Here is a 461,373-nt window from a genome sequence, read left to right as displayed (position 1 = left end):
GATGGATGGAATACAGGCTTTGAAGAAGATCAAAGAAGGTGATCCTAAGGCGGTAGTTATCATGTGTTCAGCAATGGGTCAGCAGGCCATGGTTGTTGAAGCTATACAGTCAGGCGCTCGTGACTTTATTGTTAAGCCTTTCCAGGCAGACCGCGTTCTCGAGGCTGTCAAGAAGGTTATAGGATAAGTTGGATCTTACAGCATTTGCTCAGTTTTTGACTGTGATATTTCTATTCATAGTTATACTGGTGCTGACATATTTTACCACCAGATTTATTGCTGGATATCAGAAAAATCATTCTGTGAATACCAACATTGAATCTGTTGAAGTTATGCGCCTTAGCCCGAGCCAATATGTACAGATAATACGTATTGGCCAAAAGTATGTGGCAATAGCTGTGAGCAAGGATTCCATAGAAAAACTCTGCGAGCTTTCATCCGAGGACGTGGAAGCGATTTCGCAGGAGGAGACTTCTATGAATTCCTTCAGAGATGTCATGGACAAAATTAAACAGGGTTTGCAGCGATAATATATCGCCGATAATATCGCGATAGCGGGGGAATAAGCGGAATATGAGAAATCCTAAGGGAAAGGACAACATACGCCGGCTTTATTCTACGGCTGTCATCAGCACCGTAGCATTTGCGGGTATGGTGGCCTTTCTTTTCTTTGCTATTCCAATAGTATCTTATGCGACCGAGGCCGGAACGGTTTACGTTGACGACACCACGGATACTGACCCTACAATAGAACCGGATTATCATCTTACAGGTACTGACGATGAACGTACCAATATCACAGAACCCGGCACGGCTCAAACGGCAGAAGATCTATCGGAACTTAATATAGCCAACTATGTCACTGTTACTTATGACAACGGTAACGGCGAAATTAATGGTGCACTGCGCATTTTCATAACACTTACTTTACTTGCGCTGCTGCCTTCTTTTATCATCATGATGACCTCTTTTACGAGGATCATCCTGGTTCTTCACTTTACCCGAACAGCACTTAATACACAGACAGCCCCTCCTAACATGGTAATAATAGGACTGGCTTTGTTTCTGACATTCTTTATCATGCAGCCGACTATACTAAGAGTATATAATGAAGCATACGTCCCCTTTGAAAATGGCGAATTAACACAGCAGGAACTACTAGACAGTGCCATGAAACCCATAAGAGAGTTCATGTATCCTCAGACCCAGCGTAAGGACGTAGTCATGTTCATGGAGATAAGCGGCGATGAATGGGACGGTACCTTAGATGACATACCTACAACAGTTCTGGTTCCATCATTTATGATAAGTGAATTAAGAACAGGATTCATCATAGGCTTTCTTATCTACATTCCATTTATAGTGATAGATATGGTAGTAGCTTCAGTACTCATGTCAATGGGTATGATGATGCTGCCACCAACTACGATCTCAATGCCTTTTAAAATCCTGCTATTCGTCCTAGCCGACGGCTGGAACCTGATAATAGGAAGCCTGGTTAAAACTTTCTATTAGTATGTTTTCTTGAACATAAATTACAGAAACACGCATTTACTGCGTGTTTCGTGATTCAATGAATCGGTTGGTAAATAGGCCCAATGCCGAAGGCATTTTCAATTGGCCTATTTACTGCATTTTTGAATCTTTGATTCAAAAATGTATGTTTTCTTGAACGAAAACGCTTTATTACAGATGCAAATTCACGGAGGCGCCTATGGATGCCGGAGTTGTTAATCAGATCATAAGAGATGCACTATTCTTAGTTATCAAAGTCGGAGGCCCAATGCTCCTGGCTTCCCTTATCATGGGTCTAATAATCTCAATATTCCAGACGGTTACATCGATCCAAGAACAGACGCTGACTTTCGTGCCTAAACTCCTAGTTGCCTTTGGCTGTTTGATTTTCCTAGGAAGTTACATGGGTACTCAAATATCAGACTTTATGACCAAACTCTGGTCTGACTTCTCTCTTTATATTCACTAATTAGCGCGGCCACTCCTTGAATCATTGATTCAAGTACCTTGGCAAGTATGAATCAATCACCTTTAAACTTATAACTCAAAGCCCATGATAGACGTAACCTTTACTTATGGAGATCTTGAATATTTTCTTTTGATCCTCGTGCGCGTATCTGCGTTTGTATTTGTTGCGCCTTTTTTCTCAGCAAGAGGAATCCCTGCAAGATACAAAGTTGCCTTTTCGCTCTTTATCGCCATAGTCCTCTATGACGTAGCCCCAAGAGCAGGCCTTAATTATTCCACAGTATATGGTTATGCCTTCATAGTCATAAAAGAAGTTTTGTCAGGAGCAATACTTGCCTTTGCGGCACTTATCTGTATGCAGATAGGAAGCTTTGCAGGACAGATCATAGACATGATGACAGGTCTTTCCATGGTATCTATCATGGATCCTACCACCAATACCAACGTGACAATAACAGGAGCGATGTACCAGCAGATGCTCATGATAATGCTTATAATAAGCGGTATGTACAGATATCTTATAAAGGCACTTGCAGACTCTTTTACCATAATCCCTGTAAACGGAGCCGACTTCCAGATGCATTTCCTTTTAAGAACTATGCTTGAATTCATGAAAGATTACATGGTCATAGGCTTTAGGATCACACTTCCTGTGTTTATAGTATCTTTTACCATGAATATAGTCCTTGGTATCCTTGCCAAGGTATCACCTCAGCTCAACATGTTCGCTGTAGGTATGCAGCTCAAGATATTAGTGGGACTTGGAATTTTGTTTCTTACAAGCTCTATGTTATCGATTGCATCTGATTTTGTATTCGATCAGATGAAAATACTGATCCAGGAGTTCGCTTATGGACTTACGCCTTAGATATGATCTTCAGTTTTTTGCCAAAGAAGGTCCTGGCGGTGAGAAGACTGAAGAAGCTACCGGTAAACGATTAAATGATGCAAGAAAAAAAGGTCAGGTTGCCAAGAGTCAGGAGATAACCGTCGCAGCGGACCTTTTTGCCTTTTTTATCATACTAAGTATTTATAAAGAATATCTTGGAACTAATTTTGTATTCCTTTTTAATGATATCTATGGCAATATTCCAGACACTATCGTGATGGTGGATGGATATATTCCTAAAGCTACCTTTGATTCCCTTTTTGTTAAGATCATAATAATAGCTCTTATTACGGTGCTTCCGTATCTTATCGCGGGCTTTGTTCTTGCTCTTATCTGCAATATAGTTCAGTTCGGCTTCAAGATAACAACAGAGCCTATGAAACCCAAGTTCAGTAAGCTCAACCCTCTAAACGGTATCAAGCGTATCTTCTCGGTTCAGTCATTGTTTAATCTGGTTAAATCCCTTATGAAGATAGGTCTTATATCTATAGTCGTATATGTGACCTTGACAGGGAGAAATGAGTCACTGTTCCTGCTCTATGATATGCCTCTTCGTCAGGGGATTGCCCTTATGGGAGATATAATCATAGATCTTGGACTTCGCTGCGCTTTTGTATATATCATTATCGCTGCGGCAGATTTTATATACCAAAAGCATAAATTCCGTGAAGACATGAAGATGACCAAGCAGGAAGTTAAGGATGAGTATAAGGATACAGAAGGTGATCCTCAGGTCAAGTCCAAACAGAAGCAGAAGATGAGAGAAGCATCCCAGCGCCGTATGATGAAAGAACTACCCAAAGCGGACGTTGTCATCACTAACCCGACTCATTATGCGGTAGCTCTTGTATATAATCAGGATGAGGACCCTGCTCCCAAAGTCATCGCCAAAGGTGCCGACTATGTAGCTATGAAGATAAAAGAAGCTGCCAAAGAAAACCATATTGAGATAGTAGAAGATAAGCCCCTTGCGAGAATGCTCTATGCCAATGTTGAGATAGGCGAATTCATCCCCCCGGAGCTCTACAAGGCTGTAGCGGAAGTACTGGCATATGTCTACAAGCTTCAGGGCAAAATATAATAGTAAACTCAAACTTTCCAAACATATGTTTGGCTGGCACAAGATGCTCAATCTCAAGAATTATACAAAAAATCGTACATATTTTTATAAAAAGTGATGAAATTACGGAGATTCTTTGATAAAATATCATTAAGGTGTTAGGGTTAGTGCATTTTTCGACCATTCTATGATGGATATCCTTCTTATAGAGTGGTAGGGAAAGGGGGATGCTTATGAATCGTAAGAAGTTCACTGAGCTGGTATTTGACTACGGCGTTGCACTTTACGTAGTATCTGCTCTTATCATGCTCATCATCCCTATACCCGCATGGCTTATGGATCTTCTCCTTGCAGTCGATCTGTCTATAGCATTTGCTATTTTGTTTAATGCCATGTATGTCAAGGAAGCTCTGGATATGAGTTTCTACCCTACGATGCTTCTATGTACCACGGTATTTAGAATAGCTCTTAACGTTTCATCTACAAGACTTATACTTACCACAGGTGATCCCGGCAAAGTTATCGAAGTATTCGGTCAGTTCGTTGGTGCCGGCGATCTTATTATTGGTATTATCGTATATTTTATCCTTATAATCGTTCAGTTCGTAGTTATCAACAAAGGTTCTGAACGTGTATCTGAAGTTACTGCAAGATTTACACTTGATGCTATGCCCGGTAAGCAGATGGCTATCGACGCCGATCTTAATACGGGTGTTATAGATGACAAGGAAGCTAAGAGAAGACGTGATCATATACAGCAGGAAGCTACCTTTTTTGGTAACATGGACGGTGCTTCCAAGTACGTAAAGGGAGATGCTGCTGCAGGCCTTATCATCACAGCTGTCAACATCGTAGGTGGTATCCTTATGGGAGTTCTAAGACAGGGGCTTCCCATGAATGAAGCTGTTGACAAGTACACGATATTAACTATAGGTGATGGTCTTGTATCTTCAATCCCTTCACTTTGTACATCCCTTGCAACAGGTGTTCTTGTAACCAAGGGCGCCGGAGAGTCTGACTTTGGACATACTCTTATCAAACAGGTTTTCGGACTTCCTAAGGTTATGTACCTTGTAGGCGCTGTAGTAGCATTCCTTGGACTTTTTTCACCACTTCCACCTGTTATATATGTGGCTATAGGCGCTGTGTATATATTCGGTGCAAGGATGATGCAGCAAAGGGTTGAGGAGGCATCTACAGAAGAGGCTGCAGCTCAGGAGGAAGAGACGGAGGCAGAAGAGATAAGGCAGCCTGAGAATGTCAATTCGCTCCTTCAGGTAGATCCTATTGAGCTTGAGTTTGGTTATGGTATCATCCCCCTTGCTGATGTCAATCAGGGCGGAGACCTTTTAGACAGAGTTGTTATGATAAGGCGTCAGATAGCTCTTGAACTTGGAACTGTAGTTCCTATCATACGTCTTCGTGATAACATCCAGCTCAATCCTAACCAGTATATTATTAAAATAAAAGGTATACAGATAAGTGAGGGCGAGATTCTGTTCGATCATTATATGGCCATGAATCCGGGACATGTAGAAGAGGAGATCACAGGTATACCCACTTTCGAACCTTCTTTCCATCTGCCTGCTATATGGATCACTGAGAGCCAGAGAGAGAGGGCTGAATCAATGGGCTACACTGTAGTTGATCCGCCGTCTATAATCGCAACACACCTTACTGAAGTAATAAGAGAGCATATAGCAGAACTTCTTACAAGACAGGATGTACAGAATCTTGTCAATAACCTTAAAGAGAACAATTCTGCTCTTGTTGATGAACTTGTACCCAAGCTTATGAGCCTTGGTGAGATAGAGAAGGTACTTCAGAATCTTCTTTCTGAAGGTATATCAATAAGAGATCTTGTAACCATTTTTGAGACACTTGCAGACTATGCACCCAGTACTCATGATACGGACATACTTACTGAATATGTACGTCAGAGCCTCAAGAGAGCTATATCCAATAAGTATTTCATATCAGGTGAGACTACAAGCGTTGTGACTCTTGATCCCAAGGTGGAGCAGGAGATCATGGGATCTGTCAAACAGACAGAGACTGGTGCTTATCTGACTCTTGATCCGGAAAGGACAAGGGCGATACTTAAGAGTGTTGTAACTCAGGCTAAGAAGCTAGAAGACAATGGCAGAAGTCCTATAGTTATGACTTCACCTATCGTAAGGATGTATTTTAAGAAGATGACTGAAGATGCTTACAAAGATCTGATCGTTATATCTTATAACGAGGTAGAGAGTGATGTTGAGCTTCAGTCGGTTGGAATGGTAACGGCATAAGTTTTTTCAACAACAATTAAGAACTTTGGATACAGGGATTATAAATGATTGACATTAGGAAAAGAGGCCTATGATCATCAAGAAGTTTGTTGGTAAAACAGAAGAAGATGCCACGCAGCAGGCAAGAGATGAACTTGGTACAGGGATAGTAGTGATGAATGTCAGACCTGTGCGAAGAGTTGGCTTTTGGTCTTTTCTTCAAAAGCCCAAAACAGAGGTGACGGTTGCTCTTGAAGAAGAACCCGATCTGTCTGATAGGATAGTGCGCCCTAAAAAGAGTCAGATAACGCCTGATAAGGACAAGGATACTGCAGCCGTGGAAGAGCCTGTAGACATTAATAAAAAACTTGTCAAGGCAGCCCAGTCTGGTATACTTCCGCCTCTTAAAGTCGCTGGGGCCGATTCGTTAAAACTTGCTACTTCCAATGCCGTTGCAGCAGAGAATGCCACGGCTTCTTCGGTTGTCCTTGAAAGGGCAGGAGTCACTGTTCCATCTTCCAATTCAGTTATTGAAGAAAAGCTTGACTCTCTTCATTCACTTCTTGAACAGAATATTGTGCGTCCGCAAAAGGATGCCGGGTCTTCTAAAGACGCTTTGGAACATAAAGAAAGCACGAATGCGTCTTCTAACAATAGTACTAATGTAAATTCCAAGGATGATCCTATTCCGGATGAGACTTTGTCTTTTATCAAGCTCTTATATAACACTATGATCGAGAATGAAGTTGACGAGCGCTATGTTAATGAGCTTACTGATGAAGCTCACAGATTTGCAAGGCCGGGTATACCGCTTGAATACTTTCTTAGCAATGTGTATCAGAAGATGATACTTAAGTTTGGTAAGCCTGAAGAGATCACTCCTTCTGAAAATGGCGTCAAGGCTGAAATATTTATAGGACCAACAGGCGTAGGCAAGACTACTACTATTGCCAAGCTTGCATCTAACCTGTCTGTAACAGCTCACAAGAAAGTTGCACTTATAACAGTTGATACATACAGGATTGCTGCTGCAGAGCAGCTTCGAACCTATGCTTCTATTCTGGAGATTCCATTCAGAGTCATCTATAGCGTAGAGGATATAAGGAAGGCTGCTGATGATTTTCAGGATATGGATTATATCATGGTGGATACAGCAGGACATTCTATTCACAATGATGAGCAAAAGAGTGAAGTGGGCAAATTTGTGGATGCACTTAAAGAAAAGATGGATACGGATACCTTCCTTGTTATGAGCGCATCTACCAAGTACCGTGATCTTTTAGAGATCGTGGATGCGTATAAAGAGGATTTTGACTACAAGCTTATTTTTACCAAAATGGATGAAACCGGTGCGGTTGGCAATCTCTACAATATAAGGCTTCATACCGGTGCTCCCATGTCTTATATCACAAATGGTCAGAATGTTCCTGATGATATTGCGGTATTTGACGCGCAGAGGGTTGTTAAGAGCCTTCTGGGAGGCAAAGGCACGCTGTGATCATAAAATGAGGATTTAGGCGGTCAGGTATCTGGGGGATTGTGTATGCAGGATCAGGCTACTCAGCTTAGGAATATTATAAAAAATGCAAATTCGTCAAGATCCAACAGGCCTCTTGCCAGGGTTATAACCGTAACCAGCGGCAAAGGCGGTGTTGGCAAGAGTAACGTTGCTATCAATCTGGCCATTCAGTTTCGAAAGATGGGACAGAGGGTCATAATCCTTGATGCAGATTTCGGGCTTGCCAATATCGAGATCATGTTCGGGACTGTTCCTAAACATAATCTGTGCGATCTTATATATCAGGGCAAAAATATTAAAGAGATCATAACCTGGGGACCTATGGGCGTAGGCTTTATCTCCGGAGGTTCCGGGATATCGGGTATGTATAATCTTTCAAGAGATTATCTTGTTTATATAATAGTTAATCTTGCGGAACTGGATGCAATAGCCGATACAATAATTGTAGATACGGGAGCAGGTATCTCTGATGCTGTTCTGGAATTTCTGGTTGCAAGCGGCGAGATTATACTGGTGACTACTCCGGAACCAACATCCATCACTGATTCCTACTCACTTCTTAAAGCGCTTAATCACCATCCCAGATTTAGTAGGGAAGATACTGTTATCAAAACGGTCTCGAACAGAGTCGGATCCGAGGCAGAGGGCCAGCAGCTCTACCATAAGCTTAGTGCGGTTTCCAACAGGTACTTAAAGCTTCCTTTGACTTATCTTGGCTCTATTCCGCAGGACCAGCAGCTATCTAATGCTGTTATGCAGCAATCGCCTGTGTCGATTGCTTTTCCGAATGCAAAGTCGGTTAGATCATTTGAAAGTATTGCCAGAAATCTGAGCGGGGCTTTGGGCACTGAGCCGGAGGTACAGCCAAGAGGTATGGCAGCTTTCTTTTCACATATCATTAAGAGCAGAAAACTTGAATCTACCACAGCCGAGGCCGTGAGCGGCACGAAAGGATGACATGCTATCTGATTACATCATACCGGGAAACAGAATAGAACTTCAGACATATTCAAGTGGTTATAGTGACAACAGTGGTGATAGAAAATCTTATGCCAGCAAGATATACGATATCATATCCGAAGAGAGGATAGATGTCATGATGCCTATGGAGAAGGGACAGCTTCAGCTTCTTCCTGTAGATGGTATCTATAACATCGTGTTCTACTCAGACAAGGGGCTGTTTCAGTGCACTGGCAGAGTTGAGGACAGATACAGGTCCAACAATATGTATATTCTGACACTGGAACTTACAAGTCCGCTTTCCAAGCTCCAGCGAAGAGAATATTACAGATTCAGTTGTGCTATTAATTTTAAATTCAGGAGCCTTTCGGAAGAAGAGGATGAAGCTATTAAGGACAGTCCTTTTTTCTCAATAGATGGAGACCTTCCTATGGCTAAGGGTATGATCGTTGATATAAGCGGCGGTGGTATCAGATTTATAGCATCTGAAAGGATGGACGAGAATACCAGGCTGTACATATGTTATCAGCTTCCTCAAAAAGGTGTTCTTAAGGATTACAGGATCATAGGACAGATACTTAAGACAAGAGAACTTGAGAACAAGCAGGGGAGTTTTGAACACAGAGTGAAGTATACCAATATAGATGAGGATGATAGAGAAGATATAATTCATTACATCTTCGAAGAAGAACGTAAAATGATGCGTAGAATGTGAATAGAAGTACATCCATGTACTTCTGGACATTCACCAGTTATGTCCTATAACGTGGGAATACATTCCCTTGTTACGGCGGGTAACTATAAACGTAATGATGACAGAAAGTAGGCGAAAATATGAAAAAAATTTTTCTGGTTGATGACTCTGCACTTATGAGAAGCGTACTCAGTGATATCATTAATTCAGATTCGAAGTTTCATGTGGAAGCGACTGCCAGAGACGGTGTCGAGGCACTTGAAATGCTGAAGAAGTCGAATACATATGATGTCATGGTTCTTGATGTTAACATGCCCAAGATGAACGGCATCGAGCTTCTTAAGAAATTGAACGAAGAAAAGATCAGAATTCGCACTATGATGGCCAGCACTGATACTGTAGAAGGCGCCAAGGTCACAATGGATGCGCTGGATCTTGGAGCGATAGACTTCGTTCATAAGCCGGATAGAGCTTCGGCCTGCAAGGGAGAGGATTTCACCAAGGAATTCCTCACAACCCTTTGGAGTGTCAGCGTTTCAAAACTGCCCACAATTGTAAGTGTTAATAAAACTGACAAACCCGCCGATAAAAAGATTGATAAGCAGATAATACAGGCTGTTCAGAAGAACACTTCAAGTATTTCCGGTAATAAGATCGTCGCAATTGCTTCATCTACAGGCGGTCCAAGAGCTCTTCAGGCGGTAATACCTAAGCTTCCAAAAAATCTCAAAGCACCTGTTGTTCTGGTGCAGCATATGCCGGTTGGCTTTACAGCTTCACTTGCCACCCGTCTTGACTCTCTGTCTGAGATCCATGTCAAGGAGGCGGCAGAAGGCGATGAACTGCAAAGAGGAACCGTATATATCGCCAAAGGCGGTATACATATGCATATTGAGAAGAACGCTTCAGGCAAGTTTGTGATCCATTTTAAGGATGGACCTACAAGAGAAGGTGTTAAGCCAAGTGCCAATTTCATGTACGAGTCACTTGCTAATTCTTCCTATGATGAAGTTGTATGCGTAGTCATGACCGGCATGGGAGCTGATGGAACTGAAGGCATTAAAAATCTTAAAGCAAGTAAAAAAGTGCATGTTATCTCTCAGGATGAAGAATCCTGTACAGTTTACGGAATGCCAAGAGCTGTAGCTACTGCCGGACTTTCTAATCAGGTAGTATCGCTGGATAAGATTGCACAGGAAATAGTAATGAATGTTGGTGTGACCTAAGGGCTGTATCTTTGGAACACGCCTTCATTCCATTGATGACTCTTCAAGGAGGGTAATAAAAAATGGATACTTCCCAATATCTAGGCGTGTTTCTTGATGAAGCTAAGGAACATATCCAGACTCTGAATGATGCTATTATGACTCTGGAAGATGATCCTACCAATGAAGACTGTGTCAACGAGATATTCCGTGCGGCACATTCCATGAAGGGTATGGCTGGTACCATGGGCTATAAGCGCATGCAGCAGCTTACTCATGATATGGAAGACGTATTCTCTGATGTGCGTAATGGCACACTCAAAGTTGATACGTATATGACAGATACCTTGTTCAAATGTCTGGATGCTGTTCAGGAATATGTTGATAATATTGAGTCTTCTCAGGATGAAGGTACCGAGGAAAATGCAGACCTTATTAAGGCACTTGCAGATATAAGAGCCGGTAAGTCCGGAGGAGATGCAGCTCCGGCAGCTGCCCCTGCAGCAGCTGCGCCTGCAGAAAGCGCACCTGCCGCTGCCGCACCGGCCGCAGCATCTGCTGCTCCTGCAGTACCTCATGGAGATTGGCATCTTATTCCTCTTGATGATACTGCCAAAGATACTATCAAGAAGGGCATTGCAGACAGCCGCAGAGTATTCGGTCTTACAGTTAAGATCCAGGATACTTGCCTTCTTAAGGCTGCAAGAGCATTCCTTGTAGTTAAAGGTCTTGAAGATATAGGTGAAGTTGTAGCATCTGATCCTAGCAATCAGGATATAGAAGATGAGAAGTTTGAATTTACATTCTCCCTTATTGTTGTAACTGATACAGATGATCCTGAGAAGGTTGCTGAGATAGCTAAGAACGTATCTGAGATCGAGTCTGTTGATATAGGAGAGTTTGATCCTGATGCACCTGCTGCGGCAGCGCCTGCTGCTGAAGCACCTGCAGCAGCTGCGCCTGCAGCAGCTCCTGCGCCTGCACCTGCAGCCACAGCTCCTGCTCCAGCGCCTGCAGCTAAGCCGGCAGAAGCCAATAAGAATGCTGAAGCCAAGAAGCCGGCAGGTAAGCCTGTTGTATCAAGAACTATCCGTGTTGATACAGAGAAGCTCGATTCCCTTATGAACCAGGTATCAGAGCTTATCATTGCTAAGAACTCGCTGATATCCGCTACGGAATCGGCCGGAATTCAGAATAGTAATGTTACTGAACAGATAGAATATCTTGAATCAGTAACAACCAACCTTCACGAATCAGTCATGAAAGTACGAATGGTTCCTATTGAATCAGTACTTCAGAAGTTCCCTCGTATGATCAGAGATCTTACCAAGGCTCTTGGTAAGAAGATGGAACTGACAATGACCGGTGAAGAGACAGAAATGGACCGTACCGTTGTTGATGAGATTGGTGATCCTCTTATGCACCTTCTTAGAAACAGTGCGGACCATGGTATCGAAGATGCAGAGACAAGACTTGCCCGTGGTAAGGATGAGACAGGACAGATTTTCCTTCATGCTTATCAGGATGGTAACTCTGTTGTCATCGAAGTTGGTGATGACGGTAATGGTATCGATGCCAATGTTGTCAGAAACAAAGCTGTTGAAAAGGGTATCATGACCCGTGAAGAAGCTGACGTTCTCACAGAACAGCAGGCAATAGAGCTTTTGTTCCACCCGGGATTCTCAACTGCCAAGCAGGTATCTGAGATTTCAGGTAGAGGTGTAGGTCTTGACGTTGTTAAGAGTAAGGTTGAGTCGTTGTCGGGTACAGTTACTGTTAATACCAAGCTCGGAGAAGGATCCACCTGGATCATCAGACTTCCTCTTACACTTGCTATTATCCAGGGTCTTATGGTTGAAGTCGGCGGCGAGAAATATGCTATTCCGCTTGATTCTATTCAGTCCATTGAGAACGTTCCTGTATCGGATATCAAATTTGTATCCAATAAAGAGGTTATCAACCTTAGAGGCAGTGTAACAAGACTCATCAGAATGAATGAAGTTCTTGAGAATCAGTCAACCAACGATCCTAATGAAGATATGATCGTTGTTATCACTAAGCGCGGCGATCAGCAGGTTGGTCTTGTTATCGATAAACTTGAGGGTCAGCTGGAAATCGTTATCAAGCCTCTTGGTAAGTACATGACAAAGTGCAGATTCATCAGTGGTGCTACTATCCTTGGTGATGGTGAGATCGCACTTATTCTTGATACCAATCAGATTGGAGGATAATAATAATGGATGCACTCAGAGATACACAAGATATAGGAGAAATTGTTCAGTATATTATCATCAAGCTTGCTGATGAGCAGTATGGTATCGACATCAAGTATATAGATAATATTGTCAGAATGCAGAATATTACAAGAGTTCCTAAGGTTGATGACTATTTCAAGGGCGTTCTCAATATCAGAGGCGTTATCGTTCCTGTAATGAGTATTCGTATCCTCATGGGAATGGAAGAGGATGTTATCACCAACAAGAGCCGTATCATCATCCTTAAGATTGGAGATGAAGGTGAACTTCTTGGCATCATAGTCGATCAGGTCAACCAGGTTCTTAATATCGGTTCTCGCAACATTGACAAGCTCTCATTTGATGAAAAGACCAAGAAGACCAATGGAAAGTTCATCTCAGGAGTAGGTAAATACGAAGGCGGACTTGTATCAATTCTTGATCTGACCGCACTCGATCCTGAAACTGCAAAAGAAAAGAAAGAATAACGATATAATATTAAAATTAAAATGAAAATGTGATACTATATAAAGAGAGAACGAAAATAACAAATAGTTCTCTCTTTATATAATACATGGAAGTACATCCATTCAATGATTCCTTTCCGGGAAGCTTTTAAAGATCAGGAGGGTACGATTTGGCTGATTTAAGTCTTGATGCTCTTTCCGAGCAATATTACGATGTGCTCAAAGAACTTGGCAATATCGGTGCAGGCAATGCAACAACAGCCCTTGCACAAATGCTGGGTGCCAAGGTTGATATGTCAGTTCCCAGTGTAAAACTTCTTGAATTCAAAGATGTAGGCGACTGTATGGGCGGTGCGGACCAGATCATGGCCGGCATTTATCTGCGCATGGAAGGTGATGTAGATGGCTCTATCATGTTCCTTACCGGACAGAAGGAAGCCAGATATCTTGCCAACAAACTTATCATGCAGGACAAGCCTGAAGATGAACCATTTGACGAAATGGAACTTTCTGCTCTTAAGGAAATCGGTAATATCATTACCGGTTCATATCTAAATTCCCTTGCTACAATGACAAATTTGAAGATGATTCCATCGGTTCCTTATGTTGCCGTTGATATGGCAGGTGCCATCCTGTCAGTTCCGGCTATCGAATTCGGACTCATGGGAGATAAACTTCTTCTTATAGAAAACCGTTTTTCAGATGATGTTCAGATAAGCGGTTACTTTATTTTACTACCGGATATTGATGGTTATAAGAAGATCCTTGGGTCCCTTGGAATTGATGTTTCCATGTTTGATTGAGGATATAAACAGTATTTTATGAGGATTATGCATGTCTGAAATAATAAAAGTAGGGATGGCTGATCTGAATACTTGTAAAGCCCCGGATGGTATTACGACCCTTGGTCTTGGCTCTTGCTGCGGTATAGCGATACGAGATCCTGTTACCAAAATCGGAGGCCTTGCGCATATAATGCTTCCGGATTCGACGGAGATCAGGAACAATAATAATGTTCCGAAGTTCGCTGATACAGGTATCAGAGAACTCGTAAAGCGCATGGAAGCTCTTGGTGCGTCTAAAAGTAGGATGGTTGCCAAAGTTGCCGGCGGAGCTACAATGTTTGCATTTCAATCTGCAAGTGCCAGTATGCATGTGGGTGATCGCAATGTTGCAGCTTCTTTAAAGACGCTCAAAGAACTTGGTATCAGAGTATTATCGCAGGATACAGGTCTTAACTTTGGTAGAACGGTTATTTTCTATCCTGAAACGGGTGACTATGTCATCAGAGCTGTCGGTAAACCGGAGAAGATCATATGAGTGATGAAGATATCGATGTTCAAGGCGAAGAGACAATGGACGAAGGCCCTGATGAAGAAGAGATAGTAGATGATCATCCTGAGATGTGGAAAGATCCCAGGGTTGAGAATATCATAAGAGTCATTCGTAAAAATGAAAAAGCCAAGAACAAAAACGAGATCATCAAGGTCAATTATAAAGTTTTGATAGATCCTAAAACAAAGCTGATAGCTCCTTTTGTTACTTTGTTTGGGTCTGCGGTTATTGCTATTTTTACATTCTTTGATAATATGCCCACTGCCAGATGGTACATCGTAGTATTTGCTACCATGGTTCTTTTTCTTTTTTTTGGAGCAGTACTCCAGAATATGGTGGAAAAATATGAAGAAGAGGCAGTAAAGAGCTGGATCGACAGAAGACTGGAACAGGAACGCCTGAAAGATGAGGAAAGAGCAAGGAAAGAGGCAGAAGATTTGATTGCTCAGGCGAAGGCAGCGGCAAAAGAAGAAGAGGATCTTTTTTCTAGTATATTTTTTTCATTTAATTCATTCTATAGATATAAGATTATGCTCATAAATACTAGAACATGGGGGTAAGCGCTACATGGATGAAGCAGCAAGAATCAAGTTATGGAAAGAATATGAAAATTCAAAACTTCCCGAAATAAGAGAAAAGCTGATACTTGAATATGCTCCGCTTGTAAAACTGGTTGCGGGCAGACTTTCTATGTATCTTGGGTTTAATGTCGAGTATGATGACCTTGTAGGCTATGGCATATTCGGCCTTATCGATGCTATTGACAAGTTTGATACTTTGAAGGATGTCAAGTTCGAGACATATGCATCTCTTCGTATCCGCGGAGCTATCCTCGATCAGATCAGGAAGATGGACTGGATTCCTCGTACTATAAGGGATCGTCAGAAAAAGATAGATATAGCCATCAAAGAGGTTGAGGCAGAGAGCGGACATGTTGCGACTGATGCCGAGATAGCCAAGAAGATGAATATCTCTGAAGAGGAATATCTTAATTGGCAGAGCCAGATGAAGGTTACAGGTGTCATATCCCTTAATGAGTTTATGGAACAGGGATCCGATGTACCTGAGGATCGTAATCATGGTGCCAGATTTGATAAGCCCGAGGAAGTTATTGAGAAGGCAGAACTCAAGAAAATGCTGGGAGAAGCCTTGGAATTGCTCACAGAAAAAGAACGAAAAGTTATCCTTTTGTATTATTATGAAGAGCTTACTTTGAAAGAAATCAGCAACATTTTAGAGGTTTCGGAATCAAGAGTATCTCAGCTTCATACTCGTGCTCTTCAGAAGATGCGAGGCAAGATGGGTAAGTACATGGGTATTCTGACAGATAGAGCGTGATAACGAGATCCACAGACGATAGTATTGACATATGCCTTTTTGAGGCGGTTTTATATACTGGAATTTCAGGAGAATATATTGATCTTATGAACGGATATTTTCAGCTTGTTATAGGCAAATCCGGTACAGGTGTCAGGGTTTTTGATGCAACAGACGGCTGTGCGGAGGTTACTACAGGTGAGATAACTGAATATCTGGATAGAAACAGGATCGGCTATGATATTCTGGCTGTTAATGAAGCTGTCAAAAAAAAGGGTGCTGAGCCTGTTTATTTTACTCAGAATAAGGTGAATCCTGTTAGAGAACAGTATGTTATGACTATAGCGCAAGATCAGATGTCTGTGTCAGTTCGTTTTTATCCGCCTTCTGAAAATGTTAGCGGCGGGGAGCCTGGTCAGCTTACTGATTCAAAAGAAGTCATAGGCGATCTGGTGCTTAAAAAGATCAGGTTTGGCGTCGACAAGGACGCTATTGATAATTTTTTTCTAATAGAGAATATTGTAAGGACATCGTCATCGCAAGGGGTAAGCTCCCAAGAGATGGCAGCGATGCTGTTATAGAATATAAATTCGGAACCAGTAAAAAGCCTCGTCCATCGCTCAATGAGGATGGATCGGTTGACTATCATAATCTTAATATCATAAATCACTGCAAAGAGGGTGATCTTCTTGCTGTCCTGACTCCTGCGGATATGGGGGACTATGGGACAAGTGTTTATGGCAATCAGGTTAAGCCCAGGAGTGTTAAGGTTAAGAGCCTTCATTTTGGACAGAATGTTAAGCTTTCGGAAGATAAGCTTACAATTACTGCTGAAAAGTCCGGGCATGTGTCACTTCAGGATGGTAAGGTTGTTGTGTCCAATGTCCTTAACCTTAAGAATGTGGATGTTGCTACAGGCAATATTGATTATGACGGAAGCGTGGCTGTTGCCGGTAATATTGCGTCAGGATTCAGTGTTAAGGCTGGTGGCAATATTGAGGTCAAGGGCACTATCGAAGGTGCTGTACTGGAAGCCGGAGCTGATATAATCCTAGAAAGGGGTGTCAATGGAGCCGGAGGCGGTCTCATAAAGGCCGGAGGCAATATTGTCACCAAGTTCATAGAAAATGCAAAGGTTGTTGCAGGCGGAAGCGTTAACGCAGAATCCATCCTTCATTCTGATGTGCAGGCAGGGACTGAGGTTAATGTAACCGGCAATAAGGGATTTATAGTAGGTGGCCATGTGATAGCCGGAGAGAGAATAAACGTCATAACTATAGGCGGTGAGATGGGAACCACCACAAGGATTGACGTTGGAGTTGATCCTTCGCTCAAGGTAAGGATCCGCGATCTTATGAAAGAGATAGGTGAAGAGAACAAGAACCTGCAGCAGATCAGACCTACTATAGATGGAATTGTAAAAAAACTTCAGGCAGGAACGGTTCTTGCTCCTGATCAGGCAGCTTATGCCAAAAAGCTTATGGCTATGAAGGCTCAGCTTGAAAGTGATATTAATGAAAAATCAGAGAATCTGATGGAGCTTCAGGATACGCTATCACAGACTCATAATGCATATGTAACAGTTAATGGAATATGCAACGCAGGAACAGTCATAACAATCGGGGAATTGTCCATGACTGTAGATAAAGCCGTTAAGTACAGCAAGTTTGTTGAAAAGGAAGGAGACGTAAGGGTAGCGCCTCTTGACTGAATATTTAGTAATATTTTTTATGACTTGGGTTATGCCTTTGTTTTTCCATAAACAAAGGTAAGGAGGACTTGATGGGAATTGGTGTTATCATTTTACTTGTAGGCGGAGTGGCTGCTATAGTTCTTGGTTTTATCCTTCCTATAGGCAAGGAGCTTGAGAAGGATGATCAAAAATCTATGGAGTCTGCCGTTGCGCAGGCTGTTCATAAGACGATCGAAAAATCCCACGATAAAATTCAACAGCAGATAGATGATACGATTGAGGAATCTCTTATTAAGACAGAGAGAGGACTAGATCGTATTACCAATGAGAAGATGAGTGCTATCAGTGAGTATGCTGATACTGTCATGAATGATATCCATAAGAATCATGATGAAGTTATGTTCATGTATGATATGTTGAATGACAAGCAGAAAAATCTCACTTCTACAGTAGATGAGGCAGCCAAGGCTCAGGAGAAGGTCAACCAGACGGTCCTTGATGCAGAGATAACGGCCAGGCAGGCAAGAGAAGCGGCCACTAAAGTCAGCATGATGGCTCATGGCATAAATCCCGGATCAGCCAATATAGCGCCGCCTGATTCTAATTCTGCAGCAGGATTTTATGATGCGGCAACACCTCCTGTTTCTTTTCACAATGCTGCAGCTTCCAATTTTTTTGAAAATCTTGGAATTGACGGCTATGAACTTGATGGAACTGTAAGCGGTATACAACAGGCCAGAGCTGCTACTGATAGAAATAATAAAAAGGCAGGAAGCTCCGTATTTGGCGATGTAAGAGCCGGTAAATCATCTCCCGGAGCAGATCAGAACATATTCGACGGAATAGATGCCAAGAGTTCCGGGTTTGCACCTCTTGGAGCTACGCAGCATCTGTCCAGTGAGGATCTTGATCAGCAGTTTGCAAGAGTATTTGGAAGTACTGATAATAACGAAGAAGACTATAGCGCGCTCACAGATGAGATGGAAGCAGTTAGGGCTATAGCTGCAGCTACAACAGATCCTGTATCTGACAAGGTGATCCCGATAACAGATGCTCAGCGCTCTGTAAGAGAAGATGATGATGCCGGTGAGCAGGCTCGTCAGAACAATAAGATCATGGAGATGCATGAAGCCGGAAAATCCAACATTGCGATCGCAAGAGAGCTTGGACTTGGAGTTGGCGAAGTAGGTCTTGTAATAGAACTTGCTCAGAAGAATAAGAGAAAAAGACAGATTTAGCATTGGTAAACTCGTCCGTTTTTGAACAGCTTGCGGCACATAGCCTCTTAGCTTGAAAGGAGGAGCATGAAACTAAAATTATATTTGCGAGGTCTTGGGATAGGTCTTTTGATAGGTGCTTTGGCACTTTTGATATTCGGCGGTGTTGATATAGGAAAAGGGTCTGAATCTGATTCAGACAATGCTACAGTACTTGTGACACCGGTGGAGGAAACTGATGAAAGCAAAGAAAGCGAAGGGACACTTTACGCTACTGCGTATCCTTTGGATGCTTCTTCCACTTCGCAAGCGGGCAATGAAGTATCTGAAGAAGGAAAAGAAGTATCTAAAACGATCGACGATGAACTCACTTCGACAAGTGACTCTATTTCGAAAGAAGATAGCGAAGCTGAAGAAGCAATATCACAGGCACTATCAAAATCAAGCGATGCCAAAACTAATGAACAGGCCGGAGAGTCTAAATCAAGCGATACTTCAAAAAATACTGAACAGGAGATTGAAACCGAGGACGGCGAAGCCTATGCTGTAACGGACGATAGTAAGAAGAATAGTGATACAGCTACCGGCAATGGTCAAGCTGATACTTCTAAGAAAGATGATACAAAAACAGATACTACAAAAACAGATACTACAAAAACAGATACTACAAAAACAGATACTTCGAAAGCAGGTAATACAGATTCAGATGTAGCGGGCACAGATACAGCCGGTTTGAGCGAAGGTCAGACAAGTACGGGAGATTCTGATACAACAGAATCAGGAACAAACAGTACTGATACTACAGCTTCAAGTCAGAATACTTCAGGAAGTGATCAGGCAGGTCAGTCTGTGGTAGTCCAGATCCCTGGAGGAAGCGACTCGGCATCTGTTTGCAGAGTGCTTCAAAATGCAGGCGCTATAGATGATGCGGCGGCTTTTGATGCATATCTTGTATCGAGAGGTATAGACAGATATATAAGATCCGGAACCTACTATATTACTGCAGGTTCCTCATATGAAGAGATAGCAAAGCTCATCACCGGGAGGTGATGGGCTTTTTTGTTGCACAAGACCGGCAAGCGAATGGATGCTTGCATACAAATTCATTTGCCGGTCGTAAGAACATGGAGCACTAAGTGCGGAATGTTCGTGTGCGAAATCGAGTAGGAGTCAGCCTACTCGATGATCTTGTTTTAACATATGTTTTTTGCTTATTTTACTCCTAAATATGCAAAAAAGCCTTGCATAAGCTCTTTGGTTGTGTTAATGTAATAGAGCTGTGGAGATTTCATGGGATATTTATGTCCTCATGGATTTCTACTATAACAAATCAATCACGTATGTCTGTTATGCTTTCGGGTGCTGCATTGCAGTTGGAAGCTGATCTCTCCGGGGCACGACGCCGCCACGGAACTTAGAGTAAAGATGTACGGAAGAATAACCAAATGGAGGTAATATCATGAGCGTTGTTACAATGAAACAGTTACTTGAAGCAGGTGTACACTTCGGACACCAGACAAGAAGATGGAACCCTAAGATGGCTCCTTACATCTTCACAGAGAGAAACAATATTCACATTATCGATCTTCAGAAGTCAGTAGGCAAGGTTGACGAAGCTTACAAGGCAATCTTCGAGATCGCTGAGCAGGGCGGTACAGTTCTTTTCGTAGGTACTAAGAAGCAGGCTCAGGATGCTGTTAAGGAAGAAGCTCTTCGTTGCGGTATGTACTATGTTAACGAGAGATGGCTCGGCGGTATGCTTACAAACTTCTCTACAATACAGTCAAGAATTCAGCGCATGAAAGACATCGAGAGAATGCAGGCTGATGGAACATTCGAAGTTCTTCCTAAGAAGGAAGTTGCTGGTCTTAAGAAGGAGCTTGATAAGCTTCAGAGAAACATCGGCGGTATCCGTGATATGAAGAGAATCCCTGATGCAATCTTCGTAGTAGACCCTAAGAAGGAACACATCTGCATCCAGGAAGCTCACGCACTTGGAATCACACTTGTTGGTATCTGTGATACAAACTGCGATCCTGAAGAGCTTGATTACATCATCCCTGGTAACGATGATGCTATCCGTGCAGTTAAGCTTCTTGTTGGTAAGATGGCTGATGCTGTTATCGAAGCTAAGCAGGGTGCTGAGAATGAAGTACCTGCAACTGAGGAAGTTGAAGCTCAGGACGCTGAATAATATTTCATTATCGAAGAGAAGGAGAATAAAACAATGGCAGCTATTACAGCAGCAATGGTAAAAGAATTACGTGAATCAACAGGCGCAGGAATGATGGAGTGCAAAAAGGCTCTTTCTGCTTCTGATGGAGATATGGATGCAGCAGTTGAGTTCCTCAGAAAGAACGGTCAGGCTAAGGCTGAGAAGAAGGCTAGCCGTATCGCTGCTGAGGGTCTTACAGCAGTAGCTGTTAAGGATGAGAAGACTGCAGCAGTTGTTGAAGTTAACTCTGAGACAGACTTCGTTGCTAAGAATGAGAAGTTCCAGGCATTCGTTAATGCAGTAGCTACACAGGCAGTTAATTCTGATTCTGCAGACCTTGATTCTTTCATGAACGAGGCATGGAATGAGGATTCCAGCAAGACTGTTAAGGAAGCTCTCGTAGAGATCACAGCAGTTATCTCTGAGAAGATTGATATCCGTCGTTTCCAGAAGCTCACAGCTTCTGAAGGTATCGTTGTACCTTATGTACACGGTGGCGGACGTATCTCTGTTCTTGTAGAAGCTAAGACAGACGTTGTTAACGATGCTATCAAGGAAGCTCTTCACAACGTTGCTATGCAGGTTGCAGCTCTTGCTCCTAAGTATGTAGATATGAACGATGTTCCTGAAGAATACAAAGAGCACGAGAAGGAGATCCTTCTTGCTCAGGCTACAAAGGAAAATGAGGAACTTCCTGAAGAGAAGAGAAAGCCTCAGCAGATCCTTGAGAAGATGCTTATTGGTCGTCTTAACAAAGAGCTTAAAGAAATCTGCCTTAACGAGCAGGTTTATGTAAAGGCTGAAGATGGCAAGCAGACAGTAGCTCAGTATATCGCACAGGTTGCTAAGGCAAACAGCGCTGATCTTACTATCAAGAGCTTCGTTCGTTTTGAGACAGGCGAAGGCATTGAGAAGAAGCAGGATAACTTTGCAGAAGAAGTTATGGCTCAGGCTGGACTTAAATAATCAAAACTTTGTTTATCAGGGCTCCGGTTACAACCGGAGCCTTTTTATTTCAAGAGATATTTGATGGCTCATAGGCCTGTATTTATAGTATTGTGACGGTTTTGGGACTTATTGGGTATTAATGTATCTCGAATTTACTGAACTTTAGCTATAATTATTATTATAAAGTCAATATATATCGGATTCTCGATTGCCTGAATTTGATTAATGAGTTAAAATATTAAGTGCATCAGTGGTTTTTATATACTGACAGCATGGTATTGAAATGAGGTTTTAGAAATGGCACAGCCAGTTTCTATTAAGGGGACAAAATCAGGTATCATTCTGGTACTTGATGAAACAATTCCTTTTATTCAGCTTAAAGAATTAATTGAACAAAAGTTTATAGAGGCTTCGTCCTTCTTGGGTCATTCCAGTATGGGACTTATAGTACGAGGGAGAAGACTATCAGATGCAGAAGAGGCTGAGGTCCTTGATATAATTTCAAGAACTACTCAGCTTAACATTGTCTGCATACTTGATGAGGATCATCCGCTTGATGCAGCTTTTACTAAGATGATATCGGGCGCTGTATCTTCGGAGAATTCTTATAAAGAGCAGGTTCAACCACAGGCTATAAGACCTGAGCTGTCAGGAGAAGAAAGACAGCAGCTGATGGACCAGGCTTATAATGAAGCTTATCAGGCAGCATTTGAGCAGATCGGTGATGCTAATGCCAGAATTCATGTTGGTAATATTCGTTCAGGACAGGAGATCATATCTCAGCATTCTATAATCGTCTTTGGCGATGTTAATCCTGGTGGAAGCATTGTATCTGCAGGATGCATATTTGTATTCGGGGCTTTAAAAGGCAATGCATTTGCCGGAGCAACAGGCGATCAGAACGCATTTGTAGTTGCTACTGATTTTAAGCCTCTTCAGGTTAGGATTGCTGATGCTATAGCTGTATCTGAAGATGAGACGGTTTCTAAATCCAAAAGGCTTCTTAGAAGGAAAACCGGCAAGAATACAGTATCAGGTCCTGAGGTTGCATACACTTATCAGGGAGCTATTGCAAGATCAGAATTTAATAGCAAATATCTTAGAAGCAATCAGTTCTTTAAGTGATATTTTATGCAATCGATGTTTTAGAATTATGGATTTTGCAAGTATCAAGGATACATTTGCTGATCTATAACATGTTTTAGGTTGTTTTACTTGATTTGGTCCTTTATGGATCAGATCAATAGATTTTAATAAAATTTATTCTTTGGAGGAAGGCTACAATGGGAGAAGTTATAGTTGTTACATCTGGTAAGGGAGGCGTAGGTAAGACCACAACTACTGCCAATCTTGGAACCGGTCTTTCACTACTTAACAAGAAGGTAGTTCTGGTAGATACAGATATAGGTCTTCGTAACCTTGATGTTGTACTTGGACTTGAGAACCGTATTGTTTACAATCTTGTTGATGTTGTTGAAGGCAATTGCAAACTTGCACAGGCTCTTATTAAAAATAAGGATAATTCAAATCTGTATCTTATTGCAGCTGCACAGCAGAGAGATAAAAATGCAGTTAATGAAGAACAGATGAAAAAGCTTACAGCAGAGCTTAAAGAGCAGTTTGATTATGTTATCATTGACTGTCCTGCAGGTATAGAACAGGGATTCAAGAATGCCATTGCAGGTGCTGACAAGGCAGTTGTTGTTACAACTCCTGAGGTATCAGCTGTACGTGATGCAGACAGAATCATAGGTCTTTTAGAGGCCAATGAGATGAAAGATTCTCAGCTTATCGTTAACAGACTCAGACCTGATATGGTAAAGCGTGGCGATATGATGAGTGCTGACGACGTCGTAGAAGTTCTTGCAGTTAATCTTCTCGGAATCGTTCCTGATGACGAAGACGTAGTAGTTGCTACTAACAGAGGTATTCCTCTTGCAGGTAATGGTAAATCACTTGCAGGTCAGGCATATATGAATATCTGCAGACGCCTTAATGGAGAGCAGGTTCCTTTCCTGGATCTTGAGTCTAAAAAAGGATTTTTCAGCAGATTATTCAGCAAATAATAAACTACCAGGTGGAAGGGGAGACGTACAATGAAACTGTCAGATTTGTTCAAAAGAAAAAGTTCAGGTGACGTAGCAAAAGACAGGCTTAAAATGGTTCTTGTCTCTGATCGTGCTAATTGCTCACCTGAAATAATGGAGCGTATTAAAAGCGATATCCTTGAAGTACTTTCCAAATATGCTGAGGTAGATAAAGATCAGCTGGATATTCATATTACTCAGATGGAGACGGATGAAACCGGAGCTAACAGTGTACCGGCATTATATGCTAATATTCCGATCCGAAATATTCATCATACGGCAAAGTAAGGAGTTTACTTGCCTGAAAGGCTATTTATGACAGGACTTACTGCGCAACAGGCGCAGGACAGATATATTCGAGGCTATGGCAATACACAGATAGATAATGCTCAGAAGTCTACGAAGGATATCTTAAGAGAAAATATATTTACATACTTTAACTTGATCTTTACGGTGCTGGCGGTTTTACTTATAATCGCCGGCTCGTATAGGTCTTTGACTTTTTTGCCGGTTGTTATTGCCAATACTCTGATCGGTATTTTTCAGGAGCTTAAAGCTAAAAAGGTTCTCGATAACCTTTCTGTCTTGAATGCTCCCACATGCCAGGTTATAAGAGATGGTGAAGAGATCACAGTTCCGATACAGAATCTTGTAATAGATGATGTTATCGTACTAAGAAGTGGGAATCAGATTCCTGCTGATGCGGTTGTTATATCCGGAGAAGTCAATGTTAATGAGGCGCTGCTTACCGGTGAAGCTGATGAGATCAACAAAAAAGTTGACAGTGAGCTGATGAGTGGTAGCTTTGTTGTGAACGGACTTTGCTATGCCCGCCTTATCAGAGTGGGTGAGAAGTCCTATATCTCACAGCTGACCTTGAAAGCCAAGAAGATGGAAGGCGGCGAGCAGTCTGAGATGATCAAATCCATTAACAGGATAGTCATCTTTTCTGGTATTGCCATTATTCCTGTTGGTATCACACTTGTGTGGCAGAGCCTTTCGCTAGGCAATGATTTTAGCGAAAGTATAGTTTCCATGGTGGCTGCTGTTATTGGAATGATCCCTGAGGGTATGTACCTTCTTGTGAGTCTGGCTCTTGCCATGAGTGCAGTAAGACTTGGTATGAATCAGGTTATGCTTCATGATATGAAGAGTACAGAGACACTTGCCAGAGTAGATATTCTCTGTGTTGATAAAACCGGTACTATTACAGATAACTCGATGCTTGTCTGTGACATTATACCTGCAGAGGGCAGAAGTGAACAGGAACAGACCGGTGATCGTATTCGTATGTCTGAGTACATAGAGGCGCTTCCTGATGATAATATGACCATGAAGGCGCTGGCAGACTATTTTCCGTCTATGGGCTCAGGAGATTGTGTATCTAATCTGCCTTTTTCATCTGTAAGGAAGTATTCAGGTGTACAGTTCAATGATAAGACATATGTTCTTGGTGCTCCTGACATTATCCTTCAAAAAGATTATGACAAATACAAAGGTCTTGTAAATGAATATGCCTGCAAGGGACTTCGCGTAATTGTTTTTGCTGAGTATTGTGAAAATGAAAGCAGTGTCCCTGTTCCTGAAAATGGTACAGCCGGCGGCAAGGTAACTCCTGTGATGTTTGTCCTACTGCAGAATCCCCTTCGTGAGAATGCTGCAGAAACTTTTGCTTATTTTAAGAAGCAAAGCGTAGAAGTAAAAGTTATATCTGGTGATAATCCTGTGACAGTCTCGGAAGTTGCAAGACAGGCCGGGATACAGGGCGCCGAGAAATATGTAGATGTTCGACCTCTTGACGATGAGAAGCTTAGTGAAGCGGCTGTAAAGTACACTGTATTTGGTCGTGTACAGCCAGAACAGAAGCAGAAACTTGTAAAGGCACTTCAAAAGGCCGGACACAAGGTGGCAATGACAGGTGACGGTGTTAATGATATTCTAGCCATGAAAGATGCAGACTGCTCTATAGCTATGGCGGCAGGTTCCGAAGCAGCTATGCAGGCAGCTCAGGTAGTCCTTCTGGACTCTGACTTCTCTCATATGAAGCAGATTGTATCTGAAGGCAGAAGAGATATCAATAATATTACAAGATCCGCTACATTGTTCCTTGTTAAGAATATCTTTTCGTTATTATTATCGATATTTGCTATTGTGAGCCTGATGACTTATCCGCTTCAGGCATCTCAGGTTACATTTATTAGCATGTTTAACATAGGAATACCTGCCTTCTTCTTTGCGTTGGAAGATAATACAAAGAAAAGCTCCGGATCTTTTATGGTACATGTCCTTATGAAGGCACTTCCTGCTGCGATTACAGATTTTCTGGCAATAGCAGCTCTAGTCTTATTCGGTGAGACTTTTGGTGTATCAACAGAGGATATTTCGGTAGCTGCTACATTCGTTATGACGATTGTCGGTTTTATGATACTTATTAATATCAGTTCACCTATGAATAAATTCCGCACAAGAGTCATATTAGGGTGTATTATAGGTATGATATTTGCAGCGGTTGTATTTAGTGACCTGTTCGCAATTACGTATGTTTCTAAAGAGTGCATAATGCTCTTTGTACTCTTTGTAATTGCTACAGAGCCGTGTATGCGTTACCTTACAATGCTGTGTGAATGGATAGAAAACAAACTCAAAAATAGAAAAAGGAAGTCAAAATAATGTCTGAAGAAAAAAAATATGAAGCATTAAAACTTGAAAACCAGTTATGTTTTCCACTTTATGCTTGCTCAAAGGAAATAGTAAGGTCTTATAAACCTTTCTTGGACAAGATTGATCTGACTTATACTCAATACATTACAATGATGGTTCTGTGGGAAAAGAAGAAAGTTAATGTTAAAACTCTCGGAAAATGTCTTTTCCTGGATTCCGGTACACTTACTCCTGTACTGAAAAAACTTGAATCAAAAGGTTTTATTAACAGGGAGCGAAATGCTGCTGATGAGAGAAATCTTGAAGTGACTATAACACCTGCAGGTGAGAAACTTAGAGATGAGGCTCTTTTTATTCCTGAGAATATAGGCTCATGTGTTAGACTTACATCCGATGAAGCTAAGGAGCTTTACAGACTTTTATATAAGGTTATTGGTAATATTCGAGAAGATTGAAACTTTTTTGATAATATATACAGCTATAATATGTGGTTTGATAGGATATGTATTTAGCTTATAAAGTAATACTTTCAAGTAACTTTATAGAAGATTAATACTTCTTTGTTCAAATAAGATGTGTGTTATGATATACTGTTTAAAAGTTTTTGATTTATATTAGCATTATAAGTTAGATTATTGAAAGGTTATAGGCCGCAGGGGACGGCAGGTATTTTATGAAGTTTAATCGCGTTGATGATACACGTGTTGAGTGCATAATATCCGAGGAGGATCTTGAAGAATATGGTATTGGCCTGCAAGATCTTCTTACTAAGAAAAAAGAGGCTATGGACTTTCTTCGTGAGATTATAGAGAAAGCTGAAGAAGAGGTTGACTTTAAACCTATTGATGGTGCAATGATGCCTATGCAGGTGACAGTAACTCCTGATAAGCGTATATCCATCACTCTTAGCGAGGATCCGGATGGTACGATTCAGGATCTTCTTGAAAAGCTTACTAAAGATGCAGGAATCAGATTCCCTAAGAACTTCCTTGAAGAGCTGGGAGATGCTCCTGAGCCTGAGAGAATCGAGCGTATCAATGAATATCTTCAGCACCTTCACGAAGTAAATGATGAGAAGAATGATATTATAAATAATACATATTCTAAAAAAGGATCTGATATCAAGAATGCCGGTGGAAGATTATCACAGATTCGTGAAGGCAAAAGAAAACGTAATTCTTTTGCTCTTGGAAGGCTTGAATCAACCGGTTTTGTCTTTTCTTTTAAGAATATGGCAGATGTAATAAGGTTTTCACACCTTATTAAAGGCAGGATCAGAATGCAGACCAGTCTTTACAAGAATCTTAAGGACGATCTGTATTATATGCATTTTGAAAAGGGTACAGATAGTGTTGTTCACTTTGCTTCTGTATTTACTATGGCTTATGAGTTCGGAACATATATTACAAGCAGTCCGATCTATATTGCTAATGTTGAAGAGAGTTATGAGGTTATCATTAAGACCAAGGCGGTTGATACACTCAGAAACTTTACAGTTTAATATTCAGTTTGAATCTCATGTATATTTTTTGAATCTGTTAGATTCAAACTGAAAATAGTTTTGAATGGAGATTTATATGAGTCACAAGGACGAGAGCGAACAGGTAAGGCTTAACAAATATATTGCACAGTGCGGAATTTGCTCTCGCAGAGATGCAGATAAGATCATTGAAGAGGGACGAGTATCTGTTAATGGTCAGCCTGCTCTGGCAGGTACCAAGGTTAATCCCGGAGATGTAGTAAAAATTGATGGCAAGAGAATAAAGCTAGTTACAGATACCAAGGTATATGCATATTATAAGCCTGAAGGAGTTGTATGTACTCAGCGTGATGCTCATGCGCAGCGTACAGTTGCTACAGAGATCAAAACTCCTGTTAAGGTCAACTACGCAGGACGATTGGATGCTAATTCAAGCGGACTGCTTATTTTATCCAATGATGGAGAACTCATCAATAGAATGATGAAGTCATCCAACAATCATGAGAAAGAATATGTTGTAAGGGTTGATAAGGAAGTTAATGGCGCTTTTCTGCGTCAGATGGCCGGTGGAGTATACATTGAAGATCTTGATGTTACTACAAAAAGATGCAAGGTCGTTAAGACCGGAAGAAATTCATTCAGGATCATCCTTACTCAGGGTCTTAACAGACAGATCAGACGTATGTGTAAGGCTCTTGGCTATAATGTAAGAGAACTTATGCGTATCAGAGTATTAAATATTGAGCTTGGCAGCATGAAGCCTGGAGAACTTAGGGAAGTTACAGGAAGAGAGCTTACAACGCTTTATTCAAAGTGCGGACTTAGGAAAGATACTGCATCTAATTAACCTGTGTTAGATGCAGTACAAAATTATAGATAAAAGATATATTTATTGAATGTTGGTCAGGGATATGGGCCTTTATTTCATTGGATATAGATAAGAGAGGACTAACCGTTGGGAGAGACTAATTTAATACAAGAATACAATAAACTGTGTGAGACTATTAAGTATCACATGGATCGTTACTATAATCAGGATGCTCCGGAAATAAGCGATTATGAATATGATCAGCTTATGCTTCAGCTTAAAGCTGTTGAAAAAGAGCATCCTGAGCTTATATCTAAGGATTCACCTACAAGGATCATAGGCGGTTCTGTCAAGAGAACTGCAGGTGTTACAGTTGAGCATGATGTTCCTATGCTCTCTATTCAGGATGTCTTCTCCAAAGAAGAAGTACTTGAATGGGTTCACGACGTAAGAGCTATGCACCCTGATGTGCGTTTTTGCGTAGAGCACAAGATAGACGGACTTTCTATGAGTATCCGTTATGAAAATGGTAAGCTTACACTTGCAGAAACCAGAGGAGATGGCCTTATTGGTGAAGATGTTACTTCCAATGCACTTGTTATACCGGATGTTGTAAGAAGTATATCCTCTGAGTTTAATTCGCTTGAAGTGCGCGGCGAAGTATATATGAGTCATGAGGATTTCGACAAGACCAACAGAATTCAGGAAGCTCATGGCAAGAAGACTTTTGCTAATCCCAGAAACTGTGCTGCGGGTACTCTGAGACAGCTTGATAGCGGAATGGTAAGAGAACGTGGCCTTTCTATGTTTATTTTTAATATACAAAGATCTGATCCGCAGATAGCTTCTCATTCTGAAGGCCTTGAGAAGATGAAGGCTCTTAAGATGGCGGTTGTCCCATCTGCAGTCTGCGTAACAGATGATGAGATCCTTGCACAGATTGATGCTATAGGAGAGTCAAGAGGATCTCTCCCGTATGATATAGACGGCGCTGTAATTAAAATCGATCAGATAGCCTATAGAGACGATTTTCCGGCAGGCTCCAAGTATTCAAGTGGTCATATTGCATATAAGTATCCTCCGGAAGAGAAGGAAGCTGTTATCAAAGATATAGAGCTGTCAGTTGGTATGACAGGAAGAGTTAATCCTACAGCGGTATTTTCTGAAGTCAGACTTTGTGGTACTACAGTTTCAAGAGCTACTCTTCACAACCAGGACTTTATCGACAATCTAGGTATTGGTATCGGAAGAACAGTTCTTGTATATAAGTCAGGCGAGATCATTCCTAAGATAAGAAGCGTGGTAGCTTCCAAAAATCCTGCTGATTCTGTGACATTCAAGATTCCTGATGTCTGCCCTGTATGCGGCGGCAAGGTTGTAAGAGAGCCTGATACAGCGGATATGATCTGCACTAATGATGACTGTCCTGCCAAGCTTGAAAGACGTATCATCAACTTTGTAGGTCGTGACGCCATGGATATAAAAGGTTTTGGTGAAGAGTATATCAGAACCCTTATAGAGAACGGCTACCTTCATGATATAGCTGATATATATCTACTCAAGGACTATAGGCAGGAACTTATTGAAAAAGGTCTTATAGGCAAAGAAAAGGGCACTGATAACGTTCTTAATGCGATAGAAGCTTCTAAGTCCAATGAACCTTTCAGACTGCTTACAGGACTTTCTATACCAAATGTAGGAAAAACATCGTCTAAGACAATAATGAAAGCTTTTAACAGTATAGACGACCTTATGCATGCAAGAGTTGATCAGCTTGTTGAAGTTCAGGATGTGGGAGAGACTACAGCACTTTGCATCCATGACTTTTTCCATAAAGATTCTAATATAAGACTTCTTGAAAGACTTAAAGATTATGGTCTTACTTTTGATATGGAAGTTGTAGAATCCTCAAGTGAACTTGCAGGTCAGACATATGTTATAACCGGAAGTCTTGAAAAGTTTGCCAACAGAGATGCTATGGTAGCATTTATCGAAAGCCATGGTGGAAGCGTATCTGGAAGCGTATCCAAGAAAACTTTCGCACTTATCAATAATGATATTGCTTCTAATTCAGGCAAGAACAAGAAGGCCAAAGAGCTTGGAATTCCGATCATAACTGAAGAAGAGTTTTTATCAAAAGTTCAGAGTTAATGAAGGTATAGCAAAAAAATATATGCAGTATTAAATACTTTAATATATAATTGCTGTAATACTATTACTAAAGTGCCTTAAGACAGCAGTACTTTAGGAAGATAGCGCTTTTTAAAGAAGTACTTTTTAAAACAGTACTTTTTAAAGCAGCACTTTTTTAAAGGAGTAATTTAAAAGGTACAGGATCTGTCATAAGCATTTTAAAATAAAAAGTAATATCAGAATGGAGATATAAGGTTATGCCTATTAAGATTCAGAACGATCTTCCTGCCAGAGAGCAGCTTGAGAAAGAGAATATATTCGTAGTAGATGAGAACAGGGCCATGCATCAGGATATCAGACCCCTGTCCATATGTATTCTTAATCTTATGCCGCTTAAGGAAGATACTGAGCTTCAGCTTCTTAGGGCTCTTTCTAATACTCCTCTTCAGATAGATGTTACATTTATGAGAGTAAGTACACACGAAGCCGGACACACCTCTACAACACATCTAAACAGCTTTTATAATACCTTTGATGAATTAAAGGACAACCATTATGACGGAATGATCATAACAGGTGCACCTGTTGAGAAGATGGAGTTTGAAGAGGTTGATTACTGGGATGAGCTGTGTCAGATTTTTGAATGGACCAAGAAACATGTGACATCAACTTTTCATATCTGCTGGGGTGCGCAGGCTGCCTGCTATTATCACTTTGGTCTTAAGAAGATACAACTTCCTCAAAAGCTATTTGGAATCTATGCTCACAAAGTGCTCAACAGGAAGGTTCCGCTTATTAGAGGATTTGATGACGTATTCTACATTCCTCATAGCAGATATACCTCAGTACCGATCGATGATATTCACAAGTGCAATAAGCTTGTAGTACTGGCAGAGTCTTATGAAGCAGGAGCAATGCTCTGCATGACCAAGGATGGAAGACAGATCTTCAGCTTCGGACATGCAGAATACGACCGCTTCACACTTGATAGTGAGTATAAGCGTGATGCCAAGAAGGGGCTTGGAACTCCGCTTCCAAGAAACTATTATCCGGATGATAATCCGAATAATAAACCAAGGCTTACTTGGAGAGCGCATTGCAACCTCTTGTATTCTAACTGGCTTAACTATTACGTATATCAGGCAACTCCATATAAGTGGGGACAGATACTCGATGCTGATAACATTGTCAAGGCATCAAAGGCACTGACAGAAAAAACTGATAATGGTAAATAAGAATAGATATATAGTTGTTATGAGAAAGACTGTCTTTGCAGGCAGTCTTTTTTAAATGGGTTATCGAAATACCGTAAAAATATATTTGAAAAACGCCTATGAAAGTTTTAAAATATATATATGGTGTTTGTACTTTTTGATACTCAGTAAATAATATTTCATAGCCCGCAAACTGGCCCTGAAAGGAGATTATATTATGGCTCTCAATCTTGAGGAGGAACAGGTAGAAAAGAAGGAAGTTAAAGCAAGAAAGAAAACCAAAAAGACAAGGGAGCTCTTAGAAGAGGCTGATCGCCAGATGAAAGAGCTTCACAGACGGCGCGATGAATATGTAGAAGTTCTTGATTCTCTTAACAAACAGTCAGAAGAACTTGGTGAGATGAGCGCCAAGGGCTTAAAAGTCGAGCATGAAAAGTTTGGAGAAGGAAAAATTTCTTCTCAGGACGGAAAATATATCGAAGTCAAATTCGGTAAAGTGGTCAAGAAGTTTGTACTTCCTGGTGCAATTGCAGAAAAACACCTTAAAGTCAGTGATGAAAAGATCTTGGAATTCTACAATAAGTGTGATGATATACATAAACAGATACTGAAGGTTCAGATGCAGCTTCGTTCTACAGATTTTGCAATTGAGCGTCAGGCTGATAATATTGAAAAACTTAACCAGAAAGCTTGATCAAAAAGGTCAGATAGTGCTAATGGCTGAGCAGCTAATATAGCGGATTTTAATTAGCTGACATATGGTTACAATAACAAAGGTTCTACCGCTTACTTATTATATGCGGCAGAACCTTTTTATATTGATGTTATGTGTGACCGGATCAGTTTAATGATCAGATCGCGACTTTCTCATCATGTTCAGTATTGTTTTCCTTAGTCTTCTTGTCAGCAAGCTTCCTGTTAGCAGTAGAGAGCATGAGCTTGATCCTGTTGAGCTGATTGACTTCAGAAGCACCCGGATCATAATCGATTGCAACTATATTAGATCCCGGATAATGTCTTCTAAGCTCTTTAATAACGCCCTTACCTACAACGTGGTTTGGTAGACATCCAAATGGCTGTGTGCAGACGATATTGCCAACGCCTTCTGTGATAAGCTCGATCATCTCACCTGTAAGGAACCATCCCTCACCTGTCTGATTACCGATATCTACGATAGGCTTAGCATATTCTACAAGCTTGTAGATACTTGTTGGAGCCTCAAAATGTTTGGAAGCTTTAAGTGCTTTTGTTGCTCCGCCTCGAAGCTTTTCAAGAGCCCAGATGGCTACTTTCATTGCCTTAGCAGTCTTTTTACTGGTTCCAAGATATTCAGCCTTGTATATCTGGTTGTAGAAACAGTAGAGCATGAAGTCCAGAAGATCCGGAACTACAGCTTCTGCGCCTTCTGCTTCGAGAAGATCTACAAGATGATTGTTAGCAGCAGGAGCGAACTTGACAAGGATCTCACCTACGATACCAACCCTTGGCTTAACTTCATCTGTGATCTCGATGTTATCAAAATCTTCAACCATCAGACGACACATCTTCTGGAATTTAACCATATCAGTTGTAACATTTATATTCTTTTTAGATACAAATTCTCTGCATCTTGTAAGCCACTTTTGATGAACTTTTTCAACAGAACCCTTGACCTTCTCATAAGGACGCATTCTGTAGATACATCTCATCATGATATCTCCGAATACAGCACCGTATGCAGCACGCTTGAGCATCTCAAAGTCTATCTTGAATCCCGGATTGGATTCGAGCTTGGATAGGTTGAAGGATATAACAGGAATCTGTTCCATTCCGGCTTTTTTCAGAGCTCTTCTGATGAATCCCACATAGTTGGTTGCACGGCATCCGCCGCCTGTCTGAGACATTACAACTGCTGTCTTGTTAAGATCATATTTGCCGGAATGAAGTTCATCCATGATCTGACCTACAACCCAAAGAGAAGGGTAGCATGCATCATTATTAACATACTTAAGACCCATATCTATGGCATGCATATTGTCATTTTGCATGACAATAAGGTTATAACCACAGGCACGAAGAGCGCTCTCTAATATATCGAAGTGTATAGGTGACATCTGAGGACACAGGAGAGTATATCCTTCATCCTTCATCTCTTTGGTGAAGAGAACTCTGTGGTTAGCACAGTCACGAACTGTAGCATGCTTGCCTTCTTCTTCACGTACACGGATAGCAGCAAGAAGTGATCTTACACGGATCCTTGCAGCACCGAGGTTGTTAACTTCATCAATCTTAAGACATGTATAGATCTTGTCAGATCCGTTCAGGATATCTGCAACCTGATCTGTGGTAACAGCATCAAGACCGCATCCAAATGAGTTGAGCTGGATAAGGTCGAGATCATCACGTGTACGTACGTAAGCTGCTGCTGCATAAAGTCTTGAGTGATACATCCACTGGTCTGATACGATAAGAGGCCTTTCAGGAGCTCCAAGATGTGAGATAGAATCTTCTGTAAGTACGGCTACTCCGTAAGAACAGATCATATCAGGTATACCATGGTTGATCTCAGGATCTATATGATATGGACGACCGGCAAGGACTATACCATGGCGATGATTTTCTTCCATCCATTTAAGGGTTTCTTCACCTTTTTTCTTAACATCTTCACGGCACTTTGAAAGCTCATCCCATGCAAGCTTTGCTGCTTCAGCAAGCTCTTTTTTAGGAATCTCTGTGAATTCCTTATAAAGAGAATGAAGTATAGTATCAAGAGAGGTAAAGGCCATGAAAGGATTGCGAAGGCGCGCTTTACCTGATGTGATAGCTTCAACGTTATTTTTAATATTCTCAGAATATGATGTAACAATAGGGCAGTTGTAGTGGTTGGTAGCCCCCTTAACTTCTTCTCGCTCATAGAAAATTCCCGGATAGAAGATGAAGTCAACTCCCTTGTGTATCAGCCATTCTACATGACCATGGCTGATCTTGGCAGGATAACACTCGGATTCTGAAGGTATAGATTCTATACCCATCTCATAGATCTGATGTGATGATCTTGGAGACAATACTACCTTGTAGCCAAGTTTAGTAAAGAAGGTATGCCAGAAAGGATAGTTCTCATACATGTTAAGAACTCTCGGGATTCCTACAGTACCTCTTGTTACTTCGCTATCAGGAAGTGGCTTGTAGCCGAATACTCTCTTATATTTCCAATCAAAAAGGTTAGGAACTCCATCAGCGTTCTTGACCTTGCCAAGACCTCTCTCACAGCGGTTGCCTGAGATGTGCTGCCTTCCTCCTGTGAACTTGTTGACTGTAAGGCGGCAGTGATTGGTACATCCCTGGCAGGTAGCCATAGATGTAGAGTACTCAAGGCTGTTAATCTGATCTATTGTGAGCATTGATGTCTCGTAAGAAGGATTCTGCATGAATCTGTTTCTTGCGATAAGAGCAGCACCAAAAGCGCCCATGATACCTGCGATATCAGGACGGATAACCTCTGCTCCGGCTATCTTTTCGAATGCACGAAGAACCGCATCGTTGTAGAAGGTTCCACCCTGAACTACGATGTTACTTCCAAGTTCCTTGGCATCAGACACCTTGATAACCTTGAAAAGAGCATTCTTGATTACAGAATATGCAAGACCTGCAGAGATGTCATCTACACCGGCACCCTCCTTCTGGGCTTGCTTAACTTTAGAGTTCATAAATACAGTACAGCGGGTACCAAGATCGATAGGATGCTTAGCAAAAAGAGCTTCCTTGGCAAAATCCTGAACACTGTAATTAAGAGACTTGGCAAAAGTCTCGATAAATGAACCGCAGCCTGAAGAACAAGCTTCGTTGAGCTGAACTGAATCAACAGCCTTGTTCTTGATACGGATGCATTTCATATCCTGACCGCCGATATCAAGGATACAATCGACTTTGGGATCGAAGAATGCAGCTGCATTATAATGAGCGATAGTCTCAACTTCACCATCATCAAGCTGGAATGCTGACTTCATGAGAGACTCGCCGTAACCTGTAGAACAGGAGCGGGCTATACGTACGCCTTCCGGCATCAGCTTATATATCTCCTGCAAAGAGTTAATGGCAGTCTGCAAAGGAGAACCGTTATTGCTTGAATAGAATGAATACAGAAGATCACCGTTTTCTGATACAAGAGCACACTTGGTAGTTGTAGATCCTGCATCTATTCCAAGGAATGCATTGCCCCTATAATTGTCAAGAAGTGAAGTCTTGACCTTGTACTGATCCTGACGCTTCTTGAATGCATCATAATCTTCCTGAGTAGGGAAAAGAGGCTCCATTCTGGCAACTTCAAACTCCATATGGATCTTTTTGGAAAGTCTGGAAACCATCTCATTCATATCATAAGAAATAGCTTCCTCGGCATTCATAGCACTACCCATAGCAGCAAAAAGGTGAGAATTGTCTACATCTATAGTATGCTCATCATCAAGCTTTAAAGTCCTGATAAAAGCATTTTTTAGTTCTGACTGGAAGTGAAGAGGACCACCAAGGAATGCAACATGACCTCTTATAGGCTTACCGCAGGCAAGACCTGAGATAGTCTGATTGACAACTGCCTGGTATATGGATGCAGCAAGGTCTTCCTTGGTAGCACCGTCATTGATAAGAGGCTGGATATCAGTTTTTGCAAATACACCACATCTTGCAGCGATGGTATACAGAGAATTGTAATTTTTGGCATACTCATTAAGACCGGCCGCATCAGTCTGAAGAAGAGATGCCATCTGGTCTATAAATGAACCTGTACCGCCTGCGCAGATACCGTTCATACGCTGTTCAACATTGCCGTCTTCAAAATATATGATCTTGGCATCTTCACCGCCAAGTTCTATAGCAACATCAGTTTTAGGAGCAATTTCTTTAAGTGCTGTAGATACAGCAACAACTTCCTGGACAAATGGAACTTCAAGATGCTTGGCCAGATTAAGACCGCCTGAACCTGTTATCACAGGATGGATCGTAACGTTGCCAACTTTGGCCTGAGCCTCTTTGACGAGCTCGGCAAGAGTCTCACGTATATTGGCGTAATGTCTCTTATAATCAGCAAAAATCAGTTCATGTTCCGGATCAAGAAGTGCAACCTTTACAGTTGTAGATCCAACGTCAATGCCAAGTGTGTAGTCTTTTGAAATCATCTAAACCTCCGAATGAAATTACCAAAAAGCCGAAGATAACTGTAATATTACACATCGTCTCTTAACAAAAAACGGCGGCAGCGTCCCTAGTCAGTACACTAGCGTTAATCTTGATGCTGCCACATAATTGTAATTTCATATTCAACTATAATTTCTTATTAAAAGGAAATCCCTAAAAACATTCTTAGTGATTATAAAACATGACCGGTATTTTTTCAATGTGCTACTTTACTATAGTTAAAAAATCCAAGTTAAAAAACTATAAAGTGTTTGAGAAATATTTGCGCTATTCATTTACAGAAAATACAATAAATGCTAAAATCAAGGATGAAGAAGCGCAGTGGGATGTAAGTACTTACCGACTGCGCTTAATATTGCCACATTAAGTTTTATTATCGCGCATATGTAAATATGAGCACTTGTTTTTAGTTTGTATTTTCTATGGATTTTTGGCGATAAATACATGAATATTTAAGAGGTCATTATGTTCAATAAACTTGAAAGAAAATTTGGCAGATATGCCATCAGAGATCTTACGATCAAACTTATGATCGTTTATGCCATAGGATATATGGTATGTCTTATGGGAAGCCAGGCAGATCCGTTATTTGTTGATAATTATATCAGCTTCAATCCATACATGATCCTTCATGGACAGATCTGGAGACTTGTAACATGGATCCTTATACCACTTCAGGATAATTTTCTTTTGTATGCGATCTCTATCTTGCTTTTCTATATGCCAATCGGCAGAACCATGGAAAGCGCCTGGGGAGATTTTAAATACAATCTGTACCTGTTCCTTGGATTTATTATCACTATCATTGCAGGTTTTGTCCTCTATGGAGCATATGCTTTATATGGACTTTCATTAGGTGCAGAAAGTGAGACATTTTCTCAGATTCTGCAGCTTATAGGCACAGCTGTCGGAAGCTGCACAATTCCTTATTATATTACGATGTCTATCTTTTTTGCATATGCTGCAACATTCCCGGATGCGACTGTACTTCTTATGTTCATCATCCCAATCCAGATGAAGTGGCTTGGAATTGCATATGCAGCTCTTTATGGATATAAATTTGTAATGTCTATTGTAACTTTGATAAGAGCTTTTGCGCAGTATGGATTTATGACAGGATGGATAGGCGGATGCGGTATCATAGCAGGTATCATAGTGCTTATAGCTTCACTCATTCCGTTTGTTATTTTCTTTTTTGGAGACCGTTCCAGCAGACTTAGGAGAAAGGCCGGAAGATACAGACCTTCAGAAGTAAGAAGAAGAACAGAATTCAGACATAATGTTGAAAATGCTAAAAAGGCTCAGCGCATGACAGCTCCAGGATCTGCACATCATAAGTGCGCCGTATGCGGACGTACAGAGATTGATGATCCAAACCTTGAGTTCAGATACTGCTCCAAGTGTAAAGGAGCCTATGAGTATTGTCAGGATCACCTCTTTACTCATGTTCATGTTGAGAAATGATCACATTTGCACGATTTACTGATATATTTCGTTTTGAGCTGATAACGAAGACTTTTTACCAAATATATTGCATGCTCAAATATAAAGTTTGAGTTAGAAAATTAATTATACACAGAATAGGAAATATTGATATATGGATAAAGAAAAAGAATTTGCCGCATTACTTGCTGATGTTACTAATCTTGGAAGACAGCAGAAAGGTATTGTTTCTAAGGAGCAGGTAAAAGAAGCTTTTGATAAGCTTTCACTATCTGATGATCAGCTTGCGCTTGTATATGATTATCTTAAGAAACATGGAATTGGTATAGGAACACCGGCTGACCCTGAAGAATTCCTTACAGAAGAAGAACACAACTATCTTAAAGATTATATCGAATCCTTATCAGAACTTCCGGAAGTAACGGATAGTGAGAAGATTGGTATTACAATATCTGCAATGTCAGGAGATAAATCAGCACAAAACAGGCTTATAGAGATCTATCTTCCTACAGTTCCCGATGTTGCCAAGATGTATGCCGAACAGGGCGTATATATCGAAGATCTTATAGGTGAGGGCAATCTGGTACTTACATCCGGTGTCACAATGCTTGATGCCATAGAGAAACCTGAAGAAGCTGAAAGCTTCCTTACCAAGATGATGATGGATGCGATGGAAGAGCTTATATCTGATAATCTTGATGAAGATGCCAGAGGCCAAAAGGCTGTCAAACACGTTCAGAAGGTTGCTGACAAAGCAGCAGAACTTGCCAAAGAGCTTAGAAGAAGCGTAACAGTAGAAGAACTTGCTGCAGAAACTGACCTTACAGAAGATGATATCATCGAAGCTATCCGCATGACAGGCAATAACATAGAAGATATAGATTTTAACGAAGAATGAATCTGATCTGATAATGATTCAGTAGTCAAATAGGGCCATTGAAAAAATTCACAATTAAGCTTCGGGGGCATTATGAAACAGTTTTTGTATGAAATCGTGAGTAATAGCAAAAAGGACAACTCTTTTGACGAAGCAAGAAGATATGCAAAGGAACATGAGGATTTTCAGGTTCTTGCTCATATTTATTTTGGATATGCTCAGCTTGATAAGACAATGGAGATGGTATCATATTTGAAATCTCTTTTCCCGGGAATCAAAATTGCCGGTTCCAGTTCTTGTGGAGAGATCAAGGATGGGCATCTTACAGATCGTTCTATTCAGATATCCATATCTTTTTTTGAAAAGACTAAGATTAAAACAATTATATATGATTGCAGGGATAGGAGCGAGTTTGATAACGGCATTCTCATGCAAGAAATGGTTGACAGCGATCCTTATGCAAAAGCTGTAGAAGTAATTGTTGCAACTCATTCAGGACTCCATGCTCAGAAATTTTTTGATGCTCTCGAAAAGTGTAATGAATCTGTGGCTGTATTCGGCGCAGCTGCTGCCAAGTATGATGATACAAGTGATACCTTTGTATTTAATGAAGATGGAATATCCCTATTTGGTATAGTATGCGTATTGTATTCAGGTGAGGACTTTCATATCAGTACAGCTTATGCACTTGGCTGGAAGGAACTGGGTCATTCGATGACAGTCACTAAGGCCGAGTCTGAGAAGCTATATGAACTAGACGGCGAGCCTGCTTTTAATGTATACAAAAAGTATTTGAAAATTCAAAATGACAGTTCTTTTTCCAGAAATGCACTGGAATTCCCGCTTATGTATAGTGAATATGGTGTTGACGTTGCCAGGATCTCTTTAAAATGTGCCAGTGACGGAACTCTCTACCTTGGCGGAGAACTAAGAAACGGTGATATAGTAAGACTTGGCTATGGTGATCCTGTAGCCATCCTGGACAGTGTATACGAAGCTCAGGACAAGATCAGATTATTCCAGCCTCAGGCGATATGGATCTATTCCTGCATGACGAGGATGAGTTTCTGGGGAGATGATATTGACTGCGAAATATCACCCTTTGATAAGATCGCTCGCACGTCCGGATTCTATACATTTGGTGAATACATAAGGATTGGCAAAAAAATCTATATCCATAATGCAACTCTTATTTCAATTGGTATGAGAGAGAACGCTCCTGCAGGAATCCCTGTAATGGCTCTTCCAAGGCTCACCCAGAAGAAAATGAGTGGTGAAATATCCATGGTTGAGCGCCTTGTAAGCTTTATTCAGGCGACAACAGGAGAACTCGAAAGACTTAACAAAAATCTTGCTCAAAAGGCACTAACTGACGATCTGACCCGAATATATAACAGGCGCAGGATAGAAGAAATAATGGAGAGCTTTATTGAAGAAGGTCGTCAAAGCCGCGATCAGATTTTCTTCCTGCTTATGGATATAGATTATTTTAAGCAAGTCAATGATACTTATGGACATGACACCGGAGATATTGTTCTTAGAAAGGTTGCAGGCATTCTTAAGAATTACATGAATGATGATTGTGTTCCCGGAAGATGGGGCGGTGAAGAGTTCATGATCGTAGCTCGTAATATCACCAAGACCATGGCTCTTGACCTTGCTGAGAGTATCAGAAGAGATATCTGTGATGAAGATTATGATCCGGTTCCGGAACTAACTGTATCTATAGGTATAGCCGGTATGTCTCCAAACGATAATATTCTGGAATTATATAAAAGGGTGGATAAGGCTTTGTACCATGCCAAAAAAACCGGAAGAAATTGTGTGTTTTTCAGCACTGACTGATATCTTTGGACAGATGGAAGGATTAATAGTTTTTGACATCTATCTTGTTATTTGCTGCTAAACTTATTCAATAGTTAAGACGAATTAACCCTTTGTTAGTGCTACAATATAAGGCTTTGTACATTCTGACCTGGGAAACTAAAGAAAACCGGTGGTCATTTTTTGTAAATATTACACAATAAAAAAATGCGGGATTTTCGCGTTTTTTGAAAAAAGGTGTTGATTTATTTAAAAAAATCTGTTATATTTTACTACGTTGAATCCACGAGATAATCTTTAGCAAAATAAGCGAAAGCTTATGACGCAAAGCTATAGGGCCTGTAAAATGGCAGCCAGTTGCACTGTACTTTAAATTCTTGCCGTCTGCTTTATGCAGACGGTTTTTTACTTGTTATTGTTAAAAAATAATCTTTTTTCACTCTTTCTCCGATATATTTATATGACGTAGGCGGTAAAAGGATTTTTATCGTTCTTAATATGATCATAATATTTTTATGAAACTCCCAGAACTAAGGATTGGCTTAGTTAGCACAGTATGAGAGTAAATAATAGTCTTAGGTCTAAGATCTTAAAGTCTATGCTTTGTCTTATAACAGTTATTATCATGACTGTTTCTTTTGCATTGCCGCAAACTATAAGATATTCCAAAGCTGCGCCTCCGGAAGCTGAAAAGCTTGATGATGAACCGGTAGAGGCGAATTTCTATGGAGATATAGCGCCATCTTCTGATATAGCTAATTACAAAAACGGAAAAATAGGGACAAGGACAGTTAAAGTTGGATATTTTATGATAGACGGCTTTCAGATGTATGATGAGAATTATGGATATTCCGGTTATTGCTATGATTATCTTCAAAAGATCCGAACCTATACCGGGTGGGATTATGAATATATAGGAGATGATGAAGATATAGCATTCTCTGATCTGTACAGGATGACTGTTGAGGGCGAGATCGACCTTATAGGCGGTATAACCTGGACACAGGAAAGGGCTGATAAGCTCATCTTTTGCAATGTGCCAATTGCTATGGAGTATACGACCATATTTGTAAAAAATGGCGATACAACTTTTCTTGCCGGCGATTATTCCAAATGGAGAGGCATAAGGCTTGGAATTGTCAGAGGGACTACATATGTTGACAAAGTCAGGGATTTTGCAGAATCGAATTATTTTACCTACAAGGGATATTATTATGACAGTGATGCAGATCTAATTGCTGCTCTTGAAAACGGCGATATTGATGCCTTTGTTTCCGGAAGTTCCCATAACTTTCCCGGAGTTTCAATTTTGGCACAGTTTGATCCAAGCTATTTGTTTTTTGCCACAGGACTTGATAATAGTGACCTCATGGACAGTCTTAATCATGCTCTTTCTCAGATAGAGACTGTTGATGCAGGCTTTAAAGAGTCACTTATGTCCAAGTATTATCAGGGCAACGGCACTAGTAATATTACATTCACATCCACAGAGAAACTCTATCTTGATTCTCTTATAACTAATAACAGAACCTTTACTCTTTTGGTCAATCCCGATAACTGTCCATTATCTTATCTCGATGAAAACGGTAAACCATCAGGTATCCTTGTAGATATGACAACTTCTATACTTGACAGTATAGGCCTTTCATATGAATTTTATGAAGTATCTGACAGATTTGAATATATAAATGCTTATAATGAGCAAAGAGCAGATATAGTGATCGACTTTATATCGGATTTTGGCCGGTCCGAAATGGGAGGATATTACGAGTGTGATTCCTATTTTGATACCTCTCTTGCCAGTGTCCATAATGATAAAGAATATTCTTATGATACGATCGTAAAAAGACATGGAGACGGAATCTTTAATGATAGTATACTTCAAAGCCTAAGCGATACTGATAATGTTGTATTCCTTGATTCTTTAGAAGCTACAAGGCGTTATCTTGTAGCTCATCCCAAAGCCTGTACAATGCTGCCCTTGGAAAGCGCAGTAGTGCTTGTCGGACAAGAAGAGACCAATGCACTTGTTGCTGAAGATATATCTTATAGAAATCTGCGCTTTTGCATGGCTGTTAACAGTAGCTGTGGCAATTTCCTTATAGGAATCTTTAATAAAGCATGTAACTCTTTTCCTCAGCAAAAAAGAGCTGAGATCATCAGCAGATATGATATTGACAATTACACACCGAAGACCTTTAGAGCCTTCATATATGATAACCCTATGTACGGCTTTGTAGTTATTGTTTCAGGTCTTGTCATCTTCTTTTTGGTGATCATAAATCATATTGGCAAAAGAAACAGACGTAAGGTTGAAGATCTTAACCAGAAGCTGTCTACAGCGCTTGATGGAGAAAAGAAAGCGTCTGAAGCCAAGAAGAGATTTTTCAGTAATATGAGCCATGATATGAGGACGCCTCTTAACGGGATACTGGGGCTTACCAGAAGCGTTATTCGAAATGGTATAAATTCGGTAAACAATCTGGATTATCTGTACAAGATAGAAGACAGTGCCAATTATTTGGAGCTGCTTATCAACGATTCACTTGCAATGAGTAATCTGGGAAGAGTCGAGATAGAACTAAATCCTCAGATGTGTGATCCCGGACAGGTCTTTGACAGCCTTAAAAATGTTGCACTTACCTTTGCAAAAGAAAGAGATATACGAATTATATTAAGAAGAAAAGAAATAGTAAACCTTCCGACAATGATCGATTATAGCAGACTTGAACAGGCGATACTAAATGTTATCTCCAATGCTGTTAAGTTCTCACGTAAAAGCGGTACTATCGAGATCGATCTGACCAGCAGCATGATAGACGATGGCAAGGTCGAATATACCTTAAGCGTTCAGGATCACGGAATCGGAATGAGCAGCGATTTTCAAAAGACGATGTTTGATGCTTACACGCAGGAAGACAGAGGTGAGATGACAGATCATGCAGGGACAGGAATAGGGCTTTCTGTTGTCAAATCTATCGTCGAGAAGATGAATGGCAGAATTGATATTAAGAGTAAAGAAAATATAGGAACGATAGTGACTCTTGTCTTTGTATTTGATGTCTGCGCAGGAGCCATGCTCGATGATCTGCAAGAAGATTATGAGCAAAAAAGCCTTGAAGGTAAGACTGTTCTGTACTGCGAAGACAATGAGCTTAATATGGATATAGTATGTGCTATCCTTGAAAGCGAGAATGTCAAAGTGGAAAAAGCCTGGAACGGCAAAGAAGGTCTTGATACATATACAAACCTTCCGGAGGGAACACTTGCAGCAATACTTATGGATATCAGAATGCCTGTAATGGATGGCCTTACTGCTGCCAGAGCCATAAGAAATTCAGGCAGAGAGGATTCAAAGACCATACCTATTATAGCTGTATCTGCCAATGCCTTTGAGGATGACAAAAAAGCTTCGAAAGATGCAGGGATGAATTCGCATCTGTCGAAGCCTGTTGATCCAAAGCTTCTGATAAGTGAGATTAAGAAATATGTATGCATATAGTTTGTATGATCGAACCTATCTGCTAATAAAATTACTCCGCCTTGTGGTAACTATGCTACAAGGCGGAGTATATTTATCTATAGAATAATCTATTTCTTGCGTATTCTGCGCTTTTTGAGCCATCTTATGATCATGAACCTAAGGATCAGGAAACCTGCAGAAGTTGAAGCTATGGCAAATCCTATGAATCCAAGAAATGGAATTCCAAATACCTGTGGCTTCATGTCGGTAGTGCAGATTATGGCAGAGCCGATAAGAAGACCTGTCAGACACATTCCAATAACAAGATTTCGTACAGACGTATAGACAAGCTCTGCAAAGGGACCTGAAATCTGAAGCCTTAGATTGGTTCTGGATTCTCCCTTTAGGTATTCTTTTAACGCATCTGTTGCAAGACCCGGAAGTTCTATTCCCTTACTTGCAGATCTGTAGAGTCTTTTAAGATTGGACTTAAGCTCAGTTTTTATATCCACGTCTTCAAGATATGTCTCACCAACTCTTGATGCAGCTATGTCGAACATATTGATATCAGGTGCGATAACTACAAGATCACCCTCTATATGTGCAAGGCCTCTTGCCAACATAGTAACGCCGTGTGGCAGTGCCAGAGAGTTACTCTTCATGATATCCATAAGATCCTGCATGGATTCCGGGATATTGATAGAACCCATGGAAAGAGACCCGTATTTATTTAGAAAGTCCCTAAGATTCTCATACAGTAAAGCTCTGTCTACAGGCCCGAACTCATCGCACAGGTCCATGACAGCGCTTTCCAGCATAGATACATCTCTAAGAGCGATACTTTCAACGCCTCTCATCATGATGCGGCGCTGCTGCTCGGTAAGTCTTCCCATCATCCCCATATCAAGCCATATGATCTTGCCATCCCGTACACACAGATTGCCGGGATGAGGATCTGCATGGAAGAAGCCATCATCCATTACCTGCTTGATGAAGTTATTGACAAGCTTCTGACCGATCTCATGGCAGTCATAGCCCATTTCTTCAAGCTTATTTATATCTGTTATAGATATACCATCTATATATTCCATAACAAGAACGCGGTCTGTAGTATATTCTTTGTATAGCTGCGGAACACCTATATAGGCCACGTCTTTGTTATTATGTGCAAATTCGGTTATATTGGCAGCTTCCTTTAAAAAGTCCATCTCCTGCTGGGCGACAGTCCACATCTCATCAAGGACCATGTCAAGATCCACCATGTTCCTAAGATCGCCAATCTTGGGCATAAGCGATACCAGGCGGTGTAGAAGACCTATATCGCGGGCCATGATATCGTAGATGCCTTTTCTTTGAACTTTGATCACAACTTCTTCGCCGTTTAATAAGACAGCTTTATGAACCTGTGCTATAGAAGCTGAGCCAAGGGGCTTTTCTTCGATAGAAGATAGGATATCTTTTATATCGCACATCCATGACTTTTCAAGGACCTCTTTGACCTCTTCAAAAGGCATGGGAGTTACATCTGTTGTAAGCTCCATAAGAGCATCACAATAACGCTTGGGCAGGATGTCCGAATGAAGGGACATTATCTGCCCAAGCTTAACATAAGTGGGCCCTAATTCTTCGAGAATCGTCCGAAGCTTTTCGGGAGATATGCCGCGGGTTATGTGATTGCGCATAAGGACCTCGCGGATTTCTTTAAATCTGGAGCTGTTGTCTTTGGTGTTTTTGGTAGTGGTTTCTGTCATATTCCTCATAGCCTCGGGCATAACTTTTTTGGTTATCTTTTTGTATTGTCCATGTACATTCAGTTAGATACTGATCCATGAATATACACGGTGATAATACATGATGAAAAAACATGGACTTTATTTGTCTTTTAAAGCTTCCTTTAAATTCTTGAGCTCTTCTTCAGAAAGAGATCCTACAAAATCCTCCATGTTTTTGGGAGCGGAAGAGCCTTCTTTATGTTCTTTATAAGTGCGCTTTAACTCTTTGTTGAGCTCTTTGCCCTGTTCTACAGTAAGTTCGCCCTTTTCAACAAGGGTTCCTACCAGCTCGTCAGCCTTCTCTGCTGTAAGAGCAACAGCGCCGACACTTGCCAGAAGAAGCTTCTTAAGACCGTCAGTAATAGGGTTTTTGTTGTCTGCCATGATGAAATCCTCCTTATATACATGTGTTTTTGTAACTTGGAATCAGAAATACGGATCATAAGTGTATTTCGAATTCAGTTTATTTATCAAAACATCTTTTTAAGATGATCTGATTAGTGTGCTAAAAACATATCAAATGAATATATCAAATATAAAATGGTATAGTTTTGGAAAAAATATAATGCCGCCAATAACAGCTGCCAGTATAGCAGCTACTAAAACGGCACCTGCTGCAGCATCTTTTGCTTTCTTGGCAAGAGGGTTATAATCCTTGCTTGCAAGATCGACAACAGCTTCAATCGCCGTATTTACAAGCTCAAGAGGAATGATTATTGCAAAAAGCAAGATGCATACAAACCATTCGCTAAGACTTATCTTAAGAATAAAGCCGAATATAATGACCAGAGTAGTAACTACCAGATGGATCTTGATGTTACGCTCATCTTTGATAGTATTAAAGATTCCTTCAAATGCATATCCAAAGCTCTTGTAAAGTGGACTTCTTTTCTGATTGTTATCCATCGGCACTTTCCACCTTTGTTTATGACTTTTGAACTGAAAAGATATTAGAACTATATTATTTATTTTACTATAAATAGACTATTTAATCCACATCTGACTTCGCTTTTACGCATTTTAAGCCGCTCATCCTGAAAATTGTGCAATTCGTCGGATTTTGAAGAGAAATAAGGTGCAAGGTAGTACAATGCTGTTTAAGCGGTATATCGCAGAAGTTTTTAAATTTAGGTGAAATGAAGAAGGATAATAATCAGATGTATGAGAATAATATAGTAATGAACCAAAATACCAGAAATAATAAGACTAAGGAGAATCCTATAAATGTATCTTATTGTTGTTTGACATGCATGATAGGGATGGTTCTTGGGGGATTCTTAATATTTATTGGAATTTACATGATAACTAATGATCTATTTAACATGGATGATGTAGTAATGCTTATAGCATTTATTACCATGGGGATATGTATGATAATTGGGGACTTTTTGATCATGGTAAACAGAAAACTAATAATAGTTGAAGACAGGCTAATATATACATCAATGTTTAAGTATCACCATTCTCTTAGCCTTAATGATATCAAGGAAGTAAAGATAAAGAGAACCAGGGATATACAGAATCGTAAGATTGTTATCACACTATATGATCATGTTTTTTGGATAAATGTTTATAAAGACTGTCCGGGATACGATGAGGTAAAAAGGTATTTTTGCAATAAAGGAATGCTAACTATAGATGGCATGAAAATTAGCCCTTATGATGAATAAGAGATTGGACTTCAGAATATAAGGTTGAGATTATAATAGATAATTATTCTTGGTGGTTAAAAGTTTATAAGGACTGTCCGGGTTATGAAGAGTTAAAAAAATATTTTTACAATAAAGGAATGTTATCTGTAGCCGGACTTAAAATACGGCCTTACGATGATGAAAATGAGATATATAGTGATGATGAAAACTGATAATAAACAGTTATATCTATAAAAAAGACCTGACCAAATAATAAATATAAGCAGGAAATGGAAAGAAGGAGCTATTTATGAAAAAAGTTACATTACTTAAAAAATACTGCCTAGTAGGACTGGCAGGTATTATTGCTGCATCGGCTATAGGATGCACTAGCGAAGATATCAATCTTGATAAAGATGAAGTTGCAGAAGATGTATCTTCGGAAGAATCATCACATGATGAAGAAAATGAAAAGGTAGAAGATAATAACACAGGTTCTACAGACAATTCTTCAGATAGTGAAGATGGCAAGGATGAGTCAGATGCTAATACTGAAAGTACCGAAGATGCTGATGTTAGCGAGGATGATACAGATATTGGTGCTAATAGCAGAACCGCATATAAAGAATTCGAAGATGGCACAGCGAAAGTTAAGTATGTGATATCAGATGGCGACTTATTCTTCAATGCTGAGTATAATGATCCGGTTTTTGAAGAAGACGAGTTCTATTCTATGGATGAAATCATTGAAGCTTGTAAGGAACTTGGTTGGTACAATGCAGATGGAAATCCTACGATTACTTATACGGAAATAGACTGCGGAGATGATTGTATTCCGGAATTACTTGTTGATGTTCAATTTAGTGCTATGGATTCACTTGCCATGATAATAAAAGAAATAGATGGAGAACTTGTTCTTTGCTATGATGAAGGATATGGCTATAGATATATACTTGAAATTGGCTTTGATGGAACTATTGAAGGATCAGGAAGCAGTGCAGCAAATATTCATTATACAGAGAATGCTTTCATAAATGGAGACGGCGAATATGTTTTTTATTATGGATGTAGAGTATCACTTGGTTTAGCGGATAACTTCAATTTGTATACATCAGGAATTAATGAAGCAGACGTTTGTACTGACGGACTTGATGTCGATCACATCGGCGTAGAACAATACTATTTTGATGCAGATTATAAGACATGCGATAAATATTATCATTACTACATATTCGATGACAACTTTGAAGATATTTCAACAGATGCCGACTATGAAGACTCCAGTGAGATCAAACAGGCATTCAGCGATGCAGGCGTCTTAACTTATACACAGGATGAGATAGACGAAATGCTTGCTGAAAGGGCAGAAGAGATCGGATATACTGGAAAATAAATTGAAAAATTGGTATTTATAAATGCATAAAACCCGTTTACTATAAAATGGTAAACGGTTTTTGCTATAAATAAATATATATGCAGATGTCAGTGTTTTTAAAGAATTTTAATGTTATTTATTTCTGCCAATTTCATCATCCCATAACTTTCTCATATCCCAAAAGCTCAAACCGTCTGCAGTAAGCTCATAGAACATTTTTTCATTAGCAGCGCGGTCAAAGATATCAAAGAACATCTCATCAAGGTCTTCAAATTTGGGATCAAGCTGATATTCGCTAATATCCTTGAAACCAAGCTTTCTGAGTGAATCATAGGCGAGATCTCTTTTTTCAGGATTCTTTGAGGTGTGCATATCGGTACAGCCGTCAATATAGGATATAAGTAAGGTTCTAGGCTCTTTCGTATCTTTGGCTACAGCGGCTATAAGAGCCTTATTATAAAGATAGCCTTCTATGTCAATCCAGTTCTGGCTCTCTTTTACCACCTTATTATCGGAGCTGTCTAAGGAATAGCCGGATGACACGGGGGCAAAAGTCTCATTTTTAAGCATCCTGCCAAGATCTTTGCTCCTATATTCAGGACTCAGCATGGGAACACATATCAAATTGAATAAAATATACTCACTACTCAGTTTTACAAATAAAAGGCCGAGTAATAAAAGTATAATGGCCTCTATTATTGTGCCGGATATATCTCCATCCCTGACGTCTAAGACGATCATAAATACACTAAATCCCACCCAAAGAAGTGATCCGAGAAGGGCGAAGAATTTACGCAAGAATGCAACTTTCATTTCGTTTTTTATGATTGTTTTCAACATTTACCTCCTGTGGTTATATGAAATACTTTTATAATAATAATTGTATTATAATTGCCGGATTGTTGCATGCATGTTTTAGACTCCTGACTTATCCTGCCTTATCGTTATAGGATATATGATTGTATTTGATCTATATATGTGATATCATGCAGTTGAATAAAAGAAAGGGCGATTTTGTCGCAAGGGTGAACGAATGATTATTAGATAATTTGATTTAGGTGAACATATTGATAGGACTGCTGCTTATGGCGGCGGTATTATGTGTACGCTTAAATTGGATTATCATGCATTCGAAGCCTTTATTTATATATAGGTCTTTTTGTGTGAGTCTATTTTGCGTACGCAGGATAGGCTTATTTTTTAGCTGAAAAGGGAGACTTATATGGCGAGACATTTATTGATAAAAGCAGAGAATATAGTCCATTCCTATGGAGAACAGACCGTACTGGATTTCGACAGGTTCTATCTGTATGAGGGCGAGAAAGTTGGACTTGTTGGGATGAATGGCGCAGGCAAGAGCACGCTTCTCAAAATTTTGGCAGGGGAGCTGGAACCAACCAAAGGAACAGTTTCGAGCAATTGTATTCCGTTTTTTTTCGAACAGTTTGGCTCAAACAGTGAATACTTTGAAACTGACTATGCAGAAGCCGGCAAGATGGGAGTTGCAGACCACATCTGGCAGGAAAATGTTAGCGGCGGAGAAGATACCAGGATAAGACTTGCACAGCTCTTTTCAAGTCCACATGCAGTGGCATTTCTCGACGAACCCACATCAAATCTGGATTATAACGGTGTGGAAATGCTCAAAAAAAGACTGAATGAAATAGAAACACTGGTCGTGATCAGCCATGACAGGTCCGTTCTTAATGAAATATGTGACAGGATTGTAGAGATTTCTTTTGGCAAACTTCAGAACTATAGCGGAAATTATGATGAATATGTTGTTCAAAAAGAAGAACAGCGAAAGACTCAGCAGGCCGAATATGAGAACTATCAGGCTGAAAAAAAGAGGCTTCAAAGCGTTTACGTTGAGAAAAAAGCTAAGGCCAAAACTGTAGATAAAAAGCCAAAGAACATGTCAGCAAGTGAAGCAAAGGTTAGAGCGTTCATTGGAAATAGAAAACCTGAGGACAAAGCCCGTGGAATAGAAAGAAGTGCCACAAATGTCCTAAAACGCCTTGAACATATGGAGATTAAAGAAAAGCCCAAAGAAGAACTTACAGTAAGACCTGATTTCAGACTGACCAATCCGCCAAGAAATCCCATAGTGATCCGTGGAGAACATATTTCTTTTGCCTATGATGACCACGTTATATTCGACGATGCAGATTTTATGATCAAGAATGGAAGTAAGGTTGCGCTACTGGGCGGTAACGGAGCCGGCAAGACTACTTTACTGGAACTAATAAATAATAGAGAAAAAGTATACGTAGTCCCAGGAGCCAAAATAGGATATGCCAAGCAGAACATGTCCCAGATCGACCTTGATCGAACCGTTCTTGAAAATGTGCGCAGAGTCAGTATCCAGAGCGAGAGTCTTTCAAGGATTGTACTGGCACGTCTTTTGCTATCAGAAAGAGATATGAACAAAAAGGCATCAGAGCTTTCGGGTGGTGAGCGGATGAAGCTGTCTTTTGCCATGCTCTTTGTATCGAATGTGAATTTGCTGATACTGGATGAGCCGACGAATTATCTGGATATACCATCTGTAGAGGCTTTGGAGAAAATGCTGATCGAATATGAGGGGACACTTGTATTTACTTCGCATGATAAGGTGTTTGTGGACAGGATTGCTACAGAGCGGATGTATATTGGGGACGGGAAGATTAGACAGGAATAAAAAGTGGCGTCACTTAACGTGGCGCCATTACTCTTTCTATATATATTATACCATAGATAAATACAGCATTTAAAGCCTTGTTTTTTACAATTTTGAATGGTAGATTTAGAGTCTGACCGCAGTAGTAAAGGGGGATTCGGGACTTATGAAAAGCTATTTTAAAATTGTAAAAATGATGTTTGCATCAAATAAGCGATTACTATTTGGTGCCTTTGTAGTAATGATGGCATTGATCGCAGTTGAGATGGCAATACCGCTTGGTATAAATGCCATGATCGATATGCTGGAAACGGATAAAGCGGTGTATACCTTTGTGATAGCTGTGCTGCTGTTCATTATCGGCTATTTTCTTTTATCTCTTTTATCAGGGTTAAATACCAGGCTGTATATCCGTATAGGCAATGATCTTTTATGGAACATGAGACGTAAGATATACAAAGTACTTTGGGGAAGCGAGTACATGGAGCATGTCCAGAAGTCCAAGGACAAATTTAAATATGTCCTGTCAGGACAGACATATACTGCGTTTGCGATTGCAGTGATATATTCTGTCGGGGGCTTTGTTAATACGCTTACGGTTATAGCTTTTTTGATAATTGCCTTTTGGTATAGCATTCCTGCAGGCATAACGTTAGTCTTAGGGATTGCATTTACACTCGGAACATCATTTATAACAGGCCGTGGCATATTAGGTAATTATGAGCTTTGTGACAAAGCGCATGAACAAGATACTGCGCAGGTATACGAGACGGTGGATATGGTTGAAGCTACTCGTACAAACGGTTTAGAAGATTATTATCTGACTAAGAATAAAAAAATACATGATAGTTTTATGAAACTCTCTGAGAAAGCCGAAGGAAAATCTGCGTTCTTTGAGACAATAGAAAAAAGCTTTACTGACCTTATATACATTATAGTTGCCGGTATGCTGCTTTTGACATCGAATGTAAGCGGAGGAAAGCTTGTAACAGTCCTTTTTATAACAAATACTATTCTTGCTGTCAGCGGGCGAGTTCAGCGCCAGATCCAGGTGATCATCAAGAATATTCCTGCCTTTGACAATGTTGTAAAGCTTATGGATATTCCCATTATTTCCGGAAAAGAGATAAGTGATATCGAGAATATCAGATTTGAAAACGTAACGCTCGAAATCGATGACAGGAAGATCATGAACAATATTTCTTTTGATATAAATAAGGGCGATAATGTCCTGATCCGTGGTGAAAATGGAAGCGGCAAAAGTTCAATACTTAAGATGATCCTAGGCTTATATAAGCCGTCAAACGGGCAGGTATCCATCAATGATACACCAGTTTCTGAGTATGATTCATGCTCTTTTTATAAAGAAATATGCTACGTTTCGCAGGATGAACTTATACTTAATGAATGCGTCGAAGATTATCTTAGATATGTAACTCATTCAGATTGCAGTGAAGATGAAATAGAGGCAATGCGTAAGAAGCTGAATCTGAATCCTGAGATTGATGTTATAGAAGAAAACGGAGCAACCCTTTCCGGAGGTGAAAAGAAGAAACTCTTTATGATGAAGTGCATGATGGAATCCGATGTATCGCTGGTTATTCTGGATGAGATCGATGCCGGGCTGGACGTTGAAACCAAGGTACTGCTTAAGGATTTGGAAAAAGAGCTGTTGAGTGATCCTGATAAAATAGTCATTAAGATATCACATATTGATAGTGATGATACAGGATTTGATCAGATTATAGAATTATAACGCAGTAAAACTGATTTATGAAATGTCTATATATTATTTATGTAAAATAATTGCATGAAAAATATGATAATGTTATAATCATAGTGAACAATAGTAAAAATCCTTAACGGAGGAACGGCTATGATTATAGAGATTAGGGCAAAAAACTGCTTCGCATTTGATGAACAGATTGCTTTCTCAATGAAAGCTGATATGCGTAATAAAAAATTTGCCTCAAATGTACATAAAGAAAATAACTTTAATGTCCTTAAGACAGCTGGAATCTATGGCCCTAATAATGCAGGAAAAACCTGCCTTATAAGGTGTATTAAAGCTATAAAAAGCGTTTTACTGAATAAGAAAAATGGCCTGATGTCAAATATTTTTACAGACAACGATATCTGTGAGCTTGGGGTCACTTTTTTATCAGGTGGAAGAAAGTTCTCGTATGATTTCAAGTACGATGTCAAGAAAGAGGCTTACGTCTTTGAATCATTTATAGAGGTGTTGAAAGATCAGTATAATAACGAAAAAGAAGTGTGCTGGCTAAAACGCGATACTCTCAATGAAGAATATGAGTGCATAGATACAGAGCTTTTGACAATGATGCCTGTTGTTGCAAAGAATAATGTTATTTTTCACCTTATTGATTCTACTAAATTTAAGGCACTCAATGAGATGAAGGAAGTTCTGGTTGGTTTTGCTGAAAAGATAGATGTTATCAATATGAATAACATCCCTATGGAGCATACCATTGACCTTATGAAAAACAAGAATCAGCTACAGCAGAAAGTTGTTGATTTTATTAAAAATGCAGATCTTTACATGGACAATTTTGAATATGTGGAAATGGGAAATGTAAAGCTTTCGTCTGGTGGCGCTGATGAAAAGCCTGAAGAAAAAGTACTTGATGTTCCTGATAGTGTAATGGATCAGATCAGGCTGGTTTCTACATATAAGGGCGTTCAGGTTCCAAGTATGCTATTTGATTCTACAGGAACTAAAAAGATAGCGGCTATGGCAAGTTATGTTATTGAAGCGCTTGAACAGGGTCGAATCTTGGTAGTAGATGAGCTTGATAGCAGTATTCATTTTAAACTTACCAGAGCCACAGTTGCTATGTTCAATAATGAGCTCAATACTGATGCACAGATGATCTTCACAGTACACGATATTAACCTTATGGATTGCAAACGCCTTTTCAGAAAGGAACAGATCTGGTTTGTAGATAAGGATGAAAAGGGCGTTTACGTTTATTCACTGTCTGACTTTACCGCAGAAAATGGTGTGAGAGATACATCTGACATAATAGAAAAGTATCGAAAAGGAGCTTTTGCGGCGCTGCCTGATCCTGAGCTGATAAATTCCCTGTTAAGTATAAAGGGAATTGTGAAGGGAGCAGTTGCAGATGGCGAATAGACTTCCTGATATATCGGACAAGCATAAAATCTGCATTATCTGTGAAGGTAATGAGGAATATAAGTATCTGGAACATTTGAACAATTTACAGGTATGGAATGATGTTTATGAAATAGCCCTTGTTAATGCGGCGGGAAATGGTAATATTCCTGCTCGGTATCAGGATAGGTACCAAAATGGAGCTTATGAAATTGTTCTTATATTCTGTGATACAGAAAAGAAACCATATGAACAATATGAAGATATTAAGCGAAAGATAAATGATTTCCATGGTGTCGATAACGCTGCTGAAGAAGTGATCATATTTGGTAATCCATGCACTATGCAGATTATATCTAAACACTGGACTGATGAGTTTATCAAAAGACCTGCGAAGGCTGTCAATGCACCGCTTATAGAGAAATATACAGGTGTTAAAGGTTACAAAGGTAGGGCTGATCAGATTGATCAGGTAATGAAGAGCATTGATAGTGATAATTATACTTATATGAAAGAAAGAATCGGCAAGTTGCCTACAGACGATCATGTTGACGGCTCAAGCAATTTCAGCAAACTTGTACAGTGCTTGGAATCAGATGATGTTAAGTGGATAGATAGAATTAATGATTCTATAGAAGCGTAAAGGATAATATTATGCTTATTCATGAAGTAGATTTAAACGAGGAAGTTCTGGCTAAGCTGATCCGTTTCTCAGAGGACTGGGCAGCAGAGAACAGTTGCTACGGATATCTCCAAAATGACAGATCAGATATTGAAGGCAATAGAATATTTTTTGCAGAGGACAATGGCGATATAGTTGGGTATCTTTTTGGTAAAGTTTGTGGATCTAAGCAGATGAAATCCATTATGCCGGAGGGTACACCATTCTTCGAAGTAGAAGAACTGTATGTAATTCCCGAGAAGCGTTCCCAAGGAGTTGGAGAGAAGCTTTTTAGATTTGCTGAGAACGCTGTCAAAACAGAGGCAGAATATATGGTTCTGAGCACTGCTACGAAAAACTGGAAGGCTATATTTCATTTTTATATTGATGAACTCAATATGAATTTCTGGAGCGCAAGGCTTTTTAAGAAGATAGAGAGATGAAGGTAAGAGAAGTGGAGCATTTAGTAACAGTAACATCGGAAATTGAAAAATATGTAGCATTTGCACGTCAAATAAACGCTGACAAAGATTATTCACAGCCTCTCTTGGATTCTGATTTGATAGAGGAGAAGCTTGAAAGGGCTGTTCATAATACGGATGATCGTGTACTTGCAGTTTTTGATAAAGAGAAAATAATCGGATTATTCGTTCTTCTTGTTATAGATGATGAAAAGTATGTAGAAGTAACTATGGGACTCTCCGGGGCACAAGGTGCCTATATTGAGCTGTTTGCCTATTTGTCACAGTACTTTAACGGTTACCAGATTGATTTTTCCTTTAATCCATGTAATGAAATTCTCAGGAATATTTTAAATACAAAGAAGGCGCTTTTCCGCGAAGAACAGCAAAAAATGGTTTTGAAGCAAATTTCAGAAATTGATGATATATCTGGAATCGAATTGATAGATGATAAATATATCAGAGGTTATCTTGCAATCCATGATACATCGAATTACTGGACCGGGGAAAGAGTACTGGAAGAACCGGACAGATTCTATGTTTTGGTAGCTACTGAAGAAAATAACGTCGTTGGCTATTTGGATCTCACAAAGAATTATGAAGAAAATGAGCCCTATGATGTGTTTGTAAAAGATGAATACCGCAGAAAAGGATATGGCAAAAAACTTCTGGCAAAAGCCATAGAACTGAACAATCCTAAGGGCATGTCTTTGATGGTAGATGTTGATAATGTTCAGGCAATTCGTTTGTATACATCAATGGGGTTTGATAAAGTTGAAGGACAGAACTGTGTATATGCGACTTGGAATGTGTAAAGCTGCATATTAAAAGGGTCTTAAGTATTTATAACAGACAAAAAATCTACTATCTGTTGGATGAAGTTGCTATGCAGTTGATTCATTTGAAACTGCCAAGAGACTTATACTGATAGAAACAAATAAATCAGCATAAGTATAGCTGGAAAGGACGTAAAGATGGACTTTGGGACCAATTTAAAGCAGCTTCGAAAAGAGAAAAACCTAACACAGGAAGAACTTGCAGAGTGCCTGACAGTATCACCTCAAACAGTAAGTAAGTGGGAAAACAATATTTCCATGCCGGATATCTCAATGCTACCCGTTCTTGCAGACTACTTCGGAATCACCGTAGACGCACTCCTTCGCCATGATACTAATCAGGAGAAGTTAGAAATTAAGGAACTTGCAGGATCAGTCCATGCCCTGGCAGATCAAGGACAGCTGGAAGATGCCTACAAAACATTATTAGATTCAAAGGGAAAATGGGCATTGTCTGCATCAATGAACCATCTGATGAGCTTTACTTCTTATCAGCTTTCTCAGGAAAAAGAATCAAATAGACAGCAGGAACTGTTGGAAGAAGCGATCATGTATGCTGACCGCACGATCAGACTTGATAGCGGCGAGACATCCCGCACAGCTCAGGCTAAAATGACTAAATGTTACTGTCTATATGACCTGGGAAGAAAGAATGAAGCTATAAAGATCGCAAACACATTGCCATCTATGTATTCATCAAGGGAAAGAGTACTTGCGAAGGTTGCTGAGGGCACTGAAAGAAGTGATAATATCCAAAATGCTTTGCAGTTTCTGAAAGAATTGCAAGATGAGATTGAAGGGATGCGTAGATAAACGAAAGTTTTAATTATATTAGAAAGACAGTAGAATAGCCATTTTTACTGTGTTATTATAAGGCATATGCTTGCAAAATCGTGAGTATATGCCTTTATATTATTAGTATAGATTATAATTGTTCGTTAATTAATCCGTAGATAGATAACAAGATAAAAGGTTGATTATGTTTGCGACTTGCGGATACTGAACGAATTGTAGCCTAAACGGGAGATTTTAATATGGATACATTAACAGCAAGACTTGAAATAGCAAAATGGCTGGCGCACCCGGCAGAACTTGGAAAAGCGCCGAAAAAGATAGAATTTGTAAAAGAATTTGATGATCCTGAAGGTATACATTGCGGTATATTCAGATTCAAGGCCGGTTTATTATCACCGTGGCGTCTGATCATCTATAGTGATTCAGGCATATTTAGTGAACAGGAAAAATATGATCCTGATCACGATATTGAACAGGCACAAAAACTCATTGATTATTTAAAACAGTACTGGAAGAATACAGCACAGAATATCGAAGAGCGCAAAGAGCGTCAGACAGAAGCAAAACCATTTTGTGCTTTTGTATTAAAGTCTGAGTTGCGCTTTGAACCTGATCTTTTCGAAAAGAATTATCAGAATTTGTGGGGCGAAAATCTTAATAGAGATACATCAGATGAAGAACTGAATGAAGATAAAGCATTTTATTCAGATGGACAAGGCAATAGTATAATACTTGCATATATGCCCTCTAAAGTCCCAAATAACGAGGCAGAGACCAATGCTACATATAATTACTATTGGAAAGAAGCTGTAGCAGTTACTTCATCTCACAAGGCACATCTTATTGTGACAGTAATGGGTAATACAACTGTAAAGAGAAGGGCAATGCTTTATTCTAAAGTTTTATTGGCGCTATGTCAGATAGATGGCAATATAGGTGTATATACCAATGGTGTCGTTTATGAACCTAAAATGGTACTGGGAATGAAAAATGCAGTAAACAAAGATGATCTTCCACTTCCTCTTTTGGTTTGGTCTGGAATTGGAAAGGCACCGAACGGATTTGACGGATGGACAAACGGAATGAAGCAATTCGGCCTTAGTGAAATGGAACTGTTTGATCAACCATATGATTTTCAAGAGATACAGTCATACCTGATTCTTCTCATTGATTACTGCATTAATAATGATATAACATTCCATGACGGCGAGACAGTAGGACTTGCTCCTGGTTTAACCTTAAAAGTAGAGAAGTCAAAAGGTAAGAATGTTGATACTGATGGAGAGACTCTGAAATTAGTGAAGGTGGAAATGTAATAATAGGTTATTTATATTGGAGGCCTGAAGGGTAATGACGGATTATAGCTCTTTTACCATAGAAACTAAGAATTTGATGTTAAAAAAGGCTACGGAGTCAGATTTAGATGACATATATAACAACTTATGGCGACATGAGGAAAGTACAAGATATATGCTCTGGACTGTTACTGATAGTATAGAAAAAGCAAAAGAAAGACTCAGAAAGTCTGTGAAGTTCCAACAGGTCGAAAAGTATGCTTTTTTCGTATATGAAAAGAGATCCGGTAAAGCTATTGGTTTTGCAGGTATGGAAGAGATTAAGCCGGGAGTATATGAGGATACCGGAATTGCTGTAGGCCCTGAATTTGTAGGGAAGGGATATGGTACGGAAATACTGACGGCTTTCATGGATGAGGCTAGAAAATGCGGTGCACATAAGTTTGTCGCATCATGCAGGAAGAAAAATGTTGCATCTCATAAACTTATGATGAAATGCGGCCTTTCTTTTTCTCATGATGAGGATAGAACAGATCCGAGGGATGGTAGTCCGTATGTACTTGAGTTTAATGAGATTGCTTTTGATGAGGAAATGTTATGTTGGAATATCATGTGACTACTGACGTAGAAAAGAGCATAATATCTGACTGGAAATATGCTGGAGATTATTCAATCTATAATAGTATTCCCTATGAAGAGCAACTATCGAACCATTCTGGATTTGGAAATCCATGTAATAACTACTACTCGTTTTATGATGGAACATCTTTGGTAGGATACATAAATCTGAAAGAGAAAGAATCTGATGTAGTACTTGGAGTTGGTGTTCATCCGGATATGTGTGGTAAAGGATATGGGCAGACTATAGTAAAATTGGCCATTGAATTATCAAAAGTTGTTTTTGGAGAAAAACCGATTTATATGGAAGTTAGATCATGGAATACTCGAGCAGTGAAATGCTATGAAAAAGCGGGGTTTCATATAATAGGTGAACCACATAAAAAGACAACGCCTATAGGGGAAGGTTTGTTCTATAGGATGCAGATTTAGAGGAACTGTGTGATGGATATTAAACTTGTTTCTGAAAATGAAATTGACAATGCATTGGACCTTATCCTACGTGTCTTTATGGAGTTTGAAGCTCCTGATTACTCTGGAGAAGGCGTTGACTCTTTTGTAAATGACATAATTAAAAATGATGATTTTAGAAGAGGCTGTCTAACTGGGCGGTTCAAAATGTATGGAGCTTTTGATGGTAAGAAAATTGTTGCAGTAATGACCATGCGAAAGACTTCACATATTATGCTTGCTTTTGTCGATAGGGATTACCAAAGGCAAGGTATTGGAAAGAGGCTGTTTGAGTATATATGCAATGATATAAGGTCAAACAATGACGATATTTATGAAATCACCGTTAACTCGTCTCCTTATGGTGAAAAATTTTATACAAGCCTCAGATTCATAAGAATATCTGAGGAACAAGAAAAGCATGGGATTAAGTATATTCCTATGGTATATAAGTTGAAAGCATTTAATAGGTGAAAAGATTACAGGAACAACATTACTATTTTTAGAAGAAATAAAGAATAAGTTTAATTTGGAATCTATCGGTGCATTTACTTATTCTGATAACCTGGCATCTATTAAAGTGTTGGAAAAATCTGGATTTGATTTGGTAGAGTCTTTTGAGGAAGATGGCAGAGAATCCAAATATTTTCAAAAGTGTCTCTAATATAGACAGTTTTGGAAAAGAAAAAATAATTCAAGTATAACTGGTACAGAGTAATCGGGAGAAAAAAATAATGGGAAAAATAGACCTTATTCCGGTAAAAGAGAATGAACTAGAACTACTACACAAAATGCAGGTAGAAAGCTTCATGCCACTATATGAGAAGTACCATGATGAGTGTAGTCCTGCAATAGAAACTCTTGAAAGAATTAAGAAAAGAGCAGCCATACCTAACAGGCAGTATTATTTCATAATGAAGGACGGCAATAAAGTCGGAGCAATCAACCTTGGTCACAATGATCCTGAAGAAAAACATATTTCTTTTATCAGCCCCATATTCATATTGCCGCAGTACCAGGACCAGGGGATTGGTTACAAAGCCATTCAGGCTGCATTTAAGCTGTACCCGGAAGTTAAGGAATGGATACTTGAAACAATACTTCAGGAGCCGAGAAACTGCCACTTATACGAAAAATGCGGATTCGTAAGATTCGGCCGCGAAGAGGTTGTGAATGATAAAATGACACTGATAACATACAGGCTTGAAAGAAACGCCCCTAGTAAAGAAGGATAAAAACTATGAAAAAAGTATATCTAAAAGAAGCAAACATGGAAGATGTGCAAAAGGAGTACGAGTTTATTACTCAGCTTCCAGAGGACGAAAATGGCTTCACCAATAAGGATTATGGTTGCTCATACGAAGAGTTTGAAAAGAAGATCCTCCCGGGATATATAGATAAATCCAATGGAATAAACCTTTCTCCCGGACATGTTCCCGGAACAGAATACTTCCTGTGGGATGGCGATACGATCGTAGGACTTTTCAGGATCAGGCATCACCTGTGCGAAGCGCTTGCCAATGGCGCCGGCCACATAGGATATGGAATCAGAAAAGAATACCGCGGCAGAGGCTATGCTAACGAAGGCCTGCGCCTGACTATAGAAAAGGCATGGGAGATCATTCCGGAAGACGAGATCTATATGTCGGTTCATAAGGATAATCCTGCCTCTTTGAAAACGCAGCTTAAGAACGGCGCATATATCCATCATGAAGATGACGAGGATTTTTTTACCAGAGTAAAAAGACCTGAGGCAGACCTTAAATTAGTAGAAGCTGAGGACAAATATGCCGATGAGATTAGCGCATACAGACAGGAATTTCTGGACTGCGAAGACCACATGGATGGTTGCGGGTCTCTTAGAAAATATGAGAATCCGCTTGAGTACATTGAGAATTGCAGACAGAGGTCAGCAGCTGATGCTTCATCCAAGATTGGAGGGCAAGCCGTGCAGTTTTTGTGCGTAAGGAAGTCTGATGATCACCTTATCGGAATGATACAGTACAGATACGAAGCTGATCCGAAGTTCCGGATAGGTTATTCGGTTAGGCCTTGCGATAGAGGGCACGGCTATGCCAAGTGGATGCTCAGGCACCTTTTGGCATGGCTTAAACAGCAAGGGATGTCAGAAGTTACTATAGCTTGTGAACCTTCTAACACTGCCAGTGAGCATGTAATTCTTAATTGTGGTGGCAAGCTTGTCGAAAGCTGCACTTATAAAGGAATTGAGCTACTTGTATATTCTTTGGAGATATGATGATGGAATTAGTATTAATCAGGCATGGTGAAAGCTTGGGCAATGCTTTGAAAGGTGAGTCTGCTGTTTATACGGGAAGATGGGACTGCAATTTGACTGAGCGGGGGTATCAGCAAGCGAAATCTCTCATTGGGAACCCGATTCTTGAAAACATAGATGCCTGGTATTCTTCGAATTTGATACGAACAATCGAAACCGCGAAGACTATAACTGACAGAGATATAATTGTAGATCAGCGGCTGCAGGAAAGATCTTTAGGCGAATTTGAAGGTTTGACCATAGAGAGTGTGAAAAAAGATCCTCGTTATATAAAGTATTTTACAGATCCGGAGTTTATGCAGTTTAGAAATAGCTTTACAGTTAAGGCTCCTGGCGGCGAAAACTATGGAGATGTTTGCGAAAGAGTTAGAGACTTTTTACAGGAATTAGCGAGTAAGGACTATAAGAAAGTTGCTATTGTTACTCATCATTGTGTGATTAGATGTATTGTGAAAATTCTCAATAATCTTTCGGAAGAAGAAACATTAAGTTTTAAGGTCAATAACTGCGAGCCTATTAGCGTTCAGCTTAGAGATGATGCATTACATTGATATGCGAAGAAAAAATCAATAATTAGACTACCAAGGAGAAGACAAAACATGAAGAAAAGTATTTACGGAGTTTACAAAGGATCGTTCCTGGTTTCGAAGGCTGAAATCTATATTGGCGAAAAGGAAAATGGCGAAGAGTTTGTTCAGTTTTCACTTCTGGATATTGGACAGATACATGGCGACTTTGATGAGATCAAGAACATCACTGATCAAGAAGCTAATGTAGTCCTGATCAATAGTGGCACTCCATATGACGTGGCAATGGTGCTTAATGGTGATAAGCTTAATATTCATATGGAGCTTAGCGAAGAACTAAAATTTGATTTTGAACTTGATAAAATTTCTGATGAAGCGGATTTTTGCGAATCATATAGCATAATTCCCGAAGAAAATGTTGATTTTCTTAAGGCAAACAATGAATATTCAAGTGATGAGAAGCTTATAGATTATAAATATGAGTTCAATAATCCTGAAGTACTTGCTGAACTTGATAAAAGAGGTTTTGAGAGAGTTAAGGATTCATCTTTTTCGTCTATTTGGAAGCTGTTTACTAAGATGTGCGAACTATTTACACAGAATGGAATGAGCGTATTGAACCCAAAGAAAAGAGGAACAATTGCCAAAATGTTAGAAGCAGACGAGTTTGGCTCATGCACCAACTGTCGCGGCATGTCGATAATTTTTGCAGGGGTACTTAGAGCTAATGGAATCAAGGCATTTTATGAGGGCTTATTTAGCGCGGATTCAGATGATAGAGAATGCCATATAGTTAATGAGGTCTATGTGGAAGAATTTGGAAAATATATCTTGTTTGATGCGTCTTTGTGCTCTGTATATAAGCTTGATGGCAAGTATCTGAACTCAGTTGAATTGAAAGACGCAATCATAAATGGCAGAGCAAATGATGTTGTAGTTGAGCGCTGCAATGATAAGAAAAAACAATCAAATGTTGAAATCCTGTCATATTACAGCAAGAACCTTGTTCACTTTATGCGTTGCATTAACAGCAGTGAATCCACTGATACAACAGAGGATAATACTGTTGTTTTGTCTCCGGTATCAGCAATAGAGGAGTATGGGGATAAAGGAATAATTACTACTGATATTGATAATTATTTTGTGGCATGATTCATGTGAATATTTATTAAGGTTAGGATTGGAATTGACACCTGACACGTTACAAGGTACAATTATATTATGATAAAATCATTTACACATAAAGGACTAAAAGAGTTCTTTGAAACTGGATCAAAAAAAGGAATACAGCCTGATCATGCACCTAAATTAGCCAGAATGCTTGATAGATTGGATGCTAGTACTAGTCCACAAGATATGAATTTGCCTGGATATCGGCTACATCCTCTAAAAGGTGATATGAAAGAAATGTGGTCAGTTACAGTAAATGGAAACTGGCGAATGACATTTTACTTTGAAGGGCAGGATGCCTATCTTGTAGATTATATGGATTATCATTAAGAAAGGAGCATCAAGATGACACGTAAACCAACACACCCAGGATCGGTGTTTTTAGAAGATGTAATGAAACCCTTGAATTTATCAGTAACAGACGCGGCCAAAATGTTAGGTGTTAGCAGAAAAGCACTTTCTGAATTTATAAATGAAAAGACTTCGCTAAGTCCGGAGATGGCACTGCGTATTAGTAAAGCTACAAATACTTCTGCAGAGAGTTGGCTTAACATGCAACTTAAATTGACATTATGGAAGGCAAGCCAACATGAACCAACAAATGTTATTCCATTCCCATTACCTGATGTTATGGAGGAATGAGATTTTATTTGAATTTGCGCGCCAGTCATTATTACAACATTGTAAGATGGCTGGCGCTATTTTTTATTGACCGCTCGCCAATCCCAGTGCTACAATCATTCAGGAAACGAAAACATTGATTTGCTCACGTATGAGCAGAAAGGAGGACAATTATGACATCAAACATGAATACTAATTACGCAACTATATATACAAGAGGCATGGTTGTCCTTAGTCTCATAGGCTGATATTTCTACCAGCTTTTTTCCCACGTATAGACAAGACAGGACGAATATATGACCTCTAACGCTAATCAGAGGTGTTTTTGGAATGCCCAAAACGCCCACGGAGGTTTTATTTTGATACAAATAAACGGAAAATACGCAAACGCCAGGATCATGTGCATAGGAGCCACACCTGGCGAAAATATTGAACAGTACGCCCTCGCGCAGATCCAGAAGATCATCGATAATGAAGTCGCAAAAGGCAGCACCATCTGCGTTATGCCCGACGTACACCCCGGCAAAGTAGGCCCCATAGGACTTACAATGACAATAACAGATGCCGTGAACCCATCCCTCGTCGGTATAGATATCGGCTGCGGAATGACCATGATAAGGCTCGGCAGGATCAAGAAAGAGTACCAGAAACTCGACACCGTCATCAAAGGCAAAATCCCCGCAGGCTTCAAGATAAGGGTCGCCGCCCATAATATGGCCACCCAGTTTGATTTTGAAAGCCTCATCTGCTATAAGCATGTGAGAAAAGAAAAAACGCTCCTTAGCCTTGGAACGCTTGGCGGAGGCAATCACTTCATCGAAATTGACGAAGATGAAAACGGCGACAGCTACCTCATAGTCCACTCCGGTAGCAGACACCTGGGCAAAGAAGTAGCCGAACACTATTCAAAGATCGCCCATCAGCATCTAAAAGATATCGGCAAAGAAGTACCCATAGAACTTGCCTACCTTACAGGCGATAGCCTTAAAGCATACCTTCACGACGTGCAGATCGCCCAGGAATACGCAGATTTAAATCGCCGGATCATGATAAAAGAGATATGCAAAGCCATGAAATGGAAGCCGATTGAGGAAAAGAGCTGCATCCATAACTATATTGATCTGAGGACTGGCACAGCGATCCTTCGAAAAGGCGCTATCTCAGCCAAAGAAAACGAAGACGTCATCATCCCCATCAACATGAAAGATGGCGTAATCCTTGGCAAGGGCAAAGGCAATAAAGAATGGAACTACTCAGCCCCTCACGGAGCGGGAAGAATTTCATCAAGGAAAGAAGTTCTTGATTCTCACACAGTTTCAGAGTTTAAAGCTACTATGAAAGGCATATACTCAACCTGCATCAGTAAAGAAACTCTTGACGAAGCCCCTTTTGCCTACAGAAATATTGACTATATCAAAGAAGCAGTGAAAGACTCTGTGGATATCACGAATATCCTGACTCCTGTCTATAACTACAAGGGAGGTGAAGAGCGATGATAATGCAGATAAGCTCAGGTATGGGACCTATTGAATGCAGAGCCGCCGTAGGTGGCATATTCAGAGCCCTTCAAAAAGAATATCCTGATATCCAGCAGATCACATGTAATAAAGGCGAAGCTGAAGGAATTTACTCTTCAATTATTTTTTCTTCAGATCAGGACCTATCTCATTTGGAGGGAACAATGGAGTGGATCTGTAAGAGTAAATACAGACCTGGTCATAAAAGGAAAAATTGGTTCGTAGATGTAAGCATCATCCCCGAAACAGACGAAGTCTGTGAGAAGATTAGCCCTGATGATGTCACTATCGAAAGCTATAGAAGCGGCGGCCCCGGCGGTCAGCATGTAAACAAGACTGAATCCGGAGTCAGAATAACACACCTGCCAACCGGCATAACCGTAACATCCACTAAAGAACGAAGCCAGTACATGAACAAGCAGGATGCACTTAGAAAGCTCTCTGCAATCCTTAAGAATGCAAATATTGCAAGTAGAGATAGTCAGAAGGCTGTGGCTTGGGCCAAGCACGCACAGATACAGAGAGGGAATCCGGTGAGGATTTATGAAGGAGAGAGGTTTGTGCGCAGGTGAAATCAGACAACAGATGGCAATGGTTTATATACTGCCATCCCCGTAAGCGCGAAGCCTAAATTAATAACAAAAGCGACGATCTAGAATCGTCGCTTTTGTTATAATACTTAATTCTCTGAAACGGGGATCATATTTTCTTGGTCTTCAGCATTCGATCGAACAGTCACACTGCTTCCTCTTTACGTCCGAACCGATTCCCTGTCCAAGTGAAGCATAAGCCACTCTTTCATGAATCAAAAATACGATCTGACACTTTTATTGCTCGTCCAAGTGAAGCGTAAGCCACTCTTTCTTCGCTTATGTCGTACCCGTTTGTATTAAGTAACTTTAATATAACAGATACACGTATTATTGTCAATCAACTTTCGCAAAAAAGATAAATTGTCTGTAAAAACAGTTTTAATAATACAATATACTGCAAATTAAAAGAATTTAATAAAAAATTCTAACACATTGTGTTGATCAAATATTCAAAACACAATATATTGTAGTTGTAATTGTCTGACAATTCACTTTTGTACCAAAAAACGATCATAGAAATATCATATTATATGCATCATAGAACTTTAGTGGTATTTCACCATATGAGCATCCCGCTGATGTTTCATTTTCGGATTATATATGCTAAAATTTATTGGGTTTATCAAACCGACAGGAGGAGACATTTATGGTTTTTTCATCCATGACATTTTTATGGATTTTTTTGCCCATAGTATTTGTGCTAAGTCTGATCGTTCGCAATATTAAAGCTATTAATATAATATTGCTGGTATTTAGTCTTTTGTTCTATGCTTGGGGCGAACCCGCATATTTACTTATATTACTTGCTTCAGTTTTCATGAACTGGGGACTGGGACTTATGATGGAGCGTTATGAAGAGCACAAGAAAGAAGTCCTTGTATTATCACTTATTGGAAACATTGGGATCATAGGATACTTTAAATACTGTAATTTCCTTCTTGGAACCATCGACAGTATTCTTCCTATAACACTTCCTAGATATGATATTTCGCTACCGATCGGAATATCTTTTTTTACGTTTCAGGCTATGAGCTACATAATCGATCTTTACAGGGGAGAGTACAAGGCGCAGAAGAGCCTTATAAACCTAGCTCTGTATATATCTTTTTTCCCTCAGCTTATTGCAGGACCTATTGTTAAGTACAAGGATATAGAAGAGCAGATCCTTGACAGGAATGTATGCCTTGAAAAAAGAGCTACAGGCTTTAGACGCTTTATCTATGGTCTTGGCAAGAAAGTCATAATCTCTAATGTACTGGCTCAGGTTGTTGATACAATCTACGCTATGGATCTTGCGCAGATAAGCGGCGCAATGGCATGGCTTGCTGCAATATGTTATATGCTTGAGATCTATTATGATTTCTCAGGATATTCTGACATGGCTATAGGACTTGGCAGGATGTTTGGCTTTGAATTTCTTGAGAACTTCAATTATCCATATATATCTGCATCAATCAAGGAATTCTGGCGCAGGTGGCATATATCACTTTCATCATGGTTCAGAGATTATCTGTATATTCCTCTTGGAGGTAACAGGAAAGGTATACACAGAACCTATCTTAATCTGATCATCGTGTTTGCTGTCACAGGATTATGGCACGGCGCAAGTTGGACCTTTGTTATATGGGGACTTTATCATGGGTTCTTTTTGATTATCGAAAGGATGGGATTTGGTAAGATATTGTCAAGGTCCAGGATAATTGGAACCATCTATAGCCTTATTGTAGTAGTTATAGGCTGGGTGTTCTTTAGAGCAGATTCTATTCACTTTGCACTTGCCTTTATAAAAAGGATGGTCCTTTTCTTTAACTACGGAGCATCAGGAGCTATCCTTGGTACGATCCTTTCTGCTAAAACTGTGATTATTCTGGTAATAGGCATCATAGCTGCAGGACCATTTCAGAAGCTATTTGAGATCAAGGGCCTTAAGACTATTTCTGCCAAGTGGAAGAATAGCAGTATAGAAGCCATATATTTATTTATAATACTTCTGTATTGTATACTGCTTCTTGCTAACGATACCTACAATCCATTTATTTATTTTAGATTCTAATAAATATACAGAGGTCACTTGATATATGAAAACTATAACTCAGAGAATATATATGGTCATATTGACCATCCTTATACTGATTCCTGTCGTATTATATGCTGTGATCGGTAAATATCTCGATAGCAGTACTGCAGATAAGGAAAATCGTGTCATGACAGAGATGCCGACTCTTGCAAACACACAGATTTCAGAGTTTCCAACACTTTTTGATGCTTATATGAATGATAATCTGCCTTACAAGAATTATCTTGTAACTATTAATAGTATGGCCGATTATTATCTATTCAATACATCTTCATCCGATGATGTAATAGTTGGAGACAAGGGCTGGCTTTTCTATGTAGGACATGAGAACAATGATGAAGATCCACTTGCAGACTATGAAGGAACCAATCTTTACAGCATAGATGAACTTGAGATCATTGCTGAGAATATGACAAATGCAAGAGATTTCCTTGCTTCTCAGGGCAAAGAGTTTGTTGTTACAATTATCCCTAATAAGTCCAGAGTATACAGTGAGTATATGCCTGATATGTGCGGCGATGTAAGTCAGGAATGCAGGCTCAATCAGGTATATCAGTATCTTTCAGAGAACACAGATCTTACGATCGTATCACCTTATAATGATATAGTTTCTTACAAAGAGGCGCATCCTGAAACCCAGTTATATTTTAAATATGATACCCACTGGAATAACTTTGGAGCTTATGTTGCGGCTCAGTCCATATCAAGAGTATGGGGCTTTGAAATGCCGGATCTTGATACTGTAGAGCAGGTCTATGTTGATTCGGATACTTATGATCTTGCAAGAATGATCAACCTTGGAGACTATCTCAAGGAAGATGCTCCTATAGCAACAGCTTACAGCGGACATATGGCCAGAGTTGAGATTCAGTCTGATGGTATGAGCTTTACAGGAACTGTTGATCAGGGAACTGCAGATGCCAGAAAACTCTACATTATAGGAGATTCTTTCTCAGCACTTCTTTTCCCTTATCTTGCATGTCATTTTAACAGTTCTAAATCCGATATGTATTATAACTACAATTATTCTTCATTAGAAAGCTATGACCCTGATGTAGTTGTATTTGAATGTGTTGAGAGATATCTTAACAACATGCTGCATTTTTCCATAGAGAATGGAGTTGTATATTGAGCAGAAATAGCATGGATGCTTTGTTTGGGATGATGAGTCAGGCACTCCTTGACAAAGAACAGGAAGAAAATAAGAAAGTACTCGATGCTCTTGACCATATCGATCTTTATGGGCAATTAGCACAGGCAAGGTCATTAAGATCCAGAACACATACAGATTTTGGAGTTGAGTATGATATCCCTTTTAACTGGACCAGACTCCATGATAAAGAGCCTGACAGTGTAATGTATTATGCCAAGGGAAGTGACGCAAGGCATAGTTTCATGCCGGCTGCAATACGGATCACAAGGAGAAGAGGCGATTACAGGGGGTATGAGAACCTTGACAGGCTGGAAAGACTTGCCACTTATGCAGCTAAGACTTCGGGAGTATATGATTTCAAATATTTAGAAGATGTGACAGTTGGCGGAAGAAAAGGAGTTAAGGCTGTTTGCGAAGATAATAGCTCACCCGGTGAATCTTACGATACCGACATATATTTTTTCTATAAGAGCAAAACAGAAGTTATGGTTTTCTTCTGCATTACTGCAAGGCGGTCAAGACCATATTACAGAAGAGTTTTCAATAAAATTTTATCAAGTATAAGATATATTAGATAATTGCCGATATATTTAGATGACGACGAGTATTAATTTATAAATAATAAACAGAGTTAAATAAAATATGGCTTTTAATAAGGCACAGTATAATTGATAATATGCCTATTCCTTTGTGAAAAATGACGGTTACATTATCACACAATATTTGGTAGGCAGAAAATTCGTTTTAAAAGTTAACCAAATATAAAAGCTTAAATCTTTGTAAAACCTGAATATAGGAAAAAATCTGAAACCCTCTTACAATAATGAATCAAGGGTTTTATAATAAACGGAGTTTGTTGATGCTATCTTTTTATTTGTGTCGTGGAGACGAAACAGTTGCCAGCATGCTGGAACGTATCAATAATGAGGATACTGACGGTATCACTTATGTATGTGATGAAGTCAGTGATCACTGTTTTATCAATGATGATAAATTCGTACATGCGGATAAGATCATCAATTATCACAATGAATACTGGGCTGTACATGCAGTCGGTAAAGATCAGAAGTAATTATCAGTTTTTATAATTAAATTACCCAATATACCAATTGTATTATGATAGGTCATATGTTGTAATACAAATCATTAAATTGGTTAAATACACGGAGGCAGATATGACAGAAACACAAGCAGCAAAAAGCTCCGGAATCGGTGCGATCATCAGAGGGCTTATTGAAGAGCTCATTGGTGAAGATAAGACCGTTATAGAGGTTCCCTTTGGTAACGGATTCTTTAATATCAGTAGCAGTACTGTTACCATGTGGATCATAATGGCAGTTCTAATACTTATATGCATCATTCTGAGTGCCAATCTCAAAGTTTATAACATTTCAAAAAGACAGGCCATTACAGAAAGTATTGTTGTAGGACTTAGAAATCTTGTTGGAGGATTCCTTGGACATACAGCAATTGAATATACTGATTTTCTTGTGGTGACACTTGTTCTTATAGGAGCAAGTAACCTGTCCGGCGTATTTGGGGCAACGCCTCCTACAATGGATCTTAACGTTACCATTGCACTGGCGCTTGTAAGTATAACTATGGTTGAATATGCCGGCATCAAGAAAAGGAAATTTGGAGGCTGGCTCAAATCATTTGCTCAGCCGGTTGCCATCATTACCCCGATGAACATTCTCGAAGTCGGAATCAGACCATTATCACTTTGCATGCGTCTATTTGGTAATGTACTTGGTGCGACCATCATCATGGAGCTTTTAAAGAAAGTCGTTCCTGTTATCGCACCTGCAGTTTTATCAGTTTATTTTGACTTCTTTGACGGACTCCTACAGGCGTATGTATTTATCTTCCTGACAAGTCTTTATATCAAAGAGGCTACAGAATAAAAGAGTCAGTATCTGATATAGTCAGAAAACTACTCGGCAGGCTTTATAGCCTGGCCCGAATTATAAAGGGCAATGCCCCCAAAAGTGGGGTTCACTATAGTCGTAACATATAAGCGGCTTATGACGAAAGGAGAAATTAGTATGGATTTAACAGCACTTGGAGCAGCAATCGCAGCATTCACAGGAATAGGAGCAGGTATTGGTATCGGTATAGCAACAGCAAAAGCAGTTGATGCAGTAGCTCGTCAGCCAGAGGCAAGCAGTAAGATCATGACACTTCTTATCCTGGGTGGCGCTCTTGCTGAGGCAACAGCTATCTACGGTATGATCGTAGCTCTTTTGATCATTTTTGCTTAATAAGGGGACGGGAAAGGAAACGCGAAAATGGAACTATTAAACATTAACGCGAATGTAATCTATAACATAATTAATCTGCTTATACTGGTTGTTGCCTTCCGTATACTTCTTTTCAACAAAGTTGATAAGATCTTTGAGGCGAGAAAAAAAGATGTAGACAATCAGATCAAGGATGCTTCCGATGATAGGATCAAAGCAGCTGATCTTAAGAGAGAATATGAAGATAAGCTTGCTAAGCAGGAAGCAGAGAAAGACAAGGTTATGAGTGAAGCTCGTGAGAAGGGCTACGCTCAGTACAATGAGATCATAACCAATGCTCAGAAAGAGGCAGATACAATTGTCGAGGAAGCCAGAATACATGCCAAAGCTGACGCTGAACGTGAGCGTGCTAAGTATTTGGCTGAGCTTAGTGACGTCGTAATCGATGCCGCTGCTAAAATTGCTGCTAATTCTCATACAGCAGAGAGCGACAGCAGTCTTTACGATGCATTTATTGATAATGCATTTGATAAAGGCAATGACAAGTAATACGACCCAAAGAGCTTTGAGAATTATACCATCATGGAAGATGATGTATTTTCTTAGTCCTGTAAAGTGGACCTTAAGGAGACTAAATGAGTAATTTAAGTGGATTTGGCGGATCCGGCTCACAGTACAAAACTGCAGTCGTAAGATATGCCGGAACACCACCAACACAAGAACAAGTTGAAAATATTAAAAGAATACTTTCTAAGAAGATTGGTATTGATGATATATCAATTACTACTCAGCTCGATCCTTCCATAGGCGGCGGATTTATCATTCGCTGCGGCAACTATGAATATGACTGGAGTGATAAGGGTAGAGCAGAGCAGCTTCGTAATAAGCTTAAGAAGATCAAACACAACGATACCAATCCTTCAAGCAGTGTTGTTTCTATGCTTAGAGGCAATATCGATCTCTTTGATCTGTCTATTGAGAGCAGAGAAGTCGGTAAAGTTTCATGGGTAGGCGATGGTATTGCCCAGGTAGTTGGCATTGACAGAGCTTTCTACGGTGAAATTGTACAGTTTGAAGACGGAACGAAAGGAATGGTACAGGATATAAGACGTGATCACGTTGGTTGTATCCTGTTTGGATCTGACGAAAATATAACCCAGTCAAGTCAGGTTATTCGTACATACAAGGAAGCCGGAATTCCTGTAGGTGATGAACTTATAGGAAGAGTTGTTAATGCTCTTGGCGAACCGCTTGATGGTAAGCCGCCTATCTCTACTAATGAGTATTATCCGGTAGAGCGTCCGGCTCCCGGAATCATAGACAGACAGTCTGTTAATGAGCCTATGGAGACAGGTATCCTTTCTATAGATACTATGTTCCCGATAGGTAGAGGTCAGCGTGAGCTTATCATCGGTGACAGACAGACCGGTAAGACTTCTATTGCAACAGATACTATCATGAACCAGAAGGGCAAAAATGTAATCTGTATCTATGTAGCTATAGGTCAGAAGGCATCTACTGTTGCCCACATAATAAATACACTTACTCAGGCGGGAGCTATGGAGTATACAGTAGTAGTATCATCTACAGCTGCTGACACATCACCTCTTCAGTACATTGCGCCTTATGCAGGTACTGCTATCGGTGAATACTTCATGCAGTCCGGAAGAGATGTTCTTATTGTGTATGATGATCTGTCCAAGCATGCTGTTGCTTACAGAGCACTGTCACTTCTTCTTGAAAGATCCCCCGGACGTGAGGCTTATCCAGGAGATGTATTCTATCTTCATTCAAGACTTCTGGAAAGATCCAGTAAGCTCTCACCTGAAAACGGCGGCGGTTCTATGACAGCGCTTCCTATCATTGAAACTCAGGCAGGTGACGTTTCTGCTTATATCCCGACCAATGTTATCTCTATCACTGATGGTCAGATATTCCTTGAAAGCGACCTGTTCTTCGAAGGCCAGAGACCCGCTGTTAACGTAGGTCTTTCTGTATCACGTGTAGGTTCTGCAGCCCAGACCAAAGCTATGAAGAAGGCAGCCGGATCTATCCGTATCGACCTTGCTCAGTACAGAGAGATGGCCGTATTCACACAGTTCTCATCGGATCTTGATGAGACTACCAAGAAACAGCTTAATCACGGTAAAGTGCTTATGGAGCTTTTGAAACAGCCCCTTGGTCACCCACTTGCTATGTACGAACAGGTTATCACACTTGTTGCAGCTAACAGTGGCAAGTTCGACCGCGTTGAGCCTTGTGATGTCAAGATGGTTCAGGGCAAGCTCCTTGAGTGGTTTGAGCAGAATGAAACTGATGTTATTTCAGAGCTTTCCAACGGCAAAGAGCTTCCTGATGAGCTCCGCAAAGAAATAGAAAAAGCTGTTGATAAGTTCTTTGAAAATAACAAAAAGTATTTAGCACAGTAATTTTTTTCACATTAAAGAGGCAATGATTTGGCTGATATAAAAGAAATACAGGACAGAATCAAAAGTGTCAATGACACCATGAAAATAACGAACGCAATGTATATGATTGCGTCCAATAAGCTCCGTAAAGCCAGAAAAATGCTTGAAGAGACAGAGCCTTACTTTTATGCTGCAAGAGGAATGCTGGACAGAGTTATGCGACATCTTCCGGTTGATTCCAAAGATCCTTTCCTCAATCAGCATGAAGATAAGGATCCTAAAGATGTGATCAGAGGCTATATCGTTATCACTGACGATAAAGGTCTTGCGGGTGCTTATAACCATAACGTCCTAAAACTTGCTGAAGAGCATATTAGACAAGACGGAGATAACTGGAAACTGTACGTGATAGGAGAGATCGGAAGGCAGTATTTTCTTAGAAAAAATATTCCTGTCGATGAAGAGTTTCATTATACAGCTCAGAATCCTACATTATCACGTGCAAGATGGATATCTTCAATGGTGCTTGAGCCTTATCTTGCAGGAGAGCTTGATGAAGTCAATATCATATATACTGCTATGAAGAACAGCCTTGTGTGTGAGACTCACTTTGAAAAGCTTCTTCCCCTTGAAAGACCCAAGAACAACGATGAAATGCTGAAGATGGCCGGTATCACAACTACTTTGGAAGAGTTTTTGATGCTGCCAAGTCCTGAAGCCGTTCTTGATAACATAGTTCCTTCACTGGTAACAGGTTATATATATGGAGCTATGGTTGAGGCGTTCTGTTCAGTACAGAACAGCCGTATGATGGCCATGGATACAGCAAATGACAATGCTAAGCAGATGATACATGAACTATCGATCCAGTATAACAGGCAGAGGCAGGCAAGGATCACTCAGGAGATAACTGAGATCGCAGCCGGTGCCAGAGCCTTAAAGAGAGCTCATGAGCTTCAGGCAAAAATGCGTGAAGCCAATTTACAAGCATTGAAACAACAACAATAGTAGTAGTAAAAGAGGTGCAAAGTGAAAGATGGCAGAATAGTACAGGTCATGGGTCCTGTTGTCGATGTAGAGTTTCAGGATTCTGATCTGCCGCATATCGACGATGCTCTTGAAGTTATTAACAACAATAAAAAATGCGTAATGGAAGTTGCCCAGCACATTGGTGATAATACAGTAAGATGTATTATGCTCGCTGCATCTGAGGGACTTTCCAAGGATATGGTAGTTCATCCTACAGGGGCTCCTATTCAGGTACCTGTTGGTGATGATACTCTTGGAAGACTCTTTAATGTTACAGGCGATACCATTGATAACGGCCCTTCTCTTGAGCATGGAGAGCACTGGTCTATACACAGAGAAGCTCCTCCACTTTCAGAGCAAAGTCCTGTAGTAGAAATCCTTGAGACAGGTATCAAGGTTATCGACCTTCTGGCTCCATATTCAAAAGGTGGTAAAGTCGGACTCTTCGGAGGTGCCGGTGTTGGTAAGACTGTCCTTATTCAGGAACTTATCCAGAACGTTGCATCAGAGCACGGCGGATATTCTATCTTTACAGGTGTAGGAGAACGTAGCCGTGAAGGTAACGACCTCTGGTCTGAAATGAAGGAATCAGGGGTTCTCTCAAAGACAGCCCTGGTATTCGGGCAGATGAATGAGCCACCGGGAGCACGTATGCGTGTTGCTGAGACTGGACTTACAATGGCAGAGTATTTCCGTGATGTTAAGAATCAGGATGTGCTTTTGTTTATAGATAATATCTTCAGATTCATACAGGCAGGTTCTGAGGTTTCGTCACTCCTTGGTCGTATGCCTTCAGCCGTAGGTTATCAGCCGACACTGGCTACAGACCTTGGTTCACTTCAGGAGAGAATCGCATCTACCAAGAACGGTTCTGTTACATCCGTTCAGGCTGTATACGTTCCTGCAGATGACCTTACAGACCCGGCTCCTGCAACAACCTTCGCTCACCTTGATGCGCAGACGGTTCTGTCTCGTAAGATTGTAGAGCAGGGTATCTATCCGGCTGTTGATCCTCTTGAATCATCAAGCCGTATCCTTGAAGCTGATATAGTTGGAGAAAGACACTATAACATAGCACGTAAAGTAACTGAGATGCTTCAGAAGTATAAAGAGCTTCAGGACATCATCGCGATCCTTGGTATGGAAGAACTTGGCGAAGATGATAAGCAGACAGTTTATAGAGCACGTAAGATTCAGAGATTCTTATCTCAGCCTTTCCACGTAGCAGAGCAGTTCACAGGCGTTCAGGGCAAGTATGTAACACTTGACGAGACCATCAAGGGATTCGAAGCTATAGTAGGCGGAGAGATGGACAATTATCCGGAAGCAGCATTCTTCAATGTTGGTAAGATTGATGATGTTGTAGAAAAGGCTAAGTCACTTAGCTGATGTGATTGTTTCTTATCATAGTTTTAGTATATAAACTATAAGAGACAGTATATATGCATTATCCGGTGGTAACAGGAGTTAGATATGGCAGATGTACATACATTTGGCCTGCAGGTCATGTCAATAAACGGCATATTCTTTGACGGAAGAGCTTGTAGTATCACGCTTCCTTGTGTAGATGGTGAGATGGGTATCCAGCCATATCATGAGGAGATGTGGATCGCTATATATACCGGAGAGATCAGGATCACCAAACCTAACGGTGAAGTGGTCGTGGGTGTATGCGGTAACGGCTCTGTTCAGTTTGCTAATAACAGATGCCTCGTACTTGCAGATACCATAGAAAGACCGGAAGACATCGACGTCAACAGAGCCAAAGAAGCACTGGAGATTGCCAAAGAGCGCATGCGCCAGAGGAATTCCATTGCAGAATACAAGATGTCTCAGGCTGCAATGGCCAGAGCACTTTCAAGACTTAAAGCTTCCAAAAAGAAGATCGGTGGCCTTGACTAAAGCGATACTTATAACATAAATGTAAACTGCAAGAATAGTCTTCTGTTCTTGCAGTTTTTTATTGTGGTGAAGTAGCTGTGCTACCACTTGGTCGGTGCAGTAATCTTAAAGCTTTTGGCAGGGCTATGTGACTCCGAGCGGGTAGAATATAAATCAGTGCCACGCTGTTAATTGTTTTATAATTCAGGGACATAGAAATACATCCATGTATTTCTATACATGTCTAGTTACATCCTGTAACAGAGCATGATAGCTGTCGCTTTTCATTCTGGGGGCCAAACTCGCTTCGCTCAAACAGGTGGCCCCCTTGCAGAATGAAAAACTCCATCTATCACGCTCATGAATTTTATAAAACAATTAAAAACGTGGCACTGATTTATATTCTACCCGCTCGGAGCCCCATAACCCTGCCAAAAGCTTTGAGATTACTGCACCGACCAAGTGGAAAGTTTCAGAGATTGTCACAGACAATAATCGAAATATAAAATTATTCTGCAGTTTCTTCCTCGATAGGATCGATCTGACCGGCTTCCTGAGTCGTAACTGTAACGCCGTCACCTTCCGGAATTTCTCCATGAAGTATGGTCACTATGTACTGGATTCTTACAAAAGCCCTCTCGTAGTACTGACTTGCAGTCGATTCTGCATCGGCATTAAACTCCCCATCGTAGGCTTCGTGATAGGATAGTGCTGCCTTGGTCATATTGTCAGCAGCTTCATCTGCAAGCGCCTCTGCTGCCTTGAATTCTTTTGGTACATCATATGATGCCATAAGACTGAAATCTTCATTGAGCTTGTCTATATAAGTTAGAAGCTGAGAAGGTGCATCATCCGCATTAGGATCGATACTGTTCATAGCATCATTGCAACTTGAAACTTCTGTAAAAAAAGACTCCATATTAGTCTTATATACAGCAAGCTCATCATTTTTGCTGCAAGCACAAATATTAACACTAACAATAGATAATACTAAAAACATTAAAACTTTATTTCTGATATTCTTCAATTCTAATTCCTCTCGGTTTCTAAACTCAGATTAGTGACATAGTATTATATGACCCGCAAAACATGAGCAAAGTAGCACGTAGTGCGGATTTGCGAATGTTTTAGGATTGTGAGAGTTTCGAAGAAACGGAACAATCCGTTAGTCATAAGGTGTCAAAAGGATCTTTTGACACCTACCTCATTATATAAGTTTACGCCATATATAATTAGACATACGTAATAAGTATACGAACTGAGTTTGTTAATTAGTAAATAAACCACAGAACTAATTCTAATACGTAAGCTCTGAAAGAGCAATGAAAAAAGCCCTATTATGCATATGTCCTATATAAAACGAAAACATCTTGTATATACTCCCATTGGAGAGTATATACAAGTTATCTTACTATATAAGATTTCTGGTAATAAATATAATATATACTAAAAGAATATATTTTATAGCGTTAAGCTTTATTCAGAACAGTTTTTAATTGTACATAGTACATGAGTCTTCCTCAGAATTGCGGATTTTAAAATATAATCATAAGCCGATTTTGAAAAATATCCTGATTATTCTTAGGGACTTAGGAGCTGCAGTATAGCATGTCCACGGAAGCGGATAAGTCCCTTAGAATAATCAGGATATTTTTCACATGAGGCTTATGATTATATTTTAAAATCCGCAATTCGTCGCATGAACCTCTGTCGTAACAAACTTTGCAGTTGTAGTTTATAAGCGCTTGTGATAGGATAATACCAATATCGTAAATTAACGCAGTAAAGCGTTTTGGATAGGAGGCATTTTTGACTAGGCAAGAGTTTTTAGATTTATTTAAAGATAATCATCCTGTTTTTCTTGACGGTGCAACAGGCACCAATCTCATGAAAGCCGGCATGCCCGCAGGTGTATGTCCTGAGGACTGGATTCTTAAGCACCGCGATGTCATGATAGATCTTCAGAGAAGATATGCTCTTTCAGGAAGTGATATAGTCTATGCTCCCACATTCACAGCATCAAGGATCAAATTAAAAGAATATGGACTTGAAGATAAGCTTGTAGAGATGAATACTGCGCTCGTACAGCTGTCCAAAGAAGCAGTAGAAGGTAAAGCTCTTGTAGCAGGCAATATCACAATGACAGGCCGCCAGCTTCAGCCTGTAGGCGATCTGTCTTTTGAGGAACTGATAGATGTATATAAAGAACAGATCAAAGTATTAGATGAAGCAGGAGTGGATCTTCTGGTTGTAGAGACTATGATGAGCCTTCAGGAGTGCAGGGCAGCAATGATCGCTGCCAAGGAAGTGTCTGATCTTCCTGTTATGGTCACTCTTACATTTGAAGGCGATGGCAAGACTCTTTATGGTACAACACCGGAATGCGCTGCAGTGGTGCTGGAGTCCCTTGGAGCAGTCGCTGTTGGTGCTAACTGTTCTACCGGTCCTGACAAGATGGCTGCTGTTATTAAGAAGATGGCAGAAGTTACAACTATACCTATTATAGCTAAGCCCAATGCCGGCATGCCATCTGTTGTAGACGGACAGACCATATATGATATGAAGCCTTCTGAATTTGCCACAGATATGGAACTTCTTTTAAATAGCGGAGCCAGTATTATAGGCGGATGCTGCGGATCAAGTCCTGATTTTATCAAAGCGCTAAAAGATAAGTTTGCTGACTTTGATCTTAGTAGTGCAAGGGACTTAGAAGGCAATCTTTTAAAGAGAGGCGATAAGAATATAAGGCGTCTTACTTCCGAAAGAGAGCTTCTTTCTTTTTCCTTAAATGATCCCTTTATGATAGTAGGTGAGAGAATCAATCCTACCGGTAAGAAGAAGCTTCAGGCCCAGCTTCGTGAAGGCTCACTTGATATGGTCTGCGACTTTACAGCTCAGCAGGAAGAGGACGGCGCTGCTATCCTGGATGTTAATGTAGGTATGAGCGGAATCGATGAGCATGAGATGATGATGAAGGTACTTTCGGAAGTAACTCAGCTTACATCTCTTCCTATATGCATCGATTCAAGTAATGTAGATGTTATGGAAGAAGCTCTTAGATGGTATCCCGGAAGAGCACTCATTAATTCTATATCTCTAGAAGAGGGCAAGGCCGAAAGATGTCTTCCTCTTGCCAAGAAATACGGAGCGATGTTCATACTCCTTCCTGTTGGCAGAGACGGAATTCCTACAACTATTGAAGAGAAGATAGCTAACATCAAAGAACTCACAGATATGGCATTGTCATACGGGCTTACCAAATCAGATATAGTTGTTGACGGTCTTGTAGCTACTGTTGGTGCAGATCCCGAAGCTGCTATTAAGACGCTTGAAACTATACAGTGGTGCTATGAGAACGGCTATGCAACCATTTGCGGACTTTCCAATATATCATTTGGACTTCCTCAGAGGAGTTTTATAAATACAGCATTTCTGACTATGGCAATTGACAGAGGCCTTACAATGGCGATCTCTAATCCGTCTCAGGAACTTCTTGTCAATGCAGCATTTGCATCAGACCTTCTTAAGCATAAAGAAGAATCTGACCTTAGATATATAAATAGAATGCAGCGATATGACGGCGATGCCGGTAAATTATCATCAAGCATATCTACAGGAGCAGGTAAGCAATCTCAGGATGCTCTCGGCTCAACTGAAGCCCAGAGCGATGATCCTGTTAAGCGTAGTATGGACATACTTTATAAAGATGTCTTGTCTGGCAATAAAAGGAAGATTGAAAAAAATACCCAGTCAGCGATTGAAGCAGGATGCGATCCGTCCAAGATTCTAAATGATGTACTTATGCCGGCTATCAATGATGTTGGCGCTAAGTTTGACAAGGGTACTTATTTCCTCCCGCAGCTTATAGCAAGTGCTGAAGCTATGAAGATGTCTATAGCAGTACTGGAACCTCTTCTTAAACAAAGTGGAGCAGGGCAGGAACCCAAAGGCACGATTATAATAGCAACCGTGCATGGCGATGTTCATGATATAGGCAAGAACCTTGTATCTCTTATGCTTGGTAACTGCGGATATAGGGTCATAGACCTGGGCAAAGATGTTGAGTCAGAGCTCATCATAGATACTGCCATTAAAGAAAATGCCGGAGTGATAGCTCTTAGTGCACTTATGACGACTACTATGGTCGAGATGAAGACTGTCATAGAACTTGCCAAAGAAAAAGGATGTAAAGCCAAGATCATAATAGGAGGCGCCTGCGTTACAGAAGATTATGCCAAAGAGATTGGGGCTGACGGATATTCGCCTGATGCTGCAGACTGTGTGAGAGTTGTAAATGAACTTATTGGACAATCCTGAATTTTTTTGAATGACGTTTAATATAGACTAAAATTTGACGATAAATAGTTTTAACTAGATAAATATAATCAATTGTTTTGATATATAATTGGTACATAGAAATACATCCATGTATTTCTGAGAATGTACTAGATACATCCTGTATCCGTACATAGAAATACATCCATGTATTTCTGAGAATGTACTAGATACATCCTGTATCCGTACATAGAAATACATCCCTGTATTTCTATACATGTACTAGATACATCCTTGTATCCGTACATGGAAATACACCCCTCATCAAACAATAAGGAGGCTACTACATGATAGGTGCAGATGCAATAGTTGAATGTTTGAAAAAAGAAAATGTTGAGATTTTGTTCGGCTATCCGGGAGTTGCTATAGCTCCGTTTTTTAACAGTCTGGCAAGTTCAGATATAAAATCCGTTCTGATACGTACTGAGCAAAACGCTGCTCACTGTGCAAGTGGCTATGCTCGTATCAGCGGTAAGCCGGGAGTCTGTGTTGTTACATCAGGCCCAGGTGCTACCAATCTTATAACAGGTATAGCTACGGCTTTTGCTGACAGCATACCGCTTATAGCGATAACCGGCCAGGTCAATAGTTCCATGATAGGCTCTGATGTATTTCAGGAAGCTGATATAACAGGCGCTGTAGAGTCTTTTGTCAAATACAGTTATCTTGTAAGGAATGTTAATGACATCCCCAAGATATTCAAAGAAGCTTTTTATATAGCCAATTCCGGACGAAAGGGTCCTGTTCTTATTGATATTCCTATTGATATACAACAGGCTCAGATCAGTAAATTCGCTTATCCTGATACTGTTAATATGAGAACTTACAAGCCAACAGTTGATGGCAATATGGCTCAGATCAAGAAGCTAGTCAAGGAAGTCGAAAAGTCCAAAAAGCCTGTAATGTGCGTAGGAGGCGGAGTTCATCTTTCTGATGCGGCAAAGCAGATACGCGAATTTGCAGACAAGTGCCAGATTCCTGTTGTATCTACCATGATGGGCCTTGGAACGATTACCAATGACAGTCCTTTATATTTTGGTATGGTTGGCAATAACGGAAGAGCTTATGCCAACAAGGCACTTAAGGATTCTGATCTTGTCCTTATGGTAGGAGCCCGTGTTGCAGACAGAGCAGTTAACAGACCTGAACTTATCACTGACAATACTGTTCTTATACATATAGATGTTGATCCTGCTGAGATAGGTAAGAATGTCGGTCCTACCATTCCTCTTGTTGGTGATCTTAAGCATATTTTTACAAAGCTCAATACAATTGATATAAATGCAGGAGACCACAAGGAATGGATTGAATTCCTGACCCAGTACAAAGAAGAGCATCCTGACCACAGACCTGAAATAGCCAAAGAGTTCGTAGATCCTAGAGAATTTCTTGGAAAACTGGCAAAAGCCATGGAAGACGATGGAGTATTTGTGGCAGATGTAGGTCAGAACCAGATCTGGGCTACAGCTTTCTTCAGGATCAAAGAACATCAGAGATTTATGACAAGCGGCGGTATGGGAACTATGGGATATGCTATTCCTGCAGCTCTTGGAGCAAAACTTGCAGATAGTAAGCGTCAAGTAGTAGCTTCCTGCGGAGACGGAGGATTCCAGATGTCCATGATGGAGCTTGCTACAATGGCTCAGCAGGATGTTCCTCTCAAGATCATAGTATTTAGGAACAATTACCTTGGAATGGTACGTGAATACCAGCATTATTCATACAAAGACAGATATGCCATGGTTGATATTGCAGGCAAGCCTGATCTTGATATGATCGCCAAGGCTTATGGTATGGACTATCAGGTAATTGACGGAAGCAGTGATATAGATAAAGAGATAGGACTATTTTTAAAGAATAAACACGCAGTGCTTCTGGAGGTTCTGACAGATCCTATGGATCTTGCCAAGGGCTGATCCTATGTACTGGTGCTGATTTGTGAATGTGATTTTAAGGATCATAGATCATCAGGAAGGATAATGCATATGAAGAAGATATATTCAGTTCTTGTTGAAAACAGGACAGGAGTACTATCCAAAGTAGCGGGTCTTTTTTCAAGAAGATCTTTTAACATTGATTCACTTACTGTTGGCGAAACCGAAGATCCGACTGTTTCAAGGATGACCATTGTATCAAGTGGTGACAAGGCAATCCTGGAGCAGGTTGAGAAGCAGCTCAATAAAAAGCTCGACATAATCAAGGTCAAAACTTTCGATGAACCATCGTCCATCAGTAGAGAGCTTATGCTCATAAAGGTTAAGTACAATAAATCAAATAGACGTGATATAATAGAAAACTGTGAAATTATGAAGGCGCAGATCGTGGATATGTCCAGGTCTTATATGATGATCCAGATCTGTGATGTTCCGGAGCGTTCACAGCTTCTATTGTCCATGCTTAGAGGTATTTCTATCGTGGAAGTAGCACGTACCGGAACTCTTGCCTTGACAAAATGCATTGAAAATGAGAATGGAGGGAAGTAACAACAATGTTTTGTCCAAATTGTGGTAAAGAACTTCCGGATGGAAGCAAGTTCTGCGGCTTTTGCGGAGCAGATATTGCCAAAGAACTTAAAGGGGGATCTTCTGTAGTAGGGGAGAATGTTGAAGCGGGCGCTAGTAACGCATCTTCCGGCAACGAAGCCGGTAATGGCACAGCTTTTTATGCGGGGAATACTGATAATCAGAGTTTTGGCGGATATGATCCTCTTGGTAAAGGTCAGGGGACGAATCAGACAGCTGGAAATCAGTATGGCGGTCAAAATGGAACCGGCCAGTATAACGGTGCTCAGATGGGAAACAGCCAGTATAGCGGCGGTCAGTTTGATAATAACCAGTTTTATAATCCTAATCAGCAGTATACGACCAATCAGCAGTATGGAGGCTATGCTAATGTCAATATGAAGCAGGGCGCTCAGCCTCCCAAGAAGAGCAAAAAGGGCATTATAGCAGCTATAGTATCTGTTGTATTAGTCCTTGTGATTGGCGCATCAGCAGTAGCTTATCATTATTTCACAACCAATAAATCCGATGATAAAGACGATGATGACAAGAAAGACAATGAAGTAGCTGCATCTACATCAACAGAAGATGATGATGTTGCTACAGCTTCTACAACAGCTGCCAGTGATGATGAAGAAGAGATCACCGGAGAAAATGCTTTAGAGCTCGCCTGTGAGAATCTGTCCAAGGCCAAGGATTATAATAGCTATTTCACTTATGAGCTTATCTGTAATGTAGAAGCTCCTGATGAAGGTATATCCGGAACCATTACAGAAAATGGTGAATTTGATATCATTACAGACTTTGACGTAGATTCAAAAGACCCCGATGCAAATATTTTAGAAATGTCAGTCGGTACTGTAACAAGAGATATTTTTGGAGATGAATCCTCAGAAACTATTTATGTAAACAGGGGCGATTTCTCCGGAGAGTTTATTACAAGTATTGAATATGAGTCCGGAGACAAGTTTCAGGCTACTGAAAGTGATACGGTTGATACTGTTTTAGGATTTACAGATTATGATCTGTATAAGGCTAAGCTTCAGGATGAGACCAAGGACATCGGTGGCACAGAGTGCTATGTATATGTAAGCGAAGATACATACGATCAAGGCGGAATAAGTGGTGTATTTACACCTGTTACAGGAATATACAATGGTGAATCTGATCTATGTACAGTAACTATCTATGTATCAACTAAAGATGCGCAGATAGTACAGGTAGATACTGAATTTACAGATTCAGATGGAACATCCCTGGCACAGTCTCTTAATAACTATACCGGAGCTGAAGATTTTGAATTTGAAATTGATACTCTCACCTATAGTCTTGAATTTACAAGTTTTGATACCGGAGCAACACCTGATCCTGACTTCGAAGATCTTGCAGACAAATCTGAGAATGAAAATTTCAGCATCACAATGTATGCAAACGCTATGTTAGAAGAAGGCAATTTTGGAGATTCAGGTTCTGACGATGACTTTACTGATACAGATGATGATGTTACCAAAAATGATGATACAAAATATGTAGAGGATAGTTTTGGTGCACTTACTTACGAAGTCCCTGAAGATTGGGAAGGAACTGAGATGGATTTTGGCGGTTATTCAGGCTATGTCTATGTTCCGGATGCTAATGAGACGACAGTTCTTCTTGTCATGTATCAGGATATAGATATGTCAAGTTTGTCAGACTCTCAGAAGAAGGCTGCTATACATGAATCTGTGCTTACACTTTGCGATTCATATGATCTTTCATCAGATGATATCAAAAAAGGAACTGTAAACGGAGGATATGCCGAGAATGTAAGAGGTACTATAACAGAAAGCGGTACATCTCTTGATATGGATGTTATGGTATTTGAGACCGGTGGTTCAGGACTTGGAGTAGTAATATATGCATCAGAAGATATTGAAAACTCTCAATATCTTGCACAGTATTACCATCTTCTTGAATCGCTGGAATTCTAAGATTTTATAATGTAAGAACCAAGGGATGAGGATCGTATAAGTGTTCAAAGATACTTTAGCCTCATATAACCTTGCATAATGTTAATAATAAAAAGCGCTTTTGTCATTTAAAATGTGGCAAGAGCGTTTTTTATATCAGCATATTCGAAATATCTGTTAATGCAAGGGTATATGCAAATTCTGACTTTAACTATTGGTATTATAAAATGGAAAAAGATCCGGCCTGCAGCATAAGAAATTATGCAAGATCGTAGTATAACACTGTTGACTTTTGTGGTTTAAAGTGATAATGTAATGCAAGACAATAAGTTGGCCGGTGAATGTTGAAAATATAACGGTAATACGTTAACATTAATTTTGTAATGCAAAATTCATTAAATTCTTCATGTTGACGCGTTAAAATTGCACGGATATAATTGACCTAAATTGATGTTTGGGGATTCAAAATTTTCCGGATTTGAACTAAAAATTTTACACTTTAAAGAGGTAAAGAGACATGGCAGATACTGAAGTTAAGACATATAAAAAGGTGTTCCAACTTCTTGTTGATAACACATCAGGAACCCTTAGCAGGATATCCGGTCTCTTCTCAAGAAGAGGATATAACATTGAGAGTATCACAGCCGGTACTACAGCAGATCCTCGTTTTACAAGGATTACAATCGTAGCATCAGGTGATGACGATATTCTGGAGCAGATTGAGAAGCAGGTAGCTAAGCTGGTAGATGTAAGAGATATACATGAACTTAAACCGGGAGACTCTGTATACAGAGAACTTGCTCTTGTCAAAGTTAAGGCTGACGCTCTTCAAAGACAGCAGATCATTACGATGGCCAATGTATTTCGTGGCAATATAGTAGATGTATCCAATGACAGCCTTATCATCGAGATAACAGGTGGCCAGGACAAGATCGAAGCATTCTTGAGACTTCTGGACGGATATACGATCCTTGAGCTTGCACGTACCGGTATAGCAGGTCTTGGTAGAGGCATCGATAGCGTTGTATATCTGGACGAGTGATCTTTATGTTCTATAAATAAGCAAATCATTGATAAGGGTATTTCGTATTGATGGAATAATCCTAAGTTCAGTTAGTATCAAAAGTTTTCAGATACATATATGAAGATATTAAAGTCAAATGATCAGCATTTGAAGCGGATTATCTGATTTAAAATATAACAATGAAATTGTTAACTATATCGATTGTTTAAAAATGATCGATTTAATAAAAAAGATGGAGGATTTAATTATGTCAGAAGCAAGAATTTTTTATCAGGAAGATTGTAACCTTTCTTTACTTGAGGGTAAGAAGATTGCTGTTATCGGTTATGGTTCACAGGGTCATGCTCATGCACTTAACCTTAAGGAATCAGGATGCGATGTAAGAATCGGTCTCTACGAAGGTTCTAAGTCCAAGGCTAAGGCTGAGTCCCAGGGTCTTACAGTTATGAATACAGCTGATGCTGCAAAGTGGGCTGATATAATCATGATCCTCATCAATGATGAGAAGCAGGCTGATATGTACAAGAAGGATATCGAGCCAAACCTTGAAGCAGGCAACATGCTCATGTTCGCACACGGTTTCAACATCAACTACAAGCTCATCCAGCCACCAAAGGATGTAGACGTTACAATGATCGCTCCTAAGGCTCCAGGACATACAGTTCGTTCTGAGTATCAGGCAGGCAAGGGAACACCTTGTCTTGTAGCTGTAGAGCAGGATGCTACAGGTAAGGCTCTTGATCTTGCACTTGCATATGGCGCTGGTATCGGCGGAGCAAGAGCTGGTATCCTTGAGACAACATTCAAGACAGAGACAGAGACTGACCTCTTTGGTGAGCAGGCTGTTCTGTGCGGCGGTGTATGCGCACTTATGCAGACAGGTTTTGAGACACTTGTAGAGGCTGGATATGATCCAAGAAATGCATACTTTGAGTGTATCCATGAGATGAAGCTCATCGTAGATCTTATCTATCAGTCAGGTTTTGCAGGAATGAGATATTCTATCTCTAATACAGCTGAGTACGGTGATTATGTAACAGGTCCTAAGATCATCACACCTGAGACCAAGAAAGCTATGAAGAAGGTTCTTTCTGATATTCAGGATGGAACATTTGCTTCAGAGTTCATTCAGGATATGAAGAATGGACAGATCCACTTCCAGGCTATGAAGAAGAAAGCTGCAGCTCATCCTTCAGAAGTTGTTGGAGCAGAGATCAGAAAGCTTTACAGCTGGAACAACGAAAGCGACAAGCTTGTTAACAACTAATAAAAGGCTTACATTGTAAAAGTCTAAGGATTACGATAAACTAAAGAGGTGGCACCTTGATGGTGACACCTCTTTAATAAAAAGCAGAGATATATACTTTTTGTATGAAATAGCTTTTTGAATATCTGATATGTAATCTAAGGGGAGACTGAATACAATTGGACAAGCAGGATATTATTTCCAAAAATAATAATGTTGTAAGAAACGAAGTAGAAGACAACAAAGTAGAAGTAAAAGCGCATAGTAAGGAATTTGGCAAAGTGAAGATGTGGTTTTGCATGTTTTTCCTTGGCGTTTTCATGTATGTGCTTGCTGCATTATATGTCATTATTAAACATAATGGACTCTTTTTCTATTACGGCGATTATAATGTTCAACAGGTGCCTTTCTATATTCTGGCTCACAGAGCTATAAGGAATGGACAGCTGTTCTGGAACTGGAATCTGGATCTTGGTGGAGATCTTACTGCGGATCTTGCTTTCTATCTTATGGGGAGTCCATTCTTCTGGATCACAATTCCTTTTCCTGAAAGTTTTCTTCCATACATGATGCCTTATCTTATGGCGCTTAAGTATGGCGTAGCATCCGCCAATGCATTCCTTTATATGAGAAGATATACAAGGACCAATCGCGCAGCACAGATTGGAGCGTTACTTTTTGCTTTTTGCGGTTTCAATGCTACTAACATAGTATTCAACCACTTTACAGATGCTGTAGCTTTTTTCCCACTTTTAATGATTGCCTTTGAGAACTTATGTGCATTTGATAACGGACAAAAAGGCTTTAAGATCAGCAGGTCCAGATGGATATTCTTTGCTGTGATGACCTGTGTCTGCAGCGTTGTTAATTATTACTTCTTCTTTGGTCAGGTTATCTTTTTGGGACTTTATTTTATCTTAAGATATGTTCCCGGAAGGAAGATGTCAGATACCGGCAAGAATCTTATAAGACTTATAACTGCAGGTATCACCGGTATTATGGTAGCAGGACTGTTTTTGGTACTTGCTTTTAACGGAGTTGCCGGAAACAGCAGACTTGATAATATACTCCTTGGATACGACATTGTAGTGTATCCAAGCGGATATATGTACTGGGATATCATTAAGAGTATGATAATGCTTCCTGATATCATCGGAAGAGGTACACTGTTTTTTACAACTACTGTCAAGAATGCTTCTCTTGCTGTGTACCTTCCTATGTTTGGACTTGCAGGAGTTATCGCTTACTTTAGAGCTTTTAAGGGGCAGGCTTCCTGGAAGAAGAGGATGCTTATAGCATCTTTGATCATAGCTTTTATACCTGTTTTCAATTCGGCCTTTTCACTTTTTAACTCACAGTATTATGCAAGATGGTTCTATATGCCCATACTTATCATGAGTCTTGTGACCTGTGAGATGGTAGAAAGGGATAGAGGTGAGAATCTTCGAACTGGAACTCTTGCTACGATCATCATGTTCCTTCTGCTTATAATTATTGCTATACTTCCTTCAAGAGATGATGATGGCAATATTGTCTATATGCAGATGGTCTCAAACAGTGATATCTTCTGGAGAGACGTTCTTGGAACAGCTGTTTTTTGCTCGATACTTATACTGATTGTATTCTTATCAAGGAAAATAAAAACCAGAGTGAACTTATCCTTTGCAGGAACTGTATTTGCAGGTTGTATCGGTACTATGATCATACTTATCAATGGAAGCTCACTTATAAGTGATTTTGGTATGGAGCAGTGGAAGCTTCAGATGATCGATACAAGGCCTACTATAGACGAAAGCTCTTTTTCCAGAATAGAGACAGATTCCACATCTACCAATTATGAGATGAGATGGGGGATACCGACTATACACTGCTTTTTGTCTACAGTTCCGTCACAGATATTTGATTTCTATGAAGGCGCAGCAGGTATAACAAGGTCTGTAGAATCTGACTCGCCGCTGACAAGAGCAGGACTCAGAGCACTTTTGTCAGCAAGATATTATGTTGAGAATTCAAGGATCAATGACGATGATGAGTTCTTGAACAATGAAGGTACCCTTGACTATGAGCAGGTTAGCTCATTAGAAGAGATGAACGGATTTACCTTATTTGAAAATACCAATTATATTCCGATGGGATTTACCTTTGACTACTATACATCAGAATCGGACTGGACCGCGGCAGATGCCTCAGATCATGACCTATCTCTTGTCAAAGTTCTGATTCTTCCTGATGAGATAGCCAATACCTATCATGGCAACATGATAAGACTTAGTGCATCAGACATTGCCAATGATGAGATTGATATATATCAGTTCAGATCTTTGTGCAATCAAAGAAGAGCATCTGCATGTACTGCTTTTACTACAACCAAAAATGGATTTGAAGCAGTCACCAAGAATTTTAAAGAGTACGAGCTTGTCTTTTTCTCAGTCCCTAATGTTGAGGGAATGACTGCTACTGTCGATGGCAAGAAAGTTGATATCATAACAGCAGATTACGGGCTTATGGCTATACCGGTGAGCAAGGGAAGTCATACTATAACTGTAAAATATCTGCCAAAAGGTATATACCTTGGTCTTGGCATATCAGTGATCGGAATATTAATACTTATTTCATACATTAGCTTTAGTTATCTTAATAAGAATCAGGAGATTACACAATGAGTGGAATGACTATGAGCCAGAAGATCCTGGCAAAACATGCAGGACTTGACCATGTTGTAGCTGGTCAGCTTATTGAAGCAGATCTGGATCTTGTTCTTGGCAACGATATTACAAGCCCTGTTGCTATAGGCGAGATGAAGAAGTTTAATACAGATGGAGTTTTTGATAAGGACAAGATAGCGCTTGTTCCGGATCATTTCGTCCCTAACAAGGACATTAAGTCAGCTGAAAACTGTAAATGTGTTCGTGAATTTGCAAAAAAGAACAAGATCACTAATTATTTTGAAGTTGGCAAAATGGGTATCGAGCATGCCCTTCTTCCTGAAAGCGGACTGACTGTTCCGGGTGATCTGATAATCGGTGCAGATTCTCATACTTGTACTTATGGAGCACTGGGAGCATTTTCAACTGGCGTGGGTTCTACTGATATGGCTGCCGGTATGGCTACCGGTAAGGCCTGGTTTAAAGTTCCTTCAGCGATAAAATTTGAACTCAAAGGATCTTTTTCCAAATATGTATCAGGTAAGGATCTCATACTTCACATAATCGGAATGATCGGGGTAGACGGAGCACTCTATCAGTCCATGGAATTCACAGGAGAGGGTGTTAAGAGCCTTTCTATGGATGACAGATTCACTATCGCCAACATGGCTATTGAAGCAGGCGGCAAGAACGGAATCTTCCCTGTTGATGAAAAAACTATCGAATACTTAAAAGAGCATGCACCTGGCAAGGAATATGAAGTCTTTGAAGCTGATCCTGATGCAGAGTATGTAAAGACTATAGAGATCGACCTTTCTAAACTTACACCTACAGTTTCATTCCCTCATCTTCCGGAAAATGCCAAGACTTTTGACCAGATAGGTGATATAGAGATAGATCAGGTTGTTATCGGTTCATGTACCAACGGACGTATATCTGACCTTCGCATGGCTGCAGCTATTCTCAAAGACAGACATGTTGCAGATAATGTCAGATGCATAGTCATTCCTGCTACACAGAAGATATATATGCAGGCTCTTAAAGAGGGACTTCTTGAGATATTCATAAATGCAGGTGCCGTAATATCTACACCAACCTGTGGTCCTTGTCTTGGAGGCTATATGGGCGTTTTGGCAAGCAAGGAAAGATGCGTATCTACAACTAATCGTAACTTTGTCGGACGTATGGGAGCTATTGATTCAGAGATATATCTTGCGTCACCTGAAGTTGCAGCGGCAAGTGCTGTAACAGGCAAGATCTCACAGCCATCTGAACTTTGAATATCTCAATACCAGCGATATAAAAAATATCGCTTTGATATCAAAAATATCGCTTTGATATCAAAAAAATAGCTTTGATATAGCCTTTTTGGAGGATAGTTAAAATGGAAAATGCAAACGGTAGAGTTTTTAAATACGGAGATAACGTAGATACTGACGTTATCATACCTGCAAGATATCTTAACAATACAGATCCAAAGGACCTTGCAGCTCACTGCATGGAAGATATCGACAAGGATTTTGTCAGCAAGGTAAATGAAGGGGATATTATTGTTGCCAATAAGAATTTTGGCTGCGGATCATCTCGTGAACACGCACCTATAGCTATTAAGGCTGCAGGCGTATCCTGTGTTATAGCAGAAACCTTCGCCAGGATATTCTACAGGAATGCTATCAATATAGGACTTCCTATAATTGAATGCCCTGAAGCAGCCAGAGAAATTAATTCCGGCGATGTAGTGAATATTGACTTTGATAGTGGTATCATAACTGATGAGACCACCGGCAAGAAATATCAGGGACAGGCATTCCCTGAATTCATGCAGAAGATAATAGACCTCGGAGGCCTCGTAAATTATATTAATACAAAATAATTTTGGAGGTTTGCATGGCAGACGAAGAATTAAGAAAAAAATTTGCGGCTAAAAAGCCTGTGAATTTTAAAGTGGATCCGGCTGAAGGAACACATGTTAAGAAAGTTATAGGCGTAGTATCAGGTAAAGGCGGTGTTGGTAAAAGCTTTGTAACAGCTATGTCAGCATGTGCTATGAACCGTGAAGGTTTTAAGACAGCTATCATGGATGCTGATATTACAGGACCTTCTATACCTAAGATGTTCGGAGTATCAAGCGTCAAGCAGGTCAATGAGAAGGGACTTATAATCCCTGCTTCTTCATCTAAGGGAATAGATATCATGTCTATAAATCTTCTGATGCAGAATGAGACAGACCCTGTTATCTGGAGAGGTCCGGTTATTGCAGGCGTTGTTAAGCAGTTCTGGTCAGAGGTTTGCTGGGGTGATGTAGACTACATGTTTGTAGATATGCCTCCGGGAACAGGCGACGTTCCGCTTACAGTGTTCCAGTCACTTCCTGTTGACGGTATCATTGTAGTAGCTACTCCTCAGGATCTGGTTGCTATGATCGTAGAAAAGGCAGTTAACATGGCAAAGATGATGAACATACCTGTCATCGGACTTGTTGAGAATATGAGTTATATGAAGTGTCCTCATTGCGGCGAGATGATATCTATCTTTGGCGAAAGCAGTCTAGATTCATATGCAGCTTCCAAGGGAATTGATATACTCGGTCGCCTTCCACTTGATTCTTCATTTGCAGGACTTTGCGATAAGGGACAGGTTGAGGATATAGTGTCAGAAGATCTTGATCAGCTCGTATACAGACTTAAGGCTCTCTCAGAATAAGATATGGGGGGATACTGATTTGAAATTCAGACCTAATAAGGACCAGATCACATGGAGTATCACCGGTATAATCACTGCACTTGTTGTAATGCTGCTTTATTACGTTATATTCAAGGGCGGGCATATTATATCCGGAATTCATTCTGTAGTTAATGGTATGGAAGGAATTGTTACTGGCCTTGTACTAGGATATATCCTTTCACCTATCCTTAATTTTATAGAGCAGAAGATCTTAGAGAAAATATGGGAGAAAGCCGGAGCAAAGCGTGATGAGAATGGTGAGTTTCGTCAGAAACAGCTTATAAGAAATATCGCCATTATCATAACCATGACTCTGGTAGTCTTTGTAGTTTGGGCTTTTCTATACTATATCATCCCTCAGATCTATCAGAGTATAAGGGATATTATTCGTAATATCCCTATGTACTATAGAAATATCGACCGTTCGATCAACAGATTTATGGAATCATCTGATCCTGCAACTATAAGTACGGTTAATACAGTAGCAGATCAGATATATATCAGAGTTAACAATTTTATACAAGAGAAAGTCCTTCCCAATATATCAGAGATCATCTCTACGGTATCTGTTCAGGCACTTAATGTTATAAATGTTTTCTTCAACCTGATAGTTGGATTTATTGTAGCTATATATGTGCTTAATGCAAAGGAAGGCTTTTGTGGTAAAGGCAAGAAGATGGCATATGCCTTTTTTAGAGAGGATATTGCCAATGAGGTTATCTCGTCTTCAAGACTTGTTCATACGACTTTTACTGGATTTATTACTGGCAAGATAGTGGATTCTACAATCGTTGGAATACTGTGTTATATTGGCTGTATGGTACTTGACATCCCATATCCTTTGCTTATAGCAGTGATTGTCGGAGTTACTAATATAATTCCTTTCTTTGGACCATATATAGGCGGTTTTCTGGGAGGACTTATACTTATACTCATAAATCCGTTGTCAGCACTTGAATTTATTATATTTGTCATAATACTTCAGCAGATAGACGGCAATATAATAGGACCTAAGATACTTGGAAACTCTACAGGTCTTTCAAGCTTCTGGGTTATTTTTGCTATCATGCTGTTTGGAAGCGTATGGGGATTTGCAGGATGGATACTGGGTGTTCCGATATTTGCCGTTATCTATGCGCTTATTTCAAGGCTTACAGATTATTATCTTGGCAGGAACAATCTTCCTACAGATGAGGATACTTATATAGATACCGCCTATATAGAGGATGGTAAGTTTCATTATCTGGGAGACCCCAACAGCACCAAATACAGAGCCCAGAGAACAGGCTCTTCCTGGAGCAGGATCTTTAGATCCAAACATAAGGATGAACATAAACGCTCTCACAAGGATAGTAACGTAACAGGTACCAAGTTACCTATTGAACATAGTCATGTTACGGAAGATAAGGCTTTGTCTAAAGACAAAACTGAGAATAAAAATGCTGAGGGTGCAGATGTTAAAAAAGATCAAGAATAATTTTGCCAAAAGAGCAAAAGATTGTATTCTTGACAGCTTCTGATTTGGACTTATAATAAATTTAATCAATTTAACATGTTAAAATTGTACAGGTCAAAAGCTTTTATAAATGCTTTTAGGCATGCAATTATGACCTTGTGTCATAATGCGGGAGGCAAATAATAAGAAAAGAGGATTAGGAAATGGCTAAGAAAGAACTTGACTGGAGCAACATCGGCTTTAGTTACATAACTACTGATTACAGATATGTATCTAATTTTAAAGATGGAAAATGGGATGATGGTGAGATAACAACAGATTCTAAGGTTGTATTAAGCGAGGACTCAGGTGTTCTTCACTATGCTCAGGAATGTTTTGAAGGACTTAAAGCATATGAGACAAAGGATGGCAAAATAGTCACTTTCCGTCCTGATCTTAACGCTTCTCGTATGAAGGATTCTGCTGCAAGACTTGAGATGCCTCAGTTCCCTGAAGAGAGATTTTTAAAGGCTGTAGAGGAAGTTGTAGCTGCCAATAAGGACTGGGTTCCACCTTACGGAAGCGGTGCTACACTTTATATCCGTCCTGTTATGTTTGCTACAGGCAATGTAATCGGTGTTAAACCTGCTGATGAATATCAGTTCAGAATCTTCTGTACACCTGTTGGCCCTTACTTCAAGGGTGGTGCTAAGCCGATCGTAGTTAAGATCTCTGACTTCGACAGAGCAGCACCACACGGAACAGGTAATATCAAGGCAGGACTTAACTATGCAATGAGTCTTCATGCTATCGTAACAGCTCATGAAGAAGGCTTTGCTGAGAATGTATATCTTGATGCTGAGTCCAGAACTTACATTGAGGAGACTGGCGGAGCTAATATCATCTTCGTTACTAAGGATGGTGGACTTGTGGTTCCTAAGTCACATACAGATTCTATCCTTCCTTCTATCACAAGAAGATCTATTGTAACTGTAGCAAGAGATATCCTTGGTCTTAACGTAGAAGAAAGACCTGTTAAGCTTTCAGAAGTAGAGAACTTCACTGAGATGGGTCTGTGCGGAACAGCTGCTGTTATAAGCCCTGTTGGCAAGATCAACGATCATGGCAAGGAGATCTGCTTTGCTTCCGGTATGGATGAAATGGGACCTGTTATCAAGAAGCTCTATGATACACTTACCGGTATCCAGATGGGTAGCGTAGAAGCTCCCGAAGGCTGGATTCACGAGATTCCAGTAGAGTAAGAAGGGGAACTTTCCACTTTCGTAGTGGGAGATCCACCCCTTGTAGATATGCAATCATGGATGGTTTAAAAAGTCTTTTCATATCTTGAAGTTGTTATAATTCAAGGCATGATAGATGAACTTTTATATTCTAGGGTCTGAAACTCGCTTTGCTCAGACAGTCAGACCCTAAGAAGAATATAAAACTTCATCTATCAAGCTCTTGAATTTTATAACACCTTCAAAAGACATGAAAATCCTTTTTAAACCATCCATGATCGCATATCTACAAGGGGTGGATCTTTTTACGTAATTGGAAAGTTTGAAAATGCTCTCGTAGGCAGATTTGGCCTAGGAGAGCATTTTATTTAGAGCGCAATGTGCAGCGCATGTTTAAGTTTTTTCTTAGCTTTAATACTGTATCAGTAGATATTATGAATATCTGTTTTAATGATCCTTGTTAGAAGCAACAATAGAAGAGTTCTGGTTTGCGTTGGTGGTTCTCATGAGCTTTATGGCTTCTACTGCGGTTTCGTATATCAGGTACATTTCGTTGCCTTCAGAGGTGCTTCTGTCGCAGCGCTTTAAATTAGCTTCAAAGAACTCACTGGCTTTCTCGACTATGCTTGGGCTTATGATATGGCCGTTGCAGTAAAATGTTCCTGTTCCTTTATCATATCTGTTAGTTCCTTCATAAGTTGTAGCTGCAAATGTTCCTGCTCCCATGGCTGCAGCCAGACCGTTAATAAGGTCACGTCTGTTTGATGTCATGATGTTCCTCTTTCATAATCATAAATAATCACTTCATTGCATTTCGAACCGAAGATTATGATAATCTATCAAGAAACGAAAATCAATCAACAGTTTTCCACAAAAAAATCATTCAAAATTTTTTAAAAATACATCAACTTGTCCAATACATCATTAAGTGCAAAACAGCACGCAATAACGTATCCGTCAGCCTTGAGGAACAGAATTCATCCATTGGAGCTGCACTGGCTGGGGGGAGTTTGAAAAGTATTTTCGCGTTCTTTTGAAGAGGTTATTAAATTCAAGAGCGTGTTATCCGGATATTTATATTCTTCTTAGGGTCTGCATGTCTGAGCGAAGCGAGTTTCAGACCCTAGAATATAAATATCCGGATAACATGCCTTGAATTCTATAACCCCTTCAAGAACGCGAAAATACTTTTCAAACTCCCCCCAGCCAGCGCAGCTCCAATGGATGAATTCTGTTCCCCTAACGGGATACATGCCCCCCTAATACCATTTGTATAGTTTATAAATATAAGATGCAGGCTTGTTATAAGGAAGCCTTGTTTTATGCGGTTTTTAGGGCCGACTATAGCAGGCTATAAAGAGCGCATATTAGACGGCTTGTTTGTATGACACATATAATAACCGACAACAAAGGCATATATACTGACATGTTCTGGTAAAGGCAGTATGAACATATCAGTACGCCCAAACTGAAATATTTTAAAAGGAGATCATAAAATGCAGCCTATAGAAAGACCAAGATATTCGTGCATGCTTGGAGGTGCACTGGCTACTATAAGTTCGCTTCCCGGCGTTGTTCCAATCATACATGGAGCACAGGGATGCGGCGGAGGACTGTCCAATGCTTACTATCTGGGAGGACATCTGGGATCAGGATACTGCGGCGGTGTCAGCATCCCAAGTTCCAACATAGGAGAGAAGGAAGTCATATTCGGAGCAGCCAAGCGCCTAGAAACACAGATTAATTCAACACTTGAAGTGATGAAAGGAGACCTGTTTCTGGTTTTGTCAGCATGTATGACGGACATAATTGGTGAAGATATTGAAAGTGTTATCAGAAATATCAAGAATCCTGATAATGTCCCTGTCAGATATATAGATACAGGAGGTTTTCAGGGCAAGGCTTATGACGGATATGATGAAGTATTTTCATCGCTTTTTGAAGATTATATCCCTAAGGCTAAAAAAGATGAAAAGCTTGTGAATATCCTTGGACAGGTTCCCGGGTACGATCCCTACTTTAGAGGGAATCTTGAAGAGATTGCAAGGCTTCTTAGAGAACTTGGACTTAAGGTTAATACTTTCCTTACCCCCGATCAAAGCCATGAGAACATCTTAAGCGCAGGAGGTGCAGTTCTTAACATAGTCGTAAGTCCATTGTACGGAATAAAAGCAGCAAGGACAGCCAAGAGAGTACATGACATAGATTATCTTGTAACAGATCTCCCTATAGGCGCGGAAGCAACCAAAGAGTTTCTATATAGCATAGGATCTGCTCTTTCTCTTTCTATAGGGGATATAAAAAAGCTTGTGGATAAAGAGAAGAAAAGCTATTACGGCTACCTTGACCGCATAGCAGATTATGTTGCAGATACTGATACACAGAGCTATGCAATAGTTATCGCCAACAGTACAGATGCATTTGCATATGCCAATTATCTTGAAAATGAGATCGGTTATATTCCAAGGTATATTTTTATCACTGATCATCTAACTCAGGAAAAAGAAGAGCTCTTGACATCAAAGCTTGACGAATACGATTTTGGTCAAAAGCCTGAACTTATCTTCGAACAGGATACAACAGCAATCAGAAGATTTATAGAACAGCGTCACCCATACGAGGAATCAGAGGATTATGTAGACCGTCTTTCACCGCTTCTGGTTCTTGGAAGTTCCATAGATTATAAGCTTGCTCAGGAATATAACGGAGTTCTTCTTCCTGTAAGCTATCCCGTTTTTAACATCATATTAAATAAAGGATTTGCAGGCTTTAAAGGCGCAGGAGCGCTGTTTGAGAGCATCCTTAATACACAGCTAACAAGGGAGGTCAAGAAAGTTGTCTGATACAAAAACAAATATAATCCATGTAAATAAATTCCTGCATGATTTCGATAACAGAGAGCCCAAAAGCAGAGAATATACAAGAAATACAACAAATGCCTATGGCGGCAATCTTGATGATATGCTATCAGGAGCCTGCAGCGGGTGCCTTAAGAAATGCAACAGAGATTTTACACAGGCTATCTATTGCCAGAACACAGTATCAACGCTTCTGTCTATGTCCATCAAGGGCTCAGTTATCATTATGCATGGACCTATAGGGTGCGGATCTCAAAATCACAGTCAGGAGAGTAAGCTTAAGCTTGCACTTAAGCAAAGAGGCCTTGATCCTGAGGAAGCTATCTGGCTTAGTAGTAACATGTCTGAGGATGATGTAGTACTTGGCGGCGAGAAACCTCTTAAGGCAGCAATCAAAAAGGCTGACACTCTTTACAATCCCACCTGTATATTCATTCTGAATTCATGTGCTCCCGGAGTAATAGGCGATGACATAGAAGGAATCATAGATTCTGTCAGAGATGAGACCAAGGCTATTCTCGTTCCTCTCCATTGCCCCGGATTCATGGCCAAGGTATTCACTTCAGCATATGACGTGGTATATCACGGAGTCCTTAGGAATTTCAAGTTCACTCATGACGATGGCGAGTTTGGACTTGATCATAACAGCCCTGATTACCTTGCTCAGAAAAAAGAACTTGAAGAGCGCAAGAAAAAGACTGTAAACATCTACGTTGCATCCTCAATTTCAGCATTTGATGAAAAAGAGATGATACGTCTTTTGAATAAGCTAGGGCTCTATGTGAGGACTGTTATCGAATATAACTCTCCGGAAGAACTTAAAGATGTAACGAATGCAGCCCTTAACGTGTGCCTGTGCCATGTGCATGATATATATTTCGTGGAATTCCTTAAGGAAAAATACGGTATGCCCTACGTAACACCTTCTATACCCATCGGCATAAGTTCAACCAATAGCTTTATAAGAGATATAGCTGCATTTTTCGGCCTTGAAAAAGAGGCAGAAGAATTAATTGAAGAAGAAAGCAGGAAGGTATTAAAGGCAGTAGAGCCAATAAAGAATAGACTTCAAGGTAAAACAGCCGTTGTAAGCGGAGGATACTTAAGGATAGGTTCAACAGCCCTTCTTCTAAATGATATAGGAATTCAGGTTCTTGGCTTCAGGCATTTTAACTATGACGAATTCGGGAATGAGCTTTTCAAGGAAGTAAGAGAACGTATAGGCAATGTTACTAACAGCGTATCAACACAGGCATCAGAGCTTGTGAACCTTCTTAAAAGGTTAAAACCAGATCTGTGTATAACCCATACAGGAGCCGGCGTCTGGGTAGAAAAAAGCGGAATACCAACCTTGACTTTATTTTCTGAAAACTTTTCATACTTTGGGTATAACGGCGTATTTGAAGTTGCAAGAAGAGTTGAAAGAACCCTTGCAAACGGCAAGTTCTCAAGAAATCTCAAAGATAATGTAGAACTTCCCTTTAGAAAGGAATGGTATCTCAAGGATCCTTATCACTATATAACGGACTTCAAGCAGAATAATACAGGTAAGTCATATTCGGAAGTATATGCCAAGGAGGAGAATCCTGCTTAAGGGTCTTATAAAGGTCTGGTAAAAGAAATAATAAAAAACAGTCAAAAGAGGAGATATTATGAAAAAGGTTTTAGATATTTAAAAAGTATACTTGTTACCATACTTGCAGCATCGCTTCTTCTAAGTGGATGCGGAAAAGGAGGTGAAGAAAAAGCCTCAGCTGAAGGCGAAGTTTTAAACGTAGCTTATTTTCCCACATCATTTAAGAGTAGCCTAAGCACGATAGCATATGTTAAGGGATTCTTTGAAGAGGAAGGAGTCAATGTCAACCTTGTGAATCTTCAAAGCTCGGCAGATTCACTTGTAGCCCTTCAGGAAGGCAAGATCGATGTTAATCCCCTTGGCATCACCAACACGATTCAGGCCATAGAAGACGGTGAAGGAGGAGTTGTGATCATAGGAGGATCTGCTCAGGCCGGAGGTATCATAATCACTACGCCTGAAAATGCAGACAAATTCAAGGATCTAAATAACTGGAAAGGAGCAACCTGGGCAACCGGAAGAAGCTATACAGGTGACTTCGTTGTAAGGCACTATCTGTCAGAGATTGGAATAGATTCCAATGTGGATGTATCATCTGTTGATCTTGGAGATAACCTCTCTATCATACAGTCTGTATCCAAGGGTGAAGCTGATGTTGGATATATAACTGCAGACGGAGCCAGAACAGCTCTTGACTATGGCCTTGAACTCATAACAGACGTTGATGATATAGAGCATGCATACCCGTGCTGCCGCATAAGTTCAACACAAAATGCCGTAGATACCAAAGGCGACCAGCTTGTAGCATATCTTAGAGCTGTTATAAGAGCATATGATTTCATACTGGCCAATCCTGACGAAACAATAAAAATCTTCACAGACCTTACATCACAGGACGAGGATTATGTTAGAGACGTCCTGTACGGCGACTTTGCATCAGCATATGTTCCTGATCCCGCAAGACAGAAAGTTCTTAACTTTTCGCAGTATCTACTGGAAGCTCAGGCTCTTTCAAGCACAGACGGAATCGAAGAAGCTATCAATGTTGACCTTTACAAGAAGGCTCTTGATCAGATACTGACCAAGTACCCTGACAATGAGAACTACAAGACTCTTCTTGAGATCTATAATGAGTTCGATTCCTGAGAAAAAAGATTATATAAAAGGAAATATCATATAAAAGAAAGGAGACTGCACTATGGGTAAGATAAGATTTCAGAATGTATCTCTTAATTACAGTAATGGAAATACTGTCAAAAACGTACTTGAAAATATAGACCTTGAGATTAATAAAGGGGAATTCGTCTGCGTCATAGGCCCTTCCGGATGTGGCAAAAGTACTCTTTTGTCACTTCTATCAGGGCTTAACAAACCCACAAATGGGACCGTGACTATAGACGGGCAGAAGATCAAAGGCCCCGGGACAGACAGAGGAGTTGTGTTCCAGCATTATTCTCTTTTCCCATGGCTTACTGCCAGAAAAAATATAATCTTTGGCATAAAACAAGCCGGTAAGGAAAAAAATAAGGCAAGGATTCTCAAAAGAGCACAGTACTTCCTTGACAGAGTAGAGCTTTCTGATAGCGGTGACAAGTATCCTTTTGAATTATCAGGCGGTATGCAGCAAAGGGTAGCTCTTGCAAGGACTCTTGCAATGGATACGGATATCCTTCTTATGGATGAGCCTTTTGGAGCTATTGACCCTAAGGTTAGATATGAGCTTCAGGATCTTACGCTTGAGCTTTGCAAGGATGGAGATGCCAAAAAGACTGCTGTGTTCGTAACTCACGATATAGACGAAGCAATCTTCCTTGCAGACAGGATCATATTCATGAGCCCCGGCGGTGCATACAAGGATATCAAAATCCCTGCTTCTATAAGGAATTTGAGAGACAGATCTTTATTATTTGTAAATAAAGACTACAAAAAGTTACATGATGAGCTTGTAGGTCTTTTCTACAACGATGCAGATGAAGGCAAGGGTCGTTCTAAAGCCTCTTACATAGAAGAACATGAAATAGAGGTGGCTGTGTGAATAGAATTGTGAAAATATTATTATCTGTACCGACAGTACTTTTTCTGGCCAACTTACTTATCACGATTCTGGTGGAAGGCAAAAGAGAGGTGGAATCCAATACCGTATATATCGCGGTACTGGTAGGAATCTGGCTTTTATATATTGTTAGGAATATATATACCAAAAATATAGTCAAAAAAGCTTTAATGACATAATCACAGTTATCTACATTGTATTTCTTGCTATCGAGCTTAGTACCAGAGTCTTTGACAGTCTCAACAAGACCCTTTTCCCGGCAATGGAGGATGTTGCCTTTATATTTGCAAAAGACTATCAGATGATGCTTCTGAATATATTAAGCTCACTTGAAATTCTTGTGATTGGCTATGGGATCGCACTTGTTCTGGGCAATTTCCTAGGGCTTATAATCGGCTATAATGACAGGCTGCGGGAGCTATTTTTCCCAATAGCCAAGGTGGTGAGTCCTATACCGCCTATGGTGTACACGCCGTATCTTATTGCGATCCTTCCCAATTTCAACATGGCGTCTATCTCGGTTATTGCCTTTGGACTATTCTGGCCTATATTTATGAATATGATAATACGTATAGAGGGTATGGAAAAAAGGATTCTGGATTCTGCCAGGACTCTCAACGTAGACACGCCTACAATGCTGTTTAAGATAATCCTGCCGTATTCACTTCCGGGGATTATCAAGAGTATCAGGGTTCAGTTCTCGGTTACTTTCATGATCCTGGTGATGGCTGAGATGATAGGAGCTAAGTCAGGTCTTGGGTTCTATGTTAAGAAGTTCTCCGATTATATCGACTTTACAAGGGTGTTTGCAGGTATCATCCTTATAGGCTTTGTGATCGCGGTAGCGAATTCTTTCCTTCAAAAACTTGAAAACAGACTCATTAAGTGGAAGCCCGTGTAATGGAACGTGATCCTCCGCCAGATTGGCATGCGCCAATCTGGCTTTTTTAATTGATGAAAGTACGGCTTGATAATATAATGATGTAAGCATAAAAAACATTTAGGAGGGATTGGTTTGAGACTGATTTTTATAAGGCATGCACAGCCTGATTATTCTATAGATGGGCTTACTGAAAAGGGTAAAGTGGAAGCGCAGCTTCTTGCAAAAAGGACAGCGAACTGGGATGTAGACAGGTTCTTTTGTTCACCTCTGGGTAGAGCGAAAGATACGGCGGAACCTACGCTTAAAGCTCTTAACAGGGAGGCTACGATCTGTGACTGGCTTCAGGAGTTTCATTATAGGGTAGAAGATCCCTATACCAAGGATTTGAGAGTTCCGTGGGATTATTTCCCGGAGTTTTTCACAACTCAGCCTTTAATGCTGGATCCTGATACGTGGTATGACTGTGATCTGTACAAGACCAATCCGGAGATTAAGTCTAAGTGGTTTGAAGTTTGTAACGGGCTTGATGATATCCTTAAGTCATACGGATATACCAGAAACGGCAAGTACTATGATTATAAGAATCCTGATGGACCGGATCTTCCTGCAGAGATAGGTGATATTCAGACAAGGGGCATCATGGAGTATCAGGTAAGGGATGAAGATGACAATAAGACTATAGTTTTCTTCTGTCATCTTGGAGTTGAATGTGTGATGCTTGCCCATCTTCTGTCTATATCACCTGTAACTTTGTGGCATGGGACTTTTGAAGCGCCTTCATCAGTTACAATTGTTAATGCAGAGAAGAGATATCACAATCAGGCCTTTTTCAGAATTCAGGCACTTGGTGACACATCTCACCTTTATGCAGCAGGAGAGTCTGTTTCCGGTTTTGGCGCTTTTTCTACTGTGTTTAGTAAATGATGTTGGCTTTTTGATTTGGCAAAAGATGTTACAGAGTAGGAGATTAGAGTTTTAGCCAAGTGACAATATAAACCTTACAATATTCGATGAATCGTTATGTTATAAAACTGAAATTATGTATTTCGAGATTGTGATGTGAGCCGATTTTCTTGAGTGAATTGCCAGGCGAATCTAAAGACTACCTGCGTCAGGAAATGAAGAATATTCAGCAGTATGAAAAATCTAAAACAATTCTAGCAACTAACAGATAATTAATGATAAATCTATTCCTTCTTAGATGTGTACAAGTCGGGATTTCTATTAAAGATTTCGATCATCTTACTATTTGAACAGTAAATGATATGTATGTTGAAGGCATCAATGACACCAATAATAACTCTGCATTGGCTACACAGGAGGATTTTGATTAGTTCTGACACAAATGATATATCGTGATATAATGAACATATATATGATAATGCAGGAGGGATATATGAGCATTAATGCTAGTAAATTATGTTGTCCATCTTGTGGAGCGGGAATTGATATGGATATTAATGGCAAAAAAAATATCTTTTGCCCATATTGTGGTACGCAGTTTGAAGTTGAAAGTAATGAGATAACAATAAATAGTAATATTAATAAAAATATATATATTCATAAACGCTATACCGATGACGCTGCGATTGAAAAAGAAAGAAGGAAAGAAAAAGAAAGAGCAGATGCTTTTGCTACAACGATAGAAATTCAGAAATTGGAATACAAAAAAGAAAAAAGAACAATGATTATATGCATAGGAATGATGCTTTTGGGCTTCTTGATGATTGCTCTAGTTGGAATCTGGGAAGAGTCTGAGGAAAAATCCAAACTTGCAGATGGTTATATTAAGATTGGCCAATCTTCTAAGGATATGGAAGGAAAAAACTATAAAGTTGTTTCTGAACAGTTGAGAAGCGCCGGCTTTAAGAATATTGTTACTATTGATCTAGAAGATGAAACGTGGTTTTTGCAGAATAACGATGACGTTGAAAGTGTTTCAATCGGAGGTGTTACATCATTCGAAACTGGAGATTTTTTTAATCCTGATGATAAAATCATAATTTCATATCATTAATCGAAGATTAAAAAGCTATCGAAGTAGTAAAGATTAAAGGGGACGCATTTATCGATAAATGCTCCTTGTTTTTTAGCGGCGCACCTTCTGGTTTGAGAAGAGTTCAAAGTGAATTAAACATAATATGTAAATAAAATCATGAACCTTGGTGATGGCGCCAAGGTTCTTTTTTGAATACCAGCCTTGCATTCATACTAATATAAAATATAATATTAGCATGAAAGTTAGTGACGCATATGAATAATATAGAGAACATAGTAGATAATTCTGGAACACTTCTAACAATTGATAATTCCTATGGTCATAAGATCCCTATATATAATCTTGAACGAACTATCTACGATCTTGTAAGATCCAGAAGTTGGTTTGAAATACAGGATTATAAGACGGTGTTAAAGTCATACATTGCTCGAAAGGATAAGGAGCTTAATAAACTTATGGAATATGCAAAATCTTTTCGTATTGATAAAAAAATCAGAGAGTATATGGAGGTAATGCTTTAATGGTTGGTGTTTCTATGCGTTCAACTATGGACAGGTATATTATATCTCCGATGGAAGGATTTAAAACAGGATATTCGTGAGCAAAAACAGGATATTGAAGATGTAAAACAGGACATTCAAGAAACAAAACAGGACATTGAAATACAAGATGGGCTTAATTCAAAGACATAACAGCATATTCGAGACCTGTTTTTGGAATTCGGATACGATAGATTTTTTGGAAAATCGTATGTGCAAAATATTCTTGGAACAACAGCGTCTCCGGCATCTGCTTTAATAAAAAGAATGTTGGAACTGGAGCTGATTTATCCAATGAAAGGTAAGGGGAAAGGAAAGTACATTTTTAAAAATGGATCATAGAATGAAACAAAATGATAGAATTTACACGTTTACCCATACACTGATGCTTCTTGTCGCATCATTTTTCTGGGGGACGACCTTTGTAGCGCAAAGTCTTGGAGCAGAATACGTGGGTGCCGGGACATATCTTGCGCTTAGAACTTATATCGGTATCGCATTCCTCCTACCCTTTGTGATATACAGAGATAGGGAGGAGTATAAGGTCTATAAGAAGGGTTCTTTGAGGAGGGATAATTCAATAGAATCCGCAGATGGTGATATAAAAGCATCGTTTATAGATGGAGCCTCATCTTTATTTAAAGATAAGAGAAAAAAGGAAATAGAAGCCTTTATTAAGGGTGGCCTTCTTGCAGGACTTTTCATATTCCTTGCAAGCTTTGCTCAGCAATACGGCATTGCTTATACATCTGTTGCTAAGGCAGGATTTCTTACAGCTCTATATGTAGTATTTGTGCCTATTATCTCAGTTTTCTTTGGCCGAAAGTTTAATAACAATCTATGGATCTGCATTTCGCTTTCTGTTGTAGGTCTATATCTTCTATGTATGAAGGGGAGCTTCTATCTGGAGATGGGAGATGCCTTGATGGTACTGTCTGCGCTTGGATTTTCAGTTCAGATCCTGGCAGTTTCAAGGTATTCTAAGAGAATTGATCCTGTTAAGCTTACATTATCCCAGTTTATTGTAGAAGCAGCCTTATCAACAGTAGTGATGCTGGTTTTGGAACGTCCTGAACTTAGCTCTATCATAAGCGCGCTTCCCGCGATCCTCTATGCAGGAATCTTTAGTAGCGGCATAGCATATACACTTCAATCACTTGGTCAAAAGAACCTTAATCCTGCAATTGCTTCAATTGCAATGTGTCTTGAGAGCGTATTTGGAACACTGTCCGGCTGGATAGTGCTAGGCCAGAGCTTGTCATTTCGCGAAGCAGCAGGCTGTGTTTTGATGTTTGGAGCAATCGTTCTTTCACAGTTTCTTGGAAGCAGTGATTCTAAAGAGACCTCTAAAAAAAAAAGTGTAATTTCTGATTAAAATATCTTTTGATCCTATACAGGTGGCAAGGAAAATAATATATGGGAAAAGACAAAAAGAAAACTAAAGCGGAATTGATACTTGTTACTGGACTTGTTATAGTAGCTGGATGTATCTACCTGTATTTGCATTTTGTTGGAGCAGTTAAAGGCGCTAAAGTGCAGATTCTGGTAGATGGTGTAGTTACTCAGGAATATGACCTGTATAGTAACCAGACAGTTGCCATCGAGACTGAGAACGGCGGACAGAATATACTGGTTATTGATAATGGTGAGTGTTATCTTGATGATGCCAACTGCCCAGATAAGCTGTGCGTGTCGCAGGGCATCATATCGAAGTCCGGTCAGAGTATCATATGCCTTCCTCACAAAGTGGTTATCACCATAGAAGGCGCTGATGAAGCAGAAGTAGATACTATAGCAAAATAATTGTCATGGAGGAATAAAATGGATTCAATTTTAATTAAAGACACAACAAGAGAGCAAAGAGAACAGATAGTAGCTGAGTCGATCGGCAATATAAACGGATCATGTGATGGCTGCATGTCCGGCCTTGTTGAGATGTATCAGGATTATATTGATGGCAAAAAAGAAATCCGCGATATCAACATGGAGTTCAGGGCTCATTATGAGTCAGGCGTAGAAGGACCTGAAAAAGCAGATTGTGGCTATAAGTATTAAGATAAGTCAAACTTCCCACTTGGATGGACCAACATCTTCATGTAATGCTTTGGGGACTCTGACCCATCCAAGTGGGAAGCTAAGATAATAATATTGAGAGGTGCACAATGCGTACTAGAGCAGCTAATCTTGGATTACTTCTCGGCGTAGCTCTGATTTTATCATACGTCGAATCTCTGATTCCTTTTGCCTTCGGGATTCCGGGGATGAAGCTTGGACTTCCTAATGCAGCAATACTTATTGTATTATATTTATACGGATGGCAACAGGCGCTAATTATAAACGTGCTTAGAATTGTTGTTTCCGGTTTTTTGTTTGGCAGTATGTTCGGCATTTTATTTAGCCTTGCCGGAGCGATCATCAGTTTTGCTGCCATGTGCATCTTTAAAAAGGCAGATTTTTTTTCTATAAAGGGAGTATCAATATGCGGGGGCGTAAGCCACAATATAGGGCAGATGCTTGTGGCGGTATATGTTGTTAAGACAAGTGGCATCCTGTATTATCTTCCGGTTTTGATGATTGGCGGCCTTATAACAGGTATACTTATTGGAATCATAAGTGAGAATATCATTCCCAGAATCAGGAGGGAGGTAATCCTCAGATGAGCTAGTCATGGAGGAATAATATGCTTTTATATCACTACTTTGACAAGAAAACAGGGCCATTTCGAAATCTGTCGGATTTAAGCGAGGAAGAAGCTAGAAAGGTACTTCTGACCATAAAAACTGAAAAACCTGAAACAATGTGTGCCAAAAGGCAGGACAATTATATTGCTGACAGAAGGCGGTTCGAAGAAATACTAAGAAATGAGTTCCTGAAAAAGGGCGGGATCATTGAACGAAAAGCCCCTCATTATCTTGTGGTTGGTGAATGCCCATGGCTACAGAGCTGGTTCGAAGACTGTGATCATATAGTCATAGATACGGATGACTTGGATCTTCGCACAGTTTCTTTTACCTATGGAGATTCTCATCCAACATTCAGCGGCAGAGTCAATGATGGCAAAGAGTACAGAAAGAAAATCTACACATATGATGAGATAATCGGTGTGATAGGAAGGTATGGCCTTCCGCAGGACTGGAATCCTGATGGGAAATATGGTCCTGAACGGTACGTCGAAGCTCATGTGTGGAGTGACAGAGGAATATTTAGTAGCGGCTGTACTGGTTAATAAATATAGGATGATAGACAAGCTTTATAGAATTTGTCGAGGCAAGAGGATATTAACTATGAAAAAGCGAGTGGAAAATGTATTATGTGTACTCCTTTCATGCATTGCAATTACGGTGGCAATAATCGGATTGTTTTACTTAGATGGAGGAGAATCCATTCTTGTAAATAATATTTACGGACAACAGGTCGAATTGTATGGAAAAGGTATCTATGCCTATAATTCTTTGATAACGGTATCAGGCAGATTGGGGGCTGATTGGATTGGAATCCTTTGCGGAATTTTTATGATTTCTTTATGTATATTTTGGAAAAAGCAAATGTGGGCTAATCTTATAAAAACAGCCCAGAGTATGATGTTTGTTTATTATTTTGCCTGCCTTGTATTTAGTATATCTATGAATAGATTGTATTTGTTATATGTGCTTGGATTTGGATTAAGTATTATTTTATCTATTATATTAGTGGAAAATAATTTTAAGCAGATAGTAGTAAAAAAATCATCAAAGGAATGCAAAAATCCGGGAATTAGTTTATGCCTTGGAATATCAGGTCTAGTTACTATTGGGATTTGGATGTCAATGATAGTCCCATGCATAATAGCTGATAATTATGGGGAGTTATTAGGTGTCCTTACAACAGAATCAACATATGCGATAGACTTGGGAATATTGTGCCCTGCCATGATTATATGTGCGATACTTGTTCAAAAGAAAATAGACTTTGGATATAAAATGTCTCCAATATTGTTATATATACTGTTTTGTGTAGGACCAATGGTAATACTTCAGAATATATATTGCTATTTTTTAGGCATATCTGTTTCGATTCCTGCATTTATAGGGACAGTATTATCATTTGTAGTTATGTGTATTTTTGCATTGCTCTTTTTAGTTAAGTCACTACGATTATTGGAAATGGCTAATAGTATTTCATAAATGAATAGCCAAATTCTTTAGGTTAAATCGCAATAAGATCAAACGAAAGGGCAGTTATTGTTATAATTCAAGCTGCTTTTTCGTTTGACCTTACAGCGATTCTAACCTATATTGATCAAAGGTGAACAAAAGACAATTATATAAGAGGATTTAAAGATAGGGTATACAATTAGAATAGCAATTCCAGAAGATGAACAGAGAATTGACAGATAGAATGATAGTATGTGTAAGCGAACAAAATATAATGGATGCTGCTAGTATTCATTCTATATCGTGGAAAGAATCACATAGAGATTTTTGCACTCAGGAGTTTATAGAACTACATTCACCTGAAAGGCAGCAGAAGTACATACACGATAAGATTAACAAAGGAACCAAGTTCTTCATGCTTGTAGATGAAGAGCCTGTGGGTGTCGTTTCTGTAACAGACAGCTTGATTGAGGATCTTTATGTTCTCCCGGAAAAGCAAAAAATGGGATATGGAACGAAATTACTGCAGTTTGCAGTTGATCAATGTTCAGATCCCCCTTCATTATGGATTCTTGAGAACAATGTTAATGCAGAAAGACTTTATTATCGTATGGGCTTTACGAGAACTGGGAGAACCAACACAATTACAGATAAAATTGCTGAAATTGAGTTGTCATTGAAATAAGCTTACACTTTGATCGAGATGGAGGCAAAATGTTTTCAGAAGGATTTCCTATTGAACTTCATGAGGAATATTTAAAAGTGCTTTCTGTAATCAGTAAAAAGACTGTTAATAATGTTTCTTGTGGAATATTAGATGGATATAACTCTGACAAAGAAATCTATTATTTGTCAGATGGAAGTGAAGTGCGATTTCCCTACAGGATGTATTTTGAAGATGATGAGTATGCTTACAGTAGTTTAAACAATATTGAAAAGGCGATATATGACTGTATCTATACAAGACACTGTGATGGCCATATAAGAGAAATGCACCTTAAAAGATTATTAGCTACTGGAATGCAAGAATGGTTCATGCCATACCTATTAAGATTATCATCTGAATACGTAGTTGAGATCGTAGAGCTTTTATATGAAACAATAAAGGATAGGGACAATCAGGCAATACAGGATTTCTGTCATAATAATCCTTTACTTCTAAAATGTGCTTATATAAGAATGACAAGTTATTGGGAATACTATTATAAAGAGCGGTATCCGAAGTTTAAACCGTATGTTGGACGAAAACTATTTAAAGAATGTTTTTCGCCACATACAAATTTTGAAAAATTATAGAAGATTACGAGGATGAAAATGTGATTCGTGAGGCAACAATTGATGATGCTGCCAGAATTGCTGAGATAGATGTAACTCTTCTGCAAATAAACAAATTTGGGGTTGAAAGTGCAAAATATAAATAAATTTGAGATTATAAAGAAATATATCGATGAATACGATTATTGGGAGCTGCTTGCCTGTCATGCACCAAATGACGAATTTGATAGTTACTCGAAACAACTGTCTGAAATGATTACAGAGAAGGATTCGGTTGAAGATATTGCCAAAATGATAGCAACTATCATGGACAAATCGTTTGGAGAAGAAATAAACCCAAAGAAGTTTATTACTACTGCGGGTAAAATAAAAAAAGCATTATATGCGCAGGAGTAAAAACGTTTTAATTCCGGTTTGTTTAAAAAATCAGGTTTTGGAACAGGCGAAAATATGAGTTTTAAATCTATACTAAAAGAATTATTTAAGAGTGACTACAAAATAACTAGCGTAAAAAGATACGATTCCGGCTTGATCAAGGCTCAGACATCTTCTTTAAGATGGGGAGACGATTTTTCTTTGTTATGCATAAAAGAAGAGCAGATCCCTTACGCTAAGAAGTGCCTGGCTTTTTTAGATGCCATTATGGGTATTATGATCCGGATGCAGATCCCAGCATGAATTATGCAGATAAAGAATAGATATATCAATAGGAAGGATACTATGTGAAAAGTAATATTGCTTTGTGGAAAAATATGCAGTGGTAAGAGCTATTATTCAAGAAAATTAAGAGATGAATTAAATGCTGTAATTATATCTCCTGATGAAGCAACCTATGATTTGCTAAATAATGAGCAAGGGGAATTCTATGATATTTTTTCAAAAAGGTTAATTAAGTATTTAACTAAAAAGTTGGAGAAATTGCACAAGCAGGAGCTAACGTAGTTTTTGAAAGAGGCTTATGGTCAAAAACAGAAAGACAAGAAGTCAGAGATTATTATAAAAAATTAGGGATTGATTGTGAGATTCATTATGTATGTGTTGATGATGCAACCTGGAAGCTAAATATTTCTGAAAGAAATAAAAGAGTTCAAGAAGGAAATGGAGGATCGGATTTTTACTTAGATGAAGGTCTTATGGGAAAGCTAGAATCTCTTTGGGAAGAACCAGGTGAAGAAGAATATGATACCTTATATAAGGTAGATAGAAACTAAACGTTAAGATAAATCGATATTTGTAGGGCTCTTCTATAAGCGAAAAGCTTGATAACTTCAAATTGCCAGAGGACATGATGAGAAAGAAATTATTATTATTTATTATTTATGGTTTTATATTTATATCTTTGTTTTATGGATTTAATCTTCAGAAACCTTCACTTTCGGTAGATTTTGGTGATGGTACTATGTACGCAGTATGTTATACAGAAGCGGGAAGGTTAATAAATAATATAGTTAGCGCTATTTTTGAAATCATAATGATTATTCCGTTGATTATAGATTTATTGAATAAAAAAAAAATTAACGTATAAGATATGGCCTATATTGGTTAGTTATACCATTGCCTTGGGTATATGTTTTATTATGATTTTCCATTATAATCCTATAGCAGATTTATCACACAAGGCATTTATATTTTTAATGAAAATGTCGTAAAGATGCAATATTTGGAAATCCTTTGAAACTATGCTTCTTGAATGGTGCAAAAATAGTACCAACAAATTGGAAGGACTGAAGTTTGAAAATGTTCCATTTTCAAACCCAAATTGATGACGCGAGCTCCATCAATTTGAACCATTAGTCACTCGCTTTGCTCGCGACATGAGGTTAAAAAATGGAGAATAAAAAAACGGGATTAAATTCTAATCAGATTAAGCTTATCGCTATTATCGCAATGACAATCGATCATTTGGTATGGACGATATTTCCAGGAACACAGCATATCTGGTATGTATATGCTCTTCATATCATTGGCAGGCTTACTGCTCCGATTATGTGGTTTTTTATTGCAGAGGGGTGTTATTACACGCATAACAGGAAGAAATATATTACGAGATTGTTTATACTCGCGGTTATATCGCATTTTGCATATGATTTTGCATTTGGGATACCGTTTGTTCCACTGTCAACAGGGATATTTAACCAGACAGGTGTAATATGGTCGCTTGCTTGGGCCGTTGTCATTGTTGCGATTCATGACAGTGGGAAGGTCTCAACGCCAGTGGAAATAATTCTTACTGTTATTATAAGTTTAATCGCTTTTCCATCAGATTGGTCAAGCATAGCTGCGATGTGTCCTTTTTATCTGTATCTTCATAGAGGAAACTTTAAGGCACAGGCACGAGATATTGTGTTATGGTCAGCAATCTATGCCTCGGTATATTTTCTGTTTTTGGATAAGCCTTATGGAATACTTCAGATGTTTACTTTCCTCACGATTCCGATTTTGGCAAAATATAACGGAAAGCGTGGTGAGTGGAAGGGCATGAAGTGGCTGTTTTATTTCTACTATCCGGTACACTTGTTTGTTATAGGAATTGTCCGGATTTTGTTGCATGGCAACATATCAACAATCTTTTAAATGCATTATCAACTTCCAGTTTGCAGAGATGCCGTTGGTAAGAGAGGTATGCCATGATACTTGAAACGAAAAGATTGATCCTCCGACCGTGGGAAGAAAGCGATGCGGAGAATTTATTTAAATATGCAAGTCATCCTGATGTGGGACCAATCGCAGGATGGGCGGTTCATACAAGTGTAGAGAATAGCCGTGAAATAATCCGGAGAGTTCTTTCAGCGCCGGAGACCTATGCTGTAGTATTAAAAGAATCAGGCCAGCCTGTTGGCAGCATTGGACTTATGTTTGGGAAAGCCAGCAATATTGGCCTTCCTGATTCAGAAGGTGAAATCGGCTACTGGATCGGAGTTCCGTATTGGGGACGAGGACTGATACCGGAAGCAGTCAGGGAATTGATGCGCTACGGTTTTGAAAACCTGAAACTTAATAAAATATGGTGTGGTTACTTTGATGGGAATGAAAAGTCAAAGCGTGTTCAGGAGAAGTGCGGTTTTCATTATCATCATACGGCCTATAATGTGCCCTGTGCCATAGAGGGTGTTCTCCGAACGGAACACATAACATGCCTTTCCAAAGAGGAATGGCAGTCTGTCAGATAACTTCAAATTGAACAAAATCACTGCACACAGCCTAGGCAGGCCATCGCGCAGCGATTTTGTTCAATCGTGGCTTTTCGAACTGTTACTATAGCTGACAAAACTACGCAAAGTAGGAAATGTAACATTTTTTCATCCCATCTATAATTGCATCACAGGAGAGGAAAAGTATGGAGTGGATATCGTCTTTGCAAAAAGCAATTACCTATATGGAAGAGCATCTTCTTGAGGAAATCAATTATGAGGATGTTGCAAAGCATGTGCACATTTCAAGCTACGAGTTTCATAGAGCTTTCAGCTTCCTAACAGGAATCACAGCGAATGCTTATATCCGAAATCGAAGATTATCTCTGGCCGGAAGTGAACTAGTAGATACTGATATCAGAATCACCGATATTGCACTGAAGTATGGGTACGATACTCCGGAAAGTTTTACAAAAGCTTTCACCCGTTTACATGGCATATCACCTAGCACTGCCAGAGAAGGTAATGCCAAATTAGTACTTTTCAATCCTCTTGTAATAAAAATTACAGTAGATGGAGGAAAAACAATGGAATACATAATCGTACAGGCAGAAGCGAAGAAATTTATAGCATTGGTAAGGAGCTTTAAAACAGAAATCATAAATGATGAGGCCAATCATGATGTGGCGGATTTCTGGACAGAGTGCAATGCCAAGCAGATGCTTTCTCCTATATGGATGCTTAGGGAGGATGGAAAGCGTGACCTATACGGGCTATGCTCACCAACTACTGAAGACTCTGATACTTTTGATTATGGGATTGGAATCATCGTTGATGAGGATACTGCCGATTACAATCCGGAAGAAATCAAAAAAGCAGGCTTTAAAATCTGGGATGTCAATCCTGGTACATATGTAGTTTTTGATTGTAAGGGTGAAAATGGAGACTGCATAGCTAAAACTTGGTCTCAGTTTTATAAAGAGTTCCTTCCACAATCCGGCTACGAAGCATCTGAAGAGACTGATTACGAGCTGTACTTTGATAGTGAGCATGAGTACCTCTTCTGTGAACTTTGGATTCCTGTAAGAAAGAGGTAATAGATGGATAGACCAATCACAACATTGTTCATGCTTATGTCTGTTGATGGGAAAATAAGTACCGGAGCATCAGGAAATACAAGGAAGTTTTTTGAGTTGGTAGCAAGCTTATGACTATAGGTGCCTATAGCATAGATTTATGTCAGTATAGATAAAAAACCAAGCATTGTGGAAGCTTTAGTGGAAAAGAAGAGGTATTATCACATGGAATTATATACAGGAAGACCTGCAGATGAAAAAGGGCGACTTGAAAGGGAGCTACGAGTTTATAACTATCTTGACAAGCTCGGAATAGAATATAAACGTGTAGACCATGAGAGCGCCACAACTATGGAGGCTTGCCTTGAAGTTGACAAGGCACTTGGGACATTGATGTGCAAGAATCTGTTTCTTTGTAACAGACAAAAGACAAGGTTTTATCTGCTCCTTATGCCAGGGGACAAGAAGTTTAAGACCAAAGAGCTTTCAAGCCAGATAGGCTCTGCCAGATTATCTTTTGCTGATGCGGATGATATGCTTAAGTATCTTGATATAGAGCCTGGCGCAGTCAGTGTTATGGGACTTATGAATGATAAGGATAAAGCGGTCACGCTTCTAATAGATGAGGATGTTATTACTGGCGAGTATATCGGGTGTCACCCTTGCGTATGCACTTCCAGTATGAAGATCAAGACTTCTGATATCATGGATAAGTTCCTACCTGCAACTGGGCATGATAAGAAGATTGTACATCTTGTAGGAGAGGACTGAAGCTGAAAAATACCTTTTATCTGGTGGCTAGTGACAAGGCGTAAGGATATGAGAGAAAGGCCGGTGGATCAATTCTTCCAAGTTGGTGCATCCATGCATCGGCCAATATCTGTTCGGGATTATTCTCAGCATTTATGTTATAATTATATCGGTCTGCTATGCAGGCCGTTTTTTTGAATAAAAACTCAAATAGGGAGATCTTATGATAGCATATGTTCAGGGGATTCTTGAAAATCTCGAAATAGATAAAGCGGTAATAGACGTAGGCGGCATCGGATATGAAGTTAATATATCTGCATCAACCTGCGACAGGATGCCGGGGATTGGAGACAATGTTAAGCTCTACACATATATGAACGTGAAGGAAGATGAGATGAGCCTTTTTGGCTTCCTTACAAGAGATGAGATCCGCATGTTCAGGATGCTCATCACTGTAAGTGGTATAGGCCCTAAGGGTGCACTTTCAATTCTTTCTGTATTTGATACAGATGATCTTAGATTTGCAATCCTTGCAGGAGATGTCAAGACAATATCCAAAGCCCCCGGCATTGGCAAAAAGACTGCAGAACGCCTTGTACTTGAACTTCGTGACAAGATATCCAATACAGATATCACAGGCACAGAAGGTATAGGACAGGCAGCAGGCAGTGCATCTACCGGCAAATCTTCAGGCGAAGATGCATCTTCAAGAGATGAAGCCGTTGAAGCTCTCGCTGCCCTTGGCTATAACGCTACAGACGCCATGAAAGCTGTTAGAAAAGTTCTTTCGGCTTCGGATGAAAAACTTGATACCGAGGCTATATTAAAGCTTGCACTTAAAGAACTCTTTTAAAAATGTAATGCTTTATATTAAGACTTAAGAATGCAGTATAAACAGCTGATGCAGATTTATATACTGTCTACCCCCTGTAAAGATTTTTGGGATGCTGGTTCGTCCAAATGGGGAGCTTTAGTAAAATTAGAATAAATCAATATAAACACGAGGATAGATATGGCCAAAAGAACCATTCAAACAGAAAAAAACTCTAAAAATATGATGGATGCCGGCTTTACCGGAGAAGATGCAGGCGTTGAAAGCTCTCTTCGTCCCAAGAGCCTTGATAAATACATAGGTCAGGAGAAGATCAAAAAGAGCCTTAAGATCTACATAGAAGCTGCCAAGGAGCGTGGAGACAGCCTTGATCACATCCTTTTTTACGGACCTCCCGGACTTGGTAAGACAACTCTTGCACAGATCATGGCTCATGAGATGGGAGTAAATATCAAGATCACATCAGGCCCTGCAATAGAAAAGCCGGGAGAGATGGCAGCAATCCTTAACAGCCTTCAGGAAGGTGATATTCTATTCGTTGATGAGATCCACAGAATATCCCGCCAGGTAGAAGAAGTGCTGTATCCAGCTATGGAAGACTTTGCAATAGACATCATGATCGGCAAAGGCCCTACAGCAAGATCTATCCGTCTTGATCTTCCAAGGTTTACTCTTGTTGGAGCTACAACAAGAGCGGGTATGCTGTCTGCGCCTCTTAGAGACAGATTCGGCATGATCCACAGGATGGAATTCTATAATGAAAAAGAGTTATCGCAGATCATAATCCAGTCTGCAAAAGTTCTTGGAATCGAAGTTGGCGAAGAAAGCGCCATAGAGATGGCAAGAAGAAGCCGTGGAACACCCAGACTTGCAAACCGCACACTTAAACGTGTACGAGACTATGCTCAGGTTAGGAATAATGGTATTGTTTCAATTGATATAGTAAGAGAAGCTCTGAATCTACTGGAAGTAGATGATATGGGACTTGACCACACAGACCACGAGATCTTAAAGACTATGATAGAGAAGTTCGGCGGAGGCCCTGTTGGTCTTGACACTCTGGCAGCTGCTATAGGTGAAGATGCCGGAACTATAGAAGATGTATATGAGCCCTATCTTATCAAATGCGGATTCATCAATAGAACTCCCAGAGGCCGCGTGGTAACACAACCGGGGTACGAGCAGATGGGACTAAAGATGCCGGAAGACTCTGATAATAAATGATATAAAAGTCCTGGTTGGGGCGTGTAGTATCCTCAATAAATAGAACTAAAAAAGATATGAAATAAAAAAATAGGATATATCAATAATATGGATTGCATAAAGATAATATATGGCATTCGGACTGATAGTGAAGGGCGGTGCATTCATTATCACAGTCATAAAGATGTGATAGCCAATAAATGCAATAAATGCGGTAAATTTTATGCCTGCTATAAATGCCACGATGAACTTGAAGACCATAAATTTGAGCCTGTAGATCCTGACGAGAAGGATACAGTTATGTGCGGCGCTTGTGGAAGGCTTTATAGCTATAATGAGTATTCATGTATTGAAAGGTGTCTTGACTGCGGTCATGAATATAACCCGGGATGTTCTTTGCATAAATCTATATATGCTGCAAGGTAAAATGGATTTTAATATCAAAATTTTTGGGTACACTAATTATATATGATTTGGAGTTTGATATGCAAAATAAAAATAAATACAATAAGACACTACTTGCCTGTTATCTTGGTTTTGTAGTTCAGGCTATCTGTGCCAATTTTGTTCCGCTGCTTTATATTGTATTTCACGATAATTACAATATTTCATTTGGGCAGCTGGCGCTTATTTCAACGACATTCTTTTTTACCCAGCTTATAGTTGATTATATATGCGGAAGAGTTGTAGACAAGATAGGATATAGACCTAGTATTGTTGCTTCGGAGATAACCTGCTGCGCGGGATTATCACTACTTGCAGTACTGCCGGATATAATGCCGTCGCCTTTTATAGGTATACTTATCTGTGTCACGATATATGCTATAGGTAGTGGTCTTATAGAAGTTCTGGTGAGTCCTATAATCGAAGCCTGTCCTTTTGATAATAAAGACGTTATGATGAGTCTTCTTCACTCGTTTTATTGTTGGGGAACTGTAGGCGTAATCCTTATTTCTACAATATTTTTTAAATTCTTTGGAATAGGTAACTGGAAGTTATTGGCTATTCTTTGGGCTATTGTCCCATTTTATAACATCTTTAATTTTGCAACCTGCCCTATAGAAAAGCTCGTGGATGATGGTCAGAGTATGACTATGGGAGAGCTGCTTAGATCAAAGACATTCTGGCTTTTTATATTGCTGATGGTCTGCGCAGGATCTTCTGAGATATCTATGTCTCAGTGGGCATCTGCTTTTGTGGAGTCGGCACTTCATATGTCCAAGGCAGTTGGAGATCTTGCAGGCCCTTGCGGATTTGCTGTTCTTATGGGAATAAGTAGAACTTTGTACGGCAAATTTGGCGAGAAGATCGACCTTACAGGTTTTATGATTGCTTCCGGTATTCTTTGTTTGATATGTTATTTACTGGCAGCTTTGTCCAAGGCGCCTGTAATGGGACTTGTTGGCTGCGCTTTATGTGGATTTTCAGTTGGTATCATGTGGCCTGGATCCATTAGCATATCTTCTAAAGTTATCCCAAGGGGAGGTACAGCGATGTTTGCACTTCTTGCTCTTGCAGGAGATTTGGGCGGTGCTTCCGGACCTGCGATCATAGGCTATGTATCCCAGTTTGCAGGCAACAACATACAGGCCGGGATTCTTTCCGGCATCGGTTTTCCGATTGTCTTGGTCATATGTGTACTGGTTATTAAAAGAGTAAAAAACAATGATATTCTATGAACTGATGAATCTATATATTGCCTATCCCAGTAAAACCCTTGGTGATACTGCACCGTCCAAGTGGAAAGTTTGAGTAATTAATCTTAGTTTTTTGGAGTGTTATTTATGAGTTCTGATATAGCAGTAATATTCGATATGGACGGCGTCCTTCTTGATACAGAGATGATATATATGAAAGCCTGGGAAGAGCGTGCGAGGCAGACTTTACTTGATGTGGACTTTGTACGAGATATGGTTCTTGCCTGTACAGGTACTACATCTGCCATGACAAAAGAGATCATGATCCAAAGACTTGGCAGTATAGAGGCTTATGAAGAAGGTGTTACATATACAAGAAACTATTTTCACAAATATATTAATGACAATGGTATACCTGTAAAAAAATACGTTCGAGATATCTTGCAGTATCTAAATAGTAATAATATACCAACAGGCCTTGCATCATCCACGAAAGAAGCTATCGTCAGACAGGAGATAAGCGAAGCCGGAATTATCGACTATTTTACAGTGATACTTGGCGGTGACAATGTTGTAAACGGCAAGCCTGCCCCTGACATATTCCTTGACTGCGCGTCAAAACTGAAAGCGGATCCCAAGAACTGCTATGTGATAGAAGATTCTTTTAACGGAATAAGAGCAGCATATGCGGCTGGCATGCATCCTATAATGGTTCCTGATCTAAGGCAGCCGGATGATGAGATCAGATCATACTGCGACGCGGTACTTCCTGATCTTAATGAAGTTATGGCTTTTATAAGAAGTAAGCTTAAGTCTGATCAGTGATGCCAGCTCGTCCAAGTAGGAAGGTTTACTGACGATAAACTAATTCCCCAGATTTATAAGCAGCGTCAGTTCATCATATGGGACTATGATCTGCGGATATCCTTCGGCATAGGGAGAGATTTCGTATGAGGCAAATCTCACGCCCACACCCTCCGGCGTCAGGAACCAGTTAAAGTCATTGTCCGTATAGGAATCGCGTATCTGCTCAATAGTCCCATCATATCCGCTAAAAAGTGATCCCTCATCAAGATCGTACACATGATCACATACAAGCTCTACAAATTCTGACTGTGACTGGCCGATGACATCGCTAAGTGCAAGAATCTTCCCGTCTTGCATGTCAAGAGTATAAGAGTACTGCCAGCCGATACCATGAGCACCTCCCCAGTACTGATAATCACTGGTAGTCAGGCATACATATCTTGAATCATAGTAGCTAAGTCCTGCGTAGCGATATGTATAGTTATATGGATATATATCCATAGGAGAGTATTCATCATAGGCATCCTGACTTAAAGCTATCTCCCCGGCCTCTTTTACAGAAGACTTGGCCATATCTGTAACATCCAGATTGTCAAGTATTGTCTCATTGAAAGATATAAAGTCATCTGATGTTGCCGGAAGCTGTGGTACTACAAGGTCAGAATAGAAAGTCATTACATCATAGTTATCATCTGTGTAGAAATAAGCATTGTGGAGAGTCTTAAAGGTTATGCCATACTGTTCGAGAATACCCACACTTGATTCAAGTCCATAATCAGGAGATGCCAGTACGATTTGGCTGCTCATATTATCATAAGGCATATAGCATAGACTATAACTTGAATCGGCGTAGTTGAGATACATCAAGCCGTCCTTGGTAAAATTTAAAACCTTAAGTCCGAAATCATTGTCCGGATCTTCACCTTCTGTGATATTCACAAAAGGTTCTATGCTACCATCAGACAGGCTTATCTTCAAGATGTCATATACATAATTCGGAACAGGATTCTCTGTAAGAGGGTGTCTTATCATTACAAAAATATTGTTGTCGTCATAATCAATAACACTAAAGTAAGAAGAATGCGCATATCCCATGGATTTAAGTTCTTCTTTGGTAAGAAGATCGTTTCTCTCACCTGAATTTATATCAATTGTATACAGATTATTATCAATAAGATTATTGCTCTGAATCATTACAAGCTTGTCTTTTGTGATTGCAGCTACATCATCTCCGCTTATATCAGCAATCTTTCTGGCATTATTATTGTCTTTTGGAATAAAATACAAGGACGCCTGATTGCCTGCGCTATCTGTAGTATATATGCCTCCATAATAGTCTATAGAAGAAGGCGAGTAGATATAATCGCCATAATCAAGATGTACAGGAACAAGGTTATCACCAAGGCTTAGATCAAGATCCGAGAAGTCGCCGCATTCTTCACCCAAAGAGCCGTCGTCATTTATCTTATAACCTTCGAATAAGATGTTATTGTCAAGGTCAAAACTATAGACATACAAAGCACCATTATGTATATCTATACCACTTGTATATCCGACCTTGGTCTTATAAGAGAGCTTGGAGATGGCTCCGTTTGTGTCTATTCTATATACATATTCGTTGTAATCGGCAAGATCTTCACCGATCAGATATATATTGTCATTGTATATCAGGATATTATCAGGATGGCTTGCCTGTAGATCCAGACTATCATTTGGAAAAAGACATACAGTCTCATCAGGATTTTCTTTAGATGTACGCCATAATTTGGAATTAAAGCAATAGTAATAGTAGCTTTCGTCTTCTTTTATTTTCTCATTAAAATTAAGTTTCCTTGACTGGGAATTAAGATTTATGGTACCATTTGTAGCTTCTGTGGTATCAGGGCCAAAAGATGCGGCCAAATTGCTATTATCAGATGAGTTATCTGTAATGCTGTTAGAAGAGCCTGACTCTTTAGAGCCTATCATAGGAGATGTGCATGAACATAGTGAAAGTGTAAGAGTAAGAGATGTTGTCAAAAATAACCTGGAGAATTTACCATTATTACTCATAAATACCAACCTCATTATGATATGTATTATTAAGGGGAATTACATAAGGATGTACTTCTATTCCCCCGTTTACAGGATGTAAACAGGGAATGTATAGAAATACAAGGATGCACTTCTATTCCCGTTTACAGGATGTAAACAGGGAATGTCCAGAAGTGCATGGATGCACTTCTATTCCCCCGTATAATGTTTGTTATAATATACAATCCTTGGTTGCGTCAAGGCTTCCATGAGTTTATAATCATAATGAGACTTTGAAAGTTCAATATTTCTGGGGAGGAAGATCAATGGCAGCAAAAACCGATGCACAAGTCATCATTGGCGGAAGGGTGCTAACATTAAGCGGTTATGAAAGTGAAGAGTATCTTCAGAAGGTGGCATCATACCTTAATGGCAAGATATCAGACTGCAGCAAGATTGAAGGATTTAACAGACAGCCTGTGGATCTTCAGGCGATCCTCCTTCAGCTCAATATAGCAGACGATTATTTTAAGGCCAAGAAGCAGATATCTCTTCTTGAAGAGCAGGCCACAGAGAAAGAGAAAGAACTCTATGACCTTAAGCATGAGCTTATAGCTTCTCAGATCAAGCTTGAGAACACTGAGAAGAATGTAAAAAATCTTGAAAAGAATCTTGAAGAGGATTCAAGAAAGATAATACAGCTTGAAACAGAGTTAAAAAACAAAGTCACACCTATAGGTTCCGGCAAAAGGCATTAAGCCATAAGGCGCCTGTTTTACTCGCGACATGAGGTTAAGTATGAAAATGTTCCATTTTCATACCCAAATTAGTGTAGCAAGCTCCACTAATTTGAACCATTAGCCGCTCACTTTGTTCGCGACATGAGGTTAAGTATTGTGTGATACGAGGAATTATATGAAAGATTTACAACGCCCGGAGCTCCTTGCTCCGGCCGGTAATTATGAAGCATTTTTAGGTGCGATATCTGCAGGAGCAGATGCCGTATATCTTGGCGGCCAGAAGTTTGGCGCCAGAGCCTATGCTGACAATTTTGACACGCAGCAGGTCATTAGAGCTATAAATTATGCTCATCTATATGGCAGGAAGCTTTATATGACTGTTAATACGCTGGTCAAGGAAGAAGAATTCGATGACCTGTACGATTATCTTGCGCCTTTCGCACAAGCGGGGCTTGATGGAGTGATCGTACAGGATTTTGGTGTTTGGGGATTTGTAAAAGAGCATTTTCCAAACGTTGAGCTTCACGCAAGTACTCAGATGGCTGTAACAGGCGTATATGGAGCCAGGCTTCTTAAAAAGATGGGCGCAGTAAGAGTTGTTCCTGCTAGAGAATTGTCGCTGCAGGAGATGATCGACATCAAAGAAAAGGCCGGGATTGAAGTAGAAGCCTTCATCCACGGAGCTATGTGTTATTGTTATTCCGGCATGTGCCTTTTTTCCTCAATTGTAGGAGGCAGATCCGGCAACAGAGGAAGGTGCGCACAGCCTTGCAGACTGCCATATATTGTTCATGGCGGATTATCACAAAGCGCTAATGACAGGAACTTTTCCCCAAGCGATAACACAAGCGAAGATGATGAGTATTATCCACTGTCCCTTAAGGATATGTGTACTATAGAGATAATCCCAAGTCTTATAGAAGCAGGCATTGACTCTTTCAAGATTGAAGGTCGTATGAAAAAGCCCGAATATGTCGCCGGAGTTGTATCTATATACAGAAAGTATATAGATAAGTATCTTGAAGATCCTAAAGCTCCTTTTAAAGTTGATCCCAAAGATCTTGATGTATTAAGACATTTGTATCTTAGGACTGAGATAAGTCAGGGCTATTATCAAAGACATAATTCCAGAGACATGGTAACATTGTCATCTCCCAGCTACAGCGGTTCTGATGATAGGCTTATTGCAAGTATCAGGGATACATATCTTACCGGCGAGAAGAAGAGAGAGATCGAGGCATACGGATATTTCCATCCCGGATGTGAGTCTATGCTGACTTTGAGCTTGGGCGATGTGTCTGTAACTGTATCCGGACAGGTTGTTCAGGAGGCTTCCAAACGTCCTTTGTCCAAAGAGGATTTTGCGCAGCGTATCATGAAGCTTGGAGATACATTCTTTGAACTAAGAAAAGAGGATCTTACAATCGATATGGATGAAAGTGATCCTGGTATCTTCATGCCGGTTAAAGAGATCAACGAACTTAGGAGAAGTGCCTGCGAGAAGCTTTTGCAGGAATTATCCAGGAAAGCTTAAGTATATCGTAATAAGGATATTCGAGTATCAAAACAAAAAATACTAAAAAAATAAATAATATGAAAAAATTATAAATAAACAACTTCATATTCTGGTCAGCAATATGGAACAGCTCAAAGCGGTTGTTTCTATGAACATAAAGCCTCAGCGCTTATACATTGACTATCATATGCTTTTGGATGAGGTTCCTTCGCTTGCTACACAGGTATCAGATGATATAGATATCTATGTGGCACTTCCATATATGATGAGAAATGAGACAGGCCTTGAAGGAATCAGGGATATACAGCGCATTTGGAAATCCTGCAGTTCTTTTTCCAAGGGATTTCTTGTAAGGAATTTGGAAGAACTTGCATTTCTTTCTTTAAACGAAGACGGAACTTTTGATGGTCGTATAATATGTGACTATGGTATCTATATGTGGAATCACGGCGCAGCTGATCTTGTTTTTGGACAGATGCGTGTTGATGAAGGCTGTATACCGTATGAACTTAACAGACATGAGCTTGGTGAAGTCCTTAAGTCTATTGATGGCAAAGCTGATTATGTCTTTTCTTCCTGTATATACGGATATATACCTATGATGGTATCTGCCGGATGCGTGAAGAAGACTATGAATAATTGCTCCGGACGGTTTGGAACCAACTATACGGCATATGACAGTATTACAGACAGGAAGAATAATTCCATGAAGGTGCTGACAGACTGTCGTCAGTGTCTTAATATTATCTACAATAGTGTTCCACTTTCTCTTCACAAACAGATAGAGAGCCTATCTAAAGAGAATGGTATTACTGCTTTCAGGATTGATCTTTCGACAGAAAGTGGCAGGGATGCTAAGTTGATATTGGATTTCTGGGAGGAGATCCTTGAAGGCGGCCGTGGCGAAGCTCCATATAAGGAATATACTACTGGACATTATAAAAGAGGAACAGAGTAAAATTGGGAGAAGTTTTTGAATGAGGTTATATATTGTTGAGATTTCGAAGTATGTTATCGCCATACTTAGCTGTCTCTTTGCAATGTGCGGTTTTATCGCACTTAAGTTTAAGAGTGAGAAAAAGAGAGCACCGATATACGCACTTCAGATAATCATGCAGGTAATTATACTTGTTCTTAGTTTTATTACCATAGTTTTACGTACAGGTAACTTAAACTATATTTTTTATGGAATCGGTATAGTGCTTGTATTGTCGAGTCTTTTGCTTTTATTCAGCGCATTTTTTCCTGACGGCAATAAACTGATCATTAATAATGCCGCCTTTCTTATGATGACGTCTGTCATCATGCTGATGAGGATAGATTCCGGTAAGGCATTACGGCAGATGATCATTGCAGGTGTATCCATCGTTGCAATGTTTATTGTATGTGAGATTGTATACAAGCTGCCGGTATTAACAAACCTTACGTGGGCTTATGCGATTTTGGGAGCTGTTTTTCTCGGAATCGTACTTCTGTGCGGTTCAATTACCAATGGTTCATATATTTCTTTTACCGCCTTCGGTGTTACATTCCAGCCTTCTGAATTTGTAAAGCTTATCTTTATATTCTTTTTGTCGTGCGTTTTGTGCAGGGCTGCAACTATCAAGGAGGCATTGATCACTTTTGGAGTAGCTATGGTCTATATTCTTATCCTTATGATGAGTAGAGACCTGGGTGCATCTGCGATACTTTTTATCATATATCTTGCAGTTTTATTTGTAGCATCAAGGAATCCTGCCTATCTTCTTGCCGGAGTGGGGATAGGTATGGTCGGAGCTATTGCAGGATTTATGCTTTTCAGACACGTAAGAGTCCGCGTGCAGGCTTGGCTTGATCCATGGTCTACGATTGAATCAACAGGATATCAGCTTACACAGTCACTTTTTGGCATAAGTTCAGGCGGATGGTTTGGACTTGGACTTTTTAAGGGCAATCCTCAGACTATTCCTTACGTAGAAGATGACTTTATCTTTTCTGCTATAGCAGAGGAGTTTGGCATTATTTACAGTATCTCCATGATACTTGTTGTGATATCTATGTTCCTTATGATGCTTTTGGAAGCATCAAGGCTCAGGGATAGATGGTCCAAATATATTGACTGTGGTATTGCAGTATGGCTTATCTTTCAGACTTTCCTTACAGTAGGCGGAGGATCTAAATTCATACCTCTTACGGGTGTCACACTTCCGCTTGTAAGCTATGGCGGAACCTCTCTTATGGTCACAATGTTGTCTATAGGTGTATTTGAAGCAACATGTCTTATAAGAGTTGATGAACATTATGAGGCTCTGGAGAGATACAGACAAGCTCAGGCAATGTCACACGATTATCAGGACTGATGGACATCTTTGGTCTAAGTATATAGCCTATGGAGGCAGACAGATTTGAATAACAATAAAGCAATCACATTTTTAGCTGTATTTTTTACAGGGCTTGTTGCTACAATGCTTGTGTATATAGGCTGGTACAGCTATGCTAACAGAGTTGAATTTGTAATGAATGATTATAACAAGCGTGCATCTCAGCTTCAGGAAGAGAATAGCAGAGGATCCATAATATCTTCTGATGGCAAGGAACTGGCACTTACAGTAACTGACGAAGAGGGCAATGAAGTAAGGTCTTATCCTTATTCCAATCAGTTTGCTCATGTTGTAGGTTATGCAGACATGGGTGGTATGGGGATAGAAAAGTCGATGAAATACTACCTGATCAACTGTAATTCATCGCTTGCAACCAAGGCTTCTTATGATGATAAGGGACTTAAGTTCCCGGGAGATAATGTATATACCACTATTAATGCAAGCCTTCAGGTCCTTGCATATTATTCTCTTGGAGATTACAACGGAGCTGTCATCATCTCGGATCCCAATACCGGAGCTATACTGGCTATGGTTTCAAAGCCTGATTTTAATCCCAATACGATCAAGGCTGACTGGAATACACTATCCAATGATAAGACTACAGCAGCTCTTGTTAATAGAAGTACTCAGGGATTGTATCCGCCGGGATCAACCTTTAAGATTGTTACTTCATTGGAGTTCTTGCGAGAGAATCCTACTACATATGGCGAATATACATTTTCTTGTAAAGGATCTCTTACTGTTAACGGAGCTTCTATCAAGTGTTATCACAATCAGGTTCACGGAGGCCTTGATTTTTTCTCATCATTTGCCAAGTCCTGTAACTCCTCTTACGCCAATATCGGTCTTTCACTTGATCAGACTATGTTTGCGAAGACTTTGGATGAACTTATGTTCAATGAGGAACTGCCGGTTGACTTTCCATATTCAAAAAGTATAGCAACTGCAAGTACCTCTCTTTCAGCCGAAGACAAGATGCAGCTTTCGATAGGCCAGGGCGCTACCAGCGTATCGCCTCTTCATATGAATATGATAACAATGGCAATAGCCAATGGCGGAACACTTATGAAGCCTTATCTGGTATCCGGTGTTAAGTCAGCTGATGGTAAGGCTGTAGAGACTTTTAATCCTCAGGAGTACGGCCAGCTTATGACTTCAGACGAAGCTGCGACTCTTACACAGATGATGGAGCAGGTAGTGCAGTCAGGTACAGCTACAGGTCTTGCAGACTCTCCGTACAATGCAGTAGGCAAGACAGGCTCAGCGGAGTATTCATCATCGTCTTCAGATTCACATGCATGGTTTACCGGATTTGCTCCTAAGGATGATCCGCAGATTTGTGTTACAATAATTATGGAAAAAGCAGGAAGCGGCGGACATATGGCTGTTCCTGTTGCTAAGCGTATATTTGATGAGTATTTTGGAGTTAATTCTTTGAATTAATGGGAGAACTTTTTGAAAAAACATTATTGCGAATTTGATAAAAATTTATATGTCGGACAGTCTCTTAAGAATCTCCCTCTGGTAAAATGGAAAATGCAGCACGGAGCAGGGCAACTGTCTGTATATGCCATATGCAAAGCAGGGAATCCTCATGACCAGCTTGATATCATTCACTGCGGGGTGCTGACTCAGAAGTTCTTTAGGAACAATCCTGTCCATGTGTACGGGCTTGCTGCAGGATATACAGAAGCCCTGGATATGGTGGTGATGATATCCGTACGTGCTTCAGAATGCGGTATGGACGGTGATCTTTTGGGATATCTTGAGACAATGGGAGCACAGGAGGAAGAAGAGTGATACTGGGGACTTTTCTTAGCATTTTAAAAATAATAGGCATCGCTTTGCTGGTGATCCTTTTGGTAATACTTGCCCTCCTTCTTATTATTTTATTTGTTCCTTTGAGGTACAGAGCCAAAGCAGTTATAGGAAGGATCGACATTGATAAGTTATCTGAATTGTCAGATGAAGGCTCCGGCGATGACACTGATCATGGCTTGGAAGAAGCTGCGCCGAATGATCCTAAGAGCTATGTTTTAGACAAGATTGACTGCAAGGCTTCTTTTAGCTGGCTATTACATCTTGTAAGAGGCGGCATCGGATATCCGGAGAATACCAGCTTTTGGCTAAAGGTCCTTTTCTTTAAGATTCTTCCAAAATCTGAAGAAAAGAAGCAAAGGAAAGAGGAAAAGACAAGAAGAAAAGAAGAAAAGAAGAGCCAGGCCAAATTAGAAAAGGCAATGGATAATGCCGGTTCCTATGAAGAAGTTTCTGACCAAAGCTCAAAAGATGCAGGTAATCAGGAATCATTAAATGACCAAAATAAATCAAATAATAAAAAGTCCTCTGAAAATAAGACTTCAGATATTAGTGCTTCAAATATTGAGGCTTCTGATAAAAAGGATGTATCCGGCGATTTAGATACATCTGATGATGGAAATGTTCATAAAGATGATTCTGAAAATGATCATGAAAATGATTATAGAAATGATCATGGAAATGATGCAGCAGAAGATGATAATGATTCGGAAGAATTGGAAGATAAAGAAGACATTGATATTTTTACTTTCTTTGATTTTATAGAAAAGATGGCAGACCTTTTCGAGAAGGCTCTGGACTTTCTTGAAAAGCCCGGAGAGGCTGTAGAAAAAGCTTTCTATACAATATCAAGGGCATATGATAAAATGGATTTGATCAAGGATCTGCTTGATAGTCCTACATTTGAGAGGGCTTTTTTACGTGCAAAAAAGGATCTATATCTTGTACTAAGGCATATTATGCCGGGTAAGATAGATGCCGATATATTACTGGGTATCGGAGATCCTGCGTCCATGGGCAAGCTCCTTGCAGGCGTAAGTGTTGTTAATACCTTTAACGACTATGATATCTGGCTTGAACCTGATTTTGAGAACAAGGTAGTAGAAGCCAGTGTCGATATCAAAGGCAGAATAGCTCTTTGGAGGCTTTTATTATCAGCAGCCAGAGTTTATTTTAATAAAGATATACGAAAAGTTTGGAAAAGATTTGATCGTATAATGAAAAAATAAGAGGACTTAAAAGGGAGGATATATGGAGAATAAACATTTTGACGGAATTGTTGATTCCCTTATGGAAGGCATGCAGCAGATGCTTTCTGCAAAAACTGTAGTAGGTGAGCCTACTAAGATAGGTGATACTATCATCATTCCACTTGTTGATGTATCAATGGGTGTAGGTGCAGGCTCCAAGGACGAAGAGAAGAAAAAGCGCGGAGCAGGTGGATTTGGAGCTAAGATGTCTCCAACAGCTGTTCTTGTTATTAGAAACGGACAGACAAAGCTTGTAAATATCAAGAATCAGGATGCAGTTACAAAGATACTGGATCTTGTTCCTGATGTTATCAATAAATTCCAGGGCGGCTCTAAAAATGACATGCCAAGTGATGAAGATGTGGTAGATGCCGCTTTTGGAGATGATGAGAAGTAATTAGATGTCATCACTTATGAATGGGAGATGGCTGTAGTAGTTTGCAGTTCATATCTGCGAAAGGGAGAAAGCCATGGATCAGAATCGAAGTGACGAGCTTTTTGAAAGAACAGATCAAAGTTCATTAGAAGAACTAAGACGTTTTCTTTTTAAGGAAAGCTGCAGACTCAAGAATCAGGAATCTGCTCTTGACGACCAGTGGCTAAAACTGGAAAAGGAACGTACCCTTCTTAAAGAAGAAATTGATAAAGCCGGTAAGAAGCTTCAGGAACAGAGGGCTGAATTCGAACATGACCGTTCATTTTTTGACCAGAAGATGCAGATCCTCAAAGACGGATATGACAAATTAAGTAACGACCGCAAAGCTCTTGAGATCGAGAAAAAGAAGATAATGCAGGAAAGGATCATGCTCCAGGAGGATCTTGCCAATGCAGAAGTCAAGCTTCAGGAACAGTCTGCAGGTCTTATGAATGTCCTTTTTAAAGGCGCAGATACCCCTTTATCGCTAAAGAAAAGGTATAAAGCCCTGATGAAGATATTTCATCCGGATAATGTAAAGGGAGATGATGAGCTTGTTCAATGGCTCAACATCGAATACTCCAAGCTTAAGCAGGAGATGGAAGATAGTCTTGGAGATCAGGCTTCACAGCAGTGATCATAGACAGAGCATTTCTTTATGGCATTATAGATGATAATTAATGTATACAGACTGTTAATAATTGCTTATATTAAAGCTTCACTGTCAAAAAAATTATAAAATTATCATCAAATGTAAATTTCTTCTTGCAAAAACTCGAATGTTTTGTTATAGTATCAATGTTGCGACTGCATAGGATGATTTTTTGAGTCGTCATTATGCGTACATGGATGTGATTTTTAATTTAAAATTCTCATTAATTAACATAGTTTTACAGGAGGTGTTAAGATGGCAAAGTGTGAAGTATGTGGCAAGGGCGTTCATTTTGGTAACAACGTAAGCCATTCCCATAGAAGATCAAACAGAGCATGGAACGCTAATGTTCAGCGTGTTGCAGTTAAGATCAACGGATCTACTCGCAGAATGAACGTTTGCACCAGCTGCCTCAGATCAAATGCTGTTGAGAGAGCTTAATTATTTCTGAGAAATGACACGGAAGCGCTTCTTTTTTAAGAGGAAGCGCTTTATTTTTTGTAATACCTGTCATATAATTATGCTATCTATGCATACATAGAAATGCCATTTTACGAGGAGGACAACCAATGAAGGCTTCATCATTGAACACACATATGGGCAATATTTCCATAGACAACGAGGTAATAGCTCAGTATGCCGGAACTGTTGCGATGGAATGCTTCGGTATTGTTGGCATGGCTAACGTTAGTATAAGAGACGGACTGGTAAGTTTGCTTCGTTCTGATAACATGACTAAGGGTATCAACGTAGAACTTAACCAGAACAAGAAGCTTGTACTTAATTTTCACGTTATTATTGCTTACGGTGTAAGTATTTCTGCTGTTGCAGATAACCTTATCGACTCAGTTAAGTATAAGGTTGAAGAGTTTACAGGACTAGAAATAGAGAAGATCAATATTTATGTCGAAGGTGTTCGAGTTATCGACTGATCGACTTGTGTAGGAGGAACCTAACTTGAGTACAAGTAGCATTGATTCAAGAATGGTCGCAAGAATGTTTCTTGCGGGCGCAAAGAACCTTGAAGCTAAAAAAGAATGGATCAACCAGTTGAACGTATTCCCTGTACCGGATGGTGATACAGGAACAAATATGACTATGACTATCATGGCTGCAGCCAAGGAAGTTCAGGAATGTGATAAAAACGACATGGCTGCGGTTTGTAAGGCTATCTCATCTGGATCTCTTCGCGGAGCCAGAGGTAATTCAGGCGTTATCCTGTCACAGCTTTTAAGAGGACTTACAAAGGGACTTAAGGAGCATGAGGAGATTGATGTTCAGATACTCGCCGATGCTTTTGATAAGGCTGTAGAGACAGCATACAAGGCTGTAATGAAGCCTAAGGAAGGAACAATCCTTACAGTAGCCAAGGGTGCAGGCGATAAGGCAAGAGAACTTGCCAGTGCCGGCGAAACAGATATCGAGAAGTTTGCTAAGGAAGTTATTGAGTATGCAGACGAAGTTCTCGATAAAACCCCTGATATGCTCCCTGTTCTTAAACAGGCAGGCGTAGTAGATTCAGGCGGAGAAGGCCTTGTACAGGTGCTTAAAGGAGCTCTTAGCGGACTTCTTGGAGAAGAGATCGATCTTACACCTGTAGCAGCTGTAGAAGCTCCTACAGCTCCTAAGAAGATCGTATCCAAGGAAGCTCCTGTAGAGATCAAATATGGTTATTGTACAGAATTCGTTATTCTCTTAAAGAGAGAACTTAATGCCAAGCAGGAATCTGATTTCAGAAAATTCCTCGGAGATATCGGTGATAGTATCGTAATGGTAGCAGATGACGAGATCTGCAAGATCCATGTACATACCAATGATCCGGGACTTGCTATTCAGAAGGCGCTTCTTTTAGGACAGCTTTCTAACATGAAGGTTGATAACATGCGTATGGAGCATCGTGAGAAGCTCTTCCACATGAATGAGAACGGAACAGCTGATGAGATCGATCAGGAGATCTCCGGAATGGCTGAGCGCACAATTCCTCAGGATGCTGAGTATGAATATCCTGAAGGAGAGATCAAGGTATCTGGCAAGCACGTTGATGCAGTACTTAACGATGCTGCAAAATGGGGCGATGATAAGGGCGAAGCTTTCGGTTCTATGGAAGAGAATAAAGCTTCTGAGCCTGCCGAAGAACCTGCTGATTTTGGATTTGTTGCTGTATGTGCCGGTGACGGTCTTACAGAACTTTTCAAGGGACTTGGTGTTGATGAAGTCATCAGCGGTGGCCAGACTATGAACCCTAGTACTGATGATATCCTTACAGCAATCGAGCATGTTAATGCCAAGACTGTATTTGTTCTTCCTAATAACAAGAACATCATCATGGCGGCTAATCAGGCAAGAGATCTGTCAGAGGATAAGGAAGTCATCGTAATCCCTACCAAGACAGTTCCTCAGGGTGTAACTGCAGTTATCAATTTCATACCTGATATGTCTGCTGAAGAGAACAAAGAGACTATGATGGATGTTATCGGCGGAGTACATACAGGTGAAGTTACATATGCAGTACGTGATACAGTTATAGATGACAAACAGATCCATGAAGGTGATTACATGGGTATTGGTGATGAAGGCATCATTTCTGTTGGACAGAAGATGGAAGATGTAACCTTCGAAATGCTCAAAGGTCTTATGTCAGAAGAGCTTGAGCTTATCAGTATCTATTATGGAGCAGATGTAGATGAAGAGACTGCTGAGAGCCTTAGAAAGCGTGTAGCTAACGAATATCCTAATTGCGATATCGAGCTTCAGGCTGGTGGACAGCCTGTTTATTACTACATAGTATCTGCAGAATAAATAAATGTTTTAAAAGGTATACCGGGAAGGTCAGACCTTTCCGGTATTTTTATGTCCGTGATGCATTCTTGTATCTGGCGACATTAGATAACATAATCATAATCAAAGGAGTGCAGTTTGAAAATGCTACATTTTCAAACACAAATTGGTGTCGCGAGCTCCACCAATTTGAACCATTAGTCGCTCATTTCACTCGCGACATGAGGTTAAAAGTGAATTATGGCAGAAATATCTAAGCAGAAGTTTATGAATACCCTTCTTGAAGCAGGTATTCAGGTATCATATGAAATCGGTATGCCGGTTGCTATATGCGAAAGCAAAGATGATATGCCCGGTATGCTTCGCAGAGTCAAGGAACTTGCTAAGAAGATAGACTACAATGAGAGCCTTGGCGTAAAGTGCGTATAAGAATTCTGAAAGAGTTTAGCTATGGCTGAGCTCTTTTTATATAAACAGAATATGATTTTAATAAACTGAAACTTCGCACTTGCCAAACATACGCCACCCTTTGAGGCAGCGCCGATACGGATAGTTTATAATGAATTTTCATATCTTGAAGGTGTTATAATTCAGGGCATGATATCTGGATTTTTATATTCTAGGGTCTGAAACTCGCTTCGCTCAGACATGCAGACCCTAAGAAGAATATAAAAATCCATCTCTCATGCTCCTGAATTTTATAACACCTTCAAAAGATATGAAAATGCATTATAAACTATCCGCATCGACGCTGCCTCAAAGGGTGGCGTATGTTTGGCAAGTGCGAAGTTTGAGTTAATAAAGTATATTATACGTATATATAGAGAATTTTTCTTTGTTATATTGATTGGAACTAGTGAGGTCAATGAGAAATTTGGGTCTGAATTGTTTTATAATTTTGTCAAAAATGCCAACTCCACATCTAAAAAATGCTGTGATAAAATTAGTATCGAAATCAGGAGAGCGTGCGCATTGGCTAATCTGGTCAATGGGTAGTGGTTGCTCTTATAATAATAAACTTAAACTTCCCACTTGGACGGACCAGCTTCCCCTAAGCCTTTACAGAGGTAGGCAGTATATAAATCATTGTCACACTTTTTAATCATTTTATAGAATTCATGAGCGTGATAGATGGAGATTTTTATTCTGCCAGGGGCTGCATGTTTGAGCGAAGCGAGTTTCAGCCCCCAGAATAAAAAGCTTCAGATATCATGCCATGAATTCATAAAATGATTAACAGTGTGGAAATGATTTATATACTGTCTACCTCTGTAAAGGCTTAGGGGAAGCTGGTTCGTCCAAGTGGGAAGTTTGAGCGATAAATTTAAATAATACAGGGGTTGTGAGGAGAAATGCATGAAAAACGTTGAGAAAATCAAGGTTTTAAGAGCAGTTGAGGGTTCAGAGAAGACTATCGATTATTATAATGTTCTTGGCAACATGGGAGATCTCAAATACAATTACTCCGATTATATGATCACTGGTCCGGTTGTGGCAGATGAGGAGCTTAAGCGCCTTCCGCATGCCAATTATGATCTTTGCTGTGCGCTTATGACTATGCTTCTTAGAGAAGATTATTTTGATAATGGTCAGTTCGTAAGGCGTTGCCGTGATGGTCAGGTTAGTCTTGTTATCAAGAAGATGACTGAACTGTTATCTCAGCAGGCTTAATAGGTAAAATAATTACAAGCTGTTTGATTAGTAGATTTGTATTTGATAAGTATATTTCAAACAAAATTCCATTATGCTTACAAGGATCTCTGTACTAGATGGTATGGAGGTCTTTTTTTGCCTATGAGCGGTTATGGACTGATATTTTTAAACTAAAGTATTATCTTTATGATTTACACTGGTATCATATCTTGTGATATTCTATAAAAGGTGGTTTGTATTATCGCTCACATAGTTACTTTTTAAAATTGAATTGATGTTGTGAGCTCTTAAGCTCAAACTATTAGCGGTTCATTTTTCTTACGACATGAGGTTTAGCATGAACGAAGCTTCTTTAAAAGAAACAATAGAATCCCTAAAAGGGATTGGAGATAAAACTGCAAAAGTATTTGAAAAGGCCGGTATAGTACGTATAGAAGATCTTCTTGAGTACTATCCCAGGAACTATGATACATTTGAAGATGTAGTCAAAGTATCTGATCTTAAAAGCGGAAACACAGTAGCTGTCAGGTGTCAGATAATAGGTAATATATATGCCAAGAATATCAGAAATATGTCAATCATTACTTTTGATATAGGTGATATCACAGGCAAAGCCAAGGTTACATATTTTAACCAGCCATATCTTAGAAGTACTTTAAAGCAGGGGCATTACTATATTTTCAGAGGGCTTGTAACAAGAAAAGGGAATACATTTTGCTTTAATCAGCCAAAAATATATCAGCCTGAAGACTATTTTGCACTGCAAGGAACAATGCAGCCGATCTATCCTCTTGTCAAAGGCCTGTCCAACAATATGGTTGTCAAAGCAATGAAACAGGCTATGGAATCAGCTGTTTACATGAAAGATCCACTTCCTTCATATCTCATTGAAGATAACAACCTTATGGAGTACAGGGATGCTATTAAGAGCATACATTTCCCCAAGGATAAACATACTTTTGATATAGCAAGAAGGAGACTATCATACAATGAATTTCTTTTCTTCATCCTAAGACTGCGTATCTTAAAGCTTACAGAAGAAGAGTCTGTAAGTACTGCTGTTATGAAGAAGTCTGAGCTTGTAGACAGATTCCTTGAAAAGCTTCCGTATGACCTTACAGATGCCCAGAAAAGGGTGTATAAAGAAATAGAGGCAGATCTTACAGGCAGTAGAGTCATGAACCGTCTCATTCAAGGAGATGTAGGCTCCGGCAAGACCATCCTTGCCTTTCTTGCACTTCTTATAACAGTCGAGAACGGTTATCAAGGGGCCATGATGGCTCCTACTGAAGTTCTTGCAAGGCAGCATTATGAAGATATCTGCAATATGGCCAAGGAATATGACCTTCCATTTAGGCCTGTTCTTATGATCGGATCTCTAAAGGCTAAGGAAAAGAAAGAAAATAAAAAAGGTATAGAGGATGGCACCTACAATGTCTGTATCGGTACCAATGCTCTTATTCAGGATACTGTGAATTATAAGAATCTTGCTCTTGTTATAACGGATGAGCAGCACAGATTTGGTGTGCGTCAGCGCGAGAAGTTTGCAGGCAAGGGTGAGTGCACACACGTTCTTGCCATGAGTGCAACTCCTATCCCCAGAACACTTGCCATAATCCTATACGGCGATCTTCACGTATCTGTTCTTGATGAAAAGCCTGCATCACGCCTTCCCATCAAGAACTGCGTGGTAGGACCTGATTACAGGCCTACGGCTTATAGATTTATAGAAAAACAAGTGTCTTTAGGGCACCAGGTCTATGTAATCTGCCCTATGATAGAAGAAGGTGAGATGAATGACGTAGAGAATGTCACGGATTATACTGAGAAGCTAAGAAAAGAGCTGTCACCTTCAATACACGTAGATATGCTCAATGGACGCATGAAAGCTTCTGAAAAAGATGAGCTTATGGAGAAGTTTGCAAATAAGGAAATAGACGTTCTGGTATCAACAACTGTTATTGAAGTTGGTATTAATGTCCCTAATGCAACAGTCATGATGATAGAGAATGCCGAGCATTTCGGACTTGCTCAGCTTCATCAGCTTAGAGGGCGCGTAGGAAGAGGCAAAGATCAAAGTTATTGTATATTCATGAATACTTCTGAGTCCAAAGATGCTGCTGCTCGTCTGGATATACTTGGAAAGTCCAATGATGGATTCAAGATAGCCGAAGAAGATCTAAAGCAAAGAGGCCCCGGCGATATGTTCGGAATAAGGCAAAGTGGTGATCTTTTCTTTAAAATTGGTGATATATATGCTGACTCAGATCTTATCAAGAAGGCTTCGATAGATGCTGACCGCATACTTGGTGATGATCCTGACCTTTGTAAAAAAGAAAATGAGGCACTTCATAAGGCTCTTGCCGGCGCTAATGAAACGATTGTTTTATAACGCTATTTCACCACTTTTATATATAATTATGTTTTTTTTGCTAATTAATTGTCCTGCAAACGTCTTATTTGACAGTATTACTGACGCAAGGTAATATAATTAAGGAATTTTATGACATAAATTCAAAGCGAGGTATATTCATGTCTAAAGTAGCGATTATTACAGACTCCAATAGTGGTATTACACAGGCTGAAGGCGAGAAGCTTGGAATTAAAGTAGTTCCAATGCCATTTACTATCGCCGGAACCGATTATTTAGAGGATATAAACCTGACTCAGGAAGAGTTTTATACAAAGCTTAGCAGTGATGAAGAGGTATCTACATCTCAGCCTTCTCCGGGTAATCTTATGGATTTATGGGACGAGGTACTCAAAGAATACGATGAGATCGTTTATATCCCGATGAGTAGCGGTCTTTCTTCATCTTGCGCAAGTGCAACAAGTCTTTCACAGGACGATGACTATGAAGGCAAGGTATTTGTAGTCAACAATCAGAGAATCTCTGTAACTATGAGAAATTCTGTCCTTGATGCCATCAGACTTGCAGATGAAGGCAAGACAGGTGCTCAGATCAAAGAGATACTCGAAGCTGATAAGTTTAATTCAAGTATTTATATCATGCTTGATACTCTTTATTATCTTAAAAAAGGCGGCAGGATAACACCTGCAGCAGCTGCTCTTGGTACGATTCTTCGTATTAAGCCGGTTCTTCAGATTCAGGGTGAGAAGCTTGACTCTTTTGCCAAGGCAAGGACAACTTCCCAGGGACAGAAGATCATGCTTAATGCCATAAAAGATGACGCGGAGAAACGTTTTGGAGGCCTTGACCCTCAGAACGTAAGAATTGATGCGGCATTCACACAAGATATCGAAAAAGCAAACGAGTGGAAGCAGATGATAGAAGAGACTTTCCCCGGATTTGACGTGCATATGGATCCGCTTTCACTTTCTGTTTCATGCCATATAGGACCGGGAGCCCTGGCTGTTACAGTTACCAAGATTTTAAAATAAAACTTAGGGGGATTTTTCTTAATGCCTAAAACAAACGAATACGATGCCGGCAGTATTACTGTCCTGGAGGGCCTGGAAGCGGTCCGTAAGAGACCCGGAATGTACATCGGATCCGTATCTACAAGAGGACTCAATCACCTCGTATATGAAATAGTTGATAATGCAGTAGATGAACACCTGGCCGGTTACTGCTCAAGGATCAATGTGACCCTTGAAGCAGACGGTTCGGCTACTGTAGAAGATAACGGCCGTGGTATTCCTGTAGGAATGCATGCCAAGGGTGTTACCGCAGAACGTGTCGTTCTGACTATGCTTCACGCCGGCGGTAAATTTGATAACGCATCTTATAAGACATCGGGAGGTCTCCACGGTGTTGGTTCATCGGTTGTTAATGCACTTTCCACCTGGATGAAAGTCAGGATCAAAGAGAATGGTGCTATATATGAAGATTCTTATGAAAGAGGCGTTCCTACAACTGATCTTGTAAACGGCCTTCTTCCTGAAGTAGGCAAAACAAGAGAACACGGAACTACGATCTCTTTCCTTCCTGATCCTGAAATCTTTGAAAAGACAAGATTTAAGGAAGAAGATATCAAGAACAGACTCCATGAAACAGCATACCTTAATCCTGATCTTCTGATTGTCTATGAAGATAAAAGGCCCGGAACAGAAGAGCATCTCGAATTCCATGAGCCTGAAGGTATCCGCGGATTTGTTAAAGAGATGAACAGGAATGCTGATACACTTCATGACATAGTCTACTATACAGGGGAGAGCGATAATATCTCTGTAGAAGTTGCCTTCCAGTATGTCAATGATTTTCATGAAGATGTACTTGGTTTTTGTAATAATATCTATAACTCTGAAGGTGGTACTCATATTACTGGTTTTAAGACTGTATTTACTACCATCATCAATAACTATGCAAGAGAACTTGGTAACCTCAAGGACAAGGATCAGAATTTTACAGGTGCCGATGTAAGAAACGGACTTACTGCAGTTATATCCATCAAGCATCCGGATCCAAGATTTGAAGGTCAGACCAAGACCAAGCTTGATAACCAGGATGCCGGTAAAGTTGTATCCAAGATAACAGGTGATGAGCTTACAAGATTTTTTGACAGAAATTTAGAGACACTTAAGGCTGTCATCAGCTGTGCCGAGAAGGCTGCCAAGATACGTAAGACAGAAGAGAAGACCAAGACCAATCTTCTTACTAAGCAAAAATATTCTTTTGATTCAAATGGTAAACTTGCCAATTGTATCAGTAAAGAAGCTGATAAATGCGAGATCTTCATCGTAGAGGGTGATTCCGCAGGTGGCAGTGCCAAGATGGCAAGAGACAGACAGTATCAGGCAATCCTTCCTATCCGTGGTAAGATCCTTAACGTTGAGAAGGCTTCGATTGATAAGGTGCTTGCAAATGCCGAGATCAAGGCTATGATCAATGCCTTTGGATGCGGATTTTCAGAAGGATACGGCAATGATTTTGATATATCCAAGCTTCGTTATAACAAGATAGTCATTATGGCCGATGCCGATGTGGATGGTGCTCATATCGCAACACTTCTTCTGACACTGTTCTACAGATTTATGCCGGAACTTATACAGCAGGGACATGTGTATATAGCTATGCCTCCTCTTTATAAGGTTATCCCGTCCAAAGGCAAGGAAGAGTATCTGTATGATGATAAGGCTCTTGAGAAGTATCGTGCTACCCACAAGGGTAATTTTACACTTCAAAGATATAAGGGTCTTGGTGAGATGGATCCACAGCAGCTCTGGGAGACAACTCTTGATCCCAATAACAGGATGATGCGTGTTGTAGAAATTGATGATGCCAAGACAGCATCTCATATGACTGAGCTTCTCATGGGAACAGATGTTCCGCCAAGACGTGCATTTATTCACGACCATGCAGATGATGCAGAGCTTGATTTTCAGGCTTAAGAGGATAGTGCATGAACTTTATGTCATGCAACTACAAACATATAAATATGCCTTGGGATGATTGACTAGATGTCAATTAAGTTCCAAATACTTTATAAAAAACATTTTGCGAGGAATTTATGGAAGAACAGCGGATTATTCGAAGTGAATATTCTGAAATAATGCAGCAGTCTTATATAGACTACGCAATGAGTGTTATAGTTGCACGTGCTCTGCCGGACATCAGGGATGGACTCAAACCCGTTCAGAGACGTACTCTTTATGATATGTATGAGCTTGGTATCAGATACGATCGCCCGTATAGAAAGAGTGCCCGTATCGTTGGTGATACAATGGGTAAATATCACCCGCACGGTGACAGCTCAATATATGACTGTCTCGTAGTTATGGCTCAGGACTTTAAGAAAGAGCTGCCTTTAGTAGACGGACACGGTAACTTTGGTACTATCGAAGGCGACAGCGCTGCTGCAATGAGATATACAGAAGCAAGACTTGCCCGTATCACACAGGAGACATTTCTTGCTGATCTTGACAAGGACATCGTAGATTTTGTACCTAACTTTGATGCTACAGAGAAGGAACCTTCAGTTCTGCCTGTCAAGATTCCTAACTTTCTGGTCAACGGATCTGAAGGTATAGCTGTTGGTATGGCGACAAGTACTCCTCCTCATAACCTTGCTGAGGTTATAGATGCTGAGATAGCCCTTATGCAGGACGAGACGTTGTCAACAAAACAGCTCATGAAATATATCAAAGGACCTGATTTTCCTACAGGTGGTATAGTTATCAACAAGGACGAACTGGCAGCTATCTATGAAACAGGCGAAGGTAAAATCCGTATCAGAGGTAAGGTTGAGACAGAAAAGGCCAAAAACGGTCACATAAACCTTATCATCAGTGAGATACCATATACCATGATAGGCGCCGGAATCGGTAAGTTCTGTTCAGATGTAGCAGCACTTGCTGAGAAGAAGGTTACAAATGATATCATTGATATCTCCAACCAGTCTTCAAAAGAAGGTATCCGTATCGTAATCGAGCTTAAAAAGGATACAGATGTAGATAACTTCACAAATCTTCTTTACAAGAAGACCAAGCTTGAAGATACTTTTGGCGTTAATATGCTTGCTATCTACAACGGACGTCCTGAGACTATGGGCCTTAAGTCCATACTTCAGGCTTCGATCGATTTTCAGTTTGAGACAGCGCGCCGCAAGTATACAACACTTCTTCAGAAAGAGACTGACAAGAAGGAAGTTCAGGAAGGTCTTATCAAGGCTTGTAATGTTATAGATCTTGTGATTGAGATCTTAAGAGGATCTAAGACACGTGTGCAGGCCAAAGAGTGTCTTGTAAATGGTATAACAGAAGGTATCAACTTCAAGTCACGTGAATCAGCGGTTATGGCTTCTCAGCTTCATTTTACTGAGCGCCAGGCAGATGCTATCCTTGAGATGCGTCTGTACAAACTTATCGGACTTGAGCTTGATGCTCTTATCAAGGAGCATGAAGAGACTGTTGCCAATATTTACAGATATGAGGATATTCTTGAAGACAGAACGTCCATGTCTATGGTCATTCAGGAAGAGCTTAAGAATATACGCAATGAATACAGGCAGAAGAGACGTACAGAAGTCGGTCAGTTTGAAGAGGCTGTATATGAAGAAAAGCCTGAAGAAGAGATCGATGTAGCATTTATCATGGACCGTTTTGGCTATGCCAAGACAATCGATGCTACAACATATGACAAGAACTTTGATACTATCAAGAATGACTTTAAGTACAGCTTTAAGGTGAAAAATACCAGCAGGATTTGCGTATTTACACATCTTGGCAATCTTCACACCATCAAAGTTCAGGATCTTCCTGCAGGTAAGATGCGTGATAAGGGTGTTCCGATAGACAATGTATCCAATTATGATACTACCAAGGAACAGATCATTGCGGTGCTGCCTCAGTCATCACTTAATATTTACCGCTTGCTTTTTGTTACTAAATCAGCCATGATGAAAATAGTAAGCGGCGGCGAGTTTGATGTTACCAGAAAACTTGTAGCAGCAACTAAACTGTCAGAAGGCGATGAGCTTATAAGTGTATCTGTTGTAACAGATGAAGAGAGCTGCGTATTATATACAGAGAATGGGTATGGACTCAGATTCCTTCTTGAAGAGGTTCCTGATCAGAAAAAGACAGCAGTTGGTGTTCATGGCATGAATCTTACCAAGAATGACAGCGTACGTGATGTATGGCTTCTTAAGCCTGAAGAGACCAGAGAAGTAAGTATAGGCGAGAAGTCTTTTGACATAGGAACAGTCAAGATTGCAGGACGTAATACCAAAGGCTCTAAGATCAAGCTCAAATAATGAATCCGGATCATAGATTCAAGAATCAGCGATCTTTGGATCTATGATTTCTATACAATACTATAATAAAGCACATATTAAAGGAGGATAGCGCATGCGAGTAATAGCAGGTGAAGCGCGTAGTATCCCACTTATTACACCAAAAGGCGATGATACACGTCCCACACAGGACAGGATCAAAGAGACTCTTTTTAACATGATCCAGATGGAAGTTCCGGGAGCTGTGTTTATCGATCTTTATGCAGGCAGCGGCGGAATCGGAATAGAAGCTCTTTCAAGAGGCGCCAGACATGCATACTTTATAGACAGAGGCGGCGAGCCTATTAAGTGTATCACAGCCAATGTGCACAAGTGTCACTTCGATGAGAAGTCGACTATCATCAAGAAGGATGCGGCGATGGCTCTTAGATCCATTCATGAAAAAGAGGTAGATATTATATTTATAGATCCTCCGTATGAAGCAGATCTTTATGAGCATACATTAAGGACTCTTGCGTCACTTCCATATGTTTCGGAGTATACGACTATCATATGCGAAGCAAGCCTTGAAGAGGATTTTTCTTTTGCTGAGGGACTTGGCTATGAAATAAAAAGAGAAAAGACATACAAGAATAACAAGCATGTTTTTCTTAAAAAGGTGGCAAACTCATGAAAATAGCAGTATATCCAGGTTCTTTTGATCCGGTTACACTCGGACACCTTGATATCGTAAAAAGAGCATCAATGATGTTCGATAAAGTCATTGTTACTGTTATGCATAACTCGGCTAAGAGTTCGTTGTTTTCGGTAGATGAACGTGTTAAAATGATAAAAGAAGCTGTCAGCGAATTTAAGAACGTAGAAGTGGATTCATATGACGGCCTGTTAATTGATTATTGTAAGGAGCAAAACATACATATAGTTGTGAGAGGTCTTCGTGCTATCACTGATTTCGAGTATGAACTTCAGATCGCACAGACTAACAGGGAATTATCTCATAACAATGTTGACACGGTTTTCCTTACGACCAATCTTCGTTATTCATATCTTAGCAGCTCAACTGTCAAAGAGATTGCCAGCTATGGCGGCGAAGTATCAAGAATGGTTTCTGAGAATGTTTATAAAGCTTTGGAACTTAAATACAACAAACATCTAAACTAAAACGGGGGAACTTTACATGAGCAGTAAAATCGAGCTTTTGATTGATGAAATCGAGGCATATATCAATAGTTGTACCAAGGTGCCTTTTTCTAATACTGATGTAAGGGTCAATAAAGAGGAGATCAACGAACTCATTCATGAGCTCAGATCCAAAACTCCAGATGAGATTAAAAGATATCAGAAGATTGTTTCCAATAAGGAAGCAATTTTAAATGACGCCAGAGCTAAAGCTCAGCAGCTCATAGAGAATGCGCAGGCTCAGACCAATGAGCTTATCAATGAACATGAGATCATGCGTCAGGCTTACGAGCAGGCCAATCAGGTTGTCAGCTCTGCTGCCAAGCAGGCTCAGGAACTTCTTGACAGAGCTACTGTTGAAGCCAACAATATGAAAGCTTCTGCTGTACAGTATACTGACACTCTTTTATCAGAAGTAGAGGCTATACTTCAGGGTTCTATTGATTCTACCAACAGACATTATGAAGGTCTTCTTACAGATCTTACCAATTATGCAGAAATGGTTAAATCCAACAGGGCAGAGCTTGCTCCACCTGTTGCGACACAGCCGGCTCCTTCACAGGAAGTTGCATATGCGAGTCCTGAAGCTTCCGGCGTAGCAGAGGGTGCTAACGCTCCCTTAGAGGATTTTGATGCAGATATGCCGAATATGGACGCACCTGTTGGCGATTCAGGTATTTAAGATTAGACTATTTATAAAAGCGGCTGGTACCATTACCGGTCGCTTTTTTAGAAGATTATCTTTTATAAGTATTATCAATTGTATAAAATGTAATTGGAATTGTATATATGGATTTTGCCCTTTATGATATCGATCTGTATAATCTATAACTGATAAATATGTGGGAGGAATTTTGATGAGTAAAAAGATTAAGTCATTTATTAGTATTTTTGCATTGACAGCTATGGTATTTATTTTGTTATTTACTTCTGAAAATGCCACTTTTACAGTAAATGCAGCCAAGAACAATGTTGTGATCGTGCTGGATCCGGGACACGGTGGTACCGGTGACAGGAATCTTGGTGCCCAGTACAATGGGATCAGTGAAAAAGAGATCACTCTTAAAGTTGCAAATTATGCTAAAGCTTATCTTGAAAGCTTTGACAATGTCACTGTATATATGACTAGAACTACAGATACTGTTGTAAGCCTTGAAGACCGTGTTAAATTTGCCAAGAGTGTAAATGCAGACTTTATGTATTCCATACACTTTAACGCATCTGTAGATCACGATCTGTGCGGATCTGAAGTATGGGTATCTGCATATGACAAGTATTATGAAAACGGATATGAGTTTGCAAGCGCGGAAGTAGCTGAACTGTCCAAGCTTGGCCTGTATATAAGAGGTATCAAGACAAGACTTGGCAATAATGGTGACTACTACGGGATCATAAGACATGCAAGAAATTATGATGTAAATGCTGTTATCATAGAGCACTGCTATATAGATCATCCGGCAGATCTTGCCTGGATCCGTTCTCAGGCAGATCCTTATCAGACACTTGGAATTGCAGATGCTACAGCTATTGCTAAGTATTTCGGTCTTAAGTCATCTAAGCTTTCTATAGATTATTCTAATTACAAGAATGTAGATGTTAAGACTCCTACTCAAGTTATGGCCAATGACCTCACAGCGCCTACTGTATGTACACTTAACTCGGCAGTTATGAATAAATCAACCGGAGATATCACTGCCAGTATTACTGCATCAGATCCTGAAACACCTATTATCTATTATAGATACAGCTTTGACGGTGGTAAGAACTGGTCATACGTAGTAGCATGGGATCATAGTAAGACGACCAATACAGTTGTTATACATGACCCGTCCAAATCAGCTGCAAGTCTGACGATACAGGTATACAATCAGTATGACCTTAAGACTACAAGCAGTACTATATCGATTAGTAAGTAATTATCATTTTAATATAAAAAGTTAGCATGTAACTGTCATTACAGCTAATAGATTTTTTAACAAAGTAGAGGAAAAAGTGCAAAGACTTGATAAATTTCTTTCTGATTTTGGAATAGGAACCAGAAAACAGATCAAAGAACACATAAAAAACGGGGCTGTCACAGTTAACGGACAGCCCGTAAAAAAAGCAGATATGCATATAGATGAAAACGCCGATAAGGTTGTATTTATGGGGCAGGAACTTGTGTATGAGAAGTTCCGTTATTACATGCTCAATAAGCCGGACGGCGTTATTTCTGCGACAAGAGACGGTAGGACTACAACAGTCCTTAATCTTCTTAAAGATGAGAATGTTAAGGATCTATCACCTGTAGGAAGGCTTGACATAGATACTGAAGGCCTGCTACTGATAACCAATGATGGACAGCTCATCCACAGACTTTTATCGCCTAGTCATCATGTTGATAAGGAATACGAAGTTCATCTTAAAAAGGAACTTTCAGATGATGATATCGATAAGCTTACAAAGGGCGTAGATATAGGCGATGTGAGAAAAGACGGGACACCTGACATAACACTTCCTGCTGTTGTAAAACGCGGTGATACAGACAAAGAGGGCCGCCCTGTTGTATTTCTTACAATACATGAAGGAAGATTTCATCAGGTCAAAAGAATGATGGAAGCTGTAGGCAATGAAGTTCTCTATCTTAGAAGGATCAGAATGGGAGCTATAAGTCTTGATGAAAGCCTTGAACTTGGTCAGTACAGAAGACTTACTGATGAAGAGATAAAGATGCTTACTGATAATAACAGCAGTGATCAATAAGTTTTTTACTAAAAGTAAAAAAACCTATGAGTAGCACTTGTTTAAAATATTAATAATTATATATCAAGGATGTTAGATTACATGAAAAGAGTATACAAAGGCGATTTTGGCCATATTTTGTACCAAAGGAAAGTTGCGATCGTAAGATCATTGATCATGGGAGGTATAATATTAGGTCTTTTTCTTATAGGTCTATTAATTACTAAGACCAATAAGAATATATTCTCTATAGTGGCGGCTCTTGGCTGCCTTCCTCTTGGATGGAGCATTATCAATCTTATAATGTATTATAGAGCTATTCCGCTTGCTAGGTCTTCTTATGAGAAGATTGCAGCGCATGCAGGATCACTTAATATTATCTATGATCTAAGCCTTACTTCTGAGAAGAGCACCTACAATGTTGGCGCTATAACAGTTCTTGAGAAGAATATTGCGGGATATACTGAAGATAAGGACATGGATATACAAGACTGTCAGGAGCATATTAAGAACCAGATATCGCTTAGTAAATACCATGACTATACTATTAAAATATTTCGTAATGTTGATGACTATTGCAGACGTCTTGACCAGCTCGAAAAGCTCAGAAAAGATCACAACATAGATCCAAAAGCTATAGAAGATGCCTGGGTTCCCGGAACTATTCAGACAGTATCCGGAATACTGGAATCGATTTCGTTATAAAAAAGTCTCAAACATTGTTATAAAGGTGATCAGATAGTAATCATATGAAAGAATTTATTATTAAAGACAACGAGGCCGGCAAGAGACTTGATAAGTTTCTGGGGCATTACTTGTCCAAAGCATCTACGGGATTTATCTACAAGATGCTTCGTAAAAAGAATATCGTTATTAATGGCAAAAAAGCTACAGGTCAGGAGAAACTTCAAGTCGGAGATATCGTGACCCTGTGGCTTTCTGACGATACATTCCTTAAATTTGCCAATGACAGACTTGCCAGAGCACAAAGAGGCGAAGGTGTATCTGTAACGGAATTCAAGAAGGCATTTAAAAGCCTTAAGGGAATTGAAGTTATCTATGAAAATAAGGATGTTGTATTTGTTAATAAACCTGTAGGGATTCTTACTCAAAAAGCAGAACAAGGTGATGTATCGCTTAATGAGTGGATAGTGGGTTATCTTCTTGATACAACTGCAATTGAACCGGATGACCTGATCACCTTCAGGCCATCTGTATGTAACCGCCTTGATCGTAATACATCAGGAATCGTTATCTGCGCCAAAAGCTTAAAAGGCGCACAGATGATGGCAAAAGGGCTTAAAAACAGGACTTTTAAGAAATATTATAGAACAGTCGTATCAGGGATCATAGATAAGCCGGAAGAGATCAAAGGACTTCTGAAAAAAGATAATAAGACCAACACGGTCACTGTCAGAAACATATCGGATCTTAATGATAAGTCTGATAATTATAAGTCTGATAATGATAATCCGGATAACGATAATCCGAATAATGTTGAATTATATAACAAGTCAAAAAAAGAAACGTCTATTACTAATGACCCGGAGACCGACAAAGTCAACAACTCATCTTATATAGAAACAGCTTATAGCCCTGTATCCGTCAATAAGAAGTGGAATCTGACTTACCTTGAAGTAGAACTTCGTACAGGTAAAACTCATCAGATAAGGGCTCATCTGTCAGGAATAGGTCACCCAATAGTGGGAGACCCCAAATACGGCGATGAGAAGGTCAATGAGAACTTTAAACAGACTTATGGACTTAAGTCCCAGCTTCTTCATTGCTACAGACTAGAGTTCCCTGATGATGAAGCTGCGTTTGGCAATCTTGCGGGAATGGAGATTGTAGCTCCTTTATATTCTAAGTTTAAAAATCTTGTTGAAGATAAGTTTAATAATTAGATACCGCACCGTCCAAGCGGGAAGTTTGAGTTAGATATTTTTACTACTTATGACTGATCGATCATAATCATTGACTGATCGGCTATGTGATGACTAAAAAAGTATTTTTGTATTACAAAATCTACTATATTTTTTTTTGAGGATTTATATGGCGACATGGAATTCCAGAGGTCTTCGAGGCTCTGTTCTCGAAGACATGATCAATCGTACCAATGAAAGATATCTTGCGGAGGGACTGGCGCTTATTCAGAAGATTCCTACCCCTATTACACCTATCAATATAGACAAAGAAACAAGGCATATCACTCTTGCTTATTTTGACCAGAAGAGTACTGTCGACTATATCGGTGCTGTACAGGGGATTCCTGTATGCTTCGATGCTAAGGAGTGTGCGGTGAATACATTTTCTTTACAGAATATTCACCCGCATCAGGTTGCTTTTATGGAGAATTTTGAGAAGCAGGACGGGATAGCCTTTTTTCTTATATATTACACAGGCAGAGATGAGATGTATTATCTGCCCTACAAAGATCTGAAAGTTTTCTGGGACAGAGCGCAGTCAGGAGGGCGTAAGAGCTTTCGTTTTGATGAACTTAATTCTGATTATTTTATAAAACATAAAGCTGATGGATTTGTACCTTATCTTGAAGCTTTACAAAAAGATCTTGAAAACAGAGATTAAAAAATCTTTGACATATGCAGGATTGTCCTGTATACTCTTTCTTAGTAATTGATTAGCGAGGTAGCACGTTACCGCAATAAAGCATCGGAGGAATTTATGAGCAAAGAACTTGTCCATACACCTGAAGGCGTCAGAGACGTTTATGGCAGAGAATCTTATGAACGCAGTACTGTTAAGCATAAGATCAAGGAGATCATGTACCGCTACGGATATGAGAATATCCTAACTCCGACATTTGAATTCTATGATGTTTTTGCCAAGGAGATAAGTCAGGCTAGTGCCAGAGATCTTTATAAGGTGTTCGACAATGAAGGTAATACACTTGTTCTTCGCCCTGATTTTACTCCATCTGTTGCAAGATGCATCGCCAAGTATTTTATGGAAGATAACGATCCTGTAAGGATATGTTACAGCGGCAATATCTTTATCAATACACACAGACTTCAAGGTAAACTCCGTGAGCATACCCAGATGGGTGCCGAGCTTATGTGTGACGGATCAGTCAAGGCTGATGCAGAGATGATCGCTATGATGATCGAATCTATAAGAGCAACAGGCCTTACCGATTTTAAGGTTACTATTGGTGATGTTGACTATTTTAAAGGTATAGTCGAGGAAGCCGGGATAGATGAAGACACTGAGAATCAGATAAGACAGTACCTTGCAGGCCGTAATTATTCTGCTCTTGAAGAATACCTCCATCAGCTGGTCGCAGATGGCAGGATAGATTCCAAGTACGCTGATGTCCTTGTCCATATGCCCGATTTCACAACCGCTGATGAACTTGAGGAAGGCGCTGCTGATATCGTAAGTAGAAGAGCCAGATCTTCTATAGAAAGGCTCAAGAATCTGTATCATCTTTTAGATGTGTATGGAGTGTCTGGCAATGTATACTTCGACCTTGCTATGCTCTCAGAATACAATTACTATACAGGCGTCATGTTCAGAGCTTACACATATGGCGTAGGCGATGCGATAGCCAAGGGCGGCAGATATGATAATCTACTTTCAAAGTTTGGCAAGGATGCCCCGGCGATAGGCTACATGGTCGATCTTGAATATATAATGAGCGCACTGTACAGTCAGAATATCCCGATATCTTATAGCCAGGAACCAGATGTTGTTACATATAGCGACAGCGATTATGAAAGCAAACTTGCCATGGTTCAGAGCAAAAGAGCTCAAGGCTATTATATAGTTCTTAAACATGAATAATTTTTCAAACTATTTGAATGATACTTATAGTGATTACCAAAAAATCGGAGAACTGCCAATGAGATATTTAACATTTGCCCTTGGTAAAGGGCGACTTGTCAAAAGCACTATGGAACTTTTGGAAAAATGCGGTATACAGTGCGAGGAAGTAACTGACAAGGAGACCAGAAAACTTATTTTTACTAATGAAGAGTTAAAACTAAGATTCTTCCTTGCAAAAGGTCCGGATGTTCCGACCTATGTTGAGTATGGCGCTGCAGATATAGGCATAGTCGGCGAGGATACGATCCTTGAAGAAGAGCGAAATGTATATGAAGTTCTGGATCTTGGCTTTGGAAAGTGCAGGATGTGCGTTGCAGGACCACCATCTGCCAAGGAACTTCTGAGCCATCATGAGATGATACGTGTAGCCAGCAAGTATCCCAATATTGCCAAGAACTATTTTTATAATAAGAAAAATCAGACAGTTGATATTATCAAACTAAACGGCTCTGTAGAGCTTGGTCCTATCGTAGGGCTTTCAGATGTTATTGTTGATATAGTTGAGACCGGATCAACACTCAAAGCTAATGGACTTGAAGTTCTTGAAGAGATCTGCCCTTTATCTGCAAGAGTCATAGTGAACCCTGTCAGCATGCAGATGGAGAATGACAGGATCAGAAAACTGATCGCAGATATGAAGGCTGCACTTAAAGAGTGTTAATGTAACAGTTATCTATCATCTTTATATTAGGGAGAACATAATGAAAATAGTTAAGCTTACTGATGAATCAAGATCAGAACTTCTCGACATCCTTAAAAGGAGAAGTCCTGCAAGCTATACTGAATACGAAAACACAGTAAATGATATAATAAGTAATGTAAGAGAAAAAGGCGATAAAGCTCTCTTTGAATACACGCAGAAGTTCGATAAGTGCGTGATCACTAAAGATACGATCAAAGTCACAAGAGACGAGATCGATGCAGCTTACAAAAAGCTCGATCCTGAATTTATCGAAGTTATGAAGAAGTCTGCTGCCAATATCAAAGACTTCCACGAGAAGCAAAAGAGAGAGTCCTGGTTTACAACCAAGGATGACGGCTCAATACTGGGCCAGAGAGTCCTTCCTGTTGAAATATCAGGTGTATATGTTCCGGGAGGCAAGGCGGCGTATCCGAGTTCTGTTTTAATGAACGTGATCCCTGCCAAGGTTGCTGGAGTTGAGCGTATAGTAATGGTTACACCTCCTTCAAAGGACGGATCACTTAATGCAGGAACTCTTGTAGCTGCAGATATTGCAGGCGTTACAGAAGTTTATAAAGTTGGCGGAGCTCAGGCTATAGCAGCTATGGCTTTTGGCACAGAATCTATACCTAAGGTAGACAAGATCACAGGCCCCGGCAATATCTTCGTAGCTCTTGCCAAGAAGGCATGTTTTGGACATGTGTCAATTGATTCTATAGCAGGTCCTTCTGAGATCCTCGTCATCGCTGATGAAACTGCCAATCCAAGATGGGTTGCTGCAGATCTTCTGTCACAGGCCGAACACGACGAGATGGCAAGTGCCATTCTTGTAACAACTTCTCAGGAAGTTGCTGACAAGGTATCAGAAGAGATAGATAAGTTCTTAGAAGTTCTTGAGAGAAAAGAGATAATACAAAAGTCACTTGATAGCTACGGCTATGCTTTTGTTGCAGAAAACATAGATGATGCTATAGAAGCTGCCAATGCAATTGCTTCAGAGCACTGTGAGATTATTACAAAGAATCCATTTGAAGTAATGACTAAGGTCAAGAATGCAGGAGCTCTTTTCCTTGGACACTATTCTTCAGAGCCTTTGGGAGACTATTTTGCAGGACCAAACCACATATTACCTACTAACCAGACAGCAAGATTCTTCTCACCTCTTTCTGTAGATGATTTTGTTAAGAAGACAAGCATCATTGCTTATTCTAAAGAAGGCCTTGAAGCAGTTCACAAGGATATAGAGAGATTTGCCAAGGAAGAGGGACTTACAGCTCACGCTAACAGCATTACGGTTAGATTTGAGTCATGAAGTAATTGAAAGATTTACAATAAGACTGTAAATTTTTCAATTAGTAAAAATGTAACTAAAAAGTCCTCATTATAGAAAGGATGACACATGGCTAGAACAGCTACTATCTCAAGAAAAACCGGAGAAACAGACATCACCGTAACAATCAACCTTGACGGCACAGGTAAAACAAGCATTGATACCGGCATAGGCTTTTTTGACCACATGCTGGATGCATTTGGACGCCACGGCCTGTTCGATCTTGACGTCAAAGTTAAGGGTGATCTGAATGTCGACGGACACCACACCGTAGAAGATACCGGCATTGTTCTTGGCCAGGCCATAGCTAAGGCTGTTGGAGACAAAAAAGGTATAAAGCGCTACGGCTCAATGATCCTTCCTATGGACGAAGCATGTGCCATGTGCGCAGTTGACCTTTGCGGAAGGCCTTACTTTGTGATGGATGCAAGCTTCACTGCGCCTATGGTGGGAGATTTTGATACTCAGCTCGTTAATGAGTTCTTCTACTCAGTATCTTATGGCGCTATGATCAATCTTCACTTAAGACTCTTCTCCGGAGAGAATGATCATCACAAGATAGAGGCTATGTTCAAGGCTTTTGCTAAAGCAATGGATCAGGCAACTATGTTTGATGAGAGAATCACGGACGTACTTAGCACCAAAGGTACTCTTTGATTTATAGAATACCAATACATAGAATAGTTATCTAAAAAGTATTATCTATTATCTTGGTAATATGACCAGATAATAACTTGTATTTAATACATTCATATTGACTTAAAATATATCGAAAGGCCTAAATATATGAAAAAGCAGTTTATTCCATCCATAATCCTGAATGATAAAAAAGCAGTCAAAAGCTTTTTTGACAAGACTGTTATCTCTGAAAATCCTGTAGAGCTCGCTGTAAGCTACAACGACGCTAACTGCGACGCAATCATTGTATTCGACCAGTCTACAGACGATAAGAGCCACGAGGATTCGCTTGATATCCTGAAGGAAATCTGCTCCAAGACAGATGTTCCCGTTATTGGTGCAGGCAATGTAAAAAGGATGGAAGATGTCAAAAAGCTCCTGTATGCAGGATGCAAGATGGCTGCTCTTAACTTCTCCAAAGCTGAAAATGCCGAGATCCTTGAAGAAGTATCCAAGAAGTTCGGCAAGGACAAGATCGTTGTAAGCTATGCCGATACTGCTGAAAGCAGAAAGATAGTTGCTGATAATGCAGCTGCAATAAATGAACTTGCAAGTCTGATGATCTTCATGCCTGAATCTGCGGCTGTAGATGGTCTTGATTCAAATGCAGGCTTTGCTGAAAAACTTGTATCAAACCCTGTTGTTCCTGAAGAAGGCGTTAAGGACATACCTCACATCGTATATCTCGACAATCCGGAATCTGACCTTCCTAACTTGAAAGGCGGCGCGCTGGCAGTTCTTCTATCAGATCAGGTATGTGCTATAACAGGCTCAGCCCTTTCAGCTAACGCTCAGAACATCAATGACCTCAGGAAATTCGCCATAGAAGCAGGAATCGACGTTCAGACCTTCGAGGCAAAATACAAATGGGAAGACTTCAAGCTTGATTCTAACGGTATGGTCCCTGTTGTAGTGCAGGATTACAGAACAGATCAGGTTCTCATGGTTGCTTACATGAACGAGGAAGCTTATAACGCAACCCTCAGAACCGGCAAGATGACCTATTTTAGCAGATCCCGTAATGAACTCTGGGAAAAGGGCGATACCTCAGGCCACTTCCAGTACGTTAAGAGCCTCACAGCAGACTGCGACCTCGACACGATCCTTGCTAAAGTCAAGCAGATCGGCGCTGCCTGCCACACAGGTTCCTATAGCTGCTTCTTCAACGAAATTGCCAAGAAAGACTATACTGAGAAGAACCCCCAGAAGGTTCTCGACAGCGTATATAACGTCATCGCAGACCGCAAGGTCAACCCAAGAGAAGGCTCCTACACCAACTACCTTTTCGATAAAGGACTTGATAAGATCCTCAAAAAGTGCGGCGAGGAAGCAACCGAGATCACAATCGCAGCCAAGAACGCTAACGGCAACGAGATCGTCTATGAAATGGCAGATTACCTCTATCATATGATGGTCCTTATGGTAGAAAAGGGCGTATCATGGGAAGATGTAACCGACGAACTTGCCCGCAGGTAATATACAGGAAATATTTTCAAACATTATTAGTGCCTAATACTTAAAATAATCTAAGAGCTTGCCTATTTCATCAGATAAAGCTTGGGGATTATTTAGGGTATTAGGTATTTTTTGCGTTATAGATGTTATACTGTAACAAGGCATGTTTATATGTCTGGACAGATTCAGAATTAAATGATAAGACGATGATGACTGGATTACATGTCATTTAAAGAATGGACACTTTGAAGGCTTCGGAGGTCCATCAAAACTTGAGGAGATTATTCAAAGATTCAAGGAATGGGCCCAGCAGTGAAATATCTTCAAAAGGCAATACTAAAAGAAAGAGGATTTAAATGAAAGCAATACGTAACTATTTAAAAGAAGAACTTGCCGGATGGAAAGTATTTGATGTGGCGTGGCTTGCGCTTGCCACAGCGGTTATACTTGGATTATCTATTTACTGGAAAGATTCGCTGATCAGTCTTTTTGCAGCTCTTACTGGTGTATGGTGCGTAATACTTACCGGCAAAGGCAAGCGTTCATCATTTATCTTTGGATTTTTTAACACAATTCTATATGCCATAGTTGCTTTCGGAGCAAAATATTATGGCGAAGTAATGTTGAATGTCTTATACTATCTGCCTCTCAATTTCGTAGGATTCATCGCCTGGCGCAAATATATGAATTCTGAAACAGGTGAAGTCATTAAAGAACGTCTCAATCCATCCAAGAGTCTTATACTTTACACTATTACTGCGATTGGAATTGTTGGCTATGGAATAATTCTTAAGATGCTTGGTGGTAATCTGCCATATGTTGACAGTATGAGTACCGTTGTATCGATAGTAGCTCAGATACTTTCAATTAAGCGTCTTACAGAACAGTGGATCCTGTGGATCGTTGTTGATGTCGTCACGGTATTTATGTGGGCTGTTAATTTTATGCAGGGCGGCGAAACAATTGCTACGCTGGCTATGTGGTCGGTGTATCTTGTAAATGCGTTTATCATGTTCTTCCGCTGGTATAAGGAGGCTAAGAAAAATGAGATATAAAGTTGGAATGTATGGCGGATCTTTTAATCCGCTGCACCTGGGCCACGTAGACTGCATAATACAGGCAGCTAACATGTGCGAGGAATTATATATAGTATTAAGCGTTGGCACTAATCGCGACGAGATCGATTACAGAGTTAGATACAGGTGGCTGTATCAGCTTACCAAGCACATCGGGAATGTTAGTATCATAATGCTTGAGGACGATACGGCTTCCAAGGAAGATTACAACGAAAACTGCTGGGATGCAGATGCTAAGAAGGTAAAGGAGAAAATTGGTAAGCCTATAGATATTGTCTTTTGCGGTGATGATTATGATGAAAACAGCTTCTGGAATAAGTGCTATCCGGATAGCGAGCTACATAGATTCCCCAGAAATGAAATCAGCTCTACACAGATTAGAAAGAACCCATATGAGCATTGGGAGTGGCTCCCAAATGTGGTTAAGCCTTTTTATGTAAAAAAAGTTCTTTTGATGGGCGGTGAGAGCACTGGTAAATCCACATTGACAATCAATCTTGCAAATCGTTTTGCAACAAATTATATAGATGAGGCCGGAAGAGATATTTCTGAGAGAAGCGGAACAGACCTGATGATGCTATCTGCGGATTTTACAGAAATACTGTTGCAGCATAAGCTTAATGAGATCAAGGCTATAGAAAACAGTAATAAAGTACTGTTTGTTGATACCGATGCTCTTGTTACGCAGTTTTACATGAACTTCCTCAATGATCCTGAGATTGAGAAAAATAAAGCTTTGTCCGATGCCATAGATGCTATCAATACCTATGATTTGATTCTGTTCCTTGAGCCGGATGTTCCTTTTGTTCAGGACGGAGACAGAAGTGAAGTCATTAGAGATGATAGGCTCAAGTATAGCAACCAGATCAAAGAACTGATACTTTCTCATGGCAAACAAGTCGTATCCATAAAAGGTTCGTATCAGGAACGATACATGGCTGCTGTCAGAGAAGTTGAGAAAATGCTAAATTGAATCTAATAAGTCTGTCAGTCTAGAATTGTGATTTTTTGGAAATCAAAGAGGTAAATAGTAATGTCTGTTGGTCTAGTGAAGGATCTTACATCAGCAATTGAAAAAGCAATAGCATTTAGAACTGGATATAATTCAGAACAAATTGCATCTGATATTGAGACGAATACAGATTGTTGGTGTCGTCTGGAAGATGATAGTAATCTAAAGTGGTATTTAATAAGCCAAAACAATGGAACAACGGTTACTGAATATTATGGATATTTGTCGAGAATGTATCCCATTGCCATAATGATGGAAAATTGTCCGAATGAAATATTAAAGATCCTATTTGATAGTAAAGTGATAGTAGAAAATTATTATGATAAATATAAATGCGACGAAAAAATACTAGGTCAGTTTGTAGATAAACATATTATTGATGATGGTTTTTTATATAATGATAAAATTCCATTTAACGAGGAATTGTTTAATGCAATTGATGAAGGTGTTGAATATATCAACCCATGTGGTTTTAGATTAGAAGAATTGCTGAATTGACGTAAAAATATAATAAATCTTCCTTGTGGTTGGATTGTCAGGATATGTACCTGAGTTTTATTGCAATATGTTGTGGGGAAATATAAATGGATATCATATACCAAAACGAAAGATTAACATATATTTAAGATTTTCATGGTGAGCCTGTGCTATGGATAACCAGTCCAAATCAGATTGGAATGAAGAAAATGCATTTTGTCGGTGGTCATCCTGATGAATACTGTATTTTCCTTTCAAATCTTTCTGTAGATGAAAAAGCGGATATAGAAAAGCAATTAAAGAAAAATCAAGGAAAGAACAGTGAGGCCTTATATTTATGGATAAAGAACTATTAAAAGAGATGAAAAAAGTTATTAAAATAAATGATTTGGAAAAAATTAAAATTATTATAGATGATAATCCAGGGGTTCTTAATGAAGTGACTACTAGCGGGACATTTCTTCATGTCGCAGCAATAAAAGGGCAATATGATGCAGCCAATTATTTGATTAAACGTGGGATAGATGTTAATAAAACAGGCGGAACAGGTGATGTTTATGCTTTGACAGAAGCAGCTTTTGAAGGATATTTAAATATAGTTGAACTATTATATAACAATGGTGCGGTTTTAGATACTAGCACATTTGCAAGGAATCCTCTTTTTGCTGCTATTTATAATCATCATATAGATGTCGCGAAGTATTTGATTGATAAAGGAATTGATCTTTCAGTTACATACCCTATAGGATCTATAGATAATTGCGATGCACGTGAATACGCAAGGCAATATGGATGCACTGAAATAGTGAATTATATTGATGAAAAAGTCAAAAGCGAACAGATTTAGAACAAGTATGGAGATTTAATTTGATTTCTATTGATAAAATTACTGATTCAGAAAAACTAAATTATTTGGATTCAGATTTTTGTTGGAGCAATATAAAATATCTGGATACAATAGATTATCGTATTTTACATGATGAATCTGTTTTTTCTGAAGAAGATATTGTTAACTTATGCTCAACCTTCGAAGATAAAACTCAAAATTCTGAAGTGATGTTTGGTGCAATCCATTTATTAGAATCACTTTCTTCTGAGTCAGCCTACGAAAACACCATAATAGGCGTAGTAAATCTATACACATTCTCTCCAGGATGGGCTAAAATTATTGTTTACAGACTCTTAAATGATGAATTTTCAGTTCAAATGATCAAATGCATATATAATCGAATTGATAAAGATGTATGCGCAAAATTTAAATTGATTTTGGAAACAATAAAACGCGAAGATTCTGAAAAATATGGAAAGAGTATTGCTGTGATATTAGATTCAAATCAAGGATAATGAGAAGAGCAACAAATATGAATGAAGAAAAATACGATTATAAAAACTAATTGAAGAAATTTTTATTCCTAAAGATACTGATAAAATTACTCTGAATAAAGAAATCAAAGAGAGGCTTCTTAAAATAGATTGGCTTAGTAATTGCGGAAAACAGGATGAGCTTGATCTATCATTTGAATATACCTATATAAAAAGAATAAAAGAAATTGAAAAGATGTTAGATGGTGTCAAATGGGGTAACACATGTATGAATGCTTGCAATGATCTTACGGAATTTCTGTCATTGCACCATTCACGTAAATATCATTGTTGGAATCAAATGGTTGATGAAGTTAAAGATGATATTATTTCTGGAATCTCGAACATAATTATAGAGAGCTGTATAAAGCTGGGGATTCCAGAAAAAATGGTTAATTATATTTACTTCGATATCGTAAATATTGCATTAACATATTCCTACAAAGAGTATTATGAATCCGTATTTTATGACGATATGCTAAAGATATACGAATCCGGCCACTTGCCATGCGGATGGCTTGGCAAAAAATATCCCAACGGAAAATTTAAGATTTACTAAAAAGACAGAAAGGCAATCCCTAAATGAGAGACGCAAGATGTGATAAAGAAAGTTTGGTATTAATGATTAAGAAATATCCGGAATTTATTGAGAAGATAGTTAAGAAAATAGACTAAGAATAATTAAACGATATACTTCTTGACACTTTGCTTCAGGCTTATGGAGTCGAAAGATCTTTTCACTCAAATGAATATGCGAAAGAAAATCCATATATTTTTTGGTAGAAATAATAAATGCTGCATATATAAATAAAGATAATGTAAGTGATTTGTTGTATGAATACATAACAAAGAAATGATTAAAAGGACATTCTGATTTTGGATTTGTTAAGTATGTTAAAGAGCCTGACTTTGTAGGCTTATGGTCTTACGAGGCAGCAGCCGTAGCCAAGCTGTTTGGAATAGATGACAGCAATCTAAAAAATGTAGACTTCTATCCCTATGACCTCGCTCACTATAACCCCCCAACAATAAAACCTACAGAAAGAATAGCCATACCAGAAGGAATTTTCTTACGATTCAGAAGAAGATCTGATCATCGATGCCAAAGATATCATTCTCCCATATATGTATAAACGCGTGAACGATTTTGTGAAAGATTATAAAAATCTTACTAATGAAGACTTTTGCAAAAAGTACGAGTTTGATCAGGTGTGATTTGATGTTGACGAATATATCCAGTATAAAAACAGCAAAGAAATATTAGGAATGCTACTGGTTTTCTATCTTACAGCGGAAGGTTATATTTTACAGTTTGACTGGAAAGAGGATTTCGAAGACTTCAGAGAACACATGAAGAACTATTGGAGCAAAGAAGGTGCTACCAAAATCATAACCTTCGAACTTGATAACGACCAAATGTACTTTGCAACAATTCCTGCTGGAAACACCGTTCATGATCTGTTCGAAGTCCCTGTAAAAGAGTATCAATAGCAATAAATACAATATAGAAATCTCCTAGTCATAGCATGCTTAACGTATATATGGTATGATATGTGAAGATAAGAAAACTACGTCCCTCATTACCACTCGGGCGATAACTTAGAATCAGGACTCTGACAAATATTATCATTAGCCGATTTGAAAATTTTTTTGATTTTTCTTAGGGCCTTCGAAGCGAAAGTACAGCGTGCCCACGCCAGCGTAGAAGGCCCTTAGAAAACTCAAAAAATTTTCAGTAAGGCTAATGATAATATTTGTCAGAGTCCTGAGACAAAACCTCGCCCCCGCGACAATGAAGCACGTACATCAGTACTTTTCAAGCAATATGGAGATTTTATGAACGAAAAACTGGCACTTAGCGATGATATTCTGCTTTCCTGCGAAAAGCCGGAGAGATATATAGGTAACGAGGTTAATAGCGTTACCAAGGATTTGAAGGATGTAAAGATTCGCTTTGCATTCTGCTTTCCCGATGTATACGAGATTGGAATGTCCCACCTGGGCATTCAGATTCTCTACGGCATGTTCAATTCTTACGACGACGTATGGTGCGAACGTGTCTATTCACCGTGGACTGACATGGACAAGGTGATGAGAGATAACAAGATTCCTCTTTTTGCGCTGGAATCACAAGATCCTGTCAAGGAGTTTGATTTCCTTGGCTTTACTCTTCAGTATGAGCTTTGCTATACCAATATTCTGCAGGTCCTGGACCTTTCAGGAATCCCATTTACAAGTGCAGAGCGTACAGACTGGACTTATCCTATCGTTATAGGCGGCGGTCCTTGTACTTACAACGCTGAGCCTATCGCAGACTTTTTTGACATATTCTATATTGGTGAGGGTGAGAATCACTACAGAGCCCTTTTTGATCTGTATGAGAAGTGCAGGGCTGATGGAACATCCCGTCAGGACTTCCTTATAAAGGCAGCGTCTATCCCTGGAATGTACATCCCATCTTTATATGAAGTCAAATATAAGGAAGATGGCACCATAGAATCCATGCTTCCTACAGTAGAAGGCATTCCATCACATATCACTAAAGATATCGTAACTGATCTTGACCACGCTTTTTATCCCAGTAAGCCTGTAGTTCCTTTTATCAAGGCTACTCAGGATCGTATAGTTCTTGAAGTTATGCGCGGCTGCATAAGAGGATGCCGCTTCTGTCAGGCAGGCCAGCTTTATAGGCCCAAGAGAGAGAAGAGCCACGAAGTCCTTGAAAAGCAGGCTGTAGAACTTCTAAAGAACACAGGATATGAAGAGATATCCCTAAGCTCACTGTCAACTTCAGACTACGAGCAGCTTCCACAGCTTCTTGACTTTTTGTTAAAAGAATGCGGAAGTAAGCATGTTAATATCTCACTTCCTTCACTTAGAATAGATAACTTCTCACTTGATGTCATGAGCAAAGTCCAGGATATCAAGAAGAGCTCACTTACATTTGCTGCTGAGGCAGGTTCCCAGCGTCTTCGTGACGTTATAAATAAGGGCGTCACAGAAGAAGATATTATAAGAGGCTCTCATGAAGCCTTTCTTGGAGGCTGGAACAAGGTTAAGTTCTACTTCATGCTGGGTCACCCGTGGGAGACTGATGAAGATATAGCAGGCATCGGCGAGATTTGTAACAGAGTTGCAGCCGAGTATTTTGATACAGTACCTAAGGAAAAGAGAAACGGCCAGTCTGTTGAGATAACAGCCAGCACGAGTTTCTTTGTTCCAAAGCCCTTTACTCCATTCCAGTGGGCACCTATGTGCAGACCCGAAGAGTTCCTTGAAAAGGCAGCTAAAACTAAAGCAGGTATCAGATCTCAGGTCAACCAGAAGAGGATTAAGTATAACTGGCACGAAGCTAATGCTAGTATGCTTGAAGGCGTATTCGCAAGAGGCGACAGAAAGCTTTGCAAGGCAATCCTCAGAGCTTATGAGAAAGGCTGTATCTACGATGCCTGGGGCGAATACTTCAAGTATGATGTATGGATGGAAACTTTTGAAGAACTCGGAATCGATCCTTGGTTTTATGTAAGCCGTACAAGATCAGATGATGAGATATTCCCATGGGATATCCTCGACTGCGGCGTTACAAAGTCATTCCTTCTTCGTGAGTGGCATACATCACAACAAGCTAAGATATCCAAGAACTGCGCAAATCAGTGCATGGGCTGCGGCGCAAGACAGTACGGCGTTGGAGTCTGCATGGAACCCAAGACAGACAAAGACGTAGGCTATGCAGTGTGAAGGAGATTAATGATCATCACGGATGATCAGTAACTCCTGAAATAAAATCATGAATGATTTTATTTCGTGAATAGAAATGTTCGGAAGGGAGATTAAAGATCATCCTTGGATGATCTTTGACTCCGTTTATTACAAGTAAAAAGGTATTTATTCATGACAAAAATCAGATTAAAGTTTAGCAAAAGAGGTCCGGTGCGTTTTATAGGGCACCTTGACCTTATGAGATATTTTCAGAAAGTTAACAGACGTGCTGATATTGACGTTAAGTATTCGGAAGGTTTCAGCCCTCATCAAGTCCTGTCATTTGCAGAGCCTTTGAGCGTTGGTGCAACATCTGATGGAGAGTATCTTGATATTCAGATGAATTCTGAGCCTGATATAAAGACTCTTATCGATCAGCTCAATAGTGTTATGAACGAAGGCATAGAAATTCTTGATGCATGTATACTTGACGAGAAGTCTGAGAAGGCAATGACTCTTGTAGATGCAGCAGAGTGGATTCTGACTTTCCGTGAAGGGAAAGAGCCTGCCGATGGCTGGGAAGACGAACTTAAAGAGTATATGGCCAAGGATGAACTTCCTGCCATCAAGAAGACCAAAAGGGGCGAAACACAGATCAACATGAAGCCTCTTATCTTCAAGGCAGAAGTTGTAGCCAAGAAGGACCTTAGAGGATACTCTGATCCGGAATATAGATATATTGATAACAATCTTGATGATAATATCTCATGTATTCACCTCTTTGTAAGTTCCGGAAGTGCTGATCACTTAAAGCCCGGCATGGTGATCGAGAACTTCATGAGAGAGTCAGGTCAGCAGATGCAGCCCAATGCTATAAGGCTTCACAGAGTTGATACATTCTTAAAAGGCGAAGATGAGAAGGGAACCTATGAAGTTCCTATGACAGATACCGAAGGTAAATATAAAATATATCTTTAATATAGCGCATAAGAAAATACTTCCTTTTTTAGAATTCAAAGTGGCATAAGGAGATTCTTCTTTTTTAGAATTATTTCCTTATGCTTAAATTTACTATTAGAAAAAACATAATAGTCAAAGTAAACTTTTGGCAACTACTGGAAACATAGAACAATTTATCAAAAATCACAAAACAATCTATAAAGAATTATGAAAATACTGATCACCAGAGAAACAGATAATAATTATAAAAAAGATGCCCCTGCTTTAAATGAACATGTTCACAAAAAGATAAGGGTAAGCCTATATGATGATAATAAATTAGAGCTTTCATATACTACAAGTGGAAGCTCTGATTATGTTGGGAATATCTATGTCGGCCACGTTGAGAATATTGTTGGGAATATTAATGCAGCGTTTGTGCGCTTTAAGTCAGACAGCCCCAATGTTAAGGACAATATCGGATATCTTGATCTTAAAGATATAGTTCCGGAATGTATACTTTCAAGAAAGTCAGAAGATGAACCCAAACTTAGAAACGGCGATATAGTTCTTGTTCAGGTTAAAAAGCCTGCTGTCAAGACTAAACAGGTAGTTCTTACAACCAAGCTTTCCATAAGCGGACGATATGCCGCCATTACCCTTGGTCAGAAGGGAACAGGATGTTCCAAGAAACTATCTGAAGAGAAGAGAAAAGATATAATTGCTATACTAAAGCACGACTTCTCTATAAGAGAAAGAATATCTGATACTTACGGCCTTATAGCAAGAACCGAATGTGAAGATCTTCTTGATAAAAAAATCGAGAATGAAACTTGCAAGCCTGATCATGACAAAGGAGTACTAAACTCTAATCCTTTTGATGTTGTAAGAAAAGAAGTTGACCTTCTATGTGACAAGATAGATGAAATGCTAAGAATCGGCGCTACAAGATCGGTTGCAACCTGCCTTTATGAGACTGCAAGCGACCGCGATTTTTCTGATAAGCTTCATAGATGCCTTGAATACTATAATCTGAAGCAAAAAAGCCTGAAAAACCATGAGACAAAATGCTCAAATAAAAGCACTCAAATTAAAGATGATCTGACAAAGTCCATTGATCTGGAGACTGTTACTGACGATACAGAGCTTTTTTCTATGTATAATGCAAGCTCTTTTCATGCTGATCATCCGGAAGTAACAGGAAGACTATTGTCGCCCAAAGACGGATCTATAAATATACTTTACGGCCTTCAAACACTTCTTGAAAAAGCATCACTAAAGAAAGTATGGCTTTCAAGCGGAGCATACCTTGTTATCGAATCAACTGAGGCTATGCATGTTATTGATGTTAATACCGGCAAAGCTGTCGATAAAAAAGGAAATCTGTTCCTTGATATCAATATTGAAGCTGCCATAGAATCCGCCCGCCAGATAAGACTTCGTAATTTTTCAGGAATGATACTTATAGATTTTATCAATATGAATGATAAAAAAGACTACAAACTCCTTGAAAATACTCTTAACACCGAACTTTCCATGGATCCTGTAAGCAGCAAATTTATAGACTTTACAAAACTTGGAATAGCAGAGATCACCAGAATAAAAATAGATTAGTATTATTACTAAAACTTCCCACTTGGACGGACCGGCATCCTCAAAGCCTTTACAGGGGCAAGCAGTATATAAATCATTTCCACGCTTTTTAATTGTTTTATAGAATTCATGAGCGTGATAGCTGTGGTTTTTTATTCTGCCAAGGGTCCACCTGTTTGAGCGAAGCGAGTTTGGACCCTAGAATAAAAAGCTACAGATATCATGCCATGAATTCATAAAACAATTAACAGCGTGGAAATGATTTATATACTGCTTGCCCCTGTAAAGGCTTTGAGGATGCCGGTCCGTCCAAGTGGGAAGCTTTATACTTACTGAGCTTTTGCTTGTTTCTTTTTGTTTTCTTTGATCTTTCTATAAGCTTCTGCAATGATATCAGAGAACTTGCTTGCATGGAAGGTACTGTTGATAACATACGCATAGCTTATTTCTATAGAGTCTTTGCCGGGCTGCATATTGTATTCATATACACGCTTATCAAGTTTCTGGAAGAACTCTTTCATCTTAAGATCATCACAGTTTTCAACAATAAGAAGGAATTCGTTACCACCATTTCTTCCGGCAAAACCGTAGTCATCACTGATATCTTCAAGCATCCAGGAGAAATCTACAAGGGCCTGGTTGCCGGCGATTCGGCCTTTTTCTCTGTTGATATCGATAAGGTTATTGATGATGATGACAGCACAGGCGACATTACTTAATTTTCTGTCTTCGCCGTACATCTCAAATACCAGATCACAGCTAAATCTGTTAGGAATACCTGTAAGAGCATCCAGATATGATTTATTTTTCTGTTCTTCGTATTCAGTCAGTACAGGCACATATTTGGACAGATCGAAGATAGTTACCAGTATGCCGATTAATATCAATACGAATAGTGAGATATTTGTTACTTTTAATAGATTAGAATGTTCCACATAATTGCGCATATCAGGAACAGACATAAAGAGAACGATGTAGACTATGATAACGAGTATCATCAGTATGAGCTGAATGATCTTAAGTGCTTTAAATGAGTCAGCATATTTTTGTTTTTGAATTTCTTTAATCGGATTCATAATTACCTTAACCCCCTCGGCAAGTTGTTATATATAGTAAATGACTAAAAATGCACTTTGAAAGTGACCAAATGACCTATATGCCGGCACTTTAATAACTTACATAAGGCATCTTCTAAAGCCTTTTACTATTGTATCTTTGAAACAGATTTGAAATAAAAAAACAGAGCATAACACGTTTTGTGCTCTTGTGAATAATTTATAAATAGATTTTAACACATTTTCTTACATTATTGTAAATTTAATAAAGAAAACACCTGTCATAAGATGCTTTTTGTGCCGATATAATAATGTAACGCTATACAATCTGGCCATTTGCTGATCAATATAGTGAATTATTTGGTCATATTGTAATCAAAAGGCTCCTTTTTTACAGCGATAACCATGCATTAAGAAGGGGGATAATATGGCAGAAGAAACCTTAACTTCTTATAATGATCTGATAAGTGTTGTTATTCCGGTTTATAATGACAAGAAATTCCTCCCGGAATGTTTGCAGTCACTTCATAATCAGACTCACGAAAATCTCCAGATCATACTGGTTGATGATGGATCCACAGATAAGACCTATTCTATATGCGATAACTGGGCCAAAAACGACAAGAGGATCCATGTCATCCATCAGGCAAGAGGGGGAGTTGCAGCAGCACGAAATGCGGGGCTGTATTCTGCTAAAGGTGAGTATATATCATTCATTGATTCTGATGACTATCTTGACAGTCATTTTTATGAAAAAATGCTAAAAGCTGCTAAAGACAATAATGCTGATGTTGTGACCTGTTTTGAAAGAATCATAGACAGAAAAGGTAATACCAGGATCAGTATATGGCATGAGATGAACAGAGTTGGTGATAATATATCTTTTCTCAAAGAGTTCCTTGCACAGGGCAATCCGGCCGCAGCAGTCGTTTGGAATAAACTTTACAAAAAGAGTTTCATAGAAGGGATTTCTTTTACAAGAGGTAATTTTCTTGAAAGCATGCTTTTTAATGTAGAAGCCGGATGCCAAAAAGGTACTTTTGTCTGGATCAAGGACAGGTTGTATTATCACAGGGTTGATGAAAACAGTGAACTCAATCCCATGGGTAGGCAGCGTATTGTATCAACAGTCAGGACTATGGCTAAATCTGTTGATATTATAGAAAGTCATAAACCACCATACGATCTTTTGTGTCAGATCAAAACCAAGGCGCTATGGAAGCTGGAACACAGCTATTCCTACTGTCTGTCTAATGACTGGATAGAAGAAGGCAGGAAAGTTAAAGAAATTTATATGCGAAATTACGATAAGTGGAAATCAAATATCGTAGGTACGGCCAATCGAATGAAACTCTGGTTTGTACGCCTTCTTCCTACAATATTCTTTTTGAAGAAAAAACAAAATATCGATTGACAAATAAGATAATAGAGGGTATGATATCAGAGTATGCCGCTTAACGAGGTACAAGCATGTCTGAAAGATTCATTTTGAATATGACAGCATCACCATAGTTAGCGAGTTTTTTGAAGAAGGAGGTGCCTTATGTACGCAATTATTGTTACAGGTGGTAAGCAGTACAAGGTTTCCGAAGGTGATGTAATCAACGTTGAGAAGCTGGATGCTGCAGCTGACGAGAAGGTTACATTCGATCAGGTTATTGCTGTTAACGATGACAAGGAGCTTAAGGTTGCTGGCGACGTTGCATCAGCTAAGGTTGAAGCTACAGTTGTAAAGCAGGATCGTGCTCGTAAGGTTGTTGTTTACAAGTACAAACCAAAGTCTGGATATCATAAGAAGAATGGTCACAGACAGGCTTTCACACAGGTTAAGATCAACAAGATCTCTCTGTAATGTAAAGCAGAAGTAGTAATTAATACGCATACTGAAAGACATATACTATGACAGACATTACAATTCAGAAGAACTCCAGAGGCTGGTACAAGGGATTTAAGTGTGACGGACATGCAGGTTTTGCCGAATATGGTCAGGACATTGTATGTGCAGCGCTCTCGGTGCTGACCATCAACACTATAAATTCAATCGAAGCTTTTGCAGGCGATCTGATTGATGTATCGTCCGATGAAGATAAAGGTATTATCACTTGTTCATTCAGGAACAGGACCGGTAATATTTCTGATGAAGCAACGCTTTTGATGAAATCATACGAACTCGGCGTTAATGGTATCTATGAACAGTATGGGAAAGAATTTTTGAACATTAAATTCGAGGAGGTATAGGCCATGTTAAACATGAACCTTCAATTTTTTGCTCATAAGAAAGGTGTAGGATCAACCAAGAACGGTCGTGATTCTGAGTCAAAGCGCCTTGGAGCAAAAAGAGCTGATGGTCAGTTCGTAAAGGCTGGAAACATTCTTTACAGACAGCGTGGAACACATATTCATCCTGGTGTTAATGTAGGCATCGGTTCTGATGATACATTATTTGCTCTTGTTGATGGCGTTCTTAGATTTGAGCGTAAAGGCAGAAGCAAGACTCAGGCAAGTGTTCATCCTGTAGAAAAGGCTGAGTAATTTATTATTTAGCGCATGTTTTGAGCAATTAATGGGGACTCCGGACGCATAAGTTCGGAGCCCCTTTTTTAGAAAAAAGATTCGACTGATGGAATGGAAAAGGCATATTTGTTAGACTGTTGGAATTAAATGATTCTAGAAGTTATATGCATTTTCTGTGATGACGGTCAGAAACGGAGTATATAATGCCTCAGTTTGTAGATCAGGCAAGGATTTATGTAAGAAGCGGTAAAGGCGGCGACGGCCACGTTTCTTTTCGCAGAGAAAAATTCGTCGCATCAGGTGGCCCTAACGGCGGAGATGGCGGTAAGGGCGGCGATGTTATCTTTCAGGTAGATAACGGTCTTAATACACTGTCAGATTATCACTATGGTGGTAAATACAAGGCAGAAGACGGCGCTGAAGGCGGACAGAACAGATGTACCGGCAAATCCGGTAAGGACATCGTGTTAAGAGTCCCTGAAGGCACTGTTATCAGAGAAGCCTCAAGCGGCAAAGTCATTGCCGATATGTCAGGCGACAATCACAGAGTAATTTTATTAAAAGGCGGAAGAGGTGGCAATGGTAATATGCATTATGCCACATCTACAATGCAGGCGCCCAAATATGCACAACCCGGACAACCGGCCAAGGAACTTGAACTTATATTAGAGCTTAAAGTTATTGCAGACGTAGGTCTTGCAGGCTTTCCTAATGTAGGTAAATCAACTTTCCTTTCCAAGGTATCCAATGCAAAGCCCAAGGTAGCGAACTATCACTTCACTACACTTACACCTATGCTTGGTGTTGTTGATCTTCATGATGCAAAGGGATTTGTAGTTGCAGATATACCCGGCCTTATAGAAGGTGCATCAGAAGGTGCAGGTCTTGGACATGAGTTCCTCCGCCATATAGACAGAACCAGAATGATAATTCACGTGGTCGATGCAGCCTCGACAGAAGGCCGTGACCCGATCGAAGATATATATGCTATCAACAAGGAACTTGCCAATTACAATTCTGATCTTGGCAGCAAGAAGCAGATAATCGCAGCTAATAAGCTAGATATGCTTACAGAAGAAGAGGCCAAGGAAGTTGTTGATAAGATCAAGGCTGAGTTTGAGCCTAAGGGTGTAAAAGTATTCCCTCTTTCCACTCTTACAGGAATGGGTCTTAAAGAGCTTTTGTATTATGTAAGCACCAATCTTGAAGAACTTGGCGAAAAGCCTGTTGTATATGATCAGGAATATGATCCTGAAGTTGAGCTTAAGACTGTCAATGAAGCATTCACAGTAGAATATGATTCCAAGGAACATGAGTATGTTGTAGAAGGCCCTAAGATTGAGAAGATGCTTGGTTATACCAACCTTGATTCTGAAAAAGGTTTTGCCTTCTTCCAGAACTTCCTTGCAGAAAACGGAATCCTTGACAGACTTGAAGAGCTTAACATTCAGGAAGGAGATACTGTACGTATGTATGGTCTTGCATTTGATTATTACAGGAATGCAGACACCAAGTCTCCTGATGATACTTCAGATGAGTTCGACCCTGCAGATTTTGATATGGATGACATTGATATGGATGATTTTGACAATGAATAAGTCTTATTGCCTGGTATTAGAAAACTTCTAAGTCTTTTGACATACTGTCATGACTATACCAATTTCATATCATCGTTTGAGTTTTATTGATTATGTAGAAGGCTGCTACAGCCTGGAAAGTGTGAATATAATATGCAGTTTACAAGTAAACAGAGAGCTTATTTAAGAAGCCTTGCCCAGACAGTTGATCCTATCTTTCAGGTAGGCAAAAGTGCTGTTTCTCCTGAAGTAATAACAGCTGTATCAGAGGCATTTAATACAAGAGAACTTATTAAGATAACAATCTTAAAAAACTGTCCTGAAGATGTTAAGACAGCAGGAATCATGCTTGCTGAGCGTACAAGATCAGACCTTGTTGAAGTGATCGGACGTAAGGTTGTTCTTTACAAGAGATTTCAGGAAAATCCTGAGATCATCCTTCCAAGAAAATAAAAATATCCTTTTGTTTTTGCATATCTCTATTCTTGGAAAATTAATCTGATCTTAATAAATCAAGCACTTACATTGTGCTACAATAAACATAAGTAGGCACGGGTCCTTTACTTGAAAAATAATATAATGCATTCCTGAGTTTTATATACTGTGATACGTATTTATAAATCAGTGATTCAGGAATGTATTAGTATAAAAAAGGATGGCTAGTTATGGAAAAAAGACGTATTGGAATAATAGGCGGAACATTTAATCCTATTCATAATGCTCATTTATTTATTGCAGAATGTGCAAGAGAGCAGTTTAAACTCGATAGGGTTATCTTCATTCCAAGTGGAGAATCGTATTTTAAGAAAGGCCAGGATATACCAAGCGGCGAGATCAGATATCAGCTTGTAAAAAAAGCTACTGAAGATAATCCATTCTTCAAGGTATCAAGAATCGAGATCGACAGACCAGGTGATACATATACAATTGAGACTCTCGAACAGCTCTCAGATATGTATCCGGGAGATGAACTCTACTTCATTGTTGGCGCAGATACTCTCAATATGATCGATAAGTGGGTTCGTTTTGAAGATGTATTAAGAGCTTGTACTATACTTGCTGCAGTACGTGATGATACTGATGAAGAGAACCTGCAGACAAGGATCAAAGAACTTCAGACTATGGTTCCTGAAGCAAGGATTGAATCTATACATATGGAAAGACTTGGAATCTCATCAACCATGATAAGAGACAGGGTAAGAGCAGATAAGTCGATCAAGTACCTGCTGCCTGATGCTTGTATAGAGTATATAGCATTAAAGGGGCTTTATTCAGAAAATGGTGCATGCGAAGATGACATCATGGAAGCTCCAGACAAAATAGCGCCATAAGAAAGGATCTTGTTTCATCAATGAAAATTATAGAAGCATCTCAGAAATATCGTATTGAGATGGAAAAGGTCCTTAAAAAGGACAGATTTGATCATACTCTTGGAGTTGCATATACAGCAGCTAATATGGCATTTGTGTTCGATGAAGATATAGAGAAAGCTGTTATAGCCGGAATGCTTCATGACTGTGCCAAGTGCATACCTCACAGTGAGCAGATAAAGATATGTAAAAAGTATGGTGTTGAGCTAACTGATATCGAGATGAGGAACCAGAAGCTCATACATGCCAAAGCAGGAATGTGTCTTGCAAGACATAAATATGACATAGATGATCCATATATTCTTGATGCGATAAGATATCATACAACAGGACGTCCTGATATGACAAAGCTCGATAAGATCATCTTCACAGCTGATTTTATAGAGCCTAACAGAAAGATGCTTAAAGACATGGACGTCATTAGAAAAGAAGCTCTTTCTGATCTTGACAGGGCAGTATACCATATCTTAAAGAACTCACTTGATTATCTGGGAGGCCAAGACGATGAAATGGATCCTATGACAATCAAGACATATGAGTATTATGCAAAAATTGTAAATGCTGATAATTAACAGGTTTTAGGATAATCCTAAATAAACTCATATATTTTATTTTAGAAAGGCGAACTAATTTGAGTAATATAACAGAAAAGTCAAAAGAAATGGCAAGACTTGCCATCAAAGCACTTGATGACACAAAAGCTGAAGACGTAAGAGTACTTGATATAAGTGAAGTATCAGTTATGGCTGATCTTTTTATTATCGCAAGCGGCTCCAGTACTAAGCAGGTTAAGGCTCTTGGAGATCATGTAGATGAAGCTCTTGGAAGAGCAGGCTATGAAGCTAAGGATATTGAAGGCTACGAAGGCGCTAAGTGGATCCTTATGGACTACGGCGACATCATAGTTCACATCTTCGACGATGAGAACAGAAAGTTCTACGACCTTGAAAGAATCTGGAGAGACGGCCAGCAGATCGAGGCATCTGATTTATAATGGGATATAGAAATACATCCCTGTATTTCTGTTTACATCCTGTAAATGGGATATAGAAATACATCCACCCCCAAGAGATTGAGTTTTCTTGGGGGTTTTTAGTTGATTACTAAAACTGATCAATACTCAGAATCCACGTCGTTTTCGCCGCGTAGGTGCACCATTTTGGCTGCAAGACGCCTGTTGGCATCGCTCTGAGCAGCATAATGCTTACGTGTTGTATTGACATCCTTATGACCCAGAACATCAGCTACCAGATATATATCACCCGTTTCATTATAAAGATTTGTACCAAAAGTACTACGAAGCTTGTGAGGCGTTATCTTTTTTAGAGTAGTTACGTTCGATGCATATTTTTTGACAAGATTTTCAACAGCTCTGACTGTGATCCTTCGATTCTGTAATGATAGGAATAGAGCTTCTTCATGACCTGAACTTGCTACTATCAGATTTCGCTGGGATAGATAAGCTTTAAGCGCTTCTTCAACTTCCTGACCGAAATATACGATTGATTCGTTTCCACCTTTTCTGTGAACCCTGATACCATTAGTATTAAAATCTATATCATCAATATCAAGACCTACACATTCTGATACACGTATACCCGTTCCAAGAAGTAAAGTTACAAGAGCTGTATCACGGACTTTGGTCTTATCATGGAATCTTTTCTGAGTCTTTGTAAGCTCTTTGCCGTCTTCTACGACATCCAACATCTTCTGAACTTCGTTTGGCTCAAGTCTGATGATCGCTTTTTCGTGCAGCTTTGGTGTGTTGATCTTGGATGGAGCATTAGTCTGTATCTTATCCATCTTGAAAAAATAATTGTACATAGATCTAAGAGCTGCAATTTTTCTTTTTTTACCGTTCTCGGAATTGGTGAATTCCTTGCCATCTTTGTCATATAATGTTATGTATTCAAGGTATTCCTCGATATCATCTCTTGTGATCATATCAAGAATCTCAACTTTGAAATCTTTGATATCCATTTTGGCCAAAGATGAGTTGGTCTCATGCAAGAATTCGAAGAAGATCCTAAGATCGTATGCATAGCCAAGTCTTGTTCTTACAGCGGTATTTTCAGCTATTGATCTAAAATACGCCCTGCAGAATTCTGGCAGAGTGTTTAGAACTTCCCTGAATTTTTGTATATTCTCTTTATCCATTTCCTGGTAATATTTTTGAGTATCTGATTCGATATTTTTCTGCATGATATTCCCCCTGCATAGAACTATAGAATACATATATTTTACCATATTGAAAGAATAGACGGAATAGACGCATCCGAAAGCGATAGTATATTTAAAACCAGACGATATTACGATATACTTAAATATGACATAGTTAATTTCAAACAATAGGAGAAAAAATAAGTGGATCCTAAACTGGCTGATCTTGAAAAAGAAAATCAAAGACTTAAGAAAGAACTTGATAAGGAAGTAGCTTATAGCCGTGACCAAAGACAGTTCATCCATCGAATGTCACATGATATTCGCACGCCATTAAATGCTATTATGGGCTATGCAAAGCTTATCAAAGAGATTCCCTCAGATACCTCTAAAGTTAAGGACTATGCAGATAATATCCTTAAATCCGGAAGCTATATGCTTGATATAATAGGTGAGATCCTTGATATGAGCAGGATAGAATCCGGCTTTGCTGGTTGCAAAAAAGCAGAATTCAATTTAGAAGACTGCCTTGATGATATAAGAACCATCATAGATCCGCTTATTAATGAAAAAGATCAGATTTTTACAATTAGTATAGATAATATTGATCATAGAAACGTCATCTGTGATGAAAAATATTTAAAGCAAATACTTATAAATCTTTTATCCAACGCATGTAAATATACAGATAAAGGCGGATTGATCGAACTTTCTGTAAAAGGTAGTGATAATAAGATAATCTTTGTTGTCAAAGATAACGGACGCGGTATGTCCGAGGAATTCCAAGAGCGTATCTTTACACCTTTTGAAAGAGAGCACCAAGACAATGCGTCAGATCCCGGCGGTACCGGACTTGGCCTTGTTCTTATAAAGAATCTGGTAACTATAATGGGCGGAAGCTTATCTTTTGAAAGTAAGCTGGGCCGGGGAAGCGTGTTTACCGTAATTATACCTGCGGAGCAGGAAATTTCAGATACTCATGATAATAGTATAGTATCCTCCTCAAAAAAGATCACGGAAAGACCAGATGGTATAAATTGCACGGATAGCAAAGATAGCTCAAAAAGTTTTGATAGTCAGCCTTATCGCGGCATTCTTAAAGGCCTTAATATCCTTGTGGCAGAAGATAATGAGCTAAATGCAGGGATTTTATCAGAGATTCTTTCGCGTCAGGGAGCAGTCATACATATAGACTCCAATGGGAGAAAACTTATTGATACTTATCTAAACAGTCCCGCTTACAATTATGATCTTATTCTTATGGATGTTCAGATGCCGGAACTTGACGGTTATGAGGCGACCAGGCTTATAAGACAAAGTTCTCACGAGGATGCTATCAAAATCCCCATTATAGCAATGACAGCCAATGCCTTTGACAAAGACATACAAAAAGCGCTTGATGCAGGGATGAACGCCCATGTCACCAAGCCAATAGATATAAATGATATTGAAAAAGCGTTTTATAAATTGCACTCTACAAGATAGAACAATTAGTTAATGGCTCAAACCTTGCACGCTCTATTTTCTATGCCTTATAGATTTTATATTCTGGAGTTTATTGTCAGCATCTTTGATAAGGGCAAATACATCTTCCTGGCTATTAATACGACCTGATGCCACGCCGTAGCTGACTTTAATAGGATCATCCACGCCCTCGATCCTGACTTCCGAAAGCTTATTTTCCCAGGTTGCAAGTCTGTCTCTAAAAACGTCTTCTGTATGAATTGTAGTCATAACAAGGAATTCATCTCCGCCATAGCGGTAGCTGTCCTTTTTTCTGAATACATCAAGAAGAGAGGAGGCAGTAGCCTTTAATACTTCATCACCTATTCGGTGTCCATATTTGTCATTGAACTTTTTAAAATGATCTATGTCAGCCATAGCAATCTGGCAGATAGCTCCCTTTTCGATGTTTGGAATAGCATCGAGAGCGTATCTGTTAAGAAGGCCTGTGAGCTGATCCTGATACGATCTTAGCAGTATATCCTGTGCCATGGTCTGGGCTTTATATGTTGATGTAATGAACTCTTTTTCACGATAATAGCTTATGATACTGGCCGAAAGCAGTATAAGCAGATATATAACTCCATTGACTGCTATGACGCCTTTAGCACCATTATAGTTATATAACAGCATATAGAAGATAAGATGCTCTGTCAGAAGGAATAATATCTGGAACAAAGGAGCTATATGGAAAAAAGATACAAAGCAAATATTAACTCCGTAGAAGATGATGACCTGTCTGTTATCGATAAAATTCATGTATGACACATACATGGCAAAGATTGCCATTACGATTATACTTACACCGGATATCAAAACAGCTGTATAATGACCGTGAATTTTTTTCTTGACAAAAAGGTCTGCAAAAAATGCTGTCAGAAGGCATCCGAATACTACAGATGTCATGACTATAGTTGTCTGATCATAATGTATATTTTCGATATGGATGATAAATGTTATAATTAAAGAAACCCCTTCGATTATGGCAGTGATTATTCCCATAGTTTTAAGAGCAGACATGTTGCTCATATCAAAGAGTTCATGGATTTTTTCATCAGTTTCGGGAATGAGCACATTTTTAATCCTTTTTAGAAGGCTCATGGGATTTTTTCCTTTCTTGAAACTCCTGTGCTACACATCTGTATTTCGGTCATTTGTAATATTTATTTAGCTATACATTCATATATGAACCAACTGCTTATTACATTCTTAAGATTAGTTCTCTATTTTTTTTGCTTTATTATACCGATATGAATATATAATATGATTTTTTTAGTCACATTATTCATATACACCGCTTCAAAAATATATTTTTTGCATAATGCATCTCATAAGGAGGAATACTATGCTGAATATCAACACAACTAACGATGGTGGAAAAATGAATGTAGAGCTTGATGGAAGACTTGATACTACTACAGCTCCTATGCTCGAGTCAGAGCTTAAGGAAAAGCTCGGAAACTCCTCAGAACTTGTTTTTGATCTTCAAAATCTTGAATACATCTCATCTGCAGGTCTGCGAGTTCTTCTTGCAGCACAAAAAATAATGAATAAACAAGGATCTATGTGCATCAAAAATGTAAGCGCTGCCGTTAAGGATATTTTTGAAGTAACAGGTTTTTCAGATATCCTTACGATCATTTGATCTGATGCCATATTTTTGAAAATGTTCTCATTTTCAAAGGAGTTGATTATGAAGGAATTGACTACCAAGGCCAATGTCGAATGTCTTGATACTGTCACTTCGTTTATAGATGAGGAATTGGAGGCTCTTGGCTGTCCTCCTAAGACACAGATTCAGATTGACGTTGCAATAGATGAGATCTTTTCTAATATAGCCTATTACGCCTATGAGGATGGTAATGGGCTTGTTACTGTGCAGATTGAAAAAGGTGAGGATTCTCCCGGTGTTAATATTACTTTTATAGATAGTGGGACTCCTTATGATCCGCTTAAAAGAGAGGATCCGGATACAACCTTAAGCGCGTCAGATCGTCAAATTGGTGGCCTTGGCATCTTTATAGTAAAAAAGACCATGGATAGTGTCATATATGAGTACAAGGACGGTCACAATATTCTCAGGATCTTTAAATTATTCTAATGCCTGTTTATAGGACTGTTATTGCATATCTTTGATAACAAATAATTGAGACGGGAGTAGTAGATGAGTGATAGTGTTTTCAGACCCAAAAGTGTCGAGAAGATTGGTTCCCCCGAAAAATTAAATGATTATATACGTATTTCCTCTCCTGGCATATGGATCATTTTGCTTGGTGCATGCCTTATTCTTATAGGCATGCTTGTATGGGGGATATTCGGAAGAGTTGAAGAAACTATGGACGATGGGTCAAGTAGGTACGTAGCGCCTATAACGTTTATTACAAACTAATGACAATACATTCTTGAATATGAAATTCAAGAAAGAAAACATAATATGAAAAAAATCAATAAGCCTTCTGTGCATAAAGTTGCCAAAGTCCCTATGACTATTCAGATGGAAGCAACAGAATGCGGCGCAGCTTCTTTGTGCATGGTACTTGCGTACTATGATAAATGGATCCCGCTAGATCAGATGCGTCTTATGTGCGGCGTATCCAGAAATGGATCCAATGCCAAAAATATACTAATAGCTGCAAGAAAACTTGGACTTGTGGCACAAGGATACCGTTTTGAACCTGAAGAACTTAAGCAAAACGGTCATTTTCCATGCATAGTTTTCTGGGAATTCAATCATTTTATAGTAGTAAATGGTTTTAAGAACGGCAAAGTCTATGTCAACGATCCTGCAAGGGGCCGTATTACAATGTCCATGGACAGATTTGATGAAGGCTTCACAGGCGTTGTTCTTATGTTCGAGCCTTCTGAAGATTTTGAACCTTCCGGTTCTCCTTTCAAAATATCTTCTTTTATCAAAGAAAGGTTAGAAGGTACAGGACAGGCGATCGCATTTTCTGTGATCACATCTGTGATTATAGCCATATCGGGAATCATACTGTCAGGATACTCAAGAATCTTTTTGGACAAGATCTTAACGGGCAATAATCCGCGATGGTTCATTCCCTTTATTGCTTCTTTATCTGTTATATCAATTGTTTTAATCGTAGTAAGCTTCATATCTGCTATCAACAGCCTAAGGATCGAAGGTAAGTTTTCATCTATAGGTGCCACGACATACATGTGGAAGGTTCTGCATCTTCCTATGGAGTTCTTCGCCCAGAGGATGGCAGGTGATATACAGCAGCGCAAAAACACCAATGAGGGTATAGCTTCCAGACTCATTAATGTCATATCACCGCTTGCCCTTCAATGCGGCATGATGATCTTTTACCTTATTGTAATGATCAGATACAGCTATATATTATCGGCTATAGGCATAGTCACAGTTATCATTAATCTTACAGTATCAAGGATCATAACTCATAAAAGAGTAGATCTTGCCAAAGTTCTTGCTATGGACAATGCAAGATTATATCAAAGTACAGTCTCAGGGATCAGCATGATAGAGACTATAAAAGGAAGCGGAGCCGAGAACAGTTTCTTTGAAAGGTGGTCAGGGATACAGGCTGCTGCCAATAAGCAGAACGTAAACTATATAGAGCTTGAGCATGTGATGGGGACTATTCCGGCTATTATCAGTGCGATCAATAATTCTGTCATCATGGTTCTTGGTATATGGCTTACTATCAATGGCCTTTTTACAGAAGGTATGCTGGTTGCATTTCAAGGCTTCGTTTCATCTTTTATGACTCCCGCAAGAACCTTGATATCTGCAGGGCAGACTTTTCAGGAGATGGAGACAGATATAAATCTTATGAATGATGTACTTCTATATCCTGATGACCCTGTGAGTTATAGTTTAAATGAAGACGCCGGACACAGTTATGATAAGTTATCCGGCGATATTATCATAAAGGATCTGACCTTCGGATATTCAAGGCTAGATGAACCTTTGATCAAAAACTTAAATCTTACTATTGATAAAGGCTCAAGTGTAGCAATAGTCGGAGCCTCCGGATGCGGCAAATCAACTTTGTCTAAACTGCTATCAGGTCTGTATCTTCCCTGGAGCGGGCAGATACTATTTGATGGCCAAAATATACAAGAGATAGATAGAAGTGTTTTCACAGGGTCTCTTGCAGTTGTAGATCAAAATATTGTTCTTTTTGAAGATACGATAGCTTCTAATATCAAGATGTGGGACAGCTCTATTGAGGATTTTGAAATGATCCTTGCTGCAAGAGATGCTCAGATACACGACGATATAATGAAACGTCTCGGAGGATATAAATACAGGATCTGCGAAGGTGGCAAAGATCTCTCAGGCGGTGAAAAGCAAAGAATTGAAATAGCCAGAGTACTTGCTCAGGATCCAACAATAATAATCATGGATGAGGCAACCAGTGCTCTTGATGCCAAGACTGAAAAAGAAGTTGTAAAAGCAATAAAAAACAGAGGTATAACCTGTATAGTGATAGCTCACAGATTATCTACTGTACGTGATTGTGACAAGATAGTAGTCCTTGATAATGGACGCATTATAGAACAGGGGACCCACGATCAGCTCTATGCTATGAAGGGTAAATATGCGGAGTTTTGTGGGGGGACATAGAAGTACCTCCACAAGAAAAAAACGAATCCGGAGAATCACATGGGATGGTTTGATGAACAGATAAAAGAAAGGAATAGGGCCGATCAGAAAGCTTTTGACGAAGCTTTTCTTAGGATTGCAAGTGCAGTCACCGGTAAGCGCTTGTCAGAAATCCTTGGCGACGATTCGCTTGCCACAAGGGAAGCTTTGCATGAGATCATGTATTTCTATCATATCGTTCCTTCGGAAGTTCCAAACAATATAGATAAGCCCGAAGACGAGATGGAATACCTCCTTCGTCCTCATGGCATCATGCACAGGGAAGTTGAGCTGACAGGAGAGTGGTTTGATGATGCTACAGGTGCCATGCTGGCTGTAAGATCAGATGATGGATCCGTTATTGCTCTTATTCCAGGGCATCTTGGAGGATATACTTTTTATGACAATAAGCTAGGCAGAAGGGTCAAAGTTACAACACTTAATGAACATCTTATTGAAAAAAAGGCTATCGCTTTCTATAAGCCTCTTCCAATGCGCAAGATCGGTATGCATGATCTTATGATCTATGCAGCTGAGAACATTTATAAATCAGACGTGGTTATATATGTTACCATGCTTGTGTTAACCACGATAACCGGTATGATCATAACTTCACTTACAAAGAGAATATTTGGTGAAGTGATCGATTATGGACAGATCATACCACTACTTGCGATAGGTGTATTTCTTACTCTTGTACAGATCAGTATGATATTGTTCGAGCTTGTCGAAGAGATAGTTCTTGTAAGAGTATCCACAAGGCTTGATATCAATCTTCAGGCTGCGACCATGATGCGTATATTATCACTTCCTTCAGACTTTTTCAGAAAGTTCAGTGCTGGTGAATTGGCAGGAAGAAGTGAATATATCGCCATGATCATCAACAGTATATTTAATTCGGGTTTGTCAGCGATATTTACAGCAGTCATATCATTGACCTACCTGATACAGATTAGTTTTTATGCATCGTTTTTAGTTATTCCTGCACTTATAATAACGCTCATCAAATCAGGGATAACTCTTCTGGCAGTATACATGCAGATTCCTATAACCAAAGAGCACATGGAGACCTCCGCCAAGGAACAGGGACTTTCTTATGCCATGATAAGCGGCATACATAAGATCAAGTTATCCGGCGCAGAGAAAAGAGCTTTTGCCAAATGGGGAGAAATATATGCAAGGATGCTGCGTCATGCTTATAATCCGCCAACATTTCTAAAGATATACCCGGTTCTTAATACAGCTGTGTCAACTATAGGAACCATAGTATTATACGTAATCTCTTATAAAAACGGAATCAGTGCCGCAGACTATATTGCTTTTACTACCGGATTTGCCTTTGTATCAGGAGCACTTAGCTCGTTGACAACTGCAGTTGCCACTATAGCCAAGCTTAGTCCTGTAATAGATATGGCAAAGCCTATTTTTGAAACTGAACCTGAGATCAGTCAGGACAAGCAGGTTATTCAAAGTCTGTCCGGGTCTATTGAACTTAATAATGTTACATTTAGATATTCCAGCGAGATGCCTCCTGTCATAGACAATCTATCTCTAAAGATTAAGCCCGGAGAGTATGTGGCTATAGTTGGCAAAACAGGATGCGGCAAATCTACACTTCTTAGACTTTTGCTGGGATTTGAAGAACCTGAAAAAGGCGGAATCTTCTATGATGGCAAGGATTTATCCTCTATAGATCTAAAATCCTTAAGACAGAAGATAGGAACTGTAATGCAGAATGGTTCTCTTTTTACAGGAGATATATATTCCAATATTGCTGTTGCAGCTCCGGGATTATCAATTGATGATGCCTGGGAAGCAGCCAGGAAAGCAGGTCTTGCTGATGATATAAGAAAGATGCCTATGGGTATGGCTACGCTTGTTGCAGAAGACGGAAGCAATATGTCTGGAGGACAGAAGCAGCGCATCCTTATTGCAAGAGCGATAGCAGGTAATCCCAGGATACTTATGTTTGATGAAGCAACCAGCTCTCTTGATAATACAACTCAAAAGCATGTATGCGATGCGCTTGATAAACTAAAGTGTACCAGGATCATCATAGCACACAGGCTTTCAACTATAAGACAATGCTCCAGGATAATACTTCTTGAAAATGGTAATATAAAAGAAGAAGGCACCTATGACGAGCTTATGGCTCTTGGCGGCGCTTTCTATGAACTTTTAAAGGATCAGACTGTAGTTCCAACCATCGAATGAGGTTATGTATGAATAAGATAAGAGCATACCTTTTTGCCGGATCTACGCTAACGATAATACTGGTTGCAGTTTTCCTCTGGGTGCTGAATGTTGGTAAGCCTTCAGAGTATACTACTGAGCCTTTCAATATTTTGATCATACTTACTATTATAGCTATTATTTGTCTTGCAGCTTTTTTTGCCAGAGGTCCTGTGTTCAATATTTATGGAAAGCTGGAAACGGTTAATATCAATGCTATTTTGATCACAGTACTTGTTATAATCCAGATGGCTTTTTTCTTTGAGATCATATCCGTGCATAACCAGATCCTTAATTATCAGGTTTATGACAAGATCAGATATGCTACTACAGTTGCAGAAAGATCAACTGATGAGGACTTGGATCGTGATCTTACGCACCTTCTAAGTTTCTCTATAACCGATATCATGGTTTTAGATGAAGATGGTAATGTCATTCATTCTTCTGATCAAAATCTTATTGGTACGTTGTCCGTAGAGGATAATTATACTTTTCCTTTTGGAGACGGTAGGCGTATCAAATTCATAATAGACAGAACCTACAATCACGATGAATTAAGAAATGAAATCCTTGACTTATTGACAGTACTTGTAACCTCGATATTTTTTTCAGTTGAGATTGTTATTATGATGCTTAGGATCATCCAAAGGAAGATAGAAGCATCTATTACGGATAATTCACTTGGCACGGCTGCTGTTGAAGATGATCAAAGTAAGATGATCAGTGCTTTATATTATATAAGGCAGATTTCATTTGTGTTTTACTTTGCATCAAGACTGTCTTCAGCTTTCATACCTACTATGGCCAAAGAGCTTATAAATCCGCTTTCTTTTATATCTGACAACACGGCAGCAGGTCTTCCGCAATCTGCTGAGACGCTTCTTACATGCTCAGCCATTTTTATTACTACTATTATTCTCGAACGAAAGGGCTGGAAACTGCCTTTTATGTCAGGCCTTATACTTGTTGCCCTAGGAACCTTTATATCTGCAGTATCACCAAATCTGCCAGTATTCATATTATCAAGAGCAGTGGTGGGTCTTGGCTATGGCCTGTGTTGGATGACTCTTAGGAATCTGTCACTTTTTGGCAAAGATGAAAAGGAAAAGCTCCTTGGCTTTGCACTTCTAAACGCAGGTATATATGCCGGTATGAACTGTGGATCTGCTCTGGGTGCCATTCTTGCAGATATATTTGGATATAGGACAGTATTTGTCATATCAGCAGTTCTTACGATCATGACTTCACTTTTTATAATAAAGCTTGAGAATTCCATCCTTCCTCGTAAAAATACGAATAATGCTAAGAAAGGCGTTGACTCTTCACATACAGATACTAAAGAAGGCAAAGTTTTATCAAGTGATACTATTCCTTTTGCTCAGAAAATCCAGGCAATAATATTTGTAATACTTATGATAGCTCCCGCAAGCATCGCCGCATCTTATCTAACATATTATCTGCCCTTGTATTTCCAGAATATGGGAGCATCTACAACAGATGTAGGACGTGCACAGCTGATATATGGAATCATTATTGTATATGCGGGACCTATGCTATCTATGTTCCTTATAACAGCTGCAGACAAGTCTTTAAAGACTATGAATATAGTATATATTCTTATGATAGCTGTAAGTCTTTTGGTACCGGGATTTGGATCAGGCATATTGCTTCCTTTCCTTGGTGCAGGATTACTGGGGCTTGCTGACAGTTTTGGATTTGGCGTTCAGAACAATTATTATCTAAGTCTTCCGGCTATAGAGCATTTGGGCGCTTCCAGATCGCTGTCGGTCCTGTCTTTTACCAAGAAGATGTTAGAGATGATAGGTCCCTTTGTATTTGCTGCAGCTATCATGATAGGATACCAGACCGGTATAAGGCTTCTGGCGGTTATATTCGGCTTGATGGCTATTTTATTCATAATACTTGGGAAAAAGAAAAACGAACTGCATCATAATAGGAGACCATAGCTTATGAATATCAGTATTGTTTATGGTGGAACTTCTGAAGAAAGATGTGCTTCTTCACAAAATGCTCATGATATAGCCGATGCCCTGAATTCAAAAGGCTACAAGACAAAACTTATAGAATTTGGCATGGATATTATGGCTACGATCAAGGCAGCAGGTACGGATGTTGTCTTTGTCTGTACTCAGGGCAAGGGGTACGGAGACGGTACTCTTCAAGGTATGCTGGAGCATGAGAAGATTCCTTATACAGGAAGCGGAATGAGGGCTGCAAGCCTTATAAATGACAAGATATTGTGCAAATCTCTTTTTGACAAATATAATATCAGAACTCCAAAGTGGGAGATTCTGTATAAGTCAAGATTCATGCAGGGCGATTTTGATTTTGATGCCTTAGGATATCCTTTTGTAGCCAAGGCGCCGACTCAGGGCGGAAGTTATGGGATAACCTTGATCCAAGGACCTGACGATCTTCCAAAGATTGAAGACATCTTTAAATATGACGATCCGATCCTTTTGGAACGATATATTAATGGGAAATTCTATACAGCAGGTATATATGAAAGAAAAGGAGATATAGTGTCTCTTCCTGTTGTAGAGGGAAGAGATCTTGATCTTTTTTCTTCAAACAGGCCTGATGACCCACAGCTTATCGTATTTACAGGTAACTATGACATAGCAAAAAGCTCATTGGAAAAAGAGCTTGAAGATGAAATATTAAAAACAGCAAGGAAAGTCTGGAATATCACTTATGCAAGAGGCCTTGCCAGAGTTGATTTTATGGTTTCGGATACAGGTAATGAGGCATATGTACTTGAGATCAACGCCGTTCCGGGGCTGAAAAGGAATTCTCTAATGCCCAGGGAAGCGCAGCTTATGGGTATAGCATATGAAGATTTTATAGAAGATATTCTTTTGACTGCGCTTAATCAATATACAATTTAACCGTAGGCTTAATTTTGAGATTGTTCCATTTTCAAAAACAGATTGATGCCGCGAGCTCCATCAATTTGAACCCTATAAGCCACTTATTTTGCTCGCGACATGAGGTTAAATATGTTTAGAAATATGAAAATCAGTATTAAGATCCTTCTTGTTATCATGATAATGTCCCTTGGCTCACTTCTTATCATCTTCGGGGCGTCTTATTATTTTATGAACTCTATGGTGGAGGAATTCGAGCACACCAATATCACACTTGGGCTTAACTCCTCGACAATAGCCAAAGACTCGCTCCTTGATCAGGCCGAAGATTATCTTGTCAAAATCGTTGATAAGCAGGCTCAGGCAGCCAATGAGAAGTTCTATTCTGTAAATAGGATAGTAACGCAGTCTTCGATGTATATACACAGTCTGTATAAAGATAGTGACAATTTTAAGGGCAAGGCAATCCCTGCACCTGATGAGACCGTTATGGGAGTTGCTTCTTCCAAGTATTTCCTTGTAAAAGGAGTTGATAATACGCAGAAGATTCAAGATGAAGTCAGCATTTTATCCAATTCCGAATACATGTTTGCTCCATATCTTGAATGCAACAGTATGCTCAACAATATATACATAGGAACAGAAAGTGGGATATCTTACAGATACTCCAGATCCAACCAGTTCAATCCTGACTATGATCCCAGAGTACGCGACTGGTATATAGAAGCAGTTTCTAATGATGGAAAACTGGTATGGCTTCCGACTTATCTTGATTCTTATGGTAATACCTGCATCACTGCGGCTATTGATTATAAAGACGCAGACGGCAATATCAAAGGCGTAGTAGCTTCTGATGTAGCTCTTCAGGATCTTATAGATGATGTTATGTCTATGAAGATCGGAGATACAGGTACTTGTTTTATCTTAGATGCAGATTATAACTTCATAGCTCATTATGATATGGATAGCGATTCCTTCTATTCAGATATCTATGCCCATTTTGACAATGATGATTTTATAAATATGCTGTCTACTTCTAATAAAGGAATAATAGAAACAGTATATGAAGGAATCAACAGTTATATAGCCTTTTCAAAGCTTGAAGAAACTGGCTGGATCTTTTGCGCCAGCATCAATACATCCGAAGTTACAAGTCCTGCTGACAATGCCAAAGCGCAAAGCGACTTAATGACGCAGCAGTCTCAGGAACTTATGCAGACCAGGATTTTTAATATCAATAAGCTTTTTGTTATATATTTTGCAGTTGTAGGTATTATCCTCATCCTTGTATCCTTTGCAGTATCCGGTACCATAACACGTCCGATGCAGGTCCTTGCCAAGAATGTACAAGGAATCGGCAAAGGTAACTTCGACCATAAGATACCTGTAGAAAGCGGTGATGAAGTCGGAAGTCTGGCTCAAAGATTTAATGAGATGCAGGATGATCTTAAGACCTATATGGAAGATGTAAAGACTGCAACAGCAGAAAAAGAGAGAATCAGTACCGAGCTAAGTGTGGCAACTCAGATCCAGTCAAGCATGCTTCCGTCTATATTTCCAAAATATTCTGAGAAAAAAGAGTATAAGATCTATGCTACAATGGCTCCTGCCAAGGAAGTTGGCGGCGACTTCTATGACTTTTTCTATGTAGATGAGAATCATCTTGCTATGGTAGTTGCTGACGTATCCGGCAAGGGCGTACCGGCAGCTCTGTTCATGGTTATAGGAAAGACCCTTATCAAAGATCACACACAGCCAGGTATAGAACCCGGCACCATATTTGAAGAAGTCAACAATATTCTGTGCGAATCCAATGAGGGTGGTCTTTTCATCACAGCATATGAAGCTGTTGTAGATCTTCGAAATGGTGAAGTAAGATATGTGAATGCCGGCCATGAGCATCCATTCCTTATGCACAAGACTGAAGATGGAACATACAAGTATGAAGAAATGAAGATAAAGGCAGGTATAGTACTTGCCGGCATGGAAGATATGGTTTATAAGACCGGTACTTTTACCATAGAACCCGGGGATTGTTTTTATCAATATACTGACGGCGTTACAGAAGCAACTGATAAGGACAATAAGCTTTATGGCATGGATAGACTGACCGGATTTCTTAACAGTCATATGGATCTTGATCCTGAAAAACTCCTTCCTGCAATCAGGAAAGATATCGATGCTTTTGTTAAGGAAGCGCCGCAGTTTGATGATATCACTATGCTAAGCTTTAAATTCATGAAATATAAAGATTAAATTGTGTGAATTTTGCATAATGAATCTGTGACATTTGCATGGTATTGGCCTAGATACATAGGTGAATGTAATATATCGTATGTGCACAATGCTGGATGTGGTGCGGCTTTTGGAACTTTAGTTGTGCTCAATTACCCATTTCTCCATATTTCCCAATGGAAAACATGTCAAAATGTAGTATAATAGACGAAAAAGCAGAAGGGAAAATATGGGGGATGGAAGATTATATCTACTGGCATTTGCCGGGCTTTAGTGTTTTTCGAGACCTGAATAGCACTCTTATTGATGTTATGCAGGAATATCCAAATTGTTTTTATGACAATTACCGGGTCGGAAGCGTTTATGGAACGTTCCCGGGAGCCATTTGGAATGGGGGTAGAACAGTCCTTGGCTTTTGTTCTAAAAACGAGATCGAACGAACTATTCAGCTTTATAATTCCAAAAATGTACCAATGCGCTTCACATGGACCAATCCTTTAATAGAGGAAAGGCACCTTAATGACACTTTTTGCAATCTAATAATGCAAATGGCCGATAATGGCAAAAATCAGGTATTAGTCAACACAGATATCCTGGAGAAGTACCTTAGAAAAAATTATCCAAATTTCAAATTTATCTCATCAACAACCAAAAGAATAACAGATCCCGATAAGCTTCATGATGAGCTGAAAAAGGATTACTTCATGGTAGTACTGGACTATGACATGAATCATAACGAAGAAGTTTTAAAAGGACTTGAACCTATGGCAGACAGAGTCGAGATACTTGTAGATGAAATCTGTTTTCCTAATTGTCCTAATCGCCTTAAGCATTATCGTGATGAAGCCATGAAACAACTTCAATACGAAGTCGCCAAGCCTTTCCCTTGTCCTAACAGACAGGAAAAGAAAACCTTCGCAGACTGTATGAATAAACCTGCATTTATATCAAGAAATCAGATGCATGACTATATAAACAGAGGCTTTAGGAATTTCAAACTTGTTGGAAGAGGACTTCCGCAGTCGGTTGTGGTTGATTCTTATATGTATTTTCTTGTCAAAGAAGACAGTCAGGTATTTGTAAAAGGCGAGCTTGGAAAAAGGCTTCTTGATAAAGCCAAGAAAAGAGAAGAGCTTAGGAAAAGCGTTAGAAGATAAGTCTGTAATCTAAAGATCAAAGCGGATAAATAGCTATATTCTAGTTATCCGCTTTTTTATATTTGAAATAAATGTAGCAGATCAAGTATTATTATGCTTTATTGACTTTATCTTATATAGTTCGTTATCAGCTTTTTCAATAAGTTCCATTAGATCTTCCTTAGTATTGATAACGCCTGAAGCAACGCCATAGCTAACATTTATTGGAGTATCTATTCCTTCAACCTTGGTACCATAGACTCTTTTGGCCCAGGTTGATAACCTGCTTTTAAAAGTATCTTCAGAAAGCTTTGTAGTCATGATAAGGAATTCATCGCCGCCATATCGGAAGCAGTCTTTGCGCCTGAATACTATGAAGAGATTAGATGCTGCCATTTTGATAACTTCATCACCTTTTAAATGCCCGAAAGTATCATTGAACGTTTTAAAAAGGTCTATATCTGTCATAGCAACATGCGTAGTTACGCCTTTTTTGATCTTGATAGATTCCAGAGCATATCTGTTCATAAGCCCTGTTAGCTGGTCTATAGAAGACTTTATATAAAAATCCTCAGCAAGCTGTCTGGCTTCATAGGTCGCGATGATTGAATCGATCATTCGATGATAACTGATGATACATACTATAACAATTACAACCAGATATAGAAGAGCATTGATAAATACTATATCCTTGGCTCCATCATAGCAATATAAAAGAGCGTAGAAGAACAGATTCTCAACAATCAGTAATAATACATGGTATAAAGGTGTGATAAGGATAAAAGATATTATACTTATATTAGCTATAAATAAGACCAGGATCTGCCTGTCAAGCTTGTAATTAGTATATGAAGTATATAAGCAGAACGCAGATATTACTATAATACATAGATATACAATACATACAGACACATTATGTCCATGGATCTTGCCTTTTAGAAATAGTTCTGAGAGCCCGGCTATGATAAGACTTAGCAATATGACAGCTATAGTAGCGATTGTTGTTATATTAACGTATAGATTATTGTAATAAAGTATAAAATATCTGAGCATGGAAAGAACTCCGACAATAGCTGTAATTATGCATATCGTCTTAACAGATGACATATTGCTCAGATCGATTATGTCGTTGATTTCATCCTTGTTCTTTGGAAGTAGCAATTGCTTTATTTTATTGAATATATCCACCATAATATACCTGTTTAATTAAGGATCGATGTATGCGTTAGTAAATGGATATTAGATATCGATTAAAAAATATAGTGCTTTCTATATATCGGAAGAATAATCAGAAATAATTATCTGAAAGTGATTATGATGTTAGAAGCAAGGACGATGGGGCCAAAACATGGAAATAACGGTAAAGAAGGGAAAATTGCGGCAGGTTGCGTTTTTAGGTGCATCTCTTCGTAAAACTCGCGTTTTGCGAAGAGATAAAAATCGCGCTCTACTCCCGGCTACCTCCGGCTAAAACTTTATTTTATGTGTTTAATTATACCGATGATCCATATATAGTACTCTCATTTTCAGTGCTATGCCTGGCAAAACTGATCAATTGATAGGAGCTCTTTTTAGTACCATAAAAGTGTAGTTGCTAGAGAGTAATTAACTCTGACATCTGCACTTATTTTTTTATAATAAGGGGAGTAATTGGTCTGACGTGGCTCTTTTTGGATCAGCGCATCCGTCACATAAACCGTTAGCCAACCCCTTATTATAAGCATTCGCTTAAGCAGGTAGGGAGAAACACCCGCGTAACCAACTAAACTGAATGGTAATAAGTGTGGCTGGAGCAATTACTATTTATAGTTGGAGGAGGATCAGAATGATTAGTGTTGGAATTGATGTATCAAAAGGAAAAAGCACTGTCTGCATACTTAAGCCGTATGGAGAAATAGTGTGCAGTCCTTTTGAAATGCAACATGTTGAGAAGGGGCTAGACGGACTCGATAGTATTCTCCAGAAGTTAGATGGTGAAATACGTATAGTCATGGAAGCAACGGGCATCTATCACTTACCAGTATTGACTTATCTTACAGAGAAAGGCTATTTCGTATCTGTAGTAAATCCTTTTGTGATGAGGTCATTCGCAAAGGATAACAACTTTAGGGGTGCAAAAACTGACAAACTTGATTCGGTCATGATTGCTAATTATGGAATTGAAAAGTGGTTTAAACTCCAAAAGTATGAAGGTGCCGAAGAGGTATATGCTGAGCTGAAGCTGCTAGGGCGCAGATATAGGTACTATATGGAACTCCATGTTAAGGCTTTACAAGAATTAACTCATATCCTCGATTATGTCATGCCTGGAATCAAGAAAAAGTTTAATAGCTGGAACGAATCAAGCAACAAGGACAAGTTAAGCGATTTTGTGGAAAAGTTCTGGCATTATGATGTAATTACTTCCATGGGTCTTGAAAAGTTCAAAGATGAGTACCTTCTCTGGGCAAAAGAAAAGAAATATCACCGGAGCATATCCAAAGCTGAAGAAGTCTATGAATTAGCATCCGGTGGTATTCCTACACTATCTTCCAGTACCCCATCGACCAAAATGTTAGTACAGGAAGCAGTATCAGTATTAAGGGCTATAGATAGCTCCTTGGCTACTATATTAGCACGAATGCAGGTTCTTGCTAAGTCCTTACCAGAATACTCTACAGTTAGAGAAATGGGTGGTGTTGGAGATGTGCTAGCGCCAAAACTAATTGCAGAAATAGGAGATGTAAGAAAACTTCATAGTGCAAAAGCTCTCATTGCTTGTGCCGGTATAGATCCACCGCCTTACGAGTCAGGACAATTTGTGGGCACAAATCGAAGGATGACAAAGAGAGGATCATCAACTTTACGAAAAGTAGGATATGAAGTAATGAGGGTACTTAAGAGTCATCCGGCGCCCAAAGATGCTGCTGTATATAATTATATAATCAAGAAAGAAAATGAGGGAAAGTGCAAAAACACGCTAAAATAGCGGGATTAAATAAATTTCTACGTATATATTATGCAAGAGTAACCGCAGTCTACAAATAAGTAGCAACAGCTATAAAAAGGCTGGAATTATTCATCCAGCCTTTTTGTGATACTTAAAAATGGTGAAATTGAAAACACTTAAAAATAAGCCGTTTCGCTATTGACATTTGTTAGCAGGTTTATTCTGCAATTTCTAACAATTTTGTGAAAACTAAATCAAATTATTGAATTAATCAGCTCTACACGCTATAATGTGAAAGTATGTTTTGTTCTAAAGAACTTACAGAGCCGTACCATATACGGTTTCAATATAATTGCTAGATGTTAGGGGAGGACATATGGGACTTTTCGGGGGACCAAAGAAAAATAAAGAATTAGAAAGCTATCTGGCTTCCTGTGAAATGTATATGGATAACAATTATAAAGATGCCGCTCAGGAAGAATTCCAGAAGTTCAAGAAACGTTTCAAAGAACTTGAAGAATACGAATACCTTTCAGAAAAACAGCTTGAATACTATGATGATGTATACAGCATGATGTCTGAGAAAATGAAGGGCTACGGTCATGTTCAGATCCGTAGAGATAAAAATGCAATAAAGAATAAATCAAGAAGGTAAGAACCTAATACAAAACATAAGATTATAATTTAGAGGCGATATTCGCCTCTTTTTTGATGCAAAAAAAATCTTTATATATTTATAGTAAATGCACTTAATAAAAAAACAGGACCACAACTGCAGTCCTGTTTAGAAATATTATTGAATCTTTGATTCAAAAATGTATTACTTTTTGATAGATTTCATATAAGCAAGATATGTTAAGAAACCAAATACAATAACGTATATGAGAGATCCCATGCTAAAATAAGAATATTCACCTACAAGAGCCTGAATCTCATCAATCAGGAAGTAAACTGCTCTTAAACCAAGTGCTATAGCAATCATTAAATAGTTCTCTGTTCCAAGAAGCATAAAGAAGAAAAGATAGAAAGCTACTTTTACTAAAGTATAAAACCAGCCCAAACTAAAACCCGGAATGATCAGCTGTAATACCATAAGAGCACCACATGCTAAAGTGACAGGAAGTGCGTACATCTGCAAAGGTGCAAGTATTTTGTTGTTGCTGAAGTAATTTTTTAGTGACTTACATACATTTTCGAAACCCATTATTAGTTCCTCCCATAAACTATATTTTGTGTGTAGCTTTTAAAGTATATCCTAATATAATAATGTATACAAGTATCAGATATTGCTATTACATGACGTAAGGGTCAAAAGTTATTTCGATTCGAGCTTGCTCATTAAATAGTATCAATCACTTTACCTTGCGCTCTCCTGCCAGAACCAGTCTGTAATCTTCCAGATTCTTTTTAAGAAGCACAGGAATATTAAGTTCATATGGACATTTGGGAAGACATGCGCCGCAGTTAACACATGTATCAATCTTGGCCATCTCGCTCTGCCAGTAATCAGAAAGCCATGAATCGCTGGGGGCTCGTCTTAGCATCAGTGACATTCTGTTACACTGATTGATCTGAATTCCCATAGTACAAGGCATACAGTATCCGCAGCCTCTGCAGAAATCACCCATGAGCTCTACTCTCTCACTTTCAATGAAAGCCTTGATCTCATCGTCCATAGAAGGTGTTTCATCCATATATGAAAGCCATTCATCAAGCTCGTTGTCCCTCTGGATGCCCCAGATAGGTACAGCGCCTTCAAACTGTGATATAAAGGCCATGGCAGCTTTAGAATTAGTAATAAGTCCTCCTGCAAGACCCTTCATACCGATAAAACCTACATTATGCTCATTGCACATATGTATGAGCTCTATCTCCTTATCAGATGCCAGATAGCTCATAGGATACTGAACTGTCTCGTACAGGTCAGATTCTATCAGTTCTTTGGCCACTCCAAGTTTATGAGCGGTACCGCCTATATGTTTGATAAGTCCTTTTGCCTTGGCTTCAAGCATGCACTCATACATGCCAGTACCATCACCTGGCTTATAACACTGTCCCATTAGATGAAATTGGTATACATCGATATAATCTGTTTTTAACATCTTAAGAGATGTCTCAAGATCCTTCCAGAAATCTTCCGGCGTCTTGGCAGCTGTCTTTGTAGTGATTATGATCTCATCTCTTTTGACCTTGCCATCGCCAAAAGCTTCTCCGAGCTTTTCCTCACTATCACTATAAGCTCTTGCAGTATCAAAAAATCTCATGCCGCCATCATAAGCTTTTCTTAGAAGTCTTGCAGCTTCCTGGATAGAAACTCTCTGTACAGGAAGTGCACCAAAACCATTTTGCGGAACGCATATGCCTGTGCGTCCTAAAGTAACATTTTTCATAGTCATAATCTCCGTTATTGATAATACATTTAGAAAAAATATTTACATCAATATAATAACTTAAAAAAATAAAATATAAATCTTTTATCAGACTTTTGATACCTTCCTCTTTATATCTTGACGATAGCACAACCTTCGCTTCTATTTAGCATAGATTTTTGATATGTGTTAAGATATAGGATGGAAAAAATAAAAAAGAGGTAAAAAATATGAAGAAAACACGCATTTTCAGGATGATAAGTACGATCCTGATGATCGTTATGTGCACATGTCTTTGTGCCTGCGGTAGTTCTCAGCGTTTCATGTTCGGAACCGGCGGAACTGCAGGAACATATTATGCATATGGCGGAGTTCTCGCACAGTATATGAAACAGTATGCAGGTGTTCGTGTTACTGCCGTATCAACCGGCGGTTCTAAAGCTAATATTCAAAGTATTCAGGATGGCGATTTCCAGCTGGGATTCACTCAGTCAGACGTAATGTCTTATGCATGGTCAGGAACCAGAGCATTTGAAGCAGACGGCGCAACCCACGATTTCAGAGTACTTGGATGTCTTTATGCAGAAACAGTCCAGCTTATCACAATGGATCCTGATATCAAATCCGTTTCAGATCTTAAAGGTAAGAGTATCTCTATAGGAGAAGCCGGATCCGGCGTATATTTTAATGCACTGGATGTCCTTGAAGGAGCCGGTATCACTCTTGATGATATAAAGCCTCAGTATCAATCTTTTGAAGATTCCAAAGAGTCCTTAAAAGATGGCAAAATAGATGCAGCATTTATCGTAGCAGGAGCTCCTACTACTGCTATAACTGAGCTTGCTACGACCAATGGAGTCAGACTCCTTGGAATTGACGGCGGTCTTCGAGACAGCATCATTGCAAAATGTCCTTATTACTCTGCTTATACCATTCCTGCCGGCACATATCCCGGTCAGGACGATGATATAGAGACTATCACGGTCAAGGCGACTGTTATCGTCTCCGCTTCTCTTGATGATGATACTGTTTATGATCTGACAGCAGCTATCTTCGATCACATTGACGATATCACTTTAGAGAATGCAAAAGGAAGCGAGCTTAATATAGAAAGTGCTACAAGCGTAACTGATGTTCCTTATCACGAAGGCGCAGCCAGATATTATGCTGAGCACGGTATCACAGTAAGAACGGAGGAGACAGATTGAGCAGCAATAATACTAAAGATATAGATAAAAATATAAATAATACAAGCGCCTCCGGTTTAAATGATAATAGTTCATCCAAAGCCTCTTCAAGCGCAGAGATCGACTCTGTTATGAGAAAATACGACAGAGAGTCAAATACCAGAGTATGGACAGGTGTTCCTAAGATCGTAGTTACAGTTGTTCTGGCTCTTTTTTCACTCTGGTGTATCTATGTAACTCTGTTTGCAACATTTCTTGAAGAGATAAGGCTTACATCCTTCATGGCACTTATCGTCCTTATGGGATTCCTTATCTATCCTCATAAAAAGGGACTTACAAGACCCAATTATATTCCAATAGGTGATATCATATTCATGATCCTTGGAACAGCTTCATACCTTTACTTTACATTTAATGCAAATGATATTATCAATCAGGGTACAAGATTTGAATGGTATCAGATCATAATCGGTATAGTAGGTATTGCGGCTCTTATCGAAGTTACCAGAAGATGTGTAGGTATGCCTATTCTCATAGTAGCAGCATTATTTGTAATATATGCTCTTACACTGGGACTTACTAATCCCAGCTTTGCAGGCAGGATCAAATATCTTGTACGAAACCTCTTTTATACCAAAGGAGGAATCCTGTCAACACCGGTTAACGTATGTTCTAAATATATAGTAGTATTTATCATATTTGGCGCATTCCTTGAAAGAACCGGAATCTCAAGTTTTTTTATTCAGCTTGCAAACAGTATAGCAGGCCGCTTTGCAGGTGGACCTGCCAAGGTTGCAGTTATCTCTTCTGCTCTTTGCGGTATGGTATCAGGATCATCTGTAGGTAATACTGTTACAACAGGTTCTGTAACAATTCCTATGATGAAAAAAACAGGCTATCGCAATGAATTTGCTGCAGCTGTAGAAGCTGCCTCATCAACAGGTGGACAGATAATGCCTCCTATCATGGGCGCTGCAGCATTTCTTATGGCTGATTTTATAGGAGTTCCGTATTCAGATGTAATCGGTAAGGCAGTGCTTCCTGCTATCCTTTACTTCTTTGGAATATTTATTACGGTTCATCTTGAAGCTAAAAGGCTCAGACTCACCGGAATCCCCAAGGATCAGCTTCCAAGCTTTTTTAAACTCATTAAGAAGATATATCTTCTCATCCCCATCATAATGCTTATCGTATGGGTATCCGGCAATTATATGACTATGCAGAAAGCTGCTTCACTTGCGATCATCCTTTCTATCATAGTTGGTTTTATCAATAAAGACGCCAAGCTCACTCCAGGTAAGATTCTCGATGCTCTATCATCAGGCGGTAAGAGTGCTATCACAGTAGGCGCAGCCTGCGGCGTTGCAGGTATCATCTCCGGTGCTATTACTATGACAGGTCTTGCCAACGAGCTTATTAATGCAATCGTAAGCGTTGCAGGGGACAAACTCATCATAGCGCTTGTACTTACTATGCTGTGCTGTATCGTACTTGGAATGGGTGTTCCTACTACAGCCAATTATTGCATCATGGCTGCAACAACGGCTCCTATCCTCATCAGAATGGGCGTTCCGATTGCAGCAGCGCATTTCTTTGTATTTTACTTTGGTATAGTGGCAGATATCACTCCTCCTGTTGCCCTTGCAGCATATGCAGGTTCTGCTATCGCCAAGAGTAATCCTATGAAGACAGCATTTACAGCTTCAAGACTTGCTATAGCAGCTTTCATAGTTCCATATATGTTCTGTTTAAGCCCGGCTCTTTTAATGATAGATACTACCGCAGTAGAAGTCGCTCTAATAAGCATTACTGCTATCATCGGTATATTCGCCCTAGCATCAGGACTTGAAGGCTATTGTTTCACAGATATGAACAAGATCATCAGAATCCTTGTTGTTATAGGTGGTCTTCTTCTTATATATCCAGGTATAGTAACTGATGGAATCGGATTTGTACTTGTAATAGGATCTCTTGCTTTCCAGTATCTGTCATCAAGAACCAGGAAGGCATAAGTTTGAAAGTGTTCCACTTACAAAACCAAAGACAAAAACTATATAAATGCGCGGAGGCATTATTAAAATGGCGGAAAATTTAAAATTCCCGGTAATTACAATTGGTAGAGAATACTGTGCATATGGACGTACTATAGCACGTATCCTTTCGGAGAGACTTGATATTCCTTATTTTGACAAGGATTTCGTTAAAAAGACCGTTATAGAAAGCGGCTTTTCAGAAGATGAAGTCAACTCGGAAGGAGAATCAATTTCTACTTTATCTCTTTTTTTAGAGAACTTCTTAAACGGAACTGCAGCTTACAACTCCTATGATGACATTTTTGAAGCTCAAAAGCATGTCATCGTAGACCTTGCCAAAGAGCCTTGCATCATTGTTGGTCGCTGTGCTGACTTTGTGCTTAAAGAGGCAGGTATACCGTCTCTTGACGTATTCCTTTATGCTGAGACAGACTTTAAATTAAAGCGCGCAGCAGAGCTTCATCCAGGCAATGACACAGCTCATCTTAAGAAGATAATGAAAAAACAGGATGAACTTCGCAGAATCTATTATAAGCACTATACAGGTCATGACAGCTACGATTTCTCTAATTATGATCTGTGCCTTAATACAGGAATCATCGGTGTAGAAAAATGTGCTGACATAATCGAAGACATCGTAAGAGGTACCAGATAAGCTTCTGCATCATTAGATAAGATTCAGATCAATATCTACCACGATCAAGTAAACCACAATTAACGTTCTATCATCTGGGCGCTAATTGTGGTTTTTGTAATAGACCGAACCTCCTACTTGGACGGACCTGCATTCTCAAAGCCGATACATTGACAGTGGTATATAAATTCTTGTAAAAATGACGAAAATCAATCTAAGCGTTTGTCAAAATAGCACAAAAATTATAATTATTAAACATTTTTTGTACTTTCGATGTACATGAAAGTATGGCATAATAATAAAACGTTAATATGTGATCGCTATACAGAGTTTACTGTTTCGTAAACCATTCTTTTCTAGATCAAGTTATCACAGAATTTGAGCCAATGATCAGAGGTTTTATTTATGATATCTAATGTATTAAATATCCGTTACCTTTTAGAACTTTGCAAGAAATTGAAAAATCTTGGCACAGATCAAAAGAAGATTTTATTAGATATAATGTCAGATATTATCAGTTTTTTATGACTATAGCACTTAGCGGTGGATGTCTTGCAGCTATTATGTGCCTATATTCTGACTATATGCTTAATGGGACTATTATGCCAACACTAATTCCAAGGCTGTCTTTAATTATCCCACTTGGGCTTTTCTTATTTTTTAATAACAAGATAAGTAATTATAAGCTAAACATAGCGCTCAATCATACTATGTGTCATTTTGTGCTGCTCTCTACCATCTGGGCTGTGTATCATCTTCAGGACAAGACTTATTTTGCTGCAGGAGCGGTGACTATCCATATTATAATGTGGACGCTGGGATTTTCTTCTAGAATCAGAGACACGATCCTATCCTATGGTATTTATTTTGCAGAAATATTTATATCAAACACCTTCAATCACTATGACAATATGGATATTATTCTGGCCCTCAACATTCCGTGCGCTTTTGCTGTTATGTTTGCACAGATAATACTGACACTTATCACCTTCGATCACTATCTTGCAATTAAGCAGATGGAGAAAGAGAACGTAACAGACGAACTTACTCAGGTAGGCAACAGGGCTTTGCTTGAAGAAATCGTTGATAATAGCAGTGTTAAGATACAATCTCCTGCGGCCCTCATAATGCTTGATATTGACCATTTTAAGAACGTCAATGACACAAACGGCCATATAGTAGGTGATAATGTTCTTAAATATCTTGCGGACTATGTCACGAAATCTGTCAGAAAAGATGATTACGTTATCAGATACGGCGGAGAAGAATTTCTTGTTATTCTTAATAACTGCACAATTAATGAAGGAACTAAAACCATCAACAAGATCAGAAAAGGAATCAGCAAGGACCCTAAAAGTCCTGTTCCTATCACCATCTCAGCCGGCATTGCAGAATATACAGGCGATTACAACAAGGCTTTAAAACTGGCGGATGAGGCATTATATGAAGCTAAGAACAGCGGACGCAATAAAGTAGTGGTTCATGCATAAAAAGGGGTAGAGGCTGTATTTCTATGTACGCGGATACAGGATGTATCTAGTACATGCCCAGAAATACATGGATGTATTTCTATGTACGTTTTTCCTTGCGGCATATGCTTTAATGCTTTAAAATGCTATATAAAAGTTTTAAAAATATGTTGGAGAATTAATCATGGAAAAGAAAAGAAGTCATTTTTCAGGAAAAATAGGATTTGTCCTTGCGGCAGCAGGTGCCAGCGTAGGACTTGGTAATATATGGAGATTCCCATACCTTGCCGCTAAGTATGGTGGTGGAGCTTTCCTTCTTGTATACATCATACTTGCATTTGTATTTGGATACACAATGATCGTATCCGAAACTGTTATTGGACGTATTTCTAAAAGAAGTCCAATTGGCGCATTTCAGGCTTTTTCAGACAAGAAGATCTATCACTTCGGAGGCTGGATCAATGCCATAATACCGATGCTTATAGTACCTTACTACTCTACTATAGGCGGCTGGGTTCTTAATTATCTGTTTCAGTATATAACTGGCAATACAGAAGGCGTTGCCCAGGATTCATACTTTGGTTCTTTTATCTCAGATGGATTTCAGACTGAGCTTTGGTTTATCGTCTTTTCTTTTTGTGCACTTTTAGTAGTATTCCTTGGAGTGCGTAATGGAATCGAACGAGTGTCCAAATTTATGATGCCTATTCTTGTAGTATTATCTCTCATAATCGCAATATACTCTATGACAAGACCTGGCGCTATAGAAGGTATCAAGTACTTCCTTATACCAAACTTCTCAAACTTCTCATGGATGACAGTTGTAGCTGCTATGGGCCAGATGTTCTACTCTCTTTCTATCGCCATGGGTATCCTTATTACCTTCGGTTCATATATGAAAGATGATGTACATATAGAAGAAGCTACAGTCAATGTAGAGATATTCGATACAGGCATTGCTATAATGGCCGGTCTTATGATCATCCCTGCAGTATTTGCATTCTCAGGCGGAGATGCTACTTCGCTCGGAGCAGGACCTAGTCTTATGTTCATAACACTTCCCAAAGTATTTGCCGGAATGGGTATGACAAGACTTATGGGTATCATCTTCTTTGTACTTGTATTCTTTGCAGCTCTAACAAGTGCTATAGCTCTTTCAGAAAGTGCTATTTCTACATTCGAAGATGAGCTTAACTGGAGCCGTCATGGTGCTACAATCTTTATGGCACTTATCATGATAGTATTCGGATCACTTTCTTCACTTGGTTATGGACCTCTTTCAGGTGTAACTATACTTGGAATGCAGTTCCTTGACTTTTTTGATTTCCTTACAAACTCAGTCATGATGCCGATTGCAGCAATTTTCATATGTCTGTATATAATCAGGGTTATCGGCTTCCATGCTGTCGAGCATGAAATGACTAAAGAAGGTGGTACATTTAAACGTAAGGCTGTGTATAAATTCATGATCAAGTACCTTTGCATAGCATTTCTTTTGATCATTCTTATCAGCTCAATACTTCAGGTATTTGGAATCATAAAGATCTGAACATAGTATAAACGCTTAGTTCTTTTTATCATTGTCATAGGTAAAAAGAACTAAGCGTTTTTTATATCTGCAAAACACATTATGAAAAAGCAGGCTACGACAGGAAGCTTTAATTACAGCTTTTTGCTCTTTCCTCTTATTTCAAGATCTCGCCTTGCATATACCCGCTCATCATACAGCCTCCTGCTGCGCCGCAGCTTATGATCTCAGGCATCTTAGAAGGTGTTATCCCGCCAATTGCATATACTGGTATATGAACATGTTCACATAAATTCTTGAGAAAATCAGTCCCCCGCCCCGGAATACCTTTTTTGCAATCAGTATCGTATATGTGTCCTGCTATAATATAGGTGCAGCCAAGTCGTATGGCTTTAGCTGCATCTTCCGTGCTATGACAGGAAGCTCCGAGGATCTTTATCTTTTGTCTGTCAGCTCCAGAGACCTTTTCAAGAGCGCTTAAAGGCATATGAAGACCTTTGTTATTGGCTATGGCAAGCTCAGGATGATTGTGATAGATAAGCGGAACTCCATACATATTGCAGATAGGTTCTACCATGATAGCAAGCTTTTCATATTCAGATTCACTTAGATCTTTTTCCCTAAGTATTATGGCCTTTGGCTTTGACCTTGCTACATTCTCTATCCTGTTAAGAAAAGGTTCCTGGCAGAGCTTTCTGTTTGTTATGCATATCAAAGGCTGCGTCAATTGTTCGTTTTTCATGTGAGTTTTCATACATACAGATAGTCATTTAATACAGGCTGCAATCCTTCGTCTGAGATATCCGTATACATATGATCAAGGCTTCTTGAGTCATTTATCTCGAACTGCTCATCTCCCTTGGCATCTCCAGATTCTTTTCCCGTATACTTACTTTCGTGATCGCCAATTCCTGTAGATACGCCTGCAGACACCTTGGTTGCAGCGATCTTGACTATACCATTTCTAAAGGTACTGCTCTCTCTTGATGAAACTGTGATACCTACATAAGGAAGGAATATCCTGTATGCACAGATTATCTGGCATAGCTGCTTTTCATGAACGTCCATGGGATTTATCTTATCATTATTGATGATGGGACGAAGTCTTGGACATGACAGAGACATCTCTGCATATGGATACTTTCGCTGTAGGTAGTACAGATGCAGCGCAGTTGCAAGAGCATCCTTACGAAAGTCAGAAAGCCCCAGTAGTGCTGAGAAGGCAACACCTCTCATGCCGCCTCTTAAAGCTCTCTCCTGAGCATTGAATCTATAAGGCCAGACTCTCTTATGTCCCATGAGATGAAGCGATTCATATACATCTGTATCGTAAGTCTCCTGGAATACCGTCACATAGTCAGCTCCGCACTCATGCAGATATTTGTACTCATCTGTATTTAATGGATATACTTCAAGCCCTACATTCTTAAAATACTTTCTGGCAAGCTTGCAGGCTTCTCCAATATAGTGAACATCGCTGACACTGCGGCTTTCGCCGGTAAGGAGCAGGATTTCTTCCATGCCGCTTTGTGCTATAACCTTCATCTCATGCTCGATCTGCTCAGTGTTAAGGCACATTCTGTGTATATGGTTGTAACAGTTGAAGCCGCAATATACACAGTAGTTCTCGCAATAATTGGCGATATATAATGGCGTGAAAATATATACAGTATTGCCAAAATGTTTGCCTGTTTCATTCCTTGCCTTTATAGCCATCTCTTCAAGGAATGGCTCTGCAGCAGGTGACAATAGCGCTTTGAAATCTTCAATAGTGCAGGTATCATGGTCAAGAGCATTTCTTACATCCCTTGCAGTATACTTGTTATAGTCATAAGAATTAAAGGCCTTTAGTACTAAGTCTTGTATATCAGAAGTAATTTTCTCCATACCATCCATATACTCCATATGGTTAGTACGCACAGAGGGATCTGTTTCAAGCCTGTGTTTTTTCTCAAGAGCCTCTTTACTAAGAGTTTTGTTGTCTATAAAGAAGTTGTTCATCATGCGCCTCTTTCTTCCTGGTTAAGGAAACCTGTCAGAGGATCAGAAGCACTGGCGCCTCTTTCAAGTACTCTTCCAAGGCCTGCAAGATATGCCATACGACCGGCTTCTATACCCAGTTTGAAAGCACTTGCCATTCTTGGAAGGTCTCTTGAAGTAGCAAGCGCTGTATTGGCCATAACTGCAGCGCAGCCAAGTTCCATAGCTTCACAGGCCTGGGACGGCGCACCTATTCCGGCATCAACGATTATAGGAAGATCTATCTCATCTACAAGGATCTTGATGAACTCTTTGGTCACAAGTCCCTTATTAGAGCCAATCGGAGCGGCAAGAGGCATAACAGCAGCTGCTCCGGCGCTTACCAGATCTCTTGCAACGTTTAGATCCGGATACATGTAAGGCAGAACTACAAAGCCCTCTTTAGCAAGTGTCTCAGTAGCCTTGATTGTTTCATAATTGTCCGGAAGCAGATATTTTGTATCCTTCATGATCTCTATTTTGACGAAATTGCCGCATCCAAGCTCTCTGGCTATTCTTGCTATGCGAATAGCTTCATCTGCATTCCTTGCTCCGCTTGTATTTGGAAGCAGTGTTACATTCTCAGGGATATAGTCAAGGATATTCTCATGTTCTTTGGTGTTGGCTCTCCTTACCGCAAGTGTTACGATCTGGGCGCCTGCATCCCTTACAGCTGCCTGGATCAGCTTCATGGAATACTTGCCGGAACCTAGTATGAATCGTGAATTAAATGTTACTCCGCCAAGGACAAAAGGGTCATTATTATTTATAGCATTATTAGTATTCATAGCCTTCTCCTGTTTTTGTCAGTTTTTTATATAGATTTGTGCATTAGTTATTGGCAGCAGCTTTTTTATGTATCAGAAGTTGTATTATCTTGTGAGCCTGATGAGCTGCGCAGACCATAACTCTTGATGGAAGAAGCGAGTCGGCTTCACCTACATCTGTATGGAAATCTCCACACAGATAGAAGTGCTCTGATATCTGTCTTGTTATGATATCATTGGCATCTCCTGTACCTGCCATGCCTGATGCAGCCACAAGATCAGTATCAGGGAACACTTCCAGAACTGTACCTACAAGCATGGCTTTCTGCTCAGCATTATCAAAGGCTTCACATATCACGTCAGCGTCAGTAAGCAGATCTTTGATCCTGTCCGGACTTATCTTCTCATCATGAAGTTCAACTCTTGTAAGAGGAGCTATCTCAGCAAGATTATCAGAAAGCGCCCATGCCTTCTTCATGTCAAGCTGACTTGTCTTATAGAACTGTCTGTGAAGATTTGTAATATTAACTGTATCAAAATCTGTTAGTATAAGCCTTCCAACACCTGCTCTTGACAGCATCATCGCTATGTTAGAGCCGAGTCCTCCGAGGCCGCATATAGCAACTGTAGACCCTGCAAGCGCATCAACAACTTCTTTACTCTCTTTTTCTTCCTGAGCTTTTCTTAGCTCATAACCAAATGCTATTTGTGATTCATTATTAACGATCATATTAACCTCATTCCATGTAAAAACTACGACTCAGCCACCACCAACAAAGCTGACAACTTCTACAACATCACCACTTTTTAAAATTGTCTTTTCATAAGCGGCCTTAGGGACTATCTGCCCATTTAACTCAGTAACTACTCGTGTAAGTGCATAACCTTTTTGACTTAACATAGTTAGTACATCAAGGCCGTCCAGCTGGCAGTTTTCACCATTTACAGTAACCATAATCTCTCCTCCTGTTTTTGTATAAAAGTGATTGGGAATAGTGCAACGATCTTTGCTCAAAAAGACTTAGACATATGGATGATCATCGTTAATTGATCCGATTTAATGGAAAAATAAAAGCTACCGAAATCAATCGGTAGCTTTTATGGTCTATTTATCGAGTAATCATAAGCAATACTAATTATAATAAATTGCTCTCCCATAGTTATAAGCCATAATACATGACTAAATGGGCATCCCTACGTTGGCATTATCCAAATCAGGTTCTCGGTCGAAGGTCTTACCTTCCTCTCAGCCTTTTACAAAAGCTCCCGTCTGTTCAATTGTCAGAATAACTATACTACTAGAATATAAATAATACAAGTAAAAATGTAAAAATAATGTGGATAAGCTATAGTAATATGAGCAGGCATTATATAGCAACATACTTAAGGATATCATCAAATATCGAGTCAACATATTGATCTATCTGCTTCTCTTCGCTGCTAACAACGATATCGTCTATGATAGTACCTGTTTCTGCATCGCTTAGTACATACAGAACTTCATTGGCTCTGCAATATGCTTTATAGATCTTTGCAATCTGATCCTCAACAACGGCTCTTTCTTCTTCACGAAGCTCACAGGCTGACTCCCAGTCTTTTAACTTGATCCTGTGTTCATTGCCATCAAAAGCATAAGAACAAGGATAGAGTCCTGTAAGTATCACAGCCTTGAACTCAAGACCGGCGATTGCATCTATAGGTGCTACTACAACGCCCTTATTATTACTGATTGTAACGCCCATACCATCTTCTTTTTCCTGTGTGATGGCATATGGGATATTATTTTCATCAAGCATCATTTTGACCCAGTGCTGGATGTAATATCTAAGACCTTTATTATCTTTATTGGGATATAGGATTGCTATGTCTGAATAATCCAGTTTGTAAGTTGCAGCAATCTCTTTTACAGCTTTTACAGTTTCTTTCACGATATTGTTTCTTTTTATACCGGTTACAACATTAAGTGCTACATCATCGTTTACTGCTTCTTTGAAAAGTTCTATATAATCTTCTTTATTAAACTCAAGTGGCCATATTTTTACTGACATGATTATCCCCCTTGTAATTGCGAATTTATTTTGATCATCTGTTTATATTTTTCCAGGAAAAAGAACTAATACCTATCAGCTCTATAGGATCATGAAGGGCACTTGATCGTCATATTTACATGACTTTTGCCCTGTCACTTACAAAGTATATACGTAAAGCACCTATTGTAAACCGATTTTGGACAGAACGTCATTTTGGCCCGACGAAAAGCATTTTTGTTATGTAGTCAAACTTCTCACTTGGCCGGTGCCATGTCCGAAAAATTCCTCCAAGGCAGGCGAAAAATTTGAGTTATAAATATAAAGAAGCGGCTTACGGATTATGTCGAAAGCCACTTCTTCATAGATTTAATAATTTTTAGTTTTATATCTGAGCTTAAGTCTTATTGCAGTGCATACAGCGTATTTTCCTCAAAATTAAGGAACACTTCGTCTCCGACATTGTATATCTTCTTGTTGCGAGGGTTGTACTCCTGAATCTTGATAAGAGATCCGCCTATCTCAACATGATAATCCTGATAAGCTCCCATGAAGCAGGAATACCTGACAATACCTTTGATAACGCCATTATCTCCAAGTACTGCGCCTTCAGGTCTTAGAACGACATCGCAGTTTGAGCCGGGCGCTATATCAGATGTAGCACATGCAACTTCTGCCCCGTCTATAACTACCACGTCCTTACTTTTTACAGTGCCATTCAGGAAATTGGCTTCACCAATAAAGTCAGCAACAAATCTGCTGTTTGGATAATAATATGCCTCCTTTGGCGTTGATACCTGCTCTACGATTCCGCTATTCATGATGATGACCTTATCTGAGATGGCCATGGCTTCTGACTGGTCATGTGTTACATATATGGCTGTGATCCCGGATTTTTGCTGTATCCTTCTGATCTCTGTTCTCATGGATACTCTGAGCTTGGCATCAAGATTTGATAAGGGCTCATCGAATAGCAATACTCCAGGTTCTATTACAAGAGCTCTTGCAAGAGCGACTCTTTGCTGCTGACCTCCGGATAGCTGGTTGGTCATCCTGTTCTCCATACCTTCAAGACCTACAAGTTTTAGAATATCAGTTACTTTCTCTTTGATTACAGCTTTATCGAGTTTGCGAAGCTTAAGTCCATAAGCTACATTATCAAAGATATTGTAGTGAGGAAGAAGCGCATAGCTTTGGAATACCATCGCAGTATCTCTCTTATTGGGAGTAAGTGCATTGATAGGCTCATCTCCAAGATATATCTCACCCTCATCAGGACTTTCAAAACCTGCGATCATACGAAGAGTCGTAGTCTTACCACATCCGGATGGACCAAGGAGTGTTACGAAGCTTCCGGGCTCGATCGTAAGATCCGCATCTTTGACAGCATAGAAGTTCTTACCGGTCTTTGGATCTTTGTATATTTTTGATATATGTTCTAAACGAACACCTTTCTTTTCTTTTGCCATGTTATTTCCCCCTTGAGTCGTTGATTTTCCAGTTAAGTGAATTAGTGATCCCTTGTCTCCGTTCCCAGGAATCATTCTTGCAAAATTTTGGTCCCTTGTTTACGTCCCGAGGGACTATTTTGGAGTTATTCAAGGTTTACATTTCTGCTGGTACCGAATCGCTTAATCACAAGGTTCATGATAAGAACAGAACTGTATGTGATGAATATCAGGATTGAAGCAAATGCACAGGCGATTCCATAGGAACCCTTTTCTGCGAATTCATTGATCTGAACTGTGATAAGCAGATACGAAGGCGTAACCAGAAGGATGATCGCACTAATTGCTGTTATACTCCTTACAAAAGATGTAACGAATCCGCTCAGGAAGCTGTCCTTAATAAGAGGAAGTGTCACAGTCATAAAAACTTTGAAGCTGTCTGCACCCATATCATAAGCAGACTCTTCTATACTTTTGTCTATCTGGCGAAGGGCTGATATTCCGCTTCTGGTGCCTGTCGGAAGGCTTCGAACTATAAAAACGATCACAAGTATAGCGCCTGTCCCATACAGTCCCTGCAGTATACCACTTCCGAAAAGTCCTCCTGAAAAGCCTCTTATGTAACCTATACCAAGAACAGTGCCGGGTACTGCCATAGCAAGCATGGATACAGCTTCTATAAAGCCCTTGGCTATAAATTTCCTCTTAACAACAAGATAAGATATTATCATGGACAAAAGAGCTGTGATCGGCGCCGATATAAGAGATAAGATGAAGCTGTCCTTAAAAGCTTTAAAGCCTTTATACTTACTAAATACCTGTCCAAACCACTTAAAAGTCAGATGAAAATCATATCCCCAAGTACGGAACATAGCCCCAAAAGGAACACATATATACATAAGGATTACAAAAATAGCAAGAGCGCTGCACAAGATAGAAAGCGGCACAGTCACGCTCCTTTCTGTTATGAGCATCCTCTGCCTTGATGCCTTACCAGAAAGCGTAGCTGTGCTCTTAGCTTCAAGATAATATTTCTGAACCACAAACATGAGAAGCGTTATAGTAAGTAGTACTACCGCCATAGCTGCGGCGCCCTCTTTGTCATAAGCCCCGGTTATCTGCAGATAGATAGTTGTTGCAAGAGTATCATAAGAGCCTCCGATGATCATAGGATTTGCAAAGTCAGCTATAGACTCTATGAAAGTAACAAGAAAGGCATTTCCAAGCCCCGGAAGTACCAGAGGCAGTGTTACAGTCATGAATACCTTAAATCTTGAAGCGCCCATATCTCTTGCAGCTTCTTCAAGAGACGGATCTATATTTTTCAAAAGACCCTTGAGCATCATATAACACACCGGGAAAAAAGTCAGAGTCTGAACTATAACAATCCCCCAGAAGCCATAGACGCTGTTGTCATATATTTTCAAAAGAAATCTTGTGATAATACCCGCTTTGCCAAAGAGCATGATCATAGAAAGTGATAAGACAAAAGGCGGTGATACTACTGGAAGAAGCGATACAAGCCTGAACAAAACTTCCATGAATCTTGTACGAAGTTTGACATATACTTCGACATAGGCAAACAAAAGTCCGATAAGAGCTGATGCTATTCCAACCAGAAATCCCACCTTTAATGTATTGGTTATAGCTCTTCTGAAATTCGCAAGAGCCATTATTCTTTTAAATATCTCAAGGGTAAATCCTTCTTCAGAGATAAAGCTGTCAACCAGAAGGATTGCAAGCGGATATAGAATGAACACAGTAAGAAATACTATAAGTAGAATAATGGTCATAACCATTATAGGATCGCCCAACAGCTTTTTTCTATCAAGGCTGGCACTTTGACTTTTTGCCATCTCAAGTCCTCCTTGCCCCATTAGCAAATGAATGATAGGTCTATTGTGTTAAAAACAGCAATTCAAGCATGGCACTTTGCATAATGTCATTATTTAAAAAGGCGGATGCTGTTATGAAACATCCGCCATATACTTTTACAATACTAAAAATAGATTTGGTTAGATATAAAAAGATTCTTTTATCAATTGCATTTACATATCTATCATTCCGTCTGGAAACGATCATCTGCTGCGCTGCCTAGAGCTGCCATAACTTCTTCTACATAAGTTGTAGTATTCTCTTTGGCATCTGCAAAGTCATAATCCATGACATTCTCAGGATCAAGACCGAACTCTGCAGCAACTGCAGGCTGGTCAACATTATCAAGTACCAGGAACTGATAAGAACCGTTCTGAGCTGCAAGTTCTACGCATTCAGGGCTAAGAGCATATTCGATCCACAGCTTGGCTGCATTTGGATGAGCGCATCCCTTGAAAATAGCTGTAGCACCAACTTCAAATGATGTGCCGGATGAAGGGATAACAAGTCCGATATTGCCATAGCCGTTATCAACGATCTGAGTGATACCATCATGTAAGAATCCAATACCTATAACGCATTCACCTGTACCAACATTCTTGGATGGTCCGGAACCTGATTTGGTATAAACTTCGATATTCTTATCAAGATCAACAAGATACTGAATACCTTCGTCATGACCGTATTTCTGGATCATTGTGTTAACTACAAGCTTGGCTGTACCGGCAGTATTATAGTTAGAAAGCCAGATAAGACCCTGATATTTCTCATCAAGAAGATCCTGCCAGTCAGTAGGAGCATCAAGGCCCATACGTTCCAGCTCATCATTATTGACCATAAATCCAAGGATTCCTTTGTAGATGCCATACCAGTATCCGTCTGCATCGCGGTAGGTATCGCTTATAAGATGGCTTGCATTTGTAGCTTCATAAGCTTCTAGAAGGCCTTCTCCTGCAGCAACGTTATAAGGATCTGTAGTGCCGCCAAACCATACATCACCTGATGGATTGCCGTTTTCTTCTTCAATCTTACTCTGAACTTCGCCTGTAGACAGACGCTGATAAGAAACAGTTATTCCGTAAAGTTCCTGGAAGTGTTCGCAGGCTGCAGCCAGATATTCTTCTTCGCAGGAACCATAGACGATAAGCTCGCCTTCAGCCTTTGCAGCTTCAATAAGAGCATCAAGGCCGGAAGTATCTTCTACATCATCTCCGTCCAGTTCCATGGTAGCTTCCTGCGAAGGAGTATTCCCGGTCTGGGTATCATCAGAGGGTGTATCTGTTCCGGAATCTGTTGATCCCCCACAGCCGATAAGACTACATGTCAGAAGTCCCGCAAGTACTAATGCCAGTTTCTTTTTCATATTCCTTCTCCTTTCAAAATGAATGTATAACTCAGCTTTCCCGGTCGAACCTTGGGAAAGGAATTATCTTGTGAAGCAAAACAAAAAAGACAATGAATATAATACGGTATTGTGATATGTATTGTGCGGTACTACATTCATGATATCACAATTTAGGCATTAATACTAATATATCGGATATTTATATAAATAATATGAAGCAGGTGTCAAAAGTTCCTTTTGATACCATATGACTACAGGATTGTTCCGTTTCTTCAAAACTCTCACAATCATGGACCGGCATCACTAAATGGGAAATTTTAGTTAATTAGAGTTCATATTTTTGCTTTTTGGCTCTGCCTGTATTCCTGCGGCGTCATGTTTACTTTTTCTTTGAAAAGTTTGGTAAAATATGACGCATAAGAAAGACCAATCTTCTGCGCAATTGTAGTGACAGGGAGATTAGTTTTTGCAAGAAGCTGCTTGGCTATTGTAATGCGCTTTTGGATAATATAATCAGAAAGAGACATACCGGTCTCTTTTTTGAATATTCTGCTAAGATAACCAGGACTTATGTGAACCATATTGGCAAGCTCTTCTCTTTGCAGATTGCCGACTGATATATTTTCTGCAATAAGCTTTTTGACCTGATCGACAACTTCTATCTGTGATTCATCAGTAAGATCCTCAACGATATCCTTAAGATCTACCGACTTCTCTCTTTCGTAGATCTTCTTCTCCATTTCAAAAAGAATATTTTCCAAAGTGTCATATTCTACAGGTTTAAGAAGATAATCTGTAACTCCAAGACGAAGTGCCTCGTGAACGAACTCGAACTCAGCATGACCTGTATAGAAAACTGATTCTACATAGTTTTTGTTCTCATGAACCCATCTGATCAGTTCTATACCGCTTCCTCCCGGCATTTCTATATCAGTTACCACCATATCTATAGAATAAGTCTTGAGCATTCTAATGGCAGTATCCTTGCTATGACACTTATATATTTTTGATATACCGACCTTCTTCCAATCTACGCCTTTTTCAAGACCTTCAAGAGCCGGCTCTTCATCATCAACTAGAAGTACACTAAATTCTCTCATATAACACCTTCGTGATAATCCACAACTTCCCGGAAATTTTTGGGCCTGTGGTTATAATTATCAGATATAATCATGACTCCCTAGATCAATATACGGAATCGTAATGATCGTAAGAGCGCCATTGTCGTTACATAGCCTAAGATCAGCTTTGTCATCATATATGATCTGCAATCTTCTATAGACATTAACAAGTCCGACATGACCCTCTATATGCATATTCTTATAACTATTATCAAGTAAACTTTCGGGATACCCCTCTCCATTATCATGAATAGTCAGGATCATGCTTTCCTTATCATCGCTTAGTTTAACTTTTACCTTTATAAGACAACTCTTCTTTGTGCTAAATGCATATTTAACACTATTTTCCACAAATGTCTGAATGATAAAAGGCGGAATCAGAGATTCTATAAGTTCATCAGGTATATCTTTTTCAAGTTTTATCTGCTTCTTGTATCTTATCTCCTGAATGTCCATATAACTGTCAAGAAATTCCAGCTCTCTTCTCAGTTCTACCATATCGGTAGCATCAGTGAACATGTACCTTGAATAATTGACTATAGCTCTTGATACGTGCTGTATCATCTCAAAGTTCCCTGCCTGAGCCAGTGAATATATGATATTCATCATATTGGCATAAAAATGCGGCTTGATCTGAAGCTGCAGATACTGCATAGTAGCTTTCTGGCCGTCAAGCTCTGATTCATACTTCTCGATCTTCAATGCTTTGATCTTGTCGATCATATGATTGAATGAATCTGCAAGGATCCTGAAATCCGTAATCGGAGTTTTAACATTTATAGATGATTCAAAATCTCCCTGCTCAATCTCATGCATGGTTCTAATGCCGCCTGTTATGGGATCTTCCACGAATCTTTTTACAAAAAGACGTGATGTAAAAAGTAGTATCGTAGTGATGACAAGTATCACCATAAACAGAATCCTTGTTCCAAGAAGCTCACCTTCTATGGCGCTTCGCGAAGTAAGTATACCAAAATAATACCCTGTGCTTTCGGACTGATATCCAACCTGCAGATAGGAACTGTCCCCAATTGACACATACTCCCCATCGTTTTCAGGTTTTATAAGCGCATCGGATATCTTGGATGATGCAAATATAAGATCACCATTTTCATCTGATGCAAAGCATATATCATTCTGGTTATATCTTGCATTGGCCAGGATATCAAGTATAGACTTTTGTGAAAGACCTATTATGCAGTAGCATCTGTCAAATTTCATAACTCTTAGAAGATATTTGGAATCACCACTTTCATATACCATATATCTTCCAAGGCTTGAATCACTAAGATATACAGAATCTGTTGATAATTCTTGTTTTAAAGCTTCACGAACAGTAAAGCTTTCATTATCTCCGGCTTCCAGCCATGTACCATTGTCCTCTGATGTTATATAGAGCATGTCAAAAGATACATTATCAGTCCACGACTGTACTCCCTGCACTATATGACTTAGTGCCTGCAAAGCGGCATGTCTGTCAACATAATCTTCATCATTAAGATAGGTATTACATAACTGGAAGATGGAGCCCGGAGTTCTAATATAATAACTCTGATACAGATACATATCTATCATTTCAAGAGAGTTCTCTATGGCCTTTTCACTGGCTGATACGCTTAGCTTAATATTTTTTTCTATATTATTGGTATACTGTCTTGTGATGACTATCTGTGTAAAAACATAGATCAGAACAGTCACAAGATATACGATCAGCCAGAAACTGCTGACCATCTTCTTAAATGAAAAAGTCCTACCCTCTTTGAACATATAAACCCCTAAAATACCATTAGGTGTCAAAAACTTATTTGACACCTAAATCTATATTTTCCTTATAAGCCGGCAATTACCCCTTAACAGCTCCTACTGTGAGACCTTTCATATAATACTTCTGGAAGAAAGGATACAGAGCGATCATAGGAAGCATTCCAACAACCGCTACTGCCATTCTAAGTGTAAGCGATGGTACGTTGGCCGAGTCGGTGGCAACCATAGAAGCATCCATCGACTGAGCCAGATACTGAGCATTAGTGAGCATATTATTAAGAAGAGCCTGAATACTTACAAGATTTTTGTCTGTAATATAGTATAAACTATTCGTCCAGTCGTTCCAATACATCAGAGCACGCATGAATCCGATAGTAGCGATTATTGGTGTACTAAGAGGCAGAACTATCTTAAAGAAAATACCGAATTCTGTCATGCCGTCAATTCTGGCACTTTCAAGAATCTCTCCCGGAATATTATTCTGGAAATAAGACCTTGTGATCATGATATGGAAAGCACTGCATAGAAGCGAAGGAAAAATAAGCGCTCCATATGTGTTCTTGATATGGAAAATATTACTCCACATCATATAGCTTGGAACAAGTCCTCCGGAAAACAGCATTGTGAAAAGCACATAGAAGCTGATTATTTTCTTGCCTGGAAGCCCCGGAACTGTAAGAGTATATGCTATCATAGTGGTCATGATAACGCTTAATACAGTACCGATCACTGTAACAGATACAGTTATAAAATATGAGTGGAATATACTGCCCTCACCGAATATATATTTATATGCTGTAAAGTCAAACTGCCTTGGCAATAGTGAATATCCGTATTTGATGACATCACTTTCTGCTAACATCGAAGACATGATAAGAAGTCCTATAGGGAACAATACCAGTAAACACATTATTATCATGATGATATTGTCAATTACCTGAAAAGATGTATCTTTTTTGACCATTAATATAACCTCCCCTTGATGATTCCTAGAACATCGCATTCTCTTTGCTGATCTTACGAACAAGCGTATTGGTAAGCATTACAAGACAAAATCCAACTACAGACTGGTAGAAACATGCTGCTGCGCTCATACCCATATTAGCGGTATTCATAAGACCTCTGTACACGTAGGTATCAATGGTCTGAGTTACATTAATTATAGCTCCGCTGTTCATCGGCACCTGATAGAAAAGGCCGAAATCTGAATTGAAGATCTTGCCTACAGCAAGGATTGTAAGCGTGATGATGGTAGGGATAAGGCACGGAACTGTTATCTTTATAAAGCACTGGAACCTGCCGGCGCCGTCAAGACTTGCTGCCTCATATAAACCGGGATCTATTGCAGACATATTAGCAAGATATAAGATACAGTTGGTTCCTATCATCTGCCACATATGAACGAATATCAATATGAAAGGCCACCATTTCTGCTCGCTGTAAAAAGATATGCTCTCAAAGCCCAGTGGCATAAGAATATGAGTATTGATAAATCCGGAGTCACCAGCCAGAAGTGAATTTGCAAGATATGATACGATGATGATGGACAGAAGGCTTGGGAACAGGATAACTGTCTGATATATTTTTCTGGAGACACTATTCTTGAGTTCATGCAAAAGGTATGCAACCAGAATTGACAGACATGTTCCAAGGATAATAAAACTTAGATTGTACAGGATGGTATTTCTTGTCATTATAAAAGCGTCAGAGCTTTGAAACAGGAACTTGAAGTTGGAAAGTCCTACCTTAGGGCTTCCAAAGATTCCGCCCTTAACTGTATAGTGTTCAAATGCAAGTATAAGACCACCCATCGGTATGTAATTGTTTATAAAAAAATATATCATAGCAGGAAGTGCCATTATATAAAACGGAATGAATCGCCTTAATTTAAGTACTTTTTTCTTGTTCATGTTATCTCCATTTTCGGATGATTATTGTGACAATTGCCACTTTTTAAATTGAGCGCACATCTTATGGATGCGCGCTCATATAAGCAAATTATCAATTAGCTAAAAACTCATCAAGCTGGCGCTGTTTCTCAGCGATAACTGTGTCAAGGCCTGCATCCTTAAGCTCTTTGTTGAACTCTTCAAGTGCAGTAGCCGGATCTAATGCTCCGCATTCAAGACCAATCTGATATTTGCTGCATACATTATCAAGCTGAGTGATCTCGTTTTCTACAGATGATGTGTCAAAAGCAAAACCAAGCGCTGAAGACTTCAAAGCAGAGTTATTGCTATCAATAAGGAGCTGAGCATAATCTGGATTTTCTGTATTCCAGCGGATCCTGTTAGTATTGGAGATACCACTTCCAAGGTGATATGTACATGTAGAGGAATCCTGTCCGTCTATATAATCACCCATTCCGTTTTCATCAAGTTTATAATGTGTTCCCTCGATGCCATATGCAATAAGTGTTCCAATCTCTTCATTTGAGAACCAGAAGTTAAGGAACTTCATGCAAGCTTCTGCATGTTCTGAATTGGACATTACAGTATATGTTACATTGTTATAAGTTCTGGCAGCGGGTGTTCCAAGCATTACGATATCGATAGGCTTACCGCATGTAGTAGACTGATAGAAACTTGTATTAAAATCTGTCTGACCCAGAGTTGAAAATGCTGCATCGTTCCTTGTAAGGGTAGGGAATCCATCTGTCTGTGTCTGGATATCCTTACTTGTGTAGCCCTTGTTGTACCAATCATGCATGATTGTGCAAAGCTGTGCGTATTCATCTGTTTCGAACAGGTTAGTTACTTCAGATCCTTCACCGCCGTTCATGAGTACGCCGTAGTTATTGCCAAGATCATCCCAAGTACCATACTGGAAGTTAGGAGCTGAATTACCATTGTTGGTTACAAAAGGAGTCATCTCAGGCTTTTTCTCTTTGACAACTTCCAAAACCTCTCCCCAGTCTTCGAGAGACTTCACATTGGCAACCATGTCCTGAAGTCCAAGCTCTTCTACAACATCGCTTCTATAGAGGATACCCATGGTCCATGCATATGAAGCATAGATAGGAATCGCATACTGTACACCATTTACTTCACCACTCTTTAAGAAGTCACCTTCCATAGCGATGATATCCTGACCATACTGCTGAACCAGATCTGTCAGATCATATGCAGCCCCCTGTGATACTGCATTTAGATATCCGCCGTAGTTAGCAAGTATATCAACATCTTCAGTCCCACTTAGGAAAAGAGAATACTGCTGGAACCACTGACCGAATTCATAGACATGAAATTCAACTTCTACACCAATCTCCTGCCTTGTGATCTCATTGACAGCTGCTGTTACATTTTCAAGATCATCAGATTTGCCGGAAGTTGGAAGATATATCTTGATCCTCTCGACTTCGCCTGACTGTGAATCTTCTGTTTCAGACTGCGTCTTGTCATTTGCGTTTGTGCCGGTCGTGTCAGATGAACCGCATCCTGCCAGGATCCCCATTGTCATGGCAGCAGACAAAAAAACACTTACTAATTTTTTCTTCATATATTTACCCTCCAAAGTTAATTGTAACTTCTCTCGATAAATAAAGGATATAGTAAGTGTTCTTATAAAAATATTCATTTGGAAACATTAATTTATACTTTTGTGACATATTTATATAATGATGTAGGTGTCAAAAGTCCCTTTTGACCCTTACGTCATATAATATATGGTTCATGAAGGCAATACTTCGTTCATCACCTTTGCAAATTCTGTCTGAAATGCCGTTTCTTCCTTTTTGACTACATCTCTGTATCTTTCAACTAATGCCGCATCTATGATCTCAGATGACAAGAACTTAAGAGCGGTAGCTCCTTTTTCTGTTTTGATGGTCACCTGAGTATAAACCGGGCCTATAGATAGCAGCTTAAGCGCAGCATCAGAATCTACATATCCGCTGGTTGTGATGCCGAACATATCATATATAGTATCTATAGCAATAGGACCTTGTATAACATCATATTCGGAATATATATCAGCTTTATGATTTCTATTAGCATTGATATACTCATACCACTTGCTGTCACGATCAAGCTTTAAGACATTAAGATCTGTCGTATCAAGCTCATATGTATTGATATAAGTATTCCTATCATTACGTATCCTTGACCAGCGGCGTGTAAAATCAAGGTCAGGACTCAAGTAAAAACCTTGGCCAAAATCAGCATTTTTTCTTCCAATATGTATATCAGGATTTTGAATCTCACTAAAACCGGTATGATATAGAAGCATACAAACTCCTTTGGTGGTCAACTCGCAATAACATTTACGTCAAGAAGTACATCCATTCGCTATAACTTAGAAAACTCCTCTGATTTACAAACAATCTAAAGGCGACATCGTCGATGCCGCCCACTAGATTTATATTACTTTTTGAATAGTCCCCCTGCAAGGTCTTTAAGATCGCCAAGATCAAGCTTTCCATCTGCTACAGCAGCCTGAACTTTCTTGATATCTTCTTCTGCAACATCGATATTTGCCTTTTTAAGAAGATCCTTGGCCTGCTTAGCATCAGCTTTTGCTATCTGAGCCATAAGCTCCTTGTTCTCACTAACCTTTTTGATGATTGCTGCAATGTCTGCCATTTCCCATGTCCTCCTTAGTATTTATGACTTAAGTTTAAGTAAAGCCTTACAGAACAAAAATACGAGACTGCGTAACAAGTCCTACATTTACAGTATAATATCGTTATTTGCTTTTATCTTTTGCCATAGCATCCCTTATAGCCTTGGCCAAAACTTCTTCCGAAGCATTTTCAAGAGCCTTAGCTTTTGGGCTCTTTTTTACTTTTAAATCTTGCAATCCCTGATCCTTCGAAGAAGTGGTTTTCTTATCCATAGTAGATGCCTCTTTCTAAAAAATGCATCAAGTTCTAAAACTTCACACTTGGATGTTGTAGTATCATTAAGGAATATACTGTTCGTCTCAGTAAAATGATACCGCAACATCCAAGTAGCGCTTAGAGTAGCTATAAAGTCTTACTTCCTGGGATCCATCCTTACAAATGGCTTGAGATCCTTCACAGCATCAGCGCGGCTTATCTCTACATCACCGTTATCGATATCGATCAGCTTGTACCTGTCATTGCCCATGCCAAGTTCTTTCATGTAAGATAGCTGTCTGTGACCATGTCTTGTCTCGATTCTCTCGATCATGTCCCTGTGCTCATCTTCTGTCATGGCATAAATGAGATCTACGCAGGCCTGATCTACAGCCAAGATATCTGTTGATGCCAGAATACCAACGTCAGGAGTAACTACAGGCATAGCCTCGACACCTTCACAGTCGCAGGATACGCTCATATTCCTCATGACATTGACATAGGTAATATGCTTGCCAAAATAGTCTATCGTAGCCTTTGTAGACTCTGTTATCTTCTCCATGAGTTCTTCTGTATTAACACCCCAGTCATTACCATCCTTGGCATGTATCCACATCTTGCCCACACGACCGTCTGCGCAGCCAATGCCGATATTCTTATTACTTCCGCCAAAACCGCCCATTGTATGGCCTTTGAAGTGAGTCAGGACGAACATAGAGTCATAATCTGTCATATGAGAACCGTGGCTCATCTCTTTGAACCACTTACCACCCTTAACAGGAAGTGTGATAGTGCCATCTTCATCCATAATATCAACAGTTGTGAAGTCCCATCCGTTAACAGACAGAGTCTTTCTATGATCTTCTGTTGTATATCTGTCACCCTTATAGAAAGTGTTGGTCTCTACAATTGTTGCATTCTTAAGACTTTCCTCGGTTTCAAGCACTTCTTTGACCCAGGAAGAAGGTATGATATTGGGTCCTTTAGGCTCTCCTGTATGAAGCTTTATAGCTATCTTACCTGTAATATTCTGATTGACCCTTTCATAAGCCTTCTTGATACCTTCAGCTGATAAATCTCTGGTAAAATAAACTACAGATTCAGCACCTGTTCTTGATTCATAGGGAATATACTTAGATCCATCCGACATATTGTACCTCCTAAAACTATTCATTTTTGCAACGATGATTTCATGATCATCAATACATTGAAACACTATGACAATAGATAGTAATATGTTTTTGACTGACGAACAACGCAGTAAATGCGTGTTTCTGATATATATTCAAGAAGTCATATAATTATATTCACATTATCTATTTTATCATGCTATATAATGATTTTGGCAATACAAAAGATATTATAAATACAAAAACACTTCTTTATTGGATGCTCTGTCCAAGAAAGAAGTGTTTTTGTAGTTAACTACCTAATACCCGACGTTTTTTAAATCTTACTCATTCTTCCCACTTGAACGGACCGGTATCCCCAAAGGGGGAAGTTTGAGTATCTTATTACTGCCTGTACTTTGTAATAGAATCATCATATGTTCCGCCAGAATCAGATTCCTGCCATGTCTCATCAGAGCCTTCATAAGGAACGAACTTTTGGGTGTTTTCATCAAAAGTTGCATTGTGATATTCTATCGTGCCGCTGCCATCATCATTCTGAGTAGTCTTGGAATAATTAACATTGATGATACCGTTATCTCTCTTATAGATATCACCTATCTCATATCCTTCACTTTTAATCTGTGCTGCAAGATCGAATCCGCAAGCCTTTGCAAGATCCTTTTCTGATATCAAAGTGCCAACATATTCTTTGAAATCTCCTGATTTTTGATCATAGTAGAAGTAATAGTCTTTATAGGTATGACCTGTAAAAACTCCCTCAGATTCATGTCCGGCTTCATAATCATAAAAATAGTCATATACATTATAAATAATACAATATCCGTCAATATCTGTATTCTCATAGAAATAGCCAAGGCCTGATATGCAGGATTCTTTATAAGTACCATCTTCTATATAATAGATCAGGGAGTTAACAGAAGTTGTATAAGACTCCTCCAGACATATAAAAACTCTGTCTTCTACTGTGTATTCTTTAAAAATATCCCGAACATCAGCTCCGCTAAAATAGCCGTTTTTTACAACATCACATTCATCATCATCTACATAATATACTGTGCCATAGCACTCAGAATATTCATCAGCGTCTTCTCCAACGTACACAAAACCTTCTGCAGATCCGTCGCCATCATAATCAGCTATTAGATATGTTATAGAATCATCACCTGAAGCTCCTGCTTCTAAAGCAGCTTTATTCATAAGTCTGTCTTTATCTCTGCTCGAAGCTTCTTTGGCAGCAGCTCTCTTAGTTTCTTTTGCATCATCAGTAGTATTAGAATCTTCTTCAGGCATATCACTTGATGATTCATTTGAAGCTTTATTTGAAGCTTTATTCGATGCTTCAGTCAAGCTTTCATCAGAACTATCATTAGATGCATCTCGATCATCAGACGCAGAATTATCTGATGCAGATAGTTCTTCTGTAGATTTTCCCGAATCTTCTGTAGACTCTTTTGCAGTATCTAAGCTGCTTTCTGTGAATTCACTTGTAGAACTATCGGTCATACTTGGTGAAGAGCAGGCTGATAGTACAATTGTTCCTAATAATATAGATCCAATAATTCTTTTTTTCATGTTTAACCTCATGTTTTTATGGAAACAATGCATTTTTAAGACATAGTCGCTGAGTTTTAGATACATAATCCCAGGTATGGAAAGCTCCACCCATACAGTACTTACGATCTGCGCAGTTTGCACATTTTTCATCCTCTATGCCCTTATCATAGCGGAATGCTTTAAACTCATTTTTCCAGATATCTGAAAATCTTCTCTCGTGGATATTGCCCTGTATGATACCGGGCTGAGATCTATCGATATCAAGGCATCCGTAGACATCACCTGTGGAAGTGATACTGGCCACGGTAACTCCTGCCATGCAGAAAAAGTACCAGTCCCTGACTTCTCTTTCGTATTCAAGGCCAAGATAGTGGCAACAGCCATAACTTACAGGATCGTTATCAGCTCTTTTGCTGCGTATAAAATCCATAATGGTGCGATGATCATCATCTGTAAGAAGAAGCTCTGGATGCTCTAGAGCTCTTCCTATTGGCTCTATGCCCATAACACGCCAGGAGTCGATATCAACGCCGCACATGATCTTATATAGAGATTCTAACTCTCCTATGGTCTCATGATTTACAACAGTTGTAACCATGATATTATCAAAGCAGTGAAGATCTATGAGATTCTGTATGCCCTCCATTGCTCTTTTATAAGCACCTTTAAGGCCTCTGATCCTGTCGTGAGTTTCAGGAAGGCCGTCTATACTTACAGAGATCGTGTTCATGCCACATCTTTTAAGCATCCGGGCAACTTCCGGAGTTATGAGGATAGCATTAGATGTCATGCCCCACTTAAAACCCAAAGAATGAGCATAACTCATAACTTCTTCAAATCCTGAATATAATAAAGGCTCTCCTCCTGTTACATTGATCTGTGGAAGAGCGCCTTCATAATCTTCTTTTAACTGATCCAGTATCTCTTTCCACTGCTGCGGTGGCATCTCATCTGAGTGCACATCACCGCATCTTGATCCGCAGTGCCAGCAGTGCTCGTTGCAATTTAGTGTAAGTTCAAAGAAAAGCTGTCTTAGTATAGGCTTTTCAAAGAACTTAAGTCGCAGATCGTGCTGCAGATCAAGGTGGGATAGTTTCATTTTATTCTTATTCATAAAACAGTTCCTTAAGTTATTGATTCAGTACGCTAGCGGAGGTCCATATACGTCTTCAGGTTCGGGTTCAGGATAATCTTCCTTGGTGTAGTCCAGTGAAGACTCATCATTACCACTATTCTTACTATTTATACTATCTGTATCATCATCGGCAGTGGTCTCGTAAGAACTATCGTCCTCATCCGGTTCATATGTAGCCGGCCCATAACCGCAGGCTGCTGTAAGTACCATGCTTGCTATACCAAGAGTTGTGGCAATAACAACTTTCTTATTCATCTTTTTCATATACGATCTCCCAAGTATCCTGGCCTATAGCCTTATTATATAAAGTCGTAAGGATTTCAAAAAAATGTAAAAACACACGGATGTACTTAAATAATCCATGATATTGTAGCGCTATTACTTATACTAAAGATATCATTTATATTAAAGTTATCACTTATACCATTGCCATCATTATTATACAATAGCAAAATCCCCACGAAACCGCAAAAACATTAATCATCATCTAATTGATAATAGTTATCATTTAGGTGATGATCACTCGTTGCCCCATATTTCTACGAATCTTTCAAATCTTGGCAATCTGATCTTTATATATCCTCTTTCTTCAGCATCAACTATGTGTTTATTTAGAAGTCTGCTACGATACACCGGATAAGTTGATTTGTTTTTCATCAGGTTCTTGATATTCTCAGCTTTACCATCTTTAGATCTGCATATGCACCTGATGACTTCTTTCTCTCCTTTGCTAAGAGACTTCCACACAAGGTCATAGGAATCCCTGAATAGAATCCTCTCATATTCCGGGATAAGATCATCTATTGTTTCTTCTTTTGCTTTAACAAAATATAAAGATCCAAGCACCTGATAGGCATATGCGTATCCATTTGTTTCTTCCTCTAACTTTTTGGCTTCCAGCGCATCTACTTTTAAGAGCTTTTGATACATCGCAGTTATATCGTATTTATTAAGTGCCTTAATCTCAATGGAATCGGCTCTTTTAAAAAATGTCTGATTTTTCTCGGATGAAAATTCTTCGATGTTTTCTGATAGACCTGTCACCAGCAGATAGATCTGCATTCCCTCAAGTATCATAGAACCTATCATCGAAAGTAGTTTTACCATTTCAGGCGTTTTAGAGATATCATCAATAGCAACCAGAACTTTATATTTCTTTTTATTGGCTGCTGCAATCATCTTGGAAAGTGTAGCTTCGTCAGAATAAAGGCTTTTTGCCAATAATCTTAATTATTGCTGCATCATCAGATTCACCATATAGCTCTTTGATATGCTCGAATATCCGCATCCAGGACTCATCTGGTTTTTCCTTATAGGCAGCCGTCACAACATTCCTACCCCATACAGCCTCAGGGCTCATCATGACAGATACAGGCATTCCATATTCTTCTCCGCGCTTATTCTTCCTACGGATAAAATCCGTGATAACAAGATAAGTCTGCATCTGAAGTCCTGTTACGATTCCAGGATAGTTCTTACTTCCTTCCTTGCCAAAACCGCATCTTTTCTTAAGCTCTGTGGAAAGAATCTTTTCGTTACTATAAACAGTATCGCCATTTTCATCCTCATAGACATATACATCCATGATAGACTTCTCCCTGCGATTGGCCATGCCATCTTCCCATCTTGCATCAAAATCATATCCGGACCTTCTATAGTTTACAAAATAAGGGAGCCACTTAAGACTGATGAACCCGGCTTTTTTATCAAAAAACTTGCCATAAGCAATCTTGCCGCGCCTTGCGATTATCTCACGCCACTTCCATGGATCCTTGGCTTCGATATCAGTCCACCAGTACTTAGGATCAGTCCATTCCTCTACAGAGAATCCCGCAACTTCATTACCAAAAAGCGGCAGGAATCCAATCTCCTCTATATAGTTCTCAAGATCGCTCACCGTGTGTATGCAATCAGGATCATTCCATGATACCCCATGCATGATCCACTCACCATTTTCTACTGACATAAAAAGCTCCTACTAACTATACAACTTTAGATAAGTCATTTTCTCATTTTGTCATCTATGACATAAGATGTTTTCTGAGTCGCTATCAATAATTATAGCATTAAAAACGCATCTTTTCGCGTGAACGTTTATCCGCATTGTATATTTATAGTATACCAAGAACCGACTTAGTCAGTTTATATTTAATATAATTTATTTACAATCGCTAATATGTATCTTGTTTTCGAATACGCGTTTTAGTTATAACTTTTCGCGTTATGTCCGATCAAGTCAATATCCATCAACAATTATCTGACTACAGTATCTCGTTTCGCGGCATTGCATTATCGTTATTACCGCTTTATATATTTGCCATTAAGTGCAGCGGCGATTATTTCCAATACTACGATCTACACACCCTCTCATTACTTATTTCTGATATAATCAGCTATTGTCAGATAGCAGTACCCTACTATTAATAAAAAGACTAATAGTAACAGTATCCACCACGCACTTCCCATAAACGGCAGTTCGTCGGTAAATCCAAAAGCTCCGGCATTACTTCCCCAGTTAAGAAAAAAATATGGATAGTTAATGCCGTTTGCAAATTCCCATCCCCTTACGTAACCGACTCCGGCATAGATTGCATATAAAACCGGCGGAATCGTAACATAAAAGACACAGCTTTTCTTAATGTTAAGAACACTACTTGTTACGAAGAAATCGATAACAGCGGCAACAGGCACTACAAGATGAGTCAATGTATTTTGAATATTCCAGGCCTGTGCACCAAGAGTAGGCGCAAGTACAAGCCCAAATACAACTCCTGTAAGAGTGATCGATACTGTTCCAACGAATTTGATAATGTACCAGAGTTTACTGATTCTTTTATTTGTATATAAAAAATATGCTCCTATAACACTGATCAAAGCTATTGCAATATTAGACTGTATAGTAAAATACATAAATACAACGCTTCCGCCCATGAAGGAATCACGGCCTGCATAGTAGCTTAAAAATATTCCTACTAACGCAGATAATATAACGATAATCTTAAAAACAAGGCTTATGCTCTTAGTTATGGGCTTAAGGCTCTTATACTGTTCATCTTTATAATAAGTTGATTTTACTGTTCTTTTCGTACTCATAATTCTATTAATTATTATTACCTTTTTATACTTGTTACCTTTGATAAATCCGGATACAATTGTGGCCAATCAGCACTGTAACTAACTAGTACTGATTGGCCCCCGTTTAATTCAGATCATAGAAGTGACTTGATGCAAGCTTAAGCATCTGCTGCATCAGCTGTTGGTGTGAATCTTGCAATCACATTACCAGTTCTGTACTTCGTCAGCATTGTGTACAAGCTTAGCTTCTACAGATGATGCACCCTTAACATATTCAGAGAGCTTCTCTGCAGTCTTACCGATACCGCTTCCACCTGATGTTGCAAATGCATATACTTTCTTACCTTCCCAGTTATAGTCCTTGCAGAAAGTGTAAACTACTCTTGGAGCAGCTGCGTACCATATCGGGAATCCGACATAAACTGTATCATACTTATCAAAATCTGCAACCTTCCCTGCAACAGGAACATCCTTACTTCCAATCTGTTCCTTGTTACATCTTGAAAGTGGATTAAGATAATTGATATCAGCCTTGGAATAAGGCTCTACAGGTGCTATCTCAAATACATCCGCCCCTATGCTCTTGGCAAAGTCCTTGGCGACCTGACCAGTTCTTCCCCCTACGCTAAAAAATGTAACCAATGTACTCATAAATATGTCCTCCTTCTTTATATCGAATTATTCTGATATTAGTACAATATCTAATAAAAAATCTCTTGAAAAATCAGATATATTTTGCACAATACAATAGTATCATAGCATATTCTGATTTCAAGAGATTTTATATACATTTAATATTTTGGGCTTATTAAAAAGGACTTTTTAAGCAGATAAATTCATATTCGATTTCGAGCAAGCTCGAATCGAAATGAATTTTGGTCCATACGTCATATCATATTATTAACTATAAGAGCAATGCCGGAAATAATGAGAAGTACTATCACGCACTTTTTTACAATCCTATCATTTAGTATCTGAGCACTCTTCATACCCAAAAACAGCCCCAACAAGACGACAGGCATCAGCACTGCTGCACTTATTAGTGTCTCCCGGGTTATAACGCCCAGAAGGCTGTACAGGATCACTCTGAAGGTGTTATCTACTATAAATACAGCGCTTATATTAGCCTTAAATTCATCTGACGATTCTGTAACTCTTCCTACATAGGCTGCCAGTAACGCACCTATTCCAAAGAGGCCGCACAGCATACCTGATAAAAGACCTATTATAGTCAATACAATTTTAGACTCGCGTACTTTAGAAGTTCTAAATTCTCTATAGAACATCTCTGCTCCGATAAGTACAATGACAAATCCGCATATTATCTTAAGATATCTAACATCTATACTTTTTAAAAGCAGTGCTCCCGGAATACTACCTACAATCACAAGTAGCGCAAGAGGCGCAAAAACTGATATTTTAAACTTCTTCCTGTTTTTAAAAGTAAGGATGATATTGGCAGGATATCCAAGAAGTAGTTCTACAGGCGATATACTGACATTCGCAGCTCCAAATCCCATTATTGATGTAAATATAAGCGTATTAGCAAATCCGCACAGCCCCTTTATAAAAAAAGCTGTAAACGTAGCAACGATCCAAAGAACCAAAATATATCTCCCTTCGACTTGATTATTCCAGATGCCCTTTTACCCAGGTAGATGGCCTTACAGAAATGCTTGCACCTATGCTTCATAGCGATATGGCAGGTGCATAAAAATTAGTAGATAATAGTAAAAGCCCTGCAGCTTTAAATCGCAGGGCTTTTATTATTATGTAATCTTCAAGACTATCAATATGCTTCTTTTCTTTTGTGAAATACACTTTGAAGTATGAGCCCTGTTCCCAAAACAACAGGTACAAGTACCAGCAGAATATCTGTAAGCGACACATATGCAAAGTATAGTTCAGTGCCCATGATAAGTGATATCACAAGAAGTGCAAGCGAAAAGATAAAGCATCCAACTGTAAACTTATTCTTATTAACTACCACTGCAATTGCAGATAGCAAAAGAAGAACCAGAACAATAGCTGAAGTACTCATCCTTCCAAATCTATAGAATCCAAAGGATGATACCCTTACCATTTTAAATAACATAAATAAGCCGATAATAACAAGAGCCCATCCAAGTGTTTTTTTTGACATATAATTCTCCTCCAAAACAAATCTTCTGACTAATAAGTATACGACAACTGACGCCTTATAGCAAAGCCCTTTAGTACAAAACATAAATTCTCTAAAACCAGATACTCTATTGTTAGATCATATGGACCACTACAACCAGGATCAAACTCCACTTTCAAAGCTCATGTAGCACGTTGTCTCCTTGATGCGTAAGCACGCTTTATTCTTCGTATTCCAAAATATATAACTGCTCCTATCGCAGCCCCCGTTGTATTAAGGATAAGATCATCAACATCGCTGCATCTGTCAAAAAATGGAAGCTGGCTAAGCTCTATCAGAAGCGTAAAGCCAAAACCTGCAAGAACGGTCTTTTTTATGTTATCAAGTTCTTTAAAGCATATCGGCCAGACAATTCCCACCGGAACGAACATGAGTATATTGCCTATGATATTGATCTGCCATCCCGGATATACATCTGTCAGAAAATTAAAAGGAATCAGATTGATTCTAGGAGGAAACATCAGGTTCTTTACAAATACAAGTGGAGCAATCCCATATATATCATGCTCCAAGGGAAAGTATACAAATCTGCATATAAATATAATACAGATATATACAGCCAGTAGCTGGATTTCTCTTTTTATACTTACTTTTTGGTTCTTTATTCCTATAATAAATCTGAATAAAATCCATGCGATGGTTACCAATAGCATCATCACATGGAATCTGATCACTATATACATTTAATATCCTCTTACGCTGACATACTTATCTATATTGATATGTGTCTTGTCCTCATCATTATCTCTATAATGAGTTACATTGCCTGGTGGTGTAAAACTTGACCAGTCCTTATTTGGAACACCGCTATCAGGGGCTATATTGCCAAGTATAAATGTCTCTTCATTAAGCCCCTTGATTCTTGTTAGAAGTTCGTCTGCGATACGCAAGTGTACCATCCAAGATGCCATATGGTTCCTCCCTTAATTACAATCCTTTAAAGTATAATATGTCTAGTTGCTATTTGTATAGATTTTGCATGATAAGTTCATGCTTTTTTAATATAAAGGATGCCCTAAGGGCAAGGTCAATATATAATTATCGATAATATGTTTGGTAAGTGCTTAAATTCTTATCTTGAAGTAGATATTGATATCAAAAGTTTAAACTATCAAAATCCCGTAGCTAATACCAGAAAAGCTACGGGATTTTTTACGGGATATTTTTATCAAAAATTATACGTGGTAATGTCTTGTTAAGTGTCTGTTATTGACGCAAAAAAATATTTATTGTTTTTTACAAAATAGCTATATCACTTCTTAACGTTGAACGCCTTCATTCCTGGATATCTTGCTGCATCACCAAGTTCCTCTTCTATTCTAAGAAGCTGATTGTACTTGGCAACACGCTCAGAACGTGAAGGAGCGCCTGTCTTGATCTGTCTAGTGTTAAGTGCTACTGCAAGGTCTGCGATAGTTGTGTCTGCTGTCTCACCTGATCTGTGAGAAGAAATTGCAGTGTAGCCGTTCTTGTTTGCAAGCTTGATAGCTTCAAGCGTCTCAGATACAGATCCGATCTGGTTGAGCTTGATAAGGATTGAGTTAGCAGCGCCGTTTTCAATACCCTTAGCAAGACGCTCAGTGTTAGTAACAAAGAGGTCATCACCTACGAGCTGAACCTTGTGACCGATCTTCTCAGTCATTCTCTTCCAGCCTTCCCAGTCTTCTTCATCAAGACCATCTTCAATTGAGATGATAGGATACTTGTCTACAAGTGACTCCCAGTGTGCGATAAGCTCATCTGAAGTAAACTCTTTACCGGACTTAGGCTGCTTGTAGAATCCTTTACCTTTCTCACTCTTCCACTCAGAAGAAGCAGCATCCATAGCGATCATGAAGTCCTTACCAGGCTCATATCCTGCATCCTTAACAGCTTCAAGGATAGTCTCGATTGTCTCTTCATCACTTGTAAGGTTAGGAGCAAATCCGCCCTCATCACCTACAGATGTAGCAAGGCCTCTAGACTTAAGGATCTTAGCAAGTGCATGGAATACTTCTGCACACCATCTGAGAGCTTCCTTAAATGAAGGAGCACCTACAGGCATGATCATGAATTCCTGTGTGTCTACTGTATTGGTTGCATGTGCGCCGCCGTTTAAGATATTCATCATAGGAACAGGAAGGTCTGTAGCCTGAATTCCGCCAAGGAATCTGTAAAGAGGAATATCAAGAGATACAGATGCTGCTCTTGCAGCTGCGATAGATACAGCAAGGATAGCGTTAGCACCAAGCTTTGACTTATCCTTAGTTCCATCAGCAGCAATCATTGCTGCGTCAATTGCATATATATCAGATGCATCCATTCCAACGATCGCATCTGCGATAGGTCCATTAATATTAGCTACAGCCTTGGATACACCCTTACCAAGATATCTGGACTTGTCTCCATCTCTAAGCTCAAGAGCTTCAAACTCACCTGTTGATGCGCCTGAAGGTGCTGTTCCCCTTGCTACAGTTCCGTCTACAAGAGTAATCTCTGCTTCAACTGTAGGATTTCCACGAGAATCAAGGATCTCTCTTCCAATGACTTTTTCGATTTCAAGATAATTCATACTTCCACCTTTCTGAATGCCGGTATATACCGGACTATACTGAGTAATTTGTCCTTAACGCTTCTTTGGCGTAAGTGTTTATGAATTGTTTAGAGTTAGCTTCTGCTAACCATATAACATTAGCATTAGCTAACAATTATTTCAATATATTATTTAAATTTCTTTAGGATATTTTTAGTTCCGTATTATATCGTATCCTCGTAATATTTGATCACACAAGAAAGGAAATACAATGTCAGCCCTAAATATTCAAGGCACAAGCAGCTACCAGATGCAGCTTCAATCATACAGCAGTAAGATAAACGAGTTACGTAAAAAAGATGATAGCTCTTCAATTTCACTGGCATCATCACTGAAACAGCAATATACTTCAGTACAGAGCAATCTTGCGTCAGTAGTCTCTTCAAATAACGCTTATGTAATAAAACGAATCAAAGAAAAAGAAGCACTGGATCGTTATATCTACAACAAGGAAGCGCAAAAAGAACAGATTAACAGTTCATCATTTGAAGCCTCTGTATAAAAAATTAGTGGATAAAAAAGACGTATGAAACAAAAATCCCATACGCCTTAAAGTTTTATGAATAGTAAATAGATTTATTCTTTAAAACATTAATCAAGCAGATCTAGTTCACAGATGCCTCCGCTGTATACATCCAATCCTGCAATAGAAGCACCGGTTCCATGAGGAGCTAAGATATACCATTTTTCATCATATTGGATCGCATCAACAAACATAACATAGTCTTCACCGTCAATCTCAAGTTCAACACCAAGCCATACAATTAACGCTTACCTGATGCAAATTCTCCTGTATTTACATCAATTACTGCTCTTTCAGGTTTCATCATTGCATCCGTATAATAAACCTTCCATTTAACGTCAGGATTTATCTCACCATCAACATTTCCATTAACAGTATCACCCGATTTTATAGGATTTTCATTTTCGAACATATAACAGAGAAGGCTGTAAGCACTTTGAATTGCATTATTCGGATTCATTCCATGGAAATAATATTGAAGATCCGGCATAAAAAATGTACTCATTCCCAATGTATCTACTAAATAATCATCTGAGTCCTGATTCTTAAAATATCTTGCATGTACAGCATAGTATATGAATTTTGTTTCTTTTGGATATGAATTATTAAGAATTTCTTCTCTTGTCATCATCTTCTTGGAATTCTCAAAAAGAACTGCTTTACAAGATGGGAACATTTCAACTAATGCTTCTGCATAATTAACAAGCATATCGGCACGATCTTTATAATACATTCCAACTGCCATCATATCATTAGCAATAACCTGATATTTACATGTGTTTAGAATCTGTTCGGAATCTTCACAATCCCACAACTGACTTCTGGAAACATCATCCAATAAAGGCTTTTCTATCTTCTGACATTCTGTAATCATTAATTGAGGCGGAGCATCCTCAGCATCTTTAAAATGCGTTGTATAATTTAAAGCAAGAAAACCTGTCATATTATTTTCAAATTTATTACACTGCACATCTCCAAGGTGCTTTTCCATGATTTTTACCATAGATTCCTTTTCAGGAATAACACACTTATCTTCCATCAGAAGATGAATTATAAAAACAGGATCCGGCCCAATATATTTCTGCTCAGAATCCTGTTTTTCTTCTTTTTTCTTTTTCTTAAAAAATAACATTTAAACTCTTCTCCCTTTCTTTGTTGTATGAAACTTTTTCATATTCCTCTACTTTATAATATTCAAAGTTCTTATGTCAATGAGATGGGAAGCTTTTCTAATGAACTCACGACTAAAGTCACGAGAATGCGCCGCCGCAATTTTCAAAAAACGGGGGCTGTATAAGCCCCCAAATCTATATACATATCAATATTGTCACTGATGATTTTTGAGATAAAAAATCGCAAGCTGTGTCCTGTCACGCAGTTCCAGCTTTTCAAGTATAGTAGACAGATAGTTCCTGACTGTACCTTCTGACAAAAAGAGCTTTCCGGCAATCTCTTTATTAGAATATCCCTCTGCTACCAGCTGGATAACCTCAAACTCTTTTTCTGTAATATCTTTGGACTCATAATCAAATCCTGATTCTCTGGATTGAGCCTCGTTCATAAGCGCAGGAAGCTTGTCTACAACAGCTCCTCCGAATACGCTCTGGCCATTTAATGCAGCTTTGATCGCAGCCGGAAGTGATTTATAGTCCTGCTTCAGAAGATATCCTCTAACGCCAAGTTTTAGAGCTTTCACAATATATTCATCATCAGAGAATGTTGTCAAAAAAAGTATCACAGCGTCCTTGTGCCTTTTTAATATCTCTTCTGCAGCTTCAAGTCCATTCATATCGGCCATTCTGATATCCATAAGAAGAAGGTCCGGGCTTAGCTTGTCATATAAATCTATACCTTCTCGTCCGCTGCCACCCTTACCGACGACGTTAAAGCCTTCTTCTGCATTTATGATCATCTCAAGTGACATTGTGATAAGTTCATCATCATCTACTAATAGTATCTTTTTATCTTCTGCCGGCATAGTACGTAATCCTTATTTCTATGTTTAATTTTATATCTTTATTTGTATCTCTATGTTCTTGAAAATGGTTCCTTAACTCCATCCCCAGGGGTCATTTTGGTCTCTGGGGATCATTTATGGGGAGGCGCGCAAAGACTGTGAAGCCGTCGTTTGTATAGAAGTAGGCATCGCCGCCAAGACTTCTTGCCCTGTTTCTGATATTCTCAAGTCCTATACCGTCAAGAGTGCCGGATGAGATCTTTTCTTTCTGAGCATCAGACAGATGTCCATTATCAGTGACAGAAAGGCTACAAAAGCTATAGTTCCTCTGAAGTATGATGGAGACAGTGTCTGCACTTGAATGCTTTAATATGTTAGTAACTGCTTCTTTTAGTATACCGATCAGAGACAGCTTTATCTTTGTAGGAACAGACTCGTCAAGATCAAGATCTGCAAGGACTTTATAGTCTTTAAGTTCTCCTATTATATCATCAAAGTTCTTCTTAAGGTCTATAGAATCGTCGTGAAGATCATGAACTGAGGCTCTCATCTTCTCCATAGACTCATCCAGAGTTCCTGCCAGCATCTCAAGCTGCGAACTTATAGAAGCATCCTTGTTGACAGTCTTGATAGCTCCAAGTAGAAGGATTGCTCTTGACAGAAGGTGGCCTACATTGTCATGGATCTCTCTTGCTATCCTGTTGCGCTCAGCAAGTGTAGCAAGGTGTACCTGCTGGTCCTGCTCTGACATAAGGCGTCTATTCTTGTCTTCAAGCATATCTTCCAGTTCCTTGCTGTCATCTCTTGTCCTAAAAAGAAGTGTCTTGTATTTCATCATGATCTCATACAAGATGATAGAGACAACTGTAAAGGCTCCAAGTATCACGATTGCCCATAGCTTTAACGTGTCATAAGGATTTCCCCAAACATACGCACCTGCTATCGCAAAAGGGATCAAGGTAACAAAACTGTAAACTCTTTTATCATTAAAAGAAGACTTACTTCAAGTATCAAAAAAATGCAAACAGACACTACAACCGAAGAGGTTGTAATGCCATTTGCATTTGCTATAGTAATAAGTCCTGCCGCCGCCAGAAGGCGGATAATCACATCATAGAGCATATTGTTCCTTTTTCCTTGTAATGATCATGCCTGCTGCTAAGAAAGTAAGGCCAAAGAGAACTTCTATAAGAAGATATGTTCCAAAACGTCGTCCCATAATGCTGTCAACCGGCGTGTCATTGATAAAATCCAAAGCTCTTGTATACCAGTAAAGAGGCATGAAGTGAGCTGCCTTGACAATACCGTCAGACAGAAGCTCTTTATCAATAAACACTCCGCATAGAAAACTCATGGACAATACCAGCATATTGGATATCATGTTGATAAGATTCTCGCTGGATGATATCGAGCAGATAAAATATGCCATTCCAAGTCCCACCAGCATCAGAGCGTAGGTATCAAGTGCATAGTATAGGAGCTTTTCATTAGCATATTCAAGGCCCATAAGCTGGATGACCAGAATTACAAAAGAAGTGATCGCAAAGCCCACGAAGGTTACGCCTCCGATAGTTGCTGCATTTCTGGTCATAAAGTGCATTCCACTAACTGAGATACGCTTTTTGACATCTTTGTTCTTCATAAAAGTCAGAGTACTTGCACAGCAGATGCACAGGAGCATCATAAGTGTGTATCCGTTAAATGTGAACATGGATGTATAAAAAGAACGATGGTTATCATCAGATGTATCAAGTACAGATGCCTTAGTACCACTAAGCTCTAACATCTGATCATACGTAAGTCTTATAGCCTCATCCTCGCTATAACCACTATTTAAATATATCACAACGTCCTGCAGATAGTCATCAAGCTTTTGGGTTAATAGGAACTGTGATGCGGTGGTACCCGGTGCTATATATGTAAGAGCACCTTCCGTATTACCGGATAAAATATTTTCTTCGAACCCCTCAGGAATTATAAGAGCATATTCATAGATAAGGAATCTTACATTATCATTCATAGTCTGAGGATCATCGGTCTTTGGATCTACAACTTCCTGAGTGCTTTCAAGATAGCTTACAAGAGCTCTGCTTAGTTTAGAGTTATCCTTGTCTGTTACAGCCACTTTGACAGTTACTTCTTCAAAGACATCTTCTTTTGTAGTAACCGTAGCTCTTGCCTGCATATTTCCAAATACTGCAAATATGGAAAAATAGACTATTATGGTCATTATATTGGATTTAAGAGATTTAAGTATCGCATTAAAGACTGACATATTTTCTCCTCCTTAAAAGGAATGCACTGATGATAAGACATCCGGCGATCATACCACTCATAATATAAATATCCTGATAGTATATATCTGTTTTGCCATAAGCAGCTCTTGTATACAGACAGTCTACAAGAAGCGCTGCGGGATTGATCTTATTTAGTATAGGGAAGTTCGCTTCAATAAGCTGCCTTATCTGGTGCCACATAAGGCCGCTGCAAAAAGAGCATGTCATAGTAAAAGCAAGAGGCACTACTACAAGCAGCCTTTCATTTCTGATCAAAGAGCCCATAAGTACACCTGCTGATATTCCAAGTCCGCTTCCAAGAGTAGTCAGGAAGATTATGTTAAGAAGCGGAGCTCCAAGATGTATCTTCAAGATATACTCAACATATACAACAACTATTGCATTAGAGACAGCTTGCAGTGTAAGACCTGCTAAGATTCCTGCCGCAATTGACAAAAGCTTACTTGCCGGTGAACACTCAAAACGCTTGCCTCGCTCAGTCAGATTGGCACACATTCCTTCCAGCATCGCCGTACTTATCCAGGAACTAAAAAGTGAAGCCATCGCTATAAGAGCAAAGAAGTATTGAAGGTACTGGGAAGTATTATTGCCAAATTCGTGTTCTTTAAGGACTTTAAGATCACCGGATATCATCTCCATAGAACTTTCAAGCTTATCAGGATGGTCTTTGGCTATATTTTCTATAAGTGTTACTTTGTTCTCATACTCTCTTACTATCTGATTAAGAGTTGTCGTCTTATATCCGTTAAAAGGAACGATCGTCTCTACATCGCCGTTATCATCAACATATATTCCATACAGACCATCTTCTCCTTTTAGGTCCTTTAGTGCTTCCTCTTTGGATGGATATTCATGTACATTAAGTATCTTCTCATGATCGTCATTTTCTTTAGAAAGCTCATCCAGCATCAAAGTAAAGCTTGTATCAACGTCTCCTGTATTAACATATCCAACATCTATTGCTTTAAATGTATCTGGATCTTCTGCGATCATATTTCCAAATCCCATATAAAAAGCTGTTGCCAGAACGATCGGGAACAAGAAGTTCCATCCAACAAGATATCTGTTTCTTGCAAGCTCTTTTAGTTTGTATATATAAATACGTCCAAACATCAGTCTCTAAGCTCCTTTCCTGTTATCTCAAGGAATACGTCATTAAGTGATGGAAGCTGTGTTGATACATGTCCAAATGGGATATGATTATCAGTAAGATATCCAAGGATGTGTACAAGGTTGTGTTCTCCGCCATCGCACTTGATCACAAGATCATCACCATCCTCTTTGACCTTATATACATGATTTATCTCTTTGATATCACCTATGATCTTGTCTGATCTGTCAGGAAGGCCGACCCTTATCGTCTCACGACTTATAAGAGATGACTTGAGCTCTTGTGAAGTGCCGCTTGCTACGTTTCTGCCATGATCCATGATGACTACTCTGGTACAGAGCTCTTCAACTTCTTCCATATAGTGGGATGTATAGATGATCGTAGCTCCTGCCTTATTCATCTTCCTGATTCCTTCAAGGATCGCATTTCTTGACTGGGGATCAACAGCAACTGTCGGCTCATCGAAGATGATAAGCTTTGGCTTATGAGCGATACCGCAGGCTATGTTAAGTCTTCTGAGAAGTCCTCCTGAGAGCTTTTGAGGCTTGTACTTCTTGTACTCTGTAAGACCTGTAAACTCAAGAGCTTCCTCTACATATTGTTTTCTTAAGGCTTTATTTTTAATATATAATCCGCAGAAAAAGTCTACATTCTCATATACATTCAAGGTATCAACAACTGCTACATTCTGCATTACTACGCCAATCTGTGACTTGATATCGTAAGCCTCAGGCTTCATCTCTTTGTCAAAAATAGTGACTGTCCCCTTATCATATTGAAGTAGTGATAACAGGCAGTTGATCGTTGTGGTCTTGCCTGACCCGTTTGGTCCAAGAAGTCCTAATATCTCTCCTTCCTGTACATTAAGTGAAAAGTGGTCAACTGCAACTTTGTCTCCGTATCTTTTTACCAGATTATCGATTGCTACTACGCTAGTACTCATATTCTTCTCCCTTTATGATTAGTTAGTTATATACCTTTTTATCCATTGTCTCGTGGATGACTTGTTATGAGACTATAATACATATAGCAGTACTTATAAACCAGTGAACATCGTCATCATTTATAATGACAATTGTCATATCTGATTCATAAAAAATTCTGCTTTGCTGGATTCTTGCGTTTTTCCCTTTGGCCACAAGAAATCATGATTTCTTGGTTATGAATGTCTACTGCCAAAAATATTCTTTTCTTGCTATTTAGCAGATTCTGACACAAAGTATTATGCATAACATGATATACACTATATAATATATTGTTATATTCTGTCTCATTTTTTTCTATTTACAGTTGCTTGTTAAAAATATAATTAGCGTACTAAATATACTTTTAACAAAAGGAGCAATTGTAATGAAAACGCAGCAAAAAAAAGAAATACCAACCGAAGCATCATCAGCTTCACGAAAAGAAACAAAACTTTCCTTTCTGGAACAGTTTGGATATTTTAGTGGCGACTTTGGAGGTAGTCTTGTAAACCTCTACATAAGTGCCTTCTATGTTACATTCTGTACATACGTTCTTGGCATCAGTCCTGCATGGATGGCAACACTTATCTTCGTCGCCAAGATATGGGATGCCATCAACGATCCTATGATCGGTTCACTACCTGACAGATTCAAGATTGGCAAGGGCACAGACAAGTTCAAGCCCTGGATCAAATTGTTCATGGTGCCTCTGGCGCTTACAGGCCTTATGTGCTTTACTAATACAACTTCTATGCCTGATATTATCAAGCATGCATGGGTCGCTGTATCCTACATTCTCTATGGAATGGCATATACAGGTGTATCAATGCCTTACGGCGCTATGGCTTCTGTTATCACAGACTCACCTGTAGAAAGGACCAAGCTTTCAAGAGCAAGAGCTTTCGGCGGAATGGGCGTTGGTATCCTTTTCATCCCTCTTGTATCTCTTGCTATCTGGGACGAAGCAGGTAATCCAAATGCAAAGGGATATTTCCTTATGGCGATCGTAGCAGGCGTATTGTCAGTGATCTTCTATCTTATCCTTCTTGGTCTTACCAAGGAAAGAATCCATCAGGAACACAGATTCGCAGGTGCATCTGCCCGCAAGTACAGCCTTACACATGTTGTTAAGGAAGCCTTCACTAACAGAGCCCTTATTGCAGTTATGATCGCGTCTATCGGCAGCATGTTCGCAAGTGCACAGAGCATGAACAACTTCCTTTACAAAGAGTACTATCATATGCCCAAAGCAATGGCAGCATCTTCAATGATCAGCCTTCCTATGATGTTCGTGGCATTCTTTGCAGTACCACGTCTTGCTAAGATCGTAGGTAACAGGAAGCTCATTATCTACTCAGCATTTTACAGTATCATCGCATTCGGTATCTTATTCTTCATAAGGATCCCTAACTGCTATGTATTCATGTTTGTAAATACTGTTGCAAACCTCGGACTTACAACCTTCACAATGCTCGTATGGGCACTTGTAACAGAATCAATCGATTACCAGGAATATAAGACCGGCGAGCGCTCAGATGGAACTATGTATTCTATTTATACATTCTCCAGAAAAATAGGTTCCGCAGCCGCAGCTTCTATCTCAACAGCCCTCATTGGAACAGCCGGATTTGTAGCTGGTGCCAAAGAGCAGATCCCGGAATTTGGCGAGAACATAAGAAAACTTGTAATCCTTATGCCTTTATTGGGCGCAGTCGTGATCCTTGTAAGTATCCTTCTCATCTACCCTCTTACTAAGAATAAGTCCGATGAGATGTATGCAAAACTTCATGAAATGCATGAATCGAAGAACTAAAAATATGAGCTACTAAACATAACTTCAGAAATCCGTAGCTATTGCGGATTTCTGAATGTACAAGCATTAAATCATACATAGCAATATAAGGAGAAACAGCATGAATACTATCATCCGCGATACAGACCTTGGACAGATCAAGGGACTTGAACTTGATGATAATACAGTCCAGTTTAGAGGCATCAGATATGCTACTGCCAGAAGATTTGCTTATCCAGAGCCTGTGACGAGTTTTGATGGCATCTATGATGCTACCAGATTCGGCAATGCCTGCCCACAGTTTAGAACCTACGATCCGGAAGATCAGAAGGATCCTGCTCCTTTCTATTACAAGGAGTTTAGAGAAGGTGCAGAGTTTACTTATGATGAGGATTGTCTTTTTCTTAATATATATGCACCAAAGGATGCCAAGAAAGCCCCTGTTATCATCTACATCCACGGCGGTGCCTTCCTTGGCGGATGCGGCAATGAGAATCATATGGACGGTACAGCCTATGCCCGTAAAGGTATCATATTCGTATCTATAAACTATAGACTTGGCGTACTTGGTTTTCTGTGTGACCGAAAGCTTACCAAGGAATCAGGTCATAGCGGCAACTACGGCTTATATGACCAGCTTGAAGCTATCAAATGGGTTCATGATCATATAGAGAATTTTGGCGGTGATAAGTCCAATATAACACTCTTTGGCCAGTCAGCAGGAGCTATGAGCATACAGCAGCACTGCTTCTCCCCTCTTACTAAGCCTTATATTCAAAAGGTATATATGGCAAGCGGCGCAGGAATCGGCAAAGAATTTGCAGGTGTAAGTCCTGTAGAAGACAGTTATGACTATTTTGAAAGACTTACAAGCCTTCTTGGAGATGAGCCTGAAGACTTTAGACAGGTTCCTGTCAAAGAACTTATAGAAAAGTTCCAGAGCGTGATAGACAGAGATCTTATGTCACATTGCTGCCCGCATATAGACGGACTTATCATACCCAAAGATCCTGCACAGTCATTAGAAGACAAGGACTACGCAGATGTTCCATATCTTCTTAGCACAAACTCAGAAGATATGGCGCCGCAGTTCCTGCATCAGATGAGCAAAGACTTCTGCAATACTGTAAATAGGAACGGAGGCAGAGCCTACTACTTCTACTTCTCAAGAAAACTCCCCGGAGATGACAAGGGAGCTTTCCACTCAGCAGAGCTTTGGTATACGATAGGATCCATACGAAAGTGCTGGCGTCCTATGACACAGGAAGACTTTGATCTATCCGATAAGCTGGTAGATATGATCTGCGAATTTGCAAATACAGGGCTTATATCTTGTAGCTCTTACGATACGCCCCTGGCGTCATTTGAAATTCAGCCTTAAATAGTTTGACAAAATAATTGGCATCAGGAATGCCAACACTGCCGCTGATCTTCTGAATCTCATCGCTTGTAGAGATAAGAAGACCGGCGGCTTTTTTTAGTCTTACTTTTCTAAGATACACAGCCGGAGTAATACCTGTTTCTTCTTTAAACTGTGCGATCATGTAACTTTCTGTGATATTTAGCTCTTTGGCAATATCCTTGATAGTAAGCTCATTCATATAATTTTGATTGATAGAATACATGATACTCTGAGTCATCGCAGAGTATTTCTCGTTCTTAATAGATCTCACCATCTCACAGAACTCTTTTAACATAGTCTCACAGGCATCTATCATCTGCTTCTCACTCTGCGCAGCAGCTATTGCTTTAGATTCCTTGGTTGTGATCTTATGTATGATAGGTGCAGGAACTCCCGCTTCATAAGCTGCTATCCTACTCATAGCTCTGTTAACAGCAAGTCCCAGTCTTTGGTCTTCCATATTGAACTTCTTGGTCCACATTCCGGAAGCATTCTCAGACAAAAGTTTTCTATAATGCAGCACCTCCTGAGTATTGCCGCGTTTGATGGCATCCATATACTGTCTTTCAGTCATATAGTGAGTTTCAAGATTGGCATTACTAAGCTTCACCAGCTCATTGTCATGGATATCTTCGCTGCTGTCATCCTTATATCTGGTATAATGTTCAGTAAGATTCTCAAGATCAAGACTTCTCAGTATTCCGCGGAGTATCTTCTCCATAATACTCTCATGTATCACAGGATATCGGCCATAATAGATAAGGAGGTTCTGAGCATCCATATTCTTTCTGTCTATCTTATTGCAGATCTGGATGCTCCGCCCGATCGTCATCTCTTCTGCAAGATAAGGACCTAGTATTACAGGTTTATCTTCATAGTAAAAAAGGATGATCCTTACATGGAGAATGTCTTCGAAATAGTTAACATTATCATGGTGACTCTTATCAAGTATCAGTTTAAGAGCATCTTCTGTAAGCCATGACTGTGCATCTATTACTCTATTGTTACTGCAGAATCTTTCGATATCTTCATATCTATCAAAAGTCGTATAATCTATATTAAAAATATCATGAATAAGATTCATTGTTACTGTTAACTTGTCAAGTTCCTTTTCCATATAAGTTCCTTCTTAATAAATATTTAGCGGCTCCATAATACAGAATCATTGATTGAATCAGATGTTGCAAAGCTGCAGCGTCCCATGATAGACACAAGCTCAGCTGTCATGGAATTAATCTCCTTGTTATCTTGTTGGAATCGTTGTTACCAGCCATACACACCTCCAATATTAAGTTATAGAACCCCATAACCCGCCTGATTACAGATAGCTTACAGTTTCAGACAGATCTTTTCTCTTACCATGATTCTCAAGTGGACCAGCTCCCTCTGCTGCAAATCCAAGGTCAAGGAGCATTAGGATCTCTTCATTGTCAGGAAGTCCAAGTTCCTTGGCAAGTTCATCAGGATCAAAGAAGTTGATCCAGCAGCTGTCAACACTTTCATCAGCCGCAGCCAGGATCATGTGAGTTGCAACTATAGTTGCATCTTCAACGCCAGAATCTCTCTTTCCACCCGGATAAGTAAATACATTGTTCTTGTCAAAAGCTACAGCTATAACTGTAGGCGCACCGTATCTGCAAGGTGTAGCCTTATCAACCTTGGAAAGTGCATCTTCTGATTCGAGCACATAGATATGCTGCTCCTGAAGATTCTTGGCAGTAGGAGCAAGTCTTCCGGCTTCAAGGATATGCTGAAGGCTAGCCTTGTTGACCTTTCTGTCACTGTACTTTTTGCATGAATAACGATTCTGAATTACATCTTTAAATTCCATCTTCTAGTCCTCCTGTCTCATAGAGATCTTATTATGTTCTTATTTTACGATATGACTCATCATTCTGTACTCCTCATCTCCCAAAGATAATGGCATTCAGAATAATAGCTTATAATATGAGGTAAGTGTAAAAAGTTCCTTTTGACACCTAAAAACCACTTATTATACTATATAATCCAGACAGCTTCTAAGCTTGGTATAAGGCCTCACCTTAGTATCAGCTACAGCCACATGTTCAGGATGAGTCGCATAATTTTTAAGCGCATCTTCGCTTTCAAAAGTTGAATCAAGCATCAGATCAGCATTAGAAGAAGGAAGACCTTCTATATTAACCTTGATCTCCACAATCCCCGGAACTTTACCCTTTAGTCCCTCAAGACCTTCCTTGATATTCTTTTTGATATCAGCCTTCTCAGAATCAGAAAGCTCATCCTTTAATGTCCACAAGATCACATGCTTTACCATAAGTGTTATTTCCTTTCTATTGATAGTTATAATCATTTACATAAATCTCATTATTCTCATGTATCATTATAACTAATGCATTTGGAAAAAAATATATTTTTAATAACTTAATAAATAAAAAAATCCGACATCCACTAAGGAGTCGGATTTTTAAACTTTGCTTACGAAATAAAACCATAGGCCAAAATCACTTTACAGGTCTTGCATTGTATGACGTAAGGGTCAAAAGGAACTTTTGACACCTGCCTCATTATATATTTCTGTTACTCACACTATTTCTTTCCAAAGAAAGACTCTAAACAGCAAAAAGGCAACAACTGTAGTGATTATATCAGCAGTAACCTGCGCTGCAATAACACCGTTAAGTCCTGCAGTCATAGATAGAATTATAAGTGCAGGCCAAAAAGCTATCCCCTGTCTGCAGGATGATAAGATAAACGCACCTGCCGCCTTACCTGTTGCCTGAAATGTACAGATAACAATAAGACATATCCCCATGAGCGGCATACCAAGAAGCTGGAATATAAGCATCCTCGCACCCATATCTATCATATCAGGGTCAGTCAGAAATCTTCCAAGTATGACTTTTGAAAAAAGAGACAGAAGAAAAAGTGCTGCAAGTCCTGTTCCACCTGTAAGAGCCATTCCAAATCCCATGATCTTCTTAAGCCTGTCCTTAAGCTTTGCTCCATAGCAGTATCCGATAAGAGGCTGACCGCCAAAAGCAAGACCCACGATAACAAGTACAGCAATGTTAACGATCTTAAGGACAATACCCATAATGGCGATATTGTCATCGCCGTAAGGTTGCAGGTATCTATTGGTGAGGGTAATACCAACTGTCTGCATCAGATTCGTAATACTTGAAGGAAGTCCTATAGCCAGAACTCCAGAGAATGTCTGCGCGTCAAAGCTAAGGCCTTTCGGATCTATAGAGAGCACATCACTCTTTTGGACAATGATTATGACAAAAAATACTGAGGTGACAACATAACCTATAGCAGTTGCCATAGCCGCACCAGCAGCGCCAAGTCCAAGTCCAAAGATGAAGATAGGATCAAGGATTATATTAACAACAGTTCCAACAACAGATCCTACCATCGATTCCATAGCCTTACCTTCTGCTCTTAAAAGGTTAGAAGGAACCAGTGAAAAGATGACAAAAGTTGAAGCAAGAATAAGCCATGTATAGTACTGCTGCGCATAATCATAAGTATTATCAGTAGCTCCAAGGAGCATAACTACCTGCTTTTTAAATACCAGCATAAGTATAGTAAAAATAATACCTGTGATAATAGAAGTATATATACAAAATGTACTCTTACTCCTTGCTCCATCTCTGTCATGTGATCCAAGAACTCTTGAGATCACAGAGCTTCCGCCAATTCCAAATATATCTCCTATTGCCAGAAGCAGCGTAAATAAAGGTGCGCACAAAGATACTCCTGCAATAAGATCCGTATTACCTGTCAGCGCGATAAAATAAGTATCCACAAGATTATAAATAAGAGTAACTACCATACCCATAACAACAGGCAGCGCCATCTTCATATAAGCCTTGGGAATCGATGTTTTTTCAAATAATTCGTTTTGCATTGTTTTATATCCTTTCCAACATATTATCTTTTTGAGCAAAAAAATAATCCATGACCCGAGATGGATTATGGATTTCCTAACCGTGGCCAGCAATGCCAGCCCTACTACAATATTATTTTCACTTAATCCTAGCACTTTTTAGCTATATGAGTCAATAACCGAAATGTTTTGTTTATCTCTATCAACCTTTTGTTGATGGCTCATAGCACGTGAATAATATAAAATTAATGCATATGATAAAAGTTTAACAAAGGCAAGTTAATCTTTTTCGCCCGGCTTATGAAGCATGCTACATACGCATGTTTCGATATTTTTTTACCATTATATACAAATAATAAACAGGTAGGAGGACAATTTAATGAAGTATCAGGGACTTTTTGAGCCTATCAAGATCGGTAAGCTCGAAATCAAGAACCGCTACGCTATGGCACCCATGGGACCACTTGGTCTTGGCGACTGCGAAGGCGGCTGGAATGACAGAGGTATTGATTACTACACAAGACGTGCCAAGGGCGGTATCGGTCTTATCATCACAGGTGTAACATTCTCAGACACTGAGGTTGAGAAGCCTTCTTTCCCTAATACACCTAACTCAACTTACAATCCGGTTCAGTTCGTAAGAACAAGCCGTGAGATGACAGAGCGTGTACACGCTTACGGTTCTAAGATATTCCTGCAGATGAGCGGTGGATTCGGACGTGTTACTATACCTACAAACCTTGGAGAGTTCCCTCCTGTATCTGCTTCTGCTATCCCACACAGATGGCTTGACAAGACTTGCCGTCCACTTACTGTAGAAGAGATCCACGGAATCGTAGAGAGCTTTGGTAAGGGTGCTTACAATGCTAAGCGTGCAGGTTTCGACGGCGTTGAGATCCACGCTGTACACGAAGGATACCTTATCGACCAGTTTGCTATCTCCTTCTTCAATCACAGAGAAGATGAATACGGCGGATCACTTGAGAACAGACTCAGATTTGCTAAAGAGATCCGTGAAGAGATCGCTAAGACTTGTGGCTGGGACTTCCCTGTTGCAATGAGATTCTCACTTAAGAGCATGGTCAAGGACTTCCGTGAAGGTGCTCTTCCGGGCGAAGAATTCGAAGAAAAAGGCCGTGATATCGAAGAAGGTATCGAGGCAGCAAAGCTTCTTGAGAAGTTCGGCTATGACGCTCTTGACGTAGACGCAGGAACATACGATGCATGGTGGTGGAATCACCCTCCGATGTACATGGAGAAGGCTCCTTACAAGGAATTTGCACGTATCACTAAGGAGAATGTAAACATCCCTGTTATCATGGCAGGTCGTGTAGATAACCCTGATACAGCGATTGACTGTCTTAACAAGAATATCTGCGACATGATCTCCCTTGGTCGTCCTACACTTGCTGATCCTGATATTGTAAACAAGATCCGCAGAGGTAACCTCTCACAGATCCGTCCATGTATCAGCTGTCAGGAAGGATGCATGGGTCGTATCCAGACTTACTCTCTCATCAACTGCGCAGTTAACCCTCAGGCAGGCAAAGAGAGACTTAACAAGTACAACCCTGTTGTTAAGAAGAAAAAAGTCCTCGTAGTAGGCGGCGGTGTTGCAGGTTGTGAAGCTGCACGCGTACTTGCAGAAAGAGGTCATGAGCCTGTCCTTTATGAAGCATCAGACAGACTTGGCGGCAACCTCATCCCTGGCGGTGCTCCAGCATTCAAGGAAGACGATATCGCACTTGCTAAGTGGTACGAAGATGAAATGGTACGCCTTAATGTAGAAGTTCATATGAATACTAAGGCTACTGAGAAGGAGATCCTTGATAGTCAGTATGATGCTGTTATCCTTGCTACAGGTTCTCGTCCTAAGATGTTCTCACTTGGCGATGATGACAAGGTTTACTCTGCAGAGCAGGTACTTCTTGGCAAGAAAGATGCCGGAGACAAGGTAGTTGTAGTCGGCGGCGGTCTTGTAGGATGCGAACTTGCACTTGACCTTGCTCAGAAGGGCAAAAAGGTAACTATCGTAGAAGCTCTTGATAAGCTCATGGCAGTTAACGGACCTCTCTGCTCAGCTAATAAGGAAATGCTTGAAAAACTCATTCCATTCAACGGAATCGACGTTGTTACAGGTGCTAAAGTTACAGAATACAAGGACGGCGTATTAAAGGCATCTGTAGGCGAAGGAACTAAAGAGCTTGAAGCTGACAGCGTAGTACTTTGCGTAGGTTATGCAAGCGAGAATACACTCTACAACCAGTACAAGAATGATGTAGACGAGATCTATCTTCTTGGCGATGCTAAGCAGGTATCCAACATCATGTATGGTATCTGGGATGCATTCGAAGTTGCTAACCACATCTAATCCCCCAAAATAACCACTACTACAGCTTTGTATATAGCTGAAATTTTTTTCATAACCTCCCTTTTTTAATATATATAAGCTCTCATCAGATGTAACTTCTGGTGAGAGCTTTTTGGTTTTATCAAATGTTACAATGTATCTAACTTTTCTTAAACTAAACTCAATAAACCAGCAGTTCGCTAACGCAGGTATCATCGTACTTGGCACCTTTCTCTGCACCTGTGATCGTAACAACTATCGTATCTGTCATAACAGGCTCATCAAGCTCGATCTTGGTCCTGTTACTATCAGCAAGATTATCTGAGCTAAATCCCTCATAGCCATAGCCATCTACGTCACCTTTAACCACGTTTCCACCGCCAAAATCAACGCTTACCTGAGTCAGACGTCCGTTATTATTGTACTGCTCGTAGCTTGCAGTATATCCGTTGCAGATAAGTACGCCGTATACGAGCTGCTCTTTTTCCAAATGGATTGTAATAGTCTCGCCTACGCCTGTACCCTTTGCGCCTTCAGCCCAAATTGTTGTATAGTCGCCGTCGATAAGGTTATCAGCGGAATAATCATTGCCGCCTTGCGAAGAAAGTATCGAAGACGCCTCTACAGAAGAAACATCTATAGTATCTTCGCGATACCATCCAAATACAACCGTCACGCCAAATCTGCTGTCCTTATTCTTGGCAAAAAGAATATCCGCATAGCCTACAAAAGCTTCATCGCCTCCATTACTTTCATAAAATCCGGGGCCTGTGTAAAGGATATAGTCATCATCTTCAAAAAACTGCATATGCTCAACAAGTTCCCAGGCTTCTCCATCAGCATAAAGAGGATAATAATACTCATCGTCTACATCCTCATGTTCGCCTGGAGTAAAGTTATCTTCACCATAGAAATCTTTGAATATATCCAATGCAATATCCAAAGGAATTGCCGTTTTGTCATTAACAGTCTCGCAGACATCTTCATAGATACCCTTCTGATCCCAGGTTACATAATCCACAATGTGGTAGCGAAGAGATACCTTATCACTATTGTCCATATCAGCAAAGGTTATGCCTTCGTAATCAAGAATACAGGAAAACGTAACGCACTCTGCCATTTCCTTAAGAATATCTTCGTTATCAGGAATCACAGGTTCAGAAGATCTAAGCTCATATATCTTCTCTTCATAAGTATGGGCATCACCACTTGATGCAGATTCTGAATCCTTATCATCACTATCAAGAAGCTGCAGATAATAGATACCGCCGTAGTCAGAATCAAACACTCCCGCTTCGCTATCACCCCAGACGTTAACGTACAGTCCTGTATTTAGATCATACGTTGCATTTTTATATTCATAATTTCTTCCTGATCCTTCAGTTTCCATGTGATAATTGATATTGATTATCCCATTATCTCTCTTGATGATCTGGTCAATGGCATATCCTTCTTCCTTGATTTCTATAATAGGGTCATTCTCAATCAGTTTTGAAAGCTCATCTTCACTGATCTCAACCGCTCCGTACTCTTCAAAGTCACCTGTCTCACTACTGTAATAAAAGTAATACGGCTTCCAGGTATGTCCGGTCCATGTACCTTCTTCTGCATCGCCCTCAAAATCGCAGTACATGTCATATGCACTGACCGTTATATTAAGATCACCCTTTTCCTTGCCAACATAAGATGATCCAAGATACGATACTCTTGATTCTATGCACTTCTCACCATCCACATAATAAATATTTGATACATCTGCTGTTGCATACAGATCCCTGAAGACAACGAAATTTCTATCCTCTTCCTGAAGTATGGAAAAAATATTCTCGTTCTCACCAACTAAAAAGCTAAACTCATCATGAATCTTCTCACATCCAGATTCATTAACAAACCACACCGTACCATCACAAGATCCCCAATCAGGATCTGCTTCGCTGCCTACAAACATAAAACCTTCATACGCGCCGTCATCATCAAAATCATCTACAAGATAGTACCTGACTTCCTCCTCATCACTCTCCGCGCTTGAAGCCACTTCTTCTATAAACTTTTCTGTGATCTCTTCTATTGATACTTCATCTTTACTATCTGAATCAGAAGTCTTATTTTTACTATTATTCTTCTGCTGTCCGGCAGCTCCGCTTTTACCATCCTGACTGCTATCCTCACCTTCCGTTCCGGACGATTCCTCGTTAGAAGTCTCGCTTAAACTAAGTGAACTCCCACACGCAACTGCATTAGTCACAAGTGACGTGAAGGAAATTATTGCTACCATTTTCATCAATTCACTTTTTTTCTTCATCTCATTACCCCTTCATTAATCGAGTAGGCTGACTCCTACTCGATTTCGCACACGAACATTCCGCACTTAGTGCTCCATGTTCTTACGACCGGCAAATGAATTTGTATGCAAGCATCCATTCGCTTGCCGGTCTTGTGCAACAAAAACTATTACCTAAATAAACGCTTCAGTGCGAACTGCCACAGCCCCTACGACGAATGGCAAGGTAGCCCGAGGATTATATCAGCGGCATCTTCCGTCCTATCACGACACTTTATGCCAGCTCACTCTACAAACAAGCAGTGCTGATATGTTTCGCCGCTGATCATGGTTACGTCCCACGTTGATACAACTTCTTTGAAATTATCATCATAAGTCGTAACATAAACTGTATAAAGCGGCATTCCTTCAGATACTGTCATAAGATATGCCCTGCCTCTGCCTTTGTCTAAATAGTCATATGCTACGATATCCCCATCAGCATCTTTTATTTCAAAATAAGTATTATCTGACAGAGCAACGATCATCACCTTATTAACAGCACTTTTGTCAAGTGCCCCCATAACATAAAACATATCACCAGTCCAAATCTGCGGATCTGTTAATATAAAGAACTTTGCATCATCAGGAGCATATTCCATAAATCTTCTATAGTCACTTGCCCTTCCTGAATCCATATAATCGCTGTATGCATTCATAGCGCCGTCACGTCTTTCAGGCAGTTCAAAAGTTTCTTCCTTGGTCTCTTCATCTTGTTTTTTATCATCCCATATAACATATGTACACTTTACACTCTTGCCATCATCTGTAAATTCAAGACTTTCGATCTCTTCACAATCGATGTAGTACATAAGATCCCCGCACAGGTCTCTTATTTCATTTCCATCTGAATATATAGCAGTTGTAAAGTCGTCGCCAATCCATATGAGGTTATTTCCATTAAAATATTCCTGACCTATTTCACCCCTGAATTTGTCGAAAACAAGATATGAATTCTCATGATGTGATATATAGCACTCTATTATTATTTTGCCATAAGCGCTGTATAAATTATTGATCTTCATGCCTCCGCCAAGATCTGAGACATCTATATCAATACCATTATAAGTAAATGTCTCTCCTTCAAAAGATACTTCCGGATCAAGATCGCCAAGATCATACATTCCGTAGAAAGCGTCATCAACTTCCTGAATATCCTCGATAACACCATCAGATGAAACCTTAAGAAGGCACATATATCTTGGATTTTCCATATCAAGTCTCCGACCGTTTAAGAGAAGCTTTTTGTCTATATCTTTTGAATACTCATAATAAGCAGATCCCATTTCCTCTGGCATAAATGCAGCCGCTGTATATCGATTACATGTATACTCATTCTCATCATCCCACGTAAGCGGCTTCATCTCCTGAGCCCAAAGTCCCTTATCATCAGCCTTCCATACCCATGCATAGAACTCGCCGTCTTTAATCTCTGCCTCTGTATCCGCATCGCTTTTTCTGTGCATGATATAAGAATTGGCCCCCATATGAAAAGATCCATCTACTGTACCTGGAACCTGGAACAGCACGCTACCCGCAAATGTATCGCCGTTCCCTGTTTCCTCCATATAAATATAGTCTTCGCCATCACAGCTTCCATAATAGATCTTGCCATCAGACGAATCCTCGTCTTCTACCACATAGCCACTATATTCAAATGTCATCCCATCAAGCCCTGATACATTCACCGTAAACGTCAGCGGCACATCCTCTTCTACATATAAATGATTAGCCACAAACTCCCCAGTACAGCTTTCTTTACTCCCCGTATACCCATAGACAAAAGAGCCCTTATCATCAATCTCCATATGAGCATAATCTTCCAACGTAACCGGATTTACAAAATCCCATTCTCCCTCCATGAATGCAAAAAGCTCCTCTTCAGACTCAGGTACCTTTAAGCCTTCAGCGTCAGAGTTGTCATTATCCTTTGAATCATCTTCTTTTTCATCAGAAGCTTTTGATGATGAATCATCAGTTTTACCATCTTTTGCATCCTTATCCGAATCTTTTTTATCTGACTCATCATCTGCATCCTCATCAACATCTTCTTCCTTATCATCCGAAGAAAATGCAGAAGCTATATCACCACATCCTGTAAGAAGCGTAGCTCCTAGTGTACATGTCATAAACAGTGCAACTATTTTTCTTTTCATAATATGCTAAACCTCCTCTTGATAATCCATTTATAAACTGTCAGCCCGCAGGAATCCCCTCGACAACCTCACTCCATATACTTCTTTATCATCAGACTTGCCACCTTTATTATCTGCTTCTTCACTATCTTCGTCACCATCTTCATCTATTTCAGTAAGAGTAAGTTTACCATCTTCAGAAACGCTTAAATAACAAGCGATCGACTCTCCTTCTTCGCCGCCGACTTCTTCTATTACCAAAACTTTATTCATATTTACAGGAAGGAATACCGGTGCAATATCTTCAGAATCTTCTGCATTATCCCATGAATAGGCAAGTCCTGCGTTTATGCCATCACCATCTTTTATCCTTCCATCTTCAAGAATATAACAGCTCATCTCCCCATAACCGAATTCGTCATGGTCTTCGATGATCAGATTTTTATCACCCTTATGATATAGGAAAAAATTGTAATCGCTGGCGCTGCCTTCATATTCAGGGCTATATGACTTGCTGTCTTCTTCGTATGCCAAATGAAATCCTGAAACGTACAAATACTCGTACTCACCGCCGGTGTTAAAACTATATGTAACTGATGCTATTACGCTATTTTCTTCTCCATCGCCATTTGCATCAAAATAGGTCCGATCTCCTGTAGGCATCTGCATGACCCATTCATCAGGTATATCTTTTGAAAACTCTTCGTTAAAAATAGTATTGTCTGCATCTTCACAGAATAAAACTGTAGCGCTGGCGCACATAGGTGAAAATACATTAGAATCAAACCAGAAAGTTACGCCCTGAGGGTCCAGAGTAAAAGAACATTTGCCGTCTTCAAGGCTATCTTTGATCTCTTTTACAAAATCCTCTGCGTCCTTGTTTGAATATTCGCCCATATAAATAAAGAGATCATCATCTACGACGGCTTTGACCTTCTCAGATAGAATGGCATAAAAAGCATCTTCATCTGCCACAATGTCAGAAAGTTCTATCTCCTTACCACTTTCTACGTAGTAAGAATGGGCTATGAATGAATAATAGTCAAAGTCAAATGTACCGAAAGTACAACATTCATTTATAAAACTAAAATATTTGCAATCAGCTCTTCTAAAGAATGTATAGTAATTAGCATCAAATGTATAATCATCGCTTCCTGATAAATCTTCCTTAGCTTGGTCAAAACATTCGCTTTCAAGCGCTAATATCTCTTCATTTGCACTTTTAAGTGCTTTATCAAGAGCTTCATGTCTTTGGGCATATTCTTTGTCCAGAGTCAGATAGTTATAATTAACATGGATCGCCGGATTATTCTTGCTGTTCACAGCGTAGTCGGAATCTGTATGAAGTAAAAGAATCGGGATATTATCAGAAGGATCTGATGTTCCATCAGCTTTTGGAACTTCCTCAGATCCTATAGATTTGTTTTCAGATAGATTAGCTTCAGAATCTTTTGTAGTGGAATCAGATACGCTGGTATCATCAGAATCTGCACCACCGCCTCTTGTTAACAACTTGCCACAGCCTGTAGTAAGAGAACACGCCATGAACATAGACATGGTTATTGACAATAACTTACGCATCCTGTTATTACCCATATAGTTTCCTCACACTTAACTTCGATTTTGAAAAAATGAGAAAAATAGTTCCATTATTTAGTGTAAGTTATTGTCAATTAATAATCAATATTTCGTTTTTATCTTGAAGCTAAACATCAAGCAAAAGCTGATATTCAGAAAGCCTTGGATTCAGATTTATCGGAATCACCATACATTGATGGTTTGCTTGAACACTTCCACTCCATCTTTACCTGAAGTGATAGTAATCTTACTTGGTATTGCGCTATTTCCCTTATACTCAGGTGTACAATCAAATGATCGCGCTTTTCCTTGTTTTACGAGTTCCGCAAGAATATCGTCATAGCCTTCTTTGATTCTGTTAATCCCTATAGGTACATACAGAATATTTGAATCATCATCTGATCCACCAAAGATCGGAGACATGATGTGCATCCTCTCCAGATTGCCTTTTCTGCATTCCTCTTTTGCCTTTTCAATTGAATCTATTTCCGCAAAGCTCACGTTACGTTTCTTTTTAAACAAATCAAATAATCCCATAATCAACTCTCCTTTGGAATACTCTATCTTCTATTATTATCATTAACTTCATATTCAAGTCAATTGAGTTTTTTACCAGAAAATGTTTACGTTTATGATCTCGCTCTCAATCTTCCAAACCTCCTATAAGTTTATCAATTACGAAAGAAAAGATGGTCGGCAGAAGATACCGACCATTCTCTATGTCTACACCGATCACTTTATTGAGTAAGATAGAACCTAGGTTTTACTGATCCATATATCCACTCCGGAAGCATCCGACTTAATCTCATTAACCGGAAGATCAAGATCAACATACATTTCACGCCCTATGGCGCATATATCAGGATTCATTTCTTTGACTACAGCCTCCAGCTCCTCCAGTATTCTTGCGTATTTTTCCTCGCTACATTCATCAGATAGTTTAAACCATCCATCGTAATGATATTTATCTTTCTTTTTCTCAACAGACACACCAACACGGTTCATAAAATAGTCACTACATGTTATGGTAACAATCCTATTTAATGCTATATAGTCATCAACAAGATTAATATCATCGATATCAACCAGATTGCTATAAGTCCAGTCATCCATAGCTTGTATAGAATCAATATAGTATTCCGGATTTATGTATTTAAGTAATGCTTGCAGGATATCATTATGTATCTCTTTGTCCGATACAAGGCAGAGTTCTATATTTTCTTCCATATTGTCATAATCTCCCTTCAGCTTGAAACTACGATTACTGCTATCGCTTCGCTCTTATAGCCGTTCAGATCATCTTCTACAAGTATCGTCCCCTCTTCTTCTATATCTATGATATCTTATTGTTGTGTCCCCATCATTATAACCTATTCCAATGTGAAACTCATATTCAGGAAATTCTCTTTTAAACAGGCAGCTCCACATATCTGCAATATTTTGTCACTTTATATTTATGTATGAGTTTATACTTTAAATTACATACTCAACTTTTAATAAAAATAGAAATACGGAGTTCAAAAATGAACCCTGTATTTCTATTTTTGTACCCATATTTCTATATTCTATTTTTCGCCATATCTCATATAATTAAATACATTTATAGATTCCAGCGGATGCCCTTCGAAGTCAAAGAATGCCTGGTTATCCCATGAACATCCACCATAATAAACACCTGCATCTTCCGGATCATAGTCTGATGCGAAACTACTGGCCCATCCGCTTCCATATTTTTCCCAAATAGATGAGTTATCAGCACTGGCAGGTCCAACAGGTATCCATGCTCCTTCCCAGTAGAAAACTCCTATTCCTCCAACATCACTTACATGCTGGCATATATCATGAATTATAGATGCCTGTCCCTGTGGCGTTGCAGGATATCCATTTACAAGATCACTTTCTGTCAGACTGTTACCTGAACCATCGCTATCTTCTGTTGTATAACAATAGGATGTTTCTGCAAGAAATACCTTTTTTTCATAACGCTCCTGAATAAGTTCAAGAACACGGCTCATATTATCCATTCCTCCATCCCAGAAAGGATAATAGCTCATTCCTATCATATCGAAATCAAGTTGTGCATCAACAAGACTTTCAACAAGATCAAGGACATCACCTTTACTTGTAATTCTTGTATAGTGAACCACTATATCAATATCCCTGCCATACTCTTCAGATACTTCACGGATGGCCTTACTTCCGGATTTTAAGAGCTCTATTACATTATCCTGGTTATATTCTCCAGCCATTCCATAATTGATCTCATTTCCAATCTGTATCATACCTACATCAACTCCCGCATCAAGGAGCTGAGTCAGGCTATCCTTGGTGTAATCATAAAGGGCCGACGCCTTTTCATCTACACTCATTCCTTCCCATGCTTTTGGAGCATGCTGCCTTTTGGGATCAGCCCAAAAATCAGAATAGTGAAAATCGATCATAACTCTCATTCCATATTCAGTGGCTCTTGATCCAAGTTCTATTGCAGTAGGAAGATCATTATTGCCACCTCCGTATCCATTTCCATTCTCATCATAAGGATCATTCCATACACGAAGTCGGATATAGTTTATTCCTGAATCTGCAAAGGTCTTTAGGGGATCCTGCTCATTTCCATTAAAATCGTAATATTTTACACCGCTATTTTCTTCCACCAGAAGTGAAGAAGCGTCCATTCCGAAAATAAAATCATCAGAAAGTCCCTCTATTGCCGCCTTCCATGTTTCATCTTCAGTATCGCTACTTCCCGATACTTCAGTATTTACTTCTGTCACGTCAGTATTTTGGCTTTCTGTCACTTCTGCCTCCTCATTTTTACCTGCAATGTCAGCAACATTATTTCCATTACTATCCTGCGTAGACGCCTGACCTGAATCTGTCTTAGCATCTGCCACAGTACCGCTTTTGCCGCATCCGCTTATAGCGCTTATTCCCAGGATAGCTGCTATAAAAAGTGAACCTACTCTTCTTTTCATGTTTAACCTCCCTTAAACCCAATTAAATTCAGCAAAAACATATGGATTTTGATAAGACCTGAATCTATATGTTTCTTGATCTTTTACGTCATTTTATCAATTGCATCTCACAAAAAACATAAACAAAGATGTATAATATATGCACATTCTTACCGTTCGAGGTATTTAAAATGTATATAAACTATGGAAATTATCAGGAAGATATACAGGAAGGATATATAAACAAAAGCGTTCCGTTGTGGATCAACAGCTGCGGTACATATAAGCTCATTACCAAAAAGGAAATGCCTACATTCAGACCAAAAGGGCGACTTGACTACCAGCTCATATATATCCATTCCGGCTGCGGGCATTTTATTTTCGATGAAAGTTCACCTATTGTCGTGCCTGCAGGTAACATTGTGATATATCGTCCCAATGAAACTCAGAACTACATATATTATGGCGATGATGAGCCGCTTATTTACTGGATTCATTTCTCCGGAGCTGATCTTGAATATCTACTAAAAAAATATGGACTTAATCCTGACGATAGAACTTTATCCGTCGGTGTAAGTAGCGATTATATACGCCTCTTTAACAAGATCATATTGGAACTCCAGCTTAAAAGGCCTCATTATGACACGGATTCAGCACTTCTTTTTATGCAGATCATTATTTTAATGGGAAGAATACATGAAAAAAGGGAACTGAGCATACCTGCTACAGTTCGCCTTGAGATAGAACATGCTATGGATTATTTTCACGAACACTATCATGATCAGATTTGTATAGAACAGTATTTAAAAGACAATAATCTTAGCAAGAATTCTTTCTTCCATAAGTTTAAAGTCTTCACTGGTGTTACACCGCTTCAATATGTTCTTGATATAAGACTTTCTACCGCCAAGAGATTATTAGTAGAAACAGATTACACCATTAACGACATAGCAATGAGCGTTGGCTACGATAACGCCCTATACTTTAGCAGATTATTCCATAAACACATCGGAAAGTCTCCTCGTGAATTTAGAGCTGGCAGATAAAATCTTAGCAATAGCAAATACAGGTATTATGTCAAGAGGTGCCTGTGTTAACAGAACACGGTATTTTAGTGTTAACAAATCATGGTACTTTAGTTAGCACTATTACCAATAAGCAAAACGAACGCCTGTTTTTATGTTACAATAAACCTATGAATACTCGAAATTTAAAATGTTTTCAAACAGTATATGAAGAAAGAAACCTTCAGATAGCAGCAGGTAAGCTCTTCCTGTCTCCTCAGGGACTTAGCAAGATCATAAAGAGCCTTGAAGATGAATGCGGAGCTGCTTTATTTGTGCGCTCTAAAGAAGGCTTTGTGCCTACAGAAAGCGGCAAAGTCTTCTATGAGAAGTCCAAGGTCATAGTTCAAAGTCTTAACGACATGTTCCAGTCCATCGAATCAATAGGTGATAAAGAAAAGAGGTTCAAAGTAGGATTCGCAGCAGGAACTATACGTGCTATTGATATCCCAAAGGTCAAAAGTTTCATGGAAGAAAACCCTGAGATCCTTGGAAGCTGGTCAGAGTATGAAAATGCCAAAGTCATAGACCAGGTACTTAATGATGAGATCAGCTTTGGTTTTGTAGTAGGTAAGCCCGCGCAGAGCAATATCACTGCCACTTTGGTTCAGTCCCTTGATTTAGTAGTATACATCCACAAGATGCATAGATTCTGGGAAAAGAACACACTTGAAATCAAAGAACTTCGTGATGAAAATCTTATTCTAATGAACGAGAAGCATCACTTATACTATGATGTTGTTAATGCCTGCCACATGTGCGATTTCAAGCCGCACATAGCTGCAACCGTTGAAGAAGGTGAAGCCATGTACAAGCTTGTAGAGAACTGCATAGGAATTGGTATATCTCCAAGATTCCTAAAGGACAATGATAATATCCGTGCCGTAAATCTAAAAGATGCCTATACGTGGGACATTTACGGTATATACCGGAAGGATTCTGCAGATAAAGATATTGCAGAACGTTTTCTTACCGCTTTAAAATCCTGATATCAATTCTTGATATAATCAGATTTTTACCAAAGTTATATTCTTTACTTATATTCTTGTTATACCGTCATCTGTATACATATCATAGCTCTTAGCATCTGCCTCGTAACATATATATGTAAGGTTATCTGTAGTAAGAGCTCCTGTCCTGTTTGCAGGCTCTGTGATAGGAAGAACTCGTCCTTTTCTTATAAATACCAGCACTTCTCCAAGATCTGCTCTAAGATAATGATCTCCCTTAGGAAGGACTTCCTCATCATAATCATCATATGCCCTGAAGCGGATCATCTTCATATCTTCCGGAAGGTATACGTATCTGCCTGTAGTATTCTGTTTGTATACAGGAGCTATCATGATACTGTCTCCTACAAGGAGCTGATCTTCTACTTCCCTGCTCCTGTCATCATCATATTCAAAGCACAGAGGCTTAAAGAGCATCTCATAGTTAAGAGCAGCCTTCATGAATTCTGAATACAGATATGGAATAAGAGCATATCGAAGATCTATTAGTTTCTTAAAAGTATCTTTTGATTCAAATCGGTATAGTTCCTGATACCTAGTCCCTGCCGCAGCATGATTCCTGAAAAGAGGTGTGAATATGCCAAAAGATATCCATCTGATAGCAAGATCCTCAGTAGTATCTGCACCAAATCCGCATACATCAGCACCTGAATACAAGAAGCCGCACATAGACAGAGCCGGCATCTGCTGTATATTAAGAAGAAGGTGTGACCACCAGGACTTATTGTCACCACACCAAATACCGCCATATCTGTGCATTCCTATATATGAGGATCTGGAGAACATAAGGATTCTTTTGTCAGGAGATAATCTCTCAAAAGCTTCACCGGCAGCCCTTGTCATGTTATAACCAAAGAGGTTGTGGACTTTGTCATGCCTTATCTTCATGCCTTTGTATTCATGATAGAACCTCTTGTAATCAGCTTCATTATTGTCGATAGATCCCACAAGATCCTTGAAAGCAAAAAATGACTTTATATCAAGATTCTTGCCTTTATAATCCTCTATAGCATCAAATACTTCCTTAAGATGATCCTGCGTATAGAATATGGCAGGCTCGTTCATATCATTCCAGAAGCCGTCAATTCCCTGTTCCAGAAGGACTTTATACTTGTTGCCAAACCACTCTCTTGCCTTATCATTAAGAAAGTCCGGGAAGTGAACCTGTCCAGGCCATACAGCTGCTACCAGATTTTCTCCATTATCTTTTTTGACAAAAAAATCTCCTGCTACGCCTTCTTCGTAGACATCATACCCGTCTTCAATCTTGACGCCCGCATCTATGATAGGGACAAGGTGGATGCCTCTATTCTTCATCTCATTAACAAAATCCGGGAAATTCGGGAAAGCCTTGTCATCTACAGTAAAGTCCTTGTATCTCTCCATATAGTCAATATCAAGGTAGATCATATCAAGAGGAATGCCAAGCTCGTCATACTTATCAGCTACTTCCCTGACTTCATCTTCTGTATAATAGCTCCACCTGCTCTGACCAAAGCCAAATGCCCAGTATGGAGGGATGTAGCTTCTGCCAATGAGGTGCCTGAACTCTTTGACTATATTCTTAAGACTTTCTGATCTGGATAAAGAAGCTTCAGATTCTTCAGCTTCTATCAGATAGATATCTGCATCGAAATCTTCAAAAGATATTACAAGCTGGTCCTGCTGACTATAACCTATATCAAATGTAACTCTTCCGGGTGTATCGACATAGACTCCAAGTGATCTGTCATCAGATGTTATGATCAGGAAGTTCTGTGATGCGTACAAAGACCTCTTGTCCTCTGTATGATTGGGATCGTCTGAATTAAAGCTTGTATAGATCCAGCCCCTTTTGTTGATACCACGGACTGTCTCCCCAAGTCCAAAGACCATATCCTTCTTGGACATAGATATTGAAAGCATCCCCTCTTCATCATCTTTCTTAAAAAATGGAATCTCCCCTTTGGTAACCTCGATATCCTGCACAACAGAGTCTGTCTCAATGGGATTACCAATTCTATACTTTCTAGTCATTTTGCTATACTGCCTCCCTATGTTCTTTTTAGGTTATTATTTAATGTTTTATGTAATTTTTCTATAAGAACTTCTATGTAATGCTTTATGCATTATTGGTATGTATCCTTTTTTGTATTATTTTTTCTATAATCGTTATCAATCGTCTTTATCATCAGATATTTTTCTTCGCCCCAGAATGCCAAATGGCCAGATTTCATTGGTATCTTCTTCAAATACTATAGGCGCATGTCCCAGTGCAGAGAGAAACGCAACCCATTCATCGTACCCTTTCCATCTATGGTCTGGCTGCATAGGCAGAACAACTCTCTTCCCATCTACATATATTCCTAATTGATTGCATATTACACCGTTTCTACCATTAATGGTATTAATGAATACTTCCGTAATACTATCTATAGAAATTGTCTTTTTATAGAAGAAAAGATATCTGATGATAACATGACGTTCTTTAACCGTGATAGTCTCAGTAACTACTGCTAATAACCATAAACAATACAGTGTTGTAAAAACAAATATAAATATCGCTATTTTCAAATCTACGGGATCAACTTCTGACGAATCTTGTATATATGCACACATTATAGTTCCAAATACACCTTCAAAAAAGATTGCACATGCAAGCAGTACACCTCGCATTTTATGATACATTTTCAGGTAAAAATCATTTCTTATCATTTCTTTTCTATTTTTCCTTTATCAAGAATTATTAAAAACAAAGTGCATAATAGCTTTTCTACGCATAAAGAATCCCCAAGAACACATGCGTATACATCCTATCATCAGAACAAACTTACTATGACCAAGGCTAGTGTACTGGCTCATTCATATTTAAACAAATTACTTGTCTATAAATTTATCTACATCGTCATAAAATCTCGCCAATGTAAGACTAATTACTAATAGCCTCAAGCCTCATCATAAACACAGAATACTCATCATTCCAGGTGTCAAGATCCGGAGAATTCTCACCGCCGCCATTAGTGCTTCTTTTAATCTCGGCATAAAACTCTTCTCCTTCATTTATCAGATCCATTACATTAATGAAAATACCATACTCCGCAGCAATAGAACAGAAATCTGATACCGGGTTAGCTGAACTTTTAGTATTAAGAAGCTTATTTCTAAGATCATTATCAGACTTTGCTTGTTCAAACAATTTATCAAGTTTCTCGCTAATAGTCATATAATTCCTCCTTCTTGTATATTATTGGTTGTATAATGCAAAACTTATCATCTAAATATCTGCAAATGAGCAGGCGTCTGGATATTATTCAATAAATATATTATCCAATAGGACGATATACACTTATCCCTGCTCATATCTTAATATAACAGAAAAAGTCCTCTATTACAGCACTTCATGTCAATATTATATTCACAAAAGTTTGAACCATGCTGTAAACCGTATAAAAAAAGCCCAGCAGTATGGCAACCGTAAGATGCCGAGGCTGTGGGCTAAAGCTAAAGGTATTAACGATGACATAGCTGTTAAAACAGCTAACTTTATTCATCCTTTGTATCATTAAAATAGGTTCTCAGAAAATATGCCGGTCCGCAGCTCCATGCATGGCAATAGCTGTTCACAATGGTCCCACCGTAGGGCGACTCGTTGGGATTTTCCGGATTGTACAGTTCCCAGAAGGTATCGGCGGAATTTGCCACCATTCCTCCCCAGTACTTTGACATTTTCCTGTGAGCCACATCTTTTTTTCCAATTTTAATAAGCGCATCTATGTAGTTATGGTACATGTAGGGAGTCACCATGGTCACTGCTTCAGGGCAGGCCTCCATTCTGTCAAAGAGCCGCTCTGCTGCCTTACCCTCCATTGCTCCTCCAAGCACCATCCATATCTGCGAGGCAAAAGAGATCTGGCTTTCCGCTCCGCTTACATAGAGCTTCTTTTCAACATCATAAAGGAATCTGTTGGAAGCTTCCTTGAGTTTGAGATAAAGCTGCGCATATTCCTCCTCCGCAAGAACGTCTCCGACGCACTGGGCAAGCTCGATGGCTGCCTCAAGAGCATACATGAAGATTCCCTGCGCGGAGGCCTGTTTGTTGAGGGCAAGATTCCAGTCCACAAAGCACCAGCCAAGAACATCCGAGTCCCTTACCACATGCCGCTCATCCAGGCATTGCCTTGCCAGCTCAATCTGTCTTTTGCATACATCAAAAAGATCCAGCACAGCTTTTTTATCCCCGGTCTTTTTGTAGTAATCCAGAAGTATCACAATAAAGAACAGGGAATAGTCAAACATGTTCGTGTCATCGACCTCAGGTTTCGGATCAAGGAAGATACATGCTCCCACCCGTCCGTCCTCCTGGGTCAGAGCCCCGAACAGATAAAGATTTGACTTTACCATGTCATTCATATTGTAGGTGACATAGTTCACCAGAGCCTGAATTCGCAGGTCTCCGATCCATAGTCTTCTGTCCCTTTTGGGGCCATCCTCAAAGACTGTCTGCATACAGTCATGGAGTGTTTTTACAGCCACCCTGTCAATCTCCATGTCCAGCTCATCACTGCTGTAGAAGGGCAAAAGAGCTTCATCCGGGGCAGAGGATACTGCTGTGATCGCTGCATCATTTACCTTTAAGGAGAATCTGGAGCTGATATCAACCACCTCTATCCTCACGTATCTGAAGGAGTATCTCCTGTCCAGTTCCACAACAGACGGCACTATGTCCACATGGATAAGCTCCTCCTCAATCCAGGCCGGTGAGACCCAGCCCTTATATTCTGAGGCATCCTCAAAAAGCTCGATCTCTCTTTCCGCAAAACGGATTCTCAGAAGAACCGGTGAATCTGGGTGCGCACCCTCATAGCCAAGGTCCAGGGACAGGTACCCCACATAGTGATCCTCAAAATCCAGGATGATGGAGTCGTCTTTTTTCAGTGCGATAGACTCATATGCCGGACGGGGATCTCTTTTTATGACATCCCCATCCTTCTTTAAGTCGATACACTTACATTCGTTTATCTTATTTTTCTTTATTTCAGGGAAAAGAGCTGTCGCTTCCCGTAATAATTTTTCGTTATACATGTGCAAATATTCTCTTGATCAAATGATTATTGTTTAAATAGATTAAGAAGATCACCAGCAGTACTGCGTTTATGATCGACTGAGTCGTGGCATTTATCTGGTTTGAGAAAACCGCAAAGGTGGAATTCAGAAGGGACATACACAGGGCAGAAAGCAGAAAGCCCACCTTCTCGTTTCCGAACCTTCCGATATAGCCTGCAATGAACATCGGAAGGAAGGCCGTGAACATAATGGCTATACTTCCGAAATTCAGTTGACCTCCGTTTATAGTGGTATTTCTTGCGGCATTCAGCATACCCACAAGTCCCATAAGGCCGCCGCAGATCGTGTAACAGATAAGGGCGTTTTTAACCTCATTGATACCGGTGGCTACTGCTACCTTCTGCCCTGACTTAAGGGCGTTGTAATCATAGCCGAAGGAGGTCCGCTCAAAGACAATGATCATAAAGATAAGAACCGCCGCAATGATAACAGCTGCGTAAAGCCAGGTTCCAACAAAGCCTGACATGGATCTGTTCTGAACCTCACTCATAAGGTATTTGCCGCCTGTTATGGTATACATTATTCCCTCATATACCAGGGTCACACCAAGAGAGACGATAATGGGCGGAAGCCTCAAAGCGCAGTACAAAGCTCCCGATATAAGTCCCAGCAGTGCTCCCGCAAGAACCGTTATTATCAGCATAAGAAGTGCAGAACCAGAGCCCCCTTTGAAAAAAACGTATGTGATCTTCGCACCTATCACAGATGAAAGTCCTGCCATTGCCCCCAGGGAAAAATCAAATCTTCCGCTGTTTAAGTTTATGGAGAGCGCCATGGTGGTGATCATAACGATGGCTGTATACACCACAAAGTTATCAAAGCTCTTTGCTCCCGATATGATGGTCTGCCCGTTTGCAAGGCAGATTCCTTCCAATACCACTGCCACAGCCGCAGGGATTGCCAATGTCTTTAAAATCTTCTTAAGGGTGCTCATGAACTGCCTCCATTCATCACTTACTCTCGATAAGTGCCTTTACATCATCATAGGTAACATCCTGACCGATAATGCCATCAAGACTTGCCTTGTCAAAAATAGGTGTATCACCGTTGTCGTTTACATAGTACTGGTCAAAGGATTCTGCATCTGTTGCCACAAGATAGCCCTGAGTAAAGGAGACCGCATTTCCTTCGGGATCTCTTATAACATTTCCGTTAATCGCATCCATTACCAAAGCGAATACAGGTCCGATGGAAGAAGAGTACTTGCCTGCAAGATACTCAAGAGAGCCGTTCTTCATTGATTCGCTGTTCATGGCTGTAAAAGAGTCGATATCGGAGAAAGGGATGTTCTCCTGGCTAAGTGTCTGAGCAAAGAAAGTTGTTGCCATTCCCACTGAGATAAATGCCTCAGGAGCTTTCTGGATTGCTGCATTGAGCTCATCGGTGGTTGTGTCGCCATATCCCTGGAGGTAAGCTACCACTTCAACATCTCCCGAAACCTTTGTAAGATCAACACCCTGATCCTGGAATATCTGTCCGATCATACCGTTCATATCATCTGTTCCGCCGTAGGTATCACCAAGTCCGGCGATCACACCTGCTGCACGGTATACGTGCATGGGGTTGGGGATAAACGCTCCGTAGATGGCAACGCTCTTTACTCCCTTATCCTTAAAGTACTTTCCCATCTCCTTGCCGGCTTCAAACTCTGTCTCGTTTGAAGGTCCAACCTGGCCGACAAAATGCTCATAAGTCTTGTAGGTCTCATACTGACTCTCATCAAGTACGCCGGATGCAATCGCATAGTAGATGCCATACTCTTCACAGGTCTCGATCTGCTGAGCTCTGTCACTGCTGGAGAGCGAGATAACGGCGTCATATCCCTTTGATGCAAACTTCTCGATGGCTGCCTTCTCATCCTCAGCACTTGCAAGAGCATCTGTATAATCAAAGGTTACATTGTAGTTGTTCTGAATATATTTCTCGTAGTAGTTTCTGAATCCAAGTGCTTCCTCGCCGCTGACGTCTGCAACAAGTACACCGATCTTACGAGTTTCACCCTGATCTGCGGAAGCTTCACTTGCAACCGCATTATCAGCGCTGTTATCTGCCTTGTCTGAAACCGCAGCAGGTGCGCTGCTGCCGCATCCTGTCATTACGGTCATGGCTGCTGCCATGGCAAGTCCGAGTACCTTTGTTACTTTCCTGTTCATATTTTTTCCTCCGTTTTCATAAGTTCTTTATCTTGGCAATAGTGCGGTTTTGTAATTCATTCCTGTGATATAGACCACTATCAGGAAGAAAACTGCGCTGATCACCTGTGTTATTCCGTATGCTGCACTGGAATCAATCACTATCTCCAGAATGTCGTTCAGTAGCATATATGAGAAGCCTCCAACCAGTGCGGCGTATATCCTGGATCTTGCGCCTCCCGATATTGGCATTCCTCCGAATACTATAGCTATAAAGATATTCATTCCTATACTTGAAGCCGTTGTCGTAGTGACCGAAGGGGTATACACAAGAGTAAGGAATGCTCCGAGTCCTATACCGATACCCGCCATAACAAAAGCCAGTATCGTGTACTTGTCGGCTTTGATGCCTGTAAGATAGGCACAGAGGGGATTCCCTCCCACAAACTTCATCCTTCTTCCTGCCTTTGTGAACTCGAATACAAAGACTGAGATTGCAAAGAACAACAAAAGAACCGCTATCTTGAAGGGCATATTGTCAAAGGGCTTTACTACGCTGCTGGGAATGCTTATCCCACCCAGCGCTCCTCCGTTTACCGTAATTATCTGCGCAGATACAGCTGACAGTACGGACATCATCGCGACCGTGGTTACAAAGGCCGGTATGTGGAAGATTGAGGCCAGCACCGAATTGAGCAGCGAGCACACAATTCCCGTAAGTAGTATCACCGCCATCATCAGCGCTATATTCTCTGTTTTGTTGTAGACCATTACTCCGAGAGTTGCCGAAAACAGCGTGGAAGCGCCAAGACTGATATCAAAGGTTCCAAGGGTATAGATGAAGGTTGCTCCCGTCGCTACGATCGCCAGAACCAGCGCCTCATTGAACACGATCTTCAGATACATATCAAGTCTGTAACCCTTTGCATTCACCACGGTGCAGAAGACCAAAAAGAGCACCGCAAGCGCCGCCAGGGGCAAAAGAGCTATGATATTCTGCCTGTTTATGTTTTTCTTTATATTCATTTCTTTTGCCTCCTAGATCATGCATCCTATGATGTCGCTCTCGGACAGATCTTTACTTCGCTTAAATTCTCCTGTTATTTCACCGTTCTTCATAATAAGGACCCTGTCGCTCATCCCAATGAGTTCAGGAAGTTCTTCGCTTATCATGAGAATAGCTTTTCCTTCGCTCTTAAGCTTTGACATAAGCTGATACATTGCCTGTTTGACACCGATGTCCACACCTCTCGTGGGACAATCCAGTATCAGGATCTCACTGCCGCAGCCTATCCATTTTCCAAAGACTACCTTTTGCTTGTTGCCGCCGGAGAGCTGTGCTACTACCTGATCCCTCCCCGAGCATTTGATCCTCAGGGCATCTATCTGCTCGTCTACATATTTCCTTTCCGCGGACCTGGTTATTAGTCCCGCCCCAGATTTGAATATGTTCATTCCCGCAATCGCGATATTGTCCTTGATGCTGGCCTCAAGACAAAGGGATTTTCTGTCTCTGTCTTTGGATACATATCCTATCTTGTCAGTCATTGCGATGTGGGGAGACTTTATATGCCGCCCTTTCGGGGATATGACTGCGCCGCTCTCGGGTTTAAGCGCTCCGAATATAGCCTCTCCAAGCTCATGCATCCCGCAGTCCGCAAGTCCTCCGATTCCCAGGATCTCTCCCCGGTGAAGTGTAAGAGACACATCCTTAAGCTTGTCATTAAAGCACAGATTCTTTACCACAATGGCTTCTTCATCAAGGAAGCTGCAGTTAAAGTCCGGTCTGTAGTAATCGCCCTCTATCTCTCTTCCTATCATGCTGGTCCTTATAAGTTCTTCATCAAATTCCTCTTTAGCGAAGGTCCTGATAAGATTACCGTCTCTAAGGACTGTCAGAGTGTCGCAGACCTCCATTATTTCCTCAAGATCATGGGAGATAAAAAGTACTGAACCGCCCTTTTTTTTCATCTTTTTCATGATGCCGTACATGATCTGTCTTCCGTCATGAGATAGTGCCGTGCTGGTTTCATCTATCACCAGGATCTTCGGCTTTTTAAGTATGACCTTGGCGATTTCCACCAGCTTCCTCTCCTGGAAGGAAAGGCTGTCCATCATATTTCTTCCGGAAATGGAGGTTATTCCTATATTGGAAAGGGCTCTGTCCGCTTCCTCGAAGAGTCTTTTTCTATCCACAAGGAGGCCCTTTTTAAACTTCTTCATCTCTGCCAGAAATATATTTTCCGCAACGGTGATCCCTGTTATTGTTCCACTCTCCTGAACCACCATTCCTATACCTTTATTCAGTGCATCGATCATGCTCTCGGGTTCCCAGGCCTTTCCTTCATACAACATCTGCCCCGAGGTTGCCTTCTGCATTCCCGCCGCGATGGAAGATATGGTGGATTTGCCCGAACCGTTCTCACCTATGAGACCTCTTATCTCTCCAGGGTAAACCTCAAGGTTTACTCCGTTTAGAGCAGTCACACTTCCGAATTTTTTTGTTATGTTTTTCATTTCCAGAATCGGAGTATTCATAACCAATGAATCCTTTCTGTCTGAGACATTGCTTGTTTATGGATTCATTATATTGAGCAAATGGCTTTTACATAATTCATATAATCGCTCAATTTTATTGACTTATTATGATGCAAATCTACTTTTTCGGATACTAATATGATCTTTTTTGACATTCACCTTCATTAGGGGTATTATTTAGCTGTTTTAATCAGACGTTCATTTCAGATATATAAGGGACTTAAGGATATGGATCATACAGCGGTAAAGCAGCACATATACGACATTACTGAAGTTGAGAAATTTTACAGAGACTACTATTATGCCAGGATGGACAAAGACAGCCTGAAGGCTTTTCTTAATGGACTTGATATGAAGTTTGTTCTAGACAGACACCTTCTGATCCTGGAAAAGCCCGAGACAATACCAGAGGTATTCGAAGATTCCTTCTTTTTCGACCTGTCAAATAATGACAGTATAGTGGTACAGAAGCACGAGAGATATTCACCGGCCATCGAGCACAGTCATACCTTTTTTGAGCTGAGCTATGTCTATGACGGCAAGTGCTCCCAGACTATCTCCGGAAGGACCATCGAGATGCGTACGGGAGATTTCTGTGTTATTCCTCCCGGGATCAAACACTCCATCAGCGTGTTTGACGACACCATAGTCATAAACATAATGCTTAGAAGGGATACTTTACATTCCATGTTCTATTCCTTCCTGAACACCCCGAATATACTCAGTTCTTTTTTCCTGAATAATATATATGCCAAGAAAGCCAACGACTACATCATGTTCCACACAGGCTCCGATGAGGACATAGCCACTTCCTTTATCTGGATGCTGACAGAATCCCTCAACAGACAGGAGTACCATTACCAGGCCATTACAAATACCCTGCTTCTTGATTTTTATCTGATAATAAGGAACTACTCGGAATCAGTTCAGATGCCGCTGTTTGACAGCCGCATAGATGTACAGCGATATGCCCTTATCCAGTATATTCAGGAGAATTACAAGGAGGTAACTCTCTCAGACCTTTCCGAGAAATTCCATTATTCCAACGAGTACACTTCAAGGCTGATAAAAGAACTGACGGGCATGACCTACACCGAGATCCTCAGGACCGTGCGAATAGAGCGGAGTCAGGATCTTCTTGCCAACTCTACCATGAGTGTTGCCACCATAGCTGAAGCTGTTGGATATGACACCACGGAGCACTATATCCGCCAGTTTAAAAAGCACACAAAAATGACTCCTTCCGCTTATCGAAAGGAGTCTGCATCCAGCAGGAACAGGTAACATTCCGTGCCAAGCTTACCTATTATTAGAAGTATGTTTGTTGGTATTTCTATTTGTAGGTACATTGGCATTTCTGTTTATAGCCATATTAGTACTTCTATTTGCAGTCATATTAGTATTTCTATTTGCTGACACATTAGTACTCCTGTTTGCTGACACATTAGTTTTTCTATTTATAGCTATATTAGTATTCTTGTTAACATTAGCTTTGTTAGGCATTTTCAAATTTTGAGCTTTATTATATGGAGCTTTTGGATTCTGTCCTCTATTTACAGGCCTGTTATTATATACATCACCATTAGTATATGGATTACCGTTATAATCAGCTTCCTGATATCTCGTATTTTGCTGAACCGGTTTTCTGAACATCTTTAAAATGGTATAGCCGTGATGCAATACAAATACAGCAATAAGCATAAATAGATGCGTGTAGAATATACCAACAATATAATAATTACGCTCCAGCAGATACCCTGCACTAAATCCTATATAACACAGGACTCCTGTAAGTATAAGCCCCATGATAAGAAGATGGAGATTGACAAACATATTCTTAAGTGCAATTACAAAGTCTTTAAATGATGCATCAAAATATACAAATCGTCCGATCATAAGTCCCAGATAATACATCATTACAGGGCTATATTCGCTTTCATCACCTATTATATTAAGGTATACCAAAATGATGATTACATAGAACATACTAAGCATGCGGACTGTAGCTTTTTTGTCTCTGTCAATCACTTTAAGAGGGATGACTATTTTATCAAGAATTGTATTAAGAACGCAGGACAGGCAGATCAGTAGTAGTAATGCAAAGTCCTTGCCATCACTCCATATATTATAAAAAAGCATCCATCCCGCACCTGACTCTCCACTTGTCTGTATCAACGAATAGATATGGTTACATACAACATAAGAAACTGCGAATGACATAACAGAAGTTCCTGAGATTATCATTTCATAAAAGAGTTCTACGTTGCTATCTGCTTTTATAAGAAGCTCATTCTTGTCACTACTTCGTCCGCCGGCAACCAATCTAGTAACAAATCTTGCACCAAATGTGCATAGTAGGATTCCTACAAGCGCTATTATGAAAAAAATAAATTTTTCGCCCAATGTAAAATCCGGATTAATGTAAGCTTTTAATGTCATGATGATGTCCTCTCAGGTTATGTCTGTAAGATTTATTATGATATTGGCAGTTGGTTATAATCTTTATTTCTGCTATTAATCCTTTTTCAGTTCTTATCAGTATCTCTGATACAGCAAACGAAAAAGTATACTCATAATATATATTGATGTTTAATAAGTATATCTCAAATGTACCAAGACTATTATAGACTACAAACAATTATAATCAACTATATCTTTGCTTAATCGTCCTCAAAATATGCTAAATCAACGTGGATCAACTTTTTATCCATAAAAAAAGCTCCTCGATTTTTCTATAGTAATAAGCTATAGAAAAATCAGGAACCATTTTTACTTCGAACTACTCACAGGACGGACCAGCGGGAATTATGAATTATTACTTCAAAATTCCCTATAGCAGTCATCCTTAAGCTCTGAATATACAAGATAACTTTCCTTGCCATAGATAAGTTTTGCAGGGATTCTGAATCTCTCGCCTATATAATATTCATCGGCAACAAGCTTGCCATCAGCATAAATCTGCGCTGCGTCGCCTTCATATCTTATATTTACAAATCCTTCCGGCTTATCAACAGTCAGCTTCCTCCAGAATCTTTTTCTCTCACAGCCCATATTAAGCTCATCCAGGTACGTAGGCGTGAATGGCTCATCTATACCTTCTTGGAACAGGTGAGGCTTTTCAAATTCATTTAAAGCGATCTTGTCTCTATCTTCATCAGAAGAGATCACAAACTTTTCATCATCATTTAATACGCCGACTTCTTCAAAGTCCTCGCCGTTCCATACATAGTACTCAAATGCACCGTCATGAATCTGTCTGATCTTGCCATCTTCCTCGTACAAGTCCACTCCATCGCCGATATATAGCTTGCCACCAAGCTTTCTTGCATATAGTGCCTGCTCAAATGAGATTGTGACAAATTTATATCCGTTTCTCACAAAGCTCTTTTGACTGATAACATCTTCATCATCAAACTTATATTCCGGCGCTATTCCATCGATTTCTACGAAGAAGTAGGTATTATCTGTCTTGCAAAGAGGCTGAGCTGTTGCATATACAAGGTTGCCTGCGTCAGTATCCATATTAAATGGAAGAAAGAAAGCTTTATCGCCAGTAACACTAATACTTGGAAATATAACGCTTCCGGTATCGATTACGACATCTTTAGTATCCTCAAGCTCTGCAAGCCTTTGATGGTGATTGATAAATACAAAGCCGCTTCTACCATCAGTTCTCATGGCATATCGAAGAGAGGTAAGATCATCAGCAGCTACGTCCTTAGTAGAACCTACATTATCCATAGGAGCGAGTATCTGCCCAAAATCATTAACAAAAAGGTGTATCAGATTAAGGAGTCTGTACTGGTCTCTAACTTCACCATAAGAGGTCATGGCAGTATGGAAATCATAATTCAGAATCGGATAATCATTAGGATATCCTGAAGCCTTGGATTCATTAAAAGTGGACAACTTGCCGATCTTGTTAGTTCCGCCGTGGTACATATAATAACCGATGAGATTGTTACCACATCCAAGCTTAACAAGTGAAAGCGCATATGCATCCATTCCGGATACTACTACTCGTCTGTGATGAGTTGAATGAAGACCTGCGCCAAGTTCGCAAGTTGCATATGGATAGTTCTCATATGGAAGCTGCCAGCCACTTTCATTACTGTCTTTGATAAGATCAGCACCTATCGCCGTATCATTCCTTGTAGTATTAAAAACATAATGAGGTGAAAGAGGAAGCTTATCTGTACTATCAGCCCATGGAGCTTCTACATATGCTCCAAAGACAGGAACCACCTCTTCTACAGGGATCTCAGCTCCGTAGATACTGTTCCACCCTGTAACTGTATAGATTGGAGCTTCATAACCAATTTCAAGGGCAAGCTTCTTCAGAGCCAGAAGGTGAGGCGCATTGTCCACAAGTTCGTTTTCAAACTGTATACCAATTATATTGCCACCATCTTTATAGAATAGTCCCTTGACCTGCTCATAAATCTTCTCATACCAGATTCTGGCTTTGGCCATATACTGCTCGTTATTGTCTCTAAGCTTATAGTCCTTTTGAACAAGCCAGTCAGGAAATCCGCCGTTTCTGCATTCGCCGTGTGCCCATGGTCCTATTCTAAGGATCACATATAATCCTGCTCTTCTTGCATCCTCAACAAACTTCCTGATATCAAGATCACCCGAGAAGTCGAACTCTCCCTCAATCTCTTCATGGTAGATCCAGAAAAGATAAGTTGCAACTATAGTGATGCCGCCGGCCTTCATCTTACACAGTTCATCGTACCAGTTATCTCTTGAATCTCTTGAGAAGTGATACTCTCCCATTATTCCGATCCAGGGTTTTCCGCCCTTTTCAAAATACTTATTGGTAACACTTATCACTTCGCCATCAGGATTTGAACCACCCATTTTAAGATGGTCTCTGACTAGTTCTTTACTTTCAGACTGCTTGAATTTATATATCATATTATCCCTCTCATATAGGTAAATTGTCCCATTACAGGATGTAATGTAGACATGTCCAGAAGTACATGGATGTACTTCTATGTCCCTTTACAGGATGTAACGAAGACATGTCCAGAAATACATGGATGTATTTCTATGTCCCTTTACAGGATGTAACGAAGACATGTCCAGAAGTACATGGATGTACTTCTATGTCATTGTACAACATGAATTTGGATAATACGATGTAATTTAGAAAACTGCAACTAGTTGCGCTAATCTTTGTAAAAAATGACAACCGGATACTGCCACTGTCAGATATAGAGTTTTAGCCAATCAGTAAATACTATCACAAAATCTTCTCCATCCCCACTTTATAAGGCACAAGCCCCATCTTCTCATAGAACTTCATTGCACCGGGATTACAGCTCCAGACATTAAGAGTGACATTGTAACAACCATTACTGCGGGCGTACTCTATAATATGCTCATAGATAGCTTCGCCCACATGCATGCCTCTTGCAGACTCATCAACACATATATCATCTATGTATAGTGTCAAAATATCTGTTAAAAGCCTCGTATTCTCAGGTCTTTGCATTACGCAAAAGCCGTGTCCCAAAACTTTACCACCTTCACCCTCGCATACAAATACAGGTGTATCATTATCGGCTATGATCTTACTTAATTCATCCGGTGAATACTTGGTTTCTAATTTAAAAAGATCAGGCCTGCCATCATAATGAACCTTGTTGACCTGCTTTAAAAGTTCCATGAGTGATGGAATATCTTTCTCTATTGCTCTTCGAACTAAATACGACATCTAATGCACCTCCCATTACTGTTTTCTACACATTCTACACTTTATCATTTATTACGTATTAAAAAAAGAGACAATCTGCTTATTTGAAACGATTGTCTCTTTTATGTCTACTTTGCTTCCAGCTTGCCAAATTACCGCAAAATCCACTAATTCTAAAATATTTGAACGTTATAATATCAATAAATTACAATGAAGTGAACTTCTGGGTTGTTTCATTGAGCTGTTCGGTTACTTCGGTGTTTTTGTCGATAGCTTCCGATATCTTCCTTATACCTCCGACGATTTCCTGCGAGCTTGTAGCTGACTGGGATATAGCCTGCGAGCTTTCAAGTACTGAAGTACTTATCATCTGAACAGAGTCAACCATCTCAGTCATTATGCCATTAAGGTTTTCAGCTCTATTATTGAAATTTCCAAGCATCTCTTCCATTATGTCTGCTGTGTGTTCGTATTTCTCTCCGGTAGCTACGAATTCATCGTAATCACTTATAACCTGACCATTGATATAGTCAAGCATTGCCTGAGCATTTTTGGCAAGGTCATTAACAGCATTAGTAACTTCACCACTTATCTCTTGTATGTTTGCAGCTGTATTCCTTGAATTTTCTGCAAGTGAGCTGATCTCTGTAGCTACTACAGCAAAGCCCTTACCTGCTTCGCCTGCTCTTGCAGCCTCAATTGAAGCATTGAGAGCCAGCAGATTGGTCTGTCCTGCTATATCAAGGATGACATTTGTAAGTTCATTGATCTTACCGACCTTTTCAGATTCATGAACAGATTCTCTAAGTGTTTCTGACAATCTTTCAACCTGTTCACTTGCTTCTGATTTTTTCTTAAATACCTGTTCTTTAAGTTCATCTGCCTCCGCTTTTATAGCATTGGCTGTCTTGGTTCCTTCTGTAGCTTCGTCCGCAATCTGCTGTGCAGCTGATTTGACGTCGTCTACACTGTCATTGATACTATTTACATTGCCTGATACCGTCTCCATACTTGCAGACAATTCTTCCAGTGCTGCTGATGTATTGGTTACATTGTCATCTACCATATGAAGTTGGGATGATACTTCTGCCGATGATGATGCAAGTACTACGGATCCATCTTTAACATCTTTCATAATAAGCTGCAATGTCTCTATGAAATTATTTATACCGGAAGTAATATATGATAGCTCTGACTTGGTCTTTGTATTGATTCTGGCTGTCAGATCGCCATTGCCGCTTTCAATTCCATCAATGATGCCATTTACTTCGCTGCGTATACTTCTTATCTTTTTGACAACATTAATATAGCTCAAAAGGAAGCTTACTATTATAACAGCTATTATTACGAATATTCCGATGTATGAGGTCACTTTACCTCTAATCAGAAGTATGTTCATAGCATCTATCGTATTGTTAGAAGAATCACTTATTGCCTGATCAAGTACCTTGGTTGAATGGAATATGGCAACTTTCTGTATTTCAGCCTTATCGAAGAGTATCGTATAAGCAGAAGCCTGATCCCCTGCATCCTTCCTCTCCATGGAAGATTCAACGAACTTAACAAGCCTTCCATACTGAGCTTCTATCTCATCCATCTTGGTAGTTGCACTTTCATTATCAAGTGCTGCGAATTCGCTTCTAAGTGAACTGATATCTTCTGAGATGTCCTTCTTGACTTGTTCTATCTGTGGCAAAAGAGCTGTCTGCGTCTCTACAGCTTCTGCTGCCACATACCCTGTTGCCTGATCAAAAAGTGACATTACATCACTTTTAAGCTTAGCTTCTCCAGTAGTGATATTCATCATCTGTCCGAACATATCAACACTTGTATTAGTTGATGTTGTCATAGATGAGATCACCATACTCATGACAACGATAAAAGCCAGAAGAATTGCTACATTACCGGCAGCAATCAGAAACATGATAGAACTTAGTACATTAACTTTACTTTTTTTATTCATACCTCGTCCTCCTTATAACTTTGCATACCAGTCGCTTGCAATCTTCTTGATTTCTTGTAAGAACCCATCCTCATCCAGCTCTCCTTTGGCAAAATCGCAAAATGCAAAAGCAAAGCCTTTTTGACCAAGTCCCTCAGGCATCTCCATCCAGTGCCAGCTTGATGTCTTACCAGAAGATATATATTCTGAGATCACTGGTGCAAAAGGATCTGAAGCAACATATTTACAATCTTTAAAAGGACTTACAAATCCTGCCTGTTCTACAAATATCTTCTGGGCGCTGTCTTCTGAGCACCACTGAAGGAATGCAAGTGATGCTTCAACTTGCCCCTCCTTGGATACAGCCCACCATGAAGGAGCACTGGTCAAAATTGTATCCATACCTTCCTGATAACAGTACGGTATCATACCTATTTCAAAATTACCTGCTTTAGAATAATAATCAGACAGATCTCCAGTTAGCGATGCTCCTATCCATGAACCTTGTGTTATAAAGGCATACTCTCCGCTTGCAAAACCCGTAACCTGCTCATCATAAGTTCCATCTACCAAAATGTCAGGATCAGAATACTCATTAAAAAGAGCAATCATCCTTGTAAAATCAGAGAATCTATCATCATCAAATTTACCGCCATCATTCAGAATATCCAGATAAGTCGTATCTGTCCTTGAAAGCCCTGAATCCAGGTATGCTCCAAAGATATGGTTTCCGCAAGACCATCCAAGGTTCTCAGGTTCAGTGCAGTAAGCTATAACAGCTTTAAGCCCTAGTTCATTCTTTTTACTATCGATTGTTTCAAAGGCCTGCCTCATGGAGTCAGGTCCCGTTATAGACCCTGGATCAACTCCGGCCTTTGCAAGAATATCTGCATTATAGGCAAGTCCTATAGCCTCCGTAGTATATGGAAATCCGATAGTTCCATATGTTTCATCAATATATGCGGCATCAGTTCTTCCTGCCCAGTCCTGATCGCTCATATCTACCAGAAGTCCTTCCCAGTTTCCAAATCCTGCTGATTCACAAGCGATAATATCCGGCATCTGATCGGACAGATAGTACCCCTTAAGAGTAGCCTGTGCATCAACACCGGCATCAACTCCGAGGACATTAACCGTAATGCCCGTCTGATTTTTGTACTCATCAGCAAGCACTTGCATCTGCGGAGCTACTTCGCCTTTTATGTTTAAGATAGTGATAGACTCTGCAGTGGATGTAGCACCTGTTTCCTGAACATCTTCTGTTTCCTTTGAAGAGCATGAAGTTCCAAAAACAAGCGCCATTGTCAGGACCATAGAACAAACAATTCTTTTCTTCATAGCTTTAAATCCTTTCTGTCTTATATCAGAACAAAAAAGCTTCGCACTAATAATATAAAAGTGGGAAATCATCTATATAGATATCGGAATGAATGTATAAATCATTAATAGATAGATTCCGATCTGCCTTCTTAAAAGTATCTTCAAAGACTTCATTTATGAAACTATTCTGTGCTTTTGGCTTTCCATAAGTCTATATGCCCCAATACAATTACTGATATAAGTGACAGGATAAAAAATGCTGAAAGAGCTATCATAGCTCCTCTAAGTCCCATACTACCTGCAAGAATACCGGTAAGAGCGGTAAATGTAGCACCTCCGATACCTGTAGCTGTCGTTATCATGGCGGTAGCCGTAGCCTTACGATCTCCAGAATACTCCATCAGCGTTGTAAGAACGCTAGGATATATAGCGCCGCAAGCAAATCCCAAAGGTATACAAAGTACCATCACAAGTTCTGCGCTGTTTGCAAAAGCAATAACAACTGTAATAAGCGGAATAGCTATTATCGCAGCTATAAGTATCTTCTTTGAGTATTTTGAAAAAAGACCTACAAGCACTCTTGATGGGATCATAACTACCCAGAACATTGAAAGCGCGAACTTGCCAAGTCCGGAGCTAAATACCTCTTCAAACAAAGTATCAACAAAGAATGCAAAACCATTCTCAAAGCCAACATATATACACATGACAACGCACAATAAAAGCACACCCCAAACAACAAATCCTGTATTGCCAGCATTTATGTTATCTGTTCTAAATGCTGTCTCTGCCTTTTGGTTTTTGCATATGACAACGCCTGCAAAAGCTATCACTGATCCTATAGTCAGTGATACAAAGAGCATCTTCCAGGTAAGTCCGCTATTTATGAAAAAGTCAACGAATAAAGGTGCCAAAAAAGCTCCAAGAGCATACATTGAAGTCATGAAGCCGATCTTCTTTTTGCCGGATGCAGGATAGCTCTCTGCAAGAGCTGCTATGGATATAAACTGAAGAGCACTTGTTGTAAGACCCAGAAAAAAGATACCAACAATAAATACAAGCTGAATATTACTCATGAAAATAGTAATAGAGAAAATGATCTGAATCCCGAGAAGGATCAGTAGACATCTAAGCTTTTTGGTCCTGTCTGCCCAATTCCCCAGTACAAGAGGAGCCAGCATGGTTGCAAAGAGCTCTACGGAGGCAAATAAGCCCTTACTTGTCACTGATAAATCATAAGTCTGTCCTATACTATAGAGACTTGCCTGATAGCCTCCTGCTTCAAAACCATTGATAAAAACAATAAGGAACAGATAAATCCATAGAACCATAGTCTACCTCTTTACTCCTTATCTACATGAATCGAATCAATATGAATCATATATATATGCATTCTTATAGTATATCGTTAGATTTGAATCAGTTCATAATACATAAACTCTATTATTATCTTTTATTTTCGACCAAAAAAGATAATGCATTAATTCTTTTTGGTCGATATACATATACGAAGACTGTTTGTACATTCTTGAAATGTAGTTTAAATAGCTTTCAGAGTGTCCTATATTCTTCCGTAACATAGATTACCTTGTAGCATCACGTATATACCAAAATTATGTGGATGGAGATATGAGCGAAAGCAAGGACGTTAATGCTATTTATGAACATGTAGTCAGCCATATTGATGACGCCATATCAAATGGATGGATCAAGGTCTATTACCAGCCTGTAATAAGAGGACTTACAGGTCAGCTTTGCAGTGCCGAATCCCTTGCCAGATGGATAGATCCGGAATATGGATTGCTGACTCCCGACAAGTTTATAAGTGCATTGGAAGCAAGTAATAATATACATAAGCTCGATTGCTTTTTGGTAGATAAGGTTTGCAGCGATATTCATGAACACATGATAATCGGCAAGCCTACTTTTCCTGTGTCCATAAATTTCTCAAGACTTGACTTTATCATGTGCGATATGCTGGATGTAGTTGAAAGCACGATCTTAAAGTACGACATTCCCAGAGATTATCTTCACTTTGAAATAACTGAAAGCATGATCGCCCAGGACGAAGAGCTGATGAAAAAAGTCATCACAGACTTTAGAAACAGAGGGTATGAAATCTGGATGGACGACTTTGGAAGCGGCTACTCTTCTCTTAATCTTCTTAAAGATTATGATTTTGATCTTGTCAAAATGGACATGAGGTTCCTGTCCGATGTTACCGAAAAGTCCAAGAGTATATTAAGATCGGCTATTAATCTCGCCAAACAAATAGGTATCAAAACTCTGAGCGAAGGTGTTGAGACCAAGGAGCAGATTGACTTCCTCCTGTCTGTTGGCTGCGGCAAATTACAAGGCTATTACTATGGCAAGCCTCAGCCTTATGATGAAATGCTTAAAAGTATTGCAGATAAGCATATCGAGTTCGAGCAAAGACAGTGGCGAAGCTACTATGAAACTGCATGTCTTGCTCTTGTAGGTCTGGACAGGCCCTTGGAGATCATTGAATACGATGGCTATAACTTTAAGACTCTTTTTATGAACGAGGCTTATAAGAAACAGATATCCTTAAATGGATACAACTATGAAGAGATTGACAGAATCATCTACAACTCGGATTCTCCTCTTATGCCCAAATATAGGAAATTCGCTGACAAAACGATAAAGAGTAAAGGGACTGAGACATTTTTTTATACATCTAAAGGTAATTACTACCAGCTAAAGGCAACATATCTTGCGGATAATGCCGGCAAATATCTGTTCAGAGGCAATATCAACAATATCTCCCTCGATCAGAATACGGCAGAAAGAGATCAGCTCAACAACAAGCTCAAAGAGCTCAATCATCTTCATGAAACAGTACTTCTTATCAACAAAAAAGAAAATATAATTTCGCCTCTTCTGGGCGGATACAACTATATAGAGGGGTCTGCTTACTCTTCTGTTCCATTAGACAAATCTCTTAAAAGTTTCAAAGAGAAGTTTGTATACCCTGAAGATAGAGAATTCTTTAAGAAATTTATGAGCTTTATGTATACAGGTAAAAAGGAATTCTCTAAAGAGCATCCTTTTGCTCAAAAGACTATCAGAGTCAAACAGGAAGACGGCTCTTATCTGTGGCGCGATTTTGCAATATTACCACTTACCGGCATCGGAGATTCAGAATATCTGCTGACTATAAGTGCAATTACAGGTGAGATGTCAAGAGCTCTTGATAAGCTGTACTATCCTGATTTTTCTGATGATGAGACGAGTTCACTTAGTAATGATCCAGCTGTTACACTTAGCAGTGTACTTGCTGATTCTAATAATGGCGAACTATACGACGACGATACTACAACGGAATATGCAAGGCTTTGGTATAGCCTTATCAAGAACTCTTCATATAAGCTGTTCTGGAAGGATAAAGATCGCAGATTCAGAGGCGTCAGCAAGTCCTTCCTTGATTTCTATGAGATAAAATCTCTGGACGACATCATCGGCAAAACTGACGAAGAGATGCACTGGCACGTCGATGACGGGCCTTATCAGGGTGATGAACTTGATGTCCTTGGCAAAGGTCTTAGGGTATACAATGCGCCCGGTCAGTGTATCGTAAATGGAGTCGTACACAATATCATCTGTAACAAAGTGCCTATATATAAGGGCGGCAAGATCATAGGTCTTGTAGGAAGTTTTGCAGATGTAGATGAAGAGATATACAGAGTTCAAAAGCTCAAAAATCCTACAAAGCTTGATACTATCACAAGGCTTATGAATATCAAAGCTTTCATCGAGATAATGATGGATTATGCTATCCAGTACAATGATAGCGGCAGAAACTATGCCTATATAATACTTCACAATTCCAACCAGCGCCGTATCGAAGAAAGCTATGGCAAGGAAGTTGCTTCTAGTGTTATAAGGCAGATGGGCGAGAAGATCATCGATGTCATCAAGCAAAGCGGCGCAGCATCAAGGCTTAAAGAATCCTATTTTGCTATCATCATTTACATAGATTCTAAAGAGAAGCTTGATGAGCTTACCAAAAAAGTCAAAGAACACATAGAGTCTATCAACAAGGTTGATGGAAAGAGTGTCACTTTAAGGATAAATACCAACAATCATCTGCGCACAGATCCGGGCCTTACAGATGAAACCATATACCCCATCACCCTAAGAGAACTCGAAGAATCAGAAGGAAAGTCTTAATATTAAACAGAGCATTAAAAAGCAGCGCCTTTTTTAATTATCTGTATCCATTGATTATTTTAATAACTTCAGAAAAATACTTTTCTCTATCATTGTCATCTGAATTGAAGATTTCATGTCTGGAATTTTCATAGGGATGGATTCTTAAAGTATTTACTTTTTGGGCAAAGAGTTCATAGCCGGCGGGATCTATAAGGTGATCCTGTCCTGCGGTAAATAGGTCTATGGGTATACGTATCTTGTCTATATCTTTGAAGATATCTCTGTGCACTTTAATGCTTGCAAGTGCCCAGCCAAAGGTCACTCCAGTTGTCTGATAGTGCTCGTCTTCTCTTCTAAACTTTAGCTGATAGTCAAAACGTGCTCTTGATCTTGCACTGCTTATTTCAAAGACTGGATCGGGATTGAAGCGTTTTTGGTTAAAAGCAAGTTTTTTATTAAGTCCAAATAAAGCAACATATATTCTTAGTATAGTTTCTACAAATCTGTTGATGTTGCCGGCTTTCATCTTGAGCATGGGAGAACTAAGAATTGCAGCTTGAAATACTTCCGGATGCATTTCAAGAAAGCGCGTAGTTACAGCTCCTCCCATAGAATGAGCAAGTACAAGTCTTGGCATGGACTTACTTTGCGGTATGACGATCTGGTTTGTGAAGATATTCAGGTCTTCTACATAGGTAGCATAGTCATCGATATAGACAAGATCAGGTTCTGACATCTTACCTTCAGAATACCCATGACCTCTTTGCTCTAAGAAAAACACTTTACAACCTGCCTTATTAAGGTACCATGCATATTCATAATACTTGGCAAAAAACTCTCCCAAGCCGTGAACTATGGTAATGCTGACTGTTGGATCGGAATATTCACTATTTTGTTCTGTAATGCCTTGAGGATCAGCTATATAATAGTTTAGTCTGGTTCCATCAAAACTTGTGATGCTGCCTTTGGTCACGCAGGTATCGCGCCATGTTTTATTCTCATGATCCATTGCACTACGGAAGTCTTCTTCCCCTAAAAAATGTATAGTATCCATATACTTATCCGGCTCCATTTTCTAAATTATAGATCATCTTACTAATATATCACTCTATAACCGGCTTAGGAATCTGCGGAATTGAGTTTATATCGTCTCCGCCGGCCAATTTGGAGGATAACACTTTGATATGCTTGTTCTTGTCAATCTCAACTGTATAGGATACGGTAGTATCAGCTTCAGTCTGCTCCCAGGACCTTGCATAAGTAAATGTGATCTCACAAGTTCCCGGTTCATTTGGGAGTAGCAAAAACACCTGCTGACCTCCTACTCCTGTCATGCCCTCTTCATGCTCGTTCTCAATATATTCATCTGTGATCGTGAATAATTCAGGATTCTGGGTAGCTGTCCAGGAATACCCTGTTGTAGGGTTGGACTCAAAAGACAATGTCATGGTCTGAGGCTCAGACTTACCACATGCTGTGATCAGCATAAAAATGCTTAGTATAGCAATAAGACTCTTTACTTTCTTCATAGCTATGCGCTCCTATTAGTATTAAATATATTCAAAAAGTAATATGTATCAGATAGCCAAAGTATTATCATATTTAATATTATTATACACTGTAATACGATATAATGATAACTATAGGTAGCTAATCCTGTAGGAGCTCTTCTTGAAGGCAGGTACATTGACTTACCACATTCCTTGGCGGAACTACCAAAGTGGATATCTGATCATATTGAATATGAACAAGTCGGCATGCTAGGCTCTGCATATCCTCGCCCAATGACTTGATCTATAGAAAAGAAGCGCTGCCAGCATACCAAAGACAAAGCTTATGGATACGCCGCCTGTTACATAATGTCCGTCCCAAAACGTTGCGATAAGATATGCACTGGGTATTCGAACCGCCCATAGCATCAGCAAGTTGACAACAGTAGAATACCTTACAGCACCAATTCCGTTGGCCAGATTAAGGATTGTATTGAGTACACAAAAGCACCATTGGAACGGAATCTGGATATGCACACATAAACCTGCTAACAAATGTCAATAGCGAAACGGCTTATTTTTAAGTGTTTTCAATTTCACCATTTTTAAGTATCACAAAAAGGCTGGATGAATAATTCCAGCCTTTTTATAGCTGTTGCTACTTATTTGTAGACTGCGGTTACTCTTGCATAATATATACGTAGAAATTTATTTAATCCCGCTATTTTAGCGTGTTTTTTGCACTTTCCCTCATTTTCTTTCTTGATTATATAATTATATACAGCAGCATCTTTGGGCGCCGGATGACTCTTAAGTACCCTCATTACTTCATATCCTACTTTTCGTAAAGTTGATGATCCTCTCTTTGTCATCCTTCGATTTGTGCCCACAAATTGTCCTGACTCGTAAGGCGGTGGATCTATACCGGCACAAGCAATGAGAGCTTTTGCACTATGAAGTTTTCTTACATCTCCTATTTCTGCAATTAGTTTTGGCGCTAGCACATCTCCAACACCACCCATTTCTCTAACTGTAGAGTATTCTGGTAAGGACTTAGCAAGAACCTGCATTCGTGCTAATATAGTAGCCAAGGAGCTATCTATAGCCCTTAATACTGATACTGCTTCCTGTACTAACATTTTGGTCGATGGGGTACTGGAAGATAGTGTAGGAATACCACCGGATGCTAATTCATAGACTTCTTCAGCTTTGGATCTGCTCCGGTGATATTTCTTTTCTTTTGCCCAGAGAAGGTACTCATCTGTGAACTTTTCAAGACTCATGGAAGTAATTACATCATAATGCCAGAACTTTTCCACAAAATCGCTTAACTTGTCCTTGTTGTTTGATTCGTTCCAGCTATTAAACTTTTTCTTGATTCCAGGCATGACATAATCGAGGATATGAGTTAATTCTTGTAAAGCCTTAACATGGAGTTCCATATAGTACCTATATCTGCGCCCTAGCAGCTTCAACTCAGCATATACCTCTTCGGCACCTTCATACTTTTGGAGTTTAAACCACTTTTCAATTCCATAATTAGCAATCATGACCGAATCAAGTTTGTCAGTTTTTGCACCCCTAAAGTTGTTATCCTTTGCGAATGACTTCATCACAAAAGGATTTACTACAGATACGAAATAGCCTTTCTCTGTAAGATAAGTCAATACTGGCAAGTGATAGATGCCCGTTGCTTCCATGACTATACGTATTTCACCATCTAACTTCTGGAGAATACTATCGAGTCCGTCTAGCCCCTTCTCAACATGTTGCATTTCAAAAGGACTGCACACTATTTCTCCATACGGCTTAAGTATGCAGACAGTGCTTTTTCCTTTTGATACATCAATTCCAACACTAATCATTCTGAACCTCCTCCAACTGTAAATAGTAATTGTTCCAGCCACACTTATTACCATTCAGTTTAGTTGGTTACACGGGTGTTTCTCCCTACCTGCTTAAGCGAATGCTTATAATAAGGGGTTGGCTAACGGTTTATGTGACGGATGCGCTGATCCAAAAAGAGCCACGTCAGACCAATTACTCCCCTTATTATAAAAAAATAAGTGCAGATGTCAGAGTTAATTACTCTCTAGCAACTACACTTTTATGGTACTAAAAGTGCATACTTTATTGCCATTCCATCTTTGGTAAAAAAGCCAACCAGCTGGGGTGCAAATATATACATAACAATTCCTAGTAACATAGTTATAAGTGCTGAATACAGGGGGACTATACGTCCTCCTTTTTTGAGCCTTCTATAATCTCTTGCTCCAAAATTCTGACCTGCAAAGGTAGACATAGCCTGTGAAAATGATGATATAGCAACGCTGCTGACTCCCATGATCTTACCTGCTACCGAAGCTCCTGCCATAAAGGCAGAACCCTGAAGATTGATAAGTGTCTGCAAAAGGATATGACCGACTGTATATAGTGAATTGTTAAAGCCAAGAGGAAGTCCTAGCTTAAGTATATTTTTTAAAGACTCTCTATCTATTCCTTTTGGCAAAAAAGAAAACTCGATATGAGGATATTTTCTAATAATATATATGACACTAGAAAACCATGAAAGGTACATTGCTATGATCGTAGCTATAGCAGCTCCTGCAACGTCCATACCAAAGCCTGCCACAAACAAAAGATCCAGCACGATATTGGTAACACTTGATATGATCAGAAAAAGGAGTGTCGAGCTGCTATCACCAAGGCCGCGCAGAACTCCTGCATTCATGTTATATCCCATATTGCCAAGTAGTCCTACGAATACGATTCTAATGTACAAAACCGCCAGATCCCAGGTATCTTCCGGAACATTCATAAATCTTAGTATCACAGGTGTGAGAATGATGCCAAGAACAGCTAAGGGGATTGCAGTTATATAGGTAAATGAAACTGACGTCTTTACTGTCTTTCTTAGAGACTCATCATCTTTACTTCCTGTATGCATGGATACAAGGATAGATACGCCTCCGCCTATACCCATAAACACGCACATGAATACTTCTACAGGCTGTGAGCTTGTGCCAATCGCGGCGATTGAGGTCGCTCCGCAGAAATTGCCAATGATAAGAGTATCCATGATCGTATAGAACTGCTGGAGTACATTGCTTGCAATGATAGGTAGGGCAAATAGTATCACCAGCTTCATTATGGGACCTTGGGTCATATCAAGTTTGGTACGTGATTTTCTTTTGATTGAAACTTCTGTCATAGTGTTTTTGGCTTTCCTGTCTGACTAAATAAATGTTTTTTATGTTTTTCTGATCTCTGGTTTTTATAATTTTGGAATTTTATAATCTACTTATTTTCTCTCATGCAATACTTATAACTCAAGTCATTTTCTAACTCTATACTTAAGCTCAACATCCCAGTCTTCATTTACTTCTATTTCGAGCTGGTTCTTGATCTTTCTTTTGATAAAAGATGTTATCTCTTCATCTGACATTTCTATTCTGGTTCTACCAAGTACTTCATTCATAAGATCTTTAAGATTCAGGTCAAGAGATTCTCTAATAGTTCTTGCAAGATCTTTTTGAATAGCATCATTTTTGATATCTTCAGCTCCGCCTGCATAGAAACTGTCAATGTAGCAGTAGAATATGTCTTTTTTGATAAGGGCTTCTTTCAAAGCAAAACTGCACTTATCATGCTCTACCATTACCAAAAACTTAGCATCAGGCAGCTCTTCCATCAGTCCCCAATAATCAGAATCGCTGGATACCAAAACAAATGAATCTACATTATTGGTATAGAACTCTTTACAGGTTCTGGCTGTTACCTTGACATCGGCAAGAGATTTATTATCTTTAAGCCTTTCTATCATTATATATTCTACAGGTATATCTATATAAGACTTAAGAAGTTCCCAGGCAGAAGCGGCATGTATATCATCAAAGAGTATGATCTTCTCGATCTTCTCAAGTCTTTCAGGCTCTAAATTTCGTATTGCAGCACAGAGGCTGTAGGGATCTGAATTCTCGCAGTCTACTATGAATACGCACTTATCACTGTTTTCTATAAATGTATAGATATTGGCCTTGGTTCTGTCGCTTACATCAGACACAAAGCTCAGATTCTGGAATTCATCATTGTTCCAGCGGTACAGAAGCGTTACGAATTTCTTATCATTAAGAAGAATATTGCCCTCATCCTGCGCAGGCCAGTTCATATACTGTTTGTACGGATAATAATTAATGTTTTCATAGAAAAAAGCTGCAGCTTTCTTCTGACCTTCAGGAGTGGTGCCTCCCGGCATGATAAATATATCAGATAAATAATTCCAGTTGATCCATTCCGGGAACAGGTCTCTACAGTTATTGATCCTGCTTTTTATATTCAGATTAATATTTGTAAGAAAAGGTGTGGGTTCCTTGAGATGATTATATATTTCTATCCCATCATCTGACAGAGCCTTCATAGCATCAGCCGACATATATTCCGGCATTCCTAAGATACTTCTTCCTTCCTGCTGGATAGCCTGGCACACTTTTAAGAAATTATGCTCGAGCTGATTTCTAAGCAGACATAGATTTCTAATAATTCGAGCTCTTTTATCAATATCCAGTTTCTTGAAGATTTCTAGCTTTGGCGGCTCGTGATCGTTTTCAAATATTCTTTTATTCATACCAAGAAGATATGCAACTTTAGAAATAATATCGTATTGCTCTCCGCTTGAATAGGTCCCGTTTTCAGTTACCATAGCCATGATGTCTGATAGATCAAGTGTGTCGTTAAATTCTGAAGATACAACCATTTTTACTAATTCCTTTTCTATTTTCTTTTTATTTTTTTAGTTCTTTTGATTGAATTTATCATAACTTACCCCAAAGATTCTAATCAAGTATTGATTTTCTGACAGAATGACAAATAAGTAGGACGGATGGCATTTTCGAAGAAGAAGCTATACAAAGAGCTGATATTAACCGATATACTATACAGGATTTTATATTTTATCAGCCACAACTATCCTAAGATGTATGTTCAGATCAGTTGTAATTATAATTATGCCTTAATACAGGCGCCGGATTACTTCTAAGCTACCGAGTAGCACTGCCAATTGTCTCGATACAAAAGCTTGATAATTGAGGGAATTATGAAAGAACACGTAATCAGGATCTATGTAATCTTTTTAATAATTGCATGTATGATCATCGCAGGCTACGCTATCTTTGACATAGGCAATGAACCGGCCAGTATGTTTGCAGAAGATACTCAAGTAGCATTATCTGCGAAATCCATAACAAAGGAAGACGACGGCTTTGCAATCGTAACCCTTGATACTTCCACTATCAAAGAAGCCGGTGACTGTCTTTCTTTTAACACAATATTTACAGATGTTTATGTATATGCAGACAATGATCTAATTTACAAAAGAACCGGCTCCGGCTCTCTTTTTATGAAATCCAACGGCAATACATGGCACTTTGTAAAAGTATCAGGTGATTCACAGGAAATAATCGTAAAGCTTATACATCGTTATAATAAAGCTGACCTGACTATCCCTTCGTTTTTTGCAGGTGACTATTATAATCTAAAAGCATCTCTTGTCAGAGAATCCTCTCCTGCCCTTATCATATCTATACTTGATATAGTCTTCGGATTCGGGATGGTCATCTATTACTTTAGTACCAAGCATCTTAGCGTATCTACTACCAAGATGTTCAATTTTGGTATAGCTTCCATAATGCTGGGAATCTGGTCTTCAGGCGAAACCAATGCCATTGTTGTTCTTTTTGAAAACAGAGCGCTTGCAGGAGTTTTAGCTTTTCTTATCCTGATATTCATACCGTCCCCATTTATTATTTACATCCATTTCACTTTATGGCCGGAGGACAAATATCTATATAGGATCACACCTGTTCTATGCCTTGTTAACTTCGTGCTTGTTATAGGACTTGCCCTTTTAGGTGTCATGGATCTTAAGGAGTCAGTCATCATCACTCACTGCGTCTGGGCTATAGCTATAATCTATACTGCAGTAGCTGTAGTAACGACTCTAAGAAAGCATTTTAGGAAAAAATATAAATCTTCCATGCCGGATAAATCAAAAGCATCCGAGTTATCAAAGATCTTATTTAGTGATACTATAAGCGCGGATGCTGATGAAGAAAGGATAGCTATATTCGTAGCCGCTTCAATGCTGATACTTATTGCAATCTCTGTGGTTGATATAGCTCTATACTGGTCAGGGACAGGCACACATAACGACCTCTTTGGAAGGTTCCTGCTCCTAAGCTATATAGTGATCCATGCATACATCAACATCAGAGAATCTCTCAAAGCCATTGAAAACGGCAAGATGGCCGCATATTATAAAAAGCTTGCAAACACCGATTCTATGACTACCCTGTACAATAGGAATGCTTTTAACAATGATGTGGCCCAGCTAAGCATAAATACAGAGTACAGTATCATCTCCCTTGATCTTAACAACTTAAAGTCTGTAAATGATAACTTAGGCCATCAGGCAGGAGACAGATATATCATCAATGCAGCTAATATTATAAATGATATATTTGGCCATGAAGGCACATGCTACCGCATCGGCGGTGATGAATTCAGTGTCATAATACAAAAGCCCGATAGTGGAATAGTCACAGAAAAGCTAATAAAAAAGCTTGAAAAAGAGATTGAGATTCACAATACAAACAATCCAAGTGAGCCTGTATACATAGCTTACGGATATCACAGCCACACTCCCGATTCTGCGTATGACTATAACGAAACTCTCCACATTGCAGACGAGAAGATGTATGAGAATAAGAGGCTTCAAAAATCCGTCCAATAATTACTGGACGGATTTAATTCTATGTCCCATAATTACAGAAAGTACTTATAACCTGATAAGAAAGGCCACCTTATGACATATTTCACATGTTTTTTCCTGGATAATGAAAAAGATATAATAGTAAGCATTTATAAGGATCTGGGCGATCTATACTACGTATTGTCTACGCCAAACCACAGTACCGGTAACCTTATAAGGAATCTGTCAGCGACCTGCAATCTCCCGCTGTCACAGGATGAAAACGGGATGCTGATCATAAAGGGACAGGTTCCCTGCTATGTCAATGCAGCTAATGAAGAAGTATATATATTCAGGCTTGGTGATATAGAAGTTGCGGATATATATCCTGATGGACGCGTATCAGTTAAAGCGCTGATCCCTGCTATTGCCAAGACACTTATGAGCCAGACCAAGAACTATCAGCTGGATCTAAACAAGACTATATTCAAATCCTATGTTCCAAGAAACCTAAAATTCCGCGGGGATCTCCATACTCACATGAACGGCAACTTAAAAGCCGATGTCATGATCGCTCTTGGAATCTATCATCAGATCCGCTATCCCCTTTACTATGTCAAGAAGCTGGGGCTAAAGCTCACACCCTCTCAGTGGGACAAGGTCAATGCCCAGAGAAAAAAAGTTGAGCGCCAGTTCATCACTTCTCCTCTTCAGGGCAAATACCTCGACAGAAAGATAAACGACAACACCTTCATAAATTTTGCTGACCTTATTCTTAACAATCTCGACAATGCCGAAATGAACATCGTCAAGATTCGCGGGTCACTTGCCGTTATCAAGGACGGCCAGGCTGTTTTTACCAATCTTGAGAAGGTATACCTTTACAGATACGTATTCGCCAAAGGCAGAGAAAGTGAGGATAAGATACAAATCGACTCAGTCGGTCAGATACCTGATGCAGATGTAAGGAATGCTCTTGTGCAGATGCTAAGAGACGGTGAGAACCCGGATTACAAGAATAACACTATCTTCCAGGATAAGCTTCTGTGGATAGCCAGAGGTTATAAAGCTCAAGGCGTTGACTATGCTGAAATATCCGATACTACACTGGTCAAAAAGTATGAATCCATCGAGATGCTAAGACAAGTCCATGAGATCATGCCCAAGATCTATCAGGAGACAGGTGTCATGATAAGATTCCTTGCTGCCATCCGAAGGATCCCACTTACTATCGTCAAAGATGCTATAACACCCTCCGACTATCTCGAGCAAAACCTTGAAGTCCTGAAAGCTACTGCTCTTGATCCATATGTTGCAGGATGTGATTTCGTCGGTGAAGAGATCAATGACATAATAACGCTCAAGCCGGCCTTTAAAGAGATAGTCAAGATTGCATCCAAAGACGAGTCTTTCGTTATAAGAGTGCACGCAGGTGAGAATGACAGCCAGAAAGATAACATCGCACACAGCATAGCCTGTGTTAAGGACTCTCTTGCTCCCGGCCAGAAGATGCCTCGTATGAGGCTTGGACACGGCTTATATACCTACTCTCCCAAGTCCAATAAGGGCCGCGAAGTCCTAAAGCAGCTCAAAGACAATGACATAGTCCTTGAATTCCAGCTTACAAGTAACGTCCGCCTTAATAACCTCAATTCACTAAAGAACCATCCACTAAAAGAGTATCTAAAGCAAGGCATACGCTGCGTTCAGGGAACTGATGGAGCAGCCCTTTATGGCACAACATCTCTTGACGAAGAGCTGTCACTTAAGACTTTACTTGATCTGTCTGATGACGAAGTTAAGCTTATGAAGGATGCGGAGTCACAGATAATAGAAGAAAGCAGGAAAGCCTATTCTGACAAGAAAGCAGCTTTTAATGAGCTTCTTAAAGGGCGCGATATGGAAGAAGTTCTCCTCGAAAAGATGAAGACAGTAAAGCTTAAAAAACGCATGCCACGCTCCAAAGAACTTCTGGATACTAATAAAGAACTTAAAGATATGATCAATGAGATCACCTGGGATCGCTTCCCCATCGTACTTCTTGGGGGAAGTTTCAACTCAGAGAACAGATCTACAAGAGTTACAAATGAAGGCCAAAGACAGCTGGATGAACTTCTTGATTACCTGTCGCCTGATGAAGTGTGTTTTGTCATAGGACATAAACTAAGCGGCTATGAGAAGTACCTTTTAGAACACAACTCCAAAGGATTCAGGATATATGCTGTTGTTCCTGCTCTTATGGGTAAAAAAGAAATAGAAAGGTTCAAAAAACTTGGTATAGAAATTAGAGTATCTACTGAAGCACAGGGAATGGGCATCTATAAGAGTTTCAACTACGAGATCTTCGAAAGACGCCCATCTATGGTTGTAGCCTTCGATGGTAACAGCGCTGCCGCCAACCTCATTCAGGAAGCCAAGAATGGCAAAGGAAAATCCGCCATATTCGTCTGGAGCCATTCCAAGACACTGCAGAATAAAGCAAAATCACTTCACGGATATGTTTATTCTTTTGACGAGGATAACAAACTTACCGGCCAATTAAAAAGCCTTCAGGATAAGCTTCTAATATCCGAACATTAATTTAAGATTCTAAAAAGTTATCAAATAAAAGGAAAAGGTGCCTTACTCCCATATCGGAGCCGGCACCTTTTTTATTTGTATTTATCTAAAGACCATCTTGTTCCTGCCGGTCTCTTTTGCTTCATAGAGAGAATTATCAATACGTTTAAACACAGTATCTATCGTATCTCCAGGTCTTAAAAGTGTGACGCCGCCGCTTACGGTGATATGCCCTGCCACTTCAAAGTCAAAATCAGCTACGCCTTTTCGTATCATCTCAGCTGCCTGTATAGCTTTGTCCTTGCTGCTATAAGGAGAGATCATAATAAACTCCTCTCCTCCCCAGCGGCCGATAATGTCCTTCTGGGTAACGATAGATTTAACTCGGTCTACGCCATTTTTAAGTATCAGATCGCCCACATCATGTCCATAGGTGTCATTTACTTTTTTGAAATGATCGATATCTACAAGTAATACCATAACCTCTCCCTCAGATCCTAAGCCGTCTATATGCTGCTGGAGAAAATGGTTGATGGCACGTCTGTTATATATCTGGGTAAGATCATCAAGACTTGCAACTTTGAATAGCTGATCTATAGCATATCTAAGATCCAAAGTTGTAGTCTCCAGAAACTTGACGAGTCTTTCTGAAAGCGGCTTAAAACCTCCGAAATACTCTTTTGGAAAGTCGATATCTTTGTACTCTTTGGTCTTATCCTCTTCAGAAATCTCTCCTTCTCTGATACCAACAGCCACAAGTGATGCATTAAGGAATCCTCTAAGACCATTAGCATGAAGTATCTCTCCATACCCATGAGCCCAGGTTGCATTCGGATATATGTTCTCATACAGATCGAACTCAAGCTCTGCAAGATCATCACCCATGAGCATGCGGCGGCTCATACAGGCATAGATCATGATAGCCTGAGGATGGAATCCGAACATCCTCTTAGCATTATAATATGACTCTTCAAGAAGATACCTGTCCGTAGCATATCCAAGGCTGACAGAGGATCCTTCCGGAATCTTTACAGCGAATTCCAGCGCTCCATTTTCCTTCTGATAGTCAAGTGCAACCCTTGCAAGATAATGCCCGTTTTCTCTTAACATAAAGGGAAAAGAGCTGGTATTTTCAAAGAAGTAATCGTTCATCTCAACGCCAAGATGCTGACTGTATATATCAAATGCAGGTTTATTATCAATTTCATATACAACGCCTACATCATCAGACTTGGTTACAACAAGCTCTTTACCAAGAGATTTAAAACCAAGATTGTAATCATATGCAAAATGAAGTTCATCTCCGCAGAAAGCTACAGCAAGAATAGCTCTGTCATATATCTTATCATCAACATAAATAAGAGATTTATCATCTCCCATCCGCTTTGTGCCTGCCAGTGCTCCAAAAACAATAATCTCAAACTCAAGCTCATTGATACAGTCTATAAAAGGTTCCGGACACAGACTAAAATCCGAAGACATCATAAGAACTGCCTTGGGATGTTTATACCCTCTAAGAATTACTTTATAATCCTTACCAGCTTCCCTTGGCGTCTGATCATGACAATCGTACACTGTAACTTCGAAATCGCTCTTTTCAAAAAAAAGGATCGAGCATACCGTGTAGCGAATAGAATGGGTCGTCTTACTTAAAGCGCCATGACTGGTCATTCCTACGATAGTCACATTCGGAAGGCCTCTTTTAAGAACGTCCAGATCTCTTTGTATAGGCACCGGATCACAGTCCTGCTCTACAACTTGAAGGAGAGCTTTATATCCGTTCTTGTACTCGGGAAGCTCACGGATTTCATTAATCATCTGATCCAGTGATATTTTCTTATTAAGGATATATCTGTACTGTTTCATAACTTAACCTCATGTCGCGAGCAAAGCGAGCGGCTAATGGTTCAAATTGGTGTCTATTAGTGGTACAAACAAACTCACTTTTCTCATATATCGACCAGATCTTTTGATACTTTATATTTACTTAAAGATTAGGCTCCCATGCATCGCATTATCAATCCGTTTTACTCGCCGATAAAAATGCTTCACTTACGGCTACATAAATAAGATATGTGATCAGTGTTCCAAAGCATACATCAGATAAAAAATGATTAGTCATATGAATGCGGTTATAGCCATAGATCAACACGTAAAGACAGGCGATAATAAAACAGATAACATTCTTTCTTTCACTCCTTTTTCTCATTACATTCGCAAGCATCGGAAGCGAAAACATCATACTGGCTATTGTCATGTTACCACTGGGCCAGGATTTAAAATTATCATCACCACCGGCGAGGTTTGGAACCATTTGCCACCAATTACGAAACTGGCTTATTGGATCATCTAATGTGATCAGGTATTTATAACGAGGTCTTGAAGCAACCTGCTTGAGCCACGAGTTCACATTATCTGCCGTTATACCTGCAATAAGTATTGCCGCTCCAACGGCAATGAGCCTGTCAGGATTTCTGTTATCCATTAGACGTATCATTACAAATGGTATCCAGGAATACAGCACAACCCAGAACATCCAACTTGCAACTGACAGTATCGGAGAGGATTGCCCGGCAGAATACCCAAACAACTGGCGCACGCTTTTGCCGTTATAACTGTTAGAATAATACACAGCCATAAACAAACTCAGCACCAGCAAAGTATACGCCAGTATACGGTAGCAGTCTCCCTTCTTCCTGAGGCCCACGAATAAGCATGATCCGGCTGCAGGATACAGGCAATATGAAAAGTATGATCCATAAGTGGCAAAGAAGGCACCAATATCTGTCTTATTGGCAAGCGCCTCATTGATACCAAAGTCAAAAAATGATCCAACAATTATACCCAAAAAACAAGCAGCTATGACACCCCAAAAGCATACAGTATGAACCGCCATGATTTTTTTCTTATTCATTTTCTTATTCATTTTCCCATCCACCATTAAATTACCATAATCAGCGTCCCTGCTCCGATCAGCACACAACCGATTAAAGACTTTGCTGTGAACTCCTCATGTAAAAAGACAAATGCCAGCACCAGCGTAATAACAACACTCAGCTTATCGATAGGCACAACTTTCGAAGCTTCACCCATCTGCAGAGCTTTGTAGTAGCATAGCCAGGATGCACCGGTAGCAAGTCCTGACAGAATCAAAAAGATCCAGCTCTTTCTGCCGATTGAACTTAACCCGCCCTGGGCACTCGTAATGAACACCATAACCCAGGCCATCACCACAACAACGCAGGTTCTTATCGCTGTAGCCAGATTAGAATCAACTCCCTCAATGCCGACCTTGGCAAGTATTGATGTCAGTGCTGCAAACACCGCTGATAGAATTGCAAATAAAAACCACATATCTTCTACACCCCCCATAAGATCTTTCTCTATGTTATTCATTCATAAAATCAAGTTTTGGAGCCTCGCCTTCACGCTCAGGCTGCTCATCAAACCTATGATCCTCAAAATAATACTCATCACCTTTTTCATTTCGCTACATCTTCACATGAGGAATTCCGTTCTCAATAAACACTCGAAGGCACTCCTGTTCTGTAACAAAAATCTCAAATAGCTGTCTTTCCCATAAACAAAACTCCTCCGAAACATATACATCCATTATAACACCAACGGCCCTATTCATCCCACTATAAATGAGCAAACATAAAAGTACCCATATCGGCAATTTTTTCATTTTTTTGCCAATATGGGTAAACAATTACATATTCAAAACAAGGCCGTAAGCAATGCTGTACTCATAATTTTGCGTCAGCCTACTATTTCAGTTTGCCGTAGTCTCCATCAGATACAGCTTCCAGCCATTCATTGCTTGTCTCTTCACCTGCAACCTCAATCGCAAGATGAGAGAACCATGAATCTGGTGCTGCTCCATGCCAGTGTTTAACTTCAGCAGGAATGTTTATCACTTTACCGGGAGTCATTTCCACAGCATCTTTGCCCCATTCCTGATAATATCCTCTTCCTCCGATACAGATCAGGATCTGACCGCCACCGCTTTTTGCATGGTGGATATGCCAGTTATTGCGGCATCCCGGCTCAAAAGTCACATTAAATACAGGTACCTGTTCCGTTGAAACAGGAGCAAGATAACTTTGTCCAATAAAGAACTCTCCATAAGGGTTAGGATCTCCAATAGGAAAACAGATTGTATTCTGATATCTGTCCTTTTCAGTCAGTTCAGGAACTGCTTCATTCCAGACTTCCTTAGCAAGGCGGAATACCGCCCACCCCTTTGGCCAACCTACATACATAGTGGCATGGGTTATGATTGCTGCAATTTCTTCCTTACTTACACCATGTGCCTTCGCATTCTGAAGGTGATATGTCAGAGAGGAATCCGTGATACCTGAAGCCATAAGTGAAACCACTGTAATAATGCATTTGGTCTTCACGTCAATGTTTTCTTCATTCCATACTTCACCAAAGAGTATGTCGTCGTTCAGGTGCGCGAACATGGGTGCAAACTCACCAAGCTGATCTCTACCTGCTGTTTGTACAATTTTTTCTGCCATCTTATTTCTCGCCTCCTAATATTTTCTGTGCTCCCGTAGTCCATACATGTTTCTTTGATGCATCGCTCCTCTTGTTCTGTGCTATAACACCTGCAAGTGAACATTTTGCAGACATTTCTTAAAATCCGCTTATTCCCTGCTAATGGTTATAGTAACATCACCATTAGAAAGTAGATCTGCCATCTCTGCTTCATCCTTATCAGATATATGACCTAGCCTTGTGTATGACCAACTGTTGGAACCATAAAACACCACCATCTGGTTTCCTGAATACAGAACTATATCACCTGATGATGTTGTTGTCTGCTTATCATCTCGTGGCAAACTCTGTCCTATGGAACCCACCTGTTCAAAACCGCCATACATTGACATCTGAATGGTAATATCACCATCTTTAGCCATATCCCGCAGCGCTTCTACAGCCTGATTGTCTTCCCATTCCACATTAACTTTTGTATCGCCGATTTTCATTGTCATAGTACTATCTCCAATAGCTTCATCATCTACTGATTCATCTTTTTCTGCCAGCTGATACATAGCAGATCCCTCCGACATGACATTCTCTTCTGGACTTTCCGTTTCATTATATTCTGATGCTGATATTTCAGTTACGGCACCCAGATCTGAGCTTGTGTTTTTGGTTGTCACTGCACAGGCGCTCATGCAAAACATTATGGTCATACAGAATGCCAGAAAAATCATTTTCGTTTTCATCGCAGACTTCCTTTATTTTAAAGCTTTACCAAATTCGAAGGCTTCGTTTAACTCTTCAGTTTTTTTCGATGCCTCACCCATATCGCCTATGCCTCCACAGAATAAGGAACCGGAGAATTCTGCCTTTTCAAAACAATCAACCCATCCCTGGAGTCCGCTTTCAGCCTTTTGGGGCACAAACTCTTCATCCTCAGCAGCGACAGAGAGCATATATACATTTCTAAATCTATAATCTGAAGGATACAGAGGATTGAGCCTGTCCAAAAGAGTCTTCATCTGACCACTCATCTCATAGTAATAAATAGGAGTGACAAATACCAATGTATCTACGTTCTTTACTTTATCAGCAATCGTGGCAGCATCATCCTTAATGACACATTTCTGAGTATTCTGACATGCCAGACATCCTATACAAAAGCCTATGCTCTTCCCTTTAAGACTTATATGCTCCACATCATGACCTGATGCTTTTGCCCCCTCTATAAGCTTTTCAGTAAGTTAGGCGTTTGCGAAACGCCAAAAGCCGCATAAATACGGCACTTTTGCTCTATAAAAAATGAATAACCCCTCACCGGATATGGTACAATAGAATTGACGAGAAACCACTGACCAATACCAAGAAAGGAGTTATTCTGATATATATGATACCATATAAACAGCTTTCTTTGGCTGATATCTATGCAGATTGCCAAGATAAATTTGAAAATGACAAGCCTGCGTTTTTGTCTCTATTAGAAAACCATATCGACCTTGATGAAATTATTCCGCTTTCTTTTATAAAGCATTTCTATGCATCAACGGGAAGATCCCGTAAATACCCATTAAAAGCTATGCTCTGGGCTTTAATTATCCAACGCATTTTTACTATCCCCACAGATCAGCTTCTACTGGTCTTTCTTGCATACTCGAAGCCACTTCGTGAATTCTGTGGTTTTACCAAAGTTCCTGATGCTTCTAAAATAACCCGCTTTAAGCAAGATTTTCTGGATGACTTACAGCTTGTTTTTGATAAGCTCGTCGATATTACCGAGCCTATCTGTCAGGCTATTGATTCTGCAAAAGCCAACATGACCATCTTTGATTCTTCTGGGATTGAAGCCTTTGTCACTGAAAACAATCCCAAGTATGCTAACAGGATCATCAAACAGCTTAAGGCATATGCCAAAGCAATGGGTTTTTATAAATCCTATGATCCCTATAAGGCAGCTTATGGATTGATGCCTTCTCATGCTTCTGCCAATCCTGAAATCAAACAGTTATATATCAACGGCCATTTCTGCTACGTTTTCAAGTTTGGCATTGTGACAAACGGCCTGGGAATTGTCCGACATATTTCTTTTTACAACAAAGACTTTTTGGCATCTCACCCGGATATCATTGTTGAAAAGAAATCTGATTCACCTGACGAAGATAAATGTGTTCATGACGCAAAACTTCTCATTCCCACACTTCAGGACTTCTTTTCAAAACATCCGCTCATCAATCCCAAAACATTTTTGGGCGATGCTGCTTTTGATTCAACTCTTCTGTATAAACAACTGCTTACAGGTGATACTTTTGGAACAGATAAACATTTTTCAAAAGCATATATACCTTTAAACAGTAGAGCAGGAATCAAATATCCTGATTGCAAAGTAAATGCTGACGGTATACCCTGTTGTCCTAATGATGACTCACTTCCGATGAAATCCGATGGTAAATCTTCAAGTAAGAATGGTTTAGTAAGGTTCAAATTTGTCTGTCCAAAAATCAAATATGTTTACGATAAATCTACCGGCAAGCAACATCGAGAGTGCCAATGCGATAACCCTTGTACCGATTCTTCCTGCGGTCGTATGATACATATTTATCCCGAAAAGAATCTACGAGCCTATCCAGGAGTACTTCGCGGTACCGAAGAATGGAACAATACTTATAAAATCAGGACTGCTGTCGAAAGAGATATCAATCATATGAAAGACTATCTTTGTTTAGCAGGGCGTCGCACACAAAATGAAAAAACCTTGCATGCCGACCTTATCCTTGCAGGTATCACTCAGCTCATCACCGTCGTTCTCGCTGACAAAATCAAACACCATGAATATATACGTAGTGCAAAACCTCTAATCGCGTAGGACTTACCAACTTCATGAAGCCATATGCTTATTAAAGTGCGCCTAAAACTGACGGTTCACATTTTGTATCAGAGAATTCATGCTCTGCATGAATTCTTCCTTGTTTAAATTCAAGATTGCGAACGCGCACGGCGAGTTTCGCAATTACCTACTTTTCAGTAAGTATATCTGAATTACTATTTGCACGAAGGCTTGTTGAAATAACCAGTACTTTGCTCATATCATCTCATCCTTTATTTCTTTTCTATCGCTTCTACATTCTCTATCTTCTTGATGAATTTTGCAGGAACTCCTCTGTCATATCTTCTATTCTGCCCGAATTAAGATATTCCAGTATTTCCTCTACCGTCATCATTACTTCAGATTCTCCATAAAGAAGCTTTCCAGCTTGTCAAATGGAATATAATCCTTATCTCCGCCATCATAAAGGTCAGTGTGCACAGCATCAGGGATTATCATAAGTTCCTTGTTATCTGCATACTTGCTGTCTTTGATCATATCTGCATATGCATCCTTTGAAAAATAACATGAATGAGCCTTTTCTCCATGAACAAGTAAAACTGCACTTCTGATCTCGTTGCTGTACTTAAGGATTGGTTGATTAACGAAAGACTCACAACCGATTACATTCCAGCCACCATTGGAATTAAGGCTTCTCTTGTGATATCCTCTGTCAGTCTTGTAATAGTCATAGTAGTCTTTTACAAAGAAAGGTGCATCCTCCGGAAGTGGGTCTACAACTCCGCCCCCGAGCTTATACTCACCTGTCTTAAGGTCTTCAAGTCTCTGAGCGCACATGGCAGCCCTCTTCTGATACCTTGCTTCCTCGCTGCCCTCAGAGTCAAAATATCCCTTGGCATTTACTCTTGTCATGTCATACATTGTCATAGCAGCTGTAGCCTTGATTCTTGTATCAAGAGCTGCCGTGTTTACAGCCATTCCTCCCCAACCACAGATACCGATGATTCCAATCCTGTCAGGATCTACTTTTTCATTAAGTGAAAGGAAATCAACTGCAGCCATGAAATCTTCTGTGTTGATATCAGGAGATGCCATATATCTCACGTTCCCACCGGACTCTCCTGTAAATGATGGGTCAAATGCTATCGTCAAAAATCCTCTTTCCGCCATTGTCTGAGCATATAGACCTGAACACTGCTCCTTTACTGCGCCAAATGGTCCACTTACAGCAATTGCAGGTAACTTACCATCTGCATTCTTTGGAACATACATATCTGCTGCCAGGGTGATTCCATATCTGTTTACAAATGTGACTTTGCTGTGGTCAACCTTATCACTTTTCTTAAAGGTCTTATCCCACTCGGTTACAAGGTTTAGTTCTTCTTTTCTGATCATTTTACATTCCTCCGTTTTAATCATTTCTCTTTTTGAATCTGTCTTATCAAAAAATCCATGTTATCAACTTTTTCTGACTGTCATGAAGCTCATCCATAAGATGGCACCGGCATTTTCTAAGATCTCGAAGAAGTGTATCGGTGTCACCTTCTTCATACATCTTTTTCATAAAGTTTATTTCTTTCTCATCGCAGCCCATATCTGAAAGGCCTTCAAGAATCTTTTTGGTATCCATCTTTTTGCTCCTTCTGACTTCATAGTAAATCCTTGACCAGATTTTCGCTAATGAATAAAATAAATATCATGATATTCATTTTTGGAATAACACATAAATTGTCAGCTTTATGGAGGTTTTCATGGAAATAAAAAATCTCAAATACTTCCTTGCAGTTGCTATATATTTTTCAATCAAAAAGACGCACAGAGACTAAGCTCTGCACGTCTGATAGGTCTTTTCTATATTACTAAAAGAGGCACACTATTCCTTCGAATCCATATTTTGCTTCGAAGTAACGGTCCGGATCATCGTTTTTTTCTAAACCACTCTGCACTTACCGTAAGGCTCTTTATAGGATCATTATCGATCCAGTTTTTGTGAGTCTCAAGAACGATCGCTTCTACCCCGGTATTGGCCTTTACGGTCTCCAAAATAGCATCGAGGGGCATATTTCCTGTGCCAAGTTCCGCAGCGTCCTCTTTGAGGATGGGCGTAATGAAAGGTCCCTTTTTCCTGCAGCCCCTGTCATTTATGTGCCACATCACCATTCTGTCTGAGAGTTTGTTTACAAGGGCTGTGACATCGGCACCGCCATCTGCAATCCAATATGTATCAAGCTCGAAGTTGACATACTGCGGATCTGTGTTTTCTACGATCAGATCATAGGCGGTCTTATCTTCTGAGACCTTCTGCAGCTCTACATTGTGATTGTGATAAAGGAGTTTCACTCCATAGGGCAAAAGAGCTTTTCCGGCCATGTTCAGGCGCTCAGCCAGTTTTTTTACCTCAGCGAAATTCCCATAATCAAACCTGTACATACCGGTTATAACAACGGTGTTCGTTCCAAAGCTCAATGCTTCCTTCGCAGCAGCCTCAGGGTTTTCTTCAATGCTGTTTAGATTGCTGTGCAGGCTTATGACTTTCAGGCCGCTCTCTGAGATCAGCTTCTTCCAATCGAGTTTTCCGCCGTTACCGGTGGGCATACCGGCAAATTTCGTAAGGAGCCTTACAATAAAAGGCGTTGGCCTTATCATGAAGTCATTTAGTTCAATGCCGTCATAGCCGGCACTCTTGATGCTCTGAAGTGTGCTGAGTGCACTCTCATAACTATTGCATCTGCTTCCGATCATTATCTGTTGCACACCCGTCAGTACTGTGTCTTTCATTATTTCAAATAGCCTCCAAGATGCTTCAAACTAGGCTTTGGTGCCCTGATTTGTGTTTTCCTGTCAACTGCGCAAAGACCAAATGTAAGCGCATAACCTTTCTGCCACTCAAAATTATCGATAAGTGACCAGTGGCAGTATCCGATGACAGGAATTCCATCATTTATACAGCTCTGAACACCCTCAATTGCCTTGTCGATAAACTCAACTCTCTGCTTATCATCTGCTGTTGCTATTCCATTTTCGGTAACCATGATCGGAACATTTGGCATCTCCTCATGCACGCGTCTTATTACATGCTCAAGAGCTTCAGGATATACTTCATAATCCATCTGTGTCATTGGTGTTCCCTCGGGAACAGGCACAATTCCATCTGGGCCGTAAGTAGTTCTTGTATAATTCTGAAGTCCAAAGAAATCGTCATCCTTGATATAAGGAACATAATGGCTAAACTCCTCGTTCCAGTCGCTGTCTGCGCGCTCCTTGCCACCTTCTATGTACTGGCAGTCGTGCAGGGAAAGCGTAATACCAACCTGAATATCCGGATTAACAGCCTTGATTGCTTCCTTGGCTGCCTGATGCGCCTTTATAACTATCATATCGCCATTTGCATCTGTTGCAGAAACAAATGTATGCGGCTGGGGATCTCCGAATACTTTGGCATTCTCCATTGCTGCCAGCTTCATTTTCTCCATCGGATCAGAGAGATTAAGGCCAACCTGAACCTGCCCCTCCATGGAGTCACCACCGCTTTTGGCTGCATTTGCCATCTTCGCCATCATCTGCTTCTTAAATCTCTCCATGAGTGCGCCGATCTGCAGTCTCATATTTGCTTCATTGATGGTGCAGATATACTTTATCTCGCTTCCAAGCTGCTTAGCGACATATCCGGCATAGTTGGCAAAAAGCTCCACAACCTGCTCATTGTCCCAGCCTCCGAGCTTTATAAGCCACACAGGTGATGTGAAATGCATGAGGGTAATAACCGGTTCAACACCATTGTCCCTGCAGCATTTGATCATCTTCCTGTAATGCTCGATCTCCTTTTCATCAAACTTGCCCTGCTCAGGCTCAATACGTGCCCATTCAACAGAGAATCTGTAAGTGTTAAGGCCTGCATCCGCAAGCATCTTGATGTCTTCTTCGTATCTGTTATAGTGATCCACAGCATCCAGTGAAGGCTCAACAAACTGTGAATACTCCATATTTTCCATCAACCAGTAATCTGAATTTGTATTGTTTCCTTCAACCTGGTGGGCTGCAGTAGAAGCGCCCAGCATAAATCCGTTCTCGAACTTGTTCATTTTCCTATCCTCCATAATTGGTCCTAAGGGTGTACCGCTTGCGGTGGATTCCTTAGGACGGTCTACTGTTTTCATAACTTGCTTTACACTACCATTTAAATCTCATAACTTCCGCTTGTCAGAATTCTCTTTTCCCCATCGGGGAGCTCTAACTCTGCTTCCATTCCTTCAGGAATTTCAAAACGGTAGGCAAAAGAATCCGTCTCCTCAATATATCTCCATTCAGAAACTATGCGACCTTTCGGCGAATCATAGTAGCCCTTTGCAAACTTAAGTCTCTCATCCGGCAGAGGCTTTATCATGACTTTGTCAAAATCGTATCTGATTCCCAAGACACCGGACAAAAGCCATCCGGAAACAGCTCCATAGGAGTAGTGATTCAGTGAATCATGGACAGTGCCGTCTTCTCTGATGCCATCCCAGGTCTCCCAGATAGTGGTAGCACCTTTTTCCACCGCATAGAGCCATGAAGGATAGCTTTTTTGCAACAGCAGTCTGTATGCAGTATCCACATAACCGTAATCTGCAAGCACGCTGCACAGGAAAGGCGTTGAAAGGAAGCCTGTATTAAGATGATAGTCATTTTTCACTACCAGCTCATTTAAGTCCTTAGCAGCTTCCACTGCCTCTTTTTCAGGTAAAAGACAAAACGCAAGAGGCCTTACGTACTCGCACTGCCTGTCAGATCTTATATGCCCGTCTTTCAGAACCAGATATCTGTATGCTTCAGTCGCCTTTTCCGAGATCTCTTTGTACTTATCCGCATCGGCGCCATTTCCAAGGAACTCTGATATTTTAGCGAGAATCCCCGATGAATATGCATAGTAAGCTGTTGCCACTTCAGGCTGGCCATCCTTGAATGCAGCCATCATGGTCTTCATAACATCTGTTCCGGGCTCGCACCACTCACCGTAGTCCATTCCGGTGTCGATGATGTATTTTCTGTAAGGGTTCTTTCCAAAGCGGTTCTTGAGCTTGCTCTTTCCTGTTCTTCTTCCGAGGAAATCCACCCACTTCTTCATCATTTCATAGTTGTCTTTAAGTATCTGCTCATCGCCGTATATTCTATACAGATTCCAGGGCACAAGAACCGCTGCATCGCCCCATCCGACAGAAGCCGAGAACATCTCTGCTATCTTGCCCGGATTTGAGTTCTTGGGGCAGATATAAGCCATCTTGCCATCAGGGTGCTGCCCAATCCTTACGTTTGCAAGCCATTTCTCATAAACTCCCCTGCAGTCCATAAGGTACGCACCGGTCCTCACAAAGACCGCCGCATCACCTGTCCAGCCGGCTCTCTCCCTTGTGGGACAATCAGTAGGAATGTCGCAGAAGTTTGACTTCATGGACCATACACTGTTTCTAAAGAGCTTATTTACTTCATCTACGCCACACTCAAAGCCTGCTGTTTCCTTCATGTCCGAATACACAGCAATGCTCTTAATCTGGATGTCTGACGGTAAGATATCACCTGTTATCTTTGCATATCTGAATCCAAACATCGAAAAATGAGGTTTAAACTCATTCCTACCCGGCTTGCAGATATAGTTTATTTCCTGCTTTATTCCACCGGATTTGTTTCTGTCTCCGGGCTGGAAATTACTGATCGTGAAGTTTCCGTTCTCATCCAGGGTTTCACCGTGGACGAGACAGATCTTCTCACCGCCCTTGGCGTTTTCTACAACAAAAGACGTATAACCTGCAAGGTTCTGTCCGAAATCAAATACGCTCTCTCCGCTCGGAGTAGTGATGAGCCTTCCTTCAAACACCTCATGCTCAGTGATAAATGGCGCCTTCTGGGCTGTCAGATTTCTTTTGTCAAAAGACATCTCCCCGGCCTTATGCCACTCACCAAAGCCCGCACCGGCATCACAAGTTTCTCCCAGTTCAAGATCCGTAAGCTTAATGGGCCCGTTTTCACAGGCATCCCAGCTGCAATCCGTGACAAGTACAGGATTCTCGGCGTCTCCTTTTCCTATTATTGCGCACAAAAATGAAATATCCTCTCCGTACAGATTTCTCACGCCGTCAATTCCGTTACATCCTCTGTACCATCCATCACCCAGCGTCACAAAGATCTCGTTTTCACCGGGCTTTAGCACTTCAGTAATCTCATATTCCTGATACTGAAGCCTTTTATCATACTCATCGCATCCCGGTGTCAGACGTGCATCCGTGATTTCCCGGCCATTTATCAGTATTTCATATAAGCCGTGTGCTGTAGCATATATGCAAACTTTCCCCTCTTTATAAGAGAATGTGGTCCTTAAATATCCTGCTCCCTTTCTCTTGTCAGGTTCTGTCACGGTTTCAGGTGATATCCACTTTGCTTTTTCAAAAATCTTAGCCGCCTCCATTTAACACCTCTGTTTTAGCGCTTTTTGATATTCATAAGAGCATTTGAAAGTGCCTTAATCTCGTCGGATTCTATATCCATTCCGCCCTGTTGCAGGAGCTTCTTAAGGGGCTGGCGGGCGATCATCTGCTGCATTGCTTCTGAAATCTCTACGCCTTCTCCCATTCCGCCTGCTGTTCTTGATGTCATTGCTGCCATCATCCTGTCGAGAATTGCTTTTCCTTCAGGTATGGCCTGAATCTCTGCCATTGTACTTGAAAGGGAGAGATATCCCTCTTTTTCCTCAGGCTCATCTTTCTTGTCAAACCAGTTTCTGACCTTTTTATCCGGCGCAAAATATGTCGGATTGGGCTCGGAAACCTTTGTTATCTCCATCTCATCCGAAAGTTCTCCGCTCACAGCCTTTATGGTATGAACTCCGCTTATGGGAACATTAAATTTAAAGACATGTTCTCCGCTTGCGCTTCCTACTTCTACGCCGTCAACAAAGAGAGTTACGGACTTTTGGTTTGAATAAACCTTAATCTCTGTGTTATCCTCGATGCGGTCGTGATATCTTTTTCCGCAAAGATGGATGAAAGGCTCATCTGACCACCATGCTTTATAAATGTAATAGGCGTCTTTCTTCTGCTTTCTGTCAAAGGTGATGACACCCTTGTGGTTTTTGCCGGGGTCTCCTGCCTCATCACGTCCTGCTGCAGCAAACTCAAACATATTCCAAAGATATGTTCCCCAGATATATGGACGGGTGCTGAACATTTCAAGCATATGCTCGTGATAAACAGCCTGATAACTCTCTGTATAATCGCCTTTTTCAGGTCTTGGAGACTGAAGCGTAATTACTGAATCTGCGCCATACTCCGTAAGTCCTATTGCCACATCGGGATGCTGATTATGGAAATCGTCAAACCACTTGTCATTGTCCTCCATCTCGCCTACATACCAGCCATAGTAGAGGTTGTAGCCGCGAATATCAGGCAGTGTTACAAGAGGTGAGTCTGTCTCAAGAAGGAACAGATTTGCCATGGCAGAATATCTGATAGGATCCATCTCGTGGACAATATCGTTTAATATCCTGTGATTCTCCAAAAGGTCTTCAGTTACGCCTTGCAGAGATATTTCATTTGAAAGTGCCCAGCACATTATCGATGCATGATTGTAATTCTGGCTTATCAGCTCTTTCATCTGGGATATGGTGTTCTCTCTTCCACTGTCCATATGTACGGTAATATATGGAATCTCAGCCCATACCACTATGCCCTTTTCATCGCAAAGATCATAGAAGTACTGATCGTGCTGATAATGTGCAAGCCTTATGGAATTGGCGCCCATTGAGAGGATGAGATCAATGTCCTCCTTGTGCATTTCTTTTGTCAGTGCATTGCCAACTCCTGCTCTGTCCTGATGCCTGGAAACGCCTCGAAGCGGATAGCTTTCTCCATTGAGGAAAAATCCTTTATGAGGATCAACATGAAACTGCCTTACTCCAAACCTGTCATAGATTCTGTCACACTCTTTTGTTCCATCCAAAAGAGTTGCTGTTATGTTGTACAAGAAGGGATCCTTGAGACCGTTCCATAAATGTGGCTCTTTTATCGTGATCTTACCACTGGCAACATATCCACAGGATGCATCCTCTGCCGGAACCACCTCAAACTCCTGCTCTGTTACACCATCTATTGATATTCTTACGCGCTCTCCGCCGCTCGTGTATGCCTTTATTTCAATTTCAGCTTCATTTCCGTTTAGTCTTGGTGTGACGTACAGTCCTTTTCCACCATAATAGTCCATGTCAAAGTGCTTTTCATCCACAACCACAAGATAAACATCCCTGTAAATGCCACCATAGAAAGTGAAATCCGCCTTTTGTGGATACACCCTTGTATTAGGCTCGTTGGAAACAGAAACTACCATCTCGTTAGAATCTGAAAGTGCATCTGTTATGTCTGCCCTGAAGCAGGAATATCCGCCGTCATGGCTCGCAACCTCACGGCCGTTTAAAACAACTTTTGCAGAGGAGTTAGCGCCTCGAAATTCCACAAACACCCGCTGTCCCTCTTCCAGTACCGGTCTTTCAAATGTCTTTTTATAAAGGCAGGTTCCTCTGTAATACTGCTCAGGCCCCGTCTGTCCATCAACAGCATTCCAGGTATGAGGAAGAGATATACTCTCGCTCTTGCCCTCTTTTTCAAATATCCAGTTATCATTCCAAAGAATTGTTGTTCGCATTTTTCACCTCTCCAGCTTTTTACTGACCCATTGCAGCCTTTTTCTTTTCGCCGATACTCTTTTGGATCTCTTCCATCTTATGGTATGTGAGCTCTGAATTCTTCATTGCCAGAAGTGTGCAGATCCATCCCACTATAGGGAATCCTATAAGAAGAATTACGGTCATGACCCTTACGCCGAAAGTAAGCGGATCACCCTGCTGGGGAGCTGTAGTTGTATATCCTATCAGTCCGATCATCAGTGTTGCTATTGTGGCACCAAGGGATGAAACTATTTTGTCAACGAAACTGTATGTAGCTGACACCGTGGCAGGCATATATTTTCCGGAGCGGTCCATCTCATAGTCAACAACATCCATTCTGAAGGCACTTGTTGCCACAGAAACAACCATCTTCATTGCGTTATTTCCAAATGTAAAGAGCACGTATGTGATTGCCATGAGAACTGCTCCGGTTGATAAGTTGCCACCGAATACTGTTCCCACAAGAGTTGTAGGTGTAAACAAAAGATATACTGCAAATGCGATATTCAGTCCTATACAGTTCTTGGTCCAGTCGATCATGACCTTTCTGCTACCCTGTTTACCTGCAATCTTCGCACCAATGATCGCAAAAATAATGGATGGAAGCATTGCAAGCGCAGACAGAATCGATGATATAGCCATTGAGCCAAGCATAATTCCGTTAAGCATTGTGGATACTACCGCTGCAGAGCCTATTGTCTGTGCCAGCTTATCAGATGTTGCAGCCATGATGAATCTCTGAAGTTCTTTATTCTCTTTGATCAGCGACAGCATGTCCTTAAAGCTTGGCTTTTCATCGGTTTCGCCATCCTTTTTGATTCCTTCGAAATTCTCTGGAATGTCATATGGAGCAATTCCTATGCATGCCAGAATGTAGAAAAAGAGCGAAACAAGTATTACTACTACATTGTAAGTTGCGAAGTATTCTGTTCCCTGAATGTTATTAAATCTTGGGAGAATCACAGCCGATGCCACAACGCTCATGATCATTGGCACCAGATATGAATACGCTGTACTCCAGACACCGATTGTAGGACGCTGTTTTGGATCATTTGTCAGAATGTTCATGTTGATCTGACCTGCTATACTTACGAATGTATAACCAATGATATAGATCACATAGCAGAGGACAAAAAATGTTATTCCCGCTGCACCCGTAAGTGACAGCTTTGCCCCTATATTGCACATCAGCGTCGTAGCAATGGCCATAAGAAGCCATCCAAACATGATTGAAAATCTTACTTTTCCAAATCTGGAATTAAATCTTTCCAGGAAAAAAGCTATCACCGGATCTGTAATACCATCCAAAAGCCTTGATCCTGTGATAATAAGTCCTGTAACTGCAACAAGAATTCCAAAGTTGGAATTTCCAATATATGTTGCACCATTCATCAGCAGATAAAATGCCATCTGCCCGGCACCTGTCATCATCGCAAGAGCGATGTGCCATGTTTTTGCCCTTTTGTAAGTTACCCCATTTTCTTCTCTTGTCAGAGATTTATTCTTTCCCATTGTTAACCCCTTTCAGTTGCATATTAATCAATGAAACATTAATCAATGAAAGCTTTCCTGTTATGGTCATAGTATCATTTAGTTCCGGGATATGTTAGAATTATTTTGTCTATTATAGTATTATTTTGCTGTTTTTTGAGGAATGAATATGGATCATGCTCTTTTTTCAACTCTTCTAAATAATCTGCTCTCAGTAGATGTAACGGATGCCACGGATATGGACATATCTCTTGAGGCCTTCGAAAAGAAATACTGCTTCAGTATCAGGATGCAGCCCATGTTTACACAGGATGCCCTTCACTATCTTCTGAGTTCATCCAAAGGAGGCATGATCTATGAGGTTATAGACCAGCTGGGTATATGTATATCTTTTTTTACCTTTGACAACAGGATTTATATTATCGGACCTTATGTAAAAGAAAAATACTCAGAACTTAAGACAGAGACCATGCTTGCCAAGAACGATAAGTCCTCCTCCAAATCACTGGCGTTTAAGCTGTATTACACAGCATTTCCCATAGTATATACAGAGCAGATAACCAGTGTGGTAAACAAATGCATAATCTCTTTTTCTCCTGCGGAGTCAGAGTATTCGTACAGAAGGCTTACGGGTTTTATCCAGGATGTATCCGAGGAAGACGACAGGACGGAGCTGTCTGAGAAGAATTACAGCGAGATCTACAGGCGATACGACCAGGAAAAACAGTTTCTCTCAATGATAAGGAACGGGGATACCAAAAACATCCTGTCCGCATTTGAAAAAATGTCCAGCCCTGAGGTCCTTTCCGTATTTTCGAAAGAGAGCCTTAACTACTATGCCTCGGGCTATGGTCTGGCAATACTTAAAGCTCTTTCCAGAAAAGCTGCGGAAGAATCAGGTCTTTCGGTCATTACAATAGATGAGATAACCCAAAAATATACCCAGCTTTCATCAGCCACAAACAACGCCGATCTTCAGACCCGCTACCAGATCGATATGATTGTTGAGTTGACAAAAGCAGTTCACAATCACAGGTTATCTCTGGACAAGTATTCTCCTTCAATTCAAAGAGTCATTGAGTACATTAGTCTCCATCTCGGGGATCACATATCAAACGAAGACCTGACAAGTGCCGCCAGTATGTCTGTTTCCCACCTCGCCAGGCTGTTCAAAAAAGAAACGGGCATGACCATGACGGAATACGCCGCTTCCATGCGCTGCAAAAAAGCTGCCAACCTCCTGAAGAAGACAACTCTTCCAATCCAGGAAATCAGCAGCTACGTCGGATACTCCGACAATAATTACTTCGTTAAAGTATTCAGAAAAAACTATGGCATGACGCCAACAGAATTCAGGAGAAATGCCTGATCCTTCATCCGATTCAGTTCTCTGACCTTATTCTCCGCTTCGGAGAGCTGCACCATTCCTTTCCTTGTTTTCATGATGCAAGTATAGTATGATTAAAAAAATCATTATGTTGTTATAACCACATTTTTAAAAATAAAGGAATACTTTTATGTCTTGGGATAAAAATATGTTAAAAGATAACATCATCTTCAACGGGATGATGCCTGAAGAAATTGACCTTGCTCTTAAAGAGCTCTCTTCTGTAGAGAAAACATATACGAAAGATTCTATAATTTTACGTGCCGGTGATATTACAGACTCTTTAGGTCTTGTCATTTCAGGAAGTGTAACAATAGAAAGCAATGATGCATGGGGAAACCGCACTCTTCTGAGCAATGTAGCAAAGGGTGGATTCTTTGCTGAGACCTATGCCCTGCTTGAGAACGAACCTCTATTAGTTGATGTCAGGGCAAATTAAAACTGCCGAATCCTCTTTTTTAAGGTCGGCAGTTTAAAAAAGCTAAAATCAAATATGAACTTATGGAGCTTTAAGCTGATATCAAATCTTCTCATGATATCAGCTAACAAAAATCTGCACTTATCCGGGAGAAGTTTTCATACATCTTCAAAGACAATCCGCGGACGTGTTATGGCTTACCTGAATTCCGTATCCCTGAAAAAGGGCAGCAACGAATTTGACATTCCTTTCGACCGCCAACAACTTGCAGATTATCTTAATCTTGAGCGCAGTGCTCTCTCAAAGGAACTTGGCAAAATGAAAAAAGACGGTCTTATCGAAGTCAGGAAAAATCATTTTAAATTGATGTCCTGAATTATTCTTTTTGATAGCCTATTACCTTTTCAAAAGCAATATCCCCGCGCTCATATTCATAGTCAGCGAGCTTTACTTCTGTAAAACTGACATTTTACAGACATTATGCGGACATTTTGCAGACATTTAAGAAATCTGCGTCTCAAATACTTCTCCTATATCACCATCAATGCATATACTTCTATCTGCAATTTCCTCTGGGCAGAATGATTCACCATAATTTAAGCAGGCATATACCGCTTTTTCATTTGCCAGCGTCATCTGCCAGAACGGATACTTTATTATTACGGGCGTATTGGCTCCAACTCCAAGTTCAAGATAAAGAACATGCAGATTTTCATGTCTTCTGATGAAATCAGAATATGCTGCGGATGCCCTATGCCATCCTTCATCTTCCACAAATGAATCATCCGCTCTCAGATTCATGGCAACATCGCTTCCATCATCCAGACACTTAGGAATCAGTTCAGTTGGTATCCTCATACTGATTTTTCCATCCTCTGGAAGTTGAAAAAAGCCAGTTTCATCCAGAATAAAACCTTGTGCTTCCATAGCTTTCATAACCCAATCTTCATTGTCATAGGTTTTCCTGACCCTCGGATCGATGCTTTGAAACAGTCCGTAATCTCCCTGGGTATAGAACAGTCTTTTCTTGTCAAAACCTGCTCTTTGAAACTGGTGATCTACATTTGTTGTAATAACAAAATAATCTTTTTCTTTAACCAACTCCAGCAACATTTCATATACAGGCTTTGGTGCTCCCATATAGCGGTTGATATAAATATTTCTAGCCCAGTAGGCCCATGAAGTTTCAGGGTCTAACCGCATCACATAAAATCCACCGGAATACATGTCATGAAAACCATACTGCTCTTCAAAATCAAAAAAGTACTTCTGAAAGCGTTCTCCGCTGTATGTAAATCCTGCAGATGTGGATAAACCTGCCCCTGCACCAATAATAATTGCATCTGCTTCATTAATCTCTTTTTTCAGTCGGCTTATCTGCTCTTCTTTGCTTCCCTTCCCATAGGACATGCTTCTAGTAAAGTATCTCACAGCATTCATTCCTTTCTCTATAGTTTCCTGATAACCATTAGGCATATCATCATATAAGTTTTTCATAAATGGCCTTATCCTCATCTTTGAAAACATTGAATATCACTCTTTCTACCTTACCAGGATTTTCGCGAAGCCATTCTGACACAGTCTTAACGGCAATCTCAGCTGCTCTTTTGTTAGGAAAATGAAATACACCTGTCGAAATACAGCAAAAAGCAACGCTCTTCAGGCCATTTTCAACACACATAGCCAAAGTGTTTCTATAGCAGTTCTCCAAATTCTTTTCCAATTCAGGAGTAAGTTTGTATTGGACAATTGGTCCCACTATATGAATAACTTTCTTTGCCGGAAGATTATACGCTTCAGTGAGCATTGGAACGGCGGTCGGCTGCTCATAATCTCTTCCGTATCTGATTCGAAGTTCATTCATCTGCCTGTTGCACTCAGCTCTTAATTGCACTCCTGCAAAAGTATGGATACAGTTATCTATGCAAGTATGCATCGGAACAAAACAACCAAGCATCTGCGAATTAGCCGCATTAACAATAGCATCCACCGAAAGTCTTGTGATATCTCCTTGCCAGATAGAAAGTCCATCCCTGATAACCGGGATGTCTGACAGATTCACCACACCCTTTTCAGCCGCTCTTTCAGTCAGATATTCATCCTGTACTTTCATGACCTCAGAAGATAATTCTTTTGGCATACGAATATTCATAAGCGACCTTAAGATTCGTCTTTTATCTTCCGTACTATTTGGAGTCTTTAAATCCTTATATTCATCAGAATCTGCCTTGAACTCTTCTACAAGATAATCAAGACGTTCTTCCTGTGTTGATTTTTTAGCCTTAGTTTCCATATTCCACGCTGCCTTCCCACGAAAAGACTTGGGGGATGTTAGTCCATCCAAGTTGGATAGTTTTAGTTACTTATTATGTAATCTTCTGTATATTAATCTGACAACCAATAATATCAGGAAAAGCGTTGCAATAGCAGTAATGATAAGGGTCTGCAATAAAAAATCAAGTCCATATCCAAGCCTTTCAAATGCATCACTTGTAAACAGACACATAAACTCTGATATTCCATAACTCATGAAAGTAAAAGAAAAAAGAAAGGCAATCGTCTTTATAAAACCATTCATAATTCTACAAAGGCAAAAGATGATAAGAGAAATAAAAAAATACAAATACAATATAAAATCGCCGTCACTAATATATATATCAAAATAATCGTATATTCCAGCAAAACAACTATAAAAATCGCATCTTATAGCAAGTTCGAAGTATATCCAGGAAAAAATAGCATATATCGCTCCTATTACTGCCGCCTTAAAAACTGTCGGTAACACATTTTTTATTTTGGTTCTCATTATAGCCTCCGTTAATAATACTGTAGTGTCTCAGACATAAAGAATTATAACAAGGCCAACATTAAAAAAACAAAAATATGATAGAAGGTAGATTATATAGGATAGACGGCAAAAAGCTATTAATTGATGTGTATATAGTATACTGCCTTTTTGTCATATTCAGAACTCTTCTATTGTTTTTATATATTAATCAATCTTTTTGATATACTCTACCGGAACTTTTGATGTAAGCCATACACCATTCTCTGATATGAAGAACTTAATCCCATCCCTATACATTCTGCCTGATGCAATCTCATAGATTACAGGTCTTCCATGGCGCTTACCAACTTTGGTCACAGTCTCAGTATCACAAGACAGATGTACGTATAGCCTGGACTTTGGTTTAAGTCCTTCAACATCAATAGATGCTACAAACTTCTCTCCAGTCCCATGATATAGAATCTCAGGCGGCTCAGCCTCTTTAAGTTCTACATCAACGTTAATGGAATGACCCTGATTAGCCCTGATCTTGGTCTTGTCTTTGTTAAAAGAATATCGCTTTTTCTCATCCTCACGAACAATTCGCTCTAACGATTCCATATCGAGCGGATGCGTCTTATTTACTCCTTCGATAAGTGCGTTCACATCCGCCCAGCCATGCTCATCAAGGGTGATGCCTATAGTCTGAGGTTTATGTCGCAGAATAAGGGCGATGTATTTACTTGTATCTTTATCATTTTTGGTCATAACAAAATCCTTAAACCTCTTACAAATCCGTTTATATATTACAATATTTTATTGACAATGTTTGGTTTTTCTATAAAAATAATATTGGAAGTATGATCTTCCATCTGGCCGACATCCGGCTTTTATCCACATAACACGCAAAATTAAATATTTATTTCAAGGAGGTGTCTATGGAAAAATATGATATCTTAAATAAAGCACGCAAAATGACAGATCCAAGTGCCAAGAAAGTCAGTATGACTATTACAACGTTAGATCCGGATGCACCGTATAAACTTACATGGGATATAACATTGGATATACCTGAGTTTGTAAGCTATTGCAAAAATTCCGGTGAATATGTATTTGACTTTCTGATCAGTTTCAGTAGTCTTCTACTGGATGTCTGTATTAACTAATATTTGGGGCAATTATTCAAATGCCTACAGCTACAATGTATATATAACACATTGGCAGTAGGCATCTTCATACTCTACAAAATCGGGATTTTTCAGATTATTCTCTCATCCTTAAGTATAGTCTTTATAAGAAGATCTATTACATAAACAATAATAAGTATTATCAGTACAAGCCATGCATATCCAATAAGATACCCGGGATTACCCAGTAATGATGCAAAATAAGATAACGGGCTCCCCGGCACAGGCCAGTTCACAAAAAAGAAATTGCAATTAAAATGCTGATCAAAAGCATATATCAAAGGTGTTGTTACCAATAGAAAAAGTATAGGCTGGTAGATATGCTTAATTGACGGCTTAACAAGACCCGTTCTTCTTAATAAAAGCGGATACAGGATCAAAGCCCCGTGCCATGCAAAGCTATATAGATTCATGAAGTTAAGAACAGGATAATATATAGTCCAGTCAGGAAAAAGAAGTGCCGCTATAGATCCTGGCATGATAAGCACATAAGCCAGTTCTCCAAAGAAATCTTTAGCCCATTTCCATGGCAGATATTCTCTAAGCAAAAATATGAATATCCCTATACTACAGACATGGAGCGGTAAGTAGGCTACAGAAAATCTGTGAACACTTATCAAAAATGCATCTTTAAACAATTCCATAAAAAGCATGACAACAGGAATAAGCTTTATTATAAACATCCTCTTCCTGCTGCCAACTTTCAAAAGATGATTGATCAGTATTAATACTATAAGTATAGTAATTACAGAACTGAAAATATGAATTTCTCCAAAAAGCGGATACCCCATCCCAGATGGAATGTCATCCTGCTGCCTCCAGAAATATTCCATATTATGCCGCGTCACTCCCAGTCGTATTTTATCGTGTCATTTCATGTATCATATAATCATCTTAAACAAATCGAATTATCTATATTTAATGTCGCCACGCAGATATTGCCCTTATATGAATTTCATACAAGTACGGAATAATAAATGTATTCAACTAAGTTTTGACTGGTCATAAACAATTACGTGATCATCTTGCTGATAGTGCTTGCCCGATTCAACCTTAAAGGGGTGCTGCTTACAAACGCCCATAAACCAGGTATAGTCTGTATCTGCATCATTCTTGTCATCTAATATTTCCTGGATAGCATCTCTTACACAGCGCATAAGTGAGATATCATCATAGTCTCTGGCATGTCCATGCAAGATTACATCTGCTTCTTTTTCCAGGAAAAGAACTTTATCAATGCCTTCAATACACTGCTCATACGGCACAGTATGAGGAAGCTGAAGCCAAAGGTGGTGATTGATGGCATCTCCTGTAAAGAGGATCCTGTCTTCTTTGAGCAAAAGAAGGATTCCGCCCGGGGTGTGGCCTGGAATATCATAAACTTCAAGAGTCTTGCCACCAAGATCGACTACATCTCCGCCTTTGATATTCTTAAAAGGCGGCATTGAAAAGCCTTCTTCCTCGCACACTTCTACAAATTCAGGATCCTTGCAGGTATCAATCGCCAGATCAAGATCGCCTGGGCTTATATATGCTTCATCAAAAAATACATTACCATAAATATGATCCGGGTGGCCGTGAGTATTTATGACCATAACAGGCTTATCTGTGATCTTTTTGATCTCATCCTTGTAATTGTGATAACCCATCATGGTGTCTATGAGAGCAGCCTTCTTGTCTCCAATTACAAGATAACCTGTGCACTCATGGTTTTCATCAAAAAGGTATAGATATGGTTTTAACTGCTTAACATATAGAGTTTTATCTTCAAACAAAGCTAACACCTCCCGGATGTTTATGCTACTGATATTCTTGTCGTATATATATTACTATATTTTATTGATAATATCTTTCTTTTCTATAAGAATGATATTGGAAGTATTCTATTTTGCATTATTCAACATTTCTACAAATCAAAAAACAGAACCTCATGGCTGTTAACCACAAGGTTCCATTATTTTACATTTCGTCCTGATTATAGTCTCTATATTATCAGCCCAATCTATTGGACCTCCATAATGGTCAGTCTCAGCCCCTTCCAGCTGTGAAAGAGATAGATGTCACAACATCATTCTCGATTTTAAATCCAAGTGTGAATCCTGAGATTATATAGTTTGCTATTATATAACCTGCATCGTCTGACTCGAAAGAAGGTGTGCCGTAAGCAGCTTTAACATCATCATAAGAATCACCTACAGAGATCCCCTTGCTGGTCTTTACATTCTCGCTGTATGTAAAGATACCGGAGAGTTCCTTGTTGTCACCTTCTCCAAAAAGCTGGATGGAAAAATCATCATATACGAGGTTGCCTAATTCATCCTCTTTATCTGTCTCACCAAGCTTGGCTAATACTTCATCTGTATCGTCATATAATGAGATCTCAATAGTTCCATTTGACAGGGTTGTATCTGCCCTTTCGTCTGTAGATTCATATGTTACAGGGGCGCTTGCATTGTCACCAGTCTCATCTTCAACCTGATCATCTGATACTACTTCAGCATTTTCGGCGTCGCTATTTGTATCGCTAGCTGTCTTTGAGCATCCAACGATAGAAAAACATACTATTGCTGATAATAAAACTGCCACTAATTTTTTCTTCATAATTGTGTCTCCAATCTCTATTGTCTTTTTTGAAGTATGATGGGTATATCGTCACAAATGAGGAGTTTACTCATAATCTTTTTAGCCAAAAAAATCTTGCAAATTACAGGTGATATAGTCTCTCTCCCTATACTTGATATATATCATAAACAGATCTGTTAGGGTCAAAACTCATTTGTGCTCACCACATCGTCCATTGTAGAGTTTCAATCATTAAGTTCCAAGTGGCTAAATGTTTAAGATTTGTTTAAGGTAAAAAATATATTCATATAAGATCATTCGAATTATATTTTTATAGTTGCATACGTACCACAAATGTGGTACACCCAAGTCATGAAAAAGGACTAAGAATGGAAAGGGGGAATAATGCAATGAAATCCACTTTTGATGAATTTATAACTGATGATCCCAAGCAAAAGGCTTTGTTCGACAAGGAATATGATGATTTCCTTCTCTCCGAGTTTATCATACAAAAAATGGAAGAAGAAAAAACATTTTCGGCAGTAACTGCATCTAGCTGCTCATGCATCACATTCATATCGTGACGATACTCACTTCCAAGCATAAATACTTTTTCATCAAATAAGGACCATCCTTTGTTGAATGGTCCTGCTCAAGCATTACTATCTCCTACTGTTTTAACACGCCGTGAGCAAGAAATCCCCCACCTCTATAGGTGGCGGGATGAATTGCGATAAACACGGCGTTTCTTGACTTTTGTATCTGATGATATTATAATATAGTTGTAAATCAGTCGTATGTATAATAAAGGTTATAAATATTATGAAATTAGATAATAATAATCATTCAGTGTTCATGCTTCGTTATCACCTTATCATGTGCGTAAAGTACCGCAATAAGGTGATAGATGACAAAATCTCAAGCCGTCTCAAAGAGATTTTTGAGAAGATTGCCCCTACGTATAACATTACGTTAGAGGAATGGAATCATGATATTGACCATGTACATATCCTATTCCGAGGACAACCTAACACAGAGATAAGTAAATTTATTAATGCGTATAAATCTGCAAGCAGCAGACTTATTAAGAAAGAGTTTCCTCAGATACGTAAATCTCTTTGGAAAGAGATGTTCTGGTCACAGAGTTTTTGTCTGCTGACCACAGGCGGCGCTACCGTAGATATTATCAAGCAATATATACAATCCCAAGGAAAGAAAGATGACAAACAGAGCCATTAAGTATAGAGCATATCCTACAACTGAACAAAGTGTTATGTTTGCCAAGACTTTCGGCTGTTGCCGCAAGGTCTATAATCTCATGCTTTCCGATAAAATTGAGAGCTACAAGTCTACAGGTAAGTTTGTTACTGTAACACCTGCCAAATACAAAAAGGATTATCTATATCTCAAGGAAGTAGACAGTCTTGCTTTAGCGAATGTACAACTAAACTTACAAAGCGCTTTCAAGAACCGCTTTAGCAAATCCCGTAAGAAAAACAACGGATTTCCTAAATTCAAATCTGCAAAACGCAGCCGTAAGTCATATACTACAAACAATCAGCATGGTACTGTTGCCATTACTGATAACAGCATTAGACTCCCTAAAATCGGTCATGTGAAGACAGTTATCCATCGTAAGCCTAATGATAGCTGGATAGTCAAATCAGCTACTGTATCACAGGAATCTGATGGAAAGTTCTATATTTCCGTATTGTTTGAGATTGCAGATAGTATAAATACCTATGTAGCAGACACGAATAACTGTATTGGTTTAGATTATGCTTCTGACGGTTTGTATGTAGATAATAATGGTAACGTTGGTACAAATCACAAATACTATCGTGAAAGCCATGATAAGCTTGCTAAATCACAACGTAGGCTGTCACGTATGCAAGGCTCCAAAAAGCATGAAATCAAATCCAATAATTACCTAAAGCAACTCCGTAAAGTAAACAAAATACATAGACATATCGCTAATCAGAGATTAGATAATCTGCATAAAATATCTACTGAGATAGCCAATCAGTACGATGTTGTATGCGTAGAATCTCTGAACATGAAATCTATGTCAAATAAAGGTTTTGGTAATGGCAAAGCTACTCTTGATAATGGATACGGTATGTTTCTGTCAATGCTTGAATATAAGTTATCAGAAAGAAACAAATATCTTGTAAAAGTAGATAAGTGGTTTCCATCATCACAGATATGTCATTGTTGTAGAAAGATACATCCTGAGATGAAAAATCTCACAATTCGCACAATGAAATGTGATTGCGGTCTTACAATAAGCCGTGACCAGAACGCTGCTATTAATATCTTACGTGAGGGATTACGTATACTAAACGAATCTTTTGCAGTAGCTTAAAAATTAAATAAACAGTAGGGGATGGAATAGCCCTAACTTATACGCCTGTGGACATTGTGTAAGACATTGAGTTGCGTATCATCGTAGCCAATGCAGTAGTGGTTGAAGCAGGAAGCTCCGACTTCAAATGCGTAGCATTAAGTCGGAGTAGTTCACTATATTGGTCTGTCAGCCTTGGCAGTCCTACCAACAAGAACATAGGAAAGCAGGAACATCACAGCCACAAACCCGATAAAATAACCGTTCCCATCCTGCGATTCCATAGTAGCAATATAATCATATGCTCCATGTAAAAGAGCCGGAATTACAACTGCAAATATCCTGCAAAGCTTTGAACCAACATTTTCGTTTCTGTAGTCAAGTCTCTTTGCAATCCCATAAAAGATTCCCATGAAAACGCCAAAGCAGGCATGCCCCGGAATTGCTGTGACAGCCCTTACTATGGCAGTTCCAAAGCCATACATCATAACATAGCTGATGTTCTCCCACAATGCAAATCCAAGGGAAACAAAAACTGCATATACAACTCCATCGTACTGGCAATTAAACTCCCAGCTGCTCCATGTCTGTCTTTTCATGCAAAAATATTTCGAGCTTTCCTCAGCAAATGCAACAATACCAAAGTAAAGGATTATGTTATATAGTGGCGATTCATACGGAACTACAAGCCCCAATATAGCAGACAATACTCGCTCCTCAACGAGTGCCAGCAGCGATGACAATATACCTGCTTTTATCAGAGTCCATATCATATATGGGCTCTCCCTCTCAAGCTTGTCTGACCTGTATACCTTTACCATCAGAAATATCGCAGGTATAACAGCTGCAGCTATAAGTATTCCGTTATAAACAAGATATGGTGCAACAATAAAATAGAACATTGTCCTTCCTCCTCTTTACAAAATCACAGTATCCATCCTGCATCAGAAATAAGAATCTAACCGCGCTTCACAGTCCTCAACTTTTCTATCGGCTTCTTCGATGGCTTCAAAGGCATCATCATCTTTCATATTCTTTTCCCTTGTAGAAAAAATGCTACTGTAAAAACAAGGCCACCCCAAATCGCTTTGGATCAGCCTTGTGATCTACTTTGCCAGTATATTCACTCTATAGTTTATATATAGAAACTATTTATTACTTATTCCTTATCTTCCTGCTCCGTTTTATCCTTCTGCCTCCTACTGTCAATCTTCTCTTTGACTTTACCTTTGATAGTCTCCTTAAGCTTTTTCTTAGCTCTTTTCCTGATAAGTTTCAAAACTATGAGGATGACTATAGGCAATAATAGGACGAGAAGCAAGGCTCCATGCTTTTTAAAGCTTTTACACTTTCTGTTTATGGCTCTTTTGATTTTTCTTTTTAGAAGATATCTCTTGATCTTTTTGGGCATATAGCACCTCTATAACTTACCTTAGTTTTCTCTACAAATTTTACTCTACGAATTTTTCTATCCCAATTTTCCTATGACTTTTTTCTATGAACAGTTACCTGAACAATTTTCCTATTGCATTCTTTTCATTGCATTTTCTATTACATTTTTCCTTTGATTCATCTACTCCGACTTATCTTAAGGATCTCATGGAGTATATCTTCCGTTGCCTTCATATCATCCTCGCAGTTCCGGCTTATCTCTATGCTGGACTGGGCAGACGCAGCGACTTCTTCGGATGTTGCCGAGAGGTTACTGATGGCGTCCATGACTTTGATATTAGCTTCAACGCATTCTTCTACGTTGTCAGAGATCTTACCGGCTCTTGTGGTAAGTTCTGATACTTTCTCAAGGATTACTTCAAACTTCTCGCCTGTTTCTGTTATGAGCTCACCTTGCTCTGTAGCAGAGTCTACGCTCTTTTGCATATTGGCAGCAGCGGTTCCTACTTTTGCCAGAAGATCATCAATGGTGCTGGAGATCTGCTCTGCAGACTGCTTGGTATTTTCAGATAGTGTTCTTATCTCATCAGCTACTACAGCGAATCCTTTACCGGCTTCACCGGCTCTTGCAGCTTCTATAGATGCATTGAGAGCAAGAAGGTTAGTCTGACCGGATATATTTAAGATTGTATCAACGATCTCTTTGACAGTGCCGGCGGATTCCTGGAGATTTGTGGTCATGACTGCGGTTTCTGAATTAATGACAGAAGTCTCCTTGGACTTGGCATTGAGTGTCTTTACAAGTTTATTGCCTTCATTGATGTTGTCTGTGACTTCACCTGCGTTCCTACGCATAGCTCTTGACTGATGTGCTATGTCTTCAAGGGAGGAGGTGATACTGGAGTTCATCTGTGTCTGAGTCTGTATAGCTTCTGCTGTATTGGTTATAGCTGTAGATATCTGGCTTGATGCTTCGGCGCTATCTGTGACCTTCTCAGCGAGAGCTTCCATGGCGGTATTGGCAACTTCGAGCTTCTCGCCTATCTGCGTGCTGATATTCCTGATAACTTCTGCATCTTCCTGCTGCTTGGCGGCAACTGCTTCTATCTCGTCTATGTTCTCAGAGTTCTGCCTGCTATTTAACCTTACATAGAATATCGCCATGAATGACAGAAGAAGTGCGAATACCGCGTCAGTTATTACAGCGAAGGTTCTATCTTCAACTTCAACAGAATATGTGAAAAACAGTGGCACGTACAGGATATTGATTGCAAGAACACCTATTGATGTTATGAAAGTAAGTCTTGTATCAGAATACAAAAGAACCAGCATTAGGAGCGCAGGACCAAATGCCCACATGTAGGTTACGTGAACTGATCCTATCATGACTACAAGGTAGCTTAGTATCATGCATGCCATCATCAGGTACTGGCCTCTTGTTCTCTTCTTATATAAGGCAAAAAATACTATCGAGGCTATCATTATGATCGCCTGCAAAGTTCCCATGACAGCGGTGTTAATAAAGCCTACTCTTTCAGAAGCATAAAGGAATGTAGCAAGAAGCTCGAAGGTCTGGATGATAAGGCCGAATTTGAATGCTAAGATGTTACTTTCATAGATGTGTTTGTCTTTCATATCCATAGTTTTCTCCATTTTTGAAATAAGTTTGAAAATGTTCCTTTTTCAAATTTCATGTGACAATTATAGATATCATCTATATATATCGTCAGTAGTTATAGATTTTATAAGATATAGAAAACGCCAAGGTAACTAATTTTTGTTAGAAACAGTTACCTTGGCCATTGTCAAGATTTATAATGATGTAGATAATATAACAAAAATCATGCAGACTTATCAGATAAACTTAACCGCTGTTCCGTAGGCCATAACTTCTGCAGCGCCCTGCATTACAGATGAAGATGTATATCTTACGCCTACTATTGCATCAGCGCCGAGGCTTTGCGCTTCATCGACCATACGCTTAGTTGCGATCTGTCTTGCTTCTACCAGCATATCCGTATAGCCCTTGATCTCGCCGCCTACAAGTGTCTTCATGCCGGCCATAAAGTCCTTACCAAAATTCTTTGACTGCACTATAGTTCCTTTTACTACTCCGAGCACTTCAAAGTTCTGTCCGGGGATTGTTTCAATACTTACGAGCTTCATCGATCTCTCCTCCATCAATTTCATTTAATCTTTGTTTTAAAGCTACAATTGTTCCAACGATCATCGCTACGAATAATAGTATTATGATCGCGATAAATCCAAAAGGTGTTTCAGGGTCAGTCATAGATGCCCAGCTTATGATTATGATCATAGCTATGAAAAAAGTAATGCTGACACATGCTGCGATAATAGGACCCCGTTTAGTTTTCTTAATATCAGTCTTATTAACATCCATAAACCTAACGCCTCCTTTCTCAAGTTTTGTCATATCCTCAAGATAGGAGTCAGCCTTCAGATCATCAAAAGTATCCTGAGCTTCCATAATCTCTTTGCACATCTGTTTCATAGTATCAAGTTCTGTCTGACGATGTGTATAATACGATATATGTCTGTCAAGACAATCTGTCATAGATACTTCTCCTGCTTCAAGCTTCCTGATCTCTTCAATAGGTACCTCTAATTTTCTCAAAAGCTTGATCTTGTTAAGAACATCTACGTCCTTAAGAGAATAGTCTCTATAGCCGTTATCTTTGTTTCGCTCCGGACTGATAAGCCCCTGCTCTTCATAGAAGCGAATATTCTTTTTAGTAATTCCTACCAGCTCTTCTACTTGATTGATCTTCATGCGTTCTCCACAGCTTCATTATTTATTTTTAACCTCATGTCGCGAGTGAAACGAGTGACTAATGGTTCAAATTGGTGGAGCTCGCGACACCAATTTGGGTTTGAAAGTGGAACACTTTCAAACTTCTATATCTTCTGAATACTTTTTATATACGATTACAGCAAGAATTGCAATCACGATCACAAGTACCAGCTCAATCATATAGGCTGAAAGATATGCTGCCATTATCACTGTGATGCAGTCTACTAGTGCATGTATCATTATTGAAAGGGCTACAAGATAGATTTTGTGCTCTTTCACAGCTTTATATACTATGTAAGACAAGCATATATGCAGCACTATAGCACATATTCTCTCAACTCCACCTAAGTAGAAGTCTAATGGGTTTGTGGTCCATAAAAGAGATATCTGCGCCATTGTCTGCTCCTTGACCTGCGGATCAAGCCCTGAAAGAGTAGCCTCAAAGGTGCCTTGATTGATCATAATAGAAGTGACCAGATTCGATATGGAAGTAAGACCCACGATGAGTATTGCCTCTATTCCTCCATGACCTACTCCATACATAAATGCATTTTGCTTGTTAAGGGCCTTTTTCTTGAACAGATTCATCGAAACGAATCGTCCAACTTCTTCGAAAATACCTGCAGCGAGTCCGCCATATACTGCCATTAAGATGAGATTGCCGGTCAGCGCCTCTCCAAAACGGTTGACCATCACATAATGAAGGAGCTGTTCTAATATAAGCGCAAACAGCACAAATGTTACTGCTCCTATCACGAACCAGATCAGCTTGGCATTCATCTTCTTAAATGCATAGATCATCAGCCCGATCGGAACTCCGATTGATACTATAAGACTAAAGCACATTCCTAAAATTGATAATGTCGATACTGTTCCCATGTCTATCCTCCTATAAGCCTTACTATTCTTTTAAGAAAATATGTATTCCAAAATCAGATTTACATTTCTTAATTAGATTTTGCATTTCTGAATCAGATTTGCATTCCTAAATTAGATTTTGTATTTCTGAATTAGATTTGCATTCCTTATCAGATTACATATTTTTCTTATAAGAACTGCGGCTTTTTTATTAAGACTTGGCCTTGCCTTTACTTGAAATATAAACCTTCCACAAGGTGGAAGGTCAATACATTTTTGGAAAAAAATAAAAAAATTTCTGTTTAATAAAAAAACGACTTAATAAAATATGACTTCTTAAATGTAAATTACAGAAACGCGCATTTACTGCGTGTTTCGTGATTCGATGAATCGGTTGGCAATAGAGCCTTCGACAAAGTCGAACTCAATTGGCTCTATTGCTGCATTTTTGAATCTATGATTCAAAAATGTATAAATTAAGGGACAGTTCCAATGACTTTGACTTCCTGTCATTTAAACTGTCCCAATAATCTTTTTTGAATATCTTTTTTGAATCAGTCTGATTCGATCAATACAAATTCAGCACTAAACTTTCCGGGGTCTGTTCCACCCCAAGGCGAAAAATCAAACTCTTTATCTGAGATGCCTTCAACAGTTATGATATAGGTCTCATCATCTTTTTTCTTGATAGTGACGTAATACGTCTCAGGATCTGATTCCCAGCTTTCCTCACATTCCATGGCTTCTTCGCTAACTCCGTCCCATGGTATGCTAAGAGACAAAGCCGCCGGTGAATCATCATCTACATAGAAGCTGAAATGGCTTCCCATATAATAAGCCGGACTAAAACTCACATAAGCATCACCATATTGATATTGGAAATCCTGAGTCCATATGGAATCATCTTTTATCCCGTTAAAAGCTTCTGCGCCGCCGACATTATAAAGAACATAGTAGTCAACAGGAAGCTTTTCTATACCATCCATCCTTACATCTACCCAAGACAGACATTCCTCTGTCATGGCAGAAAGTAATGCTCCGGGAAGGTATATAAGGAACTCATCAGCATCATCAAATCCATAAGGCTCGGTATATATATATCTGGTATCATCTTCTATCTCTGTGGTTCCGACTTTGTCAGCGTCTCTAAGGGTGAGTTCTAAGAGCTTTGTAGTATATATATACTCATCATCTGTAGGCTGTGGTACATCGAACTTACCTGTGAAATCACAGACATACATCGTGCCATTGGGATATCCTTCTCCCGTATCGCCCATATCAGAATCATAATAAGATCCGTCAAAAGAGCCGTCTTCAGAGATCGTTATATCTGTGCTCCATCCGCCTGCACCACTGGAAAAATAGAAAAAATCCGGCATTATAGCAAAGAGATTTTTGTCTTCCGTATCGGAATCTGACTTGCTATCTTTACTATCTTTACTATCTTTACTGTCTATATCTTTATTATCCTTGCTGTTCTTATCAGCTTTGTCGGTGCCATCTTCTTGATCTGTAGACGATATATCTGAAGATGTAGATGATAGCGGGGATTTAGAATCATCTATCTCACTATCATTTTGCGCCTGATCATCTGCCACAGATCCAGTATCTTGTGACAGCTCTTCATTAGACGCAGATACATCCTGGCTGCCTTCCTTATCTCCAAGTGATATGTCAGCGCAGCCTGTTACTAGAAACGAGCATAATAGAAGTGATAAAAGTCTTTTACCTAATCTTGTCTGGTTTGATCTTTTTATCATAATAATAATCTCCTTGTTTCATTCACAAAAACGACATGGGCCAAAAGAATGTGACAGATGTTTTTTTCACCTCTGATTATTGTATATATTATTGATTATTTCAAGTTTCTTTGGATTCAAAAATCCCGGCAAGGCGATTACCAATTCACCTTGCCGGGAATTAATTATAATCAACTCAATTGATCTATTATTACTAGTTCATCAGATCATAAAAACTGTTCTTATGAATATGAATCAGCTTTTTTCTTCTGAATAAATCTGATTATTCCTGCAATTATCAAACAAATAGATCCTAATAGAAGAAAATAATAGCCTGGCCCCTTATCAATCATAGCCGCTGCAAGTGCACCAAACTCATCATCGCCAGTAGCCTCACTAAATTGCGCGTTCTCTACAAAGAATATAATCATCGCAACTGCACCTGCGATAATAGTAGCAATATCTATCCCAAGCAAAGAAAAAACAATTCCGGCAATAGCAACAATAATGACTATAATTCCATCAGGTCCATCCATTAAACTGGCACTTAATGATGATCCAAAGACATCCACACTTACAAATGGCAGAAAAGATGATAGAAGAAGTACTACACTTGCAATAATTCCAAAAATGTTCATTTTGGATTTATTAATTATTCCAGGAAATGTCAATTGACTATTGGGACTATTCGCTGGACTGCTCGCTTTTCTGACAGTTGCTCCGCAATTAGGACAAAAAGTTGCCCCCTCGGGTATCTCTTTACCGCATGATGGACAGAACATAAAAGTACCTCCTTCAACAAAAGTATAAGTAATCTATCCCCCAACTTACAGGTAAACTAATTGTCCTCTGTATTAAAATCAGCACAACTTAATGTGCTGATCTCAAACGGATAATATTCGCAGATGCATTATCGTTATTTCGTCATTTCTATTAAGAATATTACTCCTGTTATCAATGTCATGTCAATTATAACTAAAGAAGGCCATAAACATCCGTCAGTTACGTGCAGCTAAGCTCTGAAAAATCCACCCCTTCATCCGTCGTAACACCAACGTACATCTTGTCCGTTGATCGTCCTATTGAGATATAATGATCTACCACATACTTCGCAGTAAATGGCATCGGAAGATCTGACACCTTGTCAATAGGAAACCATTTGCTTATTCCTTCATTAGATTTAAGTTCAGCATTAAAATTATCCTTTAATCTAGCGAAATAATAATAGTTCTGCCTTATCTCACCTTTGGTATATCTAAGAGTGACATATCTCAGTGTTAACCCTTCGATATCATCCTCCTTAAGACCAAGTTCCTCCCCCATCTCTCTAATAATGCATGCCTTAGGATCATTAAGCTCATTCTCCTCAAAGTGCCCACCAGCCGATCCGGTCCACACATCATTAACAACTCTACCGCCTTGCCTGAATAAAAGAAGCACCTTATCCCCTTTAAACAAATATATCGCTGTCATATTCCTCAATCTACTACACACAATTCCAACTCCTCCATTTATAGAATGCATTTAATACATTTAATATACTAGCATAATTTAGATATTATAACTATCTGAAACTAATCATATCCTACTATGTAAATTATATTGGCATTTAGTATAAAAACTTGTCATGTTGACTTTTATATACAAAAATATCCGGTAAAGTTATCTGTCACCTTACCGGATACTCTTATAGTAATAATATTGTTATTAATGGTCCCTTAACTTATACAGGTTCCCAAGAGTCCTAATTCTTCTTGAACTATAGATAGAAGCACGGGATCAAATACTTCATCTGTATCGCAGCACTTGGGGATATAACTGCACTTACTTAATGGAGCATCTAATAGTGTCTTGGCCCAGGTACAGGCAAGTGCATATCTTCCATACAAAAAGTGCATATGGAAGCCGTCTCTGCAGATAGATTTACCGCCCTTAGATACATCAAACTCAGGGTGCTTTCTGATATTCTGTATCACATCACCGCAAGGAATAAGTCCTATGCCATACTTGTCTGTTATCATATAATAATTAGCTCTGGAGCGCTTATACATATGAATCTGATCATTGTTGTATCTTATGAAACATCCATGATCACTGTCTATCTCGTATGCCCAGGTCTGCTGCATGAATATCTGCGCGTCCGGAACTTCTTTTTTCAAATAATCTATAAGAAGTCCTGTAAATGGCTCATAGGTATCGAGCCAGCCGCTATCATGACTAGCCTGCTGAGTTACGATATAATCCCATGGCTTTGAATGAAGGATCTCCTGGATGCTCACGTATCTGTCGGTCTCGATACCATTTTCCTGATACTGATATGCCTTCTCATTTCTCGTGATATTACTCCAATGGCGCTCCAACGAGCATCCTCCGATATAGAGATTGACAACATGAACATCTATATCCATACTCTGACATATATCATGCAAATAGGCTGTAGCGTCCCTTGAAAAACTATTCCCGATTGCAAGAATGTACTTCATATGATTCCTCCCGGTAAGTTTATGAATTAAGGTCTATAAGAATTCAGCTCTTTATGTATAAAGTTCTTTATGTATTCAGTTCCTTTATACATTCAGTCCTTTTATACATTCAGTTCCTTATACATTCAGTTCTTTATTAATTCAGAACTTTATTAATTAAGCTCTTCAAGTGCTTCGTTAAGCTCCTGTGTACCTTCAAGTACAAATCTTCCGTCCTTGATGATTGTCTTCTGATATCCGTTCTTACCGTATACTGTGATCTCTCCCAGCTCATTATATGGAACAGTAATATCTGTATGGCAGCCAAAATATGCCTTCTCAGGATCGTCTTTTCTAAGAGAACTTACTTCGTTATCTCTTGCTATTATCTCTTTGCCGTCAGGATTGAATACTGCATGGTCTTCGCTGTGTGAATAGCATGTATCACCAAATGCAAAGTGAGGTCCTGTCTTTTCTGCAATGAGGATTGGAAGCTTAGCCTGGATATCATGCTTAATGCCCATTACATATGCAACAGTGTTAGTTCCGATAGCGAACTCGCCCATAGCAAGAGTCTCATGATTTTTCATGATCTCGTCATCTACAAGCTTTTTGCCATCAGCAGGGTTTTCGAAATTACCGCATGAATAGTCTGTAACCATACCATCTTTTACTGTGAATGAAAGGTCGGTATATTTAAGGCCGTTTATGAAGACTTCTTTGACATGAAGAAGACCATTTGTTCCCTTAAGTACAGGAGATGTGAAAACTTCACCAAGAGGGATATTAACGTCATCAAGGCAGTTCTCGAAATTGGTCTCATTCTCAGGATTCTTGAGCTCATGGAATGAAACTGTAAGCTCTGTCTTGTTGCCGTTCATACCTTTGATAACAGCATGATCACCAAGGTCAAGAGCATCGATAATAGCCTGCTGGATCTTCTGATATTTTTCTCTGGGAAGAGTATTGACCTTAACTGTATCTGCAAATATCTGCTCGAACCTATCACCAATCTCAGGAACAGGATAAGCTATTATTGCAAAGCTTCTCTCTTCGCCTGGAAGGAACTGTGTGCGAAGAAGCGCGGCTTTATTTATAAGTGATGCATAAAGAGGTCTTTGTTTTTCATCAAATGCAGGTGCATCCTTCTTTCTGACAGGCGCAAAGTCTCTCTCTCCAAAGATTTCGATAGCAGCAGGTCCGCCGTGAGATCTAACCTTGTCTTTGATACTCTCATAAGCCTTACGGAAAGCAGAAAGATATGTATCAACGAAAGCTTCATCAAGGTAAAGTGCCATATCCTGTTTGTGATCAAAATCGCTCTGCTTGTTCTCAGCTCCGGACGTTACGAGGAATGTGCTTGCAAGTCCCATTTCTTTAAACTGCTCGGCAGCAGTCTTTACCATCTTTTCAAATCCAACGTTATAGTAGATGCAAACTGACTTTTTCTTGTCAAAATCTACGCCCATAACTTCAAAACCTTTGCGGTAACCCTTAGTAAGGGTGCCAGCCATGGCTGTAAGATCTGAATCAGGAAGAGAATCGATGAACTTAGCTGTTCTTATCTCATTATCAGAAACAGGAAGACCGTATAAATACAGGAATCTGTAATCGCCGGGCTTAACCTTATTTAAGATTTCTGTAACCTTATGATTATCAGGATCATACTGTCTATGGATTGCTTCCATAGCGATAAGATCAATGTACTTGGTCTGATGATCTTTAATTGCCTTCTTCCATGCGTCTACATCTGCGCCTTCTTTATAAAGGTTGTATATCTCAAGGAAAAGCTCTATAGCTATTACATATCTCTCTTTCCTGTTATTAAAGATGTGTGTATTTCCAAATACAAGCTTTTCTGCAAGTAAAGCGATGATCTGGCCCTTATCTCCATACACATTTGCTGCCTTAGTAGGATTTACAAAAGAGTCCTCATAGTTTGCCTCAAGCTTCCAGTTATAAAGCTCATCATTATTTGCCTTCATTGCAGCTTCGTCAAGTTCATAAAATGATCCATCTGTAAGCTTATCATATGTTTCAAGCTGAAGAGTTACAAGCTTTGCTGCCTGGGCAAAAAAGCTGTCTTCCTTCTCAGATGTGAGAATTCCGGCTATTTCGTCCTTGACCTTAGTAAGGCGGTCGTTAAGTTCTTTGATATCTGCTTCGTTATTCATTTTCTTTATCCGGCTAATGCCTTGTCCTTTCATTTATTATTTACTAAATTTCCCACTTGGACTGCCTGCCCCTGTTAAGTCTTTGGGGATACCATCCCGTCCAAGTTGAAAGTTTTAGTTATTTATATTCATTATGTATATCTAACATCACATTAGACAATGATAACACAATAGTGCTTTAAATAACAGCAGCCCCTTCAATATTTTATAAATAATTTAGGCATAAAAATATAGGGGACTGATAATTCAATCCCCTATCTATGCGATATTATAAAAATAATTCCGTGAATTCTTTTCTTCCGGGAACCCAGGCTTTTTCATATATGCTTCTGAAGTGGTTCTTGACTGTCTGTTCTGAAATTCCAAGCATATATGCTATTCTTCGATTAGTTAGACCTGATACCTTCAGATACCCAAGTTCAAGTTCTCTTCTTGTAAGCCCGAATTTCCCTGCAATCTGAAGATATCGTTCTTTGGAAATATCATGATCATTCATCTTCAAGATCCATTTCTTCATTCATCTTGCGCTCAGCATTTAGTCTAAGCGGCAAAAGGAAAAACTCGATAATAACAGCATATAGTCCCGAGATCATGCATACAGCAAGATTAGGGCCAATAACTTCAAGATTATTGATCTGTCCTAAGATCATTATAGCAGATACGATTATTGCCAAAAGCGCTCCAAAAACAGTCAGTTTCTGTGCTGCGTCAACGGCTTCTATAATGTTCTTTAGTTCCAAAAGCCTGTATTTTCTTATCCCCACTGAAAAGGCTTTTAAAAAATCCTTCCATTCTCTCATAATGATAAGCCCTGGAATCAGGATCATAATGATAAGGATAAACGACGGAAGATCAACAAACCATAGTGCAGCTGATATTCCAAAACTACTTCCCAAAACAAGAATAGCAAATACCAGTATCAAAAGTACCAGTTGTCCCAAAAGGACCAAACGGATATTCTTCATAGAAGGCCTCCTTTGCAGATAAAAAAGCGGCTGTTTACACTAGTTCTAATATGACAATATCATAGATTAAGCTGTAATAATATAGTACCTTTTTGATCATAAGATGTTTAATATAACTAAAATATAAACTCATAATCCCCATTAATCGCCGCATCTGCTTGAAACTGGCAACTTGTCAGTATTTTCCTATGATGTTATCATTAGGTTAACACACAAGGTAGTTTATAAGCTTACTATGAATCACGCTAAGGTACAGGAGAAGGTAGGTGATATTATGGGTGGAAAGGTATTGGATTTACCTGAGATAAGACTCTTCCACGAAGCTAAGAATCTTGGACTCGCTGAAGGCGAAGAAGAGAGAAAAAAGCTTGCTGATGAAAATGAGAAGCTATCCGATGAAAATGAAAAGCTTTCTGATGAAAAAGAAAAGCTTGCTAATAAAAATGAGAAGCTCTCCAATGAAAATGAAAAGCTTTCTGATGAAAAAGAAAAGCTTGCTAATAAAAATGAGAAGCTCTCCAATGAGATTGAATTGCTCCGAAAAGAGCTTGAACGATTGAAGAATAATAACAAGTAAATGTCAAAAAACTCCCGGTACAATGTCTATCATTATACCGGGAGCTTTTTGACAATTTGATTCATTTTGTCACTAACAATATTTTCTTTGACTCTTCGACTTATATTATGTACTCAAGCTTATCTGCAAAGTGCCCCAAAAACTTAATTGCTCTTGGATCTTTTGGGTTCTTAAGGACTTCTCTTGCACTACCCTCTTCAACTATGATGCCGTCTGCTATAAGTATCACTCTGTCGGCAACATCCAGTGCGAACTCAAGTTCGTGAGTTACTATAACCGAGGTTATCCTCTGCTTGGATATCTCTTTTATGATGCCGAGTATTCCTTGAACTCTTTCGGGATCCAACGCACTTGTAGGTTCATCGAATAGTATCACGTCTGGTTTTAGTGCTAAGGCTCTGGCGATGCCTACTCTTTGCTGCTGGCCTCCTGACAACTGGGCAGGATAATGGTCTTTCCATTCTGTAAGGCCTACTTTTTCCAGTTGCTTCAAAGCTTCTTCTGTTGCATCCTTCTTGCTGTAGCCTTTTCCTTTTATAAGTGGAAGGGTGATATTCTGGATGGCAGTTTTGTTCTCATAGAGACTGAAGTTCTGGAATACCATTGCAGTGCTTTTTCTTATATTTGATATATCCTGTTTGGAAAGTGCAGCATAGTCATAGGTCTTACCTGCAAGTGTAAGGCTTCCGCTATCAGGTTTTTCCAGAAGGTTGATGCATCTTAAGGTTGTTGACTTACCGGATCCGGAAGGCCCGATTATAGCCACAGTTTCGCCCTTATTAACATCAAAGCTTATATCATTAAGTATTACCTTGTCTCCAAAAGACTTGTTAAGATTTCTGACTTTGAGCATGAGTTAACCTCTCTAGTTCGCCTCTACTGCGTGAACATTTAATTTACTTTCAACATATTTCTGCAGATATGTCAGCGCTGTACTGAATATGAGATATACGACTGCAACCTCTATATACAGAGCCAGCGGCTCATAAGTAACTGCAACGATTCTCTGGGTCGCCATGAACATCTCCGTGATAGTTATGTTGGCAGCAAGGGAAGTGTCCTTGACCAGTGATATAAATGTATTGAAAAGTGCCGGTACGCAGTTCTTGATAGCCTGCGGTAATACTATGTGATACATTGCCTGCCCCAGTGATAATCCGCATGCTACTGCTCCTTCTGTCTGACTTTTTGGAATTGACAGTATCGAACCTCTTATGGTCTCTGATGCATAAGCTCCAACGTTTAAGGAAAATGCGATGATAGCTGACGGGAATGCATCCAGCCTTACTCCTACGTTTGGAAGTCCATAAAATATTATGAACAGCTGCACCAGCATAGGGGTTCCACGAAATACCCATACGTAGAATCTGAATATCTCAGACAATACCTTGATCTTCATAGCTCTCGTAACAGCTACGATGATTGCTATCACCATCCCTATAGCAAAAGACAATAAAGTTAGAGGAATAGTATAGGTTATACCCGGAAGGAGTATTTTAGGTATTGAGTTTATTATTATATCCCACAGTCTTGAATTCATTGGTTAATCCTAACATTGCCTTATTTCATTAATCGTATTATCAGTAGCTAACACTTTATCTTGTATTACATTAAATACTATTTTTATAGAATACATTATTTTTCTATAGTGATGTCTTCACCAAAATACTTAACTGACAGTTCTGCAAGTGTGCCATCTGCTCGAAGCTCCTCAAGTGCCTTATTGATAGCTTCCTGAAGGGCTGTATCCTCTTGTCTTATAAGGATAGCTGACTGAGTGGAATCCTGTGATGTAGCTACGATTTTGACATTGGCATCAGGCTGATTGGCTTTAAAATCAAGGAATGTAACATTGTCATTAACTGTAGCATCTGCTCTTCCTTGGATCACAAGCTGGATAGACTCGCTGAATCCGCTTGTAGAAACGATATTGCCGCCATAGCTCTGCGCAACTTCTGCCCAGTTACTTGTAACAGTTAGCGCAACGTCCTTGCCATCAAGGTCTTCGAAACTGCTTATATCTTCGTTATCTCCACTTACGATAACTGCTCCGTATACATATGTGTATGGTGTAGAAAAAAGATACTTCTCCTGTCTTTCTGGTGTTATACTAACCTGATTGGCTATAGCATCATATTTCTGAGCATCAAGACCTGCGATTATGCCATCCCACTGAGTTTCAGTAAATCTTGCTTCTACGCCAAGTTTCTCTGCAACCTTCTGTGCTACCTCAACATCAAAACCTACAAGATTATTGTCATCATCATGATAAGAATATGGTGCATAAGTTCCTTCTGTTGCAAATGTAATATATCCCTGCTCTAAGATCTTGTCATATGTTGTAGACTGACCATCTGATGTATCCTGATTATCTGCTGATGAGTTTTGAGTATTGGCAGATTCGTTCTGCGATTGGGCTGCCTTGCTTGAGCATGATGTAAGCCCTCCGATTCCAAGTGCTGCAATTAGTAATAGCGATGTTAATCTCTTCATAATATTTTCCTCCTGCTTTTGTATCTGATTGACTTGATAGCTATCATAATTCTTATTTCCTACTTATTCAATAGGATTTGTTATAATTAATTCCTATAACCGGTTCTAGCAAAAACGATACCCCCTACTAAGTCCTAAATCTATGAATAGCTTTAACCAGCTACAAATTTCAGCCCCGCACTACGTACTTCTTTGCTTATGCCCTACGAGTCATAATATTGCATATAAAAAAGCCACTAACGCAGTTTCCTACATTAGTAGCTTTCCTATATTAAGAGCAATACGTCTTAAGTTTATTTATGTTCCGAAATAACATTGCCTTGTATTTTATCCGGCAAAACATAAGTTCTCGAACAGATCATTCATCTCAGTTCCATTAATACTTCTAGGATATGAGGTAGAGCTGAATGTAAATCGCACGATACTGCCATCCTCTAACTTACAGTCAATGAACTTATCACCATCTGTGCGATAAGGTATGACTACAGTTCCTGTAGCAACCGTTGTTTTATCAGTTACTGCTCCGTTTTCATCGACTATTTCTGCATCTATATCTGCTTTGGTCTTTATATCAGCTCCTTCGAAGCTGCATACCCAGCTGATTGTCTGGAAGTCTCCGCAGAATGTCGGAAGTCCGTCATCTCCAACCTTGTACTTGCCATAAATTCATATTCGATTTCGAGCAAGCTCGAATCGAAATGACTTTTAACACTTATGTCATATTATTTTGTACGCACTACTCTCTTACTCTGACTTATCGCTCCTACAGGACACACCAGTGAGCATAGCTGACAGCCAACGCACTTGCCACCGTTTAGTCTCACACTCCGGTTCTCTTCCGAATATACAAGTGCCTGATGACCTCCATCACGGCAGCTTATATAGCATCTTCCGCAGCCGATGCACTTATCCTGATCTATTATCGGAAAAACAATTGTGTCTCTTTCCACTTCGTCATTTTCTTTGATTGAGTCTGTCGCAGCGCCTATAAGCTGACTTACAGATGTATAGCCGCGCTGTGCCATATATATCTTAAGTCCTGATATAAGATCATCAATGATGCGATAGCCGTATTCCATTACAGCTGTTGTAACCTGAAGACTACCTGCTCCAAGCAGGATAAACTCCAGACCGTCGCGCCAGGTCTCTATTCCGCCCATTCCGCTTATATGATGCCCCTTGATTTCAGGACATGTCGCCATCTCTGATATAAATCGAAGTGCTATAGGTTTAACAGCTACTCCTGAATATCCGCCAAGCATGGAACTTCCATGGACTGCCGGCAGAGCTACCAGCGTGTCTATATTTACTCCTGTGATAGATTTTATAGTATTGATAGCAGCGATACCATTGGCGCCGCCTCTTATAGCAGCTATGGCAGGTACTCTCATATCAGTAATATTGGGAGTCATCTTGGCAAGAATAGGCAAGTGCGTTCCTCTTCTTGTGGCTCTTGTATATCTTTCCACAGTATCAGGATCCTGACCCACATCAGAGCCTGTCCCCTTGGCTTCCATATTAGGACATGAGAAGTTGCACTCGATCACATCAGCTCCTGCATCAGTACATTTTCTTGCAAGATATTCCCATTCCTCTTCGTCCCTACCCATAATGGATGCAATTATAACTTTATCAGGGAACTTCTCCTTAAGCTTTTTAAATACTTCCATGTTCTCTTCTACGCTATGATCAGAGAGCTGCTCTATGTTCTTAAATCCATAGAACTTGCCTGTTGCTGTCTTTACAGCAGAAAACCTGGGAGAAGCTTCATGTATATCCATCATGCAGACAGTCTTAAAAGCAGCGCCTGCCCAGCCCATCTCAAAAGCTCTTTCACACATTTCATAGTTGCTGGCTACTACTGATGATGACAAAAGGAAGGGATTTTCAAGCTTCACGCCGCATATATCCGTCGATATGTCTACACTATCAAGAGCTTTAAGTCCTCCAATTTCTGAAAGATTTTCTAATTTCTTCTTTTCATCCTGAAGACCTTTTAATATAAGTGGGATATCAACCTTCCTGGGACAGGAATAGATAAGCTCGCGAGAGTCTCTTTCGGAATAATCATCCGGAAGAAGGCTTGCTGCAAGAATTGCATTATCAAAATACATTGCTCGTATGATCCTGGCAATGTCTATTTTTTTAGTATAGTCTCTACTATTTTCTCCTATACCACAAGACTTAGAGCAGGGAGCATCATGACACAAACTGCATTTGGCGATTTCACTTTTGATCCTGTAATCCATATACGAACCTCCGTATATAAACATAGACTATCTGGTGACTGGCTTTCTCTGTAGTTTTTTCTGTATTTTTTCTGTAGTTTCTCTATAATGTCTCCACAATTTTCTGCTATATCTTTCGGCAAAAAACACAACAATCCTCACAATATATCGTAGCATATAATGTGAGGATTATATAGAGAGTTATATTTTCTTGATATGTTTGGCAAGTGCAAAGTTTCAGTTAGTTACTCTTCTACTACAACGCTTGCGATATACTCTGTATCTTCAGGGCATGCTATAGCCGGATCATTAAGTACAAGCTTTGAATCTACTCCGTGGTCCTTTAGACTTGTCATAAAGTGACAGATTGCAATTCCAAGGTCTATCTTCTGAAGGTCTCCTGTACTTGGATTTATATATCCTTTGTCTTTTTTCTCATAGAAATGATATATATTGCCCTGTCTTACTATTCTCCATGGCTGCTTGTTAACAGCTGACGGAGCCCATCTGACATGTTCAAGTGCAAGTCTTACTTCATCACTTGTTTCTCCCATAGCTTTATCGAACTCGTCCTGGAAGAAGAGTTTTGATGCATCCTTTCTGGAATCGGCCTTGATACCTGTTCTCATGAGATTCTCCTTGATGGATCTCTTATCTGCAGGAATACCGATTGGTGTCACACAGGGCATCATCTCACCATCTTTAAGACCAGCTGCCTGCTCGAATATCTCTCTTTTCATGGTTCCGCCTATCATGACAGTACCTATTCCAAGAGCCTTGGCACACAGCATCATAAGTTCAAATGAATATCCATATGCTTCTTCAGCATGCTCTATCTTTGGAACAGTGGCTATAACATACGCCTCTTCGCCTGCTATTACCGGACTTGAAAGTCCATTAGCATCCTTATCAAATATTTCGAACTTAACAGGAATATCATAAGGATTCTTTATATCCTTGATGAATTCTTTAAAAGTGCTTAGTTTATCAGAATCTATCTTCTGATTTGCATTAAATGTTCTTACACTCTTTCTTTCAAGCATGTACTGGGATAATTTCATGATTTTTGTCGCCTTTCTTTATCATTAGGTATTTTTACTATTTGGAAATCTTTATGTTAATGATCATTCAAAGCCTGTTCTTTTCTGACTTTGGCACGTTATATTTTGCACAATTCATTTTATCATACAAGCCATTATTATTTATATATATATTTGAAAAAATTTAATTAAAAAAGAATAAAACAAAGAGATGATAAAAAATTTACCGAAATGATTTATATATTGTCTAGCCTTGTAAAGGCTTGAGGGATGTTGATCTGCCCAAGTGAAAATTTTGAATCGTTTTATTAATACTGTTAATATTTTACGCGTATTAATGTTGGATTCTTGCGGACCGATATAGATAAAGATGATCTCACTTTATATATCTTTTGTGAGTAAAAAACGACTACTATTCATATTGGTGGATCTCAAAGCACCAGTCAAGTTCAAGAATGAAACATGTTCAAGTTTTTCATATCCAGGAGGATATCATATGAAAACAAAGAAACGTGGTAGTATTAAAACCCAGCTGATTGTTACTATGCTACTTCTAAGCAGCATTCCTCTTCTGATCGCAATAGTTATCAGCTCCTTGTCTTCCATCAACATGGCAACCGATAATCAGGAGACTATTGCTACTGAAAAATCCAAAGTCATCTCATCAGACATAGAAACTTTAATTGCTCAGAACCAGGCTATGCTTAGGACTGTCGCATCATCATCGGATGTAATACAGTTTCTGGAAGATCCAACCAATGAAGCTGTTAAAAAAAACGCATCCTATACTATGAAAACTGCAGATGCCAATGTTAACGATGGCAACTACATAAGACTTGTCGACAATACCGGGCAGCAGATCTTCAGAAGTGATGATGGCGAGCTAATCACTGTAGATACAAGAGAATACTTCACTCAAGCAATGGCCGGCAATGAATATGTATCTGAAGTTATTGAAAGCAAGACATCAGGCGCCTTTATCATAGTTCTGTCTGTTCCTGTTAAGAATGCTTCCGGACAGGTTATCGGTATCATCCATAGGAACTATGATCTTCTTTTCCTTGAAGATATTCTCAGTAAAACTGCTGATGATATCACTGTAATCAATATTGTGGACCGTGAAGGATTCCTTATAGAAGGTTCGACTACTGATGTATCTGTAGAAACAGGTAGACCTGACTACAGTAGTTCTGCACTTGTTAAAAAAGCTCTTGCAGGAGAGACAGGATGCAGCATTTCTGATTATACAGGTCATAAATCTATCGTAGCATATACCAGAAATGATCTAACCGGATGGGGTATCATTACTGAAGTTGATTATCAGGGAGCTATGAGAGCTTCGTATATCACTATCAATCTGATAATCGGTTTTGGAGCTGTAATTCTTATTATAGCAGCTATCCTTGGATATAATATCGCCAAATCTTTTGCTGTGCCTATTGCAGCAACAAGTGCTCTTGCCGGTGAACTTGCAGGTGGCAATCTTGCAGCAGACGATGTTAAGGTCAAGTCCAACAATGAGATTGCTGAAATGGCCGATGCCGTTAACGATATGAGATCAAGACTCAGCGATGTCATGAAGAGTACCAAAGCATCTTCCAAAGATGTTGATAATGAGAGTATCAGCCTTTCAGATTCTGCATCTCAGGCTTCCGAAGCAGCAAGCCAGGTATCTCATGCTATCGATGAGATATCAAGAGGCGCAGTATCCCAGGCAGAAAGCGTTCAGACCGCTGCCGGCAATGCTACATCCATTGGAGATGATATAGACATCATCTCCGGCAACGTAGAACAGCTCAACGAGTACTCTTCAGACATGAGAGATTCCTGCAACAAGGCAATGGATACTCTCAGTCAGCTTATAAAGCAAAGCGAAGAAGTTACCCAGTCCGTTAAAGATATAGGCGAGACAATCGAATCCACCAACACTTCTGCCAAGCAAATCTCTGAATTCACGGAAGCCATATCAAGTATTGCATCCCAGACCAATCTCTTGTCCCTCAACGCTTCTATCGAAGCTGCAAGAGCAGGTGATGCCGGTAAAGGATTTGCAGTTGTTGCTCAAGAGATCTCCTCCCTTGCAGAAGAAAGTAATAAGTCTGCCAATATGATCAAAGAGATCGTTGATACACTGCTTCAGAATTCTGCGCAGTCTGTTGATGTAATGGTCAAACTCAACGAGAACTTTGGCAAGCAGTCTGAGCAGCTTTCTACTACTAAGGAAAACATGGAATCCATGGTAGACAGTGTATCTAATGTTGCTCAGAGCTCCAACCAAATTGCTGAGAAGGTTGATTCTCTTAACGCTGCCAAGAACGAGCTCACACATATTATTACAGATCTGTCAGCTATATCAGAAGAAAATGCTGCTTCGACTCAGGAGACCAACGCCTCTATGGAAGAGCTAAACGCTACATTCCAGCTTATCAGCGATTCTGCTAAAAAGCTTCAAAATCTCGCTGAATCTCTTGGACAGAATATCAGCTACTTCCAGGTATGATGTTATGATATACTTATCCTGCTTTTCTATATCATAGAAAAATGTGTTAGATATTGAACTGTGCTACTAAAAAGGATAAATAAAACGCTATGAATGTTAATAAAGAAGCTTGTACCTGCAAGAATATCAAATATAAAGATATCATAGATCTGGTATTGTCCGGCGTGACAAATGTAAATGACGTACAGGATAAGCTCCGATACGGAACCGGCTGCGGCAAATGCGTTGAATTCATTGAATTTTTGATAAGTGATGTCGCGGCTCACCCGGATAATTACAAGTAAGCAGATCAAAAAGCTTCGCACTTATCAAACATACGATCAATCAAACAAAGATCCTGTAAGCGGCTAGTATAGCTGCCTACAGGATCTTACTACTTCATGATATATAATATCAAAATAGAATATATATTACTTTACTCAAATCTTTTATAAAATACCGTTCAGGAAAATGATTATTATCAGTATAGGAAGTACTATTCTGAAGTAGTGTTTGAGGAATGTCGGCATCTTAATGCCCTCTCCTGTATTAACCTCTTCCTGATACTTCTCAAATCCCCATCCCCACTTAGTAACACAGAATATAAGGAATATAAGCGCTCCTAAAGGAAGGAAGATATTACTAACCATAAAGTCCTCAGAATCAAGGATATCCTTGGTTCCTATGATCGTCACATCCTTAAGAAGGTTATATCCAAGAGCACATGGTGTGCAGGTTATAAGAAGAATGATATAGTTTATAAGTGAAGATTTCTTCCTTGACCAACCAAAATTATCAATTCCTACTGCAATAATGTTCTCAAATACAGCGATAACTGTTGAAAAGCTTGCAAATGTCATGAATACGAAGAACAGAGTCCCCCATATCCTTCCCAAATTCATATGAATGAATATCTCTGGAAGTGTTATAAAAATAAGCGAAGGTCCTGCTGTTGTCTCGATACCATATGAGAAGCATGCAGGGAATATGATAAGTCCTGCAAGTATAGCTATAAGTGTATCAAGGGCGCTTATCCTTACTGCTTCTCCCACAAGTCCCTTGTCCTTGTGCATATAGCTTCCGAATATCTCCATGGAAGCTGCTCCCAGCGATAAAGTAAAAAAGCTCTGGTTCATAGCTGCTGTTATAACTTTAGCAAGTCCCACTTCTTCAACAGAAGAAAGAGATGGCAAAAGATAGAACTTGATACCCTCTGAAGCTCCTTTAAGCATAGTACTGTTAACCGCCAGAATGATGATAAGTACTATAAGCGCTATCATCATGAATTTAGTAATATTCTCAATTCCCTTCTGAAGACCTATCGCACAAACCAAAATACCGCATGTAACAGTCAAAAACATAAAGATCATGCTCTGCTTCGGTGATGCCAGCATCTCATCAAATATTGAAGCAACTGAAAGCTCTGTACCTACTCCATCAAAAGTACCTGTAGCGAACTTGATCATATAGTTGATCATCCAGCCTGATACCGTTGTGTAATACATCATAAGCATTAGGTTAGCTATAAAGCAGATCCAGCCATGTATATGCCATTTTGATCCTTTAGGTTCCAGCGCTTTATATGCCTGTACAGCACTTTTTCTACTTGCTCTTCCTACTGCAAGCTCCATAGTAAGGATCGGAACACCCATAATAAGAAGGAACAACAGGTAAAAAAGAACAAATATTCCGCCACCATTCTGTCCTGTAATATAAGGGAATTTCCATACATTACCGATTCCAATTGCGCATCCTGCGCTGACAAGGATAAATCCAAGCCTTGATTTAAAATTCTCTCTCTCCATAATAATCCCCGATTTTGCCCTATCTAAAAATATTATTATCTGCTATAAAATTATTTGCGACCTGCGCCATGCGTTTATAACAGACAAAAACTTATAAATAGTAGATTATCAGTTTATCTTTTAACGCTTTGACGCTTTTATGCATTGAATCGTGCAGACATAAATTTGATTATATCATAATATTTTAATTTGTGTATTAATATTTACAAAAAAACTTGATCTTAAATTTGAATTTATGTTCAAAAAAACGTTTTCCACATTTTTTGCTCCAACATATATCATTTATTGCTATTTATGTATTATAATGTTAGAGGATTGTGATCCATGAATTTTATATATAAATCCAGTATGCTTACTCTTATACTCTTGATCAGATTCGCAGAAAAGACATCTGCCAAAATATAATCAAGTAAGCAGACTATCCCAATCAAAGAAAGAGGTAAACCTAATGATCAACTGGAAAAATTCAGACGAACTTAAGTCATTTAACGATCTTTTTGCACTCAAAGATCAGGTGAAACTTGCAGAGGTTATGGAAGGCGCAAATGGCGCAGAAAGAGTTAAGAAATACTCTGTTCCTATGTCAAGCGGACTGTCCTACAACTATGCTGCCAAGCAGGTAGATGATACTGTACTTGCTGCTCTTTCAAAATTTGCAGAAGAAGCTCAGCTCATAGAGAAATTTGAAGCTCTCTACAACGGCGAAGTTATCAATACAGGTGAGAAGAGACTTGTCCTCCACCAACTCACACGCGGACAGCTTGGCTCAGACGTTGTTGCAGAAGGTGTTAATAAGAGAGATTTCTATGTAGAACAGCAGAATAAGATCGCTGATTTCGCCAACAAGGTACACAATGGTGAGATCACTAACGAAAAGGGTGAGAAGTTCACAACAGCTGTTCAGATCGGTATCGGCGGAAGTGACCTTGGTCCTCGTGCTATGTACCTTGCTCTCGAGAACTGGGCTAAGTCCAATGGCAAGTTCTTCATGGATGCAAAGTTCATCAGCAATGTAGATCCTGACGATGCTACAGCTGTTCTTAATAGTGTTGATGTATCTCGTTCTATCTTCATCCTTGTGTCCAAGTCAGGTACTACTCTTGAGACACTTACCAACGAAGCTTTCGTTAAGGATGCTCTTAAAAAAGCAGGTCTTGATGCTTCCAAGCACATGATCGCAGTTACCAGCGAGACATCTCCACTTGCAAAGTCCAGTGACTACCTTGCTGCATTCTTCATGGATGATTATATCGGTGGTCGTTACTCTTCTACATCTGCTGTAGGCGGAGCTGTTCTGTCTCTTGCATTTGGTCCTGACGTATTTGCAAGATTCCTTGACGGCGCTGCTGCTGAAGACAAGAACGCTACCAATAAAGAACTCACTAAGAACCCTGCTATGCTTGATGCCCTTATCGGTGTATATGAGCGTAACGTTCTTGGCTACGAGTCAACAGCAGTTCTTCCTTACTCACAGGCTCTCTCTCGCTTCCCTGCTCATCTCCAGCAGCTTGATATGGAGTCCAATGGTAAGAGCGTTAACCGTTTTGGTGAAAAGGTTAATTATGTAACAGGACCTGTTATCTTCGGCGAACCTGGAACAAATGGACAGCACTCATTCTATCAGCTCCTTCACCAGGGAACTAATATCATTCCTCTTCAGTTCATAGGCTTCAAGAACAACCAGACAGGCAATGATGTAGATATTCAGGGCAGCACCAGCCAGCAGAAGCTCTGCGCTAATGTAGCTGCACAGATCATGGCATTTGCTTGTGGCAAAAAAGACGAGAATGCCAACAAGAACTTTGAAGGCGGACGTCCTTCAAGCATCATCGTAGGCGACAAGCTCACTCCTGAAGTACTGGGTGCTCTTCTTGCTCACTTTGAAAACAAGGTTATGTTCCAGGGATTTGCATGGAACCTTAACAGCTTCGATCAGGAAGGCGTTCAGCTTGGTAAGACTCTTGCTAAGAAAGTTCTTGCAGGTGATACTCAGGACGCTCTTAAAGCTTACAGCGAACTTCTTGAGATCTGATAATAATCCAGGATTCATTCTTCTATGCACGATTAATGAATATAAGCTGCAGCATAACTTAAATGCTGCAGCTTTTTTTATCAATATCTATAACTCATTTCTATTTTATTCGCTTTCAGCCACAAGCCCTAGGAACAGGAATGCATTTCTGCTTCTGTAATTGGCTATGAAGTTGATCTGCAAAGTACATCTAAGACCATTTCTTGAATAATGGCACACTTCAAATCTATCATTATCAAGAGCAGATTTCATATAATACCTTACACTTACAGAATTCTCAGAATCAGAATTAAGCATATCGTTTGCTTCATTAACTGACGCAAAGCCAAGAAGACTTACATATTCTGTAAAAGATTCATTGTAGGTCAGAATATCCAGATGCCCTTTATGTTCCTCTACAAGCGCCATAGGGAACTTGATTTTCTTTGTAGCATCATCTTCTTTGCCAAGAGGATCCTGTGATAGAAGGTTTATAGTTCCTATCTTCTCATGATATTTACGAAGCCCGGTATTTTCCTTTGGAATATCGAGATTATATACTTCATCAAAAGGCCCCGGCTTAGAATACAAAAATCCCTGAATCTGATCGCATCCTACTTGCCTTAGATATTCTGCTTCTTCCTCGGACTCGACGCCTTCTGCTATAGTCCTTATACCAAGCTGCTTGGTCATTCCTATAACACTCTCAATAATGATCTTGGAATTCCTGCTATGACTAAAACCTGCCAGGAACTTCATATCAAGCTTCAGGCAGTCAAAGGTATATTTCTGCATGGAATTAAGAGATGAATAGCCGCTTCCGAAGTCATCCATCCACACTTCGTATCCTTGTAGCCTAAATGCATCAATTATATTAGCGACTCTGTCAGAATCTATAGAAAAGATAGACTCTGTTATTTCTATATTTATATATTCAGGTGGTATACCGCTCTCAAGTACGATCTCATCTATCTCAGATACGATGTCATCACCCATGAAGTCCTGCTGCGATAAATTAATAGATACAGGCATTATCTGACCGCCTGATTCCATGACCTTTTTTTGCACATTGCAAACATATTGAGTTACTGCAAGATCGAGCTTTCTTATAATGTGATATTTTTCCAGAACAGGAACAAAATCAGCGGGTGAGATAAATCCAAGATCGGGATCTATCCATCTGGCAAGAGCCTCATAACCGCTTATCTCTCCGGTAAAAGACCTTACAAGTGGTTGGAACCAGGCATATATATAACCATTTTCAATTGCAGCATCAAAATGCTCGATGATATAACGTGTTCTTTGGTACTCATCATCAAGCTTCGCATCATAATAACCGAACATGGAATCATACTGATGCTTGAGAGAATCACAAGCGATTTTGGCCTTATCCATGCATAGTGTACATTCAAAGTCATCAGGAGTTGGAAAATAGATTCCTGCATGGAGCTGCATATGTGTCTCCATGCGGAAAGGACGAAGTTCTTCACAAACCTGCTTGATCTTCTCTTCAATTTCATTTTTGTCAGCAACTATGCAAAAATGATCCGTAGCCACACGAGAACAGATCTCCTGTGGAAATATCGCCTGTATCGTCTGTCCGATCAGTCTAAGGCAATCATTTCCGGCAGCAAATCCATATTTTTCATTATAAGATCTGAAATTCTCAACGTTGAAATACACAAAGGCTATATCATTTCTGATCGTCGGGTCATCCAGAACATCCTGAGCCAGAACTCTAAAACTAGTGAATGTAGATAAGCCTGTGAGCTCGTCAATCTGCTCGAAATCTTTTGAATGGTCGCTCATCGCTTAAACTTACCTTTCTCTCCATGAATATAAGGCATTTACTTCTATAGATATCGGTTAAAAAGGTATTTTCTTTAACGTAAAAAGCTATCTGCTTTTAATACAGATAGCTTTTTACGTTAATTATCAGCTTTTTATTCAGCTCAACTGCGCTTACTTGCTTCTAATTTATTAACAAAATCCACTATAAAATTAACTGTGTCCTCAATTCCAAGTATTGAAGAATTGATAGTAAGATCATAGCTGTCACAGTGGCCCCATTTCTTGGAACTATAGTAATTGTAATAGCTTCTTCTCTGCTTATCTTTCTTGACCATCATATCTCTTGCCTTCTCATCTGATGTAAGATCTGCAAAACGAGCTCTGATACGGGCTATCTTATCTTTTTCATTGCCTGTTATAAAGAGATTGACAACATTGGGATAATCAGAAAGAGCATAATCTGCGCAGCGGCCTACGATTATACATGGACCTTCTTTTGCAAGGTTCTTGATAGCATCAAACTGAGCAAGGAATACTTTATGACTGATAGGCATATCCACAAAGCTGGATGAATTGTATCCAAAAGAATAAGTATCCATTACAAGATTGTACATGAAAGAGTTAGTGGGTCTTTCATCATGTGTCTCTATCATCTCTTCACAGAATCCGCTTTCCTTGGCAGCTCTGGCTATCAGTTCCTTATCGTAGCATTTAATACCAAATCTATCGGCAACCTGTTCTCCTATTTCTCTTCCACCGGAACCAAACTCACGTCCAATAGTAATAATAGTCTCCATAGTACCGCCTCCTTGGATATAAAAGATTAGTAATGCGGCGCATAATAGAAAGTCAGAAACTGCGCCTAAAAAAAGAGTATCTACTGATATTATTATAATTTAAAACCAACCAAAATTCAATGAACATAAGGGATTCGGTATATTAACAAATTGGAACATTTTCAAACTATTTAAGTGTGTTTAAAAGATGCTCAAAATATTCCGGAAGAGGTGCCATAGTCTCGATATACTCACCTGTTGTAGGATGGATAAAACCAAGTATCCTGGCATGGAGACACTGACCATTTAACTTGATATTGGTCTTCCTGCCGCCCTTATAGACTTCATCTCCAAGAAGAGGATGCCCTATAGAGGACATATGAACTCGTATTTGATGAGTACGCCCTGTCTCAAGTCTACACGCAACATAAGTCATCTTGGACTCATAGAAGCGCTTGATGACCTTATAATGAGTGACAGCGCTCTTACCCCCGGGAGCATTTATAGCCATCTTCTTACGGTCCGTAGGATGTCTTCCTATCGTACCTTCTACCGTGCCTTCGTCTTCTTCGATTATCCCGTATACTATAGCTACATATTCTCTTTTGATAGAATGCTCTTTGAGCTGTGCTGCTATCTTCCTATGGGCATTATCATTTTTACAGATGATAATAGAGCCTGTAGTATCCTTGTCGATCCTGTGAACGATACCAGGACGCATGACACCATTGATACCGGAGAGATTATCTCCGCAGTGATACATAACTGCATTGACAAGAGTCCCCTCATAGTGACCTGCCGCCGGATGCACTACCATATCCTTAGGTTTATTGACTACCAGAACATCACTATCCTCATAGAGAATATCAAGTGGAATATTCTCAGGCTTAATATCAAGCTCCCTTGGAGGCGGTACTACAAGTTCTATCTTATCACCAAGACTTACTGCTATAGATGCTTTGGACACCGTCTTATCATTGATCTTGACCTTGCCATCTACAATAAGACTCTTAAGATACGATCTTGAATGCTCAGGAAAAAGAAGAGACAGAACCTTATCAATCCTTTTGCCGGAGAGTTTTTCATCTATTATAGCTGTAAAAAGCTTCTCGGAACCAGATTCTTCTACAATGTCAGCATCATCCTGATCATCTAAGATCTCATCCTCCAAAAGCCCCTCATGTAGCGCAGCATCTTCACTACTATCAGTGCTTGTACCAGTATTAAATTCTATTGAATCATCTAAATTGTCATAATTCATAAACGGCTCCGGCCTTTACTTAAACTCCCTGAACTTCTTCTGCTGTTTAAAGCTAAGGAATGCAAAATCATTCTCTTTATAGTAGAACAAAAACAGGAACAATAGTATAAAGGTTGATACAGTAACATAGATATCAGCTACATTGAATATCGGAAAGTTGATCAGTTTAAAATATATAAAGTCTACAACATAGTTGGTTCTGAATCTATCAACCATATTGCCACAGGCACCGCTTCCGATCATTACCAGAAGGATGTGAAGCGCATTGTACTTCATATCATCCGGCACCAGCGCAAGAACATATACGATTATTATGAGTATCAGGATAGCTATCAGTATGAAGAAGGCTTTCTGATTCTGAAGCATTCCAAAGGCTGCGCCCTTGTTCTCAAGATACTGAAGTTCAAGTACATTCCTTATGATAGGAAAAGAAGCCTTGTCCTTCAGATTGGCAACTGCCAGGATTTTAGTAAACTGATCAAGTGCAACCAGCACTATAAATGCAATAATATCCGCTATAAGAAATGTTATCTTCTTTCTGGTTATATGTTTCATAAAAAGATAATCCCCTTGTTTTATTGTTCGAAAACATCTAATCCTTTTTGAAAAAATACAAAAGGTATAGACATCATCATTTTTTAATTATACGACTATGTAGATAAATTCATAAACCAAGTATGAAAACAAATCAATACATTAGCCTTAATCTCCGTTTTCGAAGTACAAAATCTCTTTAACAGCTTCTCTTATCTCATCATCTGTAACTGTAGTATCGATGAATGCATCTCCTATGTCTTTAAGAAGGATGAATTTGATACAGTTATTATCCATTTTCTTATCACTCTTTACAAGTTTTACGATTTCTTCAGGATCAACATCCTCTACAGTGATCGGTAGGTTAAAGGGAACAAACATATCTCTTATCTCATAGCAGGTTCCGGTTTCAATGAGACCTTTTTTCATGGAGATATAAGCAGCAGCTATGCAGCCAAGAGCAACACACTCTCCGTGATAGAGTTCAAAGTTTCTTGCCTTTTCTATAGCATGACCGATTGTATGTCCGAAATTAAGGAGAGCTCTCTCGCCCTTCTCTGTAGGGTCTTTTTGTACTACGTCACGCTTGATCTCGCAGGACTTCCTAACCATTTTGGCAAGTACCTTATGGTCTCTTTCATTGATCTCATAAAGGTTCTCAATAAGCCAGAAATAGAACTCCTGATCCTTGATAAGTCCGTACTTCATAACTTCTGCAAAGCCTGATGCAAACTGACGCCCCGGAAGAGTATCAAGAACTGCGATATTCATATATACAAGTCTTGGCATATAGAATGCTCCAACCATATTCTTATAACCTTCAAAGTCAACCCCGGTCTTACCACCAACACTGGAATCAGCCTGAGCCAAAAGTGTTGTAGGTATCTGTACGAAGGCAATTCCTCTAAGATAGCTGGATGCAGCAAATCCTGTGATATCTCCCACAACTCCGCCGCCAAGTGCTATAAGAAGGTCATGTCTGTCAAAATGCTTGGAGATAAGGAATCCATATATCCCGTTAACCGTCTCAAGATTTTTGTGCTCTTCTCCTGCAGGAATCTCATATACAAAGACCTGACTTCCAACTTTTTTGAGCTCTTTTTCAACATCCTTAGCATAGAGCGGTCCAACATTTGAATCTGTAATGATCGCTATACGTCTTTCTTTAAATCCAAGTCCTTCTACGGCTTTAGAAAGTTTCTTAAAACTGTCCTCGAACATAATGTCATAACAAGGCTTATCATCACGTGTTACATTAATAACTTCTCCCATAGTTCCTCCACAAATAATCCATAATTCAAAAATATCAGCAGGAGCACGAATGCGCCTGCTGATAAAGATTTTACCTTATTTAGCTTTTAATCTCAATAGATTATGATCAAAGACCTGTACCTATTGATCCGCTGATCATCTCCTGAAAATCTCCTGAGATATCTACGCTTGATGGTGTGATTATGAAGATATACTTGGAAATCTTCTGAAGATTACCATTGATAGCAAAACAGGAACCTGATGTAAAATCAATGATTCTCTGCGCAACATCAACATCAAGGCCTTCCAGATTAAGAACCACTGTTCTGTTAGAAAGAAGAGTTTCTGTGATCTCTCTTGCGTCTTCAAATGAAGTTGGTTTAACTACACATACTTCCATTCCTGATGATGTCATAGACTTTTTTCTTGAAGAAATTGATGTGATCGGTTTCGTTGGATTGCTTCTCTTAAGCTTCTCTTCAGGCACTTCGATTGAAGGATCATCCTTGCCGATTGGTGCTGTCTTTAATGCTGCTGTGCCTTTATCATAGTAATCATCTTCGTTGTCATAGTAATCTTCGTCTTCACCGTCATTAAGCTTGATGGCTTTCAGAAATTTATCCATTGCGCTCATATTATTCTCCTCACTCTGCTGTGTGATAGAACCAGCAGCCACAAATAAAACTCTTAATATATGTCCCTAAGCTATACCTATTATCTAATTTTTACAGCAATGTGTCAACCCTTATAACATTTTAGATTTAGAAGTGCCTAGGAAAGCTTAAATACCAATGTTTACGAGTTTATACTTTTTCTTAACATTTATACACAATTACTAAACATGACCTATCAGTCATATATCAGTTCATCGTCTGTTACACTTGTTGCATCAAGCGCTATATAGTCATAAACATTCAGACCGTATTCTGTACCTGATTTGACGATAGAATATTCATCATTGCTGTACAGAACTTCAATCTGCTTGAAATCCGCATATCCCTTATTGATGTTGTAAACACCTGTCAGAGAAGCAACTTCGCTAACTGTAAATTCCTCTCCTGTAGCAGGATACATAAGTATATCTCCACTGGCAATAGCATCCTGATCTATGTAATACTTATCATCGACCTGACTATGTATGCTTACTATTACATCTTCGCTTGACTGCGAACCATCTTCCAGATAAGTTTTGCGCTGTACTACAGTATTGCCCTCTGCTGTCTCCATCACAAGTTCTGAAGGAATGACATAGAAGTTCTTCTCAATTATAGAAGAATTAGGAATCTTAAGCCCTGTCTCGTTTTCGATGATCAGCTCTATTGACAGAAATCTGTCTGTTGCAAATGTGATCATTGAATTGGTAAAAGAGAACTGGACAAATATCTCACCTTTAGAATTGGTATACGTACTGACCTGTCCCCAAACTGTTACCTGATTCTTAAGAAATTTTATTTTAATATATTCCTGATCCATAAGATAATCAGCAGTTTCCTGATCATCAACCTGAATTACAACAGACCAGTCTTCATTTTTGGCAAGTTTATAAACCGGCGCATCAGCTGTTACAACTTCTGATGAACCAAATGTAGTCTTCTCATAAGTTGTCTGATCAAAAAGATCCGACTTCATATCCTGAAGTGTAAGTCCTTCATAGCCGTCTTTATAATAAAGAACTATACCACTTGAAGGAGCATTTCTATAAATAAAGTTATGAGTTGATGAACTGAGTTCTCCAATATTATTAAGATATGAAGTATTCACAAGTTTGGAAAGTGTACCATTTATACTATTCTTAAAATCATAAACACTGCTGAAATTGTTCTTATTAAAGGTACTGGTGAAATCTTCGATATCTTCTTTAATTTCTGCATAGTCCTTATCCGTAAGAGATACAGCGGATGCATCTCCGGTAAGAGAGGACATATCAGCCAGAGAATCTGCCTCGTCTACAATATAAACAAGATCACCCTTGGCAACTCTCCTGTCTTCTGTTGCAAAATAGTATACACTTCCTGCTGTATCATTCTCTACTACTTCTTCATCTCTTAGAGCTATTGCAGTATAGGTATTATTCTGCGATAAGGATCCTTCCATGACTTCATAGCCTACTACATGCTTAGCTTTGATATATTGCACGATGCTGATGATCATGTACACCAGAAGTACGGCAAAAATCAAAATACCGATTCTGTCAGGCGTAAAGCCGGAATTTATATTTGTTATTTTGCTGTTTTTCTTCTTTGCGGCCATTTTATTCCAATCTACTTATAAAAAGCCGCGGCACCCTTAAGCCGCGGCTTATTATTTATTTGTATTTCATTTTTCAGATAATTCAATCACAAGTAGTTCATATTTTGTTGTACTTGTATATTTTTTATATATTTTTGTTATTAAAGAGAAATAACAATCTTAGATCGAACAGACTCGGGAAGTTCGTCTTCATCTTTAGAAACGCTAAGTATAAAATCGATTCCAAATTTTTCGCTTAACTTGTCCAGTTTAGAAACTGTCTCTGTTATGTCTTTGTCTTCAAGACCGGAGATTGACAGGAAACTGTCAAGATATACCTGTTGCAGATCTCTGTCCTGTGAAATAATACCACTTATAAAACCAATAAATTCTTCAGGAGTCTCAACCATGAACTCAGGAACTACGATCATACGAACCTTATTATTCAATTCATACATGTGCTTGGTGTTTTTGTCGAGAAATACGACGTTGCCCAGAATGTTCCTAACTTCAGAATTGACCTTGTCTAAAAGACATTTGGTCTTCCCCTTCCCTTTTCTACCTACGATAAGCTGAACCATAAGCGTAACCTCCCTTGTATGTAGTTTGTTGTGGAACTTTCATATAATTATTATAGCTTTATGATAGTCAAATGACAACCTATAAAAAATACCCAAAATAGTTCATGCTTTTAGGATGTTATTTTCTCAAGAAGGGCTGTCATCTCGCTATACAAAGTATCGCCGTCTTCCGCACGCATTATAACTGCAATATAAGGATTACCCGAAGAATCTTTTGCAAGCAGGATAAGGCAGTGTCCTGCCGCATTGGTCGTTCCTGTCTTACCACCTATGACTGTAATAGTTGACGGAGCAGACCTGTCACCACGAAGATATCCGTTGGTAGACTTGATGTTAACTTCAACAGTGCTTGCGTCAGCTCTGGAATACACTGTTGAATAAGTGGACATATTAATGATCTCCTGAAACTCATCATACTGCATGGCAGCATTGAATATCAGATACATATCATATGCTGTAACATAGTGATCATCAGCTGTAAGTCCATGAGGATTAGTAAAATGGCACTTAGTAGCACCGATTTCTTTTGCTTCTTCATTCATGAGTTCTACAAAAGCATCGACGCTACCTCCGATATTGTCTGCAATAAGCATACCGGCATCATTTGCAGAGTATATCAAAAGTATATGCAGTGCCTGATCAAGTGTCATGGTATCGCCCTCTTTTAAGCCGATAAGCTGTGCACCTGCTTCGTTAATATTAACTGCTTTGGTTGCAGTTAATATCTGATCGAGGCTTCCATATTTGAGAGCTACTAAAGCTGTCATAATTTTGGTAAGGGATGCAGGATCAACCTGCTCATTGACATTGAGAGCGAACAACGTCTCTCTCTTGTTCAGGTCAAAAAGACCTGCACACGAATTCTTAGACATACTAATGCTGCCGTCTGTAATATCGGAACCGACTACACACAGATCAGAAGCAAAGGTATCAACCATATCGGAAGAAATGGATGTGTAAACGCTATCCGGAGAATACGGGATAGCATATGACGATGATCCACAGGCACTAAGTGATACTATGGATAAAAGAGCTGTTACAAAGGTAATAAGTCTTTTATTTATACATTTCACGCCACTCTAAATCTCCTCTGTCAAGTGATTTGATCAACAACTCAGCTGATGCGAGATTAGTGGCTAAAGGGATATTATGAACGTCACAAAGGCGCATAACATTGCTTACATCCGGTTCATGTGACTTCTGTGTAAGCGGATCACGCAGGAAAATAACAAGGTCGATCTCATTATGTTCGATCGCTGCTCCTATCTGCTGTTCTCCTCCAAGATGTCCTGCAAGGAACTTGTGCACGCTAAGATTAGTAACTTCTTCTATAAGACGTCCAGTTGTTCCTGTTGCAAAAAGATCATTACGACTTAAAATCCCCCTATATGCTATGCAAAAGTTCTGCATAAGCTTCTTTTTCGCATCATGAGCGATCAGTGCAATATTCATTACTAAAAACCTCCGTTGCCATACATAAATTCATTATAACACAAAAATGTATTGTTATTAATAAATTTGATACAATTATGTCTATTTATGCTATCAACAAAATGTTGATGCAGCTAAACTATATTTTTATATATAATTATGATCCTGTTATCATATCTTAGAACTTCAACAGGTAAAATACCAGTGTGCTGACTCGTTCATATTTAATCAAATTACGAAGGATATGGATTTATATACAAGGAATAAAATCGAAGGCAATGTAATCATTGTCAAGATTTTATGACGCAGTAGATAAATTCATAGACAAGTAATTTGATTAAATATGAATGAGTCATTACACTAGGTCAGTAAGACTTTCTAAGCTGCTGAAGTCCGACATTAAGAACAAATCCGACTCCTATATACACGGATACAATAGATGTAAGACCAGAGCTTACCAGCGGCAAAGGGATACCAGTATTGGGAAGCGCTCCTGTGGCAACTCCAATATTAAGAAGTCCCTGGAATCCAATCCACACTGCCATTCCTGTAGCAATGACAGAACCAGCAATGTCCTTGGCTCTTGCTGCAGTTATAAGACATTTTATAGTGATCGCTACAAGTAAAAAGACTACGATGCAAGATCCTATAAAGCCAAACTCTTCTCCTATAACCGTAAAGATGAAGTCTGTACTTGATTCTGATATATATCCGCTGTTAAGTACAGAGCTTATCTCATTAGTATCATATCCCTTACCCTGAAGCTGGCCTGAACCTATAGCCATCATTGAGTTCATGGTCTGATAAGCTGTTGTATCAGCGAAGTCTTCAGGATGAAGCCATGCCAGAATACGTTCCTGCTGATAAGACTTGAGAATAGGGCTGTCTTCCAAAAGCGCCAGATAGAAAATAAGTGCTGCAGAAGGAATACCCGCCAAAAGAACTCCTGCTACAAGTTTCCAGCTTATTCCACCTACGAAAAGTATCATGACAAAAATAGTACATAGCATGATCGTAGTAGAAAGATCAGGCTCTTTTAATATCAAAAGAATTGGCGGTATAAGGAGTCCTATGGCAGAAAACAAAAATCCCATAGTCTTGACCTTCTTCTGATTGACCATAATAAACTTGGCATAGAAAAGTATTATAAGTATCTTGGATATCTCTGATGGCTGAAATGTAATTCCTGCGATCTCAAGCCATCTCTGAGCACCATGCGAATCACTACCAAATACCAGAACTCCCAGAAGTAGTAAGACTGCAAGTATATAATAAGCCCAGTAGAAATTCAGGAGCTTGGAATAATCAAGAAGTGACACTATTATCATCACGATACATCCAAGGACTACACCTGTTATCTGTTTGTTCTGCAATGATACATCCGAAGAACTAACTGCAACCACACCTACAATAGAAAGGGATACAACCAGAAATATCAGGATGAAATCATAGTTTCTTAACTTATAGCGCTTTAAAAATTCTAAGATTTTTTTCATAGCTGTCTTTCTTTACAAGAGACAATCAATCTCCTGTTCCGCCGCCTTCAAGGGACTGAGCAGAACCATCAAGAAGCTCTTCTCTTGCATCTACATTGTAATAATAATCATATACATCACGTGTTATCTGTGCAGCATAACTTGATGTATAACCAAAGGCCACTCGCGTTGTGATAGAAATCTCCGGATTATTGTAAGGAGCATAGCTTACAAACAGAGCGTGGTTAGCTCTATCACTTCTCTCCTGCGCTGTACCTGTCTTACCTGCTACCTGAACATTAAGATCAGAATAATCACTTCTTTTCTCAACAACGCCTCTCATACCTGAATGAATTGCATCCCAGTAGCTCGAGGGCAGATCAACTGTATTTCTTACAGTAGCAGAATACTCCTGGAGAAGATTACCGTTAGAATCTGTAGTCTTATCTATAAGAGTCAGGTTGAAACAAGTTCCGGAATTAGCAACTGTTGTAATATAGCGGGCAAGCTGAACCGTTGTAAATGAGTTTGTACCCTGACCGATAGCAGATCTGACCGCATCCTGGGTAGATACGATAGGAGCACTTTCTTCTATCTCGATTCCGCTCTTTTCTGTAAGACCATACATATCACAGTACTTTTTGAGAATTTCAAGACCCTTATCAGAATTGTAGGTTCCATTCTCACTTCCAAGTCTGTATCCAACTTCATAGAAAAAGCAGTTACATGAATTAGTAATACCACCGGAAACAGTAAGTTCACCATGCGAACTTGGATATATCCAACAGTGAGGACCATTGGTAAATTTATCAAAAGTACCTGTACATCTGATGCTGGAGGTTGTTGTTATAACCCCTTCCATAAGCCCTGCTGTTGCAGAAAGCGGTTTAAATGTTGAACCAGGAGCAGTCCTCTGCTGAGTTGCATAATTATAAAGAGGAGTAGAAAGATCTGCGCGAAGCTTTGCATAATACTCAGCATCAACACCATTGGCCATTCTGTTATTGTCATATCCCGGATATGATACAAGTGCAAGCACATCACCTGTATTAACATCAGTAATAACGATGGATCCTGAACATGGATCAAGGTTAAGCTGCGCAGGTGTAAGCTCAAGATTATTTATACGATTAATGATAAAAGTATATGCAGATTCATTACCTGCATTCCAGGATTTTAATTCGCTGTCTTCAAGCTTTACTACGCCCTGCTCCAGAAGTACGTTGCAGCAATCTCTTCCTGAGATAAGATCATCTTCAAGGATGTATCGATAGAGCATCTTACTAAATGTAAGATCATTTCCAAGTTTATCAGTTATATAAGAAACTATGTGTTCGTATATTTCTTCGGAATCCGTATACTGGCTGTCAAGACTAAGCTTGGTGATATCTATCCAGTTCTGGGCTATTGCATAATGCAGATACTCATACAAAGAAATACTCTCATCCTTGGTATAGGTTACATAAGTATCATCTTCAGTGTCTTCATTTACAAGGACGTTATTATCACGAAGTATTGTAGTGATATAGGTCTCATAATTCTTGTATTCAAGCGAAAGCTCATTATATGGTGTCTGTTTCTCCATGAGTTCGCTTCTAAGGCCTTCAAGTACTGCTTCCTGCTTACTGTTAAACACAGAAAGTACTTTAAGTTCTGTTTCCTTTGCATCATCCTCGGTGAAATGAGTTGTATCAATAACAGAGTTTTCAAAGAGTTTGAAATAAACATCATAAATAGCGATCTTAAGATCTGAAGTCTTGACCGTTGTGCTTACAGTCTTGGCATTGACAATCTTATTAACAAGGATACCTGCAAGTCTTGATTCAAGAATGTCATAGCAGGCTTCCTGCAAGTTCTTGTCGATAGTAAGGTATACATCATTACCCGACCTTGGCTCAACATAATTGGTAGTCTCAAGTACCTGACCCACTGTATCAACATATACAGTCTCAGAACCCTTGGTACCCTGAAGCGTTGATTCCATGGCCTGTTCTATACCCGACTTACCTACTGTATCACTGGAATCGTAGTCCATATCCGGATAATCAGCCTGAAGCTGGGCAAGTTCCGTAGATGACACTTTACCAGTGTATCCCAAGATCAGCGCAAAGTATTCCGCATCAACATACTTTCTGGCAGTATTCTCTTCTATACTTACACCAAGAAGTACATCACTGTTCTCCATGATATCAGAAACAGTCTGATCAGATACAGCTTCTGCAATAGTAGTATCAATATACTTTTGGTAGGAATTAAGACTCATATAATATCTGAGCGTTACAACTTTAAGGAACCTGTCATTGGTATATCCGTATCCTGCTTCAAAACTCTTCTTGTCCTCAGGATCTGTAAGCGCTCCTATCTCAAATTTCTTGCCAAGATATTCCATAACTTCATCGGGAGTTGCAGTTCTCTCCTCATAAGCAAGCTGGTCAATAGTAGTATGGCCATAGATATCCGCAAGGAATCTAAGAAGTGTTGTTCCTTCTACAGTATATTCAAAATCACCGTTTTCATCCAGCTGTATACTAAGATCATTGACTACAGTATCACCGTTACTCTCAACTATGTCTATGACCTTGTTGATCGTTTCGTTGATATTCTCATCTCTTAGGGAATCAGATTCATAGACGTCTTCTATTACAACATTGTTGGCAAGTTCGTTATAAGCAAGAAGGTTACCGTTACGATCATAGATATTACCACGGGTTGCCTGAATGTCCTTGGTCTTCTCTATTCGTAATTGGAAAGATTCAAGATATGATTCACCATTAATTATCTGCAGTTCAAAAAGGCGGTACAAAATACCGCTCGCTGCCAGTATCATGACCAGCGCGATAACTGTGAATCTTGAAGTGATAAATTTGAGAACTGCTTCTTTTACATCATCAAACAAACTTAGTAGCACTCCTTTGGATTATGTCATCTAACTTGGTATTTACTTTTAGTATAACCGGATACAGTAACAAAGCTATGATCGCAGTATATACAACTTCCGGAATGATCTGGTGAGCCATATAATAACTGATATCGAACTTCGCACGAAGAAGGAACATCAGCACATAGCACAAAAACTGATACATAAAATCACCCACGATTATAAGTGTGAGCGGCAGTATTATATTCTCCGGAAAAAAGATCTTATGAAACAGGCCGGCAAAGAATCCGGCATACATGTAGAGAATTGCATATAAACCGATAAAATCAGCAAAAAATATGTCCACAAGAAGGCCGGCTATAAAACCAGCTAAAAGTCCATGCTTCTCTCCCCTCATGATACCACTTGAACAAGTAATGATCATAAGGCAGTTCGGAACTGTCCCGCCAAAAGCAAAGTATCTAAATACAGCTGTCTGCAGAACAAAGCATGTAATTATCATTATCAAAGTAACTAAGAATTTACGCATTATTAACCTCTAGGCTTAGTCGAAAATAAGTGATGAATATCTTATTCTTCAACAGTCTGCTTGAGAGTAGTTATAACAAGCACCTCATCAAGATGCTCGAAGTCAACCGCAGGTGTAAGTGTTCCCGACTTTGTAAGGTTATTGGAATCCGATTCTATAGTAGTTATGTATCCTATGAGTATTTCAGGAAGATATTTATCTGAAATATTGGATGTTACTACCTTATCACCTATTACAACAACATCCGCACTGTCCTGAAGCTTAGAAAAAGAGATAACGCCCTTTTCATAAGATTCAAGATTACCTGTTACTATCAGATTATCTGAGGTTGATAGAACCATTCCACTTACAGAAAAATTATCCGCAATAATGGTTGTAACCTTGGCCCAGTCCGGTCCAATAGATGTGATCCTGCCAACAAGGCCGCCACCGGCTATGATATTCATATCAATAGCAAGTCCATCATCCAGACCTTTATCAATGATAAAGCTATAGAACCAGTTACCTGAATCCTTGGCTATTACATGTGCACCAACCTTCTCATAAGACTCATACTGAGCATCAAGCTCATAAAGCTGCCTTAAAGTATTGAGCTCATACTTGTCCTGAGTCAGCTGCATATTCTCTTCTGTAAGCTGGTCTACACGCGCCTGAAGCTCATCATTCTCAGACTGAAGCCTTTCTATGGTCTCAAGCTTGTCAGCTTCACTTATAAGCCATGTACCTGCAGTTGTTATTCCCCTTTGAAAAGGCACCACAACAAATCCGGCGATCGTATTGGCAATTCCGGAAAAAAGACTTGTTGTAAGTGTTATGACCATCAATGCGACAGCCACTATTGTTAAAATAAAGAGGAGATACTTACCGGGGATGGTAAACTTATCTCCTCCTCTCTTTATCACAGGACTCATTTACTCATTCCTTCAGCGTAGCAAGTGATTTGTACTGATCATCCTTGATTATTTTTGAAAGACCAAGAGTTACGGATTCAACCGGCTCTTCGGATATATTAACATTAAGTCCACAACCGTTACTGATCCTCTGTGCAAGGTGGCAAACCTGTGAAGCTCCGCCTGTAAGATAGAGGCCATGCTTGTAAATATCTGCAGCAAGTTCCGGAGGAGTTCTCTCAAGAGTTGCTTTTACATTATCAAGAATAGTATCGAAGTTCTCAACAAGTGCATTATTTACAATATCAGTAGGAATCTCACGCTCTATAGGAAGACCTGTTACAATATCTCTTCCGTATACAATAGCCGGCTTTCCTTCTTTTTCAAGTTCGCGAAGATCGATCTTAACGCTCTCTGCAGTCTTAGATCCAATGATAAGGCTGTATTCCTTACGTATTGCACTTCTTATGGATTCGTCGAACTTACGTCCGCCAACCTTGATGAGCTTACTAAGAACTATTCCTCCAAGTGACAGAACTGATATCTCAGTTGTATCATAACCTACGTTAACTACAAGAACACCGTTGGAATTCTTAACATCTACGTCCATTCCAAGTCCGTCTGCAATAGCCTTGTATACTACATTGACCTTCTTGGACTTAACATTAGAATCTCTGATAAGATCGATAAATGCTCTCTTCTCAACTTCTGTGATGTCATAAGGGATTGCAATATAGTAATCTGACGGCTTGAGACCACCCTTCATATCATCTGTAACAAAGAGCTTGACAAGCATCTCCATATTCTTGATGTCTGCAATAACACCGTTATTGAGAGGGTATGTAACCTTGATATTGCTTGGAGCCTTCTCATACATATCGTAGGCTTCATCACCGTATGCAAGAACTGTTGTCTTGTTCTGAATAGCGATCATGTTCTTCTGAACAAGCGTAGAATCTGTTGATTTGTTATAAATCTTGATAGTGCTAGTACCAAGATCGATACCGAAAGCGTTATTCAATGTGGACCTCCTGAAAATCAATTGTGCTGAGCATTTCTTTAATTCTGTGTCAATTTCTGTTTAAGACTTCATTCAAACTGGAATACTGCCTGTCACCTATTATTATGTGATCATAGACAGGTATCTCCATGATATGTCCCAATTCCAGTATTCTTTTGGTCATCTCAATGTCCGCATCTGACGGAAGCGGATTACCGCTGGGATGATTGTGAACAAGTGCTATCTGCGCCGCCCCTGTCATAAGCGCCTGTCTGAATATATCCCTGGCACTTATCCTACAAGACGATACAGTACCTATGTACAATGTCTTGTCACATATAAGGCGCATCCGCGCATCTAGAGCGATCAGTATCACATGTTCCTGATCTTTGTGCCGAAGCTGCTCCATATAATATCTTGCAATATCTTCAGAGCTTTGAAAAGTAACAACATCACTTTTCCTGCTGCGGCTTATTCTTAGTGACAGTTCTGCGATGCACTTGATCTGCACTGCCTTGACCTGTCCAAGACCGTCTATTTTCATAAGCTCATCAACCGATAATTGATAGAGCCCGCCTATTCCTGTTTCGTATTGTCTGCATCTTGTAAGGATCTGCTGCCCTATCTGCATAGGATCATGATCCTTAGTACCACATCTTACTATGATAGCAAGAAGTTCGGAATCAGTAAGTGCCTGCGGACCGTATTTTAGGAATTTCTCAAATGGAAGGTCTTCTTTGACTGCTGTCCCGTCTCGAAGTTTAAGACTAAGGGACCTGCCTTTATTATTCATGCTTCCTCCTGCAAGCAATAGAGCCTCTCCGGGCAGTAGAAAGCATAATAATTTTACTACAAAATAATTTTTATGTATACATTCTTGGGCAAAAAAATCGCAAAAGCAGTAGTCATGCGGTTTTAGAGCCTGTTATAAAAGCTGCTGCTTAGTTATAAGCCCTTTATCAAGCATATACTGAACTGTTTTTAAAATACCAAATCTTGCATGAGGATATGTAAGTCCTCCCTGAAAATATACTGCATAAGGAGGAGCAATAGGTCCGTCAGCTGACAGCTCGATCGATGATCCTGATACAAAAGCTCCTGCTGCCATGATAACCTGGCTGTCATATCCCGGCATATCCCAAGGCTCCGGTGTTACGAAGCTGTCAACAGGTGCTGCGCTCTGAACGCCTTCACAGAAAGCAATAACACCTTCAGGCTTACCAAATGTAATGGACTGTATAATATCAAAACGATCTTCGGAGCCGTTTGGAAGAACGCCAAAACCAAATCTCTCATAGAGGTTAGCTGCAAATATAGCACCCTTTAAAGCACTTGCAGTTACTGTAGGAGCCATAAAAAGTCCCTGATAGAACTGAGTGAGTATTCCAAGAGAAGCGCCAACTTCTTTACCAAGTCCGGGACTTGTAAGTCTGTAAGCAGCATTTTCAACACACTCTTTTTTACCTACGATATATCCGCCGATTGGAGCAAGTCCGCCGCCGGGGTTCTTGATAAGCGATCCTACAACCATGTCTGCACCTACATCTGAAGGCTCAATAGTCTCTACGAATTCACCGTAGCAGTTATCAACCATGCAGATGATCGAAGGCTTAATTCCCTTGATAAAAGAGATAAGCTCTCCTATTCTCTCTACAGAAAGAGTAGGTCTTGTCTGGTATCCCTTGGATCTTTGGATTGTAACGAGCTTTGTTTTGTCATTGATAGAAGCCCTGATACCGTCATAATCAAATCCGCCATCAGACAAAAGATCCACCTGCTTATATGTTACACCGTACTCTGCAAGTGATCCCTTTGAAGGTCTTATGCCTATAACCTCTTCAAGAGTATCATAAGGCTTACCAACAGGGGATAAAAGCTCATCGCCGGGGCGAAGGTTACTCATAAGAGCCAGAGCAAGGGCATGTGTTCCGCAAGTTATCTGAGGACGTACAAGTGCATCCTCTGTGTGGAAAATATGTGCATATACCTCTTCAAGGGTATCTCTTCCTATATCGTTATATCCATAACCTGTTGTTCCGAGAAGGCATGCTTCCTGAACTTTAGCTTCCTGCATTGCTTTTACAACTTTGAGCTGGTTATATTCAGCTATTTCATCTATTCTGGCAAAACGGCCTTTAAGATCCTGTTCTATAGCTTCACCATATTCATATACTTCTTTAGAGATGCCAAGCTGTGCGTACATCTCCTGTCTGTTAAAATCTGCCATTTATATACTTCTTCCTTTCAAATAGCATACATTCTTGAACATAAAGTCCAAGAATGCAGTAAATAGGCCAATTGAGAATGCCTTCGGCATTGGGCCTATTTACCAACTGATTCATTGAATCACGAAACACGCATTAAATGCGTGTTTCTGTAATTTACGTTCAAGAAATCATACCTATGATTACTTTAACTTAACACCCGGGTATTCTTATCAGTCAATAGACCTCCCGGGCAGATAGATTTTCAGATCTTTGCAAGAATTGCATCAAGTACCTGAGCATCTTCTCTATTATACTCTGACTTGTCAACCCAGATTACATCTTTCTCTCTTCTAAACCATGTAAGCTGCCTCTTGGCAAAATGTCTTGTATTACGCTTAATAAGATATATAGCGCGTTCCAGATCATATTCTCCGTTTATATATCCCATCATCTCGCGATATCCAAGTCCCTGCATGGAAGTCATAGATGGCTCTATTCCCATTGTCATTAACTTTTGGCACTCACCCAAAAGGCCATCTTCTATCATCTTGTCAACGCGTTTGTCAATTCTTTCATAGAGAACTTCTCTATGGTCTGTCAGGACAAAATATCTAAAGTCATAAGGAGAAGTCTTCTCGTGCTGCTCCTTATTATGATCAGAGATCTTGCGACCAGTCTTTTCATAATATTCAAGCGCTCTTATGACTCTCTTGACATTGCCTGCAGGGATAGCCTTTGCGGACTCGGGATCTACAAGCTCAAGCCTTTGATGAAGAACTTCACCGCCCTTAACCTTAGCTATCTCTTCAAGGCCATGTCTGTATGACATATCAGCATCTGTTGATGTGAAGTCGATATCATACAGGATTGCCTGAATATAGAAACCTGTGCCTCCCACAAGAATCGGGATATGGCCTCTGTGATAGATTCCCTCCATGGCTTCTTTTACAAGCTTCTGGAAAAGGACTACATTGAACTCCTGTGTAGGTTCAAGGATATCTATAAGGTGATGTGGCACACCACCCATATTCTCCTTTTTTATCTTGTCGGTTCCGATGTCCATGTATTTGTAAACCTGCATAGAATCAGCGGAGATTATCTCTCCGCCGACTTTTCTGGCTAGTTCTATAGATAGTTTTGATTTGCCTACTGCTGTAGGTCCGGTAAGAATTATTAGTTTGTTCATATACCTTCTTATTAAGTCTTTAATCTATTATTCTCTTAAATCTCTTCTCGATCTCATACTTACTCATAGAGATGATCGTAGGTCTTCCGTGCGGGCAGTTATAAGGATTATCCAGGGTCAGAAGCTCATCGATCAGTTCTTCCATCTCTTCTACAGACATCCTGGTATTGCCCTTGACAGAAGCCTTGCAGGCCATACTGGCAATCTTATAATAGATTACGTCAGGTTCTCTGTGACCTGAATCATGTGTCAGCTCGTCAAGGATCTGCATGAACATCTCCCTTGCGTTGGTACACCCAAACAGATCCTGTGGTACCGCACGCATTGCATACTCCTTGCCTCCGAATTCATCTATCTGAAAGCCAAGATTTTCGAAGTATTCTCTGAAGGACAGGAACATCTCCTCCTCCTGAGAGCTAAAGGTCATGATAACAGGTGGCTCCATAAGCTGTGATGTCATGGTTTTATTCTTAAATCTGGCCATCATGCGTTCGAAATTGACCTTCTCATGAGCTGCATGCTGATCTACCATGTAGATCTTGTCCTTGAACTCAAGGATCCAGTATGTATCAAAGATCTGACCTACTATGTGATACTGACGTCTATTTTCTTTAGTCAGCATCTTGGTATCAAAAAGTTCCATCTGTACAGGCTTTTCGATAATGGTGGTCTCAGACTTTTTGATTATAGGTGATTCATAATCTTCCGGCTTTTTGACAGGGTCTCCTAAGATTTTATGAACCAGATTCTCATTGGACTTGATCTGCTCAGGATTCTCTGTATTATGAGTCGACCAGATAGGATTTTTATCATTATCTGTAACTCTGACAGGAACCTTTGCAACATCACTTATATATACAGGCTTTATATCTTCCTTGTGAAGTTTCTCATACCTTGAAGCTTCAAAAGGCTCTACATGATTTTGACGCACATCCTTGTCTGATGCAGAAGTGCTTTTTTCTTCCAGATTTGCAGATGCATCCTTGTCATCTGATGAAGCAGGCGCTACAGCCAAATCCTCATCCGAGTCATCAATAAAAGTCACAAGGTTTTTGGACTTTTTGGGCGTAGATGCCGGATCCTCACGACTCTCATTCATGAAGATATTAGCACCTATCTGTTTGCCGTTTTGTGAAAACTCGCCATGAAAGCTCCCTGTCATAGTACCGGCCAAAACACCCTGATCTTTATCTCTAGGAGTATCCTGTTTTCCTTGATCTTTTTGTCCTTGATCATCTTGAACCTGAACTACCTGACTTTGAACTTTGCTATTTTGAACTTCATGTCCTTGAGCTTCACATTCTTGAAGATCATGTACCCCGGCCTCTTGTCTCATTGCTTCCAGTCTCTTGGCCTTGGCTTTGGCTTCAAGTGCTGCAGCCCTCAGATCTTCCTGCTCATCGCGAAGAGCTTCCGGAATCATCTCGTGGGACTTTAATACCTGCTCTACATTGATCCTTATGAATTCAAAAAGAGTGTGCTGATTCTGGAACTTAACCTCCATCTTGGATGGATGAACATTGACATCGATAAGATCAGGATCCATCACTATATGAAGTACACAAAAAGGGAACTTGTGCTGCATCAGATACTGCTTGTAACCTTCTTCTATCGCCAGTGATATCATACGATCCTTAATATATCTTCCATTGACAAAAAAGTTCTCAAAGCCTCTGTTAGATCGGTTAAGAGTCGGTTCTCCAAGATAGCCTTCAAGCTGTATTCCGTCCGCCTCACACTTTATCGGAACAAGAGCCATGGACACATCTCTTCCATAGATCCTGTAGATAAGTTCCTTAAGATCACCGTTGCCGGATGTATGGAAGCGGTCATCTTTATTATTGATAAAGTGAAAAGATACATCAGGATTGTCCATAGCAAGATGCTCTATAAGATCCGCCACATAACTTCCTTCTGTCCTTGGAGACTTTAAAAATTTCTTCCTGGCAGGAGTATTATAAAAAAGGTTACGAACTATGATCGTAGTTCCGTTTGGTGCACCGACTTCTTCAAGCTCGCCTTCTTCGCCTCCATTTACTGTATAACGGATTCCGGTAAGGCTGTCTGCTGTCTTTGTGACCATTTCGACCTGAGCTATGGCAGATATGCTTGAAAGAGCTTCACCTCTAAAGCCGAGCGTTCTAAGGCTAAAAAGATCTCCGATATTTGAAAGCTTACTGGTAGCATGCCTAAGGAAAGCCTTTTTGACTTCACTTCTTTCTATTCCGCTGCCATTATCAGTAATTCTGATAAGGTCGATACCACCGCCCTGAATCTCAACAGTTATGGCTTTGGCACCTGCGTCCATGGCATTTTCCACAAGCTCTTTGACTACACTTGAAGGCCTTTCTACAACCTCACCTGCAGCTATCTGATCTATGGTATTTTTATCAAGTATATTAATCTGCGCCATATAGCCCTCCTTCTACATATGCCCCCAAAACAAAACGATGACTTGTTCGACTTCCATATGATCCCGAATCGTTAAGATTTTAGCTCACATTGCCCTTCCAGCGATTCTTGAGATCATTTTGAAGTTTATATAGTGTATTTAGTGCATCCATAGGTGTCATATTGGTGATGTCGATCTCCTCAAGCTCCTTTAGGATATCTTCATCACTAACACTCGCAAACAGTGACATCTGATTAAGGTCAACCTGATCATAGTGCTTGGGAGCAGACTTTTTAGATGTTTTATCATCTGTATATGCTGCAATCTCCTGAACCTTCTCAGTTATATCGCTGTCCACAAGCTCAGCGCATATCTGTTTGGCTCTGTCAGTTACCATGGCAGGGATTCCTGCAAGTCTGGCAACCTCAATACCATAACTCTTGTCAGCACCGCCCTTTATTATCTTTCGAAGGAATACTATGTCATCACCTTTTTCCTTGACAGCAATACAATAGTTCCTGACAGAATCAATCTTACCTTCCAACTCTGTAAGTTCATGATAGTGAGTTGCAAACAAAGTCTTGGCTCCAAGATACTTCCTGTTTGCAATGTGCTCTATAACAGCCCATGCAATGGATAGTCCGTCATAAGTTGATGTTCCTCGTCCTATCTCATCCAGAATGAGAAGGCTCTTACTAGTGGCATTTCTAAGGATATTGGCAACCTCATTCATCTCAACCATAAATGTTGACTGGCCGCTTCCAAGATCATCACTTGCTCCTACTCTTGTAAATATCCTGTCAACTATACCTATTTCAGCACTTGTAGCAGGTACAAAACTTCCTATCTGTGCCATCAGTACTATAAGAGCAGTCTGTCTCATATAAGTGGACTTACCTGCCATGTTGGGACCTGTGATGATAGATATAAGGTGCTTCTTGTTATCAAGGAATGTATCATTGGATATGAAAAGATCTGTTCGATCCATCATAGCCTCTACAACAGGATGTCTTCCTTCCTTGATACGGATAGTTCCATTCTCAGACAGAAGCGGTTTAACATAATGATTTCTTTCAGCAACATAAGAAAGAGAAGCATATACATCAAGCGCTGCTATAGCCTTGGCTGTACGCTGTATCCTCTGTATCTGTGCGCACACACTGTCTCTTACCTCACAGAAAACATCGTACTCAAGTCCGTTTAATTTATCTTCTGCATTAAGGATAGTGTCCTCAAGCTCTTTGAGCTCAGGTGTTGTATAACGCTCGCAGTTGGCAAGAGTCTGTTTTCTTGTAAAAGTATCAGGCACCAGATCCTTAAAGGAGTTTGTAACTTCAAAGGCATAACCGAACACGTTACTGTACTTGATACGAAGGTTCTTGATACCTGTTTCTTCTTTGACCTTGGATTCAAGCTCGGCAAGCCACTGTTTACCATTGGAACGGGCCTGCCTGAAATGATCTATATCACTGTTATATCCGTCTTTGATCATACCGCCTTCTCTAATAGTAAGAGGAGGCTCTTCCACTATAGCTGAGTCTATAAGCTCATATATATCCCTAAGCTCATCGATCTCACTATAGATCCTGTCAAGTTCCTTATTGCCCTTCATATCTTCAAGAGCTATACGTATAGCTGGAAGCATTCTTATAGAATTTCTGAAGGACAGAAGGTCACGAGGGTTAGCTGTCTTATAGCTTATACGGCTCATTATCCTTTCAAGGTCATAGACAGGAGACAGATATTCTCTTATTTCATCCCTGGATACAGCATTGCCACAAAGGGCGTCAACAGCATCCTGTCTTGCCTTCATCTCTTCGATATCTATAAGAGGCTGCTCTATGAAGCTTCGAAGCATTCTGGCACCCATAGCAGTCTTAGTCTTATCAAGTACCCAGAGAAGCGTTCCTCTTTTTTGCTTGTCACGAAGAGTCTCTGTAAGCTCTAAGTTACGTCTTGTGGATGTATCAAGGAGCATATACTTACTTGTAAGGTATGGAGATATATGAGTTATATTGGACAGATCAGACTTGGCCATCTCCAAAAGATACTGGATCATAGCGCCTGCAGCAATTGTTCCAACCTTGAAATCATCTATTCCAAGTCCAATAAGCGAATTTACGTGGAACTGCTTCATTATAGCTTTATGTCCTGCATCCTCGTCAAAATATCTGGCATCAAGAGGATAAATAGTGATACCCATCCTGCTCTTTAAATCTTCAAGACTGACTCCGCTCATAACAAAAGCTTCGTTACAGATGATCTCCGAAGGCTGATACTTTGCGATCTCATCAAGAACGCTTCTTATCTTACCTGCTTCTGTCAGATAGAAATCACCTGTTGATACGTCACAGATAGCTATTCCTGTAACATCACAGCCATAGTACAGGCACATTATGTAGTTGTTCTGAGTCTCTTCAAGAGACTGGGCATCTATATTGGTTCCGGGAGTTACAACTCTTATAACATCTCTTTTGACAATGCCTTTGGCCTGTTTAGGGTCTTCTACCTGCTCGCAGATAGCAACTTTGTGTCCGTTCTTAACAAGTCTTGTAAGATAAGAATCAACCGCATGATAAGGTATTCCGCACATGGGAGCTCTTTCAGGAAGACCGCAGGCCTTACCTGTAAGTGTGAGCTCAAGCTCCCTGCTGACTATCTCAGCATCTTCAAAGAACATCTCATAGAAGTCTCCCAGTCTGTAAAAAAGAAGGCATCCGGGATTCTCCTCTTTTGTCTTTAGATAGTGCTGCATCATAGGTGAAACTTTGGTAATATCGGGTTTTGATGCAAATTTTTCGCTTGTCCCCGTTGTTACTACTTTTGTATCCAAAAGTACTCCTCCGTTTATTGTTACTTATTGCATATTTTTAATACTAATACTATACAAAATGATCAGATACTCTTTTGTAATATTTTAGATCATATGTCCTATGAAATAAAATCCCTTGCATTCATCAAGATGTACGTCAACAAACTGACCGATCAGTTCCTCTCCGCCCTTGAAGTGAACCAGAGTGTTATTGGACATACGGCCCGTTACAAGAGTTTCGTCCTGCTCATTGAGTGACTCAACAAGGACTCTTTGATCAGTATCATTAAAGCGCGCTGACTGAGCATGCGCTGTTTCCTGTACAACCTTTAAGAGCCTGTCAAAGTTATGCTTTACTTCCTCATCAGAAAGCTTTGTTTCAAATGTAGCTGCAGGAGTACCTGTACGCTTTGAATAGATGAAAGTAAATGCGTTGTCATACTTTACCTGCTTGACTATATCAATTGTATCATCTACATCTTCATTGGTTTCACCAGGGAAGCCTACGATGATATCTGTAGTGATTGCAGCATCAGGGATCTCACGCCTTATTCTTAAAGCGAGTTCAAGATACTGCTCCCTTGTATACTTTCTGTTCATCCTTCTAAGGATCTCTGTACTTCCTGACTGAAGAGGCAGATGGATATGCCTTGCGACTTTAGGATTATTCTTGATCACATCTATAAGATCCTGTGACAGATCCTTGGGATGTGGTGTCATGAACCTGACTCTCTCGATACCCTCAACTTTGCACACTTCTTCAAGGAGCTTGGCAAAAGATATCTTCTTATCTTCAGGAAGTCCTGTTCCGTAAGAGTTAACATTCTGGCCAAGAAGCATAACCTCCTTAACGCCGTCTGCTGCAAGCCTTTCAACTTCTCTTACGATATCCTTGGGGTCTCTGCTTCTCTCACGTCCTCTTACATAAGGAACTATGCAATAAGTGCAGAAATTGTCGCATCCAAATGTGATATTAACGCCTGATTTAAACGGATACTTTCTTGCAACAGGAAGGTCTTCAACTATTTCATTGGTCTCTTTCCAGATATCTATGATCATCCTGTCAGATTCAAACATAGAGCACAAAAGTTCTGCAAACTTAAACAGATTATGTGTACCGAATATAAGATCAACCTGACGATAGCTCTTCCTAATCTTATCAACGGCAACCTGCTCCTGCATCATGCAGCCGCAGACACCTATCCTCATGTGAGGATTCTTTTTCTTAAGACTTCCTGCATATCCAAGACGGCCATATACACGCTGATCAGCATTGTCACGAACTGTACATGTATTGTAGATCACGAATTCGGCCTTCTCAGATTCAGTCTCTTCATAGCCTACAGCCTTCAAAACTCCGAGGATCTTCTCTGAGTCACGGGCATTCATCTGGCATCCAAAAGCAACACTGCAGGCACGTGGCCTTCTGCCAATCTCCTTAGCAAGCTCGTCCACATAACGTCTTGCTTTTTTGATAAAATAGTACTGTCTCTGGGGCTCAGCCTCCGGCGCCTTGCCATCAAGATCTGCTGCCTCAATGAGCGCTTCCATCTTGTCATCAACTTCGTATATATTACTGCCCTCTATTGATACTGCACCCTTTGCATCAGCATCCTTAACAGGTTCAATATTCTGGTTTAGATCATTAACTATGTTTAAATCTTTATTCATTACTATTATCCTTTATAACTACCATAAATCTGTGCGAGATTCTCAAGGATCTCTACAGTCTTGTACATCTCCTGTACTGAAGCGTACTCATACTTGCCATGATAATTGTAACCACCTGTGCACAGGTTAGGACATGGCAAACCTTTAAATGACAACATAGCTCCGTCTGTACCACCTCTTATAGGATTCTCAATGCTTGTAACTCCTGCCTGTTCCATTGCTTTACGGGCATTGTCTATAAGATGCATATGCGGTTTCAGCTTCTCGATCATGTTGTAGTAGCTATCTTCCATTGTCAGCTCTACTGTGCCGGCGCCATACTTGTCATTAAGGAATTTTACGATTTTTTCTACAAGCTTTTTGCGCTCAGTAAATTTCTTCTTGTCATGATCACGGATGATGTAATAAGCTACAGCCTTCTCACAGGTTCCCTTCATGAGCGTGAGATGGAAGAAACCTTCTTTTTTCTCAGTATACATAGGATTATCAAACTGAGGTAGCATTGACTGGAACTCGTAAGCGATAAGTGATGCGTTGAGCATCTTGCCCTTGGCATCGCCAGGGTGTACGCTTCTTCCGTGGATTATAAGCTCAACCTCAGCAGCATTGAAGCACTCATACTCAAGTTCTCCAAGCTTGCCACCATCAACTGTATATGCGAAGTCTGCACCAAATCTCTTTAGATCAAAAAACTTAGTACCTTCTCCAATCTCTTCATCAGGAGTAAAACCAATTCTGATCTTGCCATGTTTTATCTCCGGATGGCTAAGAAGATAAGCTGCCATTGTCATGATCTCAGATATTCCGGCCTTATCATCAGCTCCAAGAAGAGTTGTTCCGTCTGTAACAATAAGATCTTCACCCTTATGGTTCAGAAGTTCAGGGAATGTCTTTGGTGACAGAACTATCTTAGCACCGGTCTCAGGATCGCTCTCATTAAGAACTACATCCTTGCCATCATACTTCTCAACTATTCTTGCTTTAACATCCTTGCCACTGCAGGCATCAGATGTATCCATATGACTTATAAAACCAAGAACAGGTGCTTTTTTCCTGCCAAGTGTAGAAGGAATAGTTGCATATACATAGCAGTGCTCTTTATCATAATACACATCACTTGCGCCTATTGTTTCAAGTTCGCTCACAAGAGCCTTGGCAAGTTCATGCTGAGAAGGCGTAGAAGGTGATGCGCCGCTTCTTTCATCAGACTGAGTATCAAACTTAACATATCTAAGAAATCTGTCAATGACTGTCTCTTCACTGACTTTAACATTTTTAGCTTTAGTAGCTGTTTTTGTAGTAGCCGCCTTTGAAGCAGTCTTCTTGGTAGCTGTTTTTGTTTTCTTTACTGCCATTTCTTTATTCTCCGTTTTATTATCATTTTTATTATTATCTTTTTTCATAATAGTCTTTAGGTTACTGCCTTTTGAACTATTAACTTTTGAACTATTAATTTTGGGACTATTATCCTTTTGGCTATTATCTTTCGAGCTATCAACTTTCCTATAAAGATAAGCCCTTTTTCTCATCCCGCACCTTTCGATAAGGCCGAGCTGTTCTAAGACTTTTATAGCTGTGCCAAAATACTTGCCACGGTATCTTACAAGTTTTTGAAACTCCTTGATAGTAAACTCATCTGTAAGTTCATCCGGAAGGAATCTATTATACCCCTCCTTGCCCTTGATCACAATCTCATCAAGAAGGTTAAGAGGTATCCTGTCATAGCGGTGCGAACCTTTCTTGTGGTCTTTGCTCCAACCATCAAGAAGTCTGTACTCTTCCAGTTCAAGGCATGTCAGGATCAGCGTAAATCCCGGATGATCCAGATATTTCCTGATACTGTACAGATCTCTGAAAACTTTATAAAGATTAAAACATCCTCTGGGAGCATTCCTTTTAGTAAGTTCACCCGTTTCAGGATCTATCCAGCACATCCACTTCCTGTAAGGGATGGGATACACCACAGTGACTTTATATTTTGGCAAAAAAGCTTCAAGCTTTGGTACAAGGTGAGTAAAATTCCCATTTTGAATCTCGACTATCTTATCTTCATAGCAGATATCCGCAACAAAGTCTCCGACTCTTATCTCCTTAGCATCATCAGATGGAGCATAGAAATCCTTGACAATGCTGTGAAGAGTCTTTTCCTGCAAAATACCAATAGAATTTCTTTCATAACTTCGACCAAGGAACTTATCTATGGACTTTTTAAAAAGATCATTTGTGTCATTACCTGTCATGCCATTCCCTATGGGTCATAAGTTCACATCGGGATATATAGGATCTTATCCATATGCCTTTTGACTCTTACTTCTTTTTATTTTTTAAGAACACATTCTTAATATATGCAAAAGTCTCTTCCTCGCCCTTATCTGCAAGCATGTGAAGGAAGAATTCAAGCTTCTCTATAGTGTAAGGATGCATAGGTGTAGGTGTCTGCTTAACTGTCAGATAATAGTTAAGCGGATCTGCGGATGTATAAGCATCCTTCCTATAGGTACGGCTTGCTGCTACCCTGTCAGCTATCATCTCTGCTATATATCTGTCAGGCATCTTGCCCGGAAGCACCCCAAAAGGAGAACTTGAATCCTTGGAACTAAAATCTATCCAGTATTCATAGTGATGCTTGTTCCTGCCCTTATGATGAAGCCAGGCAAGTGACAAGCCGTTAACTTCCCTTTCACTGGCATTAGGAGATCTGTCTCCCTGATAATACCTGCATCCTTGAAGGAACTCAGTAGGTGAATACTTGGACAGGTCATGAGTAAGCCCCTGCCAGTAAAGTCCCATTTTGAAACAGTTACGGCGAACCTTCCATCTATGTTTTGTTATAGTCTTAAAATGTCCGATCGCATTCTTAAGTTCAATCTTTGGCTGTCTGCCTCCCGGGCCGAGCTTAACCTCTCTTCCTACAGGAAAAGTATATGATGATGGCTTTATGTTATCTGCCTGGCCGGATGTATCACTTGTCCCTTGAAGGGGCATCTGCTGATTGTTTGTTTGCTGCATTTGTTGCATAGGATATGTTTCTACCGGTTCTCTCCGGTTCTCCTTTTGAAATAAAAATACTTACGCTTCTGGATAACAGTGTAGCTTTGGACTGGTCCTTTAATGTTCTGCCTCTTTTAGGAGTGCTGTAATCCGCCTCCGAATCAGCGGTATCACATAAAAGCTGCCATTCACACCCTTTAGGAAGCTCCGGAAGTGAGAACTCTTTATCTTCCCAGTGCATATTGTAAGCTACATATACAAACGAATGTTCCTGACCTTTGCCGCAGTACAGGCCGCAGTACAGCATACCTATAGTATGACTGTATGCTGAAAGGTCAGGTCTCCAGGCCTGTGTTCCATGATATGAAAAATCAGGATAACCGACAGCCTTATAATCCATAAGCCTGTATGGCACAGCTGATCTGAACACTTCATACTTGTTTCTAAGACCTGTAAGGAATCTGGTGAAATCCACAAGGTCCTTATGCTTTGCAAAGTTCTTCCATTCGATCCAGCCTATATTATTGTCCTGACAGTAAGGATTGTTATTACCTGCCTGTGAATTGCAAAACTCATCTCCGCCAAAGAGCATAGGCGTTCCCTGAGACAGAAAGAGCATCACAAGCGCATTTTTGATCTGCCTTGCGCGAAGGAGCATTATATCTTTTCTTCTGCTCCTTCCTTCCACTCCGCAGTTCCAGCTTACATTATCATCTATACCATCAGTATTGTTCTCACCATTGGCTTCGTTGTATTTATGATCATAGGTCACAAGATCTGCAAGTCTTGCTCCGTCGTAGTTACATATATAATGAACCGCGCCGCCTGCTGTTCCGGTCTCCTGTGACAGGTTAAGGAACGACTGAATGATATTATCATCACCTTTAAGGAAATGACGAGCTGTATATTCAAAATCATCCTTGTACGAAGCAAGATTCCTCTTAGACGGCTCGCGACTTACACCTCCGTACAGATGCCAGTAATCAAAACCATAATCAAATATCTTGATATCTGATAAAAGAGGATCCTGGGACAGCATGGTTGAACTTACATCTTTGCCCTTAATATGGACGCCGTCAATATGGTACTCGCTAACCCAGTACCTCAGAATCTCCTGCATATTCTGATGAGTAAGACCTTCTGCAAAATAGGTCTGAACGATAACTTCGATGCCGGCTCTGTGGAATTCTCTTACCATGTCTTTGAATTCTTCAGAAGGATCATTGCCTTTGACAGCATACGCACTTCTGACTGCATAAGGGAACCCTGGTTCAAATCCCCAGAGATTGACCAGTCTGTCTGAATCAGAAGCTTCCTTAAGGAACCCTGCCTCACTTACCATGGCTCTATCCTTGGTCATATCACGATGAACAGGGGCATGCATAAGCTCAAGACCTCTTCTTGATAAAACACTTGGCTGTTCATATACCGGCATAAGCTCTATAGCTGTAACTCCAAGAGACTTGAGATACTCAATCTTTCGCACAAGTCCAAGAAATGTTCCTCTGTGCCTTACAGGAACACCGGTGTCCAGCATTGTATAACCACGCACATTTACAAGATATATAAAGCTCTTGTCAAAAGGGGTATGAGGCCTTTTGTCATTGCCCCAGTCATAATCATCATCTGATATTATGCTGAAGATCTCGTCCTCTTTTTTGTAAACACCAAACTCTTCAAGCCCTTGGATCCTGGTGCTTAAAGGGTCTGCATATCTGTTGCCGCCGCTCATAAGCTGGTAAGCCCCAAATGCCAAGGCGCCACCGATAATTCTCACACTATACAAGGATCCGTGCCTGTACTGGTCTGTAAGTGGAACTATCTGCGGCTTTGCAGTATCTATTACTCCATCAGTACAAGGATATAAAATGATTCCGCAGCCTGTTTCATTAATAAAAGTACCACTGAAAATAAGATCCTGCCCCTTTGTATACATTCCAAGGGGATAAGGTTTTGCTTTCAGCAGTTTAAGTGATTGTGTCATAATCCTCCTAAGTGTCTGATGGATCGCAGGACTAACCTGATCGTAATTCATCTTATTTCAGCTTATCTTAATCTAGCTCATAATTATTCCAACATAGTATACCACAAAAATCCCGTCAGGTATGCTTCATATAAAAGCTAAGTTCAAAAAAGCCGCCCGGATAACCCGGACGGCCAATATTACCGCATTTATGATCTTATAGCTTCGCCATTGTCATCGAGATCGACAAGCTCATCAAATTCCGCTTCATCAAGATACTCATCAAAAGCTTCGGACACTTTCTCGTACTCTGCATCATCACTGATGTATCCAAGTTCAGCGTCGTCTGATCCGTTGTTTATGTATCTGTAGAACCACACATTACCGTCTGTATTCTGACCATTCTTATCAAGCGGAAGGAGTACAATGTAATCCTTTTCACTAACTGTAAGGATGATCATCGTAGCGCATGTAACTTTTCTGCCATCATCAAGATCCAGATCTACTGTGATTTCTTCGCCATTCTCTATTCTCTGATTAATTTTCATGGCTATGTCTGAAAACAGCATAAATGCACCTCCTTATCCCTATTTATACCAAAACCAATATCCTAAAAATTTAAGACTATTGACCATGATAGTCGCGCAAAATAACCCTGTAAGTCACTGCCGATGTATATTCATCATATCATACATAGAGAAAAAAAGACATAGAATTATTAATATTAATTGTATAGAAAGCTGTCAAAAATTTCATTTCAAGATCGTCATATACCCTGATCTTTCAGCATTTGTGGCAATATAGACAGCCGGCTGCTGCGTCTGCGGATCCTCAATTCCCAAAAGTATCTGATAGGTCGAAAGAGAATCAAAACTGACCGGCATAGTCGTCATCACATAGGTTGACTCACCGCCACAGAGTTTTGTAAGGTCTATATCAACTTTATATTTTTCTATATTACCCATCTCATCCTTTAGATATAGATACACAGGATAGTCCCAATAAATAGGAGCCAGCGCTTCATTAGAGATTCTAAGTCCTATAACACTCTGCGTATCATCACCGCCATATTCCATAGTAGTAACGGCATATCTGTAACCCAGCATCTTCATGATATCATCGCACCTAAACCATGCAGCGCCGGATAGATCTTCTCTTTCAGGAACTTTAGGTCCTATAAAGGTCATATGGCTATCACTTATAAGGGAGCTTGTAGTCGCATACTGACTTATCAGCATATCTTCCATAGGGATAGAGCTTGTAAATTCGCCTCCTACAGGAGCAGTTTTCCATATATCAGGTACAGCGATAAGAGCGTCTTCTTCTCCTGTCTGTTCATATACGCCGCCTTCGTTTATCCAGGTAAGCCACTCGCTGGTATCTTTGTAAGATCCTGTCATATCATTAAAAACGCCTCCGCCTTCAGGAAGCTCTTCAAAAGGTCTTCTCATAAGGAGCTTAGCATCAGGGAATGCGTCTTCATAAGCCTTGACATATATGGTTCTTGTATCCGCATCAGGTATCACAGGAAGACCATCATCTTCATCAATGTTAATATGCCATTCTCCCCAATGTCCCAGACTTCCAAGCTCCACATATCTTACGAATGAATCCCTGGAAAAATACTCTCCAAGTGCCTTTAACGCTTCGTTATGGGCAGCTATAAAGTCTTCATTGCTATAATCGGGACAATATCCCTTGCCATAGGACATATCATACTTTTTACCATCCTTGGTCATCTTATAGACCCAGTCCGGTATATCCATGTGATCTTCATCAGAAGGGACATCACAAACAAAACGGAGAACTGCATTCTTACCTGCATTTCTCCATTCCTGAAGATGATTGTCCGTTTCTATTTTTTCAAAGTCATATATACCTTGTTCCGGTTCAAACTCGGCCCAGGTGACTTCAATATAGACAAGCCTTACCTTGTCCATGTTAACATCAGTGCCTTCATCACTGTCTGCATTAGGGGCAAAGCCCATCAGCGGATTGTATAGCACTTCATCAGACAATTCATACTCTATAGTAATTGTATTGTCATACATAGAAGCAACAGTTACTGTCTCTTCCTCAGAACTTTCGGAAGTCTCTGTATCCGCAACATTCGCCTCTTCGGGCTCCTCTTCTTCTTTTTCAAACAACTGGGTAATGGACCCTTTGATAGCATCTATGTCTATAACGATGCCCAGATCCTTGCCAAATAGCATGATAAAAACGAAAATAGTCAGAATAATCAACACGATAAGAATAATATTTGTAATTATATCTTTGATCATAGTTGCACCCTTGCCACGGCTTCCTGCCTAAGGCCCAATCAACATCCTTGTATCCTGCGGCGAAAGAAGCTCCGGTTCATCAGCTCATTTGTAATAAAGGCATGATGAACAGGTGACAACTGCAACTTCCGCTAAGTAGTATATCGGTGTTATCGCCAATATTCTGAAGTAGATATATTTTAATTTTGTAACTCTACTTAAATAAGTCCATAATAGGTCTTAGAAACCTGGACGGCATTCGGGGATTGTCTTCATCACCTTTTATATAGCTTAGGTACAGGCGCTTTTTGGCTCTAGTCATGCCTACATAGAGCATACGGCGCTCCTCCTCGATCTGATGCGGCATGACAGACTTCCTGTTAGGTATGGATCCTTCACACAAGCTCGGAAGATACACCGTATCGAACTCAAGTCCTTTAGATGCATGCATCGTCATTATCTTTACACCCTTATTACTTTTTCCTTTTCTATTTTGTCTCTCCTTCTGTGCCCTTACTATATCTTCATCTGCTTTTTGCAGAAACTCACTGGCATCCGGATAAGCGAAGGCATCCTGCATGAGCTTATCAAAGATATCATTCAATCTGTCTGTATCGCTTTTGGACTTATCCTTTAGAAGAAATTTCAATACTCCCATCTCATTCATGATATATTTAAGTGAAAGCGCTGATCTCATACGTTCTACAAGAGCAAGTTGTCTGAAGAGCTTAGACACTGTCTCCCTCATAGAAGGATTGGCTCTGTAGTAGTCAAGAAGGTCTCTTTCTATAACATTTTCATGTCTGACCGCATCTCTTTTGATATATCTAAGAGGACAATTCATTATGGCAAAAAAATCTGCGCGCTTATGCCCATTAACCGCATATTTAAGATAAGAAAGAATAGTCTTTACACAAGGATCCTCATAGATACTAATAGCAGCCGATGAGGATACATATGGAATCCCCCTTGATGATAGTTCCAGCGCTATCATCTCGCTTTCAAGATTGGTTCTATATAATACGGCAGTGTTATCATAATCGCCGTCAGCTTCTATATTGTCTGCTATAGCCTTGGTCTCACTTTTGGCATTATCATATACAAAGCCCTTGCAAAGGCCATGATTGTCATCACTTGCGCTCTCCTGAGACTTATCAAAACGAACCTTGTTCTGACTTATGATAAGTCCTGAATTTTTGATTATTTCGCTTCCAGATCTGTAGTTAATCCCAAGAGTTATAAGCTTTGTATCTTCATAGACTTCTCTAAACTCCTGCATTATCTCAGGCCTTGACCCCCTAAATCCGTATATAGACTGGTCATCATCGCCTACCACGAATATGTTCCGGTGCTGCCTTACAAGAAGCCTTATGACACTTTCCTGAAGCCTGTTGATATCCTGATACTCGTCGATAAGAACATATCTAAAGCTCTTTTGCCATTTTGTCAGAATGTCAGGGCTACAAGCGAGCATCCTGTAGCACTCCAGGATCATATCCTCAAAGTCGATAAAACCAAGATCACTGCAGCTTTGTATATAGCTATTGTATATTTCTTCAAAAAAGTCGCAGTAAGGAACGTCCCTATTACATTCCGAAGGACTACAGTTATCATTCTTGATCCTTGCTATTTCCGACAGGATGCCGGCATAATCATCTGCTGATAAAGCTGCATAATCCTCTTTTTGTCTTATTTCATCCTTATGACTTTTTATTATCTTTAAAAGGCACTCTTTTATTATTTTGTTCTTATCTCTTGAAGTTAGTAAATTCGGGTGATATCCCGGTTTGGACAGGCATAACATATGATAGAAAAGAGAATGAAATGTTCCAAAGTGGACTTCAGGATATTGTCTGGATGTTTCTTTAAAGAAGCGATGCTGCATCTCAAGTGCAGCTGCCTTAGTAAATGTGATGACTAAAATAGAATCTGGACTGACGCCTGCCTGCTCTATCAGGAACTTGATACGTCCTGATATAACAAAGGTTTTACCGCTCCCAGGACCTGCCAGGACCATGGCCGGACCGTTTATATGCGTTATCGCGTCGATCTGAGCGGGATTGCCGGTCACCACAGTTTGACCTGCAAATGACATTATTTTCCTCCATAAAACTTTTTTACTTGTTTTAATTTCTTGATGAACTTAGAACATATAATTTCTTGAATCCTGATGGGATATTATTAACTGGTCAGATTTATACTAATCATGATTTATAACTAATTATGATTTTAGTAAACAGAATAATCAGAATAATACAGATTAAATTTGAATTTTCAAGATATCCGTAGACGTCGACTTGAAAATGAACCATCTTCACGCCGACATCTACGAGATAATATGATCTTATAATAACAAGAATATGTGATAATTATGCTTCAAGCTTAGCTATAGCAGCTTTGATACGTGCTATGGACTCTTCCTTGCCAAGAACTTCCATGATCTCAGTTCCGCCGCAAGGTGTCTGCTCCTTACCGGAAAGTGCGATTCTAAGAGGCCATAATACATAACCATTCTTATAACCCTTCTCTTGTACGAACTCTTTGATCTTAGCAAAGAGATTGTCGTTAGAATAGTCATCAATGCTCTCGATAAGAGGAAGGAGCTCTTTGAGTACAGGAAGAGATGTCTGCGCATCAGTCTTCATCTTCTTGTTGTAGTAGATTGCATTATCATATTCAGGAACCTTCTCAAAGAAGTCAATCATTCCTGCAATATCAGGCCAGATCTCGATACGAGTCTTGATCATAGCTGCGATCTTGTGGAAATCAACATCCTTTGTGATAACTTCCTTCATGTAAGGAAGTACAAGCTCATAGAACTTGTCATCATCCATACGCTTTAAATACTCACCGTTCATCCACTTAAGCTTAGTATAGTCAAATACTGAAGGGGACTTATTAATGCGGTGGTAATCAAACTTCTCAATAAGCTCATCAAGACTAAGAATCTCTTCATTGTCTTCAGGAGACCATCCAAGAAGTGCGATGAAGTTAACTACAGCCTCTACAAGGAAGCCCTGCTCAAGAAGATCTTCAAATGAGCTGTGTCCTGAACGTTTGGAAAGCTTGTGGTGATCTTCATCTGTAATAAGCGGGCAGTGAATATACTTCGGAATCTCCCATCCAAATGCCTCATAGAGACGGTTGTACTTAGGAGTGGAAGAAATATACTCATTACCACGAACAACGTGTGTGATGCCCATAAGGTGGTCATCTACAACGTTAGCAAAATTGTATGTCGGGAACCCGTCTGATTTGATAAGGATCATATCATCAAGTTCTTTGTTGTCAACTGTGATATCGCCGTAAAGCTCGTCATGGAAGGTTGTAGTACCTTCTGTAGGATTGTTCTGACGGATTACGTAGGGCTTTCCCTCTGCAAGGTTCTTCTCTATCTCCTCTTTGGAAAGGTGGAGACAGTGCTTGTCATAAACTGTAACTTCCTTGCCATCGATAACCTGCTTAAGTGACGCAAGTCTTTCTGGTGTGCAGAAGCAATAATATGCCTCACCCTTGTCTATAAGCTGTTTAGCATAATCAAGATAGATTCCTGATGCCTGACGCTCAGATTGAACATAAGGGCCTACAGGACCGCCGATATCCGGACCTTCATCATGCTTAAGTCCTGTCTTTCTAAGTGCATCATAAATAAGTTCTGTAGCACCTTCAACAAAACGTTCCTGATCTGTATCTTCAATTCGGAGGATATAATCTCCGCCTTCGTGTTTTGTGATTAAATACTCATAAAGAGCAGTTCTTAAATTGCCGACATGCATACGTCCTGTTGGGCTCGGTGCATATCTTGTTCTGATCTTAGCAGCCATTACTAATACGTCCTTTCATATAATGATGTAGGTGGTCAAAAAAACTTATGACACCTAGTGACGACCGGATTACTCTACATCTATAGCTGATGCGAAATTCTTGCACAAAGCTATCTGCCTTCCGCAGGATTCTATAATAAGAGATCCTTGTTTCTTCCTACTGATAACTTTGACTTCGGTGCCCTGCTTAAGGCCAAGGCTTTTAAGCCTCTCCCCGTTAGCATCCTCAAGGTTTAAACTTGTGATGCGATAAGTACCATTATTCTCAACCTCGCACAAACTCATGCGAAATCCTCCGTGCTACGTTTTTTATGCCGCGCATAAGCGCAAGCATTTTTGATTATAACGCTTCCCCCGAAAAAATCAACACATTCATTATAAATAAATAGGTACATTGTTGCAATAGGAGCTATATTCCATAATATTACCAACCAAACCTTCACGTTATTTCGCGTTATCCAAACATACATCGCCCTTTTTCAGTCAGTGTTTTATTAGGTTAAAATAAGTATATAAGCAAAACAGCCATCGCAGAATTATTACTAATTCTCGATGGCTGTTTATTTATGTTTTTGAACGCGTGAGCTCTGTTATATAGTTGTGTTTTAGCGTTATTACAGCTTTTTTAATGATGTTTCTGACAGCCGGTAATATTTCTATATTTCTATAAAAAAGATCACTCTGCTACTACAGCTGACTCTGTAGTATTGTCAGTAGATGCGGATGTTGAATCGCCTTCAGAAGCCTTAGTTGATGCATTCTGAGAAGACTGTGCTGCAGCTGCTGATGATGCTGCACTTGCATCTATATCTACTCCTGTGATCCCTGCACTTGTCTCTACTGTGCTTGCAGATGAGTCAACTATTTCAAAAGATGATCCTTCTACGCCAAATGATGTACTAAGAGTTGCAGTGATCATATATACATTAGCAGAATCGCCTATCCTAGCATAATAGAGGCTTGATACTGAGTTATAATCGCCCACATAGATATTAGTCTTGGTTCCATCATTTAATGTTATTTCAATAGATAGAGATGGATGATCAAGTCCGTACTGGGCGAAATCTGTTACTCCTGCTATCTCTTTGTTGGATGTTACAGTAGCTACTTTTGAGATAAGAGAAGCTACGCTGTCCTGATCTACCTCCAGCGACTTATCTGAAGCAAGATACCATGCTCCATTCTCAAGCACAAGGTCATATGCAACTTCTGATGAGTATTCATATACAGGCTCTGCAGCAGAAGTCCCTTCTGCAGAAGTTTCTTCTGCGGAAGTTCCTTCTGCAGCTGCATCTGTAGTTGCAGCTACATCAGCAGTAAGTGCTTCTGACGCTGTAGTATCTGCGCCATCTCCTGCAGCAGCGCTTGATGAAGTATCTTCTGTGTTAGAAGCTTCTGCACCTGCATCATTGGCAGATGTTCCATCTGCTGCAGAATCCGCTTCATTTGTAACTTCTGTTTTGGTTGTCTTTGTAACTTTTATTTCTGATATCTTAGTTGTATCCAATGTAAGTAATGTGTAATCGTCTGTTGCTTCATCTTCTACAACTTTCTTATTATGAGCAGAAAGCGCGAAGTAAGAAGCAACCATTACAGCCAGTACCACAAGGATTATTATAAGCTGTGTCTTTTGTTTTTTCATAACGTGCCTCGTTCCATATATTAGATCATACAGATGTGATCAACAAAATTCGATGTATACAGATCACATATGTCTTCTCTTAGCAAATACTACTATTCCGCTTGCAAGTATAGCTATGATGATGATCCACCATACGATCTTGATAGTAGACATTGCCTTGGTTGAGTAGCTGATGCTTGTGTTCATATACTCGGCAGGTATAGATACAAATGTAGAATCAAGAGCGATCATAGATGTAAATGTATTACTAAAAAGTGCAAGGTTCGCTCCGCCTGTCCATGTATCTACTGTCTCATTAAAGATATTGCAGCTTGAATATACGATACATGTTGATGTTGTTCCATCAGCAAGTGTCTTATCGGCTTCAAGCCCTACTACCTGAGTACCTTTATCACTGAACTGATAACTTCCGTCAGCCGCAAAAGATAAAAGTGATGCCTGATCAGATGTTGTAAGTATCTCGGTATATGTTGTATCTGTAGCATCAGCATTGTATGAAAGCCCTGTTGCATAAACTGCAAGTATAGGAGCATTGATAGAGCCAACGCCCTTAGTTATCTCGCTTGAAGAGTTAACTACAGGAAGGAGCTGTCCGTTAGCAAGACCTCCATTGGTAAGAGGATATGCATAATAGTGCTCTGCGTCGTTCTCATATACAAGCTGTGCACTGTTAGTAATGCCGTAGTATGCAAGTACTGTGTTAAAGTTGGTCATATCTGCATCACCGACATAACCGAAGATTGCAAGGATATTGCCGCCCTTGTCGATATAAGACTTGATCTTGTCAACTTCGTCAGCCTTAAGGTCTGTCTGAGGGTAGTTGATGATAAGAAGGCTGCAATCATCCGGTACTGCATCTGCTGTATAAAGTGTAAGATCCTCTGTAGATACGTTAGCTTTGGCGATAACATCTGTAAATGATGTCTCGAAAGCTGTCTCATTGTGACCTGTAAGTGTATAAGCCTTTACAAGCTTGTCTTCTGTAAGCTGTACGTACTGGATAGCCTGAGCAAGCTCACCCTCAACATCATATCCTGTGATATTCTGCTGATATGTCTGATAATCAGTTTCAAGTACCAGGAAGTCTTCAAGTGCTATAACCTTGGTTCTGTTAGTAGACTTGTCATAAACGATAGCATCGTAAGTAGAAACTGTATCTGTTGTATAGTCCTGAGCAAAATTAGGTTTTGTCTCAAGGTCTATGAATTCATAAGAGATCTTGCCTGAGTAGCGCTGGAACATCTTGATATTATCAACAATTGTCTGAGTGTATGTATATGCCTCATACTGTTCCTGTGTACCCATAAGGTAGATAGAGATCTCATCACTTGTAGATGATGCAACCTCTTTGGCAGCATCTGTAAGTGAGTATGCACCGTTATTAGTAACATCGATGATACGATACTTCTCCGGAATCTGGCTTGCTGCAAGGTTTACAAATACTACAACCACTACCATGACTACAGTCATGATCGCAGAATACATACCAACAGAAGCATTTTCCTTAGAAACAGTATATCTTCTCTTCTGAATAGACTGAGTTGTAAGGAAGAGGAAAAGAGCTGTAACAGTCAGCATATATGCTACTGCAGTAATATCAAAGGATCCGTTCAATAAAGTTATGAGTCTTGAACCAAAATCATATACTGCAGAAAGAACTGTTGCAACCTTCTCATTACCAATATTGCTATAGAAGCTTCCAAGTACCATTCCAAGGAAAGTTACAAGGATTGAGAATACAGCAGCGATCGTAGCAGACTCAGTCAGTGAAGACATGAACATACTGATCGCGATGATCATAAGTGCATACAAAAGTACGCCAAGGATCATAACATAGTCCCACTTGTAAGGAACTGTTCCGAAGATTCCCATGATAGGAGGAAGTACACAAAGCAGTGCAACAGGTATTGCAACTACTGCTGCAAGTGCAAGGAACTTACCTATAACGATCTGTCCTATTGAAACGGGTGCTGTAAAAAGAAGCTGGTCTGACTTATTTCTCTTCTCATCAGCAAAACATCTCATTGAAAGAACAGGTATAGCAAAAGTAAATCCATACATACACATGCTATACAATGTATTGGCAAGATCTGAATAACCGTTCATAAGGTTATAGATCCAGAAGAACAAAAGGCCAAATACAAGGATAATATCAATTGCGATAGGACCTACAAGGGTCTGAAAATAGGATTTGAACTCTCTTTTAAATATTGCAAGCATTACTCATTCGCCTCCTCATCTTCAGAATCAACTTTTTCGTCTGTACTTTCTTCTGAAATAACATCATCAATATCCTCGATATCGAGTTCTCCCATTGCTGCCTTCTCAAGCTCTTCATCAGAAAGAACCTCTTCTTCACTTTCAGGCATTATAGGATCAAGACCTGCAGCTCTTGCTGCTTCCTTGATAGCTTTTTTAGCTTCCTTACGCTTTTCTGAAAGCTCTTTTTCTTCCTTCTTCTCTTTTCTCACCTTGGCATGGTCGATATAGCCGGGAGTCTGAGTTGTAGCTGTAAGGAAGATATCTTCAAGAGTGATCCTCTTCTCAGTAAGCTCGATAACAGGGATTGAAGCCTTTGCAAATGCAAGACCTACATCCTTCCTGATATCTACTGTGCTGTCAGTTGTGATAACAGCTTCATATGCGCCGTCAGCATCCTTAGAATCACCAATCTCAATACTCTTAATATGAGCGATGCCCTTAAGAGCCTCTTTGATCTGGGAAGGCTCTGCAAGAAGACGAACCTTAAGTACCTGAGACTTGTTCTCACCGGCTTCAAGCTCTTCTTCTGAACCCTGCTGTACAAGCTCGCCGTGAGACATTATAAGGATGTAATCACAAACTGCACTTACCTGTGAAAGGATATGTGAGCTTAAGATCACGATATGGTCATCCTTAAGGGACCTCATGAAATCCTGCATCTGGTTGATCTGCTGAGGATCAAGTCCAACTGTAGGCTCATCAAGTATTATAACTTCAGGATCACCTACAAGTGCCTGCGCAAGGCCGACTCTCTGCTTATAACCTTTGGAAAGGTTGCGGATCATACGATGCTCGTAATCTCCAAGCATAGTATCTGCAAGGATCTTAACGATGTGCTCTCTCACTTCTTTCTTAGGAACTTTCTTGAGTTCGCATACAAAGCGAAGATACTCACCAACTGTCATATCCATGTAAAGAGGTGGAATCTCCGGAAGATAGCCAACGCATGCTTTAGCTTCTTCGGGCTCCTTAAGGATATCATGACCGTTGATAGTAACAGTTCCGCTGTCTGCTGCTATATATCCTGTCATTATGTTCATAGTCGTGGATTTACCGGCACCATTAGGGCCAAGGAAACCATAGATTTTGCCTTTTTCAAGTTTGAAAGACAAATGATTGACGGCTTGGTAGTCGCCATAGGTTTTGACAATATTATCTACCTCAATCAACTTTTGTAGACCTCCCTGAAATTATTGTGTCGTGCCTGATCTTATGCGCAGAGCCTATTGCCTAAATCCCTGCAGCAATCGAACAGAAACATTCTCTCATATATTTGTGAAAAAAATATGTTCGATAAGAATTAAAACTTTTTTCATAATAAAGAATTATAAACTTAAGCTTCTCGCTAGGGGCTGTGCAGCATCCTTGAAGGGTTGGCATAGGGACACAGCGCTGTGGATTCAGAATATAAATCTTAGCCACGCTGTTAATCGTTTTATATTTCATGGCATGATATCTGTATATTTTTATTCTGGGGTCCAAACTCGCTGCGCTCAAACATGTGGACCCCAGGCAGAATAAAAATCTCCATCTATCACGCTCATGAAATTTATAAAACGATTAAAAAGCGTGGCTAAGATCTATATTCTGCATCCACAGCGCTGCGTCCCCTGCAAAGCCTTCAAGGATACCTCGCAGCCCAATCGAAAAGTTTAAGTTATACTTTTTTGCACAACATTTTGATTATACAACATTTTCAAAACGAGTCCAATAAATAATAAAGAATTCCGCTTTCCTGCTTTGATTACCAGATGAACGCATACCTCTTAGTCGTTTAGAGAATTACCAAAACTGTATTCTATACAACTCGGATATTATTGTTCGCATTAAAAACAGTTCATGATAATGTTTTTAAGATACCACAACTAATTGAAATTATAAGTACAGACAACAAAGCCAAGAAACTTGAAGAATTTTCAGCCGAATATATTACAAGGGAAAGCTGTTCCTGTTAAACAACTTTCCCTTGTAGCGTTATAAATACTAAACTGAATTTGAAACATTTTTTATAAAAATGATTCCTTATGAATCAAGCTTATAATTTTTATCGTGAGCATTTTGGTATTCTCTTATAAAATTTGCATTTTCTAGTTCTATTCCATATAAAATCCCATCAAAATTGACATCTGGAGTATACCATGTTCTGCTCATAAAATAATTATTTAATTCGTTTGACTTAAAAATATAGCCATGTCTTGCATATATCTCATTTCTTGCATAAGATAATTCTTGAGGTGACAAATTTTCTAAATCCGCTTCTGTTAACAATACTTCATCACTATAAGGAAGAATGTAATCATCAAAACTATTATTATCATTTAAAAACGATTCAGAATTTGCTGTATCAGTATTATCAAGAATAATTACATCTCCTGTTATTGCATCTTTCCATTCTCCAGTTTTTAAATAATACTCATAATACCCCAATGTATTAGAAGTTGTAGTTGCATAAGGATCATACAATCTAAAAGTCAACACATCTTCAGTCTCATAATCAAGTTCTCCTGCTACATTGTTTGTACCATACTCGATAACGTAATAGTTCACTATAGATTCTATCAGTTCATTATAATTATTCTCGGCTGAAACTATACTCTCACTTTGTCCAATGTTTTGATCAGTAAAATCCTGTTGTTCGCAATTTTCTTCAGCATTATTATCACGCTCTTGTTCCAAATATTCTTCCACTCTTTCATCGCTATCTTGTTCGGAATTGTCTTCTTTATTTTCATATGATGTGGGACTTAGTTCATTTTCGCTAATTTCCCTAAATGTATAAACCCCTTTAAATCTTAGAGAATCACCTTCAATTAAAGTTATTTTTTCAACAGTAATGGTTTTGTTTGACTCATCATAAACAAACTCCACATTATTTCCTTTGTCATCTTCCGCATAAACTCTATTATTTTTTATATTGGAAATCTCCATTTGCACAACAACTATATTTTCTTCATCAAGTTGTTCCTCAGACTTATTAACATTTGTAATAAAATTTTCCGCAACCATCACACCAGAATAATCATCTATTCCTATAACATCTCCGCTTAAGTCATTGTCTCTAAAATAAACCCCTACCATCTCCTTAACTTTTTCATCAACAATTGTCTGACTCGCCAAATACTTACTCGAAAAATAAATCAGAACAATTACTGCCACAGTACTTACAATTGATACGCCTCTATGAAAGCCTGTATTACTTGTAAATGTTAAAATACAGCCTATCAAGGCTACTATCACAATAGATAATAATGGTTTTTTTGTTACCAATACTGCCATTAACACACCAAATAACATAGCACCTGCAAATTCAGAGATGATAAGTTGAGTAAAACTGGTGAAAAAAACTTTAAACGTCTTATGAAAAATCCAGAGACCGAATATCCCAAAAACTATAGCCAAAATAATTACAGGATTCATTTCTATCATGACTTACTACACAGCTCCTTTTCCCTATATAAAAGACAATCGTTTTCTTAGTATTGACAAAACAATTGTCTATCGCACTAAGAAAACGATGTCTAATTCATTTATTATCACTTATATTCTTTGTGATACTTCCGGATTACTGGTTATCTTTAACGATCTTATCGATGTAAGGAGCGAACTGGCTCAGTACATTGTTCATGTCTTCAAACATAAGACCTTTCTTGGTGATCTTGTTCTTGAGTTCAACTATACTATCAGTAACATTGCCAAAGTAGCGATTGGATTCTTCGATACTTCCGGATATTGCTTCGATTGACTCGTCGCACTTAGCAAATACCCCAGTCATCTCCTGGCTCTGATCTCCGACTTCATCCGCAACAGTCTTAATGTTACCAATGATCTCCTGAGTTGCAACGATCTCTGTATGAGACTGCTCTATAGCTTCTTTGGTCTTGCCAAGTGAGTCCTTAAGAGACTGGTTGTTGGCATTAAGATTGGCCATACCTGTATCAATTGATGCAACAAGGTTCTTGATCTCAATAGAGAGCTTATTGACCTGAGTTGCAACGACTGCAAATCCCTTACCTGCTTCACCTGCTCTCGCAGCTTCAATAGAAGCATTAAGGGCAAGGAGGTTAGTCTGGTTGGCAAAAGCGTTGATCTGATTGACCTGATCCTGAATCTCATCAAAGCTTTCCTGGAACTTATCAAATACCTCCTGCATCGCATCGATAGTATCTGATACAGAATTAGAACTATCATCCACTCTGTTCATTCCTTCATGAGAATCATCCGCTGTCTTGACCATTTTCTCAACGATATTCTCGAATGTATCAGAGATAGATCTTACATTTTCGAACTGCTCTTTAAAGGCATCTACGGCATTGATGATATTGTCATATTTGTCTTTTACCTGTTCGAAGTGGTTACCGATCTCCTCGATACCTTCAATGGTTACCGCTTCCTCGTTTTGGAGCTTTTCTTTTTGCTCAACAGCAAATTTGCCTGCTTCTGCAAGAGGCGCAAGCTGCTCTGCTATGTTTCTGGCCTGCACACCCTGGACTGCATTCTGATCCACATTCTCTTTCGTTTTTTTGAAGAAAGCCATATCATACCTCCATCAATCAAATACTGCGCAGACCATTGTCTGATTAACGTGCTGTGTCTTGTACTGCTCTCCACCACCTACAACTCCGACATGCTTGCCAAGGCTACCCATGTCATTCATGAAATCCTGCAGATGATTCTTGTTAGTAAAGAGCAAATGCCTGTATATACAGTTAACACTAAAAACAAAGGATATCTTTGGATTCTCTGCTTTGATCTTGCTTCTGGTATCAGCATTTATAGCTTCATAATCTTCCAGATGCAGGATCGCAACAGTATCATTTTCATTGAACTTCTTATAATTGATAAGAGATCCGCCTTCTCCTATTCCATACTGAGAACAGATATAGACTTCGTCTCCCAGAATACGTCCGAGAGGATTCTCAAGCACGTTATCAACAATCTGGCTCTTAGGGATACCCAGCTCATTGGCATATACTTCTGATGCCGGCTTGTAATCCATCTGAACCAGCTCCTTGGTCTTAAGATTGACCTTAGTAGCGATATGTCTCTTGGCATCCGGTTTTAATTTATAGATATTCTCAGAATACGTTCTTATCTTGCCGGAAGTATTCTTTATAACTGCATAACAGCATGCATCTTCATAGATCTCGCCATTAACTGCAACGCAGCCTTTTTTACCATCAGGAACTCCAAATACAGTTCCGCCTACAAGTCTTACCTTCTTTTGACCCAGAACTACGTTCATAGTTGTAACAAGAATCTCTTCGTCATTGGTACAGAATTCCAGGCAGATAGTATCTTCATCTCCGGGGGCAACTTCCTTGACTGCATTTTTAAGATCCATTATGTCATATAAAGGAGTCGTTGAGAGATACCTAAGAACGCCAACCTTGACCTTAGCATCAGAACCAAATCCTATTACTACGAGTTTATTATCGCTTGCATCCTTCTCATAATATGAGATCGCGCATGTCCCTATAGTAGGCACATCAGGATAACGTTCTTTGAGCTCTTTTGCTACAGCTTCAACCATATTGAAGTTAGCAAAAAAGAGTATCATATGCGGATTGCTAAGCCCTTTGGTAGCTTCTGCAACCGCTGTTTTGGCATCTTTGTTGAAACTGTTGCCGATAAATGTCTGCATTTTAGACCTCCTTTTATACAACAATTTTCAGTGTGTTGATTCCATACTTATAACTGTGTTCTCTTACTCTGGCTACTTTTTTAATATAGTAAGTCCTATATGTATACCGTCTGTATCTTCATCGAGAATATCAAAGATATCCCTATTGATTCCCGAATAGATAACATCTATATTAAAATCCTTAGTACCCTCAGAAAGTGATATTCTAAGGCTTATCTCGGGATACTTGGTATCCTGCTGATCTATAGCCTCTTCTATAAGTTCTTCTGCATACAACTGAAGTCTTATTATATATTTACCTTCTATACCGTACCTTTCGCCGAACTTCTGCAGATCACCGTGCATCTTCATAAGATCATAGTGTCTTGCATACACATCGTAGGTGAAGTGCTTTAATTTGAATATAAAATCTCTTGTAAGAAGCTTTGAAGGGCTATCAAATATCTCCGAGGGAGTGCCCTGCTCATATATTCCATGTTCTGCAAGGAATATGATCCTGCTTCCTATCTCTCTGGCAAAAGACATCTCGTGAGTCACTATGACCATCGTCATACCCTGTTTGGCAAGAAGCCTTATAGTTGCAAGTACTTCGCCTATCATCGTAGGATCAAGTGCTGATGTAGGTTCATCAAAAAGCATCACATCAGGATCCATTGCAAGACTTCTGCATATGGCAATTCTCTGCTTCTGTCCGCCTGATAGCTGATCCGGCATCATGTGTGCCTTATTTGTAAGTCCAACTGCTTTTAACAATTCCATTGCCTTGTTATCTGCAGCTTCTTTTGTCATATGTTTCAGTTTTACAGGTGCAAGTGTTATATTCTTAAGAACATCCATATGACTGAACAGATGAAAGCCCTGATATACCATTCCGAGCCTTGTTCTAAGTCTGTCAATGTTTTTGCCCTTGGCGGCCGTTATGTCACTATCTCCTATGTAAATATGTCCGCTGTCAGGTTTTTCAAGCATCTCTATAAGCCTTAGGAGTGTGCTCTTGCCACATCCGGAGCCTCCGATAACTACAACTATCTCTCCCTTTTTAATGGTGAGATTTATATTTTTTAACACACAGACGCCGTTATAGCTCTTGGACACACTCTCCATCCGGATCATGTCCATCAGCCATCACCTCCTCTGCGGGCGGCTCTTATCTGTTCTATTAGATAAAAGAGTCCATACACAAGATATGCGATAGCCAGATACAACAGCACTCCTGTGATAAGCAAGATCACCGGCTGCATGGTTCTTATCGTTATATTATTGATGACTTTAGTAAGGTCTGTTATAGTTACATATCCTACAACACTTGTCCATTGAAGGAGCGTCACAACTGCTGACTGATACACAGGAAGAGCTATATCAACTGCCTGAGGAAACGATATCAGGTAGAAAGACTGCCATCTGCTAAATCCAAGAGTCCTGGCCGCTTCACGCTGCATCTTGTCTGTTGCCTGATAAGAAGTCCTCATGATCTCAGCTACGTGGGCTGCAAAGTTGGCCGAAAAAGCAAATACCGCGATCATCGGAGCAGATAAAGGACTTGTTGCAAATATCACGTAGTAAAATATCATCAAAACAAGAAGAACAGGGCTTCCTCTAAGAACCGCTATATACAGCCTTGCTATGGTACTCAATATGATATTGTGGCTAAGTCTAAGCCTGCATACCGCAAAAGCAAACAAGGTCCCGAATAATACCGATAGTATAGTAATCTCAAGTGTGACTCCTATACCTTTCAGGATCGTAAGATATGTGCCGCCTCTTATGAAGATGTCATATAACTGCTCAGGCAAAGAATTCATATACACCCGCCACGTCAATAAAACCAGATACTATCTATAGGTGCAAAAAAGCATCGCAAATGTTCTATTCTACAAAACTATATCGGCTGTTTACTTAAATTTACTTAGCATTTTTTAACACTTTAAATTAATAGCAGCAAAACAGCCCCTGGTGGAACAAAATCAGTGGCTCTTTTGGGGTAGCTGACGGAGGTGTTTTACAGGCAGAGCAGATATGTAGTATGATGGTATTCTATGAAAAACAATTATATGGAGGCCTCATTAATGGAAAAAATAATCATCAAATATTTTGATAAAGATGTTGAAAGACTTACTCTTGTAGAAGGCAAATCTGACTGGTATGATCTTCGCGCAAGTGAAGATGTAACTATGAAAGCCGGAGATTTTAAGCTTGTACCTCTTGGAGTTGCAATGAGACTTCCTGATGGATATGAAGCTCATCTTGCACCTAGAAGTTCAACATTCAAGAACTTTGGTGTGATCCAGACCAATAGTGTAGGAGTAATCGATAATTCTTATTCAGGTGACCAGGATATGTGGCGTATGCCATGCCTTGCAATGAGAGATACACAGATTCACAAGGGCGACCGTATCTGCCAGTTCAGGATCATGAAGCAGCAGCCTGCAATTGAGTTCGAAGAAGTAGAACATCTTGAAGGACCTGATCGCGGAGGCTTTGGTTCCACAGGTATTTCATAACATTTGGCTTTGCAAAAAGCCCCCTAGAGGCGGAGGTAAGAGACCATTTTTGATCTGAAAATCAATAAAATGGTCCCTTATCTCCATCCCCAGGGGGCATTTTTGGCTTTGTATGTCTTATTTTCTTGTTACATTATCGCCATATATCGTAGTCCAGTCATTCTTCATAGAAATCGGTACAAAATCACACTCATCACATAGAGCATACATCTTATCAGCTTTTTCTACATTGCCGTTTTCTCTTACTGTATCATCGCAGCACAGCATAAATGCCATAGACTTGTACTTATTGTTACTAACTACATATTCGCACATACTAAGATCACCTGTACTGTTGCCAAATGAAAGCACCGGCTGCTGTCCTATCTCCTGAGCTATTACGGATACTTTATTCATCTTAAGATTCTTAACAATAAACTCTCCGCCAAGGATAAGGACATCATCATCCTCAAATACATAATTAAGACCATCTTCATCGCCCTGGTCATTACTCTTTATAGTCTCATCAGAACCTATTATCTGTCTGGGAGGAATATCCAGGATAGAATTATCTATAATACCTCTGACTATAAATCTATCTGTACCACTGACAATATAAACAGTGAAGTCATAAGCCTGAAGAAAGTTAACTACCTGTACCATCGGAAGATAGAAAGACTGTCCTCTTGTCATGTTATTATATCCCGGCATGGGCTGAGCCTTAAAAGCCTGTATATACTGATTGAATTCTTCTATTGTCATTCCTGCAAAAGCTGATGCAACAGCCTTACCATGATCAACTTCTAATCCTTTATAAGAAGTATGGTTTAGATTTTGATCTCTTATCTTAAGTGCAACCTCTTTTTCAAAATCAGAGGCCTTGTCCTTGTACGTAGGATCATCCAGAACGCGGTACTCTAAAAGGCAATAATCAAAATAATTGGGATCTGTCTCACAAAAAAGAGTTCCGTCAAGATCAAATACTGCGATCCTGTCTCTAACAGGGATAAAATCAGAACTGTTTTCATCAGTAACTGATGCTACATATGAAACAAGCGATGTTCTGGCCGCACTTTCTGTATTCCAGTATGAAAGAGGATCAAGGACGCCCTCATCAGACTGTTCCTTAACCTTATTATTGTTTTGATCTTCTATGTCACTAGCATTAGTTAATAGCGAGCTTCTACTAACAGGGAAGTCAAAATAGGTATCCGGATATGGCTCATCGACAAGTGTAAAATGCCACCACTCTTCCGGAAGAGGCTTAAAACCATGTTTTACCATAACGCTTTGAAGAAGCATACGGTTTGCATATTGCTGCTCAGTAATACCTGTATAATCCGGGTGTGAAAGCTCTCCAAAATAGTCAAAAGTTCCGCCCATATCAACTTCTTTTTCTGTATTCATATCAAAAAGAGTCAGATCAAGCGTACTTCCTCTGCTATGCCCCGAATGTGCATCTATATATCCCTGCTCAAACAAAACGCTTTTATCAAGTTCAGGATAAAAGAAAGCCTTCATTCTTGTATCATTTACATCCAAAGCCCAGTTTGCAAAGTGAGTTACAGCCATCTGAGGTCTGTATGCATCATATATTTTAAGTCTGTAGCCAAGGGAGTTGAACTCATCACTTGCCTGTTTAAGTGCAGCTGCTGCCTCTTTTGTAAGAAGTGCTATAGGTTCTTCATATCCTGTGATGCGATCACCTACAAAATTGTAAGTAGAATAATAGCGAATTTCTAAAATCGCATCCGGAATGACATCTGTCAGAAGGACGAAGTCCGAGGAATCAACAGAATACTTATAGTCGCCATTTGCATAAACGTTATTACCTATTAAATTAAAACTATCATAAAACGAAGACAGCTTACCTGATGAAAAAAAGATGGTTACAACGAGCATTACTACAACGATAGTGCATGTTTGAAGCTTCTTTAGAAATTTCATTACATATCCTCCGTGTGTATTTTTTAGTATAACTCAAACTTCGCACTTGCCAAACATACGCCACCATCTGAGGCAGAGCCGATGCATCCCGTTTATAATACATTTTCGTATCTTGAAGGTGTTATAATTCAGGGCAAGATATCTGGATCTTTATATTCTAGGGTCCAAACTCGCTTCGCTCAGACAGGTGGACCCTAAGAAGAATATAAAGATCCAGATATCTTGCTCCTAAATTTAATAACACCTTCAAAAGATACGAAAATGTATTATAAACGGGCCGCATCTGCTCTGCCTCAGATGGTAGTGTATGTTTGGCAAGTGCGAAGTTTGAATTAGTATAAGAATATCACGATATCGTATATATTATAACTCTATTTCGCTTTTGTATAACACATCTTTTTTCATCTCATAAAATTGTAAAATTCAAACTTCCCACTTGGGCGGTGCAGTATCACCAAAGCTATGCAGATCCTAAAGTTATGCCGGCTGCTCTTCCATTATCTATATGTAAGACATAATCACAACACAACTTGATAAGTTCCGGATCATGTGTTGAAACAAGAACCGTCTTGTTAGAATCAGCAAGTTGTTTTAACATCTTGGCCACTTTCACCATATGTAGATAATCAAGGCCTGATGTTGGCTCATCAAATAATAATATCTTGGCCCCGGCTGCCATGGCAGAAGCTATCGCAACTCGCTGCTTCTGTCCGCCTGACAGCGCCATGGGATGCTTGTCTTTAAGTCCATCAAGTCCAAGCTGCGTCAGTATCTCATTGCATCTTTCCTTGTCCTCTTTATCCATAGACAAAAGGACTTCTGCCTCAACACTATCTGTAAAAAGCTGATGATTTACATCCTGCATGACCATGTAGCTTATATCAAGCTGCTTTTTGCCATGATATTCTATGCCATTTATAATGACTCTTCCTGTACAGTTTTTTTCAAGTCCGCATAGACATCTTAAAAATGTAGACTTGCCTGTGCCGTTATTTCCTACAACGCCTATCACTGCATTTCTTGGAAGGCGCAACCTAGGTATATTTAGGCTTAGTATTTTGGCATCTGCCAAATCAAACTTTTTCCTCCAAAAGATATATGGTTTCTTTTTATATGAAAAGAAGAAGTCCCGCAGTTCAATAAAATCCGCATTTTCCTTGATTTCATATGATTCTTTATCTTGGATATTTAGATAATTTCCTATAAACTTTTCCTCTATATTAACCGGCCTTAGACATAGATTTCTGATTGTTTTATCAGGAAGTGCAAAAAACTCTTTTCCTTCCCAGTCTCCTTTAAGACTACCACTATCCATGTATATGACCCTGTCTACAATATCCCTAAGATACCATAGTCTGTGTTCTGAAATAATGATTGTTTTCCCTTGAGTTTTCCATATTTCGATAGCCTTTTTTAACTCTTTTATCGCATTTACATCAAGATTAGAAGAAGGTTCATCCAAAAGGACTATCTCAGGCAATAAGGCAGATACCGATGCACATGCTATTTTTTGCTTTTCCCCTCCTGAGAGTTCAAATAAACTTCTGCCAAGCAGTTTGTACAGGTTCATATCTTTGATCACGTCTGCCGCTCTGTTTTTGATATCTTCTGCAGGCAGTCCTATATTCTCCGGACCAAATACTATTTCGCCGTCTGTATCTACTGAGAAAAACTGGCTTCTGGGATTCTGAAACACTGTTCCAACAACACCGGCCAGATCGTATAGCTGCGTGTTTTTTATATCAAAGCCGGCTACATTCACTGTTCCCTTCAAGTCGCCCAAATAATAATGTGGTATAAGACCATTGATAAGCCTTAAGATAGTTGTCTTTCCGGATCCGGAAGCTCCGCACAAAAGAAGCGTCTGTCCTTGCTTCACGCTTAGAGACACGTCTTTTAACAGTCCTTTTGAAGAACCCTTATATTGAAAACTTACTTTATCTATTTTTACTATATCTTTCATAATCTAAAATACTTATGGAAAACAAAGATCGTGGTAGCTATTGTAAAAAACACAAAGAGAAGTATATCTATTATATTTAGCTTAAGCTCCACAACGCTGCTCCTTTTTACCTTTCCTCCGAGTCCTCTTGTGATTGCTGCTGCCGATAGTTCATCCCCTATATTGACGCAGGCAAATATTAATGGGACCATGCGAAACTCAACCATTTTAATGACATCTCCTCCTGCCAAAGATATCCCTCTCATTCGCATAGCATCTCTTATAGAGTCATATTCTTCTTTGATCGTAGGAAAAAATCTCATGATAACCGCAAGAGAAATAGTTATACCATCAGGAATATGCATTTTTTGCATAGCTGACATAAACTCGTCTATCTTAGTAGTCCTTACCACATACCACACTGTGATAAAGGCCGGCATGAACTGAACGATTATGCCGCAATAGCCTGTAAGAAAAGCCATGAAAAATCCGGTCGATCCTGCAGATAAAAATCTAAAATTAATAAAAACAGCAGTCATATACAGTGCAAAGAAACGCAATGCACTAGCATAGCGTTTCTCTGCAATCAAAAGCAGGATCGGAACAATAGTGATGATAAGCCTTACTGCCCATAAAAAGGGTGTTGTAGCACTCATCATCACAATAGTTGACACTGACAGTATCATGTATATCTTGGTCCTTGGGTCAAGTTTTATACTCATCAGGCAATACCAGCCTTTTCAAAATGTTTTTTGACAACTGCCTTACCAAGGTAAGATCCTATAAAACCAAATATCAGGCACAGAAGCATAAGTACAATTATAGTTTTTGAATTAATAGCCCTGAAAAGATTGTCACAGTACTGAGTCGAAAAACCGCCATCGATAAGGTCCTGTCTGTAGGTCTTTGCTGTTATGATAACGGGAAAATAATTGGCGCAGATCCATAAACAAAACACACCATAGCTTAAAGAGATCATCTTAAAATCCTTATAAGCTCCTGCTCTTGCGATAAGATCTGCTGCTACACCTGCAATAATGATAAGAGGCGCACCCAGATACCCCATACCTGTAACAAACATAATTATCGCTATAAGTACAGACATGATAGTGATCATTCCAAATTTATCGACTTTACTGTAAAAAAGCATCATAGGAATAGCACCGACAATTGGTATCATCACTACGTATGAAGCAACTATATAGGGATGAATAAAACCAAGCATTCCACATGCAAACTCAACTACAAACAAGAGCACTGTAAATATCCCCACAGTAATATAATCTTTAGCATTTAATTTCTTCGTATTCATATACTCCTCCAAGCATTTAGTGTACAAAATGATCCCTAGGGGTCATCAAGGTCCTTGCCCCGCCCCTAGGGGCATCTAATGTAAGTTAAGCAATCTTCCAGCTGACTGCCTTTTTTCTTCCGCTGACAAAATTCTTATAAATACCATCCTGCTTCATAAGTTCTTCATGCTTACCTTGTTGAACAATCTTTCCTTTATCAATAACAACTATCTGATCTGCATGTCTTACTGTCTTTAATCTATGAGCTATCATGATGATAGTCTTTTCTTTTGTAAGATTTTCTATTGCCTGAGTCAGTTCTTTTTCATTTTCAGGATCAACATTGGCTGTTGCTTCATCAAGAATGATGATAGGAGCATTTTTAATGATCGCTCTTGCAATGGCAATTCGCTGTTTCTCACCACCTGACAGAGACGCTCCGCCCTCACCAACAACAGTATCATATCCATCCGGAAGTGACATGATAAAGTCATGACAACATGCCTTTTTAGCTGCGTCATAAACTTCTTCCATGGACGCCTCAGGTCTTCCAAACCTAATGTTATTAGCAATAGTATCTTCAAACAGGTATACTCTTTGGAATACAAAACTAAAGTTTTCCATGAGGCTGTCAAAGCTATAATCTCTTACATCTTTTCCGCCAAGAGATACGCTTCCTTCCTTAACATCCCAGAATCTTGCAATCAAAGATGCAAGGGTTGTCTTACCACCGCCTGAAGGTCCAACGATAGCTGTAGTTGTCTTTTCCTTGATATCGAGCGTTACATCGTCAATAATCTTCCTGTGATCGTATGCAAAGCTCACATGATCAAGGTGTATACCTTTATTGTCCGGATGAATATCGGCGCCGTTTATATCCATCTGCTCAACAGCCATGATCTCATTTACAAGGTCAACTCCCTTACCAATGATCTTTAATAGCGCTGTGTACGTGCCCGCTGCGTCAAGCATTTCAATCACCATGAAGGAGCAAAATAGCATTGTTATACATCTTGTAAGTTCCATTGTTCCTGTCAGATAAAAATACAAAGTGGCTCCTGAAATGATCACTCCCGTGATCTTACTTATCCACATCTGAAAACCAACTGCGGGAATAGCTGCTATTTCAGCAGTGATATCAGCCTTTGTTTTTCTCTTGATCGCGTTTGAAAGTCTTGTACCTTCGTGTGAAATGATGTTGTAATTACGGATTTCCGCGATTCCCTGGATAAATTCAAGGACAACGCCTACCATATCCTTGTCAGCTGCAATTTTCTCACCGGCAACTTTCTCAACCGATTTATTGGTAACTCTGTTAAACAGGAAAAAGACTATTATGCCTGCCAGGGTTATAAAACCGATTCGTACATCAAATGCAAACATTAAAATTCCAATAACCATTGTTGTGATGGTTCCCTGAAGCACCATTATGATCGCTCTTGTCGCAATATCCCCTGTCTGCTCCAGCGTGTTGGTTGTAACAGACGTGATATGACCAAGACTTGTATCATTAAAATATCCCATCGGAAGATATCTTAAATGCTCTCCGATCTCAATTCGCTTACCGGCACATGTGTTATAGCCGGCTTCAGTCTGCAGCATCTGCGAAAATCTGTTTACTATCATCTTGCCGACCGTGCTTACAAGCATAAGCCCCATTACAACTACAAATGTTCTTGCTTCTATTTTTGCATTTATCACTGCGTCAATCGCAAAATATGCTGCAGGGATTTTCATTGCTGCCAGCAGTGCATCCAAAACTCCAAGCGCTACCGCTGTATAAAACTTATTCCTGTTTTCTTTACTGCAAAAGTTAAAAAACTTAGCAAGCATCTCAAGCATTGACAGCCTCCTTCCTGCTACCAGGCATAGAAACCACTGAAGTATCGTCCTCATCCTTGGCCATGGTATGTGCGTCCCACATCTTTTTATACAGGATACTGTTTTTAAGAAGTGATTCGTGAGTCCCGGAAGCTTCAATATTTCCATCATTTATTAAATATATATTGTCTGCATCGACGATAGTTGAAAGTCTGTGAGCAATAACGATAAGTGTTTTGCCCTGAACAAGCTTTGCAACGCTGCTCTGAACCAGGGCTTCATTCTCCGGATCAGTGTAAGCTGTTGCTTCATCAAGGATTATAACCGGTGCATTCTTGAGCATCGCTCTTGCAATACAGATTCTCTGTCTCTCACCGCCTGACAAGTGTCCTCCGGCGCCGCCTACGATTGTGTCATACCCATTTTCAAGCCCCATAATAAAATCATGGCAGCCGCATGCTTTTGCTGCATTTATTACTTCATCATCAGTTGCGCCGGCTTTTCCAAGTCTGATATTCTCTTTTACAGACATATCAAATAGATAATTATCCTGCGCTACATATGCTATCTGGTTGGTATAATATTCCAGCGGAAGGTCTCTTATATCAACGCCGCCAAAACTGATAGATCCTTCATCCACATCCCACAAAGAGTCTATAAGTCTTGCTATAGTGCTCTTTCCTGATCCGGATGGTCCTACAAAAGCATTTACCTGACCCTTTTTAATTTCCATATTTATTCCATGAAGGACTTCTTTATCCTTATAAGAAAACTTCACATCTTTAAGGACAATATCAAAGCCTGATGGAGTTTTGACAAGTTCCTTTGGCCTTACCATGTCTTTTCTCTCAATGATCTCCGTGGCTTCACCAAATATAGTCTTCATCTTCATAATGTCATCCATATATGAAAATGCCACTACAAGCGGGGTGATAAGACCAGCTGAAAGAATTACACAGGTAATGAATTCTTGAGGTGAAAGCTGTCCTTTTTGTACTAGAATAAGTCCTACAGGCAATACGCCAAGGAATGTTGCCGGCATGAAAGCAAGGCTTCCGGCCTGCCACCAGATGCATTTTCTCATCCAGTTAATAAAACAATCTGCGCCGTCCTTTGCAGCCAAAACAAATTTTTCATAAGAACTGCCGGTTTTCCCAAAGGCTTTTATGACTTCAATACCATTGATATACTCTACAGCTGTGTCATTAAGATACTTTGTTTTCTGAACAGTAACTTCGTATTCTCCCTGGCTCTTGGTCATCATGACTGCAACAAAGATAATACCGATCACTGCAGAAATGAGATTGGAAAGCCCAATTCTAAAATCAATGACCAGCATATAACCGAACATTATTGTTGGTAAGAGGATATTTGCCGTGAATTCCGGCACTACATGAGCAAGGGTCGTCTCCATAGAATCAACTCGCTCAACAATGATATTTTTATATGTTCCGCTATTGTCATCTAAAACTGACCCAAGCGGAATGGTAGATAACTTTTTGCATAGCTGCTGCCTGATACTGCCAAGCACATTAAATGTCGCCACATGTGAAAGGGTTGTCGACAATGAATGAAATGTTACTCGAAGAGTCCAGCATACAGCCATTATAAATACCCGCATAAGATAATAGCGCGCGTCTGTGTCACCTGATAAGAGGTGTCTGACTATATCTGCAATCAATAGGTAAGGGATAAAAGACATAGCCACTCCCATGATCGCAAGAACAACACTTCCTACGTAATAGATCTTTTTTCTCCCGGCAAAATGTAATACCCAGGAGAAAGTACTTCTTTTTTTCATAGATTCCTCCTTTTATTGATGTTATATTTTAAAAACCAAGAAATTTCCTCCAGCCCTCTTTGAAGAAAGTATTTACTGTCCCGCAGTAATGAAGGGCCTCTTCATAAGAAAAATCATGGTTTACCATCTCAAGCATCGCTGTATATTGAGCGCTCAAAATAAGATGCATTTCTTTTTCATCAACATGATTTACCAATATGCCTTTATCTTCTATTTCTTTCATAAACTTAAGTGTTGCTGTCTGAACCTTGGTCACTACTTCGTGAAGGTAGTCTTCATACTTAGTTCCCTCACTTTTACAAAACAAAAGCTTATGTGCATCAAAGTCTTTATATATAAGTTCAACAATTCGTCTTGCCTGATCGTTGTCTCCCCACATTGCGTCAAGCCCGGATTCTCTAGCTGTTCCTGTCTGCCTTACTTCCTCGGCCCGGCATAGATTCTCCCATGCCTGTACCGCAGGATTGACAACAGCGTCGAATATGGCTTCCTTGTCCTTATAATGTCTATATAGCGCAGTTGCAGTAATCCCCACTTTGCCTGCGATCTTTCTCATCGAGGCATCAGCAAATCCGTTCTGCATAAACTCCTTAGTAGCAACCTCTAATATCTTCTCTCTAGTGCTGGTATCTGCATTATTCATGTGATCCTCTTGATGTTAACAATGTTAACTTGTTAGTTACAGCTAACATTATAGTTAGGGATAGCTAACTTGTCAATATATATTATTAGTATTTTTTATACGATCTTATTGAGTTATGTAAATAATTCAAACTTCCCACTTGGACGGTGCAGTATCACCCAAGGCTTTGCTGGGACAAGCAGTATATAGATCATTGCCATGCTTTTTAATCGTTTTATTAAATTCATGAGCATGATAGATGGAGATTTCCATTCTTCCCGGGGTCCACCTGTCTGAGCGAAGCGAGTTTGGACCCCAGAATGGGAATCATCAGATATCATGCCATGAATTATAAAACGATTAACAGCATGGCAATGATCTATATACTGCTTGTCCCAGCAAAGCCTTGGGGTGATACTGCACCGTCCAAGTGGGAAGTTTGAGTAAATAAAAAAGCGCCAACCTTAGATTTGATCTCTCAAATCCAAGTTGACGCTAGATAGTCTCTTGCCTCCGTCCCAAGGGGGTCATTGCGGCTTTAGTATGTAGGCTGTGTATGGCGGGATTTCGAGGCCGCCGCCAAAATCTATCATCTCGCCGGTTATAAGATCCACGGCTTGTCCTGCTCTTGCATCGAAATGGGCGGTAAATGGTGCACCGTCTATATTACATGCTACCAGTACTCTGTCATCATCAGTCTCACGTTCCCATACGCAGGCCTTGTTCTGAAGGACAAGTGATTTAAAGGCTCCGTACTGAAGGGCCTTGGATGACTGGAACGCACTAATGCATCCCTTTATATAATCTGTAAGCTCGTTCCATAAAGGCTTATCAAACATAGGTCTAAGCGCGGGGTCACCCTGAGATTTATCTGCTTTAAAACCCCATTCACTACCATAGTATATAGATGGTATACCCGGCATCCCGCACATAAGAGCATAGATAGGCTTTATATGTTCAGGATTAGCAAGGATACTTGATACTCTGGTAACATCATGATTGTCTACAAAAGACCACAGATGCATGCCCCTGTACAAGGTCCAGTTCTCAGGGCCGAACTGACGCAGAAGTGAATGCGTTATCTCAAACAGGTTATAAGAATTCATTGAAGAAAAAAGCCCTTTGTAGCATTCATAGTTGGTCGCACTATCGCACAGGCCCTCTCCGCAGATATTCCTGTAATCTCCGCCTATCATCTCTCCCATCAGGAAGAAATCTTCCTTCATCTGCGAAGATTCATAGCGAAGCCTTCTTATAAAGTTCTGATCGAGGCAGTATGCAACATCAAGTCTAAGACCATCTATATCAAAAGTATCAATCCAGTATCTAACAGTATCTATAAGATAATCTGTGACTGCCGGATTCTGCAGATTGAGCTTAACAAGGTCGAAGTTACCTTCCCAGCCTTCGTACCAGAGTCCGTCATTATAGCCATTATTGCCGTCAAAATTTATATGAAACCAGTCTTTATACTCTGATCCTTCCCTTTTTTCAAGGACATCAGTAAAGCCCCAGAATCCTCTGCCTACATGATTAAATACAGCATCAAGTATAACCTTGATGCCTGCCTTGTGGAGCTTATCAACAAGCTTTTTAAAATCTGCGTTATCTCCAAGTCTTACATCAACCTTGCGATAATCTCTTGTATTATAACCATGGGTATCAGAATCAAATAAAGGGTTGAACAGGACGCCCTTTACTCCCAATTTCTTCAGATGAGGAACATAAGTATCAAGTTTTTTGAGTCTCTTTTCAGGTTTACCATCATTTTCAAAAGGTGCGCCGCAAGCACCAAGTGGATATATCTGATAAAAACACTTTCATAAGCCCACATAGATTAAGCCTCCCTACAAATTCTTATACTCAACTTTTTTATAATTATCTTACTAAACTTCCCACTTGGACGGGCCTGCCCCTGCAAAGACTTTGGGGATGCCGGCCCGTCCAAGTGGGAAGTTTTAGTTATCTTATTTATAATTATCTTTTGTATAATCAGCTTTTCTTCTTAGCAGCAGCTACCTTTTTCATCTGACGTTTCTTTTCATACATAGCTTCATCGCCGTCTTTTTCTACTTTGCCAATATCGCGATGATCTCCCGGAGTCCACACGCTATAGCCATAAGCTATATGCATCTGCATATCCTTGCCTGACTTTTCATTATAATCCTGAATCATCTCACGCATCTTGTCAATGCACTCTAAATACCTGTCCACTGCATTATCACAAACGATAAAAGATGCAAATTCATCACCGCCAACTCTGTACACATAACCATAATCTGAAAATGCCTGCATCAATATCCCTGAAGCAGCAACTATATAATCATCACCTGTTGCATGTCCCAAAGTATCATTTACTATCTTAAGACCGTTAAGATCAAGTGCTACATATACTATCTGGAAGTTTACATCTTTTTTCCTCTTGGAAACCTCCCTCATCCTGTCAGAGATCTCACTCTCTTTTAGGAGAAAAGCTCCGCGGTTAGGAATACCTGTAAGAGCATCTGTAAATGCCATCTCCATATAGGCTCCGGCCTTATCAGCCTGTCTGTTCCTGTTCATAGCATCCATGAACAGATTGATGAACATACCGACCGTAAATACAAGGACACCTATTCTTGTGAAGAAACTACTATCAAATATCTTCTTGGCATGCATGATGTTGATGTACCTAAGCAGATCTATAAGCCCCATGAAAGTTATGAATGCAAGAGAGATATCAATCCAGTTGGTATTAACATGAAGATCATTATCTTTCCTGAATTTCTGATCCACAATGATCCTGATTATAACGAAAAAGCCCGTTATCATTATAAGTAGATCTGAAAGATATACTGTCTCATGGAAATCGAATATCCCAGTATAGTTGGTAATCGTACAATAATCGATCAGGATCACAGTTGCCCAGAATACAATTCCGGCAATCCTCTTGTGCGGTTTAAGCGTCACCATATCACTAAATACCGCTATAGGATAAGCCATCGACATAAGGAGAAAATATGCGATCGTATGCAGATATTCGGATGTACCAAGGACATAGTCAAGAAGATGAGTTTCTATCATCGACCATAATCCTATAAGTATGATCAGCGCAGCAAGTGACTCATATATCCTTCCTGATCTTTTGTCAGGGATAAGCCTAGTGACAATTATGATAGCAACTCCTATTAAAATAATAACTATGCAGACAATAAACCTTGGAAGAGCAGCCATGATCCTGGATCTTATGTAAGCGCTCGCCGGTTCGATTGCCATGTTACTAATCTTGGAATTACTATAGACAGGGAACAGTTCGAGATATATAGTATCTCCAACATCAGAAGTATATAGCTGCATAGTCCTAAGATAAGTACCCGCCCCGCGGCTTCCAAGGCCTGATCCTAACCCATCAACCATATACGCAATATAATCAACACCATACAATTTATAATAGTCCGTATAGTGCTGCATTATCATCTTTTCAAAATCTGTAGTTACATATCTTGCATCAAGATCATCCGTTACAAAGTCCAGACTATCCGGAGTCTCTCCATAATCATATCCGTCATATTCCCTGTCATCAAAATATATGCAAAATCCCATATGCTTAACTTCAAAGCTAAGAGACTCTTCGCCTGTAAGACCCTCAGGAATAGTTCTGTGGAAAAGATAACTTTCTCTATCTCTATGACCATGATAAGTAAGATCAGCGATATTGACAGTATTGCCTTCTTCATCGATCCATCCATCATCAAAGTCAATATACACACCGTCTTCTATACTGAAAAAAAGCTCATTTGTATCTTTGGTATTATAACTAAAAATAGCCGTAGTTATAAAAAAACCAAGCACAAGAAATCCAAGAATGTAATATCTGTATCGTTCGCCTGAAAAGTTTATCTTCATTCGGATCCTCCGAAAAAGCTCAAATCATAAAATGCAACAATAAATAGCCACATAGTTTTTCGGATAAAGTCCTTTGAAAAATTAGTTCAAAATATTGGACAAAAAGCAGGTTATAAAGCTCTCTGAATATAGTAATGATCAGCCTTTGTCATTTTTATCAAGGTACATACTGCCATCTGCAGCCGAAATATAATCAGACAAGGTCAGAGTCATATTCATATTGGTAAGACAGCTTCCCATGCTGATAGCAGTATCATTTTGCTCAAGCTCGCTTACAACCTTCTCTCTGTAACTTTTCAAAACGCCTCTGGATGCATTTGGAAAAAGAGCTACGAACTCATCTCCTCCAAATCTGAATACATCGCCGCCTTCAGGCACATGCTTCTTCATAGTCTTAGCGATGATCTTAAGCACCTTATCACCATACTCATGACCGTATCTGTCATTAAGAGTCTTAAAATTATCAGCATCAACAAATACAACTCCCCAGATGATTCCTCTGGCTCTTTCTCTATTGAATCTGGACTCAACAATATCAGTAAGAGCTATCCTGTTGAAAACCCCAGTCAGCTGATCCTTATTGTAGACATCCTCAAGCTGCTTCATGGCATTGGTGAGCTGTTTCTTGTGGAAAAGATTCTTAAAGCCCTCTATGATTCCTTCCTGCATATCGAGAAGATTGGACCATTCATAGAGAAATACCGGATTCTTATGAAGCGTATAACCAACCGCTTCATTGCCAAAATGTATAGGATTAAAAAGGTAATGAACTCCCTTAAGATTATGATCTATATATCCTATAAGGTCCTCCACCGATTCAAAAGACGTTCTCTTGCCATTACATACTGCAAGCTGTACTTTAAGATCAGGACGAGAATACCCCTCCGTAGGAAAATGAGTACTCATGTAAGGCTCAAATATCCTCTCATCTACTACTGCAAAGAAACCTTCAACATTTTTACTGCACATATATTTCTCTATAGTGTCAAACATATCATGCATAGTAGGCTCTTTGAGCACATCTCTTTCAAGACATGCTATCTCATTATCAAAAACCTCTTTGGCACAGTTAGAGTCAATTACATTCTTAAGATAATTCCTATAATCTACCATTCCGCTGTTGGGACAACCACAGCTTTCGGCAAAGATAACATTGGCATCTGTATATGTGTGAGAAGATACTTCTCTTCCTTCCCACAGATCGATAAGTATTTCAAGCGCTCTCTCTCCGATAAGCTCTCTGTCCATATTAACAGTAGTTATCTGAGGAAGATAGTTCCTTGCCTTCTCAAGATTGTCAAAACCTGTGACAAGAAAGTCTCCGGGGACATGATAACCATTAAGCTCCGCTGTCCTGCAGATTCCTGTAGCTATATTGTCATTAGAACATACAAAAGCATCAGGGAAGGGCTTATGGTTCTCGATATAATCATTCATATAACGAACGCCTGTGGCAAATTCGTAGTCACCGTACAATACCGGATTATTAAGTTCTGTAAGCTGATATTTCTGGAGACAGTCCAGATAAGATTCGGCCCTCTGTCTGTTCTCAAAATTGTCTCCGGGGCCTCCTGCGAAGACAAAGCTTCTGCAATTATGGACATTATAAAGATGATCCATGATCTCTTCTATAGGCTTTCTATTATCAATACCCACATAATACAGACCAGGGAACTCATGACCTATGCTGACAGCAGGTTTTCCGCTTTCTCTTACCATCCTGATGAGCTTCTGAAGCACCTCATAATCTGTTATATTATTGGCATCTATGACAATACCATCATATGCTGTAAGATCAGGAAGGTTGAAGATATTATACTCCCCCTGATTGTTCTCTCTATCACTACTCCAGTTACCAAAGCAGTTGAACTGGAACAAGACCATGTCCAGATTCTCTTTACGTATCTTTCTCATTATGCCTTCTGCCCAGGCATAAACTATAAACTTGCGCCATCCATCTGTTAATAAAGCAATCTTCTTCATATAAGTCAAAATCCGCTATTAAGATACGGATGATCAGAAAATAGATGATCAGAATATTCTATATTTCATATTCTATCTACAATGTCCCTATCAGATCATTATCTTTTGATCATTCCTGATCTTCGGATTCGCCCCCATTCGTATATCTGTCCTTAACCCTTTTTATAAAGGCCATTACATCTGTTCCTATGTCATGCATCCTGCATCCTACCGCCTCATAATCATCAAGAGAGAACTTTCTGACTATCTGAGCCTGTATCACCAAGTGCCTGCTGCGTTCTTTCTCCTGAAACGTTATAGTCACATCATCGCCAATACGGAATACAGCTTCTCTCTCCATAGCAAAAGATATACCTCTCATGGATATATCATATATGACCACCTGTGCGTCTCTACCCTTGCCGGCATAGGCAGTCCCCAGAATACCTACAGGATATCTCTTTGCTTTGCGATAATTCTTAGTGTCTATACCCTGAAGTCCTTCCATATAGTAGAACCTGTTATTGAGCTGAGCTATAGGCTGTATAAGGCTACACTTGAAATTATATCTGTTAAAATCCTTATCATGGATGCTGAAGGAGAAATCATGCATTTCATTAAGTGGTACCCCTTTATATCTTGGCTGGGTTACCATTATCCCTTCGCCTCTTGGCCCGACGACGCTACATACTGCCGGAATCATCTTGTCCATTATAGGGATATAAATTGTAATCTCTGTACCCGTAGAAAAATCAGTTATATCCATATTCACCCCATTATCAGCATATCCAAGCTATGTACTACTTGATCACAGGATACTGAACTTAGAAAATGTAAGAATTTCGTCCACTTTATTATGACGCAAATCAAAACTCATCGCAACCGGTTTTCCGATATGGAAAAAGCCATTCTAAAATGAGAATCCACATCATCATTTATTAGAATGGCTTTATATACTGATTCATATCGGCTTTGGTATATCAAATAAATACTAAAGTCCGTGGAATCATACGGTATCTAAAAGGCTTTTTTAAGTCTTTTTATATGGAAAAAGATTCTGCGCTCGTAGCAGCTATATCACTTTTACGGTTTAAGATGCTCATAAACTCTTCACCTGTGATAGTCTCTTTTTCATACAGATACTTGGCAATCTCGTCAAGTTTTGGCTTATTATCTTTAAGGATCTTGATAGCCTTTTCATGCTGTTTTTTAACAAGCTCTACTACCTTCTGATCGATCCTTGCCTGAGTCTGGGCAGAGCACGCAAGTGAAGCATCGCCGCCAAGATACTGATTATTAACGGTTTCAAGAGCAACCATGTCAAAATCATCTGACATACCATATCTGGTGATCATAGCTCTGGCAAGCTTAGTGGCACGCTCTATATCATTGGAAGCACCTGTTGTAACAGATCCAAACTCAACCTCTTCTGCTGCACGGCCTCCTGTTAATGTTGCTATCTCATTCTCAAGCTCAGTCTTGCTCATAAGATAGTGATTGCCCTCTTCTTCTACCTGCATGGTATAACCAAGGGCTCCGCTTGTACGAGGAACTATAGTTATCTTCTGAACAGGAGCTGTTCCCTTCTGCATTGCAGCTACAAGAGCATGTCCTACCTCGTGATAGGATACGATGAGCCTTTCTTTATCAGACATGATTGAATTTTTCTTCTGATAACCGGCTATTACAACTTCTATACTCTCTTCAAGATCAGCCTGATTAGCAAATCTTCTGCCGTCTCTTACTGCTCGAAGGGCTCCTTCATTGATGATGTTGGCAAGTTCAGCACCGGAAGTACCTGTAGCCATTCTGGCTATCTTGTTAAAATCAACATCATCTGAGATCCTTATCTTCTTGGCATGAACCTTGAGGATATCTTCTCGGCCTTTAAGATCAGGAAGCTCTACAGGAACTCTTCTGTCAAAACGTCCGGGTCTTGTAAGAGCAGGATCAAGAGATTCCGGTCTGTTGGTAGCAGCAAGAATCATAACACCGTTGTTACCTTCAAATCCGTCCATCTCTGTAAGGAGCTGATTGAGAGTCTGCTCTCTTTCATCATTGCCATTTAACTGGCCATCACGCTTCTTACCAATAGCATCGATCTCATCTATGAATACAATACAAGGCGCCTTGTCCTTGGCCTGTTTGAAAAGGTCTCTGACCTTGGAAGCACCCATACCTACAAACATCTCTACAAACTCAGATCCGCTCATTGAAAAGAAAGGAACATTAGCTTCTCCGGCAACAGCCTTGGCAAGCATTGTCTTACCTGTCCCGGGAGGGCCTACAAGTAATATGCCCTTGGGCATAGAAGCGCCGATCTCTTTGTATTTGCCAGGATTATGAAGATAGTCGACTATCTCCTTTAAATTGTCCTTGGCTTCCTCTTCACCGGCAACATCAGCAAATTTGATGCCCTCAGTTGACTGTACATATACTCTTGCATTGGACTTGCCAAGGCCTCCGAACATCATGGACTGACCTGATGCACCACCGCCCATTCTGTCCATCATCCTGTTGGACAGCCATCTTCCAAGCAGTATAAAGATGATGATAGGAAGTACAAATGTCAGAATGAACTCCATAAACGGTGAAACCTGAGTTTCTATCTCACTGGAAAAAACCACTTCGTACTCTGTAAGCCTGCTGACAAGCTCCGGATCATCTATAGTAGCAGTATAGTAGATCTTACCATCATTGTTCTGATATACTATTTCATTTGTATAGATTTTGACATTATTGATATTGCCCTGTGTTGTATCGGTTATGAACTGGCTATAGGATACTTCAGTTCTGTTAGCTCCGATTATAAGAGGCATAACCACAAGATTTATGATCACCATCAAAACAAGTACTGCCAGATAGTAAAAAATAAGTGGTTTTTTTGGTTGTTTAACTTCGTTCATAGATTCCTTTCTATTTCGGCTATAAGGTCCGAACCTGATACTAATCCCTTTTAAATACTGATTTGTTCAAAGGCTCTGCCTGTATCGTATTTTAAGCTATATACGATTTTCTTATAATAATTATATAGACTGTATTCTAACATCTTTTTGCTACAAATAATCTAAATATAATATAAAGTATTCTGAAAAATATCTATAGTCAGTGGCTTTATAAGACACCGGATATTATTCAGCACACTCCCTTAAGATCGCCGCCATCATCATGAAGCAGCATATCAGGATTCTCATCAGCAGCTGTAGTTGCAAGCTCGTCGCAGCGTTCATTCTCAGGATGTCCTGCATGACCTTTGACCCAGTGCCAGGTTATATTATGAGGCTCTGCAGCTTTTAAAAGTCTCTCCCATAAAGCTCTGTTCTTGACAGGCTTTTTAGAAGCATTGACCCAGCCTTTTTTAAGCCACCCTTCTATCCAGTGTTCATTAAATGCGCTTATAACATATTTGGAATCAGAATACAGATCGATGCTGCAAGGATGATTCAAAGCTTCAAGAGCCTTAATAACGCCAAGAAGCTCCATGCGGTTGTTGGTCGTCTTATCAAAGCCGTCCGACAGCTCCTTAACATGAAGCTCTCCACTTTTGTCTGTGAACTTAAGTACAGCGCCGTATCCTCCGGGTCCATCCGGATTCCCCCTGGCTGCACCATCTGTATATACTTCAATATGTGTCATAATATTCCTTCCTATATCCGTTCTAGGTCGGTGCCATATCTAAGGCCCCTCACACAGGCAGACAGAATATAAATCTTTGCCACATTTTTTAATTGTTTTATAGTTGATTTTTTTATGCCCAGATGCCGGTTTTTGTAAAATCGTCTGCCATCTTCTGAGCATCTTCTACGATAGTCGTATCGTAGCCTATCATAGACAAGAGCTTGATCGCATTTCTTGTGGTCGCGGGTCCTTTTTGGATCCTGTAGCTGAAGTGAACATCGTTGTCTGTAACTTCGCCTTCGAAGTGATAGTTATCATAATAATCTTTCAAAAGGTCCGTAAGTTCTATATCATGTGTTGCTGCAAAGCACTGTATATTCTTCTTATCAAGGCTCTTTAAGATCTGTGTGGATGCGGCTATACGTTCTATGGTATTGGTACCTCTAAGTACTTCATCTATAAGGCAAAATATCCTGCTACCTTTACTTGCTGCAGCGTCTAGTATTCTCTTAAGGGACTTGATCTCTACAATGTAGTAACTGTCTCCGCCTGCAAGATCGTCTCTAAGCGCCATTGAAGAATAAATCCTGTATATAGGCGCCTTGTATGAAGATCCTGTTACTGTATGTATAGTCTGTGCCATAACTGCAGCGATAGCGCTTGTCTTAAGGAATGTTGACTTACCTGATGCGTTGGAGCCTGTGATGAGGACTCCTTTATCTGCTGTGATACTGTTTACTACAGGGTTTTTCATGCAGGGATGATAGAGATCTGCTGCATTATAAGAAAGGTCTACACTATTGTCTTTATCATTATCTTTTTCGCCTTTTAAGGTCTCAAACTCTGGCAGGCAGTACTTGCCGTCAAGAGAAGCCCTGTAGCAGGCAACTGATATCTCTGTCTCGATACGTCCGAGAGTTGTAACTATACTATCAAGAAGCTGTCCATGAGTTTTTACAAACTTGTACATGCTCTTGAATTTAAAAAGATCTATATGAGTGAACATGCAGATGTAATCCAATAGCATATTCATTGGATCGCCGCTGTTGGAAAGCCTTGCGGGGTCCAGTATTATCCATGAACCTCTTCTGAAAGCATCAGTTTCTTTTTCGTATTCAAAAAGCTCCCTTGTCTCTTTGGCAAGGACTTCATCCTTAACAGACTTGAACATATCTATGCCGCCAAGCATTCTGTTGATATATCCAAAGATGTAAAGGTAAGGAGAGATATCTCCTTTGATGATAAAATATGTAACTGCATTATATAAAAGGCATGCAATTATGATAATGAAGAATACTTCGAATTTAAAAAAGCATCCCGCAATAGATATGAGCATCAAAAGATCAGCGATCATATGAGGAAGTCTTGATGACATCTTAAGATCATCAAGTGATCCTATATAGTCATAGAGCGAATGCTTGCCAAAATTGGACATTCTGGCAAAGATAAGCTGAGTATCAACCCTAAGATCTTCTTTGGCAGTAAAGTTATCAACCTGCTGTTCAAAGGATTCAAATTCGTCAGTCTGCATGGGAGTTCTGAGTCTGTAATACAGATACTCCTGTCCTGCACCTGAATTGCAATAATTGATCCTGTCATAGACCACGTCAAGGCCCAGATCATTCCAAGTGATATCATCAAGCGCTGTATCTTCTTTGTGATTTTCAAAATATTTGGGGATAGCCTGTCTTCGGCTATCCCTTATATCAATAGTGGGTTCCTTGCCCCAGTTTTTGATAAACTTATTTCTGTAAAATCTTTCTGCTCTTTTTTCGTTTCTTTTTCCAAGTATTGCGGCTATCACAAGGATTGCTACAATTATTCCAAGTACTGTTACATAAACCTGCATATTATATTCCGTTTCTTTTTCAAGTAATTATAATTCCGCTTTGCATCTTTTTTTATAGATCATCTTCCAAGTTCGTGCCTGATCCTGGCCTTGATATTCTCTGCTTCAAGGTACAGATCATGAGGATCTACGCCTATATTGAACCTGCCGTCTTCATATCTTATAACTCCGGCGATCATGGTCATCTTAATATTCTGCTTGCTGCCGCTGTATACGATATTCTTGCAGATATTGTTAATAGGCTGCATGTTGGGCTGATCAAGATCTATCATGATGATATCTGCCTGCTTACCAAGTGCAAGTGTATCGCAGTCATTAAGGCCCATAGCATGAGCCCCGTTAACTGTAGCCATCTTGAGAACTTCATTTGCATCTATTGCAGAAGCATCATCGCAGCGAAGCTTGGCAAGACCTGTAACAAGGAACATCTCTCTGAAAAAGTCCAGACAGTTGTTAGAAGCCGGGCCATCTGTTCCAAGAGCAACAGGTATTCCATGTCTTAGATAATCAGATATCGGTGCGATACCTGAAGCAAGCTTGACATTAGATCCAGGATTAGTAACAACATACATATTCCTAGACTTAAGGATCTGCATATCTTCTTCATTGACATGAACAAGATGGTAACCGCCACCTCCAAAGTCAAAAAGTCCCATTGATGAAAGGTACTTGACAGGACTCATGCCATAACGCTCTATGCAGCCATCTGTCTCTGCCTTGGTCTCAGCTATATGGGTAAAAACAGGTGCCTTGTACTTATGAACAAGATCTGAGAATTTTGTCAGAAGCTCAGGTGAACAGGTATATTCTGCATGGATTCCCATAAAATATGAATTAAGAGGATCATCTTCTGTATTAAGCTCATTGTACATCCTCTCTACAAGCTCTAAAGACTGCGAGAAATTGTTAACACAGCCAACCTGTACACACCTCATACCGGCTTCTCTGCAGGCTCTTGCTATTGTATCCGGTGTCAGATACATGTCAAAAATAGATGTGATGCCGCTTGTAAGATATTCAAGTATTGCAAGCTTGGTAAGAGAATATATATCTTCTCCCGTCATATGAGCCTCAACAGGGAATATCTGATCATTAAGCCATTTCTGTGTTGGAAGGTCATCAGCAAGCGATCTCATAAGTGTCATAGCACTATGAGTATGTGCATTCTTAAATCCCGGCATGAGAAGATTCTTCTTGCAGTCTATCTCACGATCGAAATGCTTATAGATATTGGCTTTTGCAGCTTCATTATCAGTTCCGACAAAAGATATCTTGTCTGCGTTAACCCATACTTCACCTTCAAATACAGGCTTATCCTCCTCCATAGTGAGGATCCTGGCATTGTAAAACCTGATGTTCACTTTATGTTCCTCCCGAAAGCGTCATTTTTAACCTCATGTCGCGAGCAAAGCGAGTGACTAATGGTTCAAATTGGTGGAGCTCGCGACACCAATTTGGGTTTGAAAGTGAAACACTTTCAAACTTAAAAAAACTCTGATCAAAGATCTCCAAACTGCTTAACTGCCTCTGTTACAAGCTTTGCAAATCTTGGAGCTGCCATATCTGCTGCCTCCTGAACCTCTTCATGATTAAGAGGATTCTGGCTCATACCTGCTGCAAGATTACTGATGCAGGATACGCCGCAGATCTTCATGCCCATGTGATTAGCTGCGATTGCTTCTACAACTGTGCTCATACCAACAGCATCAACTCCAAGAGTTCTGAGCATGCGAATCTCAGCAGGTGATTCAAATGAAGGACCTGTAAGCTGGCAATAGATACCTTCCTTGAGATCGATCTTGTTCTCGATAGCAGTCTTTTTGAGAATATCCTGAAGATCCTTGTCATATACACTGCTCATATCAGGGAATCTTAATCCAAGTCTGTCATCGTTTGGTCCCATAAGAGGATTGGGAGCAAAACAGCTGATATGATCTGTAATGAGCATCAGATCTCCTGCGCTGAAATGGTAGTTAACGCCGCCACTTGCATTAGTAAGAAAGAGGATCTGCGCTCCAAGCTGCTTCATGACTCTTGCAGGAAGAACTACATCAGAAATAGGATATCCTTCGTAATAGTGTACTCTTCCTTTCATGCATACAACAGGAGTCTTACCAACATATCCAAATATGAACTTGCCGTCATGTCCGGGTACTGTCGATACAGGGAATCCTTCAATCTCTGAGTATGATACTTCCGCTATTATATCTATATTTTTAGCATAGTCGCCAAGACCTGATCCAAGTGTAAGAGCTACCTTAGGAACGAAATCTGTCTTTGCCCTGACTGCCTGTGTACATTTTTCAACCTTTTCAAAAATCTGAGTATTTGTCATAATCCACCTCTTTCTGAATCAGTTTGATTGATTCTATATCTATTATCATATATATCTGATCAAGATTTATTATATACCCTAAGCTCCCACTTGGACTGACCGGCATATCCAGACTCTTTACAGTGGCAGGCAGTATATAAATCATTTACTCCTTGTTCTGCTTAGCGATCTCTTCAGCTTTTTCTTCAAGATAGACATATCTTTCCATAAGCTCTTCCAGTCTTTTTTCCTCTGCTTCTTTTTTCTCACCAAGTTCTCTGAGCTTACCAAAGTCAGTTGCATTTGCGAGTATATCTTCTTCAAACCCAGCAATTTTTTCTTCAGACTTTGCTATGTCATCTTCTATTGTCTCATATTCCTTTTGTTCTTTATAGCTGAATTTCAATTTATGGCTGCCTCTTCCATCATTTGATGAAGGCTGGGTTCCTCCACAAGGAATGTCTTGACCGTTATTTAGTGATGCTCCGGAAGCTGCAGTTGAATTAGAACCTGATGAGCTCTTGTTTTTTCCGGAAGCGCCTGTAGTATCGTCTGCAAAATCCCAGGACAAGCTTCCGTCAACACCTTCCTTATGAGTTTCGAAGAACTCTGTATAGGATCCGTTGTACAAATGAATGCCGCCATATGAATCAAATGTCAGCATGCGTCTTCCGACTCTGTCCAGAAAGTATCTGTCATGAGATACTGCAATTACTATTCCGGGAAAAGAATCAAGGTAATCTTCAAGTATCTGCAAGGTCTTGATATCAAGATCATTGGTAGGCTCATCCAGTATCAGAACATTAGGTGCCTCCATAAGAACTTTACAAAGATACAGTCTTCTTTTCTCTCCTCCTGAGAGCTTACCTATCGGCTGATACTGAAGGCTACCTTCGAACAGGAACTTCTCACACATCTGGGATGCTGAGATATAGCCATCATCAGTCTTTATATACTCTGCAGTATCCTTGACATAGTCTATAACTCTCTGATTATCGTCCATGGTATCGGCTTCCTGAGCATAGTATCCGATCTTGACAGTCTCTCCGATCTCGATATGACCGCTATCAGGAGGGATGCTGCCTACTATCATCTTCATAAGAGTTGTCTTACCGCAGCCATTTGGACCCAGGATACCTATACGGTCATCTCTTGTAAATGTAAAGGTGAAGTCTTTGATCAAAGTCCTGTCACCATAGCTCTTACCTATGTTATAGAGTTCAATAGTCTTTTTTCCAAGTCTTGAAGAGATTGCAGATATCTCAACATCACCATCAAATTTGAGCTTTTCTTCATCGCGAAGAGCCTCATAACGCTTTATATGGGCTTTTTGTTTGGTGGAACGGGCACGGGCGCCTCGCCTCATCCACGCAATTTCTTTTCTCAGAATATTGGCATGCTTGTCCTGAGTCGAAAGCGCAGATTCTATGCGCTGAGCACGAAGTTCAAGGTAACCTTCATAGTTGGTATCATAGGTATAGAGTTTTCCCTGATCGACTTCTACTATCTTGTTGCAGACAAGATCAAGGAAATACCTATCGTGGGTTACCATAACAAGAGCGCCCCTATAATTCTCAAGATAGGTCTGTAGCCACTCGTTCATGGCGTTGTCCAGATGGTTTGTAGGCTCGTCCAGAAGAAGAATGTCGCTGTTTTCAAGAAGACGTGCGCAAAGCGCAGCCTTTTTCCTCTGGCCACCGGATAATTTGGAGACTTTTTGACCTATATCATTAAATCCAAGGATGTTGAGGATCTTCTTGGCTTCGCCTTCTATCTGAGCTTCAAATTCCTTGGCTTCAAATGGGTCTCGAGGATGCCTTCTTGCAACGTTCTGGGACACAACATATTCATAAAGGGTATAGTCCATATCAAATTCAGGATTCTGAGGAAGATAGGAAATGACCACGTTGTTACCCTTAACGATATCTCCGGAGTCCTCTTCCACCTGTCCGGCTATAAGACGAAGGAGCGTGGACTTACCGGTTCCATTGATACCGATGATACCGATTCGGTCACCCTCGTCAATTCCAAATGATGCCCCATCAAGCAGCACTTTATCTGTAAATGCCTTAGAGACATCTTTCATGGATAATAAATTCATCTAAAAACACACTCCTAAAAAACTTTCAAAACCAGCTCAAACTTCTCACTTGGGCAGATCAGAATCCCTCCAAGCTTTTACAGGGCCAGGCCGTATATAAAAGACGCAAAAAAAGCCGAGAGTTTGAGTAGATCACATCTTTTTATTTTACTATAGATAACAATTCTGCGCATCTTGCAATCTGGCAAATCGTGTTTGCGATTATGTATTGCCGTATATACGCATATATAAAATATTCTGGGCATTCCCCTTTTACATCCTGTAATGGCGGGAATAGAAGTACATCCATGTACTTCTGGGCATTCCCCTTTTACGTCCTGTAATGGCGGGAATACTACGGCTTAAAGCTTATCAGAATTGTCTATATCTGTGCTATCCTTATCTTCATTACTTGCATTTATATTTTCAATATCTATATTAACCTTTTTAATATCATCCTCGTTATCACCACTTCCCACTACGCCATTGTCCTCTTCTTTTATAAGAAAGCCGTGGACTCTGGGATTGATCGTATAATGTATTGTCTTTCCTACAAGGAATGACGCACCAAACTCGTCAAGCTTGTTCATGATCATGCCTTGAATCCCCTTGCTGCTGGTGATCGTAGACAGAGCCCCTGACAAGAGGTTATTGCCTGGATATTCATTAAAATGGACATCGATTCCATCAGGTATATTGCTGCCTCTAAATCCTCTTGTGTCCTCCTGATCATACTTACTTCCAAGGTAAATGTTGATACGCCTTTCACTGGTCTCTTCTAAGAAAAAGATCCTTAGCATTATCGCCATTCTGTTGTATTCATCAGTCGAAAGCCTTGTCTTAACTACCGCATCATACACTTCACCGTGTATATTAAAAGAAACCTTGTTCTCATACATGTCAGCGCCGCATAAAAGTGTATAGATCTGATCACCTTCATAGATCTGAACGCCGAACCTCTTTCTGTCTACAGGTACAAATCCAATCTTTGTAATACCATCTGTAAAATTGTTGTGTGTTATCTGCATCATAAGTGGGAAGATACCTATTCCGCTATCGCCAAGATCATAATAACTTCCATAAAGGGTTCTGATCCTCATGATCTTGTCCTGTTGATTATCATAGGCATCGGACCTTCTGTTCCACCCACCTCGGAGTATGAGCTTACCCGGAACCTCTTTTTCCATAATGCGATCTATAGTCTTATCAAGGAATCTGGAAGTCATGGGATCTTCTGATAAAGGCTCATCTGAAACCTCAATATCTCTCATCTTCTCATAGAGGATGTCTGTCATAGCACCAGTCTGGAACACTTCGTTATTGCCTGCATTAACAGCAAGGACCATGTCGATATCCGGGAATATATAGACATTTTGTCCCAGCATTCCGTTGAAGATATACGAACCTTCCCTGCTGTTTAAAAGCCACAAGTGATAGCCATAGCCGGGAGCATCAGGGATGTCAGTTGTGGCATGCTTGGTAGTAGATGCCACAACCCAGCCTTCAGGAACCAGCTGTTTACCTTCCCACTTGCCTTTTTGAAGGTAGAGCTGGCCTAATTTGCACATATCTTCTATTCGAAGGAATAGGCCCCAGCCGCCTTTGGTGATGCCTTTGGGACATGCTTCCCAGAATACGCGCTTAATGCCCATGGGATCAAAGATTCTTTCTTTGACAAAATCAAAAAGGCTCTGACCTGTTATGGCAGTAACTACCGCTGAGAGCATGTATGAGTTCATGGAATTGTAGCTAAACTCCTTGCCCGGAGCAAAAGATGTGCCAGAGTCCATAAAGCCCTTGACCCAGTCATTACCTGAGATAGCGCCCGCTTCATTGAACTGAACGCCGCTGGTCATGGACAGTAGATGTTCTATAGTCACATCACGAAGACGCAGCATGGAATTAAGAGTTTTTTTGTCAGGAAGAAGGTCTATAAGTTTATCTGTGATGTTTAACTTGCCTTCGCCTATGAGGATACCTATAGCCATGCCTGTTACAGACTTGGACAGGGAGTGGACGATATGCCAGTAATCAAGATCATATGGAGCAAATGCAGTCTCGCCTATAACCTTGCCATGTCGCATCACCATTATCTTGTGCATATTGGCCTTGGGGCATTCATGAAGTGCTTCAAAAAGGTCCTTGACCCACCTTGATGAAACGCCCTGAGACTCAGGTGTTGCTCTTTCAAGGAATGTCTCGCCTTCTTGAGGCTCTTTATAAAATGCCGGTTTTTGCGGTTTATAATCAACTTTGCTGATCTCGCCTGTCTGATGACCGACAAGGCGCATAAGAAGTTCTCCAACATAAAGATCCGATGAAAGTGCCATGATGTGTACCTCCGCTTTAGTTGTTTTGCTGACTTAAGGTAGAAGCTGTTTATATAATCCTCAGGCTACCTTGTCTCTCGTCGTAGGGGCTGCGCCCCTGGGCACTCCTCGTACGGATTACGCCTGAGGATTATATAAACAGCTTCTACCTGATTGTCGCTATAATATCTATAGTATGATGTTCAAAAGTTTCTCATTACATGATAACACAATTTACAATTTTTATACGAACATGGCTTTTGTATAAGTAATAAAAACGTCCCGGTTTCCCAAGACGCTTTTTATGAAAATAGATAATATATACTTTCTCAGAATGCTTTATCCTACATACACGATTCCTGAAAAGTATTCTGTTACTTCTTTATTATTTATATAGCCAGGATACTCAAGTGATGAAAAATAGATTCTGTATATAGTACCGTCATCTGCTTCTACATCTATATAAGAGTTATCATCGCATCTTATAGGTACTACTACGGTACCTACAGGGATAGTGGTTTCTTTTCCTGTATCCTCTCCATCTTCAACTATATTGGCTGGAACTGCCATAATAACTGTTATCTCATCTGATACAACGTCATCTATCGCATATGCTTCATCATCCGTAACAGGCATTCCATCATCGCCTACATGACATATGGTCAGATAGGTGAAAGTTCCAAGTCCAACTCCGTAATTCGTAAGGAGAATTTTCTCAGGATTGGTCCAGATAGCGGCGCCTTCATAGTCGCCGTCTATATCAATCCATACTCCGTCACGATAAAAGCAATCTACAGCCTTGACCTTACCACCTGTAATATCAAAGACTGCAAAAACTTCCATATCGTTTACATCATCACACATTGCATAGATATACTCTCTGCCATCACCTGTATACACATGATATACTCCACGTTCCAGAATAGTAGGATCTACATCTACATCCAAAGTATCCCTACAATCGCCGTTTACCAGAGTAAGTGATGATGAATAGGTACCGCCTTCGTCTTGATATTCAAAATGCATCTTATCTGCACCCTTATAAGTAGCATCCTTATAGCTTGCAATATCATCCGGTTCCATATAACCTGTACCATCAACAAGCTTATAATCATCATTTATAAGGCTCTCATCATAAGAAAAGCACACATCAAAAGAGCCTTCAGCATAGCTGGCTATCTCATATGCATTAAAGAATACATGAACACCATCATAGGCAAAATAAAAATTAAAGTCTGTTTCATAGTCTTCGCCTGTATAGTCATCCATCTTGTCGGGATCCGGGCTGAATTTGTAATGGCTTAAATAATCATCCGGATTTACAAAAGTCGAATCTCTTTCTTCAAACTGCTGTTCAAGCCTTCCTTTAAGCTCTTTTTTGAACTCATCCTCTGATACTGTCAGCACATCAGAAAGTGCGATAGTCTCACCGGTTGCCACAATGAAGCTCACGCCTACCATATAATGATAAGGGTGCGCACCGCCTGCATATAAATCATTTTCACTAACAATACTTAATATCCTGGAGTCAGATCTTGTTACTTTATCGCAGGCATCGTTATAATATGAAGGGAATTCATCCTCATTATAAGGTGGTTCGCTATCTTTTATGCTTTCATAGTGCTCTGTAGCCTCGCTATACATGGATTCACTATCAGATGTGTATGTCTCAAGCCCCTCATCAGCCCTCTGCCTTAAGACTTCGTAAAGCTTTGGATACTCGTCTTTATAATCATCAATTATCATGACTGAGCTAAAGCTAGTTGTCAGAAGAAGTGTCTTATTGTCATCATCTGAGCGTCTTGTGTCATATCGGCCTATGACCTTATATATAGGAATATCAGCTATATCTGTGACTGGCACTTTGTTATCATCTGTATCACTATCTTCATCTGCCACAGTGCTGGCATCTGCAGAAGAATCTGAAGATGTACCCTTATCTTCTTTTGTGGCATCTATATTCTCATCAGCTGACAGGCTCTCTCCGGCATCTCCTATCATTTCTTCAGAATCACCTTCAAAAGAGTCTTTAGTCAAAGACATGTCTGGCATAGAGCAGCCTGCCAGAAGCGCCGCTGCAAAAACAGGTGCTACGATCTTTTTTATATGTTTATTAAGTCTTTTTCTCATCCTAAGTAGTCCCTCATAATAAAGTTCCGTTTTCATCTACTATGCCAGCTCGCTCGTTTGTAATAAACGAATGAGATATTCTGGCATGATATGCTTTTGCATTCTGATATTACCTTCAAAGAAAAAAGCAGCACTAAAAATGTACTGCTTTTTCTTTGTCTTTTACTTGTCTTTTACTTGTCTTTTACTTGTCTTTTACTTGTCTTTTACTTGTTTTTTCCTTATATCAGGTTCAAAGTGTAACCTTCTTAAATGCCTTCTTACCACGACGAACCATTACACCGTCTCCATCAAAGAACTCTTTGTCATATGTAGTAGCTACGTCAGTAACTTTCTCGTCTGCTACAGTTACGCCGCCCTGCTGAACATTACGTCTTGCTTCTGATCTTGTAGCGCAAAGACCTGCAGATACAAGTACCTGAAGGATATCAACCTTGCCATCTCTGAAATCCTCTTCCTTAAGAGCTACAGAAGGAACATTTGCAGAGTCACCGCCGCCTGCAAAGAGTGCTTTGGAAGCTTCCTGAGCCTTCTTAGCTTCTTCCTCGCCATGAACCATGTTTGTAAGCTCGTATGCAAGGATCTCTTTGGCTTCATTGAGCTTAGCATCCTTCCATGTAGCCATCTCTTCGATCTGCTCAAGAGGAAGGAATGTAAGCATTCTGATGCACTTGATAACATCAGCATCGCCAACATTTCTCCAGTACTGGTAGAAATCGTATGGTGATGTCTTCTTAGGATCAAGCCATACAGCGTTTCCTGCTGTCTTACCCATCTTCTTGCCCTGAGAGTCAGTAAGAAGTGTGATAGTCATAGCATGAGCATCCTTACCAAGCTTACGACGGATAAGCTCTGTACCACCAAGCATGTTGGACCACTGATCGTCTCCACCAAACTCAAGGTTACAATCGTACTCCTGGAACATGTGATAGAAGTCGTAAGACTGCATGATCATGTAGTTGAATTCAAGGAAGGACAGGCCCTTCTCCATACGCTGCTTGTAGCACTCTGCTCTGAGCATATTGTTAACTGAGAAGCATGCACCAACCTCACGAAGAAGATCTACGTAGTTGAGCTTTAAGAGCCAGTCAGCGTTGTTGACCATAAGTGCCTTGCCATCAGAAAAATCGATGAACTTCTCCATCTGCTTCTTGAAGCACTCTGCGTTGTGGTCGATGTCTTCTCTTGTAAGCATCTTACGCATATCTGTACGTCCTGATGGATCACCAATCATTGTTGTACCGCCGCCGATAAGCGCGATCGGCTTGTTACCTGCCATCTGAAGTCTCTTCATAAGTGTAAGTGCCATAAAGTGACCAGCTGTAAGTGAATCTGCTGTACAGTCAAAGCCAATGTAGAATGTAGCCTTACCACTGTTGATAAGCTCTCTTATCTTCTCTCCATCTGTTACCTGGGCAAGAAGGCCTCTTGCCTCGAGTTCTTCATAAACTCCCATTTCTCAACCTTTCTGCACATATTGTGCCATATCAATTTATTCGCGCTTTAGGGCTTATTATTAATATAAATGACATAAAAAAAGCCCCTTGCGCTGTTATCAGCTACAAAGGACGGATATATTCTTCCGTGTTACCACCTTTATTCACATAAGACTCACGCCTTATGCCTCAGCAGGTACTCATCCTTACAAATGGCGTTCTGACAGGATATCCTGACATTATCATCTAAGAAATGAAGACCCTTCCACTGTAACGGTTGGATTTCCGTCTTCCCATACTTTCATTTAAGAATAAGATAATATCACACAGAGATGACAATCCCTAGTCAAAGTCTTCGATCATAATCTTCGATCAAGTTACCATATTCTATCGAATGTTTCCGGGAAGCTGCTCACGGAGGTATTCATCAAGAGCCTGTAGCTGCGCCTCTCACCAAACGGCAACTCTCTGTAGCTAGAACAATTGACTACTTATTCCGATCAATGCATTTACTTCTATATATTCTAAAAAACAGATTAAATAAAGTCAAGATAAAATATATGAAAACTTGAATTTCTAGCAGTAGGAATACGCCTCATCGTACTGCCTGCATTTTATTTTCTTGTTTTTAGCAGTAAGAACAGGAATGATTTCTCATACGTCCATATATAATCGTTTTTTCGTGTACATATTTTGTTTAAACAATTGCAAAAATTGCTTTATTTTCGGTTTACGTTAACAAGATAAAATTAATTCAAGGGTATAGTAAACAATCCAGATGTAATTTATCACCAAAACTGTTTACTAAAAAAATCTTCAAAAAGGGGCGACTGACTATGAAGAAAACAACGGGTAGAACTATTGATCTAATGTTCCTTTCATTAACATTTTCAACTGCTTTAGTACTTGCGCTTATCATACATCTCACAAGGCAAAGCGGTGCTGATACAATAAGCACTCAGAATCTTATAGTGTCTCTTTTTCCGGAGCTGTTCCCAAAGCATTATCACAATGCTATATGGCTTATGCTGGAACTTAACAGTGCAAGGAAGATGGCTCACATATATGAATTCGGCGCACTTGGCCTTTTCATGACTCTTATGATCATCACATCTCCTGTCGGCAAGAAATTGAGGAACAACACCGCTTCTACTAAAATTATATTTATGTATTCTGTTGGTATATGCTCCATGGCAAGCTTCTGCGATCAAATTCACAAGACTTTTATAGTATATCGCCACTTCGATGCTCAGGATCTTGTGCTGGATGCTATCGGATATATCACAGCGTCTGCTTTTATATGCGCCTTTTATTACATTAAAAAGCACCCCATAATCCATAAACCCAAATATAAGATTACGCCAGACCAGGCTTTATAAAATCGTTATTTAAAAAAGAAGTCATCCAAATGGATGGCTTCTTTTCGTTCGAGATTATTGTTAATTCCTTCGATTCAATTATTGAAGCATCAGAAACTGTGGCATTGATCTCTTTTACTACTTATTTTCTTTCATTAAAGCACTAGCGCGTTCTATGTACTCTTTTGCCTTATCACTCGAAAGATCATATCTCTTATTTAGCTTATTCTCAATAATTTCTACAGAGATGTTATCTTCCAGCTTATCTTCTATAAAAATGAGGATAGCCTGATCACGTTCTTCTTCGCGTCCTTGTTCATATGACGATTCTTTAACATGATTGATATGTGCTTCTTCGTTATATTCAGTAAACAGCATTTCCTTCGCCTCCATTCTATTGGATACAGGATGTATCTGGTACATGCTCAGAAATGCATGGATGCATTTCTATGTACGTACTTCCAGAATTTCTTTCATAATGCCTTCTTTTGTTCCATTATAGAATACCACGAACTGAAGCATCACAACCATTTTCGTTCAAAATACTTCGATAGCTTCCTGATTATTTTCACTGGCAGCAATCTTCTTAAGTACTATTTTGATAAGAAAAGCACAACCTATCGAGATTACAAAGAGCACAAGCCCCGTCGTAAGAAATGAGCTGGTCTGCGTTCTTTGAAGCTCTGCTGTCTCCTCAAGATTTATTCCTGCTGAAGCTGTTGAAAGCTCTGCTATCATAACAACAGCATATCCAAAACTATTGATTATCGTATGCATAATGATAGATGTCCAGATACTACCGCTTGCAAAATTTGCAAGGGCAAATATAAAGCCCAAAACCATCGCATAGCATATCTGATTGATGTTAAGATGAAGGACGCCAAACATGATAGCAGAGATAGATGCTGCAACAAAAAGAGAAGAAACTTTCTTCAATCTGTTAAAGCAAAATCCCCTGATAGCAATCTCTTCACAAAGTGATGCTACTATAGCCACCACAAACCAGGATCCAAATATTGATCCTGACATTTCTGAAGCAGACTCTATCGCTGTATTCGGGACAAAAATCTGTGACAGAACATTTGCACACGTATATAAGGGAAAACTAAGGATCGTAAGTACTATTGTCCAAAGAACTGTTTTAAATCTGATCCGACGAAATCCAAAACTCTCTGTAATACTCTCACCTTTTAATACAGTGTAAATGATCGCCGGCATCACAATTCCCAGCTCAACAACAGTCCCATACACATAAAAAGGAATACTTACTCCATTGAAAATAATATAAGAAAAAGCATTACTGAGAATTATATTTGCCAGGACCATCAAAGCATAAGTAGCAATAATTCCTATTATTGTACGTCTTTTATCTGTCTTCTCTTTGTCGGCCATCTGAAACACTTCTGCATTCATATCTTCTCCTCCTTCCAGTTCTTATCGTACAGATCTATAGGCGCGGGCAACTTACACTGTAGATATTCAAGACGCCAGGCCTTACATTTTTCTCTCATCAACGGGGTTTCAAGTGATAAAAAGCTCATATTATCCATAACTAATACCTCCTGCCATGTAATTGGTATATCTTTTTCTGATTATCAATTTACTACCAAACGAAAAACAGCCCCATGATTTCACTCATTTAGGGCTGTTTTACACTGATATTATTTTATTAATAGATCAATTCTTATTTACCTGAAATAACTACGCCGCTAACAGCAATATATGGAACAACAGAGCTTCCGTCGCAAATCTGTTCCTTGGAGATATCACGGATATTTTTTACGATCTCTCCAAGATTTCCGTTTACCATAGTCTCGGATACTGCATACTTTACTTCTCCGTTTTCGATAAAGAAGCTGTTCTTGGCAACTCCGGAGAATTCTCCATTTGTTCCAGGTTCTCCACCGGAATATCCACCCATGATCAATCCTTTATCAACAGACTTGATCATTTCTTCTAGCGACTTATCTCCAGGCTCAACAATAAGATCCCAACCTGTATTCTTAACTACTGGTCTTCCTGTTTTATTAGCAGCATATAAACTTAAGCTGTGAGTTTTCAGAACGCCTTTTTCTATAAGCGTTACATCCTCAGTCCTGAAGCCGTCCTGAGCACAGTCTGGACACCGTCTTCAAACAATGCCTTTTCTTTTTCAAAAATGTCTGTCAGCATAATAACCCTCCATTCAATAAAACTGTATCACTCATTATACTTAATATATTAACTATATACAATCAATAAAAAACAGACCCAAATACACTTATCCAGGTCTGTTTTACACTGATTTATCTGATTGCGTTTTCTTGTTTTTCCTGATACTTGAGAAGATCTTCCGTCATATCTTTAGCGGTCTTTAAGTCAAGCCACCAGATTATGAGATTAACCAGTACAAATATTATTACTATACTTATTGCAACTCCCACTGCTGCCGCGATCAGCTCTGATGTAATCTCTCTTCCTCCAAACATAAACGCAAGCATAAGCACTATGATAAGAAGCATATTCATCACTTTGCGTATCAGCTCCTGCTTAACCGATAACTCTTTCTTATCTCTTATCACAATACTTGGAATCGTCCCAATAAGCCCATAGATAAGCGGATACATAAACGCTTCATACCCAAAGACTTGCTCCGGCTCAAGGAGTTTTCCCAATATAAGCATTGCTAAGTTAATTAAAGTCACCGTTATAAAAAAACTATTCAATATATCTCTTATTCGTTCCTTCATAAACAATCCTCGAATTAATTCCCTATACCTATAATATCTTTATGATTGCCATGCTCAAGCTCCGCCCACATAAAATCTAACAAAAGCCTTGATGATTCCTGAGGATGGCAGTTAATAAATCCATGTCATCCTCAGGAATCCGCAAGAACCTAAATCCATGTCATCCTCGAAGCCTTTCTTTAATCTCCGCCACATATTTTCTTGAAATGATAACGTTTTCATTATTCTTAAGCTGACAAAGGAACCTTCCGTTAAGTGCCGGTTTTATCGATGTTATTTTCATAAGATTCACAACAACCGACTTAGAGATCCTGGCAAAGCTTCTATCTGCAAGAAACTCTTCGAATTCATACAAGCGCTTATGAGATTCATAACAGCTCTTAGACAGATAAATGAAAGTCTTGTCATCCACAGCTTCGATATAATAGATTTCAGAAAGTGGGATCTGATACTGTTTTTCCTGCTTTGTAGCTTCAATAGTGCCCTGATGGAGCTTAACAAAACGGATAATCTCTTCTACCCTGGAATCGCGCCTGTGGCATCCAATCTCAATATATTCAGTTTCTTCGCTCAGTATCTCTTTGACCTTAATCTCCACTATTATCAATAACTCTCTTCTACAGAGAATTCTCCTTCGTTTTTTAGATAGCAGTCATAGAATCTTAAGATGATGCCGTTCATGGTATCAATGCACTCTCCCGCATCCACACTTCCTGTGCCAAGCATATCTGCAAGGAATGGAGATATAAGCGGAAGATCTGTAAAATTCATATGTCCTGCGTTCTTAAAGTACGTTTCATATCCGCAGGTCGCGTTTTGCAAAACAACATTATTGGCATATGCATACGAGTTCTGTACTGCCTCGATTTCGCTGTTATGATGCTCCTCATTATCTATTGCAAGAAGAGGTGCCCGATAAGGCTCATCATTTATCGTAACTACGCCGTTTTCTACGCCTGTCTCTTCGCCAAGCATCGTTCCGTCAATATCTATAACTGCAGATATATCATCTCTTCTTCCCACCGTAACAGCAGTTGCACCACCAAGTGAATGTCCCATCAGACCTATTTTATCAAAGTCAGTTGCTTCAATAACAGATTCGATGATGCCTTTATCCTTCTCATCATAAAGCCATGCGTCTGACAAAGCTTCGCTATCTCCAGCTTCCTTAAGTTCATCTATTACAAAATTCATGTCAGCAATGCGAAGATCCATCCACTTAGATGTAATGTCATAGATTTCTGATTCCGGAACATCGCTGCTGCCAACATTAAGAGCTGTATTAAAAAACTCCGGATCAACTGTAATTGTCTTACCTGAAGAATCTTTTGTGAAAAAAGAATGATACGGGTGGTCAAGACTTACTACAACATATCCGTGGCTTGCAAGCTCCATATAAGTAGAGCTGTTACTCTGATAATAACCAAAAGCGCCGTGGCTGAATATTACAAGAGGAAGGCTGTCTTCCTTAAAATCATCTATGTTCTTTGGAAAATAAAAATGAACCGGAACTTCACGATAAGAACCATCGTCTTCAAAGGTCTCTACTCTGTTTTCATCAATAAGTATCGCCTGAGCCTGCGCAAATTCATACTCTCCTGTCGTCTCCCTACCGTTATAATCCCTTATAACAAATGCAGGAAGCATACTCATTGCGAAAATGATAATTCCACCTATACAAGATAATACTATTGTAACACGCTTTTTAGGCTTTTCGTTTTTACGACTCACCAAAAATGAAATTAGTGCAATTATAAGCCTTATAACCAGAAGACCAGCAAGTCCCTTGTACCTTATGGATGATCCCGTTCCAGGAAGGAGCAAAAGAAGCAAAAATGCCATTTCTGCAATACACAGCAGGAGCCTTCTGGAGATCCATTCTTTCTTTAAGGGTTTTCTTAAAAACTCTGATACTGTAAAGCCGATTTCGATAACAAGTATGATAAGTAATAAAATAGTTGCCATTGTTTAACCTCATGTCGCGAGTGAAACGAGTGACTAATGAGTTTGAAAATATTATATTTTCAAACTCCGACCGCCTTTCTGTTTTATAAATCGACTATATATCCGGCACAGCCTCTATTCAATGCGTGCACTGGTAAGATGCACAAATCGGCGGTGAAATGCATTTTTGCAAAAAGAGCCATAAATAGACTCCCCTATAGGTTTTAGTACTATTTATGACTCAATATGAAAAACTATTTATAACTGCCTTCGACAGCCAATCTCAACTGCCTATATCTTAGAAGTTTCCCAATACCACAATTGAGAATGTCGCTGCTGCGAACAAGATTCCGATCTGTGCAGCTGATATCTGTTTATAAAGTCTAACAAGTATGAGCACGCACCATACCACAATGTTGACTACAACCCATGATGAGAGGATTCGTCTAGGTGTAAAGCCATATCCAACGATATATACGCCAAGCTGGAATGCTGCAAGAAGTGCAAATGCAAGTGCAAATACAAACAGTATAGTTGCAAGGATCCTTGTTTTCTTCTGTGTCCACAATGCTTCTTTGGACACAAAACATGAAGCACCCATTATTGCCATGTTAAGAACTACTACTCTTACAAGCTGCCAGAAGCTTCCAACTGCATATTCTGAAGCTTCGTGAGCTGTTGTTGCGATATTGCCGTTTAAAAGGTCTATAAATGCACTGATAAAAAAGATCCCATACAATGCGCATACACTTCCAATGATTATATATGCAGAATAAGAAGGAAGTGTGTGGAAGATTTCAGTTTCTTCCTCAAGTTCTTTTGCAGATACAACTTCTTTTGTTAAAGATCCCGCTACCAGAGCATACAGCCAGCATCCAAAAGGAATTGATAACAGGATTATAGGAAATGTCTCTTCAAAAAATTCCGCTATACTATCTGCAGAAAAAATATTTACCCAAAAATCAACAAATCCTTCGCTGATTCCTGCAAATGTCTTAGATACGCCGACAAGCTGTGAAATTGCTATAGCGCAAACGATGATTGCTACGACAACACTGACTGCTATTATACCAAGATCTTTGTTTTTAGGCTTTTCTTCTTCATCGTCAGGAGCCAAAAAATCTTTTTCTTCATCTTCAGGTTTGCCTTCTTTATGGAAAAGCTTTCTGGCTCTAAGGAGAAAATTACTAATAGGAACCATTACTGCTCCTGTAAAACAGTCGGTGAGAAAAAAGATACCACTTCTTCCTGCTGCAAGGATTCCCATACGACACATTACATAATAGATGATAGTACCGTGCCATATCAAAAGCTGATATATATCCCAGTCTCTGTGAAGTCCATAAACACAGGCTGCTATTGACTGCAGTAAAACACAGATCATGAATATGACCGGCTCTACAACTGATTTGCCGTTTTCTTTGAGTTTCTGATAGGTATTACCAAGAAGATATGCAAAACTTTCTGTCCATAAGATAAACAACACTGCAAAGATAAGCATCCATACGCTTTGACCATATACTCCAAATAAATCCTGGCATAAAACAAATTTCAAATAGATGTAACCAATTATATAACTGATAATTGCTGCTATTTTAAATACATTTGATGTTGATATTGTCTTCATAACGACCTCCATCGTTACTCCTTATCCTCAACATATTCAAGGATATCTCCTGGTTGACATCCAAGCTCCTTACAAAGGGCGTTAAGGGTGGAGAAACGAATTGCCTTAGCTTTATTATTTTTTAAAATTGAAAGATTGGCCGGAGTTATATCAACTCTGTCAGCAAGATCACCCGAGCCGACATGTCGCATAGCCATAACTACATCTAAATTCACTCTTATCATGGCTCTCTCCTTATACCGTATAATCCAGTTCGTCTTTCATTTCCACTGCCTTACTAAATGCGTTCATGACAACTCTGATGATCGCTGTCATAAAAGCTGCTGCTGCGCAGATAAGCAAAATAAAGAAGCCGCAGGTAATGCCCATGATGAATGTAAGCACGCAGGCCATCAGTACTACATCACTTATGATCTTGAGTGATCTTACATTACGTTCAGAAAATACTTCTCCGCCATCTATCCTTACAACCAGTCTGTAAAGCTGATATAGCATTACAAACAATATGATAGCGCAGATATATCCGCCTATAATGATGATCCAGAATCTCGGATACCCTGTAAGCCAGGGAGATTCAAAGACTCCTTCGTTTGATTCAAGCGTCACATAAGAGACGATCTTCGGCCCGACGATGCAAGTTATCACCGAAGCAATAGCCACAAGTATTATAAAGATCTTAGTAACCTTTACACTTGTAATAAGGCTTTCTTTATTCTGTTTATTCATTTGTGAATTCCTCCATGGAGAATAGCTAAATTCATGAGCTGAATTCATGAGCTGAATTCATGAGCTGAATTCATGAGCTTTTATAAATTAATTAAAAGAAAAATTGATTATCATTTTATCAAATAATTTCGTTTAATTCCGTTAATAAATTACCGAAATATATATAGTTATCTAAGCTGTAGGCTTTTTTATTAGACAAAACGCATAAATTAATAAATAGTTTTAATTATTTAATCTTTATTTTCAAACATGCCGATATATTAATCAGCAGTATATGAGCAAATTTCTGAGGAGGTATAAAAATGGCGAATAATAATTCTGAAAACGAAGTTCTCGCAAGCTCTACCGCTACACCAACAGCCTCTAAAAAAGGTGGTTTCTTACAGACAATACTATTTCAAAACCTAGCTGTAAACGTTTTGATCCTCGCAGCAGTTATCGTCGTTATCGCCGTCATGATAAATGGAATGAATTCAATGAAATCTACGGCGGTTATGGCCAGCACTAATGAAGTAGATACACTTATTGCAGAAGGTAAGCTTCGTCAGTGTACCTTGCAGATAGATGGAAGCCTTAGTGCTCTGATAGGTGCTTCAAGCATGGCAGGTGTTGACGATGAAACTTTGCAGGGATATGCAGATACTATGGAAGCTGCAGAAGCGCAGATCCCGGCTCTTACTGAATATCTCAGTACCAGTCTGTTGGTGACACAGTTTGCAGATGGAGAAGAAAGATATGCTGCTTTGGAAGGAGCACTTAATGCATATCTTGCAGATGCAGATGCCATCAAGGACAGCTGTATGGTCAGAGATGTAGAAAGTGTATTCGCCGTTGTAGGAGCAACTTATTATCCAAATATGACAGCGCTGAATGAGCAGTATGATGTAGCAGAGACTTCACTAACCTCGCTGTCTGCCGGTCTTGGTGATTACCTCCAGCTGACTCTAAACAAATCCTTAAATAATGCTATCATTGGTATAATCGCAATCGTTGTATGCATCCTTGTAGGCCTTGTTCTTAGTATCACAAGGATCAGCCGTAAGATCAGTGCTATTTCCAATGAAGTTGGCACAATGATAGATAACATCAATGCAGGAAACGGTGACCTGACATCCCGCATTCAGACAACAACAAAGACTGAGCTTTGGTCAATAACAGATGGATTTAACCAGTTTATCAGCACTCTTCAGGGAATAATAAGAGATGTAAAAGACGGAACCGGAGTTCTCTCATCTTCTTCAGAAAAAATGACTGAGCAGATCCAAAAGGCCAGTGACAATATCACTAATACTTCGGCTGCCCTTGAAGAGCTTTCTGCAAGTATGGAAACAGTATCTACAACTGCAGATCAGATTAACGGAAGACTTGATGAAGTTAAGGATGCAGCCGACGATATCAGAAACGAAGCCGCGCAAGGCGCTCAGACAGCAGTTAATATCAAGAAAGAAGCAGATGATATCAAGGATACTGCAACTCAGAAAAAAGAAAATACCGGCACCAGAATCACTGAACTTAACGAAGTTCTTCAGACTTCTGTTAAAGATAGCGAAAAGGTATCCCAGATCAATGAGCTTACAAATGTCATTCTGGACATTGCATCCCAGACCAATCTCCTTGCACTTAACGCATCAATTGAAGCTGCAAGAGCCGGTGAAGCTGGTAAGGGATTTGCAGTCGTTGCAGAAGAAATCAGCGCACTTGCCGAAAACAGCCGCCAGACAGCAGGTAACATTCAGGTAATAAGTAGTGAAGTTACAACTGCAGTTAAGAGTCTTTCAGACAACGCCCTTGATGTTATTGATTTCATTAATACTACAGTAATCGCAGATTATGATGCTTTCGTAGAAACCGGTGAAAAGTATGAACAGACTGCTATCATGATGGATGACATGCTTAATAAGTTCTCAGACAAAGCTGACAACCTCAATTCCATCATGGAAAAAATGTCCGAATCAGTACAGTCCATCACAGAATCAGTTAAGCAAAGTACAGAAGCCATCAGTATGTCAGCAGCTAACTCCTCTGAGATCGTTGGCGAGATCAACGGCATCGACAACGCCATGAGTGAGAACAACAAAGTTACGGAAAGCCTTAATCACAGCACAAGTATCTTTAAGAACCTGTGATATATGCCATTACCTATACCTCATTCTCATATGTAATAAGCAAATAATTAAAAAAGATGCTTATAGTTAAGCTTTAAACCTAACTATAAGCATCTTTTTTCTTTTTCTTCTCAGCCCATTCCTGCTGTGAAAGATATAGATATTACAACGTTATTATCGACTGTAAATCCAAGTGTGAATCCTGAGATTATGTAGTTAACTGTTGTATAACCAGCATCATCTGACTCGAAGGATGGTGTACCATAAGCTGCAATCACATCGTCATAAGAATCGCCTACAGAGATTCCTTTGTTTGTTTCTACACCCTCGCTGTATGTGAAGATTCCGCTGATCTCTTTATCATCACCTTCGCCAAAGAACTGAATAGTGAAATCATCATAAACGACATTGCCAAATTCGTCTTCCTTATCAGACTCGCCAAGCTTATCTACTATATCCTTGTAACTATCAAATAATGAAATCTCAACAGTTCCATTTGACAGGGTTGTATCTGCCTTTTCATCTGTAGATTTATAGGTTACAGGCTCACTTCCAATGTCATCAACCTGATCTTCGACCTGATCATCTGATACTACCTCTATATTATCAGCATCACTTGCGCCATCGTTACCTGTCTTTGAACATCCAACAATAGAAAAACATACTACCGCTGATAAAATAACTGCTACTAATTTTTTCTTCATAATTCTGTCTCCAATCTTAATTGTCTTATATATAAACATGTTTTAACATGGATATATTTGGGGATGCACTTCTATGCACAGGTTTCCTCCGGGAAGGATACGTCTACCTTAAACAGATCTCCATCAACCGTAAGCTCCATCTTGCCTCCCATGGATTCTGTCAGTGATCTTGCGATTGAAAGTCCCAGTCCATTACCTTCAGTATTTCTTGAAAGGTCTCCTCTTACAAATCTCTCCATAAGTTCATCTGCCGAAATATTCAGCTTTTCTCTGGAAATATTCTTAAAAGTATACTGGGCGCGACCGTCTTTTTCTTTGAGCTCAACATAAGCTCTTGTGCCTTCCTGAGAATACTTGACTATGTTGCTCATAAGGTTATCAAATACTCTGAAAAGGTATCTGTTGTCGGCTTTAACATATACATCTTTTTCCGGAACTTCTGTAACTACTGTGATGTTCTTATCTGTAAGACGGTCATCGAATTCACCGATTGACTGATTCAGAAGAACTCTTGCATTTACATTTTCGATATTAAACTTGATGCTGCCAGTAGCTGCCTTGGATGCTTCAATAAGGTCTTCAATGAGCTTTTTAAGTCTCTTAGCCTGTCTGTCCAGAACTTCAAGGTAGCCTTTGGCTGTCTCGTTTTCAAAGTCTTCTTTTTGAAGCAGATCTACATAATTGATAACAGAGGTAAGTGGTGTCTTGATGTCGTGAGATACGTTAGTAATAAGTTCTGTCTTCATTCTCTCACTCTTCATGCGCTCACTTATTGCATTATTAAGACCGCTTGCAATTTCATTAAGGGCCTCGCCATGCTCTTCAAAATCTATGAACATGCCTTCAGTATTAACTGATACGTCCATATTGCCTGATGCCATTTCTACAGCTGCTTTTTTGACCTTGCCATAATCAAGAAGAACTTTGACAAGTACAAGTGCAAGAATTATCTTCTCAATGAACCATAAAAAGATAATGGAGTCCATGTCATCGATGGTTACCATGCCCAGGAATTCTAAGATCACTATAACAGCACTGATACCAATTATCCTGTAGCCCCACTTAACAGTTCTTAAAACCGCTACTACTTTGTCTTTTATGCGTCCAAGGATCTTGCCGATCCACATGATGATCTTGTAGCAAAGGGTATTTCTATAAAAATGGCCTGACTTAAAGTTTATTACTACGCTTTCAAACCACAGGGTTCCTATAATGACAGCAATTATTGCTCCAAGAACTATGATAAAATACGCACCAGCATTTTCAGGGATCTGGGTTTCATATGCATAGCCCATGAGGATTCCCGGTATGCACTCTGCAACACATGTAAGGGCAAAAGTCACTTCCATAGGGAAACTTGCAAGGATATCAGTATTAAGTGAGCCCTTATTTTCATACTGACCTGCTCTGACTATCAATACTATTACTAATACGAGAAGAACAAGAGCTGCTACAACACAAGCCACTGGGAGCAGGATATGAAGAACCGGTATGATTTCTAAATAATATGAAGCCTGAACAAAAAAGCTGCCGGCGGTCTGTATGTCTCTTGGGAAACTTATCACAGTATAAAGATCATAGTTTGAATCAAATTTTTCTGCATAAACAGTTGATACTGAATCGAGAGTACATGTCTCTATATCTGAGTTCTTGAGCTGGTCATGAAGATCAGTAAGATCCGCAACATTTGAAAGTGCCAGAACTCCTGATGAAGTATAACCGTTTAGTTCAAGCACGTACTCGCTGTCATCACTTCCAAGTGAAGAATATGGCTTGCCGTCAATATAAAGGATGTTTCCGCTTGTAACAGATCCTGCTGCAGGTGTCTGTGCTGTATTGATTGTCTCTGCAGGAAGATTTTCTTCATTATCTGTAGCGTCTTCGGCTGTAGCCTCTTCATCTGTAGTATTATCTGTCTCGTCTATTTCAGACTCTTCTGCTGTATCCTGCTGCTTTTCATCTGTACCTTCATCTGTCTCTTCTGCTGCAACATATGAGTGATCTTCTACCTCTTCCGGAACCTGACTTGCCCAGATGCGATCATAGATATTAGTCGTATTGTAGGTTCCACCCTCATCTGACATGGTATAGCTATATGAAGCTTCGCTCAGAAGATAAAATTTCTCGCCGTCCCAGACATAGGCCTTTTGTCCAAGCATGTCATAGCCTATTCCCTTTATATCCTTGATCTCAGATTCATATCCATAATAATCATTGATAAGATTATTTTCTCTGAATAAGAAATCAAACATATTTTCAGAAAGAGAGAAATCAGTATAATCTGACACATATACACTTACTGTATAATACTCAGCAGGAAGCTCACCATCGAAATTCTTGAAAACAAATGTATTATCATCATTTAGATCAAGCGACCTGATACTGTCAAAATCACCTTCTATTACTGCGATATTACATCCATTATCTTCCATGAACTGGGCATTAAAGTCCTGATCACGGGCGGCTAAAGCCCACACTGCATTGTCGTAAGCAGCCTGATCCATAAGAATTGTCTTAAGAGTGTTTCCTGAAGCATACATAATCCCAGCATCATCCATAGCAATTATTACGCCAAGGCATGTTACTAAAATCACAGTACATATACAAATAGCAATTATATTTAACAGCTTTATTATGCATACCCAATCTTTAGCCAATCTTTAGCAAAAGACGTTCTTTTTGATTCTCAATAAAAATATATCGATAATCGATAATTTTATATTGACAATCGATTTATTAAGATTTATTATAAGCTCAGAGCTCAAATAAGTGGTGTGTAGTACTTCGCTGTTGCATTTTTGGATATAGAACATAATGCAATATGTTGTAGTATATACAATAGGCGCCGCTAACTCCATGGAGGATAACATTAATGGACAAACAGAATAATGCAGGCTCATCTATGAGCGTAAAGGTAACGAAAGTATTTATAATACTTGTTGCACTGGCATCGATAATTTCATGTATCGTTGGACCCAGGATCGTAAGATATGTGACCTTGGAATCACATGACGGAGTATTTAACTCACCATGGTTCATAGGGTATCCCAGATTCTGGATGATTATAGTACTTGGGTATATCTGTGCTGTTATTTTATTCGTAATGCTATACCAGCTGTATATGCTTGTATGTAGGATAGATAATGGTGAAGTCTTTTCCCAGCGCAATGTCAGATCATTGAAGATCATCAGCAATGTGGTGCTTATGGCATGCATTCTTACCTTTATCATGGGGATAACCTGCGGATATTTTATTCTGCTTATCTTTGCAGCAGCTGCATTTATGACAGCAATCATCAGAGTTGTCATGAACGCATTTGCCAAGGCAGTGGAAATGAAAGACGAACTGGATTATACGGTATAAGGAGAAAAGCCATGATAAGAGTTAATTTGGATGTAGTTATGGCGATGAGACATGTCAGCTCCGGTGATCTTGCAGACAGAGTGGATATAACTCCGGCCAATCTTTCAATCCTAAAGAATAATAAAGCCAAAGCCATCCGATTCACTACGCTTAATGCGTTATGCAAGGAGCTTGGGTGTCAGCCCGGAGATATCCTTGAATATGTTGAGGATGAGGAGAATGCTTAAAAGTTTTTGGGGGAGCACGATCTCTTTGGCTTTATAAGTCAGTATGACAGATTGGAGATCGATATGGAAAAAATATCTGAAGCTAAAGTTTATAAGTTTTTTGCAGTCGTTAGTTTTGTAATAGGCTATTTTTATCTTAAGCATGTGCTTATTAATGATTTTTTGGAAGGCAACTATATAGGCCATGAGTATATCAAGTGGCATGTACCATTTTTTGCAGTTTTATTTATTGCTTTTACAGAAGGCTTTGCATATCTTATGGGCAATACTTATGCAAAATTCAAAGAAACAGGAAGGTCTGTAATAGAGCCGGCTATCCTTATAGGATGTATCATCATCCAGTCTGTGGCTGCTTGCATTTATGGACTTCATGATGCCTGGTGGTTCTATCAGTTTTGCATCTGGCATTTTACGATCGTATACTACGTGCTTAGCAGGATGGGGGTTCTTGTTGCCGGGCGAAGCGGTATCTTTTTTCCTTTGGATGCGTTTAGAGGCATGGTGGCGATCCCTTTTAGTAACTTTATCTTAAGGGCACAGAAGCTGTTTGCAAGAACTTCGCATACATCAGTTAGATCTAAAGTAAAAAAGCAAATTGCTAAAACTGATATTGGAATCATCATAGTAAGCGTTATCATAGCTTTGGTGGTCTGCGGATATGCTTTTTCACAACTTATAGGAGTATCTGAGACATTTGCAGCACTTGGCAATGGTATTACCAATTTTATGGTAAATATAATTTCGATAGATACAATATCTGATTTGGTTTATTCCTTCTTTGATGATTTCTTTTGGTATTTTTTATTCTCTATACCGGTAGGATGCTGGCTGTATGGACTTGTAGCTGGTTCACTTGGGATGAAAAAAGATTCTGTAACAGATGAGAAGCTTGAAAAAGAATCCTATCACAGACTTCCTTCATATTCTGCATATATCATCATCGGAAGTGTATGCGTACTATATGCTATCTTTTTTGTCAGTGCATTTGTAGATGTGATGAGCGGCAGTATCGCAGCAACAGCTCCGCAGGCATCACGAGAAGCTGTAGGAAGTTTCTGGCAGCTTATAAGAGTAGTCGGTCTTAATATGGCTATCATGTTCGCTTCATGCTTTTTCTCAAAGGAAGCATTGTGGGTTGAAAGAGGAACCAGGATCCTTGCAACAGTATTGTTTGTATTCGCACTTTGCTTTGCACTGCTTGCAGCATGGAACCTTGTAGGTGTATACATTGCCGTATACGGGATAACGCCAAGACGTATACTATCTTCATGGGTAGTTGTCAATGTCATCAGCTGGTGCATCCTTATACTTATAAGACTTTATAAGAAAATACCTGCAGCACAGATCGGAATCCTGTTTGCAGCAGTGACATTCTCACTTACTGTGTGCGGTAATTTCTAAAGAAATGAATTGCACAGCTTGAAAGGATTAGTATCTGTTCAAGCCGAAAAAAAGCGGGTAGCTTTTCCTACCCGCTTGCTTCCATCGCCTTTAACTTCTGTTTATTTTCATACATTTGCTTGTCTGCCCGTTCGAAGACTTCAGATACAAGATTGTCCTTATCCGGGTCATACTCAGCCATACCTGATGCTATGATTGCTCCCTCGCCCTTCTTCTGATTCTCAAGCACCTGGCTTCGAAGTTTTTCTAGAAGTTCATTCCTATTGGCATAGTCACTACCTCTGACAAATGCTACAAATTCATCTCCGCCGACTCTGAATACCGGACTGTGGGCGAATACAACACAAAGGAGCATCGCAGATGCCTTAATATACTCATCTCCTGCCACATGTCCAAGGGTATCATTGATCTTCTTAAGATTATTGGCATCACATACTACAATCGCATAAGGCAGGTAGTCCATACCTTGATCCATATTGTGCTGAACAGACTCTTCAAGCTCTTTATATGCGTTTTTGTTTTTAACTCCTGTAAGTTCATCGCGCCTTGCAAGCTCTTTCTCTGTCTTAAGAGCCATGAGATGCTCCTGCTCTTTTTTGACCTCCGCATCAATATTCTCAACGCCTATGATGAAATGGGTTCCATCGCTACTCTTACGGGCGATCATCCTGGTGTATTTGACAACGCCGGCTACTACTATCCTGTAATTAAGTGTGTAGCTTTTGTGAGTTTCTAAAGCTGTGATCATCTTGTCCTTATCAAGGAATTCTTTTACCATATCACGATCCTGCTCATGAATGATAAGGGGGATATTGGTATAGCTTTCTTCAAAGAACTCATCCCCGGACTGCCCCACCTGTAATTGCCCGAAGATATTGTTGATCTCAAAGCTGACATAGTTAGAATTCTCAATGACAACATAATATATAGCATCATAGTTGGATGCAAGACTTTCTGCTATCTGTCCGAAAGTAACAGTTTTCTTCTGAGTCTCAGAAATTTCTTTTTCTGCTCTAAGTTCATCTTCTATATCTTTTTCATACAAGATGATATGACTGCCATCGCCTGCCGGCATATATGTAAACAGGAAGAACCTCGGCGTATCTGCTACAACAACTCTGAATTTGAATGAAAATGATCTTCTGTCTTTGAGATTTTCACTTATCGCTTCTTTGGTAAAAAAGCTCTCGGCATACTCTTTATCTTCGGGATAAACTGAACGTTTTATATTAACTATAGCATCATGATAAAGATCTTTGCCTACATAGGATCTGTCCATAGAGTCATATTTGAGATTTCTTGCAAATTCCATATACTCTCCGGTCTCTATATCAAAATAGTATATAGCTTCATAATCCTGCGCCATCACTGATGCTATATTATCCTGGATCTTTTTCTCTTTTTTATGACCTGCTTCTACATATGAGTGAACCACGCAGGTTCCTACCATAAGTCCCATAATGTATAAAGGGAAAAATGATGCCAGTATCTGAAAGAACATTGACACACCAAAGATCAAACTCGATATAGCAACCGCCATATATCTGATACGTTTACGACCGGATGTTCTAAAGGCTACGAAAAGCTCGTATACAGAAATTATCACATAGTAAAGAAGTACAATAGTAAAGATCAGATATCTACCATGAGTAGCTACATATCTGTGATTTTCATCAAAATAGAAAAGTAAATGATAAAATCTATTTAACAGCAGGCTTATAAGGCCCAGAATAAACATGACCCATGTTGAATATAGAAGCACCTTGCCTCGGATGCGGCCATCCCTGTCAAGATAAGCTACTATATAGCGGGCCCAGGTCAACATAGTAAGGAGTATAAATATAAAATAGAATATGGAGATGGAGTATATTATAGAAAAAAACGAGGCAACATCATGATAATCGTATAATAATCCCCATAAGATCTCAGTAATATAAAAACCGTTAATAGAAGCAAGGAAATGGCTATAGCGTAGTTTGATCTGCTCTACCTGATCCTTGGTACCTGCTTTAAATCTAAAAGCTTTGATATATTCCCAGTTCAGTATTAAATTCACTATGAGCGCTAAAGCAGCAATCACCGAATAATACATACTGTATTTTTGCCTCCTGGGTATAGAGTGTATGCCCCTACCTGCTTGTTAATAAATCTATATAGCAAGCTTTATATTGATCATATTCTATACCATCATCATTACTTATATACGTTTTACAAAAACATCAATACTGCATATAGTATATCGGCAAGAAATTTAAATATGATTAGAAAAAAATCAGGAGCATGATAGATGGATTTTTATATTCTTCTTAGAGTCTGTTTGTATGAGCTAAGCAAGTTTCAGACCCTGGAATATAAAGATTCCGCTATCATGCCCTGATTAAACACATTCAAGATACGAAAATGCATTATATACTGTCCGCATCGGCGCTGCCTCAAAGGGTGGCATTTGTATGACAAGCGCGAAGCTGAAGTTATTCTATACCTATTTCTAAGCAATTAATAGATACAATCTTCTATGCAACGCTCTCCTTAACTACTTCGGGGAATGTTACATCTACTTTGAAGAGGTCTCCGTCAACGGTCAGTTCCATCTTGCCTCCCATGGACTCTGTAAGTGATCTTGCTATAGAAAGGCCAAGGCCGTTGCCTTCTGTATTTCTTGACATATCGCCTCTTACAAATCGCTCCATAAGTTCGTCTGCGGATATTCCAAGCTTATCTCTTGAGATATTCTTGAAGGTATATCTGACCATGCCACCATCTTCATTTAGTTCAACATAAGCTCTGGTGCCTTCCTGAGAATACTTGACTATATTGCTCATAAGATTGTCAAGGACTCTGAAAAGGTATCTGTTATCAGCTCTTACATATACATCTCTGTCAGGAATCTGGGTAACAACTGTGATGTTGCTGCCCTGAAGCCTGTCTTCAAATTCTCCTACTGACTGATTCAGAAGGACTCTTGCATTGACGCTCTCCATGTTGAACTTGATACTACCGGATGCTGCCTTGGAAGCTTCGATAAGGTCTTCTATTAGCTTTTTAAGTCTCTTGGCCTGCCTGTCAAGAACTTCAAGGTAGGATCTGGCTGTCTCATTATCAAAGTTTTCTTTTTGTAACAGATCTACATAATTGATAACAGAGGTAAGAGGGGTCTTGATATCGTGAGATACGTTAGTAATAAGTTCTGTCTTCATTCTCTCACTTTTCATGCGTTCGTTGACTGCTGTATTAAGGCCACTTCCTATCTTGTTAAGAGCATGACCATGCTCTTCAAGGTCTATGAGCATCTTAGTAGTATCAACTCTAACGTCCATGTTGCCGTCTGCCATATCAACTGCTGCCTTCTTGACTTTAGCATACTGTTTTAGAACCTTGATGATTATAGCTGCAAGAACTACTTTTTCCAAAAGCCAGAATAGCATCAGGGATTCCTTATCATCTATTACAGCGATAGACATGTATTCTACGAAAGCAATAACAAGGCACATACCTGCTATTCTGTATCCCCACTTGATAGAAGCAAGAACTGTCTTAATAGAATCTATGCCACGTCTTAATGGTCTTACCATTGCTCTTAGCATTTTATAGCACAGTGTATTACGAAATAGCTGTTTTCTCTTGAAATTGATAATGATGCTTTCAGCCCATAGTACTCCTGCATAGGCTCCTACAAATATTCCGATTCCAATGACCACAAGTCCATACTGACTGGTATTATAATCATAGCCTGCTGAATAATGAATCACAGCAATTGCCAGGCTTTCAACACAGCCAAAGATTACAAATGTAACCTCAATCGGAAAATCCGCCAGAATATCTGTGGATAATCTTCCGTGATCATCATAGTTGCCGGCTCTTATTACTAACAGTATAGATAATACCAGTACCAGTATACCTGAGATAACCATAAGCAGAGGAAGTGCAACATGAAGGACTGGTATGATCCCAAGATATCTTTGTGCCTGTACGAAGAAGCTGTCACGAGACTGATCCGGTCTTGGGAACGTGATCACTGTATACTGCTTGTATGAAGAATCCATAGTATATTCCATTACAGATGAGACTGTATCAAGAGTACATACGCTTAAATCTTCACTTCCAAGCTGATCATGAAGATCTGATAAGTCAGCTACATTGGAAAGTGACAATGCTCCGGAAGATTCAGTGCCGTAGAGTTCAAGAATATATCCGCTGTTATCATCTCCAAGTGCAGGATATGCCTTGCCATCAATGTAGAGTATTTTAGCATCACCGGATGTTGTAATGATGGACTCTGCAGGCAGCATCTGGTCTTCTTCATCTTCATTAATTACATTAGTTTCATTTTTTTCTTTTGAAGAGTCATCCTCTTGCGATGTCTGATTTTTATCATCAGCTGCAGCTGTAAATGAATGCTGGTTGGAGTCTTCCGGTACCTGGCTTGCCCAGATGCGGTCATAGATATTGGTAGTATTGTAAGTGCCGCCATCATCTGATGCCTTATAATTATAAGAGGTATCATTAAGTTCTATGAACTCCTCTCCGTCCCACACATATGCCTTCTGACCGACCATATCATAGCCGATACCCTTTATATCTTTTGGCTGATATTCTTCTATATCATAATTGTAAACTTCATTGCCATTTACAAACAAAAAGTCATATAGTTTTTCTGAAAGGTAAAACTCGCTGTCATCAGAAGTATATACATTGGTCATGTAATACTGGGCAGGAAGTTCCTGATCAAAATTCCTGTAAATATAAGTGCTGCTGTCATTAAGATCAAGATCCCCCAGATTGCCATTATCGGTCTCTATGATTCCGATATTACAGCCTTTTTCATTCATGAACTCTTCATTATAATCGCCGTCCTTATCAGAAAGGGCCCATATAGAATAATCATATGCTGCCTGATCCATAAGGAGTTTCTTTAGAGAAGTTCCTGAAGTATACATAAGTCCGCAGTCATCCAAAGCGTTAAGTATGACAATGCTTGAAATCATGATCATTAAAGAAACACATATACCTATTGTATATAACAGGTGCGAAGACCTCTTATAAACTTTACTCATCTTAATTACCTCCCTCATAAAGGTATTATTCATTAAAGATATTATTCATACTTCTATTTTGTATCCATGCCCCCAGACAGCTTTTAAAAATCTGGGATTGGCACTGTCGTACTCGATTTTCTCCCTGATATGGCGGATATGAACCGCAACACAGCTCTCTGCTCCTATAGCCTGATCATGCCATACAACTTCATATATCTTCTTAGGAGACAGAACTTCATTAGGATGCTGCATAAGGAGCTTAAGAATCTCAAATTCGATAGGCGTAAGATTAACAACATCACCGTCAAGGAGTACTTCCTTGGCCTTATCATCAAGCTCTATCCCGCCTATAACGATCTTGGAATCATCCCTTGCTTCTTTAACATCTGCCATGCAGCCAAGTTGTGTGTAGCGTCTTAGCATAGACTTAACTCTTGCTATAAGCTCAACAGGATTAAAGGGCTTGGTCACATAATCGTCAGCTCCTATGTTAAGTCCCATGATCTTGTCAGTATCTTCGCTCTTGGCTGTAAGAAGTATTATCGGCACATTAGAAATCTTACGTATAGCGGCCATAGCTGTGATACCGTCCATGACCGGCATCATGATATCAAGTAGAAGAAGGCTTACATCCTGGCCAGCTTCGCCTTTCATGATATCAAGAGCTTCTTTTCCATTAGATGCTGTAATAACTTCAAGACCTTCGCTCTCTAAATAGATTCTGATAGCTGCTACTATATCAGGTTCATCGTCACATATTAGTACTTTACTCATGGTATTATCAGAAAGTGTCCGGAATCCCTTCCGGGTACCTCCCATCTCTCCCCTCTTGTTTTGATCAAAACATTTTGTCCTGTTAAGGATAAAAAGGTTGTAACACGAAAACTATCTTGTTACATTGTACATTGTAGAACTCTAATCTTTAACTTCCAAGTAGGGAAATGTTTAAGATTTATTTAAGATGCCCAATACATAGTGAAGATTTGACAAAGCAACATATGTCTTTTAGAATTAAGAACATTGAGTTTGAAAATGTTCCATTTTCAAGAAAGTTAACCAGGATTTATGAAAAAATACGTATTTTTTGACATAGATGGGACCCTTTGGGACTTCCATCAGTTTATACCAGAGAGCACCAAAGAGGCCATAAAGCTTCTTAAAGACAATGGGCATGCAGCCTACATCAACACAGGCAGAGCCCGCTCCAATATCATTGAAAAGAGTCTCCTTGATCTTGGATTTGAAGGCATAGTCGCAGGGTGTGGCACTCATATCGAGAAAAATGGGAAAGTTATCTACGAAAAGCTAATGACAGATGAACAGATCACTCGCGCACTCAAGGTTCTGTCAGACAACCACATGCCTGTAGTCTTTGAAGGGCCTGAGAATCACTTCTTCAACGTAGAAGATTTCGATGAAGTAGGCGATCCATATGTTGAGATTTTGAAGGAAAGACTTGGTCCCATCGCAAAGTCTACTACTGAGATCCAAAAAGGAACAAGACTCAACAAGTTCAGTGCTGACATAAGCGAGCGAACTGACTTCGAAAAAGTCATGGCACTTCTTCCTGATTTTGACTTCATCAATCATAACGGCGTCATCATAGAGGCAATCCCAGAGGGCTACTCTAAAGGAACCGGTATTAAAGAGCTTATGGAGCTTGAGAATATCGATCTTGACGATGTATACGTAGTTGGCGATAGCATGAATGATATGGATATGTTCAGGCTTGCAAAGCACTCAATCTGCATGGGTAACGGAGATGAGCGCATCAAGGCTGTCGCAGAATATGTCACAACAGATATCCGTGAAGACGGAATCTACAACGGACTTAAACATTACGGGCTCATCTGAAGCCTTATAGCTCAATTAATATTATGAGGTAGGTGTCAAAAGTTCCTTTTGACACCTTATGACTAACGGATTGTTCCGTTTCTTCGAAACTCTCACAATCCTAAAACATTCGCAAATCCGCACTACGTGCTACTTTGCTCATGTTTTGCGGGTCATAAATTCATATTCGATTTCGAGCAAGCTCGAATCGAAATGACTTTTGACCCTTACGTCATATTATACGGAACGTCTCACTGGTGAATTCAAGTGAGACGTTCCGTATTTTCAATACTTATTATGTACTTTTTCTATAAAGCACAGCATATCCTGAATCTTAATAGTTGTGCCGTCGTCTAGTACTGCCACTCCGCTCATGCGGCCAAAAACCTGATGCTGATCGGATACTATCAGCTTGTAGTCAAGCTTGGCTGCTCTGTCAAGGACAGGACTAAAGGTCATATTGAACCTGTTATCGGATGATGTGATCTTCCACTTGTCCATATATTTAGGGCTGTCCATATCATACAGGCTCACATCACCGGGAATTTCTATATTAATATCATCAAGCTTATGTACTATGCCATCATAGATGATGACATTCTCTGTTGCTGCAGAGGTGTTGCCAAAGCCATATCCTATATTGAAACCGAAATCGTGACCGTCTATCCTGGCATTACCATTGCCCCAGTACCAGGTATTGTCATAGGTCCAGACACCTCTTCCCCAGTCAAGGGTTGCATAGTCCCTATCTCTATCAAAAGTATATGTTCTACCATCAAAGGTAATAGTGCCTGATGCCTTCATACAATTTATCTTCTGATTGTAATAAAAGGCGTGCTTTTCATCCCAGGGAGTTGCTATTACCATACTCTGCATCCCGGGATCTTCAAGTTTTATATCTGCCTTTAGCAATTTGCCATTGTTAAAGTCTTTGAAAGCGCATTTTATATGTCTTTCATTTTCATCTTTTTGATACAAAAGGCGTAGTCTGTCATTTTTAAAGTGTGAATTGCCAGCTTCAGAAGACTCCGGCATATGCATCCTGCCCATAGGAAAAAGATTAAGGACTGTCTGGGTATGCTCAGAAGGATTGTCTGACCCAAGATGAAGGAGCGATACTGACTGAAGACCTATATAGCCATCATCTGATATAGTGAATGCTGCAGCAAAGCTCTCATCTCCGCCGCCAATAGAATCATGGATTACAATATAATAGTCCCACTCCTTGATCCTATACTTTGGCGCACGTATCATATCCCTTTTGTACTGCCAGACAAGGCTTCTGGCCCAGCCGGGATTTACTATCTCGCCATCACTTCCAAGTAGCATCTGACTATCTGTGATCTCAATACTTCTCATATGCAGCCCCCTTTTTATAACAACAAACTTGTCACATAATGTTCGACTTACAATCCTGCGAATATACTAAAACCATAGATATAAATCATCACTTATTGCACTGTTTTATATTCCGGCAATCTTTCTAAGTACGTTATCATCAATTTTAAATGGCACAGATGAAAGCTTAGCCTTATTAGAGCATAGCTCTTCATAAGCTATCTCTCTATATTTAAGAGGTATCTCTTCCGGATTACATGCCTTTTTAAAAAGTTCATCAAGTTCGTCAGGGTCTTTTAGACCAGCTTTTCTCAAGATCCAGTCTCTGTCAGCCTTATCCATAGCTTTAAGGAACTCTGCCTGAAAGTAGCTGACGCTCTTACCATGAGGAATATTAAGTCCTATTGTGATAGGATAGCTAAGAGCGTGAGGGATAGTCGTACCTGTCTGAGCTATAGTCATTCCGGCCATAGTAGAGGCATCCATAAGATTCTGAAGATCTTCATCTGTAGCCTGTCTGTCGCCGCTTATCACATCTTTGACGCTGCGCCACAGCTCAAGTCCTGAAGATGCGCACATTCTGGTATAATCTGTAGCTTTTTTATGGACAAGTCCTTCTATCATATGTGCAAGAGAGTCCATAGCTGTATTACAGATAATAGATGATGGTGCGGTCTTTAGATATTTGCCGTCTACAAAAGCTACTGTCGGATACAGTTTATGTACGCTTGACTTCTTGGTCTTTAGGTCAAGTCTTGTAAGCACGGATACACCTGTAACTTCAGATCCTGTACCACAGGTTGTAGGTATCGCTGCAACAGGCAGCATATCAGAAGAAACAGAACTATCGTACAGGTATTCCCAGCTGCTATCTTTATGATACATCATAAGTGATATAGCCTTGGATGCATCAAGAGCTGAGCCTCCGCCTATGCCTATTACAAAGTCGCAAGCTTCTAAAACGCCATAGTCTCTTGCATCCATGATGCTCTCTACAGTAGGATTTTCATTAATGCCTTCATATACAGAATACTCTATTTTTGATTCTTTTAGTATATCTATTACATCATTATATGATCCGTTTTTCTTGGCAGATCCCTTGCCTGTTACGATCAAAGCCTTATGTCCAAGTCTTGTCAGATATTCCTTGTTATTTATAAGTGCATCCTTACCTGTAAAAACTCTTGTTGGTATATAAAACATGATATTTTTGTGCCTCCTGATTAGTCAGATATATTATGAGGTAGGTGTCAAAAGCTTCTTTTGCCACTTTTGACCCTTGCGTCATATTATACATCGCTAAGCAGCATTCTGTCGTTGGTAAGTTTCTCTCCAGCTTTGTCTTTAAAGAGCTGGAGCAGGTCTTCTACTGTGGTTGATGCTCTCTTATCACCCTCTACATCATAGATGATCTCACCATCATTCATCATGATAGTACGGTTTCCCAGTTCAAGTGCTGACTGCATATTGTGAGTTATCATAAGGCAGGTGATGTTGTTCTTCTCTATTACGTCTTTGGTTATATCAAGAACCTTCTGGGCAGTAGCAGGATCAAGCGCCGCCGTATGCTCATCCAGAAGGAGGAGTTTTGGCACATTATAGGTTGCCATAAGAAGAGTCAGAGCCTGTCTCTGTCCTCCTGACAAAAGACCTACCGGATGCTTCATCCTGTCTTCTAATCCCATTCCAAGAAGCGAGAGTCTTTCTCTGAACTCCTTTCTGTCACGACTTGTCATGTGGGAGAACCACCCTCTTTTACCTGATGCCAGGTAGAGGTTATCCTCGATGCTCATGGACGGCGCCGAGCCTTTCATGGGATCCTGAAAAAGTCTTCCTATCTCCTCTGCCCTTTTGTGCTCAGACATTCTGGTTATATCAGTGCCGTCCAAGATGATACTGCCGCTATCTACGCCGAATACACCGCTTATAGCATTTAAAAGGGTGGACTTACCAGCTCCGTTGGAGCCGATGATACTGATAAAGTCACCTTTTTTCACTTCAAGATTAATATTGCCAAGGGCCTTTTTCTCATTGACAGTGCCCTTTCCAAAAGTCTTGTTAACAGACTGTAGTTTAAGCATGTGCCGCTCCTTTCTTCCTCATCTTACCCAGGAAGTAAGGTCCGCTTATTGCCATGATGACAATTATGGAGGATACAAGCTTCAGCATAAAGGCCGGCATATTAAGCCTTAAAGCCATGGTATAGACAAGTCTAAAAAATATTGCTCCGATCACGGCACCAACAACGCCATAACCTACACCTTTATTGCGGAAAAAGAGTCTGCCGATAAGTAGGGATGCAAGTGCTATTGTGAGCATACCTGTTCCGATGTCTATGTTGGCAGACTTGTTGTACTGAGCCAAAAGGCATCCTGAAAGGGCTGTCAGGCAGTTGGACAGGCACAGGCCTGTGATGGTGATAGCCACTGTATTGATGGATGAAGATCTGACCATATCCGGATTATCTCCGGTAGCACGAAGCGCAAGTCCCAGTCTGGTTCTAAGGAATGCTACTATGCAGATCATAACAATAATAACTATTAGAGTTATGGCTATAAGCTTAGCATAAGGATCCAGCACACTTCCTTCTGTAAGGCTTGAAGCAAAAGAGAAAATGTTATCTGCACTGTTTAGATTAAGCAGTGATGATTTGCCCATAACAGCTATATTAATTGAATACAAACCTGTATTAACAGTAATACCAGCCAGCAGGCTGTCCACACCCATCTTGGTCTGTAAAATAGCTGTCACAAATCCGGACAGCATGCCTGTCAGCATAGCTGCCGGGAGGGCCAGAAAAGGATGGCCTGACAGTGTTACCACTGCTCCCACTGCAGCGCCCAATGTGAATGCGCCGTCTGTAGACAGGTCGCACACATTCAGCATGGTATAGCTTAAATATAAGGATAATACTGTAAGAGAACTGATAAGACCCAGCTCAACAGCAGTTTGGATAAGAGATGTCATATTAACCTCATGTCGCGAGTGAATTAGTAATTAATGGTCCAAATAGGCGTAGCTCGCACCGCCAATTCGGGGAAGTAAAATCTTTAAACTCCCTTTAACCTTAGTATGATCATTCAAAGTTCTCTGCAGTCTTGATGGTCTGTATAGAAGAAGCATACTCTCCAAAAGCTTCCTTAGCATCATCCAGAGTCATGCCCATAACATCCATCATATCTTCATTGAGAGTTACAATACCATTGTCAAAAGTCTTAACCGGAATACTTGCAGGATCCTGCTGTTTAAGAAGAATCTCAGCGGCCATATCAGCTGTCTCTATGCCAAGGTTAGCATAGTTAACACCAAATCCAAGGAATGCTCCGTTAAGTGCAAAGGAATCGGCTCCGCAGTAGTGAGGAATCCCTGCCTCGCGGAAGATCTCATAGATAGAGAGCTCTGCTGTCATTATGGTATTGTCTGTAGGTGTGAATACGGCCTCTGCGCCTTCAGATACAAGAGCATTAGCTGCAAGAGTAACTTCTTCTACATTGGTTCCTGTCTGCTCGATGATCTCAATACCCTTAGCTTCAAGGAATGTCTTGGCATCGTTTATTGCTGTTGTGGATGAATCCTGACCTGCATCATAGAGAAGGCCAACCTTGGAGATATCAGGATTTGCCGCAAGGATCATGTTCATGATAGCTTCTGTATTAAGCAGATCAGATGTTCCTGTTATATTACTTCCTGGAGCATCTAAAGATGCTACAAGACCTGCGGATACCGGATCTGATACAGCTGAAAATACAACCGGGATATCCAGCCCCTCAGTAGCGCCCTGCATAGCCATTGCAACAGGTGTTGTAACGCCTATCATAAGATCTACATTATCAGCCTGGAAGTTGGCAATGATCTGGCTTAATACATTGGCATCAGCGTTAGCATTGTCGTATTTGATGTTGAACTTAACGCCTTCCCTTTCTGCAATAACATCAAGTTCACTCTGGATATTGTCTACGATCTGATTAAGGGATGCGTCGTCTACATAATTGCAGATTCCGATGGTGTACTCTTTAGTACCGTCGCCTGCCTGTGTGTCAGAGCCTGCATTTTGGGTGCCTGATTTTTGGCAGCCTACGAGGGCAAAAGCCATAGCTGCTGCCATTCCCAGTGACATAAGTTTCTTGGTAATCTGTGTTTTTTTCATTTTGATCCTCCTTATAGATCTGTGTCTCGGAGCAGATTCCCAATAAACAAAAAATCTGCCCCATGCATTGTTTAAAATGCCGGGACAGATAAAATAATCATCTGCGGTGCCACCCTGCTTGACGTCTACGACGCCCACTTAACGCATACTAACATATGCTGACCTTTGATCACGGGGAGTCTGCCCCGTCGCCCATACTTAAGTTTACACTCTTTCTGTTTGCCCTTGGAAGTCCATTCGCCGTTATGCTGCATATCGCACTCTCACCATCTGCGACTAGCTGGGATGCTCACATATCGGTTACTTACTCTTCCGCATCGGTTTATTAGTTTAAAGTATAGAAGTCAAAAATGCTTTTGTCAAGAGAATGTCGGGTCAAGCCTCAGGGAATTCAATCTTATGACTCTCAACCTTCTTGTCCCTGAGCATAAGGTCTGCTACTGCTTCCTTGGCAGGCTTGTTATTGAAGAGGACTTCACACACCTGCTCTACAATAGGCATCTCTACGTCAAAGAGTTTAGAGAGTTTAAGGGCAGCTTTTGCAGAGTATACGCCTTCTACTACCATGTGTACTTCGTCCATTGCTTCCTGCATAGTCTTGCCCTGACCTATGAGGATTCCGGCTCTTCTGTTACGGCTGTGCATTGAAGCGCATGTAACGATAAGGTCACCAATTCCGGATAGACCTGCAAAGGTTTCAAAATGACCACCAGCAGCGATGCCAAGTCTTGTGATCTCTGTGATTCCTCTTGTGATAAGAGCTGCCTTGGTATTATCTCCATAGCCAAGGCCGTCTGCTATACCTGCTGCAAGTGCGATGACATTCTTGCAGGCTGCGCCTATTTCTATGCCCTTCATATCAGGACTTATATATACTCTAAAGACTTCGTTCATGAAGACATTCTGAAGCCTTACTGCTACGCTTTCTGAGATAGCGCCTACTACGATAGTTGTAGGAACTCCTTTACCTACTTCCTCTGCATGAGATGGCCCTGATAGAACAGTTATATTTTTTCTCGGGAAGTCATTGCCAAGAACGTCGTGAATGACCTGGCTCATGACAAGAAGTGAGCTTTCTTCGATACCTTTAGAGCAGTTAACGATTATCTGATCGTTACTGATATAGGGCTTCATAAGCTCCATAGTATCTCTAAGGTGTGCTGATGGAACTACAAGAACAAGAATGTTCTTACCGGTAACAGCTTCTTTTATATCTGATGTAAATAATACAGAATCCGGAAGTACTACTCCCGGAAGCTTATCTTTATTTTCATGATCTTTTTGAAACTGGTCTGCAGCTTCTTTTCTTCTGGTCCACACTGTCACGTCGTGTCCGTTATTAGTAAGAAGATATGCAAGGGCTATTCCCCAGCTGCCTGCACCTATGATTCCGATGTTTTCTTTTTTCATAATTTAACCTCATGTCGCGAGTGAAACGAGTGACTAATGGTTCAAATTGATGGAGCTCGCGTCATCAATTTGGGTTTGAAAGTGGAACACTTTCAAACTTAACCTCCTGTCGCAAGTAAAACCAGTGACTAAAAGAGCCAATTCCTACTTAACCACTTTAGTCTCCATATACAAATGTTCAGTTATAAGGCAAAAAGGCCAAAAGTCATATAAAATACGATCTTTTGACCCTTCTTCATATTATCAGTCAACTTTATTCTTTTTGAATATATAAGTTTTTCTCTCTTCGCCTTTTATAAGCTTTACAATATTGCTTCTATGTCTGTAGAATGCAAGTACAGCCATGACTATAGCAACGATATACATCTCTATCTTGTCAGGTGTGGCCATATCAGCAAATCCAAAGAGTCCCAACTGACCTTCTATCACAAGAAGAGCTATGAAACCCACATAGATAGCAAGTGATCCAAGTGATACATAATGAGTTATATTAAAAAGTACCAGGAACACGATAAGGAACATCGGTATAAAGCTCCAGTGGAATGCGATAACGAATCCGCAGGTAGCAGCTATTCCTTTTCCTCCCTTAAAGTTCATATAAAAAGGAAAATCATGTCCCAGAATTGCTCCAAATGCTGTATATATTTTTAATAAATACATGTGTTCCGGATACATGGATCCAAAGATCCAACCCACGAGCCATACTGCTATAGCACATTTAAGCATATCTCCGAACAAGACTGTAAATCCTGCCTTAGGACCAAGGACACGGAGTGTATTGGTCGTACCTGCATTACCGCTTCCGTGCTTTCTGATGTCAATTCCTTTCATCTTCCCATAAAAATATGCTGTCTGGATCATTCCAAATGCATATCCAATCACTAGACATATGAGTCTGAGAACTACCATATTCATTTTAAGTCTCCCATAGAACGAGTATTTTATATCTTAATCTGCTGATATCAGCACATACATGATGTGCTTTTATCATTGTCAGGATCTCAGCCATCAGTCACTTTCTTTGCTCGTGACATGAGGTTATTTATGATTACCCTTTACAGAGTTATCCCCTTTGCGCTCACGGATGATGAACTTAAGAGGTGTTCCGGCAAAGCCGAAAGCTGCTCTTACCTGATTCTCGATATAACGGGTATATGAGAAGTGCATGAGCTTCTTTTCATTAACGAAGATTACAAATGTCGGCGGCTTAACTGCAACCTGAGTCATATAGAAGACTTTGAGTACTCGTCCCTTGTCTGACGGTGGCTGCTGCATTACGAGTGCCTGCATGAGGATCTCGTTGAGTACACCTGTTGCTACACGCATTGAGTGGTTAGCATATACTGCATCTATCATGTCATAGAGCTTTATAAGTCTCTGACCTGTCTGAGCTGATATGAAGAGAATCTCTGCATATGGCATGAATGACAGAGTCTGTCTAACCTTCTTGGTAAAGTCATTGACAGAGTGATTGTCCTTCTCTATAAGGTCCCACTTATTAACAGCGATGATGACTGCCTTACCGTTGTCATGAGCGATACCTGCGATCTTGGCATCCTGCTCTGTTACGCCTTCATCAGCATTTATAACAACTACGCATACATCTGCACGCTCTACAGCGCTGACTGTACGAACCAGCATGTACTGCTCCAGGTGCTCTTTGATCTTATTATGACGTCTGATTCCGGCTGTATCGATGAAGGTATACTTCTGTCCGTTGTGAGTGATCTCTGTATCGATGGCATCTCTTGTGGTACCTGCAACATCTGATACGATGAGTCTGTTCTCACCGATGAGCTTGTTGATGATACTGGACTTACCAACATTGGGCTTACCGATTATGGCAACCTTGATATTGTCATCGTCCTCTTCTTCAGAAGTCTCTTTCTCCTGCGGGAAATGCTTGACAACTTCTTCAAGCATATCACCTATGCCCTGCTGGTTGGCAGCAGAGATTGGCACAGGATCACCGATTCCGAGGTTATAGAACTCGTATACATCAAGGCTGTCACGCTTATAGCTATCAACCTTATTAACTGTAAGAACTACAGGCTTGCCGCTTCTGCGGAGCATATCTGCAACCTGAGCATCAGCATCTGTAACGCCCTGCTTGAGGTCGCACAGGAAGATGATAACATCAGCTGTCTCAATGGCGATCTCTGCCTGCTGACGCATCTGAGCAAGGATCACATCCTTGGAATCAGGCTCTATACCGCCTGTATCTATAAGAGTGAATACTCGTCCAAGCCACTCTACGTCCTGATAGATACGGTCACGTGTTACGCCGGGGGTATCTTCTACTATGGATATTCTCTTACCGGCAAGTGCATTAAAAAGTGTGGACTTACCTACGTTAGGTCTTCCGACTACTGCTACTATCTGTTTTCTAGTCATTATATTTCCTCCATGACTACAATCTAAAGCCATTCTCTGACAATCTGAAAAGTCTGTCTATTAGATCGTCGCCTTCATTTCTGATTATCTCTATATCTATACCAAGTTTTTCTTCTATCTGAGGGACTGTGATATCATCCAGCAAATAGTTCTCTCCGGCACGAAGGATATTCTGCGGGAGAAGGAGCTTATCTCCAAGTTCTCTGCCTTCAAGCTGACCTATGATATCCTGTCCTGTGAGAAGGCCTGTAACTGTGATGCCTTCACCGAAGAAGTGATTGATTATCTCAGCACAGTTAACCTTAAGACCGCTACAAAAAGCCATCGCTTCATCCATCATATCAACGATATAAGGATGTATCAGCTTACCTGAGACAACTGTGTAAGTATACTTAAAATTTTTCAAATAATCAAATAGTTTTTGATCACTTGCTGCTGCCTTCTTAAGTGCATCCAGCGATTCGTGGAAGTCGTCCAGAAGGAGTCTTACCATTCCTACGCCGTTCTCAAGCTGTCCATAGCCGTCATACAGTGATGCCGGCGGTATCGGAAGACCTGCTATCATGAACCACTCATCAGATGCATGTATAAAGTGGTCGCCTGTCTCTTCAAAGCTCTTCTCCTGCCAATAGGTGATCTCTTCTACTACTTTCCTTGCTTCCTCCATACCAAAGGGCTCTAATGGGAAAAGACCCTCACGAAACTTGGAAAGACCTACAGGTACGATAGATACGCTCTTTAGACTGGGTCTATAACTGTAAAGATCTGACAGGCTTCTGTGAAGCTCTGCCCCGTCATTGATTCCTTTACACAGAACTATCTGAGCGTTAAGCTCTATTCCGTACTGGGGATCACATAGCTTTTTGAACTTCTCAAGAGCCTGACCTGCAAAGCGGTTATTGAGCATCTTGCATCTAAGCTCAGGGTTGGTCGTCTGTATAGATACGTTAATAGGTGATAAGTGATACCTTATGATCCTGTCTACATCTGCATCTGACATATTGGTAAGTGTTACATAGTTACCTTGAAGAAATGACAGTCTTGAATCATCATCCTTAAAATATAGAGTCTCTCTCATGCCTTTAGGCATCTGATCTATAAAGCAGAATATGCACTTGTTATGGCATGACTTGTAATCATCCATAAGACCGTTGTCAAAGATTATGCCAAGGTCTTCGTCATCATCCTTTTCAATCTCCAAAAGCCAGGGTTCACCATCAGGCTTTTCTATAAGGACATTGACTTCACTGTTTTCTGTAAGATACTGATAGTCAAAAATATCCTTGATCTCCTGATCATTAATTGCTATAAGCCTGTCCATCGGTTCTATGCCGACTTCTTCGGCTATACTTCCGGGCCTTACATCTCTTATAAAGTGGCCTTTAAAATCTTTTTCCATAAAAATCCTTAGAATTAAACATAACAAAATCACTTAATAATAGGATCTGTTCAAAAAGCTCATATATCACTATTAAAAAGCAATAACTAATAACTATATTTCTAAATCCTGGTGTGCTGGCTCATTCATATTTGATTAAATATGAACGAGTCAGTACACTACTATTATCCTCTACATATAGTAAAAAAATAATACATTATCAATGCGCAGAAATACTAAACATCTGCGCACACAGGACTATTTTAACATGAATAGCCTTGACGTGCCACTGCCTAAATGATAAAACATAGTACGGAAGGTTCATAACTAACTATGAATTCTGTATAATATTTATGACATAAAAGTCAAAAGAATCTTTTGACACCACCTCATATTTAAGGATTTTATGCATTTATATTCCGGAATTAGTAGAGTGTTAGACCGCAAAATTTTTCACTATAGTGATAAGATAGGGAATACTCACAGATCATCTATAGTCATCTAAAGCTAGTTCCCTTTTCTTCTTAACTATTATTTTTCGAAATGGAGAATAAAAATGCCAGATTTTCAGCAGCTCGAAACTATGATCCCCGTTGCACCTCTAAAACTTGTAGTCCTTGACTCAGCTCTTGAACTTGGAGACAAGGTAGATAAATATCTTGTTGATTTCAGGAACAATATGCACAAGGTTCCCGCAGGCGATCCTGCTTTCAAGGGATATGTGCAGGACAGCTACAAAGTCATTCCTAAACTCGACAGATTCGCTTCAGGTGAAGCCAAGGCTTCTCTTAACGATTCCATAAGAGGTGATGACCTCTTCATCCTCATGGACGTTGTCAACTACAACTGCCCTTACAAGATGAATGGTTTTACCAACTACAAGTCCCCTGATGATCATTATCAGGATCTTAAACGTGTTATCGCTGCTGCCAACGGCAAGGCTAAGCGACTTAATGTTATCATGCCTTTCCTGTATGTAGGTCGTCAGCACAGAAGAACTCAGCGTGAGTCGCTTGATGCAGCTCTTATG

At 39.7% G+C, this 461,373-nt stretch carries 406 protein-coding genes, 5 pseudogenes, 2 riboswitches and 1 other annotated feature (2 of these 414 cut by a window edge); of the genes and pseudogenes, 211 read left to right on the top strand and 200 right to left on the bottom strand.

The annotated features are described in order from the left end of the window. The 33 genes from I7804_RS12510 to I7804_RS12355 form a co-directional block, all read left to right on the top strand. Nucleotides 1-187: the 3' portion of a response regulator gene (locus I7804_RS12510; protein ID WP_022752859.1), read on the top strand. It extends 176 nt beyond the left edge of the window; the window shows 187 of its 363 coding nt (coding positions 177-363); its start codon lies beyond the left edge, outside the window; its stop codon occupies nucleotides 185-187. Nucleotides 188-221: 34 nt separating this feature from the next. Further along, nucleotides 222-530: a flagellar biosynthetic protein FliO gene (locus I7804_RS19415; protein ID WP_420314866.1), complete on the top strand. Its 309-nt coding sequence runs from the start codon at nucleotides 222-224 to the stop codon at nucleotides 528-530. Nucleotides 531-573: 43 nt separating this feature from the next. Next, nucleotides 574-1,515 carry a flagellar type III secretion system pore protein FliP gene (fliP, locus tag I7804_RS12505; protein WP_242952890.1) on the top strand — a complete coding sequence of 314 codons (942 nt, stop codon included), beginning with the start codon at nucleotides 574-576 and terminating at the stop codon, nucleotides 1,513-1,515. 199 nt (nucleotides 1,516-1,714) lie between these two features. Further along, nucleotides 1,715-1,984 (top strand): flagellar biosynthesis protein FliQ, encoded by a 270-nt coding sequence (fliQ, locus tag I7804_RS12500; RefSeq protein ID WP_092042751.1) that lies wholly within the window; start codon nucleotides 1,715-1,717, stop codon nucleotides 1,982-1,984. A gap of 84 nt (nucleotides 1,985-2,068) precedes the next feature. Further along, nucleotides 2,069-2,851, top strand: coding sequence for a flagellar biosynthetic protein FliR (locus I7804_RS12495; protein ID WP_248403740.1), 783 nt, complete (start codon nucleotides 2,069-2,071; stop codon nucleotides 2,849-2,851). Beyond that, nucleotides 2,835-3,953: a flagellar biosynthesis protein FlhB gene (gene flhB / locus I7804_RS12490; protein WP_248403739.1), complete on the top strand. Its 1,119-nt coding sequence runs from the start codon at nucleotides 2,835-2,837 to the stop codon at nucleotides 3,951-3,953. Before I7804_RS12495 ends, flhB begins: the two co-directional genes overlap by 17 nt. Nucleotides 3,954-4,165: 212 nt before the next feature. After that, the gene (gene flhA / locus I7804_RS12485) at nucleotides 4,166-6,223 is read left to right on the top strand and encodes a flagellar biosynthesis protein FlhA (RefSeq protein ID WP_248403738.1); all 2,058 of its coding nucleotides are present in this window, start codon (nucleotides 4,166-4,168) and stop codon (nucleotides 6,221-6,223) included. 70 nt (nucleotides 6,224-6,293) lie between these two features. Then, on the top strand, nucleotides 6,294-7,700 hold the full coding sequence (gene flhF, locus I7804_RS12480) for a flagellar biosynthesis protein FlhF (RefSeq protein ID WP_248403737.1): 1,407 nt from the start codon (nucleotides 6,294-6,296) through the stop codon (nucleotides 7,698-7,700). Nucleotides 7,701-7,745: 45 nt separating this feature from the next. Further along, the gene (locus I7804_RS12475) at nucleotides 7,746-8,678 is read left to right on the top strand and encodes a MinD/ParA family protein (protein WP_034489919.1); all 933 of its coding nucleotides are present in this window, start codon (nucleotides 7,746-7,748) and stop codon (nucleotides 8,676-8,678) included. Nucleotide 8,679: 1 nt separating this feature from the next. Continuing rightward, the gene (locus I7804_RS12470; protein ID WP_248403736.1) at nucleotides 8,680-9,396 is read left to right on the top strand and encodes a flagellar brake protein; all 717 of its coding nucleotides are present in this window, start codon (nucleotides 8,680-8,682) and stop codon (nucleotides 9,394-9,396) included. Between the two features lie 119 nt (nucleotides 9,397-9,515). After that, the gene (locus tag I7804_RS12465; RefSeq protein ID WP_022752849.1) at nucleotides 9,516-10,601 is read left to right on the top strand and encodes a protein-glutamate methylesterase/protein-glutamine glutaminase; all 1,086 of its coding nucleotides are present in this window, start codon (nucleotides 9,516-9,518) and stop codon (nucleotides 10,599-10,601) included. Between the two features lie 62 nt (nucleotides 10,602-10,663). Next, entirely contained in the window at nucleotides 10,664-12,811 is a 2,148-nt protein-coding gene (locus tag I7804_RS12460) for a chemotaxis protein CheA (RefSeq protein ID WP_248403735.1), read from the top strand. A gap of 5 nt (nucleotides 12,812-12,816) precedes the next feature. After that, nucleotides 12,817-13,302, top strand: a complete 486-nt coding sequence (locus I7804_RS12455; protein ID WP_022752847.1) for a chemotaxis protein CheW — start codon at nucleotides 12,817-12,819, stop codon at nucleotides 13,300-13,302. A 149-nt stretch (nucleotides 13,303-13,451) separates the two neighbouring features. Next, nucleotides 13,452-14,084, top strand: a complete 633-nt coding sequence (locus I7804_RS12450) for a chemotaxis protein CheC (RefSeq protein ID WP_022752846.1) — start codon at nucleotides 13,452-13,454, stop codon at nucleotides 14,082-14,084. Between the two features lie 31 nt (nucleotides 14,085-14,115). Next, complete coding sequence (locus I7804_RS12445; RefSeq protein ID WP_022752845.1) at nucleotides 14,116-14,601, top strand: chemotaxis protein CheD; 486 nt, start codon at nucleotides 14,116-14,118, stop codon at nucleotides 14,599-14,601. Beyond that, the gene (locus tag I7804_RS12440) at nucleotides 14,598-15,176 is read left to right on the top strand and encodes a hypothetical protein (RefSeq protein WP_248403734.1); all 579 of its coding nucleotides are present in this window, start codon (nucleotides 14,598-14,600) and stop codon (nucleotides 15,174-15,176) included. The genes I7804_RS12445 and I7804_RS12440 overlap by 4 nt, the downstream gene beginning before the upstream one ends. A 7-nt stretch (nucleotides 15,177-15,183) precedes the next feature. After that, complete coding sequence (locus tag I7804_RS12435; RefSeq protein ID WP_022752843.1) at nucleotides 15,184-15,954, top strand: FliA/WhiG family RNA polymerase sigma factor; 771 nt, start codon at nucleotides 15,184-15,186, stop codon at nucleotides 15,952-15,954. A gap of 86 nt (nucleotides 15,955-16,040) precedes the next feature. Next, nucleotides 16,041-16,514: a hypothetical protein gene (locus I7804_RS12430; protein ID WP_248403733.1), complete on the top strand. Its 474-nt coding sequence runs from the start codon at nucleotides 16,041-16,043 to the stop codon at nucleotides 16,512-16,514. After that, complete coding sequence (locus tag I7804_RS12425) at nucleotides 16,463-17,644, top strand: FapA family protein (RefSeq protein ID WP_331477890.1); 1,182 nt, start codon at nucleotides 16,463-16,465, stop codon at nucleotides 17,642-17,644. Before I7804_RS12430 ends, I7804_RS12425 begins: the two co-directional genes overlap by 52 nt. Before the next feature lie 71 nt (nucleotides 17,645-17,715). Then, the gene (locus tag I7804_RS12420) at nucleotides 17,716-18,864 is read left to right on the top strand and encodes a DUF6115 domain-containing protein (RefSeq protein WP_248403732.1); all 1,149 of its coding nucleotides are present in this window, start codon (nucleotides 17,716-17,718) and stop codon (nucleotides 18,862-18,864) included. Nucleotides 18,865-18,930: 66 nt separating this feature from the next. Further along, entirely contained in the window at nucleotides 18,931-19,893 is a 963-nt protein-coding gene (locus I7804_RS12415; protein ID WP_248403731.1) for a hypothetical protein, read from the top strand. 409 nt (nucleotides 19,894-20,302) lie between these two features. Next, the gene (rpsB, locus tag I7804_RS12410; protein WP_110073374.1) at nucleotides 20,303-21,037 is read left to right on the top strand and encodes a 30S ribosomal protein S2; all 735 of its coding nucleotides are present in this window, start codon (nucleotides 20,303-20,305) and stop codon (nucleotides 21,035-21,037) included. 33 nt (nucleotides 21,038-21,070) lie between these two features. Continuing rightward, complete coding sequence (tsf, locus tag I7804_RS12405; RefSeq protein WP_022752838.1) at nucleotides 21,071-22,024, top strand: translation elongation factor Ts; 954 nt, start codon at nucleotides 21,071-21,073, stop codon at nucleotides 22,022-22,024. Between the two features lie 279 nt (nucleotides 22,025-22,303). Further along, nucleotides 22,304-23,131, top strand: a complete 828-nt coding sequence (minC, locus tag I7804_RS12400; RefSeq protein ID WP_248403730.1) for a septum site-determining protein MinC — start codon at nucleotides 22,304-22,306, stop codon at nucleotides 23,129-23,131. 158 nt (nucleotides 23,132-23,289) lie between these two features. Further along, complete coding sequence (gene minD / locus I7804_RS12395) at nucleotides 23,290-24,072, top strand: septum site-determining protein MinD (protein WP_022752836.1); 783 nt, start codon at nucleotides 23,290-23,292, stop codon at nucleotides 24,070-24,072. A gap of 30 nt (nucleotides 24,073-24,102) precedes the next feature. Beyond that, entirely contained in the window at nucleotides 24,103-24,381 is a 279-nt protein-coding gene (gene minE, locus I7804_RS12390; RefSeq protein WP_022752835.1) for a cell division topological specificity factor MinE, read from the top strand. A 27-nt stretch (nucleotides 24,382-24,408) separates the two neighbouring features. Continuing rightward, on the top strand, nucleotides 24,409-26,763 hold the full coding sequence (locus I7804_RS12385) for a cation-translocating P-type ATPase (RefSeq protein WP_248403729.1): 2,355 nt from the start codon (nucleotides 24,409-24,411) through the stop codon (nucleotides 26,761-26,763). Further along, complete coding sequence (locus I7804_RS12380) at nucleotides 26,763-27,209, top strand: MarR family winged helix-turn-helix transcriptional regulator (RefSeq protein WP_022756544.1); 447 nt, start codon at nucleotides 26,763-26,765, stop codon at nucleotides 27,207-27,209. The genes I7804_RS12385 and I7804_RS12380 overlap by 1 nt, the downstream gene beginning before the upstream one ends. A gap of 218 nt (nucleotides 27,210-27,427) precedes the next feature. Beyond that, nucleotides 27,428-28,255 (top strand): adaptor protein MecA, encoded by an 828-nt coding sequence (locus tag I7804_RS12375; protein ID WP_027204215.1) that lies wholly within the window; start codon nucleotides 27,428-27,430, stop codon nucleotides 28,253-28,255. Nucleotides 28,256-28,331: 76 nt separating this feature from the next. After that, nucleotides 28,332-29,081 carry a pseudouridine synthase gene (locus I7804_RS12370; RefSeq protein WP_022752831.1) on the top strand — a complete coding sequence of 250 codons (750 nt, stop codon included), beginning with the start codon at nucleotides 28,332-28,334 and terminating at the stop codon, nucleotides 29,079-29,081. A 108-nt stretch (nucleotides 29,082-29,189) separates the two neighbouring features. Next, complete coding sequence (gene ligA, locus I7804_RS12365) at nucleotides 29,190-31,193, top strand: NAD-dependent DNA ligase LigA (protein WP_282570411.1); 2,004 nt, start codon at nucleotides 29,190-29,192, stop codon at nucleotides 31,191-31,193. A gap of 239 nt (nucleotides 31,194-31,432) precedes the next feature. Further along, nucleotides 31,433-32,410 carry a homoserine O-acetyltransferase MetA gene (gene metA, locus I7804_RS12360; protein ID WP_022752829.1) on the top strand — a complete coding sequence of 326 codons (978 nt, stop codon included), beginning with the start codon at nucleotides 31,433-31,435 and terminating at the stop codon, nucleotides 32,408-32,410. A 196-nt stretch (nucleotides 32,411-32,606) separates the two neighbouring features. Then, complete coding sequence (locus I7804_RS12355; protein WP_248403728.1) at nucleotides 32,607-33,083, top strand: hypothetical protein; 477 nt, start codon at nucleotides 32,607-32,609, stop codon at nucleotides 33,081-33,083. Between the two features lie 157 nt (nucleotides 33,084-33,240). Here the strand turns inward: I7804_RS12355 and I7804_RS12350 are convergent, their stop codons facing one another. After that, nucleotides 33,241-37,539 (bottom strand): 2-hydroxyacyl-CoA dehydratase, encoded by a 4,299-nt coding sequence (locus I7804_RS12350; RefSeq protein ID WP_248403727.1) that lies wholly within the window; start codon nucleotides 37,537-37,539, stop codon nucleotides 33,241-33,243. A gap of 484 nt (nucleotides 37,540-38,023) precedes the next feature. On the opposite strand from I7804_RS12350, the gene I7804_RS12345 reads away from it, so the two are divergent. The 4 genes from I7804_RS12345 (at nucleotide 38,024) to I7804_RS12330 (ending at nucleotide 45,204) form a co-directional block, all read left to right on the top strand. After that, nucleotides 38,024-39,022: a zinc finger MYND domain-containing protein gene (locus tag I7804_RS12345; RefSeq protein WP_022752826.1), complete on the top strand. Its 999-nt coding sequence runs from the start codon at nucleotides 38,024-38,026 to the stop codon at nucleotides 39,020-39,022. Between the two features lie 133 nt (nucleotides 39,023-39,155). Next, a complete protein-coding gene (locus tag I7804_RS12340; protein WP_248403726.1) occupies nucleotides 39,156-39,899 on the top strand; it encodes a sigma-70 domain-containing protein in 744 nt (247 codons plus the stop codon). A 72-nt stretch (nucleotides 39,900-39,971) separates the two neighbouring features. Beyond that, a complete protein-coding gene (locus I7804_RS12335) occupies nucleotides 39,972-41,723 on the top strand; it encodes a diguanylate cyclase (RefSeq protein WP_248403725.1) in 1,752 nt (583 codons plus the stop codon). Between the two features lie 268 nt (nucleotides 41,724-41,991). Continuing rightward, a riboswitch (cyclic di-GMP riboswitch) is annotated at nucleotides 41,992-42,067 on the top strand. A 191-nt stretch (nucleotides 42,068-42,258) separates the two neighbouring features. After that, on the top strand, nucleotides 42,259-45,204 hold the full coding sequence (locus I7804_RS12330; RefSeq protein ID WP_248403724.1) for an ATP-binding protein: 2,946 nt from the start codon (nucleotides 42,259-42,261) through the stop codon (nucleotides 45,202-45,204). Between the two features lie 89 nt (nucleotides 45,205-45,293). Here I7804_RS12330 and I7804_RS12325 read toward each other — a convergent pair whose 3' ends face one another. The 3 genes from I7804_RS12325 to I7804_RS12315 all read right to left on the bottom strand — a co-directional run bounded on the left by I7804_RS12325 (nucleotide 45,294) and on the right by I7804_RS12315 (nucleotide 47,843). Then, the gene (locus I7804_RS12325) at nucleotides 45,294-46,916 is read right to left on the bottom strand and encodes an ABC1 kinase family protein (RefSeq protein ID WP_248403723.1); all 1,623 of its coding nucleotides are present in this window, start codon (nucleotides 46,914-46,916) and stop codon (nucleotides 45,294-45,296) included. A 120-nt stretch (nucleotides 46,917-47,036) separates the two neighbouring features. Then, entirely contained in the window at nucleotides 47,037-47,321 is a 285-nt protein-coding gene (locus I7804_RS12320; protein ID WP_022752821.1) for a phasin family protein, read from the bottom strand. A gap of 132 nt (nucleotides 47,322-47,453) precedes the next feature. Continuing rightward, entirely contained in the window at nucleotides 47,454-47,843 is a 390-nt protein-coding gene (locus tag I7804_RS12315) for a diacylglycerol kinase family protein (protein ID WP_248403722.1), read from the bottom strand. A gap of 251 nt (nucleotides 47,844-48,094) precedes the next feature. On the opposite strand from I7804_RS12315, the gene I7804_RS12310 reads away from it, so the two are divergent. Both I7804_RS12310 and I7804_RS12305 read left to right on the top strand, forming a co-directional pair. Beyond that, on the top strand, nucleotides 48,095-48,607 hold the full coding sequence (locus I7804_RS12310; RefSeq protein WP_248403721.1) for a hypothetical protein: 513 nt from the start codon (nucleotides 48,095-48,097) through the stop codon (nucleotides 48,605-48,607). A 271-nt stretch (nucleotides 48,608-48,878) separates the two neighbouring features. After that, nucleotides 48,879-49,961 carry a hypothetical protein gene (locus I7804_RS12305; protein ID WP_248403720.1) on the top strand — a complete coding sequence of 361 codons (1,083 nt, stop codon included), beginning with the start codon at nucleotides 48,879-48,881 and terminating at the stop codon, nucleotides 49,959-49,961. Between the two features lie 114 nt (nucleotides 49,962-50,075). Here I7804_RS12305 and I7804_RS12300 read toward each other — a convergent pair whose 3' ends face one another. Next, nucleotides 50,076-50,756: a hypothetical protein gene (locus I7804_RS12300; protein ID WP_248403719.1), complete on the bottom strand. Its 681-nt coding sequence runs from the start codon at nucleotides 50,754-50,756 to the stop codon at nucleotides 50,076-50,078. Nucleotides 50,757-51,165: 409 nt separating this feature from the next. Here I7804_RS12300 and abc-f point away from each other — a divergent pair, with 409 nt between their 5' ends. From abc-f to atpC, 30 genes are all read left to right on the top strand, one after another. After that, entirely contained in the window at nucleotides 51,166-52,623 is a 1,458-nt protein-coding gene (abc-f, locus tag I7804_RS12295) for a ribosomal protection-like ABC-F family protein (protein ID WP_248403718.1), read from the top strand. 145 nt (nucleotides 52,624-52,768) lie between these two features. Next, nucleotides 52,769-54,358, top strand: a complete 1,590-nt coding sequence (locus I7804_RS12290; RefSeq protein WP_248403717.1) for an ATP-binding cassette domain-containing protein — start codon at nucleotides 52,769-52,771, stop codon at nucleotides 54,356-54,358. Nucleotides 54,359-54,478: 120 nt separating this feature from the next. Then, nucleotides 54,479-55,756: an AAA family ATPase gene (locus I7804_RS12285; protein ID WP_248403716.1), complete on the top strand. Its 1,278-nt coding sequence runs from the start codon at nucleotides 54,479-54,481 to the stop codon at nucleotides 55,754-55,756. Further along, nucleotides 55,746-56,378 (top strand): hypothetical protein, encoded by a 633-nt coding sequence (locus tag I7804_RS12280; protein ID WP_248403715.1) that lies wholly within the window; start codon nucleotides 55,746-55,748, stop codon nucleotides 56,376-56,378. The genes I7804_RS12285 and I7804_RS12280 overlap by 11 nt, the downstream gene beginning before the upstream one ends. An 11-nt stretch (nucleotides 56,379-56,389) precedes the next feature. Beyond that, a complete protein-coding gene (locus I7804_RS12275) occupies nucleotides 56,390-56,839 on the top strand; it encodes a GNAT family N-acetyltransferase (protein ID WP_248403714.1) in 450 nt (149 codons plus the stop codon). Then, nucleotides 56,836-57,672 carry a GNAT family N-acetyltransferase gene (locus I7804_RS12270; RefSeq protein ID WP_248403713.1) on the top strand — a complete coding sequence of 279 codons (837 nt, stop codon included), beginning with the start codon at nucleotides 56,836-56,838 and terminating at the stop codon, nucleotides 57,670-57,672. Before I7804_RS12275 ends, I7804_RS12270 begins: the two co-directional genes overlap by 4 nt. 159 nt (nucleotides 57,673-57,831) lie before the next feature. Further along, nucleotides 57,832-58,506 (top strand): helix-turn-helix domain-containing protein, encoded by a 675-nt coding sequence (locus I7804_RS12265; protein WP_248403712.1) that lies wholly within the window; start codon nucleotides 57,832-57,834, stop codon nucleotides 58,504-58,506. Nucleotides 58,507-58,727: 221 nt separating this feature from the next. Then, nucleotides 58,728-59,804: a DUF4261 domain-containing protein gene (locus I7804_RS12260; RefSeq protein WP_248403711.1), complete on the top strand. Its 1,077-nt coding sequence runs from the start codon at nucleotides 58,728-58,730 to the stop codon at nucleotides 59,802-59,804. A 34-nt stretch (nucleotides 59,805-59,838) separates the two neighbouring features. Continuing rightward, nucleotides 59,839-60,399 carry a GNAT family N-acetyltransferase gene (locus tag I7804_RS12255; RefSeq protein WP_248403710.1) on the top strand — a complete coding sequence of 187 codons (561 nt, stop codon included), beginning with the start codon at nucleotides 59,839-59,841 and terminating at the stop codon, nucleotides 60,397-60,399. After that, nucleotides 60,381-60,833 carry a GNAT family N-acetyltransferase gene (locus I7804_RS12250; protein WP_248403709.1) on the top strand — a complete coding sequence of 151 codons (453 nt, stop codon included), beginning with the start codon at nucleotides 60,381-60,383 and terminating at the stop codon, nucleotides 60,831-60,833. The genes I7804_RS12255 and I7804_RS12250 overlap by 19 nt, the downstream gene beginning before the upstream one ends. Before the next feature lie 12 nt (nucleotides 60,834-60,845). Further along, nucleotides 60,846-61,325, top strand: coding sequence for a GNAT family N-acetyltransferase (locus I7804_RS12245; RefSeq protein ID WP_248403708.1), 480 nt, complete (start codon nucleotides 60,846-60,848; stop codon nucleotides 61,323-61,325). Between the two features lie 260 nt (nucleotides 61,326-61,585). After that, nucleotides 61,586-62,086, top strand: a complete 501-nt coding sequence (locus tag I7804_RS12240) for a GNAT family N-acetyltransferase (RefSeq protein WP_248403707.1) — start codon at nucleotides 61,586-61,588, stop codon at nucleotides 62,084-62,086. A 5-nt stretch (nucleotides 62,087-62,091) separates the two neighbouring features. Then, nucleotides 62,092-63,108 carry a GNAT family N-acetyltransferase gene (locus tag I7804_RS12235; protein WP_248403706.1) on the top strand — a complete coding sequence of 339 codons (1,017 nt, stop codon included), beginning with the start codon at nucleotides 62,092-62,094 and terminating at the stop codon, nucleotides 63,106-63,108. A gap of 2 nt (nucleotides 63,109-63,110) precedes the next feature. After that, complete coding sequence (locus I7804_RS12230) at nucleotides 63,111-63,698, top strand: histidine phosphatase family protein (RefSeq protein ID WP_248403705.1); 588 nt, start codon at nucleotides 63,111-63,113, stop codon at nucleotides 63,696-63,698. Between the two features lie 48 nt (nucleotides 63,699-63,746). Next, entirely contained in the window at nucleotides 63,747-64,826 is a 1,080-nt protein-coding gene (locus tag I7804_RS12225) for a transglutaminase-like domain-containing protein (RefSeq protein ID WP_248403704.1), read from the top strand. Nucleotides 64,827-64,895: 69 nt separating this feature from the next. Next, complete coding sequence (locus I7804_RS12220; protein WP_022752804.1) at nucleotides 64,896-65,174, top strand: type II toxin-antitoxin system RelE/ParE family toxin; 279 nt, start codon at nucleotides 64,896-64,898, stop codon at nucleotides 65,172-65,174. Nucleotides 65,175-65,189: 15 nt separating this feature from the next. Then, nucleotides 65,190-65,486, top strand: a complete 297-nt coding sequence (locus I7804_RS12215; RefSeq protein ID WP_022752803.1) for a HigA family addiction module antitoxin — start codon at nucleotides 65,190-65,192, stop codon at nucleotides 65,484-65,486. A gap of 377 nt (nucleotides 65,487-65,863) precedes the next feature. Continuing rightward, the gene (locus I7804_RS12210) at nucleotides 65,864-66,961 is read left to right on the top strand and encodes an RtcB family protein (protein ID WP_248405971.1); all 1,098 of its coding nucleotides are present in this window, start codon (nucleotides 65,864-65,866) and stop codon (nucleotides 66,959-66,961) included. Further along, the gene (gene prfH / locus I7804_RS12205; protein ID WP_248403703.1) at nucleotides 66,958-67,554 is read left to right on the top strand and encodes a peptide chain release factor H; all 597 of its coding nucleotides are present in this window, start codon (nucleotides 66,958-66,960) and stop codon (nucleotides 67,552-67,554) included. Before I7804_RS12210 ends, prfH begins: the two co-directional genes overlap by 4 nt. 667 nt (nucleotides 67,555-68,221) lie before the next feature. Next, nucleotides 68,222-69,628, top strand: coding sequence for an MBOAT family O-acyltransferase (locus tag I7804_RS12200; RefSeq protein WP_248403702.1), 1,407 nt, complete (start codon nucleotides 68,222-68,224; stop codon nucleotides 69,626-69,628). A gap of 25 nt (nucleotides 69,629-69,653) precedes the next feature. Next, nucleotides 69,654-70,784 (top strand): alginate O-acetyltransferase AlgX-related protein, encoded by a 1,131-nt coding sequence (locus tag I7804_RS12195; RefSeq protein WP_022752799.1) that lies wholly within the window; start codon nucleotides 69,654-69,656, stop codon nucleotides 70,782-70,784. Further along, nucleotides 70,781-71,383 carry a hypothetical protein gene (locus I7804_RS12190; protein WP_248403701.1) on the top strand — a complete coding sequence of 201 codons (603 nt, stop codon included), beginning with the start codon at nucleotides 70,781-70,783 and terminating at the stop codon, nucleotides 71,381-71,383. The genes I7804_RS12195 and I7804_RS12190 overlap by 4 nt, the downstream gene beginning before the upstream one ends. Nucleotides 71,384-71,709: 326 nt before the next feature. Further along, nucleotides 71,710-71,877, top strand: a complete 168-nt coding sequence (locus I7804_RS12185; protein ID WP_248403700.1) for a hypothetical protein — start codon at nucleotides 71,710-71,712, stop codon at nucleotides 71,875-71,877. A 103-nt stretch (nucleotides 71,878-71,980) separates the two neighbouring features. Then, complete coding sequence (locus tag I7804_RS12180) at nucleotides 71,981-72,709, top strand: F0F1 ATP synthase subunit A (RefSeq protein ID WP_248403699.1); 729 nt, start codon at nucleotides 71,981-71,983, stop codon at nucleotides 72,707-72,709. Between the two features lie 141 nt (nucleotides 72,710-72,850). Beyond that, nucleotides 72,851-73,066 (top strand): ATP synthase F0 subunit C, encoded by a 216-nt coding sequence (atpE, locus tag I7804_RS12175; protein WP_022752795.1) that lies wholly within the window; start codon nucleotides 72,851-72,853, stop codon nucleotides 73,064-73,066. A 27-nt stretch (nucleotides 73,067-73,093) separates the two neighbouring features. Further along, entirely contained in the window at nucleotides 73,094-73,594 is a 501-nt protein-coding gene (locus I7804_RS12170) for an ATP synthase F0 subunit B (RefSeq protein ID WP_027215642.1), read from the top strand. Nucleotides 73,595-73,680: 86 nt separating this feature from the next. Continuing rightward, on the top strand, nucleotides 73,681-75,474 hold the full coding sequence (atpA, locus tag I7804_RS12165) for a F0F1 ATP synthase subunit alpha (protein WP_248403698.1): 1,794 nt from the start codon (nucleotides 73,681-73,683) through the stop codon (nucleotides 75,472-75,474). A 27-nt stretch (nucleotides 75,475-75,501) separates the two neighbouring features. Continuing rightward, a complete protein-coding gene (atpG, locus tag I7804_RS12160; RefSeq protein WP_092042600.1) occupies nucleotides 75,502-76,461 on the top strand; it encodes an ATP synthase F1 subunit gamma in 960 nt (319 codons plus the stop codon). 21 nt (nucleotides 76,462-76,482) lie between these two features. Next, nucleotides 76,483-77,871, top strand: a complete 1,389-nt coding sequence (atpD, locus tag I7804_RS12155; protein ID WP_027204240.1) for a F0F1 ATP synthase subunit beta — start codon at nucleotides 76,483-76,485, stop codon at nucleotides 77,869-77,871. Nucleotides 77,872-77,955: 84 nt separating this feature from the next. Continuing rightward, nucleotides 77,956-78,384 carry an ATP synthase F1 subunit epsilon gene (gene atpC / locus I7804_RS12150; RefSeq protein WP_248403697.1) on the top strand — a complete coding sequence of 143 codons (429 nt, stop codon included), beginning with the start codon at nucleotides 77,956-77,958 and terminating at the stop codon, nucleotides 78,382-78,384. A gap of 487 nt (nucleotides 78,385-78,871) precedes the next feature. On the opposite strand, the gene I7804_RS12145 is transcribed toward atpC, so the two are convergent. After that, entirely contained in the window at nucleotides 78,872-79,363 is a 492-nt protein-coding gene (locus I7804_RS12145; protein WP_248403696.1) for a hypothetical protein, read from the bottom strand. An 809-nt stretch (nucleotides 79,364-80,172) separates the two neighbouring features. Here I7804_RS12145 and I7804_RS12140 point away from each other — a divergent pair. The 12 genes from I7804_RS12140 to I7804_RS12085 all read left to right on the top strand — a co-directional run bounded on the left by I7804_RS12140 (nucleotide 80,173) and on the right by I7804_RS12085 (nucleotide 97,484). Beyond that, nucleotides 80,173-82,680: a homocysteine S-methyltransferase family protein gene (locus I7804_RS12140; RefSeq protein WP_248403695.1), complete on the top strand. Its 2,508-nt coding sequence runs from the start codon at nucleotides 80,173-80,175 to the stop codon at nucleotides 82,678-82,680. A gap of 305 nt (nucleotides 82,681-82,985) precedes the next feature. Continuing rightward, on the top strand, nucleotides 82,986-84,614 hold the full coding sequence (gene ilvB / locus I7804_RS12135) for a biosynthetic-type acetolactate synthase large subunit (protein WP_248403694.1): 1,629 nt from the start codon (nucleotides 82,986-82,988) through the stop codon (nucleotides 84,612-84,614). Nucleotides 84,615-84,683: 69 nt separating this feature from the next. After that, nucleotides 84,684-85,181, top strand: a complete 498-nt coding sequence (ilvN, locus tag I7804_RS12130) for an acetolactate synthase small subunit (RefSeq protein WP_022752787.1) — start codon at nucleotides 84,684-84,686, stop codon at nucleotides 85,179-85,181. 5 nt (nucleotides 85,182-85,186) lie between these two features. After that, nucleotides 85,187-87,169, top strand: a complete 1,983-nt coding sequence (locus I7804_RS12125; RefSeq protein WP_248403693.1) for a zinc ribbon domain-containing protein — start codon at nucleotides 85,187-85,189, stop codon at nucleotides 87,167-87,169. 496 nt (nucleotides 87,170-87,665) lie between these two features. Further along, complete coding sequence (ilvN, locus tag I7804_RS12120; protein ID WP_022752785.1) at nucleotides 87,666-88,190, top strand: acetolactate synthase small subunit; 525 nt, start codon at nucleotides 87,666-87,668, stop codon at nucleotides 88,188-88,190. 229 nt (nucleotides 88,191-88,419) lie between these two features. Continuing rightward, a complete protein-coding gene (ilvC, locus tag I7804_RS12115; RefSeq protein ID WP_022752784.1) occupies nucleotides 88,420-89,439 on the top strand; it encodes a ketol-acid reductoisomerase in 1,020 nt (339 codons plus the stop codon). A 158-nt stretch (nucleotides 89,440-89,597) separates the two neighbouring features. Further along, entirely contained in the window at nucleotides 89,598-92,081 is a 2,484-nt protein-coding gene (locus tag I7804_RS12110) for a YfhO family protein (protein WP_248403692.1), read from the top strand. Further along, entirely contained in the window at nucleotides 92,078-93,343 is a 1,266-nt protein-coding gene (gene leuC / locus I7804_RS12105; protein ID WP_027204247.1) for a 3-isopropylmalate dehydratase large subunit, read from the top strand. The genes I7804_RS12110 and leuC overlap by 4 nt, the downstream gene beginning before the upstream one ends. Before the next feature lie 104 nt (nucleotides 93,344-93,447). Beyond that, on the top strand, nucleotides 93,448-93,936 hold the full coding sequence (gene leuD, locus I7804_RS12100) for a 3-isopropylmalate dehydratase small subunit (protein ID WP_022752781.1): 489 nt from the start codon (nucleotides 93,448-93,450) through the stop codon (nucleotides 93,934-93,936). 14 nt (nucleotides 93,937-93,950) lie between these two features. Further along, nucleotides 93,951-94,766 (top strand): Mrp/NBP35 family ATP-binding protein, encoded by an 816-nt coding sequence (locus tag I7804_RS12095; protein ID WP_248403691.1) that lies wholly within the window; start codon nucleotides 93,951-93,953, stop codon nucleotides 94,764-94,766. A gap of 19 nt (nucleotides 94,767-94,785) precedes the next feature. Then, nucleotides 94,786-96,264, top strand: coding sequence for an AI-2E family transporter (locus I7804_RS12090; protein WP_248403690.1), 1,479 nt, complete (start codon nucleotides 94,786-94,788; stop codon nucleotides 96,262-96,264). A gap of 182 nt (nucleotides 96,265-96,446) precedes the next feature. Next, nucleotides 96,447-97,484 carry a branched-chain amino acid aminotransferase gene (locus tag I7804_RS12085; protein WP_022752780.1) on the top strand — a complete coding sequence of 346 codons (1,038 nt, stop codon included), beginning with the start codon at nucleotides 96,447-96,449 and terminating at the stop codon, nucleotides 97,482-97,484. Nucleotides 97,485-97,910: 426 nt separating this feature from the next. Here the strand turns inward: I7804_RS12085 and I7804_RS12080 are convergent, their stop codons facing one another. Next, a complete protein-coding gene (locus I7804_RS12080; RefSeq protein ID WP_022752779.1) occupies nucleotides 97,911-98,234 on the bottom strand; it encodes a hypothetical protein in 324 nt (107 codons plus the stop codon). Between the two features lie 725 nt (nucleotides 98,235-98,959). Between I7804_RS12080 and I7804_RS12075 the strand changes: the two genes are divergently transcribed. The 31 genes and pseudogenes from I7804_RS12075 (at nucleotide 98,960) to I7804_RS11930 (ending at nucleotide 122,233) form a co-directional block, all read left to right on the top strand. After that, nucleotides 98,960-100,306, top strand: coding sequence for a nitrogenase component 1 (locus tag I7804_RS12075; protein ID WP_027215634.1), 1,347 nt, complete (start codon nucleotides 98,960-98,962; stop codon nucleotides 100,304-100,306). Next, nucleotides 100,299-101,915, top strand: a complete 1,617-nt coding sequence (locus I7804_RS12070) for a nitrogenase component 1 (RefSeq protein ID WP_248403689.1) — start codon at nucleotides 100,299-100,301, stop codon at nucleotides 101,913-101,915. The genes I7804_RS12075 and I7804_RS12070 overlap by 8 nt, the downstream gene beginning before the upstream one ends. A 15-nt stretch (nucleotides 101,916-101,930) precedes the next feature. Further along, entirely contained in the window at nucleotides 101,931-103,043 is a 1,113-nt protein-coding gene (locus I7804_RS12065; protein WP_331477889.1) for an ABC transporter substrate-binding protein, read from the top strand. Nucleotides 103,044-103,095: 52 nt separating this feature from the next. Further along, entirely contained in the window at nucleotides 103,096-103,932 is an 837-nt protein-coding gene (locus tag I7804_RS12060; protein WP_248403688.1) for an ABC transporter ATP-binding protein, read from the top strand. Nucleotides 103,933-104,212: 280 nt separating this feature from the next. Further along, nucleotides 104,213-104,851 (top strand): ABC transporter permease, encoded by a 639-nt coding sequence (locus I7804_RS12055; RefSeq protein WP_248403687.1) that lies wholly within the window; start codon nucleotides 104,213-104,215, stop codon nucleotides 104,849-104,851. A gap of 114 nt (nucleotides 104,852-104,965) precedes the next feature. Next, on the top strand, nucleotides 104,966-105,757 hold the full coding sequence (locus tag I7804_RS12050) for a histidine phosphatase family protein (RefSeq protein WP_248403686.1): 792 nt from the start codon (nucleotides 104,966-104,968) through the stop codon (nucleotides 105,755-105,757). A 472-nt stretch (nucleotides 105,758-106,229) separates the two neighbouring features. Next, nucleotides 106,230-106,850 carry a zinc ribbon domain-containing protein gene (locus I7804_RS12045; protein WP_248403685.1) on the top strand — a complete coding sequence of 207 codons (621 nt, stop codon included), beginning with the start codon at nucleotides 106,230-106,232 and terminating at the stop codon, nucleotides 106,848-106,850. Between the two features lie 236 nt (nucleotides 106,851-107,086). Further along, a complete protein-coding gene (locus I7804_RS12040) occupies nucleotides 107,087-107,353 on the top strand; it encodes a hypothetical protein (protein WP_248403684.1) in 267 nt (88 codons plus the stop codon). A 192-nt stretch (nucleotides 107,354-107,545) separates the two neighbouring features. After that, nucleotides 107,546-107,713 carry a hypothetical protein gene (locus I7804_RS12035; RefSeq protein ID WP_248403683.1) on the top strand — a complete coding sequence of 56 codons (168 nt, stop codon included), beginning with the start codon at nucleotides 107,546-107,548 and terminating at the stop codon, nucleotides 107,711-107,713. 43 nt (nucleotides 107,714-107,756) lie between these two features. Then, a complete protein-coding gene (locus I7804_RS12030; RefSeq protein WP_248403682.1) occupies nucleotides 107,757-108,746 on the top strand; it encodes a DMT family transporter in 990 nt (329 codons plus the stop codon). A 41-nt stretch (nucleotides 108,747-108,787) separates the two neighbouring features. Continuing rightward, nucleotides 108,788-109,174, top strand: a complete 387-nt coding sequence (locus I7804_RS12025) for a NusG domain II-containing protein (RefSeq protein WP_248403681.1) — start codon at nucleotides 108,788-108,790, stop codon at nucleotides 109,172-109,174. A gap of 18 nt (nucleotides 109,175-109,192) precedes the next feature. Then, the gene (locus I7804_RS12020) at nucleotides 109,193-109,426 is read left to right on the top strand and encodes a hypothetical protein (protein ID WP_022757952.1); all 234 of its coding nucleotides are present in this window, start codon (nucleotides 109,193-109,195) and stop codon (nucleotides 109,424-109,426) included. Between the two features lie 107 nt (nucleotides 109,427-109,533). Beyond that, nucleotides 109,534-110,031, top strand: a complete 498-nt coding sequence (locus tag I7804_RS12015; RefSeq protein ID WP_248403679.1) for a Gx transporter family protein — start codon at nucleotides 109,534-109,536, stop codon at nucleotides 110,029-110,031. 20 nt (nucleotides 110,032-110,051) lie between these two features. Beyond that, nucleotides 110,052-110,597, top strand: coding sequence for a hypothetical protein (locus tag I7804_RS12010; protein WP_248403678.1), 546 nt, complete (start codon nucleotides 110,052-110,054; stop codon nucleotides 110,595-110,597). A gap of 58 nt (nucleotides 110,598-110,655) precedes the next feature. Further along, nucleotides 110,656-111,534, top strand: coding sequence for a hypothetical protein (locus I7804_RS12005; protein WP_248403677.1), 879 nt, complete (start codon nucleotides 110,656-110,658; stop codon nucleotides 111,532-111,534). Between the two features lie 190 nt (nucleotides 111,535-111,724). Further along, complete coding sequence (locus tag I7804_RS12000; protein WP_248403675.1) at nucleotides 111,725-112,189, top strand: GNAT family N-acetyltransferase; 465 nt, start codon at nucleotides 111,725-111,727, stop codon at nucleotides 112,187-112,189. A gap of 29 nt (nucleotides 112,190-112,218) precedes the next feature. Further along, a complete protein-coding gene (locus I7804_RS11995; protein ID WP_248403674.1) occupies nucleotides 112,219-112,800 on the top strand; it encodes a hypothetical protein in 582 nt (193 codons plus the stop codon). Between the two features lie 96 nt (nucleotides 112,801-112,896). Next, the gene (locus I7804_RS11990) at nucleotides 112,897-113,175 is read left to right on the top strand and encodes a hypothetical protein (RefSeq protein ID WP_248403673.1); all 279 of its coding nucleotides are present in this window, start codon (nucleotides 112,897-112,899) and stop codon (nucleotides 113,173-113,175) included. A gap of 18 nt (nucleotides 113,176-113,193) precedes the next feature. Then, entirely contained in the window at nucleotides 113,194-113,457 is a 264-nt protein-coding gene (locus I7804_RS11985) for a hypothetical protein (RefSeq protein WP_248403672.1), read from the top strand. Between the two features lie 57 nt (nucleotides 113,458-113,514). Continuing rightward, nucleotides 113,515-113,990 (top strand): annotated as a pseudogene (locus I7804_RS19410) (AAA family ATPase). Nucleotides 113,991-114,067: 77 nt separating this feature from the next. Then, entirely contained in the window at nucleotides 114,068-114,304 is a 237-nt protein-coding gene (locus tag I7804_RS11980) for a hypothetical protein (protein ID WP_248403671.1), read from the top strand. A 302-nt stretch (nucleotides 114,305-114,606) separates the two neighbouring features. Continuing rightward, a complete protein-coding gene (locus I7804_RS11975) occupies nucleotides 114,607-115,353 on the top strand; it encodes a TraX family protein (protein ID WP_248403670.1) in 747 nt (248 codons plus the stop codon). Nucleotides 115,354-115,406: 53 nt separating this feature from the next. Then, complete coding sequence (locus I7804_RS11970; RefSeq protein WP_248403669.1) at nucleotides 115,407-115,949, top strand: GNAT family N-acetyltransferase; 543 nt, start codon at nucleotides 115,407-115,409, stop codon at nucleotides 115,947-115,949. Between the two features lie 167 nt (nucleotides 115,950-116,116). Beyond that, nucleotides 116,117-117,007 (top strand): AraC family transcriptional regulator, encoded by an 891-nt coding sequence (locus I7804_RS11965; RefSeq protein WP_248403668.1) that lies wholly within the window; start codon nucleotides 116,117-116,119, stop codon nucleotides 117,005-117,007. Between the two features lie 3 nt (nucleotides 117,008-117,010). After that, nucleotides 117,011-117,079: pseudogene (locus I7804_RS19290) on the top strand (deaminase); the annotation flags it as partial. 132 nt (nucleotides 117,080-117,211) lie between these two features. After that, nucleotides 117,212-117,757, top strand: coding sequence for a prolyl-tRNA synthetase associated domain-containing protein (locus I7804_RS11955; RefSeq protein ID WP_248403667.1), 546 nt, complete (start codon nucleotides 117,212-117,214; stop codon nucleotides 117,755-117,757). Between the two features lie 202 nt (nucleotides 117,758-117,959). Continuing rightward, nucleotides 117,960-118,589: a Holliday junction branch migration protein RuvA gene (gene ruvA, locus I7804_RS11950; protein WP_248403666.1), complete on the top strand. Its 630-nt coding sequence runs from the start codon at nucleotides 117,960-117,962 to the stop codon at nucleotides 118,587-118,589. 159 nt (nucleotides 118,590-118,748) lie between these two features. Further along, a complete protein-coding gene (gene ruvB, locus I7804_RS11945) occupies nucleotides 118,749-119,792 on the top strand; it encodes a Holliday junction branch migration DNA helicase RuvB (RefSeq protein ID WP_331477807.1) in 1,044 nt (347 codons plus the stop codon). An 87-nt stretch (nucleotides 119,793-119,879) separates the two neighbouring features. Beyond that, entirely contained in the window at nucleotides 119,880-120,197 is a 318-nt protein-coding gene (locus I7804_RS11940; protein WP_248403665.1) for a CHY zinc finger protein, read from the top strand. 59 nt (nucleotides 120,198-120,256) lie between these two features. Continuing rightward, the gene (locus I7804_RS11935) at nucleotides 120,257-121,450 is read left to right on the top strand and encodes an MFS transporter (RefSeq protein WP_074757055.1); all 1,194 of its coding nucleotides are present in this window, start codon (nucleotides 120,257-120,259) and stop codon (nucleotides 121,448-121,450) included. Between the two features lie 105 nt (nucleotides 121,451-121,555). Next, nucleotides 121,556-122,233, top strand: coding sequence for an HAD family hydrolase (locus I7804_RS11930; protein ID WP_027204901.1), 678 nt, complete (start codon nucleotides 121,556-121,558; stop codon nucleotides 122,231-122,233). A gap of 39 nt (nucleotides 122,234-122,272) precedes the next feature. Here I7804_RS11930 and I7804_RS11925 read toward each other — a convergent pair whose 3' ends face one another. After that, nucleotides 122,273-124,267 (bottom strand): RsiV family protein, encoded by a 1,995-nt coding sequence (locus I7804_RS11925; protein WP_248403664.1) that lies wholly within the window; start codon nucleotides 124,265-124,267, stop codon nucleotides 122,273-122,275. Between the two features lie 287 nt (nucleotides 124,268-124,554). Here I7804_RS11925 and zapA point away from each other — a divergent pair, with 287 nt between their 5' ends. From zapA to I7804_RS11720, 43 genes and pseudogenes are all read left to right on the top strand, one after another. Then, entirely contained in the window at nucleotides 124,555-124,986 is a 432-nt protein-coding gene (zapA, locus tag I7804_RS11920) for a cell division protein ZapA (RefSeq protein WP_022753125.1), read from the top strand. 157 nt (nucleotides 124,987-125,143) lie between these two features. Beyond that, nucleotides 125,144-126,502 (top strand): peptidase U32 family protein, encoded by a 1,359-nt coding sequence (locus tag I7804_RS11915; protein ID WP_248403663.1) that lies wholly within the window; start codon nucleotides 125,144-125,146, stop codon nucleotides 126,500-126,502. Nucleotides 126,503-126,605: 103 nt separating this feature from the next. Next, nucleotides 126,606-127,442 carry a hypothetical protein gene (locus I7804_RS11910; RefSeq protein ID WP_248403662.1) on the top strand — a complete coding sequence of 279 codons (837 nt, stop codon included), beginning with the start codon at nucleotides 126,606-126,608 and terminating at the stop codon, nucleotides 127,440-127,442. A 19-nt stretch (nucleotides 127,443-127,461) separates the two neighbouring features. Continuing rightward, nucleotides 127,462-128,823: an FtsW/RodA/SpoVE family cell cycle protein gene (locus I7804_RS11905; protein WP_022753126.1), complete on the top strand. Its 1,362-nt coding sequence runs from the start codon at nucleotides 127,462-127,464 to the stop codon at nucleotides 128,821-128,823. A gap of 45 nt (nucleotides 128,824-128,868) precedes the next feature. After that, entirely contained in the window at nucleotides 128,869-130,287 is a 1,419-nt protein-coding gene (locus I7804_RS11900; protein WP_248403661.1) for a peptidoglycan D,D-transpeptidase FtsI family protein, read from the top strand. Between the two features lie 12 nt (nucleotides 130,288-130,299). Continuing rightward, the gene (locus tag I7804_RS11895) at nucleotides 130,300-130,644 is read left to right on the top strand and encodes a hypothetical protein (protein WP_248403660.1); all 345 of its coding nucleotides are present in this window, start codon (nucleotides 130,300-130,302) and stop codon (nucleotides 130,642-130,644) included. Then, nucleotides 130,641-131,891 carry a hypothetical protein gene (locus tag I7804_RS11890; RefSeq protein ID WP_248403659.1) on the top strand — a complete coding sequence of 417 codons (1,251 nt, stop codon included), beginning with the start codon at nucleotides 130,641-130,643 and terminating at the stop codon, nucleotides 131,889-131,891. Before I7804_RS11895 ends, I7804_RS11890 begins: the two co-directional genes overlap by 4 nt. Before the next feature lie 22 nt (nucleotides 131,892-131,913). Further along, nucleotides 131,914-132,309: a GerW family sporulation protein gene (locus I7804_RS11885; protein WP_022753130.1), complete on the top strand. Its 396-nt coding sequence runs from the start codon at nucleotides 131,914-131,916 to the stop codon at nucleotides 132,307-132,309. A 73-nt stretch (nucleotides 132,310-132,382) separates the two neighbouring features. Then, nucleotides 132,383-132,964 (top strand): hypothetical protein, encoded by a 582-nt coding sequence (locus I7804_RS11880; protein WP_248403658.1) that lies wholly within the window; start codon nucleotides 132,383-132,385, stop codon nucleotides 132,962-132,964. A gap of 270 nt (nucleotides 132,965-133,234) precedes the next feature. Next, a complete protein-coding gene (gene rpmB / locus I7804_RS11875) occupies nucleotides 133,235-133,420 on the top strand; it encodes a 50S ribosomal protein L28 (protein WP_022753132.1) in 186 nt (61 codons plus the stop codon). A gap of 128 nt (nucleotides 133,421-133,548) precedes the next feature. After that, the gene (locus tag I7804_RS11870) at nucleotides 133,549-133,911 is read left to right on the top strand and encodes an Asp23/Gls24 family envelope stress response protein (protein ID WP_022753133.1); all 363 of its coding nucleotides are present in this window, start codon (nucleotides 133,549-133,551) and stop codon (nucleotides 133,909-133,911) included. Nucleotides 133,912-133,936: 25 nt separating this feature from the next. Beyond that, nucleotides 133,937-135,778: a DAK2 domain-containing protein gene (locus tag I7804_RS11865; protein WP_248403657.1), complete on the top strand. Its 1,842-nt coding sequence runs from the start codon at nucleotides 133,937-133,939 to the stop codon at nucleotides 135,776-135,778. A 219-nt stretch (nucleotides 135,779-135,997) separates the two neighbouring features. Next, nucleotides 135,998-136,186 carry a hypothetical protein gene (locus I7804_RS11860; protein ID WP_248403656.1) on the top strand — a complete coding sequence of 63 codons (189 nt, stop codon included), beginning with the start codon at nucleotides 135,998-136,000 and terminating at the stop codon, nucleotides 136,184-136,186. 927 nt (nucleotides 136,187-137,113) lie between these two features. Beyond that, on the top strand, nucleotides 137,114-137,428 hold the full coding sequence (locus tag I7804_RS11855; RefSeq protein ID WP_022753136.1) for a hypothetical protein: 315 nt from the start codon (nucleotides 137,114-137,116) through the stop codon (nucleotides 137,426-137,428). Between the two features lie 307 nt (nucleotides 137,429-137,735). Further along, a complete protein-coding gene (gene recG, locus I7804_RS11850) occupies nucleotides 137,736-139,802 on the top strand; it encodes an ATP-dependent DNA helicase RecG (RefSeq protein ID WP_248403655.1) in 2,067 nt (688 codons plus the stop codon). A 140-nt stretch (nucleotides 139,803-139,942) separates the two neighbouring features. Then, the gene (locus I7804_RS11845) at nucleotides 139,943-140,812 is read left to right on the top strand and encodes a DegV family protein (protein ID WP_248403654.1); all 870 of its coding nucleotides are present in this window, start codon (nucleotides 139,943-139,945) and stop codon (nucleotides 140,810-140,812) included. Between the two features lie 21 nt (nucleotides 140,813-140,833). After that, nucleotides 140,834-142,762 (top strand): DNA gyrase/topoisomerase IV subunit B, encoded by a 1,929-nt coding sequence (locus I7804_RS11840; protein WP_027204892.1) that lies wholly within the window; start codon nucleotides 140,834-140,836, stop codon nucleotides 142,760-142,762. Between the two features lie 119 nt (nucleotides 142,763-142,881). Continuing rightward, nucleotides 142,882-145,125, top strand: a complete 2,244-nt coding sequence (locus tag I7804_RS11835) for a DNA gyrase/topoisomerase IV subunit A (protein WP_248403653.1) — start codon at nucleotides 142,882-142,884, stop codon at nucleotides 145,123-145,125. Nucleotides 145,126-145,219: 94 nt separating this feature from the next. Beyond that, nucleotides 145,220-145,777 carry a 16S rRNA (guanine(966)-N(2))-methyltransferase RsmD gene (gene rsmD, locus I7804_RS11830; RefSeq protein ID WP_022753141.1) on the top strand — a complete coding sequence of 186 codons (558 nt, stop codon included), beginning with the start codon at nucleotides 145,220-145,222 and terminating at the stop codon, nucleotides 145,775-145,777. Continuing rightward, the gene (gene coaD / locus I7804_RS11825) at nucleotides 145,774-146,265 is read left to right on the top strand and encodes a pantetheine-phosphate adenylyltransferase (protein WP_248403652.1); all 492 of its coding nucleotides are present in this window, start codon (nucleotides 145,774-145,776) and stop codon (nucleotides 146,263-146,265) included. Before rsmD ends, coaD begins: the two co-directional genes overlap by 4 nt. A 16-nt stretch (nucleotides 146,266-146,281) precedes the next feature. Then, nucleotides 146,282-146,965, top strand: coding sequence for a hypothetical protein (locus I7804_RS11820; protein ID WP_248403651.1), 684 nt, complete (start codon nucleotides 146,282-146,284; stop codon nucleotides 146,963-146,965). A 175-nt stretch (nucleotides 146,966-147,140) separates the two neighbouring features. Beyond that, on the top strand, nucleotides 147,141-148,199 hold the full coding sequence (locus tag I7804_RS11815) for an N-acetylmuramoyl-L-alanine amidase family protein (RefSeq protein WP_248403650.1): 1,059 nt from the start codon (nucleotides 147,141-147,143) through the stop codon (nucleotides 148,197-148,199). A gap of 76 nt (nucleotides 148,200-148,275) precedes the next feature. Further along, nucleotides 148,276-149,025 carry a pseudouridine synthase gene (locus I7804_RS11810; RefSeq protein ID WP_248403649.1) on the top strand — a complete coding sequence of 250 codons (750 nt, stop codon included), beginning with the start codon at nucleotides 148,276-148,278 and terminating at the stop codon, nucleotides 149,023-149,025. An 81-nt stretch (nucleotides 149,026-149,106) separates the two neighbouring features. Beyond that, the gene (locus I7804_RS11805) at nucleotides 149,107-149,709 is read left to right on the top strand and encodes a hypothetical protein (protein ID WP_248403648.1); all 603 of its coding nucleotides are present in this window, start codon (nucleotides 149,107-149,109) and stop codon (nucleotides 149,707-149,709) included. 44 nt (nucleotides 149,710-149,753) lie between these two features. Next, nucleotides 149,754-150,908 carry an RluA family pseudouridine synthase gene (locus I7804_RS11800; RefSeq protein WP_248403647.1) on the top strand — a complete coding sequence of 385 codons (1,155 nt, stop codon included), beginning with the start codon at nucleotides 149,754-149,756 and terminating at the stop codon, nucleotides 150,906-150,908. Nucleotides 150,909-151,056: 148 nt separating this feature from the next. Beyond that, the gene (locus tag I7804_RS11795; RefSeq protein ID WP_248403646.1) at nucleotides 151,057-151,590 is read left to right on the top strand and encodes a Holliday junction resolvase RecU; all 534 of its coding nucleotides are present in this window, start codon (nucleotides 151,057-151,059) and stop codon (nucleotides 151,588-151,590) included. Between the two features lie 96 nt (nucleotides 151,591-151,686). Then, the gene (hisZ, locus tag I7804_RS11790) at nucleotides 151,687-152,805 is read left to right on the top strand and encodes an ATP phosphoribosyltransferase regulatory subunit (RefSeq protein WP_022757099.1); all 1,119 of its coding nucleotides are present in this window, start codon (nucleotides 151,687-151,689) and stop codon (nucleotides 152,803-152,805) included. Between the two features lie 58 nt (nucleotides 152,806-152,863). Beyond that, the gene (hisG, locus tag I7804_RS11785; protein ID WP_022753150.1) at nucleotides 152,864-153,508 is read left to right on the top strand and encodes an ATP phosphoribosyltransferase; all 645 of its coding nucleotides are present in this window, start codon (nucleotides 152,864-152,866) and stop codon (nucleotides 153,506-153,508) included. Between the two features lie 40 nt (nucleotides 153,509-153,548). Continuing rightward, nucleotides 153,549-154,841, top strand: coding sequence for a histidinol dehydrogenase (gene hisD / locus I7804_RS11780; RefSeq protein WP_248403645.1), 1,293 nt, complete (start codon nucleotides 153,549-153,551; stop codon nucleotides 154,839-154,841). Between the two features lie 87 nt (nucleotides 154,842-154,928). Further along, nucleotides 154,929-155,516, top strand: coding sequence for an imidazoleglycerol-phosphate dehydratase HisB (hisB, locus tag I7804_RS11775; RefSeq protein ID WP_248403644.1), 588 nt, complete (start codon nucleotides 154,929-154,931; stop codon nucleotides 155,514-155,516). A 129-nt stretch (nucleotides 155,517-155,645) separates the two neighbouring features. Beyond that, nucleotides 155,646-157,013: a bifunctional phosphoribosyl-AMP cyclohydrolase/phosphoribosyl-ATP diphosphatase HisIE gene (gene hisIE / locus I7804_RS11770; RefSeq protein WP_248403643.1), complete on the top strand. Its 1,368-nt coding sequence runs from the start codon at nucleotides 155,646-155,648 to the stop codon at nucleotides 157,011-157,013. A gap of 196 nt (nucleotides 157,014-157,209) precedes the next feature. Beyond that, nucleotides 157,210-157,308, top strand: a complete 99-nt coding sequence (locus I7804_RS19405; RefSeq protein WP_080651635.1) for an Imm53 family immunity protein — start codon at nucleotides 157,210-157,212, stop codon at nucleotides 157,306-157,308. A 40-nt stretch (nucleotides 157,309-157,348) separates the two neighbouring features. After that, nucleotides 157,349-158,047, top strand: a complete 699-nt coding sequence (gene pnuC, locus I7804_RS11765; protein ID WP_248403642.1) for a nicotinamide riboside transporter PnuC — start codon at nucleotides 157,349-157,351, stop codon at nucleotides 158,045-158,047. Then, on the top strand, nucleotides 158,037-159,041 hold the full coding sequence (locus tag I7804_RS11760) for an AAA family ATPase (RefSeq protein ID WP_248403641.1): 1,005 nt from the start codon (nucleotides 158,037-158,039) through the stop codon (nucleotides 159,039-159,041). Before pnuC ends, I7804_RS11760 begins: the two co-directional genes overlap by 11 nt. Before the next feature lie 60 nt (nucleotides 159,042-159,101). After that, nucleotides 159,102-159,578: a hypothetical protein gene (locus I7804_RS11755; protein ID WP_248403640.1), complete on the top strand. Its 477-nt coding sequence runs from the start codon at nucleotides 159,102-159,104 to the stop codon at nucleotides 159,576-159,578. A 316-nt stretch (nucleotides 159,579-159,894) separates the two neighbouring features. Further along, a complete protein-coding gene (locus I7804_RS11750) occupies nucleotides 159,895-160,404 on the top strand; it encodes an ankyrin repeat domain-containing protein (RefSeq protein WP_248403639.1) in 510 nt (169 codons plus the stop codon). Nucleotides 160,405-160,424: 20 nt separating this feature from the next. After that, nucleotides 160,425-160,901, top strand: a complete 477-nt coding sequence (locus I7804_RS11745) for an Imm30 family immunity protein (RefSeq protein WP_248403638.1) — start codon at nucleotides 160,425-160,427, stop codon at nucleotides 160,899-160,901. Nucleotides 160,902-161,115: 214 nt separating this feature from the next. Beyond that, on the top strand, nucleotides 161,116-161,478 hold the full coding sequence (locus tag I7804_RS11740) for a hypothetical protein (protein ID WP_248403637.1): 363 nt from the start codon (nucleotides 161,116-161,118) through the stop codon (nucleotides 161,476-161,478). A gap of 343 nt (nucleotides 161,479-161,821) precedes the next feature. Further along, nucleotides 161,822-162,052, top strand: a pseudogene (locus I7804_RS19400) (PoNe immunity protein domain-containing protein); the annotation flags it as partial. A gap of 133 nt (nucleotides 162,053-162,185) precedes the next feature. Then, the gene (locus I7804_RS11735; protein WP_248403636.1) at nucleotides 162,186-162,410 is read left to right on the top strand and encodes a hypothetical protein; all 225 of its coding nucleotides are present in this window, start codon (nucleotides 162,186-162,188) and stop codon (nucleotides 162,408-162,410) included. A 345-nt stretch (nucleotides 162,411-162,755) separates the two neighbouring features. Then, nucleotides 162,756-164,657: a TIGR03960 family B12-binding radical SAM protein gene (locus I7804_RS11730; protein ID WP_022757093.1), complete on the top strand. Its 1,902-nt coding sequence runs from the start codon at nucleotides 162,756-162,758 to the stop codon at nucleotides 164,655-164,657. Between the two features lie 153 nt (nucleotides 164,658-164,810). Further along, nucleotides 164,811-165,596 (top strand): TIGR03936 family radical SAM-associated protein, encoded by a 786-nt coding sequence (locus I7804_RS11725; RefSeq protein WP_051199573.1) that lies wholly within the window; start codon nucleotides 164,811-164,813, stop codon nucleotides 165,594-165,596. Nucleotides 165,597-165,785: 189 nt separating this feature from the next. Beyond that, complete coding sequence (locus tag I7804_RS11720; protein ID WP_248403635.1) at nucleotides 165,786-167,171, top strand: ribonuclease E/G; 1,386 nt, start codon at nucleotides 165,786-165,788, stop codon at nucleotides 167,169-167,171. A 308-nt stretch (nucleotides 167,172-167,479) separates the two neighbouring features. Here I7804_RS11720 and I7804_RS11715 read toward each other — a convergent pair whose 3' ends face one another. After that, entirely contained in the window at nucleotides 167,480-168,226 is a 747-nt protein-coding gene (locus I7804_RS11715) for a GGDEF domain-containing protein (protein ID WP_022753160.1), read from the bottom strand. A 406-nt stretch (nucleotides 168,227-168,632) separates the two neighbouring features. On the opposite strand from I7804_RS11715, the gene I7804_RS11710 reads away from it, so the two are divergent. From I7804_RS11710 to rsfS, 9 genes are all read left to right on the top strand, one after another. Further along, nucleotides 168,633-169,619: a glycosyltransferase family 2 protein gene (locus I7804_RS11710; protein ID WP_248403634.1), complete on the top strand. Its 987-nt coding sequence runs from the start codon at nucleotides 168,633-168,635 to the stop codon at nucleotides 169,617-169,619. Nucleotides 169,620-169,748: 129 nt separating this feature from the next. Beyond that, on the top strand, nucleotides 169,749-170,057 hold the full coding sequence (gene rplU, locus I7804_RS11705) for a 50S ribosomal protein L21 (RefSeq protein WP_022753162.1): 309 nt from the start codon (nucleotides 169,749-169,751) through the stop codon (nucleotides 170,055-170,057). A gap of 47 nt (nucleotides 170,058-170,104) precedes the next feature. After that, on the top strand, nucleotides 170,105-170,443 hold the full coding sequence (locus I7804_RS11700) for a ribosomal-processing cysteine protease Prp (RefSeq protein ID WP_022753163.1): 339 nt from the start codon (nucleotides 170,105-170,107) through the stop codon (nucleotides 170,441-170,443). Nucleotides 170,444-170,446: 3 nt separating this feature from the next. After that, complete coding sequence (gene rpmA, locus I7804_RS11695) at nucleotides 170,447-170,737, top strand: 50S ribosomal protein L27 (protein WP_022753164.1); 291 nt, start codon at nucleotides 170,447-170,449, stop codon at nucleotides 170,735-170,737. A 185-nt stretch (nucleotides 170,738-170,922) separates the two neighbouring features. After that, nucleotides 170,923-172,317 (top strand): GTPase ObgE, encoded by a 1,395-nt coding sequence (gene obgE / locus I7804_RS11690; protein WP_110073455.1) that lies wholly within the window; start codon nucleotides 170,923-170,925, stop codon nucleotides 172,315-172,317. Nucleotides 172,318-172,449: 132 nt separating this feature from the next. Beyond that, a complete protein-coding gene (locus I7804_RS11685) occupies nucleotides 172,450-172,749 on the top strand; it encodes a YhbY family RNA-binding protein (RefSeq protein ID WP_022753166.1) in 300 nt (99 codons plus the stop codon). A gap of 212 nt (nucleotides 172,750-172,961) precedes the next feature. After that, nucleotides 172,962-173,627 carry a nicotinate-nucleotide adenylyltransferase gene (gene nadD, locus I7804_RS11680; RefSeq protein WP_051199571.1) on the top strand — a complete coding sequence of 222 codons (666 nt, stop codon included), beginning with the start codon at nucleotides 172,962-172,964 and terminating at the stop codon, nucleotides 173,625-173,627. A gap of 20 nt (nucleotides 173,628-173,647) precedes the next feature. Continuing rightward, nucleotides 173,648-174,238, top strand: coding sequence for a bis(5'-nucleosyl)-tetraphosphatase (symmetrical) YqeK (gene yqeK / locus I7804_RS11675; protein ID WP_248403633.1), 591 nt, complete (start codon nucleotides 173,648-173,650; stop codon nucleotides 174,236-174,238). 89 nt (nucleotides 174,239-174,327) lie between these two features. Then, on the top strand, nucleotides 174,328-174,660 hold the full coding sequence (rsfS, locus tag I7804_RS11670) for a ribosome silencing factor (RefSeq protein ID WP_034453803.1): 333 nt from the start codon (nucleotides 174,328-174,330) through the stop codon (nucleotides 174,658-174,660). 119 nt (nucleotides 174,661-174,779) lie between these two features. Here the strand turns inward: rsfS and I7804_RS11665 are convergent, their stop codons facing one another. Next, a complete protein-coding gene (locus tag I7804_RS11665) occupies nucleotides 174,780-175,868 on the bottom strand; it encodes a tyrosine-type recombinase/integrase (RefSeq protein ID WP_248403632.1) in 1,089 nt (362 codons plus the stop codon). 162 nt (nucleotides 175,869-176,030) lie between these two features. Between I7804_RS11665 and I7804_RS11660 the strand changes: the two genes are divergently transcribed. Further along, nucleotides 176,031-177,311 carry a hybrid sensor histidine kinase/response regulator gene (locus tag I7804_RS11660; RefSeq protein ID WP_248403631.1) on the top strand — a complete coding sequence of 427 codons (1,281 nt, stop codon included), beginning with the start codon at nucleotides 176,031-176,033 and terminating at the stop codon, nucleotides 177,309-177,311. Between the two features lie 33 nt (nucleotides 177,312-177,344). On the opposite strand, the gene I7804_RS11655 is transcribed toward I7804_RS11660, so the two are convergent. Next, a complete protein-coding gene (locus tag I7804_RS11655; RefSeq protein ID WP_248403630.1) occupies nucleotides 177,345-178,349 on the bottom strand; it encodes a GGDEF domain-containing protein in 1,005 nt (334 codons plus the stop codon). Nucleotides 178,350-178,674: 325 nt separating this feature from the next. On the opposite strand from I7804_RS11655, the gene I7804_RS11650 reads away from it, so the two are divergent. From I7804_RS11650 to I7804_RS11610, 9 genes are all read left to right on the top strand, one after another. Further along, nucleotides 178,675-178,974, top strand: a complete 300-nt coding sequence (locus I7804_RS11650; protein WP_022753173.1) for an STAS domain-containing protein — start codon at nucleotides 178,675-178,677, stop codon at nucleotides 178,972-178,974. 48 nt (nucleotides 178,975-179,022) lie between these two features. Then, entirely contained in the window at nucleotides 179,023-179,430 is a 408-nt protein-coding gene (locus tag I7804_RS11645; protein WP_248403629.1) for an ATP-binding protein, read from the top strand. Between the two features lie 63 nt (nucleotides 179,431-179,493). Further along, on the top strand, nucleotides 179,494-179,718 hold the full coding sequence (locus I7804_RS11640; RefSeq protein WP_022753175.1) for a hypothetical protein: 225 nt from the start codon (nucleotides 179,494-179,496) through the stop codon (nucleotides 179,716-179,718). A 45-nt stretch (nucleotides 179,719-179,763) separates the two neighbouring features. Further along, a complete protein-coding gene (locus I7804_RS11635) occupies nucleotides 179,764-181,938 on the top strand; it encodes an NHLP family bacteriocin export ABC transporter peptidase/permease/ATPase subunit (protein WP_248403628.1) in 2,175 nt (724 codons plus the stop codon). Nucleotides 181,939-181,977: 39 nt separating this feature from the next. After that, nucleotides 181,978-184,170 carry an ATP-binding cassette domain-containing protein gene (locus tag I7804_RS11630; RefSeq protein ID WP_248403627.1) on the top strand — a complete coding sequence of 731 codons (2,193 nt, stop codon included), beginning with the start codon at nucleotides 181,978-181,980 and terminating at the stop codon, nucleotides 184,168-184,170. Nucleotides 184,171-184,178: 8 nt separating this feature from the next. Beyond that, nucleotides 184,179-186,155, top strand: a complete 1,977-nt coding sequence (locus tag I7804_RS11625; protein ID WP_248403626.1) for an MFS transporter — start codon at nucleotides 184,179-184,181, stop codon at nucleotides 186,153-186,155. Between the two features lie 3 nt (nucleotides 186,156-186,158). Then, nucleotides 186,159-187,097: a D-alanine--D-alanine ligase family protein gene (locus tag I7804_RS11620; protein ID WP_248403625.1), complete on the top strand. Its 939-nt coding sequence runs from the start codon at nucleotides 186,159-186,161 to the stop codon at nucleotides 187,095-187,097. A 111-nt stretch (nucleotides 187,098-187,208) separates the two neighbouring features. Continuing rightward, nucleotides 187,209-189,332, top strand: a complete 2,124-nt coding sequence (locus I7804_RS11615; RefSeq protein WP_248403624.1) for a SpoIIE family protein phosphatase — start codon at nucleotides 187,209-187,211, stop codon at nucleotides 189,330-189,332. A 215-nt stretch (nucleotides 189,333-189,547) separates the two neighbouring features. After that, nucleotides 189,548-190,468, top strand: coding sequence for a hypothetical protein (locus I7804_RS11610; protein WP_248403623.1), 921 nt, complete (start codon nucleotides 189,548-189,550; stop codon nucleotides 190,466-190,468). Between the two features lie 81 nt (nucleotides 190,469-190,549). Here the strand turns inward: I7804_RS11610 and I7804_RS11605 are convergent, their stop codons facing one another. Next, entirely contained in the window at nucleotides 190,550-191,638 is a 1,089-nt protein-coding gene (locus tag I7804_RS11605) for a GGDEF domain-containing protein (protein ID WP_248403622.1), read from the bottom strand. A gap of 634 nt (nucleotides 191,639-192,272) precedes the next feature. Here I7804_RS11605 and I7804_RS11600 point away from each other — a divergent pair. Further along, nucleotides 192,273-193,415 carry an IS110 family transposase gene (locus tag I7804_RS11600; RefSeq protein ID WP_331477806.1) on the top strand — a complete coding sequence of 381 codons (1,143 nt, stop codon included), beginning with the start codon at nucleotides 192,273-192,275 and terminating at the stop codon, nucleotides 193,413-193,415. A gap of 337 nt (nucleotides 193,416-193,752) precedes the next feature. Beyond that, nucleotides 193,753-194,031, top strand: a complete 279-nt coding sequence (locus I7804_RS11595) for a hypothetical protein (protein ID WP_027204488.1) — start codon at nucleotides 193,753-193,755, stop codon at nucleotides 194,029-194,031. A gap of 165 nt (nucleotides 194,032-194,196) precedes the next feature. Here the strand turns inward: I7804_RS11595 and I7804_RS11590 are convergent, their stop codons facing one another. Together I7804_RS11590 and I7804_RS11585 are read right to left on the bottom strand one after the other, a co-directional pair. Next, a complete protein-coding gene (locus I7804_RS11590; protein ID WP_248403621.1) occupies nucleotides 194,197-194,580 on the bottom strand; it encodes a hypothetical protein in 384 nt (127 codons plus the stop codon). A gap of 148 nt (nucleotides 194,581-194,728) precedes the next feature. After that, complete coding sequence (locus I7804_RS11585) at nucleotides 194,729-195,766, bottom strand: aldo/keto reductase (protein ID WP_248403620.1); 1,038 nt, start codon at nucleotides 195,764-195,766, stop codon at nucleotides 194,729-194,731. A gap of 209 nt (nucleotides 195,767-195,975) precedes the next feature. Here I7804_RS11585 and I7804_RS11580 point away from each other — a divergent pair, with 209 nt between their 5' ends. The 5 genes from I7804_RS11580 to I7804_RS11560 all read left to right on the top strand — a co-directional run bounded on the left by I7804_RS11580 (nucleotide 195,976) and on the right by I7804_RS11560 (nucleotide 202,617). Beyond that, entirely contained in the window at nucleotides 195,976-196,953 is a 978-nt protein-coding gene (locus I7804_RS11580; protein ID WP_248403619.1) for a TAXI family TRAP transporter solute-binding subunit, read from the top strand. Then, nucleotides 196,950-198,944 (top strand): TRAP transporter permease, encoded by a 1,995-nt coding sequence (locus I7804_RS11575; RefSeq protein WP_331477805.1) that lies wholly within the window; start codon nucleotides 196,950-196,952, stop codon nucleotides 198,942-198,944. The genes I7804_RS11580 and I7804_RS11575 overlap by 4 nt, the downstream gene beginning before the upstream one ends. Nucleotides 198,945-199,011: 67 nt before the next feature. Continuing rightward, nucleotides 199,012-199,620, top strand: coding sequence for an AAA family ATPase (locus tag I7804_RS11570; RefSeq protein WP_248403618.1), 609 nt, complete (start codon nucleotides 199,012-199,014; stop codon nucleotides 199,618-199,620). A gap of 503 nt (nucleotides 199,621-200,123) precedes the next feature. Continuing rightward, entirely contained in the window at nucleotides 200,124-201,089 is a 966-nt protein-coding gene (locus I7804_RS11565; protein WP_248403617.1) for a GGDEF domain-containing protein, read from the top strand. A gap of 163 nt (nucleotides 201,090-201,252) precedes the next feature. Further along, nucleotides 201,253-202,617 carry a sodium-dependent transporter gene (locus tag I7804_RS11560; RefSeq protein WP_248403616.1) on the top strand — a complete coding sequence of 455 codons (1,365 nt, stop codon included), beginning with the start codon at nucleotides 201,253-201,255 and terminating at the stop codon, nucleotides 202,615-202,617. A 136-nt stretch (nucleotides 202,618-202,753) separates the two neighbouring features. Here the strand turns inward: I7804_RS11560 and I7804_RS11555 are convergent, their stop codons facing one another. The 30 genes from I7804_RS11555 to eno all read right to left on the bottom strand — a co-directional run bounded on the left by I7804_RS11555 (nucleotide 202,754) and on the right by eno (nucleotide 231,408). After that, nucleotides 202,754-203,338 carry a thiamine phosphate synthase gene (locus tag I7804_RS11555; protein WP_248403615.1) on the bottom strand — a complete coding sequence of 195 codons (585 nt, stop codon included), beginning with the start codon at nucleotides 203,336-203,338 and terminating at the stop codon, nucleotides 202,754-202,756. 8 nt (nucleotides 203,339-203,346) lie between these two features. Continuing rightward, nucleotides 203,347-204,600 (bottom strand): 2-iminoacetate synthase ThiH, encoded by a 1,254-nt coding sequence (thiH, locus tag I7804_RS11550; protein WP_248403614.1) that lies wholly within the window; start codon nucleotides 204,598-204,600, stop codon nucleotides 203,347-203,349. Further along, the gene (locus I7804_RS11545; protein WP_248403613.1) at nucleotides 204,597-205,403 is read right to left on the bottom strand and encodes a thiazole synthase; all 807 of its coding nucleotides are present in this window, start codon (nucleotides 205,401-205,403) and stop codon (nucleotides 204,597-204,599) included. The genes thiH and I7804_RS11545 overlap by 4 nt, the downstream gene beginning before the upstream one ends. 43 nt (nucleotides 205,404-205,446) lie before the next feature. Next, nucleotides 205,447-206,112 carry a thiamine biosynthesis protein ThiF gene (thiF, locus tag I7804_RS11540; RefSeq protein WP_051211661.1) on the bottom strand — a complete coding sequence of 222 codons (666 nt, stop codon included), beginning with the start codon at nucleotides 206,110-206,112 and terminating at the stop codon, nucleotides 205,447-205,449. 30 nt (nucleotides 206,113-206,142) lie between these two features. Further along, nucleotides 206,143-206,337, bottom strand: coding sequence for a sulfur carrier protein ThiS (gene thiS / locus I7804_RS11535; RefSeq protein ID WP_022753191.1), 195 nt, complete (start codon nucleotides 206,335-206,337; stop codon nucleotides 206,143-206,145). 219 nt (nucleotides 206,338-206,556) lie between these two features. Next, nucleotides 206,557-206,663, bottom strand: a riboswitch (TPP riboswitch). Between the two features lie 86 nt (nucleotides 206,664-206,749). Then, entirely contained in the window at nucleotides 206,750-207,430 is a 681-nt protein-coding gene (locus I7804_RS11530; protein WP_248403612.1) for a hypothetical protein, read from the bottom strand. Nucleotides 207,431-207,813: 383 nt separating this feature from the next. Further along, nucleotides 207,814-208,878 carry an ABC transporter ATP-binding protein gene (locus tag I7804_RS11525; protein WP_248403610.1) on the bottom strand — a complete coding sequence of 355 codons (1,065 nt, stop codon included), beginning with the start codon at nucleotides 208,876-208,878 and terminating at the stop codon, nucleotides 207,814-207,816. Nucleotides 208,879-209,003: 125 nt separating this feature from the next. Next, nucleotides 209,004-210,713 carry an ABC transporter permease gene (locus I7804_RS11520; protein ID WP_248403608.1) on the bottom strand — a complete coding sequence of 570 codons (1,710 nt, stop codon included), beginning with the start codon at nucleotides 210,711-210,713 and terminating at the stop codon, nucleotides 209,004-209,006. 203 nt (nucleotides 210,714-210,916) lie between these two features. Continuing rightward, the gene (locus I7804_RS11515) at nucleotides 210,917-212,095 is read right to left on the bottom strand and encodes an ABC transporter substrate-binding protein (RefSeq protein ID WP_022758579.1); all 1,179 of its coding nucleotides are present in this window, start codon (nucleotides 212,093-212,095) and stop codon (nucleotides 210,917-210,919) included. Nucleotides 212,096-212,409: 314 nt separating this feature from the next. Next, nucleotides 212,410-213,177, bottom strand: a complete 768-nt coding sequence (locus I7804_RS11510) for a response regulator transcription factor (RefSeq protein ID WP_248403606.1) — start codon at nucleotides 213,175-213,177, stop codon at nucleotides 212,410-212,412. 60 nt (nucleotides 213,178-213,237) lie between these two features. Then, nucleotides 213,238-214,965, bottom strand: a complete 1,728-nt coding sequence (locus I7804_RS11505; RefSeq protein WP_248403604.1) for a sensor histidine kinase — start codon at nucleotides 214,963-214,965, stop codon at nucleotides 213,238-213,240. Between the two features lie 76 nt (nucleotides 214,966-215,041). Beyond that, nucleotides 215,042-215,926: a carbohydrate ABC transporter permease gene (locus I7804_RS11500; RefSeq protein WP_248403602.1), complete on the bottom strand. Its 885-nt coding sequence runs from the start codon at nucleotides 215,924-215,926 to the stop codon at nucleotides 215,042-215,044. Nucleotides 215,927-215,951: 25 nt separating this feature from the next. After that, nucleotides 215,952-216,872, bottom strand: coding sequence for an ABC transporter permease (locus tag I7804_RS11495; RefSeq protein WP_027205972.1), 921 nt, complete (start codon nucleotides 216,870-216,872; stop codon nucleotides 215,952-215,954). Between the two features lie 91 nt (nucleotides 216,873-216,963). Then, nucleotides 216,964-218,460, bottom strand: a complete 1,497-nt coding sequence (locus tag I7804_RS11490; protein ID WP_248403600.1) for an ABC transporter substrate-binding protein — start codon at nucleotides 218,458-218,460, stop codon at nucleotides 216,964-216,966. 171 nt (nucleotides 218,461-218,631) lie between these two features. Beyond that, complete coding sequence (locus tag I7804_RS11485; protein WP_248403598.1) at nucleotides 218,632-219,189, bottom strand: DUF3990 domain-containing protein; 558 nt, start codon at nucleotides 219,187-219,189, stop codon at nucleotides 218,632-218,634. 134 nt (nucleotides 219,190-219,323) lie between these two features. Then, nucleotides 219,324-219,542 (bottom strand): hypothetical protein, encoded by a 219-nt coding sequence (locus I7804_RS11480; RefSeq protein WP_022753199.1) that lies wholly within the window; start codon nucleotides 219,540-219,542, stop codon nucleotides 219,324-219,326. 103 nt (nucleotides 219,543-219,645) lie between these two features. Further along, a complete protein-coding gene (locus I7804_RS11475) occupies nucleotides 219,646-219,795 on the bottom strand; it encodes a hypothetical protein (protein WP_248403596.1) in 150 nt (49 codons plus the stop codon). A gap of 140 nt (nucleotides 219,796-219,935) precedes the next feature. Continuing rightward, on the bottom strand, nucleotides 219,936-220,928 hold the full coding sequence (locus I7804_RS11470; RefSeq protein WP_248403595.1) for a DUF362 domain-containing protein: 993 nt from the start codon (nucleotides 220,926-220,928) through the stop codon (nucleotides 219,936-219,938). 364 nt (nucleotides 220,929-221,292) lie between these two features. Beyond that, nucleotides 221,293-222,483 carry a hypothetical protein gene (locus I7804_RS11465; RefSeq protein WP_248403593.1) on the bottom strand — a complete coding sequence of 397 codons (1,191 nt, stop codon included), beginning with the start codon at nucleotides 222,481-222,483 and terminating at the stop codon, nucleotides 221,293-221,295. A 16-nt stretch (nucleotides 222,484-222,499) separates the two neighbouring features. Then, nucleotides 222,500-223,579: a radical SAM/SPASM domain-containing protein gene (locus I7804_RS11460; protein WP_248403591.1), complete on the bottom strand. Its 1,080-nt coding sequence runs from the start codon at nucleotides 223,577-223,579 to the stop codon at nucleotides 222,500-222,502. Nucleotides 223,580-223,603: 24 nt separating this feature from the next. Then, nucleotides 223,604-223,864, bottom strand: coding sequence for a hypothetical protein (locus I7804_RS11455; RefSeq protein WP_248403589.1), 261 nt, complete (start codon nucleotides 223,862-223,864; stop codon nucleotides 223,604-223,606). A gap of 255 nt (nucleotides 223,865-224,119) precedes the next feature. After that, on the bottom strand, nucleotides 224,120-224,821 hold the full coding sequence (locus tag I7804_RS11450) for a hypothetical protein (protein WP_248403588.1): 702 nt from the start codon (nucleotides 224,819-224,821) through the stop codon (nucleotides 224,120-224,122). Continuing rightward, nucleotides 224,799-225,566, bottom strand: coding sequence for a hypothetical protein (locus tag I7804_RS11445; RefSeq protein WP_248403586.1), 768 nt, complete (start codon nucleotides 225,564-225,566; stop codon nucleotides 224,799-224,801). Before I7804_RS11445 ends, I7804_RS11450 begins: the two co-directional genes overlap by 23 nt. A 404-nt stretch (nucleotides 225,567-225,970) precedes the next feature. Continuing rightward, the gene (locus I7804_RS11440) at nucleotides 225,971-226,693 is read right to left on the bottom strand and encodes a Pr6Pr family membrane protein (RefSeq protein ID WP_248403584.1); all 723 of its coding nucleotides are present in this window, start codon (nucleotides 226,691-226,693) and stop codon (nucleotides 225,971-225,973) included. 186 nt (nucleotides 226,694-226,879) lie between these two features. Next, a complete protein-coding gene (locus tag I7804_RS11435) occupies nucleotides 226,880-227,326 on the bottom strand; it encodes a flavodoxin (RefSeq protein ID WP_074756230.1) in 447 nt (148 codons plus the stop codon). A 236-nt stretch (nucleotides 227,327-227,562) separates the two neighbouring features. Continuing rightward, nucleotides 227,563-228,282: a sulfite exporter TauE/SafE family protein gene (locus I7804_RS11430; protein ID WP_248403582.1), complete on the bottom strand. Its 720-nt coding sequence runs from the start codon at nucleotides 228,280-228,282 to the stop codon at nucleotides 227,563-227,565. Between the two features lie 182 nt (nucleotides 228,283-228,464). Continuing rightward, entirely contained in the window at nucleotides 228,465-228,818 is a 354-nt protein-coding gene (locus tag I7804_RS11425; RefSeq protein WP_248403580.1) for a hypothetical protein, read from the bottom strand. 161 nt (nucleotides 228,819-228,979) lie between these two features. Then, nucleotides 228,980-229,540 (bottom strand): VanZ family protein, encoded by a 561-nt coding sequence (locus tag I7804_RS11420; protein WP_248403578.1) that lies wholly within the window; start codon nucleotides 229,538-229,540, stop codon nucleotides 228,980-228,982. After that, entirely contained in the window at nucleotides 229,541-229,768 is a 228-nt protein-coding gene (locus tag I7804_RS11415) for a hypothetical protein (RefSeq protein WP_248403576.1), read from the bottom strand. A 341-nt stretch (nucleotides 229,769-230,109) separates the two neighbouring features. Continuing rightward, nucleotides 230,110-231,408: a phosphopyruvate hydratase gene (gene eno / locus I7804_RS11410; protein WP_027217828.1), complete on the bottom strand. Its 1,299-nt coding sequence runs from the start codon at nucleotides 231,406-231,408 to the stop codon at nucleotides 230,110-230,112. 232 nt (nucleotides 231,409-231,640) lie between these two features. Here eno and I7804_RS11405 point away from each other — a divergent pair, with 232 nt between their 5' ends. Then, nucleotides 231,641-231,931: a hypothetical protein gene (locus tag I7804_RS11405; RefSeq protein ID WP_073387571.1), complete on the top strand. Its 291-nt coding sequence runs from the start codon at nucleotides 231,641-231,643 to the stop codon at nucleotides 231,929-231,931. An 89-nt stretch (nucleotides 231,932-232,020) separates the two neighbouring features. On the opposite strand, the gene I7804_RS18970 is transcribed toward I7804_RS11405, so the two are convergent. The 7 genes from I7804_RS18970 to I7804_RS11375 all read right to left on the bottom strand — a co-directional run bounded on the left by I7804_RS18970 (nucleotide 232,021) and on the right by I7804_RS11375 (nucleotide 238,260). Further along, nucleotides 232,021-232,146 (bottom strand): hypothetical protein, encoded by a 126-nt coding sequence (locus tag I7804_RS18970; protein WP_282570408.1) that lies wholly within the window; start codon nucleotides 232,144-232,146, stop codon nucleotides 232,021-232,023. 47 nt (nucleotides 232,147-232,193) lie between these two features. Next, complete coding sequence (locus tag I7804_RS11400) at nucleotides 232,194-233,084, bottom strand: DUF4261 domain-containing protein (RefSeq protein ID WP_248403574.1); 891 nt, start codon at nucleotides 233,082-233,084, stop codon at nucleotides 232,194-232,196. A 195-nt stretch (nucleotides 233,085-233,279) separates the two neighbouring features. Next, the gene (locus I7804_RS11395) at nucleotides 233,280-233,930 is read right to left on the bottom strand and encodes a response regulator (protein WP_248403572.1); all 651 of its coding nucleotides are present in this window, start codon (nucleotides 233,928-233,930) and stop codon (nucleotides 233,280-233,282) included. 91 nt (nucleotides 233,931-234,021) lie between these two features. Beyond that, complete coding sequence (locus I7804_RS11390) at nucleotides 234,022-234,867, bottom strand: sensor histidine kinase (RefSeq protein WP_248403570.1); 846 nt, start codon at nucleotides 234,865-234,867, stop codon at nucleotides 234,022-234,024. A gap of 153 nt (nucleotides 234,868-235,020) precedes the next feature. Continuing rightward, the gene (locus I7804_RS11385; RefSeq protein ID WP_248403568.1) at nucleotides 235,021-236,184 is read right to left on the bottom strand and encodes an ABC transporter permease; all 1,164 of its coding nucleotides are present in this window, start codon (nucleotides 236,182-236,184) and stop codon (nucleotides 235,021-235,023) included. After that, on the bottom strand, nucleotides 236,171-237,319 hold the full coding sequence (locus tag I7804_RS11380) for an ABC transporter permease (protein WP_248403566.1): 1,149 nt from the start codon (nucleotides 237,317-237,319) through the stop codon (nucleotides 236,171-236,173). Before I7804_RS11380 ends, I7804_RS11385 begins: the two co-directional genes overlap by 14 nt. Then, a complete protein-coding gene (locus I7804_RS11375) occupies nucleotides 237,319-238,260 on the bottom strand; it encodes an ABC transporter ATP-binding protein (RefSeq protein WP_248403564.1) in 942 nt (313 codons plus the stop codon). The genes I7804_RS11380 and I7804_RS11375 overlap by 1 nt, the downstream gene beginning before the upstream one ends. Nucleotides 238,261-238,667: 407 nt before the next feature. Here I7804_RS11375 and I7804_RS11370 point away from each other — a divergent pair, with 407 nt between their 5' ends. Both I7804_RS11370 and I7804_RS11365 read left to right on the top strand, forming a co-directional pair. After that, a complete protein-coding gene (locus tag I7804_RS11370) occupies nucleotides 238,668-240,095 on the top strand; it encodes an MFS transporter (protein WP_248403562.1) in 1,428 nt (475 codons plus the stop codon). A 100-nt stretch (nucleotides 240,096-240,195) separates the two neighbouring features. Further along, nucleotides 240,196-241,455, top strand: coding sequence for a carboxylesterase family protein (locus I7804_RS11365; protein WP_248403560.1), 1,260 nt, complete (start codon nucleotides 240,196-240,198; stop codon nucleotides 241,453-241,455). Here I7804_RS11365 and I7804_RS11360 read toward each other — a convergent pair. The 4 genes from I7804_RS11360 to I7804_RS11345 form a co-directional block, all read right to left on the bottom strand. Beyond that, nucleotides 241,400-242,593 carry a helix-turn-helix transcriptional regulator gene (locus tag I7804_RS11360; RefSeq protein ID WP_248403558.1) on the bottom strand — a complete coding sequence of 398 codons (1,194 nt, stop codon included), beginning with the start codon at nucleotides 242,591-242,593 and terminating at the stop codon, nucleotides 241,400-241,402. The two genes, I7804_RS11365 and I7804_RS11360, sit on opposite strands and share 56 nt — an antisense overlap. A gap of 201 nt (nucleotides 242,594-242,794) precedes the next feature. After that, entirely contained in the window at nucleotides 242,795-243,307 is a 513-nt protein-coding gene (locus I7804_RS11355) for a nitroreductase family protein (protein ID WP_022755605.1), read from the bottom strand. 162 nt (nucleotides 243,308-243,469) lie between these two features. Continuing rightward, nucleotides 243,470-243,772 carry a Dabb family protein gene (locus I7804_RS11350; protein WP_027208037.1) on the bottom strand — a complete coding sequence of 101 codons (303 nt, stop codon included), beginning with the start codon at nucleotides 243,770-243,772 and terminating at the stop codon, nucleotides 243,470-243,472. A gap of 267 nt (nucleotides 243,773-244,039) precedes the next feature. Further along, nucleotides 244,040-245,368, bottom strand: coding sequence for an MATE family efflux transporter (locus I7804_RS11345; protein ID WP_248403557.1), 1,329 nt, complete (start codon nucleotides 245,366-245,368; stop codon nucleotides 244,040-244,042). Nucleotides 245,369-245,726: 358 nt separating this feature from the next. Here I7804_RS11345 and I7804_RS11340 point away from each other — a divergent pair, with 358 nt between their 5' ends. Further along, nucleotides 245,727-247,718: an FAD-dependent oxidoreductase gene (locus I7804_RS11340; protein WP_248403555.1), complete on the top strand. Its 1,992-nt coding sequence runs from the start codon at nucleotides 245,727-245,729 to the stop codon at nucleotides 247,716-247,718. A gap of 160 nt (nucleotides 247,719-247,878) precedes the next feature. On the opposite strand, the gene I7804_RS11335 is transcribed toward I7804_RS11340, so the two are convergent. From I7804_RS11335 to I7804_RS11310, 6 genes are all read right to left on the bottom strand, one after another. Continuing rightward, nucleotides 247,879-249,999, bottom strand: a complete 2,121-nt coding sequence (locus I7804_RS11335; RefSeq protein WP_248403553.1) for a discoidin domain-containing protein — start codon at nucleotides 249,997-249,999, stop codon at nucleotides 247,879-247,881. Between the two features lie 263 nt (nucleotides 250,000-250,262). Next, complete coding sequence (locus tag I7804_RS11330; protein WP_248403551.1) at nucleotides 250,263-252,173, bottom strand: hypothetical protein; 1,911 nt, start codon at nucleotides 252,171-252,173, stop codon at nucleotides 250,263-250,265. 30 nt (nucleotides 252,174-252,203) lie between these two features. Beyond that, on the bottom strand, nucleotides 252,204-253,748 hold the full coding sequence (locus I7804_RS11325) for a hypothetical protein (protein ID WP_248403549.1): 1,545 nt from the start codon (nucleotides 253,746-253,748) through the stop codon (nucleotides 252,204-252,206). A 165-nt stretch (nucleotides 253,749-253,913) separates the two neighbouring features. After that, nucleotides 253,914-254,267: a DNA/RNA non-specific endonuclease gene (locus I7804_RS11320; RefSeq protein ID WP_248403547.1), complete on the bottom strand. Its 354-nt coding sequence runs from the start codon at nucleotides 254,265-254,267 to the stop codon at nucleotides 253,914-253,916. A gap of 219 nt (nucleotides 254,268-254,486) precedes the next feature. Next, the gene (locus I7804_RS11315) at nucleotides 254,487-254,957 is read right to left on the bottom strand and encodes a hypothetical protein (RefSeq protein ID WP_248403546.1); all 471 of its coding nucleotides are present in this window, start codon (nucleotides 254,955-254,957) and stop codon (nucleotides 254,487-254,489) included. A gap of 338 nt (nucleotides 254,958-255,295) precedes the next feature. After that, nucleotides 255,296-256,705: a glycoside hydrolase family 53 protein gene (locus I7804_RS11310; protein WP_248403544.1), complete on the bottom strand. Its 1,410-nt coding sequence runs from the start codon at nucleotides 256,703-256,705 to the stop codon at nucleotides 255,296-255,298. Nucleotides 256,706-256,875: 170 nt separating this feature from the next. On the opposite strand from I7804_RS11310, the gene I7804_RS11305 reads away from it, so the two are divergent. Together I7804_RS11305 and I7804_RS11300 are read left to right on the top strand one after the other, a co-directional pair. Next, on the top strand, nucleotides 256,876-257,730 hold the full coding sequence (locus I7804_RS11305; RefSeq protein WP_248403543.1) for a helix-turn-helix transcriptional regulator: 855 nt from the start codon (nucleotides 256,876-256,878) through the stop codon (nucleotides 257,728-257,730). A 149-nt stretch (nucleotides 257,731-257,879) separates the two neighbouring features. Further along, nucleotides 257,880-258,737, top strand: a complete 858-nt coding sequence (locus tag I7804_RS11300; RefSeq protein ID WP_248403541.1) for a LysR family transcriptional regulator — start codon at nucleotides 257,880-257,882, stop codon at nucleotides 258,735-258,737. Between the two features lie 48 nt (nucleotides 258,738-258,785). On the opposite strand, the gene I7804_RS11295 is transcribed toward I7804_RS11300, so the two are convergent. From I7804_RS11295 to I7804_RS11260, 8 genes are all read right to left on the bottom strand, one after another. Further along, nucleotides 258,786-260,774, bottom strand: a complete 1,989-nt coding sequence (locus I7804_RS11295) for a TIM-barrel domain-containing protein (RefSeq protein WP_248403539.1) — start codon at nucleotides 260,772-260,774, stop codon at nucleotides 258,786-258,788. Nucleotides 260,775-260,912: 138 nt separating this feature from the next. Beyond that, entirely contained in the window at nucleotides 260,913-261,413 is a 501-nt protein-coding gene (locus tag I7804_RS11290; protein WP_248403538.1) for a hypothetical protein, read from the bottom strand. 253 nt (nucleotides 261,414-261,666) lie between these two features. Further along, on the bottom strand, nucleotides 261,667-261,960 hold the full coding sequence (locus I7804_RS11285) for a Nif11-like leader peptide family natural product precursor (protein ID WP_248403537.1): 294 nt from the start codon (nucleotides 261,958-261,960) through the stop codon (nucleotides 261,667-261,669). Between the two features lie 320 nt (nucleotides 261,961-262,280). Continuing rightward, nucleotides 262,281-263,819 (bottom strand): hypothetical protein, encoded by a 1,539-nt coding sequence (locus I7804_RS11280; RefSeq protein ID WP_248403536.1) that lies wholly within the window; start codon nucleotides 263,817-263,819, stop codon nucleotides 262,281-262,283. Then, nucleotides 263,812-264,795 (bottom strand): ABC transporter permease, encoded by a 984-nt coding sequence (locus I7804_RS11275; RefSeq protein ID WP_248403534.1) that lies wholly within the window; start codon nucleotides 264,793-264,795, stop codon nucleotides 263,812-263,814. Before I7804_RS11275 ends, I7804_RS11280 begins: the two co-directional genes overlap by 8 nt. 16 nt (nucleotides 264,796-264,811) lie before the next feature. After that, nucleotides 264,812-266,014: a substrate-binding domain-containing protein gene (locus I7804_RS11270; RefSeq protein WP_248403532.1), complete on the bottom strand. Its 1,203-nt coding sequence runs from the start codon at nucleotides 266,012-266,014 to the stop codon at nucleotides 264,812-264,814. 27 nt (nucleotides 266,015-266,041) lie between these two features. Further along, nucleotides 266,042-267,019, bottom strand: a complete 978-nt coding sequence (locus tag I7804_RS11265) for an ABC transporter permease subunit (protein ID WP_248403531.1) — start codon at nucleotides 267,017-267,019, stop codon at nucleotides 266,042-266,044. 12 nt (nucleotides 267,020-267,031) lie between these two features. After that, nucleotides 267,032-268,531 carry a sugar ABC transporter ATP-binding protein gene (locus I7804_RS11260; protein ID WP_248403529.1) on the bottom strand — a complete coding sequence of 500 codons (1,500 nt, stop codon included), beginning with the start codon at nucleotides 268,529-268,531 and terminating at the stop codon, nucleotides 267,032-267,034. A gap of 228 nt (nucleotides 268,532-268,759) precedes the next feature. Here I7804_RS11260 and I7804_RS11255 point away from each other — a divergent pair, with 228 nt between their 5' ends. Continuing rightward, nucleotides 268,760-269,815 carry an AraC family transcriptional regulator gene (locus tag I7804_RS11255; protein WP_248403527.1) on the top strand — a complete coding sequence of 352 codons (1,056 nt, stop codon included), beginning with the start codon at nucleotides 268,760-268,762 and terminating at the stop codon, nucleotides 269,813-269,815. 15 nt (nucleotides 269,816-269,830) lie between these two features. On the opposite strand, the gene I7804_RS11250 is transcribed toward I7804_RS11255, so the two are convergent. The 6 genes from I7804_RS11250 to I7804_RS11225 all read right to left on the bottom strand — a co-directional run bounded on the left by I7804_RS11250 (nucleotide 269,831) and on the right by I7804_RS11225 (nucleotide 278,825). After that, nucleotides 269,831-270,970 carry a hypothetical protein gene (locus I7804_RS11250; RefSeq protein ID WP_248403525.1) on the bottom strand — a complete coding sequence of 380 codons (1,140 nt, stop codon included), beginning with the start codon at nucleotides 270,968-270,970 and terminating at the stop codon, nucleotides 269,831-269,833. Between the two features lie 381 nt (nucleotides 270,971-271,351). Continuing rightward, nucleotides 271,352-273,451, bottom strand: a complete 2,100-nt coding sequence (locus tag I7804_RS11245) for a beta-galactosidase (protein WP_248403523.1) — start codon at nucleotides 273,449-273,451, stop codon at nucleotides 271,352-271,354. A 328-nt stretch (nucleotides 273,452-273,779) separates the two neighbouring features. Beyond that, nucleotides 273,780-274,253: a GNAT family N-acetyltransferase gene (locus I7804_RS11240; RefSeq protein WP_248403521.1), complete on the bottom strand. Its 474-nt coding sequence runs from the start codon at nucleotides 274,251-274,253 to the stop codon at nucleotides 273,780-273,782. A 184-nt stretch (nucleotides 274,254-274,437) separates the two neighbouring features. Next, the gene (locus I7804_RS11235; RefSeq protein WP_248403520.1) at nucleotides 274,438-276,195 is read right to left on the bottom strand and encodes a methyl-accepting chemotaxis protein; all 1,758 of its coding nucleotides are present in this window, start codon (nucleotides 276,193-276,195) and stop codon (nucleotides 274,438-274,440) included. A gap of 12 nt (nucleotides 276,196-276,207) precedes the next feature. Next, complete coding sequence (locus I7804_RS11230) at nucleotides 276,208-277,512, bottom strand: ABC transporter substrate-binding protein (RefSeq protein WP_248403519.1); 1,305 nt, start codon at nucleotides 277,510-277,512, stop codon at nucleotides 276,208-276,210. 164 nt (nucleotides 277,513-277,676) lie between these two features. After that, nucleotides 277,677-278,825: an MFS transporter gene (locus I7804_RS11225; RefSeq protein WP_248403517.1), complete on the bottom strand. Its 1,149-nt coding sequence runs from the start codon at nucleotides 278,823-278,825 to the stop codon at nucleotides 277,677-277,679. Between the two features lie 298 nt (nucleotides 278,826-279,123). Between I7804_RS11225 and I7804_RS11220 the strand changes: the two genes are divergently transcribed. Continuing rightward, nucleotides 279,124-281,685 (top strand): EAL domain-containing protein, encoded by a 2,562-nt coding sequence (locus tag I7804_RS11220; RefSeq protein WP_248403515.1) that lies wholly within the window; start codon nucleotides 279,124-279,126, stop codon nucleotides 281,683-281,685. Nucleotides 281,686-281,722: 37 nt separating this feature from the next. Here I7804_RS11220 and I7804_RS11215 read toward each other — a convergent pair whose 3' ends face one another. The 6 genes from I7804_RS11215 to I7804_RS11190 all read right to left on the bottom strand — a co-directional run bounded on the left by I7804_RS11215 (nucleotide 281,723) and on the right by I7804_RS11190 (nucleotide 287,910). Further along, on the bottom strand, nucleotides 281,723-282,721 hold the full coding sequence (locus I7804_RS11215; RefSeq protein WP_248403513.1) for an alpha/beta fold hydrolase: 999 nt from the start codon (nucleotides 282,719-282,721) through the stop codon (nucleotides 281,723-281,725). Nucleotides 282,722-282,770: 49 nt separating this feature from the next. Continuing rightward, nucleotides 282,771-283,196, bottom strand: a complete 426-nt coding sequence (locus tag I7804_RS11210; RefSeq protein WP_248403511.1) for a protease inhibitor I42 family protein — start codon at nucleotides 283,194-283,196, stop codon at nucleotides 282,771-282,773. A 231-nt stretch (nucleotides 283,197-283,427) separates the two neighbouring features. After that, a complete protein-coding gene (locus tag I7804_RS11205) occupies nucleotides 283,428-283,694 on the bottom strand; it encodes a hypothetical protein (protein ID WP_248403509.1) in 267 nt (88 codons plus the stop codon). 125 nt (nucleotides 283,695-283,819) lie between these two features. Further along, nucleotides 283,820-285,022, bottom strand: a complete 1,203-nt coding sequence (locus tag I7804_RS11200) for an IS110 family transposase (protein ID WP_248403507.1) — start codon at nucleotides 285,020-285,022, stop codon at nucleotides 283,820-283,822. Nucleotides 285,023-285,264: 242 nt separating this feature from the next. Next, complete coding sequence (locus tag I7804_RS11195; protein ID WP_248403505.1) at nucleotides 285,265-286,368, bottom strand: MATE family efflux transporter; 1,104 nt, start codon at nucleotides 286,366-286,368, stop codon at nucleotides 285,265-285,267. 123 nt (nucleotides 286,369-286,491) lie between these two features. Beyond that, a complete protein-coding gene (locus I7804_RS11190) occupies nucleotides 286,492-287,910 on the bottom strand; it encodes a hypothetical protein (RefSeq protein WP_248403503.1) in 1,419 nt (472 codons plus the stop codon). A 339-nt stretch (nucleotides 287,911-288,249) separates the two neighbouring features. Here I7804_RS11190 and I7804_RS11185 point away from each other — a divergent pair, with 339 nt between their 5' ends. Further along, entirely contained in the window at nucleotides 288,250-289,944 is a 1,695-nt protein-coding gene (locus I7804_RS11185; RefSeq protein WP_248403501.1) for a GGDEF domain-containing protein, read from the top strand. Nucleotides 289,945-290,016: 72 nt separating this feature from the next. Then, nucleotides 290,017-292,482 (top strand): adenosine deaminase, encoded by a 2,466-nt coding sequence (locus I7804_RS11180; RefSeq protein WP_248403499.1) that lies wholly within the window; start codon nucleotides 290,017-290,019, stop codon nucleotides 292,480-292,482. Between the two features lie 81 nt (nucleotides 292,483-292,563). Here I7804_RS11180 and I7804_RS11175 read toward each other — a convergent pair whose 3' ends face one another. The 6 genes and pseudogenes from I7804_RS11175 to I7804_RS11150 all read right to left on the bottom strand — a co-directional run. Next, nucleotides 292,564-294,327: a diguanylate cyclase domain-containing protein gene (locus tag I7804_RS11175; RefSeq protein ID WP_248403498.1), complete on the bottom strand. Its 1,764-nt coding sequence runs from the start codon at nucleotides 294,325-294,327 to the stop codon at nucleotides 292,564-292,566. A 151-nt stretch (nucleotides 294,328-294,478) separates the two neighbouring features. Continuing rightward, nucleotides 294,479-295,375: a phosphatase PAP2 family protein gene (locus tag I7804_RS11170; RefSeq protein WP_248403497.1), complete on the bottom strand. Its 897-nt coding sequence runs from the start codon at nucleotides 295,373-295,375 to the stop codon at nucleotides 294,479-294,481. 26 nt (nucleotides 295,376-295,401) lie between these two features. Then, entirely contained in the window at nucleotides 295,402-295,815 is a 414-nt protein-coding gene (locus I7804_RS11165) for an EamA family transporter (protein WP_027204074.1), read from the bottom strand. 416 nt (nucleotides 295,816-296,231) lie between these two features. After that, a complete protein-coding gene (locus I7804_RS11160; RefSeq protein ID WP_248403495.1) occupies nucleotides 296,232-296,987 on the bottom strand; it encodes a carboxymuconolactone decarboxylase family protein in 756 nt (251 codons plus the stop codon). Nucleotides 296,988-297,116: 129 nt separating this feature from the next. Beyond that, the gene (locus I7804_RS11155; RefSeq protein ID WP_248403493.1) at nucleotides 297,117-297,701 is read right to left on the bottom strand and encodes a cyclophilin-like fold protein; all 585 of its coding nucleotides are present in this window, start codon (nucleotides 297,699-297,701) and stop codon (nucleotides 297,117-297,119) included. A 12-nt stretch (nucleotides 297,702-297,713) separates the two neighbouring features. Then, nucleotides 297,714-298,187: pseudogene (locus I7804_RS11150) on the bottom strand (flavodoxin family protein); the annotation flags it as partial. A gap of 155 nt (nucleotides 298,188-298,342) precedes the next feature. Here I7804_RS11150 and I7804_RS11145 point away from each other — a divergent pair. After that, nucleotides 298,343-299,815: a transposase gene (locus I7804_RS11145; protein ID WP_248403490.1), complete on the top strand. Its 1,473-nt coding sequence runs from the start codon at nucleotides 298,343-298,345 to the stop codon at nucleotides 299,813-299,815. Between the two features lie 354 nt (nucleotides 299,816-300,169). On the opposite strand, the gene I7804_RS11140 is transcribed toward I7804_RS11145, so the two are convergent. The 7 genes from I7804_RS11140 to I7804_RS11110 form a co-directional block, all read right to left on the bottom strand. Beyond that, the gene (locus tag I7804_RS11140) at nucleotides 300,170-301,171 is read right to left on the bottom strand and encodes an alpha/beta hydrolase (protein ID WP_248403488.1); all 1,002 of its coding nucleotides are present in this window, start codon (nucleotides 301,169-301,171) and stop codon (nucleotides 300,170-300,172) included. 46 nt (nucleotides 301,172-301,217) lie between these two features. Continuing rightward, the gene (locus tag I7804_RS11135) at nucleotides 301,218-301,406 is read right to left on the bottom strand and encodes a hypothetical protein (RefSeq protein ID WP_248403487.1); all 189 of its coding nucleotides are present in this window, start codon (nucleotides 301,404-301,406) and stop codon (nucleotides 301,218-301,220) included. 287 nt (nucleotides 301,407-301,693) lie between these two features. After that, nucleotides 301,694-302,554 (bottom strand): sugar phosphate isomerase/epimerase family protein, encoded by an 861-nt coding sequence (locus I7804_RS11130; RefSeq protein WP_248403485.1) that lies wholly within the window; start codon nucleotides 302,552-302,554, stop codon nucleotides 301,694-301,696. Beyond that, a complete protein-coding gene (locus I7804_RS11125; RefSeq protein WP_248405968.1) occupies nucleotides 302,554-303,858 on the bottom strand; it encodes a glycoside hydrolase family 1 protein in 1,305 nt (434 codons plus the stop codon). Before I7804_RS11125 ends, I7804_RS11130 begins: the two co-directional genes overlap by 1 nt. Nucleotides 303,859-303,953: 95 nt before the next feature. Beyond that, a complete protein-coding gene (locus tag I7804_RS11120; RefSeq protein ID WP_248403483.1) occupies nucleotides 303,954-306,215 on the bottom strand; it encodes an alpha-L-rhamnosidase in 2,262 nt (753 codons plus the stop codon). 14 nt (nucleotides 306,216-306,229) lie between these two features. Then, nucleotides 306,230-308,443: a glycoside hydrolase family 2 protein gene (locus I7804_RS11115; RefSeq protein ID WP_248403481.1), complete on the bottom strand. Its 2,214-nt coding sequence runs from the start codon at nucleotides 308,441-308,443 to the stop codon at nucleotides 306,230-306,232. Nucleotides 308,444-308,462: 19 nt separating this feature from the next. Then, the gene (locus I7804_RS11110) at nucleotides 308,463-309,977 is read right to left on the bottom strand and encodes an MFS transporter (RefSeq protein ID WP_248403480.1); all 1,515 of its coding nucleotides are present in this window, start codon (nucleotides 309,975-309,977) and stop codon (nucleotides 308,463-308,465) included. A gap of 148 nt (nucleotides 309,978-310,125) precedes the next feature. Here I7804_RS11110 and I7804_RS11105 point away from each other — a divergent pair, with 148 nt between their 5' ends. From I7804_RS11105 to I7804_RS11095, 3 genes are all read left to right on the top strand, one after another. Next, on the top strand, nucleotides 310,126-311,325 hold the full coding sequence (locus tag I7804_RS11105) for a helix-turn-helix domain-containing protein (RefSeq protein ID WP_248403478.1): 1,200 nt from the start codon (nucleotides 310,126-310,128) through the stop codon (nucleotides 311,323-311,325). A gap of 166 nt (nucleotides 311,326-311,491) precedes the next feature. Continuing rightward, a complete protein-coding gene (locus tag I7804_RS11100; RefSeq protein WP_248403476.1) occupies nucleotides 311,492-311,782 on the top strand; it encodes a cyclic nucleotide-binding domain-containing protein in 291 nt (96 codons plus the stop codon). A gap of 54 nt (nucleotides 311,783-311,836) precedes the next feature. After that, complete coding sequence (locus I7804_RS11095) at nucleotides 311,837-312,136, top strand: Crp/Fnr family transcriptional regulator (RefSeq protein ID WP_248403474.1); 300 nt, start codon at nucleotides 311,837-311,839, stop codon at nucleotides 312,134-312,136. Nucleotides 312,137-312,262: 126 nt separating this feature from the next. On the opposite strand, the gene I7804_RS11090 is transcribed toward I7804_RS11095, so the two are convergent. The 3 genes from I7804_RS11090 to I7804_RS11080 form a co-directional block, all read right to left on the bottom strand. Further along, nucleotides 312,263-313,258, bottom strand: a complete 996-nt coding sequence (locus I7804_RS11090; protein WP_248405967.1) for an SIR2 family NAD-dependent protein deacylase — start codon at nucleotides 313,256-313,258, stop codon at nucleotides 312,263-312,265. Beyond that, nucleotides 313,242-314,054 carry a protein-ADP-ribose hydrolase gene (locus tag I7804_RS11085; RefSeq protein ID WP_248403472.1) on the bottom strand — a complete coding sequence of 271 codons (813 nt, stop codon included), beginning with the start codon at nucleotides 314,052-314,054 and terminating at the stop codon, nucleotides 313,242-313,244. Before I7804_RS11085 ends, I7804_RS11090 begins: the two co-directional genes overlap by 17 nt. A 699-nt stretch (nucleotides 314,055-314,753) precedes the next feature. Beyond that, complete coding sequence (locus I7804_RS11080) at nucleotides 314,754-315,296, bottom strand: RNA 2'-phosphotransferase (RefSeq protein ID WP_248403471.1); 543 nt, start codon at nucleotides 315,294-315,296, stop codon at nucleotides 314,754-314,756. Nucleotides 315,297-315,466: 170 nt separating this feature from the next. Here I7804_RS11080 and I7804_RS11075 point away from each other — a divergent pair, with 170 nt between their 5' ends. Next, complete coding sequence (locus I7804_RS11075) at nucleotides 315,467-315,694, top strand: hypothetical protein (RefSeq protein ID WP_073387982.1); 228 nt, start codon at nucleotides 315,467-315,469, stop codon at nucleotides 315,692-315,694. Nucleotides 315,695-315,786: 92 nt separating this feature from the next. Here the strand turns inward: I7804_RS11075 and I7804_RS11070 are convergent, their stop codons facing one another. From I7804_RS11070 to I7804_RS11060, 3 genes are all read right to left on the bottom strand, one after another. After that, nucleotides 315,787-316,548 (bottom strand): YwaF family protein, encoded by a 762-nt coding sequence (locus I7804_RS11070; protein WP_248403469.1) that lies wholly within the window; start codon nucleotides 316,546-316,548, stop codon nucleotides 315,787-315,789. A 150-nt stretch (nucleotides 316,549-316,698) separates the two neighbouring features. Next, nucleotides 316,699-317,490, bottom strand: coding sequence for an MBL fold metallo-hydrolase (locus I7804_RS11065; protein WP_248403467.1), 792 nt, complete (start codon nucleotides 317,488-317,490; stop codon nucleotides 316,699-316,701). A 253-nt stretch (nucleotides 317,491-317,743) separates the two neighbouring features. Next, nucleotides 317,744-318,316: a hypothetical protein gene (locus tag I7804_RS11060; protein ID WP_248403465.1), complete on the bottom strand. Its 573-nt coding sequence runs from the start codon at nucleotides 318,314-318,316 to the stop codon at nucleotides 317,744-317,746. Nucleotides 318,317-318,687: 371 nt separating this feature from the next. Here I7804_RS11060 and I7804_RS11055 point away from each other — a divergent pair, with 371 nt between their 5' ends. The 3 genes from I7804_RS11055 to I7804_RS11045 all read left to right on the top strand — a co-directional run bounded on the left by I7804_RS11055 (nucleotide 318,688) and on the right by I7804_RS11045 (nucleotide 320,642). Next, complete coding sequence (locus I7804_RS11055; protein WP_248403463.1) at nucleotides 318,688-318,861, top strand: hypothetical protein; 174 nt, start codon at nucleotides 318,688-318,690, stop codon at nucleotides 318,859-318,861. A gap of 238 nt (nucleotides 318,862-319,099) precedes the next feature. Continuing rightward, on the top strand, nucleotides 319,100-319,516 hold the full coding sequence (gene tnpA, locus I7804_RS11050) for an IS200/IS605 family transposase (RefSeq protein WP_248403461.1): 417 nt from the start codon (nucleotides 319,100-319,102) through the stop codon (nucleotides 319,514-319,516). Further along, entirely contained in the window at nucleotides 319,497-320,642 is a 1,146-nt protein-coding gene (locus tag I7804_RS11045) for a transposase (RefSeq protein ID WP_248403459.1), read from the top strand. Before tnpA ends, I7804_RS11045 begins: the two co-directional genes overlap by 20 nt. A 155-nt stretch (nucleotides 320,643-320,797) precedes the next feature. On the opposite strand, the gene I7804_RS11040 is transcribed toward I7804_RS11045, so the two are convergent. The 13 genes from I7804_RS11040 to I7804_RS10980 form a co-directional block, all read right to left on the bottom strand. Then, nucleotides 320,798-321,523 carry a PrsW family intramembrane metalloprotease gene (locus tag I7804_RS11040; protein WP_248403457.1) on the bottom strand — a complete coding sequence of 242 codons (726 nt, stop codon included), beginning with the start codon at nucleotides 321,521-321,523 and terminating at the stop codon, nucleotides 320,798-320,800. Between the two features lie 257 nt (nucleotides 321,524-321,780). Then, nucleotides 321,781-322,032 (bottom strand): hypothetical protein, encoded by a 252-nt coding sequence (locus I7804_RS11035; protein ID WP_248403455.1) that lies wholly within the window; start codon nucleotides 322,030-322,032, stop codon nucleotides 321,781-321,783. A gap of 158 nt (nucleotides 322,033-322,190) precedes the next feature. Further along, complete coding sequence (locus tag I7804_RS11030; RefSeq protein ID WP_248403453.1) at nucleotides 322,191-323,666, bottom strand: methyl-accepting chemotaxis protein; 1,476 nt, start codon at nucleotides 323,664-323,666, stop codon at nucleotides 322,191-322,193. Nucleotides 323,667-323,867: 201 nt separating this feature from the next. Continuing rightward, nucleotides 323,868-324,179 carry a YbjQ family protein gene (locus tag I7804_RS11025; protein ID WP_022753866.1) on the bottom strand — a complete coding sequence of 104 codons (312 nt, stop codon included), beginning with the start codon at nucleotides 324,177-324,179 and terminating at the stop codon, nucleotides 323,868-323,870. Next, a complete protein-coding gene (locus I7804_RS11020; protein WP_248403451.1) occupies nucleotides 324,160-324,804 on the bottom strand; it encodes a MerR family transcriptional regulator in 645 nt (214 codons plus the stop codon). The genes I7804_RS11025 and I7804_RS11020 overlap by 20 nt, the downstream gene beginning before the upstream one ends. A gap of 117 nt (nucleotides 324,805-324,921) precedes the next feature. Continuing rightward, nucleotides 324,922-325,704, bottom strand: coding sequence for a YhfC family intramembrane metalloprotease (locus tag I7804_RS11015; RefSeq protein ID WP_248403449.1), 783 nt, complete (start codon nucleotides 325,702-325,704; stop codon nucleotides 324,922-324,924). A 533-nt stretch (nucleotides 325,705-326,237) separates the two neighbouring features. After that, nucleotides 326,238-327,443: a hypothetical protein gene (locus I7804_RS11010; RefSeq protein ID WP_248403447.1), complete on the bottom strand. Its 1,206-nt coding sequence runs from the start codon at nucleotides 327,441-327,443 to the stop codon at nucleotides 326,238-326,240. 221 nt (nucleotides 327,444-327,664) lie between these two features. Beyond that, nucleotides 327,665-328,204, bottom strand: a complete 540-nt coding sequence (locus I7804_RS11005; RefSeq protein WP_248403446.1) for a zinc-ribbon domain-containing protein — start codon at nucleotides 328,202-328,204, stop codon at nucleotides 327,665-327,667. Nucleotides 328,205-328,424: 220 nt separating this feature from the next. After that, nucleotides 328,425-328,916 (bottom strand): NUDIX domain-containing protein, encoded by a 492-nt coding sequence (locus I7804_RS11000; RefSeq protein ID WP_248403445.1) that lies wholly within the window; start codon nucleotides 328,914-328,916, stop codon nucleotides 328,425-328,427. A 224-nt stretch (nucleotides 328,917-329,140) separates the two neighbouring features. Then, nucleotides 329,141-329,905, bottom strand: a complete 765-nt coding sequence (locus I7804_RS10995) for a DUF4886 domain-containing protein (RefSeq protein ID WP_248403443.1) — start codon at nucleotides 329,903-329,905, stop codon at nucleotides 329,141-329,143. Nucleotides 329,906-330,057: 152 nt separating this feature from the next. Further along, entirely contained in the window at nucleotides 330,058-332,058 is a 2,001-nt protein-coding gene (locus tag I7804_RS10990; protein WP_248403442.1) for an aminopeptidase, read from the bottom strand. A 268-nt stretch (nucleotides 332,059-332,326) separates the two neighbouring features. After that, on the bottom strand, nucleotides 332,327-332,575 hold the full coding sequence (locus I7804_RS10985) for a helix-turn-helix transcriptional regulator (RefSeq protein WP_080655272.1): 249 nt from the start codon (nucleotides 332,573-332,575) through the stop codon (nucleotides 332,327-332,329). Continuing rightward, the gene (locus I7804_RS10980) at nucleotides 332,547-333,023 is read right to left on the bottom strand and encodes a hypothetical protein (RefSeq protein ID WP_027204103.1); all 477 of its coding nucleotides are present in this window, start codon (nucleotides 333,021-333,023) and stop codon (nucleotides 332,547-332,549) included. The genes I7804_RS10985 and I7804_RS10980 overlap by 29 nt, the downstream gene beginning before the upstream one ends. Nucleotides 333,024-333,258: 235 nt before the next feature. Here I7804_RS10980 and I7804_RS10975 point away from each other — a divergent pair, with 235 nt between their 5' ends. Next, nucleotides 333,259-333,600 (top strand): hypothetical protein, encoded by a 342-nt coding sequence (locus I7804_RS10975; RefSeq protein ID WP_248403440.1) that lies wholly within the window; start codon nucleotides 333,259-333,261, stop codon nucleotides 333,598-333,600. Between the two features lie 100 nt (nucleotides 333,601-333,700). Here I7804_RS10975 and I7804_RS10970 read toward each other — a convergent pair whose 3' ends face one another. From I7804_RS10970 to I7804_RS10950, 5 genes are all read right to left on the bottom strand, one after another. Further along, nucleotides 333,701-334,453 (bottom strand): amino acid ABC transporter ATP-binding protein, encoded by a 753-nt coding sequence (locus I7804_RS10970; RefSeq protein WP_248403438.1) that lies wholly within the window; start codon nucleotides 334,451-334,453, stop codon nucleotides 333,701-333,703. A 12-nt stretch (nucleotides 334,454-334,465) separates the two neighbouring features. Further along, nucleotides 334,466-335,140: an amino acid ABC transporter permease gene (locus I7804_RS10965; protein ID WP_248403436.1), complete on the bottom strand. Its 675-nt coding sequence runs from the start codon at nucleotides 335,138-335,140 to the stop codon at nucleotides 334,466-334,468. Between the two features lie 95 nt (nucleotides 335,141-335,235). Continuing rightward, nucleotides 335,236-336,093, bottom strand: coding sequence for an amino acid ABC transporter substrate-binding protein (locus I7804_RS10960; protein ID WP_248403435.1), 858 nt, complete (start codon nucleotides 336,091-336,093; stop codon nucleotides 335,236-335,238). A 722-nt stretch (nucleotides 336,094-336,815) separates the two neighbouring features. Beyond that, on the bottom strand, nucleotides 336,816-338,342 hold the full coding sequence (gene preA, locus I7804_RS10955; RefSeq protein WP_248403433.1) for an NAD-dependent dihydropyrimidine dehydrogenase subunit PreA: 1,527 nt from the start codon (nucleotides 338,340-338,342) through the stop codon (nucleotides 336,816-336,818). Nucleotides 338,343-338,566: 224 nt separating this feature from the next. Beyond that, nucleotides 338,567-339,382: a nitroreductase family protein gene (locus I7804_RS10950; RefSeq protein WP_248403432.1), complete on the bottom strand. Its 816-nt coding sequence runs from the start codon at nucleotides 339,380-339,382 to the stop codon at nucleotides 338,567-338,569. A gap of 475 nt (nucleotides 339,383-339,857) precedes the next feature. Between I7804_RS10950 and I7804_RS10945 the strand changes: the two genes are divergently transcribed. Both I7804_RS10945 and I7804_RS10940 read left to right on the top strand, forming a co-directional pair. Next, the gene (locus I7804_RS10945) at nucleotides 339,858-341,861 is read left to right on the top strand and encodes a methyl-accepting chemotaxis protein (protein WP_248403430.1); all 2,004 of its coding nucleotides are present in this window, start codon (nucleotides 339,858-339,860) and stop codon (nucleotides 341,859-341,861) included. Between the two features lie 89 nt (nucleotides 341,862-341,950). Beyond that, the gene (locus tag I7804_RS10940; RefSeq protein WP_248403428.1) at nucleotides 341,951-342,145 is read left to right on the top strand and encodes a (2Fe-2S)-binding protein; all 195 of its coding nucleotides are present in this window, start codon (nucleotides 341,951-341,953) and stop codon (nucleotides 342,143-342,145) included. 144 nt (nucleotides 342,146-342,289) lie between these two features. Here the strand turns inward: I7804_RS10940 and I7804_RS10935 are convergent, their stop codons facing one another. Continuing rightward, nucleotides 342,290-343,645, bottom strand: a complete 1,356-nt coding sequence (locus I7804_RS10935) for a sodium-dependent transporter (RefSeq protein ID WP_248403427.1) — start codon at nucleotides 343,643-343,645, stop codon at nucleotides 342,290-342,292. A gap of 448 nt (nucleotides 343,646-344,093) precedes the next feature. Between I7804_RS10935 and I7804_RS10930 the strand changes: the two genes are divergently transcribed. Next, nucleotides 344,094-345,677, top strand: a complete 1,584-nt coding sequence (locus I7804_RS10930) for a glucose-6-phosphate isomerase (protein WP_248403425.1) — start codon at nucleotides 344,094-344,096, stop codon at nucleotides 345,675-345,677. A 105-nt stretch (nucleotides 345,678-345,782) separates the two neighbouring features. Here the strand turns inward: I7804_RS10930 and I7804_RS10925 are convergent, their stop codons facing one another. From I7804_RS10925 to I7804_RS10745, 37 genes are all read right to left on the bottom strand, one after another. Beyond that, nucleotides 345,783-347,465, bottom strand: a complete 1,683-nt coding sequence (locus I7804_RS10925) for a GGDEF domain-containing phosphodiesterase (protein ID WP_248403423.1) — start codon at nucleotides 347,463-347,465, stop codon at nucleotides 345,783-345,785. A 143-nt stretch (nucleotides 347,466-347,608) separates the two neighbouring features. After that, nucleotides 347,609-348,244 (bottom strand): AAA family ATPase, encoded by a 636-nt coding sequence (locus tag I7804_RS10920; RefSeq protein ID WP_248403422.1) that lies wholly within the window; start codon nucleotides 348,242-348,244, stop codon nucleotides 347,609-347,611. A gap of 166 nt (nucleotides 348,245-348,410) precedes the next feature. Next, a complete protein-coding gene (locus I7804_RS10915; RefSeq protein WP_248403420.1) occupies nucleotides 348,411-349,484 on the bottom strand; it encodes an RluA family pseudouridine synthase in 1,074 nt (357 codons plus the stop codon). A 15-nt stretch (nucleotides 349,485-349,499) separates the two neighbouring features. Further along, a complete protein-coding gene (gene lspA / locus I7804_RS10910) occupies nucleotides 349,500-350,030 on the bottom strand; it encodes a signal peptidase II (RefSeq protein WP_248405966.1) in 531 nt (176 codons plus the stop codon). Between the two features lie 156 nt (nucleotides 350,031-350,186). Then, nucleotides 350,187-351,290: a 3-dehydroquinate synthase gene (gene aroB, locus I7804_RS10905; protein ID WP_110073580.1), complete on the bottom strand. Its 1,104-nt coding sequence runs from the start codon at nucleotides 351,288-351,290 to the stop codon at nucleotides 350,187-350,189. A 106-nt stretch (nucleotides 351,291-351,396) separates the two neighbouring features. Then, nucleotides 351,397-351,903 carry a cell division protein SepF gene (locus I7804_RS10900; RefSeq protein WP_022753884.1) on the bottom strand — a complete coding sequence of 169 codons (507 nt, stop codon included), beginning with the start codon at nucleotides 351,901-351,903 and terminating at the stop codon, nucleotides 351,397-351,399. Between the two features lie 215 nt (nucleotides 351,904-352,118). Next, nucleotides 352,119-353,519 carry an HlyD family efflux transporter periplasmic adaptor subunit gene (locus I7804_RS10895; protein WP_248403418.1) on the bottom strand — a complete coding sequence of 467 codons (1,401 nt, stop codon included), beginning with the start codon at nucleotides 353,517-353,519 and terminating at the stop codon, nucleotides 352,119-352,121. A 140-nt stretch (nucleotides 353,520-353,659) separates the two neighbouring features. Next, a complete protein-coding gene (locus tag I7804_RS10890) occupies nucleotides 353,660-354,079 on the bottom strand; it encodes a hypothetical protein (RefSeq protein ID WP_022753886.1) in 420 nt (139 codons plus the stop codon). Between the two features lie 110 nt (nucleotides 354,080-354,189). Beyond that, the gene (locus I7804_RS10885; RefSeq protein WP_248403416.1) at nucleotides 354,190-355,152 is read right to left on the bottom strand and encodes a D-alanyl-D-alanine carboxypeptidase family protein; all 963 of its coding nucleotides are present in this window, start codon (nucleotides 355,150-355,152) and stop codon (nucleotides 354,190-354,192) included. After that, on the bottom strand, nucleotides 355,136-355,531 hold the full coding sequence (gene mgsA, locus I7804_RS10880; protein WP_022753888.1) for a methylglyoxal synthase: 396 nt from the start codon (nucleotides 355,529-355,531) through the stop codon (nucleotides 355,136-355,138). Before mgsA ends, I7804_RS10885 begins: the two co-directional genes overlap by 17 nt. 344 nt (nucleotides 355,532-355,875) lie before the next feature. Continuing rightward, nucleotides 355,876-357,006 carry an FtsW/RodA/SpoVE family cell cycle protein gene (locus tag I7804_RS10875; protein ID WP_027215853.1) on the bottom strand — a complete coding sequence of 377 codons (1,131 nt, stop codon included), beginning with the start codon at nucleotides 357,004-357,006 and terminating at the stop codon, nucleotides 355,876-355,878. A 25-nt stretch (nucleotides 357,007-357,031) separates the two neighbouring features. Next, nucleotides 357,032-359,881 carry a penicillin-binding transpeptidase domain-containing protein gene (locus I7804_RS10870; protein ID WP_248403414.1) on the bottom strand — a complete coding sequence of 950 codons (2,850 nt, stop codon included), beginning with the start codon at nucleotides 359,879-359,881 and terminating at the stop codon, nucleotides 357,032-357,034. Further along, nucleotides 359,874-360,392: a rod shape-determining protein MreD gene (mreD, locus tag I7804_RS10865; RefSeq protein WP_027205744.1), complete on the bottom strand. Its 519-nt coding sequence runs from the start codon at nucleotides 360,390-360,392 to the stop codon at nucleotides 359,874-359,876. The genes I7804_RS10870 and mreD overlap by 8 nt, the downstream gene beginning before the upstream one ends. A gap of 41 nt (nucleotides 360,393-360,433) precedes the next feature. Next, nucleotides 360,434-361,303, bottom strand: coding sequence for a rod shape-determining protein MreC (gene mreC / locus I7804_RS10860; RefSeq protein WP_022758501.1), 870 nt, complete (start codon nucleotides 361,301-361,303; stop codon nucleotides 360,434-360,436). A gap of 4 nt (nucleotides 361,304-361,307) precedes the next feature. Beyond that, complete coding sequence (gene mreB / locus I7804_RS10855) at nucleotides 361,308-362,303, bottom strand: rod shape-determining protein (protein WP_110073585.1); 996 nt, start codon at nucleotides 362,301-362,303, stop codon at nucleotides 361,308-361,310. 49 nt (nucleotides 362,304-362,352) lie between these two features. Beyond that, on the bottom strand, nucleotides 362,353-363,075 hold the full coding sequence (gene radC / locus I7804_RS10850; protein WP_248403412.1) for a RadC family protein: 723 nt from the start codon (nucleotides 363,073-363,075) through the stop codon (nucleotides 362,353-362,355). 132 nt (nucleotides 363,076-363,207) lie between these two features. Continuing rightward, nucleotides 363,208-364,509, bottom strand: a complete 1,302-nt coding sequence (locus I7804_RS10845) for an aminotransferase class I/II-fold pyridoxal phosphate-dependent enzyme (protein ID WP_248403411.1) — start codon at nucleotides 364,507-364,509, stop codon at nucleotides 363,208-363,210. A gap of 242 nt (nucleotides 364,510-364,751) precedes the next feature. Further along, nucleotides 364,752-365,675 (bottom strand): tRNA (adenosine(37)-N6)-dimethylallyltransferase MiaA, encoded by a 924-nt coding sequence (miaA, locus tag I7804_RS10840; protein WP_027205748.1) that lies wholly within the window; start codon nucleotides 365,673-365,675, stop codon nucleotides 364,752-364,754. A gap of 19 nt (nucleotides 365,676-365,694) precedes the next feature. Further along, nucleotides 365,695-368,088, bottom strand: coding sequence for a DNA mismatch repair endonuclease MutL (mutL, locus tag I7804_RS10835; protein ID WP_248403409.1), 2,394 nt, complete (start codon nucleotides 368,086-368,088; stop codon nucleotides 365,695-365,697). A gap of 79 nt (nucleotides 368,089-368,167) precedes the next feature. After that, on the bottom strand, nucleotides 368,168-370,825 hold the full coding sequence (gene mutS, locus I7804_RS10830; RefSeq protein WP_248405965.1) for a DNA mismatch repair protein MutS: 2,658 nt from the start codon (nucleotides 370,823-370,825) through the stop codon (nucleotides 368,168-368,170). Between the two features lie 159 nt (nucleotides 370,826-370,984). Beyond that, nucleotides 370,985-372,430, bottom strand: coding sequence for a tRNA (N6-isopentenyl adenosine(37)-C2)-methylthiotransferase MiaB (miaB, locus tag I7804_RS10825; RefSeq protein ID WP_248405964.1), 1,446 nt, complete (start codon nucleotides 372,428-372,430; stop codon nucleotides 370,985-370,987). Between the two features lie 125 nt (nucleotides 372,431-372,555). Beyond that, a complete protein-coding gene (gene pepT, locus I7804_RS19285; protein ID WP_027204119.1) occupies nucleotides 372,556-373,797 on the bottom strand; it encodes a peptidase T in 1,242 nt (413 codons plus the stop codon). Between the two features lie 1,060 nt (nucleotides 373,798-374,857). Then, nucleotides 374,858-375,418, bottom strand: a complete 561-nt coding sequence (locus I7804_RS10815; protein WP_027205752.1) for a DUF5662 family protein — start codon at nucleotides 375,416-375,418, stop codon at nucleotides 374,858-374,860. 94 nt (nucleotides 375,419-375,512) lie between these two features. Beyond that, entirely contained in the window at nucleotides 375,513-377,525 is a 2,013-nt protein-coding gene (locus I7804_RS10810) for a hypothetical protein (protein WP_248403407.1), read from the bottom strand. Between the two features lie 188 nt (nucleotides 377,526-377,713). Then, nucleotides 377,714-378,073, bottom strand: a complete 360-nt coding sequence (locus tag I7804_RS10805) for a DUF1292 domain-containing protein (protein ID WP_051211805.1) — start codon at nucleotides 378,071-378,073, stop codon at nucleotides 377,714-377,716. A 183-nt stretch (nucleotides 378,074-378,256) separates the two neighbouring features. Next, nucleotides 378,257-379,786 (bottom strand): DUF4832 domain-containing protein, encoded by a 1,530-nt coding sequence (locus tag I7804_RS10800; protein WP_248403405.1) that lies wholly within the window; start codon nucleotides 379,784-379,786, stop codon nucleotides 378,257-378,259. Nucleotides 379,787-379,979: 193 nt separating this feature from the next. Next, on the bottom strand, nucleotides 379,980-381,860 hold the full coding sequence (locus I7804_RS10795) for an ATP-dependent helicase (RefSeq protein ID WP_248403403.1): 1,881 nt from the start codon (nucleotides 381,858-381,860) through the stop codon (nucleotides 379,980-379,982). Between the two features lie 274 nt (nucleotides 381,861-382,134). Next, complete coding sequence (gltX, locus tag I7804_RS10790) at nucleotides 382,135-383,589, bottom strand: glutamate--tRNA ligase (RefSeq protein WP_248403401.1); 1,455 nt, start codon at nucleotides 383,587-383,589, stop codon at nucleotides 382,135-382,137. 69 nt (nucleotides 383,590-383,658) lie between these two features. Continuing rightward, nucleotides 383,659-383,874, bottom strand: coding sequence for a FeoA family protein (locus I7804_RS10785; protein WP_248403399.1), 216 nt, complete (start codon nucleotides 383,872-383,874; stop codon nucleotides 383,659-383,661). 391 nt (nucleotides 383,875-384,265) lie between these two features. Next, a complete protein-coding gene (locus I7804_RS10780; protein WP_248403397.1) occupies nucleotides 384,266-385,231 on the bottom strand; it encodes a DUF4340 domain-containing protein in 966 nt (321 codons plus the stop codon). 63 nt (nucleotides 385,232-385,294) lie between these two features. After that, on the bottom strand, nucleotides 385,295-387,451 hold the full coding sequence (locus tag I7804_RS10775; protein ID WP_022753909.1) for a Gldg family protein: 2,157 nt from the start codon (nucleotides 387,449-387,451) through the stop codon (nucleotides 385,295-385,297). Further along, nucleotides 387,451-388,662, bottom strand: a complete 1,212-nt coding sequence (locus I7804_RS10770) for an ABC transporter ATP-binding protein (RefSeq protein ID WP_080656036.1) — start codon at nucleotides 388,660-388,662, stop codon at nucleotides 387,451-387,453. Before I7804_RS10770 ends, I7804_RS10775 begins: the two co-directional genes overlap by 1 nt. A gap of 853 nt (nucleotides 388,663-389,515) precedes the next feature. Beyond that, nucleotides 389,516-390,919, bottom strand: coding sequence for a YARHG domain-containing protein (locus tag I7804_RS10765; protein ID WP_248403395.1), 1,404 nt, complete (start codon nucleotides 390,917-390,919; stop codon nucleotides 389,516-389,518). Nucleotides 390,920-391,055: 136 nt separating this feature from the next. Beyond that, entirely contained in the window at nucleotides 391,056-392,027 is a 972-nt protein-coding gene (locus I7804_RS10760) for a methyl-accepting chemotaxis protein (RefSeq protein WP_022758477.1), read from the bottom strand. Nucleotides 392,028-392,039: 12 nt separating this feature from the next. Then, on the bottom strand, nucleotides 392,040-393,134 hold the full coding sequence (locus tag I7804_RS10755; protein ID WP_248403393.1) for an FIST N-terminal domain-containing protein: 1,095 nt from the start codon (nucleotides 393,132-393,134) through the stop codon (nucleotides 392,040-392,042). A gap of 72 nt (nucleotides 393,135-393,206) precedes the next feature. Beyond that, the gene (locus I7804_RS10750; RefSeq protein WP_331477794.1) at nucleotides 393,207-394,253 is read right to left on the bottom strand and encodes an amino acid ABC transporter ATP-binding protein; all 1,047 of its coding nucleotides are present in this window, start codon (nucleotides 394,251-394,253) and stop codon (nucleotides 393,207-393,209) included. Then, nucleotides 394,253-394,936 carry an amino acid ABC transporter permease gene (locus I7804_RS10745; protein WP_248403391.1) on the bottom strand — a complete coding sequence of 228 codons (684 nt, stop codon included), beginning with the start codon at nucleotides 394,934-394,936 and terminating at the stop codon, nucleotides 394,253-394,255. Before I7804_RS10745 ends, I7804_RS10750 begins: the two co-directional genes overlap by 1 nt. Before the next feature lie 264 nt (nucleotides 394,937-395,200). Between I7804_RS10745 and I7804_RS10740 the strand changes: the two genes are divergently transcribed. Further along, entirely contained in the window at nucleotides 395,201-395,635 is a 435-nt protein-coding gene (locus I7804_RS10740) for a dUTP diphosphatase (RefSeq protein ID WP_022753915.1), read from the top strand. A gap of 117 nt (nucleotides 395,636-395,752) precedes the next feature. On the opposite strand, the gene I7804_RS10735 is transcribed toward I7804_RS10740, so the two are convergent. The 20 genes and pseudogenes from I7804_RS10735 to tyrS form a co-directional block, all read right to left on the bottom strand. Then, nucleotides 395,753-397,561, bottom strand: a complete 1,809-nt coding sequence (locus I7804_RS10735) for a M15 family metallopeptidase (RefSeq protein ID WP_248403389.1) — start codon at nucleotides 397,559-397,561, stop codon at nucleotides 395,753-395,755. A 460-nt stretch (nucleotides 397,562-398,021) separates the two neighbouring features. Further along, the gene (locus I7804_RS10730; protein WP_248403387.1) at nucleotides 398,022-399,524 is read right to left on the bottom strand and encodes an ABC transporter ATP-binding protein; all 1,503 of its coding nucleotides are present in this window, start codon (nucleotides 399,522-399,524) and stop codon (nucleotides 398,022-398,024) included. Continuing rightward, nucleotides 399,521-400,225 carry an energy-coupling factor transporter transmembrane component T gene (locus I7804_RS10725; protein ID WP_248403386.1) on the bottom strand — a complete coding sequence of 235 codons (705 nt, stop codon included), beginning with the start codon at nucleotides 400,223-400,225 and terminating at the stop codon, nucleotides 399,521-399,523. The genes I7804_RS10730 and I7804_RS10725 overlap by 4 nt, the downstream gene beginning before the upstream one ends. Next, nucleotides 400,225-400,815, bottom strand: a complete 591-nt coding sequence (locus tag I7804_RS10720) for an MptD family putative ECF transporter S component (RefSeq protein ID WP_248403384.1) — start codon at nucleotides 400,813-400,815, stop codon at nucleotides 400,225-400,227. Before I7804_RS10720 ends, I7804_RS10725 begins: the two co-directional genes overlap by 1 nt. Before the next feature lie 85 nt (nucleotides 400,816-400,900). Next, nucleotides 400,901-402,637: an ABC transporter ATP-binding protein gene (locus tag I7804_RS10715; RefSeq protein ID WP_248403382.1), complete on the bottom strand. Its 1,737-nt coding sequence runs from the start codon at nucleotides 402,635-402,637 to the stop codon at nucleotides 400,901-400,903. After that, complete coding sequence (locus tag I7804_RS10710; RefSeq protein ID WP_248403381.1) at nucleotides 402,630-404,417, bottom strand: ABC transporter ATP-binding protein; 1,788 nt, start codon at nucleotides 404,415-404,417, stop codon at nucleotides 402,630-402,632. The genes I7804_RS10715 and I7804_RS10710 overlap by 8 nt, the downstream gene beginning before the upstream one ends. Before the next feature lie 28 nt (nucleotides 404,418-404,445). After that, the gene (locus tag I7804_RS10705) at nucleotides 404,446-405,060 is read right to left on the bottom strand and encodes a TetR/AcrR family transcriptional regulator (RefSeq protein ID WP_074756927.1); all 615 of its coding nucleotides are present in this window, start codon (nucleotides 405,058-405,060) and stop codon (nucleotides 404,446-404,448) included. 506 nt (nucleotides 405,061-405,566) lie between these two features. Next, a pseudogene (locus I7804_RS10700) lies at nucleotides 405,567-406,873 on the bottom strand (alpha-amylase family glycosyl hydrolase). 158 nt (nucleotides 406,874-407,031) lie between these two features. Then, nucleotides 407,032-408,924 (bottom strand): GGDEF domain-containing protein, encoded by a 1,893-nt coding sequence (locus tag I7804_RS10695; RefSeq protein WP_248403380.1) that lies wholly within the window; start codon nucleotides 408,922-408,924, stop codon nucleotides 407,032-407,034. 138 nt (nucleotides 408,925-409,062) lie between these two features. Next, nucleotides 409,063-410,907 (bottom strand): GGDEF domain-containing protein, encoded by a 1,845-nt coding sequence (locus I7804_RS10690; RefSeq protein WP_248403378.1) that lies wholly within the window; start codon nucleotides 410,905-410,907, stop codon nucleotides 409,063-409,065. Between the two features lie 109 nt (nucleotides 410,908-411,016). Beyond that, nucleotides 411,017-411,652, bottom strand: a complete 636-nt coding sequence (locus tag I7804_RS10685; RefSeq protein WP_248403377.1) for a PilZ domain-containing protein — start codon at nucleotides 411,650-411,652, stop codon at nucleotides 411,017-411,019. Between the two features lie 274 nt (nucleotides 411,653-411,926). Next, nucleotides 411,927-413,792 carry an ATP-dependent zinc metalloprotease FtsH gene (gene ftsH / locus I7804_RS10680; RefSeq protein ID WP_248403375.1) on the bottom strand — a complete coding sequence of 622 codons (1,866 nt, stop codon included), beginning with the start codon at nucleotides 413,790-413,792 and terminating at the stop codon, nucleotides 411,927-411,929. Nucleotides 413,793-414,021: 229 nt separating this feature from the next. Next, complete coding sequence (rnhA, locus tag I7804_RS10675) at nucleotides 414,022-414,522, bottom strand: ribonuclease HI (protein WP_022756100.1); 501 nt, start codon at nucleotides 414,520-414,522, stop codon at nucleotides 414,022-414,024. 112 nt (nucleotides 414,523-414,634) lie between these two features. Next, on the bottom strand, nucleotides 414,635-416,353 hold the full coding sequence (locus I7804_RS10670; protein WP_248403373.1) for a MutS-related protein: 1,719 nt from the start codon (nucleotides 416,351-416,353) through the stop codon (nucleotides 414,635-414,637). Between the two features lie 59 nt (nucleotides 416,354-416,412). Continuing rightward, nucleotides 416,413-417,714, bottom strand: a complete 1,302-nt coding sequence (locus I7804_RS10665; protein WP_248403371.1) for an amidohydrolase family protein — start codon at nucleotides 417,712-417,714, stop codon at nucleotides 416,413-416,415. A gap of 137 nt (nucleotides 417,715-417,851) precedes the next feature. After that, nucleotides 417,852-418,688 carry a purine-nucleoside phosphorylase gene (locus I7804_RS10660; protein ID WP_022759035.1) on the bottom strand — a complete coding sequence of 279 codons (837 nt, stop codon included), beginning with the start codon at nucleotides 418,686-418,688 and terminating at the stop codon, nucleotides 417,852-417,854. Between the two features lie 145 nt (nucleotides 418,689-418,833). Beyond that, nucleotides 418,834-420,768, bottom strand: coding sequence for an ABC-F family ATP-binding cassette domain-containing protein (locus I7804_RS10655; protein ID WP_248403369.1), 1,935 nt, complete (start codon nucleotides 420,766-420,768; stop codon nucleotides 418,834-418,836). Between the two features lie 341 nt (nucleotides 420,769-421,109). Next, nucleotides 421,110-423,077, bottom strand: coding sequence for a serine hydrolase domain-containing protein (locus I7804_RS10650; RefSeq protein WP_248403368.1), 1,968 nt, complete (start codon nucleotides 423,075-423,077; stop codon nucleotides 421,110-421,112). 318 nt (nucleotides 423,078-423,395) lie between these two features. Beyond that, nucleotides 423,396-425,186, bottom strand: coding sequence for a DUF3298 and DUF4163 domain-containing protein (locus I7804_RS10645; RefSeq protein ID WP_248403366.1), 1,791 nt, complete (start codon nucleotides 425,184-425,186; stop codon nucleotides 423,396-423,398). Nucleotides 425,187-425,418: 232 nt separating this feature from the next. Beyond that, a complete protein-coding gene (gene tyrS / locus I7804_RS10640) occupies nucleotides 425,419-426,642 on the bottom strand; it encodes a tyrosine--tRNA ligase (RefSeq protein WP_248403363.1) in 1,224 nt (407 codons plus the stop codon). Nucleotides 426,643-426,747: 105 nt separating this feature from the next. Beyond that, nucleotides 426,748-427,135 (bottom strand) — a binding site (T-box leader). 323 nt (nucleotides 427,136-427,458) lie between these two features. On the opposite strand from tyrS, the gene I7804_RS10635 reads away from it, so the two are divergent. Continuing rightward, a complete protein-coding gene (locus tag I7804_RS10635; protein WP_248403362.1) occupies nucleotides 427,459-428,001 on the top strand; it encodes a VanZ family protein in 543 nt (180 codons plus the stop codon). A gap of 117 nt (nucleotides 428,002-428,118) precedes the next feature. Here I7804_RS10635 and I7804_RS10630 read toward each other — a convergent pair whose 3' ends face one another. From I7804_RS10630 to I7804_RS10585, 10 genes are all read right to left on the bottom strand, one after another. Next, nucleotides 428,119-428,358, bottom strand: coding sequence for a hypothetical protein (locus I7804_RS10630; protein ID WP_248403360.1), 240 nt, complete (start codon nucleotides 428,356-428,358; stop codon nucleotides 428,119-428,121). 159 nt (nucleotides 428,359-428,517) lie between these two features. Continuing rightward, nucleotides 428,518-429,393, bottom strand: coding sequence for a CPBP family intramembrane glutamic endopeptidase (locus I7804_RS10625; RefSeq protein WP_248403358.1), 876 nt, complete (start codon nucleotides 429,391-429,393; stop codon nucleotides 428,518-428,520). Then, nucleotides 429,390-429,530, bottom strand: a complete 141-nt coding sequence (locus I7804_RS10620; RefSeq protein ID WP_248403356.1) for a hypothetical protein — start codon at nucleotides 429,528-429,530, stop codon at nucleotides 429,390-429,392. Before I7804_RS10620 ends, I7804_RS10625 begins: the two co-directional genes overlap by 4 nt. Before the next feature lie 134 nt (nucleotides 429,531-429,664). After that, nucleotides 429,665-430,042, bottom strand: coding sequence for a metallopeptidase TldD-related protein (locus tag I7804_RS10615; RefSeq protein WP_248405963.1), 378 nt, complete (start codon nucleotides 430,040-430,042; stop codon nucleotides 429,665-429,667). A gap of 223 nt (nucleotides 430,043-430,265) precedes the next feature. Beyond that, complete coding sequence (locus I7804_RS10610) at nucleotides 430,266-430,643, bottom strand: hypothetical protein (RefSeq protein ID WP_248403354.1); 378 nt, start codon at nucleotides 430,641-430,643, stop codon at nucleotides 430,266-430,268. Nucleotides 430,644-430,869: 226 nt separating this feature from the next. Continuing rightward, nucleotides 430,870-431,307, bottom strand: a complete 438-nt coding sequence (locus tag I7804_RS10605) for a LytTR family DNA-binding domain-containing protein (RefSeq protein ID WP_248405962.1) — start codon at nucleotides 431,305-431,307, stop codon at nucleotides 430,870-430,872. A gap of 5 nt (nucleotides 431,308-431,312) precedes the next feature. Further along, nucleotides 431,313-432,674 (bottom strand): alpha/beta hydrolase family protein, encoded by a 1,362-nt coding sequence (locus I7804_RS10600; protein WP_248403352.1) that lies wholly within the window; start codon nucleotides 432,672-432,674, stop codon nucleotides 431,313-431,315. A gap of 277 nt (nucleotides 432,675-432,951) precedes the next feature. Beyond that, nucleotides 432,952-434,280, bottom strand: a complete 1,329-nt coding sequence (locus I7804_RS10595; protein WP_248403351.1) for a DUF4153 domain-containing protein — start codon at nucleotides 434,278-434,280, stop codon at nucleotides 432,952-432,954. Between the two features lie 14 nt (nucleotides 434,281-434,294). After that, nucleotides 434,295-434,504: a helix-turn-helix domain-containing protein gene (locus I7804_RS10590; protein ID WP_073390514.1), complete on the bottom strand. Its 210-nt coding sequence runs from the start codon at nucleotides 434,502-434,504 to the stop codon at nucleotides 434,295-434,297. A gap of 10 nt (nucleotides 434,505-434,514) precedes the next feature. After that, entirely contained in the window at nucleotides 434,515-435,006 is a 492-nt protein-coding gene (locus tag I7804_RS10585; protein WP_073390513.1) for a DUF2975 domain-containing protein, read from the bottom strand. Between the two features lie 302 nt (nucleotides 435,007-435,308). Here I7804_RS10585 and I7804_RS10580 point away from each other — a divergent pair, with 302 nt between their 5' ends. Then, nucleotides 435,309-437,132: a methyl-accepting chemotaxis protein gene (locus tag I7804_RS10580; RefSeq protein ID WP_248403349.1), complete on the top strand. Its 1,824-nt coding sequence runs from the start codon at nucleotides 435,309-435,311 to the stop codon at nucleotides 437,130-437,132. 110 nt (nucleotides 437,133-437,242) lie between these two features. Here I7804_RS10580 and I7804_RS10575 read toward each other — a convergent pair whose 3' ends face one another. Beyond that, the gene (locus I7804_RS10575; RefSeq protein ID WP_248403347.1) at nucleotides 437,243-437,815 is read right to left on the bottom strand and encodes a hypothetical protein; all 573 of its coding nucleotides are present in this window, start codon (nucleotides 437,813-437,815) and stop codon (nucleotides 437,243-437,245) included. Between the two features lie 71 nt (nucleotides 437,816-437,886). Continuing rightward, nucleotides 437,887-440,409, bottom strand: coding sequence for a sensor histidine kinase (locus tag I7804_RS10570; protein WP_248403345.1), 2,523 nt, complete (start codon nucleotides 440,407-440,409; stop codon nucleotides 437,887-437,889). A gap of 278 nt (nucleotides 440,410-440,687) precedes the next feature. On the opposite strand from I7804_RS10570, the gene I7804_RS10565 reads away from it, so the two are divergent. From I7804_RS10565 to I7804_RS10555, 3 genes are all read left to right on the top strand, one after another. Next, nucleotides 440,688-441,179: a DUF2975 domain-containing protein gene (locus I7804_RS10565; RefSeq protein WP_248403343.1), complete on the top strand. Its 492-nt coding sequence runs from the start codon at nucleotides 440,688-440,690 to the stop codon at nucleotides 441,177-441,179. An 11-nt stretch (nucleotides 441,180-441,190) separates the two neighbouring features. Further along, complete coding sequence (locus I7804_RS10560; protein WP_022754408.1) at nucleotides 441,191-441,406, top strand: helix-turn-helix domain-containing protein; 216 nt, start codon at nucleotides 441,191-441,193, stop codon at nucleotides 441,404-441,406. A 63-nt stretch (nucleotides 441,407-441,469) separates the two neighbouring features. Continuing rightward, a complete protein-coding gene (locus I7804_RS10555; RefSeq protein ID WP_248403341.1) occupies nucleotides 441,470-442,807 on the top strand; it encodes a DUF4153 domain-containing protein in 1,338 nt (445 codons plus the stop codon). A 67-nt stretch (nucleotides 442,808-442,874) separates the two neighbouring features. Here I7804_RS10555 and I7804_RS10550 read toward each other — a convergent pair whose 3' ends face one another. From I7804_RS10550 to I7804_RS10540, 3 genes are all read right to left on the bottom strand, one after another. After that, the gene (locus I7804_RS10550) at nucleotides 442,875-444,899 is read right to left on the bottom strand and encodes a GGDEF domain-containing protein (RefSeq protein WP_248403340.1); all 2,025 of its coding nucleotides are present in this window, start codon (nucleotides 444,897-444,899) and stop codon (nucleotides 442,875-442,877) included. A 421-nt stretch (nucleotides 444,900-445,320) separates the two neighbouring features. Next, nucleotides 445,321-447,861, bottom strand: a complete 2,541-nt coding sequence (locus I7804_RS10545; RefSeq protein WP_248403338.1) for a sensor histidine kinase — start codon at nucleotides 447,859-447,861, stop codon at nucleotides 445,321-445,323. A 45-nt stretch (nucleotides 447,862-447,906) separates the two neighbouring features. Continuing rightward, nucleotides 447,907-448,617: a response regulator transcription factor gene (locus tag I7804_RS10540; RefSeq protein WP_027208083.1), complete on the bottom strand. Its 711-nt coding sequence runs from the start codon at nucleotides 448,615-448,617 to the stop codon at nucleotides 447,907-447,909. A 291-nt stretch (nucleotides 448,618-448,908) separates the two neighbouring features. On the opposite strand from I7804_RS10540, the gene I7804_RS10535 reads away from it, so the two are divergent. Beyond that, nucleotides 448,909-449,697, top strand: coding sequence for a Cof-type HAD-IIB family hydrolase (locus I7804_RS10535; RefSeq protein ID WP_248403337.1), 789 nt, complete (start codon nucleotides 448,909-448,911; stop codon nucleotides 449,695-449,697). Nucleotides 449,698-449,961: 264 nt separating this feature from the next. On the opposite strand, the gene I7804_RS10530 is transcribed toward I7804_RS10535, so the two are convergent. The 9 genes from I7804_RS10530 to I7804_RS10490 all read right to left on the bottom strand — a co-directional run bounded on the left by I7804_RS10530 (nucleotide 449,962) and on the right by I7804_RS10490 (nucleotide 460,364). Next, a complete protein-coding gene (locus tag I7804_RS10530) occupies nucleotides 449,962-451,035 on the bottom strand; it encodes a DUF2804 domain-containing protein (RefSeq protein ID WP_248403335.1) in 1,074 nt (357 codons plus the stop codon). A gap of 105 nt (nucleotides 451,036-451,140) precedes the next feature. Then, a complete protein-coding gene (locus I7804_RS10525) occupies nucleotides 451,141-452,217 on the bottom strand; it encodes an iron-containing alcohol dehydrogenase family protein (RefSeq protein WP_051199407.1) in 1,077 nt (358 codons plus the stop codon). A gap of 86 nt (nucleotides 452,218-452,303) precedes the next feature. Next, on the bottom strand, nucleotides 452,304-453,095 hold the full coding sequence (locus I7804_RS10520; RefSeq protein ID WP_248403334.1) for an ABC transporter ATP-binding protein: 792 nt from the start codon (nucleotides 453,093-453,095) through the stop codon (nucleotides 452,304-452,306). Beyond that, on the bottom strand, nucleotides 453,088-453,981 hold the full coding sequence (locus I7804_RS10515) for an ABC transporter permease (protein WP_248403332.1): 894 nt from the start codon (nucleotides 453,979-453,981) through the stop codon (nucleotides 453,088-453,090). The genes I7804_RS10520 and I7804_RS10515 overlap by 8 nt, the downstream gene beginning before the upstream one ends. Nucleotides 453,982-454,090: 109 nt before the next feature. Beyond that, on the bottom strand, nucleotides 454,091-455,161 hold the full coding sequence (locus tag I7804_RS10510) for an ABC transporter substrate-binding protein (RefSeq protein ID WP_248403330.1): 1,071 nt from the start codon (nucleotides 455,159-455,161) through the stop codon (nucleotides 454,091-454,093). Between the two features lie 375 nt (nucleotides 455,162-455,536). Continuing rightward, on the bottom strand, nucleotides 455,537-456,571 hold the full coding sequence (locus I7804_RS10505) for an NAD(P)H-dependent glycerol-3-phosphate dehydrogenase (protein ID WP_248403328.1): 1,035 nt from the start codon (nucleotides 456,569-456,571) through the stop codon (nucleotides 455,537-455,539). A gap of 243 nt (nucleotides 456,572-456,814) precedes the next feature. Beyond that, nucleotides 456,815-457,486: a glycerol-3-phosphate 1-O-acyltransferase PlsY gene (gene plsY / locus I7804_RS10500; RefSeq protein ID WP_022754420.1), complete on the bottom strand. Its 672-nt coding sequence runs from the start codon at nucleotides 457,484-457,486 to the stop codon at nucleotides 456,815-456,817. Nucleotides 457,487-457,609: 123 nt separating this feature from the next. After that, nucleotides 457,610-458,965, bottom strand: coding sequence for a ribosome biogenesis GTPase Der (gene der / locus I7804_RS10495; RefSeq protein ID WP_248403326.1), 1,356 nt, complete (start codon nucleotides 458,963-458,965; stop codon nucleotides 457,610-457,612). 16 nt (nucleotides 458,966-458,981) lie between these two features. Continuing rightward, on the bottom strand, nucleotides 458,982-460,364 hold the full coding sequence (locus I7804_RS10490; protein WP_248403324.1) for a DUF512 domain-containing protein: 1,383 nt from the start codon (nucleotides 460,362-460,364) through the stop codon (nucleotides 458,982-458,984). Nucleotides 460,365-460,899: 535 nt separating this feature from the next. Between I7804_RS10490 and I7804_RS10485 the strand changes: the two genes are divergently transcribed. Further along, nucleotides 460,900-461,373, top strand: partial view of a ribose-phosphate pyrophosphokinase gene (locus I7804_RS10485; protein WP_022754423.1) — the beginning only. Its footprint extends 723 nt past the window's final position; only the first 474 of its 1,197 coding nucleotides appear in the window; it begins with the start codon at nucleotides 460,900-460,902; its stop codon lies beyond the right edge, outside the window.

The organism is Butyrivibrio fibrisolvens, assembly GCF_023206215.1.
Classification (GTDB): domain Bacteria; phylum Bacillota; class Clostridia; order Lachnospirales; family Lachnospiraceae; genus Butyrivibrio; species Butyrivibrio fibrisolvens_C.
This window is presented reverse-complemented; position numbering and strand designations above follow the sequence as displayed.

Coding starts and splice junctions, on each gene's coding strand:
- I7804_RS11555 (WP_248403615.1), bottom strand. CDS start 203,338: ATGAAAAACGAACAATTGACGCAGCCTTTGATATGCATAACAAACAGA.
- I7804_RS11310 (WP_248403544.1), bottom strand. CDS start 256,705: ATGAAAAGAAGAGTAGGTTCACTTTTTATAGCAGCTATCCTGGGAATA.
- I7804_RS10755 (WP_248403393.1), bottom strand. CDS start 393,134: ATGCAGACATTTATCGGCAACAGTTTCAACAAAGATGCCAAAACAGCG.
- I7804_RS11665 (WP_248403632.1), bottom strand. CDS start 175,868: ATGCAGAAAAATATCGAATCAGATACTCAAAAATATTACCAGGAAATG.
- I7804_RS10505 (WP_248403328.1), bottom strand. CDS start 456,571: ATGAAAAAAGAAAACATCGGAATCATAGGTGCAGGCAGCTGGGGAATA.
- I7804_RS11315 (WP_248403546.1), bottom strand. CDS start 254,957: ATGGAAGAAAATATAGAACTCTGCCTTGTATCGGACAAAGAGATACAT.
- I7804_RS11420 (WP_248403578.1), bottom strand. CDS start 229,540: ATGTATATAGTGATCAGATTCCATGTGATGATGCTATTGGTAACCATC.
- leuC (WP_027204247.1), top strand. CDS start 92,078: ATGAGTGGAATGACTATGAGCCAGAAGATCCTGGCAAAACATGCAGGA.
- I7804_RS10550 (WP_248403340.1), bottom strand. CDS start 444,899: ATGTATTATTCGGTGATTGCTGCTTTAGCGCTCATAGTGAATTTAATA.
- I7804_RS12375 (WP_027204215.1), top strand. CDS start 27,428: ATGAAGTTTAATCGCGTTGATGATACACGTGTTGAGTGCATAATATCC.
- I7804_RS11490 (WP_248403600.1), bottom strand. CDS start 218,460: ATGAAGAAAAAATTAGTAAGTGTTTTTTTGTCTGCTGCCATGACAATG.
- hisZ (WP_022757099.1), top strand. CDS start 151,687: ATGAGCAAAGAACTTGTCCATACACCTGAAGGCGTCAGAGACGTTTAT.
- I7804_RS11955 (WP_248403667.1), top strand. CDS start 117,212: ATGGAATTATATACAGGAAGACCTGCAGATGAAAAAGGGCGACTTGAA.
- prfH (WP_248403703.1), top strand. CDS start 66,958: ATGATAATGCAGATAAGCTCAGGTATGGGACCTATTGAATGCAGAGCC.
- I7804_RS10610 (WP_248403354.1), bottom strand. CDS start 430,643: ATGCTTATATTGGGAAAACTCCTTGAGCCGGAGCAAGTCTTTGGGTAT.
- I7804_RS10645 (WP_248403366.1), bottom strand. CDS start 425,186: ATGAGAAAAAGACTTAATAAACATATAAAAAAGATCGTAGCACCTGTT.
- I7804_RS11335 (WP_248403553.1), bottom strand. CDS start 249,999: ATGAAGAAAAAAAGTGAATTGATGAAAATGGTAGCAATAATTTCCTTC.
- flhB (WP_248403739.1), top strand. CDS start 2,835: ATGGACTTACGCCTTAGATATGATCTTCAGTTTTTTGCCAAAGAAGGT.
- I7804_RS11440 (WP_248403584.1), bottom strand. CDS start 226,693: ATGAGTACGAAAAGAACAGTAAAATCAACTTATTATAAAGATGAACAG.
- I7804_RS12215 (WP_022752803.1), top strand. CDS start 65,190: ATGACACGTAAACCAACACACCCAGGATCGGTGTTTTTAGAAGATGTA.
- I7804_RS11075 (WP_073387982.1), top strand. CDS start 315,467: ATGGAAAAATATGATATCTTAAATAAAGCACGCAAAATGACAGATCCA.
- rnhA (WP_022756100.1), bottom strand. CDS start 414,522: ATGACACATATTGAAGTATATACAGATGGTGCAGCCAGGGGGAATCCG.
- I7804_RS10580 (WP_248403349.1), top strand. CDS start 435,309: ATGGCGAATAATAATTCTGAAAACGAAGTTCTCGCAAGCTCTACCGCT.
- I7804_RS11455 (WP_248403589.1), bottom strand. CDS start 223,864: ATGAAAAAGATGAATAAGAAAGTTGTTATTGCCACAACTCTTGGTATA.
- I7804_RS12185 (WP_248403700.1), top strand. CDS start 71,710: ATGCTGGAACGTATCAATAATGAGGATACTGACGGTATCACTTATGTA.
- I7804_RS11860 (WP_248403656.1), top strand. CDS start 135,998: ATGGCAGAAATATCTAAGCAGAAGTTTATGAATACCCTTCTTGAAGCA.
- I7804_RS11495 (WP_027205972.1), bottom strand. CDS start 216,872: ATGAACAAGAAAAAAGTACTTAAATTAAGGCGATTCATTCCGTTTTAT.
- rpsB (WP_110073374.1), top strand. CDS start 20,303: ATGAGCGTTGTTACAATGAAACAGTTACTTGAAGCAGGTGTACACTTC.
- I7804_RS11640 (WP_022753175.1), top strand. CDS start 179,494: ATGAGTGATAGTGTTTTCAGACCCAAAAGTGTCGAGAAGATTGGTTCC.
- I7804_RS12440 (WP_248403734.1), top strand. CDS start 14,598: ATGAGTGATGAAGATATCGATGTTCAAGGCGAAGAGACAATGGACGAA.
- I7804_RS11280 (WP_248403536.1), bottom strand. CDS start 263,819: ATGTATAACGAAAAATTATTACGGGAAGCGACAGCTCTTTTCCCTGAA.
- I7804_RS11570 (WP_248403618.1), top strand. CDS start 199,012: ATGGCGGAAAATTTAAAATTCCCGGTAATTACAATTGGTAGAGAATAC.
- I7804_RS11655 (WP_248403630.1), bottom strand. CDS start 178,349: ATGTCTGCTCTTAAAACTATGGGAATAATCACTGCCATAATCGAAGGG.
- I7804_RS12080 (WP_022752779.1), bottom strand. CDS start 98,234: ATGACATCAAACAGACGTGACCTTATTAACGGTCTGGCTGCAGCCATG.
- I7804_RS12495 (WP_248403740.1), top strand. CDS start 2,069: ATGATAGACGTAACCTTTACTTATGGAGATCTTGAATATTTTCTTTTG.
- I7804_RS10900 (WP_022753884.1), bottom strand. CDS start 351,903: ATGAGCGCAATGGATAAATTTCTGAAAGCCATCAAGCTTAATGACGGT.
- I7804_RS11260 (WP_248403529.1), bottom strand. CDS start 268,531: ATGAATACTCCGATTCTGGAAATGAAAAACATAACAAAAAAATTCGGA.
- I7804_RS11885 (WP_022753130.1), top strand. CDS start 131,914: ATGGAGAATAAACATTTTGACGGAATTGTTGATTCCCTTATGGAAGGC.
- atpE (WP_022752795.1), top strand. CDS start 72,851: ATGGATTTAACAGCACTTGGAGCAGCAATCGCAGCATTCACAGGAATA.
- I7804_RS12045 (WP_248403685.1), top strand. CDS start 106,230: ATGAGCATTAATGCTAGTAAATTATGTTGTCCATCTTGTGGAGCGGGA.
- I7804_RS11610 (WP_248403623.1), top strand. CDS start 189,548: ATGGAAGATTATATCTACTGGCATTTGCCGGGCTTTAGTGTTTTTCGA.
- I7804_RS10980 (WP_027204103.1), bottom strand. CDS start 333,023: ATGAAGAATATCCGTTTGGTCCTTTTGGGACAACTGGTACTTTTGATA.
- I7804_RS12275 (WP_248403714.1), top strand. CDS start 56,390: ATGCTTATTCATGAAGTAGATTTAAACGAGGAAGTTCTGGCTAAGCTG.
- I7804_RS11235 (WP_248403520.1), bottom strand. CDS start 276,195: ATGAATAAAAAAAGTAAAGTTAATGTACTAAGTTCTATCATGTTTCTG.
- I7804_RS11210 (WP_248403511.1), bottom strand. CDS start 283,196: ATGAAGAAAGTAAAGAGTCTTATTGCTATACTAAGCATTTTTATGCTG.
- I7804_RS11905 (WP_022753126.1), top strand. CDS start 127,462: ATGAGGTTATATATTGTTGAGATTTCGAAGTATGTTATCGCCATACTT.
- I7804_RS12380 (WP_022756544.1), top strand. CDS start 26,763: ATGTCTGAAGAAAAAAAATATGAAGCATTAAAACTTGAAAACCAGTTA.
- zapA (WP_022753125.1), top strand. CDS start 124,555: ATGGCAGCAAAAACCGATGCACAAGTCATCATTGGCGGAAGGGTGCTA.
- I7804_RS11930 (WP_027204901.1), top strand. CDS start 121,556: ATGAGTTCTGATATAGCAGTAATATTCGATATGGACGGCGTCCTTCTT.
- der (WP_248403326.1), bottom strand. CDS start 458,965: ATGACTAGAAAACAGATAGTAGCAGTAGTCGGAAGACCTAACGTAGGT.
- plsY (WP_022754420.1), bottom strand. CDS start 457,486: ATGAATATGGTAGTTCTCAGACTCATATGTCTAGTGATTGGATATGCA.
- I7804_RS12075 (WP_027215634.1), top strand. CDS start 98,960: ATGCAGCCTATAGAAAGACCAAGATATTCGTGCATGCTTGGAGGTGCA.
- I7804_RS11090 (WP_248405967.1), bottom strand. CDS start 313,258: ATGAAAAACTTATATGATGATATGCCTAATGGTTATCAGGAAACTATA.
- hisD (WP_248403645.1), top strand. CDS start 153,549: ATGAAAATAGTTAAGCTTACTGATGAATCAAGATCAGAACTTCTCGAC.
- I7804_RS12245 (WP_248403708.1), top strand. CDS start 60,846: ATGGATATTAAACTTGTTTCTGAAAATGAAATTGACAATGCATTGGAC.
- I7804_RS11735 (WP_248403636.1), top strand. CDS start 162,186: ATGCTACTGGTTTTCTATCTTACAGCGGAAGGTTATATTTTACAGTTT.
- I7804_RS10660 (WP_022759035.1), bottom strand. CDS start 418,688: ATGACAAATACTCAGATTTTTGAAAAGGTTGAAAAATGTACACAGGCA.
- rplU (WP_022753162.1), top strand. CDS start 169,749: ATGTACGCAATTATTGTTACAGGTGGTAAGCAGTACAAGGTTTCCGAA.
- I7804_RS12015 (WP_248403679.1), top strand. CDS start 109,534: ATGCGTACTAGAGCAGCTAATCTTGGATTACTTCTCGGCGTAGCTCTG.
- I7804_RS11250 (WP_248403525.1), bottom strand. CDS start 270,970: ATGACATTAAAAGCTTACATTAATCCGGATTTTACATTGGGCGAAAAA.
- I7804_RS11115 (WP_248403481.1), bottom strand. CDS start 308,443: ATGCGAACAACAATTCTTTGGAATGATAACTGGATATTTGAAAAAGAG.
- I7804_RS11515 (WP_022758579.1), bottom strand. CDS start 212,095: ATGAAAAAGAAACTGGCATTAGTACTTGCGGGACTTCTGACATGTAGT.
- I7804_RS11935 (WP_074757055.1), top strand. CDS start 120,257: ATGCAAAATAAAAATAAATACAATAAGACACTACTTGCCTGTTATCTT.
- I7804_RS10970 (WP_248403438.1), bottom strand. CDS start 334,453: ATGCTCAAAGTCAGAAATCTTAACAAGTCTTTTGGAGACAAGGTAATA.
- I7804_RS11730 (WP_022757093.1), top strand. CDS start 162,756: ATGAACGAAAAACTGGCACTTAGCGATGATATTCTGCTTTCCTGCGAA.
- fliQ (WP_092042751.1), top strand. CDS start 1,715: ATGGATGCCGGAGTTGTTAATCAGATCATAAGAGATGCACTATTCTTA.
- I7804_RS10560 (WP_022754408.1), top strand. CDS start 441,191: ATGATAAGAGTTAATTTGGATGTAGTTATGGCGATGAGACATGTCAGC.
- I7804_RS11045 (WP_248403459.1), top strand. CDS start 319,497: ATGACAAACAGAGCCATTAAGTATAGAGCATATCCTACAACTGAACAA.
- I7804_RS12445 (WP_022752845.1), top strand. CDS start 14,116: ATGTCTGAAATAATAAAAGTAGGGATGGCTGATCTGAATACTTGTAAA.
- I7804_RS10745 (WP_248403391.1), bottom strand. CDS start 394,936: ATGAATTCTTTGCCTGAGCAGTTATATGACATCTTCATAAGAGGCGGC.
- I7804_RS12260 (WP_248403711.1), top strand. CDS start 58,728: ATGGATACATTAACAGCAAGACTTGAAATAGCAAAATGGCTGGCGCAC.
- I7804_RS12250 (WP_248403709.1), top strand. CDS start 60,381: ATGTTGGAATATCATGTGACTACTGACGTAGAAAAGAGCATAATATCT.
- I7804_RS11240 (WP_248403521.1), bottom strand. CDS start 274,253: ATGTCGTATTTAGTTCGAAGAGCAATAGAGAAAGATATTCCATCACTC.
- I7804_RS11870 (WP_022753133.1), top strand. CDS start 133,549: ATGAAGGCTTCATCATTGAACACACATATGGGCAATATTTCCATAGAC.
- I7804_RS12240 (WP_248403707.1), top strand. CDS start 61,586: ATGGGAAAAATAGACCTTATTCCGGTAAAAGAGAATGAACTAGAACTA.
- I7804_RS12025 (WP_248403681.1), top strand. CDS start 108,788: ATGGGAAAAGACAAAAAGAAAACTAAAGCGGAATTGATACTTGTTACT.
- miaA (WP_027205748.1), bottom strand. CDS start 365,675: ATGAACAAACTAATAATTCTTACCGGACCTACAGCAGTAGGCAAATCA.
- ftsH (WP_248403375.1), bottom strand. CDS start 413,792: ATGAACGAAGTTAAACAACCAAAAAAACCACTTATTTTTTACTATCTG.
- I7804_RS11580 (WP_248403619.1), top strand. CDS start 195,976: ATGAAGAAAACACGCATTTTCAGGATGATAAGTACGATCCTGATGATC.
- I7804_RS10930 (WP_248403425.1), top strand. CDS start 344,094: ATGATCAACTGGAAAAATTCAGACGAACTTAAGTCATTTAACGATCTT.
- I7804_RS12290 (WP_248403717.1), top strand. CDS start 52,769: ATGAAAAGCTATTTTAAAATTGTAAAAATGATGTTTGCATCAAATAAG.
- I7804_RS10650 (WP_248403368.1), bottom strand. CDS start 423,077: ATGGCACTTTCATCGGATCTTTATGTTGGAGAACTTCTTATGCGCCTT.
- I7804_RS11805 (WP_248403648.1), top strand. CDS start 149,107: ATGAAAAGAGTATACAAAGGCGATTTTGGCCATATTTTGTACCAAAGG.
- I7804_RS12195 (WP_022752799.1), top strand. CDS start 69,654: ATGAAAACTATAACTCAGAGAATATATATGGTCATATTGACCATCCTT.
- I7804_RS10895 (WP_248403418.1), bottom strand. CDS start 353,519: ATGGCCGCAAAGAAGAAAAACAGCAAAATAACAAATATAAATTCCGGC.
- I7804_RS12010 (WP_248403678.1), top strand. CDS start 110,052: ATGCTTTTATATCACTACTTTGACAAGAAAACAGGGCCATTTCGAAAT.
- I7804_RS10990 (WP_248403442.1), bottom strand. CDS start 332,058: ATGAATAACGAAGCAGATATCAAAGAACTTAACGACCGCCTTACTAAG.
- I7804_RS10520 (WP_248403334.1), bottom strand. CDS start 453,095: ATGCTTAAACTACAGTCTGTTAACAAGACTTTTGGAAAGGGCACTGTC.
- tyrS (WP_248403363.1), bottom strand. CDS start 426,642: ATGGGAGTTTATGAAGAACTCGAGGCAAGAGGCCTTCTTGCCCAGGTA.
- I7804_RS11465 (WP_248403593.1), bottom strand. CDS start 222,483: ATGAAAAAAAGAATTATTGGATCTATATTATTAGGAACAATTGTACTA.
- I7804_RS11005 (WP_248403446.1), bottom strand. CDS start 328,204: ATGTTCTGTCCATCATGCGGTAAAGAGATACCCGAGGGGGCAACTTTT.
- I7804_RS10575 (WP_248403347.1), bottom strand. CDS start 437,815: ATGAAGAAAAAATTAGTAGCAGTTATTTTATCAGCGGTAGTATGTTTT.
- I7804_RS12435 (WP_022752843.1), top strand. CDS start 15,184: ATGGATGAAGCAGCAAGAATCAAGTTATGGAAAGAATATGAAAATTCA.
- I7804_RS12265 (WP_248403712.1), top strand. CDS start 57,832: ATGGACTTTGGGACCAATTTAAAGCAGCTTCGAAAAGAGAAAAACCTA.
- I7804_RS12325 (WP_248403723.1), bottom strand. CDS start 46,916: ATGACAGAAACCACTACCAAAAACACCAAAGACAACAGCTCCAGATTT.
- I7804_RS11125 (WP_248405968.1), bottom strand. CDS start 303,858: ATGAACAAGTTCGAGAACGGATTTATGCTGGGCGCTTCTACTGCAGCC.
- hisG (WP_022753150.1), top strand. CDS start 152,864: ATGAGATATTTAACATTTGCCCTTGGTAAAGGGCGACTTGTCAAAAGC.
- I7804_RS12300 (WP_248403719.1), bottom strand. CDS start 50,756: ATGAAAGTTGCATTCTTGCGTAAATTCTTCGCCCTTCTCGGATCACTT.
- I7804_RS11070 (WP_248403469.1), bottom strand. CDS start 316,548: ATGGAATATTTCTGGAGGCAGCAGGATGACATTCCATCTGGGATGGGG.
- I7804_RS12040 (WP_248403684.1), top strand. CDS start 107,087: ATGAATAATATAGAGAACATAGTAGATAATTCTGGAACACTTCTAACA.
- rpmB (WP_022753132.1), top strand. CDS start 133,235: ATGGCAAAGTGTGAAGTATGTGGCAAGGGCGTTCATTTTGGTAACAAC.
- I7804_RS12270 (WP_248403713.1), top strand. CDS start 56,836: ATGAAGGTAAGAGAAGTGGAGCATTTAGTAACAGTAACATCGGAAATT.
- I7804_RS11225 (WP_248403517.1), bottom strand. CDS start 278,825: ATGGTTCTATGGATTTATCTGTTCCTTATTGTTTTTATCAATGGTTTT.
- I7804_RS11475 (WP_248403596.1), bottom strand. CDS start 219,795: ATGGATAAGAAAACCACTTCTTCGAAGGATCAGGGATTGCAAGATTTA.
- miaB (WP_248405964.1), bottom strand. CDS start 372,430: ATGGAAGCGCTCATTGAGGCAGCAGATCTTGATGGCAAGGCGCCGGAG.
- I7804_RS12315 (WP_248403722.1), bottom strand. CDS start 47,843: ATGGATAACAATCAGAAAAGAAGTCCACTTTACAAGAGCTTTGGATAT.
- I7804_RS12335 (WP_248403725.1), top strand. CDS start 39,972: ATGAAACAGTTTTTGTATGAAATCGTGAGTAATAGCAAAAAGGACAAC.
- I7804_RS10725 (WP_248403386.1), bottom strand. CDS start 400,225: ATGAGTATAAAACTTGACCCAAGGACCAAGATATACATGATACTGTCA.
- I7804_RS12030 (WP_248403682.1), top strand. CDS start 107,757: ATGCTTCTTGTCGCATCATTTTTCTGGGGGACGACCTTTGTAGCGCAA.
- ilvN (WP_022752785.1), top strand. CDS start 87,666: ATGGCAGATACTGAAGTTAAGACATATAAAAAGGTGTTCCAACTTCTT.
- fliP (WP_242952890.1), top strand. CDS start 574: ATGAGAAATCCTAAGGGAAAGGACAACATACGCCGGCTTTATTCTACG.
- I7804_RS12125 (WP_248403693.1), top strand. CDS start 85,187: ATGTTTTGTCCAAATTGTGGTAAAGAACTTCCGGATGGAAGCAAGTTC.
- I7804_RS11740 (WP_248403637.1), top strand. CDS start 161,116: ATGTTAGATGGTGTCAAATGGGGTAACACATGTATGAATGCTTGCAAT.
- I7804_RS11380 (WP_248403566.1), bottom strand. CDS start 237,319: ATGTTTGGACGTATTTATATATACAAACTAAAAGAGCTTGCAAGAAAC.
- I7804_RS10545 (WP_248403338.1), bottom strand. CDS start 447,861: ATGAGTAAAGTTTATAAGAGGTCTTCGCACCTGTTATATACAATAGGT.
- I7804_RS11635 (WP_248403628.1), top strand. CDS start 179,764: ATGAAAAAAATCAATAAGCCTTCTGTGCATAAAGTTGCCAAAGTCCCT.
- I7804_RS10795 (WP_248403403.1), bottom strand. CDS start 381,860: ATGTCATTTGCAGGTCAAACTGTGGTGACCGGCAATCCCGCTCAGATC.
- I7804_RS10740 (WP_022753915.1), top strand. CDS start 395,201: ATGGAAAAAATAATCATCAAATATTTTGATAAAGATGTTGAAAGACTT.
- I7804_RS11795 (WP_248403646.1), top strand. CDS start 151,057: ATGGCGACATGGAATTCCAGAGGTCTTCGAGGCTCTGTTCTCGAAGAC.
- I7804_RS12020 (WP_022757952.1), top strand. CDS start 109,193: ATGGATTCAATTTTAATTAAAGACACAACAAGAGAGCAAAGAGAACAG.
- I7804_RS10565 (WP_248403343.1), top strand. CDS start 440,688: ATGGACAAACAGAATAATGCAGGCTCATCTATGAGCGTAAAGGTAACG.
- I7804_RS10765 (WP_248403395.1), bottom strand. CDS start 390,919: ATGATAGAAATGAATCCTGTAATTATTTTGGCTATAGTTTTTGGGATA.
- I7804_RS10530 (WP_248403335.1), bottom strand. CDS start 451,035: ATGAGAAGTATTGAGATCACAGATAGTCAGATGCTACTTGGAAGTGAT.
- I7804_RS10715 (WP_248403382.1), bottom strand. CDS start 402,637: ATGCTTGAGATGCTTGCTAAGTTTTTTAACTTTTGCAGTAAAGAAAAC.
- I7804_RS12005 (WP_248403677.1), top strand. CDS start 110,656: ATGAAAAAGCGAGTGGAAAATGTATTATGTGTACTCCTTTCATGCATT.
- I7804_RS10995 (WP_248403443.1), bottom strand. CDS start 329,905: ATGAAGTACATTCTTGCAATCGGGAATAGTTTTTCAAGGGACGCTACA.
- I7804_RS11370 (WP_248403562.1), top strand. CDS start 238,668: ATGAAAACGCAGCAAAAAAAAGAAATACCAACCGAAGCATCATCAGCT.
- I7804_RS11715 (WP_022753160.1), bottom strand. CDS start 168,226: ATGAATCCGATTAAAGAAATTCAAAAACAAAAATATGCTGACTCATTT.
- I7804_RS12430 (WP_248403733.1), top strand. CDS start 16,041: ATGAACGGATATTTTCAGCTTGTTATAGGCAAATCCGGTACAGGTGTC.
- thiF (WP_051211661.1), bottom strand. CDS start 206,112: ATGATCGTTAATAATGAATCACAAATAGCATTTGGTTATGAGCTAAGA.
- I7804_RS11180 (WP_248403499.1), top strand. CDS start 290,017: ATGACATATTTCACATGTTTTTTCCTGGATAATGAAAAAGATATAATA.
- gltX (WP_248403401.1), bottom strand. CDS start 383,589: ATGGCTGCTAAGATCAGAACAAGATATGCACCGAGCCCAACAGGACGT.
- I7804_RS10705 (WP_074756927.1), bottom strand. CDS start 405,060: ATGAATAATGCAGATACCAGCACTAGAGAGAAGATATTAGAGGTTGCT.
- I7804_RS11415 (WP_248403576.1), bottom strand. CDS start 229,768: ATGGCATCTTGGATGGTACACTTGCGTATCGCAGACGAACTTCTAACA.
- metA (WP_022752829.1), top strand. CDS start 31,433: ATGCCTATTAAGATTCAGAACGATCTTCCTGCCAGAGAGCAGCTTGAG.
- ilvN (WP_022752787.1), top strand. CDS start 84,684: ATGAAGAAGATATATTCAGTTCTTGTTGAAAACAGGACAGGAGTACTA.
- I7804_RS10720 (WP_248403384.1), bottom strand. CDS start 400,815: ATGAATACGAAGAAATTAAATGCTAAAGATTATATTACTGTGGGGATA.
- mutS (WP_248405965.1), bottom strand. CDS start 370,825: ATGATGCAGCACTATCTAAAGACAAAAGAGGAGAATCCCGGATGCCTT.
- I7804_RS11510 (WP_248403606.1), bottom strand. CDS start 213,177: ATGAGAGAATTTAGTGTACTTCTAGTTGATGATGAAGAGCCGGCTCTT.
- I7804_RS11355 (WP_022755605.1), bottom strand. CDS start 243,307: ATGGAATTTAAAGATGTAATTCAGAATCGTTATTCATGCAAAAAGTAC.
- I7804_RS12345 (WP_022752826.1), top strand. CDS start 38,024: ATGTTCAATAAACTTGAAAGAAAATTTGGCAGATATGCCATCAGAGAT.
- mgsA (WP_022753888.1), bottom strand. CDS start 355,531: ATGAATATTGCACTGATCGCTCATGATGCGAAAAAGAAGCTTATGCAG.
- I7804_RS12280 (WP_248403715.1), top strand. CDS start 55,746: ATGGCGAATAGACTTCCTGATATATCGGACAAGCATAAAATCTGCATT.
- I7804_RS10515 (WP_248403332.1), bottom strand. CDS start 453,981: ATGACATCTCTTATCCAAACTGCTGTTGAGCTGGGTCTTATCAGTTCT.
- radC (WP_248403412.1), bottom strand. CDS start 363,075: ATGAATAATAAAGGCAGGTCCCTTAGTCTTAAACTTCGAGACGGGACA.
- flhF (WP_248403737.1), top strand. CDS start 6,294: ATGATCATCAAGAAGTTTGTTGGTAAAACAGAAGAAGATGCCACGCAG.
- I7804_RS11520 (WP_248403608.1), bottom strand. CDS start 210,713: ATGGCAAAAAGTCAAAGTGCCAGCCTTGATAGAAAAAAGCTGTTGGGC.
- rpmA (WP_022753164.1), top strand. CDS start 170,447: ATGTTAAACATGAACCTTCAATTTTTTGCTCATAAGAAAGGTGTAGGA.
- minE (WP_022752835.1), top strand. CDS start 24,103: ATGAAACTGTCAGATTTGTTCAAAAGAAAAAGTTCAGGTGACGTAGCA.
- I7804_RS11190 (WP_248403503.1), bottom strand. CDS start 287,910: ATGGTTGTATCTTCAGAATTTAACGACACACTTGATCTATCAGACATC.
- I7804_RS11285 (WP_248403537.1), bottom strand. CDS start 261,960: ATGACTATTAGCGAGAAACTTGATAAATTGTTTGAACAAGCAAAGTCT.
- I7804_RS12355 (WP_248403728.1), top strand. CDS start 32,607: ATGGCTCTCAATCTTGAGGAGGAACAGGTAGAAAAGAAGGAAGTTAAA.
- atpA (WP_248403698.1), top strand. CDS start 73,681: ATGAGTAATTTAAGTGGATTTGGCGGATCCGGCTCACAGTACAAAACT.
- I7804_RS11685 (WP_022753166.1), top strand. CDS start 172,450: ATGCAGTTTACAAGTAAACAGAGAGCTTATTTAAGAAGCCTTGCCCAG.
- I7804_RS10805 (WP_051211805.1), bottom strand. CDS start 378,073: ATGCTGTTTTCAGACATAGCCATGAAAATTAATCAGAGAATAGAGAAT.
- I7804_RS11025 (WP_022753866.1), bottom strand. CDS start 324,179: ATGAAGCTCGTAAGTATTGAAACAATCCCCGGACAGAACTTTGAAGTG.
- mutL (WP_248403409.1), bottom strand. CDS start 368,088: ATGGCGCAGATTAATATACTTGATAAAAATACCATAGATCAGATAGCT.
- I7804_RS11325 (WP_248403549.1), bottom strand. CDS start 253,748: ATGGGTAATAACAGGATGCGTAAGTTATTGTCAATAACCATGTCTATG.
- I7804_RS10620 (WP_248403356.1), bottom strand. CDS start 429,530: ATGGATAATATGAGCTTTTTATCACTTGAAACCCCGTTGATGAGAGAA.
- mreD (WP_027205744.1), bottom strand. CDS start 360,392: ATGCGTAAATTCTTAGTTACTTTGATAATGATAATTACATGCTTTGTT.
- I7804_RS10945 (WP_248403430.1), top strand. CDS start 339,858: ATGAAAACAAAGAAACGTGGTAGTATTAAAACCCAGCTGATTGTTACT.
- I7804_RS12420 (WP_248403732.1), top strand. CDS start 17,716: ATGGGAATTGGTGTTATCATTTTACTTGTAGGCGGAGTGGCTGCTATA.
- I7804_RS12180 (WP_248403699.1), top strand. CDS start 71,981: ATGACAGAAACACAAGCAGCAAAAAGCTCCGGAATCGGTGCGATCATC.
- I7804_RS10490 (WP_248403324.1), bottom strand. CDS start 460,364: ATGGAAAAAGATTTTAAAGGCCACTTTATAAGAGATGTAAGGCCCGGA.
- I7804_RS11400 (WP_248403574.1), bottom strand. CDS start 233,084: ATGTTATTTTTTAAGAAAAAGAAAAAAGAAGAAAAACAGGATTCTGAG.
- aroB (WP_110073580.1), bottom strand. CDS start 351,290: ATGGGAGAAGTTATTAATGTAACACGTGATGATAAGCCTTGTTATGAC.
- I7804_RS11585 (WP_248403620.1), bottom strand. CDS start 195,766: ATGAAAAATGTTACTTTAGGACGCACAGGCATATGCGTTCCGCAAAAT.
- minC (WP_248403730.1), top strand. CDS start 22,304: ATGGCACAGCCAGTTTCTATTAAGGGGACAAAATCAGGTATCATTCTG.
- I7804_RS11560 (WP_248403616.1), top strand. CDS start 201,253: ATGGAAAAGAAAAGAAGTCATTTTTCAGGAAAAATAGGATTTGTCCTT.
- I7804_RS12055 (WP_248403687.1), top strand. CDS start 104,213: ATGGAGGATGTTGCCTTTATATTTGCAAAAGACTATCAGATGATGCTT.
- I7804_RS10780 (WP_248403397.1), bottom strand. CDS start 385,231: ATGAAAAAACAAAAGACACAGCTTATAATAATCCTTGTGGTACTGGCT.
- atpC (WP_248403697.1), top strand. CDS start 77,956: ATGGCAGATGTACATACATTTGGCCTGCAGGTCATGTCAATAAACGGC.
- I7804_RS12085 (WP_022752780.1), top strand. CDS start 96,447: ATGGCTAAGAAAGAACTTGACTGGAGCAACATCGGCTTTAGTTACATA.
- I7804_RS11140 (WP_248403488.1), bottom strand. CDS start 301,171: ATGATCAGAAAAGAAGAACTAAACCTTGTAACCGAGTGGGATAAGACC.
- I7804_RS11820 (WP_248403651.1), top strand. CDS start 146,282: ATGAGCAGTAAAATCGAGCTTTTGATTGATGAAATCGAGGCATATATC.
- I7804_RS11060 (WP_248403465.1), bottom strand. CDS start 318,316: ATGAAGAAAAAATTAGTGGCAGTTTTATTATCAGCAATAGTATGTTTT.
- I7804_RS11800 (WP_248403647.1), top strand. CDS start 149,754: ATGAAAGAATTTATTATTAAAGACAACGAGGCCGGCAAGAGACTTGAT.
- I7804_RS10775 (WP_022753909.1), bottom strand. CDS start 387,451: ATGCTTGCAATATTTAAAAGAGAGTTCAAATCCTATTTTCAGACCCTT.
- I7804_RS11145 (WP_248403490.1), top strand. CDS start 298,343: ATGATACCATATAAACAGCTTTCTTTGGCTGATATCTATGCAGATTGC.
- I7804_RS11295 (WP_248403539.1), bottom strand. CDS start 260,774: ATGACTAGAAAGTATAGAATTGGTAATCCCATTGAGACAGACTCTGTT.
- I7804_RS10920 (WP_248403422.1), bottom strand. CDS start 348,244: ATGGAGACTATTATTACTATTGGACGTGAGTTTGGTTCCGGTGGAAGA.
- I7804_RS10685 (WP_248403377.1), bottom strand. CDS start 411,652: ATGGATATAACTGATTTTTCTACGGGTACAGAGATTACAATTTATATC.
- I7804_RS11165 (WP_027204074.1), bottom strand. CDS start 295,815: ATGTGGTTTTTATTTGCAATTCTATCAGCGGTGTTTGCAGCACTGACA.
- I7804_RS10635 (WP_248403362.1), top strand. CDS start 427,459: ATGAAGAAAACAACGGGTAGAACTATTGATCTAATGTTCCTTTCATTA.
- I7804_RS11720 (WP_248403635.1), top strand. CDS start 165,786: ATGAAAATACTGATCACCAGAGAAACAGATAATAATTATAAAAAAGAT.
- I7804_RS11980 (WP_248403671.1), top strand. CDS start 114,068: ATGAGAAAGAAATTATTATTATTTATTATTTATGGTTTTATATTTATA.
- I7804_RS11485 (WP_248403598.1), bottom strand. CDS start 219,189: ATGCTTCTATATCATACCGGTTTTAGTGAGATTCAAAATCCTGATATA.
- coaD (WP_248403652.1), top strand. CDS start 145,774: ATGAAAATAGCAGTATATCCAGGTTCTTTTGATCCGGTTACACTCGGA.
- I7804_RS11470 (WP_248403595.1), bottom strand. CDS start 220,928: ATGTCGGATGGATCTAAGTATATTCCCTATGAATCAAGAACAGGTGCT.
- I7804_RS10535 (WP_248403337.1), top strand. CDS start 448,909: ATGAAAAAATACGTATTTTTTGACATAGATGGGACCCTTTGGGACTTC.
- I7804_RS11915 (WP_248403663.1), top strand. CDS start 125,144: ATGAAAGATTTACAACGCCCGGAGCTCCTTGCTCCGGCCGGTAATTAT.
- I7804_RS11710 (WP_248403634.1), top strand. CDS start 168,633: ATGGCAGAAGAAACCTTAACTTCTTATAATGATCTGATAAGTGTTGTT.
- I7804_RS12385 (WP_248403729.1), top strand. CDS start 24,409: ATGACAGGACTTACTGCGCAACAGGCGCAGGACAGATATATTCGAGGC.
- I7804_RS18970 (WP_282570408.1), bottom strand. CDS start 232,146: ATGTTTGTTGATGCGATCCAATATGATGAAAAATGGTATATCTTAGCT.
- I7804_RS10695 (WP_248403380.1), bottom strand. CDS start 408,924: ATGAAGATAAACTTTTCAGGCGAACGATACAGATATTACATTCTTGGA.
- I7804_RS11305 (WP_248403543.1), top strand. CDS start 256,876: ATGTATATAAACTATGGAAATTATCAGGAAGATATACAGGAAGGATAT.
- I7804_RS12000 (WP_248403675.1), top strand. CDS start 111,725: ATGAACAGAGAATTGACAGATAGAATGATAGTATGTGTAAGCGAACAA.
- I7804_RS11480 (WP_022753199.1), bottom strand. CDS start 219,542: ATGGCAGACATTGCAGCAATCATCAAAAAGGTTAGTGAGAACAAGGAG.
- I7804_RS10510 (WP_248403330.1), bottom strand. CDS start 455,161: ATGAAAAAAACACAGATTACCAAGAAACTTATGTCACTGGGAATGGCA.
- I7804_RS12475 (WP_034489919.1), top strand. CDS start 7,746: ATGCAGGATCAGGCTACTCAGCTTAGGAATATTATAAAAAATGCAAAT.
- I7804_RS11185 (WP_248403501.1), top strand. CDS start 288,250: ATGAAAGAACACGTAATCAGGATCTATGTAATCTTTTTAATAATTGCA.
- I7804_RS12340 (WP_248403726.1), top strand. CDS start 39,156: ATGGATAAAGAAAAAGAATTTGCCGCATTACTTGCTGATGTTACTAAT.
- I7804_RS12210 (WP_248405971.1), top strand. CDS start 65,864: ATGTGCATAGGAGCCACACCTGGCGAAAATATTGAACAGTACGCCCTC.
- ruvB (WP_331477807.1), top strand. CDS start 118,749: ATGGCCAAAAGAACCATTCAAACAGAAAAAAACTCTAAAAATATGATG.
- I7804_RS11275 (WP_248403534.1), bottom strand. CDS start 264,795: ATGAGCACCCTTAAGAAGATTTTAAAGACATTGGCAATCCCTGCGGCT.
- I7804_RS11365 (WP_248403560.1), top strand. CDS start 240,196: ATGAATACTATCATCCGCGATACAGACCTTGGACAGATCAAGGGACTT.
- I7804_RS11340 (WP_248403555.1), top strand. CDS start 245,727: ATGAAGTATCAGGGACTTTTTGAGCCTATCAAGATCGGTAAGCTCGAA.
- I7804_RS11120 (WP_248403483.1), bottom strand. CDS start 306,215: ATGGAGGCGGCTAAGATTTTTGAAAAAGCAAAGTGGATATCACCTGAA.
- I7804_RS11360 (WP_248403558.1), bottom strand. CDS start 242,593: ATGGAAAAGGAACTTGACAAGTTAACAGTAACAATGAATCTTATTCAT.
- I7804_RS10975 (WP_248403440.1), top strand. CDS start 333,259: ATGAATCACGCTAAGGTACAGGAGAAGGTAGGTGATATTATGGGTGGA.
- yqeK (WP_248403633.1), top strand. CDS start 173,648: ATGAAAATTATAGAAGCATCTCAGAAATATCGTATTGAGATGGAAAAG.
- I7804_RS11525 (WP_248403610.1), bottom strand. CDS start 208,878: ATGGCAAAAGAAAAGAAAGGTGTTCGTTTAGAACATATATCAAAAATA.
- I7804_RS11015 (WP_248403449.1), bottom strand. CDS start 325,704: ATGGGAACAGTATCGACATTATCAATTTTAGGAATGTGCTTTAGTCTT.
- I7804_RS11055 (WP_248403463.1), top strand. CDS start 318,688: ATGAAATCCACTTTTGATGAATTTATAACTGATGATCCCAAGCAAAAG.
- I7804_RS12455 (WP_022752847.1), top strand. CDS start 12,817: ATGGATGCACTCAGAGATACACAAGATATAGGAGAAATTGTTCAGTAT.
- abc-f (WP_248403718.1), top strand. CDS start 51,166: ATGGCGAGACATTTATTGATAAAAGCAGAGAATATAGTCCATTCCTAT.
- I7804_RS11565 (WP_248403617.1), top strand. CDS start 200,124: ATGACTATAGCACTTAGCGGTGGATGTCTTGCAGCTATTATGTGCCTA.
- I7804_RS11200 (WP_248403507.1), bottom strand. CDS start 285,022: ATGATTAGTGTTGGAATTGATGTATCAAAAGGAAAAAGCACTGTCTGC.
- I7804_RS12305 (WP_248403720.1), top strand. CDS start 48,879: ATGAAAAAAGTTACATTACTTAAAAAATACTGCCTAGTAGGACTGGCA.
- rsmD (WP_022753141.1), top strand. CDS start 145,220: ATGCGAGTAATAGCAGGTGAAGCGCGTAGTATCCCACTTATTACACCA.
- I7804_RS10925 (WP_248403423.1), bottom strand. CDS start 347,465: ATGAGCGACCATTCAAAAGATTTCGAGCAGATTGACGAGCTCACAGGC.
- I7804_RS12095 (WP_248403691.1), top strand. CDS start 93,951: ATGGCAGACGAAGAATTAAGAAAAAAATTTGCGGCTAAAAAGCCTGTG.
- I7804_RS11975 (WP_248403670.1), top strand. CDS start 114,607: ATGGAGAATAAAAAAACGGGATTAAATTCTAATCAGATTAAGCTTATC.
- I7804_RS12310 (WP_248403721.1), top strand. CDS start 48,095: ATGTATGAGAATAATATAGTAATGAACCAAAATACCAGAAATAATAAG.
- I7804_RS11080 (WP_248403471.1), bottom strand. CDS start 315,296: ATGACCAAAAATGATAAAGATACAAGTAAATACATCGCCCTTATTCTG.
- I7804_RS12220 (WP_022752804.1), top strand. CDS start 64,896: ATGATAAAATCATTTACACATAAAGGACTAAAAGAGTTCTTTGAAACT.
- I7804_RS11100 (WP_248403476.1), top strand. CDS start 311,492: ATGTTAAAAGATAACATCATCTTCAACGGGATGATGCCTGAAGAAATT.
- I7804_RS11265 (WP_248403531.1), bottom strand. CDS start 267,019: ATGAATATAAAGAAAAACATAAACAGGCAGAATATCATAGCTCTTTTG.
- I7804_RS11630 (WP_248403627.1), top strand. CDS start 181,978: ATGGGATGGTTTGATGAACAGATAAAAGAAAGGAATAGGGCCGATCAG.
- I7804_RS10950 (WP_248403432.1), bottom strand. CDS start 339,382: ATGAAATTATCCCAGTACATGCTTGAAAGAAAGAGTGTAAGAACATTT.
- I7804_RS10670 (WP_248403373.1), bottom strand. CDS start 416,353: ATGCAGGTTTATGTAACAGTACTTGGAATAATTGTAGCAATCCTTGTG.
- I7804_RS10875 (WP_027215853.1), bottom strand. CDS start 357,006: ATGAAAAAAATCTTAGAATTTTTAAAGCGCTATAAGTTAAGAAACTAT.
- I7804_RS11020 (WP_248403451.1), bottom strand. CDS start 324,804: ATGAAGATCAATCAAGTAGAAGAGCTGGTAGGAATTACTAAAAAGAAT.
- I7804_RS11760 (WP_248403641.1), top strand. CDS start 158,037: ATGAGATATAAAGTTGGAATGTATGGCGGATCTTTTAATCCGCTGCAC.
- I7804_RS11395 (WP_248403572.1), bottom strand. CDS start 233,930: ATGCCGGCAGAAGATAAAAAGATACTATTAGTAGATGATGATGAACTT.
- I7804_RS11215 (WP_248403513.1), bottom strand. CDS start 282,721: ATGGATACTATACATTTTTTAGGGGAAGAAGACTTCCGTAGTGCAATG.
- I7804_RS11435 (WP_074756230.1), bottom strand. CDS start 227,326: ATGAGTACATTGGTTACATTTTTTAGCGTAGGGGGAAGAACTGGTCAG.
- I7804_RS11755 (WP_248403640.1), top strand. CDS start 159,102: ATGTCTGTTGGTCTAGTGAAGGATCTTACATCAGCAATTGAAAAAGCA.
- I7804_RS11345 (WP_248403557.1), bottom strand. CDS start 245,368: ATGCAAAACGAATTATTTGAAAAAACATCGATTCCCAAGGCTTATATG.
- I7804_RS12370 (WP_022752831.1), top strand. CDS start 28,332: ATGAGTCACAAGGACGAGAGCGAACAGGTAAGGCTTAACAAATATATT.
- I7804_RS11425 (WP_248403580.1), bottom strand. CDS start 228,818: ATGTCAAAAAAAACACTTGGATGGGCTCTTGTTATTATCGGCTTATTT.
- I7804_RS12170 (WP_027215642.1), top strand. CDS start 73,094: ATGGAACTATTAAACATTAACGCGAATGTAATCTATAACATAATTAAT.
- I7804_RS11085 (WP_248403472.1), bottom strand. CDS start 314,054: ATGGAAACTAAGGCTAAAAAATCAACACAGGAAGAACGTCTTGATTAT.
- rsfS (WP_034453803.1), top strand. CDS start 174,328: ATGGCAAGACTTGCCATCAAAGCACTTGATGACACAAAAGCTGAAGAC.
- I7804_RS11995 (WP_248403674.1), top strand. CDS start 112,219: ATGTTTTCAGAAGGATTTCCTATTGAACTTCATGAGGAATATTTAAAA.
- I7804_RS11910 (WP_248403662.1), top strand. CDS start 126,606: ATGGAACAGCTCAAAGCGGTTGTTTCTATGAACATAAAGCCTCAGCGC.
- I7804_RS12060 (WP_248403688.1), top strand. CDS start 103,096: ATGGGTAAGATAAGATTTCAGAATGTATCTCTTAATTACAGTAATGGA.
- thiH (WP_248403614.1), bottom strand. CDS start 204,600: ATGATGAACAACTTCTTTATAGACAACAAAACTCTTAGTAAAGAGGCT.
- I7804_RS10810 (WP_248403407.1), bottom strand. CDS start 377,525: ATGACACAATCACTTAAACTGCTGAAAGCAAAACCTTATCCCCTTGGA.
- I7804_RS11815 (WP_248403650.1), top strand. CDS start 147,141: ATGAGTAAAAAGATTAAGTCATTTATTAGTATTTTTGCATTGACAGCT.
- I7804_RS11290 (WP_248403538.1), bottom strand. CDS start 261,413: ATGCGAGGTGTACTGCTTGCATGTGCAATCTTTTTTGAAGGTGTATTT.
- I7804_RS11620 (WP_248403625.1), top strand. CDS start 186,159: ATGAATATCAGTATTGTTTATGGTGGAACTTCTGAAGAAAGATGTGCT.
- I7804_RS10935 (WP_248403427.1), bottom strand. CDS start 343,645: ATGGAGAGAGAGAATTTTAAATCAAGGCTTGGATTTATCCTTGTCAGC.
- I7804_RS11725 (WP_051199573.1), top strand. CDS start 164,811: ATGACAAAAATCAGATTAAAGTTTAGCAAAAGAGGTCCGGTGCGTTTT.
- I7804_RS10625 (WP_248403358.1), bottom strand. CDS start 429,393: ATGAATGCAGAAGTGTTTCAGATGGCCGACAAAGAGAAGACAGATAAA.
- I7804_RS11595 (WP_027204488.1), top strand. CDS start 193,753: ATGGGACTTTTCGGGGGACCAAAGAAAAATAAAGAATTAGAAAGCTAT.
- I7804_RS12145 (WP_248403696.1), bottom strand. CDS start 79,363: ATGTTTTTAGTATTATCTATTGTTAGTGTTAATATTTGTGCTTGCAGC.
- I7804_RS10555 (WP_248403341.1), top strand. CDS start 441,470: ATGGAAAAAATATCTGAAGCTAAAGTTTATAAGTTTTTTGCAGTCGTT.
- I7804_RS10540 (WP_027208083.1), bottom strand. CDS start 448,617: ATGAGTAAAGTACTAATATGTGACGATGAACCTGATATAGTAGCAGCT.
- I7804_RS11855 (WP_022753136.1), top strand. CDS start 137,114: ATGAAAAACGTTGAGAAAATCAAGGTTTTAAGAGCAGTTGAGGGTTCA.
- I7804_RS11105 (WP_248403478.1), top strand. CDS start 310,126: ATGGATCATGCTCTTTTTTCAACTCTTCTAAATAATCTGCTCTCAGTA.
- I7804_RS11170 (WP_248403497.1), bottom strand. CDS start 295,375: ATGAATAAGAAAAAAATCATGGCGGTTCATACTGTATGCTTTTGGGGT.
- I7804_RS10730 (WP_248403387.1), bottom strand. CDS start 399,524: ATGAAAGATATAGTAAAAATAGATAAAGTAAGTTTTCAATATAAGGGT.
- I7804_RS10735 (WP_248403389.1), bottom strand. CDS start 397,561: ATGAAATTTCTAAAGAAGCTTCAAACATGCACTATCGTTGTAGTAATG.
- I7804_RS11545 (WP_248403613.1), bottom strand. CDS start 205,403: ATGAATACTAATAATGCTATAAATAATAATGACCCTTTTGTCCTTGGC.
- I7804_RS11245 (WP_248403523.1), bottom strand. CDS start 273,451: ATGATATATAAATTCAAGCAGTCTGAAAGTAAAGAACTAGTCAGAGAC.
- I7804_RS11925 (WP_248403664.1), bottom strand. CDS start 124,267: ATGAGTAATAATGGTAAATTCTCCAGGTTATTTTTGACAACATCTCTT.
- I7804_RS11270 (WP_248403532.1), bottom strand. CDS start 266,014: ATGAACAGGAAAGTAACAAAGGTACTCGGACTTGCCATGGCAGCAGCC.
- I7804_RS11135 (WP_248403487.1), bottom strand. CDS start 301,406: ATGGATACCAAAAAGATTCTTGAAGGCCTTTCAGATATGGGCTGCGAT.
- I7804_RS11350 (WP_027208037.1), bottom strand. CDS start 243,772: ATGGTAAAGCATGTGATCTTGTGGACATTAAAGGATGAGCTTTCTGAT.
- I7804_RS11650 (WP_022753173.1), top strand. CDS start 178,675: ATGCTGAATATCAACACAACTAACGATGGTGGAAAAATGAATGTAGAG.
- I7804_RS10690 (WP_248403378.1), bottom strand. CDS start 410,907: ATGAAGAAGATTGCTTTATTAACAGATGGATGGCGCAAGTTTATAGTT.
- I7804_RS11460 (WP_248403591.1), bottom strand. CDS start 223,579: ATGAATAAGAATAAAATGAAACTATCCCACCTTGATCTGCAGCACGAT.
- I7804_RS11600 (WP_331477806.1), top strand. CDS start 192,273: ATGATTAGTGTTGGAATTGATGTATCAAAAGGAAAAAGCACTGTCTGC.
- tsf (WP_022752838.1), top strand. CDS start 21,071: ATGGCAGCTATTACAGCAGCAATGGTAAAAGAATTACGTGAATCAACA.
- mreC (WP_022758501.1), bottom strand. CDS start 361,303: ATGAGTCCTGTGATAAAGAGAGGAGGAGATAAGTTTACCATCCCCGGT.
- I7804_RS11880 (WP_248403658.1), top strand. CDS start 132,383: ATGGATCAGAATCGAAGTGACGAGCTTTTTGAAAGAACAGATCAAAGT.
- eno (WP_027217828.1), bottom strand. CDS start 231,408: ATGAATTATCTTGAAATCGAAAAAGTCATTGGAAGAGAGATCCTTGAT.
- I7804_RS10915 (WP_248403420.1), bottom strand. CDS start 349,484: ATGAATTATGACAATTTAGATGATTCAATAGAATTTAATACTGGTACA.
- I7804_RS11835 (WP_248403653.1), top strand. CDS start 142,882: ATGGAAGAACAGCGGATTATTCGAAGTGAATATTCTGAAATAATGCAG.
- I7804_RS10985 (WP_080655272.1), bottom strand. CDS start 332,575: ATGAAGAAATGGATCTTGAAGATGAATGATCATGATATTTCCAAAGAA.
- hisIE (WP_248403643.1), top strand. CDS start 155,646: ATGAAAAAGCAGTTTATTCCATCCATAATCCTGAATGATAAAAAAGCA.
- I7804_RS11385 (WP_248403568.1), bottom strand. CDS start 236,184: ATGTCAGTCTTTAATGCGATACTTAAATCTCTTAAATCCAATATAATG.
- I7804_RS10655 (WP_248403369.1), bottom strand. CDS start 420,768: ATGAATTTATTATCCATGAAAGATGTCTCTAAGGCATTTACAGATAAA.
- I7804_RS10940 (WP_248403428.1), top strand. CDS start 341,951: ATGAATGTTAATAAAGAAGCTTGTACCTGCAAGAATATCAAATATAAA.
- I7804_RS11845 (WP_248403654.1), top strand. CDS start 139,943: ATGTCTAAAGTAGCGATTATTACAGACTCCAATAGTGGTATTACACAG.
- I7804_RS10800 (WP_248403405.1), bottom strand. CDS start 379,786: ATGATCAAAGATATAATTACAAATATTATTCTTATCGTGTTGATTATT.
- I7804_RS10965 (WP_248403436.1), bottom strand. CDS start 335,140: ATGAATTCAAGACTGTGGGATATAATAATAAACTCAATACCTAAAATA.
- I7804_RS12330 (WP_248403724.1), top strand. CDS start 42,259: ATGAGAGTAAATAATAGTCTTAGGTCTAAGATCTTAAAGTCTATGCTT.
- I7804_RS11155 (WP_248403493.1), bottom strand. CDS start 297,701: ATGAAAACGAAAATGATTTTTCTGGCATTCTGTATGACCATAATGTTT.
- I7804_RS11330 (WP_248403551.1), bottom strand. CDS start 252,173: ATGAAAAGAAAAATAGTTGCACTGTTTATGACATGTACACTAGGAGCT.
- I7804_RS11130 (WP_248403485.1), bottom strand. CDS start 302,554: ATGAAAGACACAGTACTGACGGGTGTGCAACAGATAATGATCGGAAGC.
- I7804_RS11615 (WP_248403624.1), top strand. CDS start 187,209: ATGTTTAGAAATATGAAAATCAGTATTAAGATCCTTCTTGTTATCATG.
- I7804_RS11970 (WP_248403669.1), top strand. CDS start 115,407: ATGATACTTGAAACGAAAAGATTGATCCTCCGACCGTGGGAAGAAAGC.
- I7804_RS11010 (WP_248403447.1), bottom strand. CDS start 327,443: ATGATAAAAAGATCAAACCAGACAAGATTAGGTAAAAGACTTTTATCA.
- I7804_RS11320 (WP_248403547.1), bottom strand. CDS start 254,267: ATGGGATTATTTGATTTGTTTAAAAAGAAACGTAACGTGAGCTTTGCG.
- I7804_RS11035 (WP_248403455.1), bottom strand. CDS start 322,032: ATGCCCAAAAAGATCAAGAGATATCTTCTAAAAAGAAAAATCAAAAGA.
- I7804_RS11625 (WP_248403626.1), top strand. CDS start 184,179: ATGAATAAGATAAGAGCATACCTTTTTGCCGGATCTACGCTAACGATA.
- thiS (WP_022753191.1), bottom strand. CDS start 206,337: ATGGTTACTGTAAATGGTGAAAACTGCCAGCTGGACGGCCTTGATGTA.
- I7804_RS10595 (WP_248403351.1), bottom strand. CDS start 434,280: ATGAAGACAATATCAACATCAAATGTATTTAAAATAGCAGCAATTATC.
- I7804_RS11965 (WP_248403668.1), top strand. CDS start 116,117: ATGGAGTGGATATCGTCTTTGCAAAAAGCAATTACCTATATGGAAGAG.
- I7804_RS11110 (WP_248403480.1), bottom strand. CDS start 309,977: ATGGGAAAGAATAAATCTCTGACAAGAGAAGAAAATGGGGTAACTTAC.
- I7804_RS11175 (WP_248403498.1), bottom strand. CDS start 294,327: ATGAAACAGTACAGATATATCCTTAATAAGAAAATATCACTGGATCAG.
- I7804_RS11530 (WP_248403612.1), bottom strand. CDS start 207,430: ATGTCAGTAAAAATATGGCCACTTGAGTTTAATAAAGAAGATTATATA.
- I7804_RS12320 (WP_022752821.1), bottom strand. CDS start 47,321: ATGGCAGACAACAAAAACCCTATTACTGACGGTCTTAAGAAGCTTCTT.
- nadD (WP_051199571.1), top strand. CDS start 172,962: ATGGAAAAAAGACGTATTGGAATAATAGGCGGAACATTTAATCCTATT.
- I7804_RS11605 (WP_248403622.1), bottom strand. CDS start 191,638: ATGGTGGATATATTCAATAAAATAAAGCAATTGCTACTTCCAAAGAAC.
- pnuC (WP_248403642.1), top strand. CDS start 157,349: ATGAAAGCAATACGTAACTATTTAAAAGAAGAACTTGCCGGATGGAAA.
- tnpA (WP_248403461.1), top strand. CDS start 319,100: ATGAAATTAGATAATAATAATCATTCAGTGTTCATGCTTCGTTATCAC.
- I7804_RS12460 (WP_248403735.1), top strand. CDS start 10,664: ATGGATACTTCCCAATATCTAGGCGTGTTTCTTGATGAAGCTAAGGAA.
- I7804_RS12470 (WP_248403736.1), top strand. CDS start 8,680: ATGCTATCTGATTACATCATACCGGGAAACAGAATAGAACTTCAGACA.
- I7804_RS11940 (WP_248403665.1), top strand. CDS start 119,880: ATGGATTGCATAAAGATAATATATGGCATTCGGACTGATAGTGAAGGG.
- I7804_RS10760 (WP_022758477.1), bottom strand. CDS start 392,027: ATGGCTTTCTTCAAAAAAACGAAAGAGAATGTGGATCAGAATGCAGTC.
- I7804_RS12225 (WP_248403704.1), top strand. CDS start 63,747: ATGAAGAAAAGTATTTACGGAGTTTACAAAGGATCGTTCCTGGTTTCG.
- I7804_RS12235 (WP_248403706.1), top strand. CDS start 62,092: ATGAAAAAAGTATATCTAAAAGAAGCAAACATGGAAGATGTGCAAAAG.
- ruvA (WP_248403666.1), top strand. CDS start 117,960: ATGATAGCATATGTTCAGGGGATTCTTGAAAATCTCGAAATAGATAAA.
- I7804_RS11700 (WP_022753163.1), top strand. CDS start 170,105: ATGACAGACATTACAATTCAGAAGAACTCCAGAGGCTGGTACAAGGGA.
- I7804_RS10750 (WP_331477794.1), bottom strand. CDS start 394,253: ATGGACATGATCCGGATGGAGAGTGTGTCCAAGAGCTATAACGGCGTC.
- preA (WP_248403433.1), bottom strand. CDS start 338,342: ATGGATTACAGGATCAAAAGTGAAATCGCCAAATGCAGTTTGTGTCAT.
- I7804_RS10600 (WP_248403352.1), bottom strand. CDS start 432,674: ATGGCAACTATTTTATTACTTATCATACTTGTTATCGAAATCGGCTTT.
- I7804_RS10890 (WP_022753886.1), bottom strand. CDS start 354,079: ATGGTTCAGCTTATCGTAGGTAGAAAAGGGAAGGGGAAGACCAAATGT.
- I7804_RS12255 (WP_248403710.1), top strand. CDS start 59,839: ATGACGGATTATAGCTCTTTTACCATAGAAACTAAGAATTTGATGTTA.
- I7804_RS10845 (WP_248403411.1), bottom strand. CDS start 364,509: ATGGCAGATTTTAACAGACAGGAGATGTACGCACAGCTTGGCATCTCT.
- obgE (WP_110073455.1), top strand. CDS start 170,923: ATGCCTCAGTTTGTAGATCAGGCAAGGATTTATGTAAGAAGCGGTAAA.
- I7804_RS11195 (WP_248403505.1), bottom strand. CDS start 286,368: ATGACAGAAGTTTCAATCAAAAGAAAATCACGTACCAAACTTGATATG.
- I7804_RS11405 (WP_073387571.1), top strand. CDS start 231,641: ATGTCAGCCCTAAATATTCAAGGCACAAGCAGCTACCAGATGCAGCTT.
- recG (WP_248403655.1), top strand. CDS start 137,736: ATGAGGTTTAGCATGAACGAAGCTTCTTTAAAAGAAACAATAGAATCC.
- I7804_RS12350 (WP_248403727.1), bottom strand. CDS start 37,539: ATGATTTCAAAAGACTACACACTTGGCATTGACGTTGGATCTACAACT.
- I7804_RS11255 (WP_248403527.1), top strand. CDS start 268,760: ATGGATCATACAGCGGTAAAGCAGCACATATACGACATTACTGAAGTT.
- I7804_RS12415 (WP_248403731.1), top strand. CDS start 18,931: ATGAAACTAAAATTATATTTGCGAGGTCTTGGGATAGGTCTTTTGATA.
- I7804_RS12465 (WP_022752849.1), top strand. CDS start 9,516: ATGAAAAAAATTTTTCTGGTTGATGACTCTGCACTTATGAGAAGCGTA.
- I7804_RS10630 (WP_248403360.1), bottom strand. CDS start 428,358: ATGCTGTTTACTGAATATAACGAAGAAGCACATATCAATCATGTTAAA.
- I7804_RS11040 (WP_248403457.1), bottom strand. CDS start 321,523: ATGTTCTATTTTATTGTTGCACCATATCTTGTTTATAACGGAATACTT.
- I7804_RS10525 (WP_051199407.1), bottom strand. CDS start 452,217: ATGTTTTATATACCAACAAGAGTTTTTACAGGTAAGGATGCACTTATA.
- minD (WP_022752836.1), top strand. CDS start 23,290: ATGGGAGAAGTTATAGTTGTTACATCTGGTAAGGGAGGCGTAGGTAAG.
- I7804_RS11505 (WP_248403604.1), bottom strand. CDS start 214,965: ATGTTCAAAGAGGGTAGGACTTTTTCATTTAAGAAGATGGTCAGCAGT.
- I7804_RS11645 (WP_248403629.1), top strand. CDS start 179,023: ATGAAGGAATTGACTACCAAGGCCAATGTCGAATGTCTTGATACTGTC.
- I7804_RS11030 (WP_248403453.1), bottom strand. CDS start 323,666: ATGGAGAAAACTATGGATATGAAAGACAAACACATCTATGAAAGTAAC.
- I7804_RS10960 (WP_248403435.1), bottom strand. CDS start 336,093: ATGAAGAGATTAACATCGCTATTACTAATTGCAGCACTTGGAATCGGA.
- I7804_RS11445 (WP_248403586.1), bottom strand. CDS start 225,566: ATGTCAGTAGAAAATGGTGAGTGGATCATGCATGGGGTATCATGGAAT.
- I7804_RS11160 (WP_248403495.1), bottom strand. CDS start 296,987: ATGGCAGAAAAAATTGTACAAACAGCAGGTAGAGATCAGCTTGGTGAG.
- I7804_RS11095 (WP_248403474.1), top strand. CDS start 311,837: ATGAACTTATGGAGCTTTAAGCTGATATCAAATCTTCTCATGATATCA.
- I7804_RS10710 (WP_248403381.1), bottom strand. CDS start 404,417: ATGAAAAAAAGAAGTACTTTCTCCTGGGTATTACATTTTGCCGGGAGA.
- I7804_RS11375 (WP_248403564.1), bottom strand. CDS start 238,260: ATGAGTACTAGCGTAGTAGCAATCGATAATCTGGTAAAAAGATACGGA.
- I7804_RS10585 (WP_073390513.1), bottom strand. CDS start 435,006: ATGAATAAACAGAATAAAGAAAGCCTTATTACAAGTGTAAAGGTTACT.
- I7804_RS11840 (WP_027204892.1), top strand. CDS start 140,834: ATGCCTAAAACAAACGAATACGATGCCGGCAGTATTACTGTCCTGGAG.
- I7804_RS10590 (WP_073390514.1), bottom strand. CDS start 434,504: ATGATAAGAGTGAATTTAGATGTAGTTATGGCTATGCGACATGTCGGC.
- flhA (WP_248403738.1), top strand. CDS start 4,166: ATGAATCGTAAGAAGTTCACTGAGCTGGTATTTGACTACGGCGTTGCA.
- hisB (WP_248403644.1), top strand. CDS start 154,929: ATGGCTAGAACAGCTACTATCTCAAGAAAAACCGGAGAAACAGACATC.
- I7804_RS11590 (WP_248403621.1), bottom strand. CDS start 194,580: ATGGGTTTCGAAAATGTATGTAAGTCACTAAAAAATTACTTCAGCAAC.
- leuD (WP_022752781.1), top strand. CDS start 93,448: ATGGAAAATGCAAACGGTAGAGTTTTTAAATACGGAGATAACGTAGAT.
- I7804_RS11230 (WP_248403519.1), bottom strand. CDS start 277,512: ATGAAGAAAAGAATTGTTTGTTCTATGGTCCTGACAATGGCGCTTGTT.
- I7804_RS12285 (WP_248403716.1), top strand. CDS start 54,479: ATGATTATAGAGATTAGGGCAAAAAACTGCTTCGCATTTGATGAACAG.
- I7804_RS11220 (WP_248403515.1), top strand. CDS start 279,124: ATGAGCGAAAGCAAGGACGTTAATGCTATTTATGAACATGTAGTCAGC.
- I7804_RS12230 (WP_248403705.1), top strand. CDS start 63,111: ATGGAATTAGTATTAATCAGGCATGGTGAAAGCTTGGGCAATGCTTTG.
- ilvB (WP_248403694.1), top strand. CDS start 82,986: ATGATAGGTGCAGATGCAATAGTTGAATGTTTGAAAAAAGAAAATGTT.
- I7804_RS10785 (WP_248403399.1), bottom strand. CDS start 383,874: ATGAGTTTGTGCGAGGTTGAGAATAATGGTACTTATCGCATCACAAGT.
- I7804_RS11750 (WP_248403639.1), top strand. CDS start 159,895: ATGGATAAAGAACTATTAAAAGAGATGAAAAAAGTTATTAAAATAAAT.
- I7804_RS11500 (WP_248403602.1), bottom strand. CDS start 215,926: ATGGTCAAAAAAGATACATCTTTTCAGGTAATTGACAATATCATCATG.
- I7804_RS11300 (WP_248403541.1), top strand. CDS start 257,880: ATGAATACTCGAAATTTAAAATGTTTTCAAACAGTATATGAAGAAAGA.
- ilvC (WP_022752784.1), top strand. CDS start 88,420: ATGTCAGAAGCAAGAATTTTTTATCAGGAAGATTGTAACCTTTCTTTA.
- I7804_RS12200 (WP_248403702.1), top strand. CDS start 68,222: ATGGTTTTTTCATCCATGACATTTTTATGGATTTTTTTGCCCATAGTA.